Source organism: Roseovarius spongiae, assembly GCF_003651245.1.
GTDB classification, from domain to species: Bacteria; Pseudomonadota; Alphaproteobacteria; order Rhodobacterales; family Rhodobacteraceae; genus Roseovarius; species Roseovarius spongiae.
Map to the genome: position 1 here is coordinate 894885 of NZ_RAPE01000001.1, position 461373 is coordinate 1356257.

Genomic DNA, 461373 nt, shown 5'->3' on the forward strand with positions numbered 1-461373 from the left:
CAGATGCGCGCGGGCGCGCGGCTACTGGGGTTGACCCAGCCTTCGGCCTCGCAGCATATCGCCAATCTCGAGGCGGCTTACGGCGTCACGCTGTTCGATCGCTCGATGCGCCCGACGCGGCTTACCCCGGCCGGGCGGCTGTTGCATCGGCAGGCGGTCAAGATACTGAATTCCCTATCGGATATGGAGGCGGCGATGCGCCATGTCGGGCCGCACCCGATCGGCATGCTGCGGGTGGGGTTGCAGGCCTCGGTCGCCACCACGCTGACGCCGGGCCTCGTGGCGATGGCGCGCGGCGCGTTCGGGGTCACGGACGTGACGCTGCACGCGGGCCAGAGCGGCGACCACGAACGCCTGCTGCGCACGAAACAGGCCGATCTCGCGCTCACCTCGAACCCGTTCTACGACCTCGACGGGCTCGAGCGCCATGACGTGCTGCGCGAACGGTTCCTGCTGGTGCTGCCGCCGGACCACGAGGGCCCCGATCATTCGCTCGAGGCGATCCAGGCCGATCTGCCGCTGGTGCGCTTTGCCGACAGCACGCATGTCGGGCGCCAGACGATGCAGCACCTGCGCCGCCTGCGTTTCGCCCCCTCCCGGATGATCGAGGTGGACCGCTCGAGCATGGTCACCGCCTGCGTGACCGAAGGGATGGGGTTCAGCCTGCTCACGCCCACGCTCCTGATCGACGGGCTGGTCGAGCATATGCGCCTGCGCATCCTGCCGCTGCCCGTCGCGGGCATGTCGCGCAGCCTGACGGTGGTGGCGCGCGAAGGGGAACTGGCCGGGCTGCCCGCCGCCTTCGCCGCGGAGGCGGGCCGCACGCTGCGTCGCCGCATCGGTGAGTTGATGGGCGACGCCGGCCTCTCGGCGTTGCTCGACGCGCGGTGAGCGCGGCGGTCACGAACCGTGGCGCTTAAGGCGAAATTAGTTGAATCGCGGCAAGTGTTCGGGGCATACCGCTAAAGTGGATTGTCGGGGCAGGGGCGCGGAATTGCGGCGCGCCGACGGGGCCGCCCGGCAGATGGGAGCGTGATCTTGGTAGAAACGCGATTCGAACGCGGTTACGCGGAAATGCGCGACGCGCGCACCAGGGCCCGCGGATTGTTCTGGTCGGTGGCGATCTTCAGCAGCTTCGTGAACCTGCTGATGCTGACCGGCCCGATCTTCATGCTCCAGGTCTATGACCGCGTGCTGGGCAGCCGGTCCGAGGAAACGCTGCTGTCGCTGGCGATCCTGATGGGGTTCCTGTTCTTCCTGATGGGGATTCTCGACTTTGCCCGTCGCCGGGTGCTGTCGCGAATCGCCGCGCGATTGCAGCACACGCTGGACGCGCGGGTCTTCCGGGCGGTGCTGCGCCGCGACGCGCGCGGGACCGGGCCGGCGGGGGCCAACAACACGCTGCGCGACCTGGAATCCGTGCAGCGGTTCGTCGGGTCGCCGGTTTTCGCCGCCATATTCGACGCGCCCTGGACGCCGGTCTTCCTGTTCGGGATCGCGCTTTTCCATCCCTGGCTTGGTATTCTCGCTGTCTGCGGCGGGGCGGTCCTGGTCTTCATCACGGTAATCAACCAGATCGTCACCCGCGCCCCCCAGCAGGAGGCGACCGCCGCCGCGTGGCGGGCCGACCAGATGTCCGAACAGCTGCGCGGCGAAGCCGAGATGGTGCAGGCGCTCGGACTTGAGCAGAACAGCCACGCGCGCTGGGAATTGCAACGCCGCCAGGCGCTGGAAACCGGCGTCAATCTCTCCGACTGGTCCGGCGGGCTGTCGATCACCTCCAAGACGTTCCGCCTGTTCCTGCAATCGGCGATGCTCGGTCTTGGCGCCTACCTGGTGTTGCAGCAGGAACTGACGCCGGGCGCGATGATCGCCGCGTCGATCCTGCTGGGCCGGGCGCTCGCGCCGATCGACATGGTGATCGGGCAATGGGCGATGATCCAGCGCGCGCACCGCGGCTGGCGCGCGGTGGCCGAACTCCTGGCGGAATTCCCCCCCGAGGAGCCGCGCACCCCGTTGCCGCGCCCCAAGGCGCACCTGACCTGCGCGCAGGTCACGGTGATCCCGCCGGGATCGCGCCAGCCGGTGCTGCAGGGCATCACCTTCGAGGTGCGGCCAGGCACGGCGATGGGCGTGATCGGCGCCAGCGGGTCGGGCAAGTCGAGCCTCGCGCGCGCCCTCACCGGCGTCTGGCCGGCGGTCAGCGGCAAGATCCGCATCGACGGCGCCGCGCTCGACCAGTACGAGGCCGGGGCGCTGGGGCGCTATATCGGCTACCTGCCGCAGCGGGTGCAGATGTTCGAGGGCACCATCGCCGAGAACATCGCCAAGATGAGCCTCGAGCCGGACGGCGAAAAGGTGGTGCGCGCCGCGCAGGCCGCCGCGGCGCACGACATGATCCTGCAACTGCCGGACGGCTACGACACGCGCGTCTCCGCCGGGGGCGGGACGCTCTCGGGCGGGCAGATGCAGCGGGTGGCGCTGGCGCGCGCGATCTATGACGACCCGGTGCTGCTGATCCTGGACGAGCCCAACTCGAACCTCGATTCAGTGGGCTCGAACGCGCTCAACGCCGCGATCCGGCAGATGAAGGCGGACGGCCGCTCGGTCCTCATCATGGCCCACCGCCCCGCGGCGATCCAGGAATGCGAAATGCTGCTGGTGCTCGAGGGCGGCAAGATCCGCAAATACGGCCCCCGCGACGAGGTGCTGGCCGAGGTGGTGCAGAATTTCGACAAGCTGAACCGCGTGATGAAGGAAGCCGCCGAATGAGCGACGATGCGTTTTCCTCGCGTTCCTCCCTGGTCATCGGGATGCTCGCGCTCCTTGTGCTGGTCGGCGGGCTCGGCGGCTGGGCGTTCTTCACGGAACTGTCGGGCGCAGTCATCGCGCCGGGCCAGATCGAGGTCGATCGCAATCGGCAGATCGTGCAGCACCCCGACGGCGGCGTCGTGGCCGAGATCGACGTCGACGAGGGCGACAGCGTGGAGAAGGGTGCGCTTCTGGTGCGGCTTGACGACACGCAGTTGAAGTCCGAACTGGCGATCGTGGAATCGCAGCTCTTCGAGATCATGGCGCGCCGCGCGCGGCTCGAGGCCGAGCGCGACGGGGCCGACGCGGTCGGCTTTGACGATTTCCTGGTCGAACAGGCGGCCGAGCGGCCCAAGGTGCAGGACGTCATGGACGGGCAGGCCCGGCTCTTCGCGGCGCGCGCCGAAACGCAGGAGCGCGAGCGCGAGCAACTCGAGAAACAGAAAAGCCAGCTCGCCAGCCAGATCGAGGGCATCGCCGCCCAGCAGGCCGCGCTCGAGGAGCAGGGCGGGCTTCTGCAGGTGGAGCTGGACAACCAGCAGGCGCTCCTGGCCAAGGGGCTGACGCAGGCCGCGCGGGTTCTGGAACTGCGGACCGACGCCACCGAGATCAGCGGATCGCTGGGCGAGCTGGCGGCGAGCCGCGCGCAAGCCGCATCCCGCATCACCGAGATCGAGATCGAGATACTCAAGCTCGGCACCTCTCGGCGCGAAGAGGCGATATCGCTCTTGCGGGACATGCAGCAGCGCGAACTGGAGCTTACCGAACGCCGCCGCGCCATTCTCGAGCAGATGAGCCGGCTCGACATCCGCGCGCCGGTCGCGGGCGTGGTCTATGACCTCAAGGTGTTCGCCTTGCGCTCGGTCATCCGGCCGGCCGATCCGGTGCTGTTCATCGTGCCGCAGGACCGTCCGCTGATCATCGCCGGGCGGATCGAGACGACCAATATCGACCAGGTCCATGTCGGCCAGGAGGTCACGCTGCGCTTTTCCGCCTTCGATGCGCGCACCACGCCGGAACTGATCGGCCACCTGACGCAGGTGTCCGCGGACGCCTTCACCGACGAGCGCACGCAGCAGAGCTTCTACCGGGTCGAGATCCATGTCGACGAGGGCGAATACGCGCGTCTGCCCGAGGGGCGCACGCTGGTCCCCGGCATGCCGGTCGAGGCGTTCATCCGCACGCAGGACCGCTCGCCCATCGCCTACCTGGTCAAGCCGGTCGCGGATTACTTCGCCAAGGCGTTCCGCGAAAGCTGAGCGCGCAATGCCGCGCCGGTCGGCTTTGCCGCTTTCACCGATGGGCGGCGCGGTCTATATTCCTGGCAATTGATTAAGGAATGTCGGAGGATCTTATGGCCAATCTCGATGCGCAGGTGCGTGAATCGCAGGAACAGGTAAGCGAGGCGCAGGCCCGCATCGCTGAACTGACCAGCCGGATCGAAACCGCCCGCACCAAGATCGAGGCGGGCGAGGACGCCACGCTCGACATCGAGAACGCCACGCTCGAGGAGGTTCATGCCCATACCGAGGTGATGAACGCCAACATCGCCGAACTGATCATGGGGCTCGATGACGTCACCGCCGCGTTCAGCCGCGACTTCGACGAGATGCGCTCCAAGACCGGCTGGGAGAGCTTCGTCGGCATCTTCTCCAAGGCCCGCTCGGACGCGATGCGCCAGGATCGGGTGCGCAGCGCCAGCATCGACGACAAGTTGCAGGATCTCATCTCCAAGTCCGACGTGATCGTGAAGCTGCTCGAAAGCCAGCTCGCCACGCTCGAGGAGCACAAGGTCAAGGTCGGCGACAACCTCAACGAGACGCTGGACGAGCGCGAAGCCACGGTCGGCGAGCTCGAGGATCTGCGCAAACAGATCAAGGCGATGGACCCCGAGATCATCCAGCTCGAGAACAAGATCGCCAACGAGACGGACGCGGCCAAGCGCACCAAGCTCGAGACCGAGCTCGCCGACATGAACGCGCGCTACAACGAGATGGTCCAGCAGGAGCAGGTCAAGCTCGCCAAGAGCCAGACGCTCGAGCGCTACATAGAGAAGGGCAAGACCTGGGTGGATTCGCTCCAGAACCAGGCGGCGACGCAGATGGTGCTCATCAACAAGCTGCAGACCGACACCAAGCAGCGCGTGGTTCTTTACGACGCGCTGACGAAATCGCTCAAGACCGCGCAGCAGCAGGACATCGCCCACCGCATCAATGAGATCGGCGTGCAGACCGACCAGGAGGCGCAGACCGCGATGGCGGGCATCGGCGCCGCCACCAACCAGAAGATGGCCGACATGCTCGAGGCGCACGAGGATCACATGGTGTTCGCGCGCGACGTGCTCGAGCAGAAGGCCAAGGCGGACGAGCGGTTCGCCCGCCGCTTTCAGGAGATCGTCGAGAAACACGACAAGAACCTCTATGGCGGCTGAGCCGCTCCTGTCACGGGCGGGGAAAGGGCAGTTGCTGTTCGCCGTCGCCATGCTTGGGGTCGCGATCGCACTCGCGGTCGGCGCACCGTGGTTCGGCAGCCTGAGCGGCGCGGCGCGCGGTGCCTTCATGGTTCTTGCGGTCGCGGGCACGGTGCAGTTCATCAGGGTCTGGAGCCGCGAATTGAACTGGATCATCCTTGTCCGCTGTTTCCTGCCCAGCCTGCGGGTCGGGACCGGCGCGGGCAAGGATTGACCGGGCATCGCGCCCGCCCTACATTGTAAGACAACGAAGGGAGATCATGCGCCATGACCACGACCCAATTCACCATGCGCCTCGATTCCGAGTTGAAAACCGCCATCGAGGATGAAGCCCGCAGGCAGGACCTCTCGGCATCGCAAATCGCGACGCGGGCAATCCGGTCGCATCTCGACGCGCAGGTCGCGCGGCGACAGATGATCGAGGAAGCCATAACCGAGGCTGACAAGGGCGTGTTAATCTCGGGCGAGGCGATGACGGCTTGGATTGAAAGCTGGGACACGGATAATGAATTGCCCGTGCCGACGCCAGATATCGGTGTATGAGGATTGTTTTCCTTCCTACCACTGCAGCGGATCTGTCTTGGTTCCGCACCTATTACGCCCGCGTCTTTCCCGAGGGGGCCGCGCGCGCGAAGCACCAGTTGCGGAACCTTTGCCATCTGTTGGAGGCAAACCCGTATGCAGGCCATCCCGGTCAGTTGGATGGCATCCGCGAGCTGCACATCCCGCGCACGCCGTTTACCTTGATCTATCGCGTCACCGCGCGCCACATCGAAGTGCTGCGGCTTTGGGACGAACGGCAGGGCAAGTTCGACTGAGATGATTGACACCCCCCAGGACCACATCGGCCTGACCGATCTTCGCGCTTCGCGCCGCTATTTCGCAAAGTTCGGGCGGATCACCGGGCACCTCGCGGCCGTCGCGGCGATGATGCAGGCCGAAGAAAGGCTTCGCCCGGAGGAGGCGGCGATCCTCACGGAATACGTGCAGGGGATCGCCTACAGTTTTCGCGCGCTCGGCCTCAAATACCTGCTCGTCGGGCGCGATCCGGGCCATCCTCTCGGCGCGCTCGAGATGGACGACCATGAAAGCGGCTTTCCCGTCTTCAACGAGATCCTCGTCATGGCCAACGACGCGCAACAGGCCGCGCGCCACCTTGCGGAGATGCCGGGGGCGGAAGAGCTCAAGGCCGCGATGGTCGAAGAGATCATCAGCGCGCGCACGGTCCCGACGCGCTTGCAGTTCACCCTGTCCCAGCGGCTCTATTACGAGGAATTGCAGCGTGGCCACCTGTTCTGGGCGCAGAACGATCCGCGCGTCCAGTGGCTGTCGGGCCTCAAGGAGCGGCGGCGCTACCTCGTCCATTGGGCGGTCTATGACAGCCAGGTAAACCTGCCGACGATCTACCTGTTGGAGATCGAGGACACCGGCCGCACCGCGCTGCCCAAGGACGGACGGCGCTGGCCCGAATTGCAGGCGCACTTGATGGGACAGGCGCTTGGCGGGCTGAAGCTGCTCACCATCGCGCGCGGGCTGGACGAGGCGTTCGACGACCTGCACCCCAAGCGCCTGCGCCGCCTTCACATCGGGCCGATGTATTCCCACGCCTTCACCCGCCAGAGCGGCCCGCTGCGCGACGTGCTGGCCGAGGCGCGCGCCCCCCAAGGGCAGGACTGGGCGCTGGCCTGGACCGACGAACTGCTCGAGAGCGAGCGCGTCACGACCGAGCGCGCCGGATGGTTCGGCAGCGTCGAGCGCGAGATCTTCGCGCTCGATCCGTTCTCAGGGCGCGGGGCCGAGACGGGGGCCACGCGGATGGAGCGCGGCATCGTCCTGCCCGAACGCCCCTACCAGGTGCTGGCCGAGAAGAACCCGCCGGGCTTTGCGAGCGTGATCAAGTACGTCGTGGGCGCGGGCGACAGGATTCTGCGATATTGAGGCCGGGACGCGGCTGGACGGCTTGGATTTGAGAATTTTGGAACATTGAAAGCAGGAACCGAGACATGAGCCTGACCGCCGACATGATGGAACTGCGCGAGAGCGACATAACCAAGCATTACGCCGCCGCCGCTTCCATGCTGGAGGGGTTCGATCACACGCCGCGGATCGGCAGCGCGGCAGAGCAGGCGCAGGCCGAACGCTCGCCCGGGATCGGCGCGCGGCGGCGGTTCCGCAGCACGACGCCGGGCCTCGTCACCCGCCCGACCGCGCGCGTTGAGGGGGTGCAGTTGATCCAACGGATCAAAGGCGCGGACGGGGACGACCCGCTTGTCTCTCCCTTGCAAGCGACGGTCATGCACGCGCTGCGCCGCGCGCTCGCCATCGCGATGGCGGTGGGGGAAACCTATGCCGAGGCCACCGGGCTGGCCGATCTGCGCCGCGCCAACCTCGCCGGATCGCTTCCGGAATCCCGCAAGACCGAGTTCGCCGAGCTTCTGAGCGCCGAGGCACTGGCGGTCGCCCATGTCTTCGGCAACGCCACCGCCTTCCTGCTCGCCCCGCATGGCAGCGAGGTGAGCGTCGATGTGGGCGAGGCCGAGGAGGTGCTGAGCGACAACGCGCCGCTTGCGCTGCACGGCGCGCTCTGGGAACTGGACCAGGCGATCGCCACCCACGCGAGCGATGATGCGCGCCTCGTCGCCACCGTGTCCGCGCAGGCCGGTGCGCTGATGGAAAAGGTGAGCCTGCGCGCGCAGAACGCCGGACGGCTCGCGCCCTTCACCGGGGCGAGCTGGCGGGTGGAGGCCGACGATTTCACGATCCAGGGCTTCACGCCCGCTTCGCGCGCGAAATCCACCACCCTCACCATGACGTTCAAAAAGCCGCATGAGGTGGTCGGCAACCATATCGCGAAATACCAGGCGCTGAAGCTGTCCAAGATGCTGATGGCCTATGATTTCGACCGCCGCCTCAACCCGTTCGCGGAACTGGGCGGGTTCATCTTCACCTTCATGGGTGACGGCAAGCCGGGGACGGGCAAGACGACGCTGATCCAGATGATGGCCGGGCTGATCGACGGCTATTGCCGCAACGCGGGCTACCCGTTCCGCTACCGGAACCTTTCGACCGAGAGCATCGACAGTTACCAGGGCAAGTCGGCGCAGAACGCCAAGGCGTTCATCCAGGAAATCGTGGATCCCGCCGTCATCGGCTTCGGCACCATCGACGATATCGACCAGCTTGCCGGCAAGCGAGGCGACCGGCAGTCATCCGCCGGGCAGCTCGAGATCACCGCCGTGCTGATGGAGAGCTTTGCCGGCGCCAACACCGTGGTGCGCGGCAACTGCACCTTCGGCATGTTCTCGAACTACCCCGAGAATGTCGACGACGCCCTGCGCCAACGCGCCGGGGCGCGCTTCCTGGTGGACGGGCCGGTGACGCGGGACGACTATATCGACATTCTTCATTTGCTGATGGGCCGGAACCACGACATCCCGCTCGGCGATCACGAGGCTTACGCCGCGCAGGAGATCGAAAAGGCCGTCGCCGACAGTTTCGAATCCCACATGAAGCCGCACGAGGACGGCCTGCTGCGCGTCTATGAGGAGGTCGATGCGAAGATCGGCCGGCTCGACACCATCGCGAAGCTCGGAACCTATCTCAAGGGCATCCAGGAGGCGGACGCGCGTTTCACGGGCCGCGCGATCAAGAACATCACCGACGCGGTCAAGGTCCGCGCGATGGATTTCGAGCTGCCCGATGAATGGATGGAAAAGCCTGACCTGTTTCTGTTTCAGGATTACGACACCAAGAAGGCCATGATCGAGGAATTGCGCCAGCCGATCACCGTCGACATGGTGATACAGGAGATCAACCGCTACGCGGATTCCGAGTTCCGCTATGCCGACAAGTCGGACGAGGCAGCGATCGAGGAGATGGTGCGCGAGTATGGCCGGACCGAGGAGGCGAAGAAGCGGTATCTGGAGGGGAAGGGGTGAGTGAAGCTGAGCTTACTATAGCAGCAATAGGAACACTCGCTAATTTACTTATCGCTGGTGCCGCCATAGCAGCGGCGATCGCAGCATTTATGGGGCTGGATACTTGGAAAAAAGAAAAGACTTGGCAACGAGACAATGAACTGAGCGAACAGCTATTGGAGCTGTTGTATCGACGAAAAGATGCAGTGACGGATATTCGAAGACCATGGTCAATTCAATCAGCCGCGACGCACGATGAAGACGGAAATGAAATCAACGATGCTAATTATGCTGCTTATTTGGGGACCGTAAATTATTATCAATCCAAGGTGGAAACGCTGACGACTATTCGTGCTGAAACCTATGCGCGCCAAATTCGGGCATCTATCGTATGGGGAGAAGAATTTGGTCTTCTAAATACAGAACTAAGACACCAGGAAGATACACTAATAGCAGCACTGAGGCGCTTTTTTCGCTCACAAAACCCGAGGGTAAGGCAAAAATTGACTGATGAAAAGTATAGCGAGATAGACGGCATTATATACGAAGGATTGGAGGAAGATGATATATATCGAAGAGATTATGAACGAATATTCACTTCTGTAGAAAATTATCTACGCAGCAAATTAGATTCGCCCAAATGAACCGCCTCATAAAATCCGGCCTGATGTTCGGCAACCTGATCCACATCGCGTCCCCCGCGCTGGTCGAACGCTACAACCGTGCGCTGAAGCACCTCACCGGAAAGACCACGAAACTCGCCGATTTCTACATCGACATCTCCGGCTTCTCCCCCGAGATCGGGCATGAATTGGGCGATCCGCTCTACCTCAACCAGCGGGGCGTGAACCGGCAGTTCATCCTTCTCACCACGCAACAGAAGACCGCGCCGCTTCTGGATGCGACGTTCTCGACCTCGCGCGGCATCCTGCGGCAGTTCATCGAGGCGAACGAGTCGGCGCTGTTCGCGCTCACCGCGCGCGACGCGGTGGCCGGCGAGCTGGTGAACTCGGTCTATGACGTCTCAGGCCCCGCGCGGCTGTTCGATATCCGCCGGATCACGGTCGAGGCGGACACGACAGGCGGCGCCGTGAAGCAGGCCGGGGAGTTGCGCAAGAAGACCGATCGTTTCCTGAACGCGCCGGACGCCTGGTATGACGACGTCCTCATCGCCGAGATGATCGAGCTCGCCGGCGAGACGGGCGACCTGATCCGCAATCCCGTCACCCTCGACGCCATGAGCTTTGAGCAGCGCAATTTCTGGACCGCGCATTTCGGTGGGACCTATCTGTTCCAGGAGGTGGAGCATCCCGCGCTCATCACCGCAGGGGACAAGGCGGCGTTCGATGCCGCGCCCATCAAGTACGTCTTCGACCTGAACGACCGGAACCGTATCGCGAAGTTCTTTGAATACAACGACCTGGTCGAACCGGTGGTCAAGGCGCGCGGCGTCGACGCCGCCGCGATCCTGCGCCAGAAGATGGACTTCATCCTCGTCGATGCGCTCGCCGGGGAGGGCGCGGCGCTCGAAGGCGCGACGCGGGCCGACATGCGCCGGCTTGCGCGGCGCAACGCAGAGCATCTGCCCGAGGAGTTTCACGCGCTGTCGGCGCTCGTCAACTGGACCCGCAATGACGGGCCTTGGCCGCGCATTTCCTCGGACGATCCGGCCTATTTCTACACGCTGCGCGCGACCGACACGCCGGATGCGGAACTGGTCAACATGCTGCTGAGCGAACTCAGTCGCAAGGATATCCGTCAGCTCTTCATCTGTCACAAACAGTTGTTCTACAACGAATACCGGGGCTGGCCCGACAACAAGCGCGCCTATGTGGTGGATTTCCTGACCCGCGAATACCAGGTCGACAAGGCGGGCGCGCGCGAGGCGCTGTTCGGCCACGAGCCGGACATGCAGCCCGAGCCCCCGCGCCGCCGCGTCGTGGGACCGTGGGGGTAGGGCGGCAGACCTCCCGGCCCCCGCTGGCGCCGCCAGTTCACGCGATTGTCGCCGCGCCGGATGTTGCGGGCGGGATGATATCCATGAAGCTGCGGATGATGCGCACGTCGCTGCGCTGGCGCAGGCAGATGAGCGATTCGCTCATCGCGATCTCCGCGCCCTTGACGGCGATCCGCGCCAGCCGGCTGTCATGGCCGAACTCCGCCTCCGAGACAAAGCCGACGCCCGCCCCGGCGGCGACCACCGCCTGCACCGCCTCGCGGCCCTCGACTTCGATCGCGGGCTCGAGCGCGACGCCCTGGCGCGCCGCCGCCTCCTCGAGCTTGTAGCGCGTGCGCGAGCCTGCCTCGCGGAAGACCAGCGGATAGCGCGCCAGCTGCGCCAGCGTCATCGTCTCCGGCAGGGAGGGGTAGCAGCGCCGCGCCGCGAAGGCGATGATCGGCGACGCGCCGAGATCGCGAATTTCCATGTCGGGGCCCGGATTGGTGCGCCCGACGACGCCGATCTCGGCGTCGTAGCTGCGCAGGGCCGCGACGATCTCCGAGGTGTTGCCTGTGCGGATGGAGATGAAGACGCCCGGATGCCGCTTTGCATAGGCCTCGAGCCGCCCGGTGAGGTGGAATGCGCTGTCGGCGATGATCCGCAGCCGCCCGTCAAGGGCCGCGCGATGCGACGACAGAACTTCGGCGATCTGGTCCTCGACCTCGAAGAACTTGCGCGTGCAGGCGAGCAGCTGCTCCCCCACGGGCGTGAGCGTCACCTGCTTGCGGTCGCGGTTGAAGAGCAGCACGTCGTTGTCGGTCTCGAGCTTGCGCACCTGTTCGGACACCGCCGGCTGAGTGAGCGACAGGGCGTCGGCCGCGCGGCTGAATCCGCCGCAGGTGGCGACATGGTGAAAGGCGCGGATCTGGCTGTATCTCATGAAACTGGCTCCCTTTGCGGGTATCTATAGGCATTACCTTTGGTCTTATTGCAATTAACAATTTTTCATATGCCCCGGCGCGGCCTAGAAGTGGCGTAATCCGCACAGCCGAGGACCCGCCATGACCGCTGCCGACACCCAGATCGTCCCGCCCGCGCTGGGCGAACCCTACCTGCTGACGCCCGGCCCCCTGACCACTTCGCGCGCCGTCAAGGACGCGATGCTGCGCGACTGGGGCAGTTGGGACGGCGATTTCCGCGCCATGACGCGGGCCATGCGCACCGGCCTGCTGGACCTGATCGGCCCCGGCGCCGACGCCTATGATTGCGTCCCCGTCCAGGGCTCGGGCTCTTATTGCGTGGAGGCGATGCTGGGCTCCTTCGTGCCGAAGGACGGCAAGGTGCTGGTGCTCGCCAACGGCGCCTACGGGCTGCGCGCGGCCAAGACGATGGAATACCTCGGCCGCGCCTTCCACCTTGTCGACAAGGGCGACTACCTGCCCCCGCGCGGCGACGAGGTGACCGAAATCCTGAAGGAAGACCCGGCCATCACCCATGTCCTCATCATCCATTGCGAGACGAGCTCGGGCATCCTCAACCCGGTCGAGGAACTGGCCGACGCCGCCCATGCCGCCGGCTGCAAGGTGCTGATCGACTCGATGTCCGCCTTCGGGGCGATCCCGCTCGAGGTCGAGCGGCTCAAATACGCCGCGATGGTGTCTTCCGCCAACAAGTGCATCGAGGGCGTGCCGGGCTTCGGCTTCGTCATCGCGCGGCGCGACGAACTGGAGGCGGCCAAGGGCAATTCCCATTCGCTCAGCCTCGATGTCCATGCGCAATGGGCGCATATGGAAAAGACCGGGCAGTGGCGCTTTACCCCGCCCACCCACGTGGTCGCCGCCTTCCTCACCGCGCTCGAGGCGCACGCCGCCGAGGGCGGCGTCGAGGGGCGCGGCGCGCGCTATGCGCGCAACCGCGACGTGATGGTGCAGGGAATGCGCGACCTCGGGTTCGAAACGCTGCTGGCCGAACGCTGGCTCAGCCCGATCATCGTCACCTTCTTCTGCCCCGCCGATCCGAAATTCGACTTTGACGCCTTCTACGAGGCGATGAAGGAGCGCGGCTTCATCATCTATCCCGGCAAGCTGACGGTCGTGGACAGTTTCCGTGTCGGCTGCATCGGGCAGATGGACGAACAGGTCATGCGCCAGGTCGTCGCCGCCGCCCGCGACACGCTGGCCGAAATGGGCGTGGCCAGCGCCGCGCCGCCCGCGGCCGCGCTCGAAGAACGCAAGAAACTCGCCGCCTGACATACGAAGGACCGAACCCATGCCGATCACCGACCCCGTCACCGCCAACGAGCGCAGCTATCCCGCGCCCAAGGTCTGCGCCATCGCCATCTGTCTTGACGGGTGCGAACCCGAATATCTCGATAAGGCCATCGCCGACGGCCTCATGCCCAACCTCGCGCGGATGAAGGAGACCGGGACCGACCGGCTCGCCCATTCGGTGATCCCGTCGTTCACCAACCCCAACAACCTGTCCATCGCCACCGGACGCCCACCCGCGGTGCACGGGATCTGCGGCAACTTCCTCTATGATCCGGACACCGGCGAAGAGGTGATGATGAACGACGTGCGCTTCTTGCGCGCGCCCACCGTGTTCAGCCGCTTCTACGAGGCCGGGGCGCGCGTCGCCGTGGTCACCGCCAAGGACAAGTTGCGCGCGCTGCTGGGCGCGGGGCTGAAGTTCGACGAGGACCGCGCAAAGTGCTTTTCGGCCGAGAAATCGGACAGCTCGACCCAGGCCGAGCACGGGCAGGAGAAGGCGAGCGCATGGCTCGGCATGGACCAGCCCGAGGTCTATTCGGCGGAATTGTCGGAATTCGTCTTCGCCGCCGGGGTGAAGCTCCTGCGCGAGTGGAAGCCGGACGTGATGTATCTCACCACCACCGACTACGTGCAGCACAAATACGCCCCCGACCAGGCCGAGGCCAAGGCGTTTTACGAGATGTTCGACCGTTACCTCGGGCAGCTCGACGAACTGGGCGCGGCCATCGTCGTGACCGCCGACCACGGGATGAAGCCCAAGCACGACGCCAAGGGCGAGCCGAACGTGATCTACGTGCAGGATCTGATGGACGAATGGCTGGGCGAGGGCGCGGCGCGCGTCATCCTGCCGATTACCGACCCTTACGTCGTGCATCACGGCGCGCTGGGCGGCTTCGGCACCGCCTATCTGCCCGACGGGGCGGACCGCGCCGACATCATCGCGCGGCTCGCGGCGCGTGACGAGATCCTCGAGGTCATGGGCCGCGAGGAGGCGGTCGAACGTTTCGAGCTGCCCGGCGACCGGATCGGCGACATCGTCATGATCTCGACCGAGAACATGACCATCGGCACGTCCGAGGACCGCCACGACCTCGCCGCGCTGAACGAGCCGCTGCGCAGCCACGGCGGGCTGACCGAACAGGAGGTGCCGTTCATCTGCAACCGCGTCATCGACTTGCCAAACAAGCCGGAGTTGCGCAATTTCGATGCGTTCCATTACGCCTGCGCCGCGGCGGCGCTGGAAACGACGCCGGCTTGAAGCATCCCGTCCCGGGCCCGGCCCGGGACCACGCGCGGCCAGAGGCCCCGGGTCAGGCCCGGGGCGCGTGGTTTGCGAACTGCGGGCCGACCCGCCAAGGAGATAGACATGAACAAGATCGCCAAGACAGACATCCGCCACGAAGGCATGCGCATCGGCGGTGAGAAGGTGTTCACCGATGCCGTGATCGAGGTGCGCTACCCCTACACGGATGAACTGGTCGGCACCGTCCCCGCCGGGACCGCCGAACACGCCGCGCGGGCCTTCGAGATCGCCGCGAACTACAAGCCAAAGCTGACCCGGTACGAGCGCAGCCAGATCCTGCACCGCGCGGGAGAGCTGATCGGCGAGCGGCGCGACGACCTCGCCAAATGGCTGACGCTGGAGCTGGGCATCTGCCATCAGCACGCCATCTATGAGACCAAGCGCGCGCAGGACGTCTATCAGTTCGCCGCCGCGCAGGCGCTGATCGACGATGGCGAGATTTTCTCATGCGATCTCACCCATAACGGCAAGGCGCGCAAGATCTACACCAAGCGCGAGCCGGTGCGGACGATCTCCGCGATCACGCCCTTCAACCACCCGCTCAACATGGTCAGCCATAAGATCGCGCCGAGCATCGCCACCAACAACTGCATGGTCTGCAAGCCGACCGAGCGCACGCCGCTCACCGCCATCGCGCTGGCGGATATTCTCTACGAGGCCGGCCTGCCGCCCGAGATGTTCCAGATCGTCACCGGCTGGCCGGGCGATATCGGCGACGAGATGATGGTGAACGAGCATATCGACATCATCACCTTCACCGGCGGCGTGCCGGTGGGCAAGCTGATCGCGGAGAAGGCCGGCTACAAGCGCCAGGCGCTGGAACTCGGCGGGAACGACCCGCTGATCGTGTGCAACGATCTGTCCGAGGCCGATCTCGAAAAGGCGGCGACCATCGCCGTGGCGGGCGCGACGGGCAATTCGGGGCAGCGCTGCACCGCGATCAAACGGATCCTTGTGCAGGAAAGCGTGGCGGAGAAATTCGTGCCGCTGGTGCTCGAGAAGGCGAAGAAGATCCGCTTCGGCGATCCGCAGGATCCCGCGACCGAGCTTGGCTGCGTGATCCACGCCGACGCGGCGGAGCTGTTCGAGAACCGCGTGTTCCAGGCGGAAAAGGAAGGCGCGAAAATCCTCTATCATCCCGAACGGCAGGGCGCGCTGTTGCCGCCCATCGTGGTGGACCATGTGCGCCATGACAGCGAACTGGTGATGGAGGAAACCTTCGGCCCCGTCATTCCCATCGTGCGCGTGCCGGACGACGACGCCGAGGTGATGCGGATTTCCAACTCCACGCCCTTCGGCCTGTCGTCGGGCGTGTGCACAAACGATCTCAACCGCGCGATCGCCTATATCAACGGGCTGGACGTGGGCACCTGCAACATCTGGGAACAGCCCGGCTACCGGATCGAGATGTCGCCCTTCGGCGGGATCAAGGATTCGGGCAACGCGGTCAAGGAAGGCGTGATCGAGGCGATGAAGTTCTTCACCAACGTGAAGACCTATTCGCTGCCCTGGCCGGAGTAGAGATTCTTCGCGAAAAATCTGCGCCTCCGGCGGGAGTATTTGGGGAACATTGAAAATGGTCGTGCAGCATACCGAGGGCGAGGCGAATACCAGCGCGGCGCGGGCCGAATGGGACGCGCGCGAAGGTGATGGGCGCGCACGCGATCTTCTCGGGCGTGACGCCGGGGCGTTTCTGCATCAGTCGCTGTCCTCACCCTGTGTCGCGACCATCGCCAAGGCCGAGGGGATCTGGATCGAGGACGTCGCCGGGCGGCGCTACATGGATTTCCACGGCAACTCGGTGCATCACGTCGGCTATGGCCACCCGCGGCTGGTGGCGGCGATCAAGGAGCAGCTTGACGCGCTGTCCTTCTCGCCGCGGCGCTTCACCAACGATGTGTCGGTGGCGCTGGCCGAACGGCTGGGCGCGATCGCGCCGGGGGATCTCGGCAAGGTGCTCTTCACCACCGGCGGGTCGGACGCGAACGAGGTGGCGCTGCGGCTCGCCCGGGCGGCCACGGGCCGGTTCAAGACGCTGAGCTTCTGGGATTCCTTTCACGGCGCGGGTTTCGGCGCGGCGAGCGTCGGGGGCGAGGCGACGTTTCGCAGCCACATCGCCGGGCCGCTCCTGCCGGGGGCCGAGCATGTCGCGCCGTTCCATTGTTATCACTGCGCCTACGGGCATCCGGGGCCGCAGAATTGCGGCCTGGCCTGCGCCAGCATGGTCGATTACGTGCTGGGCCGCGAGGGCGATGTCGCGGCGGTGATCGCCGAGCCGATGCGCGCGGTCCCCGTGGTTCCGCCGCCCGGCTACTGGCAGGCGGTGCGCGCGGCCTGCAACCGGCACGGCGCGCTGCTCATCATGGACGAAATCCCCACCGGTTTGGGCAAGACGGGCGAGATGTTCGCGTTCCAGCATGACGGGATCGTTCCGGACATCGTGACGCTGGGCAAGGCGCTCGGCGGCGGGATCCTCCCCATCGCCGCCGTGGTGGCGCGCCGCGATCTCGACGTCGCGGGCGATTTCGCGCTGGGGCATTACACGCACGAGAAGAACCCGGTAACCGCGCGCGCGGCGCTGACCACGCTCGACATCATCGAGGAGGAGGGGCTTGTCGAGCGCGCCGCGCGGCTCGGGACGCGCGCGATGGACCGGCTGCGCGATACGCTGCGCGATCAAGCGATGGTGGGCGACATCCGCGGCCGGGGCCTGATGTTCGGCGTCGAGATCGTGACCGACCGCGACACCCGCGCGCCGGATCCCGCACGCGCCGAGGCGATCTACTACGCCTGCCTTGCCGAAGGGCTCAGCTTCAAGATCAGCGCCGGCAACGTGCTCACGCTGTCGCCGCCGCTCACCATCGCCGAGGCCGATCTCGACGCCGCGCTCGGCATTGTCGAGACTGCAATCCGGGATCAAGCGGGTTGAACGCCTCCGTCTTCCTGCTGGTCCTCTTCGCGGCCTTCCTGCACGCCTTCTGGAACGCCATCGTCAAGGGGGCGGGCGACAAGGCGGTGATGCTCGGGCTGATCGCGCTCGGCCATGTCGTGCCGGGCATCGCGCTGGTGCTGTGGTTCGCCCCGCCCATCGCGGCGTCGATTCCCTACATCATCGCCTCGACGGTGATCCACTGGGCCTATTACATCGGGTTGAATGCCGCCTATCGCGTCGGGGATCTGAGCGTGGTCTACCCCGTCGCGCGCGGGCTTGCCCCGGTCATGGTCGCGCTCGGGGCGCAGGTCTGGGCGGACGAGACGCTGCCCCTCGCCGCGTGGTGCGGGATCCTCGCGATCTCGGGCGGGATCATGCTGCTGGCCTTCATGCGCAAGGGCGCGGTCACGCCGAATGCCGGATTGCCGGCGGCTGTGGGCGTGGCGCTCACCATCGCGGGCTATTCCATCGTGGACGGGATCGGGATACGCCTGTCGCAAAGCCCGCTGGGCTATATCGGCTGGTTGTTCGTGGCCGAAGTCCTCGTCGTGTTCTATGTCTTCGGGACGAGATGGCCGCGGGTCCGCGCGCTCAGCCCGCGCGCGGCGGCGCTGGGGCTGTTCGGCGGGGTGGTGTCGGGATCGGCCTATGCGCTGGTGCTGATCGCCAATACGATGGCGCCGCTCGGGATCGTGTCGGCGCTGCGCGAGACGTCGGTGATCTTCGCGGCCCTGATCGGGGTCTGGTGGTTCGCCGAGGGACCGCGCCGCAGCCGCCTGCTGGCGGCGGTGGTGGTGGGGGCCGGCATCGTGGTGATCGCCGGATCGAAGGGAGTTTGAGTGGCACGCAAGCTGCATAACCGACGCAAGCGCGCCGCGCCGGCCCCTGGGGGCGCGGGATGCTGATCCTTTCCTTCATCGTGCAACTCGCGGGCGCGACGATGCTGCTGCTCTACGCGGTGCGCATGGTGCGCACCGGGATCGAGCGCGCCTTCGGGTCGTCCTTTCACCGGGTCATCACCCGCAACCGCAACCCGGTGAGCGCGGCGGCGGCGGGGCTTGTCCTCGCCATCGTGCTGCAAAGCTCGGCGGCGGTGGCGCTGCTGGTGGCGGGGTTCTCGGCCGCCGGCACGCTCGGCTTCGGGGCGGGCCTGGCGGTGGTGCTGGGGGCCGATCTCGGCTCATCGCTGCTGATCCAGGTGCTGTCCTTCGATCTCAACTGGCTGGTGCCGGTGCTCTTGGCGGCGGGCGGCGGGCTCTTCGTGCGCTCGACCCAGCGCCGCCCGCGCCAGTTCGGGCGGATCATCCTCGGGATCGCCTTCATCCTGATCTCGCTGCGCTTTTTGCGCGAAACGATGGACCCGATCCGCGACAGCGCCTTCCTGCCGGCGATCGCCGGCTACCTCGCCAACGATTTCGTGACCGCCTTCGTCGTGGGCGCGTTCCTCGCCTTCATCATGCATTCGAGCGTCGCGGTGATCCTGATGTGCGTCACGCTGGTCGGCGTGCAGGCCATCCCCGAAAGCGCGGGCGTATCGCTGGTGCTGGGCGCGAACCTCGGCAGCGCGGTCATTCCCATATGGCTCAGCCGGGGCATGTCGGCGGTGGCGCGCCGCGTGCCGCTCGCCAATTTCGCGGTGCGCGGCAGCGGCGCGATCCTCGCGGTGGTGGCGGTGAACCAGTTCGACCTGCTGCCCTGGCTGGGGCAGATGGGATCGGCGCAGACGCTGATCAACGCCCATATCCTGTTCAACGCGATCCTGCTGCTCTGGCTGCCCTTCTGCGGGCTGCTCGAGCGGCCCTTCGCAAGGCTGCTGCCCGAGGCGCAGGAAAGCGTTGAGGACCGCTCGCCGATCTATCGCAGCGCGCTCGACGATTCCATGCTGAACAAGCCGCATCTCGCCATCGCCAACCTTCGGCGCGAGGTGCTGCGCATGCTGCAACTGGTCGAGACGATGATCGCCCCGGTGATGGACCTCTACGACGATTACGACCCGCAGCGCGCCCGCGCCGTGACCTCGCGCGATCGCTACGTCAACGCGGCGCTCGACGACATTCGCCGCTACGCCGCCGCGATCCCCACCGATCCCCTCTCCAAGACCGAGACCAAGCGTCTGCGCGAGCTGACCGAGTACGCCATCGCGCTGGAGGTGGCGGGCGACATCGTGGTCAAGCGGCTGGTTCCGCTGGCCAAGGAAATGCGCGAGAAGGGGATCAAGTTCTCCCCCAATGGCCGGGTCGAGATCAGCCACATGCACGAAAAGGTGCAGGCCAATATCGTGCTGGCCTCCAACCTGCTGATTTCCGACGACCTCGAGAGCGCGCGGCTCCTTCTTGAGGAAAAGCAGGAGATGGCGCGGCTCGAACGCAAGAGCCGCAAGCGCCATCTGAAGCGGTTGGGCGAGGGCGTGCAGATCAGCTTCGATTCGAGCGACATCCATCTGGAGACCGTCGGATCGCTGCGCGACTTCAACAGCCATGTCGCATCGGCCGCCTATCCGATCCTGCACCGGGGCGGGCAGCTTCTTGAGACGCGGTTGATCGAACAGGATTTCGAGGATTACGATATTCGCGAACGCTGAATGCGCGGCGCGGCCGAGGCGCGCCGCATGAAATCGGCCGGAGGATAGATTATTGTTATGTGCCGGTAGGAAATATCGATTATGCTTCTCGCGTTACTTTGTAAGAGTATCGCCAGACCACAAGGCCCGGAACCGGAGCCACCGAGAACAACAGAGGAGATAAAACATGAATCAATTTAGAAAGACGCTGATCGGGGCGGCGGCCGCCGCGCTCGCCGCGACCGGAGCCCTGGCCGAGACCGAGCTGACGGTCTACACCGCGATCGAGGCCGAAGACCTCCCGCGTTACGCCGAAACCTTCAACAAGAGCCACCCGGACATCACCGTCAACTGGGTCCGTGATTCGACCGGCGTCATCACCGCCAAGCTGTTGGCGGAAAAGGACAACCCGCAGGCCGACGTGGTCTGGGGGCTGGCGGCCACATCGCTGTTGCTGCTGAAGTCCGAAGGCATGCTCGAGCCCTACGCGCCCGCAGGCGTGGACGAGCTCGATCCCAAGTTCGTCGACAAGGACAACCCGCCCGCATGGGTCGGGATGGACGCCTGGGTGGCGGCCGTTTGCGTCAACACCATCGAGAGCGAGAAGCTCGGCCTTGACATGCCGTCCTCGTGGAAGGACCTGACCGACCCGCAATATGAGGGCCACGTCATCATGCCGAATCCGGCCTCGTCCGGCACCGGCTTCCTCGACGTGTCGAGCTGGCTGCAGATCTTCGGCGAAGAAGAGGGCTGGGCCTACATGGACGCGCTGCACGAGAATATCGCGCGCTACACGCATTCCGGCTCGGCCCCGTGCAAGATGGCGGCCTCGGGCGAAATCCCGATCGGCATCTCCTTTGCCTTCCGCGGCGCCAAGTCCAAGGCCGCCGGCGGCCCGATCGAGATCGTCGTGCCGTCCGAGGGCGTCGGCTGGGACATGGAGGCGAGCGCCATCGTCGCCGGCACCGCACATCCCGAAGCGGCGCAGAAGCTGATCGACTTCACGGTCACCAAGGAAGCGAGCGAGATGTATAACGTCGGCTATGCCGTGGTCGCCTATCCGGGCGTCGCCAAGCCGGTTGAGCATTTCCCCGAAGGTCTGCTCGATGCGATGATCGACAACGATTTCGAGTTCGCCGCGAACAACCGCGCGCGCATCCTCGAAGAGTGGCAGAGCCGCTACGGCAGCAAATCCGATCCCCAGTGATCGCCGGCGCCGGGGGCGGGTCTTGCGCCCGTCCCCGCGCCAAGCCGACGTCCCCCGCGCCACAGCCCGCCCGGCCAAGCGCGACCCGATCGGCGTTTTTCAAATACCATGAATGAGGATGATCAAGTGCGCGACGCGGAACATCGCCCCGATCCCTACCTGAAGATCGAAAATCTCTGGAAAGCCTTCGGGAAATTCGTCGCGCTCAGGGATATATCACTGCGGATCGAGGATGGTGAATTCATCTGTTTCCTCGGCCCCTCGGGCTGTGGCAAGACCACGCTCCTGCGGGCCATCGCCGGGCTTGACCTGCAAACCCGCGGAACCGTTGAGCAGGGCGGACGCGACGTGTCGAACCTGCCGCCCTCGCAGCGCGATTTCGGCATCGTGTTCCAGTCCTACGCGCTGTTCCCGAACCTGACCATCGAACGCAACGTCGCCTACGGGCTAGAGAATACGGGGCGCAGCAAGGCCGAGATCAAGGAGCGCGTCGCCAGCCTGCTCCAACTCGTCGGCCTGCCCGACCAGGGCCGCAAGTATCCCGCGCAGCTCTCGGGCGGGCAGCAGCAGCGCATCGCGCTGGCCCGCGCCATCGCCACCAATCCCGGCCTCCTGCTGCTGGACGAGCCGCTCTCCGCGCTCGACGCCAAGGTGCGCGTCCACCTGCGCCACGAGATCAAGGAGCTTCAGCGCAAGCTGGGCGTGACCACCGTGATGGTGACCCACGACCAGGAAGAGGCGCTGACCATGGCCGACCGGATCGTCGTGATGAACCACGGCGTGATCGAACAGGTCGGCACGCCGACGGACGTCTACCGCCGGCCGCAGACGCTTTTCGTGGCGGATTTCATCGGCGAGATGAACCAGATCCCGGCCACCGCAGGCGGCGAGGCGCAGATCGACATCGGCGGCGTGGTGATGCAATTGGCCTCCCATGACTTCCCCAAGGGACACGCGATCGTCGCCGCGATCCGTCCCGAGGACGTGATCCCCCATGGCGCGCGCGCGCATGAGCCCGGCGGCGACGACAAGATCGAAACCGAGGCCAACGCGCTCGAGGTCGATGTCGCCGAAATGGAATTCCTCGGCTCGTTCTGGCGCTGCACGCTGAAACACGCCTGCTTCAAGGATGGGAACCTCTACGCCGATTTCTCGATGAACGCGGTGCGCCGGCTCGACGTGCGCGAGGGCGGGCGAATGACCGTCGAACTGCCGAAATCGCGCCTGATGGCCTTTGATCGACCGGAGGGCTGAACCATGAGCGACGCCGCCTACACGATCCCCGAGGGCAAGAACATCAAGGGCAAGCTGTCGCGCGACGACCTGATCATGCGCGCGAGCATGATCGTGATCGGCCTCTACCTTCTGGTGTCGATGGTCCTGCCGCTCTACGCAATGCTGTCGAAATCGGTTTCGACCTTCCGCTTCGACCTCGCCGCGTTCGAGGTCCAGGTAAGCGACGAGAGCGGCGCGAATTTCTCGGAACCCGTGACGTTCGAAACGCTGAACGAACGCCTCGGCGTGGTCGAGGGGCTGGACTTCATCGCCGGCTCGGACGGGCGGTTGGGGGTGACGCAGTTCTTCCCCGATTTCAGCTTCCGCAGCCCGGTCATGTATCGCATCCGCTCCAACCAGGAGGACGGCCGCTTTCTCGTCGGCTCGACGCTGCACACCGGGACCGAATGGCTGGAGCTGGACAGCAACACGTTCCGCCGCGTGCAGCTGCGCCCGGAGCAATCCTACGGGCTTGGCAACTTCAAGACCTATTTCTCGACGCCCGCGCTCTCGGATTCGATCAAGAACTCGGTCATGATCGCGGTGATCAGCACGATCGTGACCGTCAGTCTCGCCTTCTGGTTCGCCTACGCCCTCAACCGCTCCTGCATGCGCTTCAAGGGGGTGTTCCGTCTGATCGCGATGGCCCCGATCCTTGTGCCGTCGCTGCTGCCGGGGATCGCGCTGGTCTATCTCTTCGGCAACCAGGGCTTTCTCAAGGAGCTTCTCATGGGGGCCGAGATCTACGGCCCGATCGGGATCGTGATCGGCTCGGTGTTCTTCACCTTCCCGCATGCGTTCATCATCATATCGACGGCGCTGGCGATCTCGGACGCGCGGCTCTACGAGGCCTCGGTGTCGCTGAAGGCGAGCGCCTGGCGCACCTTCTGGACGGTGACGGTGCCGGGCGCGCGCTATGGGCTCGTCTCGGCGGCCTTCGTGGTGTTCAACCTCGTGATCACCGACTTCGGCCTGCCCAAGGTGATCGGCGGGCAGTTCAACGTGCTGGCGGTCGACATCTACAAACAGGTGATCGGCCAGCAGAATTTCGAGATGGGCGCAGTCGTGTCCGTCGTGCTGGTGCTGCCCGCGCTCCTGGCCTTCGCGCTCGACCGCTACGTGCAGTCGAAACAGGTGGCGCTGCTGTCCGCGCGCTCGGTGCCCTACGAGCCGACGCCGAACCGGCGGACCGACAGCATCTTCTTCGTCTATTCCTGCCTCGTCGCGGTGTTCATCGTCGGTATCCTCGCCGTCTGCCAGTTCGCCGCGCTGGTAAAGTTCTGGCCCTACGACCTCAGCTTCAGCCTCAACAACTACCGGTTCAACCGCATGGACGGCGGCGGATGGGCGGCCTATTTCAACTCCATCAAGCTGGGCCTGCTGACCGCGGTTTTCGGGACGGCGGTGGTGTTCTTCGGCGCCTACCTCGTCGAGAAATCGAACGGCTTCCGCACGGGGCGCACGATCTTCCAGATGTTCGCGATGATGCCGATGGCGATCCCCGGCATGGTGCTGGGGCTGGCCTATATCTTCTTCTTCAACAACCCCGAGAACCCGTTCAACTTCATCTACGGCACGATGACGATCCTCGTCGTGTGTACGGTCACGCACTTCTACACCGTGTCGCACCTGACCGCGACGACCGCGCTGCAACAGATGGACCGCGAGTTCGAGAGCGTGTCGGCCTCGTTGAAGCAGCCGACGCTGAAACTGTTTTCCCGCGTCACCGTGCCGGTCTGCCTGCCCGCGATCCTCGACATCTCGATCTACCTCTTCGTCAACGCGATGACGACGGTGTCGGCGGTCGTGTTCCTCTATTCGCATGACACGGCGCTGGCGTCCGTCGCGGTGCTGAACATGGATGACGCGGGCGACATCGCGCCGGCGGCGGCGATGGGGATGATGATCTTCTACACCAACGCGGGCGCGCGAATTCTGCACCTGATCGCCTCGCGCGGCATCATCGGGCGCACGCAGGCGTGGCGGCATCGCTGAGCCCGTAGCGGGCGCTCAGCGTTCCTGGAAAAGCGCGCAGAGCCGCCGCCAGAGCGTCTTGCCCACGGCGTCCCGGTCGGCCTGCATCCAGTAGGTCTGCGGCGGCTCCAGCGGGCGCCGGGCAAGCGGCGCGACCGCGCCGGAGCCGAGCGCGGCGCGGGCCAGCGGCAGCGAAGCGAGCAGCACACCTTCGCCCGCCACCGCCGCCGCCAGCGCGGCCGCGAAACTGTCGAAGCGCAGCGCCGGCACCGGCGTCGCCGGGTCGCCGCTGAACCGCGCCCAATCCTGCCAGCCCGGCCGCGGTCCCGAGAGACCGATGCGCGGCAAATCCTGCCACCGCTTCGCGCCCGCCGTAAGCTCCGGCGCGGCCACCGGGCAGAGCGCCTCACGAAAGAGCGGAACTCCGAGATGCGCCGGACCTTCGCCGGTTCCGTAATCGATGCGCACCGCCGCGCCTTGGTGTCGGGCCGATCCGGGCAGGACCCGGGTCGAAAAGACCAGTTGCGGGCGCGGTCCCGCCCCGCCGCGCCCGAGCCGCGGCGCCAGCCACAATTCGATCACCGAGGCGCTGGCCGAGATGGTCAGCGCGTCCTGCCGCAACCCGAATATCTCGTCATAGCTGTCGCCGAGGTCGCGAAGCGCGGTCGAGACATAAGGAAGCCAGGTTTCGCCGTCCACCGTCAGCGCGATCCCCCGCGCCCCGCGCAGGAAAAGCGGTCGGCCAATGCGCGCCTCGAGCGCGCCGATCCGCTGGCTCACGGCGGCCTGCGTTACCTTCAGGTCGCGCGCCGCCGCGGTGAAACTGCCGGTGCGCCCGGCGGCCTCGAAGGCGCGGACCCATTCAAGCGGCACGCCGCCGAAGGGAGATTCAGGCATAAGGAAATCGACCTCTCAGGCGAAGAACTTGTCCATTGTTTTTATGCCCGGCCCATGTGACGCTGCAAGCCGAAATCCCCTGTGAAGGAAAGGTTCCGCATGACCCGACATGCTCTCGACGTCTCGGACGACGGACGGATACTCACCCTCTCCGGCTCGGAGGGGCCGCTGCGCTTTCACGCCGTTTGGTTGCGCGACAATGCCCAGGATGAGGAGACGCGCGCGCCCGGCAACGGCCAGCGTCTGATCGCGCTGCGGGACATCCCCGAAGATACGCGGATCGAGGCCGCGGAACAGGCGGACGACACGCTTCGCCTGACCTTCGCGCCCGAGGGCAAGACGATCGCGTTCGATACTGGCTGGCTTGCCCGCCACGCCTATGATCGCGCCGATGACCGCGCGCCGGGCTGGACCGCGCCCGTGGTGGAAACATGGGACAGCGCGCTGATGAACGCGGCGCCGACCGGCGATTTTGGCGAGGTCTCGGCCGACCCGGCCGCGCGGCGGGACTGGCTGGCGCAGATCGCGCGCCTTGGCTTTGCCCGGCTGACCGGCGGGCCGGTGGAGGACGGCGCGCTGTTCAAGGTCGTGGATCTCTTCGGCCATGTGCGCGAGACGAATTACGGGCGCAAGTTCGAGGTCCGCACCGAGGTGAATCCCACCAACCTCGCCTATACCGGGCTCGGGCTTCAGGCGCATACCGACAATCCCTACCGCGATCCCGTTCCAACGGTCCAGGTGCTCTATTGCCTCGAAAGCTCGGCCGCGGGGGGTGAGAACATGGTCGTGGACGGCTTTGCCGTGGCGCAGCGGCTGCGGGACGAGAACCCCGAATGGTTCGACGTGCTCAGCCGGCATTGCGCGCGGTTCGAATACGCCGGCGGCGACGGGGTCTGCCTGCGCTCGCGCCGCCCGATGATCGAGCTCGCCCCCGATGGCGAACTGATCGGCGTGCGCTTCAACAACCGCTCGGCGGCGGCGATCACCGATGTGCCTTTCGACGACATGCCCACCTACTACGCTGCTTATCGCCGCATGGGCGAGATCATCGACGATCCCGCCATGGAGGTCACGTTCCGGCTGGACCCGGGCGAGGCGTTCGTGGTGAACAACACCCGCGTGCTGCACGCGCGCAAGGGCTATTCCGGCAGCGGCACGCGCTGGTTGCAGGGCTGCTACGCGGACATGGACGGGCTGCGCTCCACGCTCGCTGTGCTGGAGGCGGGGCGATGAGCGACGCGCCGACCCTCACCCGGCAGACGATCGTGCCCTTCCTCGCCGACATTTTCGAACGTCGCGGCGGCGAGGAGTACCTGGGCGAGCCGGTGACGATGGCCCAGCACATGCTGCAAGGCGCGACGCTGGCCGAGGAGGCGGGCCGCGACGAGGTCATCGTCGTCGCGGCGCTCCTTCACGACATCGGGCATTTCACCTCCGAATTCGGCATGTTCCGAATGGACGACACCGAGGATCGCCACCACGAGGACGCCGGCGCCGCGGTGCTCGAAGGGTTCTTTCCGCGCCTCGTCATCGACTGCGTGCGCCACCACGTCGCCGCGAAACGCTATCTCTGCGCCACCCGGCCCGATTATTTCGCGCGGCTGTCCGAGGCGTCGGTGCATTCATTGAACCTTCAGGGCGGCCCGATGAGCGCCGATGAGGTGGCGGAATTCGAACAGAACCCCAACCTCAAAGAGATCATCGCGGTGCGCTACCTCGACGACGCGGGCAAGCACGCGGACATGCGAACCCCCGATTTCGCCCATTTCGCCCCGATGGTGCAGCGCGTCGTCGATCGCCACTGCGGCGCCTGAGCACGGCGCGGGGCAGGGGGCGGGCTTATTCGATTCGCAACTCGCGGCGCAGATAATCCCGGCACATGCCGATGGCCTGCTCGCCGGTCATCACGTCGTCATGGATCGACAGCCCCAGCCACAGGCCGTCCGACAGCGCGATGAACCCGAGCGCGACCTGCCGCGCGTCGATCTCCGCGCCGGTTTCCGCCGCGGCGGCGGCGACCAGACGCTCGGTCCGGGCGATGTACCCGCGATAAAGCTGCCGGTTGGCGGCCCGGACGCGCGGGTTGAATCGGGTCTCGTGCCAGAGCGCGAGGAACGCGGTGCGGTTCAGGTCGCTGAAGGCCGGCGCGGCGAAAAGCGCGGCGGGCATGCTCAGCAGCTTGTCGGCGGCCGGGCCATCACAGGCGTCCAGCGCGCGCTGGACCGATTCGGATATGCCTCCGAACAGGTGTTCGAGCGCGGCGACCATGACGTCGTCCTTGCTCTGGAAGTAATGCCCGAGCAAGCCGCGCGAGCTGCCCGCCGCCTTGCAGATGGTGCTTACCGTGGTCCCGGAGACGCCCTTTTCGGCAAGCGAACGCAGCGCGCCTTCAACAAAGGATTTGCGTCTGAATTCATTGATTTCCGCATGGGTGCGCGGGCGCGTCGCCTGGCGGGTGGGGGATATTTCGGGCACGTTGGGCTCCTGCTGCTGGGCGGCCGTCACTCTAGCGGATCGGCAGGTCGATGCAATTTATTTGTTGAGCGTCCAACAAATTTATGGAAGCGTTTCGAGTCATCGCCGCCGCAGCAGGAAAGGACCGCCGAAATGCGCCCGGAAGAAATCGTTAACCTCGACGCCTATCCGATCATGGATCCGGACAGCCCGGCATGGTCGGACCTGGTCGGACGACTCCGGCGGGAGCTGGACGAAAGGCAGTACGTCTCTCTGCCCGACTTCATCCTGCCCGCCGCCCGCGAAAGGGCCGTGGCCGACGCGCTTGCCGCGCTGCCGCGCGCGCATCACAACAGTTCGCGGCGCAACTGCTACCTGCACCGGCAGGGCGATCCGTCGCTGCCCGACGATCACCCGCGCAACATCATGCTCGAGGCCAGCACGCGGATGCTCGCCTATGACCAGTTCCCGGACGATTGCCCGGTAAAGCTGCTCTACCACTGGGAACCGGTCCGCCGGATGGTCGCCGGGATCGTGGGGCGCGACCGCCTTTTCGACAACGAGGATCCCTGCCAGCCCGTCAACCTGCTCTGCTATGAAACGGGCGATCGCTCCGCGTGGCATTTCGATTCCGTCAACGCCTTCACCATGACGCTCATGCTTCAGGCGTCCGAGTCCGGCGGCGATTTCGAGATGGCGCCGAACACCCGCACCGATGACGACGAAAATCACGACTACGTCCGCCGCGTTCTACTGGGCGAGTGTCCCGAAGACGTCGTGTCGGTGGCGCGCGAGGCGGGCGCGCTCTGCATCTTCCGCGGCTGCAATTCGTTGCACCGCGTCTCTCCGGTCGCGGGACCGTCGACGCGCGTCATGGGCGTCTTCGTCTACGAGGACGAACCCGGGATCGTCGGCGATCCGGAGGTCAACGCGACCGTCTATGGCCGCGAGGTCGCCCCCGGCTGAGCCGGAATATGTCTAGACATAATAGCCGGCGCACACGAATGCGCCGGCGCAATCCCAACAGGAGCCAGACCATGACATACCGTATCCACCCAAGACCCGCACCGCCGGGATCCGCCACCGCCCTGTCGCGCCGCGCCTTCATCCAGCGCGCGCTGTCGACAGGGGTTTCGCTGAGCGCCGCCACCGTCCTCGCGGACCGCGCCCTTGCCGCCACGCCGGTCAGGGGCGGGCACATGCGGTTCGGTATCGGGCATGGCAGCAGCACCGATGTGCTCGATCCGGGCAAGGTGCTGAACGGGCTGCTGTCGGCGACGCATTACGCGGTGACCAACACGCTGACCGAGGTGGATACCGACGGCCGCCTCATACCCAAGCTGGCCACCGAATGGGACGCGACGCCCGATGCGCGGATCTGGACGTTCAAGCTGCGCCAGGGGGTCACGTTCCATGATGGCAAGCCGCTGACGACAGACGACGTCATCGCGTCGATTAACCATCACCGAGGCGAGGACTCCAGTTCCTCCGCCAAGACGATGGTCGCGGCGATCACCGACGTCAAGGCGGACGGGCCGGACCGCGTGGTGGTCGAACTGAGCGGCGGAGACGCCGATTTTCCGTTCAAGCTCAGCAGCTTCAACTTTCCGATCTACGCCGCGCGCGCCGATGGCAGCCTCGCCTTCGAGGACGGCGTGGGCGTGGGCGCCTACAAGCTGACCGGTTTCGAGCCTGGCGTGCGCGCCACGTTCGAGAGGAATCCGGATTACTGGAACGCGGAGCGCGGCCATTTCGACAGCGCGGAACTCATCTCGATCAAGGACGTGACCGCGCGCACCAACGCGCTGCGCACGGGCGCGATCGACGGCATGGACCGTGTCGAGTTGAAGACCGCCGCGCGGCTCAGGGAACTGGCGGGCATCGACGTGCACGAGGTCGAGAGCAAGACGCATTACACCTTTCCAATGCACACCAACGCCGCGCCCTTCGACGACAACCATGTCCGCATGGCGGTCAAGCTGGGGCTCGACCGCGAGGCGATGTTGCAGACAATCCTGTTCGGTCATGGGCAGGTCGGCAACGATCACCCCATCAGCTCCGCCTATCCGTATTTCGACGCCGACCTCGCGCAGCGCGCCCATGACCCGGACAAGGCCAGGTGGCATCTGAAGCAGGCCGGGCTCGACTCGGTCGCGCTGACGCTGCACGCCTCCGACGCGGCCTTTCCCGGCGCGGTCGACGCCGCCGTTCTCTACAAGGAACAGGCCGCCGCCGCCGGGATCGACATCACCGTGAAGCGCGAACCGAGCGATGGCTACTGGTCCGAGGTCTGGATGCAGAAACCGTTCTGCGCCTGCTACTGGCCGGGCTACGCCACGCAGGACAGCATATTCACCCAAGCCTACGCAAAGGGCGCGTCCTGGAATGACACCCTGTGGGACAATGCCCGTTTCGATTCCCTGCTCGTGCAGGCGCGCTCGGAACTGGACCCGGCCACGCGCGGGGCGCTCTACGCGGAAATGCAGGCGCTGCTGCGCGACGATGGCGGGGTGGTCGTGCCGTTCTTCGCCAACGATGTCTTCGCGGTCTCCGACAAGGTGGGCATGGGGCAGGTTTCGAACAACTACGAGGTCGACGGGCGGCTCTTTCTCGAGCGGTGGTGGTTCAAGCCCGCCTGATGGCGGTTTGACGCCGTGAGCGGGACCTCGTCCCGCATCGGTGATCGGGGGGCGAGGCGGCGGCGCGCGGGCAGGAGCGGGCGGTTCAGCCCGAGGTCACTTTACCCCGGCGGGGTTCTCCACGTCGCGGCCCAACGCCTTGAGGTCGGAATACCGATCCCCGATACGGTGGTGCGGGCGCCCGCCGGTCGCGGCCCCGAGCGCGACGACCACCTCGTCATGCGCGGGCGCGTCGTAGATCGAGAACTGCACCGTCAGGTAATGCGAGCGCCGCCCGGTGTCGTGCTTGTCCATCAACGGGATCTGCACCTGCGTGTTCGCCGGGCCGCGGGTGTTGGTGAAGCCGAGATAGCTCTTGGCGCCGACCGCCTCGCGGTAGAAATTGCCGAATTGCAGCGTGTGGATGAGGGCCGAGGCGTGCTCGAGCTCGCAATCCGTGCCGGCGATGCAGGCCTTGCCGTAGGCCTCGATCGCGTCCCCCGAGCCTGCCAGCGCGATCAGCCGGTCGGTGAGCGCCTTGCCCAGCGGCGGGGCGAGGCGCTGGATCTCGGGCGCGAGATCCTCGACATATCCCTGTCCACGCCACGGGTTGCGCAGCACGGCGGCGACGCCGATCATGCGCAGCACCGGATCGGCGGGTTTCTCGCCCTCGCGGTGGATGTCCTCGTCGAAGGTGACGATCTTTCTCAGTTCCGGGAACATGTTCGGTCCTTTCTCATGTTTCGCTTGCGTCTGATCGGTGGTCAGGACCTGCCCGGCGCGGCGACGCGATGCACCGTGCCGGTGGTCTCATCCCCCTGGTAGATGCCGAAGGCGCCCAGGCGAAATTCCTCGCAATAGCGGCGCAGCATGCTGCGTTCGGCGGAGTCGGGCACATCGTCCAGGGGCATGTCGTCGATATCGAAGAACCTGTACCCGGCGGGCGCGTATCCCTCGGCGGTGCCGCGGTAATAAATGACATGCTTGTTGGTCTTGCTGTCCTGGTAGACCCCGTAGAGAAACCCGAGCCGCGCGTTGACGCTCAGTTTGGCGAGGTGGGTCTCGAGACCGGGCAGGCTGGGATGCGGGTGCGGGGCGAAGGGCACGCTGGCGGAGCCGTCCTCCCTGATGCGGAACAAAACCTGCCGCCCGCGGGCGAGCACGGCGCCGATCTCGATCCGGTTGAGTTCGGACATCGCCGACACGAGGTCATCCTCGGGCCGCGCGGACACATACGCGCCGCGGAAATAGCCCAGCGGCCTGCCTTCATAGGCGCTGAAATCGATGACCTGGCCCAGCAGGATCACATGATCGCCCGCGTCGATCAGCCGCGCGCGTTCGCACACGATCTCGGCGAGCGCGCCCCTGATCAGCGGCATGTCCGCCGTCCCGCTTTGCCAGTCGCACCTGGCGAACTTGTCCGGGTCGCGCGAGGCGAAGAGGCCCGAGACCTGTTTCTGCTCTTCGCTCAGCACGTTTACGGCGAAATGCGGCGCGGTCTTGAACACCTCGCAGCTATGGGCCGTCTTGCCGATGCAGACCAGCACCATCGGCGGGTCGAGCGACACGGAGGTGAAGGAATTGGCGGTGAACCCGCGCGGCGCGCCGTCGGCCTGACGGGTGGTGATCACGGTCACGCCCGTCGCGAAGGCGCCCAGCGTGTCGCGCAGCGCGCGCTTTTGCGGATCGCTCATGGGGACCTGGGGCATTTCCGACAGGTAGCGGTCGGTGTCCTGTCCCAGCGCCGGCGGGGTGCGCAGTTCGGGCGCCGGCGTGTGCGAGAACCGCAGCGGATTGGCGGCGACCGTCCAGCCGGGCCGCTCTGGGTCGGGATGGGGGATGTTGGCCAGCATGTCGCGGGCGGCGATATGCGGATCGGCCATGATGTCGGCAATGGAGTTGAGCGGACCGAAGGGCAGCTTGCCGCCCAGCAGTTCGGTCAGTTCGGCCTTGGTGAAGCCGCGCGACCAGTCGGCGACGATGCGGTTGACCTCATCGCGGTGGGCGGCGCGCGCGGCGCGCGTGGCGAAGCGCGGATCGTCCGCCAGCCCGTCGTGCCCGATGATCTCCGCCAGCACGCGCCAGAACGCATCGTCCACGATCCCGAGCGCGATCGCGCCGTCGCTGGCGGGGAAGGTGCCGAAGGGCGCGAGGAAGGGATGCCCGTTGCCCTCGGGGCCGGGCGTGTTTCCGGTCATGTCGTGCAGGTAGATCGCGCGTTCGCACAGAGACACCATCGCGTCATACATGCCCAGGTCGATGAACTGCCCCTCGCCGGCGGCCTCGGCGTGGCGCAGCGCCGTGACGACGGCAAAGGCCATCATCATGCCGGCGAAGATATCGCCGATCCCCGGTCCGACCTTGGTGGGCGTGTCGGCATCCGGGCCGGTCAGCGACATGATCCCGCCCATCGCCTGCGCCACCACGTCGTAGGAGGGCCAGTCGGCATAGGGGCTGCGCCCGCTGCGCGGATCGCCGAACCCGCGGATCGCGGCATAGACCAGCCGCGGGTTGAACGCGGCGAGTTCTTCGTAGCCAAGGCCCAGCCGCTCCATCACGCCGGGGCGGAAATTCTCGACCAGCACGTCGGCGGTGGCGACGAGCGCGCGCAGCGCCGCCTTGCCCTCGTCTGTCTTGAGGTCGAGCATGACGCTTTTCTTGCCGCGTTTGAGGCTGACGAAATAGCCCGCCCAGTCCCGGCCGGGGTCGTCGTCGCGCCAGGGGCCGTTGCCGCGGCTGGTGTCGCCGTTCGGCCCTTCGATCTTGATCACCTCGGCGCCGTGATCGGCCAGCATCATCGTGCAATACGGCCCCGACAGCATCCGCGTCAGGTCGAGCACGCGCACGCCTTGCAGAACGCCCCCGCTCATGCGGCGCCGCCTTTCAGGCAGCGGGAGAGGAAATCCGCCAGCGGCGCGTTGATCGCATCCGGATCCTCTGCCAGCGCCATGTGACGCAGCCCCCGGAGGATCAGCAGTTCGGCGCCCTCGATCTCGGCGGCGATGGCCTGCGACATTTCCGGGCCGTTGCCGTAATCCTCGTCGCCGGTGATGACCAGCGTGGGCGCGGCAATGGGGGGCGAGGGGGCCACGATCTCGTCGATGCCGGTGGCGAGCACGCGGTAGAGCCGGGGATAGACGTCGCGGTCATTGGCCAGCACCCAGCCGCGCACCCGGTCCATCATCTCGGGGTTGGCGGCGCGAAAATCGTCGGTGAACCAGCGTTCGAGCGCGGCCTCGATCGTTGCGGCGGGGCCGTCGGTCGCAGCGGTCTCGACCCGCTCGACGATCGCCTGCTGCGCGGCGGCGCTGCGCCGGTGCGGCGAGTGCAGGATCGCGAGCGCGGTCACGCGGTCGGGGTGGTCCTGCGCGAAGCACCGCGCGATCATCCCGCCCAGCGAGAAGCCGACGACCGCCGCGCGGTCGATCCCCCAATGATCCATCACGCCGCCAAGCTGCGCGGACAGGAGCGACAGGGACGGCTCCTCGGGCGGGGCGGCGCTGTCGCCATGCCCGAAGAGGTCGTAGGTGATCACGTCGAACCCGGCCTCCAGCGCGGGGCGCTGCCATTGCCACGCCGCCTGCTGCATGCCGAGCCCATGAACGAGAACGACCGAAGGCGCACCGGGATCGCCGCTCCGCTCCGTGACCGTTCCGGATTCCGTCCGCTCCCGCATTTCGACACCCCCGCCTTGTTTCCTGCAGGCACATTGGCCGGGCCGGGCGCGCCGCACTTGGTAAATTTGGCCTGACATTGGCCAAAAATCTAAATCCTGTCGGGCGAAATTGGAAAAAGTGGGACTCATCCAGCGCAAAGAGAGGAGTGCGGCCCCATGTCCGACATACGCGACTACGAGATGCTGATCGACGGCGCATGGTGCGGCGCATCGGACGGCGGCACGTTCGACAGCGTGAACCCGGCCACCGGGGCGGTCTGGGCGCGCATCCCCGAGGCGACCGAGGCGGACGTCGATCGCGCCGTGCGCGCGGCGCATGACGCCTTCACCAAGGGCGACTGGGCGCGCATGACCCCGTCCGAGCGGGGCAAATGCCTGCGCCGGCTGGGCGATCTGCTGGCCGACAAGTCCGAGGAGCTGGGCCGCACCGAGACCATCGATTCGGGCAAGATGCTCAAGGAAACGCGCTGGCAGGCGAAATACATCGCCGAGTTCTTTCACTTCTACGCCGGCGCCGCCGACAAGATCAGCGGCGACACCCTGCCCATCGACAAGCCCGAAATGTTCGTGTTCACCAGGCGCGAACCGCTGGGCGTGGTCGCCGCCGTGGTGCCCTGGAACAGCCAGCTTTTCCTTGTCGCGGTCAAGATCGGCCCGGCGCTGGCGGCGGGCAATACCGTGGTGCTCAAGGCCAGCGAACACGCCAGCGCCGCGATGCTCGATTTCGGGCGGCTGATCGAGCAGGCGGGCTTTCCGCCCGGCGTCGTCAACATCGTCACCGGCCACGGCGAGCCCTGCGGCCGCGCGCTTACCGCGCACAAGCTGGTTTCGCGCGTGTCCTTCACCGGCGGGCCGGGCGCGGCACGGCATGTGCTGGAGAATTCCAAGAACAACTTTGCCGAGGTCAGCCTGGAACTGGGCGGCAAATCGCCCTTCATCGTCTTCGAGGACGCCAATATCGAAAGCGCGGTGAACGCCTCGATCGCTGGCATTTTTGGCGCGAGCGGGCAGAGCTGCGTCGCCGGCTCGCGGCTCTACCTGCACGAGGAGATCGCGGATGAATTTCTCGAGCGCATGATCGCGCAGGCCCGCGAGATCCGTATCGGCGACCCGCTGGCCGAGGAAACCCAGATGGGTCCGCTCTGCACCACCGGGCAGCGCGACACGATCGAGCGCGAGCTGAAGCACGCGGTCGGCGAAGGCGCCGAGATCCTGACCGGCGGGGAGCGCCCGGCGGGGATGGAGGGGCTCTATTTCGAACCCACCATCGTCGCCTGCCCGCGCCAGGACCTGCGCATCGTCGATACCGAGCTGTTTGGCCCGGTCCTCTGCGTGCAGCGCTTCAAGAGCGAGGCGGAAGTTATTGAACTTGCGAACGATACCGAACACGGGCTGGCCGCCGGGATTTTCACCCGCGACAGCGCGCGCTCCTTGCGCATGTCATCGGCGGTGCGCGCCGGGATCGTCTGGGTCAACACCTATCGCGCCGTGTCGCCCATCGCCGAGTTCGGCGGGATCAAGGGATCGGGCTATGGCCGCGAGAGCGGCTTTCAGGCGATGTACGACTACACCCGCCCCAAGACCGTCTGGATGAACACGTCGGATACGCCGGTCGGCAATCCGTTCGTCATGCGCTGAGCATTGAAACCCAAGGGAGCAAACCGATGAAATTCCACATCGCCATCAATCTCGAGCGGATCGACGACAGCCGCGACATGGCGGAGGTCGCGCGCCACACGCTCGAGATGGTGCAGATGGCCGAGGAGGGCGGGTTCGAGATCGCCTGGGCGGCCGAGCATCACGCGCTCGAGATGACGATCGCGCCCAACCCGTTCCAGATCCTGACATGGTGGGGCGAGAACACCAGCCGAATCCGGCTTGGCACCGCGGTGGCGACGGCGGCATACTGGCACCCGATCAACCTCGCGGGCGAGGCGGCGTTCCTTGACCTCATCAGCGGCGGGCGGCTGGAATTCGGCATCGGATCAGGCGCTTATCAGCGGGAGTTCGACCGCATGAAGCCGGGGCTGAAGCAGTCCGACGGCTGGCGCTACATGCAGGAGATGCTGCCCGTCGTGCGCACGCTCTGGCAGGGCGACTACGCGCATGATGGCGACTACTGGCAGTTCCCGACCGCCACGTCGGTCCCCAAGCCCGTGCAGCCGGAGGTGCCGGTCTGGGTCGCGGCGCGCTCGCCCATCACCTACGACTACGCCATTCGTGAGAAATGCCACGTCAACTGCTGGCCGCTCACCCGGTCGTTCGAAGAGGCCGAACTTTACAAGCGGCACCTCGACGAGGCCATCGCCAAGGCCGATAACGGCTGGATTCCGCGTTTCGCGCTGATGCGTCACGCGGCGATCTACGACAACGAGGCCGACCGCGCCGCGGCGCTCGACGCGATCCGTACGGTGCTGAGCCAGTTCGAGAACCTGTTCCGCAACGCCGGCGACGTGGTCAACGGTTTCCCCAAGTCGATCCCGCTGGATGAGTTGAAGGGGCGCGAGCAATACGACCCCGCCATGCTCGAGGAGAACCTGATGTTCGGCACGCCGGACCAGGCGGTGAAGAAGCTGCAACGTTACCGTGATCTCGGGGTGGACGAGTTCATCTACTACGCCTCGATGGGGCTCGGCCTGGAAGAGCAGAAGCGGTCGCTGCGGCTTTTCTGTGACGAGGTCATACCGGAATTCAAGTGAAGGAACAATGTGATGTCTGACGAAGTGAAGGTAGTGCGCGACGGTCATGTGCTGGAAATCACGCTCGACCGGCCGAAGGTGAACGCGATCGACGTGCCCACCTCTCGGGCGCTTGCCGCGGCCTTTCAGGAACTGCACAAGGACAAGGATCTGCGCTGCGCGATCCTGACCGCGGCGGGGGATCGGATCTTTTCCGCGGGCTGGGATCTGAAGGCGCTGAACGCGGGTGAGATGCAGCTCGACAACTGGTGGGAAAGCGACGATTACGGCACCGGCGGGTTTACCGGCCTCACCGAAAACTGGTTTCTGAACAAGCCTGTGATCGCCGCTCTTAATGGGCACGCCATCGGCGGCGGGTTCGAGATGGCGATGGGGTGCGATCTGCTCATCGCGGCGGATCACGTGGAGTTCGGCCTGCCGGAGATGCCGCTCGGGATCGTGCCGGACGCGGGCGCGCTGCAACGGCTGCCGCGCCGGATTCCGCACAACATCGCGATGGAGATGTTCCTGCTCGGCCGCCGCATGGGCGCGGAGGAGGCGGCGCGTTACGGCCTCGTCAACAAGGTCGTGCCGAAGGAAAAACTGATGGAGGCGGCCCGCGAGTGGGCGGCGTCGATCGCCTGGTCCGCGCCGCTGGCGATGCAGGCGGTGAAGGAGGTCCAGCGCGAGATCGAATGCGTCCCGTTGGAGCGCGCGTTCCACAAGATGCGCAACGACCCGATGCCGACCTACCGCAAGATGCTCAAATCCGACGACGCCGCCGAGGGCGTGGCGGCCTTCGTCGAGAAGCGTGAACCGAATTTTAAGGGCGAATGAACATGTATCGCGATGTGAGCGCCGCCACCCGCGTGACCACCATCGGCGCGGGGCCCATCGGGGGCGGCTGGGCCGCGCATTTCCTGGCGCGCGGCTACGATGTGACCGCGCATATCCATGACATGGCCGAGCGCGACGCGCTGATGGCGGTGATCGACACCGCCTGGACGAGCCTCGCCGCGCTCGGCCTTGAGCGGGGGGCGTCGCGGGACCGGCTGACCGTGACCTCGGACCTGAAGGAAGCGGCGCAAGGCGCGGAATTCATACAGGAAAGCGCGCCCGAGAGACTGGATCTCAAGCAGGCGCTTTACGCCACCCTGGGCGAGATCGCGCCCGAGAACGTGGTCATCGCGTCGTCCACATCGGGGCTGACGATGACCGAGATCGCCGCCGACTGCGCCACGCCCGCGCGCTGCGTGATCGGGCATCCGTTCAACCCGCCCTATCTCTTGCCGCTGGTCGAGATCGTCGGCGGCGAGCGCACCGCGTCCGAGGCGGTCGCCTGGGCGGCGGCGTTCTACGAGACCGCCGGCAAGGCGCCGCTGGTGATGAAGAAGGAGGTTCCCGGCTTTGTCGCCACGCGCCTGCAAGAGGCGCTCTGGCGCGAGGCGTTGCACATGGTCGCCAACGGCGAGGCCACGCCGGAGGATATCGACATCGCGCTGAAAAACGGCCCCGCGCCCCGGATGGCGGTGCAGGGGCAGTGCATGGCCTTTCACGTGGCCTGCGGCGAAGGCGGGATGGCGACCAATCTCGACCAGTTCGGCCCGGCGCTGAAATGGCCGTGGACGCGGCTCGAGGCGCCGGAGCTGACGCAGGAATTGCGCGACCGCATGGTCGAGGGCTGCGACGCGATGGCTAGGGGGCGGCACTTCACGGACATGGCCGCCGAACGGGACCGCAGGATCGTCGCGGTGCTGAACGCCTTGCGCGACACCGCCTGACGGCGGCGCGTCACGGCGCGCGTTCGTCCACGGCCATCGAATCGAGCAGGCTGCTGAGCGTGCCGGGCCAGTGCGGCTCTGCCTCGTCGGCGGGCCAGGCCTGGCGGTAGTCGCTTGGCCGCTTGCCAAAGCATTTCTTGAACGAATAGGCGAAATGCGCCAACGAGTTGAACCCCGACGCGGCGGACACGTCGCGGATGCTGAGATCGGTCGTCACCAGCAGGACGCGCGCGTGTTGCAGCCGCATGAGCAGGGCGAACTGCACGACGCTGCACCCCATGACCTTGGAAAATTCGCGGATCAACTGGCGCTGGGACAGTCCGACGCGGCGCGCGATTTCCGGCACCTTCAGGGGTTCGCTGATGTTGCGGGCGATCAGATCGACCGTGGCGCGCACCGGACCGGGCAGTTCGCTTGTGCCGCGCCCCAGCGTGACGCGCTGGCGGGCGTGATCGGGGCGCACGGGGTGGTGCATCATCTGGTCGGAGACCTCCCCGGCCAGCGGCGTGCCGTGCGTGTTCTGGATCAGCGTCAGCATCAGGTCGATCCCCGCCGTGCCGCCCGAACAGGTCATCATCGCGCCGTCCTGCGTGAAAAGCTGCTCGACCACGTCGATATCGGGAAACTCCTCCTGGAATCCGGGCAGGTAGGACCAGTGCAGCGTCGCCAGCCGGCCCGAAAGCAGCCCGGCGCGCGCCAGGATATAGGCGCCGACATCGACCGCGCAGATGCGAAGGCCCGCGCGCGCCTGGAGGCGCAGCCACGAGAACAGCGCCGGGTTGCGGTAATGCTCGCTTCCCCAGCTGCCGGAGACGAAGATGATGTCATGCCGATCGAGCCGCTCGGGCAGGGGCGCGCAGGGCAGTTCCGTCCCGTTGCTGGCGATGATTCGCGGCCCGTCCGCCGCGTGCAGGCTGCTGTGGTAGCGCGGCGCGGGCGACAGGTAGTTCGCGATGCGCGCCGGTTCCCGCAGCCCGTTCAGCGCCAGCATGTTGAACCGGGGCAGAAGCACATGGACAAGGCGCGTCGGTGCCGGGGCAGGATGGGACATGGGGACGCTCCAGCCGGAAATGATAGGCGTGTGGTAAGATTTTTCGTCACGACTGGCAAGCATATGGCCGATTTTCTACAATCCGCGCCGCGCATGGGTCCAGAATTGGCGCCAGGACAAGCGAGGAGGCCGCCCATGAATTTCGACGTCATCGTGACCTGCGCCGTGACCGGGGCCGGCGCCACCGTGGGCAAGAGCCCGCATATCCCCGTCACCCCCGAGGAGGTCGCGAACGCCGCGATCGAGGCCGCCCGCGCCGGCGCGGCGATCGCGCATCTTCACGTGCGCGACCCCGAGACCGGGCAGGGGTCGCGAGATCCGGCGCTGTTCAAGCAGGCGGTCGACCTCGTGCGCGCCTCCGATACAGACCTGGTCATCAACCTCACCGCGGGCATGGGCGGCGACTGGGTTCCTTCGGCCGACGACCCGTCGATGCCCGGCCCCGGCACCGACATGATCGGCCCCGAGGAACGGCTGGCCCATGTGAAGGAATGCCTGCCCGAGATCTGCTCGCTCGATTGCGGGACGCTGAATTTCGGCAACGGGGACGAGATTTACATCTCTACCCCGCCGACGCTGCGGCGGATGGCGCAGCTTACCCAGGAATGGGGCGTGAAGCCCGAGCTTGAGGTGTTCGACCTGGGCCATATCCGGTTCGCCAAGGCGATGATCGAGGAAGGTCTGATCGACGCGCCGCCGATGTTCCAGCTTTGCCTCGGCATCCCCTGGGGCGCCGACCAGACGGTCGAGACGATGGCCGCGATGAAGGCTCAACTGCCCCCCGGCGCGAGCTGGGCCAGCTTCGGGATCAGCCGGATGCAGATGCCGATGGCCGCCGCCGCCGTGGCGCTTGGCGGCAATGTGCGGGTGGGGCTCGAGGACAACATATGGCTCGACCGGGGCGTGCCCGCGACCAACGGCGATCTGGTCGCTCGCGTGGTCGAGATCATCGAGCGGATGGGTGGCCGCGCGCTCAGCCCCCAGGAGGCGCGCAACAAGCTGCGCCTGCGCGGCGCGGACGAGGGGTAAGGCGATGACCATCCGAATGAATCACGAGAACGAATTGCTGCTCAACACCGTGCGCGCCTTCATCGCCGAAGAGATGACGCCGCACGAGGACTTGGTCGACCGCACCGGCGAAGTGCCCGAGGAGGTCGGTCGGCGGATCGAGGCGCGCGCGCATGAGCTTGGGCTCTACGCCTGCAACCTGCCCGAAGACGTGGGCGGCGGGGGCCTGCCGCTCACGGCGATGCACCTGATCGAGCGCGAGTATGGCAAGACGAGCCATGCGCTCCACAGCTGGGCGGCGCGGCCCACGGAAATCCTGCTCGCCTGCGAGGGCGATCAGCGCGAACGCTACCTGCTGCCCGCCGTGCGCGGCGAAAAGCGCGAGCTGTTCGCGCTGACCGAACCCGAGGCGGGATCGGACGCGATGGGGATGAAGACCAACGCGCGGCGCGACGGCGACGACTGGATCCTGAACGGGTCCAAGCATTTCATCTCCGGCCCATGCATGCCCGATTTCGCCATCGTCTTCGCCGCCACCGGCGAGGACGACACGCCGCGCGGGCCGCGCAAGCGCGTGACCGCCTTCCTTGTCGATATCGGCGCGCCGGGATTCGACTGCCGCGAAGGTAACAAATCGGTCAGCTATCGCGGGTACAAGACCTATCAGCTCAGCTTCGACGACGTGCGCCTTGGCCCCGGGCAGATACTCGGGCAGGAGGGCAAGGGGTTCGAGATCGCCGGCCAGTGGCTCGGCATGGGGCGGATCTGGGTCGGCGCGTCTTGCTGCGGCAAGGCCGAGCGCATTCTGGACATGGCCGCCGACTGGGCGGCGGAGCGGCGTCAGTTCGGCCAGCCGATCGGGCGCTTCCAGGCCACCGGTTTCCGCCTTGCCGACGGGGCGATGAACCTGCGCGCGGCCGACCTGATGGTCGCCGACGCGGTCGCGCGCCATGAACGCGGCGCGATGGAGGACGCGGACGCGGCGATGGTCAAGGTGTTCTGTTCCGAGATGCTGGGCCGGATCGCGGATGACGCGGTGCAGATCCACGGCGGCATGGGGCTGATGGAGGAACTGCCGATCCAGCGCCTCTGGCGCGACAGCCGGCTGGAACGCATCTGGGACGGGACGAGCGAAATCCAGCGCCATATCGTCACCCGTTCGATGCTGCGGGCGCGCGGGGCATGACGCCGGCGCAGGCGCATAACTTCGAGCGGCTGCTGAACCCGCGCCACATCGCGTTCGTCGGCGGCGCGGACGCGGCCATCGCCATCGGCGAGGCGCGCCGCGCGGGGTTCAAGGGGCGGATATGGGCGGTGAACCCGCGCCGGGCCGACCTGGCGGGCGTGTCCTGCGTGGCGGAAATCGACGCGCTGCCCGAGGCGCCCGACGCCGTTTATCTCGCCATTCCCGCCGAGGCGGTGATCGGCGCGCTGCGGCGCCTGTCCGCGATGGGCGCGGGCGGGGTCGTGTGCTATTCCGCCGGCTTCCGCGAGGCGCATGAGGAGGGCGCAGCGCTCGAGGACGCGCTGCGCGCCGCGGCGGGCGACATGGCGCTGATCGGGCCGAATTGCTATGGCGTCATCAACTATGTCGGGAAATCGGCGCTCTGGCCCTTCGCGCATGGCGGGGCCTGTCCCGGCGGGCAGGGGGCCGCGATCATCACGCAGAGCGGCATGTTTTCCTCGGACATCACCATGAGCCGCCGGTCGCTGCCGCTGGCCTACATGGTGTCGGGGGGCAACCAGGCCGTGCTCGGGATCGAGGATTTCGTCGAGGCCTTCGCGGCGCGCGATGAGGTGCGCGCCATCGGCGTTCATATCGAAGGGCTGCGCGACGTCCCCCGGTTCGAGCGCGCGGCGCTTGCGGCGCTTGAGCGCGGCGTGCCGGTGGTGGCGCTCAAGACCGGCCATTCGGCCATCGGCGCGGCCCTCGCGCAGAGCCATACCGGATCGCTCTCGGGGACGCGCGAGCTTTACGAGGCGCTGTTCGCGCGCACCGGGGTGATTTCGGTCGCCAGCCCGGCGCAGTTCCTCGAGACGCTGAAATATCTCTGCGTCGCGGGCGCGCCCAAAGGGCGCGACGTGGCGGGGTTCACCTGCTCGGGCGGGGGCGCGGCGATGCTGGCCGACCACGCGGAGCAGATCGGGCTGCGCTTTCCCGGTTTCGACGCGGCGCAAGCGGGCGCGCTCGGGGCGCTGTTGCCGCCCATCGCGACGGTGTCGAACCCGCTCGACTACACCACGCCGATCTGGGGGCAGGCGGAGCGGACCTATCCCGCGTTCCGCGCCGCGATGGACCGGGAGGGCGTGCAATCTGCGATCCTGGTGCAGGACTATCCCGCCGCCGGGCTGGACGAGTCGCTGCCGCTCTACCGCGCCGACGCCGGAGCGTTTGCGCGGGCGGCGCGCGATTGCGGGTTGCCGGCGGCGATCTGCTCCACCATTCCCGAGAACATGGACGCGGAGACCCGCGACTGGCTGATCGGGCAGGGGGTCGCGCCGATGCAGGGCATCCACGAGGCGCTGAACGCGGTGCTGGGCGCGGCGGACTGGGCCGAGGCGCGCGCGCGCATCCGCGCCGCGCCGCCCCCGCCGCTCTGCCCGCCGCGCGGCGCGGTTCGGCCCAGCCCGCGCGACGAGGCCGAGGGCAAGGCTTGGGTGCGCGCGTGCGGGCTCGCCGTGCCCGAGGCGCGCGTCACCGACGCCGCCGGCGCGGCGAAGGCGGCGCGGGACGTGGGCTTTCCCGTCGCGCTCAAGATGCTGAGCGCGGAGGTGCTGCACAAGACCGAGGCCGGCGCCGTCGCCGTCGGGCTCGATGACGCCGCCGCCGTCGCGCGCGCGGTTGCAATGATGCAGGCCGAGGTGACGGCGCGCGGCGGCGCCTTCACCGACCGGCTGCTGATCGAGGCGATGGCCCCGCGCCCCATCGCCGAACTGCTGGTGAGCGTGCGGCGCGACGCGCAATTCGGCCTCGCGCTGACCATCGGCAGCGGCGGCACGCTGACGGAGCTTTTGCAGGACGCGGTGACCGTGCTCTTGCCCGCCGGGCGCGACACCATCGCCGCGGCGCTGGGCCGCCTCCGGGTCGCGCGTCTCGTGGACGGGTATCGCGGCGGGGCGCGGGCGGATCTTGCGGCGGTGGCGGACGCGATCCACCTGTTGTGCAAGGGCGCGCTTGCGCAGGCCGACACGCTGGACGAGATCGAGATCAACCCGCTTTTCGTATTCCAAGACCACTGCGTCGCCATCGACGCCGTGCTGAAGACCGCGGCCGCGCCGGCAGTCACGCCGGGCGATCCGCCCCAAGATCCGGCATGGGACCAACCCCATCCCGGCAACCAGGACCAGATCCACAGGGAGACCGCAAAATGAAAAAGATCGATGACCTCAAGACGTCGCTGAACAAAGGGCGCATGACGCGCCGGGACTTCATCAACCGCATGTCCGCGCTTGGCCTCTCGGCGGCCATTCCCGCCGGGCTGCTCGCGCAGGAGGCGCGGGCGTCCGCGCGCAAGGTCGGCGGGCGGCTGCGCCAGGGGCTGAGCGGGGGCAGCACGTCCGACACGCTCTTCGGGGTGCTGGGCGGCGGCGACATGCACCAGGTCAACGTGCAGTGGCAACTGCTGAACAACCTCACCGTGGTTGGCCCCGACGGCGCGATCCAGGGCGATCTCGCCGAAAGCTGGGAGGCCTCGCCCGACGCGAAGACCTGGGTGTTCAAGCTGCGCGAAGGGGTGGAGTTCCACAACGGCAAGAGCTTCGAGGCGGCGGACGTGATCCACTCGATCAACCAGCACCGGGGCGAGGATTCGCGGTCGACCGGCGCGGGCCTTGTCGCGGCGGTGAGCGACATACAGGCGGACGGCAAGCATTCGGTGGTCTTCACGCTGGAGGAAGGCAACGCCGATTTCGCGGCGATCCTGGCCGATTACCACTTTCCGATCGCGCCGGACGGCAGCACCGACGCCGACTGGGAAAAGGGCATCGGCACCGGGCCTTACACCCTTGTCGAATGGGTGCCGGGCGTGCGCGCCATCACCAGGCGCAACCCGAACTACTTCAAGGAGGGGCCGTGGTTCGATGAGGTCGAAACGCTGCACATCGCGGACGTGGTCGCCCGGCAGAGCGCGCTTCAGACCGGCGAGGTCGACGTGATCGACAAGCCCGACATCAAGACGCTGCACCTGCTGGAACAGGCCAAGGGCGTGCAGGTGATCGAACTGGCGGGCAATTCGCACTACACCTTCCCGATGCTGATGGACCAGGCGCCTTATGACGACTGGGACGTGCGCATGGCGATGAAGCACGCCATCGACCGCGAGGCGATGCTCGAGACCATCGCGCGCGGGCATGGCTACCTCGGCAACGACCACCCGATCTCGCGTTCGATGCGGTTCTACAATGACGAGTTGCCGCAGCGCCATTACGACCCCGACAAGGCGCGCCACCATCTCAAGAAGGCGGGCATGGACAGCCTCGACGTGACGCTTTCGGCGGCGGATATCTATGCCGGCGGGCTCGACGCGGCGCAGCTGTTCCAGGCGCAGGCCAAGGCGGGCGGCATCAACATCAACATCGAGCGGGTCTCGACCGACGGCTACTGGTCCGAGGTCTGGGCGCAGGTGCCGTTCTGCGTCTCCTTCTGGCAGGGCCGCCCGACCGAGGACCTGATGCTGACGCTCGCGTTCTCGGACAAGTCGGCCTGGAACGAAACCCGCTGGAGCAACGAGCGGTTCGAGAAGATCCTGCTCGAGGCGCGCGCGGAGCTCGACACCGCCAAGCGGCGCGACATGTATTTCGAGCTTCAGAAGATCATCAACGAGGACGGCGGCCTGATCGCGCCGGTCTTCAGCAACGTGATCACGGTGGTCAACGACAAGATCGACCTGCCCGGGCAGATGTCGGCCGACCTGCCGGCGGACGGCATGCGCAACTTCGAGCGCTGGTCGTTCAAGTGACCCGCCACGGCCCCGCCCGCCGCCGCCGCGCGGGCGGGGCCGAGCCGGGCGCGCGATTGCTGCCGAAAAGGTCGCTGCGATTCCGGCCCCCGCGCGAACATCCCGCCGAACCAGCAGGCGTCAGCCGGTAGGAGGCCGTAAGAACGAGAAAAATCCCCGATTCTGGGCGCTCGACTCTTGCTTAATGTCACGTAAACTTGATAAGCGGTGATAGGAATTTGTTAGAGTCCGAATTGGGGGTACACATGCGATTTTCCACTTCAACTTCCGCCATCGTCATCGCGCTTGCGGGCTTCATGCCGGCCGCCGCAATCGGGCAGGAGGTGATCGACAACGGGACGGTTCAGATCGGGATCAACCCGGCGGGGAACCTGGTGACGGGCGGTATCGGTCTCAACTTCCTCGGCCTCACGGGGGGAGGCAGCGGCGAGGCGCTCGCCCCCGGCTGCGCCTGCGAAGGCTGGGGCGTCGCCGACATGGCGACCGGCGAATACGCCAAGGCCGGCGCGTCCTTTGGCTACACCAATATCGCGTCCTCTTCGGTGACCGCCTCGGGCGCCGGGACCGACGCCGCCTCGACCGGGAACGCGGCGGTTTCCGTGGTGTCCGTCAGCGACGGGACATTCAGCATGGACATCACGCACTCCTTCGCACCGTCGGCGAGCGACAACCTCTATCAGGTGGACCTGGAGCTGACCAACACCGGCGTCGCGATCGGGGATCTCGTCTATCGCCGCGCGATGGACTGGGACGTGCCGCCGACCGAATTCTCCGAATACGTCACGATCCAGGGCTGGCCGGCCGCGAGGCTTCGCGCGTCCTCCGATGACGGTTTCGCCGACGGCAACCCCAACGTGCCGCTTTCGACCAGGGCCCCGGATGCGGTGCTGAACGGCAACTTCACGGATAGCGGCCCGGCCGATCACGGCGCGGCCTTTGACTTCGCGCTGGGCGCCCTGGCCCCGGGCGATTCCGAGAACGTCAAGATCTTCTACGGGGCCGCGGCGTCGGAGGCCGACGCGATGCTGGCCTTGTCCGCGGTCGGCGCCGAGGTCTATTCGCTCGGGCAGCCCAGCAGCCCGGGGGGTGAGACCACGGGCGAACCCAACACCTTCATCTTCGGCTTTGCCGGGGTGGGCGGCACGCCCGTCGGACCCGGCGGCGGAGGAGCAAGCAGTTTGTCGGCCGGGGCGGCCGCGGACGTGGCCTTCCTGACGATGAACCACCACCTCGACGTCTCGACCCGCCGTTTCAACCGGCTGATGCTTGGCGCGTCCGCCGGCGACGGCGAGATGGTCGCGCGCAACTTCGCGGCGGGACCGGGGGGCGCTCCGGGCGCTCGGACCAGCCCGTGGAACCTGGAGCTCGCGATCCAGGGCACGCAGGGGTCAACGGACCCGACCACGAACAACGTCGGTTTCGATTTCAACGCGCGCTATATCGGCGCGTCGCTGGACTACGCGCTTCCCCGCAACCAGATGTTCGAACAGACGATCGTCGGCGCGGCCCTCGGCTACGAGGAGGTGAACGCGAATTTCGACGCGGGCGTCGGGAACGCGGACGGGCATGAGCGTTCGATCTCGTTCTACGCGGCGGGGATCAACGACGAAGGCTTTTTCGGCGACGTCAACATCATGCTGGGCGATCTGGATTACGACCTGAACCGCGTCGGTCTCCTCAATGTCTACAGCGCCGATGTCGATGGTGAGCGGCGCGCGGGACGCCTGCGACTGGGCTACAACTTTGACGCCGCGCAGATTGGCGGCGCGCAGCTTCCCGGCTCGCTTGGCGTTTACGCCGAGGTCACGCGCGCGCGGGTCGAATTCGACACCTTCACGGAAAACAACGGCGGCCTGACGACGCAGGGCTTCAGCGATGACCAGAACATCCTCGCGCTTGGCGCGCGCTACGCCTTCACCGGCGCGGCGCAGGAGGGGCGGCAGTTCGGGTACATCGACCTTGCGGCGATGGTCGATACGATGGCCGATGATTTCAGCGTGACCCAGACGACGGCCGGCGGCGCCACCATGCAGACCCGCATCGACGGACGCGACGGGTTGATGGGCCGCCTCGAGGTATCCTACGGCTTCCAGAGCGACAGCGGCTGGTATGGCAGCATGGATATCGGCAGCGTCTTCGGTGACGGGCTCAGCGAAGGCTCGCTCGGCGTGCGGGTCGGTCTCGACTTCTGAGCCGCCGACATAATGCGAAACAGACCCCGTCGGCGCCCCCGGCGGGTTCTTTCGTTCTGGACGTTCCGTCGCGCATATCGTGATCGCGCCGCAGCTGCGTGGCTTCGACGATTTTCCCCGTCCTGGGGGGACTTCTACATCACCTCTAGGCTTGCGGGCGTCGCGCGGACCTTGCCGATCTTCGTGTTCAGCGGTATCGCGGTGGGGTCTTCCCCGGTCTAGCCGGCGCTGGCGACGGTGACGTTCCTGCCTGCGCCGGCGCTGGTCGGGGTCGCGGACGAGTTTCGCCGCCGCGCGCCGCGCGGCGCCGCCAGCCGAGGAGTAAGCGACATGAGCATCCCGACAACCGCCGCCGCCATCGCCCGCGCCGTCGCCAGGGGCGAAGTCAGCGCGACCGAGGCGGTCGAGGCCGCGCTGGCGCGCGCCGAAGAGATCGCGCCGCTCAACGCGTTCACGGTGATCGACCGCGACGGCGCGCTTGACGCCGCGCGCCGCATCGACGCGGGCGAGGGCGGGGGCGAGCGCCCGCTGCTGGGCGTGCCCTTCGCGGCCAAGGATTTCACCCCGACCAAGGGCCATCCCACCACCCGCGGGTCCTGGAGCACGGGCGACGCGGCGACCGATTTCGATCCGGCCTACGTGCGCCGGCTCAAGGCGGCGGGCGCGGTGCTGATCGGCAAGACGACGACGCCCGAATTCGCCTATTCGGGTTTCACCCACAGCCCGCGCTGGGGGGTGACGCGCAACCCCTATGACGCGGACCGCACGCCGGGCGGCTCATCGGGCGGGGCGGCGGTGGCGGTCGCCACTGGCTGCGTACCGATCGCCGAGGGCACGGACATGGGCGGTTCGGTGCGCATTCCCGCGGCGCTTTGCGGACTGGTGGGGCTCAAGCCCAGCCTCGGGCGGATCCCGATGGACATCCTGCCGCTCGGCTCGGACGTGATCTCGCATTTCGGGCCGCTCGCCACCTCAGTGGAGGAGGCGGCGCTGTTCCTGTCGGTGACGCAGGGGCCGGACGACGCCGACATCCTGTCCCAACCCGACCCCGGCCCGGTCTACCCGGTGGCGCCGGCGGAGCGCCCGCGCCTCGCGCTGTCGGTCGACCTGGGCTATTATCACGTCGACCCCGGCGTGCGCGAGCGGATCGAGGCGGCGGCGGAGGCGCTGCGTGACGCGGGCGCGACGGTGGACGTGGTGAATCCGGGCTGGAGTCGCGCGCTCAACGACGACTGGCTCGCGCTCTGGGGCGTGGTGCTGGCGGCGGCGTGGGGCGATGCGCTCGACGGGTATCGCGACCGGATGGATCCCGAGGTGGTGGCGCTGATGGAGGCCGGGCGCAAGGTCTCGGGCGTGGAGGTGCGCCGGCTCGAGGCGACGCGCCACCGGCTCTGGGCGGACCTCGCCAAGCTCTTCGGGCGCTACGACGCGCTGCTGACGCCGACCTGCCCGGTGACGGCGCAGCGCGTGGATGCGGATGATTCCGACTACGACGCGCCCGACGCGGAGGGCAGGTATCGGGGCATCGACATGACCAGCCCGTTCAACCTTGTCGGTGAATGCCCGGCGCTGTCGGTTCCCGTGGGGCTTGCCGACGGGCTGCCGGTCGGGATGCAGGTGGTCGGCCCGCGCTTCTCGGACGCGGAGGTGCTGCGCATCGGCAGGCTGATCGAGCAGTCCGTGCCCGCCACCCCGCCGCCCGACTGGCGCGCGCGGATGCAGTCCGCGACGGTGACCCGCTCGTTCTGAGCGGCGCGGCGTCCCCGCCGCTACTGCCCGGTGAAGTTCGGCTTGCGCTTTTGCAGGAAGGCTTCCATGCCCTCGGCCTTGTCTTGCGTGGCGAAGAGCAACTGCACCGCCTTGCGTTCGAGCGCGAGCGCCGCGTCAAGCGGCGCGTCCATGCCGTGCAGGATCACCTCCTTGATCTGGGCCACGGCGATGGGCGGCATCCGCGCGATGGTGCGCGCCATCGCCAGCGCGTCGCTCATCACCTCGTCATCCTCGGCCAGCGCGCTCACCAGCCCCATCTCCCAGGCTTCGGGCGCCTCGATGATCTCACCGGTAAGGCACATGCGCATGGCGCGGAACTTGCCCACCGCCCGGACGAGCCGCTGCGTGCCCCCGGCGCCGGGCATGATGCCGACGCGCACCTCGGGCTGCCCCAGTTTCGCGCTGCGCCCGACCACGGTGATGTCGCAATGCATCGCAAGCTCCAGCCCGCCGCCCAGGGCGAAGCCGTTGACTGCGGCGATCACCGGCAGCGGGCAATCGCCGATCGCGGCCCAGAGCCGCTCGGTATGGCGAAGATACATCTCGACGGTGGAAATGCGGGACATGTCGGCGATGTCGGCGCCGGCGGCAAAGCTGCGGTCGTCCCCGGTGAGGATCACGCAGCGCAGGTCGGAATCGTCGGTGAAGCTGTGGAAAATCTCGGCCAGCCGCTTGCGGATGGCGAGGTCGAGCGCGTTGCGCACGTCCGGCCGGTTGAGCCGCACGATGGCGATCCCCGGCTCGGGCCGCTCGAGCAGGACGATATCGGGCGCGTCGGTCATGGCGTCTCCAGCAGCAGCGAAATTCCCTGTCCGACGCCCACGCACATGGTGCAGAGCGCGCGCTTGTGGCCCTCCGTCTGCATCTGGAGCGCCGCCGTCAGGGCGAGCCGCGCCCCCGACATGCCAAGCGGATGCCCAAGCGCGATGGCCCCGCCATTGGGGTTCACGTGATCCGCGTCGTCCGGCAGCCCAAGCTCGCGCAGCACGGCGAGCGACTGGGCCGCGAAGGCCTCGTTGAGCTCGATCAGGTCGATATCGGTGATCGCGAGGCCCATCCGGTCCAGCAGGCGGCGCGTGGCGGGCACCGGGCCGATGCCCATGATGCGCGGCGCCACGCCGGCCGTGGCCATGCCCGCAACCCGCGCGATCCGCGTGAGGCCGTAGCGATCCGCCGCCGCGCCCGAAGCCACCAGCAGCGCCGCCGCGCCGTCATTGACGCCGGAGGCGTTGCCCGCCGTCACGGTCCCGCCCTCGCGGAACGGGGTCGGCAGGCTGGCGAGCTTCTCGAGCGGGCTGAGGCGGGGATGCTCGTCCGTATCGACGGTGACGGTTTCCTTGCGGCTCTTGCGCACCTCGATGGGCGCGATCTCGCGCGCGAGGCGCCCCGCCTCCTGCGCCGCCGCGCAGCGTTCCTGACTGCGCCGGGCAAAGGCGTCCTGGTCGGCGCGCGAGACGTTGAAATCCTCGGCCACGTTCTCGGCCGTCTCGGGCATGGAATGGGCGCCGTACTGCGCCGCCAGCGCCTTGTTGACGAAGCGCCAGCCGATGGTGGTGTCAAAGACCTCGGCCTTGCGCGACCAGGCTGCGTCGGGCTTGGGCATCACGAGCGGCGCGCGGGTCATCGATTCCACCCCGCCGGCCAGCACGACCTCGGCCTCGCCCGTCCGGATCGCGCGCGCGGCCATGCCCACCGCGTCGAGCCCCGAGCCGCAGAGCCGGTTCATCGTCACGCCCGGCACGCTCTCGGGCAGACCGGCGAGCAGGGTGGCCATGCGCGCCACGTCGCGGTTGTCCTCGCCCGCCTGGTTGGCGCAGCCCATGACGACCTCGTCCACCGCGCCGGGGGGCAGGTCGGGCGCGGCGTCCATCACCGCGCGCAGCACATGGGCGGCCATGTCGTCGGGACGCACCGGGGCGAGCGCGCCGCCGAAGCGTCCGATGGGGGTGCGCAGCCCGGCGCAGATATAGGCATCCGTCATGGCGATCCTCAGATTGGCGAGTCGGGGTCGAAATCGGGGCGTCGCTTCTCGTGGAGCGAGGCCAGCCCCTCCTGCACGTCGGGGCCGGTGAAGCCCATGAACTCGAGCGCGAGCGACGTGTCGAAGGTCGGCCCAGCCTGGCGCAGCCAGTTGTTGAGCGCGTACTTGGTGAAGCGCAGCGCGGAGGGCGAGCCCTTGGACAGCTTGACCGCCACCTCGAGCGCCTTGTCGTGCAGGTCCTCGGGTTCGGCGCAGAGCGAGACGAGCCCGATGCGCTCGGCTTCCTCGCCGCTTACCGGTTCGCAGAGCAGTAGGTAATACTTGGCCTTGGCCAGACCGCAGAGCAGCGGCCAGACGATCGCGGCGTGATCGCCCGCAGCGACGCCAAGGCGCGTGTGTCCGTCGATGATCCGCGCCGTGCGGCTGGCGATGGAGACATCCGCCAGGAGCCCGGCGACCAGCCCGGCGCCCACCGCCGGCCCTTCCATCGCCGAGACGATGGGCTTGGAGCAGTTCACGACGTTGTAGACGAGGTCGCGCGCCTCCTTCCACACCCGCGTCAGCGTGGTGAAATCCTGCGTCATGTCCCTGACGAGGTCGAGGTCGCCCCCGCCCGAGAACGCGTCCCCCGCGCCGCGGATCATGGCGACGCTCACATCCGGGTCGGCGTCGATGTCGCGCCAGACGCGGACCAGTTCGCCATGCATCACGGCGTCGGCGGCGTTCATGCGCCCGGGGTTCTCCATCGTCACCCGCAGCACGCGCTCGGCCGGCCAGTCGAATTTCAGCTTCTCGTAGCTCGCGTAGCGTTCGCTCATATCTTCTTCTCCCTGCCTTCCCAGAAGGGTTCCTTCAGGACGTTCTTCTGAATCTTGCCGATGGGCGTCTTGGGGAACCCGTCGACGAATTCAACGTGCCGCGGTCGCTTGAACCGGGCGAGCCGCTCGGCGCAGTGATCGACGAGGGTTTCCTCGCTCAGCGTGGCGCCGGCCTTGAGCAGCACGAAGGCTGCGGGCACCTCGCCCCACTTGTCGTCGGGGATGCCGAAGACCGCGCATTCGGCCACCTCGTCGCGGGCGTAGATCACGTCCTCGATCTCCTTCGGATAGACGTTTTCGCCGCCCGAGATGATCATGTCCTTGGAGCGATCCACCAGCGTGATGAACCCGTCCGCGTCGATGGTGCCCACGTCGCCGGTCATCGCCCAGCCGTTTCGCCAGAATTTCGCGGTCTGTTCGGGCTCGTTGTAATATTCCAGCATGACGTTGTCGCCGCGCGACACGATCTCGCCGATCTCGCCGGGGCCGACCGGCTGGCCGTCGGCGTCAAGCACGGCCACGTCCACGTTGTAGCACTGCCGCCCGATCGAGCCGAGCTTCTCGGGCAGATACCAGGCGCGCAGCGAGGTCAGCACGCCCATCTCGGACTGGCCGTAGATCTGGGTGATGGAAACCTCGGGCAGTTTCTCCAGCATCTCCTTTTGCACCCAGTCGGGCATCGGCGCCCCGGCGAAGGACGCCTTGCGCCAGGTGGCGTAATCGGCGGGGTCGAACTCGGGATCGCTCACCACCATCGCAAGCTGGGTGGGCACGGCGAAGACGGCCGTCATGCCGGTTCCCCGCACCATCGCGGCGAAATCGCGCGGATCCCACTTGGTCAGAAGGGTGGTGGTCGCCCCGGCCAGCACCGCGGGCTGAAACATGATGTTGAGCGCGGCCACGTGGAAAAGCGGCGTCACGATGCCCACCACGTCACGTTCGTCGATCGCCTCCTCGACCATGACGGTATGGGCGGTGATCGCGCGGTTGCGGTGGCTGCACAGCACCCCCTTGGGCCGCCCCGTCGTGCCGCCCGTGTAGGTCATGCAGAACGGGTCGTCCTCGTTGATGTCGACCTGCGGGTAATGGTCGGACCCCGCGGCGACGAAATCATCGAAGCCCTCATCGCCGCCCGCGCCGCCGATGCGCACGAGCCTGCCGAGCCTGGGCAGCCGCTCACGGATCGCGGCCACCTTGTCGGCGAACGCGTCCTCGTAGATCAGCATCTCCACGTCGGCCTTCTCCAGCACGAAGGCCAGCTCATCGGGCGCGTAGAGCACCGAGACGTTGACCATCACGCAGCCCGACCGCGCGATGCCGAAGAAGGCGATGCCGTATTCGGTGCGGTTCCGGCAGAGCATGCCGATCTTGGCGCCCTTGCCGAAGCCGGCGTCGATCAGCCGGTTGGCGAGCCGGTTGGCCGCCTCGTCGAGCGCCCGGTAGCTGAGCGCGCGGCCCTGCCACAGAATGGCGGGCTTGTCCGGAAACCGCTCGGCCGAGCGGCGCAGCATATCGCCTGTCAACATTGGCTTGCCTCCCGCAACCGCGCGCAAATTCCGCGCGCCCTCTCGACATGTGACGATCCGGGCGCTATGCGCAATGGTGAATTGCGGAAAGACGTTCCGCTATGCGGAATTATGGCGAAAAGGGCGGCAAGATGGCTGAAGGCGACAGGCAGTTCGTGGACGCGTTGGCCCGTGGTCTCGCCATTCTTGAATGCCTGTCGCGCGCGCATCACCCCATCGGCAACCGCGCCATATCCGAGGCGGTGGGCCTCGCCCCCTCGACGGTGAGCCGGCTGACCCACACGCTCTGCGTGCTGGGCTATATCCGCCCGGCGGGTTCGGGGCGCGCCTATGAACTGACGCCGAAGAACCTGACGCTGGGGTATCCCGTGCTCGCGGGGCTGAGCCTGCGCGACCGCGCGCGCCCCCACCTCGATTCCATCGCGCGGGAAACCGGCGAGACCGTCGCGCTGGCGATCCGCGACGGGCATTACATCACCTTCGTCGCCGTGGAGCAGGGCACCAACCTCGTCTCGGTGCGGCTCGCCACCGGCGGGCGGCTCAGGATGCAGGTCTCGGCCGCCGGCATCGCGCTTCTCTCGGCCATGCCGGAAAAGGAGCGCCGCATGATCGCCGGGCGGCTGCGCGCCGACCTCACCCGCCGGGGCGAGCCGACGGAACCCTTCAACGCAGCCCTCGACGCCTGCATGGCCGAGGGCGTCGCCGTGGTGCGCAATTCCTGGCGCGAGGGCGTGGGCGGCATCGCCGCGCCGATCACCTTCCAGGGGGAGATCGCCGCGCTCACAATTCCCGTCGCCACCGGCAGCGTGAGCGAGGCCGAGATGCGCGGCCACCTCGCCGACCTGCTGCGGCGCGAGGCGCGCGCCTTCTGACGCCGCGGCGTTCACGCCGTCAGCGCCGACAGGCCCAGCTGCGCGCGGCGGCGCAGCCACTGGCTCGGCCGGTAGCGATCGTCGCCGGTGAGCCACTGGAGCGCGCGCAGGATGTCGAGCACCGCCTCGGCCCCGATGGCGTCGGTCATCGCGAGCGGCCCCTGCGGATAGTTGAGGCCAAGCCGCATCGCCGTGTCGATCCCCTCGGGCGCGGCAAGGCCCATCTGCGCCATCTCGCATCCCAGGTTGCAGACCATCGCCGCGATCCGCTGCGCGACGAAACCCGGCGAATCGTCGATCAGCGTCACCGCGCGCTGCGGCGCGATCCGCGCGATCAGCGCGTCGCGCAGGGCCGAATCCGCGCCCGGCGGGGTCATCAGCGTCACCCGCGCGGAGGTGTCCCCCAGCGGGTCCAGCGCCACGAGCCGCGCCGCATCCAGCCCGGTGCGCGCGGCATGGGCCGAACAATCCTCGCCGATGAGGGTGACGAGAATCGGCGCGGCGCCGTCATCCGCGTCCAGCGCCTGGGCGCCGCATTCCTCGATCAGCGCGCGCGCGTCGGCGTGCCCCTCGGGGACGAAGACCGCCGCGCAGGGCGCCGCATCGCTGGCGGCGTCGGGCGAGGGACGCGCGGCGCCCTCGGCATGGTCATAGAACCCGCGCCCGGCCTTGCGCCCCAGTTGCCCGGTGTCGAGCATATATTTATGCCGCGCGGTCGAGCGCAGCCGCGGGTCCGAGAACATCGCGCCATGCACGAAGGCGCTCACCGGGTAGTTCACGTCGATGCCGGTAAGGTCCATCAGCTCGAACGGGCCCATGCGAAAGCCGAGGCAGTCGCGCATCACCGCGTCCACCTGCGCGGGCGTCGCCACCCGTTCCTGGAGGATCGCCAGCGCCTCGGTCTGGTAGGCGCGCCCGCCGAAATTGACGAGGAATCCGGGCGTGTCCGTCACCTCGACCGGCGTGCGGCCCATCCGTTCGGCCAGCGCGGTCACCTGCGCGATCACCGCATCGGTCGTGTCCGGGCCCGGGATCACCTCGACCAGCTTCATCAGCGGCACGGGGTTGAAGAAATGCATTCCCGCGACGCGCGCCTTGTGGTTGAGCCGCGCGGCGATCGCGCCGATCGGCAGCGACGAGGTATTGGAGGCGAGGATCGCGTCCGGCGCCACGATTTCCTCAAGCGCGGCGAACACGGTCACCTTGGCGTCGATATCCTCGATGATCGCCTCGATCACCACGTCGCAGGGGGCGAGATCCTCGATGTTTTGCGCCGCCTCGATGCGCGCTTGCGCCGCGTCGGCGTCCGCCTCGGCGAGCCGCCCTTTCTCCACCAGCCGCGCCAGCCGCTTGCCCACGGCCGATTTCGCCGCCTGCGCCGCCCCCGGGGCCGCGTCATGGACGCGCACCGCGATCCCGTTCTGCGCCGCGACCTGCACGATCCCCGCGCCCATCGCGCCGGCGCCCACGACGCCGAGCGTGAATTCCCTGTCCTCGATATCCCTCATCCGGGTCTCCCTTCGGATCTGTTACAGCAGCGGGCGCGACAGCCCGCCATCCACGGTCAGGTTCTGACCGGTGATATAGGCGGCGTGGACCGATGCGAGGAACGCGCAGGCGGGGCCGAAATCCTCCGCCCGGCCCAGCCGCTGCATCGGCACGCTTTGCGCCATCGCCTGTTTCGCGTCCTTCGGCGTGGTCCCGCGGGCCTTCGCCTGCGCGTTGTAGACCCGCTCGAGCGCGCCGGTATCCATCAGCCCCGGGGCGAGGTTGTTGACGGTGACGCCATCAGCGGCGACCTCGTGGCTCAGGCTGCGCATCGCGCCGGTCAGCCCCGCGCGCACGCCGGTCGCCAGCCCCATGTTGGGATAGGGTTCGCGCACGGTGAAGGAGGTGATGTTGATGATGCGCCCGTGGCCGGTTTCGCGCATGTCCGGCAGCAGCGCGCGGGCAAAGGCGAGCGCGGGCAGCATGTTGGTTTCCAGCGCCTTAAGCCACGCGGCGTCGTCGTGATCTTCGACCGGGCCGGGCGGCGGGCCGCCGGCGTTGGTGACGAGGATCGAGAGCGGGCCGAGCGCGGCGCGCGCCTCTCGCACGATGTCGCGCCGGGCCTCGGCGTCCGATATGTCGCCGGGCGCGGCGACCGCGCCCGCGCCAAGCGCCCGCGCCGCCGCCTCGCATTGCGCGCGGTCGCGCCCGTTCACCGCCACGCGGACGCCGGCTGCGGCCAGCGCCTGCGCGCAGCCGAGCCCGAGCCCCTTCGAGCCACCGAGAACGAGCGCCGCGCGGCCCGAAATTCCCAAGTCCATGTGCATCTCTCCCGATATCTGCGCCGTCACAGCAGCGACGGCAGGAACAGTATGATCTGCGGCGCCATCGCCAGCACCGCGATCACGGCGATGAAGATCGCGATGAAGGGCAGCACCGAGCGATAGACCGTCTGGATCTCCACCCCCCGCGCCGCGCCCTGCAACGCGAACAGCGTATAGCCGAAGGGCGGCGTGATGCCCCCGATCGACATGTTGACCAGGAAGATGGTCCAGAACCACAGCGGATCGAATCCCAGCGCGCCGATGATCGGCTGGTAGATCGGCACCAGCATGATCATCAGCGCGATCTGGTCGATGAACATGCACAAGACGAAGGGCAGCACCTGGAGCAGCACGAACATCAGCACCAGCGGCAGCGCCAGCTCGGAGACCAGCCGCACCAGCTCGAATGTCGACCCGGTCAGGTTCAGCAACTGGCTGAAGGACACGGAAGACACCATGATGATCATGATCATCGCGGTGATCGACGCGGTGGCGCGCAGCGCCTCGATCAGCGAGGGCAGGCGCAGGTTGCCGAAGATCGCGCAGATGACGGCGGCCGCGACGCAGCCGCTCGCCGCCGCTTCGGTCGGCGTGGCGACGCCGCCGAGGATCAGCCCGAGAATGGTCGCGATGATGAGAAGGAACGGCGCGGCGCGCAGCGCCGTGCGCAGGCGCTCGCCCCAGGGCCGCGCCGCGCTGTCGGCAAGCGGCGCCACGGACGGGTCGAAGAACCCGCGCACCATCGTGTAGAGCAGGAAGGCCGACGCCAGCAGGATGCCCGGCAGGATGCCCGCGACCAGCAGCGCGGAGATCGATACCTTGCTGAGTATCCCGAGCACCACCGCCATCACCGAGGGCGGGATGATCGGCGCGAGGCTGGCCCCGGCGAGGATCGTGCCGATCGAGAGCTTGCGGTCGTAATCGCGCTTGTCCATCTCGGGCAGGAGCGAGGAACCCATCATCGCCGCCACCGCCATCGCCGACCCCGACAGCGCGCCGAACACCGTCGAGAGCGCGATGCTGACGGCGAAGAGCCGCGCGCGGAAATTGCCGACCAGCGCGTCGACCGCGTCGAATATGATCTTGACGGAACCCGAGCGGAACAGGATCTCGCCCAACAGCACGAACAGCGGTATCGCGGCGAGCGATATGCTGGTGGAGGTGGAGAACATCGAGTTCACCACCAGGAGGATGCCCCCCATGCTGCCGGTCAGCAGGTAGAGCCCGCCGAGGTTGAGCACGAGGAACGACAGGAAGATCGGCAGCCCCATCATGAAGAGCGCCAGCAGCATCACGAAGACGCTGCTCAGGACTATGTACCACTCCATGCGTCGCCTCCCGTCGCAGGATTCCGATCGCTTGAGGCGAAGCTCGCCGCCAGGTGACGCGCGAAGTAGAGCGCGGAGCTGCCCATCGCGTAGACCAGCGGCCCGAAGACCGCCCATTTCGGGATCGGGGTGACCGATACGATCATCACGCCGTTCGAGATTTGCCGCGCCGTCTCGACCCCGCCGATCCAGGCGCAAAGGGCGCAGACGACGCAGCCGATGAGATAGGTCAGCCGTTTCAGCCAGACCGACAGGCGGGGCCGGACCGAGCGCACGACGAAATCCATCGACGCATGGCCCGCCTTCCACGTGAGCCACGGCACCGCGAGGAAGGTGATGAGCGCGAAGGCCACCGCCGCCGTGTCCGGCGCCCAGTCCGTCGGGGCGGACAGGACGTAACGGCTGAAGACTTCTCCAGCCGTCACCAGGGTCAGGTAGAGCACGCCGAAGGTCGCGACCCAGAAGCCCAGCCCGGTCACCGCGTCATGCAACCACAAGAGCCGCTTCATGGGATCCACATCCTTCCCGCGCAGCGCTTAACGGGCCGTGATGCCCTTTTCGACGGCCAGGTCGTGAAACGCCTTGCCGTCCTCGCCCGCCTTGGCCTCGACCTGTTTCCAGACGCCGGCGGCAAAGATCGCGTCCACGTTCTCGGCCGTTTCCGGGCCGAATTCCGTGATGGCGAGCCCCGCCTCCTGCATGGCGGCGTCCTCTTCGGCCCAGAGCGTCTCGAAATGGGTGCGACCCTCGACCTCGAGCTCCTTGGCGGTGTCGACCACCATGGTTTGCTGCTCTTCGCTCAGCGCGTTCCAGCTGTCGAGGTTCATGAACAGCGTGAGGTTGGTGACGCCAAAGGTCGGGCGCGTCATGTGGTTGGCGACCTCGTACCACTTGTAGTCCATCGCGCCGAACACCGGCCAGGCCGCGCCATCGACCACGCCGCGCTCCAGCGCCGAGTAGATTTCCGACGCGGGCAAGGTCACGACCGACCCGCCGAGTTCGGTCACGAGGTCATGATAGGTGCCCGACGCGCGGATCTTGCGCCCCTCGAGCGCGCCATCATCGCCAATCGGGTCGCGCAGCATGATGTGATAGCCGGAAGCGGCGGAGAACACGCCGATCAGCTTCAGGTTCCGCTTGGCGTAATGGGCGTCGATCACCTCGAACACGCCGCTTTCGCGCCGCGCTTCGGGGTCGTCGCTCACCGCGTCCATGCCGAAGGCCATCGCGGTTTCGCCCATGTGATAGGCGCCGTGGGTGAACAGCATGTCGAACAGTCCCGCCGAGACCGGCTGCAACTGCTCGAACGGCGACACGGTTTCGGGGCCGCGCATCTCGACGTTGAGATCGCCGCCGGATTTCTCGGCCAGCCGCTCGGCAAAGCCCTGCGCGAAGACCGGGACGGCGTTGTAGCTTTCGTCCCAGCTCGACAGCATGGTCAGCGTCTCGGCCTTCGCCCCAACGGCGCCCGCCGCGATCATGGCGGCCGCATACACACTCTGCTTGAAGAACTTCATTTGTCATCTCCTCCGATGTGACGAACGCCGCGATGGCGGGATGCCTTCGCCGCGTCTCGCTGCTACCCGTCAGCACAATCGCGATGGCCGGAGGTGTAAAGCGAAATAGCCGCTTCGTCATTCCGCCTGGCGGAATTCTTTTTCGGAATGCGGTTGAAACGCCCGACGCCGGTCAGCCCCCGGCGGCCCAGGCGCGGGCGTCTTCTTCTTCGGAGGCGTCGAAGGCGCGGGCGTCGAAGGGCATGAAGGAGGTCGCCGCCTCGACCACCGCGCGCATCCAGCCCGGCGCGCCGACGATGGCGTAGCGGCCGACCTTGCCGATGGCGCCGAACTTGGACATCATCAGATCGCGATCGCCCAGCATGGCGAGGTCGAAGCCCTCGTAATCGCGCACGCGCACCAGCAGGTTCACCTTGCCATGCGCCTCGACCGCGTGATCGAAGGCGGCGAACACCGCGTCGGCGTCCTCCGTGCTCAGCCGGCCGTCGATCTCGAAGATCAGCAGCCCGTCGCCGCCGTCCTCGACCACGCGCACGCCCGGCTCGTCCGGCGCGGGTTTCTCCCGGAAGGCGGCGGCCCAGGTCTCGGCCTCCTGCGCGTCGGCAGGGGCGAAGGTGCGCAGTTCGATCATCGGCAGGACCGGGTCGATCCAGCGCATGAGCGCCTCGAAGGCCTGCTTGTCGGTGACGACGGCCACGCGGCGGACCAAAGACCATTGCGGCAGCATCCCGAATTCGAACCGGGCGTCGGCGATCAGTGCGTCGCCCGTCATGTCATGCCAGTCCTCGGCGCGCACCACGATCGCCATGGGATCCCCGGATTCGAGCGCGGGGGCGAGGTGACGTTTCATGGTCTCGACATCGGCGCGGTCGACCACGCCCGAGAGGGTGATCTCGTACAGCCTTGGTTTCGGCTCTTTGACGCTCAGCATCCTGTTTCTACCTTTCCCGCTCTGATGAGGGGGATGTATGCGCGTTCGGGCGCGTTGCAAACCGGGCGGCGGTGAGGCGCCGGTTCTCGCCGGCCTTAACGAAACTTAGGCGCGCGTTTCTCGAGGAAGGCCAGCACGCCCTCGGCATAGTCCGGGTCGCGTCCGGCCTCGCCCTGAAGCGCGGCCTCGGCGGCAAGGTAGGCGTCAAAATCCTCCGCCTCGGTCGCGGCGGCGACGGCGCGCTTGATCCCCCGCAGCGCGCCGCGCGGCGTGGCGAGCAGCCGCGCGGTGAGCGCCGCGATTTCCGCGTCGAGCGCCGCGTCGGGCGCCGCGCGCCAGATCAGCCCGGCCGCCGCCGCCTCGTCGGCGCCCAACGCCTCGCCCAGCATCAGGAGCGCGCGGGCCCGCGCCGGCCCCAGCGCGCGCACCAGCGCCCAGCCGCCGCCCGCATCGACCGAAAGCCCGACCTTGGAAAATGACTGTATGAACCGCGCCCCCTGCGCCGCGATCACGATGTCGCAGGCCAGCGCAAGGCTCGCCCCTGCGCCCGCGGCGAGGCCGTTCACCCGCGCCACGACAGGCTTCTGCATCGTCGCGATGAGCCGCAGGACCGGGTGGAACAGCTCGACCTGGAGCGCCTCGAGGTCGAAGGGATCGGGATGCGCGCGCGGGTCGCGCTCCGTCAGGTCCTGTCCGGCGCAAAAGGCGCGCCCGGCGCCGGTGAGGCAGACCACCCGCACGGCGTCATCCGCCGCCAACCCGTCGAGCGCGCGGGCGAGGTCCAGCATCAGGTCGCGGGTGAGCGCGTTGAGCCGCGCCGGCCGGTTGAGCGTCACCATCCCGACGCCGTCCTTCACTTCCGTCAGTATCATCGCGCCCATGCGTCCCTCCTTTTCCGGCGGTGCAGAGCGACCACGGAAACCGCGGCTTTGCAAGCCCCCGCGCGCGTGGACAGGTGGGGCTGGACGGGGTTGAGCGCGCGTTATCCGTCACACGCTATAGGTGCGACCGCTTGTCGCAGCGCGATTTGGGGACGCAAACGAAGAAAGGCGGCGGAGCGTCCAAATGCCGCCGCAATCGCGCGCTAGCCGGAGTGTTCGACCAAGAAACCTCCTAACATGAAAGCAAGCAAGATCATGAATTCAGACGACAAACTGTCCACGGGCGAAGTCTTCGGAGCGATAACGCTAGGGGCGCTGATCGCGGCGCCTTATGTCCTTTTGTTCACGCTCATCGGGCTGTTCTTTCGCGCGCCGCTGGCCGCGCTGATCGGGACCGCGTTCATCGCGCTGCTGGGCCTGGTCGGTTGGCAGATGACGCTGGTAGCGGCCCAGGACGCGCATCCCCTGGCGGCGGTCGCGATCGCGTGCGGCGCGATGCTGGCCGGGCTTTTCGCCTGCCTGCCGCTCTCGCGGCTCGTTCCGGCGTTCTTCAACTGGGAATGCGCCACGATCCGGCTTATGCTGACGCGGGGCGGCGCGGTCGGCCGCGTCGGTTACATGATCGCGCAACTGCTGCCGGGGATCGTGCTGGTGGTCCTCGGGGTCGCGATGCTGTCCGATCTCGACGAGGTCGGCAAGACGCTCTTCACCGAGTCCGGAAGCGCCAATCTCAACTTCTACCTCTGGATCCTGATCTTCGGCTGGCTGACGCTGTCGCAGATCGCCGTGCTGCGCTTTCACCGTGCGCTGCATCCGGTGGGATCGGCCGTAACCTTCGCGGGGCATCCTCTCGCCACGGTCCAGCCCGCGCAGATGGACGAGCGCGACGCGGCCTGACCGGGCAACGGGCCGGACGGCGCCGCGATCGCCGCCCGGCCTTCGCCAAAAAGAACCTCGCAAGGCGGCGCGATTCGGGTAGGGTCGCGCCATGCGCTACGCACATCTCTTTTCCCCGCTCACCATCCGGTCGGTCACCTTCCCGAACCGGGTGCTGTCGACCGGGCACCAGACCTATCTTGCCCGTGACGGGGCCGTCGGGGACGACCTCATCGCCTATCACGCCGCGCGGGCGAAGGGCGGCGCGGGGGCGATCATCGTGGAGGCGGCGCGCTTTCACGGCTCCGCGCTGACCGACGCGCCCGAACTGCGCGCCACGACGGATGACTGCATCGACGGCTACCGGCGGCTGGCCGACGCGGTGCATGCGGCGGGCGCGCGGATCATGGGGCAGCTCTCGCACGCGGGGCGCTGCTCTGCCGGGCGGCGCCGGGGCGTGCGCGGCGTCGTTTACGCCCCTTCCGCCGTGCCCGAGAACCGCTTTCACACTATGCCGCGCGAGATGCCGACCGACATGGTCGCCGAGATCGTCGCCGCCTGCGGGGCCGCGGCCGGGCGGCTCGCCGCGGCGGGGCTCGACGGGGTGGAGCTCATGGCGAGCCACGGCCTGCTCTTCGCGCAGTTCCTCAATCCGGAGGTCAACCGGCGCACGGACCGCTACGGCGGCACGCCCGAAAACCGGCTGCGCGCGCTGGCCGAGGCGCTGGCGGCGGCGCGCGCCGCGATGGGTGAGGAGCGCCTTGTCGGGCTGCGCATCTCCGCCGAGGAGCTTGAGCCCGGCGGGCTGGAACGCGAACAGGTGGCGCGGATCGTGCGGGCATTGGCCGAACGCGGCCTCATCGACTACGTCAACACCACCACCGGGTCGATGGCGGGGCTGGGCGGGTCGGTTCACGTGGTGCCGCCGATGGAGATCGCGCCGGGCTATCTCGCGCCGCAGGCGGGCGCGCTGAAGGAAGCCTCGGGCCTGCCGGTCTTCGTCGCCGGACGGATCAACCAGCCGCAGGAGGCCGAGAGGATCCTCGCGGCGGGGCAGGCGGACATGTGCGGCATGACCCGCGCGATGATCGCCGACCCGAGCATGGCCGGCAAGGCGCGCGCGGGCCGCGCCGAGGAGATCACCGCCTGCATCGGCTGCAACCAGGCCTGCATCGGCCATTTCCACCAGGGCGCGCCGATTTCCTGCATCCAGACCCCGACGACGGGGCGCGAGTTGCGGTTCGGTCCTGTCGCGCCGGCGGCGACGTCGCGCCGCGTCCTCGTCGCGGGTGGCGGGCCGGCGGGGATGAAGGCGGCGGTGACGGCGGCGGAACGCGGCCATGACGTGACGCTGTTCGAGGAAGGCGCGCGGCTGGGCGGGCAGGCGCTGCTGGCGCAACTGCTTCCCGAACGGGCCGAATTCGGCGGGCTTGTGACCAACCTTACCGGGCAGCTTGGGCGGCTCGGCGTTGCGGTCCGGCTGAACACCGCGCTCGACCGGGCGATGGTCGAGGAGGAACGCCCCGATCTCGTGATCCTCGCCACCGGGGCGCGGGCGCACCGGATGCCGGTCGAGGGGGCGCAGGACGGGCATGTGCTGGATGCGTGGCAGTTGCTGCGGGACGAGGCCGAGCCGGGCGCGCGCGTCCTCGTCGCCGACTGGCGCTGTGACTGGGTCGGTCCCGGCGTGGCCGAGAAGCTGGCGCTGGCCGGGCGGCGCGTGCGACTCGCGGTGAACGGGCTGCACATGGGCCAAGAGCTTCAGCCCTACCTGCGCGACCACTGGGCGGGCAAGCTGCACCGCCTGGGCGTGGAGGTGATCCCCTACGCGCAGATCTTCGGCGTTGACGCCGACACCGTCTGGCTGCGCCACGCCGTCACCGGCGCGCCCATCGTCTGCGAGGGTGTGGACACGGTCGTGCTGGCGCATGGCGGCGTCGCGCGCACCAAACTGGAGGAGGCGCTGCGCGGCAGCGGGATCGCGACCGCCCTGGCTGGCGACTGCCTCGGTCCGCGCTCGGCCGAGGAGGCGATCTACGAGGGGTTCATCGCCGGCCTGAACGCCTGAGCCCGGACCGGGGCGGGCCTTGGGCGTCATTTTTCCGAGTAATATTGTCGGGTATTGAATTGATTGCCGGAATGTGATGAATCGCGGATGTTGCGCGGGTCCGGGAGGCGCTAGGATGCCGGGGTCGCAATGTCGGAACAACTCATGCGGAGCACGCCATGCCACAGCCCAGGACAGCCCTTTGCCGGATGCGCGCGGCGCTTCTGCCGCTCATTATCGCGCTGGCCGCGCCCGCCGCGGCGCAGGAGCAGGAGATCGGCAAGGCGGTCTCGCTCGAGCTCAACACGACGCAGATGACCGACGCGGGCTGCACGCTGACCTTTCTCGTCATCAACGGGCATTCCGCGCCCATCGATTCGCTGGTCTATGAGACCGTGCTGTTTGACCGGAACGGGCAGGTGGACCGGCTGACGCTGTTCGATTTCGGCGCGCTGCCGCCCGCGCGACCCCGCGTGCGCCAGTTCTCGGTCCCCGGCGTCACCTGCGAGGGGCTGGGCCGCATCCTCATCAACGGGGCGAGCACCTGCGAGAGTGCGGATCTCGCCCCGGACGCGTGTGAGGCCGGGCTCACCCTGTCCTCGCGCACCGGGATCGAGGTGCAGGGATGAGCGCGCTGTTGGACCCGCTGCGCCAGGTCGCCGAGCTTGGCGGGCCGGTCGTGCTGCTGCTGATCGCCGTGTCGGTGGTGACGATGGCGACCGTGCTCTACAAGCTGGGGCAGTTCATGCGCGCGGGCGTCGGGCGGCACACCGCGCTGCGCGACGCGGTCGCAGCCTGGGACGCAGGCGATCGCGCGGCGGCGCGCGCATCGCTCAGCCGCTCGCGCAGCTACCTCGCGCCGGTGGTCGAGATGGCGTTTGCCTCCGGGGCCGAAGATGCGCCGCGCCTGACCGCCGAGGCCGAGACGCGCTTTGCGCGGCTCGAATCCGGGTTCCGCTTCCTCGATTCGGTGGCCCAGCTTGCGCCCTTGCTGGGCCTCTTCGGCACGGTGCTGGGCATGATCGAGGCGTTCCGCTCGCTTCAGGACGCGGGCGCGCAGGTCGATCCGTCGCTGCTGGCCGGGGGCATCTGGGTCGCGCTCTTGACCACCGCCGTGGGGCTGGCCGTGGCGATGCCCACCGCGCTGGTGCTGAGCTGGTTCGAGGGCCGCATGGACGCCGAGCGCGTCACCGCCGAGCGCGCCATCGCCACGGTGCTGCGCCCGCGCGGCAAGGCCGGCCCGGTCGAGAGCATGGCGGGCGGAGCCGCGCAGCAGGGTGCCTAGGGCGCGCAGGACGCGGCGCAGGCTGTCGATGACGTCGCTGATCGACGTGATCTTCCTGCTGCTGCTGTTCTTCATGCTGAGTTCGACCTTCTCCAAGTTCGCCGAGGTGGAGCTGAGCGCGGCCACCGGCGGCGCGGCGATCACCTCCGAGGTCAGGCCGCTGTTCCTGCAACTGGGCGCGGCGGATCTGCGCCTCAACGGCGAGCCGCTGCCGCTTGACGCGCTGGCGCAGCGCTTGCGCGAAGGCGGCGCGGCAGGCGAGGTGCGCCCGCTGCTGATCTCGCTGCGCGACGGCGTGACGTCGCAGCGGCTGACCGATCTGCTGGTGGCGCTGCGCGGCGTGCCCGGCGTCGCGCCGACGGTTCTGGGGGACGCATGAGACGCGCGCGCGCCTCCACGCGGCGCGAGCCGACCATCGCGCTCATCAACGTGGTGTTCCTGATGCTGGTCTTCTTCATGGTCGCGGGCACGCTGGCGCAGCCGCTCGAGCAGGGGATGAACCTCGTGCGGACGGTCGAGCTCGAGGGGCGTTCGCCCCCCGATGCGCTGGTGATCCGCGCCGACGGGACGCTCACCTACCGCGGCAGCGAGATCACCTCGCCCGCCGCCTACCTGCCGCGCCGCGAGGACACCGCATCGCCCGATGTGCGGCTGGTCCCCGACCGCGACCTGCCGGCGCGTGACCTCGTGCGCATCGCGCGCGAACTGCGCGCCGCGGGGGCGGGGCGGGTCATGGTCGTGACCGAAAGGGGGCTTCAGTGACGGCGGCGCGCCGTCTGGCCAAGCTCGGCGCGCTGACGGTCGCGGTCGTGATCCACGGCGCGCTGGCCTGGGCGGTGATCCCGCGGATCGAGGTCGAGGTCGAGGGCGGGGCGGGCGCGCAGGAGGTGCGGCTCGGCACATCCTTCGCGGACATGGCGGCGGGCGCGCTCGAGCCGGTGCAGCCCGCGGAGGTCACCGAACCGACCCCGCCGCCGGAGGTGGCCCGCGCACAGGACGCGCCGCGTTCGCGCACGCCTGCGCCGGCGCCCGAGACCATCCACGCCAGGCCGGTCGCGCCCGAACGGGCCGCCCCGGTCACGGCTGAGCGGGCCGCCCCCGTGGCGCCCGACGCCGCGGACGCGGTTCCCTCGGTCGCGGCCCTGGCGCCGACCCCGCCCGAAACGATCGCGCCACAACCGACGAAGCCGAACCCGCCCAAGCCCGCGGCGAAGCCGACCCCGCCCGAAACGCTGAGCGCCGAGCCGGACGCGCCGCCCGCGCCCGCCCGGTCGCTGCGCCCCGAGAGGCGCAGCCCGGCGTTCGAGAAAAAACACGCGAAGGCGCCGCCGCCAAAGAAGACGCCGAAGAAAAAAACCGCCCCGAAATCCGCGCGCGGCAATGCGGAGAGGGACGCGACGGCGGGCAGCGCCCAGGGGAGCGATCGCGCGAAGGCGAAGTCCTCGGGCAATGCCGGGCGCGCCAAGGCGTCGGGCAACGCGGCGGCGAGCAACTATCCCGGGCTCGTGATGCGCCGCATCGCGCGGGTTCCGCGTCCGCGCGCCGACGGGCGCGGCGCCGCGGTCGTCGCCTTTCGGATCAACGCGGGCGGCGGGCTTGCGGGAGTGTCCATCGCGCGCAGTTCGGGCTCGGCGCAGCTTGACCGGGCGGCGCTGCGCATGATCCGCCGCGCCGCCCCGTTCCCGCCGCCGCCCGCGGGGGCGCAGCGCAGCTTCACGATCAATATCGAGGGGCGCTGACCGGCGAACCGCGCGCCCCGGCGGCGGCGCCCGCGCCGCGCGCAAGTGGTTGACGTCGGCGAAGAAAAACGTTGCCCGCAAGCTACCGTTTTGCTAGTTTGGCGAATGGCGTTCGGGTATTACCCGCGCCGGCGCCCCTGGGGAGGGTCATGGAAAATAAGCAGAGCGCGCAGTCCGACCTAGCCGGAATGACGGATGCGCGCGTGGCGCGGCACCGTGAAGGGATACGCGCCGGGCTTGCCGAGATTCTTCCCCTCCTGATGCTCGTGAAACGCTACCGTCACCTGTCGCTGGCCGACATGGAGTGGCTTGTCGTCTCGCCCATGTTGCAGAACCGGATCGCGCTTGCCCGCCTGACGTCCGAGGAGGAAGGCGCGCGCCCGGCGCTGCGCGGTTTCGCCTTCTGGGCCTCGCTGGACGCGGAGGCGGAGGCCAAGGTCAAGGAACAGATCGCCGCGCAGGTCTTTCCGATCCGCCTGCGCGCGGACGAGTGGCGCTCGGGCGAGCGGGTGTGGCTGCTCGACGTGGTGGCCGAAACCCGCGAGATCGCCACGCAGTTATTCATAAAGTTCGGCCGCAGCCCCGAGGTCAACGGCCCGTTTTCATCCCATCCCATCATTTCCAAGCTCGTGGACAATGACGTCCTGGGCGACGTGCAGATTTCCGAGCCGACCAAGGGGGCAGGATAGCCCCGCGGCCCTTCATTTTCAGAGGACGTTTCGATCATGGCCAAGCATAACACCACGCTCTTTTTTGAAACGTCCGGCCAGAACCTCTGGGCCCCCGGTCCGGCGATCGACCTGTCGGTCGATTCCGGCGATGCGCTTTTGTGGAACCCCGATGAACTGACCAAGGCGTTTTCGGTCTCGGCGCTGGGCTTCTCGGTCGATGCGGAGCTTTACCTTGCCGCGCGCTTCGGCCTCATCGCCTGGGCCAATCTCGGCACCGCCGGCTCCTGGGACGCCAGTTTCGGCGTCAGCGTCAACGTGGACAAGCCGAACGCCATCGCCATCGACGGGACTTCGACGATGATGCTGTTCGACTTCTCGGACTGGGAGGTGACGCAATCCTCGATTTCCTCCGAAGGGTTCGGCACGGGCGACGGCAATCTCGGCGCCGGGCTCGACCTCGTGATCGAATTCGAGGCCGGCGTGCGCGATATCGAGTTCGGCCACTGGTTCGGCACCGACGACCTGGGCGGGTTCACCGTGATCGACATCGAGCAGCGCCTGACCCTGATCGGTGTCAACCTGGAGTCCCCCGAGTTCGAGCTGGGGCTGACCGACGGCGTGACCTTCACCGCGCGGCTGCCGCAGGGCGCGGATACCGAAGGGCAGGGCGAGGACGGCGACGGCGACGGACGCCTTGACAGCGTGGTGCGCGGCGACGGCGTGTCGGACACGCGGTTCCTGGAATTGAACGCCGATCTCGACAAGCTGATGACGAACCTGCTGGGCAAGATCCCCTTCCCGCCGGTCAAGGCGGCCGCGAAGTTCCTCGAGGAGGTGGTCTTCGCCGAGCACACGTTCGACATCAGCGACTATACGGGCGGCGTCATCCCCAAGGGCAAGTTCCAGTTCAGCTTTACCATGCTCGACGTGCAGGCCGGCGCGGGCCTTGTCATCACCGAGGACACCGCGCTCGACTTCAGCCGCGCCGGAGCGAGCGACATTCCCGACATCGACATCAAGCTGACCAGCGACAACGGCACGCCGAATGACGCCAGCGATGACGTCGTCGCGTTCACCCGGTTGGGCGACAGCGCGCTGATCGCCGCGCCGCTGATGGGCGTGCCCACGTCGCTCGAGGACGGGGTCGGGACGGCCAATATCACCGCGGAATATTCGGTCAACCGCGCCCGGTTCGAGCATGGCATGGGCCTTGGCATCAACGCCTCGATCACCATCACCGCGCTCGCCGGGAAGCTCGAAGGCGCATGGGTGCCGCCGTCAATGCGGATCAGCTTTGGCCCGCTGCTGGAGCTCGAGATCCCCGAGGGCGGCGTCACGATCGAACTGGGCAACTTCTTCGAGGACGATTTCGACGTCGACGGGTCGATCTTCAACACCGAGACGGACGTGATGGACGTGTTCTATGTCCACCAGTCGATCACGCCGTCGGGCTGGAATCCGGAAAGCTCCACCGCCGAGGAACAGATCTACGGTTTCTTCCAGAAGGTCTATCAACAGGCCGAGGCCAACGCGACGACCTACGCGCAGGATGGTTACGCAACCCCGCAGACGCTGTCCGTGCCGGGACATACCGACGCAATGAACGGCATCGCGGAGATCTTTGTCTGGAACGGAAATTTCAGCAATTCTCTGGACATGGACGTCAACACCGGGACCGACGACAAGGTGGTGGTCGACGTCCAGTCCCAGAGCGCCGGGCTGACCGTCTTTGCGGGAACCGGCGCGCGTGACGGAGCGCCGCTGATCGCGTTCGACGACAGCTATCAGTTGAAATACAACCTTCTCATCGCATTGCAGACCGCGACCCAGATCGAATACGAGCTGAACAACCGGTTCCTGACCATCGGGGGCTCTGCCGAAGTGTTCGGCGCGGACGGGCATGGCGACGTGATGATCCATTTCCGCGATGACGCCTACATCTATGACGGCGGCGCCGAGGGCAGCGAATACGACGTCTTCATCGCCGATTTCACCCTGACCCACGGCGACGAAGCCGTGGAGTGGGACATGTTCGAGGATATCGCGACCAATAACGGCGTGGCGCTCTTCGAGGGTAGCGCCAACGGCGAGATCACGGTGCGCGAGATCGAGGAGATCCACCTGCGCACCGGCGGCGGCGACGATTACATCAAGGCGCATTTCCGCTCGGACACGCTGCGCACCGGGGGCGGCGACGATATCGTGGAGCTTGGCGGCGATTTCTACACCGACGTGGTCGTGCTCGAGGATGGCGACGACGCGGCGCTGACGCGCTTTCCCGGCGGGCCCACGGGCGGGGCGCCCTTTGACGACTACGTCTTCGGCGGTCGGGGCGTGGACCACGTCTTTGCCGAGGCGGGCGACGAGGGGCTGTGTTACGACATCATGACCTTCACCGGCGGCGTCTACAGCTACCTGTTCGGCGGGACCGGCATCGACGTGAACGCGACCGACGCGCAGTTCCTGTCGCTTACGGATGCCTATTACCAGAACGTCCAGGCGAATTACGACACCGCCCAGACGTCCTTCATCGACGCGATCGTCTCCGGCGAGTTCGAGCATCTCATGCTCATCAACGGCACGGCTGACGCGGGCCGGGTGCTGATCGCGGCGGATGTCGAACATATCGCCAATCACGGCACCTATGCCGGGGGCGACGACCTTGGCCTCTTCACCGGCGGCACGCGCTATGACGGGGGCAGCGGGGGAGATGACCGTTTCGTCGCCGATTTCGGCGTTTACGAGACCATCTTCGGCGATCGCGGCGGGGCCTTCGTCGATCTGAACGGCGTCGGGCTCTATGGCGACACCACGATCACCAACTACGAATCGATGTGGGTCAAGGGCACCTCCAAGGGCGACACGTTCCGCGGCGGCAAGAACGACACGATCCGGGGCGGCGACGGCGACGACGTGATCTCGGGCGGGTTCGGCGACCAGGGGTTCGACCGGCTCTATGGCGAAGACGGCGACGACACCTTCCACCAGAAGGACGGCTGGTCCGACCGGCTCTTTGGCGGGGCCGGGTATGACCGGCTGTTCCTCGATCACGGCGGCGATTACGGCGGGCTCAGGACCGGCTATTTCGACGCGGGCGACGCGGCGGTCGGCAGCCAGGCCTATTTCAGCGCCGCCGACACGGTGGCCAAGCTCTTCGAGGCGACCGCGCTCGAGGTCGACCCGGCGGCGGTGACGACCTCCTACAATTTCGCGGGCATCTCCGGCGGGCTCAACTTCACCCCGACACAGGGAATCGAGGAGGTGTCGATCCGCGGCGGCGCAAATCACGACGATCTCTTTGTCTGGGGCAAGGCGCAGTATTACATCGGCGGCGAATCCGCCGGCGACGCCGACGTGCTGGCCGCCGATTTCTCGGCCCGGCAAAGCCAGATGCGGTTCCAGATCACGGATGACGACACGACCGGCGGGCAGGTGGTGTTCGGCACGATGCTGCATGGCATCGACCGGATGGTGCTGCGCGGCACGCAGGGGGGCGATCTGCTGACCGGCGGGATGCACGACGATTACATCGACGGGCAGGGCGGCAACGACATCATCAACGGTGGCGGCGGCGACGACACCGTTCTGGGCGGCGCGGGGAGCGACAAGTTCTACTGGGAGGGGCAGGGCTACCTCGAACTCGACGGCGGTGCGGACCGCGACGAATTGCTGATCGCGGGCGCGTCGGACGCGCTGCAATTCGCGGGCTACGACGCAGGCGGCGACTATGTCTTCCAGGTGGCGGCGAAATACCTGACCTCCGGCGTGGGGGCCGTGACGCAGGTGCTGGACCAGATGCATACGGTCGCGTTTCTCGAATACAACACCAACGGCGATCTCGCCTCGACCGAGAACAACGCCGTGCGGTTCACCGATATCGAGGAGGTCGACGTCGCCGGGAGCGACGAACATAACGATGTCGTGGTGTTTCAGAACTCCATCGCCTATGTCGGCGGGGATCGCGCGGACGGCAGCGACGCCGACCTGTTCCTCGGCGATTTCAGCGCCGAGACGGGCGATTTGTTCTTCGACGGGTTCAGCCAGCGCGGCGTCGGCTATGACATCGGGCAGGGCACGCTGCTGTCGGGGTTCGAATCATTCGTGCTAAGGCTCGGCTCGGGCAATGACGTGGTGCGGGCCAATGGCGGCTTCAGCATCGTCGATGGCGGGGCGGGCAACGACCGGTTCTACAACGAATCCTACAACGGCCAGTTCAACGGCGAGGACGGCGACGACATCTACGAGTTCGGCGGCGGCAACGGCGCGTTCGACGGCGGCGCCGGCGCCGACACGCTGGCCGTTTCGGCCGGGCCCTACGCGCTGTCGATCAGCTTCAACCTCGGCGCGGGCGGCGGCGCGCAGGCCGGCCCCTTCGACGCCGCGGAATACGACAGCTATTCCAAGTACGAGATGTTCTTCGACCCGGGCGCCTATTTCGCCTCCGGCGCGCTCTACAGCTACGAGATCGGCCTGATCGGAACCGGCTCCTCCAGCGGGATCGAATTCCTCGACACCGAGGAGGTCCAGATCATCGGCTCGGACCTGGACGACGTGCTGATCGGCGGGCCCGAGCGCGGCGTGCTCTACGGCGAGGCCGGCGACGACCTGCTGGTGAGCTTCGGCGGCAACGACTTCATGGCCGGCGGCGCGGGCATGGACCGTTACGTCTTTTCCCACGGTTTCGGCAGTGACGTCATCCACGGCGAGCGCGACGCGAACACGCGGCTGGTCTTCGCCGACGGCGTCCTCATGTCCGAGCTCGCCTTCGTCGCCGACGGCGCGGACCTGCTGGTCGGGCTGGGAACGAATGAGCTGCGGATCATCGACTACTACGCCGACTCGATCGACGGCCGGGCCTTCACCGTCGAGACGAGCGACGCCACCTTCGGGATCACCACCACCAGCCCGGGCGCCACGCTGATCCGGGCCAATCCGGGCCTCTCCGCGTTCGGAACCGACGCCAACGACCGCTTCGAGGCGCGCAGCGGGGGCGACGACCTCTACCGCGGCGGCGACGGCGACGATTTCTTCTACGCGAGCTACGGGCGCGACGTCTATGTGGGTGGAATCGGGCTCGATACCGTGTCCTACGTGCGCGCGGGCGGCGCGATCCAGCTGGATCTCTCGGTGTTCGAGGCCGCCGGGGACATGGCCCATGACGACATTTTCGTGTCGATCGAGAATTTCGTCGGCGCCATGCATGACGACACGATGATCGGTGACCGGCTGTCCAACTCGCTGGCAGGGGCCGGGGGCGACGACACGCTCGACGGCAAGGCGGGCGATGATTTCCTGTCCGGCGGCAGTGGCGATGACGACCTGAGCGGCGGCGCGGGGTTCGACCGGCTCTACGGCGAGGAAGGAAACGACACGCTGCGCGGCGGCGACGACAGCGACGTGGTTGACGGGGGCGCGGGCGACGACAGCCTCGAGGGCGGCGCGGCGGACGACATCCTGGCCGGCGGCGCGGGCAACGATACGGCGCAGGGCGACGCCGGCGACGACGTCTTCGCCTATACCGGCGGGTTCGACGCCTATGACGGCGGCGCCGATACCGACTGGGCCGACTTCTCGCGCTTTGGCGCGGCGGTGTGGGTGAACCTCGTGTCGGCCGGCACGGACGCATGGACGCGCGACAACGACACGGTGACCACCGGAACCTGGCGCGAGATCGCCGTGCTCGACGGGATCGAGAACCTGCGCGGCAGCGATTTCGACGACGACCTGCTGGGCGACGCGGGCGACAACGTGCTCGACGGGGGCCTGGGCGACAACCTCTATACCGGGCGGGGCGGGGCGGATATCTTTCGCGGCGGGGTCGAGTTCGACACCATCGACTACAGCCGCGAGACGGGAGGCAGCGGCATCACCTATGACGGGTCCGCGCTGACGCCCGGCTTCGAGATGGAGATTGTCGACACCTTCGGCGATACCGACTTGGCCAATGGCATCGAGCGGGTGATCGGCACGGATCTCGACGATTACTTCGCCGGCGGCGACCTCGACGAGGATTTCCTGGGCGGCGGCGGCGACGACTACCTCGACGGCTGGCAGGGCGACGACACGCTCGAGGGCGGGGCGGGCGCCGACACGCTGCTGGGCTATTCCGGCGACGACCTGCTGATCGGCGGCGCGGGCGATGACATGGTCGACGGCGAGGACGGCAACGACATCGTCCACGCCGGCGCGCTGGGGCGGAACACGCTGAGCGGCGGCGCCGATTTCGACACGCTGAACTATACCGGCGCGGTCGGCGCGCTCGACGTCGATCTCACGCGCGCCACCGGAGAGGTGCGGATCGATTCGGTAGCGGGCATGACCGGCACGGGCCACGTGGTCGACGATATCGACGGCTTCGAGGCGATCATCGGCAGCGGCTTCGACGACACGTTCCTCGGAGACGGCGGGGCCACAACCTTTGGCTATACCGGCGGGTTCGACATGTTCGACGGCGGCGGCGGCGCGGATTTCGTCAACTTCTCGAATTTCGGATCGGCGGTGTGGATCGACCTCGACTACGCCGCGGGGGCGGAGGCATGGACCCGCGACGGATCGGACGTCAAATCCGGCGCGTGGCGCAGCATCGCCACCATCGTCAACGCGCCCAACGTGGACGGCACGAATTTCGACGACGAGATCGAGGGCGACGACAACGTCAACATCATCTACGGACTCGACGGCGACGACATGATTACCGGCCACGGCGGCGCGGACATGCTCTATGGCGGGGCCGGGAATGACGTGTTCAAGGGCAACTGGGACATTTATCTCGACGCCATCGACGGCGGCGACGGGTTCGACACGGTGGACGTGACGCAGGCGGACGCGATCACCGCGATCGACCTGCGCAACATGACCGGAGTCGAGGCGATCCTGGCGGGGGCGTTCGACGACGCGCTCAATGGCGACGACGGGATGAACATCCTCAACGGCGGCGGCGGGTCGGACATCATGTATGGCCACGGCGGCGCCGACATCTTCGTGCTGGACGGCGTCGTCGGCTCTATCGACTTCGTCTATGGTGGGCTTGGCTCCGACAGCGTCGACCTCAGCGAGTTCGCCCAGGCCGCGACCGTCACGCTGGAGACGCCGCTGGACTACGGTTATGTCAACACGACGATCGGCGGAGTGACCCATGAAGTGGGCGTGCTGGCCGAAAGTATCGAGAACGTCATCGGCACCGATTTCGCCGACAGCATGACCGGCAACGACGCCGACAACGCCTTTTCGGGCGGGTTCGGGAACGACACGGCCACCGGCGGGGCGGGGAGGGACAGCTTCAACTGGACCGGCGGGCGCGACATGTGGGACGGCGGCGCGGACCGCGACATCGCGAGCTTCACCTCCTCGCCCTACGCGATCTGGCTCGACCTTCGGGCTGCCGCGCCGATGGCCTGGCATAGGAATGGTCCCGACCTGAGCGCCGGCGCCTGGGTCGAGGTGGCCGACCTTACCGATATCGAGGATGTCGCCGGGTCGGCCCATGACGACCAGGTCTTCGGTTCGGCCTCGGCGAACCTGCTGCTCGGTTTCGACGGAGATGACGACCTCTACGGGATCGGCGGGCAGAACACCATCGAGGGCGGCGCGGGCGACGACACGCTGACCGGGGGCGTTGACGCCGACAGGCTCAGCGGCGGAACCGGCGACGATAATGTGCTCGGCGGTGGCGGCGACGACACCATCATCGGCGGCGCCGGCGACGACATCATCGAGGGCGGCGCGGATGCCGACACGGTGATCTACGACGCCTTCAGCCAGTCCTTCCGGGTCAGCGTGGACGCCGGCACGGGCGACTGGATATTCCAGCACAATGGCGCGGGCCCGGCCAACGGAACCGGCGCGGGGGGCGGGCTGACCTATACCTCGGGGAACAGCTTTCTCGACAAGGAGGTGGACTACGGGCGCGACATCCTGCGCGGCGTCGAGTTCGTGGAGTTCAAGGACGGCGTGAAGACCATCGATGAACTCATCAACCTCGCGCCCTCGGTCACCGTGTCCGATATAACCCTCTTGGGGGCAGGCGCGCAGACCAACCTTTCGGCGCTCGGATCGGTCAGCGATCCCGAGGGCGATCCGATCCTCGAGGTTGAGATCATCGACGGCGAAGGCACGGACAGCGTGATGATCGGCGGCGTGGCGGTCGATGCCTCGACCGGCGCGCGCGCGGCGTCGCTTGCCGATATCACGATCCTGCGCGATCCGGTGGTCGGCGTACAGGATTTCGAGATCCGCGCCCGCGACGCCTCGGGCTGGGGCGAATTCAGCAAGTTCACGCTGACCTCGGGCGTGCCCAACGTGTTGCCGGTCACGACCGTAGGGGACCAGGCGAAATCCCCGCTCGAATGGACGCGGCTTGACGCGGTTCTGGGGGTTGCGGACCCGGATGGCGACGCGGTGCTGCATTACGGCCTCTGGGACGACGAGGGCGCCAACAGCTGGTGGGCCGATGGCGGTTACGTCGATGCGACAACGGGTTACTATACCTCGGACCTGTCGGATATCTGGTTCCAGGCGGATGCGACGGCGGGCAGCCAGACGCTCTGGGTGCGCACCAATGACGGCGCCGGATGGGGAGGGTGGGACCCGTTCGACGTCGCCACGCCCAACGCGAGACCGGCGGTCGAGGTCGCCGACCAGTCCGTCGCGGCGGATGAGTGGACGAAGCTCAGCACGGTTGTGGACGTGACGGACGCGAATGGCGACGCGATCGCGCTCTACGAGGTCTGGGACGACGAGGGCGGCGACAACTGGTGGGCCGATGGCGGGATCAAGGACGCTAGCGGCGGATACCAGACCGCCGATCTGTCGGATATCTGGTTCAGGGGCGATGCCTCGAAGGGCGGTCAGACACTCTGGGTGCGCGCCAATGACGGCACGGACTGGGGCGACTGGGACAGCTTCACCCTGACGACCGAGAATTCGCCCCCCGTGGTCGACATCGCGGACCAGGCGGCGGCCCCGCTCGCCTGGACGCGGCTCGACGCGGTGATGAGCGCGCTGGACGCTGACGGCGACGCGATCGCGCTCTATGAGGTCTGGGACGACGAGGGGGGCGACAACTGGTGGGCCGATGGCGGGATCAGGGACGCGAACGCCGGCTACCAGACCGCCGATCTGTCGGATATCTGGTTCCGGGGCGACGCGGCGCCGGGCAGCCAGACGCTCTGGGTGCGCGCCAGTGACGGGACCGACTGGGGCGACTGGGACAGCTTCGTGCTCGACACGATCTGAGCGCCGGGCGTCTTGCGTTTGCGCCCCTGAACGCCGACCATGATGCGGGACAAGCGAAGGGAGCCGCCGCATGGGCGAGACGATGAAGGCGATGGTGCTGACCGGGCATGGCGGGCTCGACAAATATGTCTGGCGTGACGACTGGCCCAAACCCGAACCCGGCCCGATGGAGGTGCTGATCCGCGTCGGCGCCTGCGGGCTCAACAACACGGATGTGAACACCCGCACCGGCTGGTATTCCAAGGCGGTGAGCGAGGCGACCACCGGCGGCGCCTATGACAGCGTCGGCGAGGACGACCCGACATGGGGCGGCGCGCCGATAACCTTCCCCCGCATCCAGGGAGCGGACGTGGTAGGCGAAGTCACCGCCGTGGGCGAGGGCGCGGACCCCGCCCTGATCGGCCAGAGGGTGATGACCAATGGCTGGCTGCGCGACTGGTCCGATCCAGACAACATGGACAAGACGGGGTATTTCGGCTCTGAATGCGACGGCGGCTTCGCCGAGTTCACCACGATCGACGCGCGCAACATCGCGGTCGTTTCATCGGACCTGAGCGACGCCGAGCTTGCGACCTTCTCCTGCTCCTACACCACCGCCGAGGGGATGCTGACCCGCGCGGGCGTGACGGACGCCGACACCGTGCTCGTTCCCGGCGCCTCGGGCGGCGTGGGCGGCGCGCTGGTCCAGTTGGCCAAGCGGCGCGGCGCGCGGGTGATCGCGATGGCGTCCGAGGCCAAACACGAGGAGGTCAAGGCGCTCGGCCCCGACATGATCCTGCCGCGGGCGCCGGGCGACCTGCGCGCGGCGCTGGGCGGGGAAAAGGTGTCGGTCGTGGCCGATATCGTCGGCGGGCCCTACTGGCCGAAGCTGATCGACATCCTCGAGCGCGGCGGGCGCTATACCTGTTCGGGCGCGATCGCCGGGCCGATGGTGACGTTCGACCTGCGCACCTTCTACCTGCGGGACCTGACCTTTACCGGCTCGACCGTGATTGCGCCCGAGGTGTTCGAGAACGTCGTGCGCTACATCGAGCAGGGCGCGATCCGCCCGGTGCTCGCCGCCACCTATCCGCTGAGCGAACTGCGCGCGGCGCAGCAGGCCTTCATCGACAAGAAGCATACCGGCAATATCGTGGTGTCGCCGTGACCGCCGCCGGGGCCGCGGCGTGAAACTCGCCTGGCTCCGGTCATGCCGCCCCCGACGGCGGGCCAAGGGTCACAAGACCGTGAAGCGCGCGCGTCCCCCTGCGCGGCCTGCCAGTCCGTGCGCGACCGCGCGTCTTGGCCCCGGCGCAGGGATCGGTTATGGCAGGCGGGCGAACTGAAACAGTCACGGGAGCGGCCCGCCCGCGCTCCGCCCTCCGTGCCGGATACCGCAAGCATCGAACGGATTTTGATAGAATGCCGCATTTCCCGAACCTTTCGCGTTGCCTGTCGCTGCTGACAGTCCTGCTCGCCGGCGCCGCGCCCGCGCTTGCCCAGCAACAGGGCGACATGCCGCCGCCCGCCGTCACCGTGGTCACGCTCCAAGCGCAGGACGTCGGCCTGACGACCACGCTGCCGGGCCGCGTCGTCGCCTCCGCCGAAGCCGAGGTGCGCCCGCAGGTCGCGGGCATCATCACCGAGCGGCTCTTCGACGAGGGCGGGCGCGTGGAGGCGGGCGACGTGCTCTACCGGATCGACCCGGCGAGCTATGACGCCGCCGTCGCCAAGGCCGAGGCGGCGGTCGCGCAGGCGCGCGCCCAGAGCAGGGCGGCGGCGCGCGAGGCCGAGCGGCTCCAGACCCTGTCCAGTCGCGACATCGTCAGCGAGCAGGCGCTCGATTCCGCCATCGCCGAACGCGACAGCGCCGCCGCCAGCCTCCAGGCCGCCGAGGCGCAGTTGCAGGCCGCCCGGATCGAACTGGACCGCACCGAGATCCGCGCCCGCCTTTCGGGCGAGATCGGCCGCTCGATGGTCAGCCCCGGCGCGCTCGTCACCGCGAGCCAGCAACAGCCGCTCGCGGTGATCCGCAACATCGACCCGGTCTACGTGGACGTGACCCAGTCGGCGGCGGAACTGCTGGACTGGCGGCGCGGTCATGTGGACGCGCTCTCGGAATCCGGCGGCCCGCGCGAGGTGACCCTGACCCTCGCCGATGGCAGCGCGTTCGGCCACACCGGCAAGCTGACGGCGGCCGAACCGGTGGTTGATCCGCTCACCGGGGTGGTGGTGCTGCGCATGGAATTCGCCAATCCCGACAAGCTCTTGCTGCCCGGAATGTATGTGCAGGCCGAGATGCCCAGCGGCGTCGCGAAAGACGCCTTCGTCGTGCCGCAGGAGGGCGTCAGCCGCGACCGGCGCGGCCAGCCGACCGCGCTTGTCGTCGGCGATGACGGCACCGTCGAGCAGCGCACCCTGACCGTCCTGCAGGATCAGGACCAGTCCTGGATCGTGAAGGACGGGCTGAACGATGGCGACCGCGTCGTCGTCAAGGGGCTGCAAAAGGCCGCGCCGGGCGCCAAGGTGTCCCCGCAGGAACGCGAGGAAGCGGCGGACGAGGCGCCCGCAGACTCCACCGCCGCCGCCGACGCCGAGAAACCGGCGGAATAGCCGCGTGATAATCCTGATCCCCGCATCCCCGCCACGTCACTGACCGGAGCGCCCAAGCATGGCACGTTTCTTCATCGACCGCCCGATCTTCGCCTGGGTCATCTCGATCTTCATCATGGGGATCGGTGTGCTGTCGATCGTCATCCTGCCGGTCGCGCAATATCCGCAGATCGCGCCGCCCACGGTGTCGATCCGCGCCGCCTATCCCGGCGCCTCGGCGGAAACGGTGGCCAACACCGTCACCCAGGTGATCGAGCAGCAGATGACCGGGCTGGACGGGATGCGCTACATTTCGTCCAGCTCGACATCGACGGGCGGCGCCAGCATCACGCTGACCTTCGAGACCGGGACCGACCCCGACATCGCGCAGGTGCAGGTCCAGAACAAGCTGGCGCAGGCCACCGCGCTCTTGCCCGAACCGGTGCAGCGACAGGGGGTGACGGTGAGCAAGTCCTCCGCCGGCTTCCTCATGGTGGTGGCCCTGATCGCGCAGAACGGGGACATGGACGCGACCGATCTGGGCGACTACCTCAGCACCAACATGGTGAACGAGCTGAGCCGCGTGGACGGCGTCGGCAGCGTGCAGGTCTTCGGCGCGCAATACGCGATGCGCATCTGGCTCGACCCGGCCAAGCTCGCCGCCTTCGAACTCACGCCGCAGGACGTGGTGAACGCGGTGCGCGCGCAGAACGCGCAGATCTCGGCGGGCGAATTCGGCTCGCGTCCCGCGGTCGAGGGGCAGGCGCTGAACGCCACGATCACCGCGCAATCCCTGCTGAGCACGCCCGAGGATTTCCGCCAGATCGTGCTGCGCGCCGAAACCGACGGCGGGCTGGTGCTGATCAACGACGTGGCGCGGGTCGAGATCGGATCGGAACGCTATTCCACCATCTCGCGCTACAACAAGCGCCCGTCCTCGGGCCTGGCGATCAGCCTCGCGCCCGGGGCCAACGCGCTCGACACGGCCGCCGCGGTCGAGGCGCGGGTTGAGGAGCTCGCCCAGTTCCTGCCGCCGGGCGTCGAATACGTGATCCCCTACAACACCGCGCCCTTCGTGCGGATCTCGATCGAGGAAGTGGCCAAGACGCTGGTCGAGGCCATCGTGCTCGTCTTCCTCGTGATGCTGCTGTTCCTCCAGAACCTGCGCGCGACGCTGATCCCGATGCTGGCCGTGCCGGTGGTGCTGCTGGGCACCTTCGGCGTGCTGGCGGCGGCGGGCTTCTCGATCAACACGCTCACCATGCTGGCGATGGTGCTCGCGATCGGGCTGCTCGTCGACGACGCCATCGTCGTGGTCGAGAACGTCGAGCGGATCATCGAGCAAGAGGGGCTCGACCCGCGCGAGGCCACGCGCAAATCGATGACCCAGATCACCGGCGCGCTGATCGGCATCGCCGTGGTGCTTTCGGCGGTGTTCGTGCCGATGGCGTTCTTCCCCGGCTCCACCGGCGTCATCTACAAGCAGTTCGCGATCACCATCATCTCGGCGATGACGCTGTCGGTCGTGGTCGCGCTGACATTGTCGCCCGCGCTCTGCGCCTCGATCCTCAAGCCGAAGGCGCACGCCCGCAAAACCGGGCCCTTCGGCCTGTTCAACCGCGGGTTCGACAGCCTGCTCGGCGGATATGCCGGCAGCGTAGGCTGGATCGTGCGCCGCCCGGCGCGGGTGGGGCTGATCTATCTCCTGATCGTGGGCGTGATGGTCGCGCTGTTCCTGCGCACGCCGCAGGGCTTCCTGCCGGACGAGGACCAGGGCATCCTGTTCACGCTGATCCAGGGGCCGACCGGCGCGACCGCGGAGCAGACGCTGGAGGTGGTCGAACAGGTCGAGGATTACTATCTCACGCAGGAAAGCGACATGGTCGAATCCGTGTTCGGCGTCGTCGGGTTCAGCTTCGGCGGGCAGGGACAGAACCTCGGGCTCGCCTTCGTGCGGCTCAAGGACTGGTCCGAGCGCGAGGACCCGTCGCAGAGCGTGCAGGCGCTCGCGGGCCGCTCCTTCGGCGCGTTCAGCCAGATCAAGGGCGCGATGGTGTTCCCGGTCGTCCCGCCCGCGGTCAGCCAGCTCGGCAACGTGTCGGGGTTCGATTTCTATCTCCAGGCGCGCGGCGGCCAGAGCCACGAGCAGTTGCTCGAGGCGCGCAACCAGCTGCTTGGCATGGCGGCGCAAAGCCCGCTGATCGAATCCGCGCGGCCCAGCGGGCTCGAGGACGCGGCGCAGTTCAACCTCGATATCGACTGGCGGCGCGCGGGCGCCATGGGGGTCAGCGCCTCGGATGTGGGCAGCCTGCTCAGCACCGCCTGGGCGGGAACCTATGTCAACGATTTCGTCGACGAGGGCCGGATCAAGCGGGTTTACGTGCAGGGCGAGGCGGACGCGCGCAGCGTGCCCTCGGACATCGAGAAATGGCGCGTGCGCAACAAGACCGGCGGCCTCGTGCCGTTCTCGAACTTCGCCGATGCGGGCTGGACCTACGGGCCGCAGGGCGTGAACCGCTACAACGGCGTGCCCTCGATGCAGATCCAGGGCTCTCCCGCGCCGGGCGTGTCGACAGGGGAGGCGGTGGACGAGATCTACAGGCTGGCCGAACAACTGCCGCCGGGGTTCCAGGTCTCGCTCACCGGCCTGTCGCTGGAGGAGCAGCAATCGGGCAACCAGGCGCCGCTGCTCTACGCGCTGTCGCTGGCGGCGATCTTCCTGTCGCTGGCCGCGCTTTACGAATCCTGGTCGATCCCCTTCGCCGTGATGCTGGCCATGCCCATCGGGGTGCTGGGGGCGCTGATCGGCGCCTGGCTGGGCGGGTTCGAGAACGGGGTGTTCTTCCAGGTCGGGCTGCTGACGGTGATCGGCCTCACCGGCAAGAACGCGATTCTTATCGTCGAATTCGCGCGGGACAAGCGCGAGGCCGGCGAGACCATCTTCGAGGCCGCCGTCGACGCCGCGCGCCAGCGGTTCCGCCCGATCATCATGACCTCGATGGCGTTCAGCCTGGGCGTGCTGCCGCTGGTGCTGAGCGCCGGCGCCGGCTCGGGCGGGCGCACGGCGATCGGCGCGGGCGTGCTGTCGGGCACCATCGCGGCGACGGTGCTGGGCGTGCTCTTCGTGCCGCTGTTCTTCGCCACCATCGCGCGAATGCGCAAGACGGCGACGGATTGAACCCGCACGCGCGGGCAGGGTCCGCAGTAGATGGCGGTCTTTCGCGGAGGGGAAACCATATCGCTTGCCTGGGCTTCTCGGCTTTCCGTCAGATTTCTGACCCGAAGCAGAGCAGACCTTCAGGCGGGGCTGCGACGAGGGCCGGTTTGGAGGCCAGAGTGCTGGAAGCTGCGGGATGCGCGAATATCAGGTTGGCGAGCGCCACACTTGACTTCAACTCGGGTTGAGGTCTCAGACTTCGCGCAAATCAATGCAGTCGAGGATTTCGAACATGGAGAAACGCGATATTCAGCAATGGCTGGACCACTATGGGGAGGCTTGGATCAAAGGTGATCCAGAACAGATTACGACGCTGTTCACCGAGACGGCAAGTTACCGGGAAACCCCCTTTGATGATGCATTGATCGGCCGAGACGCGATCAAGAGCTATTGGCAAGAAGGCGCGGCGGATGCTCAGGAAAACGTGGAGTTCTCGTCACAAGTTTGGGCTGTCGATTCTGCCACCGCGGTCGCCGGGTGGCAGGCGAAATTCACGAGAAAACAATCGGGCGTCAAGGTGGAGCTCGATGGCGCATTCCGGTTGAAGTTCAAGATGATATCGGGTGATCTGCTCTGTGAGAGCCTTGAGGAGTGGTGGCATCGGAAGGAAAGTTGACGCCTGACAACCTCGACGACCGCTTTGTTCCACATCTCCGACGCTGGCGCAGATCGCGACGAAGGTCCGCGTCGGGCCAGAAATGCAGTCCACCCTATAAATCCGGCATCGTCCGTCCGGGCCGCCCGCATTGGCGTCTGTCCCCGCGCGCAGGGTCTTTTCTTTTGATCGCGCGCTGCTTAGGCTCCGGGCCGGACGTATGTTCCACTCAAAGGGAGAACAACCATGAAGAAACTTCTTATGGCCAGCGCCGCCGCCGCCCTGATGGCGGGCACGGCGCATGCGGAGGACGTGAAGCTCGGGATCCTGCTGGGGTTCACCGGCCCGCTGGAATCGCTGTCGCCCGACATGGCCGCCGGCGCGGAACTGGCGATCAAGCAGGTCAGCGACTCGGGCAAGTTCCTCGACGGGAACACCGTGAGCGCCGTGCAGGGCGACACCGGCTGCATCGACGCCGGCCTCGCCGTGGCCTCGGCCGAGCGGCTGATCACCTCGGACGGGGTGAAAGGCATCATCGGGGGCATGTGCTCAGGCGAAACCGGCGCGGTGCTGCAGAACGCGGCGATCCCGAACGGCGTCGTGATGATCTCGCCCTCGGCCACGTCGCCGGCGCTCAGCACGGTCGAGGATGAGGGGCTGTTCTTCCGCACCTCGCCCTCGGACGCGCGCCAGGGCAAGATCATGGCCGACATCCTCAGCGACCGCGGCATCGAGGAAGTCGCGGTGACCTACACCAACAACGACTACGGCAAGGGGCTCGCCGACAGCTTCCAGGCGGCCTTCGAGGAAGCGGGCGGCACGGTCACGCTGAACGCCGCGCATGAGGACGGCAAGGCGGACTACTCCGCCGAGGTCGGCGCGCTCGCCTCCGCGGGCGGCGAGGTCCTGGTCGTCGCCGGTTACGTCGACCAGGGCGGCAAGGGCATCATCAACGGCGCGCTCGACTCGGGCGCGTTCGACACGTTCATGTTCCCGGACGGGATGGTGTCGGAAACGCTCGAAAGCGATTTCGGTACGGCGATCGACGGCTCCTTCGGCCAGCACCCGAGCGCCTCGGGCGACGGGCCCGCGAAGTTCGCGGAGCTGGGCGAGGAGGCGGGCTTTGACCCCACCGGAGCGTTCGCGCCCGAAGCCTATGACGCCGCCGCGCTCATCCTGCTGGCGATGCAGGCGGCCGGGTCCAGCGATGCGGCGGCCTACAAGGACAAGGTGATGGACGTCGCCAACGCGCCGGGCGAGAAGATCCTGCCGGGTGAGCTGGGCAAGGCGCTCGACATCCTGAAGGACGGCGGCGATATCGACTATGTCGGCGCGTCGGATGTTGAGCTCATCGGCGGCGGCGAAAGCGCCGGCAACTACCGCGAGATCGAGATCAAGGACGGCAAGATCGGCACGGTCGGCTACCGCTGAGCGCGTCTCGCGAACCACGCGAATGGCCGGCCCGGGTTGACCCCCGGGCCGGTTCGACGCATTAACGCGTTTGAAAAACAGGTTCCGAGTCACGATCAGCGTCGCGATTTGAGCGACGGACCGCGGAAGGCCGACGGGACGCGAACCAGGAACACCGCCCGCACCCAAGGCGCGAAGGGCGGGACCAGCGGGGGAAGAGGGATGATCGTTGTCGAGGATCTCCACAAGCATTTCGGGGGATTCCACGCCGTCGACGGCGCAAGCCTGTCCTTCGGCGAGGGCGCGATCACCGGGCTGATCGGCCCCAACGGCGCGGGCAAGACGACGCTCTTCAACGTGATCGCGGGCGTGCATGCGCCCACCTCGGGGCGCGTTACGATGGGTGGCGAGGACATCACCGGGCTGCCCCCGCACGAGCTGTTCCACAAGGGCGTGCTGCGCACCTTCCAGATCGCGCATGAATTCCACTCCATGACCTGCCGCGAGAACCTGATGATGGTCCCGGGCGGCCAATCGGGCGAGCGGCTGTGGAACACCTGGTTCGGTCGCAGACGCATCGCCGAAGAAGAGCGCGCGCTCAGGGCCAAGGCGGACGAGGTGCTGGAATTCCTGACCATCGAACACCTGGCCGAGCACAAGGCGGGCCAGGTCTCGGGTGGGCAGAAGAAGCTGCTGGAGCTGGGCCGCACGATGATGGTGGACGCGCGCATCGTGTTCCTCGACGAGGTGGGCGCGGGCGTGAACCGCACGCTGCTCAACGTGATCGGCGACGCCATCATCCGCCTCAACGAGGAGCGTGGCTATACTTTCGTGGTGATCGAGCACGACATGGATTTCATCGCGCGCCTCTGCGATCCGGTGATCTGCATGGCCGAGGGTCGTGTGCTCGCCACCGGCACTTTGGACGAGATCAAGGCCAATGAACAGGTGATCGAGGCCTATCTCGGCACCGGGCTCAAGAACCGCGAGAAGGTGGAAGCATGAGCGCGCGCGTCCGCAAGCGACGGCGCGGCGGGGGCGCGGCCCCCGACGTAGAATTTTCGGGAAGATTCAACGTTTCCCCGGGATATTTGGAGCAAGAACAAGCATGAGCGGCGATCCTTACGGCGACCGCGGCAACAAGGACGCCACCATCGTCAATCCGCGCGGAACCGGCACGGCGCAACCCGTCAAGGGCGGCAGCGCGAAGGCGGCGCCGAACGGGCCGTTCCTGATCGGCGAGACCATGACCGGCGGTTACGGCAACGGGCCGGACATCCTGCACGACTGCACCATTTCCGTCGAGAAGGGCGAAATCGCGGTCATCGTCGGCCCCAACGGCGCGGGCAAATCGACCGCGATGAAGGCGATCTTCGGCATGCTCGACCTGCGCGCGGGGCATGTGCGCCTCGATGGAGAGGACATCACCGCGCTGTCGCCGCAGGCGCGGGTGGCCAAGGGCATGGGATTCGTGCCGCAGACCAGCAACATCTTCACCTCGATGACGGTCGAGGAAAACCTCGAGATGGGCGCCTTTATCCGCACCGACGATTTTTCCGGCACGATGGAGCAGATCTTCGACCTGTTCCCCATCCTGCGCGAGAAGCGCCGCCAGCCGGCGGGCGAACTTTCGGGCGGGCAGCGCCAGCAGGTCGCGGTCGGCCGCGCGCTGATGACGCAGCCCAAGCTCTTGATGCTGGACGAGCCGACGGCGGGCGTCAGCCCGATCGTCATGGACGAACTTTTCGAGCGGATCATCGACGTGGCGCGCACCGGCATCCCCGTTCTGATGGTCGAGCAGAACGCGCGCCAGGCGCTCGAGATCGCCGACAAGGGCTACGTCATGGTGCAGGGCGCCAACGCCTATACCGGCACCGGCAAGGAACTGCTCGCCGACGAAGACGTGCGCAAGAGTTTCCTCGGGGGATGAGCATGCGGGACCGATTTGAAACGACCGGGGCCGAAGGGGCGGCGGGCTGATGGATTTTCTCAACGCGCTGGTGGCGCTTTCAAATTACGTGCTGATCCCCGGCATGGCCTATGGCAGCCAGCTTGCGCTTGGCGCGCTCGGGGTGACGATGGTTTACGGCATCCTGCGGTTTTCCAACTTCGCGCATGGCGACACGATGGCCTTCGGCGCGATGGTCACGGTGCTGATGACGTGGTGGCTGCAATCCCTCGGGGTGAGCCTCGGGCCGCTGCCGACCGCGCTGCTGGCGCTGCCGGTGGGGATCGCGGTCTGCATCGGCATGCTGCTGGCGACCGACCGCGCGGTCTATCACTTCTACCGCGAGAAGAAGGCGAAACCGGTGATCCTGGTGATCGTGTCGATGGGCGTGATGTTCATCATGAACGGCATCGTGCGCTTCATCATCGGCCCCGGCGACCAGCGGTTCCTCGATGGCGAGCGGTTCCTGGTCTCGGCGCGCGATTTCAAGACGATGACGGGACTTCAGGAAGGGCTCGCGATCAAGACCACGCAGGCGATCACCGTGGTCACGGCGGTGATCGTGGTGGCGGCGCTGTTCTGGTTCCTCAACCGCACCCGCGCGGGCAAGTCGATGCGCGCCTATTCCGACAACGAGGACCTCGCGCTGCTTTCCGGCATCAACCCCGAACGGGTGGTGATGCTGACCTGGATCATCGTGGCCGCGCTCGCGACCATCGCGGGCGTGCTCTACGGCCTCGACAAGACGTTCAAGCCGTTCACCTATTTCCAGCTATTGCTGCCGATCTTCGCCGCCGCCATCGTCGGCGGCCTCGGCAGCCCGCTGGGCGCGATCGCGGGCGGCTTCGTCATCGCATTTTCCGAGGTCACGATCACCTATGCCTGGAAGAAGGTGCTGGGCTACCTGATGCCCGAGAGCCTCGCGCCGGACAGCCTGATGCAGCTTCTGAGCACCGATTACAAGTTCGCGGTCAGCTTCACGATCCTGCTGATCGTGCTGCTGTTCAGGCCCACCGGACTGTTCAAGGGGAAAGCGGTATGAGCGACGCGGTGAAGAATACCGGCCTCTTCATGATCGTCGGGGCGCTGATCCTGCTGACCGGCGTCCTGCAGAGCTGGAACGCGGCGCTCCTGATCCTCAACATGGGGCTGATCTCGGCGATCATGGCGCTCGGGGTGAACCTGCAATGGGGCTTTGCGGGGCTGTTCAACATCGGGGTGATGGGCTTTGTCGCGCTTGGCGGGCTGGCCGCGGTGCTGATCGGCATGCCGGTCACGCCCGGCGCGTGGCGGGCCGGGGGGATCGGCGTCATCGGCGCGCTGCTGCTGGGGGCGGCGACCATCGCGGCCGCCGTCATGGTGATGAAGCGGATGCGCAAGGGCCCCTTGCGCGCGCTGGTCGTGATCGTCGTGCTGGTGGGCGGGTTCTTCGTCTTCCGCGCGCTGCTCGACCCCAACGTGGCGGCGATCGAGGCGATCAACCCCGCCGGGACCGGCTATCTCGGCGGACTCAACCCCGGCGACCAGGACACCTACAAGGATTACGGGATCATCCTGCTTCTCGCCTGGCCGGCGGGCGGGGTGCTGGCGGCCGGCGCGGCCTGGCTGATCGGCAAGACGGCGCTTGGGCTGCGTTCGGACTACCTCGCCATCGCGACGCTGGGGATCGCCGAGATCATCATCGCCGTGCTCAAGAACGAGGATTGGCTGTCGCGCGGCGTGAAGAACGTGATCGGCATCCCCCGCCCGGTCCCCTACGAGATCGACCTCCAGAACGATCCCGCCTTCGTGGAGCGCGCCGCGGGGGTCGGGCTGGACCCGACGATGGCCTCGACGCTTTACGTCAAGCTGCTCTACGCCGCGCTCTTCCTCGTGGTGCTGCTGGTGCTGCTCTGGATGGCGCAGAAGGCGCTGGCGAGCCCCTGGGGCCGGATGCTGCGCGCGATCCGCGACAACGAGTTCGCCGCCGAGGCGATGGGCAAGGACGTCAAGCGGCGGCACTTGCAGGTCTTCGTCCTCGGCAGCGCGGTCTGCGGGATCGCGGGCGCGATGATGACGACGCTCGACGGGCAACTGGTGCCAAGCGCCTACCAGCCGCTGCGCTTTACCTTCCTGATCTGGGTGATGGTGATCATCGGCGGTTCGGGCAACAATTTCGGCGCGGTGCTGGGCGGCTTCCTGATCTGGTTCCTCTGGGTCCAGGTCGAACCGATGGGCCGGCTGCTGATGGATCTCGTCACGTCGGGCATGGCGGACGGTTACTGGCTCAAGACGCATCTGCTGGAATCGGCGGCGCATATGCGGCTGCTGACTATGGGCATCGTCCTGCTGCTTGTGCTGCGCTTCAGCCCCCGCGGGCTGATCCCCGAGAAGTAGCGCGCCGCGCGCTCAGAACCACTGCCCGGGCTCCATCAGCCCGAGGTCGAGCAACTGGCGCGAATGCCACTCGAACGGCGCGGAATTGTGCCACTTGAAGGTCGGGATATCGAAGGTCGAGCCCGGATTCCGCTTGAGCGCCTTGGCCGTGCGGAAGGACGCGATCGCGGTCGTCAGGTTGTTGTGCCAGGGGCAGGCGTAGGTGTTGTATTCCTCGTCGTCGAATGTGTGATCTTCGCGCAGGCGCAGGTTCCGCCGCGCGCGGAACAGCGCGATGCGGTCGATCTTGCGGCGCGGCGCGGGGATGTGTTCCTCGTAGCGCCAGCGCAACCCGCCATAGAAGTCGAGTTGCCGTTCCTTCGGGTGGTTGTGATTGCCGGGGTCGGGCCGGGCGAGCGCATAGTAGCCCGAGCGGTCGATATGCGCATCCTCGAGCGACACCGCATCCGGGTGCGCGTCCAGGTCGCCCGCGTAGAGGTCGATCACGTAGGTGAGCATCGCATCGCGCCGCTCCTCGGTGTGAAAGGCCAGCATCTCGCCCACGCTGCGCGTTTCGCAGAACGGGTAGAACAGGTATTCCGCGTTGAAGCAGTAATAGAGCCACTCGCCCCGCGCCGCGTCGATCACCGCGTTGACCGCGTCGATGTAACTGTCCCCGGCGGCGAGGTCGTAATCGATGCGCGCGACCCTTTCGGCGACATCGCCCGGCAGCCCGAACCCGGCGGGCATGAAGACCGCAATCGCGCGGAACCCCGCGTCGAGGTGGTGGCGCAGCGTCGTGTCGAGCTCGACCTCGTCCTCGGCGAAGACAAGGGCGATCGGTCCCTTGGCCAGCGTCGCGCCGCCACGGGCGATGAAATCGGCAAGCCCAGCGTACTGCATCCGGTCCTCTCGTTTTCCGCTCAGCTAAGGTCAATTCGCCCCGCATTGCAAGATACCCCTTCGGTGGTATAGGCAGGCGCCGAACGTCCGATCCCGCCAGAAGGTGCGCGCGCCATGTCCGATCCCCGCAAGCTCTACATCAAGACCTATGGCTGCCAGATGAACGTCTATGACAGCGAACGCATGACCGAGGCGATGACCGGCGCGGGCTATGTCGGCACGGACAGCGCCGGGGATGCGGACTTGATCCTGCTCAACACCTGCCATATCCGCGAAAAAGCCGCCGAGAAGGTCTATTCCGAGCTGGGCCGCTTCCGCGCGCTAAAGGACGCCAACCCGGACCTCAGGATCGGCGTCGCCGGCTGCGTGGCCCAGGCCGAGGGCGAGGAGATCATGCGCCGCCAGCCGCTTGTCGACCTCGTGGTCGGCCCGCAGAGCTATCACCGCCTCCCCGAGATGGAGGCTCGCGCGCGGGCCGGGGAAAAGGCGCTCGACACCGATTTCCCCGAGGAGGACAAGTTCGACGCGCTCAAGCGCCGCCCGCGCGCGAAGCGCGGACCCACGGCCTTCCTCACCGTGCAGGAGGGCTGCGACAAGTTCTGCGCCTTCTGCGTCGTGCCCTACACGCGGGGCGCGGAGGCCAGCCGCCCGGCGACGCGCGTGCTCGAGGAGGCGCGCGACCTCGTGGAGCGCGGCGTGCGCGAGATCACGCTGCTGGGCCAGAACGTCAATGCCTATCACGGGGCCGGGGAGGGCGGCGACTGGTCGCTCGCGCGGCTGATCCGGGCGCTTGCCGAAATCGACGGGCTGGAACGCATCCGCTTCACCACGAGCCATCCCAACGACATGAGCGACGATTTGATCGAGGCGCACGGAACCTGTGCGAAACTCATGCCCTACCTGCACCTGCCGGTGCAATCCGGCAGCGACCGCATCCTCAAGCGGATGAACCGCAAACACACCGCCGAAGGCTATGTCCGCCTGATCGAGCGCATCCGCGCCGCGCGGCCCGACATCCTGATTTCCGGCGATTTCATCGTCGGCTTCCCCGAAGAGACCGAGGCGGATTTCCAGGACACGCTGAACCTGGTCGAAGAGGTCGGCTATGGCACGGCCTACTCGTTCAAGTATTCCACCCGCCCCGGCACTCCGGCGGCGGAACGCGCGCAGGTCGACGCGGCCGAGGCCGACGCGCGGCTGCAACGGCTTCAGGCGCTGCTCACCCGGCAGCAGCGCGCCGTGCAGGAAAGCATGGTCGGCCGCGAGGTCGGCGTGCTGTTCGAAAAGCCGGGGCGGCTCCCGGGGCAGATGGTGGGCAAGTCCGACTACCTGCACGCGGTGCATGTCGCGGGCTCCGGCATCGCGCCGGGCGATATCCGCCGGGTCCGGATCACCGAAAGCGGCCCCAACTCGCTGGCCGGCGTCGCTCTCTGAGGAAGCGCGCCGCGCCCTGCCGATTCGCCCGCCCGGCCCATGCGGCGCGCCGTCGCCGCCATCCCGCCACAGGCGCGGCGATTGCCGCCCGCCGGCCGGGATATTTCGCGCGGGCCGCTCAATCGCGCGCGCGCTTTAGCCCTTCACATGAATTTGAAAACTGGTAAGGTTGCAGGATAAATTGCGATTTTGGCGAGGCGGCGACAGGTCGCCCGCCACTGGGGGAACAGATAAAAGGAAGAGGGCTGTGACACGGAGATTTCTGCGGTCATTCCACGGCGTTTTGGGGGGACTGGCTGCCGCCGCCCTGGCGGTCGCCGTGACATTTTCGAGCGGGGCGGCGAACGCCCAGCAACGAACCGTCATCGGCGAGAATTACACGCCGACGATCTGGGTCGATCCCGACGGGTGCGAACACTGGGTGATGGACGACGGCTGGGAGGGCTACATGTCGCCCCACACCAACCGCCAGGGCATCCCCGTCTGCCATCGCGGCAATGTCTGCGGGGTGGTGAACACCGACCAGCTCTTCCGCACCGACAGCGCGCGCATCAGCGCCGCGGGCAAGCAGCGCCTCGCCAAGTTCTTCCACGACACCGGCGCGATCTCCTACATCATCGCCGGCCACACCGACAGCCGGGCCTCGGACCAGTATAACATGGACCTGTCCTATCGCCGCGCCGCCTCGGTCGCGCGGATCGCCGCCGCCACCGGCGCGCGGATCGCGGACGTGCGCGGCTATGGTGAGCGGATGCCCAAGGCGCCCAACAGCACCGCGGCGGGCATGCAGCAGAACCGCCGCGTCGAAATCATTTGCATCCGCTAGGGGGACGATAGATGAAACTCGTTAAATTGGCAGTTGTCCTCTCTGCGGCCGTGGTCGTCGCCGGCTGTGACAACAAGATAGACAAGACCGTGGACCGCGGCTTTGACTCCAAGCACCTGAGCCAGCTCAAGGCGGGCGTCTGGATCGACCCGAACGGCTGCGATCACTGGATCATCGACGACGGCGCAGAGGGCTACCTGTCCCAGCGGCTCGACAAGTATGGCAAGCCGGTCTGCTCGGGCACGGCCCCGCCGAACACCGCGACCGGCGCCTACAAGGGCGGCTCGCCGGTCACCGATCCGATCTGACCGGACGGCGAAACGCGCGGAATGCGAAGCCGCGGGCCGGAAGGTCCGCGGCTTTTCGCGCTGATCGCCTCCGCGGCGCTTGCGCCGGGCGGCGCAACTTGGCACCATTGGGCGAGGGTCGGCGTTGATCGGGCCTTCGTATGGATCACCCTCTGACGGGAGACGTGTTTGACCTCAACCGATCTGCCTGACGCATCCCTTGACGCGATGCATCACGAAACCGTCGAGTTTCCGGACAATTACCTGCTGATCGACCTCTGCGGCGAACATGACCGCAACCTCGCCGAGATCGAGCGGACGCTGGGCGTGCAGATTCTGCGACGCGGCAACCAGCTGACCGTGTATGGCGAGGCCGACCAGGTGGCCGAAACAATGGAGGTGCTGCGCGCGCTCTATGAGCGCCTCGAGGCGGGCCGCGCGGTCGAGCGCGGCGACGTCGACCGCGAATTGCGCATGAACGGCCCCGAGGACGAAACCGGCGCGCGCGCCGGCGACCAGTTCGAGATGTTCCGCGACGGCCGGGTCGAGATCAAGACCCGCAAGAAGCTGGTCGAGCCGCGCACCGACGCGCAGCGCGCCTATGTCCGCGCGCTCTATCGGAACGAACTGGCCTTCGGCATCGGCCCCGCCGGCACCGGCAAGACCTATCTCGCCGTCGCCGTCGGCGTGTCGATGTTCATCGACGGGCATGTGGACCGCATCATCCTCAGCCGCCCGGCGGTCGAGGCGGGCGAGAAGCTCGGCTACCTGCCCGGCGACATGAAGGACAAGGTCGACCCCTACATGCAGCCGCTCTACGACGCGCTCAACGATTTCCTGCCGGGCAAACAACTGGCCAAGCTGGTCGAGGAAAAGAAGATCGAGATTGCGCCGCTGGCCTTCATGCGCGGGCGCACGCTCAGCAACGCGTTCGTGGTGCTGGACGAGGCGCAGAACGCGACGACGATGCAGATGAAGATGTTTCTCACCCGACTCGGCGAAGGCAGCCGCATGGTGGTGACGGGCGACCGCACCCAGATCGACCTGCCGCGCGGCGCGACCTCGGGGCTGCATGACGCCGAACGGCTGCTGAAATCGATCCCGAACATCGCGTTCAACTACTTCACCGCGAAGGACGTCGTGCGCCACCCGCTGGTCGCCGCGATCATCGAGGCCTATGAGGCCGATGGCTGAGACAGGCGCGTCCCGCGCGGATCACCCCGGCGCGCCCATGCTGACCGAAACGCTGGTCGAGGATGCGCGCTGGACCAGCGTGGACCTGCCCGGGCTGGCCGAAACCGCCGCACAGGCGACGCTTGCGCATCTCGGGCTCGATCCGGCGGACTGGGAGATCGCCGTTCTGGGCTGCGACGACGCGCGCATCGCCGCGCTAAACGCCGATTTCCGCGACAGGCCGCAGCCGACCAACGTGCTGAGCTGGCCGGCCGAGGATCGCGGCCCGCGCGACCCCGGCGCCGCGCCCGACGCGCCCTGGCCCGGCGATGATCCCGAACTGGGCGACATCGCCATCGCCTATGACACCTGCGCGCGCGAGGCGGGGGCGGCGGGCAGGCCGCTCGCCGCTCATGCGACGCATCTCGTCGTGCACGCGGTCTTGCACCTGCTGGGCTACGACCATATCCGTGACGCCGACGCCGCGCTGATGCAGGCGCTCGAAGTGCGGATCCTTTGCAAACTGGGGATCGATGACCCATATTGAGGCGAGACGCGGGCCGCACCGGCCCGGAATTCGGAAAAGGGCAGATGGACGACAACAGCGACGGCTCTTCTGACGCGGCGCAGGGCGCGCAGTCGGATGAGGACGAACAGGGCGGTTTCTTTCGCCGGTTCATGGGGGTTTTCACCTCGGGAGAGATGGACGAAGACGGCCAGGCGCAGGCCAATGGCGCGCGCCCGGCCACGGGTCACGGCATGCTCAACCTGCGCGACAAGGTGGTCGAGGACGTGATGATCCCCAAGGCCGACATCGTGTCGGTCCCCCATGACATCACCAAGGACGATCTGGTCCAGGTCTTCCGCGAAAGCGGCATGACCCGGCTGCCGGTCTACAACGGCACGCTCGACACGCCGATGGGGTTCGCCCATCTCAAGGATTTCGCGCTCCGGCACGGGTTCAACGGGCGCGGCGCGCGGTTCTCGCTGAAGAAGATGCTGCGCCCGCTGCTCTACGTGCCGCCCTCCATGCCGATCGGCGTGCTGCTCCAGAAGATGCAGGCCGACCGGCGCCACATGGCGCTGGTGATCGACGAATATGGCGGGGTCGACGGGCTGGTGACCATCGAGGACCTGATCGAACAGGTCATCGGGGACATCGAGGACGAACACGACATCGGCGAGGACGCGCTCTGGAGCGAGGAAAAGCCGGGCTGCTACCTCGTGCTGGCCAAGACCCCGCTCGAGGAGTTCGAGGCCGAGATCGGCCAGTCCCTGACCGACGCCGAGGAGGTCGACGAGGAAGAGATCGACACGCTGGGCGGGCTTGTGTTCATGCTGCTTGGCCGCGTGCCGGTGCGCGGCGAGGTGATCGAACATCCCGGCGGCGCCTCCTTCGAGGTGCTGGACGCCGATCCGCGCCGGGTCAAGCGGCTGCGCGTGCGCGTAGCCCCGCCCGCCGCCGCCCCGGCGCATGACTGAACTGACCGCGCGCCAGGCCTGGCTCGCGGCGGGGCTCTCGGGCCTTGCGCCGTGGCGGCGCTGGCTGCTCTGCGCCGCGCTCGGGGCGTTGGCGGGGCTGGGGCAGGCGCCGCTGGGTCTCTGGCCGCTCACGCTGCTGGCGCTGGCCGGACTCTACGGCGTCTTCGCGCAGGGCTGGCGGCCGTGGCAGGCGGCGGCGATCGGGCTTGCCGCCGGGACGGGCTACTTCCTCGTGACGCTCAGTTGGATCATTGAGCCGTTCCTCGTGGACATCGCGCGGCACGGCTGGATGGCGCCCTTCGCGCTGATCTTCGCGGCGCTGGGGTTCGGGCTGTTCTGGGGCGGCGCCTTCGGGTTGGCGCGGCTTGTCGGGCGCGGGAGCGCGGCGGGCAATGCGGTGGCATGGATCGCGGCGGGCGTGCTGGCGGAATGGCTGCGCGGCGTGCTCTGGACCGGCTTCCCCTGGGCGCAGACGGGCCATGTCTGGATCGGCACGCCGGTGATGCACTGGGCGGCGGTGGGCGGCGCGCTCTTGCTCTGCGTGATCACCCTCTGGGGCGCGGCGGCGCTCTGGCAGGTGATCGGCGGGCGGCGGCTGATCGGCGCGGCGGCGCTCGTGCCGCTGCTGGCGGCCTATGTCGTCGGCCCCGAACTGACGACCCCGACGGTCACGCGCGCCGACGCGCCCGTCGTGCGTCTTGTGCAGCCCAACGCCGCGCAGCGCGACAAGTGGGACGCGGCCAAGATGCGCGGCTTCTTCGAGCGCATGGTCGCCTATACCGGCGCCGACGCGCCGCCCGACCTCGTGGTCTGGCCCGAGACCTCGGTGCCCGTGCTGCTGAACGACGCGGATGGCGCGCTGGCGCGCATCGCGCAGGCCGCGCGCGGCGCGCCGGTGGTGCTCGGGTTCCAGCGCCGCGAGGGGACGCGATACTACAACACCGCCGTGCTGCTCGGCGCCGACGGCGATGAGGCCGCGCGCTATGACAAGCACCACCTCGTGCCCTTCGGCGAATACATGCCCTTCGGCGAAACGCTGGCGCGGTTCGGCATTCACGGGCTGGCCGCGACCGAAGGCGCCGGGTTTTCCGCCGGGCCGGGACCGCAATTGATGACGGCGCCGGGGGTGGGCCGGATGCTGCCGCTGATCTGCTACGAGGGGATCTTCGCGCGCGACGTCGCCGCCGCGCCCGAGCGGCCCGACATGCTGCTGATGATCACCAACGACGCCTGGTTCGGCCGCGTCTCCGGCCCCTACCAGCACCTCGCGCAGGCGCGGCTGCGTAGCGTCGAGCAGGGGCTGCCGATGGTGCGCGTCGCCAATACCGGCGTCTCGGCGGTGATCGACGCGCGCGGGCGGATCACGGCGCGGATCCCGCTGAACGAGGCGGGCTGGATCGACGCCCCCATACCGCCCGCCGCCGCGCCCACGCCCTACGCGCGCGCCGGGGGCGACTGGCCGATGCTGACCCTGGCGCTGCTGGCGCTGGCGGTGGCGGGCGTCGCGGTCCGCGCAAGGGCGGCGCCGGGCGCGTAAAATACCGATTGACGCTGCGATAAAGCGCGCGCTAGTTAACGCAGACCGTCACAACGGCTTCCTGGCGTGACGGGGCATCATAATGGAGCGATTTCATGACAAGACAGAACTACACCTTCACCTCGGAATCCGTGTCCGAAGGGCATCCCGACAAGGTATGCGACCGCATCTCGGACGCGGTGCTCGACGCGCTGCTGCGCGAGGAGCCCGAGGCGCGGGTCGCCGCGGAGGCATTCGCCACCACCAATCGCGTGGTGATCGGCGGCGAGGTGGGGCTGTCGGACCAGGAGAAGCTGCACAGCTACATGGAGGGGATGGAGGACATCGTGCGCGCCTGCATCCGCGACATCGGCTACGAGCAGGAGAAATTCCACTGGAAGACCTGCGAGATCACCAACCTGCTGCATGAACAGGCCGCGGATATCGCCCAGGGCGTCGTCGCGCGCGAGGACCGTGAACAGGGCGCGGGCGACCAGGGCATCATGTTCGGCTTCGCCACGAATGAGACCGACGCGCTCATGCCGGCGCCGATCCTGTTCAGCCACGCGATCCTGCGCCGCCTCGCCGAGGTGCGCAAGGATGGCAGCGAGCCCGCGCTCGGCCCCGACGCCAAGAGCCAGATTTCCGTGCGCTACGAAAACGGCAAGCCCGTCGGCGTGTGCTCCATCGTGCTGAGCACCCAGCACCTGGACGAAAGCCTGTCCAGCGCGGACGTGCAGGACATCGTCACGCCCTACATCCGCGAGGTGCTGCCGGAGGGCTGGCTGCTTCCGGACACGGAATGGCACGTCAACCCGACCGGCAAGTTCGTGATCGGCGGCCCGGACGGCGACGCCGGCCTCACCGGGCGCAAGATCATCGTCGACACCTATGGCGGCGCGGCCCCGCATGGCGGCGGCGCGTTCTCGGGCAAGGACCCGACCAAGGTCGACCGTTCGGCCGCCTACGCCGCGCGCTACCTCGCCAAGAACATCGTCGCCGCCGGCATGGCCGAGAAATGCACCATCCAGCTCAGCTACGCCATCGGCGTGGCCAAGCCGCTCAGCATCTATGTCGACGCCCACGGCACCGACGAGGTCGCGCCCGCCGAGATCGAGAAGGCGATCGCACGCTGCATGGATCTGAGCCCGCGCGGCATCCGCGAGCATCTGCAACTGAACAAGCCGATCTACGAACGCACGGCGGCCTACGGCCATTTCGGCCGCGCGCCGGAGAACGACGGCGGCTTCAGCTGGGAGCGCACGGACCTGGTCGAGGCGCTGAAACGCGAGGTCTGAGCAGGCGGTTCGCCTCACGGGCGGCGCCGATCGCAGGCGGTGGATGAGTATTTGCGGCACATTGAAAGACCGGGGCGCGCCTCGCGGCTTTGGTTTGCGCCCCCGCGCCGGGCGGGGTAGGGACGCGCCATGATCAGGGACAGGCATCCGTCGGGCGCGCCGTGGCGCAATTTCTATGGCCGGTTCAAGGGCAAGGCGCTGCGCCCGTCGCAGGAGGCGCTGCTCAGGGAGGATCTCGACGGGCTGTCGCCCGGCCCGGTCGGCTGGGACGTGAATCCCGGGCGCGCGCCGCTTGACCTGCGCGCGCGTTTCGGCGGGCGCCCCGTCTGGCTCGAGATCGGGTTCGGCGGGGGCGAGCACCTCGTGCATCAGGCCGCGCGCAACCCCGGCGTGGGGATCATCGGCTGTGAGCCCTATCTCAACGGCGTGGCGATGGCGCTGGCCAAGCTGCGCCGCGCGGGCGTGTCGAACGTCGCGATCCATCCCGGCGACGCGCGCGACCTCTTCGACGTGCTGCCCGAGGCCGGCATCGAGCGCGCCTTCCTGCTCTATCCCGACCCCTGGCCGAAGAAGCGGCATCATCGGCGTCGGTTCGTCACGCCCGAGCATCTTGAGCCGCTGGCCCGCGCGATGGCCCCGGGGGCGGTGCTGCGGGTGGCGACCGACATTCCCGATTACGTTCGCCAGACGCTCGAGGAAGTGCCGCGGCAGGGGTTCACCTGGACGGCAGAGTGCGCGGCGGATTGGCGCACGCCCTGGGAGGACTGGACACGCACCCGATACGAACAGAAGGCGCTGCGCGAAGGGCGGGTGCCACACTACCTTACCTTCCGGCGTGCCTGAGGCGATAGCTTCCCGCTAAGCGTGTGGGAAACAACCTGTTTCCAATGACGGAACTTGCTGCACCGCCGCAGCGACGTTAACATTTTCAATGAAATAGCGGTTTGTTCCGGCAAGTTGATTCCGTTCACGGACGGTCTGGGGGTTACGATGATCATGGCACTCGCGCTGACGGCGCTTCTGGGCTTCGCGCTGTTCGAGATATTCGATGATGGCGACAGCGGTGGCGGCACGGCGGAGCCGCCCGAACCCGAGGAGGGCGAGGAGATCGGCCCGACCGAGGATACCGAGATCACCGGGACGAACCTCAACGACCTGATCTTTGGCGGAGAGACCGACCAGACCATCGACGGGCGCGGTGGCGACGACACGATCGAGGGGCGCGGCGGCGCGGATGTGATCGTCGCGGGCGCGGGCGATGACGTGGTCGATGCCGGGACCGGCGACGACCGGGTCTATGGCCGCGAAGGGGCCGACCAGGTCCGCGGCGGCGAAGGCAATGACAGCCTCTATGGCCGCGAGGGCGACGACACCATGAACGGGCAGGGGGGCGACGACGCGCTCTTCGGCAACGAGGACGACGACAAGCTGCGCGGCGCGGCGGGCAACGATACCCTCAACGGCGGCAGCGGCAATGACGGGCTGGAAGGTGGCGATGGCGACGACCGGCTGAACGGCGATGTCGGGGATGACGCGCTCCTCGGCGGGGCGGGCGACGACCTGCTGCTGGGAATGGCCGGAATGGACGTGCTTTTGGGCGGCGCGGGGGCCGACACGCTCAACGGGGGCGATGACGATGACACCCTCTTCGGCGACGAGGACGACGACGAGTTGAGCGGCGGCGATACCGGCGACGACTTGCTCTATGGCATGCTGGGCGATGATCTTCTCAATGGCTGGGACGGCGATGACAGGCTGTTCGGCGGCGAAGGCGGCGACAGGCTGAATGGCGGCGCGGGCGACGACAGCCTTGACGGGAACGAAGGCGATGACCGCCTCGGCGGCAACCTCGGCGACGACACCGTCATGGGCGGCGAAGGCGATGACGTGGCCTTTGGCGACGAGGGCGACGACCTGGTCATGGGCGAGACCGGCAATGATGCGCTGAACGGCGGCGCGGGCGATGACAGTGTCTCGGGCGGAGACGGCGATGACAAGATCGTCGGGCGGGCCGGGAACGACACGCTCGATGGCGGCGCGGGCGACGATGAAGCCTATGGCAACGAGGGCGACGACGTGCTGTTCGGCCTCGCGGGCATGGACACGCTCAACGGCGGGCTCGGGAACGACACCCTGACCGGCGGCGCCGATGCCGACCGCATGAACGGGGCCGGCGGCGACGACCTGCTCGACGGGCGCGACCCCGGGACCGGGGACGCCGACAAGCTGCTGGGCGGCGACGGTTCGGATCGGCTGATCGGCGACGATGGCGACGTGCTCTGGGGCGGCGCCGGGGTGGACGTGTTCGAGGTCGTCGTCGGCCCCGCCGGTTCGGACCCGGTGCTGATCCGCGACCTCTTCGAAGAGGGGGCGGCAGCCGACCAGGTGCTGTTCGCCAACCCGGACGGATCCTTCCTAACGCCCGCGCAGGTATCGGGCGGGGCGCTCGGGATCGTGGCCGAAGGCGGCGGCTCGGCCCTTCAGATCGGCGGCGAGACGGTGGCGATCGTCTCCGGCGTGGAACCGGCGACCTTGCAGGCGGACGACGCCTGGATCGCCAACCTCGCGCCCGGCGGGCTGGCCCCGGCGGCGCCGGCGGCCTGACCTTTCAGGCGCGCAGCGCGATCCGCTCGCCCAGGCGCTCCAGCATGGTCAGGCACTGGCCCAACTGGTCGTGGCTCACGAATTCGTCGGCCTTGTGCGCCTGGTCGATGGAGCCGGGACCGCAGACCACGACCGACATGCCGTAGGCCTGGAAGATGCCCGCCTCGGTTCCGAAGGGGACCACGTCGGCGCCCTTCGCGCCGGTCAGCTCCATCACGATGTCGCGCGCCGCGTTCGGGTCGGTCGGGATGAGGCCCGCGACCTCGCCGATGATCTCGGTCACGATATCCGCGTCGGGGCAGACCTGCCGCATCTCGGCCAGCAGCGTCTCCTCGCAGAAGCGGTGCAGGTCGTCCTTGACCAGCGCCGCGTCGCTGTCCTGCACCGGGCGCATTTCCCAGTCGACCCGCGCGGTCGAGGGGATCACGTTATGCGCCACCCCGCCGATCAGCGCACCGGTGTTGATCGTCGTCCAGGGCGGCTCGAAGCGGCTGTTCGCGGGCGCCCGCGCGCGCAACTGGTCCTTGAGCGTCAGCAGCCGGGCGACGAAGCGGGCGGCGTATTCGACCGCGTTCACCCCCTTGTCGGGGCCCGACCCATGCCCGGCGAGGCCGTGGAAATGGGTCGAATACTCGAAACAGCCCTTGTGCCCCTCGATCACCTGCATCTCGGTCGGCTCCCCGATCAGCGCGATGGCGGGCCGCAGGTCGAGCGCGGCGAGGCTGTCGGTCAGGGCGCGCGCGCCGAAGCAGCCTGTTTCCTCGTCATAGGTAAAGCTGAAATGCAGCGGCCGGTCGCGCGTCATCGCCGCGAGATCGGGCGCCATCGCCACGGCGGCGGCGATGAATCCCTTCATGTCGCAGGCGCCCCGCCCGTAAAGCCGCCCCTCCGCGTCATGCAGCGCGAAAGGGTCGGTGCGCCATTCCTGGTCGGCCACCGGCACCACGTCCGAATGCCCCGACAGCACGATGCCGCCGTCCCGCTCGGGGCCGAGCGTGGCGAAGAGGTTGGCCTTGAGCCCGGTATCGTCGGGAAAGATATGCACGTTCGCGCCCGCATCCTCGAGCCGGCTGGCCAGCAGGTCCACCAGCGCGAGGTTGCTGGTCTCGGACACGGTGGGAAAGGCGATCAGCTCGGAGAGCAGGGCCACGGTATCGTCCATGCGGCGGTGCATCGGCTGTCTCCTCCTGTCGGCGTCGCCGCAGGAGACTGGGCCGGCACGCGCCCTGCGTCAAGGCGCCGTGAAGTCATGCGGCCGCGCCGCCCGCCGGCTCTATGCGCCGTCCCCTGGAAAATTCGCGAATTTTCCGGGGATGCAGATTTTTCGGCGACGAATCTAGGTCTCGAGCTGGATCGTCACCGGCCCGTCATTGACGAGGCTGACCTGCATCGACGCCCCGAACCGCCCGGTCTCGCACGGCACGCCATGGGCGCGCAGGCTCTCGGTGAAATGCCGGTAAAGCCGCTCGCCCTCCTCCGGGGCGGCGGCCTGCGAGAACCCGGGCCGGTTGCCGCGCGACGCATCGGCGGCCAGCGTGAACTGGCTGACGACCAGCGCGCCGCCGCCGATGTCGCGGACCGAACGGTTCATCTTGCCGTTGTCGTCGGTGAAGATGCGCAGCTTCGCCGCCTTGGCCGCCAGCGCCTCGGCCTGTGCATCGGTGTCGCCCTTCATCGCGCAGACGAGGATCATCAGCCCCGGCCCGGTCCGCCCGATGACCGCGCCCTCGACCGTGACGCTGGCTTCGCTCACTCTTTGCAGGATCGCGCGCATCAGGGCCTCCCCTCGTGTTCCGAATGGTTAATATGTGCAGACATATCACCCCGGCGCAAGGCGCGCAGGACCCGCCCGTCGGTCACCAGGATGCCGGTCGCGATGACGGCGAAGCCGGCCAGCGCGCGCGTCCCCGGAGCCTCGCCCAGAAACGCCGCGCCGAGCGCAACCGCGAAGGGCGGGATGATGAGCGTGACCAGCATCAGGTTCGCCGCCCCCGCGCGCCGCAGGATCGCGAAGTAGAGCAGGTAGGCCAGCGAGGTCGAGCAGACCGCCAGCGCCAGCAGCGCCGCCCAAGTGCCGGCGCCGAGGTCGACGCGCGGCGGCCCGTCCACGATCAGCGCCAGCGGCGCCATCAGCACGCAGCTGCCCGCCAGCATCCCGAGCGCGTTCATCTGCGGCGCCTGCGCGCTGAGCGTGCGCTTGGCCCAGACGCTGGCCAGCGCATAGCAGAGCGCGGCGGCGATCACCGCAAGCTGCGCGGTATTGCGCGGATCGAAGGACGCAAGCGCCTCCCAGCCCATCACCACCGCCACGCCCGCAAGGCCGAGCGCGGCCCCGGCGATCTTGCGCCCCGTCAGCCGCTCGTCGGCGAGTAGCAGGCCCGCGACCACCGCGCCGAAAACCGCCGTCGTCCCGTTGAGGATTGCCGCAAGGCCGCTTTCGATCCGGGTCTGGCCCCAGAAGATCAGCGTGAAGGGCAGCGCGTTGTTGAGCGCGCCCATGACGAGATACGCCCCCCAGACGCGCGGCGCGCGCGGGATCGCCGCGCCGCGCGCCCGCACCACCAGCGCCAGCAGCGGGATCGCCCAGAAGACGCGGTGCAGCGTGATGGTCATGGGCGGGACCTCGCGCAGCGCGATCTCGGCCAGGAAAAAGGATCCGCCCCAGAGCGCCCCGAGGGCGAGGAGCATGAGCGCGGCGGCGGGGGTGAGCGAGGCTTGGGTCATCTCCCTTGAATGACGTTATCCTCGCGCCGTTGCGACCCGTTTCCTGCGCCTTCGGCCCCGAGGGTCCGATCCTCGCCCGGCTGTCAGAGCGCGCCTTCCTTCGCCGCCAGCGCGAAACCGATCGCCCCGGCCACAAGTAGCCCGAGCAGCACGGCGATGGCGATCTTCCACGCCGACCACGGGCGTTCGCCCTGCACGCGCCCGGTGCGGCCATTGACCACGAAGCGATAGGTTTTGCCGCGATACTTGTAGGCGGCGAGCCAGACCGGCAGCAGGATATGCTTGAAGGTCACGTCCGAGACTTCGGTGCGGATGTCGTGGATGCGCTGGCGGTCGCCGCCGATGTCGAAGCGCACGTCGCGGGTGATGAGCGCGTCCATGTGCGCGCGCGCCTCCCTGAACCCCTCGTCAAGCTGCACGGTATAGGCCTCGGCGCGGAACCCGGCCAGGAACTCGGGCCGGTAGGGTTCGAGCGCCGCGAGATCCCAGGGCTCCAGCCCGTCGGTATAGCGCTTGGGCAGCGCGCGCGAGGCCAGCACCAGCACGTCGTCAAAGGCCCGCGCCACCCGGCCCGAAACCGCGCGCCAGCGCACCTTGGCGACGCGCACCTGTTTACGCTTGCCATCGCGCGTGACGGTGCGGGTTTCGTAGTAGACGGTGCCGCGCTCGCCCCGATAGGCCGAGCGGGTGTCGGCGTCATAGGTCCAGTAGGGCACGTATATGCCCTGCATCCGCCGACCCTTGCGCGCGTAGTCCTGCAAGCCGCCGGGCGCGAACCAGAGCCGGCCCAGCCAGTCCGTCATCGCCTTGCGCGCGGTGCGTTCATCGAGCGCGAAGGGCAGCACGCCGCGCGGCTTGATATGGCGGTGAAGCCCCGAGCCGGTGACGATCGGCGTGGCGCAGAACGGGCACTCAACAGCGGTCTCGGAATCGCCCAGTTCCACCGTGGCGGCGCAGTTGGGGCATTTGACGACACGGGTTTCCTCCATGTCGTGTTCGGGCAGGTCGGCGGCGACGGCCCGGTCGAAGTCGAGTTCCGCGAGCGGGTTGGTCCAGGGCGAGGGGCCGGCGATCTCTTCGGTATTGCCGCAGTGATCGCAGACCAGTTTCCCCGCTTCGGGGGAAAAGCGGAAATCCGCGCCGCAATTGTCGCAGGGAAAGCGGTGTTCCTCGCGCGTGTCTGGCGGTGGGGCGTCGGGGGCTTGCGTGGTCATGCGGTCGCTCGCCTGGGGTTTGTGTAATTTTACCAACCAAAAGCAAGGGTTGCGTGGCTTTCTTCGTGTCCGTCAGTGGGCGCGCGGATCAGGGCGCGGGGGGCGGCGGGGGCATGACGGTGAAGAGCTGCGCCAGTTCCGCCACGTCGCCGGCGCGCATCCAGCCGTCCTGTCCGGCAGTCCAGACCTGGGTGTCGCGGGTGAGGCCGCCGTCGCCCGCCATCCGCCCCATCGCGGCGCGCGAGTAGGGGCCGCGCGTCTCGCCCGCTTCTGCGATGTGCCAGACCTTCTCGGGCGGGGGCGGCGGTGGAGGAGGCGCCGCCTGCGCCGGCTGGGGCTGCGCGCCCCAGGGGCCGGACTGGCCGGTCATCCTGTCGGCCATCGCGATCCCCATCCCCATGCCGAGCCCGGCGCCCATGCCGCCGCCGCCCGAGGGATTCTTCGCCGCCTCGGTCATCGCTTCGGCAGCTGAATACTGCGTGAACCGGCCAAGGTCGCCGGCGAGCCCGGCCGAGGTGCGCTTGTCGAGCGCGGCCTCGACCGCGGAGGGAAGCGAGATGTTCTCGATGTAGAGCTCGGGGATCACGAGGCCGTAATTCGCCACCGTCTGGCTGATCGCGGTCGCCACCAACTTGCCGAGATCCGCGGTGTTGGCGGCCATGTCGAGCACCGGGATGCCCGAGGAGGCGATCACGCGGCTGAATTCCTGCACGATGATGTTGCGGATCTGGTAACTGATCTCGTCCATCGTGAATTCGCCGTCAGTGCCGACGATCTCGGAGAGGAATTTCGCCGGGTCGCTGACGCGCACGCTATAGGTGCCATAGGCGCGGATGCGGGTCGGCCCGAATTCCGGGTCACGCAGGATGATCGGGTTCTTGGTGCCCCATTTGAGATCGTTGAAACGCACCGTGCTGACGAAGTAGATCTCGGATTTGAACGGGCTCTGGAAGCCGTGGTCCCAATGCTGGAGCGTCGTCATGATCGGCATGTTGTTGGTCTCGAGCATGTAGAGACCCGGGGTGAACACATCCGCGAGTTGCCCTTCATGGATGAAGACCGCGGCCTGCCCTTCGCGCACGGTGAGCTTGGCGCCGTACTTGATCTCGTGGCCCTCGCGCTCGAACCGCCAGACCATCGTGTCGCGGGTGTCGTCGGTCCAGTGGATGACGTCGATGAATTCGCCGGTCAGGAAGTCGAAAATGCCCATTGAGATATCCTTCAGCCGATTGAGCGCCGTTCAACGTAACCATGTTTGCCGCGCACTGCCAAGCGCCCGGCGACGCCTGCCTTCAGCTTGACCCGCCGCCGCGCGCCGCGATCAGGTCGCGCAGGATCGGGCGGGCCTCCGCTTCGCTCATGCCGGGGCGCAGGCGGGGCGAGTAGAGCAGGCGCAGCAACTCCTCGTCCTGGGTGGTCAGCAGCGCGAATTCGTCGTCGTCGTTGAAGATCGACGGCCGCGCGCGCGGGCTGTCATTGGCGAGGCCGAGGCCCTGCGCCAGCTCCTCATGCACGCAGGACTTGCGCAACAGCGGGGGATGCTCGGCGCGGATAAAGGCGATGGCGCGGCGGTAGGTGTGGTCTTCGCCTGTTCCGGCGAAGGCCACCACGAGGCAATGAATCGAGCGCGGCAGGTTGTCGAAGAGCGCCAGCGACGAGGGGTTGATGTTGGGCACCAGAGTCTTGATCCGGCGCACCGCCTCCGCGCGGTCGTCCTCGCCCATGATGAGCACGTGGAAATTGGCGTCCGCGCCGGCGCCGATCGAGATCGGGTGCCCGGTGACGCGCGCCAGCCGGTCGGCGTAGCGCGCCACGGTCCCGCGGTCGACGCTGCGCTGGTCTTCGGGGACCGCTGCGCCGAATTCGACCGCCATCCGCACCGGACCGGTCCATTTGCGCAGCCCCCCCGGCTTGCCGTCCGAGCGGGTGAGGCCGCGGTTGCGGGCGTATTCGTCGTAGAACGCGATGCGCTCGAAGTTGCGCAGCAGGTCGGTATCGGTCCAGGGCGTGTCGGGGCCGCCGCCGTCGGTGCGCAGCAGCCCCTGGCCGACGAGGTTGGTCTCGACCCGGGTGTAATAGGCGGCAAGCGCGCGGCTCTTCTCGGAAGGGCCGGTCGCCTGCGGGGGCGGGGGCGGCTTGACCGAGGCGGGGCGCGCGCGCGGCTTCACGCCGGGGGCTGGCGGCGCGATTTCGCAGGCGGCCAGCGCGCCGAGCGCCATGACCACCACCGCCGCCCTCAAGATCGCCGCGCCGCGCATATTCGCCTAGGCCCCCTCTGCGCCGCCGACGTTGTCGCCGACGCCGTCTCCGCGCGCCTTGGCGGAGGCGAGCGTGTCGCGCAGCTCGCCCTCCATCTTCTTCAGCTCGGCCTCGGCGGCGGCGCGGCGCGCCTTGCCCTCGTCGGCGATCCTGAGCGAGTCCTCGATCGTGCCGATCAGGTCGGCGTTGGCTTTCTTCACCGCCTCGATGTCGAAAACTCCGCGCTCCATCTCGGTGCGGATCGCCTTGTTGCTTTCGCGCAGGTTCTCGGCGTTGGCGGTCAGAAGTTCGTTGGTCAGGTCGTTGGCCTCGCGCACCGCGGTGGCGGCGTCCGCACTGCGCTGGATCGTCACCGCCTGCGCCAGCTGGGTTTCCCAGAGCGGCACGGTGTTGACCAGCGTGGAGTTGATCTTGGTCACCAGGCTTTTGTCGTTTTCCTGCACGAGGCGGATCGAGGGCAGGGACTGCATGGTCACCTGGCGGGTGAGCTTGAGGTCGTGCACCCGGCGCTCGAGGTCGTCGCGCGCGGCGCGCAGGTCGCGCAGTTCCTGCGCCTTCATCACCTTCTCGTCCTCGGCGGCCTTTTCGACCAAAGCTTCGCGGGCGGGGATGTCCGTTTCGTCCAGGTCGCGCAGCTTGGCCTCTCCGGCGGAGATGTAGAGCGCCAGTTCGTCGTAGAAGTCGAGCGTCTTCTCGTAAAGCAGGTCGAGCGCCTTGATATCCTTCAAGAGCGTGTATTCGTGCTTGTTCAGATCCTCGGTCACGCGGTCGATCTGGCCCTGCACCTCCTCGAACCGGGCGGTGAATTTCGCGAACGGCGCGGCGCGGCCCAGCAGCTTCTCCCACCAGGTGCGTTCGCGGCGCACGTCGAGTTCGGAGACCGAAAAGCCGCGGATGGTGGTGACGATGCCGCGCAGGGAATCGCCGGCCGGGCCGACATCCTTGTTGCGCACGCCCTGGAGCATCGATTGCGAGATTGTCTGCAACTCGGCCTGAGCCGCCGACCCGAAGGAGACGATCGACTGGGTGTCGGTCATGTCGATCTCGTTCATGCGCTTGCGGATCGCGTCTCCCAGCGGCTTGTTCGCCTTCTCCAGCGGAATGATGGCGTTCGCGTCGGTGGGTTCGGGCAGGACCGAGGCGCTGACCGCCTCGACATCGGCGAGGGAGGCTTCGGCCTTCTGGCGGACGGAATCGGACATGGATTAACCTTTCGGGTTGGGATCGGTCTGTTTCAAATGAACGCCCTCGCGGCTCAGCCGTTCGCGCAGCACGTCGATCTCGATCTCCAGATCGCTGTGGCTGTCGCTCAGAAGGCGTTTGGTCTTGGCGTCGAAATTATCTTCGAGATCGGTGAGCAGCATCAAGTAATCCTCACGCGCGCCCGCGTCCCGGCTGCGGGCGTAGATGTCGGCGAACTTGGCCGTCGCATCGCGCGCGCCCATCAGGTAGACGCCCATGTACTTGCGCGCCGCCGTCAGGTCGCGCGGGTCTTCCTCGACCGTGCGCAGCATGTCGCGGACGATGTCCTTGAATTGCTCGACGCGGGCTTCGATCTGCCGGTCGCCGGCGCGTTTGGCGGCGTCGGACATCGCGGCGAGATAGGCCTCGGCCTGGTCCACGACGCGCGCGACGCGGTCCGACTGGAATTGGTCGACGCCCTCCATCCCCTTGGCTTTCAGCGGATCGATCCCGAAGGACAGCACGTGCAGCCCGGTGGTCACGGCCCCGAACAGCAGTGGCGCGATCAGCCCCGGCTCCACCTTGTAGGCGGCGATGGCGATGCCGAGCCCCGCGAGGACGGAGGAGAACAGCTTGCGCGGCACGCCCGGCGCGCGAGCGACCTTGCGCTCGCGAAAGGCCGCCTCGGCGCGCAGCCCGTCGCGCAGGAGCCACGCCGAAAGCGCCAGCACCGCCGCCGCCCCCGCCCCGAGCGCAAGCCCCGCCGCGCCCGAGGTCAGCGATGTGAAGAGCGCGAGCGCCGCGGGCAGGAACATCAGGTTCGCCCGCGCGCCCGCCGGATCGACGCGCGCCGCGTTGCGCCGCCCCCGCGTCGCGCCACCGTCGCCTGCCTCGGGGCTGTATTTCCCGCCGTATCGCTGCGCCATCGCCCTCACAGCCCTCCGAGAAGGCCGCTGGTGACGCCGAGCATCACGATGATGAGCGCGGCAAACCCGATCTTGCGCATTGCATCCCCCCGCGGCTCCGCCGCAACCTCCCGCGCCATTTCCCGCCCGTTGTGCGTCGCGCGCGTCACCACCGAAACGAGCATCATCACCAGCGCGAAGACCACGAGCGCCGCACAGAGAATGAGCAAAATTCGTCCCATCGGTGGCGCCGTCCCGTTTTCCCGCTCCGGAGTCAGAACTTAGGACAAGGCGGGACTGGTTGCTAGGGGGAACCTGCCGGGCGGCTCCGCGTCGTTTCGGGCGTGCGGCGCTGCACCGCGCGGCGCGTCATCTCGAGCTTGCGGGTATAGCCGGACTGGATCACCTCGACCGCGACCAGCACGATCACGCTGAAGTAGAAAGTGGTCTTGGACATCGGAACCACCTCGTAGCCGAAGATCCGCAGGGCGAGCGTTTCGTCATGCGCCGCATGCGCCGCGGCCTGGCCCGCCTCGCCCAACAACACCACGCCGACGATCAGCAGGATGAAAAGGCCGAGCACCTCGTACATGCGGTTCTTTTCCAGGAACGCCGTGACTCCGTCCGCCAGCAGCAGCATTGCCACGCCCGACAGGCCGATGGCGGTGGCCAGCACCCAGAAGACATCGGTGATCGCCAGCGCCGAGAGCACCGAGTCGAACGAGAAGATGAGGTTCGTCAACACGATCAGCGCCACAACCTTGACGGCGGATTTGCCGCCGCTGTCGGCCTTGTCGGCATCCACGTGCTCGGTGCTGAGCATGTGGGCGATCTCCTGCACCGCGGTGTGGATGATGAACACGCCGCCGAAGATGAAGACGCAGGTGGCGAAGTTCACCCCGCCGGTCAGCACGCCCTCCCAGTCGAAGACGAAGAAGGGTTCGGCCAGCGCGTCGATCAGCCGGATCATCACGAAGAGCAGCACGACCCGCAGCGCCACGGCGATGATGATGCCCCACATGCGCACCGCCTTGCGTTTCGCCTCCGGCGCGCGCTGGCTCTCGATCGAGATGTAGAGCAGGTTGTCAAAGCCCAGCACGGCCTGGAGGAAGCACAGCATCAGGAGGTTGCCGAGGTTCTCGGCGGTGAGGATATCTGCCATCGGTGAACATGGTCCCTGTCGGTTGCGGTTTCCCCGTTATGCCCCGCCGGGCGCGGGGCCTGTCAATCGGCAATGTGGGCGCGCCCGGCGCTCAGGGCTTGCGCCGCCGCCTCGGCGCGGGGCGCTTGGATTTCTGCGCGCCGTCCTTGTCCTCGAGCCCCAGCTGCTCGCGCAGCACGCGCGGGCGCACTTCCTCGACCGCGCCGGGCTTCAGTTGACCCAATTGGAACGGCCCGTAGGAGACGCGGATCAGCCGGTTCACCGCGAGGCCAACCGCCTCCATCGCGCGGCGCACCTCGCGGTTGCGCCCCTCGCGTACCCCCACGGTGGCCCAGGCGTTGGCCCCCGTCTGCCGGTCGAGCGTGACGGTCATCGGCTGGAACCGTTCGCCATCAAGGGTGAGGCCGGCACGCAGCGGCGCAAAGGTGTCGTCGCCGGGGCGCCCCTTGACGCGGACGCGGTACTTGCGCAGCCAGCCGGTGCTCGGCAGCTCCAGCCGCCGCTTGAGTCCGCCGTCATTGGTCAGCAGCAACAGCCCCTCGGACGCGATGTCGAGCCGCCCGACGCTCATCACGCGGGGCAGGTCCTCGGGCAGGGCGTCGAAGATCGTCGCGCGCCCCTGTTCATCGCGCGCCGTGGTCACGAGGCCCGCGGGCTTGTGATAAAGCCAGAGCCGCGCGGGTTCGGGCGCGCCGACCGGCTTGCCGTCCACCGCGATCCTGTCGGCCGCGGTGACGTTCAGCGCGGCGCGGTCGATGATCTTGCCGTTGACGGCGACGCGGCCCCCTTCGATCATGCGCTCGGCCTCGCGCCGGCTGGCGACGCCGGCGCGCGCGATGACCTTGGCGATCCGCTCGCCCGGCGGCGTCCTGGAAGGGTTCTTTTCGCTCATGCCCGACCGCTTAGCCGATAGAGCGGCTCTCGGAAAGCGTCTATCCTGCGGGAGACGCCCTTGCGAAAGCGCCGATCCTGCGGCAGAGCAACGCGCATGGGGTTCACCAGCCATATGCAGGCCGCGCTGTCAGAGGCGCGGGCCGCCGCCGCCCGTGGCGAAGTTCCGGTGGGCGCGGCGGTGGTCGCCCCTTCGGGGCGTGTCGTGGCGCGGGCGGGCAACCGCACCCGCGAGCTATGCGACCCGACGGCGCATGCCGAGATTCTCGCGCTGCGCGCCGCCTGCGCCGCCGCCGGGTCCGAACGGCTGCCGGGCCACGCGCTCTACGTCACGCTCGAGCCTTGCGCGATGTGCGCCGCCGCCATCGCCGCGGCGCGAATCGAACGGCTGGTCTTCGGCGCATCCGACCCGAAATCCGGCGGCGTGCTGCACGGCGCGCGCGTCTTCACCCATCCCCAGGCGCATCACGCGCCCGAGGTGCTGGACGGGATCGGGGCGGACGAGGCCCAGCAATTGCTGCGCGCCTTCTTCGCGGCCCGGCGCGCGCCCTGAGCCTTCATGCCTCCGGCGCGGATATTCGGGGCAGGAAGAAGGGTGCATGGGGCTTTCCCCGGTCGCAATGCCTGAAACCCCCTCTCTGTCAGAGGTCGAGCGTCTTCATCACCTCCGGTTCGATCACGTCGACGCCGGGCAGCGCCTCCTTCAGCGCGTCGGCGGATTGCTCGAGCAGCGGGAAGGTGCGGTAGTGGCAGGGGATCACCGTCTTGAAGTCGAAGAAGGTGCGCGCCGCATAGGCCGCGCGGCGCATGTCCATCGTGAAGTGGCCGCCGGCGCAGAGGATGCCGATCTCGGGCGCGTGCAGGTCATGGAAGACCTGCATGTCCGCCATCACGTCCGTGTCGCCGCTGAAATAGATCGTGCGCCCGCCATGTTCGATCATGTAGCCGCATTCGGTGCCGGGCACATGCGGGCCGTTCGGTGCGGCGAAGCTGCTGGAGTGGGTGGCGTGCACCATCGTGACCTTGACCCCGTCCAGATCGACCGTGCCGCCCTTGTTGAACCCGACGGTGGCAAGCCCCTCGTGCTCTTCCCAGTGGGACATCAGGTCGAACTGGCCGACCACGGGGATGTCGAGCTTGCGGGCGAGTTCGACCGTGTCGGCGACGTGGTCGAAATGCGCGTGGGTGAGCAGGATGCGCGTCGCGCCCGCAATGGCGGCGTCGTGGTGCTTCTCGTCGAGCATCGGGTTGCCGTTGAGCCAGGGATCGATCAGCAGCGTCTGCCCGCCGATCTCCATGCGGAAGGACGAATGTCCGAGCCAGGTGAGTTTCATTGTCTGTGCCTCCTTCGTATCCCGACAGTGTAGCGCGCCGCGCGCGGGGGGAAAGCGGCGATCCATGTGCTTGCACGCGATCCGGGCGGGCGCTAAACGCACAGCAAAGACGACGACCGGAGGTCTGCCCCATGTCAATCGATCTGCAAACCGCCGCGCGCGTGGCCAAGCTGGCCCGCATCCGCGTGGACGACGACGCGCTGCCCGCGCTCGCGGACGAGTTCAACACCATCCTCGGCTTCATCGAGCAGTTGGGCGAGGTCGATGTCGAGGGCGTGGAGCCGATGGTGAGCGTCACGCCCATGCGGCTCAAGCGGCGCGCGGACGAGGTGACCGACGGCGACCGACAGCGCGCGATCCTGTCGAACGCGCCGGATGCGCGCGAGGGGTTCTTCGCCGTGCCGAAGGTGGTGGAATGATGACCGATCTCAACGCCCTGACCATCGCCGAGGCGCGCGACCGGCTGCGCGGCAAGGACATCACCGCGACCGAACTGACCGAGGCCTGCCTCGCGCGGATCGAGGACGCGGGCGCGCTCGGCGCCTTCGTGCATCACACCATTGATGTGGCGCGCGAGCAGGCGGCGCAGGCCGACAAGCGCCTGCAAGGGCGCGAGGAGGCGCCCGCGCTCTGCGGCATTCCGCTCGGGATCAAGGATCTGTTCTGCACGCGGGGCGTGGCGAGCCAGGCCGGCAGCCGAATCCTCGAAGGATTCAGACCGGAATACGAATCCACCGTCACCGCGCAGTTGTTCGACGCCGGCGCGGTCATGCTGGGCAAGCTCAACATGGACGAATTCGCGATGGGCTCGAGCAACGAGACCAGCGTTTACGGCAACGCGGTGAACCCCTGGCGGCGCCAGGGCGACGACGCGGCGCTCACGCCGGGCGGGTCCTCGGGCGGCTCGGCCAGCGCCGTGGCCGCCGATCTCTGCCTTGCCGCCACCGGCACCGACACCGGCGGGTCGATCCGCCAGCCCGCCGCCTTCACCGGCATCACCGGCATCAAGCCGACCTACGGGCGCTGTTCGCGCTGGGGCATCGTCGCCTTCGCGTCCTCGCTCGACCAGGCCGGGCCGATGACGAAATCCGTGCGCGACGCGGCGATCATGCTCGGCGCGATGTGCGGGCATGATCCGAAGGATTCGACCTCCGCCGATCTGCCCGTGCCGGATTTCGAGGCGATGCTGACGGGCGACATCCGCGGCAAGGTGATCGGCATTCCGCGCGAATACCGCATGGACGGCATGTCCGCCGAGATCGATGCGCTCTGGGCCAAGGGGCGCGCGATGCTCGAGGATGCGGGCGCGGAAATCCGAGACATTTCCCTGCCGCATACGAAATACGCGCTGCCCGCCTATTACGTGATCGCGCCCGCCGAGGCGTCGAGCAACCTCGCGCGGTACGACGGGGTGCGCTATGGTCACCGCGCGAAGCTCGCGCCCGGCGACGGCATCACCGAGATGTACGAAAAGACCCGCGCCGAGGGCTTCGGCGACGAGGTCAAGCGCCGGGTGATGGTCGGCACCTACGTGCTCTCCGCCGGGTTCTACGACGCCTATTACAACCGCGCGCGCAAGGTCCGCACGTTGATCAAGCGGGATTTCGAGCAGGTCTTCGCGGATGGGGTCGATGCGATTCTGACCCCGGCCACGCCAAGCGCCGCCTTCGCACTGGGGGAGATGAAGGACGCCGATCCGGTGCAGATGTATCTCAACGACGTTTTCACGGTGACGGTCAACCTTGCCGGTCTGCCGGGGATCGCGCTGCCCGCCGGGCTCAGCGGAGAGGGGTTGCCGCTCGGGCTGCAACTGATCGGGCGCCCCTGGGAAGAGGGCGATCTGCTGAATTGCGCCTACACGCTCGAGAGGGCGGCCGGTTTTGTAGCCAAGCCGGAAAAATGGTGGTAAACCGCACCCGAATTACATCTGGCAGGATCGCTCATGCGTAAATTTCTCTGCACCGCCGCGCTTGTCGGGCTGGCGGCCTGTGGCGCTTCCGTCCCCGAAAGCGGGCCGGATATGGGGTCCGGCGTGGGCTTTGGCGACTACGACGAATACCAGGCGCGCCGCGAGGCGCAGCTTGCCGGGAACCGCCTGCCGGCGGCCAACGCGGTGAGCGCCGAATCGCCTGGGGGCGGCTCCGAGAGCGAGCAGATCGCCGCCCAGACGCGCCGCGCCCTCGGGCGCGGGGATGACGACCAGGTCGAGGAACGCGCCGCCAATTCCGGCGAGCGCGTCGTGCAGGCCAGCCCGGACAATCCGCCGCCTGCCGTGGTCAACGCCGTTGGCATCTCGAACGAGAACGACTTCGGCGCCGTGGGCGAGCAGCGCACGATCGAAGACGACGCCGAGCGGATCGCGGCGAACCGGCAGCAATACGAGGTCGCCTCGGTCCGGGCGCTGCCGCCGCGCTCGGGCGGGCAGGGGCCCAATATCGTGGCCTATGCGCTCGCGACCAAGCACCAGGTGGGCACGCAGGTCTATCGCCGGATCGGCATCAACAAGGAGGCGAAGTTCGCGCGCAACTGCGCGAAATACCCGTCGCCCGACATGGCGCAGATCGATTTCCTCGACAAGGGCGGGCCGGAGCGCGACAAGCTCGGGCTCGATCCCGATGGCGACGGTTTCGCCTGCGGCTGGGACCCGCGCCCGTTCCGCAAGGCGTCGCGCGGCTGAGCGGGGCTGCCCTGTCAGGCATCGTCGAACATCCCTCCCCCAACCGGGGCGCGCGCCGGGGCGGGGCGCTGCCCGACATGCTGGTGCTGCATTTCACCAACATGGCGACTGCCGAGGCCGCGATCGAGCGGCTTTGCGATCCGCGCGCGGCGGTGTCCGCCCATTACGTGATTGCCGAGGACGGACGCGCCTGGCGCCTCGTTCCCGAGGAAATGCGCGCCTGGCATGCGGGTCTGGGTTGCTGGGGCGCGGTCGATGAGGTCAATTCGCGCTCGATCGGGATCGAGTTGGCGAACCGCGGAGATCATCCCTTTCCCGAACCGCAGATGCGCGCGCTCGAACGGCTGATGCGCGGCGTCATGGAGCGCTGGTCGATCCCCCCCGAGCGGGTCATCGGGCATTCCGACATGGCGCCCGACCGCAAGGACGATCCGGGGCCGCATTTCGATTGGCGCCGGCTGGCGCGCGGGGGACTGGCGGTCTGGCCAATGCCGGGGGCGCAGGCCCCGTTGAGCGCGTTTCGCGCGCTGGCCGGGCAGGTGGGCTACGGCGCCGGGTTCAGCGACGAGGAGGTGCTGCGGGCGCTGCGCCTGCGCTTCCGTCCCTGGGGGCGCGGGCCGCTCGATGCGCAGGACATGGCGGTGCTCGCTGATATCGCTGCGCGGTTTCCTGTTGCGCGCGCGGCGGGGGGGGGCTTAACTGATATTCGCGCGGAGGGCCGGATGATCGCCTGCGAACTGCTGACGCAGTTCGCACGGAGGAAAGTCCGGACTCCACAAGGCAACGGTGCCGGGTAACGCCCGGCCGGGGCAACCCGAGGGAAAGCGCCACAGAAAACAGACCGTCCTGCATCTTGCCAAGGCAAGACGCATGGATAAGGGTGAAACGGTGGGGTAAGAGCCCACCGCGGGACGGGCAACCGGACCGGCACGGCAAGCCCCACCGGGAGCAATGCCAAATAGGGACCGCGCGCGGGGGCGACCCCGCAGGCGCGTCTTGGCCCGGCGGTCCGGGTTGGCAGCTAGAGGGGTATCGGTAACGATGTCCCAAGATGAATGATCATCCAGGGGAATGCCTGCATTCCCCGGACAGAATCCGGCTTACAGGCCCTCCGCGCATATCTGACGGATCCGAGAAAATCCTGCGAGTTTTCCGGCGCGCTGCCGCAAGCGCGCGACAGGGCGGCGAGGTCGCGCAATGGGTATTTCCGCCAGGAAAGCGTCACGAAGAGCGCGAGCGGCACAAACGTGGTTGACTCGGGCGCGCGGGTGGATACAAGGCGCATCATACCGATTTCACGGGGGTCTACCCCCCGGTGCAGGAGAAGAGCAATGGCGAAGCCGACCACCATCAAGATCCGCCTCAACTCGACGGCGGGCACGGGTCATTTCTACGTGACCAAGAAGAACGCGCGCACCATGACCGAGAAGATGAGCATTCGCAAATACGACCCGGTCGCGCGCAAGCATGTCGAATACAAGGAAGGCAAGATCAAGTAGGATCGCGCCGCACCGTCAGGATCGATGAGCCGCGTCCCGCCCGGGACGCGGCTTTTTCATTGGTCACTGGCATGGTCACGAGCAAAAAGAGGGCCGGTCGTTTCCGACCGGCCCTTCCTGTGTCGTCATGTTCGGTGGATCACTCGCGCCCGCCGAAGAGTTGCAGCAGGAACATGAACATGTTGATGAAGTTCAGATAGAGGCTCAGCGCGCCCATGATCGCGGCCTTGCCGAGCCATTCTCTGTCGCCGTGCTGGGCGTGGGCGATATACTCGTTCTTTATGCGCTGGGTGTCATAGGCCGTCAGGCCGGCGAAGATCAGCACACCGAGGATCGAGATCGCGAACATGATTGCCGGCGATTTCAGGAAGATGTTGACGATCATCGCCACGATGATGCCGATCAGCCCCATGATGAGGAAGCTGCCCCAGCCCGAGATATCCTTCTTGGTGGTGTAACCCCAGAGCGACAGCCCCGCGAAGGAGATCGACGTGATGAGGAAGATCTGCGCGATCGACATGTCGGTGAAGACCACGAAGATATAGGCGATCGATATGCCCATCACTGTCGAGAACGCGTAGAAGAAGAGCTGGGCGCCGGCCGCCGACAGCTTGTTGATCATGGCGCCGAAGGCGAAGACCATGATAAGCGGCGCGAACATGACGATCCAGCGAGTGATGCCGGTGAACAGCGTCTCCATCATCATCGCGTTGTTGCCGATGGCCCAGGCCGCGAGGAAGGTGATGAACAGCCCCACGGACATGGTGCCGTAGACCTTGTTCATATGGGCGCGAAGGCCCGCGTCGATTTGCGCCGTGCGGGCGCCTGCCGCCCTCCGGATCGTGTCGAATTCAGCCATCAAAGCCTCCGAGTTGCCAAAAGTGCCGCTCCGCGTGGGAGCTTCTGGAACAATATCGGATGCAACCGGCTGTAATTCAAGTGGGCAAAACAGGGATTTGCGCAGGATTCGCGCATTCTGGGCGCGTCCCCGGGCGCATTCGCGAGGCGGAGCCGGCGTCAATCCATGGTCACGACCACCTTGCCGGTGGATTTGCGCGCGCGCAGAACCTCGAACGCCTCCGCCGCCTGGTCGAGCGGAAAGCGATGGCTGACATGCGGCGCGATTCGCCCGGCGCGATACCACTCCAGCAGCCTGGCGAGCGAACCGGTGACGACCTCGGGGCGGAATGACAGGTAGCCGCCCCAGTAGAGACCGATCACAGAAATGTTCTTGACCAGCAGGTGGTTGGCGGGAATCTGCGGAACCTCGCCGCTGGCGTAGCCGATGGTGAGCATGCGCGCGTCCGGGCGGCAGGCGCGCAGCGCGGCGGTGAACTGCGCGCCGCCGACGGGGTCATAGACGACATCGACGCCCCCCAGGGCCTTGCATTCGGCCCGAATATCGCCCGAGTCGCTATCGATCAGATGATCGGCCCCGGCGGCGCGCGCGACGTCGAGCCTGGCCTCGCCGCGCGCGCAGGCGATGACGCGGGCGCCCATCACCTTGCCGATCTCGACCGCGGTCAGGCCGACGCCGCCCGCCGCGCCCAGCACCAGCAGCGTTTCGCCCTCCTTCAGCCGCGCCTTGTAATCGAGCGCGACGTGGCTCGTCCCGTAGGCGATCTGGAACGCGGCGGCGTCGGTGAAATCCATACTCTCGGGCAGCGGGACGGCGCGCGCGGCGTCGAAACAGCCAAACTCGGCCAGCCCGCCCGCGCCGCCGAAGACCGCGACGCGCGCGCCGATGGCCGGGCCTTCGGTTCCGGGGCCGAGGGCGTCGACCACGCCCGCCACCTCCATGCCCATCGTGAAGGGCGGGGCGGGCGTGTCCTGGTAGGCGCCCTTCATCATCAGCAGATCGGCGAAGTTGAGACCGCAGGCGCGGATGCGCAGCCTGACCTCGCCCGGTCCCGGCTCGGGCCTGGGAATGTCGGCGGGCGCCGGGGCATGGTCGAAATCACTCAGGCGAAAGGCGCGCATGCGCGGGGCTCCGGCAGTTCTGCGAAAAATCTGCACGCAGGAGTAGGGTTTACGCCATGCCCTGTCAAACGGCCGACGGGGAGTCATGCGCGCCATGATTGATCGGTGGATTACCAATTAACGCTTGGCTTGCGATATTTCTTGAAAATTACGATTTCGCTGCTAACATCGCGCCACCACATGCGGATTGTGCGGTGATTTTAGAACATTTATTGGTTAGCCTGTCGTCCGTTGTGGACCGCACAAGACAGGACGCAGTGAGAAGGACATCGCAATGCCTCATCCCGTAGATGTACATGTCGGCAAACGCATTCGCCATCGTCGCTGGCTCGTCGGCATGACCCAGCAGCAGCTGGCGGAAAGCGTCGGGATCAAGTTCCAGCAAATCCAGAAATATGAAACCGGCGCAAACCGGGTCAGCGCATCGCGGCTGTGGGACATCGCGGCGTCGATGGACGTGGATGTCAGTTTCTTCTTCGAGGGGCTGGAGCCGCAGGAAACGCAGGCTCAACCGCCCGCGGATCGCCCGTCCGATCTTCTCGGGGACAAGGAGGCGCTCGATCTCGTGCGCTCCTATTACGCGATCCCTGAGAACCAGCGCCGGCGCCTGTTCGACCTGGCCCGCGTGCTGAGCGACGTCGCTTGAGCTGAGCGCGCGTTCGGGGTAGCCCTTGCCGCGCCATTGGGTGCGGGGGCGGTTCATGTTTCACGATGATATTATCGACGTCGCGCATGCGCTGGCGGACGCCGCCCGCGTCGCAGTGCTGCCGCATTTTCGCAGCGCGGAGCTTGGCGCGGAGAACAAGCTGACAGAAGGCTGGGACCCAGTCACCGTCGCCGACCGCGAGGCGGAGGCGGCGATGCGCGCCATTCTGCGCAAGCGCCGCCCGGACGATGGCGTTTTCGGCGAGGAGTTCGGCCTGCAGGAGGGGCGGAGCGGGCTGACCTGGGTGCTCGACCCGATCGACGGCACGCGCGCCTTTCTGTCCGGCGCGCCGACATGGGGCGTTCTGATCGCGGTATCGGACGCGAATGGGCCGATTTACGGCCTGATCGATCAGCCCTATATCGGCGAGCGGTTCGAGGGCGGCATGGGCCGCGCGACGCTGAGCGGGCCGCACGGGGCGCGCGCGCTCGGGGTGCGGGGCGACCGGCCGCTGGCCGAGGCGACGCTGATGACCACCTTCCCCGAGGTCGGCAGCCCGGCCGAAGCCGCCGTTTTCGCCGCAGTCGGCCGGCAGGCGCGGCTGACGCGCTATGGCCTTGATTGCTACGCCTATGCGCTGTTGGCGGCGGGGCAGATCGACCTCGTGATCGAGGCCGGGCTGAACGCCTATGACATCCAGGCGCCGATCGCGGTGATCGAGGCCGCGGGCGGGATCGTGACCGACTGGCGGGGCGGCCCGGCGCATGAAGGCGGGCGCGTCATCGCAGCGGCGGGGGCGGAACAGCACGCGGCGGCGCTCGCGATATTGTCGGGCGTCGAGTGAGACCGGCCTGACGCCCGCGCTGGATCAGGCGGCGCCCGCATACCGTTCGCCGCCGACCCAGACGTCGCGCACCGCGCGGTCGTCGCCCATCATGATCGTCGGGAATAGGGCCTCCCAGATGTCGCCCGCCTGCGCGTGACGCTGGGCGATGGCCGGCGTCGAGGCGAGGTCGAGCACGACGAGGTCGGCCTCCATCCCCGGTGCGGCGTTGCCGATCCGATCCCCGAGATGCAGCGTTGCGGCCGACCCGGCGGTCGCCTGCCAGATGAGCTGCGCGGGATGCAGCGCATTGCCGGTCAATTGCCCGATCTCGTAGGCCGCGGCCATCGTGCGCAGCATCGAAAAGCTCGACCCGCCGCCGGTGTCCGTGGCGAGCCCGACGCGCTGCCCCTCGGTCATGCGCGCGGCCATGTCGAACAGCCCCGAGCCGATGAAGGTGTTCGACGTCGGACAATGAACGAGCGCCGCGCCGGTTTCCCGCAGGCGGTCGCGTTCGCGCGGCTCGAGGTGAATCGCGTGGCCGTAGAGCGCGCGTTCGCCCAGCAGGCCGTGCGTCTCGTAAACGTCGAGATAGTCGCGCGCCTGCGGGTAGAGGCTGCGGACCCATGCGATTTCGTCGGGCTGTTCGCTCAGATGGGTCTGCATCAGGCAGTCGGGGTGCGCCGCCCAGAGCGCGCCGAGCGATTCGAGCTGTTCGGGCGTCGAGGTGGGGGCGAAACGCGGCGTGACGACATAACCGAGCCGCCCCTCGCCATGCCAGCGTCGCAGGAGCGCGAGGCTGTCGTCATGCGCCGATTGCGGCGTGTCGGTCAGCCCTTCGGGTGCGTTGCGGTCCATGCAGGTCTTGCCGCCAAGCGCGCGCAGGCCGCGGCGCCGGGCTTCGGTGAAATAGGCGTCGACGCTGGCGGGATGCACGGTGCAGTAGCTGCACATCGAGGTGGTGCCATGCGCCAGGGCGAGGTCGAAATACCGCGCCGCGATCCGTGCGGCGTAGGCGGGATCCTGCAGGCGCATCTCCTCGGGAAAGGTGTATGTGTTGAGCCAGTCGATCAGCCGCTTGCCCCAACTGGCGATGATGGCGGTCTGCGGATAATGGACATGCGCATCGATGAAGCCGGCCGTGATGAGCGCGCCGTCGCCATAGCGCACCAGCCTGGCCTGCGGCGCCTCGCGCCGCAACGTCGCGAGCGGGCCGACCGCCGCGATCAGACCGTCGCGCAGCAGCGCCGCCTCGTGCAGCGCCGCGGCATCTTCCGGCGCGCCCCCGTCCCACGGCGAGCGGGTAAAGGACAGCACCTGTCCGGCAAGGATCGTTTCTGTCGGCATCGGCCTGCTCCTGCGTGGCGCGCGGAGAATAGGGGTGTGGCGAGCGCGCGTAAATGCGTCTATTGTCATTGTTTCTCGCGCGGCGCTTCCTTAGGTCCTGCGGGGGCGAGAGAACCCGAGAACGGGGAGAGACGGATGGACGACGACACCGATCGCACCGACGTGGCGGCGCCGGAGGCCGAGCGCGAAGAGGAAGACGCCTACGTGCTCAACCGGCAGGCGGTGGCGCGGATCATCCATGCCGTCGACATGGACGATCGCGCGCGGCTGACCGAGGAACTGGAGCCGCTGCACCCGGCCGACATCGCCGACCTGCTCGAGCAGTCAACGGCCTTCGATCGCCAGCGCATCATCGCGCTGTACGGCGACGAGTTCGACGGCGACATCCTCTCGGAGCTCGAGGATGGGATCCGCGAGGAGGTGATCGGCCTCCTGAACCCCGAGGTGCTGGCCGATGCGGTGCGCGAGCTCGAAAGCGACGATGTCGTCGACCTGGTCGAGGACCTCGAGGATCACCAGCAGGAGGCGATCCTCGAGGTGCTCGAGGACAGCGACCGCGTGGCGGTGCGCCAGTCGCTGACCTATCCCGAGTATTCCGCCGGCCGCCTGATGCAGCGCGAGGTGGTGATGGCGCCTGAGCATTGGAACGTGGGCGAGGCGATCGACTACCTGCGCAACCAGGATGAGCTTCCCGACCAGTTCTACCACATCATCCTCGTCGATCCGCGCCTGCGACCGGTCGGCAATGTCACGCTGGGCAAGCTGATGGCATCGCGCCGCGAGGTGCTGCTGAAATCGCTGGTCGAGGAGATATTCCACACCATCCCCGTCACCCAGGACGAGGGCGACGTGGCCTATGCGTTCAACCAGTATCACCTGATTTCCGCCCCCGTGGTGGACGAGAACGACCGCCTGATCGGGGTCATTACCATCGACGACGCGATGGCGGTGATGGACGAGGAACACGAGGAAGACCTGATGCGCCTGGCTGGGGTAGGCGAAAGCGGCATCAACGACCGCGTCTACGAGACCACCAAGGCGCGCTTTCCCTGGTTGGCGGTGAACCTCGTCACCGCGATCTTCGCGAGCCTCGTGATCGCCCAGTTCGAGGCCACCATCGCGCAGTTTGTCGCGCTCGCCGTCTTGATGCCGATCGTGGCCTCGATGGGCGGCAACGCGGGCACCCAGAGCCTGACCGTCTCGGTGCGCGCCATCGCGACGAAGGATTTGACCGGCAGCAACGTCTGGCGGGTGATCTGGCGCGAGGTGCTGGTCGGGCTCATCAACGGGCTGGTCTTCGCGCTGGTCATGGGCGTCATCGGCGTGCTGTGGTTCGGCGGGCCGCAACTGGGCTATGTGATCGCCGCGGCGATGGTCATCAACCTCGTGGTCGCGGGATTGGCTGGGACGGTGATCCCGGTGATGCTCGAACGGGTAGGCGTCGACCCGGCGCTCGCCTCGGGCGCCTTCGTGACCACCGTGACGGACGTGGTCGGCTTCTTCGCCTTTCTCGGGCTGGCCGCGCTGGTGCTGTTGTGAGCGACGCGGCCGAGGTAAAGGCGCGCGCGCGCGAGGCCGCCTTCGCGCGCCGCCGCGCCGCCCATGCCGCCGCAGGACCCGGCGCGGCGGGGCGTTTGTCGGAGGTGCTGGCCGGGTATCGCGGCGCGCCGCTGGCGGGCTACATGGCGATCCGCAGCGAAATCGACCCGGCCCCGGCGATGGCCGAGGCCGCTGCGCATGGCACGGTTGGCGTGCCGGTGATCGAGGGCGCGGGCAAGCCGCTGAAATTCTCGCGCTGGTCGCCGGGCTGCGAAATGAAGGACGGCCCGTTCGGCGCGCGCGTTCCCGCGGTGGAGGACTTCATCACGCCCGAGATCCTGATCGTGCCGCTGGTCGCCTTCGACCGGCGCGGCGGGCGGCTGGGCTATGGCGGCGGTTTCTATGACCGCACGCTGGAAGAGTTGCGCGCGAAGGGGCCGGCGCTGGCCATCGGCTTCGCCTATGGCGCGCAGGAGGCCGCGGCGCTGCCGCTCGAGGTGACGGACCAGTCGCTCGACATGGTGGTGACCGAGAACGAGGTGATCACCTTTTAGGCGGCGCGCTCATTCGCCCTGGCGGGCGGCTTCGCATGTTGGAGGAAAACATTATGGCGGAACATGAATACACGGCGCGGATCGTCTGGTCCGGCAATCTCGGGCAGGGGACGAGCACCTACAAGGGCTATGATCGCAGCTGGACCGTCGAGACGCCGGGCAAGCCGATGATCCAGTGCTCGAACGATCCCGCCATCGGCGGCGATCCGGGGTTGCACAGCCCCGAGGACCTGCTGCTCTCGGCGCTGTCGGGCTGCCACATGCTGTGGTTCCTGCACCTTGCGAGCGATGCGGGAATCACCGTGCTGGGTTATTCCGACGACCCGGTCGCGGTGGGCGAGGCGGGCAAGCAGGGTGCGGGCCGGTTCCTGCGCGTCACGCTGCGCCCGCTCATCCTGCTGCCCGAGGGCACGGACGAGGCGATGGCGGACGCGGTGCACTCCGAGATCCACAAGGTCTGCTACATCGCGCGGTCGGTGAATTTCCCGGTCGAGATCGAGGCGCGCTACCGCTTCGGCGAATGACCCCGCCGCCGCCTCCGGCGGTCGTATTCAACGAGCAGTGAAAGCGCGCGACGCCGGCACTCGCCGCTTGCCCTCGGGTGCGGGCGGGCCTAACACGATTGCATGAAACTGTTGTTCCTGGGTGATGTGATGGGCCGCGCCGGCCGGCAGGCGGTGGCCGAGCGGTTGCCGGGCCTGCGCGCGGCGTGGGGGCTCGATTTCGTGGTGGTGAACGGCGAGAACGCGACCAACGGCGTCGGGCTGAGCGGCGATCATGCCCGTGCTCTGCTGGACGCCGGGGCGGATTGCCTGACGCTGGGCGATCATGCGTTCGACCAGAAGGACATGCTGCGGTTCATCGAGGGCGAGCCGCGCATTCTGCGCCCGCTGAACTTTGCCAAGGGCGCGCCGGGGCGCGGACACCGGGTGTTCACGGACGCACGCGGACGCAAGGTGCTGGTGGCGCAGGCGCTGGGGCAGGTATTCATGAAGCGCGCCTTCGACGATCCGTTCTCGGCGCTCGATTCCGTGCTGCGCGCGCACGTGCCGGGCGGCGCGGTGCAGGCGAGCATCGTCGATTTCCATTGCGAAGCCACGAGCGAGAAGATGGCCGCCGGACATTTCTGCGACGGCCGCGCGAGCCTCGTCGTGGGCACGCATACGCATGTGCCGACGGCGGATGCGCAGATCCTGCCCGGCGGCGCCGCGTACCTGTCGGATGCGGGCATGTGCGGCGATTACCTGAGCGTGATCGGCATGGACCGCGAAGAGCCGATGCGCCGCTTCGTGACCGGCATGCCCAAGGGGCGCTTCGCACCGGCGCTGGGCGAGGCGACGCTGTCGGGGGTCTATGTCGAGACGGATGACCGCACAGGCAAGGCGACGCGCATCGAAATGGTGCGCCAGGGTGGGCGGCTGGAACAGGCCGGGCCATGAGGGAGGCGGCCTTTCTCTACGGCGTGCTCTTCGTCATGGGCGTTGGCTGGGGCGCGACGATTCCGCTGGCGAAGGTGGCGGTGAGCACCGGCCATCAGCCGATGGGGCTGATCTTCTGGCAACTGGTGGTGGTCGTTCTCTTCCTTGCCGTGGTGAGCGCGCTGCGGGGCAAGCGACCGGTCTTTGCCCGCCAGTACCTGCGTCTTTTCGTGATGGTGGCGCTCTGCGGGGCGGTGCTGCCCGACATCTTCTTCTACCTCGCCGCGATGAACCTGCCCGGCGGCGTGATGTCGATCGTGGTTTCCACGGTCGCGATGTTCTCCTTGCCGATCGCCATCGCTCTGGGCAACGAACGCTTCGAGGCGCACCGCCTCTTGGGCGTCTTCGTGGGGTTGCTGGGCATCGTGCTGCTGGTCGGACCCGAGGCCAGCTTCACGGGCGGGTTCTCGGCCTGGTTCGTGCTGCTGGCGCTCTGCGCGCCGATCCTCTACGCGACCGAGGGCAACCTGGTGTGGAAATGGGGCACGCAGGGGCTCGACCCGATGCAGGTGATCCTGGGCGCGTCGCTGGTGGGCATGGTCATCTCGCTTCCGATTGCGGTGGCGTCGGGGCAATGGATCGACCCGATGCAGGGTTTCGGCGTCGCCGAGGCGGCGCTGGTTGCGGGCGCGGTCATCCATGCGGCGGTCTATGCCTGCTACGTCTGGCTGGTGGGACGCGCCGGATCGGTCTTTACCGCGCAGTCGAGCTATCTCGTCACCGGCTGCGGCGTGCTGTGGTCGATGCTGCTCTTGGGCGAGAGTTACTCGGTCTGGGTCTGGGTCGCGCTGGGGGTGATGCTGCTGGGCATGTTCCTCGTGCAGCCGCGCCACGCGAGGGTTCTTGCACCTGCGCCGGTCATGGAGGAAAATGACGCGGCGCAAGAGGGAAGCCCGCCACTGTGATCGCATATTTCGACCTGTCGCAGAACACCCAGGCGATCCTGACCCTGGCTGTGGTGGCGGTCATGTTCGCAGGCTTCGTGCGCGAGGTCTATCCGACCGAGGTGGTGGCGCTGGCCGGGGCGGGGACGATGCTCGCGATGGGGCTGTTGCCCTATGACGCGGCGCTCGCGGTGCTGTCGAACCCGGCGCCCTGGACCATCGCGGCGATGTTCATCATCATGGGCGGCCTGGTGCGCACCGGCGCGCTCGAGAGTTTCACGTCGCTCGCTGATCGACGGGCGAAGACCAACCCGCGGATCGCGATCGCGATCCTGATGGCGCTGGTGGTCCTGGGGTCGGCGGTGATGAACAACACGCCGGTGGTGGTGGTGATGATCCCGGTCTTCGTCCAGCTTGCCCGCACGATGGACGTGCCCGTCTCCAAGCTGCTGATCCCGCTCAGCTATGCAGCGATCCTGGGCGGCACGCTGACGCTCATCGGCACCTCGACGAACCTGTTGGTGGACGGGGTGGCGCGCGCACAGGGGCTGCGGCCGTTCTCGATCTTCGAGGTGACGCCGCTCGCCCTGGCGCTGGTCGCCTGGGGCATGATCTACCTGCGCTTCATCGGGCCGTTCCTGCTGCCCGAGCGCGACAGCATGGCCGACATGCTGAGCGACCGCAGCCGGATGAAGTTCTTTACCGAGGCGGTGATCCCGCCCGACAGCAACCTGATCGGGCGCGAGGTCACCGGCGTGCAGCTTTTCAAGCGCGAGGGCGTGCGGCTGATCGACGTGATCCGCGGGGACGAGTCGCTCAGGCGGAACCTCGAAGGGGTCACGCTCGAGGTCGGCGACCGGGTGGTGCTGCGCACGCAGATGACCGAACTGCTGAGCCTGCAACGCGACAAGAGCCTGCGCCGGGTCGATCAGCTTTCGGCGGTCGAGACCTCTACGGTCGAGGTGCTGATCACGCCGGGCTGCAAGATGGTCGGCCGCAGCCTTGGCTCCATGCGGCTGCGGCGGCGCTATGGGGTCTATCCGCTGGCGGTGCACCGGCGGAACCAGAATATCGGACGCCAGCTTGACGAACTGGTGGTTCGGGTGGGCGACACGCTGCTGCTCGAGGGGGCGCCGGCGGATATCCAGCGGCTCGCGAGCGACATGGACCTCGTCGACGTCTCGCAGCCCTCGGCCCGCGCGTTCCGCCGCCGCAAGGCGCCGGTCGCGGTGCTTGCGCTTCTGGGGATCGTGGCGCTGGCCGCGCTCGGCGTGGCGCCGATCCTGCTGCTCGCGGTGGTGGCCATGGCGGTGGTGCTGCTGTCGCGCTGCATCGACGCGGATGAGGCGTTTTCGTTTGTCGACGGGCGGCTGCTCGCGCTGATCTTTTCTATGCTCGCGATCGGGGCGGCGCTACAGGAAAGCGGGGCGATCGCTCTGATCGTGAAGGCGATCGCGCCGCTGCTGTCGGTGCTGCCGGCGGTCGTCGTGATCTGGGTGGTCTACCTGCTGACCTCGGTGCTGACGGAGCTGGTGAGCAACAACGCCGTAGCCGTGGTGGTGACGCCGATCGCGATCAGCCTCGCCGGTGCGATGGGGATCGATCCGCGCCCGCTGGTGGTGGCGGTGATGATCGCCGCAAGCGCCAGTTTCGCCACCCCGATCGGCTATCAGACCAACACGCTGGTCTATGGCCCCGGCGGGTACAGGTTCACCGATTTTCTGCGCGTGGGCGTGCCACTCAACCTGAGCGTCGGCGTGCTCGCCGCGCTGCTGATCCCGTACTTCTTCCCGCTCTGAGGCGCGCGCAAGACCCGTTGCCCGCGCGGCGCTGAGGCGATAATAGGGCAGGGAAAACCGCACAGGCAGGAGAGCGCACCCACATGGCCGGCCATTCAAAATGGGCAAATATTCAACATCGCAAGGGACGGCAGGACGCCGCCCGCTCCAAGCTGTTCTCCAAGCTCTCGAAGGAGATCACCGTCGCCGCCAAGATGGGCGATCCCGATCCGGAAAAGAACCCGCGCCTGCGGCTCGCGATCAAGTCGGCCAAGTCGCAGTCCATGCCCAACGACAATATCGACCGCGCGATCAAGAAATCCCAGGCCGGCGATTCGGAAGATTACGAGGAAATCCGCTATGAGGGTTACGGTCCGAACGGCGTGGCGCTGATCGTCGAGGCGATGACGGACAACCGCAACCGCACCGCGAGCAACGTGCGCTCGACCTTCACCAAGCATGGCGGCAACCTCGGCGAGACCGGCAGCGTCGGCTTCATGTTCGAGCGCAAGGGCGAGGTGGTCTACCCCGCGGATGTGGGCGATGCCGATACCGTCATGATGGCCGCGATCGAGGCCGGCGCCGAGGACGTCGAATCGAGCGCGGACGGCCACGTGATCTGGTGCGCGGATACGGACCTCAACGATGTCTCGAACGCGCTTGAGGCCGACCTGGGCGAATCCGAGGAAACCCGGCTGATCTGGCGGCCCACGACCACGACCGAGATGGACCTCGAGGCGATGCAGAAGCTGATGAAGCTGATCGAGGCGCTGGACGACGATGACGACGTGCAGCGTGTGACGGCGAATTTCGAGGCCTCCGACGAGGTGCTTGACCAGCTTTGACGGCGTGCAAGATCGGGCCTGCGCCCTAGATGTGCCGCCTATACATGGGGTTGCCAGCGCCGAAGCGCCATATATAGTGAGGGTATGACACGGCCTAGGCAGCTGAAGGCGGCAGGCGACGATGGAAGGCGATTTCAGGACCGAATTCGTGCGTGAGCCCGGCGCCCTCAAGCAGCACCCGGCGCTGGTTCTCAACGCGGATTATCGCCCGCTGAGCTACTATCCCCTCTCGCTCTGGTCATGGCAGGACGCGGTCAAGGCGGCCTGGCTCGATCGGGTGGATATCGTCGCGGAGTACGACGATGTCGTGCGCTCGCCCAGCATGCAGATCCGCATCCCTTCGGTTATCGTGCTCAAGGATTACGTGAAGCCGCAAAAGCGCGTCGCCTTCACCCGGTTCAACCTGTTCCTGCGCGATGAATTCCGCTGCCAGTATTGCGGCGCGCGCGGCGAACTGACCTTCGACCACGTCGTGCCGCGCGCCAGCGGCGGGATCACCAGCTGGGAGAACGTCGTCGCCGCATGCAGCGGCTGCAACCTGCGCAAGGGCGCCAAGAGCCTGCACCGCACCGGCATGTCCCTGCGCAAGCCCCCGCGCGCGCCCGGCGCCGAGGAGTTGCGCAACCTCGGGCGCAAGTTTCCGCCCGGCCACCTGCACGAAAGCTGGCTGGATTTTCTCTACTGGGATGCGGAGCTGGAGGCCTGAGCCGCGCGTCGTTCTGGGGGCCGGGGAAAGCGAAAACCCCGCGCGGGGCGATCCGGCGCGGGGCGTCAAACGCGATCATCGCGGGAAACGGGCGGCGTCAGTCTTTCTGGTCCTGCTGAGCCTGGGCCGGCGCGCGCTGCGCGCTTCCCGACACGCCGGTCGCCCCGGCGGCGGTCGCCGCCTTGGATTTGGAGTTCAGAGGATCGTCCTGGCGCTGCACGGAGCCTTCGAAATGTGCGCCGCTCTCGATCGCGATGGTCTTGTGGATGATGTCGCCCTCGACCCGCGCGGTCGAGGTGAGCCGCACCTTCAACCCGCGCACGCGGCCGACGATGCGCCCGTTGATCACCACGTCGTCGGCGATTACCTCGCCCTTGATCGTCGCGCTTTCGCCGATGGTCAGGAGATGCGCGCGAATGTCGCCTTCCACGGTGCCCTCGACCTGGATGTCGCCGGTGGTCTTCATGTTGCCGGTGACGTGCAGGTCGGCGGACAACACCGACGCGGGCGGCTTGGCCTTGGGTGCGGTCGCCTTGAATTCGCCGGACTGCGGCATGGCAGGTTTGGGCGCATCGAGCGATTTGTCCGTGCCGGAGGGCTTTTGCGCGTCGCCCGTGCGCGGGCTCGGGTCGTTGATTTTGCTCTTAGAAAACATCTCTCGCAGCCTTGATGTAGATCATGGGGTTGATGGCCTTGCCGTCGACACGAATTTCATAGTGTAGATGCGTGCCGGTCGAACGTCCAGTGCTGCCCATATCACCGATACGATCCCCGCGCGAGACCCTTTGACCCTTCTTCACGCGGATTTTCGACTGGTGCGCGTAGCGGGTCTCGATCCCGAACGCGTGCTGGACCTTGACCAGCCGGCCGTAGCCCGATTGCCAGCCGGCATAGGTGACCACGCCGTCGGCGGTGGCGTAGATCGGCGTGCCTTGCGGCGCGGCCAGGTCGGTGCCGCTGTGCATCCGCCCCCAGCGCTTCCCGAAGCCCGAGGTATGGCGGAACGCGCTCTTGACCGGCATCGCAAAGGGCGCCTTCTGCGCGGCGATGCGATACATGTTGAGCCGGTCCATCTGGTTCAGGATGCGGTTGGCGCGCAGCGCGTCAGGCGACGGCTCTTCTCCCCTGGTCGACAGGCTGAGCGGCATGAGCGGGCCGCCCTGGCCCGAGTAGCCGCTCTTGACCGTGTCGAGCAGCGACTTGGTGTTCAGCCCGGCGGCGCGGAACATCTTGTCCAGCGGCTCCACCGAGATCGTCATCGCGTCCTCGAGCTGCTGGAAGATCTGGTCGTTCTGGTCCTGCATCAGCCGGATCTGCTGGGTCATCTCGTCGGCGTAGAGGATCGCGTCCTGCGCGTCTTCCGAGATCTTGTCGCGCTCCTTCGCGGTGTCGGCAAGCGCGGCGGTCAGGAAATCGACGGTCGAGGCGCCGGTTCCGCCCTCGTCGTCCAGCGCGTCGCCACTGCCCGCGCGTTCGGCCAGCGAGGCGGTCAGCGTCTCGGCCTTTTCGCGCGCGCCGTCGCGTTCCTTCATGGTGCGGCGCAGGGTGTTCTGGATCACCTCGATCCCGGTCTCCATCTCGCGCCGGCGGGTTTCCGAATTCAGAAGTTCCGATTGCATCACCGAAATCTGCGCCAGCGCCGAGTTGAACCGCTCCTGCGCCTCGGAGGCCTCGCGCGCGCGCAGGTCGCGCTCATGCGACAGCGCGTTCAGCCGGGCTTCGTAGGTGCGCTGGTCGCGCTTGGCCTGCTCGCGGAAATTGCCGGATCCGATGCTGTCCATCAGCAGGATCGCGGTGGCGATGATCGACCAACTGACAAAGACCGATACGCCGGCGAAGGCGATCAGCTGCGATACGGGCCGCAGCCGGATGAACCGGGTGTCCGTGTCCGAACGCAGGAAAACCCGGCGTTCGGGAAAATAGCGTTCCAGAAGTGCGTTAATCCGTATCGCTGCGCGTGTCCGCAAGGTTCCCCGTCCCTCATTGTCTCTTCCAGCGCGGCGTCCCGTCCGTCCCGGCGCTATGATGGAATCGATATGCCGCGGCGATGCTGCGCCCCGGCGTCATTACCCAGTGCTCAAAAAACCATCAACTGTTTCCGCCACAAACGTCGTCGAAACAAGGCTGGATCCCGCCGAGCGGCAAAAAATTGCCGATCTGCAACAGCTTGAAACGCGCTTTTGCGCTGATTGGGGGCGGGTGCGCATGGGACGACGTCGCCGCACCGGCCGGGTTCGGATTGAGGCGGAAGTGTTGCTTTTTCCTGATGAAGATGCCCATTAGGATCGGTCGGCGGCAGATGCGCCGCATGCCGAGAAGGGGACAGAAAGAACATGACAAAGGACATCCACCCGATCATCGCGCTTTGGTCGCATCCGCGTTCGATGTCCACCGCGACCGAGCGGATCATGCGCGAGCGCGGCGATCTCGACTGCGTGCATGAGCCGTTCATGTATGACTATTACGTCCACCGCCGCGCCGGCGAGATGCCACATCTCGAGGTCGACCCCGACCTGCCGGTCAGCTACGAGGACATCCGCGCCATGCTGCTGGCGCGCGCCGGGGCCGGGCCGGTCTTCTTCAAGGACATGAGCTATTACGTAACGCCTCGTCTGCTTGACGATGTCGCGTTCCGCGACCGGATGCGCCATGCCTTCCTGATCCGCGATCCGCGCGCCGCGATCGTGTCCTACCACAAGATCGACCCCGGCGTGAGCGAGGAGGAGGTCGGCATCGCCGCGCAATGGGAGCACTACCAGGGCCTCGTGGCCGCCGGGCATGCCCCGCCGGTGATCCGCTCGGAGGACATCCGCAACGATCCGCGCGCCACGATGGCGGCGTTCTGGGACGCCATCGGCCTGTCGCCCGCGCCGCACGCCTTCGAATGGGGCGAGGTCATGCCCGAGGACTGGAACCAGGTCGAAGGCTGGCACGGGCGCGCCGCCGCAAGCAATTCGATCGAACCGTTGCCCGGGGACTACTACGAGAAGGCAGAAGCCGCATTCGAGGCGCGCGCGCGGGACGAGCCGCGTCTGCGCGATCTGCTGGCGGCCCATCTGCCGGCCTACGAACGTCTCGCCGAACGCGCGCTGAAACCCGCTGCCTGACGCGCCGCCCGCGCCGTCAGAGCGCGCGCACGGCTTCCAGCGCCTCTTCGGCGTGGCCGGGAACCTTGACCTTGCGCCAGACCCGGGCGATGCGCCCGTCGCCGTCGATCAGGAAAGTGCTGCGCTCGATCCCGTGGAAGGTCTTGCCATACATTTTCTTCTCGACCCAGACGCCATACGCCTCGCAGGTTTTGGCATCCGCGTCCGACAGCAGCGGCATCGCGAGGCCATGCTTGGCCTTGAACTTGTCATGCTTGGCGACGCTGTCGGCCGAAATGCCAAGCACCAGCGCGCCGGCGGCTTCGAATTCCGGCAGAAGCGCCGTAAATTCCAGCGCCTCTCGGGTGCAGCCAGAGGTGTCGTCGCGCGGGTAGAAGAACAGGACAACCGGCGCGGGGCGCAGCGCGCTCAGCCGGATTTCGCCGCCGCCGTCGCGCGGGAGTGTGAAATCGGGTGCGATGTCAGATATTTGTGGCATGAGTCGTCCTTGGTCATGTGAATGCGGCTGTTATATTAGCGCCCAGCCGGCCAGAATGAAGCCCCGGCCGCGCCCGGCTTCCGCGCGATAGGACTTGAATGAGCGAAACACCTCCCACCGCCCCGGCAGGGGACGCGCGCCGCCAGCGCCGCGCCCGGCGCAGGCGCAAGGCGGGGCTCTGGTCGCTGATCAGCATGGCGGTGCTCGCCGCGGCGGCCAGCCTGCTGATCCTGTCCTATCTCGGAACCCCGATCACCGTGCCCGATTGGCTGCGCGCCCGCATCACCGAACGCATTAACCGCGACACCGGCGATTTCAACGTCGAGCTGGGCCAGATGACCGTTGTGATCGAGCAGGGCTGGAAGCCGCGTCTCGCCCTGCGCGACGTGGTGTTGCGCGGCCCCGACGGCGCGCCGCTGGCGAACCTGTCGGAACTGGGCGGGCGCGTGGCGATGCGTCCGCTGCTGAGCGGACAGCTTCGGCCCGCAAGCATCCGGGTGTCCGGCGTGCAGTTGCGGCTGCGCCGCGACGCCAGCGGCATGGTCGATGTCTCGCTTGGCGAGGCGGCAGGCCAGCCTGCCGCGGCGCGGCGCGAGGCGCGGGGCCTCGGCGCGGTCATCGGGCAGATCGACGACGCGCTGCAACGCCCGGTGCTGGCGGCGTTGAAGCGCGTCGCCATCGACAATATCACCCTGCGCTACGAGGACGCCCGCGCAGGGCGGGCGTGGAACGTCGACGGCGGCTCGATCGAGCTGACGCGAACCGGCGGCGACCTCGCCATGCGGGGTGACTTCTCGCTGCTGGGCAACCGCGCCTTCGCCAGCACGGTCGAGGTGAACTACGCCAGCCATATCGGCGACACGGCGGCGGATTTCGGCGTCAACATCCAGGATATCCCTTCGGACGACATTTCCGGGCAATCGCCCGCGCTGGCGTGGCTCGGGGCGCTCGATGCGCCGATTTCGGGCGCGCTCCGGGTCGCGGTCGAGGAGGACGGCACGCTCGGGCCGCTCAACGCTACCCTGCAGATCGGCGCCGGCGTGCTGCAACCCAACGCCGCGACCAAGCCGATCGCGTTCACCTCGGCGCGCAGCTACTTCACCTACGACCCCAAGGCGCAAAGCATGCGCTTCGAGAGCGTTTCTATCAGCAGCGAATGGGGGGCCGCGCGCGCCGAGGGCATCGCCTATCTGGTCGGCGTGGACGACAACGGCTGGCCGCGCGAGTTGCAGGCGCAGATGCGCGTCGCCGACATCAGCGCGAACCCCGCCGATCTCTACCCGGAGCCGATCCAGATCGACGCGGCGACCCTCGACATGCGCCTCGTGCTTGACCCGTTCCGCCTGAGCCTGGGGCAGCTCAGCCTGTCGGACCGGGGCCGCCAGCTGATCCTGAGCGGTGAGCTCAGGGGCACGCCCGAGGGCTGGGACCTCGCGCTTGACGGGCGCATGGACGGGCTGGAGCGCGACCGCCTGCTCGAGCTGTGGCCGCCCGCCGCCAGCGGCAACACCCGCGACTGGATCGCCCGCAACGTGCAGAGCGCGACGCTGAGCAACGTGCAGCTTGCCGTGCGCTCACCGCCCAAGCACCGCGCGGACGTGTTCCTGGGCTTCGATTTCTCCGACCTGACCACCGGGTTCATGCGGGACATGCCTCCGATCGAGGATGCCTCGGGTCACGCCACGCTCTATGACGACCGCTTCGTGATCCGCGCCGATACGGGCCGGGTCAAGCCTTCGCAGGGCGGGTATATCGACATCACAGGCACGAGCTTCATCGTGCCGGACGTCAACATCAAGCAGGCGCCGGCGCTGGTGAACCTCGAGACCGACAGCACGATCACCGCGGCGCTGGCGCTTCTGGACGAGAAACCCTTTGGATTTCTGACCAAGCAGGGTCGCCCGGTCACGCTTGCCGACGGGGCGGCGCGAATTTCCGGCCGGCTTGATTTTCCGCTGAAGAAGAAGCTGGCGAATGACGAGGTGCGTTTCGACGTCACCGGCGCGCTGCGCGACGTGAGCAGCACGGAACTGATCCCCGGTCGCACGCTTTCCGCCGATGCGCTCGCCGTGAATGCGGACAACGATCTGCTGACGGTCGGCGGCGACGGGCGGATCGGGCAGGTTCCGTTCACCGGCCAGTGGCGATCGCCGCTCGGCCCCGAGAACGGCGGCGGCAGCACGCTCACCGGCACGATCGAGCTGTCCCAGCGTTTCGCCGACGAGTTCGGCATCGGCCTGCCGCCGGGAAGCCTGAGCGGCGAGGGCGTCGGCGACATCACCGTTGACATGGAGCGCGGCGGCGTCGGGAGTTTCGCGCTGACCTCGGACCTTTCGGGCCTTGGCATGCGGTTGCAGCAGCTCGACTGGGCGCTGGCGCAGGGATCGCGCGGCCGGCTCGAGGTGCGCGGCAGGCTGGGAACGCCGCCGCAGATCGACCAGCTGGAACTGGACGCGCCCGGCCTCGACGCGCGTGGAAGCATCGCGCTCAGGGCGGGTGGCGCGCTTGAGCGGGCGCTGTTCTCGCGCGTCAAGGTGGGCGGGTGGCTCGACGCGCCGGTCGAACTGGTCGGGCGCGGGCAAGGGGTGGCGCCCGCCGTGCGCGTGACCGGCGGCGTCATCGATCTGCGCCAGACGACGATCACCCAGGGCAACGGCGGCGGCGGGCGCGGCGGGCCGGTGTCGCTGCAACTGGATCGGTTGCAGATATCCGACGGCATGGCGCTGACCGGGTTCAGCGCCGAACTGGACACGTCGAACGGCACGGACGGGCGTTTCGCCGGGCGGGTCAACGGCGGCACGGCGATCACCGGGCGAATCATCCCGCAGGGCGGGCGCAGCGCCTTTCGCATCCAGTCGAAGAACGCGGGCGGCGTGCTTGGCGCGGCGGGGTTGCTGAAACAGGCGCGCGGCGGGACGCTCGACCTCGTGCTGCGCCCGGCGGAGGCGCCCGGAACCTACGACGGCCAGCTTGACGCCAGCGACGTCTGGCTGGTCGACGCGCCGGCGATGGCCGCGCTGCTGAGTTCGCTCAGCGTGGTCGGCTTGCTCGAACAGATGTCGGGCAACGGGATCCTGTTCAACGACGTCGACGCGCGCTTCCGGCTGTCGCCCGACCGGCTCACCCTGCTGTCGAGCAGCGCGGTCGGCGCGTCGATGGGAATCACCATGGACGGCTATTACTTCATGAACGAGAAACGCATGGACATGCAGGGGGTGATTTCGCCGATCTACATGGTCAACCAGGTCGGCGGCATCTTCACCCGGCGCGGCGAGGGGCTTGTCGGGGTGAATTACAAGCTGAAGGGTCCGGCCGCCGCGCCGCAGGTCAGCGTCAACCCGCTGTCGATCTTCACGCCCGGCATGTTCCGCGATATCTTCCGTCGCCCGCCGCCCAAGCTCGCCCGTCCGCGCGGCGCCGCGCCCGAGAGCGCACCCGCGCCCGAGCAGGAGAGCGCCCCGCCGAGGCGGCAAAACGCGCCGGGCCTGCCCGAGCGGCGCGGGCGCTAGCGGATGGCGCGTCCCAGGTGACAATCCCCGCGGTTCCGGTTAGCAGGCGGGTGATTTTCACTCCCCACGGGGGCCCGAGCCATGAAGCTGAGCGATTTCGATTTCGACCTGCCAGAGTCCCTGATCGCCACCCGCCCCGCGCGACCGCGCAGCGCCGCGCGCCTGCTGGTGGCCAGGGGTGACGCGATCACGGATGCGCATGCGTTCGACCTGCCCGACTGGCTGCGCGCTGGCGACCGGCTGGTGCTGAATGACACGCGGGTGATCCCCGCACGCCTCGAGGGGCTGCGCCATCGCAGCGGGGCTGCGGGCGACACCCAGGCGCGGATCGAGGTCACGCTGCTCGAGCCGCGCCCCGAGGCCGGGACATGGACCGCGATGATCAAGCCGCTGAAGAAGCTGCGCGAGGGCGAAATGGTGCGCTTCGCCGCCGGTCTGAGCGCCGAGTTGCTGGCCAAGGCGGACGGGCAGGGCGTGCTGCGGTTCAACCTCGCCGGCGAGGATTTCGACGCGGCGCTGGCGAAGGCGGGCGCGATGCCATTGCCGCCCTATATCGCCGCGCGCCGCGCGGCGGACGCGCGGGACGCCGAGGATTACCAGACCGTCTGGGCCCGCCGCCCCGGCGCCGTCGCCGCGCCCACCGCGTCGCTGCATTTCGACGACGCGCTCTTGGCCGCGCTCGCCGCGCGCGGGGTCGAGATCAGCTATGTCACGCTGCATGTCGGCGCGGGCACCTTCCTGCCCGTCAAGGTCGAGGACGTGACACGCCACAGGATGCACGCCGAATGGGGCGAGGTGACGCAATCCGCCGCCGCCGAGATCGCCGCCACCCGGAGCGCGGGCGGGCGCGTCATTCCCGTGGGCACCACGGCGCTGCGCCTGATCGAGAGCGCGGCGCGAGACAGCGGCGCCATCGCGCCCTGGCAGGGGGAGACAGACATCTTCATCTATCCCGGCTTCGACTTCCGCGTGACCGACGCGCTGGTGACCAATTTCCACCTGCCCAGATCCACGTTGATGATGCTCGTGGCGGCATGGATGGGGCATGACGCGATCCGGCGGATCTACGCGCATGCGGTGGAGCGAGGCTATCGCTTTTTCTCCTATGGCGACGCTTCGTTGTTGATCCCGCGCTGAAACGCTGCCAACGCGGCGCAGAGTGACCAATGTGAGTCGCGAACCGCGCTGACAGGCCCGCGCCGGGCCGTCAGGTTGGCCGAAACAGGGCAGGGGACCGCTGATGTTCAACGTTTTGGCAAGCGCATGGGCGCTGCTGCTGGGGATGATGCTCCTGCAGCTCGGCAACGGCATGCAGGGCACGTTGCTGGGGGTGCGCGGCCAGATAGAAGGCTTCTCGACGCTCGAGATGTCGCTGGTCATGTCCGGTTATTTCGTCGGCTTCCTGTTCGGATCGCGCAAAGCGCCCGACCTGATTCGCCGGGTGGGTCACGTGCGGGTCTTCGCCGCGCTCGCCTCGATGATCTCGGCGGTGATGATCCTCTATCCCACGTGGACCAACCCCTGGGCCTGGGGCGCGGGGCGCATCCTGATCGGTTTCTGCTTTTCCGGCGTGTACGTCACCGCGGAAAGCTGGCTCAACAACGCCGCGAGCAACGAGAACCGGGGCAAGGCGCTGTCGCTTTACATGATGGTGCAGATGATCGGGATCGTGTCGGCGCAGGGGATGATGCTCGTGGCCGACCCGGGCGGGTTCATCCTGTTCATCATTCCCTCGGTGCTGATTTCACTGTCCTTCGCGCCGATCCTGCTGTCGATCAGCCCGACTCCGGCCTTCGACACGACCAAGCCGATGACGCTGCGCCAGCTTTTCGACGTGTCCCCGCTGGGCTGCGTCGGCATGTTTCTACTGGGTGGCGTGTTCTCGGCGCAGTTCGGCATGGCGGCGGTCTACGGCGCCGAGGCCGGGCTGCGGGTGGGGCAGATCTCGGCCTTCGTGTCGGCCTTCTACATCGGCGCGCTGGTGGTGCAGTATCCGCTGGGCTGGCTGTCGGACCGGATGGACCGGCGGCTGCTGATCGGGGTCGCGGCGACGCTGGTCGGCGTGGGCGCCATACTCGGGATGTTTCTCGGCGGCTATTTCCCCGCGCTGGTGGTCTCGGCCTTCATCGTCGGGGGCATGTCGAACCCGCTCTATTCGCTGTTGATCGCGCATACCAACGACTTCCTTCAGCACGAGGACATGGCCGCCGCTTCCGGCGGACTGGTGTTCATCAACGGGCTGGGCGCGGTCGCCGGGCCGGTGATCACCGGCTGGATGATGGGCGTGATCGGGGTGCACGCGTTCTTTCTATTCATCGGGATCCTCGGGTTCACGATGGCGGCATACGCCGCCTACCGGATGACCCAGCGCCCCGCGCCCTCGGTCGAGGAAACCGACAGCTACGCCCCGGTGATGCCGTCGTCCTCGCCGCTGGCCGTCGAATACGCGCAGGAATACGCGATCGAGACTGCGCAGGAAGACGCCGAAGAGTCCGAGTAGCCCGGGGGATGTGACTGGTATGACGTTGTTGAAGCATTACTTTACTGTAAATGCAGCGCGAAATGGCGCTATCCTGTCATAGACCAGGGTGGCGGCGAGCGAGTCAGACGAGGAGTGGACCAGTGGTGACGCCTGAGGATGTGTTGAGTTTCTGGCTGGACGAGATCGGAGCGAAGGGCTGGTACGCCGTCTCCAGGGACCTCGATGAGAAGATCCGGACGAGCTTCCACGACACATGGCTGCGCGCGAAACAGGGCGAATGCGGCCAGTGGCTGACCGATCCCAAGGACATCCTGGCCTATATCATCCTGATGGATCAGTTTCCGCGCAACATGTTCCGCGACTCGGGCGAGGCCTTTTCCACGGACAGGCATGCCCTCGCGGCGGCCAAGACCGCGATCCGGCGCAAATGGGACCTGCGCACCGAGGAGCCGGCGCGGCAGTTCTTCTACCTGCCTTTGATGCATTCGGAGAACCTGTGCGACCAGGAACGCTGCATCCGCATGGTCTGTGACCGCATGCCGAAGACGGGGGCGAACACCCTCTTGCACGCCCGCGCGCATCGCGAGGTGATCCGCCAGTTCGGCCGCTTTCCCTATCGCAACGAGGCGCTGGGCCGCGAAACGAACCCGCCTGAGCGCGCCTATCTGGATGCGGGCGCCTATGCGACAACAGTGCGCGAGCTTCAGCACAAGGACGCGGCCTGACCTGTTACGTGACGCACCCGCCGGGGGTCACGCCCTGACGGCGTCGCTCATGCAGACGCGATTGCCATCGGACCGGCGAAGATCAGCGCGAGGAGATCGGTTCGACCATTGGCGCCGGTCTTCTGGAACAGTTTGCGCATCTTAGAGGCGGGCGTCATCCGCGACGCGCTTGGTTCCTCTGAGACGCCAGACAGCCCTCGTTCTGCCCAGCTTTGCGTGACACTCTGTTCGGCGCTGGTACTCTCCTGTTCGACAAGCGCGTGAAAGCGGAGATACGCCGACGCGTCAGAGAGCGACCACTCTGCGAATGTGCATTCCGGCGCCACAGGTGAGTCGCTTGAGCATCTTAAAAAACACACTGTTTCGCGGCTTTCGTCACTTGCGCAGGGATTCGTCAAGAATTTGTCAAATTTGCTGGGCATTCGGCCCCCGTCACAACGCATGAGGGGTAACCAGTATGTTTATGGATTCAGGAAAAAAACTCATCGCATCGAGTGAGCGCGACACCGGCGATCCCGCGCCAAGTCTGACCCGCGATGTTTTCCCCGAGTTAAGAGAGCAGGCCGAACTCAATGAAACGTCGCAACCGCATGTGCTGTGCAGGATCGGCAGGTTGATGATCTGCCTTGAACGACGCACGGCCTGAGCGAGATGCGGCGCAAGCGGGCGATATTCACGGCAAAGCGCAAGGCTGCGTTTCTCGCGCCGCGCCCCGAGAACGCGGACGGCTTTAACCAGCATATTTGGCGTGGCCAACGAGACCAGCCTACATCTGCGAGTTTTCCGGTGTAGCTGTCTTCTCGACGCCTTGCGGTTCCCCGCGTTCTCCGGAAACGAAAACCTGCGGAGGCCGTCTGAGGCGGCTTGATTAAGCTTCTTGCCTTTTGGGATTTTGGCTCCGGCGGTAGGGGCCGCTCCCCAGACTCAAAACCCATTGATTTCAAATGATTTTCTTGGTGCGTTTTCGGTCGGTACTTGCATGGACTCCATGATGTGTATGGGATCGTGACGTACTCGGGGCACCGATACAAGCACCAATCTGGTCACCAGATAACGGGTATCCGAATCGCGCCGGGTTTCCCGGAGGCTCCAAGTCCCGAGTAGTGTGGCGGCTATTTTCAAAGAGAAGAAGGGTGATACCATGGTTCCACTCGTCATTTAATCGACGAAAGCTCAATCTTCGGGCGGATAGAGATATACCCCATCTCCTAAATATGCCGGTGCACCATCTTCGTGGGCGAGATCTTCGTATAACATTCGGTATTCATGCTCGGCTGAAGGGCCTGGTTCAAGTGACCGCTCAACATAGCCCCAGCTTCTCTTCGCGCTAAGTTTTCTGCTGCCCATCCAAGCCTTCTTGATCCAGGCTTGGTGCTTCAGATTCTCAAACTCCGGCGCGAACCGATCGTGACAGACGTCATCAAGAAAGAACGCACCGATGATCGCGTCAGATGGTATGGCCTCCCAGACCTGTATCTCCGATAGCGGAAATGTTGGAAAGCAATCGGGCAGGTAATGCGCATGGCGAAAGGAGGACTCGCGCGCCGGATTATAGGGGTCGCGGTCTTCGAATAATTCCAGAAAAGCCTTGGTCGTGCCTGCTGTGCGTGCATGAAATTTAGAGGAACCGTTCCCTGCCCCACCGGCATAGAAATGGCATTCGAGAGACCACAGCAGGTCTGGAGTCAGCGCAAGGAAAACCCAGTCATAGTTCGGTGACCGATCCCTCTTGCCTTGGAACATCTCCCACCAGAATGCCGGCAAAGACACCGAAATCGCCCCGTCGCAACCGTCGAGGCGATCTACATCACTGGCCAACACTTGCTGCATCTCTGGATGAGAATGCGTAGGAAACGCTTCGCGTGACTGGATCCCGTTCTTCAGGATGGACGGGATGTTTTCAGCAAGTGTGAAGTGGAGCAAATAAGGAATCTCACGATCTTCGATTTCTTGCCGAATAATGCGGGTGCGTCTACTCATGAATTTCACTTTTCGATCTGCTTACATGTAGGACAACACTGCATGCTGAACGCAAAACGCACAAGATCACATTGATCCAAACGATCCGGTCGGTTGGGTGACTAAATGGAACATACCGTGGAAACTGGCCGATAGGCGAACGGACCGAAAGTATCCTTCAGGTAAAGACCTTCGCACCTTCCACCTGGCGAGGCTTGGCAACGCGGGGCGTCGCCGCGCCAGTGCAACGTGTTCCGCCACGGCCGGAATTTCAAATTCTCCCTAAAGCTCCCCTTCATACACTTCGCAGCGAATGGCCGGAAACCGCCGTCCGTGTCGAGCGTGGCGAACGGCCCTTACCAGTCATTCATTCTCGCAGTCAGCGCCGCGATACAGCTTCCCAAAAGCAGCCATTCGATGAGCGTAGCAATCCGTGCGACGCCAACACACTTCAGAGCGACTTCGCGTGGCTCTCCTTCTCCCGGTAGTAGGCCGTACGTTCCCCATTCATTTCAAAATAACGCAGTTCAAAAATGGGCGCCTCATGCACGACCTGACGCCAACTATTGCAGCCATATTTGGCGGGTAGTTGCGTTGGATACCGTTCGACAATCCATTTGCCAGCCTCAACCACAGGCGCCCACCCCCCGGTAGCCATCACAACGAATGCCTCTTGCAAGTCGCTCACTATGCCCGCGGCATTCCAATTCACGGTGCCATCGGGAGCAATTCCGTTGACGACCCAGTCTTCTAACTCTGCCGAGTTGAAGAAATCTGACATCACTTGCTGGGCTATGTTCATCCCGTTGGCCCACTCGCGAAGCTTTGCTAAGTTCTGGTCGATGCGGCTTTCGGCGATGACAAGGGCATCTTGCGCGCCACGGCATCCGTCCTTGCTCGAGATGTCATGCTGATCAATGAAGTGGTGAACCAACCTGTTTCGAAGGTCTACCATTTCTCTGAGTTCATGCTCTACCCGAGTAAAATCTTCGTCCGATAGGACAATTGATGTCTGCATGGCGAGCCAATTGACGTTCTCAGAAGAGTTGTTTTTCGTCTCTTCAGGAGGGTCGACCCTATCGGTAACGAAATATGATCCAAGGAGATCTCCAACCGATGCGCCCAGTGTCCTACGGCTCATGCCGTCGGTCTGCGCGGCCCGTGCCCTCTCCAAACCATGCAGCGGGCCTGAGAGCTTATGATTTGCCACCATGGCTTTGGTCAGCCGCTCATACTGCTGCAACCGTAAAAGGCATCGGCCCAGCATCCGTTGAACATCTTGCTGAAGTATTTGCAGGTCTTCTTCGTTCAACATCTTTATCTTACAATCAGATCTCTGCCCCGCCCATATAAACCATAATTCGACCCGAGACGCGATGCCATTCATCGGTCGCTCTGTAAGGTCAAAACCTCTTGATTTCAAAGGAACTTTTTGGTGCGTTTTCGGTCGGTACTTGCATGGACTCCATGATGTGCACCTGAGCGTGACGTACTCTGAACACGAATTCAAGCACCGATCTGGCCATCGGGTGTCAGGTAGGGTCTGCTTCCTGAGAGGCTCAGCAAGACGGTGCAGCAGGTCATGCGAAACACATGCTCAGGCGTCATTCATTTCCGAACGCAGCGTGCTCCAGATAGACACGCACCTGATACGGAGAAGCGGATACGACGACGATAGTGTCACCTTCTTGTGCATTTGCTGCGGAGAAGAAGTTTCCCACCCAACCGCGCCGCCGGAACATGCGCTTGGTTGCATCGATATCGGACGAGACAGGGTGCGGGCCGCCCCAATCAATGGAAAGCTCCCGATCGGCAGCCTCCGATCGATTGCGGCCTCCAATCGTATCGCGGGGAAATGCGGCGAGGAACTCTGTGAGATAGAAATGGTTGTTTCGTAGATTGCCTGAAGTGAGACGTGTTCTGCCAAGAACCATTTCTTCAGCGTTTGAAATCGGGCCCACCGCCGGTTTTTTTTGAATGCCTCTTGTCGGTTTGCCGATTAACCGGTGCTTTTTTACATTTTCAGTTGGCTTTTGGCGGACGTCCGTTGGAGTCCGCAAGACATGTGGTTCGGTGTCTGTAGCACCATGTTGTGGCACCAGGGTGCTCAACTTTTTTTGTACGTCGTGAGAAAGCGAAACCCAGCTGACAGCGCCCGACTTGTGTTCGTAGGGAACAGGTTCTTCGAGACGCACGATATCTGCCAGTTTCCACGGTATGGTCCATTTCGCCACCGTCCCAGATCTGATCATCTTTTCGGGAATTCGATGCCTATCGACGTGAGCGATCATGTCAGCCTGGCTCAGCGCGGTCCCGCAGCCAACCAGCCGGGCCAGGCCTTCGACCTGCCCGCTGCCCTTTCGAATGAGGCCGAACCAGCCTCTGACGGAGGTCGCCGTCGACCGCATCTCCCAGTCCTTTCGGCCTTCAAGGATATGGTCGATCCAAGGCTCCGCTATGACCAAACCACGCGATATTTCCATGTCTTGCCTTTCCTTCGGGTTCCTTTGGAGATTTATACTCAAGGTAGCTTTTTAGGCCCTCAGCTGTCTGGTTCGGCTGCAATCAGACGCAACGCCTTGCCACCCAGATCGCGGAAGGCGCGCTGGCGGCAGGTCAGGACGATGATCTGTAGATCGCCCGCCTGGCGGTGCAGGGCATCGAACATCCGCTCGATCCGGTCATCGTCGGTGAAGACAAGCGCATCGTCGAGGATTACCGGCGCGACCCGTCCGGCGGCGGCCAACATCCGGGCGAAGGCCAGCCGCACCAGCAGCGCCACCTGCTCCTGCGTGCCGCCCGACAGGATGTCGATCGGTTCCTCCTGGCCATCGCGGATCAGTGCATCGGGTAGTAGGGAGTCCTCGCCCCAAGTCAGTTCGGCCTCGGGCCAGAGCAATTGTAGTAGCGGCTTCAGTTCCTGCGCGATGGGGGTGAAATAGCGCTCGCGCGCCTCCGTGCGGGCGGCCTCAAGCGCCTTTTCCAGCCGCTGCAGCACCGCCACTTCATGCTCGATCCGGGCGAGGGTGGCGGTGGCCGCCGCAAGCGCCTCTTCGGTCTCGGTCAGCCGTTCCTCGACCGCGTCGCCGGAGGAACGGGTAATGCGTTCGTCGAGCCGGGCGAGGAGCGGTTTTAGGCGGGCGATCTCGTCGCGCGCGCCTTGATCGACCGAGGCGGCCCGGTTCAGCGCGGCCTCAATGCCGGCGAGGTCGGGGGCATGGCTTGCCTTTTCGGTATGGATTTTCTCGGCGACCTCCAGTGCTTCGGCCGCTTGGACCGCCTCTGAGGCCAGTGACTCTTCCGTATTCGAGCCGTATTTCGCCAATGCATCTTCGGCCCGTGTCAGGCGGTCCCTGAGAGAGGCGAGCGCAGTCTCGGCGCGGGTGGCGGCTTCGCGGGCGTCGGACACGCGGTCAGACGCGGTGTCGCGGGCAATGCGGGCTTGGTCATGGGCCGCGCGGGCAGCCTCGAGCGCGGCTTCGGCATCCTCGGGGTCGGGGGCTTCGGCGTCCTCCTCCTCCTGCGGGATTTTCGCCAGCGCCTCGCGTAGCGGGTCGATCCCGTCGGGGGCAAGGCTTTGCAGAACGGCTTTCGCCTCGCCCGCCCTGCGCTCGGCCTCAGTGCGGGCGGCGGCGGCGGAGCGAGCGGCGTCGGGATCTTCGGCGCCGATGGCGTCGAGCGCCTTCCGCAGGGCGGCGGCCGCTGCCTCGACCGTGCTGTCGTCATGGCGCGCGTCGCCGGGGCGGACCTCGAGCTCGCCGATGCCGGCGATGGTGAGCCGCGTGGCGCGGGGCAGGGGAACGGGTTGGTCGTCGGGCAGGGGCGTGTCGCCCGCGCGGATCGCGCCGGCCCGACCTTCGGCATAGCGGGCGATGATCTGTGTTGCCGTGGCGTCGCGCGCGGCGATGGCCGTGGCATGGGCGGTGGCGAGGGCTTCGATCTGTTTCAGGGTTTTTGCATCCGGGCCGGAGAGCGCGGCCGCCGTGGCGGTCTCCATCGCGTTGCGGGCCTTCTCGGCCTCGGTGATGCGTTGCTCCAGTTCCCGCCGCCGGCCGGCCCCGTCGCGGGCGGCCCGGGCGCGCAGGGCGAGGGTGCGAGCGGCCTCGGCTGAATGCAGTGCCTTCTGCGCGCTGTCCAGATCGCGCTCGGTGGCTTCCTTCGCCGCGCGCGCAGTCTCCAGCGCCGTCTTCTTGTTTCCGGCCGCCAGCTCTGCCGCCGCTGCCGCCTCGGTGGCGTCGGTTTCTTCCTTGAGTGCCTCGCGGAACCCATCGAGCCGGGCGCGTGCGTGTTTGGCGGTCAGCCGCGCCATGTCGAGTTTGCGCGCCTCGGCGTCGAGCTCCTCGGCGTGGCGTTCGGCAGCTGTATGGGCAGCGCGGGCGGCCTCGAGCTTCTTCCGCCGGCTCTCGGCCGCCGCCGGGTCCTCCAACTCGCGCAGGTCGCGGCGGGCCCGCTTGCGCTCGGCCAGCGCGCCGCGCAGGTCTTCCGCCGTCGCGGCCAGCGCGTCACGCTGTTCGGTCAGAGTATCTACCCTGTCCAGTGCGGTCTTCCACGCGCCGTTGGCATAGGGCCGACCGGTTTTGGTCGCATAGGCGGCCAGCTCCTCGCGGCATCGGGCAAGCGCGCTGTCCATCCGCCGCCCGCCGGTCATTGCCTCAACCTCCTCGCCGACCGACGACATGAGGTCGCGCCGGGCCTCGAGCGCGGCCTTCTGTTCTTTCGTCGAGCCGCCGGTCAGGTCGGTCATGCCTTGCCGCACCCAGATCAGGCCCGAGGGGCCGCCGGCATCCCCGCCCAGCAGGTCGGCGATCCACGCCTCGGCCTCGTCGGCCTGCGCGATCAACGCGTCGTCGCGGTGGACCGTCGCGGCAGGCTTCTGCAGCCACCGTTTCCTTATGGTGAAGCGTCGGCCGTCGGCCTCGATCTCGATGGTCACCTGCGGCGCGCCGCCGGCATGCGGACGCAGTGCCGTGACTTCTTTGTCGCGGGAGCCGTGGGGCTTGAAGAACAGCGCCTGGATAGCGTCGAACAGCGTCGATTTGCCCTGCTCGTTGGGCTCGCAGAGGACGTTCAGCCCGTCGCCGATCTCGCCCACGCGCACCGGATCGGTGAAGCGGCGGACATTGTCGAGGGTGATGGAGCGAATTTTCATTCCGAGGCCTCCCGGACATAGGCATAAAGACGGGCGAGCGCGTCGGCGGCGACGTCGCGATCCTGCTGCGAGAGGGAATCGGATTCGGCGTCCTCCTTCAGCATGTTGGCCGCCAGCCGCAGTGCGCCGCCCCGGTCGATCTCGTCGAGATCGGCGGACTCGTATTGCGTGCCCAGCGCATCGGTCACGAGGTCGAAATGGGCGAATTCGGGCGCGCAGTCTGTCGCGGCGCGCTCCAGGTCGGCCCGGTCGGGCAGCCCGGCCCAGCCGGTCGCCGCCACCCGCATAAGGATATCGCGCCGCCCTGATGGCGGCAGAGCGTCGATTAGCGCGGCGGCAGAATCCTGTCTTGGATGCAGGGGCAGCTCGACCTCCTGCCAAAGGAACGTGCCTGTCTCGATCTCTTCCACCTCTGGTGTGGCGCCCGGGCCTTCAAGCCCGACACAGAGGCAGACGCCCCGGCGGCCATGCTTGAAGCGGTCCTGCTCGGGCGTGCCGGAATACTGTACTCGGTCCGACACGGCCATCCGCCCGTGCCAGTCGCCCAGCGCGAGGTAATCGAGCCGCGCGCTCCGGTCGCGGTCGGGGGCGATGGCTTCGCCCGTATCGGTGAAGTCGGTCACGCCACCATGCGCCAGCCCGATCCGCATCCGGCCCTCGTCGCTGGCCATGGTCACCAGCGGCTCGGACGGATCACTCGCACCAGAGCGGAAGGCAATGGGGCAGGGCAGAAGCGTCGCCACCTCGCCCAGATCGTGCGGCGTGGCTTCCAGAAGGGCCACCACGTTGTTTGGCGCATCGCGGCAGATCGCTTCCCACAGGGGTTCGGCATCCCTCAGGTTGTCGTGGTTGCCCGGCAGAAGCCACCATGTCACTTCGGGCGCTTCGGCCATCGCGGCGAGCGCCTGCCGGATGACCGTAGCGGAGGGCGTGGCGGTGTCGAAGGTGTCGCCCGCCAGCAGCACATGCTCCGCCCCCCGATCCCGCGCTGCCTCGGCCAGACGGGCGATCGCGCCGTGCCGCGCCTCCATCAGGCGGCCGCGGATATTGCCGTCGGCCGGCTGGGGAATGTTGGCGAATTTCCGGCCGATATGAAGGTCGGAGGAATGAATGAATCGAAATGACATTGCGGCTCCTGGCAGTCTTTTTCTAATGGTTCTTTGATCGTGACATGACCTCTGTTTCAATAATCACCGCTGAGGGTGTCAAAAGATGTCATGATACTGCTATCAAGCCTCTTTCGGTTGGTTATGAGCCGAATGCAGTGCGCTTGTCGTGATTAGCAGTCTTTGAAGCAACGGTACTCCCAAAGCTCTCTTATGAGAAATTCGCATGATAATTTCGGTATTTGACGTCCTCGCGGGGCAGTTCAATGAGACTTGGTTAGGGCAATTTGTAAGCACCAAGGTCGTCTGGTTCAGGTAGAGACAGTCCGTCACGCTGGAAAAGCTCCGCCATGCATTCTGAAATATCCGAGGAACTTTTCTCGTGAGGTGGTGCTGCCATCCGGTCCGCCAGTTCTGAGAAGTCCTGTTTCGTGTCCCCCATTGGCCAGAGTGCTTGTTTTGCCAACTTGCGTTTGCGCTGCATGAGGCTTTGCAGCAGACAGTCGAAACTTTGAGATCCCAACGACGGGTGGATCGCCATGGGGACGTGTACCTGCACTGGTCTGTCCTGACCGATGCGATGAACACGGTCGTTGCACTGTTCCTCGACAGCCGGGTTCCACCATCGGGACAGGTGGATGACATGAGTAGCGGCAGTAAGCGTCAAACCTGTTCCAGCCGCCTTTGGTCCGAGGATCAGCATGTCGAAGCCGCCGTCTTTGGCCAGATGCCGCTGAAATCGGTTCACGATTTCCTGGCGCTTTGGAATTGGCGTGTCCCCGTTGATGATATCGATCCGCTCAAGCCCAAGGAAATGACGAACCAGTTCCGCAAAACGGAACTGCATGTCACGGTGCTCTATAAAGACCAGCACCCTCTCTCCGCTTGCCTTAATCTTCTTGAGAATTTGCATCGTCGCATCAAGCCGGGCACTCATTTCGACGAAGGCTTCAGGCTCAGGGATGTCCTTCATGCCAGGATGCACTGATACGGACCGTATGTGGTGCAGCATCTTCAGCGCGGCTCCTGGACCACCTTTCGCAAGTTTCTGCTGTGCCAGGTCATAGGCGTCGGCCTGAACCGCGGGCATCGCCCTTGGATGCAGAAACCTCTCCTTGCTCGGCAGGTCGCGTGCAACCTCCGATTTGAGACGACGAAGACCGAGGGGCGGATAGGACCCCTGCGCTTTGAAAATGCGCGCATGCAGCTCCGCCATATTTTCGGCATCCGGGTCTGCGTACCGTTTCTTGAATTCCGCTCCTGCGCCAAGGCAGCCTGGCGCTATGCGATCCATGATGGTCCACAAATCCATTGGTGAATTCTCGATCGGAGTGCCGGTGAGACCGATGCGGAAATCAGCGTTCATCGCCTCTGCCGCCTTGGACGCCAAGGTGTTTCGGTTCTTGATATTCTGGATCTCGTCCATGACCATGGCCGCAAAAGGAATGCGGCCCAGTGAATGCTGGTAGTTGGCGAGTGTTGTGTAGGTTGTCAGCATCCAAAAACGATGTGCGCGTCCATCCTCAATCGCCTCATCCAACCATTCAAGGTCGAGAAGCGGCAGGCCACTCGCGGTTTCGGTTCCTTGCGCATCGCGACGTTTTTGTCCTGAAAGCGAGGAACCGTAGAGCCGGATCAGCGTTCCGAAACCGCGCGGCGCAACATGCGTCTCGACTTCCTGTTCCCAGTTTCGAAGGAGAGATGTCGGGGCAACGATGAGGACCGGGCCCTTTATCCCCACATCGGTGTTTTTCATATGTTCTTTCAACCATGCGAGAAAGGCGATCGTCTGCAGTGTCTTCCCGAGGCCTTGTTCGTCCGCGTTTAGGATCCCCGGTAACCCGCTTGTCCAGGCGTCGAGCGCCCAATCGAAGCTCGCATTTTGATGCGGTCGCAACGGCGTCAAGATAGATCCGGGTAAGGCCGTGGGCTGAGATGTGGACCTTGGCTGCAGTGCCGCATGCCATGAGAGGGCCTCGAAATTGTCGAGGGTATCAAGAATGATGGGGCCTTCGGCATCCTCGGCCGTTTCGTCTTCATCGGCTTCGTTTTGGAGCTGTTTCTCTTGTCTGCGTTCAACCTCGCCAGCGATTGCAGCAAAACGAGCCGGTGTCACGTCGACCGTCTCACCCGCGATCTCTGCCGTTTGGTGAGACGGAGCCTGGAGCGCCACCTCCATATGATCGTGCAGGGCCTGCAGATCTTGGTCCGGCATGTTCCGGATAGCCTCGGCAAGACGGGCGTCGAAGACTTCCGGCAGCCACGCTGTGCCGCTGCTCTCGAAATCGGCGGGAGGCTTCCGGTAGATCGTTACCCCGGTGACGCGTTCCGAGTATTCTCGGCTCTCGATCAGCGCAGGGCCAGCTACTGCCTCAACAAGTTCTTCCTGTCCCGCCGGGTCCAGGTTCTCGAAGGCACCCTCTGCCTCGAGGTGGCGGTTCACCGCCTCGGTGATGAAGGCGCGAGGGTTCTCGACGAATGCGCGCCGCTCTTCCCGCGGCGCCTTCTGAACGCGTGCCATCTCGTCCAGCACGGGAGCCGCCCCCCGGTCGATCACGAGGTAAGAATTGTTTCCCAACTGGTAGGCAGGTCGTGCGCCTCGGCTGCGCAGTCTGTGCTGAAAGACCGCAAGAGACTCGCCGTCCAACTCGGCATCCGCTTCTGAGATGTCGTCGTCCGGCACGCCCTTTGTCGTCAAACCCTCTGTGGAGTAGGGAACAACTTCGAACTGGCCGAGCGTCCTATCCGGAGAAATCGAGAAGCGATCTGCAATACGCACCTCGAGACCACGCAGGAATGCGGTCATTGACAACCCTGCCATTTCACGGTTGTCGGGTAATTCATCTGAATGCGCGTCCTCTGGCTCGAGTGCTCGGCGAAAATCTGCAAGGGCTCGCCAATGACTTTCCATTGGCGCCGTGGCATCGAAGTCATCGGCAAGGTCGAGGGCGCGCTTCATCCATAACGGAATTCGTCTCGAGCCACGCGACGTATCAAGGATAGCCCCGGTCCGATTAACAAGTTCGCGACGCCCATGCTGGTGCCATTCGTAACGCAAGCTGAACCCGGGCTTGCCGAGGACACCCCTGACGTCAGTGGTCAGTGTCAGATCCACCACGGGCGGTAGGTTCAGTGCCTCTGCAGCCGGCGCGGACAGGCTGGCCGCTGCGTCATGTGAAATCAACAGCCGATCCGACGCAATGTCCACCTCATCGGGGTGCCGATCTTGCCAATTTCGGAGGTCGGCGACGGCAAATAGCAGTTCCCGGTCGTCAGCATTCAATTCCGTGAAAGAACGTGGTTTCTGCGAAGACATCAGCCGCGATATCAGGCCATGCCGCCGCTCCGGAAAACGGATTTCTATTTGATGCGCAGATACGGAACAGCTGGGGCGACTGTCAGACATGCTGCATTACCCATTGCGACCAGGCTGGAATAGAGTTGTGCGGTTTTGAGTTTCGCGAAGCTCTCATAATGTCGTTGCAATAATACTGCCTTTGGTAGAGCTTCGGGGCCTTCGGGTCGTCCATTCTGAAAATGTGGGTCTTGTAGCTGTGGCATCCATCCACAACAATCTTGTTGCCGATGCGCATGATCAGCAGGGAAGTGCTGCCACCCCGGTCGAGTTGACTGCCGAAGCGCCTTCCGATGTCGGTGCGCCCGCTGCGTACAAGGTGGGTCTGTGCATATCGACGCGCGGAAGATCCAAAGGCAACCCAAGCCTCGTCAATCATCTTGTCCTCGTAGAGCTGCAGCCAGAAATCTCGTCTGGGTGGCCACATGTGGTTGTCTTGGGTAGCGGTTACCATATCGCAGAAGAACTTCATGTCCTGCTTCGTCAACCATCGGAGCAGGACCTTCTTCAGATCGGGGTCGAAGCCGGACCAGATGCCGCCATTGTGCAGGCGCGGATCGTTGTAGGCGGCAATGATCGTTTCACAAAGGTCCTGCCTAAGCGTTTCCGGTGGTGTTTTCGTGCGCCAGGCGGCGAGCAACGCTTCGATCGCCGGACCGGCGCCTGTTTGAAGCGTCGCGCCGGTCGTTGGTGTCAGCCAGCGGAACATCCGCTGCCTTTCGTTTTCGTCGCGCAGCTTCGGACCGATCTTTTCAACAAAAATTTCGTGCGCGGCCTTAACAAGGCCCGGCAAATGTGGACTGGGTAACCCAATTTCTTTCAGTTTCTGGTACGGGTCATCGGCTTCCAGCATCAAGTCGGCGAGGCTGTTCGGGGCTTCTGTCGGGGTCAGAAGACCGGGCAGGGCGGCGATCAGTTTCTGCTCTCGAGGCCCAAAATCCTCGCGTCTTGTGCCGAGCGCGCGCGCGAGGGCCAAGGTATGCGGCGCGTCGCTCGAAAAACTGTCGATATAGACGCGCAATATGCCGTCAAGAAAAGCGCCGGGTGGCCTTTTCGCGGCTTCGTCGAAATAGAAATCGCGCACGATCTCGAGATCGGGTCGTGCGCATCTTTCGCTGTCGAATATCGCTATGGCGGCAGAGATGACGCGTTGCGTGGTCGTTCCAGTCCAATCCCAGTCGCGAACGTGCTTGAGCATGGCCAAAGCCAGCCTTTCGCGATCTCGATCCTCGGGCGTCCTCACGGCATCCGGCCAGCGACGCGAAACGCGTTCAACTGAACGGCGTATAGCATCCAGTGGCGGCAAGGTCCGGGACACGAGACTGACACTGCGACGGAGGTCCTCAGATGCCCTCATTCACTTGTCTCCTCGATTGACCTGAGTGCTTCCCGGATTGCCTCGATTCCATTTGTGTCCTGCGGGGTGACCATGATGAAACGCAGATCGATGCGGCGGTTCGTTGCACGGCCTTCCCGCGTCTCGTTGGTCGTTACCGGACGATCCGGGCCGTATGCCGCAACAGATAAAACAGGCTGTTGCTTCAGGTTGCGATGTTCCATGATCCCGGGAGTTGAACCCGTCATCGCGAAGAACGTCGTATTTGCCCGCGCGGCAGAGAGCGTTCTGTTAAATCTGTCGCTTCCGACGCTGTCCGTGTGCCCCTCGATCTGCACCGCCTCGACCATTACGAAGCCCGGATTGCAGTTTTCTGAAAATTCAGATGCACCGCCCAACGTGAAACAGGGTAAGACCTCGTCGAGGCGCTCCGCAAGCCTTGCCACGATGGCTTCCCGTGCCGGTGTCAGCGTGGACCGACCGGACTCGAAGAGCCCTTCGCCTTGGAAACGCAGCGCGTCGCTTTCCTCGCTCAGTTCGACCTCAAGTTCGGGGAAATCTGCAAGGATTGCATCGCGCAACCGCCTTAGGATATCGCGCCTTTCTTGAGCAACGCGGGCAAGGTAAGCCTCGAGCGGATCGACCTGTTGCAGCCTCTCGAGTTCCTCTTCGAGACGCTGAATCTCCCTGTCCTTCTCGACGATCTGCACCTGCAACCGTTGCAATTGCTGGAGAAGGTCGTCGATACGGTCTTTGAGGGATTGGACTTCGCGATTGAGATCTTCGATGTCTGCTCTCGCGCTCGCCAGATCATGGGTAAGGCGGTCACGCTCTTCAATAAGGGCATCGCGCTCACGCCGCAGATCGGTGATCTGACTTTCAAGGTGAACGACACGCGTTTCAAGATCCTCGGCCAAGCTGCGCCATTCGTCGCGCTCTGTGACCACTTGGTCATATGCGTCTCGCGATACCGCATCCTGATCCATTATTTGGCTGGCGAAGAAGGCCAGCAGGATCATCATGATGAAGAGGAAACCGACTGTCATGTCCGTCATGGACACGAAAGCGCTTTCTTCTTCTTCCTCGTGCGAGACGCGCTTGGCCTGTGCTCTCATGCCTTACGCCTTTGCTGTGCGGGCATGAAGCTCTCGGCCTGTTCCACGACGCTTTTCAAGGTGTCAATTCCCGGTGCCAGTGTATCGCGCATTTGGCTGACATGGTCCTGAGCAGAGCCAAGTGCCGCGTCAAGCTGAGCATTGTATTGCTGCAAGGCCCGCCCGAGCATTTCATCGATCTGATCAAGTTTCTCCGCCTCTTCGGAGAGTTGAGCCAAGGCAGCGCGTGTTGCTTCGAGCGCATTTCGAATTCCGTCGCGCTCTGTTCCCAGTGCTGTCTGCGCGGTATCAAGAACATGCGCTGCATTTTCGGCCACTGACGCCGAATTCTGCATCAGTGTTTCGGAAACGGTGTCAACAGTTTCTCCCAGCCTACGAAGACCGCTTTCGATACGCTCATGGGATGCGCGGAGGGGCTCCGCGGCTGAGGTCATCTCCCGGCTTGAGTTTCGGAAACCCTCCGAGGCACCCGAGATCGCTTGCGCCCCATCTGACAGGCCTTGTGCCGCAGAGCGTGCGCCCGATGCTCCTTGCTGGATGGAATCTGCCATTTCTTGTAGTTGTGTGCCGACGATCTCGAGCTTTGACAGGAGTTCGGTGCCAATCGTCCCGCCCATTTCTGTCCCAAGGCGCGCAATATCTTGACTTGTCTTGTCGAAGCTCTCGAGCAGGTTCTTGCCCGCACCCTCGATTGCGGAGCTTGCCTCTGATGTGCTTTGCGCCATGCGTTGGCGTGCGGCCTCGGCACTCTCGGCGCTCGCATCCGCAAGTGTCTCGCGGAAACCGTCTGCGGCCTTGCGCATGTCGTCTGCGGCCGTCCGCATGGCCTCGGCGCTTTGACCGGTATTGTCGCGGATCCCTGTGAGGGTTTCGTTCATGACGGAAAGGAGACGCTCGGCGCCCTCGTTCATGGCATCAGATGCGGTTCGGCCGCTGTTGGTAACTTCATTGCGCATTTCAGAAACCGCGGAGGCCATCTGTTCGAGGGCCGTCTCGAGGCCTTGGCCCGCCTGAGCGTTGCTTTTGTCCATGCGCTCGACCATGAGCCCAATTCGGTCGGTGGCTTCGCCAAGTGACTCGCTGGCGCGTGTCAGGGCATTTCCAACGGATTGCGACAGTTGAGTTGAAAGGTCGCCTACCAAACCTTCCATGTTTGAAGTTCCCATGGAGCTGACGCGATCGAAGATCGGGTCCATACGCTCGGCAATGGCCCCGGTGATCCGGTCCGGCAGTGCTTCCAAGGGCTTCTGCAACTCGGCGACCATGCCCATCCCGATCTCTCGAAGATGCTCACGCTGCTCTGTCGCTGCACGTAGTTGACGAAACCCGATATCCTCGAGGCTGACAAAAACGAGACGGCGCTCGATGCCGATGCACAATCTGTGGAGGGCTCGATCCAGGGTGTTGATGCGCTTGCGAAGGAGAACAGTAAAGATGATCGAGCAAAACAGACCTGCGAGCGACATAATGAATTTCGCCGAGGCGATCTGCATGAACCCCTGCATCGCCACGTCCATCCCTGCACCGGCACCTGCCATCGATTGTGAGAACTGGTGAAGCGCAGCCACAAGCCCCAGAAAGGTCAGGAACAAGCCAAGAGAAACGAATGTGTTGGGGAGAATGCGATAGAGACCCGGACCAAAGCCTAAATCCTCAATATTCATAAAAGACGCCGGCCGGATAGAATTTCTGAGTTTGAGCGGTCCATCTACATCGTCTGGAACAATAGTTTCGCTGAATTCGTCCCATGCCTCCCATAGCGCAGCCCAATTGGCATTTGACTTGGATTTCTCATGGACGCGGTTGCGGAAGCTTGAATAATTTTTTGCGAAATCATCAATTCCGTCATTCTCGCGAACCATGCGGTCCATCTCGAGAATAACTTTTCTCTGCCGACCTGTTCGGATGATAAAGGAAACGCAGAATACCAAAAGTGCAAAGACCAGTATTGTAGCAATAACGCCTGGTCTGCTTTCCGACAGCGTCAGAAATTCCGCAAGATGGATGATTAGATCTTTCGCCGATCCACCAACCCACTCCGTGTACGAGCCGATCGTAGTAGCAATATCGGGCTGTTCCAAGGCTCTCTCCTACTGCGAGTCACTTAACTCTTTGAGTTGTTACCCCACGCTATTGACGGGCGGAAGGCTCCGCAACCATCTGAAAAATCTGCGTGAGTGAAACACCTCTGGTTGCGTAGAGCTCCCACCGCTTTGGCCGATCATAGAAGCAAGTCGGCATGTCGCTCGGCGCTGAGAAATCTACAAATGCCATCAACTCACGCCTCGATTACTGGATACATCGGCACGCCCCAGTCGGTTCGCGGCGCATCCATCATTAGATCGACCATCACCGGAACAACATTCCGGAGGATCGCTGCGCCGTCTCGTAGTTGGTCGCGATTGGTTCCAGAATTCCACGTTGCTCCGCCATGGATAAGCTGGTTACGTAGAACATACAGACGGTCGAACAGCATGGAGAGAACCTTGACCGTATCCCTTCGGCCAAGGGCGTCGTGGAACCGTCGCCGAGCTTGTTTGAACCGTTCGTCCCAATTTTGCGCCTCGGGGTCGCAGTGGTGATATCTCCAGAACGGTGCAAAGACGTAGCGATTTTCGAGGAAGAGTCTGATCGGACCGGGAAAAGTTGACCAGACAATTCCGTAAAGGCGCCCTTCAGTGTCGAGTTGCTGAAGCCGCAGAAAAAAGGTTTCAAAGTCGTCGCGAGCACCAAAAACAGATCGTTCGCCGCCATAGGCGGCGTTGAACGCGATCCAGTAGAATAAGAATGCGGCACCGGGATCTTCGCTTTCCTTCTCGGCGCGGCCGATCCAGCTGATGGCGCGGTGAATGCGCAAGGAAAAGTCTTGGGGCCAATTTTCGCGCTGTGCGCGCTGGCGAGCCTTGAGCGTATGGAATTCAGGCGCGTGATCTGTCATTAGCTGTCCTATCGGGTCTTAACGTGGTGGGGGTCGTCGAATGTTTCCGTGAGCAGGTGTTTCAGCCTCGGATCCCTCCAAGGGAAGAACATCAATCAGGCCTGAGGCTGATCTGAAGTTTCGAAAGATCGATTTCTGCGTCCGCGTTCTTCAGGCTCTCGAGGAACGACAACAGATCATCCTGACGCGGCTGACCGAACGCCAATCGGTAAAGAGCAACCGAGCGTTTGAGCCATCCCAGAAGTTTCGCCTCGCGACTGAACGGAAGAGAAAGGGCATAGCGTTCTATCTGGGTTTCGCCGTCGAGCAGCCAATAGGGTTCCATGTCGCCCGGCCGCATGGCCGTGGAGTGAGCCTTCCGGAACATGACGCTCCATGGATCTTTTTCCACTGGATAGGCATCGAGCGCGCTGCGGAATCTCGTGGCGAGGTTCAACCGGACGGCATGGTTCTTGTAGCGATGGACACGGCCCTCACGTTGCTCGAGATCCACCGGATTTGAGGGCAGGTTCCAGTGAACAAGGCGGTGACAATATGGGTGAAAATCGAGGCCTTCCTGCCCTACGGATGTCGACGCAAGGACAAAAGGTCGGAACGGCGAGTTGAACGCGGTTCGAACCGTGTCGGTTCGCTGCGCACCGTCCTCCTGAGCTTGCTGCAGGAGACGGGTCGCAAACCGGCCGCGCATCCGAATTTCAGACGTTATCCGCAGGCGGTCGCGATGCGCGCGATATCTTTTGATCTCGATTTGCGACGGCTTGAGCGATAGCGCGTCGTCGATGGTCTGGGCGAGAACGGAAATTGCATGCGCCGGCTCTGCGTCCATAACGCCCTCTGCTTCCATGAGGATATGCACATACTCATCGAGCACGGATTGCAGGTCGTGATCGACGCAATAGTGCAGGACGGTCTGCCAATAAAAATCGTCGACTCCGGTCCGCAGCAATGCTTGACTCTCCGGCTGATTGAACAGCCCGCGGAAGGCCATGCCGATCCGCGTGGCCGCATTGAGCATCCCGGGGTCGTCGAGATCGAGGGTTGGCGCGATACGATGGAGTGCGCGCAATGCGCAGGTCGCCGGACTCCCCAGAGCCAGGTCCGTCAGATGTGCGATCAGGCGGTCACGATCCGGCTGGCCATGCAGTGCCGCGCCGCGAGCCGCGTCGCTGAGCGCGTGCAGATGGTCGTGCCAAGCATCCTGGCCGTCCGCACGGACGACATCGTTAAGAATGTTGCCCGCTGCCAGCCACTGGTCGAACGCACCGGATCTTATGTCCAACGCGGCAGCGCAAGCCCAGTCCCATGTGATGGCGCGCTCAGAATCTTCGTCATCGGTTTGCGGGGTGCCTGGGGCCAGACGGCTCAGGACGCCGGGGCGTTGCACGGCTTGAGGGCGCTGTTCGAGTTCCGACGCAAGACCCTGAAGCCGATCTCCTGCTTCGCTGCGCAATGCGGCTGCGTCGGCCAAAGACGGAGAGGATTGAAATATCTCGAGCGGATCGACCGTGGCGGCCAGCGTCGGAGAAGGAATGACCAGCGGGAGCGCGCGCAAACCGGTCAACCGCTCCTTGTTGCGTCGGAAATTGAGCAACTGCGGATGGCGGGCCGAGTAGCTCCGACCGGTCTGCCCCATCCCCATCGACCGTTCGCTGTCATAGGACAGCAGCGCAGCAATCGCATCGGGCACCATGGCCCATTGCGAGAAGATCAACAGCTTGCTCGCGGTCACGCGCTGGCCGAAATAGGGCATGCTTGGTGGCAGCCAGAGGCGTTTTGCCATTCCATCCCGGAACGCGATCTCCTTCAGCGCGCGCAGGCGGCCGTTGTTTTCCGGTATGGGTCGATAGGCCTCGACCGCGTCCGTGTCGATCTGGGCGGTTCCTGCGTTTCGGATCGCGGCCAGCAGCGCCTCGCCCGGGGCGTCCTTGAGTTGCTCCAGACGTTGCCCCAGCTTGTAATCGCGCAGGAAGCTGAGCAGAAAGGGAGCCGATTTCCAGTATTCCACGGTTCCCGGGGCGTCGGCGGCATCGGCAACGTGCGCCACGGCACGCGCTTCGACCAGGTCGGCAGGCTTGATGGAAACTGGCACCTCCACATCTCGCATCATTGCGTCGCGCTCGGCGGTTTCCGCAACCCGTTCGGTGCGGGCGATGACACTGCGTAGGGTGCCTTCGATCCCGGTCTTGATCCTGCAAGCATCCTCGAAACTGCCGGGAAGGCCCTGCATCGCCAGCCGGTAGCGACGCATCTCGTCTTCAAGCTCGGCGCGGATCGCAGGACCCCTTTCGCCGAACAGGAAGCCCAGGACATCGAGGAATTCGCGATAGTGATCCCCAGCATCCGCATCGTCGTCGCGTAGGGATAGCATTCGGTAGGGGGTCGCGGAGAGCAACAGAACCTTGGCCTGGTTACCATCCGGATCGATGGCGTCAAAAAGCTTGCGCGCAAGATCGGCGGCCTCGCTATCGCCGTGCAGCAGTTCCGTGAACCTCTGGAATTCGTCGAGAACGATCAGGTCGGGCTCCAGCGCCTCGGCACTTTCCCGGGCGAGGGTCGCACGCAGCGTCATGACGCAACGATCGACCGCACGCCGGAGCTCTTGGTCGGAATCCCCGTGTTGGCGGAACTGGCCTATCAATGCTCGCAACTGATCGAGGATATCAGGCTCTCGTTCCAGCGCCTGCAGGAAGCGTCGCTCTATCGACTGCTCGATTTGCTGGCCATTGACCCATTGCCTTGTGTTTCTCCAGCCTTTGGGCCCGGCCGGCCGCATGAACATCTTCCGGAGCGTTCGCTGGTCCTGCTTGTCGAACTGGCCACGGATCAGTCGATATATCAGGGCGCGTTCTTCCTGTCGGCCTCCGCCTTGTTTAAGGTCCAGCGAGGTGCCCGGCGTCAGGCTGAAGAAATTCACGCCTTCGCGCTTGATCCCGCCGACCCGGGCCAGTTCGAGAGCGAGCATGGTCAGGCGGGTCGGTAGTACCCGCGTGCGTTCGCCGCCAAGGACGTTGAGGCGGGCGACGTTCTGTTTCGCGATGGCGGCGTTGGAACAGATGTAGATGATGTCGATCCGCGGGACCGTATCCTGCAGCGCCTCGATCGTGCGAGCGATCACGCCACGCGCAACCATCGTTTTTCCGAGACCGACTTCATCGGCCACGAGGAAATGGCGGACAGCGTCGGGATCGCTCAGCAGCCGCTTCGCGACATAGTCCACGGTCTTTCGCTGAAACGCCTTCAGCGGACGCAGCGCGTCGTGTGCCTGGAAACGCTCAGTCAATCCGGTTCTCCTTCGGTAAAACCGCCCGGAAGGTTTCCCACAGGTCGAGGAATTCATCCGGGATGACCTCGCTATGTCCCGTGTCGGGATCGCTCAGCCTCGCGACCAGCCTTTCGATGTCGCGTAACTGCCGCCCGTCACTCGCCAGAGCGCGCACCATGTCCTCGAGGATCGGAGCATCGCGTGCGGTGCCGAACATGACTGAGAGATCGCTGCCCTGACCAGCTGCGAAGAGGGCCTTAGCCGCTTCCGAGACGTCGCCCAGGAGAAGACGAATGTAGCGAAGAAACGCATCGCGGTTCTCGATCAGGCTTCGCAGGATCTCGGCGGTCCGGGCGTCGGGGAGATCGACCAAGTCTGACCCGAGGGTGAAATGGTGCTCCAGTCCGCTTTCCGCGTCGCTGAGTCTGACGCCGATCCAGCGCGTCACATCCTTCAGCGGAAGGCGCGCCAACGAGCGTTCACCGGTATTCAGTTCCGTCACGCCGATACCAAATTCGATCCCGGCAACGATGGGCCAGAGGCGCAGTTCGATCCCGTCGGGGACCGAGAACGGCCTGCGCGCCGAAAGGTGTAGGAGAATTCGGCCCGCACCGTCTTCTTCGCACCGAAGCACAGGGTTCGACCCTGCCAGTTTACGCCGCACCCGATTGAGGCGAGCCTCGGCGGCATCAACCTGCGTGGCATCATCCGGCTCGTACGAAACAAACTCTCGTAGAAAGCGGCCCAGCCTCTCCGGCGACATCTGGTCTTCCATCGTGCCAAGATTCTCGGTGTAGCCGGACAGCGTGGCAAAAACTTCGACGTTTTTGCCAGTAAGAAGTGCAGGAGCCGTGGCATTGCCGGATCCCATGGTGATTTCAGTGCTCTTGTATCGTTCCGTGATGAATGCCTTCGCATGAAGTCCCCGCGCAGGGACGGCACTGCTCGAAGCAGGATCGCTTTCTTCTCCATCCTCGGTTTCTGCCATCTCATCCAGCACCAGACGCCTTCCGAACATTGCCAAAGTTTCCGGCGCCAGAGGAGCCAACTCTTCGCCACGACCAAGCAGACAGGCGTTGGCCGGGTCAACGCCGCGGCACAGGGCGGACAAGGCTCCGTCCGTTACGAATGGTGATACGATGCCCAACGTGCGGCCGATCTGTGGGCGCCAGACCCGGTCAGTCAACCCATTCACGGCAAAGCGAATCTTGCGAATATGCCGGGGATGTTCCCACGCGGCGTGGGCAAGATCGTTTGCCAGCGAGGCCACCATCGTGGCCACGTGCGCCGGGGTCGGGCGACCCATAGCGAGGTCGGGCAGGGCGCGAAGAAGCTCGACCAGCGGTGCGTTCTGATCCCGCGGCGCATCTCCAAGCACGCCGTCCAGCGACAGGGATAGGTCCCAAGAAGCATCTGTCGTCAGATTTCGCGACAGCAGCGCCAGGCGAAGGCACGGCTGCCCGTGACCGCCGACCGGAGTGAAGCGCAAGAGCCAGAGTTTCGGGTGAAACGCGCCGCCGCGCGGCGCAGCCACTTCGGTTACGGTTTCTTCCAGCAAGGCGGTCAGGCGGTTTGCCCCCTTGGGCACGGCCTTGATCCGTCCGGCCTCGCAGAAGATGGCGATACGCGCAGAGAGGCGTTCGAGCCCTTCGAGCAGCGCGAGGGGTGTGTCCAGCGTTTCCTGCCGGTTCTCGGCGGCATGAAAGGCCAGCGTCGCAGGTACGACCAGAGCCGTCTCGAAATCCAGGGTGTAGGTGGTCGCTACTGCGGCATCCAGTTCGAATCCCGCGGGAGCCCGCAGGATATCGGCGTAGAGCGCGCGGTTTTCGGGATCGAGCGCCGCTTCAGTCTGCATCGACAAGGTCCCTGACATGATTGGCTACGACCGGCTGCCAGCGGAAGTTCATCATGGCGGTCCCGGAGGCGCCGCTCCAGCGCATTAGCGCGCCCTCATTGCGGAACCGGGACTTTGCGCCTTTCAGCCGGGCCTCGCGGTTGCTTACGAGAGCGCGGGCCGCGCGGTCTTCGTGTACACGTCCCCGCGTCGCCATCACGCTGTCGCGCCATGTTTCGATGAAACGGCGGCTGTGCGGTTTTACATCGTGTGTCGTACCCTGTGCTAATAGCCAGAGGCCTCTCAAATCCCAGTCCTCGAACAGTCGCACCGGCGTTTCCTCGGCCCAGTCGTCCAGCTTTCCTGAATAAGTTTCGACCCGTTCATGCCATGCGCCGCCCTTGGTGCCCTGCATCCGGGCAGCCCTTTCCGACAGCATGAGGTTGTAGAGCAGCGATGCGCCATGCATTAGGCGGGAAAACCGCTCGGCATGATCGACGACCGCGATTATGCCGTCGGGCCATTCGCTGCGTGCGGGATGGTGCCAGATCATGTCGCAGTCGGCGGCGGTTATCTGGCGGGACAGATGCGTGAGCAAGCTGTGCGGTGCTTCGTGCGCCAGCCGGTCGCGCAGGAAGCCTGCTTCTTCGTTGCGCAAACGGAAGACTGCCGTGCTGTCCGGGGATGACAGGAATCCATCTGGAGCCGGCGGCAAGCCTGCGGCCCAAAGTGCGGCAGCCTCGCCCGGGGTTGCCTCGAGGCAGGCATTTCGACTGCCCTGAAAGCGGCGAATGCCCAGCGTCAGCAATCCGGCCCAGTAGACGTCGCTCGGCAAGCGTTTAAGCTTCTCGCGAGAGTCGCTGCCAATAACATTCCGTGTCTCCCCGCCGCGCAAAAGCGCCTCGATCAGCCGGATTTCAAGCACCCGCGCGTGTTCGCGTCGCGCTGATGCGGTCCCTTTCAACTCGCCTGCGATCTGGTAGATCCACGGCACGAAAAGCATGTAGCGAAGACGCGTCTGGATGGTCGAGGTGCCCGGGAACATCAGATCTGCGAGCGCGTCTCGCACAGACCCGAGGCCAAGCTCGTCGCGGGAATCCTCCTGACCGAACAGGTCCATGATTCGACGTGTCCGGTCTCGGTCGGTCTGATCAAAGTCGATCCACGCGAGAAAGGACATCAGGCGGGTTCCTCTACAGGTGCATGTCCGAAACTAAGTGTGCCCTCGCTCATCCAGTGGATGGCGACGCCCCGCAACGGCTTGTCGGGCCAGTGCCTACGGACGATGGCGGCGTAGGCGGCCAGTTGCGGTTGATATGTTGCGAAGCGGCTTGCCGGATCGGGGCAGGGGCCGGACTTGTGATCAATGATGAGCAGACCCTGCGGGCCCTCGGCGAGGCAATCCACGATGGCGTTGACCTCGGACCCGTCTGCAGTTGTCTCCTGGAACGGCATTTCGAAGTGCAATGTCTCGTAGCCCTGATCGGCCAGCCAGCTGGTCAGTGCCCGAGCTTGTGCGGCAATCTGGGTGATCGCTGTGTCGGCCAGGCCAGTGGCAGCCTTTAGGCGATCCGCCATCTCAGGCCGCGCGGCGAGAACACGAAAGGCCAGATGCCAGGCGGTGCCGCGTTCGGTTGCGCTGGCGTGCTGGGTGTCGGCGACGCCGTTCGCCAGTTCGACCGTATCGATTGCCGCGGTCGGCGCTGGATGGGAAGCGATCAGCGTGGACGGGCTGCGTCGCCACGGCGTGCGCGGTGTGTCCAAACGAGCGCGTGGTTCGCCGAAGCGCGGATGCGACGTTGTATTGTCCACCTCGGGTGATTCCGGTTCATCGGGGATCCCTTCCGCGACCCGCGCGGCAAAAGCCTGTCCTGCGACGGTCAGCGCCTCGGCTGCGGTGTCAAACCCGGCGCGATCGCGCAACAGGTCGACCATGCGCTCCGCGTTCTCGCGCGGCTTGGATCGTTCGCGCGGCATCACCAAGATGAGCCGGTCGCGTGCACGGGTCAGCGCAACATAGAGCTTTCGTGCTGCGTCGCGTTCATCTTCCTGCCGGCGGGCTTCGGTGAATGGCTCCTGGCTCTCGGGCGCCGCGAATTTCGGCAGATAGCCCAGCCCCGCGTGATCAAGAACACTGTCCAGATCGTCGAACCCGTCAAAATCGGCGCGCAGCGTGCCTGGCCGCTCGGCGATGGTCTGATCCAGTCCGGCAACGACGGTGATTGGCCATTCGCGGCCCTTGGCGGCATGCCATGTGCAGATCTCGACGCCGGAGGCCGACCAGCCGTCCGGGCTTGGATGGCTGTCCCAGTCCTTGGCGGTCTGATGTGCGATCCAACCAAGAAAGACCTGCACCCCGGCGCCGTGGAAACCGGTGGCAGCGCGCAGGTCCTGTTCCATCGTGTCGAACTCCTGCGCCTCGGCCTCGAAGCGGGCCAGATCAGCCAGTGCCTGCGCAGGTTGCGACAGACCCGCGGCCCAGTCGCGCAGGGCCGTCATACACAGCACGTCGGCAAGCGTGTCGGCCACGGGGCGCGTGGCGACTCCGTCTTGGAGCGCGCGCAGGGGTTCGAGAGCTGCATGGGTCAGCAGGACACCGTCCACCGCGTTGCGCAGGGCCTGCTCGAGTGGCATGCGCGGCGGGCCGAGCGTGAGATAGGTTAGCGCGGCATGGGTGTCGTCAGGGTCGGCAGCAAGCGCCAGCGCGGCACGGGCGGCACGCATAGCCGGCGCGGTCAGCCAGCCGTCCTGCTGGATGCGCACCGGCAGACCATGCGCTTCGAGTGCGGCGGCGACGGCGCTGGCCTTCTTGTGCGTATAAGTGAGAACCGCCACATCGCCGGGCTGCACGGCGCGCATTTCCTTGCTTGTCTTGTCGCAGACCTGCGTGCCGGCTTCAAGGATGTCGGCCACGCGACCCGCGATGCACTCGGCTGTGGTGTCCTTGCGGCCCTTGGGCAGGTGTAGCACCTCGAGTGTGGTCTCGCCCGTTTCAGGGCGTTGGGCTGACAAAGAGTTGTAGTCGTCGAACAAAGTCGGGCCGAGAGCGTTGACCATAGCCATGATCCTCGGATCTGATCGCCAGTTGCGGTCCAGCGGTGTGGCAGAATCGGGATGCGCGGCCTGCAGCGCCTCCGTCAGGCGCGGATCGGCGCCCTGAAAGCCCATGATGGATTGCTTTGTGTCGCCAACGATCAATGCGTGTTTCGCCTGCCGCGCCAGCCGCCAGAGCAGGGCGAACTGCACCGGATTCGTGTCTTGGAACTCGTCGATCACGACGCAGTCAATTTCTCCCAGCACGGCACCCAGAATTTCGGGACGGGTGCACAGGAGGCGCTCGGTCTCGGCGATCATGTCGGCGTAGTCGATCAGGCCGGCACGGCGCTTGGCGTTTTCGTATGACGCCAGCACTTGTTGCGCACCGGTGACGAGAGCGGTGATGTGCGCTTGGGCATCGTCAAGCGGACCGGGATGGCGGGACAGGGCGTCGGCTGCGTCCATGACAGCCTGGGCGAGCCCATCGTAGCCTTCGGGTGTGGGCGCACCGCGTTTCGTCTGTCGCAGGGCTCGGAGTTTCTGCCAGAGCGCCCAGTCCTTTTCGAGGACGCCGGGTTGGTCTGCCCTTCGCAGAGCCGAATGGTTCTTTGCAAATTCGTCCCTGACTGTTTTCTTTTCGAAAAACAACGGCGCAAGATTGTCCGGGAAGCTGTCGAGCAGGTCGCGCACGGAGCGCCTCAACGCGGCCGTAAGGGCCGCACCGTCCGGCTCGACGGGGCCGTAACCCTCGGTCAGGGCGGTCAGTGCCGGGGTCACAATGTCCGGTGACAGCCCGCGCGCGCCGAGCCCCCGGATCAGGTCGACCGTCTTCAGTACATCGGCGCGAAAGCCGTCCTCGGCGCTGGTCTGCGTGGCGTGGTTCCATTCATAGCCGAACCGGTCAAGGTCTGCCATCAGCGGCTCCAGCGCCGTGCAGCGCGTCATCTCCAGACGGATCAGCAGGTCGCGTTCAGGCTCGCTCAGCAGGCGGCTTTCAGGCGACCGCCCGGCGGCGAAGGCATGTTCGGTCAGCAGCCGCTGCCCCAGTGCATGGATCGTGCCCATGTAGGCCTGGTCGATCTCCAGCGCGTCTCCGAGGCGCCCGCGTGCCATCAGTTCGCCGCGCACGCGGTCGCGCATCTCCGCCGCTGCAGCCTCCGTGAAGGTCACGGCAAGGATCCGTCCTGGCGCAATCCGGCCGCTTTCGACCCACTCCCCGAGCGTTTTCTGAATGTGGTATGTCTTGCCGGCCCCGGCTCCGGCGGGCACAAGCGAAAAATCCTTCATTCCGAGTCCTCCTCGTAAGATCCGCCGGGCAGGGTGAATGCCGCGACCAGTGGGTTTTCGAGCGCGTAGGCCTTGATCCCACGCTCTTTCTCGAAGGCTTTTGCGTCCCCTTCCCGGTTCAGGCGGACGGTACCCGCGCCGACCTCGGCCAGAACCTGCGCGAGATGGTCCATCGCGTTTTCGGCCGCGTCCGCGCCCGTGGTCTCGACCCTCGGCACGTCCGCGCCTCCGGCATCCGACAGGACGGTGCCATCGCGCAGCATGTGGTAGGCGGTGACGACCTGAGCGCCCTCGGCCACAAGCCGGGTCAGAGGCGTTTCCTCCGAAGGGCGTTCCAGCATGGCACGATAAAGGGCCACCTGCAGGTCCCAACCCTTAGCCATGCGGTCGCGCCGACCGCCGGCGCTGGACCGCTTGTGATCGACGACGAGGATGCGCCCGCCGGGCAGCTTGAGAAGGCAGTCCGCCTTGCCATGCAGCAGCAGACCGCCGTGTTCGCCCTTCAGGGCGATCTCGTTGTGCAGGACCTCAGCGCCCGTATGCCGCAGAAAGCCGGCCCAGGCGGCGCAGATGTCGCGTGCCTCGCGCAACAGGCTGGCTCGCTCTGTGGCCCAGGCGACGTCGATCAGCCACCGGGCATGGAGGCGAATGGCGGAGTTCAGCGCCTTCGGCACGCGTGCGGCGCGCGTCGCGTCGTCCGGGATTTCGGTGCCTTCGGGAAAGACCTCCTCGAGAACCTGATGCATCAGCGTTCCGAGTGTCATCACGTCAAGGGTTTCGGGTGCCCAGGCCAGCTCTTTTGCGCCGAGCTCGTCAAGGAGCCAGCCCAGAGGGCTGACCAGCAGCGTCTCCAGACGCGAGGGCGAATGCGGCAGTGGGCCGTCCTTTGTCTCTCTCAGCCGAAGCAGGTCGATCCCAGGTCGATCCGGCGTGCCCAGCCCACGCTGAATGTGGATAAGGCCATCTTTGGGCAACGCGGGCGCGCCGCCCATCGGAACGGGATCGGGACGCGTGGTGGCGACGGGCCAGTCTTCGGGTCGTGCCGAGCGAATGTCTCGGACGAGGTCAGCGGGTTCGTCGGTGCCCAGCATGTGAGCAATCAGCGCCAGCCCGGTCGAGGGCGTCAAGTGGTCGCCCCGCAGATCCATCGCGGGGACCAGCAGGTTCAGCCCCTCCGTCGCAGCGCATAGCTGTCGGCGGAATAACTCAAGCCCGCGCGCAAGTTTCTGCTTGCGACCCTCGAGCATCAGCCCGGTGTCGCGGATCATCGCAATCTCGCCTTCGGTGAAGAACGGGTCGGATCCGGGCGGTCGCGGCCAGTGGCGCCCGGCCATGCCCGCGACAATGAGTTGGCGCACCGGTCGCCAGGGAAGGGCGCCCTCAGAAAACAGGGAAACACCTTCGACAAACCGGTCATGCCCGTTCGCCGCAACCGCGGTCGGCGCGGCGAGGCGGTGCAACAATGGCCAGTCGATTTCGTTGCCCGTTGCCGCCTTGAGCATAGCTACGCGCGGGTGCAGGTCCGCCCCGGGAACGGCTCTGGCGATGAACCCGAGCCGAGCAAAGAGCTGCTCGGGCGTGTCGCACGGGCGCATCGCGTTCAGCAGTTCCCGGGCCGCCCCGGTCTGTTCGGTGGCAAGGCGCGACCAGCCGCGGTCGATCAGCTCGCGGGCCATCCTGCGTCCGGTTGCCGCGGGCCAAGGCATCCCGGGCGTGATGTAGAGGGAAGCCAGCGCGGTACGCGGCGCCGGACCCTTTAGCAGAACGAGCAGAAGCGAAAGCAACTCTCCCGCCTGGTCGCGCTGCGCCGGTTCGGTCGGCAAGCCGGAGAGCGGCAGCCCAACTCGGTCGAACGCGTCCTGCAGGGGTAGATCATACGCGGGCCCGTCGGGTGCCAGCAGACCGATCTCGCCCGGGTGATCCACGCGACCGGTATCCAGCAGCGATTGGGCAAGGGCGGCAGCGAATTCGGCCTCTTCACGCGGATCTCGCAGGCCGTGACAGGCGACCGAGGGGTCCGGCGCAAACTGGTCTGAGTGACGCCCGATCCGATCCTGCAGGTTCCGGAGCGCGGTTCCTTCCGCCGCAAGCGGAGGAGGCGGGAGTGCATCCGCATCGCCATGATGGGTCCGAAGGGTCCGTGCCAGGGAAGCTTCCGCAGGCGTCGCGAAGGAACAATCGGGGTCCGCCGTTGGGAGGGGTTCCAGCGCGTCCGCTGCCTTGCTTTGCAGGACGTGCCGCCAAGTATTCAAAGGGTCGGGCAAGGTGCCGATGTCGCGCCACAGAGCGCGCAGCGCGTCGAGGTGGTTGCGCGCGCGGCCATCGGGCAGGGTGTCGGTCACGATCTCTGCAGGATCGAGCATCGGCGCCGCATGGGCGACAGCGAGAAGACCCGCCTCGACCGCCCGAGCGGTTTCCTCCGGTGAGGCCGCGAAACTGTCAGACCAAGGGGCGCCCGCGCCGAGGTGATCTACAAGGCAAAGCTGCGCCACGCGCGGCGCGAGATACACCTCCGCCAGCAGGTCCTCCGTGATGGGACGCAGGGCGCCGGTGGCCGGAGAGCGTGTCAGCAAGGGATCTATGCGCATAATGTCCTTTTCGAATCGTTAGTGCCGGTTTGCCCCAACCTTGCATCCCGGGGCGACAAAAGTTGTCAGGGTCAGGGCAGGGCTGGGAAATCCGAACGGCGATGCGCGGCAACCATGTCACGCAGCGCGTCGGGAGCAAGCACATCAACCTGATCGCCCCATTGGTAAAGATGCCAGGCCATTTCCATGTGCCCCGACGCGGAAAACCGCAAGATCAGGGAGCCGTCGGGTTCGTCGATCATTTCCTGGTCCGGGTGAAAGATGAATTGGCGCGCAACGCCAGCGGACTGGGGCGAAAAACGCCAAACGACCGGCCCGTATTCAGCATCCGAGTGGAAGGAGCCGAAGGCTTGCGCCGAGAAGCGCGCAAGATCGAACTCCGGGTCGCGAGCAAAGCTCTGGCCGGTGATCCGGGCCGAGCGGATACGATCGAGCCGGAAGCGGCGCATCTTGCCGTCTCCCTGGACCGGGCGCGCGACAAGATAGCGCCGGATGCCGAGCAGTAGTCCGTATGGCTGCAGCACTCGGTCCGCGGTCCTGCCATCGGCCGTGGTATAGGCCAACTCGACGGTGAATGGGGCCCGTAACGCTTCGGTCAGGACGCCGAGCGTGTTCATGTCCGGCACGACACGTGGACCGGGCCGCGTAGCAAACCCTTGCGCCTCGAGCAACGCCTCGGCGTCGGTCTCGGTGCGGCGGGCCTTGCTCGACGGCATTGCGGCCAAGAGGCGATCGCGCAGCCCCCTCAGCCGCTGCGACTCATCCGGGGCGCCATCGCGTTCGGCGCGTTTCGCGGCAAGTTCGAGTGCTGCGAGCTCACCGTCCCGAATGCCCTGCGCCTGCAGCCAGCGCGGGTCGTGCCGGGGCAGAAGCCACCGGCGGCGCCTGTCCTCGCCTTCGCGGATTTCGACCTGTCGAAAGACGGCCTCGAAAGATCGCATCATCCGCTGCGCAGTGCGATGATCGCAATCGAATTCTTGGGTGATATCCTGCAGCGCGATACCGTTGAAGCGGGACATTGCCATCTCGGCAACACGCAGTAGGTCCGCGGCTTTGGCATAGGACACTTCGACAAACCTTTTCGCCACAATCGCTTATGGGATTGAATGGTGGTGACAATTTTTGCCACGCTGGCTTGGCATGATCGAATTGTCAACGAATTCAAGGAGCGGAGTGATCGGCATGCGTGTGCACAGATAATACGCCACGGGGCTTTGGCTGTCAGTCCCGGCATCATATGGACCGGTATTACCATGAAACTGCCCGGCTCTGACGCCCCGGGGGCATTCCGCGCGACACGCTTTCAGGCCCATCCTTGCTTTCTCAATGTCAGTATTTTTTGAGGGTAGGATTCACGCTTATTTTGTAATATCCAGGGCATGATAGCCCAGTTCCACCTGGATGTAGTGAGGCGGGAAAACATAAGTGATGACAACACGAAACAACACATCAGGATTCCGATTTGTGGATCTTTTCGCAGGAATAGGTGGCCTTCGCATAGGTTTCGAGAGAGTTGGTGGAACGTGTGTTTTTACAAGCGAGTGGAATAAGTTCTCTCAAGAGACATATCGTGCCAACTTTGGTGATGAGCATGTAGTCGCAGGTGACATCACGGAAGTTGATGAAGCTTCCATCCCAGAACATGACGTTCTGCTGGCGGGATTCCCTTGTCAGCCATTCTCTATCGCAGGCGTGAGCAAAAAGAACTCACTTGGTCGAGCTCATGGTTTCCTCGATGACACCCAAGGCACGCTGTTCTTCGATGTTGTTCGGATCGTTCGGCATCATCGCCCAAAGGCGTTTCTTCTCGAGAACGTCAAAAACCTCCTTTCACACGACAGGGGCAACACTTTTCGGGTCATCATGCATGCACTTGATGAGCTGGGTTATGAAACTGATCACAAGGTTATCGATGCTCGACACTGGGTTCCTCAGCATCGCGAAAGGATCTTTATCGCGGGTTTCCGGCGGGACATACCGACAAAGTTTTCCCTTGATGATGTTCTGATCCCGGATGCTCCGAATCCTCTTCTATCAAGCATTCTACATCCCGAAGATGGGAGTGAAATTTCCGAAGAACCTTACACGACAGGGGCAAAAGCAGTTGTCGCAGAAAAATACACTCTCAGTCCGAGACTCTGGGCGTATCTTCAGAATTACGCCGCTAAACATAAGGCTGCCGGTAATGGTTTTGGGTTTGGCTTGTGTACCCCCTCATGCGTGGCTCGGACATTGAGCGCACGTTACTACAAGGACGGTTCAGAGATCTTGATCGCTCAAGAAGGAAAAAACCCAAGGCGGCTTACACCCCGCGAATGCGCTCGGCTGATGGGGTTCGATCGGCCGGGATCGAACCGACTATGGAAGATTGTTGTTTCTGACGCTCAAGCCTATCGCCAATTCGGGAACGCGGTCGCCGCGCCTGTCGCGGCTGCGATTGCCGAGGCTATGAGCCCATGGATCACGAATACCGTCGCCATGAGACCGCGGAGAGAACTGTTTGGCTAAAAAGGCTCCAATGAACAGATCCGAGATGATGTCGCGGATCGGTTCGCGGAACACGAAACCGGAAATGGTGGTCCGCCAAGGGCTCCATGCCTCAGGTTTCAGATATCGCCTGCACGCGAGGGATTTACCCGGATCGCCTGACATCGTTCTACCGAAATACAAATCCGTGATACTCATCCATGGGTGTTTCTGGCACGCCCATAGCGGGTGCCGGAATTTTCGCCTACCGAAATCCAACTCCGAGTTCTGGAGGGAAAAACTCGCGCGAAACACCAAACGGGATGCCAAGCAGATAAAGGAACTCAAAGATGCGGGATGGCGCGTCCTCGTCGTCTGGGAGTGTGCAACGCGGGATTTTTCCGCGAAGAAACTGCTCGAGACTATCGCCGCATGGTTGCATCACAAGGTGCAAATCGTGCAGATACCTGAAAGACCGATATAAATTCAGAATTGCCCGGAATGGAAAGGAAAACGATTGTCTGACCTGATTAACGAACCGGACGCCTCGCGCCTGATATTCGGACTTAGGGATACGGGCTACAACTTCCGAACTGCCGCTGCAGATATTGTAGATAATTCCATCGCGGCAAACGCCGATGAGGTGCATGTCAGAATTGATATCACCACTGAGGGGAAAAAATATGTCTACTTTGGCGATGATGGGGATGGCATGAATGATGCCGAACTTCACGCCGCCATGCGCTATGGTGCCCCGGTCAGAAAAAACCTCGCAAGTCTGGGCAAGTTCGGACTGGGTCTCAAAACCGCCTCCAGTTCAGTCTGCCGACAATTCGCAATTGTATCCCGAAAAGATCCTGAGGCACCTCTGAACAAGCTCGCATGGGACCTTGATCATGTGGAGGAAACAGGTCGATGGGAAATGCGCCGCGACCCAATTGAACCACATGAGCAAGAGGCATTCGAGGAATTGTGCGGGGACAAGGGCACACTGGTGGTCTGGTCAAAATGTGACCGCATGCTTTCGAAGCACTACGACGAACCCGGTGGCGCAAAAGAACAGGCGGCTATCAAGCGGCTTCGCAAAGGTCTCATGGAGCATCTCGCGCTGATCTATCATCGTTTTCTCGACGAGAAGGACACTCGCGAACGCCAAATCACCATGTCGGTCAACGATGAATCCGTTGAGGCATGGAATCCATTTTACCCGGAAAAATCCGAACAGGTACTCTCCGAAAAACAACAGGAGATCCCGATCGAAGGGGACGATGGCGAATTGTTAGGAACTGCGGGAATTCGCGCGTGGATCCTGCCGCATCGTAACACGTTGACGACCGAACAGCGCAAAAAGGCGAACATCACCAACCGGGGACAAGGATTTTACATTTACAGGCAAGGCCGACTGATCAATCAGGGAGGCTGGTTGGGTGTCTTCGGCGCGCATGGCACTTTCGAACCACACATGTCCCTTCTGAGGATTGAATTCGAATTCGGATACGAACTCGACGAAGCACTGTATGTGGATGTCAAGAAATCACAAATCCTGTTCGACCCCGCGCTTGAAGAGTATCTTGCAGAGCTGCTCAGCAATGCGCGGCGTGAGGCGAACAATCGCTACAGACGTAAAGAGAAGGAAGCCGCAGTCAAATCGGTCTTGAACCACTCTTCCGCCAACACCTCGATCAGCGCCACGCCGACCGCGAAGAAGCCTAAGATCGAGAGTGTAGACGAGAGCAGCCAGACAGCCGTGGTCACCAACACACATGGTGCGGGCATCAAGATCCGGCAACCGATCCAGAACAACGTCGATCATGATAAGATCCATGTCGATGCCGTCGAGACGATCACCTCCGGGGATCTCTGGGTTCCGGTACTGCGAAGCGAAAACACATCAGGCCACGTCCCGGGTGTTGAGCTTAACAAGCATCACGACTTTTACCAAAAGATATATCAAAGAGCCAGGGCAAACGGATACTCTGTCCAAGGTATGGACCTGCTATTATGGGCATTCGCCGTGTCCGAGATGGATTACTCAAATGAGGAGCTGGCTCCGATCTTTGAGGACATCCGGGATGTCGTCTCTTCCAACCTCAAGAAGCTTCTCAGGGATGTGCCGCTCCCCGACGGCGCTGATCTGAGCGAGGGCGGGGACGGTTGAGGTGCTCGCCCAGAAGCTTGATCTCATCGCCGATGCATTGGCACAAGGAACTGGCGCAACCATCGCTGTCCGGGTGCTGGACACGGGAATGCGCAAGGGCTTGCGCATATGGTTCAACGATCTGGACGAAAAGCACGGCCCGGTCGCTGAGCTCAAACCGCACGGATTGAAATCCCACCATATCAACCTTGGTTTCGGGACATTCTCGGCCCGGGTTCTGGAGCAGATTTCAAATGCGAGCCCGGAGGACGTCCAACTCGCCCGTTCTCTTGTAAGATCGGTCGCACGATCAGCAGAAATCGACATATCCGGGCAATCAACGGACAAGTGGCTTGTAAGGGATGGCGGCTTCCGCATCGAGGCGCGATACCGACACGATCAGAACCTACCTCACGAGGACGAGGCCATCAGCGAGACCTGTCGGGAGGTGATCATTCCTCTGATGGCGGCCATGGCCGAGCTGATCGGATATGATGTGGTTGAGGATCCAGCCGCATCGGAGATTCCTGAGGTCGAAGGTGGTTTGAGCCGGGCAACGGTTTCCAGGCGAGAACGCAACCCTCGAAACCGGCTGCTTTGCTTGCGCATTCACGGCGCCTACTGCGGTTGCTGTGGATTGGACCCCAAGAGCCGGTACGGTGACGCCGGCAGCATCATCGAAGTGCATCACCTCGAACCGATTTCAATGCTTGAACGCCCACGACCATACGATCCAGAAACGGACCTCATACCGCTCTGTCCCAACTGTCACAGGGCTGTGCATACGCGCCGCCCGTGGCCTCTCACGTTGGAGGAACTGGTTGAGTGCATGGAGACCGGGCATGCTTGACTTGGAAAAGTGGCCCACCTCCTTCCGGGAAGTGAAGCATTTACCGCCGAACGGCTACGCGCTGTCGGACCGCATCCTCGATGCGGAGGTACAAATCGACCGCGCCGAGGGCAGAATCAATGCCCGACTTGTGGGTGTAAGAACGATCAAGGGGCGTCGCAGACTACTGAGCACCCCGTCGTGTGAACACGCTTGGGTTCAGGACGGTGACACTTTGCGACCTCTTCCCACGGATGCTCCTGAAATTTTCAAATCCATGCTTGACGGCTCGGACCCCGAGAACCTCGAGTTCAAGACGGCCATTGATCTTCTGCTTGACGAAACCGGAATCCTACCGGTCTCGGCGACAGAGAGATTTCAGGCATCCGGCACCGAGGCTGCGGCACCTCTTCCGGATAGCGTCGAAATATCCGGACTACAAGCGACCCTCTACCCTTATCAGGCTAAGGGTGTGGAATGGATGCGGCGCACGCTGGACAACACAAGTGGCCTGATCCTCGCGGATGAGATGGGGTTGGGTAAAACCCTGCAGATCATAGCCTTGCTGTTGATGGACAAACCGCCGGAAAACGCACCAGCGCTTGTCGTTTGTCCAACCAGCCTTATTGCGAACTGGGTTCGTGAGATCGATCAATTCGGACCCTCCCTATCGGTCCATGTCCATCGCGGGCCCACCAGGACGGGTGTATTTCGCGGCCTCCAACAAAGCAACGTCGTGATCACGACCTATGACACGGTGGTCAACGACATCGCACTTTTCTCGGCCATCGAGTGGTCTTGGGTCATTTGTGACGAGGCGCAAGCGATCAAGAACCCGGACTCCAACCGGCGCAAGGCGATAGTGTCCATTCCGCGAAGGAAAACAATCCCCATGACCGGCACACCGGTCGAGAACACTCTTCTTGATCTTTGGTCACTAATCGATTTCGCGATTCCGGGCTTGCTGGGGACCCGCCAAGAATTCGAAACAGAACATCCGGACTCCCTTGACGCGGCGGCCGAGCTTGGCCGGATCACGGATCCGGTAATTCTGAAGCGCCGGGTGTCCGACGTTGCCGACGACCTGCCCGAGAGGATTGACATCGATCTTCCGTTGGACTTGGACGAGGGTCTCGTTGATCACTACCGGGCAGTCAGGGATGAAACGCTGGAACGTTACCCAGTAGCCGGCGCTTTGGTGGCAACGCTTCAGCTGCAACTCGTCTGCGCACACCCGTGGCTTCGCCAAACTCGGATGGACGACATCGACGCTGAATTCGCCGAGGTGGACCGCTCTTCAGGCCTGTCGCTTATGACACCCAAAATGGAGCGTACCATCGAACTCCTTCACGAGGCGTTCGCAAACGGCAGGAAGGTGATCATTTTTGCCTTGTTCAACCGCCTCGGAGACCTCATTCATGAGGCCGCCAAAGGGTTGCCCGAAGCCTACTGGGGCGCAATCAATGGCAGCACAGATCAATCTGACCGCCAGACAATAATTGACGAATTCAGTGCTCATGACGGGCCGGGCTGCCTGATACTCAATCCGAAGGCGGCCGGCGCGGGGTTGAACATAACCGCGGCAACAATCGTCATCCACTACACTCCAGTGTGGAACCCGGCGCTCGAGGCTCAAGCGAGTGCGAGGGCGCATCGAAGAGGCCAGACGCTGCCTGTTACGGTCTATCGTCTCTTCTACGAAGAAACGGTGGAACGGGTGATGCTTGACCGATCTGCTTGGAAACACGAACTTGGGAACGAAATTATGCCCATGGCCACGCGGGATCGTGAGGATATTGATCGGGCGCTGGCCATTCAACCGGGGAAGTCATGACGCGAACGGCCTTCAGAAAGAACCTTAGCTCGAACGATGTGGGCTCGACCGGGGGACATCAGGCGGGGGTTCTGATTCCGAAGGGGGAAACCGACTTGCTGTCGTTCCTTCCATCACTGAATCCGGACGTGAAGAACCCCGACGCTTGGATAACTTGTATCGATGACGAAGGCGAGGTGCACCGCTTCAGATTTGTCTACTACAACAACAAGCTGCATGATGAAAATGGGACACGGAACGAGTATCGCATCACCCATATGACAGCGTGGTTCCGGGGCCAAGGCGCGCGAACAGGAGATACGTTTGAATTCAGCCGCGACCAAGGGCAATCAGAGTACCGGATCCGTGTTGTGCATGCTGAAAAAGCAACTGGTCAAAACGATCAGGCGGCGCCTCCACGGCTCCGCCTCAGAGGTTGGCGGCGAGTCCATTGATGAAAAGCAACAAGTTGAAAGGTTTCCCGTTCCTGATTGCCCACGCCAACACGTATCCGCTGGAATACCTGCAATTGCCGACAGAAACTAAGGACGCATTGCATCAATACGGCATAAGCAACGTGGAAGACTTGATCCACTTTATCGGAAGTTTTCAAGCGGCAGAGTGCCAGCAAGCGCTTGGTGCTCTCGATGCCCTCGCAGCGGTAAGCACACCAACGCGAGCGGATTGGTATGCCTATTGGGAAGCCAGAGACTTTGAGTTCCACGACATGTGTCTAACGTGTCAAGAGTTGGAAGATTTTGACAACAACACACCGGTCTGCGCAGTCAACCGAGAGAGCTTCGGGAACGCCGGGGCCATGTTGGCCAGATCCGGTTACGACACGCTCGGAAAGCTCGCCGAGGGCCTCCGGTCTGGTATAGGTGACGTGCCAGGCATGGGTGGCAAAAAGCGTACCGAGTTTTTCTCGAGGCTCGTGGAATTGGTGCAGAGCCTACGAGAAGGGCAAATTTCTTCGGATGGGCTGGCATTGAAGTTCCCGATGAATGTTGACACCGCGGTAATAGACCAAAAAACCAAACAAGGAGGGTCCGGATACGCATTCCACGAAGATGTTTCGAATTTAGGGATCGGGATCCTACACGCTGGCACCAAGACCAAAGCGCTGGAAGCCGCAGGATATCGAACAGTCGGGGACTTGGCGGTAGCCGGACCAAACGCATTGCTCGCGCTACCCGGGATGGGGCGAAGCACGGTACGCAAAATCGAAAAAGCGCTGCGGAGTCTCCACGAAGCGCAGAACAACGACGGGAACGTTGATTGGGACCAATATTGTGCCTCGATCGACATTCCCCTTCTCCCGGTAGAAAATCAGGCGCTCGACGGAAACAGCTTTGCGGCCATGGTTGGCATCACACTGGGCCAACTTGGTCAGACGCTTCACGACCCTGTGTTGCAAAAGATCATCGCGGATCGAATTTCAAAACCGCCTCACCATCGCGCGACCCTCGAAGACATAGGTTCATCTCTTCCAGAGCCGATTACCCGTGAAAGAGTCCGTCAAAAAGAAGCCAAGCTTCTCGAGGCACTGGCGGCCGCGCTGGTCAATGATGACTACGCGCATCTGGATGTTCATTTCCGTCCCGAGTTTGCCGATTACTGGAAGAGGGCAGCCACAAATTTCGCAGATGCGGAAGAAGACATCACATTCGCCGCGTTGGTTGACGGTCTGATCGAAACATGGGGGGCGGACCGTGCCATACTTCTTGAGCACCTACCACTGATTGCGACAGTGATCACCGGCGAAGTCATGACCACCTCCGTATTCGGGGATGCCACGCGGCTCGATCCGCGACTGTTAACGCTGTCTGAGGCTGACCGATGCATCCCGCTGCGGCACCTTCAGATCGGACGCGCGGCCCGGGCGCTACGCCAACGTGGTCTTGTTACTATAGGAGACCTGATTTCACGTATCAGGCAGGGAACCGTATCACGCGCCTCCGGCGCAAACTTCAGGTCCGCCATCTCGCACTTGGATCACGTGGTGACATCCCTCGATGAGGACCAGCGCTTCGATCAGAAGACCTACCTGGAGACAATCGGCGTGCGCGTCCTCCCTAAAGATGATCCGTCCGGGCCCAAGGAATTCATGCGGGATCTCGCCGCCAACGTATCAGAGATCCTCGCCGCCAATCCGCCACGGATGCGTTCACGTGAGATATTCGTCCTGCGCACAGCGCGCCCGATGGCCACGCGACTTACCATGGAAAAGACTGCGGAAATTTTGGATACGCATGGGCCAAGCGTGAAGCGAGAGGAAACAGACACGCTTGCATGGCTGAATGAGGTCATCCTCGGGGGCGATCAGTCACTTGCGGGTATCGCGTTGCGTCCGGTTTTCGTTAGTATATGGCACCGTATCAACGAAGTGTTTGACGAGGCAAACGGGGACGCCGAACTGTTCCAAAGATTTTTGGCTACCGCGTTTGGTATCAATGAAAGCGATGTGGAACCGGCGATGCCTACGATGATCGCGGTTCTTACGGGATACCCGTATGGCCGCCTCGGGCGATACACCCGTATGGTACCCGAACCCGCACTGGAAGAAGAGGATGCGGCAGACGAAGCAGCGGAAGAAGTGAAAACAGATACATTGCCTGTTCGCATCAAGCTCAAGGGCTTTCGAAAAAACCACTAACGGGAGGAACGCCAAGCTCCTACGCTTGATCGCTAAACCCGCCGAACGTAAAGATCGCATATCGCCGCCCGCAGGACAGAGCGTCGGAAACTAAGGTAGACAGGTCGCGCAGGGAAGAAGGCTATCGGCTTCGGTCGGCGCCATCTCTAAAAGGCGAGGGCGCACACGAGAAAGCGTCGGATTTGTCGGCTCTGTGTCGGCGATAGCGAAGATTTTTTTTCAACATGATTTCAGACCCTTAGATAATTCTTGTCGGTCTTGGTTTCCGTGCGGAAATCGACGGAAGCACTTCGTGTCTGCATCACAGGCAGAAGAGACCATGACCACATCATCAAAGCAACAAAACACCGCAGACCACGTTCTCCTCGGCAGACTGACCGTAAAGACGCCGCAAGGGACACGCCGCCTTACGAAGGCCGAATGCGAAGACGCAATCCAGTTTTTCGCCGTCAAGGCAAACGCGGAGACATTTGATATCCGTAACCTCATTCCGCGCGGCAGTTTTTTTGACCTCATTGCGCGACACTTTGAAGACACGGACATCTCCTACTCGTTGCCGATCATGCAAACCGTGATGGTTGCCGCATCGTATCTGACCCAAAAAGGTGCAGGCCTCAAGATCCCGGGAGTCGGTGAGGTCTGTCCAACGCTTTGGCTTGTGGGGCTTGCCGGTTCGGGGTCCTCAAAAACCTTTGCTTCAGAAGAGATCGATCGGATCATTTCGAGAGGAAACACCGATGCGGTCGCCAGACTTGCAACCGGTTGCACGGACGCGCAATGGATCGTCGAATTGCACGACAACAACGGCGCATTCTGGTTCCAGGATGAAGTCGGAAAGACATTCCATAATATCCTGACACATGGCAGCTACGTCCGCATCAAGGAATGGGTTCTGAATGCCTATTCATACAAGACCATTGCAAACCGCCTGAAGAGTGAGAAAAACAAGCTCGTCATCGAAAATCCGTTTTTTACGTTTCATGGCCTCTCAGTCGAAGAGACTTGGCGCGATGATATCGATCTCACCAGCATGCTTGATGGCTTCTGTCAAAGGTTCAGCTACTATATCGCGACTCCCCGCCAAGACACCGACATGTTCGACCATTTTCTATATTTCGAGGGAGAAGAGGTCGAAGAACGCCGCGAACGGCTGGCTGATACATGGGATGCGCTTTGCGCGCAGGAAAATGCCTGTGGGCAATATACCCTGAACCACGAGGTTCTACCTTATCTCAAGGCATGGTGGAGCAGCCTAAGGGAGTCCTGGGGAAAAACGGCTCTGCCAAAATCGTTCATTAGGAGGATCGGATTTTCGGTGCTGCGTTATCTGATGGTGCTGCATTTTCTCCTCGGGAAATCGCGCCGGCCAATAGATGTCGAGACAGCCGAACTTGCGACCCGTTTTGCGGAGTACCATTTCCTCTCTGCCCTCCATGTTGTTCAGCAATATGATCGCAAGAACACGTCGCGCATTCAGATCGTCGCGGATGCCGTCCGCCGGCTGTCCGACGCAGGTAAACCCGTGACTGGCCGTGAAATCAGTCGCATGTTGAGCAAGAAGCAACGCGATCAATTCGAGCGTGGTGAAATCGCTGAGATCCTGCAGATTCTTCAGAAGATCGAAAAGACGCCTGGATTATTGGGCGATACCAGCAATGAAGATCAGAGCCGGTCCGGGATGCAGGGCACCCGGGAAGAGATCCAGGCGCGACTCATTCTCAACGAGCGCAAGAGAAACGAGCGGCGCTTGCGTGAGCTCCGTCGCGGCGCCCCGCAGGATCCATCACAGAGCGGCGATCACGGCTCTTTGCATGATCAGGATGACAACGTGATTCAGATCAATCTTCCAATAACCGGGACAGCTTGAACCAAGGCTCCGCTTTATTCGCATGGCCGCCGCAGATCCTTGTCTGCGGCGGTTTTTGGATCTTCCAGTTATTTCCCTATTTCCGGTCATGCCGAACAAGGAGAGCCCGGAAATGGCACGAAAAATCTTTACGACAGATGATCTTGCAAAGCGGTTTCATTGCACGCCGCGGTGCATCACCGACTGGATACGGCATGGCTGCCCCACAGGAGAGGGGAGGGTGAAGCTCCCCGCGCGCAAGCTCGGCAGACGGTGGTTTGCGACCGAAGAAGATGTCGTCCTCTTCGAGCATCGGTCCCGGCCTTCTGATGATGGAAGGCCGGATCTCGAGCTCGATGACGAGTGACGGTCGTATAGCTGCCATCAGGAGTGATCATGACCGTTCAAGACGAATTACAAGCCCATATTACGGAGACAGGCGAATCCAGGCGCTCGCTGTCCCTGAGAGCCGGGCTCAATGCCAAGGCTGTCTCCGACATCCTCTGCATCGAGGGCCTGAAGCCGAGACACACGACGCTTGTCGCGCTGTCAGAGGCAACAGGCAGGGATCTCCCGCGTGCCGCAAGTGGTGGGAAGCCTTTGACGTTCGGAGAGCTGGTCGAGAAACTCGAAGCAGCAGGCAAAAAGACCCAGTTAAGCCGGGTTCGCTGGATCATGCGCAAGGCCAACTGGTACGACAACAAGGCTGTGTGTCGATACGACGTTATCGACTTCTTCGCGCGCCACAACGCGGCCAGCCTTGGGATCTCGAAGGGGAGCCGGTCGACGTACAAGTGCGACATTCTCGCGGCCATCAACGATCATGGCGTGCGAAATCGCCCGCGAGGCGTGGCCGACATCGGCGGTATTTGGGCTGATGCGTACAAAGCCGCAACAGATTCCGATATCCCGGAGGATTGCAGGCTGAAAGCCGGACCGTTCCTCGTCTATCTACATGATCGTGGAATCAAGCCTGAGCAGGTGACCAGCGATACTTTGGCGGAATACTATGGCTATCGGCTCGAAACGGGGGTGGTGACAGAAGCAAAGTGCCGCAAGCATGTCGGCAACGTGGTCACGCTTCTCGGTCATCTCGAAAGCCACCCGTCGACGTCGCATTTCGGGTTCAAGGCCGTGGCGTCGCCATTTTCGGATCGTCGTGACAAGTTCGGTGTCGGCACGGGTATGCTCAAGACTCTGCTGACCGAGTTCGACACCCGAGTCGTCCCTTGGGCGGCGGGAGAGCTCTCCCGCGACGGACTAACCTACGAAGCCTTCCTCGAAGCTTTGGATCGAGAAGAGCAGCAGGATGCGGATCAGCTTTCCGAGTTTAAGGCCAAGCTTCAAAAGAGCATGGCCGAAAAGTCAAAGTTGCCTGGGCAATCTCCCAAGGCGGAGCGCGTGGAGCGCCGGGAATCGAAGATGCGTGAATACGGGTTCCTGACCATAGATGACCGCTGGTCCCAAGACACCATCGCGACGCGCCGCGGTTACGTCATTTCCCTGGCAAAGGCGCTGGCAGCTTCGCACGACATCGTCGTTCCCGACATCCGTGCTCTCACGGATTACCAAGTCCTGCAGGCGGCGGCTGCTGCCCTCTTCGAGGCCAACGGGGGGCGGAATGACACCGGCTATCTCGTTTCCGTGCTCAAGGCGATGAAGAAGATCGCCATCGGCTATGCCGCCGCGTCCGAGCAAGACGTCGAGGACATCCGAGCCCTGATCCGTTTCTACGCAACGGGCCGCCGAGGGATTGCGCCCAAGAACAAGACGAAGCTGCGGAAATTCACCGAAGCACGCATCCAGGCGACGATCGACTTGTCCGGGAGCGTGATGACGGGGATCAACGCCGAGATCGATCGGCGGCGGAAGAACAAAAGGAGGAAGACGGGAATACTTCCCGATCGCCTCGACGCAATCGACCTCGAATTGGCCCGCGACATCGCGGCCGTGCTGGCACATGACATCCTGCTCACGCGCGCGCCGCGAAGCTCCAATGTCATCGAAGCGCGGCTCGACTGGATCGCGTTCCAGGATGGCAAGGCTGTTCTTTCCATTCCGGCACCAGAGGTGAAGGGGCGGAAAGCGGGCGATCCGGACTACGTCGTTCGGCTGGGCGGACGCGCCAGCAGGCTGATGCAAAATTATATCGAGAAGATCCGCCCAAAACTCGTCCACCCTGACGACAAGGAAAATCCAAACCTGTTTCCGCGTCAGGAGGGCGGCACGTTCGAGATCAACCAGCCTTATCGCGGGATCCTGAAACGTGTCACACGCCTGCTTCATCAGCATGTCGGGGTGCAGATCAATCCGCACCTTTACAGGCATCTCGTTGGCTGGATCTGGCTCAAGGAAAGCATGGACAACCTGCCGCGCGTCCAGCGCCTGCTCGGTCACAAGAGCCTGAAGACGACCGTCGAATATTATGCCGAGCTCGATGAGACGCTCGTCATGGATGGCTGGCAGACACTTCTCGAAACCAAGACGAGGACGGCCGCGTGAGCGGCCGTCCGACAACCCCTCGAATTCCCGGACATGACATGATGAACGACCACCTTGCCCTGCTGCGCAAGCTTCGCGCCGCATCGCCCTTGGACGCTGCGCCGTCGCGCGAGGCGTTAACCGACCACCTGGCCGCGCGAGTCAACGCGGTCGGTGCCACGGCTTTTGCGGAATTCGCCCATCTTCAACGGGTGGCGGCCGAGGCCCTGGGCACCGAGAAGACCGCGCACTTCGCGCGCGTGCTCAGGGAGGCGCGTGTCTCGGTCAAGGCGCCCGACCGATGCCCCTGGGAGACAGCGGCACGGATGATCGCGTCTGTGCCCGTCGACTGGCAGGAGCCGCTCTCCGAGCAGATCGCCATCTCGAAGAGGGGACAGGCCGTTCTCGGAAAGACGATTTGGAGTGTCGATTACACGAAGTCGGTTCTGTCTGCTCTCGAACGCTGGGTCACCTACTGCGACGCAGAGGGGCTGTCACTGCGTCCCACGGCCACTGCGCTGCACGGCTATGCTTGCAGCCTCGTGCAACCGGTGTCCGATCGGCTGCCGACGAGCACCGGCACTGCCGCGAACTACCTGCAGAGGATCCTCGCCGGGTTGCTCGTGGCGACACGTGGGCAATTCCGGTCGGACGCCTGCAGTTTCGTGGCCGCCGACTGGCGCGAGCGGGCGAGGGCGCAGGGGGCCACGACGAAATCCGGCAGCCAGCTCGTCGGCGCAAGTGCGCTCTACGGATTCGGTTTTCGCGTGATGGCCGAGGCCAACGCGTGTCCAATGCGTGGCATCCGCGCCGCCACGCTCTTTCGCAACGGTCTAATCCTCGCGGTTGGGGCCGCGCTACCGGAGCGCGCCCGCGCGTTGACCTGGCTCGAATTCGACCGAACGCTGACGCTGATCGACCGGACACACATACATATCGAACTTCCGGGGGAAGCCTTGAAATATCCGGAAGCACGCAAGGCGCACGAAGGCTATGACGTTATCTTCGAGAATGCCGGGCTCGCAGAAGCGCTGCACGCCTATCGCTCGATCTATCGTCCGCTGTTCGACGACGGTCTTCACCTCTTTCCGTCGGTCCATGGCAAGCGAGGTGCCATCACGTCGAAGCACTTGGGCCGGTTGACGGGGAACATGACGCTCCGGGAGTTCGGCGTGCGCATCCCGATCCACCGGTTTCGCGACAACGTTGCCACAGAAGCTTCGGAACATCTGATCGGCGGCGCCTATGCCGCCAAGACGCTTCTGCGACACGTCGACGAGGCCATTACGCTCCGTCACTATGATCATGCCGAGGGGGTGACATCCGCCAGGGAATTCGGAGATTTCATCGAAGGGCGGCGCACGATTCCGGCGGAACTGATTCTCTGATTCCGTTCTGCCCACGTCCGCCTATTGCAGTGTTTTCCCCTGTTTCCGTCGTCTGTTGAGAAAGGGGCAACATCACCCGCACGGGATGGAATGCCCCCGTTTTCAACATTTTCCGTGGATTACCTTAACTTCCGTCAACCGCCACCAGACCAATCGTATGCTTTTAACAAGCTGCCCTGATGACACTGGCCATCGCCTTGATCGAACTCCCGGGGCCTTCTGGATGAGGCCCGGGAGTTGGATCACGACGACGGCTCGGACCTCTCAATATCGACGGATGTGGCGGACGTGCACCAATGGAGGCTGAGTCCGAACCCATCCTTCATTCACCAAACATCAAGGAAAGAATGAAACATGGCAATTCGACTTTCAAACGACGAATCCGCATTTTTAGACTTGGCGAGGTCGGGACCCGATTCACGCGTCGCGGATTTCTGGGATTTCGAGCTATGTGAGATGCGGCTCGAGGCTTTCGAGAAATACCTCGACGTCGCGTCTCGCAGCGAGGTCGTATTCGCGAAGTTTCTGGCCGTCGTATGGTACGGGCAAGACCGGTACGGGCTCGACATCGCTGATGTCGCGACGATTCTCGACCCAGCCGCGCGTCACCTCGTGGCTCGATGGGTCCTGTCACCGATTTGGCCGTAGTTTCGCTCTGGTGGCGACAGTTATCGACACGTCGACCTTTCGCCATTGCCCTGCATCTCAAGGTCAAGCGGGATATCCGGACTCATCGAGGCCACCCGGAGGATGCTGGCGCTCCTCTCGCTGAGAGCGCCCGGCATCGACCGGGGTGCACCCCACGGATCACGGACACTTTCCTAACTGCTGTCACCGTCCATCCGTGATCCTCTTACCCGCCCATTTGAAAGGGGAATCCGGCGGGCTGACGCTGCCACGAAAGGCAGGTCGAAAGGAAAATCATGCTTGATAACACTACATCTATCCATGCGGACGCCGGGATTGGCATTCGTTATCGCGTTCGCGCTTTCTTGGCGAACCATGGCGCGGGATTGGAGACCGCCGCAAAATTGCTCGGGGGCCGGCATTGGTCTGGTCGCGTCCGACAGCTACGTATCGATGTCAGCAACGGATCGTTGCCATTGCGCGCGTGCCTGGGCGAACTGCACGCTCTCCTTGGGCTTCTCAAGCTCGAGGCAGTGCATGAGCCAGCTTCGGTCGAGGCGCAGTGCTTTTCGGGTATTCACCCGGCGGATCCACGCGTCTTCGAGATCTGCTTGCTCACTGATCAGCTTGATCAACTTCTCGAGACGGCTGCGCAAGATGTGTCCCGTTCGGACAACTCAACATGATCTCCGATCTGGCTCCTTCGAGCCGGATCTGAAGGGGCGGCATGATGTCGTCCCCGTCCAGGAAAGGACAAGATCATGCAAGATCAAATCAACGACGCGACACTCGAGGAGCTGGTTTTCGAAGCGCTCCGCAAGGCACGGTTGGCCGTCGCAGCGCTCAGGAAGGGCATGTTCACCTGCTCCGCGAAAGACGACGCGTTCATCTCTCGCTGTCTTTCGAAGCTGGAAGCCGGACACATTCTCGGCGAAGATGTCGAGGGCACTCTCGATGCCGTTCGAAGGGTTCTCTCCCGGGAAATAGAGAAGGAAACCTTCGAGACAAAACGGGTTTTCGACGGCTATCACGATCCCGAATTCGGAGACGTGGGACGTGTCTTCGAAATTCCTGTGCGAACCGTGCGCGGGGATGATCTCGCCGAATTGCTTGCTCAACTCGATGGGCTTTCCGAGGCAAGGAACGCTGCGCTCGATCGGTTGCGTGCAGAGAAAGAAGTCCGCAAACGGATCTGAAATGGGCCCTGCCGCGCCGAAGCGCGGCAGGGCCTTCATTCATCCGACCACCCTAAGGCCCTGCGTTTCGGCTTTCTTCCGGGCTTCACTCGGCGCGTCAGAAAACGGGCTGTTGATCATCGAGATGTCGATTTTGACATCCCGTATACGCTCGAGGAGCACGTCGATGTGCAAGCCCTGACTGTAGGAACGATCTCCTTCGTCGCGCGGCTCGTGTCCCATGAGCCGACACCTGATCGCGTCCGACTTGTCGCGGTTCATCAGGTCACCGTGGAAGGTCGTCCGGAATGCGTGGAAGTCGAGACCGGGCCAGTAACAGTCATTTGTCTGGCGGTAGTAGGTGAACTTCTTCGAGAAATTCTCCGAGAACTTCCCCTTGGTCTGTCCGCGGGTCAGGTTCGGAAAGAGGCGGCTCTGCCCCTGGCGCCGGCGCATCTCAACGAGTTGCAGCAAGCCGAGCTCGATGAGTTGCGGATGGATGGGTACCTTGCGTTGAGACTCGTCCGATTTCACATGGTTGGCATCGCATCGCTTGATATCGATATAGGGTATGTTGCGATCGCTGCCGAAATCCTCGGGCGCAAGCTGGCAAGCCTCTTCTTCCCGGAACCCCATTAGACGGGCGAGAAGGGGAAGCCAGAACAGCGGCTCGCCGGGGTCGTCGATCTCGCCCTGAAAGACGGGTGAGTGGAACAGTGTCAGGATCCGGTCGTCCCACACGGTACGCGCCCGGCTCGCCTCTTTCGCGGCCATGCGCTTCTTGTCGCTGTTGGATACCGAACAGATCTCGAACGGATTTTTGTCGATCAACTGAAGGTCATAGAGCATCTGCCCCACGGCGCGCATCGTCCGACGGTGCTTGATGATGGTTTCCGACCGTAGCCGGGGTTGCAATGCCTCGCGCCGCGCCTGCTCCTTGTCAGCCTCGGTCGCATCGGGGCGGGATGCCAGAACATGGAGGTTGGCTTCCGAGTCCGTTTCCTCGTCCGAGTCGATCCGTTCGATGAGTTCACGATAGCCATTCTCGGCCAGATATCTTTCCTGTCCCTTGCCGTGCTTGGCCGGGATGCGTGGCAGGAAAGCAAGGGCGTCGCGGATGTCGTTCTTGTTCGCATCCTCAAACGTCACATCCCCCACGAATTCCGGCCAGAAGCTTTCCGCGAACCGGATCTTGCTGGCGCTGTCCTTTTGCCAGTTCCGGCCTGCATCGGCGTCCCGCGTTTGCTCACGCGCAAATTCATTGCCGTATCCGGCTTCCTTCAGTTCGCGATACAACCTGATCGCCTGGACCACGGTGATCCCGCGCGGGGAAGCAAGCGCCGTGCGACTTTCCTCGCTCAGATCTCGCAGGTCGATGTTTTCCAGCAGTGGGGGGCGCATTTTTGCCCTGATGGCGGTCTCGTCTTCGAGAGTGGCCGCGGCGCGGGTCTCGACGGTGGCCTCGGCTTGCGATGCGCCTGCCGGCGTTCGGGACGGCTCCTCTTGTCGGGGTCGTTCCGTGGTCTCGCTGGCCCGCGGCGTTTCGATTGTCGTGCAGATGGGGGCCGGCGTCGGCGCCGCTGGCGCCGTGTAAATCGGAGCGACAGGGGCCGGAGAAACCCGCGGCGGCGTTCCTGGAGGCGCAGGCGAGGCAATCGGAGCCGGTGTGGCGTGGGTCCTGATCGAAGCCGCATTGCCTGGCATTCCGTTTGAAGCTGCACCAAGTGGGCTACGGGCCGACACGAATATCGGGCTCGGCGTGTCGAACCGGCCGAGTTCGCGGTTCTCACGCTCCCGGCTGACATCAAGCAGGATCCTGGTCGCTTCGTATGCGAGCATCCGCCAGCTTTCGGTATCCTCGGCGAGATGGATGCCGAGACGCTCCGCGACGGCTCTCAGAGGGGCACGGACAACCTCCCGATCGCCGCAAGCCAGGGCGTGGCGCAGGACGTCCTGCGTCGCCTGTTCGCAGGCAGCGGCCTGATGGGCGGCCGCCTCGCTCCGGGGCGGTGCCATGGCCCGCACGGCGGCGTGCGCGTCGATCTGGAAGCGGGCAAGCTCCTCGAGCAGCCTGATGTCCTCGGTCCCAAGATGGTTCATTCTCGTCTCCGTTCCCAGGGCGAAGGCGAGATCGCAGAGCGCCGTCAGGCGTCGGGCGAGATCCTTCGCATCGCCGGGGACGTGGGTTCGAAGCGAGAGGCAGAGGAAATTGTCTGAATCAAGGTTTACTGACGCCAGCCGTGCGGGCATCCGGCGACGGAAGAAGAAGCCCGACTTCCTGGCTTCGAGATAAGGGATGTGTGCGATTCCGGTCATGGTCGGAGACCTCCGTGATACGGGTTTCGGGGCATCCCGGAATCGCGCGTGCACCCGTTCGTGCACCGGATCGTGCCGCATTTTGTGCACCTATTCGTGCACCTCGGGTGCACAGGGTACGCAATCTGCGACTCCGCTCGAACGGATTTCCAATGAAATCAGTGGCTTGGAGGATTTTTGGCTCCGGCGGTAGGGATCGAACCTACGACCAATTGATTAACAGTCAAGCTTTAGGGCGAAGCTGACCCTAACTTTCTAAAACTATCGCATCTAAAAATCACTATAGTTTATTGGTGTTTGCCTACAATGTGAGCCTCTGTTAGTAACTTGGGGTAACGGTTCAAAACTGGCCGGTGCGTTACCCCAGTGTTACCCCAGAGGGAGAATTGACTATGGCAAGGGCGCTCACGACAAAGACGATAGAGGCCGTAAAGCCCGGCGAGAACCGCCGCGAAATTCCCGACCCGGCACTGTCCGGGCTATATCTTGTGATCCAGCCAAGCGGCGTGAAGTCTTGGGCCTTGCGCTATCGCTATGCGGGCAAGCCGAAAAAGCTGACGTTGGGCCGATGGCCGGTGATGGGGCTGGCCGATGCGCGTGCTGCCGCGTCCGACGCTATCGAGGCGGTGGACCACGGCAACGATCCGAGCGCGGCGAAGAAGCGAACCAAGGCCGCGCGGATGGAGGCGCAGTTATCCGAGCGGGACAAGATCAAGACACTGATGGAGCGATACGGCAGGCGGCACCTGTCCACCCTGAAATCTGGCGAGACAATCAAGCGCGAGTTGAACCGGCATGTGGTGGCCGTTTGGGGCGAGCGGGATATTCACGACATTACCAAGCGCGACGTTATCGACCTGCTGGACGGGATAGCTGACAGCGGGCGGGTTGTGACTGCGAACCGCGTTCGGGCGTATCTCAACAAGTTTCTGAACTGGTGCGTGGAGCGCGACGTTATTGATCAGTCGCCAGCAATGGGCGTTAAACCGGCGGCGAAGGAAAAGAGCCGCGACCGCGTTTTGTCGGATGATGAAATCAGATGGTTCTGGGAAGCCTGCACCCGCGAGGGCCAGCCGTGGGGGCATCTTGGCAAAATGCTGTTGCTGACCGGGCAACGGCTTGGCGAGGTTGTGAACATGACCGACCGCGAGGTGAGCGGCGATCTGTGGCAGCTTGAGGCTGATAGGACAAAGAACGGGCGCGCGCATGACGTGCCGTTGTCAGAGACCGCACGGGACGTTCTGGGGGCCGTGGAGCGCCTCAAGAGCGATGCGGGATATGTGTTCACCACGAACGGCAGAAGCGCGTTACAGGGCTACCACAAGGGCCGGAATCACATTGCCAAACGCATGGCGGAGGTTGCAGGGCAGGAAATCTCGCACTGGACGTTTCACGATCTGCGCCGCACCGCTGCAACCGGCATGGCGCGGCTGGGTATTCCGGTGCGCGTCACCGAGGCGGTTTTGAATCATGTAAGCGGCACCGCAGGCGGCATTGTGAGCGTTTACCAACGGCACGACTATGCAGATGAAAAGCGGGACGCGCTGGACGCATGGGCGCGCCTGGTGGCCGATCTGGTGGAAGGCACGGCAGATAATGTGGTGCGAATTGAGGGGGCAAGATGAGCGACTTCACTCAGGACCAGATATTTTCCCTGATATGCGAACACTGCGACGTCGCTTATCTTGGTGACGATCAAACAAAACGTGATCCGCAGAACTTTGATCTATCTCCCGAGGATTATCGGAAACTAAGTTCGCAAATAGCGAGAATGCACGGCGCAGCCCACGTTTGGACTAGGCCCAGCAAGATCGAGTCTGAGATCGAGGACGCACGAAAAAAAATTTCATCTGCCATAGCGGCAATCAAAGGTCTTGACGGCCATGCTAAATCGCTAGCCCGAATCGAAGCAGACCGGGGGCGTGAGGAACGTCTCCTTGCTCAGCTTGAGGAAAGCGCGCGTTTAGGTGGGACTAAAGGGGAGCAGTCAGTGCGGGCCAAAGAAATCTGCGCTGCGTATCAGCCCCAACCTATAGCAGAATGGGTCGATCATGCCGCCATCGCCGCGATGGAGAAATTGCGGGACGCTCTGATATATCCCGTAGAACAGGCAATACCGAACGCGCCGACCGGACCGGGCCGCCCGCCCAACCGTCGCGCGTATCTTGTAGCAGAACATGCCTACCTGATTTTCAAGGATCTAACCGGTCGAAAGCCAACCTTCTGGAACGCCAAGGAAACTACCCCGTTCGGACGCATGGTTGAATTATTATTTAGGGTTTACGGGATTAAGAGCACCGTTCGGAAGCCCATCGAAGCGGCTATGCACAAATTCAGTCCAGATGAGTAATTGAGGCATTTAGCGCCCGAAACCACATTAAACGTATCGTTAGGCCACGGCATAACCGCCTTGGTCGCATGAAGCAGGCCGAGGCACGAACCGAAAGGAGCCTTGGCTTATGAACACCCAAATCGAACCTGCAATTGCGCGTGGATTGAGGGCAACCGACCCCGAACACGACCGCAACCCCCACCACCGGATTCAGGCGGCTACCGTGCGCCAAATGTGCGGCGGCATCAGCGACATGACGTTGTGGAGGTGGCTGGAAAATCCCGAACTGGATTTCCCGCGCCCGATCTACATAGGCCGCCGCCGCTACTGGCGCGAGGCCGAAATCATCGCATGGCTGGAAGCTCGTGAGGTGGCGGCATGACCATCAAACTTTCCGACCTTCCCTCCGAAGCCATCGAAAAGCTGAAACCGCTTTCGTTCCATGACTTCAAAATGCTGGCGATTGATGCCCGCAGGATGTGCGAAGGTGAAATCTTGGCCGAGTTGCCGACAAACTCGATGGAAGCGGCGAAGGACGCCAATGCTTGCCGGATCCGTGGCGCGACCACGATCGACGTTGACGCCGCCGAAGGCTTTGTCGAATCCGCCTTGGAAGTCGCCAGCACCGCGTTGGCAAATCCCGACTTCGACAGCACCGACGCAATCCACCTGCACCGGATCATCCGGGCGGTGGTGAACGCGCAACAGGCCAGCATGAGCAATATGCGCGAGGCAAACAGGTGCCTGCGCGCAGCGATCTGCAAATAGAAACCCCCACCGAAAGCGACGGCGGGGGCTAACTGAAATTGAGGCTTTGGAGGGCTTCAACAGGCAACATAGCACCGCCCGTTGCTTTCGGCAATTCCCGAGGCAATGAGCAAATGAACAATATCCACTTTCTAAGACCTTCCAAGATCGGTGAACACCCCGTCGAATATCAAAAGGCGCACCCTGAAGTTGGCGGGATTGACGTCATCGTGTGGCGCGATACGCGGCGCGATGACGGCTTTCTTGTTAATTGCCGCGACTGGAAACGCGCACATGAACTTGTGGACGTGATCCGCCGGGCAAAGGAGGCGGGCCAGTGAGACAGCTTCAAATCAATTTCCTGATGCGCGTTCACGGCATGACCGAAGCGCAGGCATCCGCGCTTTGCGCGCTGATCTGGGGGGTGAGCTGATGAACATGCACGACAGTTTCCCCTCCGTCGCCACTGCCGCGCTCGAATATGCCGCGCGGGGCTGGCATGTGTTCCCGGCACCGCCGGGCAAGAAGCAGTCGCACGAGCGCGGCAAGGATCACGATGGCCGCCGCTGGGGCGCGACGAATGACCCCGATGTTGTCGCCGCGCTTTTCGCCAAACATCCGAACGCGAATATCGGGATCGCCACACAGGAAAGCGCGCTTGTCGTTCTGGACCTCGACCGCAAGAACAATGTGGACGGTATCGCCTGGCTGATGGAGCAGATCAAAGCGCATGGCGATCTGCCGCATACCATCGAGGCCACCAGCCCGAGCGGCGGTTGGCATGTCTATTTCGAGTATCCCGGCGACTTCGACCCCAAGACCTGCGAGGGCGAGATTGCGCCCGGCGTTGATGTGCGCGGGCATGGCGGCATGGTGCTGGCCGCGCCTTCGATCAAGCCCGGTTCGGAAAATCCCTATCGCTGGAAGAATCCGCCGGGCTTTTTTGACGTGGCCGCCGCGCCGCAGTGGATTCTCGACCTTTTGCCGCGCCGCAAGAGGTTGTCGGAGCAGGCCATGCCCGGCGCGCGTGTCCAGATCAACACCGGCGGCGCATCGACATGGGCCGACAAGGCTTTGCAAGACGAACTCGCCAAGCTACTGGCCGCGCCCGAAGGTCAACGCAATGGCACGTTGAATCGCGCCGCCTTCAGCTTGGCGCAGATCGTGGCCGGGGGCGGTTTGGTCGAAGATGCCGTTAAGGCGCGGCTGAGCGCCGCCGCTGGTGGCATCGGACTGGAGCCGGGCGAGATTGCCGCGACCATCGACAGCGGCTTTCAGGCGGGCTTGCAGACGCCGCGAGGGCCGAAAGAGCGGGCCACCGGCGGCGCAGCGGAGGCAATGCCGAAACCGGACGCTGATCCGGTTGACCTTTGGGGCAGCTTCGATCCGCCCGAGTTGCCGCGCGATCTGTTGCCGCCGCTGATCGAGGAATTCGCCCGCGCCAATGGCGACCAGATGGGGGCCGATCCGGCGGGGCTGGCAATGGCGGCGCTGGTGACATGCGCGGCGGCAATCCCTGATGAGATCAAGATCAAGGTGAAGCGGCACGACGACTGGACCGAAAGCGCGCGGCTTTGGGCGGCGCTGATGGGGCCACCGTCTGCAAAGAAAAGCCCGATCATCTCCGCCGCGACCGGGCCGCTTTGTCGCTTGGATGTGGAGATGATGCGCGCATGGCAGGAGCGCGTGAACGAATTCGAGGCGCTTCCCGCCGATGAAAAGAAGGGCAAGCCGCGTCCGAAGCAAACCCGCTTGCGGATCGAGGATGCAACCGTCGAGGCCGCGCAACAGGTTTTGGAGGGCAGCCCGTGGGGCGTTCTGCTGCTGCAAGACGAACTGAGCGGCTTTTTCGGGGCGATGGACAAATACAACGGCGGCAAGGCGGCGCAGGCTGACCGGGCGTTCTGGTTGCGCAGCTTCAACGGCGGCGCGTTCGCGCTGAACCGGGTTGGACGCGGCGCGGCGATCATCGACAACCTGTCCATTTCCATGCTGGGCGGAATCCAGCCCGAACCCTTGCGCAAGATTGCCGGGGATGCGGTGGATGATGGCCTGTTGCAGCGGTTGTTCCCGATCATGTTGCGCAATGCCACGATGGGCCGGGATGAACCCATGCCCGATGTAAACGCGCGTTACCGGCGGCTTATCGAGGCGCTGCGCGATCTTTCGGCACCGGGTTTTGCCGGTATGGGCGTTCTGGAATTCGACAGCGGCGCGCAGGCGATCCGGCGCGACTTGGAGGCGCGGCACCTTGATCTGCAATCGCTCGAAACGATCAACCGCAAACTGGCATCCCATATCGGCAAGTATGACGGGCTTTTCGCGCGCCTTTGCGTGGTCTGGCATTGCATCGAATATGCGGGCCATGAACTGCCCGCGACAGTCACAGAGGCGACCGCACAGCGCGTGGCCGCCTTCCTGCACCGCTTCCTGCTGGCGCACGCTATCGCCTTCTACAGCGGCGTTCTGGGCTTGTCTGACGACCACGACCGCCTGACGGCAATCGCCGGGCATATCCTGACGCACAAGCTGGACCGCATCACTAACCGGGATGTGCAGCGCGGCGACCGGACCATGCGCGGGCTGAAGGATTTTGAAATCCGACCGCTGCTGGAGCAACTCGCCGCCTTGGGTTGGCTGGACCGGATCGACCCGCCGCGCCCGTCATCACCGCCGCATTGGCAGGTGAACCCAGCGGTTCACGCTAAATTCACCGACCGCGCTGCCCGCGAGGCAGATCGCCGCCTTGTGGCGCGCGAGACGATCCAGGGTCTTAGCGGGGGGAAGGCATGATTTTGTCACCATTGTCCCTTGCGCGCACGTCACAGGGGCAGCAATCCACCTCTTTTTCTATTGCGACAAGTTTCCGCCTCACGCGCGCAAGGGACAATGGTGACAGAATAACCCTTTCCGCCCGGATGAAGGCGTTTAGGCGACCGAAGCCGCGATGGCACGAAACCACCACCACGAAAGGAACGAGCAATGGTTACAGATGAAGAAAAGATGCGGATTGAACGGGCGCGAATGACCGGGGAGCAGCATAGGCGACTTGACACGAGCAGATTTCCTGATAATCTCGAATTCCATTCGAGCTGCTTCTGGAGCCTCGGGACGAGGCCGGAAAGTTTAGAATGTTACTTTGTGTCAATCGGGATGATTGCCACGGCCCAGTCAGACAATCGGGATGATTGTTCTTGTCTGGAACTTGCACCCTCAAAATCGGCCATTCGGCTGCACCCTTCCTGACACAAGGAATCTACCTATGCATACTGAAATCAAAGAACTGCTCGAAGCGCAGGGGTCTGCGTTTGAAGAGTTCAAAACCCGTTTCGGCGCTGAACTCAAGGCGGAGCGCGAAGAGCGCGAGGCTCTTGAATTGCGCCTTTCTCGAAACGGGCCAGTTTCCGGCCCTAGCGGCGACAACCAGATTACATTGAAGGCCGAGCGCAAAGCCGTCGCGGCGTTTCTGCGCGATGGCGACGACAGCGAGTTGAAGTCAATGTCGGTTGGCTCCGACCCGGATGGTGGCTACACGGTAATGCCCCAAATGGCGTCACAAATCCGCAACAAGGTCCGTGAAGTATCGCCTATCGCAGAACTGGCGCGGCGTGTCCTGGTCGGGAATGCCGATGGCTATTCCGAACCATATGAGAAAACCGACATGGACGCGGAGTGGTCGGGCGAAACCGCATCGCGCGCCGATCAGGAAACACCGAAGATCGGCCTTCTGAACATCCCATTGCATGAGATTTTCACACAACAGCCGGTGACACAGAAACTGCTGGATACATCCATGTTTGACCTCGGCGCATGGATTGAGGAACGTATCGCCGCGAAGTTCGCCCGTTCGGAGGGCGCGGCCTTTATAAGCGGCAGCGGCGTCATACAGCCGCGCGGCATTCTCAATCTGGACATCGCGACTGACGGAGACAGCACGCGCTCGGCAGATGCATTGCAATACATCGCTTCCGGTGGAGCCGGCGCATTTGCGTCGGGAAACCCTGCGGATAAGCTGGTGGACATGATCTATGCTCTGCGTCCGGTTTTCCGCCGAAACGCCAATTGGCTGATGAACTCGCAAACGGCGGGGCAGGTCCGTAAGCTGAAAGACGGCATGGGCCGGTTCCTCTGGTCAGACGGGCTTGCGGCTGGTCAGCCGAACTTGCTTCTTGGCTATCCGGTGGCGATGGATGAGCAGATGCCCGACATCTCGGCTGACTCTCTCTCGATAGCCTTTGGCGACTTCCGCGAAGGTTACACGATTGTAGAGCAGCCCGGCATCAAGATGATTCGCGACCCATTCACAATGAAGCCGCATGTGAAGTTCTTTGCTTATCGTCGCGTGGGTGGTGACGTTTCCGAAACCGACGCGATCAAGCTGATGAAGTTTGCGGCAAGCTGATGGAGTTTCTCTCGTTCATCCGAGGGAATTGGCGCAGGTCTGGCGTAAGGCTTCCTAGGCCAAACAGACACCGTAATTCGTGAGTGGGTAAACCGCGAAACCCGGCAGGCTTTTTGATTGAGAGGCCGTGGCCGGGACAAGATCACAAAGCGGGCGCGCACCCCCCGGCCTTCCGATCAGGGATTGAACAGGGGGGGGGCGGGATCGATCTTCACAGCCTGTAGTGCCGGGACCGGCGTGGGAAGCCAAACTTTCACGCCGTCAAATCGAAGGGAGTTTTCGGGCATGGCCAAACGCACACCAGATCAACTCAAGATCATCGCCGGAACCGCCCGGCCTGACCGGATGAACCCAGATGCGCCCGACGCCAATATCGGCACGGCAAGCGCGCCGGAATGGCTGAGTGAGCGTGCGTCTGAATTGTTCGCGCAACTCTCGGCCACGCTTTTGGGCATGGGAATCGCATCGCCTGACGATCAGGCGGCGCTTGCAATGCTGGCAAGCCGTCTTGAAGAAGTCGAGATTTGCACGGCGGTCATCGAGGGCGCGGGCCGCACCTATTCAACCACTGCGACCAGCGGCGACAAGTTGATTCGCGCCCGGCCTGAGGTTGCGATGCGCAACGAGGCGATGCGGCACGCCCAAAGCCTGTTATCAGACTTTGGCCTGACTCCGGCGGCACGATCGAAGGTGAGCGTGGCCAAGCTTGCCGAGGAAAACCCGTTCGCGGCATTGGAGTTTGGCTTTTGATCCGACTGGTGCATTTGTATAGCTAGCAGGTGGAAATCGGCCTTTCGCTATACATTGCACGATTGTCCGCGAAGCGTAGGACGAGGCGTTAACGATTAGGACGAGTTTTCTGACTTGGCTTCAAAACGCTCAATCGCTTGAGAGAATAGCTCTCGCCGAGCCAGTTCTTCTTTCTTCTTTTTGTCGTCCTCAAGTATGATGAGGATAGATTGTTTCATGACATCGAACCACTTTAGGCAGTCCTTTTCATCCAGTGCGTGGACGCCGACGCTTAGAATAGAATAAATCTTCCGGTTACGAACGAGGAAATCGGGAAGGTGATCTTGCAGGAGGGTGATTTTATCTTCCATGCGAGCAGCATAGAACCTGCTGTTGTCCCATCCCTCAGCGCTCTTAAACTCCTCAAACCGATTGGTAATAAGCCGTTCGAAAACTCTTCTTAGGTAGACAAAAGATCCAACTCCCACACCATGTGCTGCCAAACCTATAGCTTTGTGGAACTCTTGGGCGTCCAGTTTCGCCATGGTCTTTCGATACTGAGCCACTTCATCGTTGGCAATATCAGCCAATGATGGGTGCTGGCCAATTTTCTCCACGACCATGTCTATCTTTCGAAAGAAATACATAATTTTATGTGTATCCGAGCGCGCACAGGTGATTGTGACTGATTCGCTCAGGCAAGTCCTTCGCGATATATCATGGCGATGCTCCGGGTTGGGAACATGTACTTTTGTTATAACAAATGTGCTAGACCGATTGCAGTATGGGCAGTGGCCATCTATGCGCCGGCTATTGCCAGCTGAAATGGTATAAAGTGACCTCAACACTGCGCTCGTAGTCGAATATTTCTTGTAAAGTGGGGCTTCAAATAAGAATTCCTGAATATTTTTTAGTTCAGGAGGGGGGGAAGTTGTCATCTTAGTTCCTGTTCGTCCAACCCTGATCCGCAGAACATAGCATTCCACCAGCGATGTCTGCCATCCTTGGTGCCGAACTTTTTCTCACCGCAGTTGTGCAGCTACGCCGTAGAGGTTAATTTTTTCCCCAGAGGATTGCGCCCTAGGCACCCGCTTTGGGGCGTTTTTTGGTCAGTGCGATAGGTTGCGACATTTCGACCGCTACCCAAACCGCCCAATTGTTACCCCAGACGTTACCCCACAGCTAGCTCCCTCAAGCCCGTCTCGAGCGGGTTATGGCAACTAATTGCTTTTCTTGAGAGAATTGGCTCCGGCGGTAGGGATCGAACCTACGACCAATTGATTAACAGTCAACTGCTCTACCGCTGAGCTACGCCGGAACACCGTGGCTGCGTATAGCAACAGCGCTATGCGGCGTCCAGAGGGCGCGTCACAAATTTTTTCACTTGCCGGCGGTGGCGTAGAACGTGGCGTTTGCGCCCAGCTGACCGTCGGCTTGGGTCGCGCCTTTTCCCGTCAGATCAACGAGATGCGCCAATACGTTGCGGGTGGCGGCGGGCAGCAGAGATGCGGGCGTGTCCGTGTAGATGGCGGCGGCGATTTCGGCAGCGGTGGCGGGGGCGCGGGCGAGATGGGCGCGGATCTCGGCCTCGCGCGTTTCGCGGTGTGAGATGAGCCAGGCGATGCGGGCGGCTGGGTCTTCGACCGGGGCGCCGTGGCCGGGCAGCAGCCGCGCGGGGCGGCGCGTGGCGAGGCGCCGACAGGAGGCCATGAAATCGGTCAGGTCGCCATCGGGCGGCGAGACCAGCGAACTGGCCCAGCCCATGACGTGATCGCCGCTAAAGATCGCGTCGCCCCATGCGAAACAGAGGTGATTGCCGAAATGTCCGGGCGTCCAGAGCGCCTCGAGCCGCCAGTCGGGCCCCTCGACCGCGTCCTTGTCCCGCAAGCGGATGTCGGGGATGAAATCCCGGTCGACGCCTTCGCCTCCCGCGATCAGGCCATCTGCTGCGAGCCGGGTCATCACCGCGCTGCGCCCGGCGGTCGCGTCGCCGAAGGCGTGAACCTTCGCGCCGGTCCGCGCGGCGAGCGGGCGGGCGAGGGGGGAATGGTCCAGATGCGCGTGCGTGACGAAGATATGGGTGATCCGCCGCCCCGGCTCGATCGCCGCGAGGATCGCAGCCAGATGCGCCTCCAACGCCGGCCCCGGGTCGATCACCGCGATCTCCGTCCGTCCGAGCAGGTAGGTGTTGGTGCCGCGCCAGGTCATCGGGGAGGGGTTGGGCGCGAGGACGCGGCGCAGACCGGGGGCGATGCGGTCGGGCCGCCCCGGAACGGGGTCGAAGCCGATATCGTCGCTCATGCCGGTCCTCCCGTCAGCGGGCCCGCCGCGCGGCCCGTTTTTTTGCGCCCCGCATGACTGACGGCGCGGCCGGGTTCAAGATATGTTTCAAACTGCCCCCGAAACCCTCTAAGGCTTAACGCATGTCCTTCGCCTGGCTCAAACGGTATATGCCCCGCAGCCTCTACGGCCGCACCGCGCTGATCCTGCTTCTGCCGGTGATATCGGTGCTGGTCGTGGTCTCGGTCGTTTCCGTGCAGCGCATCTTCGAGGGCGTGAGCAAGCAGATGACCACCACGGTCGTGCGCGAGGTGCGGCTGGTGACCTCGGGCGATGATGGCGCCGACATCGCACGCGCGCTGCTCATCGAGGTGACGCCGATCGCGCCGGACGCCATTCCTGAAGAGGACTATCGGCGCTGGTATGACCTGAGCGGGATCGCGGTGATCCGCGAGTTCCACAGGCTGCTGCCGGGCCTGCGCGCCGTCGTCTTGCCGGGCGATGTCTGGGTCCGGCTCTATCTCGACACGGAGGACGGGCCGGTCGAGCTGCGCTTTGACCGCCGGCGCGTCTCGGCGGCGAACCCGCATCAATTGCTGGTGAACATGCTGATCTTCGGGGGGCTGATGACGGTCATCGCCTTCCTCTACCTGCGCGGCCAGCTTCGCCCGATCACCCGGCTGGCGAAAGCGGCGGCGGCCTTCGGGCGCGGCCAGATCGTGCCCTACCGGCCCGCCGGCGCGACCGAAGTTCGCGCGGCGGGGCTGGCCTTTCTCAACATGCGCGCCCGCATCGAGCGCCAGATCGAGCAGCGCACGATGATGCTCTCGGGGGTGAGCCACGATCTGCGCACGCCGCTCACCCGCTTGCGGCTGGGGCTCGAGATGATCGAGGACGAGGACCGCGACGCGATGCTGCGCGACGTGCGCGACATGGAGCGCCTGCTCGATGCGTTTCTCGCTTTCGCGCGCGACGCCGCCGAGGGCGAGGCTGCGCCGGTCGACCCCGTGGCGCTGGTCCGCCAGGTCGCCGAGGACGCGGCGCGCAGCAACCAGCCGGTGGCGCTGCACGAGGTCGAGGGCGAGGGCGAGATCTGCCTGCGCGAGGCGGGGATCCGCCGCGCGGTCGAGAATCTCGTGAATAACGCTGTCCGCTACGGCAGCCGCGCGGAGCTTTCGGTGCATCTCACCGCGCGGACGCTGCGCATCCGGGTCGAGGATGACGGACCCGGCATCCCGCCCGAGCAGCGCGAAGAGGCGGTGCGCGCCTTCGCCCGGCTCGAGCCCGCGCGCAACCAGGACAAGGGCAGCGGCGTGGGCCTCGGGCTGTCGATCGCCGCCGACGTGGCGCGCGCGCATGGCGGCAGCCTGCGGCTGGACCGCTCCGCACGGCTGGGCGGGCTTTGCGCCGATATCGTGATCTCCCGCTGAGCCGGCGCGGGGCGGGCGTGGCGGGCGCTTTGCCATTGCCCCGACGCAATGGATCGCCTCTTATGCGCCGCAACCTGACCGATCCAAGGACCGCGCCCCGCATGACCGCCCCGCCAGAGCACGAAACCGCGCCCTATCTGGGCCTTTCCTGGCGGGATGGCGCCGCGCAGATGCGCGGGCGGGCGCATTGGCGCTCGGACGGGCAGGCCGAGCTGGGGCAGGTCGGGCGGCTCTGGGCGCGCTGGGACTGGGACGGCGCGCGGCTCAGCGCCGAGGTCGACCCGTTCGGGTTCTTCAACCTCTTTCTCTACGAGAAAGAGGGCGAGATTGCGCTGTCGCCCTCGCTTCTGGAACTGGTCGCGCAGGGCTGCGATGCGGCGCCGGACCCGCTCGCGCTGGCGGTGTTTCACCGCATGGGCATCTTCATCCACGACGAAACGCCGCTGCGCCACGTCCGCACGCTGCCCCCCGGCGCGCGCGTGACCTGGGAGCGCGGAAAGCTGCGGATCACCGGCGGCGTTCCCGTCCCGCAAGAACAGCAGATCAGCCGCGAAGCGGCGGTCGAGGGGATGACGCATCATTTCCGCACTGCGATGGCGCGCATCCTCGAGAAGTGGGATGCGCCGCTGATCCTGCCGCTGAGCGGCGGGCGCGATTCTCGCCATATCCTGCTTGAGATGTTGCGCCAGGGGCGCCGTCCCGGCGCCTGCGTCACCTTTCACCACAACGGCGCGGCCATGAACGCCGAGGCGTTGGCCGCGCGCGCCGTCGCCGAAAGGGCCGGGATACGCCATAATGTGCTGGGCCACGCGCGGCCCCGGCTCGCCGACGCCATCCGCGCGCTGGTCATGACTGACCTCTGCGCCGAGGAACACGCGCAGATGATGCCGCTGCATGACTACGTGTTGGACCGGGGCGGCGCGGCGTTTGACGGGATCGCCGGCGACATCCTGACCAACCCCGACAACGACGCCGAGCAGTTTTATCGGCTGGCGCAGGCCGGCGATTTCATCGGCATCGCGAGCGGCCTGGTCGAAGGGCATGGCCGCGTCATTTCCCAGCCCGGATGGGGCCGGGGGGCCGGACCGCTCTGGTCGCCGGGGCGCGACGAGGAGGTGGTCGAGCATATCGGGCGCGCGGTTGCGGCCTATGCGGACGCGCCCGATCCCTACCAGGTGTTCTGGATGTACCACCGCACGAGGCGCGAGATAAACTTCGTTCCGCAGGCCATTCTTGGTAAAGCGGAAATCGTGTTCTGCCCCTATCTCGACCCGGATTTCGCCCGGTTCTGCATGTCGCTGCCCTACACGGTCACGCGCGACCAGATGTTGCACGACGACGTGATCGCGCGGGCCTATCCCGATTACGCCGACATCCCCTTTGCCGAAGGTTTCGCGGCGCCGCCGCCACGGGGCGGTTCGCTCACGCACAAGCTGCGCAGCGCGCGCGACGTGCTGTCGCTGACGCGTGCCTTCGGCAACGTGCCGGGCGGTGCGCGCGCGCTGATGGGAGAGCCGGCAAAGCTGCGGCGCGGTCCGGACATGATGTATCGCCTGCACGCCGCCGCCATGGAGGGGCTGGACGCGGCGCGCGCGCGCCATCTGCTCGACCTTGCCGCCGCGCTTGAGCGCGCGCGCCCCAAACGGCTGATCTCCGATGCGCTTTGAAGGGGGGACGCGATGATTCTGGCGCGGATCGGGACGCGGCTGCGCCAGCAGATATACGCCCGCCAGCGCGCGGGCGCGTTCCAACGCCCGTTCGACGCAGGCGCGTCCCGTCGCCTGCTGCTGCTCGCGGTCGATCACCGCATCCCGCAGAGCCAGTATTACCCGTTCCACCATTATGCCCGCGATTTCCGCGACCGCCTGGATTGCGATATCCGTGAGGTGGGAATGGAGGAATACGGTCGCTCGGCGTCACATCCAGAAGACGCCACAACAGTCTGTTACCAATCGCATTTCGACATGTCCGATGCGGTGCTCGCCCGCGATATGGCCGCCATCCGCGCGCGCAATCCCGAGGCGCGGATAATCTATATGGACTGGTTCGCGCCCACCGATCTGCGCATGGCCGCGCGCGTGGCCCCGCATGTGGACGGCTACCTGACCAAGCACCTTCTGCGCGACCGCGCGCGCTACGATCTGCCGACCTATGGCGACACGACCTTGATGGACTATTACGGCCGGCGCTTCGGGCTCGACCACGAGGAGCGACAGTTCCCGATACCCGACGGGTTCTGGAAGACACTGCACCTAGGCCCGTCCTTCGCGACGGCGGATTTCATGCTGCCCGCATTCCTGCGCGGCAAACGCCCGGGTGGCGTCCGCCCCATCGACCTGCACGCGCGGATCGCGGTCGAGGGCACGCCCTGGTATGCGGCGATGCGCGCCGAGTGCGCCAGCGCCGTGGCCGCGCTTGACGGCGTGCGCTGCGTCACCGGAACCGGCATCCGGCATGGCCGTTTCCTGCGCGAGTTGCGCGCGTCCAAGGTCTGTTTCTCGCCCTTCGGTTACGGTGAGGTCTGCTGGCGAGACTACGAGGCGGTGATGACCGGCGCGGTGCTGCTCAAGCAGGACATGAGCCACGTGATGACCGATCCGGACATCTTTGCGCCGGATGAGACATACGTGCCAGTGCGCTGGGATCTCTCGGATTTCGCCGAGCGCCTCGAATGGATCCTGCGCGACGACGCGGCGCGCGCGCGTATCGCCTGCGCGGCGTTCGAGAGGCTGCGCGACTACGCCCGTTCGCGCCGCTTCATAGACCAGATGGCGCCGGTGATCGGAGCATGACAATGCGCCTCCCCGACCTTCCCCCCCTCGACGCGGTGGTGATCGGCCGCAACGAGGGCGCGCGCCTCGACGCCTGCCTCGCCTCGCTCCGCGGGCAGGTGCGGCGGCTCGTCTATGTCGACAGTGGCTCAACCGACAGCAGCGTGGAGGCGGCGCGCACGGCCGGCGCGGAGGTGGTCGCGCTCGACATGGACCGGCCTTTCACCGCCGCGCGGGCGCGCAACGCGGGGCTGGCGCGGCTGGCGGGCGACGGGTTCGTCATGCTGGTCGACGGCGACTGCACCGTCGCGCCCGGCTGGCTGGGGCAGGCGGCGGAGCACCTCGCCGCGCATCCCGACACGGCGGTGGTCTGCGGACGGCGGCGCGAGATTGCGCCGCACGCCAGCGTCTACAACCGGCTGATCGACATGGAATGGGATGGGCCGCCGGGGATGGTCAGGGCCTGCGGGGGTGACGCGATGATGCGTCAGGACGCGCTGCGCGCAGTGGGTGGTTTCAACGCCGCGCTGATCGCCGGCGAGGAACCGGAGCTCTGCCTGCGGCTGCGCCGCGCCGGCTGGGAGGTCCACCGCCTCGACGCAGAGATGACGCGCCACGACGCGGCGATCACGCGCTTTGGCCAGTGGTGGCGGCGCACGCGCCGCGCGGGGCACGCCTTTGCCGAGGGCGCGGCGCTGCATGGCGCGCCCCCCGACCGGCACTGGGTGACGGAGACGCGGCGCGCTCTTTTCTGGGGCGCCGCACTGCCCCTCGCCATCCTGCTTCTAAGCTTCCTCAGCGCGCATGCGCTCTGGCTGCTGCTGATCTACCCGGCGCAGGTGGCGCGACTGGCGCTGCGGCGCGGAGACTGGGCCTGGGGGGTCTTCACCGTACTGGGCAAGGTCGCCGAGGCGCAGGGCGCGCTTGGCTACTACCTTGGACGGCTGCGCGGGCGGCGCAGGGAACTGATCGAATACAGGTGAGCTCAGCGCCGCCTCTGCCTGACCGCCTGCCCAAGCAACTCGGGCAGGATCGTCAAACACCTTGCGTAGCGCGGAATCATCCGGCGCGGATCGCCCGCCGCGCGCCACAGCCATTCGAACGCCAGCGCACGCACCGCGCGCGGCGCCCGCTTCTGGCCTCCGCCGAGGAAATCGAGCCCGGCCCCCACCGATGCGAACCCCACCGATGGCGCAAGCCCGCGGCCCCGCGCCGCCAGCCGCTCCTGTTTCGGCGCCCCGAGCGCGAGGAAACAGAGCCCCGCGCCGGACGCCTCGACTTCGCGCAGGATCTCCGCCGCCGCCTCGCTGTCGGGGTCGAACCCCATCGGCGGCGCATGCAGCAAGACCACCGAAAGCGCAGGCATGTCGCGGCAGAGCGCCGCGCGCGCCTTTTCGAGAACGTCCTGCGTGCTGCCGAGCAACGCGACCGTGCGGCCCTCCTGCGCGGCGAGTCGGCAGAGCGGCTCCACGAGGTCGGAACCCGGCAACAGTTCTACCGGGTCGCCTGCGATCCAGGAGAGCCACGCCACCGGCCGTCCGTCCGCGACGACGATGTCCTTCGTCGCGTAGGCCGCGGCGAAGGCCGGGTCGCCGCGCAGCTTGACCAGATGGTCGAGGTTCAGCGTCGCCAGCGCGAAGCCCCGCCGCGCGCGCAGCGCCGCGCGCACCGCCTCCAACAGCGCCGCGCGGGTGGCGATGTTGATCCGCACCGCGCTGTCGCCTTGGGTGAACTGCAAGCCGGGACTCCGAAAAATGGCGTGTCGCCACCGGTCTAGCGTCCGCCCGGACAATCGCAAGGGGTAAAAGCCCGGGGCGCGTTCGGTGACGGGCGACAAGGCCGCGAACCCGTGCTACCCTGCGCCGAGCGCGGCCCGAGACCGCCGACCCAGAGCAGACCGACCCCATCGATGCCCAACGCGCTTGCCTACCTGATGCTGATGACCTGGCCGCTGGTCTGCGTCGCCCTGTTCATCCGCCTCACCCCCGAGCGGGCGATCATCTGGAGCATCCTCGGCGGTTATCTCCTGCTGCCGCAGCGGGCCGAGTTCGACCTGCCGCTGGTGCCGGACATGACCAAGATTTCGATCCCCAATATCTGCGCCTTCGTCCTCTGCGTCTGGTTCCTGAAGAAACCGGTGTCGTTCTGGCCCTCGGGCTGGACCATGCGTCTGCTTTTACTGGCGTTCTTCCTCGGCGTGGTGCCGACGGTGCTGACCAATGGCGACGCCATCGTGTTCAAGCTGATGGGCCATACGGAGCCGATCGTCTTCTCGGAGGCGGCGCTGCCGGGCCTGGGGCTGCGCGACCTGCTGTCGATCGTGATCAACCAGTTCATCACCGTGCTGCCGTTCTTCCTCGCGCGCCGCTGGCTCAGCTCCGAGACCGGGCTGCGCGAACTTCTTTACGCGCTGGTGGTCGGGGCGCTGATCTACTCGATCCCCGCTCTGATCGAGATCCGGCTCAGCCCGCAGATGAACATCTGGTTCTACGGATTCTTCCAGCATGATTTCGAACAGATGATGCGCGGCGGCGGTTTCCGCCCGCTGGTCTTCTTGCCGCACGCGCTGTGGCTGGCGTTCTTCGTGATGAGCGCGGCGATGGCCGCGCTCGCGCTCGGGCGGGAAGAGGCGGGGCCGCGGCGCGCCCGGTTCTTCGCGGCCGCGCTCTACCTTCTGATCCTTCTGGTGCTGTGCAAGAGCCTCGCCTCGATGCTCTACGCCGCCGCGCTGACGCCGCTTCTGCTGATTGCGAACGCGCGAATGCAGATCCGCGTCGCGCTGCTCTTTGCGCTCATCGCGGTGATCTATCCGGTGCTGCGGGAAAACGGGGTGATCCCGCTCGACGCGGTGCTCGAGCAGGCCGAGGCGATCAGCCCCGAGCGCGCGCACTCGCTGGGCTTTCGTTTCGACAACGAGGAGGCGCTGCTCGAGCGCGCGCATGACAGGCGGCTGTTCGGCTGGGGCGGCTGGGGGCGCAACCTGGTGCACGACATCCACACCGGCGAAATTCTGAGCATTCCGGACGGCGAATGGATCATCGTGTTCGGCACCTTCGGCTGGGTCGGCTACATCAGCCAGATGGGCCTACTGGGCGGACCGCTCGTGCTGCTGTGGTGGGCGCTGCGCCGGGCGCCTGCGATCCAGGCGCCGCCCTACGTGTCCGCCCTTGCCCTGCTGCTTGCGATCACGCTGATCGACATGCTGCTGAACGCCATCCTGACGCCCTACACCTGGCTCATGGCGGGGGCGATCCTCGGCTGCGCCGAGCGGCTGAGCGTGTCCGCGCCCGACCTCGATCCCGCGCCAGCTGCGGCGAAGGCGCGGCGGCGCACCGTGATGGGCTGAGCCGTCGGCGCCGGCGAGGGCAGGCTGCGAGAATCACGGCGAAAAACCGGAATTGTTGACGATTCTCGGCTAATCTGTTTCCGCCATGACGCTTTGTCGCCCGCCCTGCTTCAAACATATTCTTGCCACAATCTGACGTTTTTAGTTAAATCAGAGGGTTGCGAGCGGTTTCTCATTTGCCGCGCTGCACGGGCTTCGTGCAATTTTTCCCCGCTGCTATTACAGTGTCGGCAGGAATCTGCCGTCTGCGTCCCCTTGGAGTCTCTGCCGCCAATGTCTCGCCCCGCCGCCAAGTCTTCCTCGGGCGACATCGCCATCGTCGGCATGGCGCTCGCCGTGCCCGGCGCGAGGGATGTGGACGCGTTCTGGCGCAACCTCGCCGCCGGGGTCGAGAGCATCGAGCCCCAGGACGAGGAGACGCTGATCGCCGCCGGCGAAACACCCGCGCGCCTGCGTCAGAAGAATTACGTGCCGGTCGCCGCGCCGCTTGACGGCTACGCCGATTTCGACGCCGAATTCTTCGGCTTCGGCCCCAAGGAGGCGGCGATCCTCGACCCGCAGCACCGCAAGTTCCTCGAAGTGAGCTGGCAGGCGTTGGAGCAGGCCGGCCACGCGCCACGCAGCTTTGGGGGCCGGATCGCCGTTTACGCGGGCTGCGGCATGGGCAGCTATTTCTATTTCAACATCTGTTCCAACCCCGGGCTGGTGGACGATGTGGGCATGTTCCTGCTGCGACATACCGGCAACGACAAGGATTTCCTGAGCACCCGCGTCAGCCACGTCTTCGATCTCAAGGGCCCGAGCGTGACCATGCAGACGGCGTGCAGCACATCGCTGGTCGCGATCCACCATGCTCGGGCGGCGTTGATGAACGGCGAATGCGACATGGCGCTGGCAGGCGGCGTCACGATCGAGCTGCCGCAGGGGCGCGGCTATCTCTTCAAGGAGAACGAAATACTGTCGCCCGACGGCCACTGCCACGCCTTCGATCATCGCGCACAGGGCACTGTCTTCGGCTCGGGCGCGGGCGCGGTGGCGCTGCGCCGGCTCGAGGACGCGGTGGCGGACGGCGATCACATCTGGGCCGTCATCAGGGGCAGCGCCATCAACAACGACGGCGCCGCCAAGGCCGGCTACCTCGCACCGAGCGTCGACGGGCAGGCCGCCGCCGTCACCGCCGCGCTTAAGGATGCGAACGTTCCCGCCGACAGCATCGGCTATGTCGAATGCCACGGCACCGGCACCTATCTGGGCGACCCGATCGAGGTCGCCGCACTGACGGAAGCCTACAGAACCCAGACGCAAGCGACGGATTTCTGCCGCATCGGGTCGGTCAAGACCAATATCGGTCATCTCGACACCGCCGCGGGGGTGGTCAGCCTCATCAAGACCGCGCTCAGCCTGCACCACGCGCAGATCCCGCCCAGCCTCGGCTTCGAAGCGCCGAACCCCACGATCGACTTCGAGACCAGCCCCTTTCGCGTCAACGCCGCGCTGACGGACTGGCCGGCGGGCGCCGCGCCGCGCCGGGCCGGGGTCAACTCGCTCGGCGTGGGCGGCACCAACGCGCATGTCGTGCTCGAGCAGGCGCCGGCGCGCGCCGTCTCCGAAGAACCCGACTTTCCCTTCCACGTGCTTTGCCTCTCGGGGCGAAGCAAGGCCGCGCTCGACGCCAACGCCGCTGCCCTTGCCGCCCATCTGCGCGCCCATCCCGACCAGCCGCTGGCGGATGTCGCATGGACGCTGAAGGAGGGACGCGAGGGTTTCGACAAGCGCCGCGTGCTGGTGGCCGAAACCCACGAGGACGCGGCGGCGCTGCTGGACTCGGCCGACCCGCAGCGCATCTTCACCCATGACCGGCTGGGCGCGCGCCCCGAGGTGGTGTTCATGTTCCCCGGGGGCGGCGCGCAGTATCCCGGCATGGCGCGCGACCTCTACGAGACCGAGCCGGTCTTTGCCGAGTGGATGGATCGCGGCTTTGCGCATCTGGAGCCGCAGCTCGATTACGACATCCGCGCGCTCTGGCTGCCCGAACCGGGGCAGGAGGAGGCCGCGGCCAATGCGCTGCGCAAGCCCTCGGTGCAATTGCCGCTCATCATGATCACCGAATACGCGCTGGCCCAACTCTGGATGAGCTGGGGCGTGCGCCCGGCCGCGCTGGTCGGGCATTCGATGGGCGAGAACACCGCCGCCTGCCTCGCCGGGGTGATGCGGTTCGAGGATTGCATCGACCTCGTGCTGCTGCGCGGGCGGCTCTTCGACAGTGTCCCGGCGGGCGGGATGCTGAGCGTGTCGCTGCCGCTTGCCGAACTGGAGCCGCTGATCGGCGAGGATCTCGACATCGCAAGCGTCAATGCCCCAGGCCTCTGCGCGGTATCGGGGTCGAACGCGGCACTCGAGGAGCTGGCGGCGCGGCTCGAGTCGGCGGAGATCGATCACCAGCGCGTCGCCATCGACATCGCCGCGCATTCCCGGATGCTCGCCCCGATCCTCGGTGAATTCCGCGCCTTCCTGCAAGGGCTCGACCTGCGCCCGCCGCAGATTCCGTTCGCCTCCAACCGTAGCGGCGCGCCGATCACCGACGCACAGGCGATGGACCCCGAATACTGGGTGCAACAGCTGCGCAATACCGTGCATTTCGCGCAATGCATCGACACGCTCGCCACGTCCGACCGGGTGTTCCTCGAGGTCGGGCCGGGCAAGGCGCTCAGTTCGCTCGCGCAGATGTCCGAGGCGCTCAAGCCCGGGCAAGTGATGAGCACGCTGCGCCATCCTGATCACGCAATCGCGGACGACGCTTATTTTCTCGGCGTGATCGGGCGGCTCTGGGCCTGCGGGCTTGACGCCGACTGGGGCCAGATATGGGGCGAGGCGCGGCGCAACCGCGTGTTGCTGCCCGGCTACCAGTTCCAGCGCAGCCGCTACTTCATCGAGCCCGCCGCCGCCGCGCCCGCGCAGGAGGCGCTGGCGCGCACCGAGGATATGTCCGACTGGGGCTACCGGCCCGTGTGGCGTCCCGCGCTTGCGCCCTGCGAATTCGAGGTCGCAAGCGATCTCGGCCCGCCGCTCGACTGGCTCATCTTCGCGGACGAGGCCGGCGTCGCGCAACCCGTCATCGACGCGCTGCGCGCCGGCGGGCATTTCATGAGCGTGGTGCGCTCGGGCGACAGTTTCCGACGGCGCGGGCCAGGGGATTACGTGCTGTCGCCCGAACAGGGCCGTGAGGGCTACGAGGCGTTGTTGTCCGCGCTCGCTAGCGAAGGGCGGCTGCCCGATCGGATCGCGCATTTCTGGCTGGTGACCGCGCAGGAAACCTACCGCCCCGGCAGCAGCTTTCATGACCGCAACATGGAGCACGGCTTTCTCAGCCTCCTGCATCTCGCGCAGGCGATGGGCGGCGCCGCGATGCCCGACGCCTGCCACCTCAGCGTGATCGCCAACGGCGCGGTGCAGGTCCGCGACGAGCCGCTGAACCACCCCGAGAAGGCCTGCGCGCTCGGCCCCGTGGGCGTGATCCCGCGCGAGTTTCCGAACGTCACCGCAGCGCTGCTCGATATCGAACTGCCCCCCGCAGCGCCGCCGCGCAGACTGCTGCGCCGGGCGGCGGCGGCGGACGACCTCGCGCCAAGGCTGCTCGAGGATCTGCTGGCCGAGCCGACAAACGACATCGCCGCCCTGCGCGGGGCGCGGCGGTTCACCCAGGCGCTGCGGCCCGCGCCGCTTGCCGCCACACCGGACGCAGCACCACTCAAGCAGGGGGGAACCTATCTTGTCACCGGTGGGCTCGGCGGGATCGGCATGGCGATCGCGCGCGACCTCGCGCGGGGCTGCGCGGCCAATATCGTGCTCCTGTCGCGCAGCCCGCTGCCCGAGCGGGGCGACTGGGACTCCGTCCCGTCCACCAGCCGCGCGGGCGCGCGCATCGCGGCCCTTCGCGGGATCGAAGACCTCGGCGGGCAGGTCATGACGCTCGAGGCGGACGTGACAGACATCGCCCGGATGCAGGAGGCGCGCGCGCAGATCCTTGACCGCTTCGGCAGGCTCGACGGGATATTCCACGCCGCCGGACGCATCGACGACGCGCCGATCCTCGCCAAGGACGACGCGGGCGTGGCCAACGTCCTCGCCCCCAAGATCGGCGGGCTGCGGGTGCTCGACGCGGTGTTCCCGGATGGCGATGTCGACCTCATGGTGCTGTTCTCTTCGACCAGCACCTGGACCCGCCCCGCCGGGCAGGCCGATTACGTCGCCGCCAACGCCTATCTTGACGCCTACGCCGCGTCGCGCCGGGGCGGGGCCACGAGGGTGGTGGCGATCGACTGGGGCGTCTGGGCCGATACCGGCATGGCGGCGCAGGCGATGGCCGCGCGCATGGGCGACACGACCCAGCCGCAGGAGGTCGACGCGCCGCTGCTGGCCGGGATCCGCACCGACGCCGGGGGCGCGCATCGCCTGACCGGCGCGCTCGACGCCGCAGACGACTGGGTGCTCGCGGAGCACCGGACGCGCGGCGGCCAGGTGCTGCTGCCCGGCGCCGGGGTGGTCGAGCTGGCCGCAGAGGCGCTGCGCGCCGCGGACGGCGCGGGCGCGTTCGAGATCTCCGATCTCTACTTCCTGCGCCCCTTCGACGTGGCTCCGGACGCCGCGCGCGCCTTCGAGCTGACCCTTGCCCCCGAAGGCGGCGGCTACCGATTCGAGATGCGCGGCGCCGTCACCCGTGACGGGCGCGAGGGCAGCGTCGCCACCGCCGAGGCGCATATCCGCCCGATAACCGGCGGCGCCCCTCGGGTCGACCTCGCGCAGATCGAGGCGCGCTGCGCCGATACGCTGCCCGCGCCCTTCGCCTCGCCGCAGGAGGCGCATCTTGATTTCGGGCCGCGCTGGCGGGTGGTCGAGCGCGCCGCTTTCGGCGCGGGCGAGGGGATCGCGCGGCTGGCGCTGCCCGGCGCGGCGGCGGGCGACATTGAGGCTGGCTTCCTCGCGCATCCCGCGCTTCTCGACCTCGCGACCGGCTGGGCCATCGCGCTGCACGGCGATTACGACGCGGACCATCTCTGGGTGCCCGCGGGCTATGGCGCCGTGCGGCTCCACGCGCCCTTGCCGGCCGAGATCGCAAGCTGGGTGCGGCTCGCCCCCGGCTCCGAGGGCGGCACGGCGGTGTTCGATATCGTGCTGACCCGACCGGATGGCGAGGTCCTGTGCGAAATCGAGGCGTTCCAGATGCGCCGCGTCGCCGCCGACGCGCTCGGGCGGGCGCAGCAGATCGCGGCGCGCGACATCCGCTTCGACGATGCGGCGGAGGATGTCGCGCCGCTCTCGCCCGGCGAGGCGCGGCTGTTGCATCACGTCTCGCTCGGCATCGGCGCCGAGGAGGGGCCCGAGGCGCTGCGCCGCGCGCTTGCCGGGCCGCTCGACCGGGTCGCCATATCCTCGATCGCCCTTCCTGCGCTGATCGAAGAGGCCGGCCGAACCGACGCCAACCCCGCGGAGGCCGCCCAGAGCTTTGAGCGCCCCGACCTCGACGGCGATTACGTCGCGCCCGCACCGGGGCTGGAAAGCGCGCTGGCCGAAACCTGGTCCGGGCTGCTCGGCGTGGGGCAGGTGGGGGCGCAGGACAGCTTCTTCGACCTTGGCGGGCATTCCCTGTTGGCGGTGCGGCTTTTCGCGCAGATCAGGCGCGACCACGGCGTGCAATTCCCGCTCTCGGTGCTGTTCGAGGCGCCGACCATCGCCGCGCTGGCGGCGCGCATCGCGGCGGAGACCGGCTGCGAAAGCGACGCCGCGTCCGACGCGTTGCCCGCCACGCCGGACGCCCCCGAGCAACGCCACCTCGTCGCGCTGCACCCGGACATGTCGGGCGGCAGGACGCCGTTCTTCGTCGTGGCAGGCATGTTCGGCAACGTATTGAATTTGCGGCATCTCGCGCTTCTGATGGGACGTGAGCGTCCGGTTTGGGGCCTGCAGGCGCGCGGGCTGATCGGGGAGGAGGCGCCGCATGACACGATTGAGGCCGCTGCCGCCGACTACATCAAGGAGATGCGCGGCGTGCAGCCCGAGGGGCCTTATTACATTGGCGGATTCTCGGGCGGGGGGATTACGGCGCTGGAGATTGCGCAGCAATTGACGGCGGCGGGCGAAGAGGTGCGGATGCTGGCCATGCTCGACACGCCGCTGCCGGTGCGGCCGGCATTAACACGGCGCGACAAGGCGCTGATAAAGATGCAGGAATTGCGTCGCAAGGGACCGGGCTACCTGGTCGAATGGGCGCGCAACCGTATCGCGTGGGAAGTGACGAAACGCCGTGGCGGGCAGGCGATCGAGGAGACCGGCGGGTTCAATAACGTGCGGATCGAACAGGCCTTCCGTACGGCAGTCGCCGCCTATGAGGTGACGCGCTGGGACGGGCCGCTGACGCTCTTCCGGCCCCGGCTCGACCGGCATTGGAAGGTCTCGGGCGGCAACTGGGTGAGCGCGGAGCGCGAGTATGTTTTCGCCGATAATCAGTGGACCCGGTTCGCCTCGCGCACGCAGGTGATCGAGGTGCCGGGCGATCATGACAGCATGGTGCTCGTGCCCAACGTGGCGGTGCTGGCGCGCCATCTCGACGCGCTGGCGCGCGCCGCCGATGCAGAGGCCCGCGCGGGCGCGCCCGGCTGGCCCGGCCGGACGGCGGCGGAGTAGGTCATGCGCGCGCCAACCATACAGGTCATCGTGGTCAATTATCGCACGCCGGAACTCACGCTCAAGGCGACTGCCGCGGCGCTGCGCGAGATGGAGGGCCTCGACGGGCGGATCACGGTCGTCGACAACGGCTCGGGCGATGATAGCGTGGCGCTCATCGCGGAGGCCATCGCCCGGAACGGCTGGGACGCGGACGGCCGGGTGGTTCTCATGCCCAATGCGCAGAACGGAGGCTTCGGCGCGGGCAACAACGCCGCGATCCGCGACGGGCTGGGCGCGGGTCGCGCGCCCGATTTCCACTATTTGCTGAATTCCGACGCCTGGCCCGAGCCGGGGGCGATCCGCGCGCTTTTGCGCGTGATGCAGGAGAACCGCGATTGCGGCTTTGCCGGCAGCTGCATCCGCGGCGTCGACGGCGCGCCGCACCAGACCGCGTTTCGCTTTCCGTCCATCGCCGGCGAATTCGAGGGCGCCGCGCGCACCGGGATCGTGACCCGGCTGCTGAAGGGGTCGGTGGTGCCGCTGCCGGCGCCACAGACGCTCTCATGCGTGGACTGGGTTGCGGGGGCTTCGGTGCTGATCCGCCGCCGGACGCTCAATGAGATCGGCCTCTTTGACGAGCGGTTCTTCCTCTACTTCGAGGAAACCGACCTCAGCTATCGCGGCGCGCGCGCGGGCTGGAAGACCTATTATGAGCCGCGCAGCGAGGTGGTGCATGTCGGCTCCGTCTCCACGGGGATGAAGACATGGGCGCGCACGCCGGGCTACTGGTTCGGTTCGCGCCTGCACTACTTTACCAAGGCCCACGGGCGCGCCTACGCCGCCGCCGCGACGCTGGCGCGGATCGCGGGCGGGCTGATCTGGCGGCTGCGCTGCGCTCTGTCGCGCCGTCCCGTGGGCGAGCCGCCGCATTTCCTGCGCGACCTGATCGCGCATGGCCTGCGCCGCGCGTTCCGCCGCGCGCCGCACGCGCGCACCCTGCGCGGCACGACCATGAAGGATGTTAACCAATGAGCCTGTTTTCCTGTATCCTGATCGGTGACGAGGCGCTGACCATCGGCTGCGGCGACCAGCTGCTTGAGCGTGGCGCGCTCATCCGCGCCGTGGGCACCCGCGACGAGGATGTGCGCGCCTGGGCCGAAGGAAAGGGGCTACCCACCGCGGCGGATCTGTCCGACCTTGCGCGCGCCAACGCCCCCGCCTCGGTCGATTGGCTGCTGAGCATCGCCAACCTGCGCGTTTTGCCCGACGCGGTTCTCGCGCTGGCCGCGCGCGGGGCGGTCAATTTCCACGACGGGCCGCTGCCCGGTTACGCGGGGCTCAATGCCCCCGCCTGGGCGCTGCTCAATGGTGAGACGGCGCACGGCGTCACCTGGCACCACATGACCGGCGAGGTGGATGCGGGCGATATCCTGCTGGCGCGCCGATTTGACATCCGCGCGCAGGACACCGCGCACACGCTCAACGCGCGCTGTTACGCCGAAGGGATGGACAGCTTTGCCGCGGTGCTGGATGAACTCACCGCCAACAACCCCGCGCGCCTGCCGCAGCAGGGACCGGCGGGGCGGTATTACGGCGTAGGCGCGATCCCGCCGTTGGCCGGGTATCTCGATTTCGCCGAGCCGGTCAGGGGCTTGCTCGACCTCGTGCGCGCGCTCGATTTCGGCCCCTATCCCAACCCTCTGGCGACGCCCAAGGTGACGCTGGGCGGTGCTGTGCTCGCCGTGGGTCACGCGGCGCGGGCGGCGGGGCAGGGCGCGCCGGGCGAGGTGTTGGCGGTGGACGCCGACGGGATCACCGTTGCGGCGCGCGATGGCGCGCTGCGCCTTGGCGGGTTGCGCGACATGGCCGGACGCCGCCCCGATCCGTCCGCGCTGACCGAGGTGGGCGCGCGCCTCGCGCCCCCCCCGCCGGGACCGAAAGACGGCATGGCCGCGCTGGCGAAGGAAGAACCCCGTTGGCGCGCGCGCCTCGCCCGGCTCGCGCCGCTCGACATGCCGCTTGCCGCGCCGCCCGGTGACAGCGCCGACTGGATCGAAGCGTCGCTGCCTATCGCCCCCGACATGCCACAGGCGGAACGGGTCGCCGCGATTCTGCGCTGGGCGGCCTACTCGGCGGGGCAGGAGGCGGGCGACGTCGCATACTGCCCGCCCGCACTGACCGAACCCGGCATGGCCGCTTACGTCAGCCCCTGGGTGCCGGTGGGCGCGCCCGAGGAAGCCGCCGCCGCGCAGGGCACGGTCGGATTCGCCAGCGACCTCGCCCTGCGCGACCCGGCGCTGACCGGTTTGCGCATGCCGCAGGTCGCCATCGCGCAGACCGGCCCGGTCGAGGGCGCGGCGGTGACCGTCATTCCGGGCGCGGGCGATACGCTCACGCTTTGGATGGACGGCGCGCGGTTGAGCGCAGAGGCGCGCGCGCTGTTGCAGGAGCGCCTCGCGCTGGTGCTGGACGGCGGCGCGCCGCAGGACGCCGACGCCGCGCGGATCGAGGGCTGGAACCGCACCGAAACCCCGCTGCCCGACGTGCAGACCATCCATGGCGCGTTCGAGGCGCAGGTCGCGCGAACCCCCGACGCCGTCGCGCTGATCCACGAGGACCGCAGCCTCAGCTACGCCGAACTCGACGCGCGCGCCAATGCCGTGGCGCACGCGCTGCGCGAGGCGGGCGTCGGCCCGGGCGTCGTGACCGGCCTCTGCCTGCGTCGTAATGAGTCGCTGGCGATCGGCGCGCTCGGCATCCTCAAGGCGGGCGGCGCCTACCTGCCGCTTGACCCGGATTATCCGGCGGACCGGCTGCTGCATTTCCTGAGTGACAGCAACGCCCCGGTGGTTCTGACCGAATCCGCGCTTGCGGAGGCGCTGCCGCAGCACGGAGCGAAGAGCGTCAGGATCGACGAGATCACCGATAACCGCGCGGAAACCGTCGATGGCGGCGCGGGGCCGGAGGATCTGGCCTATCTCATCTATACCTCCGGCTCGACCGGGTTGCCCAAGGGCGTAATGGTCGAACACCGCAACGTCGCCAATTTCTTCACCGGGATGGACGCGCATGTGACCCGGAGCGAGGGCGATGCGTGGCTTGCCGTGACCAGCATCGCCTTCGACATCTCGGTGCTCGAACTCTTCTACACGCTCGCGCGCGGCTTCCGCGTGGTGATCGCGGGCGACGGGAACCGCGCGGCGGTCTCGAACGGAGCGATCCCGGCGTCGGACAGGGGCATGGATTTCGGCCTCTACTACTGGGGCAATGACGATGGCGCGGGGGCGAAGAAGTACGAATTGCTGCTCGAGGGCGCGAAATTCGCCGACGCGCATGGCTTTACCTCGCTCTGGACGCCCGAGCGGCATTTCCACGCCTTCGGCGGCCCCTATCCCAATCCCGCCGTCACCGGCGCGGCGGTTGCCGCGCTCACCCGGAACCTCTCCGTGCGGGCGGGCAGTTGCGTGGCGCCGCTGCACCATCCCGCGCGCATCGCCGAGGAATGGGCGGTGATCGACAACCTCACCGGCGGCAAGGCGGGGATCGCCTTCGCCTCGGGCTGGCAGCCGGACGACTTCATCCTGCGCCCCGAGAACACCCCGCCCGAGAACAAGCCCGCGCTTTATGACACGCTGGAAACCGTGCGCAGGCTCTGGCGCGGACAGGAGGTGGCGTTTCCCACCGCGAAGGGGGACGATCACAGCGTGCTGACGCAGCCGCGCCCGGTGTCGCGCGAACTGCCCGTGTGGGTCACCACCGCGGGCAACCCGGCGACATGGCGCGAGGCGGGCGAGATGGGGGCGAATATCCTGACGCACCTCCTGGGTCAGAGCATCGAGGAGGTCGCGGGCAAGATCGAAATCTACCACGACGCGTTGCGGTCCAAGGGGCATGACCCGGCCGATTTCCAGGTCACCATGATGCTGCACAGCTTCCTTGCAGAGACGCGCGAGGCCGCGCGCGAGATCGCGCGCGAGCCGATGAAGGACTACCTGCGCAGCGCCGCCGGCCTCATCAAGCAATACGCCTGGGCCTTCCCGGCCTTCAAACGGCCCGAGGGGGTGAAGAACGCCTTCGAAATGGATCTTGGCTCGCTCGAGCCGGACGAACTGGAGGCGATCCTCGACTTCGCGTTCGAGCGGTATTTCGAGGATGCGGGCCTGTTCGGCACGGTCGAGGACGGCGTCGTGCGCACCGAGCAACTGAAAGCCATCGGCGTGACCGAGATCGCCTGCCTCATCGACTACGGTATCGACACCGCCACCGTGATGAGAGGGCTGAAACCGCTGGCCGAGGTGCTGCGCCGCGCCAACGCGCCCCATGAGGCGGCCGAGGGTGATTTTTCCATCGCCGCGCAGATTGTCCGCCACGACGTCACCCATCTGCAATGCACGCCCAGCATGGCGCGGATCATGGCGATGAACGCCGAGGCGCGCGTGGCGCTGGGGCGGCTCGATCACCTCTATGTCGGGGGAGAAGCGCTGCCGCGCGATCTTCTGCGCGACCTGCGCGCCGCGACGCCTGCGCGCATCCGCAATATGTACGGTCCGACCGAAACGACCGTCTGGTCCACCGCCTGCGAGCCGGACGCGGAGGCGGGTGCCATCGCCGGGATCGGCGCGCCCATCGCCAACACCGATTGCCGGGTGCTGGACGCCGATGGCCGCCCCGCGCCGGTGGGCGTGCCCGGCGCGCTCTGGATCGGCGGCTTGGGCGTAACGCGCGGCTACTGGCAGCGCGACGACCTCACCGCAGAGCGGTTCCGCACGATGCCCGAGAGCGGCGGCGCCGGGCGGCTCTACGACACCGGCGACCTCGCCGCGTGGCAGGCGGACGGGACGCTCGCCTTCATCGGGCGCGCCGATGCGCAGGTCAAGATACGCGGCCAGCGGATCGAACCGGGCGAGATCGAGGCCACGCTGAAAGACGTGGATGGCGTGACCGAAGCGGTCGTTGTCGCGCGGGCCGACGCGGCGGGCGATACGCGCCTCGCCGCCTATTACACCGCCGCGCGCCCGCTTGCCGCCGCGGCGCTGCGCAGCCATCTCGCCCGCCATCTGCCCGAGGCGATGATTCCTGCGCATATCGTCGCGATCGACGCCTTCCCGCTCACCCCGAACAAGAAGATCGACCGGGGCGCGCTGCCCGATCCCGCCAGTCTGCCCGACGCGCCGCGCGCCGCCAACGATGCCGGCCCGCCGCCGGGTTCGGACGTGGGGCGCACCATTGCCGGTATCTGGCAGGCGGTGCTGGGCCTGCGCGCCGTCGGGGCGGGGGACAATTTCTTTGATCTGGGGGGACATTCGCTGCTGGCGGTGCAGGCGCATCGCGACATCCGCGCGCAACTGCCCGACGCGAAGCTGACCATCACCGACATCTTCCGCTTTCCGGTGCTGGGCGATCTCGTCGCGCATCTGGAGGCCGCCAATCCCGACCTTGCGCCTGCGCCGCCCGCGCCGAGCGAGCCCGCGCCCGACCGCGCCGCGACCATGTCGCGCCGACGCGCCATGCGCGCCGGGCGGGGGGCCAAGGCATGATCGGGCTGAGCGATATCAATGCCGCACCGCCGCGGCCGCTCGCCGGAATCGGCGCGGCGCTGCGCGACATGCTGGGACCGCAGGCGTCCGTCGCCACCAACGATCCGCGCGCGCCGCAGGAGGGCGTGCTGCTGCCTGCCGAGGCCGAGAGCGTCAGGCGCGCAACCCCCGCAAGGCGGCGCGAATTCGCCTCGGGGCGCGCGGCGGCGCGCGCCGCGATGCAGGCGCTGGGCCATGACCCGCACCCGGTGCCGCGCGGCGCGGACCGCGCCCCGCTCTGGCCGCCGGGCCTGACCGGCAGCATCAGCCACACCTCAACGCTCTGCGTCGCGGCGGTGGCCGAGACGGGCGCGCTGCCCGGCATCGGCATCGATATCGAGGAGGACAGCGGCCTTGCCCCCGATCTCGTCCCCGAGATCACCACGCTGGCCGAACGCGCCTGGCTCGCGATCCAGCCCGAGGCGGAGCGCGGTTTCCTCGCCAAGCTGATCTTCTCGGCCAAGGAATGCGCCTACAAGTGCCAGTATTCGGCGAGCGGCGCGCTTTTCGGTTTTGATACGCTGGAAATCACGCCCGATCCCGACAGCGGCCAGTTCGAGGCGACCTTCCTGCGCGATGTCGCGCCCTTCGCGGCCGGCGCCTGCCTTCACGGACGCTTCGCGCGCATCGGCGGTTTGATCGTGACCGCGACCGCGCTGCCGCGCCGCCCGCGCTGGTCGGCGCGCGGAGAACCGTCATGCGCGCGGCGTTAGGGAGGGCCGCGGTATGGGCGCGCGCATGACGCTCTGGCTGGGATTGGGTGCGCTCGCGGTCGCGGGCGCGGCGTGGCTGCTCTGGCCGCGCGGGCCATCGGCCGAGGAGATCGCCGCGCGCTACGCCGCGCCGCTGCCGGCGCCCGAGGGGCCGCTTCGGGTCTATCACCTCGGTCACAGCCTCGTCGGGCGCGACATGCCGGCGATGCTTGCGCAGCTCGCGGGCGAAGGCCACCGCTACGAAAGCCAGCTTGGCTGGGGCGCGTCGCTCCGGCAGCACTGGGAGCCCGACGAGACGATCAACGGCTTTGACGCCGAGAACGACCACCCCCGCCATCGCCCCGCGCGCGAGGCGGTGGGATCGGGCGATTACGACGCGGTGATCCTGACCGAGATGGTCGAAATCAAGGACGCCATCAAATACCACGACAGCGCGCAATACCTGCGCAAGTGGGCCGATCTCGCGCGCGCCGCCGATCCCGCGCCGCGGCTCTATCTATACGAGACGTGGCACCGGCTTGACGATCCGGGCGGCTGGCTGCTGCGGCTCGACGCGGATCTTGCGCGTTACTGGGAGGACGCGCTGCTGTTCCGCACGCTGGACGATGCGGGCGCGCCGATGCGGCTGATCCCCGCCGGGCAGGTCATGGCGCATTTCGTGCGCACGATCGAAACGATGGGCGGCGTCGGGAACGTGCAAGCGCGCGAGGACCTCTTCCAGCGCAAACCCGATGGCGGCGTCGATCCGATCCACGTGAACGATCTGGGCGCCTATCTGGTCGCGCTCACGCATTACGCGGTGCTTTATCACCGCTCGCCGGTGGGCCTGCCGCATGCGCTGCGCCGCGCCGACGGGACGGCGGCGGACGCGCCGGGGCCGCGGGTGGCGCGGCTCATGCAGGAGAGCGTCTGGGACGTGGTCATGCATTCGCAGCGCACGGGGGTGGCGCAATGACGCTCAACCGCCGCCAGTTCGGCGCGCTGATGGCCGCGCCGCTCGCGCTCGGGCTGCCGGGCCGGGCTGCGGCAGGCGCCGCGCGCCCGCTGGCCTTCGGCCTTGCGCCGGTCAACGACTGGGCGACGCAGCAGCCGTTCCTTGACGTGTTCAAGACCGCCCGGCGCTGGATCGGGCACCTGCCGAAGCAATGGGGCGGGGTGGATTTCGCCACGCTCGAGGCGCGCGGGCTTCTCGACGCGCAAGGCTGGCCGAAGACCATTCCCGGCGATCTCGGCTCGATCGGGACCGTGATCCTCACCGACATGCCCGAGGCGGCGGACCTTGCCGGGCGCTACCTGCTGCGCTTCGACGGAACCGGCATCGTCGAGGTGTCGGGCCGCGCCACCAACAAGCGGTACGGCGAGGGCGAGGTCGCCTTCGACTATGCCCCCGGTCCCGGCCCGGTCGAGATCCGCATCCAGCGCAGCGACCCGCGCGGCGCGGGCGATCACGTGCGCAACATCCGCGTGACGCGCGAGGCGGATCGCGCCGCGCTCGAGTCCGGCGCGCTGTTCCGGCCAGGTTTCCTCGACATGCTGCGCGGCGCGAAATGCCTGCGCTTCATGGACTGGATGAACACCAACGATTCCGGGCAGGGCGACTGGAGCGCGCGCCCCCGCGTGAGCGATTTCTCCTATACGCGTTACGGCGTGCCGGTCGAGGTGATGCTTGCGCTCGCCAACACGCTGGAAAGCGATGCGTGGTTCAACATGCCCCACCTTGCGGATGACGCCTATCTCACCGGTTTCGCGCGGATGGTGAAGGACGGGCTCGCCCCCGGCCTGAAGGCCCATGTCGAGTATTCCAACGAGATGTGGAACTGGCAATTCCTGCAGACCGAATGGGCCGACGCGAAGGCGTTCGAGCGCTGGGGCGAAAAGGACCGCGGCGCGCAGTTTCACGGCATGCGCGCGGCCGAGGCGGCGCAGGCATGGGCGCGCGTCTTTCAGGGGGGTGACCGGGCGCGGCTCGTCAACGTGATCGCCACGCAGACGGGGTGGCTTGGGCTCGAGCGTCACATCCTGACCGCGCCGCTTTACACCGCGGAGGCGCCCGGCAACCGCCCCCCGGCCGAGGCGTTCGACGCCTACGCCGTCGCGGGGTATTTCGGCCATTTCCTCGGGACCAAACCGGGGGCGCGGATGGTGCATGAGTGGCTGCGCGAAGGGCGCGCCGGCGGCGAGGCGGAGGCGTTCGCCTTCGCCACGCAAAGGGCGGCGGCGGAGCTGCGCGACGGCGCGATCTCGGGCGATCCCGAAGGCTCGGTCGCGGATCTGATCGGGCGCATCCTGCCCTATCACGCCGAGGTGGCGAAGCGGCACGGGCTCGACCTCATCATGTATGAGGGCGGCAGCCATGTCGTCGGGACCGGGCCGCGGCTGGATGACGACGAGCTGACCGCGTTCTTCATCCACCTGAACTATTCCCCGCAAATGGGCGCACTCTATAACAAACTTCTGGATGGGTGGTCCGGCCTCACCGGGGGCGTGTTCAACCATTACGCGGATATGCAAGCGCCGGGCAAATGGGGCAGCTGGGGCGCGCTGCGCTGGCCCGGCGACGACAATCCGCGCTGGCAAGCCCTCGCGCGGCTGAAATGACCGCGCGCGCCGCGGCCAGCATCATCCTGCCCGCCCATGACGAGGCGGAGTTCATCGGCGCCTGCCTTGAAGCGGTTCTGGCCTCCGACCTTCGGGAATGCGAGATCGAGATCCTCGTCATCGCCAACGGCTGCTCCGACGACACAGCGCGCATCGCGCGCGAGGCGGGCATGCGCGCGCCCTGTCCGCTGCGGGTGATCGAGATGCCCACCGGCGACAAGCTGCACGCGCTGCGGCTCGGGGACGAAGCGGCGGTGCACGGCGCGCGGATCTATCTGGACGCCGACGTGATCGTGAGCCGGGACCTGATCCGCGCGCTCACCGTCGCGCTGGCCCGCGACGGCGCGTTCTACGCCACCGGGACGCCGCGCATCGCGCGCGCGCGCAGCCCCGTCACCCGCGCCTATGCCCGGTTCTGGCGAACGCTGCCCTTCGTGCGGCAGGCGGCGCCGGGTTTCGGCCTCTTCGCGGTGAACGCGGCCGGACGCGCCCGCTGGGGCGATTGGCCCGCGATCATCTCGGACGACACTTTCGCGCGGCTGCATTTCGGCGGGGCCGAGCGCGCGCAGCTGCCCCAGACCTATGACTGGCCGATGGTCGAGGGGTTCGCGCGGTTGGTGCGCGTGCGCCGCAGGCAGGATCGCGGCGTCGCCGAGATCGCGGCGAAATACCCCGCTCTGATGCAGAACGACACCGCGCCGCGCCCGGGCCTGGCCGGCCTCATGCGCCGCGCCGGGCGCGACCCGGCGGGGTTCGCCGTCTATGTCGCCGTCGCGCTTGCCACGCGGCTGCCAGGGCGGGGCGGCTGGGCGCGCGGACGCTGATTCATTCTCTGAAATCATGGAGAAACGGCTTGCGCGGCGCGTCTTGCGCGCTGATCGCGCTGACCCGATTCACTGGGCCGAATCATACCTTTGGTTTCCGGTTTCCGATCAAAGGTAAAATTTTCGGGCAATTGGGCCGACTTGCAGAACAGAACACCTGCCTTGGCATCGCCATGATTAACCATTTGCGGATACTGGCGGCTGTTCTCATGTTGGAAACAATGATACCCGCCAAACGTGTATCGATAGCGCGTCGCGCGGCTTATCTCGCCTTCTTTTACGAGGTATCGACGCAGATTCGCCATGAACCCGGCTGGAAACAATCGCGCAGGGTCCGTTCGAAGAATTGCCGAAACAAGACGCTTTTCGGGCGGGATGAGAACACGGTTCTGACAAATTCCCCTTTGAGCGCGCCATGCCGGCGCGTAAAACGGAATGGCCCAACTGGGGGGCGATACTTGTGGTCACGGGGGCGGCTACGCGAAACGCGCATCAAGGATGCGGGAGACGTGTAATCGCCGTATTGCGTCGGCAATGCGTTGATAAACGCGGAAGCGGTCAGGAAATGGCCGAAGCTATCGGGCGCGACGCAACGCTCGAGAGTCGATCTCCCACAGTCAGGACGCGGGTTCGCTCTGGTGGTGAACGACCTCGCCTCATGGCGGGGACAAGACATTCAAACCGCGTCCAAGCGGTAAGCCGAAAACGGCGATAAAACGAGGAGATGACGATGGCTATTGACAGAACCGATACCGGTCGTGGTGTGGTCGAGGGGGACGAGCGCGACAACACCATCGACGCAGGCTATGCGGGCGACCCGGATGGCGACCGGATCGACAACGGCGACGCCATCCTTCCGGGCGAGAGCGGGGACGACGACATCGTCAACGCCGGCGACGGCGACGACACGGTCGAGGCGGGCGCGGGCGACGACGAGGTCTTCGGCGGCGCCGGCGATGACGTGCTGGACGGCGGCGACGGCGACGACCTGATCCTCGGCGACCGCGACATCACCGACAACAGCCCCGCGCGCGAAAGCTTCCAGTGGAGCGAAGCGCCCGATCCGCATGGGAATGACGGCACGCCGGGCATCGACGACGGCGACAAGATGACGACCTTCACCCAGGACACCGGCAACGTCAACGTGACCTTCACCGGCACCTCCTCGAGCGCGACGCGGTTCTCGTCCGACCCGACCTATGTCGACGGCGTCACCAGCGGCGACGAGGCGGCCGATACCGCCAGTTCGCTCGACGACGTCCTGGAGGAGTGCGGATCATCCACCTACACGCTTGATTTCTCCGCCCCGGTCGAAAACGTCTCGTTCCGCGTCAACGACATCGACGGCGACGGCGTGGTGCATGTCAACGCGCTGGACGGCGACGGCAACCCGATCACCGTGACCCTGACCGCAGGCGCCGGCCTGACCCTGACGGACACGGATGGCGTTGCGGGCGCGGATACCGCGACGGATCCCAGCGGCGCCTATGGCGACGATACCGACCCGGACTATTCGCTTCTGGTCGAGATTCCCGGTCCCGTCTCGCAGGTCACGATCGAACACAGCCAGGACGGCCCGCTGACATCCGGCATCAAGATGTCGGACGTGTTCTTTGACAGCGACCCCGACATTGCCGAGGGCGACGACGTCCTCACCGGCGGCATGGGCGACGACACGCTGATCGGCGGGCTGGGCAACGACACCGCGCTGGGCGGAGAGGGCGACGACGTGATCGACACCTCCAACCCGATCATCGACCCGCGCGATCCCGACTTTCCGCTGCCCGACCGAGGCTTCGGGACGATCATCCCGGCCGATCCGGATCCGGACAACGACCGCGACCTGGTCGATGGCGGGGCCGGCAATGACACGATCTTCACCGGGGACGACGCCGACACCATCGCGGGCGGCGCCGGCGACGACGTGATCGACGGCGGGCTCGACGACGATGAAATCAATGCCGGCGAGGGCGACGATTTCGTCATCGGCGGCGAGGGCAGCGACACGATCCTCGGGCGCGGCGGCGACGACACGATCTATGGCGGCGTCAATGACGTCACCGCCAACATCCCCGACGCGACCGATCCCGAACCGGACAACGGGCGCGACTATATCGACGGCGGTTCGGGTGACGACCTGATCTTTGGCGAGGACGACGACGACACGATCCTCGGCGGGACCGGCGACGACACCATCTCGGGCGGGATCGACGATGACCTGATCCGCGGCCAGGACGGCGACGACAGCCTGATGGGCGACGATGGCGACGACACCATCCGGGGCGGCAACGGGAACGACGTGATCGAAGGCGGCGACGGCGACGACGTGATCGAAGGCCGCGCCGACAACGACACCATCATCGGCGGGGCGGGGGCCGACGACATGTCGGGCGATACCGGGCGCGACACGTTCATCATCGGCTCGGCCGAGGATGGCGACGGCGACAACGCCGATGGCGGCTCGGGCGGGGACGATTTCGACACGCTCGACCTGAGCGGCGCCGGCGATTTCGAGATCGTCGACCGCACAGTCGATCCCGACGGCAACTCGGTCAGCGGTCGGGTGAACTTCCTCGACGCGCCGGGCGGGACCGTGACGGGTACCATGACCTTCCAGGAGATCGAGCGGATCATCCCCTGCTTCACGCCGGGCACCGTGATCGCCACGCCGCGCGGCGAGCGGCTGGTCGAGGATCTCGAGGTCGGCGACCGGGTCATCACCCGCGACAACGGCTTGCAGGAGGTCCGCTGGATCGGGCGGCGCGATCTGGCCGGGGCCGAACTGCTCCAGGCGCGCCATCTGAAGCCGGTGCTGATCCGGGCCGGCGCGCTGGGCCGCGGCCTGCCCGAGCGCGACCTGCTGGTCAGCCCTAACCACAGGGTGCTGGTCAACAACGAGAAATCCGCGCTCTATTTCGAGGACCGCGAAGTGCTGGCGGCCGCCAAGCACCTCACCGGGCTCGAGGGCGTGGACGCGGTGGACACCGGCGCAGTCAGCTATATCCACTTCATGTTCGACCAGCACGAGGTGGTGCTGTCCAACGGCTCCTGGACCGAGAGCTTCCAGCCCGGCGAACAGACGCTCGGCGACATGGGCGAGGAGAGCCGCGACGAGATCTACATGCTCTTCCCCGAGCTGCGCGAGAAAGAGGGCGTCGAAGCCTATCACCCCGCGCGCCGCTCGCTCAAGAAACACGAGGCGCGCCTGCTGACCGCCAAATAAGAGCCTTTGCAGCCGTTGCAGGACCATCTCGGCTCCGAGACGACGACAATCCCGGCCTTTCGGTCGGGATTGTTTCGTTGGTGTGAGCAGTGCAGTCGCGGTCGCCCTACAACCCCGTCCTTGCGCGCCATGCCGCCCAGTCCTCGGGGCTGTCGAGATCGGTGATTGCGCGCGCGCCGGGCAGGGGAACCGGCGTCACGTCGCGGTCGCGCAGCAGCACGCCCGCGCCGCGATCGCCCGTCAGCTTCATCAGCTCGGGGAACAGCGCGCGGGGCAGGATCACCGGATGACCCGGCCTGCCGTCCTCGGCCGTGGCGCGCAGGATGGCGTCGGGCGCGGCCTCGTGCGCGGCGATCATCGCGCGCAGATCATCCGTCTCGATCTCGGGCAGGTCGGGCAGCAGGATCATCGCCGCCGCCACATCGCCGGGCAACGCCTCGATGCCGGCGCGCAGAGAGGCCGAGAGGCCATCAAAGGGCTGCGCGACCGGCACAAGCGTCAGCCGCTCCTGCGCCAGCGCCTCCAGCGCCCGCATCCGCGCCGGGCGGTCGGCGCGGGTGGTGACCCAGACCCGCGCGCCGCTCGCCAGCGCCCGCGCTACCTGGCGCGCCAGCAGCGGCTCGCCCGCGACCTTCTCCATCAGCTTGTCGCGCCCGAACATCCGCGATGAGGCCCCGGCGGCGGGCATCAGAATCGCGAGCGTCACGGTTTCAGCGTCCGCGCCAGCGCGCAGAACTGCTCGAGACTCACCGTCTCGGCGCGATCCGTGGGCTTGATTCCGGCGGCGATCAGCCGGTCCTCGATATCGGGCGCCAACCCCCTGAGCGCCGCGCGCAGCATCTTGCGCCGCTGGTTGAACGCCATCGCCACCACCCGTTCGAGCGTCTTCGCATCCGCCGGGAAGCGGGGCGCGGGCAGGGCGGTGAGATGCACTACCGCGCTCGACACCTTGGGCGGCGGGGTGAAGGCGTCGGGCGGCAGGGTCATCACGATTCGCGCATCCGCGCGCCACGACGCCAGCAACGCGAGGCGCCCGTAGGCCTTGCCGCCGGGCTGCGCGACGATCCGCTCGGCCACCTCGCGCTGGAACATGAGGGTAAGCGACTGCCAGAACGGCGGCCAGTCGGGCGGGGTCAGCCAACGCACCAGCAGCTCGGTGCCGATATTGTAGGGCAGGTTGGCGACCACCCGGATCGGCGGGGTCAGGTGCTCAAGCGGGTCGATCGCCAGCGCGTCGCCGTTCAGCACCGTCAGCCGCCCCGGACAGGCGGCGGCGATTTCCTGCAGGGCGGGCAGGCAGCGCGCGTCCTTCTCCACGGCGAGCACATGCCGCGCCCCTTCGGCCAGCAGCCCGCGGGTAAGGCCCCCCGGTCCGGGCCCGACCTCGAGCACGTCGCAACGCGAGAGGTCGCCCGCCTGCCGCGCGATCTTGGCCGTGAGGTTGAGGTCCAGCAGGAAATTCTGCCCAAGCGCCTTGCGCGCCCGCAGCCCGTGCGCCGCGATGACCTCCCGCAAGGGAGGAAGAGCATCCAGCCCGCTCACGTCCCGCCCATGCGCGCGGCCAGCTTCAACGCCTCGATCAGCGAGGACGGGTTCGCCACCCCTTGCCCCGCGATGTCGAGCGCAGTGCCGTGATCGGGCGAGGTGCGCACAAAGGGCAGGCCAAGCGTCACGTTCACGCCCCGGTCGAAGTCGAGCGTCTTGATCGGGATCAGCGCCTGGTCGTGATACATCGCCACCGCCGCGTCATAGCCCGCGCGCGCGGCGGCGTGAAACATCGTGTCGGCCGAAAGCGGCCCGGCGATCTCCATCCCTTCTGCCCGGAGCGCGTCAAGCACCGGCGCGATAATCGTGATCTCCTCTTCCCCCATCTTGCCGCCTTCGCCCGCATGGGGGTTGAGCCCGGCCACCGCGATGCGCGGGCGGGTAATGCCGAAATCGCGGATCAGCGCCGCGTGGGTGATGCGCAGCGTGACGCGCAGCAGGTCGGGGGTGAGCGCGCCGGGCGCTTCGGCCAGCGGGATATGGATCGTCACCGGCACGACGCGCAACTGATCGCTCGCCAGCATCATCACCACGCGCTCCACCCCGGCGAGATGGGCGAGAAACTCGGTATGCCCGGGATGGGCGAACCCGGCGCCGTCCTGCAAGGCCTTCTTGTGAATCGGCGCGGTGCAGAGCGCGGCCGCTTCACCCGCCTGCACCACTTTCACCCCGCGGCGGATCGCGCCGATCACCGAATCCGCGTGGCGCGGGTTTGGCGCGCCGGGGGTCAGCGGCCCTGTGAAATCATGCGCCAGCACCGGCAGGCCCCGCCGCGCCGCGCCCGCCGCCTCCGAGGGTGCGCCGATCACCTCGACCGGGCCGCCCGGCACGTGGTCGGGGGCGCCGATCAGGAAGAACGGCAGATCCGCCCCCAGCGCCTCCCAGGCCTTGAGCGCGATCTCGGGGCCGATGCCGGCGGGTTCGCCGCAGCTTAGCGCGATCGGGCGCGCAGGCATCAGTATTCGATGATCCGCGCCTCGGAGCGCAGCTGCGCGAGGTAGCCCTTGGCGAAGGAATCAAGCCGCTGGTTCCCGATCTGCTCCGAAAGCTGCTGCGTCAGCCCGGCCGATGCGGTGGTCCCCGCGCCCTCGGGCGCCTCTTCGCCGTCCTCCGCCGGGGCCGGCTCTTCCGCGCCGGGGAGGACCTCGCTGCGCCCGCAGAGCATCAGCAGGACAAGCGTCTGACCGTTCGCGCGCGTCACTGTCGCGACCTCGCCGGGGTCGAGCGCCGAAAGCGCGATGGCGATGTCGTCGGGGATCTCCGCCGGCGCCTTCGAGCCGCGTTCGAGCATGCTCTCGGGTTCGTCCTTGGCGACGCCGTACAGGTCGTCGCAGGTGTCGGTGTCCGCGTCGATCCGCGCCACGCGGGCGAGGGCGGATTCGCTGCGCCCGCCGGGGATGTAGTAGGCGGCGTATTCGATCGCGGCGTATTCGGGTTCCGGCACGTCGGTCTCCTCGATGTCGCGCATCTGGAAGAGCGCCACCGCGCCCTGGATCGGCAGCGGTTCGGTCACTTCGCCGGGCGCGAGGCCGATCACCAGCGGGCGCAGCACCGGCGGCAGCTTGGTGATCGGCTGCCAGGGCAGGCGTCCGCCCGCGCCGCGCGTCGCCGTCGCGGAATAGCGCCGGGCCTGCGCGCTGAACTCCGAGATGCTGGTCGTCTCGGAAATGCGCCGCGCGAGGTTCTCCACCCGCTCCTTGGTCTGGGGCGTGTAGGGGATGATGATCTCGGACAAGAGAACGCGCACCCCGGCGCCGGTGCTGATCGCGGCGCGGGCGCGTTCGAGATCCTCCTCGCTGACCGATATGCGCGGGCCGAAACGGGCCTGGATCAGTTCGCGCCAGGTCAGCCCCGAGCGCACGAATTCGCGGAACGATTCGCGCGACACGCCGCCGTTTTCCAGCAGCTTGATCATCTGCTCGGCCGTCAGGTTGCCCCGGCTGGCGAACCGCTCCATCCCTTCCTGCACCGCCTCGTCCGACAGGGTGACGCCCTGCGCCTGCGCGGCCTGCATCTTGAGCCGCTCCTCGATCAGCTGATCCCGCGCCAGGCGGGCCGGATCGGCCGGGGCGCCCAGCAGCGACAGCAGCTTGGCGCGCTGTTGCAGCTCATAACGGGTGACGACGTCGCCGTTGACCTTGATCACCGGGTCGAACAGTCCCTGCGCCGTCGCCGGGGCCGGCGCCTGTCCGGCGATCGCTCCAAGGCCGAGGGCGGCGGCCAGCGTGAGGGCCGCGGTCAGTTTGCGCATGGTTCGGGTCATCTCAGTCAATTCCTGCAAGTTCGTGCATAGCTTTTGTCGGCCGCGCGCGCGCTGAACCCGCGCAGTCCGACCGTCAGGCTGATATCCGTCGATGGCGACAGGATAGTGGAAGAGGTGAAGCGGCGCGAGGCCGAAAGCGCGATGTCGACGCATTCATTGGTGTATTTCAGCCCGACCCCCGCCTTGACGTTGCGATCGCTGGCGACGTCGTAGCGCCATTCGGCGCTGGCGGTCCAGTGCCGCGCAAAGCGGTAGCTGCCGTCAAACGCCCATTCCGATATGGTCGCGGGGCGTTCCTCGGCCACGTCGCGGCCCAGCCAGATATAGGTCGCGCCGATATTGGTGACGTCGTTGCGCCAGCTTGCGCGCGCCTCGGCCTTGGTGGTGTCGAACGCGCTGTCGAAGAGCCCCCGCGCCGTCACCGCCAGCCCGTTATGCGTCTCCACCTGCGCGGCGACCAAAAGGTCCGAGTATTCGCCGCGCAGGCCCGAGCTCTTGCTGAAGGTCAGCCCGCCGTTGGGTTCGCGCTGCGCGCGGTCGCGCACCACCTGGCCGACGGTGAGGGCGCCCGACAGCCCGCTCGGGTTCAACCGCGCCCAGCTCAGCCCGTAGGCCGCGCTCATCCCGCGTTCGCGCCGGTCGGGCGCGGCGAAGCGCGACAGCGACAACAGGTTGCCTTCGTCGAACTCGGTGCGGGTGCTTTCGTCGATGGCGACGTTGGGCGTGTCCCCGCCGACCCAGGCCAGTTGCACGACAGGTTCGATCACGTGGGAAACGCCGCGCGCGGTCGTCTTGGCCAGCGGCCAGCGCAGGGTGAGCGCGGCCGAGGGCGTGACATCGGTGAGCGAGGCGCTGCTGGTCGCGCCGGCGCCCTCGATCTCGAAGTGATCCACCGCCACGCCGGTTTCGATGGTCGATCGCACCCCGCCGATCAGCGTCCATGTCCGCCGCCAATCCGCGCTGGCGCTGATCCGGTTGACATCGCGCCCGTCGGCGAAGACGTCGAAATCCGGGCCGTCCGTGATCAGCCCCGAAGAACGCCAGTGCGTGTGCGCCTCGCCGGAAAAGCGCAGCTCTCCGCCGAGCGCGCGGGGGAACAGGCGGCGCTCGTAATTGGCGTTGCCGACGATGGTGGGCAGGGTCGCGTTGCTCTCGCCCGGGCGCAGGCTGTGAAAATGCGTGATCGCCCCGCGGATCCACTCGTCCCGGCGGACCCGCTCGATCGACAGTTCGCTGTCGAGCCGGTCCTTGTCCGAGAAACCGTAATCGTCGAGATAGGCGTCGTCGTTGACCGCCTCGATGTCGAACCGCAGCACGAAATCGTTGTCGAGCTCGAAAGCGCCGTTGCCGAAGACATAGGCGCGGTTCTTGCGCCCGCCGAGATCGTCGTTCGACAGCGCGCCGTTGAACTCGATCTGTCCGTAGCGGAACGCCTGTCGGTAGCGGAATTCGATCGTGCGGGTCTCGGTCGAGAGATAGGGGGTGAGCGTGAGGTCGCGGTGATCGCCCAGCTTGATGAAATAGGGCGCCTTCACGCCAAAGCCCAGCAGCGTGGAATTGTAGAGCGACGGCGTCAGGAACCCGGTCGCGCGCTCCACGCTGGGATCGGGCAGGCGCAGGCGCGGAAAGTAGAAGACCGGCGTGTCCATGATCAGGAACTGCGCCCCGTCAAGGTAGATCTGGCGTTCCTCCATGTCGTGGACCACCCGCCGCGCGCGGATCTGCCAAAGCGGCGGGCGCCCGTCGGCGCAGACATGGCACGAGGTCACGGCCGCCTTGTAGAGCTGCGAATAGCGCCCGTCCTTGCGGTCGATCTGGCGCGCGGCGAGTTGCAATTGCTCGTCCATCACGATCCGCGCGCCGTAAAGGATGCCATTCTGCAGATCGCGGTCGAGCTGCGCGCTCTCGGCCAGAACGACGGTGTAGTCGCCGTCGAAAAGCGTGAGCGGCCCGTCGAATTGCAGCCGGTCCGCAGCGCGGTCATAGATGATGCGCCGCGCGCGCAGGCGGCGGCCGTCATACATCGCCTCGACATTGCCCTCGGCGACCAGCGTGTCGTCGCCGCGGATGTAGACGTCGTCCGCGACCAGCACCGCCGGCTGAGGCGGCGGCGCGGCCGCTTCCTGCGCGGCGGCGGGCAGGGCAAGCACGCAATATGTGCAGACATAAAGCCAGAGAACGCCAAGCAGCCGGGTCATCCGTCCTCCATATGCAGCACGATGCCGAAGGCAAGGAGGAAGGACGCGACCGGCGGCGCCCAGGCCGCCAGCAGCACCGGGATCTGCCCGTTCTCGGCGAGCACCTGCGCGAAGTTGCGGATATAGTAGAGCGTGAAGCCCAGCATGATCGCGCTAAGGACCGAGATCCCGGTGCTTGTCGTGCGCGCGTGACGCATGGTGAAGGCCGCCGCGATCAGCATCAGGGCCATCAGGAACAGCGGGCGGGCCAGCTCCATCTGGTACCACACGGCATAGCGCCGCGCCGAGAAACCGGCTTCTTCCAGTTCCTCGATGAAGTCGGGCAGATCCCAGAGCGAGATGTATTCCGGCTTGCCGAAGCTGTCGATGATCCGCTCCTGCGTCAGCGCGGAGGGCACGATCAGCATCGGGAAATACTGCGCCGTCGCCTCGGCATTGATGTCGGTCTCCAGGTCCCAGGTCTTGGCGCCGCGCAGCACCCATTCCCCGTCGCCCAACCGGGCGCTGCGCGCGGTGATGCGGCGCAGCGGCTCGCCCGCGGGCGAAAAGGCGATGAAGGTCGCGTCATAGAGCACGCTCACGTCCGAACTGGCGCGCGCGGCGTGGATCACGGTCTGCCCCATCGCGTCGCCCTGGCGCAGCCACAGCCCCTCGGCCGATAGCGCCAGCACGCTTTCGCCGCCGCCGCGATAGGCGTTCTTCACGTCCTGGTAGCGTTTGGACGAGGCGGCGACGATCGGGTTCAGCATGGTGATCGACACGATCCCGATCAGCGCCGCCACGGTCAGCGGCCCCAAGAGGCTGCGCAGCCCCGAACGGCCCGCCGCGCGCAGCACCACCAGTTCGGAGGACCGCGCGAGGCGCACGAACAGCGCCACGGCGGCGAGGATCAGCACCAGCGGCAGGATCTCGTAATTGGTGTGCGGGATGTTCAGCAGTACGATCTCGAGCACGTCGGCGAAGGGCAGGTCGGGGAAATCCTGCAATTCGTCCACGATGTCGATCAGCGCCAGCAACAGCACGAACAGGCCGGTGATGCCGAGAAAGGTCCACAGAAACTTGCGCGCGAAGTAGTAATGCAGGATCACGCCGCGCCCTCCCGCCGCCTGCCGCGCAGGGTCAGCCGCCGCAGCAGGCCGGGATTGGCTCCGAGATGCAGCAGCATCGCGGCGAGGATCACCCCGACGAGCGAGGGCAGATAGAGGATCGGCCACATCTGGGGCGCGGAGAGAACCGGCCCGGTGACGGCGCTTTCGATGATCTTGATGCAGACCAGCAGCACGATGGCGGTCATGATCTGGCGCCACACGCCGAACCGGCTGTAGCCGCCGAGGAGCAGCGTGGCGAAGCCGACCAGCGTGCCGACGATGCAGAACAGCGCCTGCTCGAACCGGTTGTGCCCCTCGCTCACCACTACGCCGAGTTGCGCGCCGGTGCGCTCCGCGACCCTTTCGGGATGCAGGATCAGCTCGGCCGTGCCGGCAAAGCCGACGCGGTCGGGGTTCATCGCGTTCGCCGTCACCAGCTTGCTGATGTCATAGGAAAAATCGTCGAAATGCGTGGTGAAGAGCCGGTCGCCGGTGGCGCGCAGCGTTTGCGCCAGCCCGTTCAGCATCACCAGCTTGGTCGCCCCGTCCCGCTGCACGAGATAGGCGCGCGAAGAGGTGTAGGTCGCGATGTTGTCGGGGTCGCGCCGGTCCGACAGGAACACGTTGCGCAATTCGCCCTCCGGCGTGATGTCGCGGATATAGAAGGTGACGCCCGAGGTGGGATGCAGGAATTCGCCCGGCGTCAGCAGCTTGGCGGTGACGTTGCGCGACACTTCGACCTTGCGTTCCTCGAGTTGACGCAGGCTGGCGGGAACCAGGAAATGCGTGAGCAGCGACATCATCAGCGCGACGATCAGCCCGAAGAACAGCACCGGGCGCGCCAGCCGCCAGGGCGAGAACCCGGTCGCCTGCATGACGGTCAGCTCGCTTTCGGTGCTGAGGCGGTTGGTGACGTAGACCGCCGCCGCGAAGGCCGCGATCGGCAGGACGACGGCGATGACGCCGGGCAGGGTGAGCGCGGTGAATTCCAGGAATATCCACGCCGACTGCCCGTCGCTGATAAGCCGGTCGAACATGCGCACGGCCTTGTTGATCCAGAAGATCGCCACCAGGACGAGCGCGAAGAATCCGAACAGAACCATGAATTGCGACAGCAGATATCTGTCGAATCTGGTCACGCGTATCCCCCATACCCCATATCTTGCGGGACGGTATCGCAATTGCCTGCCGGGGAAAACTGCTAAAGCGGGCGATTCCGGTTCCCCTTCGGCCGGGAATCGCGCAGCATCGCGCAAACCCGGACTGATGAGGAGCAGCACCATGACGACACCCGCCAAACTGACCTTCGCCGAGACCGATCTCGACGCCATCGCCGAGGCCGAGGGGCGCATCGCCGTCCTCATCGGCGCGGAGGGCAAGCTCGACCCCGCCACGCGCCGGGTGAACAAGCTCACCAAGGGCGCGATCGCGCGGATGCTGGAGAACGGCAAGTGGGACAAGGTGAAGCCGGGCGAGGTGCGCACGCTGGCCTGGCCCGCGGGCCTTGCCGCCGAGGCGGTGGACGTGGTCCGGGTCGAGCGCGGCGCCAAGCCCGAGGAGGCGCGCAAAGCCGGGGTCGCGCTTGGCAAGCTCAAGGGGGACTCGCCGCTATTGATCCTCGCGGGGCAGATGCGCCGGCCGGTGGAGGTCGCGCTTGGCGCGGTGTTGCGCAACTACAGCTTTGCCACGCACAAGACAGAAGACGCGAATGAAAACGGCGCCGTCACCGTGATGGTGCGCGACGCTGGCGCCATCAGGGAAGAGGCCGACGCCGCCCGCGCGGTGGCCGAAGGCGTGTTCCTGACCCGCGACCTCGTGAGCGAGCCGGCGAACCACCTGACCACGACCGAGTTCGCTTGCCGCATCAAAGGGATGGAGGACCTTGGCCTCAAGGTCACGGTGCTGGAGGAGGACGAGCTGGAGAAACTCGGGATGCGCCTGCTCCTATCGGTCGGGCATGGCAGCGCCAGCCCGTCGAAGGTGGCGGTGATGGAATGGCAGGGCGGCGACAAGGGCGATGCGCCGCTCGCCCTTGTCGGCAAGGGCGTGGTGTTCGACACCGGGGGGATCAGCCTCAAGCCCGCCGCCGGAATGGAGGACATGACGATGGACATGGGCGGCGCAGGCGTCGTCACCGGCGTCATGCACACGCTTGCGCGGCGCAAGGCGAAGGCCAACGTGGTGGGCCTTGTCGGGCTGGTCGAGAACATGCCGTCGGACCGCGCGACGCGGCCGGGCGACGTGGTCGCGTCGATGAAGGGCGACACGGTCGAGATCATCAACACCGACGCCGAGGGGCGGCTCGTGCTGGCGGATCTGATGTGGTACGCGCAAGAGACCTATGAGCCGCGCGGCATGATCGACCTCGCCACGCTCACGGGCGCGATCATCATCGGGCTGGGGCATGAGAACGCGGGCGCTTTCTCCAACGATGACAAGCTGGTGGGCGACTTCCTCAAAGCTGCCGAGGCCGAGGGCGAGGGCGCCTGGCGCCTGCCGATGGGCGAAGCCTATGACGAGCAACTGAAGAGCCAGATCGCCGACATGAAGAACGTCGGCGGGCGGCCCGGCGGCTCGATCACGGCGGCGCAGTTCCTGGGGCGGTTCGTGAAGGGGGGCGTGCCGTGGATCCATCTCGACATCGCCGGCGTCGCGTCGGTCAAGTCCGACACGCCTTATGCTCCCAAGGGGGCGAGCGGCTGGGGGGTGATGACGCTCAACCGGCTGGTGGCCGACACGCTGGAGTGACCCGGTGGGCGAGGCGTATTTCTACCACCTGACGCGCCGCCCGCTCGAGGCGGCGCTGCCGGTGCTGCTGGAACGCGCGCTCGGCAATGGCTGGCGGGTGGCGGTGCGGGGCGCGAGCCGCGATCGGCTGGACTGGCTGGACGAAAAGCTGTGGCTGGTCCCCGAGGAGGGGTTCCTGCCGCACGGGGTCGCGGGTGGACCGCATGACGCGGACCAGCCGGTGCTGCTGACCACCAGGATGGAGGCGTCGAACGGCGCGCAATGCCTGATGACGGTCGACGGGGCCGAGGTGACGCCGGGCGAGGTCACGGCGCTTGCGCGGGTCTGCGTGCTGTTCGATGGCAATGACAGTGCGGCGATGGAGCGCGCGCGCGGCCAGTGGAAGGCGCTGACCGACGCGGGCTGCGGCGCGCAATACTGGTCCGAGGAAAGCGGGCGGTGGGAGAAGAAGGCGGAGAAACCGGCGGCTTGAGCGACTGTTTTCAACCAGGCGCCGGGCCTTTCGGCTTGATCGAACCCGCGATGCGCCTAGGTGATCGGCAATAGCCACGGAGCAATTCATGTTCAGATCGCTCATCGCGGCGGCCGCGATCCTGCTGTCCTCGGGCGGCGCCGCCATTGCCCAGACCCCGTTCGGGACCGAACCCGTCGCCACGTTCGATCGGCCCTGGGCGGTCGCGCCCCTGCCGCAGGGCGGGTTTCTGGTGACCGAAAAGGCCGGGCGGCTCGTTCACGTCTCTGAAACCGGGGAACGGCGGGCGATCGAGGGTACGCCGAAGGTGCGCGATTCGGGGCAGGTGGGGCTGCTTGATGTCGCGCTGGCGCCGGATTTCACCAGTTCGAGGCAACTCTACCTGACCTGGGTGGACGGGGCTGACGGTGGCGCGCTCCACCTTGGGCGCGGGCGTCTCGACCCGGACGGCGTGCGGCTGGCGGGATTCAACGTCATTTGGCGCGCCGCGCCGACGGGTGGGCGGGGCCATCCGGGTGCGATGATCGCCTTCGGCCCGGATGGTCGCCTGTTCCTGTCCAGCGGCGATCGTCAGCTGGGCGACCCGGCGCAGGAACCGGGCGACAGCCGGGGCAAGATCCTGCGCCTGACGCAGGACGGCGCGCCCGCCGCCGGCAATCCCTTTCCCGACGCGCCCGAGGTCTGGTCGCTGGGCCACCGCAACCCATATGGCCTTGTCTTCGACCCCTCCGGCACGCTCTGGTCGCACGAGATGGGCCCGCGCGGCGGGGATGAGCTGAACGTGATCGAACCGGGCGCGAACTATGGCTGGCCGCTGGTGTCCGAGGGGCGCCGCTACAGCGGCCTTCCGATCCCGGATCATGACACGCGCCCCGAATTCGTCCCGCCCGTGATCGAATGGTCGCCGGTCATCACGCCGGCGGGGATGATCCATTACGACGGCGCGACCTTTCCCGAATGGCGGGGGTCGTTGCTGATCGGCGGGCTCGCCTCGCGTGCGCTGATCAGGGTCGAGATCGCCGACGGCGCCGCGCACGAGGCGGAGCGATGGGACATGGGCCATCGCATCCGCGATGTGGCCGCGGGCGCGGACGGGGCCGTCTACCTGTTGGAGGACGGGCAAGGCGCGCGACTGCTCCGGCTGACCCGCGATGATTGAGCGCAGACATGACAGGCCGGACACGGACCCCGGCCGACCCCGCGCCCTAACGTTCGAGCACGAGCTTGCCGTCGGCGATGTTGATGTTTGAGAACCGTTGCAGATAGGTCATGCCGAGCAGCGATTCAAAGAGCTCCCCTTCGGTGACCACCGCGCGCACGCCGGTGTCGCGCATCCCGCCGACCTCGAAACTGTCGAGCCGCACGGAGGCCGTGCGCACGATCCCGTTGGCCGTGCTGGCGCTGCCGGTATAGGCGAGCGTGTCGGGGTCGATCCCGGCGGCGCGGGCGTCCTCCGCGCTCAGCACGACCTGGCTTGCGCCGGTGTCGACGACGAAACGGATCGGCGCGCCGTTGACGTTGGCCAGCAGGTAGTAATGCCCGTCCGGCGCGCGAGGCAATTCCAGCACGCCGTCGGAAACCACCGTCTGCATCGGCGTCACGGTGCGGCGGATGTCGTCCCAGAGCCCGATCCCGGCCAGCACCCCGATGAAAATCAGCCCCCAGAGCAGCGCGTGCTGCATCGTCTTGCCCAGGCTCTGGCGGTTCGAGGCGATGAACCAGAACACCACCGCGCCGCCGAGCACGATGAGATAGACGAGGTTCGCGGTATCGATGTCCTGCATGTCGTCCTGCCGTTGCTGTCCGTCTTGAGATAGGGCGCGCGCGCCCGGTTTGGAAGATCAGCCCGCCAGCCCGAACCCGCGCAACCCGTCGAGGACGAACTGCACCGCCAGCGCGGCCAGCAGCATTCCCAGCACGCGGGTGACGACGTTGATCCCCGTCCGGCCAAGCGCGCGTTCAAGAATGCCGGCAGAGAGAAAGGACGCGAAAACAAGGAGAAGCACGACGAACATGGTCCCCATGACCCAGGCGAACCCGATCGTGTCGTCCTGTTGCCCCATCAACAGGATCACCGTCGCGATCGCGCCCGGCCCGGCGATCAGCGGAATGGCGAGCGGGAACACCGAAGGGTCGTCGTGATCGTCGCTTTCGACCTGGTCCTCGCGCCTCTTGGTGCGGCGTTCGAACAGCATGTCGAGCGCGGTCAGGAATAGCAGGATGCCGCCGGCGATGCGGAAGGCGGGCATGGAGATGCCGATGAAGCCGAGCACCGCCTCGCCGAAGACGGCGAAGACGCAGAGCAGCCCGGCGCTGGTCAGGCAGGCGCGCAGCGCCACGCGCCGACGCCGTGCGGCGTCCATTCCCGTCGTCATGGCGAGGAACAGCGGCGCCAGCGCGATCGGGTCCATCACGATGAGAAGGGTCACGAACGTGGTGATGAGCGTGGCGCTGTCCATGCCCGCCTAATGCGGGGCGGGGGGTGGGCTGTCAACCGCGCCCGTCTGTCAGGCTTCGGCCTTCTCGAGCCGTTCCAACGCCCGCATCCATAGCGATTCGGCGCGCTCCAGCGCCTCCATGACCTCGGCATACTTGCGCTGCCAGACCGCGGCTTCGTCCGCCTTGCCGGAGTCGTACATCGTCGGATCGGCCAGTTTCTTCGCCAGCCGGTCACGCATTTCGTTCAGCTTTTCAACGCGTTCCTCGCATTTTCTCACGTCCTGGCGGATGGCGAGGACCTGGTCGCGCGACGGGCGCTTCGGCTTGGCCGCCTTCGGCTTCTGCGCGGGCTTGTCGCTGCTCAGCAGCATCGCGCGATAGCTTTCGAGATCGCCCTCGTAGGGGGCGACGCGGCCATTGCTGACCAGCCAGAGCCGATCCGCCACGAGGCTGAGCAGGTGCATGTCGTGGCTCACCAGGATCACCGCCCCGCTATAGGCGGTCAGCGCCTCGACGAGCGCTTCGCGCGATTCGATGTCGAGATGGTTCGTCGGTTCGTCGAGGATGAGCATATGCGGCGCGTCGATGGTGGCGAGCATCAGTGACAGCCGCGCCTTCTGGCCGCCCGAAAGCCGGCCCACCAGCGTTTCAGCCTGTTCCGCGCCGATCCCGAATCCGCCGAGCCGCGCGCGCAGGCGCGAGGGCGCCTCGGTGGGGCGCAGACGGCGGATGTGGTCGATCGGGGTTTCGTCGACGTGCAGTTCCTCGACCTGGTGCTGGGCGAAGAACCCGACCCGGAACTTGGAGGCGGTGGTCATGCGGCCCGACAAAGGGTGAAGTTTGCCCGCCAACATCTTGGCGAAGGTCGACTTTCCCTCGCCGTTCTTGCCCAGAAGCGCGATCCGGTCGTCCTGGTCGATGCGCAGGTTCAGCCGCGACAGCACCGGCGCGCCGTCATAGCCGACCGAGGCGTCCTCGATGGCGATGATCGGCGGGGAGAGTTCCTCGGGGGAGGGGAAGGTGAATTTCTTGAGCGCGGCCTCCTGCGGGGTGGTGATCGGGGTCATCTTCTCGATCATCTTGAGACGCGATTGCGCCTGCACCGCCTTGGATGCCTTGGCCCGGAAGCGGTCGACGAAGCTTTGCAGGTGAGCGCGGCGCGCTTCCTGCTTGCGGGCTTCGGATTCCGCCGCCGCCAGCCGCGCGGCGCGGGTGCGCGCGAATGCGTCGTAACCGCCCTGGTAAAGCGTCAGCTTGCGGTCCTCCAGGTGCAGGATCGAGCCGGCAGCGCGGTTGAGCAGGTCGCGGTCGTGGCTGACGATCAGCACCGTGTGCGGATACCGCGCGAGATAGGTTTCCAGCCAGAGCGCGCCCTCGAGGTCGAGATAGTTCGTCGGCTCGTCCAGCAGCAGCAGGTCGGGCTGCGCGAAGAGCACGGCGGCGAGCGCCACGCGCATCCGCCAGCCGCCCGAAAAGGCCGAGCAGGGCTGACGCTGCTCGGCGTCCGAAAATCCCAGCCCCTTGAGGATCGAGGCGGCGCGCGCCGGCGCGCCCCAGGCGTCGATATCGCTCAGCCGGGTCTGGATCTCGGCGATGCGGGAGGGGTCGGTTGCCGTGTCGGTCTCGGCCAGCAGCGCTGCGCGTTCGGTATCGGCGGCGAGCACCGTGTCGATCAGCGAAACCTCGTTGCCCGGCGCCTCCTGCGCGACGCCACCGATGCGGGCGCGGGCGGGCAGGGTGATCTCGCCCCCCTCGAGCGCGAGTTCCCCCCGTATCAGGCGAAAGAGCGTCGTCTTGCCGACGCCGTTGCGCCCGACGATGCCGACCTTGTGCCCATCGGGGATCATGGCCGAGGCGTTCTCGAACAGCGGGCGGCCGGCGACCGAATGAGATATGTCCGAAATGCGCAGCATTGGCCCCAAGTGCCGCAACCGCCATGCCGCGTCAATCCATGCTTTTCACGGGCGCATCTGCGTGCTATCGGGGCCGCGATCCTATCCCGGCGGGACCGCGCTCCGGTCCGCCCCATCCATGAAAAGAGGCCCGACATGGCGACCGAACGCACCCTGAGCATCATCAAACCCGACGCCACCAACCGCAACCTGACCGGCAAGATCAACGCCAAGTTCGAGGATGCGGGCCTGCGCATCATCGCGCAGAAGCGCATCCAGCTGACCCCGGCGCAGGCCGGCAAGTTCTACGAGGTGCACGCCGAGCGCCCGTTCTACGGCGAGTTGTGCGAATTCATGGCCTCCGCCCCGGTCGTCGTGCAGGTGCTGGAAGGCGAGGGCGCGATCGCGAAGAACCGCGAAGTGATGGGCGCGACCAACCCGGCGGACGCGGCCCCCGGCACGATCCGCGCGGAGTTCGCCGAAAGCGTCGGCGAGAACTCGGTTCACGGCTCGGACGCGCCGGAAACCGCGAAGGAGGAGATCGCGTTCTTCTTCTCGGGGCTTGAACTGGTCGGCTGACGCCGCGCAGGCGCGTGCGCGCCGCCCGAAAGATCAAAGGCAGCCCCGGGGCTGCCTTTTTCGTGTGGCGCGTCAGATGCTTGCGAAATCGCTGAAGACCCGGCGCAGGATGATCTGCGGTTTCGGGTCCGGCTTGTCCGAGGCCGGCTTCTGCGGTTTCTGGGGCTTGGTCGTCATCTTCTGATCTCCTCGGGAGGAAGGATGCCAGCCGGTCCGCGCCAGCAGGCGCCGCGATGATCGCTTCAGCCTGTCGGTGGAACGGGGCGGGGATGCGGTGAGAATGTGGCGAAATTAAGGTCGTGTTAACCTTGTGACATAGTTGTCACTGTCAGGCCCGCGTCGGCGCCGCCTTGCGCCGCGCGGGATCGGGCTGGTGGATCAGGGTGGGGGCTCTTCCGAGCTCACAAGAAAGGGCGGCGCGCATGTGCTGCTCCTGGTCGTGGCGCGCGGGGTCCTGCCCTGCGCTCAAGCCGCACATAGGCCGCTTCCGAAGACGGTTCAAGCGGGCCGAAGGCCCGCCGGACCTGTGCCGGCGAAGTTAAGCTCAAGCGTGGCGAAAATGGCCCGCTCGCGCGTCTCAGCCGCGCCGTCTGCGCCGCCGTCCCCCGCCGCTGGCCTCGTCGCCGCCGCCGGTGTTGAACGACACCTGCGGCAGGTCGACCACCGTGTTCAGGATCGGGAAGGGTTCGACCGCGTTGGGAATCGCCGAGGCGTTGACGAAATGCTCCTGGAAGCGTGGCTCGACCGCGGTTTCGACCTTGTGGATGCGGTGCACGGTCGCCTCGATCTCGCCGCGCGCCTCGCGGTTCAGGAGCGCGATGCGCGCGCCGGTGCCCGCCGCGTTGCCCGCCGAGGTGACCTTTTCCAGCGGCGCGTCCGGAATCATGCCAAGCACCATCGCGTGTTTCGGGCTGATATGCGCCCCGAAGGCCCCGGCGAGCACGACGCGGTCCACCTTGTCGACGCCGAACTTGTCCATCAGGAGCCGCGCGCCGGAATAGAGCGCGGCCTTGGCCATCTGGATGGCGCGGATGTCGGGGTTCGTCACGGTGATGCGCGGCCCGCCCTTCGCGCTGGCGTCGTATAGCAGGTAGGAATTGGTGCGCCCGTCGAGGATGCAGCGATCCGTGCCGGTCTGTTCGGCCGAGCCGATCAGCCCCGAGGCGTCGAGCACCCCGGCAAGGCGCATCTCGGCGATCGCCTCGATGATGCCGGACCCGCAGATGCCGGTGATGCCGGTCGCGGCGGTCGCCTCGGCGAAGCCCGGGTCGTCCGACCACAGATCCGAGCCGATCACGCGAAAGCGCGGTTCCTTGGTCACCGGGTCGATCTCGACCCGCTCGATCGCGCCGGGGGCGGCGCGCTGCCCGGCGCTGATCTGCGCGCCCTCGAAGGCGGGGCCGGTGGGCGAGGAACAGGCGAGCACGCGCTCCTTGTTGCCGAGCATGATCTCGGCGTTGGTGCCGACATCGACCACCAGCACGAGATCTTCGGATTTGTCCGGCGCTTCGGACAGCGCGACGGCGGCGGCGTCGGCGCCCACGTGCCCGGCGATGCAGGGCAGCAGGTAGACCCGCGCGGACGGGTGCAGTTTGAGGTCGAGTTCGCGCGCGCGCAGATGCAGCGCCCGCGACGCGGCGAGCGCGAAGGGCGCCTGGCCGAGTTCGAACGGGTCGACCCCGAGGAAGAGGTGGTGCATCACCGGGTTGCAGACAAAGACCGCGTCCATGATCAGCCCCTTGTCGATGCCGGCCTCGGCGGCGACGACGTCGAAAAGCGTGTTCATGCCTTCGCGCACCGCGGCCGTCATCTCGTCCGAGCCGCCCTTGTTCATCATCGAGTAGCTGACCCGGCTCATCAGGTCCTCGCCAAAGCGGATCTGCGGGTTCATGACGCCGGAGGAGGCGATCACCTCGCCGCTGCGCATGTCGCACAGATGCGCCGCGATGGTGGTGGAGCCGAGGTCGATCGCCAGCCCGTAGATCGTGTCCTCGTAGAGGCCGGGCCAGAGGTGCATGATGCGCGGCGCGTCGCCGTCCCGGCCGTGATCGACGGCGCAGGTCACCTTCCAGTCGCCCTTGCGCAGGATCGGCTGCATGGTCTGCAGCAGGTGCAGGTCGGCCTGCGCGTTCTCGACCTCCCATTGCTCGTGCAGCGCGGCGCAGAGCCGTTCGAGATCGCCCGAGGGTTCGTGCATGTCCGGTTCCTCGACCTCGACGTAATAGAGGCGGATCGTCGGGTTCACGAGGATGTCGCGCGCCTCGACGCGTTTGCGCACCACCTGCTTGTGGACCTGGCTTTCGGCGGGGACGTCGATCACCACGTCGCGCTGGATCGTGGCCTGGCATCCCAGGCGGCGGCCCGGCTTCAGCCCGCGCTTGTCGTCGTAGCGTTGCTCGACCGCGTTCCATTCGGACAGCGCATCGTCATGCACGGTGACGCCGTGCTTGGAGAATTCGCCGTAGCCCGGCGTGATCTGGCACTTGGAGCAGATGCCGCGCCCGCCGCAGACCGAATCGAGATCGACGCCAAGCTGGCGCGCGGCGGTCAGCACCGGCGTGCCGGCGGGAAAGCGGCCGCGCTTGCCCGAGGGGGTGAAGATGATGAGGGGATCGCTACTCATGACCTGTCCAATCTGTGAGTGCCGCATTTCCCCGGACCATAGAGCGGCCACCCGGGGGGTGGAAGCCTGCAACCGGCACAATCCTGCGTGCGGGCGTCATGCGCGCCTCTCGATCCGTCGCGATCCCTGCGGGAACGCGCGTCCTCGAGGCGCGGCCTTTGGCGGAAGCGTTGTGCGACATTGAAAGAGCGGGCGGCGGGGGCGCGGGGCGAATCGCCCTTTCGCCGGTCGCCCAGCCGTGCAATAGGGAAGCGCCAAACGACCACCCGCATGGAGAGATGTGATGGAGATTCGCGAGGCGCTCACCTTTGACGATGTTCTGCTGGTTCCGGCGGCGTCCAATGTCCTGCCCAACACGGCGGACACCCGCACGCGCGTGACGAAGTCCATCGCGCTCAATATCCCGCTGCTCAGTTCCGCGATGGACACGGTGACCGAGTCGCGCATGGCGATCTGCCTCGCTCAGGCGGGGGGCATGGGGGTGATCCATCGCAACCTCGACTTAGAGGCGCAGGCCGACGAGGTGAGCCGCGTCAAGCGCTTCGTGAGCGGCATCGTCTACAATCCCGTGACGCTCAGCCCCGAGCAGACGCTGGCCGACGCGCAGGCCTTGCAGGAGCGTTACCGCGTCACCGGCTTTCCGGTGGTGGACGACACGGGCCGCGTCGTGGGGATCGTGACCAACCGCGACATGCGTTTCGCCACCTCGCCCGAGACGCCGGTGCGGGTGATGATGACGTCGGACGACCTCGCCATCCTGCAGGAGCCCGCCGAGCTCGAAGAGGCGAAATCGCTGATGAAGGCGCGGCGGATCGAGAAGCTGCTCGTGACCGACGGCGAAGGGCGCCTGACGGGGCTGCTGACCCTCAAGGACACCGAGCAGGCGGTGCTGAACCCCGACGCTTGCAAGGACAGCCTGGGCCGGCTGCGGGTCGCCGCCGCGTCGACCGTGGGCGATGCCGGGTACGAGCGCAGTCAGGCGCTTGTCGATGCGGGGGCGGACATGATCGTGATCGACACGGCGCATGGCCATTCCGAAGGGGTCGCCGTGGCGGTCGAGCGGGCCAAGAAGCTCAGCAACGAGGTGCAGGTCGTCGCCGGCAACGTCGCCACCGCCGAAGGCGTGCGCGCGCTGATCGGCGCGGGGGCGGACGCGGTCAAGATCGGGATCGGGCCGGGCAGCATCTGCACCACGCGCATGGTGGCGGGCGTCGGCGTGCCGCAACTGACCGCGATCATGGACGGCGTGAAGGCCGCGGGCGACGTGCCGGTGATCGCCGACGGCGGCATCAAGTTCTCGGGCGATTTCGCCAAGGCGATCGCGGCGGGCGCGTCCTGCGCGATGGTGGGCTCGATGATTGCGGGCACGGATGAAAGCCCGGGCGAGGTGATCCTGTATCAGGGGCGGTCCTACAAGTCCTATCGCGGGATGGGCTCTTTGGGCGCGATGGCGCGCGGCAGCGCGGACCGTTACTTCCAGAAGGACGCGGCGAGCGACAAGCTCGTCCCCGAGGGGATCGAGGGGCGCGTGCCCTACAAGGGCAGCGCGAACAACGTCATTCATCAGCTTGTCGGGGGCCTGCGCGCCGCGATGGGCTATACCGGCTGCGCCACGATCGACGCCATGCGCGGGGGTTGCGAATTCGTGCGGATCACCAATGCGGGCCTCTCGGAGAGCCATGTGCATGATGTCCAGATCACGCGGGAATCGCCGAACTACCGGATCGGGTAGGCGGTTCAGCCCGGCTTCTTGATCTCGACCTCGAGGAACTCGACCACCGCGTCGGTGCGGTTCTGCACGTCGTGCTCCACGCCGGTCATGCGGGCATAGGGCGCGCCGGCGGTGATCGGGGTTTCGACCTCGGATCCGTCGGGCTGGATGATGGTGAGCGTGCCCGAGATGGTCGGGATCACCACGTAGTCATGCGCATGGGTGTGCCAGCCGGTCGCCGTGCCGGGTTCGAACGTCCAGCGGGTGACGATGGCGGACTCGTTCTCGAGTTCGAGCTTGGCTGTGGCCTGTTTCATGTCGATGTCTCCTTTGGTTTCGGGATGGGGGCGTCAGGCGCGGGCAAAGACCGGCCGGCCGCCGAGGTAGGTTTCCGCCACGCGCGCGTCGGCAATGCGTTCGGGCGGGATGGTGAAGAGGTCGTCTTCCATGATGGTGAAATCCGCGAGCATCCCGGGAATGAGCATACCCTTGATGCGTTCCTCGCGCCCCGCGTAGGCGCCGAGCCTCGTATAAGCCTCGAGCGCCTCGAAGACGCTCACCGCCTCGGCCTGGCAGAGATCGGCGCCGCGGGCGCTGCGGCGGTTCACCATCGCGTGGATGGCGCGCATCGGGTTGGGGTGGCAGACCGGGCTGTCGGAGTGGCCGGGCGCGACGATCCCGGCGTCGATCATCGAGCGGTGGGGCCACATGTGGCGCATCGCCTCCGCGCCGCGGTTGCGGATATAGGCGTCGCCGAGGTCATAGGCGAATCCGGTCGCGGATGAGCAGATCACATTCATGTCGCGCAGCCGCTTCAGGATCGCTGGCGTGACGTTGCAGCAATGCTCAACCCGCAGGCGGTGATCGTCGACGGGGTGATGCGCGAGCGCGTTCTCGTAGGCGTCAAGGACAAAGTCGATGCCCCGGTCGCCGACGCCGTCGCAGCCCACCATCAGCCCCGCCTTGTGGGCGCGCAGGACGCGCTGGTTGAAATCCTCGGCCTCGTAGAGCAGCATGCCGCGGTTGTCGTCAGGTTCCCCGACGATCCGTTCGCCGACATAAGGGTCGTAATAGGCCGCCGTGCGCCCGCTGGTCGAACAGTCGGGGCACCACTCGACCCCGGTGAGGCGCAGCCATTCGTCGCCCATCCCCGAACGCCAGCCGGCGCGGATGATCGCGTCGATGAGGTCGTCCTCGCGTCCGCTGGCCAGAAGGCCGACGCGCATGTGCAGATCGCCCGCCGCGCGCATCTGCTGGTAGGCCTCGATACCGCGTGTGGAGCACAGGCTGTTATGCACCGAGGTGATCCCGTAGCTCGCGAAATCCGTGAACACCCGCTGTAGCCCGGCGGCGTAATCGGCGGTGGTGAACCCGGCCTGGCAGTGATCGACCACCGCATGCGCCGCCGTTTCGCGCAAGAGCCCCGTCGGCGCGCCGGTGTCGGGGTCGCGGTCGATGCGCCCGAAGGCGGGGTCGGGCGTGTCGGCGCCGAATCCCACGGCGGCAAGGGCCGCGCTGTTGGCGAAGCCGAGATGCGAGTCCCGCCGGTTCAGGAAGGCGGGCCGCCCGCCCGCCGCCGCGTCCAGCTCCGCGCGCGTCGGGTAGCCGCCGGTGCGGTGGTCGTCGTAGCCGAAGCCGACGAACCACTGGTCGCGCGGCGTGTCTTTGGTGCGGGCGCGCACGAGGGCGAGCAGCGCGTCGATGCTGTCTGGGCCGTCCGCAAGGTCCGTCCAGCGGCCAAGCTGCGCGCCGTAGCGGTCCGGGTGGCAATGGCTGTCGATGAAACCGGGCAGCACGAGGCGGCCGCGCGCGTCCGTCACCTCGGCATCGGGGGCGAGCGCGCGGATCTCGGCGGTGGCGCCCATGGCGAGGATGCGCCCGTCCGCGATCGCCATCGCCTGCGCGAACTCGCCCTCGGCGCGCATGGTGGCGATGCGGCCGTCGATGACGATGCGGGTCACGGGGAGGCTGTCCATCGGGCGGGAGTCCTTCGCGGTCAGTCGATGGCGGTGCGCTGGATCTCGGAGGTGAGCCAGTCGGTGAAGGCGGCCATCGGCCCGGTGACGGGCTGGTCGGTGACGGTGACGAGATAATAAGCGAGGCTCCGACGGCTGACCATCGCGGGCAGGGGGCGCACCAGCCGCCCGGTGGCGAGGTCGCTCGCCATGGTCAGCCCGTCGCCGATCGCCACGCCCAGCCCGTCGCGCGCGGCGAGGATGCCCTGGTTGAACGCCTCGAAGCGCAGCCTCTTGCGCACCAGCGACGGATCCCGGCCCTGCGCCACCAGGAATTCGCGCCAATGCGCGCCGCCGGGTTCGTCGATGAGAACGTGCTTGTAGAGATCGTCGATCTTCCGGATCGGTTCCGGCCCGTTCATGATGCGCGGGCTGCACACCGGGAACACGTCGAGCGTCTTGAGCAGGCGGATGTTGCGGTCGGGCCATTCGGGGCGGCCATAGAGGATCTCGAGGTCGGCCGCGCTGCGCTGCTCATTGCTCGCCGACAGGAGCGTGACCGAAATGTCGGGGAAGCTCTCGAAGAAGAGCGGCAGCTTGGGGATGAGCCAGGTCGCGGCGAGGCCGGGCATGCAGGAGACGATGAGCTCGCCCTCGAACCTCTCGCTGGTGATCGCGCGCAGCGCGCCGTCGAGATCGTCCAGCACGCGGGTGAGATGCGGGATGAGCTGGCGGCCCTTGGCGGTCAGTTCTATCCCGCGCCCCGCGCGCCGCGTGAGCGGCACGCCGAGGCTTTCCTCGAGCGCCTTTACCTGTTTGCTGATCGCGCCATGGGTGACGTAGAGTTCCCGCGCCGCCTCGCTGATGTTGCGTCTGCGCCCGGCGGCCTCGAAGGCGCGCAGCGCGCTGAAGGGGGGCAGATCACGCATGGTCAGCCACGATGTCGAGATGTGAGAATTTTTCCATTTTTGCGGATTATTTGTGGTGTTGTCATATTTTTATTCACAGCCTAGCGTGAATTCCAGACGGCGCAAGGGGGATGGTCATGCCAGCGACGGAAACGGTCTCGCAGAAGGATACCGGCGTCTATAACGCCACGATCAAGCTGTTCGGGTCCGAACCCGATCCGGCCTTCGACGACCCCGACCGCCTTGGTCGGCTCTGGGGCCGCAACTGGGGCTGCGACAATGACGTGGGCCAGATCCGCGCCGTCCTGATGCATCGCCCCGGCGACGAATTCAAGGCCATCGACCGCGCCAAGAGCATTCCCGAAACCGGCGGCTATGGCGACGTGGAGGCGGGCTGGTACTGGCAGAGCCGCGAAATTCCCGACCTCGCGGAGTTGCAGGCCCAGCATGACGGGCTGGCCGACGCGCTACGCGCCGAAGGGGTCGAGGTGATCTATCTCGAGGGCGTGTCGGACGGGCGGTTCAAGTCGGTCTATACCCGTGATTCCTGCATCGCAGTCAGGGGCGGCGCCATTGTCACCCGGCTTGCGCCGCGCATGCGCCACGGCGAGGAGCTGCCGGTCACCCGCGCGCTCGCCAAAGCGGGGATGCCGATCCTGCGCACGCTACATGGCCGCGCGATGGCCGAGGGCGGCAGTTTCGCATGGCTCAACCCGCAAACCGCCGTGATCGGTCGCGGCATCCGGCAGAACGACGAGGGCATCGCGCAAATCCGCGAGGTGCTGGCGCATGTCGGGGCCGAACTGCTGGTCGTGGACCTGCGCGGCTACGACATCCACATCGACGGGCATTTCCTGATGATCGCGCCCGACCTCGCGCTGGTCTGGGCGCAGGGCCTGCCGTTCACCTTTCTCGAAAAGCTGACGGAACTGGGGATTCGCACGATCGAGATGAACGCCGCCGACAACCGCTGGATCGTGAACGGCCTCGCCGTGCGACCGCGCCGGGTGCTGATGCCCGAGGGGCTCTCGGACGAGACGCGCGCCGCGCTCGAACGCGAGGGCGTGGAGATCGTGAGCGTGCCTTATGACAAGGTTCAGATGAACGGAGGGGGCATTCACTGCTCGACATCACCTTTGATTCGCGACAGCATTACGTAGGGTAAGGACAACCAGAGATCGACTCGTGACCAACCAACAGGGAGAAGAAAACATGAGTATCCGCAAGACACTGCTGACCGCCACGGCGCTGGCCGCCGCGATGGGGACGGGGACTGGCGCTGCATGGGCGCAGGATTCGATCACCATCGCGTCCTGGGGCGGCGCCTACCAGGAGGCGCAGCGCAAGGCCTGGTTCGACGTGGTCGAGGAAGAGCTCGGCATCACCGTGAACGAGGACACCACCTCGGGGGTGGCGGACGTGCGCGTGCAGGTCGCCTCGGGCGCGCCGACCTGGGATCTTACCCAGCAGGGCAACGCCGGCTGCGCGCTGCTCGACAGCGAGGGCAACGTGGAGCCGCTCGACGAATCGATCCTGTCGATCCCCGGCATCCCCGACGAGTTCAAGGGCGAGGGCTGGATCTCGAACCTCGTCTATGGCCACGTGATCGCCCGCAATGACGAGGTCTTTCCCGACGAGAAGCCCGAGAACTGGGTGGATTTCTGGGACACCGAGAAATTCCCGGGCCCCCGCAGCCTGCGCAAGAGCCCGATGTACAACATGGAGGTGGCGCTACTCGCCGATGGCGTGCCGATGGACGAGCTCTACCCGATCGACACCGAGCGCGCCTTCAACAAGCTGCGCGAGATCAGGGACGATGTCGCCGTCTGGTGGAGCTCGGGCGCGCAATCCGCGCAGGTGCTCCAGGATGGCGAGGTCGACATGGCCGGGCTCTGGAACGGGCGGGCGCAGGCGCTGACCGAGGAAGGCGCGCCGATCAGCATCACCTTCAACGAACAGATCGTGCTGGCCGATTGCTGGATCATCCCGAAGGGCGCCAAGAACAAGGACCTGGCGATGAAGGCGATCGAGGTGATGAGCCGCCCCGAGGTGCAGGCGCGCATCGCGCTCTTCATCAATTACGGCCCGGCCAACGCGGACGCGTTCGACACCGGCGTCATTCCCGAGGACGTGGCCAAGGGCCTGCCCAGCCACCCGGACAACGTCGCCAAGGGGTTCTACCTGAACGAGGCGTACTGGGTTGAGAACCTCGACCGGCTGACGCAGGAATTCGATTTCTTCATCCAGGAATGAGCATTGATGAATGACGTGACCAAGACCACCGGCCCGGCGAACGCCGGGCCGGACGAGGCGGGCCCGCAGGGCCGCGACCACGCGCTGCCGATCAGCGTCAGGTCGCTGACCAAGACTTACGGCGCGTTCCACGCGCTGAACGATGTGAGCATCGACATCCGCAACGGCGAGTTCATGACGCTGCTAGGGCCTTCGGGATCGGGCAAGACGACGCTGCTGATGGTGCTCGCCGGCTTCGTGCGGCCCGACAACGGATCGGTGAAATTCGGCGAGCGGGAAATCCTGCTCCTGCCGCCGCACAAGCGCGACATCGGCATGGTGTTCCAGAATTACGCGCTGTTCCCGCACATGACGGTGGCCGACAACCTGGCCTATCCGCTGAAGCTGCGCCGCGTCGGCAAGGCCGAGATCCGCGAGCGGGTCGAGCGCGCGCTCGACCTCGTGCAACTGGGCGGGCTCGGGGACCGGGGGATCGAGGCGCTCTCGGGCGGGCAGCGGCAGCGCGTGGCGCTGGCGCGCGCGGTGATCTTCGAGCCGCGCATCCTGCTGATGGACGAACCGCTTTCGGCGCTCGACAAGAACCTGCGCGAACAGATGCAGTTCGAGGTGCGCGCGCTGCATGACCGGCTGGGCATCACCACGGTCTATGTCACCCACGACCAGCGCGAGGCGCTGACCATGTCCGACCGGATCGCCGTCATCAACGAGGGCCGGATCCAGCAGGTCGACCCGCCGCGCAAGCTCTACGAGCGTCCGGAAACCTTCTTTGTCGCCAGCTTCATCGGCGAAACCTACCGCCTGCCGGTCGAGGTTGCGGACGGCAAGGCGAGCCTCTTTGGCCAGCCGGTGCGAACCGATTCGCCGCTTGGGTCGAACGCCGCCCGACAGACGCTGATCCTGCGCCCCGAGATGCTGCATATCGACGAGGGCGCGCCCGAGGCGGACGAGAACCAGATGACCGGCACGCTGCGCCAGAGCGTGTTCCAGGGCGACAGCATCGTGAGTTACATCACCATTCACGGCGATCACGAGATCGCTGTGCGCAGCCAGCACCGCAGCGACCGCTCCCTGCCCGAACCGGGCAGCGAGGTGCGCCTGTCATGGTTGGTGCAGGACACGGTGATCCTGCCGGGGGACGGCCGGACATGACCGCCGCCGACCACCAGCCGGACGCGCCGATGAACGAACGCGCGCTGGACCGACAGGCGCGCGCCGAGCAGCGCAACCTCATGGCGCTGTCGCTGCCGGCCTTCATCCTCGTGGGCAGCCTTGTGCTGCTCCCGATGGGCTGGCTGTTCTGGATGTCGATCTACGGCGCGGACGGGTTCACCGCCGAGAACTACACGCGGCTCTTGCACCCGTCCTACAAGAAGACGCTCATCACCACGTTCGAGCTCGCCTTCCTCGTCACCGGGCTTTGCATCCTGCTGGGCTACCCGCTTGCCTATCTCGCTTCGCAACTCAAGCCGCGCATGGCGAGCCTCGTGCTTCTTTGCGTGCTGTTTCCGTTCTGGACCTCGCTATTGGTGCGCACCTACGCCTGGCTGGTGCTGCTGCAACGGCGCGGGCTGATCAACAACTGGCTGATGGAATGGGGGCTGATAGATACGCCGCTCAAGCTCGTCCACAATTTCACCGGCACCACCATTGGCATGGTGCATATCATGCTGCCCTTCTTCGTCCTGCCGCTCTACGCCAGCATGAAGACGGTCGATTACGACCTGATGAAGGCGGCCTCGAACCTTGGCGCGTCGCCCGTGCGGGCGTTCTGGCAGATCTACGTGCCGCTCACGCTTTCGGGGCTGGGCGCGGGGGTGATCCTGGTCTTCGTGCTCTCGCTCGGGTTCTACGTGACGCCGGCGTTGCTGGGCGGCGGGCGCGTGATGATGTGGGCGATGCAGATCGAACGCTCGATGGCGGTCTATGCCGATTGGGGCGCGGCGAGCGCCCTGGGCGTGGTGCTGCTGGTGATGACGCTGGGGATCCTTTGGGCCTTTGCCCGTCTGACCGGCGCCATTGGCGCGACGGAGGGCAAGTGACATGCTGAATCGTCCCGCCACCGACACGCAGGTCACCCATCTCCAGCGGCTTTGGCTCTATGTCCTGTGCGGGCTCGTGATCTTTTTCCTGATCGTGCCGACCCTGCTGGTCATCCCGATGAGCTTCTCGGACTCGCGCTATCTCGACTTTCCGCCCGAGTCCTGGTCGCTGCGCTGGTATCGCGCCTATTTTAACTCTCCCGAATGGCTTCAGGCGACGGCAGTGTCCTTCCAGGTCGCGTTCCTGACGATGCTGCTCGCCACGGCGACGGGGACGCTGGCGGCCTACGGGCTGCACGCCACGCGTGCGCGGTCGAGCCGTTACATGACGGTGCTGCTGACACTGCCGATGATCATCCCGGTGATCCTGCTGGCGGTGGGGATCTTTCTCACCTTCGCGCCGGTCGGGCTCAACTCCACCATCGGGGGGCTGATGCTGGCGCATACGATCCTCGCCATTCCGCTGGTGATGATCACGGTGACGGCGGGGATGCAGAATTTCGACATCAACCAGGAAATGGTCGCCCGCTCCATGGGCGCGTCGCGTCCCTGGGCGTTTCTGACGGTGACGCTGCCGCAGATCCGCAACTCGGTGATGTCGGGGGCGCTGCTCGCCTTCATCATCTCGCTTGACGAGGTGGTGATCGCGCTCCTGATCGCGGGCGGGGACAAGGCGACGCTGACGCGGCGCATGTTCCTTGCGCTGCGCGACGAAATCGACCCGACCATCGCCGCCATTTCGACGCTGCTGATCGCGTTCTCGGTTCTCATGCTGACGCTTTCGCAAATCCTTCAATCCCGCAAGTAGGGACGTGACATGTCGGACGACCGCCTCTTTACCCCCGATTTCAAGACGCAGCCCTACTGGTGGGACGCCGCGCGCCCCGGCATCGGCGCGCCGGATGAGTTGCCGGCCAAGGTCGATGTCTGCATCATCGGCGGCGGCTATACCGGCCTCAACTGCGCGCTGGAACTGGCGCGCGGCGGGGTGTCCTGTGCGGTGCTCGACACCAAGCGGATCGGGCAGGGGGCCAGCTCGCGCAATGGCGGGCTGGTGTCCGGCGCGCTGCGCCACGCCGAGGCGACGCTGGTCGCCGAGGTCGGCGAGGAACGCGCGCTGCGCCTTCAGCAGGAAGCGGCGGGCACGCTGCAATATATCGACGATCTGATCGCGCGCGAGGGGATCGACTGCGATTTCGTGCGTGTCGGGCGGTTCTCCTGCGCCTGGTCGCGCCGGCATTACGACGCAATGGCGCGCAGCGCGGAACAGACGGCAAGACTGACCGGAGAGCCGGTCCACATGGTCCCGCCCGAGCGCCAGCGCGAGGAGATCGGCAGCGATTTCTATCATGGCGGGCAGGTGGCCGAGGGCTCGGCCACCATTCATCCGGGCAAGTATGTCGCCGGGCTCGCCCGCGCGGCGCAGAAGGCCGGCGCGCAGTTGCTCGGGCAGACGCACATGACCGGGATGCAGCGCGACGGGCAGGGCTGGCGGGTCGAGACCGACCGCGGCGCGATCCGGGCCGAGCGGGTGATGCTGGGCACCAACGGCTATACGGGGCGCGAAACGCCGTGGTTCCGCCGCCGGCTCGTCCCCGTCGCGAGCTTTCTCATCGCGACCGAGGAACTGCCCGAGGGGCTGGCGAAGGAGTTGGTCCCGAACGCGCGGGGCCTTGCGGATTCGCGCCGTGTGCTCAGCTATTTCCGCCTGTCGCCGGATCACAAGCGGGTGCTCTGGGGCGGGCGCGTGGGCACGGCGGCGATGGATGCGCGGACCAGCGCGCGCCGCCTGCACCGGCTGATGACGACCGTCTGGCCGCAACTGCGCGACACCCGCATCACCCATAGCTGGAACGGCAACGTCGCCTTCACCTTCGATTTCATCCCGCATTTCGGCGAACACGAGGGCGTGCATTACGCGCTTGGCTGCCAGGGCAGCGGGGTGGCGATGCAGACATGGATGGGCACGCAGGCCGCCCGCGCGATGCTGCGCGGCAATTCCGAAAGCGCGTTCGCCGGGCTGAAATTTCCCTGCATGACGGGCTATGGCGGCAACCCGTGGTTCCTCCCGCTGATTTTGCAATGGTATCGCCTGCGCGACCAGATTGACCGGAGACTGACATGAGCGAAGACCCCAACCGCGCCGAGATCCTCGGCTGGCTCGACGATGAGCGCGACGCGATAATCGATTTCCTCAAGCGTTTCCTGCGCGCGCGCTCGCCCAACCCGCCGGGCGACACGCTGGCGGCGGCGCAGGTGGTGCGCGACTATCTTGATGGGGCGGGGCTGGACTATCGCATCATCGACCCGCATCCCGAGATGCCCAACATCGTCGCGGCGTTCGACGGCGGCAAGGACGGGCGGCACCTTGTCCTGAACGGCCATATCGACGTCTTTCCGGTGCCCGAGGATCATCACGGCTGGACCACCGATCCCTGGGGCGGGGAGGAGAAGGACGGCAAGATCTACGGGCGCGGCGCCTGCGACATGAAGCCGGGCACGACCGCCTCCATCGTGACCTACGCGCTGCTGCACCGCCTGCGCGAGCGCCTGCACGGGCGGCTGACGCTGACCTGTGTGTCGGACGAGGAAACCTTCGGCCCCTGGGGCGCGCGCTACCTGATGGAGCACCATCCCGAGGTGCATGGCGACTGCCTGCTGAACGGCGAGCCGGGCGGGCCGGAATCGGTGCGTTTCGGCGAACGCGGCCCGCTCTGGATCGAGTTCACGGCCCGCACGCCGGGCGCGCACGGGGCCTACGTCCATATCAGCGAGAGCGCGACCAAGATCGCGATGACCGTGGCGCGCGACCTCGAGGAGTTGACCGAACTGGAAGGCGCGCCGCCGCATAACGTGGCCAGCGCCATCGACGCCGGCCGCGGCGCCATGGACAGGATGATGGGCGAGGGGGCCGGCGACCTCGTGTCGCGCGTCACGCTCAACATTGGGACGATCGAGGGCGGCGAGAAGGTGAACATGGTTCCCTCCGAATGCCGCTTCCGCGCCGATCTGCGCCTCCCGGTGGGCATGGAGCGCGAAGAGTTGCTGTCCAAGGTCGAGGAAATCGCCGCCCGTCACCCGGGGGTCGAGTGGGAGGTGATCGGCGGCGCCCTGCCGTCATGGTGCGACCCGCATCACGAGATGGTCGGCATCATCCAGGCCAACGTGGAGGCGTTCGGACGCCCGCGCCCGACGCCCATCGTCAGCCTCGGCGGCACCGACGCGCGGCTCTGGCGGCACGCGGGCGTGCCGGCCTATGTCTACGGACCGTTCCCGCACGGCATGGGGTCGCATGACGAACATGTCGACATCGAGGAATTCCTGCACGTGGTGCGCACGCATGTGCTCTCGGCCTACGACTACCTCAGCCGGCCCGCGGCGGAGGCCTGAGGCTCAGCGCGAGATCAGTTCATCCAGCGGCAGGCGGCTCAGCACCTCGGGCGCTTGCCCTTCCTCGCGGGTGAGGATCGTGTAGCCCGCCGACATCGCGAGGTTGCGCGGCGCGTCGATGAGAATTGCGTGCAGGAACAGGATCATGCCGGGCTCTATTCGCGTTGCGTTGCCTGAATGGATCATCGGCGGCACATCCATCCACGAGGGCGAATAGCTCGCCCCGAGCGAATAGCCGCAGGCCGACATGCGCGCCTCCTCGAACCCGGCGGCGTCGAACGTCGCGCGGTGGGCGTCGTCGATCTGCCCGATGGTGTTTCCTGTCCGAGCCGCGTCGGTCATCGCCGCCATCGCGTCGCGCGTGGCCGCGAACATGCTTTGATGCTGATCGCCCGCCTTGCCCACGGTGATCGTGCGCATCAGGCAGGCGCAGTAATGGCGATAGCTGCCGGCGTGCTCGATGGTCAACTGGTCGGTGTCGTCGAGGTGGCGGTAGCCGGTCGCGCTGCGCACCAGCAGCGCGCGGTCGCCCGAGCCCAGCACCGGCCCCGAGGGCGGCATGTCGCCGCCGCCTTCGAGGATCGCCGCGATCCCGTCAGCGGCGATCTTGCCTTCGAAAACGCCCGGCCCCGCGGCGTTCACCATCGCCTCGAGCGAACGGTCGGCGAGTTCGGCGGCTTCGCGCACATAGGCGATCTCGGCCTCGGATTTCACCAGTCGCAATTCGCGCACGAGTTGCGAGGCGTCCACGAGTGTTGCGTAGCCGTCGAAACGCTGCCGGATCCGCTCGTGATTGTCGCCGGTCAGCCCGAAGCTGCGCAGCTCGATCCCGATCCTGCCGCCTTTCAAGCCCTTCTCGTCGAGGATCTCCTGCAACTCCTTCGTGGGGTCAACGCCGGGCGCGTCGTACCACAGGCGGATATCCTCGATGATCGAGGTCCGCCGCGCCTGTTCCAGGTCGGGGCGGCGCGTGAGCAGCGTGATCGGACCGTCATCAGCGGTCAGCACCGCGCATTGGAAGAACACGAACCCCTTGGTGTCGAACCCGGTCAGGTAATAATGGCTTTCCTGCGCGAAGATCAGCAGCCCGTCCAACCCGTCCCGGCGCATCAATCGGCGCGCGGCGGTAATGCGGTCCTCGAACTCGGATCGCTTGAAGTGCAGCATGGAAGCCATTCCTTTCATTGAGTAGAACATCATTGCGGCCGTGATCGGCGCATCCCCGTTTCGCGCCGCAATCACGCCCCTTCCGCGAGGTCAGCCTGCGCCAACTCGGACAAAGAGGCAAGGCCGCGCGTGGGCCTTTGGCCACCGTGAATCGCGAATGCTCCGCGCTTGCTTGCGCCGCGCGTGCGGATCGGCGAATAGGGCGTGAACGGCGCGTTGTCGCCATCACCGGAAGGACGAGCATGACGCCCGCAGCCCAAGTGCAGGCCGCAATCGAGATTCTCGACCGTATCGACGGCGGGATGGCCACCGAAAAGGCGCTGACCGGCTGGGCGCGCGGCGCCCGCTATGCCGGCTCGCGGGATCGCGCTGCGGTGCGCGATCATGTCTTCCAGGCGCGGCGTTGCTGGCGCTCCTACGCCTGCCTCGGCGGCGCGGAGACGGGGCGCGGGCGCATGATCGGCGCGTTGCGTGCCAGCGGGATCGATCCTGCGACGCTCTTTACGGGTGAGGGTTACGCGCCGGCGCCGCTCGATGCCGATGAACGGGAGGCGGGCGCGCCGCCGCGGGTCGACGGGGATCGCTTGAACCTGCCCGATTGGCTCGTCGGGGCTTTCCGCGCCTCGCTCGGAGACGCCGCGGAAGAGGCGGCGCAACTGCTTTGCGCCCGCGCCCCGGCCACCTTGCGCGTCAACCGCCGCAAGGGCGATATCGGCGCCGCGCAGGAGATGCTGGCGCGCGATGGCGTCAGAGCCGTGCCGCTTGATGGCGTGAGGTTCGGTCTGCAAGTTACGGATAATGAACGAAGGATTGCATCTTCCTCGTCCTATCTGAACGGGCTCGTGGAGTTGCAGGATGCATCCAGCCAGGCGGCGATGGAAACCATCCCGCTGGAGCCGGGGCAGCGTATCCTCGACTACTGCGCCGGAGGCGGCGGCAAGGCGCTCGCATTGGCGGCGCGCGAGGATGTCGAGGTCTTCGCGCATGACGCGAACCCGGACCGAATGCGCGACCTGCCCGTCAGGGCCGCGCGCGCGGATGCGCCGATCACGCTGCTTGCGACCGAGAGACTGGCGGAAACCGGACCGTTCGACATTGTCCTCTGCGACGTCCCCTGTTCCGGAAGCGGCGCGTGGAGACGTTCTCCGGATGGGAAATGGCTACTCGAAAACAAAGATCTGGAAGCCGTAGTTCATGTCCAGAGGGAGATATTGACCGAGGCCGCTGCCCTGGTCGCGCCCGGTGGGCGGCTGGTCTATGCGACCTGTTCGGTCCTGCAAAGCGAAAACGAGGAGCAGGCTGCGTGGTTCGCGCATCACGGCGAGGGATGGTCGCCGCTTCTTGAGCGGCGCTGGCCGATCTCGCGCACCGGGGACGGATTCTATGTGGCGCACTTCAGGCGTGACTGCTAGGGTCGCCGATAACCCTGACGTTGTAAGTTTGCGGCCATTAAACGTGCTTTAAGCATTTGGGACCAATTGTTGGGGATCGACGAGCCGACTCAGCAGGATTCCCGCGTGTGAGCACCATGAGCCCCTCCTTCGACCCCATCGCGCGCACCGCCGCGAGAGGCGGGCCGCGCGGCGGCATGATATTCGCCGCGGCGCTGTGCTTCGCGGGGGCGGCGCTGCTTTTGCCCGGCGGCGCAGCGCGGTTCGGCGCGGTCGCGGTCGCGGCCCTGCTCGGCGGCGTGACGTTGTGGCTGTTCGCGTTCGGCCTTGCCCGGCGCATGAAGGATCGGCTTTCCGGCGCCGCGCTGACGGAGCTGATCGAGAATGACGTAGTGCCCAGCATCATCACCGGGCGGGACGGGCGGATTGCTTGCATCAACCGCGCCGCGCGCAGAACCTGCGACGCGCCCCCCAACGGGACGCTGACCGGGGTGCTCGACAGTTTCCTGGCCAATCCCGGCGCGGTGATCTTTCGCCTGCAATCCCAGGCCGACGCGCGGGGCAGCGCGCATGAAGACCTGGTGACCGGGGCGGGACATGTCCGGCTCGGGGTGCATCGCGCCGGCGCGGGGCGTTACCTCTGGCGCGTGGAGAAATCCGGCGACGGTGTCGCGCGGCGCAGCGATCCGGCCTCGCTTCCGTTGATCACGGTCGGGCGCAACAACGCGATCCTCTTCATGAACGGCGCGGCTCGCGCCCTCGTGGGCGAGCGGGCGCGCACGCTCGACCGCATCTGCCCGAGCCTTCCGCTGCGCTCGGGGCAACTCAACGAGATCAGCACGAAGGACGGCTCCGAGCCCTGCCTCGTGGTCGAACTCGAAGGCATGGCGGGCCGGCGCGAGGTGTTCCTGTTGCCCGGCGTCATGGCGGGCGGGCGTCCCACCGACAGCTGGACGTTCTTCGACGACCTGCCGGTTCCCCTGATCAAGCTCGACACCACCGGGACGATCCAGGTCTGCAACAGGTACGCCGGCGAGCTGCTGGGCTGCTGCGGTTGCGCGGGGCGCTCGATCACCGATCTGCTCGAGGGGCTGGGCCGCTCCATCCCCGACTGGCTGGAGGATTCCGCGCTGGGGCGGGGCACGATGCATTCCGAATTCCTGCGGGTGCGGCGCGACGATCGCGAAACCTTCGTGCAGGTCACGCTGAGCCGCGCCACCGAGGAGGGGCGGACGGTCCTGATCGCGGTGCTGAGCGACGCCACCGAGCTCAAGTCGCTCGAGGCGCAATTCGTCCAGAGTCAGAAGATGCAGGCGATCGGCCAGCTCGCCGGGGGCGTGGCGCATGATTTCAACAACCTGCTGACCGCGATCTCGGGCCATTGCGACCTGTTGCTGCTGCGGCACGACCAGGGCGATGCGGATTACGGCGATCTCGTGCAGATAAGCCAGAACGCCAACCGCGCCGCGTCGCTGGTCAGCCAGCTTCTGGCCTATTCCCGCAAGCAGACCTTGCGCCCCGAGATGATGGACCTGCGCGACGCCATGTCCGACCTCACGCATCTGCTGAACCGCCTGGTCGGCGAAAAGGTGGTGCTGTCGCTCAGTCACGATCCGACGCTCTGGGCGATCCGGGCGGACAAGCGGCAGCTCGAGCAGGTGATGATGAACCTCGTGGTGAACGCGCGGGACGCGATGCCGGAAGGGGGCGAAATCCACCTCGTGACCGAGAACGTCACGCTTGAGGAGCCGCTGCGCCGGAACCGGGCCGTGGTCGCGCCCGGGCGCTACGTCAAGGTGACCGTGACCGACGAGGGCGCGGGGATCGCGCCGGACAAGCTGCCAAAGGTGTTCGAGCCGTTCTTCACCACCAAGCGGACCGGAGAGGGGACCGGGCTCGGCCTCTCGACCGCCTACGGGATCGTCAAGCAGACCGGCGGTTTCATCTTCGTCGACAGCGAGCGCGGCGTCGGCAGCAGTTTCTTCCTGTTGTTCCCCGCCCATGACGCGCCCGAGGCGCCCGCCGCCGACACGCCCCGGATCGCCCCGGCCGAGGCGCCGGCCGAAGGCGTGGTCCTGCTGGTCGAGGACGAGGCCCCGGTGCGCGCCTTCGCGTCGCGCGCGCTCCAGATGCGGGGGTTCACGGTGCTCGAAGCCGATTCCGCGGAAGGCGCGCTCGAGATGCTCGAGGATGACAGTCTCGATATCGACGTATTCGTGACGGACGTGATCATGCCGGGCATGGACGGGCCGAGCTGGGTGCGCGAGGCGCTGAAGGCGCGGCCGGGCGCGCGCGTGGTCTTCGTATCGGGCTATGCCGAGGAGGATTTCGGCGACGCCCAGGCGCGCATCCCGAACTCGGTCTTCCTGCCCAAGCCTTTCTCGTTGAGCGAGCTGACTGAGGTGGTCCAGCGGCAGATGGCGTAAGGCCGGATCCATGATGCGGACGCCCGCATTGAACGCGCCTGCGACGGCAGCGACCCCGCGCCGGTTTCCGAGAACGGGCAGATAAGACGTCAGGGCGGGCCTTTCGCCGGGGCTTCCCGAGGGACGCGCGCGCTCAACGGCGTTGTGCGGCTTTTCGGGATGGTTTAGCGTCGGGCGAAAGTCCTGAAAGGAGTGGCGCATGGCCTCCAAGAGCTTTGACATGATCGTGATCGGCGCCGGGCCCGGCGGCTACGTGGCGGCGATACGGGGCGCGCAGCTCGGCCTCAGCGTGGCGGTGGTCGAGCGCGAGCACATGGGCGGCATCTGTCTCAACTGGGGCTGTATTCCCACCAAGGCGATGCTGCGGTCTTCCGAACTGTTCCACCTCATGCATCGCGCGCGCGAATTCGGGCTCAGCGCCGAGGGCGTGGGTTATGATCTCGATGCGGTCGTCAAACGCTCGCGCGCGGTGGCCAAGCAGCTCAACAGCGGGGTGGGGCACCTGCTGAAGAAGAACAAGGTGACCGCCATCATGGGCGAGGCCAGTATCCCCGCGCGCGGCAAGGTTTCGGTGCGAACCGAGGATGGCGAGACGCAGGAACTGAGCGCGAAGGCCATCGTGATCGCGACCGGCGCGCGGGCGCGCGAACTGCCCGGTCTCGAAGCGGACGGGGAACTGGTGTGGACCTACAAGCACGCGCTCGTCCCGCCGCGGATGCCGTCGAAGCTGCTGGTCATCGGCTCTGGCGCGATCGGGATCGAATTCGCCAGCTTCTACAACACGCTGGGCGCCGAAACCACCGTTGTCGAGGTGATGGACCGCATCCTGCCCGTCGAGGACGCCGAGATCAGCGGCATGGCCAAGAAGGCGTTCGCCAAGCAGGGGATGACCATACTCGAGAAGGCGGGCGTGAAGCAGCTCGACCGCGGCAAGGGGACCGTGACCGCCCATATCGAGCAGGGCGGGAATATCACGAAACAGGAGTTCGACACGGTGATCTCGGCCGTCGGCATCGTCGGCAACACCGAGGGCCTGGGCCTCGGGGAGTTGGGGGTCGAGGTCGACCGCAGCCACGTGGTAACGGACGAATACTGCCGCACGAAGGTCGAAGGCGTCTACGCCATCGGCGATGTCGCCGGCGCGCCCTGGCTCGCTCACAAGGCCAGCCACGAGGGCGTCATGGTCGCGGAGCTGATCGCGGGCGGCAAGCCGCACCCCGTCAAGCCGTCGAGCATCGCCGGCTGCACCTACTGCCAGCCGCAGATCGCCAGCGTCGGGATGACCGAGGCCAAGGCGAAGGAGGCCGGGCACGAGGTGCGCGTCGGGCGCTTCCCCTTCATCGGCAACGGCAAGGCGATCGCGCTTGGCGAACCCGAGGGCATGGTCAAGACGGTGTTCGACGCGAAGACCGGCGAGCTGCTTGGCGCGCACATGATCGGGGCCGAGGTGACGGAGCTGATCCAGGGCTACATCGTCGGTCGCCAGCTCGAAACCACGGAGCAGGAGCTGATGGACACCGTGTTCCCGCACCCGACTTTGAGCGAGATGATGCATGAAAGTGTGCTCGACGCTTACGGGCGGGTGATCCATATCTGAGCCGCCGGCGCGCGCGATTGCGCGAATCGCGGTTCCCTGTATGCTCGGCCTGAAGAAAGACCTGACGACAGGGGACATATGCCGCTTTGCAGACAGATGGCGCGGCTGGGCGCATGCATCTGCGTGATGGCCGCCACCGCGGGCGCCACCGCCGGGCAGGACTGGAGCGGCGCTTACGCCGGGGTGCATCTTGGCGGGGCCTACGCCGATTTCACCAACCGCCTGCCGGCCGTTTCGGGGCCGCGGGGGAACGACGCGAGCCTGCTGGGCGGCGTCCAGCTGGGCTATAACTGGCAGAGCGGCAATACGGTTTACGGGGCCGAGGCCGATTATTCCCGCATGAGGTTGCGGGCGAGCTCGGTCGGCGGCAATTTCACCGAGGACAGCATGGCGTCGATCCGCATGCGCGCGGGGCAGGTCATGGGCCGGACGCTGGTTTACGGCAGCCTGGGCGTCGCCTGGACCGAGAGGAAGACCGCCATCGCCGGCGCCGGGTCGAGCACGGATTTCGAACCCGGCCTGATGGCCGGGGCGGGGGCGGAACGCTGGCTCGGGAACAACGTGACCGGCCGGTTCGAGGCGTTCTACGTCGATGCGCCCAGATCCGAGCGGACTGTCGGCGGCGTCGCGACGTCGGGCGGCTCGCGGAACGTGGTCTACCGGTTCGGGCTGAACCTGCATTTCTGAGCCGGGCGCGACCGCAAGGCCCCCGGGACGACAGGCTGCCCGGCCCGGATCGCTTGCAATGCCGCGCCATCCTGTCAATCTGTCGCCGGGGTCATTCGCCGCCGGTAGATTTTTTCAGCACGGGATACGACGCGACATCATGCCCAGCCTCAACCGGATCGTCATGCAACGCACGTCCCGGGAATGGCTCGAGGCGCTGGACCTGCCGTCGATGGAGGCGGCCGAGATCTCGGGCAAGCACGGGCGGCGCTATCCGTTCAAGTCCTACGAGCGCTTCCGCTTTCCGAAACATGATATCTGCACGGCCCCGTTCGAGGATGCCGAAGGGCTGGTGCGCAAGTTCGACATCGTGCTGGCCAACCAGGTGTGGGAGCATCTCGACCGGCCCTACGCCGCCACGCGCAACGTGCTCCGGATGCTGCGCGTGGGCGGATATTTCTGGGTCGCCGTTCCGTTCTTCGTGCCTTATCACGCCTCGCCCATCGACTGTTCGCGCTGGAGCGCGCGGGGGCTGAAGAACCTGCTGATCGAGGCCGGGTTCGAGGCTCGCAACATCCGCGCCGCGCAATGGGGCAACCGCGCCGCCGCACTGCGCAACCTGGAGCGCGACTGGCCGCCCCCATACCGCGCGGGCAGGGATGATCTGGAAAACGACGCGGATTTTCCGATCTGCGCCTGGGCGCTGGCGCGCAAGTGAGCGGGGCTCACGCCTTCTTTTTCAGGTAATCCCGCAGCGCCTCGGCGTTGTTGTGCTCTTCGTCCTTGGCGCCGTAGACTAGGGTGACGCGCCCGTCGCGGACCCGCTCCAGCAGGTCATCCACGGCCTCGCCGCATTTGTCCAGTTCGTCAAAGTATTTGCCGCGGAATTCCCGCCACTTGTCCGGGTCGTGATCGAACCATTCGCGCAGATCGTCGCTGGGAGCGACCTCCTTGCGCCAGTCGTCAAGGCGCGCGTCTTCCTTGGAGACGCCGCGCGGCCAGATCTTGTCCACCAGCACGCGGAACCCGTCGTTCCTGGCCGGATCGTCATAGGCGCGTTTCGTGCGAATATCCATGTTCCCACCCTCCTTTTGCATCGAACGCCCGACGGCCCCGCCGGTTCCCGCGTACGCTGTTCCGCGTTCGTTCCCGATAGCGGGTTGGAGACTCGGCAGTGATACACTATCTATCAACTTCGCAGGTCCGGAGGCAGCATGGCTGAGCAGAAATTCATCGAGGTGCGCGGCGCGCGCGAGCACAACCTGAAGTCCGTAGACGTGGATATCCCGCGCGATCAGCTTGTCGTCATCACCGGGCTTTCGGGTTCGGGCAAGTCCAGCCTCGCCTTCGACACGATCTATGCCGAGGGACAGCGTCGATACGTCGAATCGCTTTCCGCCTATGCGCGCCAGTTCCTCGACATGATGCAGAAACCCGATGTCGATCACATCAGCGGCCTATCCCCCGCGATCAGCATCGAGCAGAAGACCACCAGCAAGAACCCCCGCTCGACCGTCGGCACGGTCACGGAGATCTACGACTATCTGCGGCTGCTCTTCGCGCGCGCGGGCACCCCCTACAGCCCCGCCACCGGCAAGCCGATCGAGGCGCAGCAGGTGCAGGACATGGTGGACCGCGTCATGTCGCTGGGGGAGGGCACGCGCGGCTATCTGCTCGCCCCGATCGTGCGCGACCGCAAGGGCGAGTATCGCAAGGAATTCCTGGAGCTGCGCAAGCAGGGCTTCCAGCGGGTCAAGGTTGACGGCGAATTCCATGAGCTGGACGCACCGCCCACGCTCGACAAGAAGTTCCGCCATGACATCGACGTGGTGGTGGACCGGATCGTGGTGCGCGAGGGGCTCGAGACGCGGCTCGCCGACAGCTTGCGCACCGCGCTCGATCTGGCCGACGGGATCGCGATCCTCGAAACCGCGCCGCGCGCCGAGGAGGGGCAGGAGCCGCCCGAGCCCGAGCGCATCACGTTTTCCGAGAAATTCGCCTGCCCCGTCAGCGGCTTCACCATCCCCGAGATCGAACCGCGGCTGTTTTCCTTCAACGCGCCCTTCGGCGCCTGTCCGGTCTGCGACGGGCTGGGGATGGAGCTTTTCTTTGACGAGCGACTCGTCGTGCCGGACCAGAACCTGCGCATCTACGACGGCGCGCTCGCGCCCTGGCGCAAGGGCAAATCGCCTTATTTCAAGCAGACGATCGAGGCGATCGCCAAGCATTACGAGTTCGACATGCAGACCCGGTGGAAGGACCTTGATCCGCATGTGCAGCAGGTCTTCCTGTTCGGCTCGGGCGACGAGGAAATCCAGTTCCGCTATGACGAGGGCGGGCGCGTCTACCAGGTCAGCCGCGTCTTCGAGGGCGTGATCCCCAACATGGAGCGGCGTTATCGCGAGACCGACAGCAACTGGATCCGCGAGGAGTTCGAGCGTTACCAGAACAACCGCCCCTGCGGCGCCTGCGACGGCTACCGCCTGCGGGACGAGGCGCTGGCGGTCAAGATCGGCGGCGGCGACGCGCTGCTGCATATCGGGCAGGTGGTCCAGATGTCGATCCGCGAGGCGCTGGAGTGGATCGAGCGCGTGCCCGATGCGCTCAGCGCGCAGAAGAACGAGATCGCCCGCGCCATCCTCAAGGAAATCCGCGAACGTCTGGGTTTCCTCAACAACGTGGGCCTCGAATACCTGACGCTCAGCCGCAACGCCGGCACGCTGTCGGGCGGCGAAAGCCAGCGGATCAGGCTGGCCAGCCAGATCGGATCCGGCCTGACCGGGGTGCTCTACGTGCTGGACGAACCCAGCATCGGGCTGCACCAGCGCGACAATGATCGGCTGCTCGGCACGCTCAAGAACCTCCGCGACCAGGGCAACACGGTGATCGTGGTGGAGCATGACGAGGAAGCAATCCGCGAGGCCGATTACGTCTTCGACATCGGCCCCGGTGCGGGCGTGCATGGCGGGCAGGTGGTCAGCCACGGGTTGCCGGCCGAGGTCGCCGACGACCCCGATTCGATCACCGGGCAGTATCTTTCGGGCGTGCGCGAGATCGCCGTGCCCGCCACGCGGCGCAAGGGAAACAGGAAGAAGCTCAAGGTCGTCAAGGCGACAGGCAACAATCTCAAGGCGGTGGATGCAGAGTTTCCGCTGGGCAAGTTCATCTGCGTGACCGGCGTGTCGGGCGGCGGCAAGTCGACGCTCACCATCGAGACGCTGTTCAAGACCGCGTCGATGCGCCTCAACGGCGCGCGCCAGACGCCCGCGCCCTGCGAGACGATCAAGGGGCTCGAACATCTCGACAAGGTGATCGACATCGACCAGCGGCCCATTGGGCGCACGCCGCGGTCGAACCCGGCGACCTATACGGGCGCCTTCACGCCGATCCGCGACTGGTTCGCCGGTCTGCCCGAGGCCAAGGCGCGCGGTTACAAGCCGGGGCGGTTCTCGTTCAACGTGAAGGGTGGCCGTTGCGAGGCCTGCCAGGGCGATGGCGTCATCAAGATCGAGATGCACTTCCTCCCCGACGTCTACGTCACCTGCGAGACCTGCCAGGGCGCGCGCTACAACCGCGAAACGCTGGAAATAAAGTTCAAGGGCAAGAGCATAGCGGACGTTCTTGACATGACGGTCGAGGATGCGCAGGCGTTTTTCTCGGCGGTGCCGAGCATCCGCGAGAAGATGGACGCCCTGGTGCGCGTCGGGCTGGGATATATCAAGGTCGGCCAGCAGGCGACGACGCTCTCGGGGGGCGAGGCGCAGCGCGTGAAGCTGTCCAAAGAGTTGGCGAAACGCTCCACCGGCCGCACGCTCTACATCCTGGATGAGCCGACCACGGGGCTGCATTTCGAGGACGTGAAGAAACTTCTCGAAGTCCTTCACGAGCTTGTCGATTCCGGAAATACGGTGATCGTGATCGAACACAATCTCGATGTCATTAAGACCGCCGACTGGATCATCGACATCGGCCCCGAGGGCGGCGATGGCGGCGGCGAGATCGTCGCGACCGGCACGCCCGAGGACGTGGCCGAGGCGCCGCAGAGCCATACCGGGCGCTACCTCAAACCGATGTTCGGCCCGCGCAACGTCGCCGCCGAATAGGGCGTGCGCGGGACGCTGACCATCGCCGGGCGCGGGTTGCAGGTGCTTCTGGCCGCGGGGTTGCTGCTCTGGGTCGGGTTTGCCCTGCATTTCCAGATGGCTGGCTGGCTGCGGATCACGCTTCTGGCGGCGCTGGCCTTTGTCGGGTGCGGTTTCGCGCTGCTTGCATGGCGGCGGCGCTGGGGCGCGCTCTGGATCGGGATGGCGGGGCTGCTGTCGGCGGCAGCGCTCTCGTGGTCCGGCGTCGAGCCGCGCCAAAACCGTGACTGGCGCGCGGAGGTCGCGCGCACCGTAACCGCCGATTTCAACGCCGACGGGACAGTCACCCTGCATAACGTCCGCGATTTCCGCTGGAAAACCGAAACCGAGGCCGCTGAACGCTGGGAGAGCCGGACCTATGACCCGGACGCGATCACATCGGTGGACATGATCCTGTCGGTCTGGGGCAGCCCGCTGATCGCCCACACGCTCGTCAGTTTCGGCTTCGAAGACGGCCGCCACATCGCGTTTTCCGGCGAGATCCGCAAGGAAAAGGGCGAGTCCTACTCGACGCTGGGCGGGTTCTTCCGCGAATACGAACTGGCGCTGATCGCGGCGGATGAGCGCGACATCGTTCATCTGCGCACGGACGCGCGGGGCGAAGAGGTGTCGCTCTACCCGATCGACATGCCCGCCGATCTGCGCCGCGACCTGTTCCTCGCGCTGCTCAGGCTTGGCAACGACCTTGCCGATGCGCCGCAATGGTACAACACCGCGACGAAGAACTGCACCACCGTGCCCTTCCGACTGCTGCGCCGGCTGACGGACGGCGCGCCCCTTGATGCGGCGGTGCTGTTCTCGGGGTTGCTGCCGGACTATACCTATCGCCTCGGCGTGCTGCCCGACGGGATGTCGCTTGCAGAGATCGAGCGGCGCGCCCGGCTGGGCCGGCTTGGCCCGGCGACCGAGGACGGCGTGGCGTTTTCGCGCGCCATGCGCGCCAACTGGAGGGGCTGAGCAGAGCATGAAGGCCCGCATCGTGGCCGCTGGCGGCTGCGCTCAACCGCTTTCGTCGATCTCTGCCGCGCCGGACCCTTCCGCGTCGCCGAGAAAATAGCCCAGACGTTGCAGGCCCTCGACCTCGTCGCAGATGATCTTGGCCACGATCAGGATCGGCACCGCGACCACCATACCGATCACCGACCAGATATAGGCGAAGAACGCGACCACGAGAAACAAGATCGGCGTGTTCAACTCCATCCGGCGCGAGATCAGGAGCGGCGTGACGACCTGCCCCTCGATCGAGGTGAGCGCCATGTAGGTCGCTGCGGCCCCGAACGCGATCCAGCCGTCCCCCAGCGTGACATAGGCGATGAACCCCGAGATCGCCGCGCCCGCCACCGCGCCGAGGAACGGGACGAAGTTCAGCACGAAGCCCATGACCCCGAGGCCGATATAGTTGGACAGCCCCCAAAACCACATCGCCGTACCGATCGACAGGCCGAGCCCGGCGTTTATGACCGCGATGCCGCCCAGGTAGCGACCCAGCCGTTCCTCGATGGTGTGGATGACCTCGACAGCGCGGCGCTTGTCCCTGAGCCGCGCGATGCTTTCGACCGTGCGGCGGGCAAAGAAATCCCCCGACCCGATGAGAAAGAAGGTGAGGAAGATCGCGAAAACGACCTGGCCGAGGACGCTCGGCGCCATCGTGAGGATGGTGCTTGTCGTCGATTTATCCGAGACGACCTCGACCTTCAGCGGCTTCTTCTCGGTTTCGCCTTCGACGGCGTCCCCGATCGCGGTGGCCGCTTCGTTCAGCGCCGCCAACGGGCCGCCTTCGCTTGCCAGTTCCTGCTGGAAATCGCGTGCAAGTTCAGGCAGTTCGTCGATGAAGTTCACCACCGGCTCGGCAAACCAGATGATCGCCACGCCCAGCAGGACGAACAAGAAGGAGGTAAAGATCGTCGCGATGAGCATGTCGGGCAATCCCCGGCGCGCCAGCCAGCGACGCGGGCGGGAGAACACGAGATAGGACAGGATCGCGGCGGTGATCGGAATGAGAAATGACGACGCCCACACCATCACATGCAGGAGCAGGATGATGAAGATGCCGATTATCGGTGTTTCAAGGCGTCTGGACGGCTGCAACTGATGCGCACTTCATGTTGGGAAAGCGATAGCATCGCAACGCATCTTCATCGCGCCTGGTTCCACGCCTGCGGAGGAGAGCGCCCGTCTGCCGGAGATTATCGCGCGCGCACATTTCCGTCGCGTTGGGGTCATAGTTTCCTCTGTATCGCGTGGGAATATCGGAACCTCGCATGGAAGGAAATCTGTGATGCGGACGAGAATAGTTGCAATGGCGCTTGTGGTGGCGCCGGGTATGGCGTCGGCCAGCCAACCGATCAGCGAAAGCTTTGTGCAATGCGCGCAGCTCTACGACCTGTCAAACCGCTACGATCCCTCGCGGCGTTCGACCGAAAAAGGCGCCATGCTTGAGCAGGCGGCGGCCAAGTTCATGACCGGCGCCCAAAGCGAGGCCCGGAAAGAAGGGCGCAGCGACGTTTCCGAATACCTTGCGCATATGGCGGAAACCAAGGCCGCTGATTGGGACGCCAAGGGCAGGAGCTATGTGTTCACCCAGGACTTCCGCGACTGGATGAGCTATTGCCGTTCGCTCGCCCGGAGCCGTGGCATCAAGCTGCGCCCCTGACCTCAGCCGCGCCCGCGCCCTTCGAACCGGGGGAGCATGGCGCTGAAATCGCGACCCTTTCCGTCCTCCTTCTCCACGAAGGCGCGGTATAGCTCAAGCGCGCGCGCGCCAAGCGGCGTGTCCGCGTCTGCAGTCTCGGCGGCCGTCTGGGCAAGGCCGAGATCCTTCAGCATCAGTTCGGCTGCGAAGCCGGGTTTGTAGTCGTTGTCCGCCGGGCTTTTCGGGCCGATGCCGGGCGCCGGGCAATAGGCGTTCATCGACCAGCTGTAGCCCGAAGAGGTGCTCACCACGTCGAACATCGCCTGCCGGTCGAGACCCAGCTTGTCGGCGAGCGCGAAGGCTTCGCAGGTGACGATCATGGTCGCGCCGAGGATCATGTTGTTGCAGATCTTGGCCGCCTGGCCGTTGCCCGACGGGCCGCAATGGACCGCCTTCTGCCCCATGATTTCGAAAAGCGGCGCGGCGATGTCGAGCCCGGCCTCGTCGCCGCCGATCATGAAGGTGAGCGTGCCGCCCTCGGCCCCGCCGATGCCGCCCGAAACCGGCGCGTCGAGCGCCGAAAGCCCGGCCTTCTGCGCCTGCGCGGCGACGTCGCGCGCGCTCTCGACGTCGACGGTCGAACAGTCGAGGAAAACCGCGCCCTTCTGCATCGCGGGGATGATTTCATCCGCGACGGCGCGCAGGATCTTGCCGTTGGGCAGCATGGTGATGACCACCTCGGCGCCCGTGGCCGCCTCGGCGGCGCTGTGCGCGGCGGCGGCGCCCTTGACGGTGACGCCCGCCACGTCAAAGCCGGTCACGTCATGGCCCGCCTTGACAAGGTTGGCGGCCATCGGCCCGCCCATGTTGCCCAGTCCGATAAATCCGATCTTCATGGTTTAGCCTTCCTTCTCAAAAGATAATTCTTCCGGGCCAAGCGGCGCGAGCATCCGCTCTACCGCCCCGTCAGGGAGCGCCTCGACGTCGTGTCGCCATTTGGGTGCGCGGTCCTTGTCGATGATCGCCGCGCGCACGCCCTCGATGAAATCACCGTGTTCCATCGCCCGGTGGGTGAAGCGATACTCGAGCGCAATTGCGGCGCGGATGCCCTGCGCGTCCTGCCGGTGCCGGTGGAGCAGGGCAAGCGTGCAGCCCATCGACAGCGGCGAATTGCGGCGCACCGCCCGAAGCGCATTGGCAGCGAAATCCGCGTCATCGTCGGCCCGCTCAAGGCCGTGCAGGATGTCCGTCAGCGTGCTGCCGGCGAAATGCCGGTCAATCTGCGCTTGCAGATCGGGCAGGGTAGCGGGCGCGGCGACGGCGGATCGCTCCAGAATGTCGGTGTCTTGCCCCTTGATCAGCGCGGTCTTGAGCGTGTCCCATTGCGCGCGCGGGATCAGCATGTCGGCAAAGCCCGCGTGGAGCGCATCCGCCCCTTTCATCCGCGCCGCCGTCAGCCCGAGATATTCACCCAGCCGCCCCGGCGCACGCGCCAGCAAGAGCGAGCCGCCCACGTCCGGCACAAGGCCGATGGAGCATTCCGGCATGGAAATGACCGATTCGTGATCGACGATCCGGTGACTGCCGTGACAGCCGATGCCGACCCCGCCACCCATGGTGAACCCGTGCAGGAAACTCACGATCGGCTTGGGGTATTCGGCGATCCGCGCGTTGAGGCGGTATTCATCCCGCCAGAACCTCTGCCCGTAGGCGAAATCGCCGGCCTTGCCGCGCGCGTAAAGCTGCTGGATGTCGCCGCCGGCGCAGAACGCCTTGTCGCCCGCGCCGTCCATGAGGATCACGGCGACGCCCGGATCCTCGGCCCAGGCGTCGAGCGCATCCTCGATGGCCAGACACATCTCATAGGTGAGAGCGTTGAGCGCCTTGGGCCGCGTAAGCGTGATCCGCCCCGCGCATCCCTCCGTTCGGATATGGATATCCTCGTTCACGTTTAGTCCCTTAGCGCTCGTTCATCATGTGACGCGCGACGATCAGGCGCATGATCTCGTTGGTGCCTTCGAGGATCTCGTGCACCCGCAGGTCGCGCACCAGCTTCTCGATCCCGTAATCGGCCAGGTAGCCGTAGCCGCCATGCAGTTGCAGGCACTGGTTGACGATCCGCGACCCGGCCTCGGTTACGAACTTCTTGGCCATCGCGCAGTATTTGCCCGCATCCGCCGCGCCGGTGTCTAGCTTCCAAGCCGCCTGCCGCAGGAAGACGCGCGCCGCCTGCAATTCGATCTCCATCTCGGCGAGGCGGAATTGCAGCGCCTGGAACTCGTTGATCGGCTTGCCGAAGGCCTTGCGCTCCTGCATGTAGTCCTGCGTCGCGTTCATCGCCGTCTGCGCCGCCCCCAGAGAGCAGGCCGAGATGTTGAGCCGCCCGCCGTCAAGCCCCGCCATCGCGTAGGAAAATCCCTTGCCCTCCTGGCCGACGAGGTTTTCCGCGGGGATTTGGCAATCATCGAACTGCACCTGCCGGGTGGGTTGGCTGCGCCAGCCCATCTTGTCCTCGAGCGCGCCAAAGCTGAGCCCCGGGGTCCCGTCCTCGACCAGCACGGTCGAGATGCCCCTGGGGCCGTCCTCCCCGGTGCGCACCATCACGACATAGGCGTCGGAATATCCGCCGCCCGAAATGAACGCCTTGGTCCCGTTCAGCGTGTAGCCATCTTTCGTGCGTTCGGCGCGGGTCTTGAGCGCGGCGGCGTCGCTGCCCGATCCGGGTTCGGTCAGGCAATAGCTGAGCACGCATTTCATCGACAGCGCGTCGGGCAAGACGCGCGCCTTCATCTCGTCCGAGCCGAAGGCGTCGATCATCTTGGCGCACATATTATGTATAGACAAAAAGGCTGCCACCGAAGGACAGGCCATGCTCAACGCTTCGAAGACCAGCGTCGCGTCGAGCCGGGAGAGACCGGAGCCGCCCGACTCCTCTGAGACATACAGGCCGCCGAACCCGAGCTCCGCGATCCGCGGCCAGAGGTCCTTGGGGATGTCCCCCTCGGCCTCCCATTTGCGGGCGTGAGGGGCGATATGCTCTTGTCCGAAGGCGTGGGCCATGTCGAAGATGGCGACCTGTTCCTCACTCGGTGCGAAATCCATAGCTGGGCTCCTTCGGGGCCGAATTGAACGCCTGTTTAATTATATGACGCGCCCGGTGCATGACAAGAGCGCGCAAGGCTCAGAGATCGGCGTGGAACTCGTCGATCAGGTGTTGCGCCACGGCGCGCAGGGCGGTGGCGTCGTCGCCCCCGGCCTCGCGGCGCGCGGCGTGGATGCGGCGCTGCCGGTCCGCGCTGGTGCCGTCCCGGGCGATGTCGCAGGCGCGCGTCACGGCATCCATTGAATCGAAGAAGGCGAGATCATCCTGCACCAGCTCCAGCACCTCGTCCATGAGCTGCGTCATCGGCACCACTTCGCCAAGGCCGAAATCGATCAGCCCCTCGCGCACGCCGTAGCGTTGCGCGCGCCAGCGGTTTTCGGCGATGAGAAAGCGATCATAAATGCGCCAGCGCTGGTTGTTGACCGCCAGCCGCCAGAGCATCCGCGCCAGCGCCTGCGTCATGCCCGCCAGCGCCACCGTGTCCTGGAGCCGGGGCTGCACGTCGCAGATGCGGGCCTCGATCGTCGGGAACTTCGACGAGGGGCGCAAATCCCACCAGATTTTCGAGCTGTCCTCGATCACGCCGAGATCGACCAGCACGTCGACCGAGCGCTGAAAGTCGCCGAAGCCGTTCATGCGCGGCGGCAGCCCGGTACGCGGCAGGTTGTCGAAGATCGTCAGGCGATAACTGTCGAGGCCGGTATCCTCGCCCTGCCAGAAGGGCGAGGAACAGCTGAGCGCCAGCATGTGCGGCAGGAAATAGGTGAGCTGGTTCATCAGGTCGATGCGGCGGTCCGCGTCCTCGATCCCGACATGGACATGCATGCCGCAGATCAGCATCCGCTGCGCGACGCCGCCTAGGTCATGCGAAAGCGTGTTGTAGCGATCCTTGTCGGTGTGCTTCTGCTCGCGCCAGTCCGAGAACGGATGGCAGGACGCGGCGATGGGGCTGAGGTTGTGGCGCGCCGCCTCGCGGCTGACGCAGGCGCGCAGGCGCTGCAACTCGCCGCGCGCCTCGTTCACGTCGCGGCAGACCTTGGTGCCGATCTCGATCTGACAGTTCAGAAACTCCGGCGCGACCTGTTCCTGCAACTCGTTCTGGCAGGCCTCCATCATTTCGGCGGGCGCCTCGGCGAGCGCCAGGCTGTCACGGTCCACCAGCAGATATTCCTCCTCGATGCCGATGGAGAAGGCGGGTTCGTTGAGGGCCATGCGGCGCGTCCTCCGTTTGTTTCATCAGAGCACGCGCGCGCCGCGGCAGGCAAGGGTGGAGCGGAGCCGCTCCTACTTGCGAAACGGCGTCGCCATTTGTCGGAAACACGCTAACCGGACGCCGACATGGCGAAATTCGCCGCTGCGCCGTTGCCTTGAGCGAACTCTCAGGCGTCCATCTTTTTGCGGCGCTTGATCGACGCGATTCCGAAAAGCCCTGCAAGGAGCATCCAGCCGGCGGCCGGAAGCGGAACCACCGTGGAACCGCCCGGGTCCGGAGCGTCATTGAGCCACGAAACGGAGCCGAGGTTCGGGGTATCGACCTCTGCCAATCCCAGAACGTTTAATCCGATCGAGGCCGTGCTCAGCGCATCGACGAATGCCGATGTGCCCTCCACGCCGGAGGATATGTTATGGCCGAAAGAGAATGACAGGTATTGGCCGTCTTCCACCGTCATTCCATCCGCCAGCAATGTGAAGGCAAAGCCACTGGCATCGGCGGACACGCTTGATCCCGCGCCAGCATCAAGATCGGTGGCCGCGTCCGCGAAGAAGGTCGCGAAATGAGCATTCGCACGTCCGCTCACGGCATCGACCCGCGGTCCGCTTATCGCGCCCACCTCTTCGTCAATGTAATAGGGTGAGCCGGTCGTAACCGTGCCCAGGAAACCGGCATTGCTGGCCACTGTGTAGTCCCAGTCATCCCCGCCCCAGGAGCCGTCCACCGTCAGGCTGAGCCATCCTGTCGGCAGAACCAGATCCTCATCGCCCTCATACAGGAACCCGAATGCAAGACCGGTATTCGCGCCACTGATAAAGGCTTCGTCGTATGTGTCGCTCTCTGCATTGACCGCCATGCCGGTCTTACCGGTGTTGAGATCGGCGTAACCTTCGGAGCTTCCGATCTGGTAAGGAGGAAACGGGCCCTCTTCGTCTTCCGCATCGGGCGTTTCGTAATCCGTTGACGTATCGATACGACCGGGGCTTGCTGTGAAGCCATTATCCGTGGCAAGCCGGGTGTCGCCTTCCAGGAGAAATGGGTTGCCGTCGGCATTTACGCCGATTTCGTTGTGCGACGACCCGCTCATGCTCACAAGAGTAAGTGTTGATGCTGAAAGAACTGACGGGGCTGTGACAGCCACCGCGCAAAAAATACCCACAAAACGCATGTTAAATTATCCTCTCCCCAAAGTATTTCCCTCCCAATTTATCGAACGACCGCTTCCGTAGCAATGCAAAGTTACAAATGTGGCAAGTGGAATGTACTTTAAGAACAAAGTCGCTTAGGGCGGCTATGCGAAAGTTTCGTTGTTATGCGGGCGGGATTCAGATCCTCTCATGGCGTCCGCACCTCAACCGCACAGCCGCGCGAACGCCCGCGCCGCGTCCTCCACCAGCGCGGCGAGCCGCTCCGCGGCGGGTCCGGCGGGGGCGAGGGCGGCGGACTGGCCGTAGAGCGAGAAGTGATGCGTGTCGCTGTCGGCGGCGATCAGCGGTTTCGTATAGTGATACATCAGCGGGAAGGGCGCGGGCGGCACGTCCGCCATCGCGTCGAGCCAGCCAGTGCGGTGCCCGCGCGCGGGGCGGCCCGACACGGCGCGGCTGATCCGGGTGCTGTCGTCGACGCCCGCCCGCGTGCTGGCGAAGTGGTGCGGCTTGTCGGCGGCCTCCTCGGCGGTGAGGAACGCGGTGCCGATCTGTACCCCGCTCGCCCCGAGCGCGAAGGCGGCGGCGATGCCGCGCCCGTCTGCGATGCCGCCCGCCGCGATCACCGGCGCGTCCACCGCGTCAACGATCTGCGGCACCAGCGCGGCCAACCCGACCTGCGCGTCGTGTTCGACATCGAGAAAGACGCCGCGATGGCCGCCGGCCTCCCAGCCCTGAGCGATGATCGCGTCCGCTCCGCGCTCGGCCAGCCAGCGCGCCTCGGCGACGGTGGTGGCGGTCGAGAGGATCCGCACGCCCGCCTCCTTCAGCGCCGCGACCGCGTCGGCGTCGGGCAGGCCGAAATGGAAGCTGGCGACAGCGGGCGGGTGTGCGAGCAGGATCTCGAGATGCTCGGGGCCGAAGCTGTCATAGGGACGGTCGGGCATCGCTTCGGGCGGGGCGACGCCGGCGGCGGCGTAATGTGGCGCGAGCGCCTCGAGCAGCGCGGCGTGATGCTCGGGCGTGATGTCCGTCTCCGTATGGCAGAAGAAGTTGAGGTTCACGCCCCGGTTGGTGAGCGTCGAGATCTCATCGAGGTGGGCGCGCAGCCGCTCGAGCGGCATGGTCGCGCAGCCGTGCCCGCCAAGCCCGCCCGCGTTCGAGACGGCGGCGGCGAGCGCGGGGGTCGTGGTGCCGGCCATCGGGGCCAGCAGGATCGGGTGCTCGATTCCGAGCAGGTCGCAAAGGCGTGTGTCGGGCCACATGGTTCGGGTTCCTTCGGGGCAGGGGGACTCAGCGCACATTAGAACCACGGCGGGCGGCGGGCGCGCAAGCCCGCCGGCCCGCTCCGGTCACTCGGCCCAGTCGCGCCCGGCGGCGCTGGCGCGCTCGCGCGCGCTCGGGTGGGCGGAGGGACGGAACGGCACCTCGCAGATCGTGGCGTCCACCGGCTTGCCCGAGGATTCGCAATAGGCTTCGGGCAGCTCGGCCCGCAATTGCGTGCCGATGCCGGACATCTCCCACGGGACGTATCCCAGCGCGATGTTGGTCCCCAGCTCCGGCGACCACCAGGGCGAGGTGAGATAACCGACGCGCGCGCCGTCCAAGTCGCTCAGCAACCAGAAATCGGGCGCGTAATCGGTGATCGGCCGACCGCCGAGCGTCATGCCGACGAGCTTCCGCCGGAAGGGATAGCCGCCCTCGTCGATCGCGGCGCGCTGGCGCTCGAGCGCGGCCTTGCCGATGTAATCGCCCGTCTTTTCGCGCGGGACCTGGTAGGCCAGGTTGACCTGGAAGGGCGAGGTTTCGGCGTCCATGTCTTGCCCCCAGGACAGGATGCCGGCGGCGATGCGGCGGTGGTGCGCGGGCGCGATCACCCGCAGGCCGAAGCGCGCGCCGGCGCCGCGGATCGCGTACCACAGCGCCTCGGCGTTGAGCGTGGCGTCGCGCAGGAACACCTCGTAGCCCTTTTCGCCGGAGAACCCGGTCTGGCTGATGACGACCGCGCAGCCGCCGATCTCGGCCTCCATCAGCCCGTAATAGGGCACGTCGCGGATCGCATCGCCGACGAGCGAGACCAGCAGATCCTCCGACAGCGGCCCCTGGATCTGCACCGGGGAGACGTCGATCTCGGCGATTTCCACGTCGAAGCGGCGCCCGACATTGACGCCCTGAAGCCAGAACATGAGGTCAGAATCCGACAGCGAGAACCAGAATTCATCCTCCGCCAGCCGCAGCAGGACGGGATCGTTCAGGATGCCGCCCGCCTCATTGCAGAGGATGGCGTATTTTCCGTGCATCGGTTCGATCCCGGTGGCGTCGCGGGTGATGACGAAATCGACGAAGGCCTCGGCGTCCGGGCCGCGCACGCGGATCTGGCGTTCAACCGCGACGTTCCAGAGCGTCACGCGGTTGACCAGCGCGTCGTATTCGGCCATCGCGCCGCCGTCCTCGGGGCGGACGTAGCCGCGCGGGTGATACATGCGGTTGTAGACCGTCGCGCGCCAGCACCCGGATTCCACCGAGAGGTGCCAGAAGGGCGATTTGCGCACGCGGGTCGAAATCAGCATCTGCACCGGCGTGGAGCCGGATTGGCGCAGGTTGACCGGCACGGTGCGGTCGGACTGATCGACCGAGGCGACGTTGGGATGGGCGCGGGCGTCTTGCGGGGTGTGGGTTGTGTCGGGCATGACGGATCTCCTCTTGCTGGGCCCGCCGGGGACCGGGGATCGGGGCGCTGCGGGCGTTTCACCCTGGCGCTGGCCCGTCCCTGCCCTGCAAGTTCGGAGAGCCTCATCATGCCCTAGGTATGGCGATACGGCTTACTGGCAAGGCGGGGAGGGCGGCAGGGCTGCGCCATGACCAGACGTCGAGCGGCGAAAACCGTCCGCGGCGACGCGAAAAGGGGCCGCGGCGAAATGCGCGGCCCCTTTCCTGAGGTTTCTTCGAGGAAACTGGCCCGGTGGCGCGGGTCAGTCCGCGGTCTTGAAGTGGAACTCGCCGCCTTCCTTGATCCCGCTCGGCCAGCGCGAGGTGACCGTCTTGGTCTTGGTGTAGAAGCGGAAGGCGTCGGGGCCGTACTGGTTGAGGTCGCCAAAGCCCGATTTCTTCCAGCCGCCGAAGGTGTAGTAGGACAGCGGCACCGGGATCGGGAAGTTGACGCCGACCATGCCGACATTCACCCGATCCGCATAGTCGCGCGCGGTGTCCCCGTCGCGGGTGAAGATCGAGGTGCCGTTACCCATCTCGTGCGACGAGGCAAGATGCAGCGCCTCCTCGTAGGAGCCGGCGCGCAGGGTCGAGAGCACGGGGCCGAAGATCTCCTGCTGGTAGATATCCATGTCGGGGGTGACGTGGTCGAAGAGGTGCGGCCCGACGAAATGGCCGTTCTCGTAGCCTTGCAGCTTGAAGTCGCGCCCGTCGATCACCAGCTTCGCGCCCTGTTCGATCCCCGATTCCACCAGCCCCTCGATCCGGCGCTTGGCCTCAACGGTGATGACGGGGCCGTAATCCACGTCGTCGCCCGAGGTGTAGGGCCCGATCTTGAGGCTGTCGATGCGCGGCTTGAGCTTCTCGATCAGGCGGTCGGCGGTCTCGTCGCCCACGGGGACGGCCACCGAGATCGCCATGCAGCGTTCGCCCGCCGCGCCGTAGCCCGACCCCACCAGCGCGTCGGCGGCCTGGTCGAGATCCGCGTCGGGCATGATGATCATGTGGTTCTTGGCGCCGCCGAAGCACTGCGCGCGCTTCCCGTTCGAGCAGGCGCGCCCGTAGATGTATTGCGCGATCGGCGTGGAGCCGACGAAGCCCACTGCCTGGATCGTCTCGTTGTCGAGGATGGCGTCAACCGATTCCTTGTCGCCGTTGACGACCTGGCAGACGCCGTCGGGCAGCCCGGCCTCGGTCCACAGCTCGGCCAGCATCAGCGGGCAGGACGGGTCGCGCTCGGAGGGCTTGATGATGACGGAGTTGCCGGCGGCGATGGCCGGGCCCATCTTCCACAGCGGGATCATCGCCGGGAAGTTGAAGGGCGTGATGCCCGCCACCACGCCAAGCGGCTGGCGCATGGAGTAGATGTCGATGCCGTTGCTGGCGTTGACCGAATATTCCCCCTTGAGGAAATGCGGCGCGCCGATGCAGAATTCGATCACCTCGAGCCCGCGCTGCACGTCGCCCTTGGCGTCGGGCAGGGTCTTGCCGTGTTCGCGGCTGATCGCCTCGGCCAGCTTGTCCATGTCGCGATGCAGCAGGCGGATGTATTCCATCAGCACGCGCGCGCGCTTCTGCGGGTTGACGGCGGCCCACTTGGGCTGCGCCTCCGCGGCGGATGCGACGGCGCGGTCGAGCTCTTCGGCGGTCGCCAGCGGCACGCGCGCCTGCACTTCGCCGGTAGCCGGGTTGTAGACGTCGGAGAAGCGACCCGACGCGCCCTTGACATGCGCGCCGTCGATGTAATGCGTCAGTTCCTTCATGGAATCCTCCTGTTCTGGTTCGGGCTCAACCTACTCTTGCAAATATTCGTGGAAAAGGGGCAATCTGACAAAGAGGATTTGCATTAATGCAGGGGCGCGCGGATGGACAGCCAGTGGGACGATCTCAAGGTGTTCCTCGCCGTCGCGCGCGCCGAGAGCCTGTCGGGCGCGGGCCGCATCCTCAAGGTCGACCCCGCCACCGTCGGGCGGCGCATCGCGCGGCTCGAACGGGCGCTGAAGGCGGCGCTCTTCGCCAAGTCCCCGCAGGGCTACGCGCTGACCAACGAGGGGCAGCGTCTGATGGACCACGCGATGCGCGCCGAGCAGGAGATGCTGGCCGCGTTCGAGGACGTGGGCGGGCACGGGCGGCAGTTGAGCGGGCAGATCAGGCTCGGGGCGCCGGACGGCATGGCGAATTTCGTGCTGCCCCAGGTCTGCACCGGCATCGTCGAGCAGAACCCCGATCTCGAGATCCAGATCGTCGCGCTGCCGCGGATCATCAACCTGTCCAAGCGCGAGGCCGACATGGCCATCGCGGTGAGCGCGCCCTCGGCCGGGCGGCTCAGCGTGCAGAAGCTGACCGACTACCACCTGCACCTGGTCGCGTCGCGCAACTACCTAGAGAAATCCGCGCCGCTCAACACCCGCGCGGATCTGCGCCATCACCGGATCATCGGCTACATCCAAGACATGATCTTCGACAAGGAGCTGGATTACCTGGCTGAAACGGGGCTCGACCGGGTCGACCTCGCGAGCAACTCGGTTTCCGTGCAGTTCAGCTGGCTGCGGCAGGCGGCGGGGATCGGGATCATGCACGACTTCGCGATCCCCTATGCGCGGGGGCTGGTGAAGGTGCTGGAGGACGAGATCAGCCTGACCCGCAGCTTCTACCTTGTGCGCCATGCCGAGGACCGCCGGCTCGAGCGGATGAACCGCTTTGCGGAGGCGCTGGCGCGCGGCATCCGGCGCGAGGTCGCGCGGCTGGAAGACCGGGCCTGATCGCGTGGCGGGCGGCGGCGCTTGACAGGTTTCGCGGGATGGGGGACGCTGAAAGCGAAAAGCAACAAGAAGGGGCGACGCGATGCTGGTGCAGCAAATCCTGAAGGCCAAGGGCGACAGCGCGGTCATCACCGTCAAACCCGGCACGCTGGTTTCGGACGCGGCGCGCATCCTGGCCGAGCGGCGGATCGGCGGGCTGGTGGTGTCGCGCGACGGCGAGGACGTGGCCGGCATCCTGTCCGAGCGCGACATCGTGCGCTCGCTCGCCGTGCGCGGCGCGTCCTGCCTGGGCGAGAAGATCGACGACATGATGACCCGCAACCCGGTCTGCGCGGCGCTTCAGGACACCTCGGACGGGGTGCTGGCGCGGATGACGGACGGGCGGTTCCGCCACATGCCCGTGGTCGAGGACGACAAGCTCGTCGGGATCGTGACCATCGGCGACGTGGTCAAGGCGCGCCTGCAGGAACTGTCGATGGAGAAGGACGCGCTCCAGAGCATGATCATGGGGCATTGAGGCAGCGGCGCCGAGGGCTTGCAAACCGGCCTTCGCTGCTGCTTTCTGCGCGGATGAGATTCCCGAATCCGAATCCGAAGACGGAGACACCTGATGCGCATCGGCCTTTATCCCGGCACGTTTGATCCGATCACGCTGGGCCATATCGACATTATCCGCCGCGGCTGCCTGTTGGTGGACCGGCTGGTAATCGGTGTTGCAATCAACCGTGACAAGGGGCCGCTCTTTTCGCTGGAGGATCGCGTGGCGATGATCGAGGCGGAGGCCGGGAACCTGGCCGCGGGCACCGGCGCCGAAATCGTCGTGCATCCGTTCGAGAACCTGCTGATCGACTGCGCCCGGGACGTCGGGGCGCAGGTGATCCTGCGCGGGCTTCGGGCGGTGGCCGATTTCGAGTATGAATTCCAGATGGTCGGCATGAACCGCGCGCTCGACGCGTCGGTCGAGACCGTGTTCCTGACGGCGGACGCCCATTACCAGGCGATCGCGTCCAAGCTGGTCAAGGAGATCGCCCGCCTCGGCGGTGACGTGAGCAAGTTCGTCACCCCGCCGGTCAATGCCGCCCTGCTGGAGAAATTCGCCTGACGGCAGGGCGAAAAACTCTTCACAGAAGAGTTTTTCCCAAGACTATTGTGAAAATAGTCTTGGATCAGCGCCAGAACGCCATCCACTCGATAAGCTCCGCGCCCTTGCGCGCGAGGAAAATCAGCCCCTCGGAGTCCTGGCGGATGTAATCGACCAAGAGCGCGCCGGCGACGATCAGCCCGATCCCGATGGCGATCCTGTTGGTCATGGCGAGACTCTTTTCCGAACGGCTGCGGCCCCGCCGGGTATGCCTGACGGGGCCGCAGCGCGCAAGCTGTGCGAATACGCGTTTACTTCAGCCGGCCCATGTGGGCGGCGAGGTCGGCCATGCGCACCGAGAAGCCCCATTCGTTGTCGTACCAGGCCAGCACACGCACCAGCCGCCCGCCGGTCACGCGGGTCTGGGCGGGGGCGAAGATGCTGCTTTCGTCGGTGTGGTTGAAATCCACGCTGACCTTGGGTTCGGGGTCATAGGCGAGGATACCCTTCATCGCGCCGTTCGCGGCTTTCTCGACGATGGCGTTCACCTCGTCCTCGGTCACGTCGCGCGCGGCGAGGAAGGTGAGATCCACCGCCGAGACATTGGGCGTCGGCACCCGGATGGCCGAGCCGTCGAGCTTGCCCTTGAGGGCGGGCAGCACCTCGCCCAACGCCTTCGCGGCGCCGGTGGAGGTCGGGATCATCGACATCGCCGCGGCGCGCGCGCGGTAGAGATCCTTGTGCCGCCGGTCCAGCGTCGGCTGATCGCCGGTATAGGCGTGGATCGTGGTCATGATGCCCGACTCGATGCCGATGCCTTCGTGCAGCACCTTGGCCAGCGGGGCGAGGCAGTTGGTGGTGCACGAGCCGTTCGAGATCATCCGCTCGTCGGCGCGCAGGTCCTCGTGGTTCACGCCCATCACTACGGTGCGGTCGACATTCTTGCCGGGCGCCGAGAGCAGCACCTTGCCCGCGCCGCGCTCGAGATGCTTGCCGGCCTTTTCGCCGTCGTTGAACTTGCCCGTGCATTCCAGCAGCACGTCGACGCCTGACCAGTCGAGTTCGTCAAGGTCGTAGGTCGAAAACATCTGCATCGGGCCGCGCCCGAGATCCATCGTGCCGTCGCCAAGCGTGATCTCGTTCGGAAAGCGGCCATGCACGCTGTCATACTTGATGAGATGCGCCGCGGTTTCCAGCGGGCCGGTCGCATTGACCTTGACCACCTGCACATCGTCGCGGTTTGACTGCGCAATATGCGCGAGCGTCGCGCGGCCGATCCGGCCGAAGCCGTTGATGCCGAGTTTGACTGTCATGGGAACTCTCCTGTTTCGGCTTGGGTTGAGGGGCGTATAGTCCGCGCCGCCGAGCCGTGAAAGGTGTAAAACGGCCCCTGCGGCGTGATAGCGTTAACGGATCCGGGCCGCGCCGCAGGTGCGCGATGCGCAGGAGTTTGCAGGCGGGCGGTGACGCGCGGTACCGGGCCGACGGGGAGACATGCGATGAGCGGATTGCTGGCGCTGCTGGACGACGTGGCGGCGATCGCCAAGGTTGCGGCGGCCTCGGTCGACGACGTGGCGGCGCAGGCGGCCAAGGCGGGCGCCAAGACCGCCGGGGCGGTGATCGATGACGCAGCGGTCTCGCCCGGCTACGTGCAGGGCTTCGCGCCGGCGCGCGAGTTGCCCATCGTCGGGCGCATCGCGCTGGGGTCGATCCGCAACAAGCTGCTGATCCTGCTGCCAGCGGGGCTGTTGCTGTCGAACTACGCGCCCTGGCTGATCCCGATCCTGCTGATGCTGGGCGGCGCGTATCTGTGTTTCGAGGGGGCCGAGAAGGTCTGGCGCAAGCTGTTCGCGCCAGCCGGGCACGGTGACGGGGCAGAGGACGCGAAGGGCGATCCCAGGCATCTGGAGGAAAGAAAGATCGCGGGTGCGATCAAGACCGATTTCATCCTTTCGGCCGAGATCATGACCATCGCGCTTGCCGCGATTCCCGAGAGCGGGTTCTGGATGGAGGCGGCGACGCTCTTCGTCGTGGCGGTGGGGATTACCGTGGCGGTCTACGGCAGCGTGGCGCTGATCGTGAAGATGGACGATATCGGCCTGCTGATGAGCAGGAAGGGCCGGCTGCGCCTCACGCGGTCGGCCGGGCGCGCGATCGTGGCGGGGATGCCCGGGTTCCTGGCGCTGTTGCTGGTGGTGGGTACGGCGGCGATGCTCTGGGTCGGCGGGTCGATCCTGGTGCATGGGGCGCATGAACTGGGCTGGCATGCGCCGGACGCGCTCATCCGAAGCGCCGTGGCCGGTGTGCTGGAAGGGCGCGGCGGCGCATATGCAGGAGCGCTCGGCTGGGGCTTGACGGCGCTGATGGACGCGGTGCTGGGTCTTGCGGTCGGGCTGGTTCTCATCCCGATCGGCACACGGGTGATCGGGCCGCTCTGGGGCCGGCTGCGACGGCTCAACCCGGTCGTATGAGCGGGTTAACCTGTCGCTAACCATGATGTGCCAGTGTCGGGCGGATGACCGTGCCGATGCGATACCCCGAACACGAAACCTGGCTTTACGCCGTCTTCGCCTCCAAGGCGGCGATCAAGGGCGGCGTGGTGCGCCGCGCGGTGCGGGACGTGGAGCGGTTGATGGGGCGCCGCGCCTTTGAGGCCGAGGTGCGCCGGCGCGGGTTTCACATGGTCGAGAACGCCGGCCAGTTCATCGTATTCTGCAACGACGAGCCGGTCCATGTAGTGTGCTGAACCAAAACTCTTTTCCAAAGAGTTTTGGGAAGACTTTTCAGGGAAAAGTCTTCCCTCTCGGCGCTCAGAGCAGCGCCTTGACCCTTTCCGCGACGACCTCGGCGGTGATGCCGAATTTCTCGAACAGCACCTCGGCGGGGGCTGACGCGCCGAAGCGGTCCATGCCGACGAAATCCGTCTTGGCCGCCTTGCCGCGCTCGCCGCAGAGCCAGCGGTCCCAGCCCATGCGCGCCGCCGCCTCGACGCCGACGCGCACCGGCCCGGCGGGCAGCACGCGGCGACGATAGGCCTCGTCCTGCGCCTCGAACAACTCCCAGCAGGGCATGGATACGACGCGGGCGCCGATGCCTTCGGCCTGCAACATCTCGCGCGCCTGCATGGCCACCTGCACCTCCGAGCCGGTGGCGATCAGGATCGCCTGCCGCTTGCCCTCGGCCTCGGCCAGCACGTAGGCGCCCTGCGCGCTGAGGTTCTTGTTGCGATGCTCGGTCCTGAGCGTCGGCACGCCCTGGCGCGTGAGCGACAGCACCGAGGGCGTCGACGTGCTGGCGAGCGCCAGTTCCCACGCCTCGGCCGTCTCGATCGTGTCGCAGGGGCGGAACACCATCGTGTTGGGCGTGGCGCGCGAAATCGCAAGGTGTTCGATGGGCTGGTGGGTCGGGCCGTCCTCGCCCAGCCCGATACTGTCATGTGTCATCACGAACACGGTCGGAACCTGCATCAACGCGGCGAGTCGCATCGCCGGGCGCGCGTAATCGGTGAAGCACATGAACGTGCCGCCATAGGGGCGGACGCCGCCATGCAGCGCCATGCCGTTCATCGCCGCCGCCATGCCGTGTTCGCGGATGCCGTAATGGACATAGCGGCCCTTGCGGTTGTCGGTGTCGAAAAGGCCGAGATCGCCGGTTTTCGTGTTGTTCGACCCCGTCAGGTCCGCCGAGCCGCCGACGGTCTCGGGCATGATCGGATTCACGACCTCGAGCACCATCTCGGACGACTTGCGGGTGGCGACCTTGGGCGCTTCCTCGCTGATCTGTTTCTTCAGCGCCTTGATCCGGGCGCCGAGTTTCTTCGGCGCCTCGCCGGCGATCACGCGGGCGAATTCCTTTTGCCGCCGCTCGGAGGCCTCGCCCATCCGGTCCTGCCACGCAGCGCGCTCGGGCGCGCCGCGGCGACCGATCTCTTCCCAGGCGGACTTGATGTCGGCGGGCACCTCGAAGGGGCCGGCGGTCCAGCCATAGGCGGCCTTGGCGGCGGCGTTCTGCGCGTCGTCGGTCAGCGCGCCGTGGCCCTTGGACGTGTCCTGCGCCGCGTGCCCCAGCGCGATATGCGTCTTGCAGGCGATCATCGTCGGACGGCGGCCCTTCTTGGCCTTCTCGATGGCCGCGTCGATCTCGTCCGGGTCATGCCCGTCGATCTCGATCACCTGCCAGCCCGCGGCGCGGAATCGCTTGGGCTGATCGGTGCGGTCGGCGAGGTCCACCTCACCGTCGATGGTGATCGCGTTGTTGTCCCAGAAGACGATGAGCTTGCCCAGGGCCTGCCGCCCGGCGAGCGTGATCGCCTCCTGGCTGACGCCTTCCATGAGGCAGCCGTCGCCGGCGACGACGTAGGTGTGGTGATCCACCAGCTTGCGCCCGAAGCGCGCGCGCAGCATTTCCTCGGCCATCGCGAAACCCACGGCGTTGGCGATCCCCTGGCCCAGCGGACCGGTCGTGGTCTCGATCGCGTCGGCGAGAAAATTCTCGGGATGGCCCGCGGTGCGCGCGCCCCACTGGCGGAAGTCCTTGATCTGCGACAGCGGGAACTGCGCGTCGCCCACGAGATGCAGCAGCGAGTAGAGCAGCATGGAGCCATGCCCCGCGCTCAGGATAAAGCGGTCGCGATCGGGCCAGTCGGGGGCGGAGGCATCGAATTTCAGATGCTTGCCGAACAGCACGGTGGCCACGTCGGCCATCCCCATCGGCATGCCGGAATGGCCGGAATTCGCCGCGTCGACCGCATCCAGCGTCAGCGCGCGGATGGCGGTCGCCTTGGACCAGTGATCGGGATGGGCTTGGCGCAGGGCGGCGATATCCACGGGTGCATTTCCTTCGGGTGGGGGGCAACTGTGAGGCTGAATATCAGCCCGGAGCCAAAGTTCAAGCGCCCGTCGCGCGCCCCTGCGGCGGCCTCGAAGTGAAGAGTGGCGCGCAACTTGCGAGCGATGCGGCGCTTTTCGGGAACTCTGTGATTCAGAAACCGGCAAAAACACACTAGACTTGGCTGAAATCAGGCCGAAAGGCGATTCGCACGGCCGCCCGACAGGAGCGAGGACAGGGACGAGATGAGCGAAATTGACGCCATGCAGGGGCGGATCATGGCCGCGCTGGACCGGATCGGCCAGGGGCTGGACGCGCTCGGGCCGCAGGGCGCGCCGGGTCCGAGCGACGAGCTCGAGGCGCTGCGCGCGCAGCTCGAGGATGAGAAGCTCGCCAATGCGCAGCTCAAGGAGCGGGTCAAGCAGCTCGGAGCAAGGGTGAAAGAGGCCGAGGAACGGGCCGACGCCGCCGTGTCCGACGCCCAGAGCGCAAGCCGCGCGGGCGCGTTGCGCAGCCTCGACGCCGACTTGCAGGCGCTGCGCCACGCCAACCAGCAGTTGCGCGACAACAACGCCGCCCTGCGCGAGGCCAACGCCACCGGCGTGGTCGAGCCCCACTTGATCAACAAGGCGATGATGGCCGAGCTCGAAGGTCTGCGCGCCGCGCGCGCGGCCGACCGCGCCGAGGTCGAGGCGGTTCTTAAGGAGCTCGACCGGCTCGTGGCGTCGGCGGGCGAGTCCGGCGCGGCCGGCGACGCGCCGCAGAAGGAGGAAAGCTGATGCCCGAAGTGGATATCGAGATCGGCGGGCGAACCTTCCAGGTGGCCTGCCAGGAGGGCGAAGAGCATTACCTGCAATCCGCCGCCAAGATGCTTGACGACGAGGCCTCGGCGCTGATCTCCCAGATCGGGCGCATCCCGGAATCGAGGATGCTGTTAATGGCCGGTCTGATGCTTGCCGACAAGACCGCCGGCATGCAGGACAAGCTGCGCGAGGCCGAGGACCGGATGGCCGAGAAGGAGGCCGAACTCGGCCAGTTGCGCAACGCCCCCGCGCCGGAACCCGAACGCATCGAGGTGCCGGTCGTGCCGCCTTCGGTGAGCGATACGCTTGCCGAGATCGCCGCCCGCGCCGAGGCGCTCGCCGAGACGGTCGAGGAGAAGCGGGCCGAAAGCGGCGGCGCGACTCCGAACGAAGGCTGACGCGGCGCATGCCGCGCCCGGCGGGCCGGGCGGGTTGCGTCGGGACGTCTTCGCGGAGGTCGGCGCGCCCGTGCCGGTCGGGGAATGGATCGCCCGGAACATTGCCCGAACATCTTTATCTCGGGCATGAACCCCGCTAAGCTGCGCGCCATGAGCAGTTCTTCCGATTCCGACGCCTTCGAGGCCGCGTCGCTCTCCGCGCGGGCGGTCGGCGCGCGCGGCGCGCCCTATCTCGACGATCTCAACCCCGAACAGCGCCGCGCGGTCGAAACTCTCGATGGCCCGGTCCTGATGCTCGCCGGGGCCGGCACGGGCAAGACCAAGGCGCTGACCTCGCGCATCGTGCATCTGCTCAACACCGGGCGCGCGCGCCCGAACGAGATCCTCGCCGTCACCTTCACCAACAAGGCCGCGCGCGAGATGAAAGAGCGCGTGGGGCGGATGCTGGGCCGCGATATCGAGGGGATGCCGTGGCTCGGCACATTTCACGCGGTCTGCGTGAAGCTCCTGCGCCGGCACGCGGAGCTTGCCGGGTTGAAGTCGAATTTCACGATCCTGGACACCGATGATCAGGTCCGCCTGTTGCGCCAGCTCGTGCAGGCGGCGAATATCGACGACAAGCGCTGGCCGCCGCGCGTTCTGGCCGGAATCATCGACAACTGGAAGAACCGCGCCTGGACGCCCGACAAGCTGCCCGCGTCCGAGGCGAGCGCCTTTGACGGCAAGGGCCCGGCGCTCTATGCGCAATACCAGGCGCGGCTGAAGGAGCTCAACGCGGTCGATTTCGGCGACCTGCTCTTGCACGTGGTCACGATCTTCCAGACCCATGACGACGTCTTGCAGCAATGCCGGCGCTGGTTCCGCTACATTCTCGTCGACGAATACCAGGACACCAACGTGGCGCAGTATCTCTGGCTGCGCCTTCTGGCGGGCGGGCATCAGAATATCTGCTGCGTGGGCGACGACGACCAGTCGATCTATGGCTGGCGCGGCGCGGAGGTGGGCAACATCCTGCGCTTCGAGAAGGATTTTCCCGGCGCGCATGTGGTGCGGCTGGAGCAGAATTACCGCTCGACCCCGCATATCCTCGCCGCCGCTTCGGGCGTCATCGCGGGCAACAGGGGGCGTCTGGGCAAGGAGCTCTGGACCGAGACCGAGGAAGGCGAGAAGGTCCGCCTGATCGGCCACTGGGACGGCGAGGAGGAGGCGCGCTGGATCGGCGAGGAGATCGAGGCGATGCAGCGCGGCACGCGGCGGCAGCGGCCCTTCGGCCTTGACGAAATGGCGATCCTCGTGCGGGCCTCTCACCAGATGCGCGCCTTCGAGGACCGGTTCCTGACGATCGGTCTGCCCTACCGCGTGATCGGCGGCCCGCGCTTCTACGAGCGGCTCGAGATCCGCGACGCGATGGCCTATTTCCGCGTCGTGACCAGCCCGGCCGACGACCTCGCCTTCGAGCGGATCGTGAACACGCCCAAGCGCGGCCTCGGCGACAAGGCGCAGCAGAAGATACAGATCACCGCGCGCGAACACGGCGTGCCGCTGGTCGAGGGCGCGCGCATCCTGCTCGAACAGGGCGGGCTTGGCGGCAAGGGCGGCGCGGAGTTGCGCAAGCTGATCGACGGCCTCGCGCGCTGGGGGCGGCTTCTGGGCGAGGACACGGTCGGCCACGTGGAGCTTGCCGGGCAGATCCTCGACGAAAGCGGCTACACCGAGATGTGGCAGAACGACAAGACGCCCGAGGCGCCGGGGCGGCTCGAGAACCTCAAGGAGCTGGTCAAGGCATTGGAGCAGTTCGAGAACCTGCAAGGGTTCCTTGAGCACGTGAGCCTCATCATGGACAACGAACAGGCCGAATCGGGCGAGAAGGTCAGCATCATGACGCTGCACGCCGCCAAGGGGCTGGAGTTTCCGGTCGTCTTCCTGCCGGGCTGGGAGGACGGGCTGTTCCCCTCGCAACGCTCGATGGACGAAAGCGGGGAAAAGGGGCTCGAGGAGGAGCGCCGGCTCGCCTATGTCGGCATCACCCGCGCCGAGGAGGTCTGCACGATTTCCTTCGCCGGCAACCGGCGGGTGTTCGGCCAGTGGCAATCGGCGCTGCCCTCGCGCTTCATCGACGAACTGCCCGAAGCGCATGTCGAGGTGCTCACCCCGCCGGGCCTTTACGGCGGCGGCTACGGCGCCGCGGCGGGCGGCGTGCAGAACAGCGTCGACGCGCGCGCGGCCAGGGCGGATGTCTACAACTCGCCCGGCTGGAAGCGGATGCAGGCCCGCGCCGGGCAGCGCCCCCTGTCGCAGCCCGCAGAGACGCGCAACACGGTGATCGACATGAAGGCGGTCAGCAGTCACACCATGGGTGAACGGGTGTTTCACCAGAAATTCGGCTATGGCGCGGTGGTCGGGATCGAGGGCGACAAGCTCGAGGTCGACTTCGAGAAGGCGGGGACCAAGAAGGTCGTCGCGCGCTTCATCTCGGCGGCGGACGACATCCCCTTCTGAAGCCGAGCGCCCGCGGCCCCCGTGCCGCAACCTGCCTGCATCCTGCCGCAATCGGCTGTTGCGCGCGCGCCCCGCGCTGTTACCGTGGGAGTCCGAGGTGCCGCAACCGGGCTGACGCCCGCGCGCGGAGAATTGGGAAGCCGGTGAAAGGCCGGCACTGCCCCCGCAACGGTAAGGGAGGGGATCGCGCAACATGCCACTGGGCCCGATAGGTCCGGGAAGGCGCTGCGATCACCGGGCCGCGAACGCCCGACCGCCCGAGTCCGGAAACCAGCCCCGGGACAACCGAAACCGCGAGGGGCGGTGCGGACGGTTTTCGGGCATGTCGCGCCCGTCCGATTCGCCTTTTCCCTCGCCCCGCATGGCCCGGGGTGTGGCCAGGGAGAAGACGACATGACAGCGACACGAATCATCGAGGGACTGGAACGCAGCCCCGCCACCGGCAGCGCGGCGCAGGACGTGGCGCGGCTGGGTTTTCTCGAATGGGCCTTCACCGGGGACGAGGCGGCGCAGGACGCGCTGAACGCCGTCGCGGCGCAGCGTGTGCGCAGCGACGCGGCGCGCGCCTTCGTGGACCTTCTGCACGACGCCTGCCAGCCGCTCTGCCGCGCGCCGGGGCGGCGCAGGCGGGCGAGGGCGCACTGAGCGGCGCTTTCGCTTTGCGCCCGCGCGGCCTACAGTCGGCGGCAAGCAGAACGGAAGGGGACGCGGCATGGCCGATCTGGAAACGCGAATCGCGCAAGGCCGGGGGGATGCCCCCGCCGATCTGGTGCTGCGCGGCGGGCGGGTGTTCGACCTCGTGACCGGCGCGCTGCTGGAGGGCGATGTCGCGATCTGCGGCGACGCCATCGTCGGGACGTGCGAGGGCTACGAGGGGCGCGAGGTGGTGGACGTGAGCGGCCTCACGCTCGTCCCCGGTTTCATCGATACGCACCTGCATGTCGAGAGCAGCCTGGTCACGCCTTACGAGTTCGACCGCTGCGTCGCGCCCCACGGGATCACGACCGCGATCTGCGACCCGCACGAGATCGCCAACGTGCTGGGCGTGGACGGGATCAGGTGGTTTCAGCGCGCCTCGGAGAACATGGTGATGGACCTGCGCGTGCAGCTCAGTTCCTGCGTGCCCTCGACCGACATGGAGACCTCGGGCGCGCGCATCGACGCCGCCGCGCTGGCAAAGCTGCGCGGTCATCCATCGGGGATCGGTTTGGCGGAATTCATGAATTATCCCGGCGTGATACACCGCGATCCTGACGTGATGGACAAGCTCACCCTGTTCGAGGGAAGGCATATCGACGGGCACGCGCCGCAGCTTTCGGGGTGCGATCTCAACGCCTATCTGGCCGCCGGCATCCGCACCGAGCACGAGGCGACCACCGCCGCGGAGGCGCGCGAGAAGCTGCAGAAGGGAATGCGGGTGCTGATCCGCGAAGGATCCGTATCCAAGGACTTGCACGCGCTGCAACCGCTGCTGGACGAGCGAAGCGCGCCATACATCTGCCTGTGCACGGACGACCGCAACCCGCTCGACATTGCGGAGGAGGGGCATCTCGATCACATGATCCGCACGCTCATCGCGCTTGGCGCGCCGGTGCTGGCCGCCTATCGCGCCGCGTCGCTGTCGGGGGCCGAGGCCTTCGGGTTGCGCGATCGCGGGCTGATCGCGCCGGGGCGGCGTGCGGATATCGTGGCGGTCGGCTCACTTGAGGATTGCGACGTAAGGATGGTGTTCTGCGCCGGGCGACAGGTCGGGCCTGACGCCTTCGCCGCGCGCGCGCCGCTCGCGCCAATCGGGCGGCGCTCGGTCACGGCGCCGCCGCTTGACGCTGCGAGCTTCCGCGCGCCGGGCAACCGCGAGGATACGGATGTGATCGGCATCAAGGAGGGGCTGATCCTCACCGAGCATCTGCGCGAGAAGATCGCCATCGAGGACGGCGACAAGCGTCCCGACCCCGAACGCGACCTCGCCCGCGTCGCGGTGATCGAGCGGCACGGGAAGAACGGCAACATCGCCACCGGATTCGTGCGCGGTTTCGGCCTGCGCGCGGGCGCCATCGCTTCGACTGTATGTCACGACCATCACAATATCGCCTGCGTGGGCGTCGACTACGCCGACATGGCGCTGGCGGCGAACCGTCTGGCCGAGATCGAGGGCGGCTTCGTGGTGGCGGAGGGGGGCGAAGTGCGCGCCGAACTGGCTCTGCCGGTCGCCGGACTGATGAGCCTCGCGCCGTTCGAGGAGGTGCAATCAGACCTCGCGCGGCTGCACGACGCGGCGCGCGCACTTGGCGTGACGCTGCGCGAGCCGTTCCTGCAACTGGCGTTCCTCGCGCTGCCGGTGATCCCCGCGCTCAAGATCACGGATCGCGGCATGGTCGACGTCACCCGCTTCGAGATCATCGGCTGAGTTGGGCGGCGGCGTATGGTAGGCCCGGCAGGACTTGAACCCGCAACCAAAGCGTTATGAGCGCTCTGCTCTAACCAGTTGAGCTACAGGCCCGCCATGTGTCGCGTCGTAGTCAGCGGCGCGCGGCGCGTCAAGGCTTTCGCGATTGCGCGCGTGGTGGGGATGGTCTAATCCGGCGCCAATTGCGGGGATGCGCCATGACCGACACGAAACAACCCATCACCTATGCCGACGCGGGCGTCGATATCGACGCGGGCAATGCGCTGGTCGAGCGGATCAAGCCGGCCGCCAAACGCACCGAGCGGCCCGGCGTCATGGCCGGGCTGGGCGGATTCGGCGCGCTGTTCGATCTGAAGGCGGCCGGCTACGATGATCCTGTCCTCGTCGCGGCGACGGACGGGGTGGGCACGAAGCTGCGCATCGCGATCGACACCGGCCATGTCGGCGGCGTGGGGATCGACCTGGTCGCGATGTGCGTCAACGACCTTGTCTGTCAGGGGGCGGAGCCGCTTTTCTTTCTGGACTATTTCGCCACGGGCAAGCTGCGCGCCGACGCGGCCGCAGAGGTGATAGAGGGCATCGCCGAGGGTTGCGCGCGTGCGAACACCGCGCTGATCGGGGGCGAGACGGCCGAGATGCCGGGCATGTATGACGGCCACGACTTCGACCTCGCCGGGTTCGCCGTGGGCGCGATGGAGCGGGGCGCGGCGCTCCCCGCGGGCGTCGGCGCGGGCGACGTGCTGCTGGGGCTCTCGAGCGACGGGGTGCATTCCAACGGCTATTCGCTCGTGCGCAAGCTGGTGCAGGTCTCGGGCCTCGGATGGGAGGCGGACTGCCCCTGGGCCGGGGACGGCACGCTGGGCGCGCATTTGCTGACGCCGACGCGGCTTTACGTGCGCCCCGCGCTGGCGGCGATCCGCGCCGGGGGCGTTCATGCGCTGGCGCATGTCACCGGCGGCGGGCTGACCGAGAACCTGCCGCGCGTGCTGCCCGAGGGGCTTGGCGCGCGGATCGATCTGGACGCATGGACGCTGCCGGGCGTGTTCCGCTGGCTGCGCGAGACCGGCGCGCTGGACGGCGCGGAGATGCTCAAGACCTTCAACTGCGGGATCGGCATGATCCTCGTCGTGGACGCGGGCGCCGCCGAAGGCTTGGTCACGCTGCTCGAGGCGGGCGGCGAGACGGTGACGCGGCTGGGCGAGGTCGTCGAGGGCGCGGGCGTGCGGTATGACGGCGCGCTCGGCTGATGAAGCGGGTCGCCATCCTGATCTCGGGGGGCGGGTCCAACATGGTCGCCCTCGCGCAGAGCATGACGGGCGCTCATCCGGCGCGGCCCTGCCTCGTCTTGGCCAACAGCGCGGACGCGGGCGGACTGCAACGCGCCGCTGACATGGGCGTGCCGACGGCGGTGGTCGATCACCGCCCGCACAGGGGCGACCGGGCGGCGTTCGAGGAAGAACTGCACGGCGTCGTTGCGGCGCACCGCCCCGACATCGTCTGCCTTGCCGGGTTCATGCGGGTGCTGACCGAAGGCTTCGTCGGCCGCTGGCGGGGGCGGATGATCAATATCCACCCGTCGCTTCTGCCGAAATACCGCGGGCTTGGCACCCATGCCCGCGCGCTCCACGCCGGCGAGGCCGAGCATGGCTGCACGGTGCACGAGGTCACGCCGGCGCTCGATGACGGGCCGATCCTCGGGCAGGGGCGGGTGCCGGTGCGCGCGGACGACACGCCTGACAGCCTCGCCGCGCGTGTGCTGGAGATGGAGCACCGGCTTTATCCGGCGGTGCTGCGGCGCTTCGCGGCGGGGGATCGCACGCCGATCCACCTGCCCTGAGGGCGCGCAAATCGGGGCGTTTTCATTCCGCGCGCGCTGCCGTATAGAAAGCCCCATCCGGGGGCCAATGAGCCACAACGCGAAAGAAGCAAAACCACCCCATGCAGACTATCACCACTACCGAAGCTCTCGCCGCCTTCTGCGCGGAGGCTGCGAAACAGCCCTACGTCACCGTCGATACGGAATTCCTGCGCGAGCGGACCTATTATTCCAAGCTCTGCCTCGTGCAGCTCGCCATGCCGGGCGAGGATGACGACAGCGCCGCGCTGGTCGATCCGCTAGCGGGGGATATCTCACTTGAGCCGCTTTATGACCTTTTCCGCAATGAGAACGTGGTCAAGGTGTTCCACGCCGCGCGCCAGGATCTCGAGATATTCTATATCGACGCAGGCCTGATCCCGACGCCGCTGTTCGACACGCAGGTCGCGGCGATGGTCTGCGGCTTTGGCGAGCAGGCCGGCTATGAAACGCTGGTCAAGCGGATCGCGCGCCAGCAGGTCGACAAATCCTCGCGCTTTACCGACTGGTCGCGCCGCCCGCTGTCGGAGGCGCAGAAGAAATACGCGCTGGCCGACGTGACGCACCTGCGCAAGATCTACGAGTACCTCGCGCGCGAGCTTGAGAAAAGCGGGCGCGACAAGTGGGTGGCCGAGGAAATGGCCGTGTTGAACGACCCGGAGACCTACGTGACGCACCCCGAGAACGCCTGGCGGCGGATCAAGACCCGCAACAATTCGGGGCGGTTCCTCGCCATCGTGCGCGAACTGGCGCGGTTCCGCGAAGCCTACGCACAGGCCCGCAACATCCCGCGCAACCGGGTGTTCAAGGACGACGCGCTGGTCGAACTGGCCGCGACCAAGCCCGCCACGCCGCAGGATCTCGGACGCTCGCGCCTGCTCTTGCGCGAGGCGCGCAAGGGAGAGATCGCCGAAGGTATCCTCGCGGCGGTGGAGGCGGGGCTGGCCGTGCCGCCCGAGGAGCAGCCGAAGCCCAACGACAGCCGCGACCGGATGCAGGTCAATCCGGCCATCGCCGATCTGCTGCGGGTGCTGCTCAAGGGCGTCTCCGAGCGCGAGGGCGTCGCTTCCAAGCTGATCGCGACCGCCTCGGACCTCGACGCGATCGCCGCCGGGCGCCGCGATGCGCCCGCCCTCAAAGGCTGGCGCGGCGAGGTGTTCGGGGAGGAGGCGCTGAAGCTCTGCGACGGCAGGATCGCGCTCTGCGTCGAGGGCAGCGCGATCGGAACAGTGACGCTCTGAGCGCCCGACGGCCCGCGCACTTCCGGCGTCCTTTTCTCCTTGCCTCTTCAGGGCAGGAATGCATGGTGCGGTGGTAGCAGAAGTTACCAAGTTGAGCCGCTGCCATGACGGACCTCTGGGGCGGGCTGTATGCGGCGGCGCGTCTTCTCATCACGCTCGACCCCGATCTCATCGAGATCGCGCTGCGCTCCTTGCGGGTGACGCTGAGCGCGCTGGCGATCGCTTGCGTGATCGCGCTGCCGCTGGCGGCGTTGCTGGCGGTGCGCCGTTTCCGGCTGCGCCGCGCGACCATCGCGATTCTCAACGCGCTGATGGGGCTGCCGCCGGTCGTCGTCGGGCTCGTGGTCTACGTGCTGCTGTCGCGCGCCGGGCCGCTTGGCGTGCTGGGGCTGCTGTTCACGCCGACGGCGATGATCATCGCGCAGGTGATCATCATCGTGCCGCTGGTCGCCTCGATCGCGCACCAGTCGCTGCGCGAACTCTGGGCGGAGTATCACGACCTGCTGATCTCGCTCGACACGACGCAGCGCCAGCGGATCGCCACGCTGCTCTGGGACGGGCGGCGCTCCTTGCTGACGGCGGCGCTGGCCGGGTTCGGGCGCGCCATCGGCGAGGTCGGCGCGATCATGGTGGTGGGCGGCAATATCGACCACGCCACCAGGGTGATGACCACCGCCATCGCGCTCGAGACCGGCAAGGGCAATTTCGCCCTCGCGCTCGGTCTCGGCTTCGTGCTGATCGCGCTGGCCATCGCGGTGAACCTCGCGATCCACTGGCTCAGCCGGACGGAACGGGGGCAGCAATGGTAGAGATGCTGCCCCTCGTCGCGACCGGCGTCACCGTGACGCGCCGCGGCAAGCGGCTGATCGGGCCGGTCGACCTGAATATAGAGGGCGACGGCGTCACCGTCGTCATCGGTCCCAACGGCGCGGGCAAGACGACGCTGTTGCAGGCGCTGCACGGCATCACGCGGCTCAATGCCGGGACCGTGCGCTGGGCCTGCCCGGCGACGCAGGCGCGCCGCGCGCAGGCATTCGTGTTCCAGACTCCGGTGATGCTGCGTCGCTCGGTGCTGGAGAACCTGATCTACCCGCTGCGGGCGGGCGGCATGGCCCGCAAGGCGGCGCTGGCGCTCGGGCGGGAGTGGTGCGGGCGCATCGGGCTCGGCGCGGCCGAGGGCCGGCCCGCCACCGTGCTGTCGCGCGGCGAGAAGCAGAAGCTCGCCATCGCGCGGGCGTTGATCATCGAACCGGCCGTGCTGTTTCTCGATGAGCCGAGCGCCTCGCTCGACGGGGGCGCCACGCGCGAGGTCGAGACCCTGATCGAAACTGCCGCGAAAGGCGGCACGCGGGTGATCCTGTCCACCCATGACATGGGCCAGGCAAGGCGGCTGGCGCGCGACGCGGTGTTCCTGCTGCGGGGCAGGGTGCACGAACGCGGCCCGGCCCCCGAGTTTTTCCATTCCCCCGGAACGGCGCAGGCCCGCGCCTTCCTGGCGGGCGATATCGTAGAGTAACAGTGAAGGAGACTGCGAGATGTTGAAACACCTGGTATCGGCGGCCATCGCCACCGTTCTGATCGCGCCGCTGGCGCATGCCGAAGCCATGAAGATGGCGGTGACCACGTCGTTCGAGAATTCCGGGCTCGCCGAGGTGCTGCTGCCCGCGATCAAGGAGGATACCGGAATCGACGTGCAACTGCTGGTCGTCGGCACCGGCCAGGCGCTGCGCCTGGGCGAGGCGGGCGATGTCGATGCGGTGCTGGTTCACTCAAAGGCGGCGGAAGAGAAATTCGTCGCCGATGGCGACGCGACCCACCGGCGCGAGATCATGTATAACGACTTCGTCCTCATCGGCCCCGAAGACGACCCCGCCGGCATCGCCGAGTCCGAAAGCGCGCCCGCCGCGTTCAAGGCCATCGCCGAGACCGAGGCCCCCTTTGTCAGCCGCGGCGACGACAGCGGCACCAACAAGAAGGAGCTGAGCCTGTGGGCCGCCATCGGGCTCAAACCCGATGCGCTTGGCGACTGGTACAAGCCGGTCGGCGCGGGCATGGGCGCCGCGCTCAACACCGCTGCCGGTATCGACGCCTACATCATGTCCGACCGGGCCAGCTGGCTCAACTTCGGGAACAAGGGCGATCTGGCGCTGCTCTATTCGGGCGATCCATTGCTGTTCAACCAGTACGCCTACCTGCCGGTGAACCCGGACAAGGGCGATCACATCCGCAACGACCTTGCGCAGAACCTCGAGGAGTGGCTGACGAGCGACCGCGCCAAGGAGCTGATCGACGGCTACCGCATCGCCGACCAGCAACTCTTCACCTTCAACGCCGAGCAGACGGACGCATCGCAAGCGGCCGAATGAGCGCCTGAACCGGCTGTGCCCGCAGCAACGGGATCATCCCCGATGCGGGCGCAGCGCCTTTCGCAGATCGGCGATCATGGCGTCGCGACGGGCCGCCATTTCGTCGTGGCTTTCGTCGCCGGCGGCCTCGGCCGCGCCCCGAACCAGCATCGCGATGGTTTCGTCGTCGAGCACGGGCGCGCCCATGTCGTCCCACCAGCCGTTGAACGTGTCGCGGAAATGGTCGCAGAACGCCTGTAAGCCGCCCGCCGCCCCGAGGCTGAAAAGCGCGGTCGGCCCCATCAGCGCCCAGCGCAGCCCAGGCCCGGCCCACATGGCGCGGTCCACGTCGCCGACACTGGCCACGCCCTGCTGCACGAGGTGGATCGCCTCGCGCCAGACCGCAGCCTGAAGGCGGTTCGCCACATGGCCCGGCGCCTCGCGGTTAAGCCGGATCGTCACTTTGCCCACCGCCTCGTAGAAGCGCAGCGCATCCTCGACCACGCCCGGCGCGGTGGCGTCGTTGCCCATCACCTCGACCAGCGGGATGAGGTGCGGCGGGTTGAACGGATGCCCCAGCACGAGGCGCGCCGGATCGCTGAAGCCGGGCTGCATCTGCCCCAGCGTCAGCCCCGAGGCGGAGCTGGCGACGATGGCGCCCGGTTCGAGGGCCGGCTCGATTTCCGCAAAGAGCGTGTGCTTGACCTCCAGCCGCTCGGGCACGCTCTCCTGCACGAAATTCGCCCCTTCGACCGCCGCGCGCGCATCCGCGCAAAAGCGCAGCGCGTCCGGCGTTCCCCGCGCCGCAAGCCCGAGTTCCTCGAGCGTCGGCCAGGCGGCCTCGACATAGCGGCGCAGCCCGTCCTCGGCCTGAGGCGCCGGATCATGCACCGCGACCGAGCGCCCCGAGGCGAGGAACAGCGCGGTCCAGCTCGCCCCGATCACCCCCGCGCCGAGGCTTGCGACATGCGTGATCTCCATCAGAACACTCCCGGTCTGAGCGGCGAGGCGGCGGTCATGCCGCCATCCACCGTGAAACAGGCGCCGCTCACGTAGGCGGCCGCGTCCGAGGCGAGCCAGGCCACCATGTTCGCGATGTCCTCGGGCGTTCCCATCCGCCCGACCGGATGGCGCGTCAGCGCGTCGCGCCGCGCCGCCTCGGGATCGCGCGCCAGCGCGAATGCGTCCTCGGCCATTTCGGTCATGATCCAGCCCGGGCAGACCGCGTTGCAACGCACGCGCGGCCCGTGATCGACGGCGATTGAGCGCGTCAGCCCGTGCACGCAGGCCTTGGACGCATTGTAAAGCGCCATCGACGGGTCCGCGGCCCGCCCCGAGATGGAACCGATATTGACGATGGAGCCGCCGCGCCGCTCCATCCCCGGCAGGACCGCACGGCACATGTTGAAGACGCCCCGGCAGTTGACGCCCACCACCGCGTCCCAATCCGTATCGCTGCTCTCGGTCACGGTCTTCTCGACCTGCACGCCCGCGTTGTTGACCAGCAGGGCCGCGTCGCCTGCCGCCTCATTGATGCGCTCCGCGTCACCGGGGCGCGCCACGTCCGCCTGCACCCAGTCGACCGCCGTGTCGAGATCGTCGGGCCGCGCCCCACGTCCGCAGGTCACCACCTTGTATCCCTCCGCCGCCAGGCGCGCCACGATCGCCCGCCCAATCCCGCGCCCCCCGCCAGTCACGATCGCCACACCGCTACCCATTAGGACCCCGTGCTTTCAATGTTCCACAAATACTCATTCCCACCTCTCTTACAGGCGCATCTGCTGGACCTGCGCGCTCAGGCCGCCGTCCAGCACCCATAGCTGCCCCGAGGCATAGCGCGCCTCGTCCGATGAGAGCCAGTTGACGAGGTTCGCGATATCCTCGGGCGTGCCGTAGCGGCGCAGCGGATGCACGTCGCGCACCGCCTGTTGCAGATCATCGATGGACTTGCCCCCGCCGCCCGAGCCCTCGCCGCCGAAGAAGCTCTGCAACATCGGGGTGTCGATATAGCCCGGGCAAACCGCGTTGACGCGGATGCCCTCGGGGCCGTGGTCGCAGGCCATCGCGCGGGTCAGCGCGTGAACCGCGCCCTTGGTCGCGCAATAGGCGGCAAGACCCGGATCGGCGATGAACCCGTCGTATGAGCCGAAATTGACGATGCTGGCCCCGCCGGTCTGGCGCGCGGCCGCGCGCAGCAGGGGCAGGGCGTGCTTGGAGGTCAGGAACGTGCCGGTGACGTTGACGGCAAAGCTGCGGTTCCACTCCTCGAGCGTCGTGTCCTCGATGGTCTTCTCGATTTCGATTCCGGCGGCGTTGACGAGAATGTCGAGCCGGCCCCGCGCCTGCGCCACCAGCGCCATCACGGATTTCGCGTCCTCCTCGCGCGTCACGTCAAACCGGACGAATTCCGCGCTGTCCGCGCCCTCATCGCCAAGCGATCCGCCCTCGCTCAGGTCGGCGGCATAGACCGTGGCCCCTTCGCGCAGGAGGCGCGCGCAGATCGCGCGCCCGATCCCGCCGCGCCCGCCGGTGACGAGCGCGGTTCGGCCCGCCAGCGTCATGGCCCTTCCTCCCGAAACGGGGGATAGCGGTAGCGCGCGGCGGCGACGGTCCAGTCCATGTGGTTGCGCACGTATTCGCCGGACGCGTCGCGCGGCGGGTCGTAGTCCCACACCGCGCCCGCGCCCGCCTCCATCGCCGCGTGCAGCGCGTGGCGCGATTTCTGCGTGGCGATCACGTCGGCGCGCAGCTGCGCGCTGTCCCAACGCTCCGCGACCTCGGCGGCGAACCGGGCGGCGGCTTCGCCATAGGCCGGATCGCGCGCGCGGTTCACCAGCTCGTCGGGGTCGTCGGCCAGGTCGTAGAGCTGCGGCGGATCGGCGTCGCAATGGATGTATTTCAGCGCGCCGCGCCGGATCATGAAGACCGGGGCCGGCGTCATCTCGGCGCAGTATTCGCCGATCGCCACGTCCTGCGCGTCCCGCTCGCCGCGCGCCAGCGGCATGAGCGAGCGTCCGTCGACCGGCTCGCCCAGAATGTCGGGGCCGCCGCCCGCGATCTCGATCAGCGTTGGCAGCATGTCCACCAGCGAACAGGCGTTGGGCGCGCTGCCTTGGGCGATGCCCGGCCCGGCCATGATGAGCGGCACGCGCGCGGAATGCTCAAAGAAGGTCATCTTGTACCACAGCCCCCGCTCGCCCAGCATGTCGCCGTGATCGGCGGTGACGATGACGACCGTTTCCCCCAGCGCGCCGGTTTCCTCGAGCGCGCGCAGGATTTCCCCGAGCTTGCTGTCGAAATAGCTCACATTGGCGAGGTAGGCGCGGCGTGCGCGGCGCACCTCCGCGTCGGTGAGCGGGACGTAGGACGCCTCGATCCCGTCCATCACCCGGCGCGAGAACGGATCCTGCTCTTCTGGCGCGAACACGTTGGCGGGCATGTCGATTTCGTCGTCGGTATAGAGATCCCAGAACTCGGGTCGCGCGACATAAGGGTCGTGCGGGTGGATGAAGCTCGCCACCAGCGCAAAGGGCGCATGCGCCCCCGCGGCCCGGTCTCGGGCGCGGTCAAAGAGCCAGCGCCGCGCGGCAAAGCTCACCTCCTCGTCATAGTCGATCTGGTAGGTGGCCTGCGCGACGCCGCTTTCTTTCACCGTCTGCATGTTGTGATACCACTTGTCGATCCGCTCGTCCGGGGCCTCCCAGTCGGGCGTCCAGGCGAAATCGGCCGGGTAGATATCGGTGGTCACGCGGTCCTGGAACCCGTGCATCTGATCGGGACCGATGAAATGCATTTTCCCTGACAGACAGGTGTGATAGCCGAGCATCTTGAGGTAATGCGCGAAGGTCGGGACGCTGGCGCGGAACTCGGACGCGTTGTCATAGGCGGCGATCCGGCTGATGAGCTGCCCGGACATGAACGCAAAGCGCGACGGCGCGCAGAGCGGCGCGTTGCAATACGCCGCGTCAAAGCGCATCCCCCGCGCGGCGAGCGCATCCATATGCGGCGTCCTAGCGACCTGATAACCGTAGGCGCCGCAGAATTGCGGGGCCAGTTGATCCGCCATGACGATGACGATGTTGGGCCGCGTCATCCGCGTGGCCCTCCGCATTTTCTTCGCATGATGAAAATGGAGTGGAGAACATTCGTGCGAATTTTCCTGCCCTCAGCCATTCGCCGCCTCCCGGTAGGCGTCGAGGACGAGGCCGTGGAAATGATGCACGGCATGTTCCGATTTTCCCGACCCGGAGGGGTCGTTGACGATGCGCCCCTGGGTAAAGGCGGGCGTGGCCATGCCGCGCTGCACGCTTTCGACCAGCGCGATGTCCTCGACCTGCAACACCTCGTCGAGATAGCGGATCGCGTCCAGCTCCATGGGGTCCGGCTCGGGCGTCTCGAGGTAGAAATCATAGGTCTCGCGCGTGCGGTCCGGCCCCACGGGAATGACGTTCAGCACGATCATCGAGGACCGCCCCGGGTAGCGCATCAGGCAGGTCGTCGGCCAGAGCCACCAGACCGCGTGGGTGCGCACGGTCGCGTTGCTCACGTCATAGGCGCTGTTCGCGCCCTTGCCCGCGTCGGCCATGTGCGAGGAATAGATGCCGTGGGTGGTCACCTTGTAGGTGTCCATGTCCACGAGATCGCAGAAATCCTTGTGCGCGGTGGGGCAGTGATAGCATTCAAGAAAGTTGTCGATGACGTTCTTCCAGTTCGACCTGATATCGTAGGTAAGCCGGTGGCCGAAGGTCAGCCGGTCGATATCGGGCGCCCAGTGCCTGATCTCCGTGCCTAGGTTTCCGGATTGCTCGGCAAGGTCAGTGGCTTCGGGGTCGAGATTCACGTAAATGAAGCCGCAGAACTCCTCGACCCGGACCTGGTCGAGACAGATCGCGCCGGGGTCGAAATCCCTCAGATGCTCGGTCTCGGGCGCACGGACCAGCCCGCCGTCGAGCCGGTAGACCCAAGCGTGATAGGGGCACATGATGCGCGTGGTGTTGCCTTCGCCGCTCAGCAACTGGTGCGCGCGGTGCTTGCAGACGTTCCAGAAGGCGCGCAGCGCGCCTTCGCGGTCGCGCACGACGGCGATGGGCTGGCCGGCGATCTCGGTGGCGACATAGCTGCCGGGGTCGCGCAGTTTCTCGACATGGCAGACCCATTGCCAACTGCGCCCGAGGATCGCGCGCCGGTCGGCCTCGAACCACTTCTGCTCGGTATAGGCGTCGGCGCGCAGCGAGAGCGATCGCCCGCTGTCGGACGAATAGCCCTGCGAGATATGATCGACATCAAGATCGGTGAGGCAGGCGGACATGGCGGAACTCCGGGCGGGGCTGACCAGGGCGATATGTTTCAGAGTGGCGCTTTCGCGGATCGGGGATTGTGCATGACCCGCCGCCGATTTGACTCAATCGGACAGATTAGGACCGTGTGCTGTGCATCGGCCAGGCCCGGAACTCGAACGGCACCCGGCCTTCGATGCGGTCGCGGCTGGGCGGCAGCCCAAAGCGGAGGCGGTAGGCGCGGCTGAAATGCACCTGGCTGGCGAAGCCGCAGGCCAGCGCCACCTGCGCCATCGGCATCTCGGTCTGCGTCACCAGCCCGCGCGCCCGGTCGAGCCGGATGTCGCGGTAATAGGCCATCGGGGTCTTGCGCACGTAGGTCTTGAACAGCCGGTCGAGCTGGCGCTGCGACAGCCCGATGCGCGCGCAGAGCGCGGCGATCGGCAGCGGCGTCTCGAGGTGGCGCTCCATCAGCGCGATCGCGCGGCGCACGCCCGAGGGCGCGGTCGGCCCCAGCGGCTCGGCGGCGTCGGGGTTCTGGGGCGCCTGCACCGGGCGCACCGGCGGATGCAGCAGGTAGCGCGCCGCGGCGTTGGCCAGCGCGTCGCCATGCAGCCCGCGGATGATGTGCAGCGCGAAATCCGAGGTCGCCGCGCCGCCCCCGCAACTGATCCGGTCGCCGTCGAGCACCATCAGCTCCTCGCCGAGCGCGATGTCGGGATAGCGTTCGCCAAAGGCGTCCATGTGTTCGTAATGCACCGTCGCGCGCCGCCCGTCGAGCAGCCCGGCGCGCGCCAGGATGAACGCCCCGGTGTCGAGCGCGCCCAGCGTCGCCCCGCCGCGCGCCAGCCGCCAGAGCGCGCTGCGCAGCGCCTGCGTCGCATAGGCCTCGGGCGTCCAGCTTGCCGAGACGATGGCCATGTCCCAGCGCGCGCCGAGCAACGGGCCGAGCGGCGCGGTGGCCAGCGTCATGCCGTTGCTGGCAAGGCACGCGCCGCCGCCTTCCGACGCCACCTCCCAGCCGAAGAGGGTGCGCCCCTCGAGGTAGTTGGCCGCGCGGAACGGGTCGAGGAACGAGGTCGTCGCCGACAGGTTGAAATGCGGCGTGACGACGATGAGGATGCGATGCGGCGGCGGCTCAGCACGGTTCATGCGGCCATTTCCGCACAATCGACGTCCGATGCAAGCCATTTGAGCGCCGCGCGCCTCTCAGCCTAGGCGGCTTGGCGGGCTCACATCAACGCGCTGACCGGAGCGCCGGGGGCGAGGCCCAGTTCCTCGCGCAGGCCGGCGCGGGCGCGCGCGAGGCGCGACATCACCGTGCCCGCCGGCAGGCCGGTGCGCAGGGCGAGCCGGCGCGGGCTGCTTTCGCCCGTCGCCACGAGTCGGATCAGCTGCGCCTGATCATTGGGTAACTGCGTGATTGCGCGTTCAAGATCGCTCAGCGCCAGAACGGCGAAGACGTCCGGCTCGATCGCAGGTTCCTCGGCCGCGTCGAGGCCCAGCATCGGCGCGCGGCGCAGCGATTGCCGGTAGAGGTTGCGCAGCGCCGCGCGGGCGTAGGCGCGCGGATCGGCGATGCGCCTCACCTCGTCCTGACGCCGCCAGAGGCGCAGCAGCACCTCCTGCACCAGGTCCTGGGCTTCGGTTTCGTTATCCGCGATGCGCCGGGCAAGGCGTATGAGATCAGGGCGAAGGGCGATGAATGTCTCGGGCAGATCGGTCGGGCAGGGCATTGGGATGCTCCGGTCGCTGGGTCTGGGACACCTAACCTGTGCATCGAGCCGCGCATCCTGCAATCGGGGGTATTTCGCCGACCGCGCGCAAACCCGTTTTTTGAGCGGCGATGCGCCGGAACCGCCTGCGCCATCGGCAAGCGCCCGCCACGCCCGGACCCGGGCGGGACGCGATGCCCGCGTTCGGCGTCCTGTGATGTGAGGCAGGCATGAGGTCTGCCCGCAACAAAGACTACAGGAGATACGGAAATGACGAAATTCATCGCACTCGCCATTGGACTGGGCGCGCTCGCACAGGCCGCCGTCGCTCAAAGCGCGACCGAGATCGACGCGAACGGCGACGGCCTCATGACGCTGGAAGAAGTGCAGGCCGTGTTCCCGGATGTTACAGCGGACGCCTTCAGCCAGGCGGATGCCAACGGCGATGGCGCGCTTGACGATTCCGAGATGGCGGCCGGTCAGGAACAAGGCCTGATCCCCGCCTCGACGGACGGCTGACCCGCCGATCCGTCCCCCCGGGCCGCGTTTCTTCTCCAGATTGGTGCGGTCCGGGGATTGGCGCGGGAAATTCGCGCCGCTTGAAAATCGCGCGCCCCGGGCCTTGTCCGGGGCGCGCTTTCGTCATTGCGGCGCGGCGCGTTTCACCATGCCGAAGAGATCGCGCGGGTCGTCCGGGTCCGCGAGCAGGTCGAGATCGTGATAGTAATCCGTGCCCGCGATCCGGTCGCGCACGTAGCGCAGGGCGCTGAAATCCTCGATCGCGAAACCGACGCTGTCGAACAGCGTGATCTGGTCGGCGCTCGTGCGCCCCTGCGCCGCGCCGGTCATCACCTTCCAGAGCTCGGTCACGGTGAAATCCTCGGCCATCTGCTGGATCTCGCCCTCGATGCGGGTCTGCGGCGGAAATTCCACGAAAACATCCGAACGGTCGAGGATCGCGGGCGCCAGTTCCGTCTTGCCGGGGCAGTCGCCGCCGATCGCGTTGATATGCACGCCCGAGCCGATCATGTTGTCGGTGAGGATCGTCGCGTATTGCTTGTCGGCGGTGCAGGTGGTGATGATCTGCGCGCCTTCCATGCTGTCCTCGGCGCTGTCGCATTTGACGACGTTGAGGCCGAGGCCCGAAAGGTTGCGCGCTGCCTTCTCGGTCGCTGCGCGGTCCGTGTCCCAGAGCCGCACCGTGTCGATGCCGACGATCCGTTTCATCGCGAGGCTCTGGAATTCCGACTGCGCGCCGTTGCCGATCATCGCCATCGTGGTCGCGCCCTTCGGCGCGAGGTAGCGCGCCACCAGCGCGGAGGTGGCGGCGGTGCGCAGCGCGGTCAGGATCGTCATCTCCGACAACAGCACCGGGTAGCCGTTGCCGACATCCGCCAGCAGGCCGAAGGCGGTGACGGTCTGGAGGCCCTCCTTGGTGTTCTTGGGGTGGCCGTTGACGTATTTGAAGCCGTAGACCTCGCCGTCCGAGGTCGGCATGAGTTCGATCACGCCCTCGGCGGAATGGCTGGCGACGCGGGGGGTCTTGTCGAACAGCTCCCAGCGCCTGAAATCGGCCTCGATGTAGTCGGCGAGGCCGGCGAGCACCTCCTCGATGCCGATATGGTGGACGAGCTGCATCATGTGATCGACGCTCACGAAGGGCACGAGCGCCTTGTCGGAAGGGGTAAGGGTGGTCATGTCGGGGCTCCGTCTGGCAGGTCAGGAAAAAGCGCGGGTCGGGCGGTCGAAGACGCGCCGCCCCAACGCCGAGGCGGCGAGATCGACCATCACCTGCGCGGTGCGGCCGCGGTCGTCGAGGAACGGGTTCAGCTCCACGAGGTCGAGCGAGGTCATGAGACCGGAATCGCAGATGATCTCCATCGCCAGATGCGCTTCGCGGATCGTCGCCCCGCCGGGCACGGTGGTGCCGACGGCGGGCGCGAAGGAGGGGTCGAGGAAATCGACATCGAGCGAAACATGCAGCATCCCGTTCGCCGCCGCCACGTCGCGCAGGAACGCCTCGAGCGGACGGGCGATGCCGGTCTCGTCGATGCTGCGCATGTCGTGGTAACGGATGTCGGTGCGCTGCAATTCGTCGCGTTCGGCCGGATCGACGGAACGCAGGCCGAGCAGGCAGATGTTCTCGTGCGGCACCGGGTGGGCGACCTCGGGAAAGCCGTGGAACCCGTCGCGCCCGGTCACGTAGCCCAGCGGCGCGCCGTGCAGGTTGCCCGATTGCGTGCTCTGCGGCGTGTGGTAGTCGGTATGCGCGTCGAGCCACAGCACAAAGAGCGGCCGGCCCTCGTTCGCCGCGTGGTTCGCGGCCCCGAGGACGGAGCCAAGCGCGAGCCCGTGATCGCCGCCCAGGAAGATCGGCACGCCCTGCGACAGCGCCTCTTCGGCCGCGCGGGCGAGCGCGGAGGTCCAGCCGATCATCTCGGCGGGCGCGTGCAGGTGGCCGGGCAGGGCGTCAGGCGCGCGCGCGTCGTCCGGGGTGACGTTGCCGGCGTCGCGCACCTTCAGCCCGAGATCGGTGAGCGCAGGGCCGATTTCGGCCACCCGGTAGGCGTCCGGCCCCATGAGGCAGCCCCGGCGGCGTTTGCCGCTGTCCATCGGCGCGCCGATCAGGATACAGGTCTTGTGTGTCATCATCGCCTCGTCTTGCTGTGTCGGCCACAGGATATGTGCAAAGGGGTTGATTGGAAGCGATCAATTTGCACTGATCGGAAGTGGATTGATCGAAACGCAAGGGAAAACCGGCGAAATGGACGACACCGACCGCAAGCTCCTGTCGGCCCTGCGCCATGACGCGCGCGCGTCTCTGTCCGATCTCGCGCTCGAACTCGGGGTGTCGCGCACCACCGTTCGCAGCCGGATCGAACGGTTGCAGCGCGCGGGCGAGATCCTGGGCTTCACCGTCGTGCTCAAGGAGGACACGGCGCGCGACCCGGTGCGCGGGCTGATGATGCTGGGGATCGAGGGGCGCGGCGCGGACCGGATCGTGCGGCAGCTGAACGGGCTGAGCGCGGTGCGCGCGACCCACACCACGAACGGGCGCTGGGACGTGATCGTGGAGATCGGCACGCCCACGCTCGAGGCGTTCGACGCGGTGCTGGCGCAGATCCGGCGGCTCGACGGGATCGTCAGCAGCGAGACGAACCTGCTGCTGAGCACGCGCAAGGCGGCGGGTTGAGAAAAATTCAGCCCTGCGCCGCGCGCAGCCGGTCCTGGAAATAGGCGACGCCCTGTTCGTGGCGCGGCGACAGCGGCCCGGCGCGGTAGCCGCCGCTGGCGTAGTTCTTCTGCGTCTCGAGGCAGACCTCGAAATCCTCCCGCACCACCTCGAGATTGTCGGCGATGGTCCTGGCGCGTTTCTCGGCCCCGTCCTCTGACGTGTCGGCGAAGTAGAAGTTGTAGATCAGTTCCGTGCGCTCATGCGTCACCGGGTTGATCCGCGAGGTGTTCATGCCGCCCTCGAACAGCGACAGCGTCCAGTTGGGCCACATCCACATCCACTTGCCCCGGTAGAACAGCCCGTCGCGCGGCGGCGCGGTCATCCGCACCAGTCCGTCAAGCGCGACGGTCTCGAACTTGTCGAACTCGATCGCGCCGTGAAAGGCGGGATGGATGCCGGGAATGTGGTAGCCTTCGACGAAATTGTCTGTGTAGATCTTCCAGTTGGCGTCGAAGACCAGCCGCTCCTCGTGGACCCAGGTGAAGCTCTCGATCGGTTCATCCGCCAGCTCCGCCGCCGTCGCGCCGAGCTGCGCGTCGAACGGTTCGGCCGGGTCGATGGCGACGAAGAGCAGCCCGCGCCAGACGTGGAACTCGACCGTATCCAGCGCCCAGTCCTCCTTGCGGAAATCCGCATCATCCCCCCACCACGGCACGTTGAGGAGCGAGCCATCCTCGCCCCAGACCCATTGGTGATAGGGGCAGCGCAGCGTGTTGCAGCGCCCCGCGCCCTCGGGCAGCAGCCGCGCGCCGCGATGGCGGCAGACGTTGCGATAGGCGCGCAGCCCGTCCTTGGTCATGAAGACGAATACCTTCTGCCCGGCGATCTCGGTCGCGATGTAATCGCCCCGCTCGGCCAGCCGCGCGGCGGGGCCGATCAGCTGCCATGTCCGGGCGAAGATCCGGGTGACGTCTGCGGCGTGAATGTCCGGAGAGGTATAGTGGACGGGGTCGAGATTTCGCATTGGAACACCTGCACAGCTACCGGCCGGACGTTAGGCCCGGCCGGCGCCCTGCGTCAAGCGCGCCGCGCCGCCATCACCCAGAGTACGGCCAGCGCGAGCGAGGCCAGCATGTTCCAGCTCGCCATCGACAGCCCCGCCATCTGCCATGCGACCTCGTCGCACATCACCACGTTCGTGGGCGCATCCATGCTCAGCAGGCTGCCGGGGTCGAGCCCCGCACCCCCGCCCGAGCAGGAGGCCGGCCCCTCCCACCAGCCGCGCTCGACCCCGGTGTGATAAGCGCCGACGCCCGCCGTCGCCAGCGCCGCCAGCGCGCCAAGCAGCGGCAGGGCGGCGCCGCGCGTCATCAGCGCCGCCGCGCCGATCAGCAGCGCCGCGGCGTGTGGCCAGCGCTGCCAGAGGCAGAGCTTGCAGGGCGGCAGGCCGCCCAGGTGCTGGAACGCGAACGCGCCAAGCAGGAGCGCGGCGGAGCCGGCCATCGCCAGCTGGATGAGGCGCGCGCGGCTCACAGCACCTTCACCACATAGAAGCCCCCAAGGAGAAGCACTATGAACAGGATGAACATCAGCCCGAGCCGGCGCTCGACGAAATCGCGGATCGGGGCGCCGAACCTCCAAAGCAGCCAGGCGACGATGAAGAACCGCAGCCCCCGCGCGAGGATCGACGTGGCGATGAACGTGCCCAGAGGCATGCCGGTCCAGCCAGACATGATGGTGATGACCTTGTAGGGGAACGGGGTGACGCCCGCCGTCAGCACCGCCCAGAACCCCACGTCGTTGAAGCGCGTGTTGAATTCGGCCATCGCATCGGCCTTGCCGAGGCTCTCGAGGATCGGTTGGCCGATCTGCTCGTAGGCGAGCGCGCCGATGGCGTAGCCCAGCAAGCCGCCCAGCACCGACGCCGCAAGCGCCACGCCGGCGATCGTCCAGGCGCGGTTCGGACGGGCGAGGATCATCGGGATCATCAGGACATCGGGCGGGATCGGAAAGACCGAGCTTTCGATAAAGGCGATCGCGGCGAGCACCCAGAGCGCGCGCGGATGGTCTGCCAGCCGGATCGTCCAGTCATAGAGCCGTCTGAGCATCGTTGGGTCCCGTCATGCGCCGCCTGTTCCGCCTCTGACCACGCAGCCCCGCCGGGGTCAAGCCCGTCGGCGCGCGGGCGGGCAAAAAACCGGGCGAGAAGACTGGACGGGCCTGCCTTGCTTCGCTACAGCATGAACGCGTGCCCAAGTGGCGGAATGGTAGACGCAGGGGATTCAAAATCCCCCGCCTTCACGGGCGTGTGGGTTCGAGTCCCACCTTGGGCACCAGCTATTTCAACAGCTTACGGGGCGATTGCGATCGGGGCGCCTTGCCGATCTCACGCCGGCCAGCCGTCCACCGGGTCGAGCGGGAAGATGGGGCGGCGCAGGCGCTCGAAATTGCGAAGCGTCACGTCCGGAGTGCAGAGGCCGCCCGCGTCGGTGACGATGATCTCTGACGCCATGGGCGCGAAGGCGCCCTTGAAATGCTGCATGGATTTTACCGCCAATACGGAACGCTCGGTCGGCTCGATCCCCACGACGCGAAAGATGTTGCGGTCGAGCATCTGCATCCGGTCCGACACCAGCATGATGTCGAGCCCGTCCACCCGCAGGCAGGCGCTTTGCCCGGTGGAGCCGGGCAGGCCGGTGAACATCGGCCCCTCGAAGGTGAAATCGCCGGGGCTGAGCGCCATCACCCGCCCCGTGACCTGCAAGGGGCCGCCGCCGACGGTCGGGTCGATCTTGCCGCCAATGCTGAGCGTGACCTCGGCGCCGACGCCTGCCTCGGCCAGCCGCGCCACCGCCTCGGGGTCGAGCAGCGCGCCTGCGGCGGCGTTCGTCACGCCTGCCTCCAGCAGCGCGGCAATGAGTGCGGTACAATCGCTGTAGGCGCCTGAGCCGGGGTTGTCGGAGTAGTCGGCGACCACGATGGGCTTGTCGGCGGGCAGCGCTTCCTTCAGCCGCGCGATGCAGTCGGAGAGGGGGACCGGCCGGTTCCAGTGATCGCGGTAGCGCCAGATCTCGGCGCAGACGCGGTCGGCCACGGCCTCGGCGGCGGCGCGCGCGCCGGCGTCATGGGTGACCAGCACCGAGGGGCCCGCGGCCCAGACATCCGCGTCGGTGAAGCCGGCGTTGATGGCGACGTTGAGGATGCCCCGGGCCTCCATCTCGCGCGCGGCGCTTCCGAGCAGGCGGCGCATCGGGCCGTCCTCTGTCGTGCGCCCGTCATCGCACCCGACAAGCATGGGGGGACGGCGGATGGCGATGCCGGGCGCGATCCGACCGGCCATCGCGTCGTCGAGCAGCAGCCCCGCCTCGAGCCCGACCTCGCGCATGTCCACATGCGGATAGGTTCGGAAGGACACTGCGATATTCGCCAGTTCGGCCAGTTCGTCGAAAATGTTCGCATGCAGGTCGAGCGTGACCGCCAGCGGAATGTCGGGACCGACGACGCTGCGGATCTCGCGCAGGAACTGGCTGTCGCCGTCCTGATCCGTTTCGGTCACCATCGCACCGTGCAAGGCGACGAAAACGCCGTCATAGGGCGCGCCTTCGGCGAGGAGGCGCAGACATTCGCCGGTGATCTCGGCGCGGGTTTCCTCGGTTATGACGCCGCCCGGTTCGGCATGCGCGGCGGTGATGTAGACGGGCGTCCAGCCGCGCGCCTCGGCCGCCTCCATCGCGCCCCCCACTTCCGAACCGGTGCCGCGGAAGTTCCGCGGAATATCCTCGCCGCTAAAGAAATGCGACGCGCGGAAGTCGTCCATGTCGGTGCGCGAGATGGTGTAGGTATTGCATTCGTTAATGAATTCGATGATCGCGACGCGATGGGTCATGGTCATGTCCTTTCCTGTGCTTGCGCCGTGGCGCGCTGCGGAGCGACCCGCTCGAGAAACCGGCGCGAGCGTTCGTGCTGCGGATTGTCGAAGAAATCGTCGGGCGGGGCGATCTCGACGATCCGGCCCGCGTCCATGAAGACGATCCGGTCGGCCACCTCGCGGGCGAAGCCCATCTCGTGCGTGACCACGATCATCGTCATGCCGGCCTGCGAGAGATCCGCCATGACCCCGAGCACCTCGCCGACGGATTCCGGATCAAGCGCCGAGGTCGGCTCATCGAAGAGCATGATCTGCGGCTTCATGCAGAGACTGCGGGCGATGGCGGCGCGTTGTTGCTGCCCGCCCGAAAGCTGTGCGGGATACTTTCCGGCCTGGTCTTCCATGCCGACGCGGGCAAGGTATTCCAGCGCGGTCGCGCGGGCCTTGGCGCGCGGGACGCGGTAGGTGTGAACGGGCGAGAGCGTGCAGTTGTCCAGCACGCTCAGATGCGGATAGAGGTTGAAATGCTGAAAACACATGCCCACGCGGTCCCGGATGCGGCGCACCGCGTCGCGCCCGTCCCGGGCCGCGATGCCGCAGACCGCAAGCCGCCCCGATTGCGGCGCCACGAGGTGATTGATGCAGCGGATCAGCGTCGACTTGCCCGACCCGGAGGGGCCGCAGACGACGATCTTTTCCCCCCGCGCGACGGTGAGGTCGATATCGCGCAGCGCGTGATACGCGCCGAAATGGCGGTTCACCCGCTCGAAGACGACGGCCGGGCCGGTGTCTGTCACGCCATCCATGCGAAACGCCTCTCGATGCGCCTCAGCGCCCATTCGATCGCCAGCACCAGCAGCAGATAATGCACGGCGGCGATGTAATACACGCGCAGGTCCAGCGTTTCGGAAAATATGTAGCGCGCCTGGCCCATCAGGTCGAACACGGTGATGATCGCCACCAGCGACGTCGCCTTCAGCAGCAGGATGAATTCGTTGCCGATGGCCGGCAGCGCCTTGGCGAAGGCGATGGGCAGCAACACGCGGCGGAACGCGGTCCAGCGCGTCAGGTTCAGCGCCGCGTTGGTCTCATAGACCGAGGCGGGGATGGTCTGCAGGCTGCCGCGGATGATCTCGGCCTGGTAGGCGGCGGTATTGAGCGTCAACGCCAGCAGCCCGCAATACCACGCATCCCGGAATATCCACCAAAGCCCGATCGCGCGCAGCTCGCTGTTGAACTGCCCCAGCCCGTAATAGACGAGAAAGAGCTGCACCAGCAGCGGCATGCCGCGAAAGACATTGACGTATCCCAGCGCCAGCCAGCCCCCCAGCCCGGTTGATTTCGCGCGCAGGACGCCGATCGGCAGCGCGAGGAAGAACCCGAACACGATCGCCAGCCCGGTGAGCGAGGCGGTCGTCACGAGACCCTCAAGCCAAAGGCCGCGATAGTTGAGCCAGAGGTCAAGCATCCCCCGTCTCCAGGCGCGTGAATCCCCTTGAGGCGCGCCGCTCGAGCGCCTTTTGCAGATGCGACGACAGCACCACCAGCAGGATGTAGATCGCTCCGATGAGGAGGTAGAAGAGGAACGGCTCGCGCGTGGTGTTGATCGCCAGCGCCGCGACATGCACGAGGTCGCTGAGCGCGATGATCGAGACGAGCGAGGTATCCTTCAGCAGGATCACCCAGAGATTGCCGAAGCCCGGGATGGCGTGACGCCAGAGCTGCGGCAGGATGACCTTCTGGAACGTGCGCGGTCGCGACAGGCCAAGCGACTTCGCCGCTTCGGTCTGGCCGCGCCCGACGGCGTTCAGCGCGGCGCGCACCACCTCGCTGCCATAGGCGCTTATCACGAGGCTGAGCGCGATCATCCCGGCAATGAACGGCGACACCGACAGGCTGCCGCCGGGGACCAGCCTGGCCGACACCCAGTCGACCAGCGCCTGCGACTGGTAATAGAGGATCAGGAGGGTCAGGATCTCGGGGAGTGTCTTGAACACGGTCGTGTAGGCGCGCGCCGCGACGCGGATCGGGCCCAGTCGCGAGACCCTGGCCCAGTGGATGAGGAAGGAGAGAACCACCGCGACGGGAAAGGTCGCCAGCGACAGCGCCAGGGTGACGCCCAGCCCGCGCAGCAGTTCATCGCCCCAGCCCTTGTCCCCGAAAGAAAGCAGAGCGAGCCATTCCATCGTGCCGTGCCCCATGTTTCCCAGGTCGCGCGAAAGGGCGGGCCGCCGCGCGGGCGGCCCGCTGATAGGGTTCGGATCAGTCGCCGAACAGTTCGCTCACCGCGATCGGTTTGCCGCGAATGTCGAACTCGAAGTATTTCTGGCGGATCTCGTCATAGGTGCCGTTCTCGATGATGGTCGCCAGCGCCTCGTTCACGCGGTCGCGCAGGTCGGCGTCCTCCTTGCGGAAGGCCATGCCCGCGCCGATGGTGCCGTCCAGCAGGAAATCCTGCCCGACGAATTCGCAGCAATCGACGCCGTCATTCATCCAGTCGGCCAGCGCGAACTTGGATTCCAGCACGAGGTCCAGCCGGCCGCTCTCCATGTCGAGGAAGGCTTCGCCCAGCTTGGGATAGAGCTTGATCTCGCTGTCGGGGAAGTACTGGTTTAGCACCTTGCTGGCCACGCCGCCCGCCTGGGTCCCGAGCACCATCCCCTCCAGCGTCTCGGGCGTTGCGTCCTCAAGCCCGAGATCCTTCAGCGCGGCGAAGCGCATCGTGTTGAAGTAGTAGGGGTCGGAGAAGGCGACCTTCTCCATGCGCTCCGGCGTGATCGCCATCGAGGCGAGCAGGACGTCGAACTTGCCCGAGTTGAGCGCGGGGATGATGCCGCCCCATTCATGGGTGCTCCATTCGCAGGTCACCTGCATCTCCGCGCAGATGGCGTTGCCGATGTCGATGTCGAATCCCACGAGTTCGCCGCTTTCCGAGACGGAGTTGAACGGCGCGTAGGCGCCTTCGGTCCCGACGCGGATGGTTTCCGCCTGCGCAAGACCCGCGCCGAGCGCAAGCGCGGCCGCCGCCATGACTGTGGATTTCTTCATGAAACTGATCATTTTCGTTCTCCCTCCGGGCCGCTCCTCCGGCCCGCATGCATTATGCCGATTTGTCCAGTTGACCCCCGGCGGATTGAACCCGTCGGCCTTTCCGGTAGTGTCATGGACGCCAGTTGTAGGGGGCGCGCCATGCGGCTATCAAAGCAAAAGAACTATTCTTGATATGAAGAAAACTAATGACGTGTCGCGCCCGCGCAGCTTCCGCAAGAAGCTGTCGCACCTGCGCGCGCTGCGCGCCTTCGAGGCGGTGGCCTGTCATCTGAGCTTTACCCGCGCGGCCGAGGAACTGGCGGTCAGCCAGGGGGCGATCAGCCACCAGGTCAAGCTGCTGGAGGAGCGGCTGGGCAAGCGGCTTTTCCTGCGCGGCGGCAAGGGGGTGACGCTGACGGTCGAGGGCGAGTTGCTGAACGAGGTGTGCCGGCGCAGCTTCGACGAGATCGGCGAGACCCTTTCCCTGATCGGACAGAAACGGGACGCGCAGATATTGCGGGTGCGCAGCGGCCCCTTCTTTGCGATGAAGGTCATCGCGCCGCGGATATCGGAATTCCTGAGCGCCAATCCCGGCATTCAGCTTCACCTGAACAACCTCGACCCCGATTCCGCATCCCTCGGCAGCGAGGACGTGCTGATCAAGTATTGCATGGACCCGCCGGCGAACTCGGTCGCGGCGGAGATCCTGAAGGAAAACCTGGTACTGATCTGCAATCCGGACCTTTTGGCGGATGGCGGCGACCTGGCGGACATCCTCGTGCGGTCAGACGTGGCGCGGCTGCATTATCGCGACATGGGCGATTGGGAAAGCTGGCTCGACCAGTTCGGCTTTGGGGCGGCGCCGGTGTCGCAGAACCTGATCTTCGACGACCAGCACACCATCCTCGAGGCGGTGCGCTCGGGGCAGGGGATCGGCATGGCCGAGCGGTCCCTCATCCAGGGCGATGTCGCGCGCGGACGGATCGCCATCCTGTCGGACCTGTGCCTGCGCCCGGAAGCCTCCTACAAGTTCATCTACAAGGCCGACCGCGCCGCGTCGCACCGCGTGATCGAGGTGTTCCACGACTGGCTTCGCGACCAGGTCGAGCGCATCCAGGGCGACAGTCGGTAACGGTCACGAAGTTTGATCGGATATTGCGCGCAGCGCCCCGCGCAGGGCGCGGGCCTGCAAGGGCTCAAACAGGCTTGGCGCGGCGTCAAAACCCATCCGGGTCATCGCCGCTTCTTCCGCCGGGTGCGGCGGCTTCGTCACCGAAGCGGCCAGCAATCCCAGCAGCGCGCGTTTCGATCCGGCCGCCGCGCCGAGACGCGTCAGCGCGGGCAGCAACTGGCGTTCGGTCGCGTCGAAATCGGTGCCGAGGGGGAAGTCCGGCAGCAGGTCGGCGCGGTGCGGGCTCAGCCAGCCAAGGATCGTCTCGGGCGTGTTGGCGCAATGCGCGGGGGGGATCCGCCAGTCCTTCGCGATCTTCCCGGCTTTCTGCGCCTCGGCCAGCAGGGCGGGCTGAAAGCGGCTGTCGGCGATCATGATCAGGCGCTTGATCACTTCCTCGTCGGTCTGTCCGCGCAGGTCGGCGGCGCCGTATTCCGTCACCACGATATCGCGCATGTGACGCGGCACGGTGGTCACCGGCACCTGCCAGACGATATTCGAAGTGAGTTCGCCCTTCGAGCGCCGCGTGGCGGGCAGGGTCAGGACCGCGCGCCCATCTTCAAGCGCGAAAGCCTGCTCAAAGAAGTTGAACTGCCCGCCGACGCCGCTGACCATCTGGCCGGGTTTCGCCGCATCCGACATGGCGTCGCCCAGCAGGCTGACCTGCATCGCGCTGTTGACAAAGCGCGCATGCACGCGGGCGGCGCGCTTGGCGGCCTCGTCCGCGCCATATAGCGCGTTGGTGAAGCTCACCGGCATCATGCGGATCCTGTCGCGCCGCTCGGGCGGCATGGCGCGCAGGGTTTCGTACATATCGCGCGCCTCGAGAAAGAAACCGGCATGGATCGCCGCGCCGTCCACCTCGCGGCGGATCACGCCGCCCTCGAACAGCGCCACCAGCCCGCCCACCAGCATTTCCGTCACTGCATAGAGGCCGGTGTGAAACGGCCCGGTCTCATCGCCCGACAGGGGCAAGGGACATTCGGCCCAGAGTGGCGCAAGCCTGCCCGCGTCGCGCATCAGCAGCGCGTGCGCCACCGCGTCGCCGATCGCGCCGATGCCGATTTGCAGCGTGCCCCCGTCGGGCACCTGCCGCGCGACGTGCAGCGCGATGGCGTATTGCGCGTCCGATACCGGGCGGCGTACGGCCGAGAACAGCTCGAACTGTTCGGGCGGCTCGAGCAGCATCGCCAGTTCACGTTCGTCCAGCACCGCCGGGCCGCCCATGAAGGGCAGGGCGTCGTTGACCTCGGCCACCGCGATGAAATCCATCTCTCCCGCACGGCGCATGGCGAAGAGATCGGCGGAAATATCGGTGTTGCAGGACATGCTGAATTGCGCGCCGTCCCGCGGCATCAGTTGCGAAACCACGTTGGGCCGCTGCGCGATCAGCACGTCGCGGGCGTGGGTGTAGTTCGCGGCGATGTAATGCCGCTGAGCGTATTCGTTGCCGAGCCACGTGCCGACCTGGAAGAAGAACTCCGACACCTCGATATTGTCCGGCAGCGCGCCGTCGCGGATCATCTGCGCGTAATGCAGGTCGGGATAGGCGCCGAACAGGCGGTCCATCGCTGGTTCGAGAAACCGCCGTTCGATATCGTTCGACGGGATCGGCCGCTGCAAGGTGATCGCGGTGAAGATGGACAGCCGCAGCGACGGGTCGGCTGCGGCGGCCCGGGTGAGCGCGTTGACCAGCGTGACCGGCTTGCCCAGCCCCAGGGGCAGGGCCAGCCGTATCTCGCCGCCCACCGCATCGAAAATGGCGCGGGCCATTTCATCGGCGTCGGCAAAGCGGCGCGGCGCGTCAGCCAAGGGTGCGCCAGCCCTCGTCGGGGGCGAATCGCGGGCCGTGGGCATCTTCGAGTTCTTTCAGCCGTGTCACGATCTCGTCGATACCACGGTCGCGCGCGTAATGCATCGGCCCGCCCCGGAACGGCGCCCAGCCGGTCGCGAAGATCATCGCGGCGTCCACCTGGTCCTCGTCCTTGGCGACGCCACGGCGCAGCACCTCGACGCAGGCGTCCAGCATCGGCAGGATCAGCCGGTCGGTGAGGTCCGCGGGGGCGTCGTCCAGGGAAGCGTCGGGGCGCGGCGAACCTTCGTCCCAGTCGTAGAAGCCCTTGCCGGTCTTCTTGCCGAGATTGCCGGCCTCGACCTTCTCGCGCAGCTTGTCCGAGATGTCGGCCATCGGTTTCTCGAGGTTGTCGCGCAGGGATTCAGCGACGTGCAGCCCGATGTCCAGCCCCACCTGGTCCGCCAGCGTGACCGGCCCCATCGGCATGCCGAACTGCAATGCGGCCGTGTCGATCACCTCCTTGCGCACGCCTTCATCCATCAGCGCCATCGCCTCCATCAGGTAGGGGGTGAGGGCGCGGTTGACCACGAAACCGGGGTAGTCGTCCACCAGCGCGGGCAGCTTGCCGATGCTGCCGCAGAAGGCGGTCAGGCGGCTGGCGGCGTCCTCGCTGGTGTCCTTGGCGCGGATCACCTCGACCAGGTCGATCTTCGAGACGGGGTTGAAGAAATGCAGCCCCGCAAAACGCGCGGCGGCGGGGGCGTGGTCGGCCATCTCATCCACCGAAAGGCTCGAGGTGTTGGAGGCGAGGATCGCGCCCTCCTTCATCCGACCCTTTAGGCCATCGTAGATCTTCTGCTTGATCCCGATATCCTCGGGCGCCGCTTCGATGATGAGGTCGGCGTGGGCGACGCCATAGCCCATCGGGTCCGGCATCAGCCGGTCGAGCGCGTCGCGCGTCTCGATGGAAGAGAGGTGCTTGTCCTCGCAGATCTCGCCTGCCTGGCGGATGGCGTGACCCAGCGGGTCGTTCTCCACGTCACCGAGCGTCACCGTCTTGCCGCGGATCGCGGCCACGGCGGCGATTTCGCCGCCCATCGCGCCGGCGCCGATCACGTGGACATGATCGATGCCATCCTCGCCCTTGCCCGCGCCCTTGAGATTCTGTTGAAGGAAAAACACGCGGCGCAGATTTTTCGATGTGTCCGTCTTGAGCAAGTCGGCGAAGGACGCGATCTCCGCCTTCTGCATCGCCTTGCTGTCGTCGCCGTGTTCCTCCCACAGATCGATCAGCGCGTGGGGCGCGGGGTAGTGGCGCTTGGGCGCTTTCTTCTCGGTCTGCGTGCGCATCTGGCGCGCGACAAGGCTGCGGGCCTGGTCGAAGTTGAGCGCACGCGCCTTCAGCCCCTGTTCGTGCTGGTCGATCTCGCCTTCGGCGGCGGCGCGCACGGCGGCCCTGACGTGGCGCTCTTCGGTGACGAGGTTGGCGATGCCGAGCGACTTGGCGCGTTTCGTATGGGCCGTCTTGCCGGTCAGCATCAGCGTCATCGCCTCGGTCGGGTCGATCAGCGCGGGCAGGCGGAATGTGCCGCCAAGGCCGGGATGCAGGCCGAGCTTCACCTCGGGAAATCCGAATGAGGCGCCGGGCGTGATGATCCGGTAATCGCAGGCCAGCGCCAGTTCGAACCCCGCGCCAAGCGCCGCGCCATGCACGACGCAGATCGTCGGGCAGTTCAGCGCCTCGATCCGGTCGAGCACGGCATGACCCTGTTTCAGCATCTCCGCCGCGCCGTCGTCCGACATGGCGTCAAAGCTGGTGATATCCGCGCCGGCGGCAAAGCCCGCCTGCTTGGCCGAACGGATCACCAGCGCCTTGGGAAGATCCGCCTCGGCGGCGGCGATGAGGCCGTCGAGTTCGCGGATCACGTCCTCGGAAACCGTGTTGACGCCGCTGTCGCTCTTGTCGAGCGCGAGCCACAGGACGCCGTCGTCGTCCCGCCCGCTGCGCCAGTTGCCGCTCGCCTCGCCCGCCGCGCCGAGCTCGAGCTTGGTTTCGCCGAGGAACTCCAGTGCATGTTTCGTCATCAGACCGCCTCCAACAGCATGGCGCCGCCAAGACCGCCACCGATGCATTCGGTGGCAATCCCGCGCCCCGCGCCGCGTTGCTTCATCGCGTTCGCCAGGTGCAGGACGATGCGGTTGCCGCTCGTCCCGACCGGGTGCCCCATCGAGATCGCGCCGCCATCGACGTTGAGCCGGTCGCGGTCGATCCGCCCGAACGCGTCGTCAAGACCGAGCACCTCGCGGCAGAAATCCGCGTCACTCCACGCGGCGATGCAGGATAGGACCTGCGCGGCGAAGGCCTCGTTCAGCTCCCACAGGTCGATGTCGCCGACCTCGAGCCCGTTGCGTTGGGCGATGGGCGTACTGGCCAGCACCGGCCCGAGCCCCATGATCGACGGGTCGAGCCCGGCCCATTCGCTGTCCTTGATTTCCGCGAGCGGAGTCAGGTTGCGCTCATTCACCGCCTGTTCGGACGCGAGAATGCACCAACTTGCGCCATCGGTGATCTGGCTGGAATTGCCCGCCGTGACCTGACCGTATGGCGGCTCGAACACCGGCTTCGGTTTCGCCAATCCTTTCATGTCGCTGTCCGGGCGCACGCCGTCGTCGTGGTCGTAAACCGCGCCGTCCCGGGCAAAGGCGGGCATGACTTCGTCCTTCAGAGTGCCGTCCTCCTGCGCGCGAGCAAGGCGATGGTGGCTTTGCATCGCGTAGGCGTCGGCCATCTCGCGGGTGATGTCGAAACGATGCGCGAGCACCTCGGCGGTCTGGCCCATCGCCAGTTCGGTGATCGGATCGGTCAGTCCGCGCTCCAGCCCGACGACCGGCTTGAAGAACTCCGGCCTGATCCCGGTCATCGTCCGGGCCTGCTCCAGCGGCCCCTTGGCGGCGTTCATCCGTCCGAACCACTCCACGGCGGACTGACGCAGGGTCAGCGGCGCGTGGCTCAGCGCCTCGGCTCCGCCGGCGAGGATCATCTGGTGGCTGCCGTCGCGGATGTAGCGATAGGCGGTGTCGATGCTCTGCATGCCCGAGCCGCAGTTGATCTGCACGGTGAAGGCGACGGTGCGCTCATCGAAGCCGAGCCGCAGCGCGGCGACGCGGGCGGGGTTCATCTCGTCCGCGATGACGTTGACGCAACCGAGGATCACGAGGTCCAGCGCGTCGCGGCCGAACGCCTGGCGCGCCAGCAGCGGGCGGCCGCACTGCACCGCGAGATCGACCGGCGTGAAGGGGCCGGGGCCGCCTCGCGCCTTCAGGAAAGGAGTGCGCGCGCCGTCGACAAGGAAAACGCGCTGGGCTTCGGGGACGTTCATTCGGCGGCCTCCTTGGATGTGGATTCAGGCGCGGCGGCGTGCGGGAAAAGCTGCGCGAGTTCTTCGGGGCTGAATTCGTCCACCGCGACGACCTCGGCCACCAGCGCGTTCATCTCCTCGATCCGCGTCATCTCGGCATCGCTGAGAAGCCCCGCCTCGAGCGCCTCCTGCGGCGACTTCCTCGCCTCGCGCAGACGTTTCATCACCGGAGCCATCTCGACCACCTTGGCGAAACAGCGGTTGAGCGCGCCCACGCCGTTGCGGTTGCAGCCCTCATGCATGGGGCCGGTAATGCGCTCACGCGTCGCGGAGGGCTCATAAAGCAGATCGCTGCACTGCGCGACCAGCCGATCGTCCGGGCCGCGCCGCGTGGCGCCGGGCAGGGTGAGGACGCGCAATATCCCGGCCGCCCAGCGGGTCGGCATGTTGGCGATCACCTCGTCCAGCGCGGTCTGCATGCGCTGGAAGGCGTCGGCGGCGGCGTAGCGCAGCAGCGGCAGATCGCCTTCCTGGCGGCCTTCGTCCTGCCAGCGTTTCAGCGCTGCCGAGAGGATGTACATGTCCGACAGGATGTCGCCCATCCGCCCCGAAATCATCTCCTTGCGCTTGAGCGCGCCGCCCAGCGTGAGGAACAGGACATCCGCCGTCAGCGCATAGGCCGCCGCCCAGCGGTTCAACTGTCGGTAGATCGGCGTCGCGGCGCCGGCGTCCGGGGCAGGGGCGAAGCGCCCGCCGGTCCATGCGCGGCCCCAGGCGCGGAACAGGGTCTTCGTGGTGTGCCCGACATGCGCCCAGAGCGACTTGTCGAATTTCGCGAGCGACTCGTCGGGGTCGTCCTCTTGCAGCGCGAGCATGTTGTCGAGCATGTGCGGATGCGCGCGGATCGATCCCTGGCCAAAGATGATCAGGCTGCGGGTGACGATATTCGCCCCCTCCACGGTGATCCCGATGGGCACCGCGCGATAGAGCGGTTGCAGGTAGTTCGTCGGCCCGTCGATCACCGCCTTGCCGGAATGCACGTCCATGGCGTCGTTGATCGCCTCGCGCATGCGGTAGGTGGCGTGCGCCTTCATGATGGCCGAGATCACCGCCAGCGCGCGCCCCTCGTCGAGCCCCGCGCAGGTCAGATGCCGCGCGGCGTCCATCGCATAGGCGTCCGCCGCCAGCCGCCCGAGACGGCGCTGCACGCCGCCAAACTTGCCGATGGGCAGGTTGAACTGCTGACGGATGCGGGCATAGGCGCCGGTGGTATGGGCCGAAAACGCGATCGCGGCGCAGCCCATCGACGGCAGCGATATGCCGCGCCCGGCGGCCAGCGCGCTCATCAGCATCATCCAGCCCTTGCCGGCGTATTCCGGCCCGCCGATGATGTTCTCGAGCGGGATGAACACGTCCTCGCCGGTGGTCGGACCGTTCATGAACATGGTGGAGGACGGGATATGCCGGCGCCCGACCTCTACGCCGGGCAGGTCGGTCGGCACCAGCGCGCAGGTGATGCCGATATCGGGCGTGTCGCCCAACAGCCCGTCGGGATCGCGCAGCTTGAAGGCGAGACCCAGCACCGTGCAGACCGGCGCCAGGGTGATATACCGCTTGGCCCAGTTGAGGCGGATGCCCAGCACGTCCTCGCCATCCCACTGGCCCTTGCAGATCACGCCCTCATCCACCATCGCCGACGCGTCCGATCCGGCCTCGGCGCTGGTCAGGCCGAACGCGGGAAGTTCGCGCCCGTCGGCAAGCCGGGGCAGCCAGTAATCCTTTTGTTCGTCGGTGCCGAACTGGTGCAGCAATTCGCCGGGACCAAGCGAGTTGGGGACCATCACCGTCACCGCGGCGGCGACCGAGCGCAACGCGATGAAGCGCACGATTTCCGAATGCGCGAAGGCCGAGAATTCGAGCCCGCCATGGGATTTCGGAATGATCATGCCGAAAAAGCGGTGTTCGCGCATGAACTGCCAGACCTCGGGGTGCAGATCGGCGTCATGGCGATTGATCTGCCAGTCGTCGATCATGCCGCACAGTTCCTGCACCGGACCGTCGAAGAACGCCTGTTCCTCCGCGCTCAGCACCGGCGCCCTGACGGCGTGCAGCTTCGACCAGTCGGGATTGCCCGAAAACAGATCGGCCTCCCACCAGACCTCGCCGGCGGTGAGCGCCTCGCTTTCGGTTTCCGAGAGCGCGGGCAGAGCCTTTTTCGCCCATTTGTGAACGGGTTTGGTCAAGTAGCGCGCGCGCGCAGACAGTGTGGTCATGGCAGGTCCTTCCGTTGATCGAACGTGCGGGCCGCGTATGGGTTCCTGCCCATCCTATCAAATAAACCCGAACAGGTCGCGGGCGGATCGGCCGGCCCGGATCGCTGCCGCCGCGGCCGGGGCGCGGAGGGCGTCATTGCCCGCGAATTCAACCTCATGCTTGACCTGCCGGGCGTCTTGACGGAAAATTCGCGGACCCGGTCGCGCGCCCTGTGCGTGTTCCGGCATCTGGGTCGGCGCGTGAGTTGCAAGAGCCCGGCGCTTCGTTCGCTCGATGCGTAAGGGGTCTGGCCCCCTTCAATGCGTCTGCGGGCCATACCTGGCGAAGGATCGGGCAGACGATGAATTTCCTGCTGACAGTGTCGCGCATCATCGACCGAGTGACCGCCTGGGTCGGGAAATGGGTCGCCTGGCTGATCCTCGTCGCGATCCTGGTGAGCGCGTTCAACGCGATGAGCCGCAAGTTCTTCAGCATCTCCTCCAACGCCTGGCTGGAACTGCAATGGTATCTCTACGGCGCGGTGTTCATGATGGCCGCCGCGGCGGCGTTGCAGAAGAACGAACATGTGCGCATCGACGTGGTGTCGGCGCATCTCTCGGCGCGGACGCGCGACTGGATCGACCTGTTCTGTCATATCTGCTTTCTCATGCCCTTCGTCGTACTGATGACGTGGCTTTCCTGGCCGTTCTTCCTGCGCTCCTTCACCAGCGGCGAGCAATCCATGAACGCCGGCGGGCTCATCATGTGGCCGGCCAAGGTGTTCATCCTGCTCGGCTTCGCGCAACTGACCTTTCAGGCCGTGTCCGAGATCATCAAGAAGATCGCGGTGCTGAGCGGCGCGCTCGGGCGGCCCGGCGGCGACAAGGCCGACGCGCTGCCGCCCGACGCGCGCGAACTGGCCGCGACCTACCTGGACGACGACGCATCGGACGGGAAGGACCGCAATGCTTGACCTGATCGCCCACAACCTTGCGCCGATCATGTTCGTCACGGTGATGGGCATGCTGCTGCTGGGCTACCCGGTTGCGCTCACCCTCGCGGCGGGGGGGCTGGGGTTTTTCGTGGTGGGCGTCGGGCTGTCCGAACTGGCGCCGACGCAGATCAACCTCTTCTGGCCCTTGCTGGGCGCGCTGCCCGAGCGGGTGTTCGGGATCATGAACAACGACACGTTGCTGGCGATCCCGTTCTTCACCTTCATGGGTCTGATACTCGAGCGATCCGGCATGGCCGAGGACCTTCTGGAAACCATCGGCCAACTCTTCGGCCCGGTCCGCGGCGGGCTGGCCTACGCGATCATCGTGGTGGGCGCGCTGCTGGCGGCGACGACCGGCGTGGTCGCGGCATCGGTCATGGCGATGGGGCTCATCTCATTGCCGATCATGCAGCGTCACGGCTACAGCCCGGCGGTGGCGACCGGGTCGATCGCGGCGGCGGGAACGCTGGCGCAGATCGTGCCGCCCTCGCTGGTGCTGATCGTCATGGCCGACCAGCTCGGCGTGTCGGTGGGCGACATGTATGTCGGCGCGATCTGGCCGTCGCTGATCATCGTGGCGGTCTATTGCGCGTGGATCTTCGTCCTCTCGCTCATCCGCCCGCAATGGGTGCCCGCGCTGCCGGAAGAGGAGCGCACGCTCGGCTCGGGCATCCCGTCGCTGCTGGCGGCCTTCGCGGCGGCGGTGGCGCTCTACCATCTGACCTATCATTTCGTCTTCGTCGACATGAAGCCCGAGAACCGGCTCGTTTCGGCGGCGGCGGCGGCCGTGCTGATCGTCTACATGGCCGCGCGGATCAATCGTTGGCTGGGCTGGAAGGTGATGTCGCGGCTGGCCGAGGAGGTGGTGATTGTGCTGATCCCGCCGCTGGCGCTGATCTTCCTCGTGCTCGGCACGATCTTCCTCGGGATCGCCACCCCGACCGAGGGCGGCGCGATGGGGGCGGTGGGCGCGCTGGTGCTGGCGCTGATCCGCCGGCGGCTGGACCTTGCGACGCTGCGCGCCTCGGTCGAGGCGACGACGACGCTGTCGGCCTTCGTGATGTTCATCCTGATCGGCGCGCGGGTCTTCGGGCTGACCTTCTACGGCGTGAACGGCAATGTCTGGCTGGAGGAGCTGATGCTGGGCCTGCCGGGGGGCGAGTGGGGCTTCCTCGTGGTGGTGACGATCGTGATCTTCATCCTCGGCTGTTTCCTCGATTTCTTCGAGATCGCCTTCATCCTCGTGCCGCTGCTGGCGCCCATCGCCGACACGCTCGGGATCGACCTGGTGTGGTTCGGGGTGATCCTCGGGATCAACCTGCAGACCAGCTTCCTGACGCCGCCCTTCGGGTTCTCGTTGTTCTACCTGCGCTCGGTCGCGCCGACCGCGCCCTGGCATGACGAGCGCAGCGGCCAGACCCTGCCGGCGATCCGCACGACGCAGATCTACAAGGGCGCGGTGCCCTTCATCGTGATCCAGTTCCTGATGATCCTGCTGGTGATCTCGTTCCCCTACCTCGTGCTGCACTACAAGGACGAACCGCCTGCGCCTGTCGACGGCGTGATCCAGATCGCGCCGCCGCCGGGGTCCGGGGAGTTGGGTCTGCCGCCGATGGCGCCTGTGGACACGGGCGGATCATCTTCACCGCTGGGCCTGCCACCGCCCGATTTCGGCGGTGACGCCCCCACCCCGGGGACGCCCGCCGCGCCGGACCTGTCGCAACCGCCGAGTTTCGATTGAAGGGGCGCATAGAAGCGTTGGGGTGTTGGGAAGGTCCGTAGTGCGGGGCAAAGCGGCCGTTAGCGAAAGACGTGCATCGCCGGGCCGCGGTGCTGCGAACCAACGATGATTAGGCAGCACTTTATGCCTGCCAAATCCGAAAAATCAGACCATTGCGCTGGTGGCAGCCCAATCGCCGTGCCGGGGGGCGGCCCGGCGATGCGCGGCGGCCTGCGGCCTTGATTCCGCGCCGCGATAATTCATCAAGGGCTCAGAGCCGACATTCGCCCCCGGCAAACAAAGGCCCGCGCGGTTCTCCGCGCGGGCCATCACGTTGCTTTCGGGCCGTCAGCCGTCCATTTTCAGCGCGCCTTCGCGCTGCTTGGTCATCATGAACGTGTCATAGGTGTATTCCGCCACCTGCTGCCACAGGAAGCTTTCGTTGCGGAAGCCCATCATCGAATCGTAGATTTTCTTGAAAGGCGCGTTCTTGGCGTTGATGTCGGCGTAGATCTCGCCCGCCGCCTTGAACGACGCGTCCATCACGTCCTTGGGGAAGGGCCGCAGATTGGCGCCCTTGTTGATCAGCTCGCGGATGGCGGTCGGGTTCTTGTAGTCATATTCCGCCATCATCTGCTGCGCAGCCGCCGTGCAGGCGGTGTTGAGCAGGCTCTTGTAGGTGTCGGGCAGCTCGTTCCACTTGTCGAGGTTCACGAAAGCGTTGAGCGCGAGGCTGCCTTCCCACCAGCCGGGGTAGTAGTAATAGGGCGCGACCTTGTAGAAGCCGAGCTTTTCGTCGTCATAGGGGCCGATCCACTCGGCCGCGTCGATGGTGCCGCGCTCGAGCGAGGGATAGATGTCGCCGCCGGCGATCTGCTGCGGCACGACGCCGAGTTTCTCCATCACCTGACCGGCAAGGCCCGCGATGCGCATCTTCAGCCCGTTCATGTCGTCCAGCGACTTGATCTCCTGGCGGAACCAGCCGCCCATCTGGCAGCCGGTGCTGCCTGCGGGCATGTAGTGCATGCCCTGCGCGTGGTAGAATTCGTTCAGCAGGTCGAGCCCGCCGCCGTAGAACATCCACGCCCACATGCCGCGCGTGTTCAGCCCGAAGGGAATGGTGGCGCCCATCGCGTAGGCGGGATCCTTGCCCACGTAGTAATACGCCGCCGTATGGCACATCTCGACGGTGCCGTTCATCACCGCGTCCGCCGCCTGCAGGCCGGGGACGATCTCGCCGCCGGCATAGACCTGGATGGTGAAATTGCCGTCCGTCGCTTCCGAAACGTATTTGGCCACGTCCTCGGCCCCGCCGTAGATCGTGTCGAGCGATTTCGGAAAGGACGAGGCGCAGCGCCATTGCACCTTGGGCTGGGACTGGGCGATGGCCGGAGCGGCCAGCGCGCCCCCAACCCCTGCGCCGAGCGAGCCGACCGATGCGGCGCGGATGAACTTGCGACGATCCATGAGAAATTCCTCCAAACGATTGTGTGTGTAGCGCCCGTAATGACACGGGAACTGCAAAAGTAGATTGAACGGCCCTCCCGGCAAGTTGTCAACGCCTGCAGGGCCGCTGCCCCAGCGCGCGCCGGGCCTTGCGGGGCAGGGGCAGGGCGGTTCTCACGCCGTCTCTGGCAATCCGGAATCGCCACGCTAGGTAAAGCCGCGATCGCCCGCCGCGGCGGGTTCGATCGACCAGGAGGAGGAGCGCGGCGCGCCTTTAGCGACGTGCTGCGCAATCTGTGTATGGAGGACAAAATGTCAGAACTGGACCTCAAGAATGCCGACCGCCGCAAGTTCATCAAGACGGCCGGCGCCGCCGGCGGCGTCATCACGCTGAGCGCGGCCCTGCCCGGCGCGCTCTGGGCGGAAGGCGCGCCGCCGCAGGTTCCGATCGGCCAGGTCGTGGGCTTTACCGGCTCGGCCGCGGAGTACGGCACCTTCTACCAGGGCGCCGCGCAGCTGGCGCTCGACCAGGTCAACGCGGCGGCCAAGGAGGTCTTTGGCGGCCCGATCGTCGAGCGGCTGATCTCCGAGGATTCCAACACCCTGCCGACCCCCGCGATCGAGGCCGCGCGCAAGCTGGTCGAGGCCGACGGCGTGCCGGCGATCATCGCCGCCTGGTCGAGCGGCGTGACCGTGGCGGTGGCGACGTCCGTGTCGATCCCGTCTGGCGTGCTCCAGGTCGGCAACGGCACCACGTCGCCGCTGGTCTCGGTGCTGCCCGAGGACAAGGACGCGGATCTCTTGTTCCGCACCAGCCCGTCGGACGCGCTTCAGGGCGTCGTGGCGGCCGACCTCGCAAGGGGCAACATCATTCCCGATTACAAGTTCGAGACGGCCGCGTCGGTCTACATCAACAACCCCTACGGGCAGGGCCTGTCCAACGCCTTCGCGGCCGCCTTTGAAAAACGCGGCGGCAAGATGCTGGCCGAGGTGGCCCACCCCGAAGAGGTGCAGCCGACCTACCGCGCGCAGATCACCACCGCGCTCAAGGACAAGCCGGACGTGCTGTTGCTGCCGACCTACCCGGCGCATACCGCGCAGATTCTGAAGGAAAGCCGGGACATCTTCAGCTACACGAGCTGGCAGTTCACCGACGCCAACCGCTCCAAGGAGGTGCTGGACGCCGTCGGCGGCAAGGACCTCGCCGGCAAGCTCGGCACCGTGCCGTCGGCGGACCCCGAGTCGCCAAGCTACAAGTCCTTCGCCGAGGCGTTCCGCGAGTCGAGCGGCCAGGATCGCATCCCGCCCTTTACAGAGACCACCTATGACGCGGCGATGGTGATCGGGCTGGCGCTGGCCAAGCTGGTGGCGGACGGCACGACCGACGCCTCCAAGATCACGGGTCGCGCGCTCTCCGACCAGTTGCGCCCGATCGCCAACTCGCCGGGCGAGAAGATCGTCGGCGGCAGCCAGGACGAGATCACCAAGGCGTTGCAGATGCTGAGGGACGGCAAGGACATCAACTATGTCGGCGCCGGCGGTTCGGTCGATTTCGACGACAACGGCGACGTGAAGACCCCCGTCGCGATCTGGAAGTTCACCGAGGATGGCGACGAAACCGTCAAGATCGTCCCGGCGGACGAGATCGCCTCGGAGTAGCGCCGTCGCCCGCTCTGACGACATGGGCGCCCCGCGTGGGCGCCCGTTTGCGTTTCGGCACCCGGCTAGGCGTGGGATCGGCTCGGCCCGGCGCGTGGCGCGTCATTCACCGCGTGGCGGTCGTCAGCGGGTCATACCCCCCGAGGTCATTGCCGCGCGGGCTGTTCGGCGGTGGCGTCATCGCCCTCGCCGGACGCGTCACCCTTGTCGGACATGAAATCCGACACCTTCTTGCGCTCCTTGATGACGCCTTGAGGGCGGTAGAGGACGATCAGCCCCAGCATGATCGCCACCAGCATCCAGCGCAGGTAGGCGCCGCGCGACGGCAGGTCGGGCGAGATGAGCTGCAACGCCGGGCTGGCGGCGTCGATCATGAATGCGGCGCCGCTCCAGACGCCCCAGACCACGAACGCGCCGAGGATCGCGCCCTTGTTGCTGCCGCTGCCGCCCAGCATCAGCATCACCCAGACGATGAAGGTCGCAAACAGCGGGTTGAAGTGGCTGTAGTCGATGCTGACCACGTAATGGGCATAGACCGCCCCGCCGACGCCCATGATGAAGCTGCCGACGACGAAGGACTCGATGCGCCGCCACGTCACGTTCTTGCCGTTCATCGCGGCCGACGCCTCCTCGTCGCGCACCGCGCGCAGCATCCGACCCCAGGGCGAGCGCGAGATGCGCTCCAGCGCGATGAACACCACGGCGAGGATCAGCGAGACCACGATGAGGTAGAAGAACACGTAGTCGCGCGGACTGAGCGGAGCGAGGAAATCGACCGCCCCCTGCGGCAGCCAGGAACAGGCCGGGTCCTTGAACAGGCAGTCGAAGGGGCGCGGGATGCCGCGCATCGGCTGCGGCCCGTTGGCGAGCCAGCGTTCGTTCTGGAAGATGAAGCGGATCACCTCGGCGATGCCGAGCGTCGCGATGGCCAGGAAATCGGTGCGCAGGCGCAGCACCGGGATACTGATCAGGAAGCCGACGATCGCGGCGATGATCCCGCCCATGATGACACCGCCCAGGAACGGCCATTGCAGCCCGAACGCCTGCTGCGAATAGGCCGCGAGCGCGCCTTCCGGCATGGTCGTGGTGAACAGCGCCGAGGTGAAGGCGCCCACCGCGTAGAACCCCGCGACGCCAAAGTTCACATGTCCCGCCAGCCCCCATTGGCTGTTGAGCCCGAGCGACAGGATCGCGTAGATCCCCGCCATGGTCGAGAATGACGCGAGGTATGTGAGCGCGCCGCGCTCGAACACCTGCGGCAGCAGCCACGCGACCACGGCGGCCAGCGCCAGCGCCGCCACCGTGCGCAGCACCGCGCGGCCGGGCAGGGCCAGCAGCCCCAGCAGGAACAGCGGCAGGAACAGGAAGACGGCGCGGGCAAGGTCGATCTGTTGCATTCTCAGTCTCCACTCTGTCCGAACAGCCCCTGCGGTTGCAGGATCAGCACGATGATCATCAGCACGAAGGCCACCCCCGGCCCGTAAGCCGGGTTGATGAACGAGGACGAGACCTGCTGCGCGATGCCGATGATGATCGCGCCCACGATGGCGCCCAGCGGGCTGCCGATGCCGCCCATGATCACGGCGGCGAACATCGGCAGCAGCAGGAACCAGCCCATCTCGGGGCGCAACTGCGAGGCGAGGCCGTACATCACCCCGCCCGCCACGGCGAGGCTGGCCCCGAGCGCCCAGGTGGCGGCGATCACGCGCTCGGTGTTGATGCCGCGCACCTGAGCGAGATCGGGATTGTTGGCGGTGGCGCGCATCGCCTTGCCCATGCGGGTGCGCGCCAGGAGAATCCATGTCACGCCGACAAGCACGGCCGCCAGCAGGAAGACGAACAACTGGTCCGCCTGGATGCGGATGTTGAGCGGCAGCTCAAGCGCCGGGTTGGCCCGGCCTGGGTAGTAGAACATGAAATCCGCCCCCCAGGCGAGGTAGATGACGCTGCGCAGGAAGAACGACGCCGCCAGCGACGCCATGGCGAACAGCACCAGCGACGCATCCCGCAGCCTGAGCGGCCGGAACAGTATCCGGTCGACGATCAGCGCCGCCAAAGCCACCAGCGGCATCGCCAGCACCATGCCGACCAGCAATTCCCAGCCAAAGGAAAACGGCCTGAGCGCGGCGCTCGCCGGCAGCAGGGCCATGATGGTGAACGTGCCGTAGGCGCCGAAGGACACCAGTTCCCCATGCGCGAAGTTGGGGAATTTCAGCACCCCGTAGACCAGCGTGAGGCCAATGGCCCCCAACGCGATGATGCCGCCCAGCATGACGCCCCAGATGGTCAGCGACAGCAGGTTCGAAAGGCTCGCCCCCTGACCGTAGCCCAGCAGCCAGAACGCCACCAGCGTCAGCGCCAGCGCGATGGCGAGCGCGGTGCGGCTGCGCAGGGCGGCCATGATCCGTTCGCCGGAGGTGCGGTCGTCGCTGCGGGCGTGGCGGGCGGCGTCTGCGGCGGCGTCATGCATGCTCATTGCGGTTCTCCTGTCCGGTCGCGCGCTTCATGGGTCAGCCTCCGAGGTATAGCCGTCCGACCTCGGGGTCCTTCAGCAACCCCTGGCCGGTGCCCTCAAAACGGTTCTCGCCGCTGGCCAGAACGTAGCCGCGGTCCGACAGCTGCAACGACAACTGGGCGTTCTGCTCGACGATGAGGATCGCGGGCCCGGCCTTGTTGATCTTCTCGATCTGCTCGAAGATGACGCCGACCATCTTGGGCGACAGCCCGGCCGAAGGTTCGTCCATCAGCACCAGTTTCGGATTCAGCATCAGCGCGCTGCCCATGGCGACCATCTGCCGTTCGCCGCCTGACATCTTGCCGGCGCGCTGGTGGCGGCGTTCCTTGAGGCGCGGGAAGTATTCATAAATGCGTTCCTTGCGCGCGGCGATATCCGCCTTCTTCGCCAGGAAGGCGCCCATTTCAAGGTTCTCGGAAACCGTGAGATCGGTGAAGATGTTGGAGACCTGCGGCACGTAGCACATGCCGCGCTCCACGATCTGGTAGGGTTGCAGCGAAGAGATGTCCTCGCCGCTGAAATGCACCGATCCCTCGCGCGGGTGCAGCAGGCCGAAGATCGTCTTCATCACCGTGGATTTGCCCGCGCCGTTGGGGCCGATGATGGTGACCATCTCGCCTTCGCCGACCTTCATCGACACGTCGCGCAGGATCTCGGTGTCGCCGTAACCGGCGGTGACGTTCCTGACCTCAAGCAGCGCCATATTGCCCCCCCAGATATGCCTCGAGCACGGTCGGATCGTTGCGCACCTCGTCCGGGTGACCCTCCATCAGGCGGCGGCCCTCGCTCATGACGATCACCGGGTCGCAAAGATCCATCACGAGATCCATGTCGTGCTCGATCAGGAGGAAGGTGATGCCGCGCTCGCGGCGCAGATACTCGATGTTCTCCGAAAGCTTCTTCATCAGCGTGCGGTTGACGCCCGCGGCGGGTTCGTCCAGCAGCACCAGCCGCGGTTCGGCCATCAGCGTGCGGGCGAGTTCCAGCAGTTTCTTCTGCCCGCCCGAGAGCCGGCCCGCGTATTCATGGGCAAGATGCGTGAGGTTGACGAAATCCAGCACCTCCAACGCCTTCGCGCGGATCTCGCGTTCCTGTGCGCGCACGGCGCCGGGGCGGAGCCAGCAGTTCCAGAATTGCTCGCCCAGCTGGTCGGGCGGGACGAGCATAAGGTTTTCCAGCACGCTCATCGTGCCGTGTTCGCGCGGGATCTGGAAGGTGCGGCAGATGCCGCGACGGAATACGCCATGCGGCGGCAGGCTGGTGATGTCGGCGCCGTCGGTGAACACGCGCCCCGAGTCGGGGGTGAAATAGCCGGTGATGAGGTTGAAGAGCGTCGTCTTGCCGGCGCCGTTGGGGCCGATCAGCCCGGTGATCTTGCCTTCCTGAACGCTGAGGGAACAATGATCGATCGCCCGGAGACCGCCAAAATCCTTGACGAGGTCGCGAACTTCCAGAACGGGAGGTTCGGTTGCGGAAATTTCAGTCATCGACTGCCCCCGACTTGGTAGAACGGGGTTATATCTACTTCGACTAAAATGAAAGGCAAGGGCGCGCCGACGCCGCTGCCAACCGACGCTCGCGCCACGGCGATTCGGATCGTCCGAAGGACTTCCCGGCCACGCCTCGATGCCGCGCCCGCCGCGTCCGCCGCCCTTCCGCGGTCTTTCCGCCGGGGCGGCGCGCCCGAGAACTTGACAGCCCTGTCCAGCCCATGAACAGTCCCGCCCAGCCGACCCAGTCGGATGAGCGCCAGCGAGCGAGGAGCGCGATGTCCAGAGACCCCCTCTTGCAACCCTATCAGCTGAAGCACCTCACGCTGAAGAACCGCATCATGACCACCAGCCACGAACCCGCCTATCCCGAGGACGGCATGCCCAAGGAGCGCTACGCCGCCTACCACGCCGAGCGGGCGAAGGCCGGGGTGGCGCTGGCGATGACCGCCGGCTCGGCCGCCGTCAGCCGCGACAGCCCGCCGGTGTTCAACAATATCCTGGCCTACAAGGACGAGGTGGTGCCGTGGATCCGCAAGCTCACCGACGCCTGCCACGAACATGGCTGCGCGGTGATGATCCAGCTGACCCACCTTGGCCGGCGCACCGGCTGGGACAAGGGCGACTGGCTGCCCTCGGTGTCCTCGACCAGGCACCGCGAACCGGCGCACCGTTCCTTCCCCAAGCTGCTCGAGGATTGGGACATCGAACGCATCACCGCCGATTTCGCCGACGCCGCCGAGCGGATGAAGGCGGGCGGCATGGACGGGATCGAGTTCCAGGTCTATGGCCACCTGCTCGATCAGGCCTGGTCGCCGTTGACCAACGACCTTGACGGACCCTATGGCGGCGCCACGCTGGAGACGCGGATGCGCCTGCCGCTGGAGGTGCTGGCGGCGGTGCGCGAGCGTGTGGGCGAGGATTTCATCGTCGGCGTGCGCTACACCGCCGACGAGGCCCAGACCGGCGGGATCGACGCCGAGGAAGGGATCGAGATATCCAAACGGCTCAAGGCGTCGGGGCTGGTCGATTTCCTCAACGTGATCCGCGGGCGCATCCACACCGACCCGGCGATGACCGACATCATCCCGGTGCAGGGCATGAAGAGCGCGCCGCATCTCGATTTCGCAGGCGAGGTGCGCAAGGTCACCGGCATGCCGACCTTCCACGCTTCGCGGATTCCCGACGTGGCCACGGCGCGGCATGCGGTGGCGGATGGCCTTCTGGACATGGTGGGCATGACCCGCGCGCACATGGCCGACCCGCATATCGTGCGCAAGATCATGGAGGGGCGCGAGGACGACATACGGCCCTGCGTCGGCGCGACCTATTGCCTTGACCGGATTTACCAGGCCGGCGAGGCGCTGTGCATCCACAATCCCGCCACGGGGCGCGAACTCAGCATGCCGCATGACATTCCGCCCGCCGATGCGCGCCGCAAGGTCGTGATCGTCGGCGCCGGCCCCGGCGGGCTCGAGGCGGCGCGCGTCGCCGCCGAGCGCGGCCATGACGTCACCGTGTTCGAGGCCGCCGCCGATCCCGGCGGGCAGGTGCGGCTGACCGCGCAGAACGCGCGACGCCGCGAGATGATCGGCATCATCGACTGGCGCATGGCGCAATGCGCGGCGCGCGACGTGCGGTTCCACTTCAACACCTTCGCCGAGGCCGAGGACGTGACCGCGCTCGCTCCCGACGTGGTAGTCGTCGCCACCGGCGGGCTGCCCAATACCGAATTGTTCGAGAAAGGCCGCGAAGAGCCCCACGTCGTCACCGCATGGGACATCATCTCCGGCGATGTGAAGCCGGCTGAAAACATCCTCATCTACGACGAAAGCGGCGATCACCCCGCGCTCCAGGCCGCCGAGGTGGCCGCACAGGCGGGCGCGCAGGTCGAGGTGATGACGCCCGACCGCACCTTTTCGCCCGAGGTGATGGCGATGAACCTCGTCCCCTACATGCGCAGTCTTCAGGACAAGGGGGTGAATTTCACCGTCACCCGCCGCCTGCTGGGGGTGACGCGCGAGGGCAACCAACTCACCGCGCGGATCGGCACGGATTACAGCGATTTCATGCAGGACGCGCGCTACGACCAGGTGGTCGTCAACTACGGCACGCTGCCGCTTGACGATCTCTATTTCGCGCTGCGCGATACGTCCTGCAACGGCGGCGCGGTCGATTACGACGCGCTGATCGCGGGCCGCCCGCAAGAGGTGGTGCGCAACCCGGACGGCAAGTTCCAGCTGTTCCGCATCGGAGACGCGGTCTCGGCGCGCAACACCCACGCGGCGATCTACGACGCGCTGCGGCTGGTCAAGGATCTCTGACACGGGCGAGGACACTGTCACGGGCCATGCGGATTTCTCCAAGCCCGTCACGCTGCGCCACGCGGCGCTGAACCCCCTTCGCAGACGACCGGCTGTCGCGGTCGGTTGCTGGCCTGCCGTCGCTTGTGGAATGCGTGCGGCACCTATTCGGGCATCGACTAGGGGTTGACCTGCCCGACGTGCTGACGCTGGCCATGTCGTCGCCGTCACAGAGCGTCATGGACGTTCTGACCGGGGAAGGACTAGGCGACCTTGACCTTGCCGCCGTGGCGGTCTTGACGGTGCCCCTGTGGGCACTACCCGTTGCCGACCGGCCCACCGTCGCGGCCTTGTGCGAACATCCCTGACAAGCTTTCCATAAGTGCCAGCTTGCCTCGCTTCGTCGGGGCTATTTTTTTGATTGAACGCTCGCGGGGAGCGGCGCATCTTGCTCTCCAATTCAAATTGTTCCAGCAGAAGTTTTTTATGTCGGAAGAACAGACCGAAAGCTCAGAATGCACATTGCCGCCAGATCATCCGCTTCCGGCAGATCAACTTGGGCGATACAGCCCCGAACGCGACTTTTACGCGGAAAAGGATATTGCTGACTACATAAATGGTCAGGCCCCTGACGAAGACGTCCAAAACGTAGAACGGATCAAAACAGAATTCGTTCTCGGTACACCTTACGAAATGTGGGATGTTGTCACAGACAAAGATCGTTGGTGGGTAATTACAAACCCAACTAACCTTTACTCTCAGAGACATTTTCCAAGCCTTGACTATACGCTCTCATTTCACATCGGGCTGATGGCGCGGGTTATGAGCCGTTCAAGGAACGGTGGTGAAGGATTTGAAACCCCATTCGATGAAGTGTTTCGCAGACATGAACAAGCGTGTGAACTTTTGCAACGTGCTATTGAGGCGGTAGATTATCAAGCGGTCGGGATGCAGTTGCGTGAGTGTCTAGTGACACTGGTCGGGACTATACGCAGGCACCTTGGCGACGTCGAGTTCAACGAACGACCGAAGGATGCGGCGGTCGTAGAATGGAATAAGCTATTCGCGCACCACTTGCTGCCCGGCGCTCGCAACGCCGAACTTAGAGCGTACCTAAAAGCGATGGTCGAAAAAGCGTGGCCGCTTGTAAACTGGCTCACTCACCATCGAAATGCAGGGCAAAGTTCTGCGCTGGTCGCCGCCGATGCGGTAGAGGCGATCATCAAGCATTACGTTCAACTACTTGGCCGGGAGCGGATCGACCGGGTTAGTCAGTGCCCAAATTGCGCTTCCCGAGACATGCGAACATGGTACGACAGAGCAATCGAGCCGGACGGAGCATATTTTGAGCAATGCGCGCAATGCGGCTGGGACAGTCACCCCTGACGACCAAAACCCACCAATTCACCGTTCAAAAATGAGTAGTAGATTGTGAGTAGGTTTGGCTTCTTGCCAAATTTCTAAATGAAATCAAAGCCAAGTGGCGGAGAGACAGGGATTCGAACCCTGGGAGGGCTTGCACCCTCAACGGTTTTCGAGACCGCCCCGTTCGACCACTCCGGCACCTCTCCGCGGGGGTCTGGAGGCCAGCGTTTAATTGCCTTTCCCGGGCGGGGCAAGGGGTTTTGCGTTGTTTGCGCCACGAATTCGAATAGGCTCCGGGCAGCGGCGCCCGGTGGGCGGGCGCGGCGTGGATGACGGGAGGATGACAGTGGGCGATTCGGTGCGGATGCGCATGGCGCGCGTGATCGGGGCGCTGGCGGTGCTGGCCGCCCTCGCCCTGGGCGGGGCGTCGCTGCGCGCGCAGGAGCGGCCCGATCTCGAGGCGTTTCTCAAGGTGACGGGATTCGACGTCGCGCTCGAGAGCATCGCGCTCTCGGCCCGCGAGGCGCCGGCGATGCTCGGCATGTCGGTCGGCGATTTCGGCGAGGACTGGACGCGCGCCGCCGAAGAGGTGTTCGCGCCGGACCTGCTGCGCGGCATCGCGCTCGATATTCTCGACCAGACGCTGACCGAGGATATGCTGGCCGCCGCGTCCGAATTCTACGCAACGTCGCTTGGCCAGAGGCTCGTGGCGGCCGAGAACGCCTCGCACATGGATGCCGACGCCGCCGCGCGTCAGGAGAGGGGCGCCGCGCTGCTCGAGGCGGCGACGCCCGAGCGCGTCGCGCTGCTGACGCGGCTGACCGAGGCGGTGGACAGCGCGGGGATCGCCATCGACGCGGTGCGCGAGGTGCAGGTGCGCTTTCTGCTGGCGGCCTCGGCGGCGGGCGTCACCGATCGCCGGATCGACGAGGAAACGCTGCGCCGCATCCTGTCGGCCAGCGACGCGGAACTGCGCGAGAACCTCAAGGAGAACGGTCTGAACGGCGCCGCGGCCACCTATGAGGAATTCACCGAGTCCGAGATCGCCACCTACGCCGAGGCGCTGGAGGCCTCCGACATGCAGCGCGTCTACGAGCTCATGAACGCGATCCAGTTCGAGATCATGGCCGAGCGGTTCGAGGCGCTGGCGCTGCGCATGGCGGACATGTCGGCGGGGCAGGAGCTATGATCGCGCGCGTCGCACTCTTGACGGCCGCGCTCTGGGCGCTGTGCCTGCCGGGATTTGCGCAGGAGGACCGCGAGGCGCAGTTGCGCCGGCTCTACGAGGCGCTCGACATGAGCGGCACGATCGCGATCATGGACGAGGAGGGCGATCTCTACGGCGCGCAGATCGCCGAGGAGATGCTGCCCGACGCCGACGCGGACGCCTGGGCCGCGACGGTTGCGCGGATCTACAGCCCCGAGAGGATGCAGAAGCTGGTCGAGGACGAGATGGCGGCGGCGCTCGGGCAAGAGGACATCGCGCCTATCCTCGCCTTCTTCGAGGCCGAGCTCGGGGAGCGGATCGTCGCGCTCGAACTCGCGGCGCGCAAGGCGTTCCTCGACCCGGAGGTGGAGGAGGCGGCCAAGGCGCGGGCCGAGGCGGCCAAGGCGCGGGGCGACCCGGTGATGGACCTGGTCGACACCCTCATCGCCGACAGCGACCTCGTGGAGCTCAACGTCGCGGGCGGGCTCAATTCCAACCTGATGTTCTACCGCGGACTGGCCGATGGCGGCGCGCTCGACCTGGGCGAGGAAGACATCCTGCGCGACGTCTGGGCGCAGGAGGAGGAGAGCCGCGCCGACACCCAGGCATGGCTGCGCGCCTTCCTGCTGCTGGCTTACGATCCGCTGACGCTGGAAGAGCTCGACGCCTACGCGGCGTTCTACCGCACCGATGCGGGCCGGGCGCTGAACGCGGCGCTGTTCCGGTCCTACAACCGGATGTACGATCAGCTCTCCTACCTGCTGGGGCAGGCGGTGGCGCAGCATGTGACCAGCGCGCCGCTCTGAAACGCCCGGGAAAGCGCGGATCGTGCGGGAAAACCGCTTGACTTGCGCCCGGGATCGCCGGATAAGCCCGCAACCCGGCGGGGACGGTCCCCGCTTCGGGGGAATGTTCTATACGCCCGGAAAGGGCGCGCCGTCCCAGGTGGCCGCAAGGCCGGCAACGCCCGATAACGGGGGCCGACGGACGCGGAAAACGCGAAGGAAAGAGCGATGTTTGCGGTTCTGAAGACCGGCGGCAAGCAGTATCGGGTCCAGTCGGGCGACATGCTGCGGGTCGAAAAGCTGGCCGCCGAGGCCGGCGACAAGGTGCAGTTCAACGAAATCCTGATGCTGGGCGGCGACAGCCCGGTTGTCGGCGCCCCCCCCTGATCGACGGCGCGGGCGTGCAGGCCGAGGTCGTGGACCAGGTCAAGGGCGACAAGGTAATCCACTTCGTCAAGCGCCGCCGCAAGCACGGCAGCCAGCGGACCAAGGGCCATCGCCAGCAACTGACGCTGCTGCGCATCACCGAGATCCTTGAGAAGGGCGCGGAGAAATCCGGCGTCAAGGCGGCCGTGGGCGCAGGTTCCGTCACCGGCGAAAAACCGGCGAAGGCCGCGAAACCCGCCGCGAAGAAGACCCCGGTGAAGAAAGCCGAGGCGCCCAAGAAGGCCGAAGCGCCGAAAAAGGCGGCCAAGGCCGAAGCCGGCCAGGACGACCTCAAGCTGATTTCCGGCGTCGGTCCCGCGCTCGAGAAGAAGCTGCACGAGCATGGCGTGACCAGCTTTGCGCAGATCGCGGCATGGACGCCCGAGGACGTTGCTGATATGGATGAGAAACTGTCGTTCGGCGGCCGGATCGAACGCGACGACTGGATCGCTCAGGCCAAGAAACTGAGCAAAGGTTAAGGAGAGACCAGATGGCACACAAGAAAGCAGGCGGGTCGTCCCGCAACGGTCGCGACTCCGCGGGCCGTCGCCTCGGGGTCAAGAAGTACGGTGGCGAATCGGTCATCCCCGGCAACATCATCCTGCGTCAGCGCGGCACCAAGATGTGGCCGGGCGAGGGCGTCGGCATGGGCCGCGATCACACGATCTTCGCCACGGTCGAGGGCGCCGTGAGCTTCCGCAAGGGCTTCAAGGGTCGCACCTTCATTTCGGTCCAGCCCGTGGCGGAGGCAGCCGAATAGCCGCATCACTACCGGTTTGAGACAAAACAGGGGGATCGGCAGAAACGCCGGTCCCCCACTGCTTTGGGCGCGGGGCGGGGGGTCGCCTCCTACACCGCGCAGCGGGGGCGCAGCGACCCGCATGTTGACGAGGATGGTGTTGAGGAGCGCGCCTCGTCGTCCACGTCCCTTCGCGGGACATCGGAGGAGCCAGCGTATGATGTTCGAATCAATCGTCAATCAACCCGTCATCGAAACCGAACGGTTCGACCTGCGCCCCGTGCGCCCCTCTGACGCGGGGCTGATCGGTCTCTACATCTCGGATTTTCGGGTCGCGCGCAACACCTCCTCCATCCCGCATCCACTGCCTCCCGGCCTTGTCGAGGCATTCATCGCGCGGGTGCGCGCCGATGACCGGGTCGAGGACGCCTGGGTCATCGACGGCTCCAGGATCGACGCCGGCGAGGTGATGGGCGTGGTCAGCCTCAACCGGCTCGACGCGCAGGAGGCCGAGATCGGCTTCTGGGTCGCTCCGGCCTTCTGGAACACCGGCGTCGCGTCGGAGGCGGTCGCCGCGCTGATCGAAGCCAACCCGCTGGACTGCCGGATGATCTACGCCACCGTCCACCAGGGCAACGCCGCGTCGGCGCGGGTGCTGACAAATTGCGGCTTCTGCTACCTTGGGGACGCCGAAACCTACTCGGTCGCGCAGGCGGCAAAGGTGCCGACATGGACCTACAGCCGCAAACTCTATTGAGGCCGAGGCGGCCTTTGCGTAAGGACTGAGTCCGAAAGGGACCGCCATGAAATTCCTCGACCTCGCCAAGGTGCATATCCGCTCCGGCGCTGGCGGCAACGGCTGCATCAGCTTCCGCCGCGAGAAATACATCGAGTTCGGCGGCCCCGACGGCGGCGACGGCGGGGCCGGCGGCTCGGTCTGGGCCGAAGCGGTCGACGGGCTGAACACGCTGATCGACTTCCGCTACCAGCAGCATTTCTTCGCCAAGAACGGCCAGCCCGGAATGGGCCGCCAGCGCACCGGCAAGGACGGCGCCGACATCGTGCTGCGCGTGCCCGTGGGCACCGAGATCCTCGACGAGGACCAGGAAACGGTGATCGCCGACATGACCGAGGTCGGCCAGCGCGTCGAACTGGCGCGCGGCGGCAACGGCGGCTGGGGCAACCTGCATTTCAAATCCTCGACCAACCAGGCCCCGCGTCGCGCCAACCCCGGACAGGAGGGGGTCGAGCGCACGATCTGGCTGCGGCTCAAGCTGATCGCCGACGTGGGCCTGCTGGGCCTGCCCAACGCGGGCAAGTCCACGTTCCTCGCCGCCACCTCGAACGCGCGGCCCAAGATCGCCGATTACCCGTTCACCACGCTGCATCCCAATCTCGGGGTCGTCGGCGTCGATGACGTGGAATTCGTGGTCGCCGACATTCCCGGGCTGATCGAGGGCGCGAGCGAGGGCAGGGGCCTTGGCGACATCTTCCTCGGCCATGTGGAGCGGTGCGCGGTGTTGCTGCACCTCGTGGACGCCACGGCCGATGACGTGGTGGCGGATTATCGCACCGTCGTGGACGAGATCGAGGCCTACGGCGACATACTGGCGTCGAAACCGCGCGTGACCGTGCTCAACAAGGTCGACGCGCTGGGGCCCGAACTCTCGGAATTGGTCCGGGACGACCTGGCGGCGGCGGTGGGCGGGCCCGTGCTGATGATGTCCGGCGTCGCGCATGAGGGCGTGACCGAGGTGCTGCGCGCGCTGCGGGCTCGCATCGACGCGGACCGCCTGCGCCGGCGCGACGATGGCCGGGACGACGCGCCGTGGCGGCCCTGAGCGACGCCCGCCGCATCGTGGTCAAGATCGGCTCGGCCCTGCTGGTCGACCGCCAGTCGGGCGAATTGCGCGCCGACTGGCTCGGCTCGCTGGCGCAGGACGTGGCGGTGCTGCGCGGGCGCGGCGCGGACGTGATCCTCGTCTCATCGGGCTCGATCGCGCTGGGGCGCGGCGCGCTGGGGCTGCCCGCGCGTGAACTCACGCTCGAGCAGAGCCAGGCCGCCGCCGCTGTCGGCCAGATCCGGCTGGCCGGGGCGTATGACGCCGCGCTCGCGCGGCACGGGCTGCGCGCAGCGCAGGTGCTGGTCACGCTCGACGACAGCACCGACCGGCGGCGCTATCTCAATACCCGCGCCACGTTCGAGACGCTGTTGCGGTATGGCGCGGTGCCGATCGTGAACGAGAACGACACGATCGCCACGGACGAGATCCGCTATGGCGACAATGACCGCATGGCGGCGCAGATCGCGGTGACGGCGGGCGCGGACCGGCTGATCCTGCTCTCGGACGTCGACGGCTTCTATTCCGCCAATCCCGCGCAGGACCCGGGCGCGCGCCGCTTCGACGTGATCGAGGCGATCACGCCCGAGATCGAGGCGATGGCGGGCGACGCCGGATCGGGGCTCAGCAAGGGCGGCATGAAGACCAAGCTGATGGCCGCGAAGGCCGCGATGGCGGCGGGCTGCGACATGGCGATTGCGCTCGGCGCGCCGCTCAATCCCATCGCCGCGCTGGAAAACGGGGCGCCGGCGACGTGGTTCCGCGCGCAGGGCACGCCCCAGCAGAAGCGCAAGGCGTGGATCGCGGCGATGAAGCCGCGCGGGCGGGTGCATGTCGATGCCGGCGCCGTGCGCGCGATCGAGGGCGGCGGCAGCCTGCTGCCCGCCGGCGTGACCGCGGTGGAGGGCCTCTTCGGACGTGGCGACGCGGTCGAGATCGCGACACCCGAGGGGCGCACGCTGGGTCTCGGCCTGACCCGCTACACCGCCGCCGACGCGGACGCGATCCGCGGCCTTCGCTCAGGCGCGATCGAGCCGGTGCTGGGCTACCCGGCGCGCTCGGCGCTCATCCATCGCGACGATATGGCGTTCTGATGATGCTGCGTGCTAAGCTCCGCCCCGTTTCAACCGCCCGGAAAGGCGCCGACATGAAAGATCTGCCCGACATTCCCGCGCTGATGGCCCGGATCGGCGCCTGCGCGCGCGCCGCCGCGACCGAGCTTGCCGTCGTCCCGCCCGAGCAGAAGGCCGAGGCGCTGATCGCCGCCGCCGACACGCTCATCGCGCGGCAGGACGCGATCATCGCGGCCAACGCCAAGGACATGAAATTCGCCCGCGACAAGGGGCTGAGCGACGCGATGATGGACCGCCTCCGGCTGGATCCCGCGCGGATCGCGGGGATCGCCGAGGGGCTGCGCGCGGTCGCCGCCCAGCCCGACCCGGTGGGCGAGGTGCTGGCCGAATGGGATCAGCCCTCGGGGCTGCATATCCGCCGCGTGCGCACGCCGCTTGGCGTGATCGGCGTGATCTACGAAAGCCGACCCAACGTGACCGCCGACGCAGGCGCGCTCTGCCTCAAGGCCGGCAACGCGGTGATCCTGCGCGGCGGCTCCGAGAGCTTTCATTCCAGCCAGGCGATTCACGCCTGTCTCCAGGCCGGCTTGCAGGCCGCGGGCCTGCCCGAGGAGGCGATCCAGCTGGTGCCGACCCGCGACCGCGCGGCGGTGCACGAGATGCTGACCATGACCGGCGTGATCGACGTGATCGTGCCGCGCGGCGGCAAGGGCCTTGTCGGGCTGGTCCAGCGCGAGGCGCGCGTGCCGGTCTTCGCCCATCTCGAGGGAATCGTGCATATCTACGTGGACGCCGCCGCCGACCCGGAAAAAGCGATGCGCGTCGTGCTCAACGCCAAGACCCGTCGGCCGGGCATCTGCGGCGCCGCCGAATGCCTGCTGATCCACCGCAAGATCGCCGACACGCTGGGCGCGGACCTGATCCGGGCGCTGATCGACGCGGGCGTGGAGATGCGCGTCGACGAGGCGCTGAGCGGGATCGAGGGCACGGTGCGCGCCAGCGACGAGGACTGGGGCTGCGAGTACCTCGACATGGTGATGGCCGCGCGGGTGGTGGGCGATCTCGGGCTCGCCATCGGGCATATTGAGCAACACGGCTCACAGCATACCGATTGCATCATCACCGAGGACGACGCGGCGGCGCAGAGCTTCTTCGACCAGCTCGACAGCGCGATCCTGATGCGCAACGCGTCGACCCAGTTCGCAGACGGTGGCGAGTTCGGCATGGGTGCCGAGATCGGCATCGCCACCGGCAAGCTGCACGCGCGCGGTCCCGTCGGCGCGGCGCAGCTGACCAGCTTCAAGTATCTCGTGGACGGCGACGGCGCGATTCGCGACTGACGCCCCGCTCAGAACCGCAGCAAAAGCGACTCTCCGCTCCACTCCGCCACCGCGCGGCGGCCGAGCCGGGCCAGCGTCTCGGGCAGGAGCGCGAACTGCACGTCCGCAGCGGTAAGCGGCGCGGCGTCCGCCCCCCCGCCGTCGAGCATGTCCCAGACCCCGCCCTGCTGCGCGATCCGCGGGCCCGACGCGGTGATTCGCACCTCACCGGCCGTGCCCGCAACCGCGAGCGTGCCGCCCTGAAGCAGCGCGCGCTCCGCACAGAGCAGCCCGAGGCAGAGCGCCTGCGCCACCGGGCGCGGCATGTCGCCGGTCAGCCGCCAGTCCAGCGCGATGCGCGCGTCGAAGAACGCCGCGGCCAGCGCGCGCACCCCCTCCGCGTCCATCACCTGGTCCTCGCAGGAGAGACCAAAAGCCACGCGGAAGAAGCGGATCCGCCCGTTGGCGTTGTCCGCGCTGGCCTGCATCAGCTCCATCTCCGGCCCCTCGGGCGCGCCGGAGAGGCGCAGCAGCTCCAGCCCGTTCGAGATCGCGCCGACGGGGCTGATGAGGTCGTGACAGATGCGCGACCCTATCAGTTGGGTCAGTTGGCGGTTAGGATAGGTATTGCCGAAGTCTTCCATGTTTCCCCTTCGTCGCCGGAGCGCCAGATGACAGATATGTCCGCCTTCCTTGAACCCGGCATGCGCGTCGAACACCCCGGGCAGCCTGATTGGGGCGTCGGCCAGGTCCAGAGCAACATCGCGGGCAAGGTCACCGTGAACTTCCCCGAGGCCGGCAAGGTCGTCATCGACGCCACACGCATCGCGCTGATCCCCGTCATTGATCCGTGATCGGGGTTACCAAAGCATTAAAGCGCGCGATGAAAAACCCGAAACGCGCGTTTTCCGGGCTCCTTGCGGCGCGTTTCTTGCGCGGGCGCGCCTCGGCAAGCCGTGTTGCCTTCGTCGCGCCGCTTTCCTAAAAGCGGGCAGGAAAACGGCAGGGACGCATGAAGTCAGACGGTCCGCTCTTCGAGGTCAAACTGGCCGAAACAGAGGTCGAGCGCCGTGCGGCGCAACGGCTGCGCTATCGCGTCTTCATCGAGGAACTGGGCGGCGCCGGGGAGATGGTCGATCACCCCGCCCGGCTTGAACGGGACCGCTTCGACGATCATTTCGATCACCTGATCCTGACCGACGCCGCGCTCGATTGCGCCGCGGAGGATCGCGTTGTCGGCGTCTACCGCCTGCTGCGCGACGACCAGGCCAAAGCGGTGGGGCAGTTCTATTCCGAGGACGAATACGATCTCTCGCCGCTGCGCGCCTCCGGGCGCCGGCTGCTCGAACTGGGGCGCTCCTGCGTCGATGCGCGCTATCGCGGCGGGGACGCGATGTATCATCTCTGGCAGGGGCTGTCGGGCTATGTCGCCGCGCACGGCGCCGAGGTGCTGTTCGGCGTCGCGAGCTTCCACGGAACCGACCCAGACGCGCTGGCGCAACCGCTGTCGCTTCTGCATCACCGCCACCTTGCCCCGCCCGCGCTGCGCCCGCGCGCGCATGCGGCGCACTACCAGCGCATGGACCTCGTCCCCGAGGCGGAGCTGAACCGGCGCGAAGCCATGCTGCGCGTGCCCGCGCTGATCAAGGCCTATCTGCGCCTCGGCGGACATGTGGGCGATGGCGCCTTCGTCGATCACGCCTTCCGCACCACCGATGTCTGCCTGGTGATGGACACCGCGCAGATGAACGCGCGCCAACGCAACATCTACGCCGGGAGCGCCCGCAGGTGAGCGCGGGCTGGACCGGAACGGACGACCCCGTCGCGCCCCCGATCACCGCCGCAGGCTGGTTGCGGGCGGTTCTGCGCGCCGCTCTCATCGTCCCGCTGTTCCTCGGCGGGCTGCTGCTTTTGCTGCTGATCCGGCTGGTCGAGCGCCCGCTTTGCGGCCTGCGCCGCCCCGTCACGCCGTTCATCGTGCAAGGGGTGTTTCGGGGCGCGCTCGCGCTGCTGCAAATCCGCGTTGTGACCACCGGCGCGCCGATGACTCAAGCCGGGGCGGTGGTGGCCAACCATGCCTCGTGGCTCGACATTCTCGTGCTCAACATCCGCAAGCGGGTCTATTTCGTCTCCAAGGCCGAGGTCGCGCGCTGGCCGCTGATCGGCTTCATGGCGCGCGCGGTCGGCACCGTGTTCATCAGCCGCAACCCGGGCGAGGCGCGTGCGCAGACCGCACTTTTCGAGCAGCGCCTGCTGGCCGGTCATCCGCTCCTGTTCTTTCCCGAGGGCACGTCAAGCGACGGGCTGCGCGTGCTGCCGTTCAAATCGACGCTCTTCGCCGCGTTCCTCACACCCGCGCTGCGCGAGGCGTTGCATGTCCAGCCGGTCACGCTGCGCTATGTCGCGCCAGAGGGGCAGGATGCGCGGTTCTACGGCTGGTGGGGCGACATGGATTTCGGCCCTCATGCGCTCATGGTGCTGGCCGCCTCGCCGCAGGGCCGGGTCGAGCTGCACTACCATACGCCGGTGCGGGTCGCCGATTTCGCCGATCGCAAGGCGCTGGCGCGGCACGTGGAGCAGGTCGTGCGCAGCGGTTTCGCCGCCCTTTCAGCCCATCGCGGCGACGAGGCGCAGTAGCGCCTGCGCCGGGTCGTCCTCACGCCAGATCTCGGCGCCGATCCCGAAGAAGTCGGTCACCGGGGCGAGTGCGGCGATGGTGTCGGCGTCAAGCGCGCCCTCGGCGACGACCGGCAGTTCGATCATCTCGCTCCACCAGGCGAAGAGCTCCGCGCCGGCCTGCGCGCCATCCCCGAGCGCGGTTTGCCCGACGGGGCCGAAGCTGACGTAATCCGCCCCCGACTCGCCGGCGTTGAGCCCGTCATGGCGCGAGTCCCCGCAATGGGCGCCGACGATCGCATCCGGCCCCAGCGCCTTGCGCGCCTTGCGCACCGAGCGCGCTCCGTCGACCAGATGCACCCCGTCGAGGCCGAGCCGTTCGACCAGCGCGATATGGCTCTCGAGAACCAGCGCGATGTCGCGCGCATGGGTGATCTCGCGGCAGGCGTCGGCGGCGCGCGCGATGTCGTCTTCCTCGCGGGTCGAAAGCGCAAGACGCACGCAGGCCACCGGATGCGCGTCCAGCGCCGCCGCCAATTGCCCGGTAAAGCGGCTGAGTTCGATCTCGGGCGGGGTGACGAGGTAGATCTGGGGCTGCTCGGGCTGGCTCATGTCGGGCGCTCCTTTCCGGTCTTTGCGTTGCTATAACGTGGAAGGATTGCGCGCGCCATGCCCTTGGCCGGCGGCGCGCCTTGAGTTTTCATGCCTCCTGCGGAGCCATTGCGAGGCAAAAAGAAGTCGCCGGGGTTTTCCGCGCCGCGGGCTTGGCGTATCAGCGCCCCAGGACGGAGGGCCTTATGCCGACAGAAACGCCGCAACCCGATTTCGTGCTGGTGCGCCCGCAGATGGGCGAGAATATCGGCGCGGCCGCGCGGGCGATGTGGAATTTCGGTCTTGACCGGATGCGCGTGGTCGCGCCGCGCGACGGGTGGCCCAATCCGCGCGCCGTCGCGATGGCGAGCGGGGCGGGGCGGCTCCTGGACGAGGCGATGCTGGTGGAGACGCTGCCCGAGGCGGTGGCCGACGCGCATTTCGTGCTGGCCACCACCGCGCGCACCCGCGAGATGACAAAACCCGTTTATGCGCCCGAGCGTGCGATGCAACTGGCCGCCGCAAAGATCGCGGAAGGCCAGCGGGTCGCCGTGCTCTTCGGGCCCGAGCGCGCGGGGCTCGAGAACGCGGACGTGGCGCGCGCCAACGCGATTGTCTCGGTCCCGGTGAACCCCGCCTTCCCGAGCCTCAACCTCGCGCAATGCGTGTTGCTGCTGGGCTATGAATGGCGGCGCGCCGCCGGCGAGGTCGCGCCCGAGCGGATGCAGATGGACGGTTCGGACTGGGCCGCGCAGGCCGACGTGGAGGCGCTGGCGCAGCATTACGAGGCGCGCATGGAGGAGGCGGGGTTCTTTTTCCCCGCGCATAAGGCCGAAAGTATGCGCCGCACCCTGCGCAATTTCTGGTCGCGGATGCCGCTCACCCAGGCCGATGCGCGGTTGCTCCACGGGATCCTGCGGCAGATGGTCCGCTGGAAGGATCGCGGCGGCTGAGGCCGCTTGAAGGGCGGGCGGGCGCGCTCTAGGCTGCGCCCGAAAACGAGGCGAGGAGCGGGCCGGATGAGCCAGAAACGCAAGCTGTTCGAAGAGGTGTCGGATGAGCCGGGCGCAGATGCGCGCCCCGCGCCGCAGGGCGGGATGATCGACCGCGGCCGGGGTGGCGCGCGGCGCTTGATCCGGGCCTGGCTGGTCGTGCTTTTTGTGCTGGTGGTGGTGATGATCGCGGTCGGCGGGCTGACCCGTCTTACCGGAAGCGGGCTGTCGATCACCGAGTGGAAGCCGATCACCGGCGCGCTGCCGCCGATGAACGCCGCCGACTGGCAGGCGGAGTTCGAGCTCTACCAGCAGATCCCGCAGTTCCAGATCGAGAACCGGGGCATGGACCTGGCCGAGTTCAAGGCGATCTACTGGTGGGAATGGGGCCACCGGCAACTTGGGCGGATCATCGGGCTGGTCTGGGCGGTGGGTTTCCTCGGTTTCCTCGCCGCGCGCAGGATCCCGGCCGGATGGACCGTGCGGCTGCTCTTGCCGGGCGTGCTGGGCGGCGCGCAGGGCGCGATCGGCTGGTGGATGGTCAGCTCGGGCCTCAGCGGCGAACGCACCGCCGTCGCCTCTTACCGGCTGGCGATCCATCTCGGACTGGCCTTCGTCATCCTCGGGGTGATCGCGTGGTACGTGATGATGCTGGCGCGTCCCGAACGCGATCTCATGCAGGCGCGGCGCGGACGCGAGGCGCGACTCTTCGGGCTCGCCACCGGCTGGCTGCATTTCGCCTTTCTGCAGATCCTCATCGGCGCGCTGGTCGCGGGGATCGACGCGGGGCGCTCCTATACCGAATGGCCGCTGATGGGCGGCGCGCTCTGGCCGCCGCAGATGATGGTGATCGAGCCCTGGTGGCGCAACTTCTTCGAGAACCCCGGCACGGTGCAGTTCATTCACCGGATGATCGGATACCTGCTGCTGGCCTTTACCGTCGTGGTCTGGCTGCGCGGACGGCGCAGCGCCTACACGGCGACGCGGGCGGCGTTTTCCGCCGGGCTGATCGCGGTGCTGGCGCAGATCGGCCTCGGGATCGCGACGGTGCTGACGGCGGCGGCGTGGCAGGTGGCGATCGTGCACCAGATGATGGCCGTGGCCGTGTGGGTGCTGATCCTGCGGGCGCGGTTCCACGCGCAGTACCCGCTGCCGCAATCGGTGCGGGGATGAGCGCGTTCCGGGAGCTGATGGCGCATCAGCGCGAGACCGAGGCGCTGGCGCAGGTCGCCGGGCGGCTGGCCTGGGACCAGGAGACCGTGATGCCCCGCGGCGCCGCCGCGCAGCGGGCCGAGGAAAGCGGCGCGATGAGTCTGGTCCTGCACGCGCGGCGCACCGACCCGCGCATCGGCGCGTGGCTCGCCGCCGCCGAGGACGAGGTCGAGGACGAAGTCAGCCGCGCGCAACTGCGCCATATCCGCCGCGAGCACGAGCGCACCCTGCGCGTGCCCGGCGATCTGGCCTCGGCGCTCGCGCGTCAGACCGCACTGGCGCAGGGACGATGGGCCGAGGCGCGCGCGGCGGACGATTTCGCCGGCTTCGCGCCGGTGCTGGCCGAAATCGTCGCTCTCAAGCGCGAAGAGGGCGCGGCGTTGGCCGATGGCGGCGATGTCTATGACGCGCTGCTAGACGACTATGAGCCGGGCGCGACGGCGGCCGGGCTCGACGCGATGTTCGGCGCGTTGCGGCCGCGCCTGGTGGCCCTGCGCGAGCGGGCGCTGGGGCAGGGCGCGCGCGCACGCCTGGGCGGGCGTTTCCCCGCGGACAAGCAGATGGGCCTCGCCCGTCAGCTTGCCCGGACCTTCGGCTATGACACGACGCGCGGGCGGCTCGACAAGGCGGTGCATCCGTTCTCGTCCGGGTCGGGCGACGACGTGCGCATCACCACCCGTACCGAAGAGGACGACCCCTTCAACTGTCTCTATTCCACCATCCACGAGGTCGGACATGCCTGCTATGAACAGGCGATCGACCCGGCCTATGCGCTCACCCCGCTGGGGCGCGGCGTGTCGATGGGCGTCCATGAAAGCCAGAGCCGCATCTACGAGAACCAGTTGGGGCGCAGCCGCGCCTTCACCGGCTGGCTGTTGGGCGAGATGCGCCATGCTTTCGGCGATATCGCGGTTGCGGATGCGGACGCGTTCTACGCCATCGTCAACCGGCTGCATCGCGGGTTCATTCGCACCGAGGCGGACGAGGTGCAGTATAACCTGCACATCCTGCTGCGCTATGACCTCGAGCGCGCGCTGATCGCCGGCGATCTGCCGGCGCGCGATCTGGAAGGCGCGTGGAACGACCGCTTCGCCGCCGATTTCGGCTATTCCGTGACACGGGCCTCGCAGGGCTGTTTGCAGGACGTGCATTGGGCTGTGGGGCTGTTCGGGTATTTCCCGACATATACGCTGGGCAATGTCTATGCCGGTTGCCTGCATCGCGCGCTGCGCGCGGCGGTTCCCGATCTCGACGCGCAACTGGCGACGGGCGATCTCGGTCCGGCGGGCGCGTGGCTGCGCGAGAACGTGCAGCGCCACGGCGGGCGTTACCTGCCGCGCGACCTGATCGAGCGCGCCTGCGGCGCCGCGCCCGACGAGGGACCGCTGCTCGCCTATCTCGAGGAAAAGTTCGGCGCGCTCTACCCCGACGGGTGAGCGCGGTCACTTGCCGGCGGCGTAGGCGTCTTGGTTGTTGCGGAAATGGCGGGTGGCGTCCGCTATGTCGCCGTCCGCGGCGGTCAGAAGACGCCTGGCCTCCTCCCGAACGTCGCCCGACCCGATCGGGCCATTCGATTCCAGCAGGTCGTGAAGCGCGTCGAAATCGTCGCCCTGCAACTCGTAAACGCTGAGGGTGGCGCCAGCGGCGTCAAGGAAATTCGCCTTCGCCTCGCTGTCCTCGGCGCTCGCGGAACTGTCGAGCCGCGCGTAACCCTCTTCGGCGAGCGCGCGGGCCATGAAGCCGCAATCCTCGGTCTCGGCCATCAGGCCGTCGACTGCGGACTCCTCGAGCGACGCGGCGGGATCGGTCAGCTTGGAGAACCGCTCTGCGCATTGGGCGCTGTTGGCGGCGGCGGCGTCCACCGCCGCGATCACGGGCTGCATGTCGGCGCGCCGCGCCGCCGCGTCGGCGGCGTTCTGGCGGCTTTGCCGCCAGGCGAATACGACCAGCAGCGCCACGACGATGAGACCGGCTATGACAGCGGCGTTGCGCCTCGGCACGTTACCCCCTTATGCGTCTGCTTCTCCCGGGTCCGCGTCGGGTTCGCCCTGCTCGGCGATCCAGGCGACGCTGACGACTTCCTCGTTCTTGCCGGTGTCGAAGACCTTGACCCCGCCGGCGTTGCGCGACCGGAACGATATGCCTTCGACAGGGACGCGGATCGACTGCCCGCGCGAGGTGGCCAGCATGATCTGGTCTTCCATCTCCACCGGGAAGGACGCGACCACGCGGCCGCCCCGCATCGCCTTGTCCATCGCCTGCACGCCCATGCCGCCGCGCCCGCGCAGCGGGTAGTCGTGGCTTGAGCTGAGCTTGCCGGCGCCGCCGGCGGTGATGGTCAGGATCAGGTTTTCGGCCGCCGACATCTCGGCATAGCGGTCCTGCGGCAGCGGCATGTCGGCGTTGCCCTCGTCGTCGGCGGCTTCCTCGCCCTCGTCGGTAAGGCCGGCCATCGCACGGCGCATCTTGAGATAGGCGGCGCGTTCGTCCGGGGTGGCCTCGAAATGGCGGATGATCGACATGGAGACGACACTGTCCTCGCCGCTCAGCCGGATGCCGCGCACCCCCACCGAGGAGCGCGAGTTGAACACCCGCACATCCGTCGCGCGGAAGCGGATCGCCCGCCCCGAAGACGTCACCAGCATCACGTCGTCGTCGTTGGACGCGATGCGCGCGTTCATGAGCGTGGTGCCCTCGTGCTCGCCCTCGAACTTCATCGCGATCTTGCCGTTGGACTTGACGTTGGTGAAGTCGCTGAGCTTGTTGCGCCGGACCGTCCCGGCGGAGGTGGCGAAGACGACCTGGAGGTCGTCCCATTCGCTCTCATCGCGGTCCACGGGCATGATGGCCGCCACGCTGACGCCCGCCGGGATCGGCAGGATGTTGACGATCGCCTTGCCCTTGGAGGTGCGCCCGCCCTGCGGCAGCCGCCAGGTTTTGAGCTTGTAGACCATGCCGTCGGTGGTGAAGAACAGAAGCTGCGTATGCGTGTTGGCCACGAACAGCGTGGTGACGACGTCGTCCTCCTTCAGCGCGCCGCCCGACAGCCCCTTGCCGCCGCGTTTCTGCGCGCGGAAATCGGCGAGCGCGGTGCGCTTGATGTAGCCGCCGGAGGTCACGGTCACGACCATGTCCTCGCGCTCGATCAGGTCCTCGTCCTCCATGTCGCCGGACCAGTCGACGATCTCGGTGCGTCGCGGCACGGCGAAGAGTTCACGCACCTCGCGCAGCTCGTCCGCGATGATGCCCATGATCCGCTCGCGGCTGGCGAGGATTGCGAGGTAGTCGCGGATCTTGCCGGCAAGCTCCTGCAATTCGTCCGTGACCTCCTTCACGCCCAGTTGCGTGAGGCGTTGCAGCCGCAATTCGAGGATCGCGCGCGCCTGCGCTTCGCTCAGGTTGTAGGTGCCGTCGTCATTCGCTGTGTGCGTCGGATCATCGATCAGCGCGATGTATTCGAGGATGTCGCCGGCGGGCCAGCGCCGCTCCATCAGCTTCAAGCGCGCCTCGGCGGCGTCGGCGGAGGCGCGGATCGTGGCGACCACCTCGTCCACGTTGCTGACCGCGACCGCCAGACCGCAGAGGATATGGCTGCGCTCGCGCGCCTTGCGCAGTTCATACGCGGTGCGCCGCGCGACCACCTCCTCGCGGAAGTCGACGAATGCGGTGAGAAAGCCGCGCAGCGTCAACTGCTCGGGCCGCCCGCCGTTGAGCGCGAGCATGTTGCAGCCGAAGGAGGTCTGCATCGGGGTGAAACGGTAAAGCTGGTTCAGCACCACCTCGGCGGTGGCGTCGCGCTTGAGCTCGATCACCACGCGCACGCCGTTGCGGTCGGATTCGTCCTGCACATGCGCGATGCCCTCGATCCGCTTCTCGCGCGCGGCCTCGGCGATGCGCTCGATCATCGTGGCCTTGTTCACCTGGTAGGGAATCTCGTCGATGACGATGGCGTAGCGATCCTTGCGCAGCTCCTCGACTCGGGTTTTCGCGCGGATGACGACGCTGCCGCGCCCCTCGAGATAGGCCTTGCGCGCGCCCGACCGGCCAAGCATGACGCCGCCGGTGGGGAAATCCGGGCCGGGGACGTAACCGATCAGTTGTTCGCTGGTCAGGTCGGGATCGTCGATCAGCGCCAGCGTGGCGTCCACCACTTCGCCGAGGTTGTGCGGCGGGATGTTGGTCGCCATGCCCACCGCGATGCCCCCCGCGCCGTTGACCAGCATGTTCGGGAAACGCGCGGGCAGGACGGTGGGTTCGCTGTCCTTGCCGTCGTAATTGTCCTGAAAATCGACCGTGTCCTTGTCGATATCCGCCAGCAGGTAGGCCGCCGGCTTGTCCATGCGCACCTCGGTATAGCGCATGGCCGCGGCGTTATCGCCGTCCATCGAGCCGAAATTGCCCTGCCCGTCAAGAAGCGGCAGGGACATGGAAAAATCCTGCGCCATGCGCACCAGCGCGTCGTAGATCGCCGAGTCCCCGTGCGGGTGGTATTTCCCCATGACGTCGCCGACGGGCCGCGCGGACTTGCGGTAGGGCTTGTCATGCGTGTTGCCGGTTTCGTGCATCGCGTAGAGGATGCGCCGATGGACGGGTTTGAGCCCGTCGCGCAGGTCGGGAATGGCGCGGCTGACGATGACCGACATCGCGTAGTCGAGATAGGATGTCTTCATCTCGTCCGAGATGGACACCGTCGGGCCGTCGTATGCGGGGCGCTCGGGCGTGTTTTCGTCCGTATCTTCAGGGGGTTGCGGCGTATCTGTCACGGCTGGCCTCGGCTGTCTCGATCATCCATATCTTGTGGGCCAACCTATACCAGAGGCTGGATATTGGGCGCAATGGGGCAGGGCGGGACCAGCTGGCAGCCACCGGTGGTGATTGATAACACACTGTTTTCATTGAAAAGTAATTTCAATCGGGCATGATCGTTCCACAGGCAGGAGAAAGGAGCAAGAGACATGGCGATGTCCGAAACCGAAATGATGCTGAAGGGCTACGGGCTGACCACGGCCGAATTCTACTACGGGATGCCCGATTACACCCATGTGCTGAACAGTTTCCTGTGGCAGGACTACGACCTGGCGCCGGACCACCCGCGGCTGTTCGAATTCGTCGAATTCTGGCAGCGCGAGATCGAGGGGCCGCTGCATTCGGTGCGCTTCACCCACCGCAAGTTGATCGCGCCGGGGGAATGGCGCAGCGTGGTGGGAGAGTTCACGCTGCACTGACGGGGCGGCGATTATGTCTATACATATTCCGGCGACCCAAACGCCTGCGCCGCCGCCGGAACGCCCTGCGGCGCCGAGGGCCCGAAAGGGCCGGAGGAGCGGCGCCTCAGGGAATGATGCGGGTGTATTTCATCCCTTCCAGCGTCACGCCGGCCATCAGCCCGGCCTGGCCGAAAATCACCGCCACGACCGGCGCGATCGAGGTGGTGGTCTCGGCGCGCAGGTTCTCGGCCACGTCGCGGAACACGTATTCGATATCCGCGCCCGCGGCCCAGCCCGACGAGCGGCGGAATCCCGACAGTGCGGCGTCGGTCATGAAGAACAGCACATGCGCGAATTGCTGCGCCCCGATCTGGAGACCCACGCTGCCCTTGGTCGCGGAATAGTAATCGACCGTCATGTTGTCGATCCGAAGCGCCCCGCGCCCGTAGCCGCCGCCGATGCCGAAGCCGGCCTCGGTCACCAGCGGCATGACCAGAACGCCGGTCGCCTTGTCGGCCAGCGTTCTGGTGCTGGGATAGGTCCGGTAGAGGTAGTCCAGCGTGGTGTCGACGCGCGCGTCGATCCTCTGGGAGCCCTGGCTGCCGATGCCGTTGCCGCAGGCCGCCGTGACGCCCGCCGCGCCAAGCGCGCCCAGGGTAAATCCGCGTCTGGAAAGAATGCTCATGATGTCTGCCCTAATGTTGCCTGATCCACTGCCGGTCGTTCGGGCGACCGATCTGGCGCCACTATAGGCGGAGATGCGCCGGCTGTCACTATCGCGGGCTCCCATGGGCGTTTTGCCGCGCGCGCCTGTCCTGTCAGGCGGCGCGTCCGGCCAATGCCCGGGCCACGCGCGGCGCGAAATAGGTCAGGATCCCGTCGCAGCCCGCGCGCTTGAACGCCGCGAGGCTCTCCATCATGGCGCGCTCGCCGTCGATCCAGCCCTGCTGCGCGGCGGCCATGAGCATCGCGTATTCGCCAGACACCTGGTAGGCGTAGGTCGGCGCGCCGAACATGTCCTTGGCGCGGCGGCAGATGTCGAGATAGGGCATCCCGGGCTTGACCATGACCATGTCCGCGCCCTCGCGCAGGTCGCGCTCGATGCAGCGCATCGCCTCGTCCGAGTTGGCGGGGTCCATCTGGTAGCTGCGCTTGTCACCCTTGAGCGCGCCCGCGGCGCCCACCGCGTCGCGGAACGGGCCGTAGAAGGCGGAGGCGTATTTCGCGGCGTAGCTCATCAGCAGCACGCCCTCGTGCCCGCCCGTCTCGAGCGCGGCGCGGATCGCGCCGATGCGCCCGTCCATCATGTCCGAGGGCCCGATGATGTCGATGCCGGCCTCGGCCTGGCTCAGCGCCTGTTTGACCAGCGCCTCGACGGTTTCGTCGTTGACGATCTCGCCGTCGCGCACGAACCCGTCATGGCCGGTGTCCGAATAGGGATCGAGCGCCACGTCGGCCATCACGGCAATCTCCGGCACGGCCGCCTTGATCGCGCGCGTGGCGCGGTTGCTGAGGTTGTCGGGGTTCCAGGCCTCGGCGCAATCGGCGGTGCGCTTGTCGGCACCCGTGTAGGGAAAGAGGCAGATCGCGGGAATGCCGAGATCGGCCGCCTCGCGCGCCGCCTCGACCGCGCGGTCGACGCTGCGCCGCGCGACGCCGGGCATGGAGGCGACGGGTTCCTCGACGTTCTCGCCGTCCGTCAGGAAGATCGGCCAGATCAGATCGCCCGCGGTGAGCGTGGTCTCGGCCGCGAGTGCGCGCAGCGAAGGCGTGCGGCGCGTGCGGCGCAGGCGGGTGGCGGGAAAGGGGGCTTGGACGGGACGCATGGCGCTGGCTCTCGCTGGCGGAAGGACGCCTCTCCAGTGGCATGGAAATTGCCGCATCTCAAGGGTGGGAATTGGCCCGGCACCGCGCTAAGAGGGGCCGCACGAGGCAATCTGGGGCAGGCCGTGGACTGGTACACAAGCGTTTTCGAACTGATCGACATGCGCAGTTTCAGCAATCTCTGGTTCTGGATCGCGCTTGCGGTGCTGTGGTCATCGGCCGGGCACTGGATCATGGGCGTGCCCTGGGACATGGTGACGCGCGCGGACAAGGCCGGGGGACAGGCGCTGGCGGACCTCGAGACGGTCGTGCATATCAGCGCCGGCCGCATTCTCTACATCACCCACGAGGCCGGCGTGCTGATGGCGGGTTTCGCGGGCTTCCTGCTGACCGTGCTGGTGCTGCTGGGCTTTGTCTATGGCCGCGAATTCGCGCAGGCGGTGTTCCTGCTGGGCGCGCCCATGGGCGTCGTCTGGCTGATGTCGATCCGGACCGCCCGCCGGATCAAGGCGCGTGGAATGAGGGGCGAGGACCTTGTCCGCGCGCTCAACCATCACCGTTTCCTGGTCCGGCTGCTGGGCATGGTGTCGATCTTCGTCACGGCGATGTGGGGGATGTATCAGAACATGTCCGCGTCGGCGCTGTGGGGCTGATGGCCGCGCCCGGGCATATCACCGTCAGCGGCGCGCCCGAGGGGTTCGATGCGCGCCTCGTGCTGGACGAGGCCGGGCGCAGCGGCGCGCCGGTCGTTCATGTCGCGCGCGACGACCGGCGGATGGCGGCGATGCGCGCCGCGCTGCGGTTCTTCGCACCCGACATGCCGGTGGTCACCTTCCCGGCCTGGGACTGCCTGCCCTATGACCGCGTGTCGCCCAATGCCGACATAAGTGCTGCGCGCATGGCCGCGCTCGCCGGGCTGGTGCACGGAATGCCGGGGCAGTTCGTGCTGCTGACCACGCTCAACGCCGCGACCCAGCGAATCCCGCCGCGCGAGGTGCTGAAGGATTCGGTTTTCCGCGCCGAGGTCGATTACCGCATCGACGAGGCGCGGTTGCGTGATTTCCTCGTGCGGATGGGGTTCGTGCAGTCCCCGACGGTGACGGAGCCCGGCGATTACGCGATCCGCGGCGGCATCATCGACATCTATCCGCCCGGCAGCGGCGGGCCGGTGCGGCTCGACCTGTTCGGCGACGTGCTCGACGGGGTGCGCCGGTTTGACCCCGCGACGCAACGCACGACCGAGAAGCTGGAGCGGATCGAGCTGGCGCCCGTCTCCGAGGTGATTCTCGACGACGCGGCGATCACCCGGTTCCGGCAGAATTACCGGATCGAGTTCGGCAGCGCCGGGACCGACGATCCGCTCTACGAGGCGGTGAGCGCGGGGCGCAAGCAGCAGGGCGTCGAGCACTGGCTGCCCTTCCTGCACGAACGGCTGGAGACGCTGTTCGACTACCTGCCCGGCGCGAGCGTCCTGCTGGACGAAGGCTCGACCCCCGCGCGCCTCGCCCGGTGGGAGAGCATTGTCGATCAGTACGAGGCGCGGCGCGAGGCGATGAAGACGCGCGGGCGGGGCGACACCATCTACAAGCCGGTGCCGCCCGATCTTCTCTACCTTGACGACGCCGCCTGGGAAGAAGCGGTCGGGGGGCGGCGGATCCTGCGCTTCAACGCGCTGCCGCAGGCGATCGGGCCGGGCGTGATCGACGCGGGCGGGCGGCTGGGGCGCAACTTCGCACCCGAGCGCCAGCAGGAGAACCTGAGCCTGTTCGGCGCGCTGAAGGATCACGTCGAGGCCAGGGCGGAAGAGGGACCGGTCCTCATCGCCGCCTATTCGGCGGGCGCGCGCGAGCGCCTGGAAGGGCTGCTCGAGGACGAAGGGCTGGCCGGCGCGGTCACGGTGAAATCCGCGGACCGGCTGGGCCGGCGCGGGCTGCACCTCGCGGTCTGGGCGCTCGAACACGGGTTCGAGGGACCGCTGGAGGACGGACGCCTCACCGTCATCGCCGAACAGGACATCCTCGGCGACCGGCTGATCCGCGCGCCCAAGCGGCGCCGGCGGGCCGAGAACTTCCTCACTGAGGCGCAGAGCCTCAGCCCCGGCGACCTTGTCGTGCATGTCGATCACGGGATCGGGCGGTTCCGGGGGCTCGAGGTGGTGACGGCGGCGGGGGCGGCGCATGAATGCCTGCTGCTCGAATACGCCGAGGGCGCGCGGCTTTACCTGCCGGTCGAGAATATCGAACTGCTGAGCCGCTACGGCCACGAGGAAGGGCTTCTCGACAAGCTGGGCGGCGGCGCGTGGCAGGCCAAGAAGGCGCGCCTGAAGGAGCGCATCCGCGAGATGGCCGACCGGCTGATCCGGGTGGCCGCCGAACGCGCGCTGCGCCGCGCGCCGGTGCTCGAGCCCGAGCACCACGCCTGGGAGGCCTTCGCGGCGCGTTTCCCCTACCAGGAGACGGACGACCAGCTGCGCGCGATCGAGGACGTGATGGCCGACCTTCAGGCCGGCACGCCGATGGACCGACTGATCTGCGGCGACGTGGGCTTCGGCAAGACGGAGGTGGCGATGCGCGCGGCGTTCGTCGCCGCCATGTCGGGCCGGCAGGTGGCGGTGATCGCGCCCACGACGCTGCTTGCCCGCCAGCACTACCAGAGTTTCGCCGAGCGGTTCCGCGGCTTCCCGGTGACGGTCCGCCCGCTGTCGCGTTTCGTCGGCGCCGCGGAGGCGGCGAAGACGCGCGACGGGCTGGCCAGGGGCCAGGTCGATATCGTCGTGGGCACCCACGCGCTTCTGGCCAAGGGGGTGCGGTTCAACGATCTCGGGCTGCTCATCATCGACGAGGAACAGCGGTTCGGCGTGGCCCACAAGGAGCGTCTGAAGACGCTGCGCTCGGACGTGCATGTGCTGACGCTCACCGCGACGCCGATTCCGCGCACGCTGCAACTTTCGCTCAGCGGAGTGCGCGATCTCAGCATCATCGGCACGCCGCCCGTCGACCGCCTGTCGATCCGCACCTATGTGAGCGAATTCGACGGCGTGACCATCCGCGAGGCGCTCCTGCGCGAGCATTACCGCGGCGGGCAGAGCTTCTTCGTCGTGCCGCGCATCACCGACCTGCCGGAGATCGAGGATTTCCTGACGGAACACGTCCCAGAGATCACCCATGTCGTCGCCCACGGCCAGATGGCGGCAGGCGAGTTGGACAAGCGCATGAACGCCTTTTACGACGGCAAGTACGACGTGCTGCTGGCGACCACGATCGTCGAGTCCGGCCTCGACATCCCCACGGCCAACACGATGGTGATCCACCGCGCGGACATGTTCGGGCTGAGCCAGCTCTACCAGATCCGCGGCCGCGTGGGCCGCTCCAAGGTGCGCGCCTATGCCTATCTCACGACGAAACCCCGCGCGCCGCTGACGCCGGCGGCCGAGAAACGCCTGCGCGTGCTGGGCAGCCTCGACACGCTCGGCGCGGGCTTCACGCTGGCGAGCCAGGACCTCGACATTCGCGGGGCCGGCAACCTTCTGGGCGAGGAACAGTCGGGCCAGATGCGCGACGTGGGGTATGAACTTTACCAGTCGATGCTGGAAGAGGCGATCGCCAAGATCAAGGCGGGCGGCATGGAGGGCCTGAGCGACGCCGATGAGCAATGGGCGCCGCAGATCAACCTCGGCGTGCCGGTGCTCATCCCCGAGGATTACGTGCCCGATCTCGACGTGCGCCTCGGCCTCTACCGCCGCCTGAGCGGGCTGCAAACCAAGGTCGAACTGGAAGGCTTCGCCGCCGAGCTGATCGACCGTTTCGGCAAGCTGCCCAAGGAGGTGAACACCCTGATGCTTGTCGTGCGGATCAAGGCGATGTGCCGGCGTGCGGGCATCGCCAAGCTCGACGGCGGGCCCAAGGGCGCGACGATCCAGTTCCACAACGACAAGTTCGCCTCGCCCCAGGGGCTGGTGGAATTCATCGAGGCGCAGCGCGGGCTGGCCAAGGTGCGCGACAACAGGATCGTCGTGCGCCGCGACTGGAAGAAGGACAGCGACAAGATCAAGGGCGCCTTCGCCATCGCCCGCGACCTGGCCGAGAAGGTCGTCGCCGAGCGCAAGGCCTCGACCTGACGACGCGACGCAGGCTTGCGCCCCAAGCTCATATTTTTTCCAGAAAATATCCCCGCCAGAGGCCCACGCCCGCGATCGCGCGCAACGTCTGGGATGGCGCGCTCAGCCGGCGGGCTGGTCGCCCTGGCCGCGCGCGGCCTTGAACGCCTTGACGCGCTCCAGCAGCATCTGGCGCGCCTTGATGTTGGCGCGCCGGACGCGCACGGCGGTGAGGAACGCCTCTTCGGCGGTCTGGGAGGTCGCCCCCATCAATTGCGCGAGCTCCTCCACGAGGTTCTCGTCCCCGGTCAGCTCGATCGCCTTCAGCACGTCCTGCGCCAGCGCGTCGGCGAGGTCCTCGGCAACCCCCATGGCCTAGCGCGTCCCTTCGGTCAGGCGGCGCTTCACGTAGGAGGTGACGGTGCCGATCATCGTGTCCATGTGCGAGTTCTCGAAGAAATGGCCCGATTCCGGAACCTCCTCGTGCTGCACTGTGATGCCCTGCTGTTCCTGCAACTTGGCGACCAGCATGTCGGTATCCGCCGGCGGCGCGACGCGGTCGGCGGCGCCGTTGATGATCAGCCCCGAGGACGGGCAGGGGGCCAGGAAGCTGAAATCATACATGTTGGCCGGCGGCGAGACGGAGATGAAGCCGGTGATCTCGGGGCGGCGCATCAGCAGTTGCATGCCGATCCATGCGCCAAAGGAGAACCCGGCGACCCAGCAATGCTTGGAATTGGCGTTCATCGATTGCAGGTAGTCGAGCGCGGAGGCGGCGTCGCTCAGCTCTCCGACGCCCTGGTCGTATTCGCCCTGGGAGCGCCCGACGCCGCGGAAATTGAAGCGCAGCACGGTGAAGCCCATGTTGTAGAAGGCGTAATGCAGGTTGTAGACGACCTTGTTGTTCATCGTGCCGCCGAACTGCGGATGCGGGTGCAGCACTATGGCGATGGGCGCGTCCTTTTCCTTTTGCGGATGATAGCGCCCCTCCAGACGGCCCTCGGGGCCGGGAAAGATTACCTCGGGCATTCGGATCCCTTTTGTTGTCGATTCCTCGGGTCGCGGGACGTTGACGAAATCCCTCAGGTACCTTAGAACCATTCTAACTGTGGGCCGGGGTGTTCCTGCCCTTGCATGCGTGGTGCGAGATAATCCCTGGCACGTGCAACGTCAATCTATTCGCGGGGGGATGGCGTATGAAACTCAGCACGAAAGGCCGTTACGCGATGGTCGCGCTAGCCGATATCGCGTTGCAGGACGAAAGTTCGCTGGTGACGCTGGGCGAAGTGTCGCGCCGCCAGGACATTTCCCTACCCTACCTGGAGCAGCTTTTCGTGAAACTGCGGCGTGCGGAGCTCGTGGTTTCGGTGCGCGGCCCCGGCGGCGGCTACCGGCTTGCGCGCCCCGCCTCCGAGATCCGCGTCTCGGAGGTGCTCGCGGCGGTGGACGAGACGGTCGACGCGCTGCACAAGGGGGCCGGCGCGTCCGGCGGCGCCTCGGGCAGCCGCGCGCAATCGATGACCAACCGGCTCTGGGAGGGGCTGAGCGCGCATGTCTATGTTTTCCTGCACCAGACCCGGCTGAGCGACGTGGTCGGCAACACGCTTGCCCCGTGTCCGGCGGTGCCGACGCTTTTCGCCGTGGTGGACGAGGAATGAGTTCCGGCGCGCATCAAGGACTTGCGCCGCGCAGGCGCGCGTCGCCCGCGCGCCTGCGGCGCGGCATCGGTATTGGCGGGCGCGGCTGCGCCGCACCCGCATGCCTGCGGCGCGAGTATTTCAGGAACATTGAAAGTGGCGGGCCATGACGGCGCGGGTCTATCTCGATCACAACGCGACGACGCCGCTGCGCGCGGAGGCGCGCGACGCGATGATCGCGGCGATGGACGTGGTCGGCAATCCGTCGAGCGTGCATGCCGAGGGACGCGCGGCCAAGGGGCTGATCGAGCGCGCCCGCGCGCAGGTGGCCGCGGCGCTCGGGGCCGAGGGGGCGGACGTGATCTTTACCTCCGGGGCGACCGAGGCGGCGGCGCTGGCCTGCGCCGGGCGGAGCCTGCGCTCGGGCGCGGTCGAACATGACGCGGTGAGCGCATGGACGCAGGACGACCTGCCGGTCGACGCACAGGGGAGGGTGGACGTAGCCGATCCGGCGGCGAGCGCGCTGCAACTGGCGAATTCCGAGACCGGGGTCATCCAGGACCTTCCCGAGGGTCTTGCGGTGTGCGACATGACCCAGGGCTTTGGCAAGCTGGCGGTCGCGTTCAACTGGTCGGGCGCGCAGATGGCGCTGGTGTCGGCGCACAAGCTGGGCGGGCCGAAGGGCGTCGGCGCGCTGGTGGTGCGGCGCGGCACGGATGTGCCGGCGCAGATCCGGGGCGGCGGACAGGAGATGGGCCGTCGTTCGGGCACCGAGAACGTGATCGGCATCGCCGGATTCGGCGCCGCGGCGGAGGCGGCGGCGCGCGATCTCGCGGCGGGCGTCTGGGAGCGGACGGCGGAATTTAGAAACATTCTAGAAAAGGCTATTGCAGCCGCGTCAAAAGAGACTATTTTTGTCGGGAATGTGGGCCGGCGCCTGCCCAACACCTCCTGCATGATCACGCCCGGCTGGAAGGGCGAGACGCAGGTGATGGCGATGGACCTCGCGGGCTTTGCGATCTCGGCGGGCAGCGCCTGTTCCAGCGGCAAGGTGCGCGCCAGCCGCGTGCTCGCGGCGATGGGGTATGACGCGCAGGCGGCGGCGTCGGCGATCCGGGTGTCGCTGGGGCCGCAGACCACGCAGGACGACGTTGCGCGATTCGCCGATGCCTGGGCGGCGCGACTCAGGAAACACCGCGCCAGGGCGGCGTGAAGAGAAGAACAGGAGAGACGGATGTCGGCATTGGATGACGCACAGCTCAAGGACAACGATCAGCCGCGCGAGGCGCAGGTCAAGGAAGGCGTGGACCAGGAGACGGTCGACGCCGTGCGCCAGGTGGGCGGCGCCTACAAGCACGGCTGGTCCACCGATATCGAGATGGAGTTCGCGCCCAAGGGGCTGACCCCCGACATCGTGCGGCTCATCAGTGAAAAGAACGAAGAGCCGCAATGGATGACCGACTGGCGGCTGGCGGCCTACGAGCGCTGGCTGACCAAGAAGGAACCCGAATGGGCGATGGTCGATTACCCCGAGATCGACTTCCAGGAGCAGTATTACTACGCGCGTCCCAAGTCGATGCGGATCAAGCCCAAGTCGCTGGACGAGGTCGACCCCAAGCTGCTGGCGACCTATTCCAAGCTGGGCATCCCGCTGGCCGAGCAGGAGATCCTCGCCGGTGTCGAGGGCGCGGGCGAAATGCCCGCCGAGGCGCGCAAGGTCGCCGTCGACGCGGTGTTCGATTCGGTGTCGGTCGGAACTACCTTCCAGAAGGAACTGCGCGAGGCGGGCGTGATCTTCTGCTCGATCTCCGAGGCGATCCGCGAGCATCCCGAACTGGTCCGGAAATATCTCGGGTCGGTGGTGCCGCAATCGGACAACTTCTACGCGACGCTGAACAGCGCGGTCTTCTCGGATGGCTCCTTCGTCTATGTGCCGCCCGGGGTGCGCTGTCCGATGGAGCTGAGCACCTATTTCCGCATCAACGCCGAGAATACCGGCCAGTTCGAGCGCACGCTGATCATCGCCGACAAGGGCAGCTATGTCAGCTACCTCGAAGGCTGCACCGCGCCCCAGCGCGACGAGGCGCAGCTGCATGCCGCCGTGGTGGAGATCATCGTCGAGGAGGACGCGGAGGTGAAATACTCCACCGTCCAGAACTGGTATCCCGGCGACGAGGAAGGACGGGGTGGAATCTACAACTTCGTCACCAAGCGCGCCGATTGCCGGGGCGACCGGGCAAAGTGCATGTGGACGCAGGTGGAGACCGGATCCGCGGTGACGTGGAAATATCCCAGCTGCATCCTGCGCGGGGACGATTCCCAGGGCGAATTCTACTCGATCGCCATCGCCAACAACATGCAGCAGGCCGATACCGGCACCAAGATGGTGCATCTGGGCAAGCGGACGAAATCGCGCATCGTGTCCAAGGGGATCAGCGCGGGCAAGGCGCAGAACACCTATCGCGGGCTGGTTTCGATGCACCCCAAGGCGAAGGAATCGCGCAACTACACGCAATGCGACAGCCTGCTGATCGGCGATACCTGCGGGGCGCACACGGTGCCCTATATCGAGGTCAAGAACAACTCATCCCGGGTCGAGCACGAGGCGACCACGTCCAAGGTCGACGACGACCAGATGTTCTATTGCCGCCAGCGCGGCATGGACGAGGAAGAGGCGGTCGCGCTCGTGGTCAACGGGTTCTGCAAGGACGTGTTGCAGGCGCTGCCGATGGAGTTCGCGATGGAGGCGCAGCAGCTTGTCGCGATCTCGCTCGAAGGGTCGGTCGGGTAAGGGCCGGTGCCGGAGCCGCGGATCATAGACCCCGCCTCGGGGCAAGGGGCGGCGGGCGACGTCGCCCTGCCGCGCCCCGAGGACACGGACGAGGCGTATTTCGACCTCGCCGCGGCGCAGGCTGCGTTGGCGTCGGGCGCGCCCGTCGCCTTTCCGCCCTTCGAGGTGCTGCATGTGCCGCGCATGGGGCTGAGCCTGTGCCTCAACTTTGCGCGCGACCCGGTGCAGAACGCGTGGCGACGCGGCGCCTTCTTCGAGGAAGAAGAGCTCACCGCGTTGGAAGGGCATGTCAAACGCGGCGCGCATGTCATTGATATCGGGGCGAATGTCGGAAATCACGCGCTCTACTTCGCGACCCGCCTGAAGGCGGCGCGGGTGGTGGTGGTCGAGCCGAACCCGCTGGCGCTGGCGCCGCTCGTGGCGAACGTGCTGGTGAATCGGCTGGGCGATGTGATCGACCTCGGCGCGCTTGGCGTCGGGCTGTCGGACGTCTCCGAAGGGGGCTTTGGCATGAAGCGGCATGACCGCAACCTCGGGGCCACCCGGATGTTCGCGGGACGTGGCGAAATCGAGGCCCATCGCGGTGACGACCTTTTCGCCGATGAGACACCCGACCTTATCAAGGTCGACGTGGAAGGCATGGAAATGAAAGTGCTTTCCGGTCTGCAACAAACAATCGCGCGGCATCGTCCGGTGATCCTGATCGAAGTTGACGAGGAGAATGCGCAAGCGTTCGACGAGTGGCGCCGCGACGCAGGTTACGAGATCGTGAAATCCGTCCGGCACAGCCGCCGCAACTGCAACCACCTGATCCGTCCGGAGGCCGCGTGAACGATGCGTCGATCATAAGCCGGCCCGAACTGACCATGCCCGAGGCCGAGGCGGCGCTGGTCGCGGACGCCTACCGTCAGGCCGACGTGATCCTTGAGTACGGCTCGGGCGGCTCGACCGCGCTGGCCGGAGAACTGCCCGGAAAAACGGTGTTCTCGGTCGAGAGCGACCGCGCCTGGGCCGAGATGATGCAGGGTTGGTTCGCGGCCAACCCGCCTGCCGCCAACACGACGGTTGACGTGGTCTGGGCGGACGTGGGTGAGACGGGAGAATGGGGCACGCCTGTGAACGAGCGAGCGTGGCGCAAGTTTCCGCGCTATCCGCTCGGGGTCTGGGACATGCCCGACTTTCGCCAGCCCGATGTCGTGCTGGTGGACGGACGGTTCCGCATGGGCTGCGCGATGGCGACCGCGTTTCGCACCCGCGCGCCGGTATTGCTGCTGGTGGACGACTACCGGCGGCGCAAGTTCTACCACCAGGTCGAGGAGTTCCTCGGCGCGCCGAGGCTGACCGGGCGCATGGCGGCTTTCGACGTGGAACCGATGGCGGTGCCGGCGGACCGGCTGCTGACGATATTCAACATGATGACGCGCCCCTGAGCGGGGCGCCTGGAATGGAAAGGAAGAAAGATGCTTGAGATCAAGAACCTGCATGTCGAACTTGAGGAAGAGGACAAGGCCATCCTCAAGGGCGTCGACCTTAGCGTGGAGGCCGGTCGCGTGCATGCGATCATGGGGCCGAACGGGTCCGGAAAATCGACGCTGAGCTATGTGCTCTCGGGGCGCGACGGCTACGAGGTGACCGACGGATCCGCGATGCTGGAAGGCGACGACATCCTCGGGATGGAGCCCGAAGAGCGCGCCGCCGCCGGCCTGTTCCTCGCGTTCCAGTACCCGGTCGAGATCCCCGGCGTGGGCAACATGACCTTCATGCGCACCGCGCTCAACGCGCAGCGCAAGGCGCGCGGCGAGGACGAGATCAGCGCTAGCGATTTCCTCAAGCTGGTGCGCGCCAAGGCGACCGAGCTGCAGATCGACGCCGACATGCTCAAGCGGCCCGTGAACGTCGGGTTCTCCGGCGGTGAGAAGAAACGCAACGAGATCCTGCAGATGGCCATTCTCGAGCCCAAGATGTGCATCCTCGACGAGACCGATTCCGGCCTTGACGTGGACGCGATGAAACTGGTGGCCGAGGGCGTGAACGCGCTGCGCAGCCAGGGGCGGGCCTTTCTGGTCATCACGCATTATCAACGGCTTCTGGATCATATCAAACCTGACGTTGTGCATATCATGGTCGATGGCCGTATCGTGAAGTCGGGCGGTCCCGAGCTTGCGCAGGAGGTCGAGAAGAACGGATACGCGGACATCATGGCGGAGGTGGCGTAAAAATGGCCTTGCCCGAAACGAAACAGACGACGACCGAGGCGCGGCTGGCCGCGCTCGACTTTCCGAAGGACGCCGGCTGGACGCGCGGCGCGCGCGAGGCGGCGGAGGCACGGCTGCGCCGGATGGGTCTGCCGGGGCCGCGCGACGAATACTGGCGCTTTACCCGGCCCGACACGCTGGTGCAGGCGACGCCGCCCGAGGCGGCGCTGTTCGATGCCGGCGAGGCGGGAATCTTCCGGAGCATGGACTGCTTGCGGATCGTCTTTACCGACGGGGTCTTCGACGCCGCGGCGAGCGACGACCTCGCGCTTGCAGGCGTGACGATCGAGCGGCTGGCGGATGCGGCCGAGACAGACATCCATTGGGCGCGCGATCTTTACGGCGTGCTCGAGGCGCGCGGTCAGGACCCGGTAGAGCGGCCCTTCGCCGCGCTCAACACGATGGCGGCGACGGATGGCGTGATCCTGCATGCGACGGGCCGGGTCGAGAAGCCGATCCTGTTGATCTATGACCATGAATCGACGACGTCCGACGCGGTGCTCCACCATCTTGTGAAGGTGGACGCGGACGCCGAGATCACGCTGCTCGAAACCGGACCGGGGGCCGCGCGCTTCAACACCGCGATGGAGGTGGACGTGGCCGATACCGGGTCGTTCCACCATGTCCGCGCCCAGGGGCGCGACCACGAGCGGCGCGCGGCCACCCATGTCTTCGCCCGCCTGGGCGCCGAAAGCCGGTTCAAATCCTTCACCATGACGGCCAACGGTGTGCTCACCCGCAACGAGTGCGTGATCGAGCTGACCGGCGACGACGCCATCGCGCATGTCGCGGGCGCGGCGATGGGCGACGGGGATTTCCACCACGACGACACCGTCTTCATCACCCATGACGCGGAACGCTGCGAGAGCCGGCAGGTCTTCAAGAAGGTGCTGCGCAACGGCGCAACGGGCGTCTTCCAGGGCAAGATCCTGGTCAAGGAGGGCGCGCAGAAGACCGACGGCTACCAGATCAGCCAATCGCTGCTTCTGGACGGCGACAGCCAGTTCCTCGCCAAGCCCGAGCTCGAGATCTACGCCGACGACGTGGTCTGCTCGCACGGGTCGACCTCGGGGGCGATCGACGAGGAGGCGCTTTACTACATGCGCGCGCGCGGCGTGCCGCGTCCCGAGGCGACCGATCTGCTGACGCTGGCGTTTCTCGCCGAGGCGGTCGAAGAGATCGAGGACGAGGCGCTGCGCGAGGAAGTGGTCGAGCATCTCACCGGCTGGCTGGAGCGGCGACGCGGCTGATGCCCGTCACCCGCGATATCGTGGCCACCTATCGCGGCCCGGGACGCGTCATGCGCCGCCTGCTTGCGGCGGGTCCGCGCGAGGACCGCGCGCTCGCCATCCTGATGGCGGGCTGCGCGGTCATGTTCGTCGCGCAATGGCCGCGGATCGCGCGCGAGGCCCATCTCGCCGGGCGCGAGCTGAACGCCGATCTCGGCGCGTCGCTGCTGGCGTGGGTCTTCCTTGCGCCTCTGATCTTCTACTTGCTGGCGCTGCTCAGCCATTGGGGCGCGCGCGCCCTTGGCGGGCGGGGCAGCCCCTATGGCGCGCGGCTGGCGCTGTTCTGGGCGTTCCTCGCGTCGATGCCGGTTCTGCTGCTCAACGGGCTGGTCGCCGGTTTTATCGGGTCGGGGCCGGCGTTGCAGGCGGTCGGGCTGATCTGGTGCGCGGTTTTCGCGTGGTTCTGGATCGGCGGACTGCGCGAGGCGGAATGGGGCGCGCCATGACCTTTCCGTTCTTCCGCGATCTCGCCCGCGAGAGCCTGTTCGCGCCGCGCAGCGCGGCGGGGCGCATCCTCGGGATGGGGCTGTCGGCGCAATGGCTGTGGACGGCGCTGGTGCTGATGGCGGTTCTCAACGCGATTGTGACCCTCGCGCTGTTCCAGGTCGCGCCGCCGGGCGACCCTGAGATGATGGCGCTGTTCGGGCCGGCGCTGCGCTCGCCGCTGCTGGTGGCGGGGGCGATCGTGCTGTCGCTGGTGATGACGATCTTCGCGCTGACATGGGCGGGCCGGGCGATGGGCGGGACCGGGCAGACCGCCGATATCCTCGCCATCGTGACCTGGTTCCAGGCGCTGCAACTGGTCGCGCGGCTGGCGATCGTGCTGTTGGTCTTCGCGATCCCGCTGGTCGGCGCGCTCCTGTCGCTGGTCGCGACCGTGTGGGGGCTTGTCATCTTCGTGGCGTTCCTCGACCGGGCGCATGGATTTGCAAATATTTTCAAGACTGTCGGCGTTCTGGTCGTCGCGGTGATCGCGATTCTGATCGGGCTGTCGCTGATCGCCGAAACGATCGGCGCCGTCCTCGTTCCCGGAGGGGCTTAGATGTACGATATCGCCAAGGTCAGGGCCGAGTTCCCGATCCTCGGGCGCGAGGTGAACGGCAAGCCTCTGGTCTATCTCGACAATGGCGCCTCGGCGCAGAAACCGCAGGTCGTGATCGACGCGGTGACGCGCGCCTATGGCGAGGAATACGCCAACGTGCATCGCGGGCTGCACACGCTCAGCAACATCGCGACCGAGAAATACGAGGCCGTGCGCGGCGTCATCGCCCGCTTTCTCGGGGTCGCGGACGAGCGCCAGATCGTGCTGAACTCGGGCGCGACCGAGGGAATCAACATGGTCGCCTATGGCTGGGCCATGCCGCGGTTCGAGCCGGGCGACGAGGTGGTGCTGAGCGTGATGGAGCATCACGCCAATATCGTCCCCTGGCATTTCCTGCGCGAACGTCAGGGCGCGGTGCTTAAATGGGTCGATGTGGACGCGACCGGCGCGCTTGACAGCCAGGCGGTGATCGACGCCATCGGCCCGCGCACGAAGCTGGTGGCGATCACGCAGCTTTCCAACGTGCTGGGCACCCGCGTCGACGTGCGCGCGATCTGTGCGGCGGCCCGCGAGCGCGGCGTGCCGGTGCTGGTCGACGGCAGCCAGGGCGCGGTGCACATGCCGGTCGATGTCGATGAGATGGGCTGCGATTTCTACGCGATCACCGGGCACAAGCTCTATGGTCCGTCCGGGTCCGGCGCGATCTACGTGCGCCGCGAACGCATGGCCGAGATGCGCCCCTTCATGGGCGGCGGCGACATGATCCGCGAGGTGAGCCGCGACGCGGTGAGCTACAACGACCCGCCGATGAAGTTCGAGGCCGGCACGCCCGGCATCGTGCAGGCGATCGGCCTCGGCGCGGCGCTCGAATACATGATGGGGCTGGGGATGGAGAACATCGCCGCGCACGAGGACCGGCTGCGCGATTACGCCCTCTCAAGGCTGGGCGGGCTCAACTGGCTTCAGCTTCAGGGGACCGCACCGGACAAGGCGGCGATCTTCAGCTTCACGCTCGACGGGGCGGGGCATCCGCATGATATTTCGACCATCCTCGACAAGAAGGGCGTCGCCGTGCGCGCCGGGCATCACTGCGCGCAGCCGCTGATGGAGCATCTGGGCGTCACCGCGACCTGCCGCGCGTCCTTTGGCCTCTACAACACCGAAGCCGAGGTCGACGCGCTGGTGGACGCGCTCGAGCTTTGCCACGATCTGCTTGCCTGAGGGGCAGGAGGCGCGGACCGGTCCGGCGCGGATTTCTCGTTGCGGGCCGGGGCGGGGCGGTCTATATCGCGGCGCAGGCACCTGTAGCTCAGCTGGATAGAGCGCTGCCCTCCGAAGGCAGAGGCCAGAGGTTCGAATCCTCTCAGGTGCGCCATCTCACATTTCGCCTGTCGTTATCTGCCGCGGTCGACGTTGACGTGAGGGCAAATGCCGCCCTCTATCACCTTCGGGATTGAGAGCGCGCCGGCGGCCACCCTGCGCAAAGCGAGTGCATTTGAGCGTGAACAATCGGCGCGGGGCTCTTGCGCGAGGGATGAGGCCGGCGGACTGCGCCTCGCTCAGCCCGAGCAACTGGCGCCGCCCAGCACGCAGAACTTTGCGCAATGGGGGTGGTTGAGGGCGACGTCGCGCTCGGCCTCGGCAAGGGTCGCGCCGAGTTCGAACTCGGGGGCGTAGGGCAGGAGCGTGCAGGCGAGCACGGCCGGGCGGTCGGCGCCGCGCCGCTTGACCACCATGCGCGAAGACGCGCACATCACGTCGCGCGGCGACTTGCCGAGGATGTCCCAGCAGGCGGTGGTGATCTCGGGCGTTTCGGCCTCTTCGTCCATCTCGGGGAAGAGCACGGTCTGGCCCGGGTCGTTCGCGTCGATGTCGAACCCGTGCCGGGCGTAGAGCGCGGCGTAACCCCCGCGCGCCTGCGCGTCGCTTTCGTCCCACAGGGTGCGCCCGGCCACGGTCATGCGCGCGCCGATGGACCTGAGCCAGAGCATCCCCTCGAGCGTGCGCCCAAAGGCGCCCTTGCCGCGTTCGCGGTCATGCAGTTCCTCTGACCAGTGGTCGAGCGAAATGCGCAAGGTGAGCCGGTCGCCATGGTCGGCGATCAGTGCGGCGAGGCCGGATTGCACGGATTTGCGCATCATCGGACGCATCGCGTTGGTGAGGATAAGCACCTCATGCCCGCGCGCCAGCGCCGCGCCGGCCATCGCCACCATCTCGGGGTTCATGAACGGTTCCCCCCCGGTAAAGGCGATCTCCTGCACCGGCCAGCCACGGGTCTCGATCTGATCGAGATAGTCGATGACTTCGGCGCAGGTGATATAGACTAGGCGGTCGTTCGCGGGGGAGCTTTCGATATAGCAGTTGGCGCAGGTGATGTTGCACAGCGTCCCGGTATTGAACCAGAGCGTGCGCGGCTGCGTCAGCGCCACGCGCGCGCGCGGCTCACCCGTGGCGGTGATGCGCGGGTCCTGGAATTTTACCGTATTGGCGGCGCTTTCGGCGACGTCCTTCATCCCCGTTCCCCGTTCCCCGTTCCTGTTGTCCTTTTCCTACCGCCTAGCCGTTCCGCCGGCGCAAGAAAAGCGGCGCGACTCCGTCTGACACAGTTGTGAAGAGCGGCGCGCGCCGGTCGGCGCGCCCGATTGGGTGTTGCGCGTGTCCCGATTTCAGGTTCAGTTTCCCCTCGGGCCGGAAACGTCCTAGGTTGCCGGTCAGCAATACGGAGCAAGCAATGGTATCGCGCGTCATCCCCGTCGAGCCGTTCGACCTCGTCATCTTTGGCGGCACGGGCGACCTCGCGCGGCGCAAGATCCTGCCCGCGCTCTTCCGGCGGTTCTGCGCCGGACAGATGCGCGGGGACGAGCGCGTGATCGGCGCCGCCCGCGCCGAGATGAGCACGAAGGACTACCGCGCCTTCGCCCGCGCCGCGATAACCGAGTTCGACGACAACGACGCCTGCGCCGCCGAGCATCTCGACGGGTTCCTGCGCCAGCTGAGCTATGTCGCCCTTGACGCGCGCAGCGACGCCGGCTGGGCCGAGCTAGGCGCGGCGCTGCGCAAGGGGCGGATACGGGCGTTCTATTTCTCGGTCGGGCCCGGTCTTTTCGGCGACCTCGCCGAGCGGCTTTATCAATGGAAGCTGGCGGACGCCCAAAGCCGGATCGTGGTGGAAAAACCGTTCGGGCGCGATCTCGACTCCGCGCGCGCGCTCAATGCGACGCTGGCGCAGCATTTCGACGAGGCGCAAATCTACCGGATCGACCATTATCTCGGCAAGGAGACGGTGCAGAACCTGATGGCGATCCGTTTCGGCAACACGTTGTTCGAACCACTCTGGAACAGCCAGTATGTCGATCACATCCAGATCACCGTCGCCGAATCGGTCGGCGTGGGCACGCGGGGCGAATACTACGACCGCTCGGGCGCGATGCGGGACATGATGCAGAACCACATGATGCAGCTTCTGTGCCTGACCGCGATGGAGCCGCCGGCCAAGTTCGACCCCGCCGCGGTGCGCGACGAGAAGCTGAAGGTGATCCGCGCGCTGGACCCGATGACGCCCGAAAACATCGTGCGCGGCCAGTATGAGGGCGCCGACGGCCGGCCCGCCTATCGCGACCAGGTCGAGGCGCCGGACAGCCGCACCGAAACCTTCGTCGCGCTCAAGGCGCGCGTCGGCAACTGGCGGTGGGCCGGCACGCCGTTCTACATGCGCACCGGCAAGCGGCTCAAGGCCCGGGCGAGCGAGATCGCGGTGGTGTTCAAGGACGCGCCGCATTCGATCTTTGGCGCGGATGCGGGCCATCACCGCAACATTCTGACCATCCGGCTGCAACCGAACGAGGGGATCGAGCTGGGCGTGACCATCAAGGAACCGGGACCGGGCGGCATGCGCCTGATCGACGTGCCGCTCGACATGAGTTTCGCCGAGGCGCTGGGGCCGGACAGCGATGACTTTCCAGACGCCTACGAGAGGCTTATCATGGACGTGATCCGCGGTGATCAGACCCTGTTCATGCGCGGGGACGAGGTCGAGGCGGCATGGGAATGGACCGATCCGATCATCGAAAGCTGGCAGGAGGCCGGCGACGATCCGCTGCTCTACGCGACGGGCAGTTCGGGGCCGGATGACGCGCTTGCCCTCATACACCGGGACGGACGCCGCTGGCGGGAGATAAGACCATGAACATCACCGAATACGCCGATGCCGAAATGATGTCGATTGCGCTCGTGGGGCGCATCGCGAGCGATCTGCGCACGGCGCTCAGCAATCGCGACCGCGCGCTGCTGGTCGTGCCGGGCGGAGAGACGCCGGGGCCGATCTTCGACGATCTGTGCGGCGCGCGGGTCGAGTGGGATCGCGTCGACGTGCTGCTCAGCGATGAACGCTGGCGCCCCGAGGCGCATATCCGTTCGAACACGCGGCTCGTGCGCGAACGGCTGCTGGTGGACGGCGCGGCGGCCGCGAACTACCTGCCGATGTACGCCCGCACCGAGACGCCCGAAGAGGCGGTGGACGAACTCGCCGCCGCGATCGAGCCCTGCCTGCCGATCTCGGTCATGCTGCTGGGGATGGGCGAGGACATGCACACCGCGTCGCTGTTCCGCGGCGCCGACAATTTCGAGCGCGCGCTCGACCGGGACGCGCCTATCCTGCTGCCCATGCGCCTCGATGGCGAGCCCGAGCCGCGCGTGACCCTCGCCGCGCATGTGCTGGACGGCGCGATGCGCAAGCATCTCGTCATCACCGGCGACGCCAAGCGCAAGGCGCTGGAAAAGGCCCGGACGATGAGCCCCTACGACGCCCCCGTGGCGGCGGTCATGGACGACCTCGAAGTGCATTGGGCCCCGTGATGTGGGACGTCCTGAAAGATCGCCGCGAGGCGCTGGAAGGCAAGGACATCCTTTCGCTGTTCGACCGCGCTGACAGGGCGGCGGCCTATTCGGTGGAAACCGATGGCGTGCTGCTGGATTATTCCAAGACATTGATCGACGACGCGGCCTGCTCCGCGCTTGTCGATCTGGCCCGATCCAGCGGCGTGGAAGAGCGCCGCGCCGCGATGTTCGCCGGAAAGCCGATCAACGAAACCGAGGGGCGCGCGGTGCTGCATACCGCGCTGCGCAACCCCGACGGCCCCGCGATCGAGGTCGAGGGCGAGGACATCATGTCGGGCGTGCGCGACACGCTGGCGCGGATGCGCAGCCTTGCCGAAGAGGTTCGCAGCGGACGCTTCGAAGGCGCGGGCGGGACGATCGAGGACGTGGTCAATATCGGCATCGGCGGCTCGCACCTCGGGCCCGAGATGGGAACCCGCGCGCTTGGCCCGTATCACGACGGGCCGCGCTGCCACTTCGTGTCGAACGTGGACGGAGCGGATATCCATGACACGCTGAGCGGGCTCGACCCGGCGCGCACGCTGGTGATCGTGGCGTCCAAGACCTTTACCACGATCGAGACCATGACCAACGCGCGCACCGCGCATGACTGGATGGCCAAGGCCGTGGCCGAGCCGGGGGCGCAGTTCGTGGCGCTGTCCTCGGCCACGGAGAAGGCGGCGGAGTTCGGAATCGCGCCCGAGCGCGTCTTTGCCTTCGGCGACTGGGTCGGCGGGCGCTATTCGATGTGGGGGCCGATCGGCCTTGCGCTGATGATCGCCATCGGCCCGGACGATTTCGACGATTTCCTGCGCGGCGGCGCGGCGATGGACGCGCATTTTCGCGCCGCGCCGCTGGCCGGGAACATGCCGGTGATGCTGGCGCTGACCGGGATCTGGCATCACCAAGTCTGCGGCTACCCGACGCGCGCGGTGCTGCCCTATGACCAGCGGCTCGCGCGGCTGCCCGCCTATCTCCAGCAGCTTGAGATGGAGTCGAACGGCAAGCGGGTGACGATGACGGGCGCGCCGCTTTCCACGCAGAGCGGGCCGGTCGTCTGGGGCGCGCCGGGCACCAACGGGCAGCACGCCTTCTACCAGTTGATCCACCAGGGCACGCAGATCGTGCCGTGCGAATTCATGGTCGCCGCGCGCGGGCACGAGCCCGACCTGGCGCATCATCACGCGCTGCTGGCCGCCAACTGCCTTGCGCAATCCGAGGCGCTGATGCGGGGCAGGGGTCTTGACGCCGCGCGCGCCCTGATGGCCCAAGCGGGACACGAGGGCGAAGAGCGCGAGCGCCAGGCGCGGCATCGGGTCTTTCCGGGGAACCGGCCCTCGACCACGCTCATCTACGACCTGCTGACGCCGTTCCGGCTGGGCCAGATCGTCGCGCTTTACGAACATCGCGTCTTCGTCGAAGGGGTGATCCTCGGGATCAATTCGTTCGATCAATGGGGCGTGGAACTGGGCAAGGAACTGGCGGGGACGATGGCGGATGTCCTTTCGGGGGATGCGCCGCTTGACGCAAAGGACGGATCGACCCGGCAACTGGTGACTTTCGTTCAATCGCAACGGGGCCGATCCGCCCTCTGACCCGGAAAGAGCGGGGGGCGCTCCCGGGTGTTCCTTTCGCGTACTCACGCATGAGGCCGGCAAAAGTTCCACGGCGGCGCGGAGATTCCCGGATCTCCGACGTTGGCGGCGCGGAAAGCGGGGGCCGCGCCTCCCGCCGCGCCGAATTGGGCGGAAATCCACGTAAATTTCCGGCCATCATGGAACCGAGCCCGCTATGTCGCAGTTTATCGTCGGAGTAGCTCGGGCGAAGATCATGCCGGCCCGGGTCCACTGCGAACGCAAATAAAGGAGACAAGCATGAAAACCTGGACCATGGCAATCGCGACAGCATCCATCATGGCAATTTCGGGCTGCGACACGATGACGTCCGAGCAACGCACCGTAGCAGGCGTCGCCGGCGGCGCCGCGGCCGGTCTCGTCACCGCCGAGGCCCTCGGCGCAAGTTCGGAATGGCGCCTGATCTCGGCGCTCGCGGGGGCCGCAGCCGGCACCGTGGTCGCGCAGAACAACCAGCGCAACGTCTGCGCCTACGCACGCGGCGACGGCACCTACTACGAGGCGCCCTGCCCGTAAGAGGCGGCGCATTTCAGAGAAAAGACAGGGCGCGGCAGGGTTTGCCGCGCCCTATTCATGTGAGCAAGGGTCAGTCGCGCTGGATGCTGCGCCCGGCATATTCCGCCGTCTCGCCAAGCGACTCCTCGATACGGATCAACTGGTTGTATTTCGCCAGCCGGTCCGAACGCGCGAGGCTGCCGGTCTTGATCTGCCCGCAATTCGTCGCCACGGCGAGATCGGCGATGGTCGCGTCCTCGGTCTCGCCCGAGCGGTGAGACATCACGTTGGTCATCCGCGCGCGGTGCGCCATCTCGACGGCGCGCAGGGTCTCGGTCAGAGTGCCGATCTGGTTCACCTTGACCAGCATCGAGTTGGCCGCGCCGTTGGCGATCCCTTCGGCCAGCCGGGTGGGGTTGGTGACGAAGAGGTCGTCGCCGACCAATTGCACCCTCTCTCCGAGCGCGCGCGTGAGCGCGATCCAGCCGTCCCAGTCGTCCTCGGCCATGCCGTCCTCGATCGAGATGATGGGATAGTCGTTCACCAGCGATTCCAGGTAGGCGACGTTTTCCTGCGAGGTAAGGGTTTTCCCTTCCCTGCCAAGCACGTATTTCCCATCCTTGAAGTATTCAGTCGCGGCGCAATCCAGCGCGAGGCAGATATCGTCGCCGGGTTTGTAACCGGCCTTCTCGACCGATTTGAGGATGAAATCCAGCGCCTCGCGGGTGGAGGCGATATCGGGGGCGAACCCGCCCTCGTCGCCGATGCCGGTGGACAGCCCGGCGGCGGTCAGTTCCTTCTTCAGCGTGTGGAACACCTCGGCCCCCATGCGCACCGCGTCGCGGATGTTCCCCGCGCTCACCGGCATGATCATGAACTCTTGGATATCAATAGGGTTATCAGCATGTTCGCCGCCGTTGATGATGTTCATCATCGGCACGGGCAGCACCCGCGCGCCGGTCCCGCCGATATAGCGATAGAGCGGCTGCGCAGTGTAATCCGCCGCCGCCTTGGCCACGGCGAGGCTGACGCCCAGGATCGCGTTGGCCCCCAGCCGCGCCTTGTTGGGCGTGCCGTCGAGCTCGATCATGGTGAGGTCGATGCCGACCTGCTCGGTCGCGTCCATCCCCACGAGGCTGTCGCAAATCTCGCCGTTCACCGCCGCGACCGCCTCGAGCACGCCCTTGCCCAGGTAGCGCCCCTTGTCGCCATCGCGCCGCTCGACCGCCTCATGCGCGCCGGTGGAGGCGCCCGAGGGCACCGCGGCGCGACCCATCGTGCCGTCCTCGAGGATCACGTCGACCTCAACGGTGGGGTTGCCGCGGCTGTCGAGTATCTCGCGCGCGAAAATGTCTATGATGCCGCTCATTGTCGGTCCTTTTCTGGGTAAACGGAATTCTCGGGGTCGGATAGCAAGGTTTCCGGCAAAAGGGAATTGCGCGGCTCAGAGCGGCCCCTTGGGCTTGGCCTGCCGGTAGGCGCGCCGCGCCAGCCTGCGTTCGCGCACAAGCGTGTAAAGGCCCGATGCGATGATGACCGCCGCGCCGAAGAGCGTCCAGAAATCCGGCCGCTCGCCCAGAAGGCTCATGCCGAGGATCAGCGCGAAGATCAGCCGCGCGTAGCGGAAGGGCGTGACCGCGGCGACTTCGCCCACGCGCATCGCGCCGACGATGAAGTAATAGCCCATCACCCCGAACACCATCGCCCCGAACAGCCAGGCCCAGCCGGCAGGCTCGGGCGTCTGCGCCCCGCCGCCCAGCAGCAGCAGAACCGCGCCTGTCGGGATCATCGTGCCGAAGGCGTAACACGAAAGCTGCATCGAACTGACGCTTGCCGGGATCGCCCGCGTCGCGAGGTCACGGATCGCCAGCCCGATGACCGAGACCACGGCGAAGACCGAGGACATCTCGAACGCGTCGAGCCCCGGGCGCACGATCATCAGCACGCCGGCCATGCCCACGAGGATCGCCGACCAGCGCCGCCAGCCGACCTGCGCCCCCATGAAGAGCGCCGCGCCCAGCGTGACCGCCAGCGGCGTCGCCTGCAGGATCGCCGAAACGGTCGAGAGATCCGCGAGCGCAAGGGCCGTGACGTAGCTCACGGCGGCCACGATCTCGCCCGCGTTGCGCAGCATCACGCCGCGCGACAGCAGAACGCGCGTCAGGAGACGTCCGCCCTGAAGCCTGGTGAACAGCGCGAAGACGGTGCAGCCCGCCGTGCCCAGCATCATCAGGATCTGCCCGACCGGCAGCGCCTCGGAGAGCAGCTTGACGAAGTAATCCTCGAGCGCGAATCCGGCCATCGCCAGAACCATGAGCGCGCTGCCACGCAGGTTGTCCATGAAAATGCCCTTTCAGGGTGTCAGACGTCGAGCGTGACCCAGATCGGAACATGATCCGACGGTTTCTCGCGCCCGCGCACCGCCTTGTCGATCTGGCAGTCGCTCAACAGGTCGGCGCATTGCGGGCTGAGCAGGAAATGATCGATGCGGATGCCGTTGTCGCGGTTCCATGCGCCGGCCTGGTAGTCCCAGAACGTATAATGGCCCGCGCCTTGGGTGCGCGCGCGGAACGCATCGGTCAGCCCGAGGTTCAGAAGGCGCCGGAACGCCGCGCGGGTCGCGGGCAGGGCGAGCGCGTCCTCGCGCCAGGCCTCGGGTTTGCGGGCGTCCTCGTCCTGCGGGATCACGTTGTAGTCGCCGGCCATGAGGAACGGTTCCTCGAGCATGAGAAGTTCCTGCGCGCGGACGTGGAGACGTTCCATCCAGGCCAGCTTGTAGTCGTATTTCGGCCCCGGCGCCGGGTTGCCGTTGGGCAGGTAGAGGCCACAGACCCGCACCGCCCGGTCGCCCATCACCGTCGCCTCGATCCAGCGGGCCTGTTCGTCCGCGTCGTCGCCGGGCAGGCCGCGGGTCACGTCCTCTAGCGGCAGGCGCGACAGGATCGCGACCCCGTTAAAGCCCTTCTGGCCGTGGGTTTCGACCGCGAAGCCGCGATCTTCGAACAGCTCGCGCGGGAAAGCCTCGTCGACCGACTTGATCTCCTGCAACAGCACGACATCGGCGTCGGCCTCGTCCAGCCATTCGGGCAGGGCGTTGATGCGCGCCTTTATGCCGTTGATGTTGAAGCTCGCGATTTTCATGGACACGTCCCCCCGCCACAGTCCTCTATCGCGCATGGCGCAGGCGGGTGCAAGGCGGCGCGTCATCCGCCCGCGAATCGGCAAATCGGCGCGGGGCGATTCGGTGGAAACCGCGGGATCTGAGGCCGCGAAAGCGCCTCCGGGCGGTTGAGAAGAACACGTCTAGGTAGAGTGATCGCGGTCCCGAGGACAGCGACATGGTGGCTGGCGGTCCGCTGCGATGACCATCGCGTGAGAAAAGTTAACAATAGTTAATACGTATAGAATCAAGATGATACGCGTCGAAGCTGTTGTCGATTCTAAGCTCTTCGATTGTTTCCACTCAAAATTTTTCTTGGAAACACACGCATAAAGTGCAAGCGTCAAGAGGTCTGCAACTGAAATCTGGGGAGATTCAAAGATGACTGCACAACGTAAAGTAGAATCGCATTCCGAAGCCGGACAAGCCGCCGAGAGCGCCAACCTCCATGACGGGGCAGCCGTGGAGGCGTTCACCTCCTCGCTGGCCCCCGCCGGTGTGATGGCGGCTGCGGGCGACGCCGTCGGGCTCTTCACCTCGTCACTGTCGCCGCGCACCGCGAGCGCCCAGTCGGGCGATGCGGTAGAGGCGTTCACGTCCTCGCTCGCTCCGTCCGCGACGGCGACCCAATCGGGCGACGCGGTAGAGGCGTTCACCTCCTCGCTCGCTCCGTCCGCGACGGCGACCCAGTCAGGCGACGCGGTAGAGGCGTTCACCTCCTCGCTCGCTCCGTCCGCGACGGCGGCCCAGTCGGGCGACGCCGTGGGCGCATTCACCTCGTCGCTTGCCCCCACCGCGACCGCCGCGCAGGACGGCGACGCGGTCGAGGCCTTTACTTCCTCCCTGGGGCCGGTCCGGGCGAGCGGCGAGGCCACCGGCGCGTTCACCTCGTCATTGGCGCCGCGCGCGGAGCGGAGCGCGGAAGACGGCGACGCCACCGGGCTCTTCACCTCGAGCCTCTGAACCGGGGGCCGGCCCTGACGGGGCCATTGCGCCACGCAAGCAGGAGATCACGACATGAGCAACGTCGTTTCACTCACGGTCCCGTTCAGACAACGCAGCAAGGCGGCGCGTCAGGCCGCCTTGCTGCGCAACTTCGCCGATCACCGGCGCGGCGAGGAGGATGTCTTTTGGCTCAAGGAGAACGCCGAGGCGCTGAACATCCTGGAATGCACCGGCGCCCGGCCGGACGCCGATGACCTGTCCTGCTACCGCGCCTTCTACGACGACATCGAGGCGCGGATGGAGTTTTTCCCGCAATATTACCGCTTCCTGCTGTCGCTCTGCCTTGATCTCGAGGACCTCGGCATGCCGGGGAACAAGGGCGCGCGGCTGGCCGAATGGGCGGCGCGCGAAGGGCTGCCCGAAGCCGAGCTTTCGGATCTGCAACGCGGCGAGGCCTGCCGCCTGTGCGCGCGGCGCGGGGTCGACGCGCTGCCGGGTGACCGTGGCCTCGGCGATCGGCTGCGCCGCTTCGCCGCCCGTTCCGACACCTTCGCCATGCCGAACAAGAAGGCGGCGTATGAGCTCACGCATATCGTGTTTTACCTGTCGGAGTATGGCCGCGTGGACCCGTGCCTGCCGGACGCGGCCATCGACAGCCTGATCTTCGCCGGGACGCTGGCCTTTCTCGACTTCAACGTCGATCTTCTGGCCGAGATCTGCATCGCGTTGCGCCATGCGCGCCGCGCGCCGCCCGAGGTATGGGAGATCTGGCTGCTGCAACAGGCGCGTTGCTTTGGCCTCGAGTCCGACCCCTATGCGCCGCTGGCGGACGATTACCACGAATACCTGATGCTCAACTGGTTCATGGCCACGACCGGGCAGGGCGGTTTCGCCGCGCAAATCCCGGAAGGGCGCGTGGTCTTTCGCCGCACGCGACCCCGCTCGGGTCCGCTGCGGGAATTGTCGGAATGCATCTACAACATGGGACGCGCGCGCAGCGCCGACTGGGAGACGATGCGCGCCTTTGTCGCCGCGCGCCTGTCGCAAGAGGCGCACGCGGCTCTGGTCGCGGCCGAGGCGGCGAACGATCGTTTCGATGCGTTCTTCGCAGGTTTTGCGCGTGTCGGCCTGCGCGAGGCGCGGGCATGAGCGGCTCTGCGAGGGCCGGGGCTGCGGTCGCAGGGGGCGTCGGGTTGACCGCGCTCTACACGCTGCTGATCTCGGGGGCGGACGGCATCACCAAGATGTTCGCCGCGTCCTATTCCGCGCCGCAGCTCTTTGCGGTTTCCGGCGGAATCGTCGCGCTGCTGAGCCTGCTGGCCAACCGCGCGGGCGGCAATGCGCGCGGCATGCGCACACGCTGCCCGGGCGCGATGGCGCTGCGCACCGGGGCCACGGTGGCGGGGGCGGTGGCGTTCTTCCACGCCTTCCGGCTGCTGCCTTTTGCGGAGGTGTTCCTGTTCATCGCGATGATCCCGCTGATGACGGCGCTGCTGTCGGGGCCTTTCCTGGGCGAACAGGTGCGCCCGCAGGCCTGGGGGGCGCTGATCCTCGGGATCGTGGGGATCATGTGCCTGCTGCCCGGCGGGATCGGGACGGTGGGGGCGGGGCATCTCGTGGCGCTGGCCGCGGTTCTGCTGGGCACCGTGTCGATGATGGCCTCGCGCCATATCGGCAAGCGCGACGACAACCTGCTCGCGCAGGTGTTCTATCCGAACCTCGGGCTGATGGTGGTCATGGCCGCGGCGCTGCCCTTCGTCTGGGCGCCGATGGGGCTGGCCGATCTCGGCTGGGCCGCGATCTATGCCTGCGTGCTCTTTTTCGCGCGCTGGGTGCTGGTGGGCGCGTTCCGCGCGCTGCCGGCCTACGTGGTGACGCCGCTGATGAACCTGCAATTCCTCTGGATGGTGGTCATCGGCGCGCTGGTCTTCGGCGAGGCGCCTGGTCCGGGCGTCTATCTGGGGGCCGGCATCGTCATCGGGGCGGGCGCGTGGCTCATCTACGATCAGGCTGCGCCGGCCATCGCGCTGCGCCGGGCCGCTCGCGGCCACGCGGCGATCCCGGCGGAGTGAGCTTCGCGCAGGACATGAATGTCGCGCTTCAAATATATAAAATCACATCGAAAATGAGGTTCCGCATCCGCAGGCGCTGCTGGCGTTCGGGTTGTCTATGGTGAACCGCGCGCCAATCAGTTCCTCGGAGAAGTCGATGGTCGCGCCCGCCAGGAACGGCAATGAGACCGAATCGACCACCACCTTCTGGCCCTTGCCCTCGAGCACGAGATCGTCATCCGACGGCCGGTCGAGCGTGATCTCGTACTGGAATCCCGAACAGCCGCCGCCCTCGACCGCGACGCGCAGGGCCTGGCCTTCGTCGCCCGCGCCGATCTCGGCCAGCCGCTCGAAGGCGCGTTCCGTGACCTGTGGAGGGAGTTGCATGGGATCGCTCTCCTGACGGTTTCGCTTGCTCTCGGGATCGAATATAAGAGGGACGGGAACAGGCGACAAGGATGACAGGGCATGAACGCGCGCATTGCGGCCGCGCCGGACCGCACGCGCGGGCGGCTCGTGGCCGAGGAGGAGAGCCATTTCCGCTCGTGCTTCCAGCGGGACCGCGACCGCATCATCCATTCCAGCGCCTTCCGCCGGCTCAAGCACAAGACGCAGGTGTTCGTGGAGCACGAGGGCGACTACTTCCGCACGCGGCTCACCCATTCGATCGAGGTGGCGCAGGTGGCGCGCACGATCAGCGGCGCGCTGGGGCTGAACGCGGAACTGACCGAGGCGGTGGCGCTGGCCCACGACCTTGGCCACACGCCATTCGGTCACACCGGGGAGGACGCGCTGCACGCGCTCATGGCCCCCTATGGCGGGTTCGATCACAACGCGCAGGCGATCCGCATCGTGACCCGGCTCGAGCAGCATTACGCCGAGTTCGACGGGCTGAACCTCACTTGGGACACGCTCGAAGGCATCGCCAAGCATAACGGGCCGGTCCTGCCGGGGCCGGACGGCGCGCTGCCTTGGGCGCTGGCCGAATATGACGCGCGTCACGACCTCGAACTTCACACCCACGCCAGCGCCGAGGCGCAGGTCGCGGCGCTTTCGGACGACATCGCCTACAACAACCACGATCTGCATGACGGGCTGCGCGCCGGGCTCTTCACCGAGGAAGAGATTGCCGCGCTCCCCATCGTCGCGGACTGTTACAACGAGGTCGATCGCGCCTATCCCCGGCTCGACCCCTACCGCCGCCGGCACGAGGCGCTGCGCCGCGTGTTCGGCGTCATGGTGGCCGACGTGATCGACTGTTCGCGCGCGATCATCACCGAGGCCGACCCCGACGGCCCCGACGGTGTGCGCCGGCTCGGGCGGCCGGTGATCCGGTTCTCGGACCCGCTGTGGCGCGACTTGCAGGCGATCCGGCATTTCCTTTTCACGCGGATGTATCGCGCGCCGCCGGTGATGGTAAAGCGCGCGCAGGTGACCGAAGTGGTCGAGGGGCTCTTCGCCTTTTACATGCAATCCCTCGAACACCTGCCGCGCCGCTGGCGGCGCGATCTTGATCAAATCGAAGGCGAGACGGAACTTGCCCGCCTGGTGAGCGATTATATCGCGGGCATGACCGACCGGTATGCCCTGACACAGCATGCGCGGCGCCTTGGCGGCCCGGGCGGCCCCGGCACCCGGGAGGGATGAGATGGCGATAGACGCAGCAACCGCAGGCGAGGCGCTGCACCCGGTCATGGCCTTCGCCCTCGTCGGGGTGCTGGGCGTCGGGGCGCAGTGGATCGCCTGGAAGATGCGCCTGCCGGCCATCGTGCTGATGCTCCTGGCGGGGCTGGCGGTGGGCCCCGGGCTCGGCTTCTTCGATCCGGAACGCGATATCGGGCCCTTGATGGCGCCGATGATCAGCGTGGCGGTGGCGATCATCCTGTTCGAAGGCGGGATGACGCTGAACCTGCACACGCTGCGCGAAGCCGCGCTCGGCGTGCGGCGGCTGGTCATCATCGGCGCGCCGGTGGGGTGGCTCGCCTCGGCGCTGGCGCTGCACTACGTCGCCGGGCTGAGCTGGGCGAGCGCGGCGGTCTTCGGCGGCATCATGATCGTGACCGGCCCGACGGTGATCGCGCCGCTGTTGCGCCAGGCGCGGCTGTCCCAGCGTCCGGCGCAGTTGCTCCAATGGGAGGCGATCGTCAACGACCCGATCGGCGCGCTGGCCGCCGTGCTCGCCTTCGAGGTGGTGCTGATCGGCGCGGCGAGCAGCACGCTCGGCCACGCGGTCTGGGAGATGCTGGTCGGCACGACGCTGGCGACGCTGCTGGGCCTCGTGGCGGGCTGGCTGCTGTCCGAGGGGTTCCGCCGCGGGCGGGTGCCCGAATACATGAAGGTTCCGGTGCTCTTCGCCGTGCTGCTGATGGTCTTCGCGCTTGCCGACGACATCCTGCATGAAAGCGGGCTGCTGGCGGTGACGATCATGGGGTTCTACATCGCCAATGCCGGCCTGCCGAGCTATACGGAGCTGCGCCGCTTCAAGGAGCACGCGACGATCCTGCTGGTTTCGGGCGTGTTCATCCTGCTGGCCGCGTCGATGAACCTCGAGCGGCTGTCGATGCTGAACTGGCGCTCGGCGCTGTTCATCGTGGTGGTGATCCTGCTCGTGCGTCCCTTCACGGTCCTGGTCTCGCTCGCCTTCACCAACGTGCCGATGCGCGAGCGGCTGCTCGTTGCCTTCACCGGGCCGCGCGGGGTCGTGCTTGTCGCGGTTGCGGGTCTGTTCTCGGACCGATTGGTGGCGGCGGGGATCGATGACGCGGCCGTGCTGACGCCGCTGGCCTTCGCGCTGGTCGCGGCGACGGTGGTGCTGCACGGCTTCTCGCTGCGGCCGCTGGGGCGGCTCCTGGGCCTCGCGGGGAGCCACATCCCCGGCGTCATCTTCGTCGGCGGTTCGCAGTTCTCGACCTCCTTCGCGCGGGCGCTGCGCGAACATGACGTGCCGGTGCTTGTCGCCGACGCCAACCGCGCCAAGCTGCGCAGCGCGCGCGAGGAAGGGCTGCCGATCTACGTCGGCGACATCCTGTCGGACGGCGCCGAGACCAGCGTGGAGTTCGTCAGCTACGCGCGCATCGTGGCGCTGTCGGACAACGACGCCTACAACACGCTGGTGGCGACGGACCATGCGCCCGATTTCGGCCGTGAGAACGTCTATCAGCTCAAGCGGGCCAAGCACGATAGCCGCCGCCACTCCCTTCCCGCGACGCTGGGTGGGCGGGTGATCTGCGGCGGGCTGCGCCATCCCGAGATATCGCAGAAGATGACCGCCGGCTGGTCCGTGCGCGGCACGCCGCTGACCAAGGAATACAAGGTCGAGCAATGGCGCGCCGACAACCCCGAGTCGATTGCGCTGGCCGAGATCGAGCCGGGCAAGTCGCTGCGCCTGCTGGCGGCGGACGCGGAGCTGAAGGCGGGGGAGGGGGCGCTCATCCTGGCGCTGTCGCCGCCGAAGCAAAGCGACGAGGCAAATGAACCGCGCGGCGAAGCGCAAGGGAAACGGGACAGGGACGGCACGGCGGATTGACGCCCGGCGCACGGGTGCTAAACCACCCGGCGACGCGAAAGGACAGGCGATGAACCTCTTTACCGAAATCCGCGCCGCCGTGGTGCAGGCGCTCGACGTGCTCGAGGCCGAAGGCAAGCTGCCCGCGGGCCTCGCCCATGACAACGTCACGGTCGAGCCGCCCCGCGACCCGGCGCATGGCGACATGGCGACCAACGCGGCGATGGTGCTGGCCAAGCCTTCGGGATTGAAGCCGCGCGACATCGCCGAGGCGCTGGCCGGACAATTGGCGCAGGATCCGCGCATCTCAAGCGCCGAGGTGGCCGGGCCCGGCTTTCTCAACCTGCGGCTGGCGGAGGGCGAATGGCACGAGGTGCTGCGCGCGGCGCTGCGTGCAGGCGCGGAGTTCGGGCGCTCGGCCATGGGGCAGGGGCGGCGCGTGAACGTCGAATACGTGAGCGCCAACCCCACCGGCCCGTTGCATGTGGGCCACACGCGCGGCGCGGTGTTCGGCGACGCGCTGGCGTCGCTGCTGGATTTCACCGGCCATGACGTGACGCGCGAATACTACATCAACGACGGCGGCGCGCAGGTCGACACGCTCGCCCGGTCGGTCTATCTGCGCTACCTCGAAGCGCACGGGCAAAGCGTGGCGTTCGAGGACGGCACCTATCCCGGCGACTATCTCATCGCCGTGGGCGAGGCGCTCAAGGCGAAGGTCGGCGATGCCTATGTCGATCAGCCCGAGGACGTCTGGCTCGCGGAGGTGCGCGAATTCGCGACCGACGCGATGATGGACCTGATCCGCGCGGACCTGAAGGCGCTCGGCGTCGAGATGGACGTGTTCTACTCCGAGAAATCGCTCTACGGCACCGGCCGGATCGAGGCCGCGCTGAGCGCGCTGGACGCCAAGGGGCTGATCTACGAGGGCGTTCTCGAGCCGCCCAAGGGCAAGACCCCCGAGGATTGGGAGCCGCGCGAGCAGACGCTGTTCAAATCCACCGCGCATGGCGATGACGTGGATCGCCCGGTCCGGAAATCCGATGGCGGCTGGACCTATTTCGCGCCCGATATCGCCTATCATTATGACAAGGTTTCCAGGGGTTTCGACGCCCTCGTTGATGTGTTTGGCGCCGATCACGGCGGCTATGTGAAGCGCATGAAGGCCGCCGTTTCCGCGCTTTCGGACGGCGCGGTGCCGCTCGACATCAAGCTGACGCAGCTGGTTCGGCTCTTCAAGAACGGAGAGCCCTTCAAGATGTCCAAGCGCGCCGGCACCTTCGTCACGCTGCGCGACGTGGTCGACCTCGTGGGCGCCGACGTGACGCGCTTCGTCATGCTCACCCGCAAGAACGACGCGCCTTTGGATTTCGATTTCGACAAGGTGCTCGAGCAGTCGAGGGACAACCCGGTCTTCTACGTCCAATACGCGCACGCCCGCGTGTGCAGCGTGCTGCGCAAGGCGGCCCAGGCGGGGATCGACGTGAGCGACGCCTCGCTCGCGGACGCGGACCTGTCGATCCTCACCCACGACGCCGAACTCGCGCTGGCGCGCAAGATCGCCGAATGGCCGCGCCTCGTGGAGATCGCCGGCCGGGTGAGCGAGCCGCACCGCGTGGCCTTCTACCTCTTCGAACTGGCGAGCGAGCTGCACAGCCTCTGGAACCGCGGGCATGACGATCCCGCCCTGCGCTTTCTGCAAGAGGACGATCGCGACGCCAGCCGCGCGAAAATCGCGCTCGCGCGCAGCGCGAATGTTGTTATTTCCGCAGGTCTTGGTATTCTCGGCGTGACCCCGGCGCAAGAGATGCGCTGAGACGCACGCGCGCCCGGGGCCGATGAGGCAGCAACGAGACCACCCGTGACGACGTATCGCGGGCGGCAAAGGGGCGAGACATGGCAGAAATGCACGCAGACCGGCGGGGCCACGGGGCCGCGGCCGAGCAGGGCAATTCCCTGACGGCGATCACCTACGGGATCGGATCGCTGATTTCACTGGGGCTGATCGTCGGCCTTGGCTACTGGGGCTATCAACTGGTGATGCGCGACGTGAGCGGCGTGCCGGTGATCCGCGCCGCGCAGGGCCCGATGCGGGTTCAACCCGAGGAACCGGGCGGGCGGCAGGCGCTTAACCAGGGACTGGCGGTCAACGACGTCGCAGCCGTCGGCGCCGCGGCGAAGACCCCGGATGAACTGATCCTCGCGCCGGCGCCGCTCGACCTCAGCGACGAGGACGGCGCGGCGGTCTGGGCCGAGCGCCCCGAGCCGCAGGCCGCCGCACACAAGGTAGAGGTGTCCGAGCCGGCCGATCAGCCCGAAGCCGCCGCCGAGGAGGCGGATATCCTCGCGCTGGCGGAGTCGCTGGCCGAGGGGGTCGAGCCGATGAGCGACAAGCCTGCGGACGAGGCCGAAGAACTGGCCGAGGCACAGGACGCGCCGCGCGTCGAAGGCGGGCTTGGCCACTCGCTTCGTCCCAGGCTGCGCCCCGTGACCCTGTCGCGGATCGAAACGACCGCGGCCAGCGCCCCTGCCGCGCAGGACACGCAGGACATCACCGCCGACAGCATCCCCAGCGGCACGCGGCTCGCCCAGCTTGGCGCCTACAAGTCCGAAGAGATCGCCCGCGAGGAATGGGGCCGGCTGAACCAGCGGTTCGAGGAATACCTCGCCGACAAGGGCCGCGTGATCCAGCGCGCGACGAGCGGCGGGCGCACCTTCTACCGGCTGCGCGCGATGGGGTTCGACGACCTGGCCGACGCGCGCCGCTTCTGCTCGGCGCTGGTCGCGGAAAAGGCCGAGTGCATCCCGGTGGTCACCCGCTGATGGCCTTCGGCGCGACGATCCTCGACGCGGACGGCCTGAGGCTCAGCGCCGCCGAAAGGACGTTCTTCGCCGAGGCCGATCCGTTCGGATTCATCCTGTTCGCGCGCAACATCGACACGCCCGACCAGGTCCGCGCCCTCTGCGACGAGATGCGCGACGCAGTGGGGCGCGACGCGCCGATCCTGATCGATCAGGAGGGCGGGCGCGTCCAGCGCCTGCGCCCGCCGCTGGGCCGCAACTGGCTGCCGCCGCAGACCGTCGCGGAGCGCACCGGCGCCGCGGCCGCCGAGGCGCTTTACCTGCAATACCGCATCATCGCCGATGAGCTGCGCCGCGTCGGGATCGACGCCAACTGCGCGCCGCTGGTGGACGTGGCGGGGCCGGATACGCATGAATTTCTGCGCGACCGCTGCTACGGGGTGGAGCCGGGCGAAGTCGCGCTGCGGGGGCGCGCGGTGGCCGATGGGCTGCTCGAGGGCGGCGTGCTGCCGGTGCTCAAGCACCTCCCCGGACATGGCCGCGCGCAGGCGGACAGCCATCTCGCCCTGCCGGTCGTCGCGGCCGGAAGGCAGGAACTCGGGCTCACCGATTTCGCGCCGTTCGAGGCGCTCAGCGATCTGCCGATGGGCATGACCGCGCATCTTGTCTATGAAGCGATCGATGCGCTTCCCGCGACGCTCAGCCCTTGCATGATGCGCCTCATCCGCGAGGAGATCGGCTTTGACGGGCTCATCATGACCGATGACATTTCGATGAAGGCGCTTACCGGCGCGCTTTCGGACATTGCGCGCGCCTCGCGCGATGCGGGCTGCGACGTGGTGCTGCTCTGCAACGCCACGCTGGAGGAGCGCCGCGCCGTCGCCGACGCCGCCGGGCGGCTGGACGCGCAAGGGCAGCGGCGCGCCGAGGCGGCGCTGGCCGCGCGTCGCGCGCCCGACGAGGTTGACATTCCCGCGCTTGAGGCAAGACTGTCCGCCATGAACGCAGGACCGCTGGATGTCTGACGACGATTTCGACGCCGCCACGCCGGAGCGCATAGCCGACCGGATGGCGGCGGAGGCGCTCATCGTCGATGTGGACGGGTTCGAGGGGCCGCTCGACCTGCTGCTGACGCTCAGCCGCACGCAGAAGGTGGACCTGCGCAAGATCTCGATCCTGCATCTCGCGCAGCAATACCTCGCCTTCGTCGAAAAGGCGCGCGCGCTGCGCATCGAACTGGCCGCCGACTACCTAGTCATGGCCGCCTGGCTCGCCTTTCTCAAGTCCCGCCTGCTGCTGCCGCCCGACCCCGAGGAGGAGGGCCCCTCGGGCGAGGAGCTGGCCGCGCATCTGGCGTTTCAGCTCGAACGGTTGCAGGCGATGCGCGACGCGGCGGCGCGGCTCATGGGGCGCGACCGGCTGGGCCGCGATTTCTTCGCCCGCGGCGTGCCCGAGGAAATCACCCGCACCCGGCGCATCACCTACACCGCGACGCTTCTGGACCTCATGCAGGGGTATGCGCGCATCCGCACGCGCGACGAATTCCGCCCCTACGCGATGGACCGCGATTCGATCTGGTCGCTGGAGCAGGCGCTCGAGCGGATGCGCGGGCTGATCGGGTTCGCCGGGACGTGGACCGATATCTCGACTTATCTGCCCGATGGCTTCGGCCACGATCCGGCGCGGCGGCGCTCGGCGACCGCTTCGACCTTCGCGGCCACGCTGGAACTGGCCAAGGAGGGCCGGATCGAGCTGCGCCAAGCCGACACGTTCGCGCCGATCCAGCTGCGCCGCAAGGATTAGAACCATGAGCGAACCCGTTGAAGAAAGGGACGAAAGCCTGTTCGAAGCCCCGCCGATGGGCGAACAGGAACGCATGATCGAGGCGATCCTCTTCGCCAGCGCCGAGCCGGTCACGGTAAGGGAGCTTAACGAACGGATGCCCCATGGCAGCGACGCCGCCGAGGCGCTGGTTCACCTGCGCAAGCGCTACGAGGGGCGCGGGGTGACGCTGATGAAGACCGGCGACGCCTGGGCGATGCGCACCGCGCCGGATCTGGGCTTTCTCATGCGCCGCGAGACGGTCGAGACCCGCAAGCTCAGCCGCGCCGCGATCGAGACGCTGGCGATCATCGCCTATCACCAGCCCGTCACCCGCGCCGAGATCGAGGAAATCCGCGGCGTGTCGGTCAGCCGCGGCACGGTCGATCAACTGCTCGAGATGGAATGGATCCGCTTTGGCCGGCGCAAGATGACGCCGGGGCGGCCCGTGACCTTCGTCGTCACGCAGGAATTCCTCGCCCATTTCGGTCTCGAAAGCGCGCGCGACCTGCCGGGGCTGAAGGAACTGCGCTCGGCCGGCCTGCTCGAAAGCCGCCCCTTGCCCGCCTCGATGCCTGGGGCCGACCAGGGCGAGGACGAGGACAGCGATACGATGCTGCCCGACGGCGATCAGACCGAGCTTTTCGAGGATTGAGGGCCGCCGCCCTGAAAATTGCACGATTCCGTGCTACATGGGGGGACAGAGGAACCGAGGAGGGGCGCAATGAACGCCAATCAGATCATCAACATGGCCATGCGCATGATCATGCGCCGCCTGATGCGCGGCGGCATCAACGCCGGCATGGACGCGGTCGGCAAGCGGATGAGCAAGGGCAAGACCGGCGCCCCGGCCGAGGGCGCGCCGCCCCAGGGCAAGGAGGCGCAAAAGCGGATGCGCCAGACGATGCGTTCCATGCGCCGCATGGGCCGGATGTAGGCGATCGCCCGCGACGTTCTCGTCGTCGGGGCCGGGCCGACCGGGCTCACCGCCGCGGTCGAATTGGCGCGGCGCGGCCATGTCCCCACCGTGATCGAGGCGCGCGACGGCCCTTCGCCATTGTCGCGCGCGGTGGGCATCCTGCCGCGCAGCATGCGGCTTCTCGAACCCTCTCGCGTTGCCGCCGCCATTCGGGCCGAGGCCGTCGCCGTGCCCCAGGTGATCTTTCACGTCGGTCCCAAGCCCATCGCGCGGATGCGGCTCGACCGCGCCCCTGACCCGGACGAGCGGCTCTTTGCGCTGCCGCAGGACCGCACCGAGGCGCATCTGCGCGCCGCGCTGGAGCGTTTCGGCGGGCGGGTCGCCTTTGCCACCGCCCTCGAGACGCTGGAAGAGCACGAGGGCGGCGTCACCGTGCGCATGAACGGGGCAGAGCGACGGTTCTCCCACGTCATCGGCGCGGACGGCGCAGCCAGCGACGTGCGCGCTGCCCTCGGCATTCCCTTTGACGGCTACGACCTGCCCGACCGCTGGTCGATCGCCGATGTCGATGCCGAAGGCTGGCCCGATTCCGACTGCTTTCAGGGCTTCTTCCTCGAAGGCGGCGGCGCGGTGATCGTCGTGCCCCTTGGCGCGGGGCGGTTTCGCGTGATCTCGAACAGGCCCGACGCGCTTGCCGCGCTGCCCGTGCCGATGTCCGTTACCCGGACCCGGCGCGAGGGCGCCTTCACGATCCCCGTTCGGCAGGCGCGGCGCTACGGCGCGGGGCGCGTCTTTCTGGCCGGGGACGCCGCGCATGCGCATTCGCCGGTCGGCGGGCGGGGCATGAACCTCGGGATCGCGGGTGCGGCCGACCTTGCCGCGCGGCTCACCGAGGGCGGGCTCGGCGATTACCACGCCGTGCGCCATGCCGAGGGCGCGCGGGTGATCGCGCTGAGCGAACGCGCGCGCCGGGCGGTGATGGAAGGCAGCGCCCTGCGCCGCCGTCTCGTACGCCTCGGGATGCGGGCCGTGGCCGCGATCCCGCCGCTTGAGCGGCGCGTGGTAAGGCTGATCCTCGACGCCTGAGCGCCTAACCGGCGGGTGCGCGGAAATGCTTGCTGAGCTTCAGCCCCTGGCCCTGGTAGTTCGACGCCAGCGCCGCCCCGTAGAGCCGCTGAGGCATCTGCGACATGCGTTCATAAACCAGCCGCCCGACGATCTGCCCATGTTCGAGCACGAAGGGCGCCTCGTGGCAACGCACCTCGAGCACCCCGCGCGAGCCGCCGCCGTCGGCGGAATGACCGAACCCCGGATCGAAGAACCCGGCGTAATGCACGCGGAATTCACCCACCATCGCGAGGTAGGGCGCCATCTCGGCGGCGCAGTTCGGCGGGATCGTGATCGCCTCTCGGCTGACGAGGATGTAGAACGCGCCGGGGTCGAGGATGATGCGCCCCTCGCGCGTGCGCAGTTCCTCCCAGTAGTCCGCCGGGTCGTAATGGGCGATCCTCTCGAGGTCGATCACCCCGGTATGCGGCTTGGCGCGATACCCGACGAGATCGCCGCGCGGCGGTTTCAGATCGACCGAGAAGCCAAGCCCCCCGGCGATCACCGCATCGTCCGAAACGATCGGCGTCGCGGCGTGCAGCTCGCGCAGATCGGCATCGGAAATCACCGTATCGCCGACGCGGAAGATCATCTGGTTGAGCATCTGCCCGGCCCGCACCACGACCGAGAAAGAGCGCGGGCAGATCTCGACATAAAGCTGGCCGCGATAGCCCTCCGGCACCCGGTCGAATTCGACCCCGTTATCGGTGATCACCCTTGTGAGCAAATCAAGCCGCCCGATCGAGGACTTGGCCGACGCCGCGCCAGATATGCCGGGCGCGAGCGCCAGGGATTCCATCAGCGGCACCACGTAGACGCAGCCCTTTTCCAGAACCGCGCCGCCGGTCAGGTCCATCTCGTGCATCTGGAAATCGACCAGCCGGTCCGCCACCGTCGCGCTGCGCCCGGTCAGGAAGGACGCGCGGACCCGGTAGGCGATGTCCCCCAGCCGCAGATCGAGCGAGGCGGGCTGAACCTGGCTGTCGGCGATCGGCGCGCCGGCCATGATCTGGCCATCCGCCATAAGCGACCGCATCTGGCTGTCCGAAAGCACGCCGTCGGGAAAATCAGTCATCCGCCCCCCCCTGAAACACGAAACGCCCGCGGGCCGAGGCCGCCGGGCGTTTGCGTATTGGTCGGGCTAGCAGGACTCGAACCTGCGACCTTCCGTCCCCCAGACGGACGCGCTACCAGGCTGCGCCATAGCCCGACTTTGCGCGTTACATACCCGTTCTGCGTCCGGGGGCAAGGGGTAATTCCCAACTTTCGGGCCTCACGCGCCGCGGTGGGGGCGGGATGTGTCCGTGAGCGTCCGAAGGCGCGCCGCGAGGTCCGCCAGCAGCGCCGCCTGTTCGGGGTCCGGCGTCCGCATGGCCGCAAGCGCGCTGAGCGCCGAAGGCTTGCCCGCGACCTCGTCATCGGCCGGGTCGGGCGGGGTGGTGATCGGTGCCGCGCGCGGCGGTTCGGGTCTCGCGGCTTGCGTCGGTTCCGGCTCGGGTGAGGCCGATGCAGCGTCTTCGTCGCGGTCGTCCCCGGCGGCGTCCGATTCGGCCCGCGCGGCGGCGGCGTCAGCATCCGGCTTGGCCGGCTCTTCCGGCTTGGGCTCGTCGTTGCGCTCATCGAGGCTCTTTTGCAGGAAACCGGGCATCGCGGCGGATCCCGTGGGCCGCAGGATCTTCGGCTTGGCCTTCTCTGGCCTGTCCGCTTCCTCCTCGGGCGCGGCGGTCTCCGCGACGGTCTCGGTCTCCTGAGCGGCGGCGGTTTCTTCGCGCGGGGCAGTCTCGTCTTCCTTCGCATCGCCCGCCGGATCGGCCGGCCTCTCCTCCGGCGTGTCGTCGCGCGCTGCTTCTTCCGGCGCGTCCTCGGCGGGCGCGCGCGGCTCGGTCTTGTCCCGATCGAAGTTCAGAACCTGTCCGCGCGGTTCATCCGGTTGCCCGGTCACGTCGAGCGCGATGCCGCTGATCGGCGCGTGATCCTCGGCGTCCAGGTCCAGCGGTTGCGAAAGCGCGGAAACTTCCTTCACGCCCTGTTCGCGAAGTATCTTCTGCACGCCCTTGATGGTCATGCCGTCCTCGTGCAGCAGCTTGCGGATGCCGCCCAGCAGCAGCATGTCGGCGGGCCGGTAGTAGCGCCGCCCGCCCGCGCGTTTCACGGGCTTCACCTGGGTGAACTTGCTTTCCCAGAACCGCAGCACATGCGCCGGAATCCCGAGCCACTCGGCCACTTCGCTGATCGTGCGGAAGGCGTCCGCGGACTTGGCCATGCTATGGTCCTCAACGTCTGTTGCCGGCGGCCACGCGATCTTTCATGAGATGCGAGGGGCGGAAGGTCAGCACGCGCCGGGGCTTGATCGGCACTTCCTCGCCGGTTTTCGGATTGCGCCCGATCCGTGCGGATTTATCTCGCACCGAGAACGTGCCGAAGGACGAAATCTTGACCTGTTCGCCGCGCACCAGCGCATCCGAGATATGTTCCAACACGCTTTCGACCAATTGCCCGGAATCGTTGCGCGACAGGCCGACTTCGCGAAAGATCGCTTCGCTCAGGTCCATACGCGTCAGTGTCTTGTCGCTCATCCCGTCCCCCCCGTTTATTTCGCTCACTTTAGGGGCGAAGGAATTTCAGAGTCAATATCAACGGCTTGTCCGGGCCTTGTCGCCCGCTGGTTTCAGTGGTTTCGCACAGCTACCAGCGCAGCGCCACCGCGCCCCATGCAAGCCCGCCGCCAATGGCTTCGCTCAGGATCAGGTCGCCGCGCCTGATCCGCCCGTCCGCGACCCCCACCGACAGCGCCAGCGGGATCGACGCGGCCGAGGTGTTGCCGTGGTCCTGTACCGTCAGGATCACCCGCTCCATTGGCAGGCCGAGCTTCCTCGCCGTGCCCGCAATGATGCGGATATTGGCCTGGTGCGGCACGATCCAGTCGACATCCGCATGCCCGAGGCCGCAGCGCTCAAGCGCGGTCGTCGCGGTGCTCGCCAGCTTGTCCACCGCCTGCCGGAACAACGGGTTGCCCTGCATCCGCAGCTTGCCCGCCGTGCCCGTCGTGCCGACCCCGCCATCGACGTAGAGCATGTCGCGATACCGCCCGTCCGAATGCAGATCCGTGGCGAGGATGCCGCGATCATCAGATGTGCCGTCGCCTGTCCCGGCCTCGAGGATCAGCGCGCCCGCGCCGTCGCCGAACAGAACGCAGGTTGAGCGATCGGTCCAGTCCATGATGCGGCTGAAGGTCTCCGCGCCGATCACCATGATCCGGTCCGCCTGGCCCGCGACGATCAGCGCGTTGGCGTTGCAGAGCGCATAAACGAATCCCGCGCAGACCGCCTGCACGTCGAAGGCGTAACCGCGGGTCATGCCAAGCCGGCTCTGCACCATGGTGGCGACCGAAGGAAAGGTCAGGTCTGGCGTCGAGGTGGCGACGATGATCGCGTCGAGATCGTCCGCCGCCAACCCTGCATGATCGAGCGCGGCGCGCGCGGCTTCGGTCGCGAGGTCGGATGTCGTCTGATCGTCGGCGGCGAAGCGCCGCCGCTCGATCCCCGACCGGGTGCGGATCCATTCGTCCGTGGTGTCGAGCGTCGCTTCGAACTCGGCGTTAGGAACCACCCGCTCGGGCAGGTAATGCCCGATCCCGCGGGCCACGGCGCGTCTGGTCATGATGTCCCACCGTCATCGTCGGAACTCGCATCCTGCGGGGGCAGGGCGGCGGATGCAACCCGCGCGGCGAGCTTTTGGGAAAACCCGCTCTGCGCCAGCTGGAAGGCGAGCTTGACGGCCGCCGACACGCCGGTCGGGTCGGCGGCGCCGTGGGATTTCACGACCGTGCCGTTCAGTCCGAGAAAGACGCCGCCATTCACGCGGCGCGGGTCGATCCGCTTCTTCAGCCGTTGCAGCGAGGTATAGGCGAGAACCGAGGCGAGCCTCGAGAGCGGCGAATAGGCGAAGGCGTCGCGCAGCCGCTCGGCGATCATCGTCGCGGTGCCTTCGCCGGTCTTGAGAGCGACGTTGCCGGTGAACCCGTCGGTCACGATCACGTCGCAGGTGTCGCCGGGCAGGTCGCGCCCCTCGACGAAGCCGACGAATTCGAAATCCGAGGTCTGCGCATTGGCCGCGATGAGGTCATGCGCCTCGCGCAGTTCGGCGCGGCCCTTGTGTTCCTCGGTGCCCACGTTGAGCAGCCCGATGCGCGGGCGCGCGACGCCGAATCCGTTGCGCGCATAGGAGGTGCCCATGAGCGCGTATTGCATGAGGTCCTTGGCGTCCGCGCGGATGTCGGCGCCGCCGTCGAGCAGCACGTTGAACCCCTGCGGATTGCGCGAGGGCCACATCACCGCGATGGCGGGGCGATAGATGCCGGGCAGGCGGCGCAGGCGCAGCACGCTCATCATCATCAGCGCGCCGGTATTGCCGCAGGAGACGCAGACCGTCGCCTCGCCGTTGCGCACCGATTCGAGCGCCGACCACATCGAGGTGCCCTTGCCGTGGCGCATGACGTGGCTCGGCTTGTCGTCCATCGACACCACGTCGGGGGCGTCGCGGATCTCGGTGCAGTCGGCCAGATGGCGGCGCTTGGCGACGAGGCGCTCGAGCTCATCCCGGCGGCCGTGCAGGATGAAGCCGATATCGGGGTTCTTCTTAGCCGAATGCGCGATTCCCGCGACGACCGTGGCCGCCCCGTGATCGCCGCCCATCGCATCGACGGAAATGACGATACGCCCGGCACCCGCCTTGGTCTGATCGGGATGCGCGGTCATCGGTTCGGTTCATCCTTTGCGGAAGACCCCTTGCGTGGTCAGGCGGCGCGGCGTCAGGCCGCGTCTTCGTCGAGGTCGATCTCGTCCGCCATCACCACCACCTCGCGGTCGGCGTAGTGGCCGCAGGCCACGCAGACGTGATGCGGACGTTTGAGTTCGCCGCAGTTGGGGCACTCATTCGGGTTCGCCCCGCTGAGCGAGTCATGCGCGCGGCGGTTGTTGCGGCGCGATTTCGATACTTTGTTCTGCTGGACGGCCATTGCTGCGATCCTGTTTTCCTGAGGCCGGCGAAGGCCTGTTACACGAGCATTCCCGCGGCTCTTAATCCGTCCAGAGCCGCCGGTTCAACCCCAAATTCCGGTGGAACGCCGAAAATACAACGAAACCGCGCGAGAGCAAGCGGATTCTCGCGCCGCTCATTCTTCTTTCCCGAGTTTCCCGCGAAGCGCGGCCAGCCCCGCGAACGGCTTGAGATCGGCGTCGCGCAACGGCTCGGCCCCCGGCGGGGCAACCACGGTTTCGCCCAGTTCGACGCCGGGCGCACGCGGGTAGTCCGGCAGCGCCAGCGCCAGCGCCTCGGCCATGATCTGCCCAAGATCCACGGTCGCGCCAAGCGGCTCGATCGTGTCGTCCTCGGGCATCTCGACCTCGTCCTCGCCCTGCGGGGCGTCCGGCATGTCGGCCAGGAAACGCCGGGTCACGGGGACTTCGATCCGCGTCGTGACGGGTTCGAGCGTGACGACGCAGGGCTGAACCACAGTCGCGCCGAGCGTGCCGTCGAGTCGCCAGTCGCGCCCGCCCTCGGGGGCGAGCGCGCCCTCGAATCTCAGCTTGCGGATCGCGAGGATATCGAGCGCGCGCGTCAGCGCCTCCCGCGCGGTCCCGTCCGGGACAAGCGAGAACTGCGTCGCGCGGCGCTGGCGCAGATCGTTGATGCGCAGTATCTCGTCGGTTTTCGGGCTGTCGGTCATGATGCGCAGATCTATCCTTTCTTGAACCTCGCGGCCACCTTGTTGTAAGCCGGATAAAAGGCGGATCGGGCGGGGATCAAGAGGGTGAAGATGATTGGGTTGAAAAACATGCTGCGCGCCGCATGCCTCGTGGCGGGTGTGGGCGCGCTGACCGCCTGCACTTCGGTCTACCGCAATCACGGCTACGTGCCGCCGCAGGAGGATCTGTCGCAGCTCGCCGTCGGCGTCGACAGCCGCGCCACGGTGGATGACGTGATCGGCGCGCCCTCGGCCGCGGGCCTGTTGAGCGACGGCGACTACTACTACGTGCGCAGCCGCATCCGCCATTTCGGCATGAAGCGGCCCGAGGTGGTCGAACGCAAGGTGCTCGCCATCAGCTTCGACGGCAGCGACACCATCGCCAATATCGAGACCTTCAGCCTGCGCGACGGCAATGTCGTGCCGCTGACCCGGCGGGTCACCGATTCCTCGGTCGCCGGCAAGGGCTTCCTCAAGCAGATGATGGACAATTTCGGCAATATCGACCCGAGCCAGCTTTTCTGAGCGCGCGCGGAATGGCGTTTCCGGTCTGCACAAGACCCGCGGTTGCGCTATCCTGAACGCGTACGAGGAGCCGCCAATGCCGAATCGGCGCTACAAGGCCCGGACGAGCCGCGCGCCGGATGACGTGCGCGCCGCGCAACGCCTGCGCGCCCGCGCCTTCGGTCCGGGCGAGCCGGAAGAGGGCGACGCGTTCGACGCGCGCTGCGCGCATGTCCTTGTCGAAGACCAGAGCGACGGGCGGCTGGTCTGCTGCTTTCGCATGCTCCCGCTCGCCGACGGGACCGGGATCGCGCAGAGCTACGCCGCGCAATACTACGACCTCTCCGCGCTCGAGGGGTTCGGCGGCCCGATGGTCGAGATCGGCCGCTTCTGCCTCGATCCCGACCATCACGACCCGGACATCCTGCGCGTCGCCTGGGCGGCGATGACGCGCCACGTGGACGACCACGGCGTTCGGCTGCTCTTCGGGTGTTCCTCCTTCAAGGGCACGGACGAGGCGGGCTACCTCGACGCCTTCGCCATGCTCGGGGACCGCCATCTCGCGCCGCAACGCTGGCTGCCGCGCGCCCGCGCGCCGCAGGTGTTCCGCTTTGCGCAGCTGTTGCGCGGACGCAGGACGGATTACCGGCTGGCCATGCTGCGCATGCCGCCCTTGCTGCGCACCTATCTCGCGATGGGCGGCTGGGTGAGCGATCATGCGGTGGTGGACCGGCAGATGAACACGCTGCACGTCTTCACCGGGGTCGAGATCGCCGCCATCCCCGCCGCGCGCAAGCGGCTGCTGCGGGCGATGGCGGCCTCTTGACGCGCAGGGTGGCGCGGGATAGCCCGCCGGCATGGCGCCCCGTATCCCGCTTCTGCAACTCAACGACATATCGCTCGGCTTCGGGGGCGATCCGCTCTTTGCGGATCTGTCGCTGGTGGTGCAGCCGGGTGATCGCGTCGCGCTCGTCGGGCGCAACGGGTCGGGCAAATCCACGCTGATGAAGGTCATGGCGGGGCTGATCGAAGCGGACGGCGGCGCCCGCATCGTGCCCGCCGGCGTCAGCGTCGGCTACATGGAGCAGGACCCGGACATGACCGGTTTCGCGACGCTTGGCGATTTCGCGTCGAGCGCGCTGGACGCGGCCGAGACCTATCGCGTGGAGATGGCCGCCGAGGGGCTGAAATTCGACCCCCAACAACCGGTCGCCACCGCCTCGGGCGGGGAGCGCCGCCGCGCCGCGCTGGCCAAGCTGATGGCCGAGGCGCCCGACCTGATGCTGCTGGACGAACCGACCAACCATCTCGACATCGAGGCCATCGCCTGGCTCGAGACCACGCTGAAGGAGACGCGCGCCGGTTACGTCCTGATCAGCCACGACCGCGCCTTCCTGCATGAACTTACCCGGGCAACCCTCTGGATAGACAGGGGAGCGGTGCGCCGCAATGAACAGGGCTTCGCCCATTTCGAGGCCTGGCGCGACAAGGTCTGGGAAGAAGAGGACCAGGACCGCCACAAGCTCGACCGCAAGATCCGCGCCGAGGCCCGCTGGGCCGTCGAGGGCATCAGCGCGCGCCGCAAGCGCAACCAGGGCCGCGTGCGCGCGTTGCAGGCGTTGCGCGCCGAACGGGCCGCGCAGGTCAAGCGTCCGGGCACGGCGGCGATGGCGCTCGAATCGGGGCCGAAATCCGGCAAGCTGGTGATCGAGGCGCGCGACATATCAAAGTCTTACGGCGATAACCTCATCCTGCGGGATTTCTCGGTGCGGATCGCGCGAGGGGATCGCGTCGCCCTCGTCGGGCCGAACGGCGTGGGCAAGACGACGCTGCTGAAGATCCTGCTTGGCGAGGAGCGGCCCGACAGCGGCGAGGTGCGGCTCGGGACCAACCTCGCGCCCGCCGTCTTCGATCAGGCGCGGGCCGCGCTCGACCCCGAGATGACGCTCTGGGACAGTCTCACCGGCGACCCCGAGATGCGGGTCTCGGGCAAGGCCGACCAGGTGCTCGTGCGCGGCCAGCCGCGCCACGTCATCGGCTATCTCAAGGATTTCCTCTTTGACGAGGCGCAGGCCCGCGCCCCGGTCAAGGCGCTGTCGGGCGGGGAAAAGGCGCGGCTGCTGCTGGCCAAGCTGATGGCCCGCGAGAGCAACCTGCTCGTGCTTGACGAGCCGACCAACGACCTTGACATCGAGACGCTCGATCTCTTGCAGGAGCTGCTTGACGACTACGACGGTACGCTGCTGCTGGTAAGCCACGACCGCGACTTTCTCGACCGCGTGGCCGCCACCACCATCGCGATGGAGGGCGACGGGCGCGCCACGGTCTATGCCGGCGGCTGGAGCGACTACCGGGCCCAGCGGCAGGAGCGCATCGCGCCCGAACCTGCGAAAGGTCAAGCGAAACCAAGGCCGAAGGCGCCGCAGCCAAAGTCGCGCGCAACCGGCATGAGCTTTACCGAGAAGCACCGGCTCGAGAAGCTCCCCGACGAGATCGCCCGCCTCGAGGCGGAGATCGGCAAGCTTGAGGAATTGCTCTCCGACGCCGATCTCTTCACCCGCGAGCCGGTCAAGTTCCGCAAGGCGACCGAGGCGCTCGCCGCCCGGCAGGAGGCGCTGAGCGCCGCCGAGGAGGAGTGGCTGACGCTGGCCGAAAAGGCCGAGAGCTGACCCGAGGACAGCCCGCAAGAGCCGGACGAGGCGCTATTGCATCCGCAGCGCGCCATCAAGGCGGATCACCTCGCCGTTGAGATAGCCGCATTCGACGATGAACGCCGCCAGCCGCGCGAATTCCTCCGGCTCGCCCAGTCGCCTGGGACAGGTCACGTCCGCGACAAGCCCGTCCTGCACCTCCTGCGGCAGCCCTTCCAGCATCGGCGTGCGGAATATCCCCGGCGCGATCGCCATCACGCGGATGCCCTCGCGCGCCAGATCCCGCGCCATCGGCAGGCTGAGCGCGGCGATCCCGCCCTTGGAGGCGGCATAGGCCGCCTGGCCCTTCTGCCCGTCGAAGGCGGCGATGGAGGCGGTGTTGACGATGACGCCGCGCGCCCCGTCGGCGCCGGGCGCGTTGCGCGCGATCTCGGCGGCGGCGAGGCGCGCGACGTTGAAGCTGCCCACGAGGTTGACATCGACCGTGCGTCGGAAGGTCTCGAGCGGATGCGGCCCGTCGCGCCCCAGCGTCTTGGCGGCGGGCGCGATGCCGGCGCAGTTGACCGCGACGCTGATCCGCCCCATCGCCTCGAGCGCCGCGCTGATCGCGGCGCCGACCGACGCCTCGTCGGTCACGTCGGTCTGCGCGAAGCTTGCGCCGATTTCGTCCGCGACGGCGGCGCCGCGCTCATGATCGCGATCGAGGATCGTCACCGCTGCGCCGGCCTCGCGGAAATGCCGCGCCGTCGCTTCGCCAAGGCCGGACGCCCCGCCGGTGATGATCGCCGCCGCCTGTCCTATGCGCATGCCATACCCTCGTTGGAAATGATCCTAGACGAGGTAGCGCCGGGCCGCGCCGCTGTCAAAGCCTGCGCTTGAGCACCCGCCCGCTCAGCCCGATCCCGAGCACGGTGATGAGGATGCGCAGGATGTGATGCAGCGTGACGAAGGCCGGGTTCGCCTCGAGGCTGAGCGCGATCAGCGCCATCTCGGTCACGCCGCCGGGCGCGAAGCTGATGAGCAGCACGTCGAAATGCTCGCCCAGGGCCGGGCGCAGCAGCGTCGCGATCCCGGCGGCAAGCAGCAGCATCGTTGAAACCGACAATACCGACAGTCCCGCGCCGCGCAGAATCATCGCGGGGCCGATCCCGGTGAAGCGCATGCCCAACGCCGCGCCGATCACCACCTGCGCCGCGTTGACGAGCCATTGCGGCACGTCGAGATGCCCCAGCCCACTCAGCGAAAGCGCGGCGGCCACCGCCATCGGCCCGGTGATCTGCCCCGCCGGCAGGCGCAGCGCGCGTCCGAGCGCCAGCCCCGCCGCGCCGGCGATCACCAGCCACGGCAGCGCCTGCCACGGCACGGCCCCGCCCGCGAAGGAAAGCCCCGCCGAGCTCCCGACCGGCCCGCCGAGCCAGAGCGACAGCCCGACAGGCAGCGCGGTCACCACGAGAATGATGCGCATGAACTGTTGCAGCATGAGCCGGGGTAGGTCCGCATCCGTCGCCTCGCCCATCGCGATGCTCTCGTATAGCCCGCCGGGGGCGCCGGCGTAGAAGGCGGTGGCGGGATCGTAACCACCGAGGCGGCGGAAGATCGCGTAGTTGACCGCCATCGCCACCACGACGAACAGCGCAAGCGCCGCGGCGCTCACGCCCAGCCGGCCTGCATTGTCGAAAAGCGCGGGCGTCACCTGCGCGCCGATCATCAGCCCGATCACGGCGATGAAGGTCAGCCGCAGCGCCGGCGGAAAGAGGTAGCCCTCGGGCAATCGGTGCGGGATCAGCGTCGCGACCAGCGCCGTAAGCGCGAGCGGGCCGAGCATGTAGGGCAGGGGGGCGCCCAGCGCGCTGGCCGCATGGCCGCAAAGCGCGGCGCCGAGGATCAGCAATGTCGTCGTCGCGAGCCGGGCCATGGCGTCCTTGAACCACCCGCCGCGCGCCTTGGCAATGGCGCGCGCGGCTTTGGCGGGCCGGGTGTGCGGGACTGGAGCGGGTGAAGGGAATCGAACCCTCGTCGTCAGCTTGGGAAGCTGCTGCTCTACCATTGAGCTACACCCGCCTTGCCCCGCCAGATACCATCGCTTCGGGCCGGGCCACAAGAGGATTCCGCCGGCGCGGGCAAGCCGCGCCGCCTCAGCCCCGCAGGAAGCCGAGAAGCGTCGCTTTCAGCCGCTCGGTGTCCCGCGTCTCGCACTCCCAGACGATGAGCACCCGCCATCCATTCGCGACCAGCGCATCGATCGAGGCCGCGTCGCGCTGGCGGTTTCGCGCGATCTTGCGCCGCCAGTAATCAGCGTTTGTCCGGGGCAGGCGGGCGCCGCGCCGGCAGTCGTGCCCGTGCCAGAAACAGCCGTGAACGAAGATGACCTTGCGCCGCGGCCCGAAGATGAGGTCGGGCTTGCCGGGCAGGTCCTTGCGATGCAGCCGGTAGCGAAACCCCGCCGCGTGCAGCAGGCGGCGCACGATCATCTCCGGCGCGGTATCCTTTGATTTGACCGCCCGCATGGTCCTCGAGCGCTGGCTGTCCGGCGTCGTCATCATCCTCTTTCGCCCCGAGCGGCGCGCGGCCGGCGCGGTCTCGTCGTTGCGTCATGCCCAGGCTCTATCCGAGCTCACGCAGCCAGGGCGGGCCGGTTTCGTTCCAGGACCGGCTCGAAAATCGCTGCGGCCAAGTGGCGCACCACCGGCGCCGCCACGCCGTCGCCGGCGAGCTTGTAGGCGTCGTTGTAACGCTCGGGCAGGACATAGGTTTCGGGCAGCCCCATCAAGAGCGCCGCCTCGCGCGCCGACAACAGGCGCGTGCGCACGGTATTCCCGTCGATCACCATGATCGTCTGACGGCTCGACCCGCCGGCAGGCGTGCGCAGACAGCCCGCGACCTGATCGAACCGCACCTCGGCGCGCTGGCGTTTCGCGCCATCCGCATCCGCCCGCGTTCGGCGGTAGATCGTGCCGACAATGCGCTCGCCCGCCTCTTTCGCGACCTCCACCTTCCTGCGATTGTGTTCGCTCATCAGGCCGAGCAGGTAGCGCGTCTCGGCCCGCGTGTGCCATTTCACGCCGGTCGGCTCGTCCTCGATCAGCGCCGCGAGATTGGTGTTGCGCGCCGGCGGCGTCGGCAGGTTCCACCAGCGCCAGCGCGCCGCCGCGGTCGGCGACAGCAGGTTGCATCCCTCGATCAGCGCGGGCGGGTGCCACATGGCGCAGGGTTCATGCGCGACTTGCGCGTCCGGTATCGCCAGATCGCCGCGCACGCCGATCATGAAGAAGCGCGGGCGCGATTGCGGCAGGAAGTGAACCGCGTCGACGACCACGGCGCCGAAACGGTAGCCCAGCCCCGAGAATGCGGCCGCGAGCGTCGCGAAATCCCGCCCCCCGTTGCTGGTGACCGCGCCATAGACGTTCTCGAGCGCGATGATCCTCGGACCGCGTCCATCCCGGTGTAGCGCGCGCATCAGCTTCCAGAACGGTCTGAACATGCCGGACCGCTTCCCCGCGAGCCCCGCGCCATTGCCGGCAAGCGAAAGATCCTGGCAGGGAAAGGAGGCCCAGACCAGATCGGGCGCGCCGGGCAGTTCGTCCGGCGTGACCCGGGCCACGTCCTTCAGCAGGAACTCCGCGCCGCCATGATGGTTCGCCCGGTAGCTCATCGCCTTCTTCGGGTCGATGTCGTTGGCGAACAGGCAGGTCCACCCGGGCCCGAGGCCAAAGCCCGCCATGCCGCCGCCTGCGAAGAAATCGTAATACCTGTGCGGCATGGAGCCTCCGTCGCTGAATACTGTCTATCCCGGCCGGTTGCGGCGTCCAATGCCAACATCCGATGGTTGCGGCAGATTACGCGTATCCACCCCGAAATCCCGGAATGGAACGTCCGCGCCGCGCGCGTCGGTGGCCGCCGGTCTGCGCAAAGGAAGGAACGTGGCGAACGTCGTCGCCTACCTGTCCGGTTTCCTCATTCCCCGGCCACGGGCGCCCCCGCGATGGCGCGCGCCATGAGCCTGCCGATCCCGGGCAGCAGCCCCACGGGGGCCATGCAGGGGCCGGCAAACCCGGTCGCTTGCAAGGCCTGCGGAATATCCTCCTGCACATGCCCGCCATCGGCGGCGAAGAACGGCAGGCAGATGGACTGGCGCGGGCAAAGGGCCGCCGCCTCGCCAAGATGCGGCGGTTCCTCGACATAGCCGATCCGCAGTTCGGCAAAGGGCGCCCGTTCGCCCAGGCGTTCCACGAACCGTTGCGTGTCGCGCGCTGAGTTGCGGCTGCGCCCCGATCCATGCGCGGTCACCAGCAGCGTGGTTTCGCCTGCGCTCCAACCCTGACGGTCCAGTTCCGCGGCAAGCGCCTGCAACGCGACGTCGGGCAGGCCCGGATCCACGCCGAGCGGGGGCAGGACCACGGGGGCTTTGACGTCGCGCAGCCGGTCCCGCAGGGCGGAGCGCACGAACCAGCCATCCGTCATGAACATCGGGTAGATGACCGGCGCCGCCCCGGCGCGGGACAGCGCGGACTCGAGGCTGCCCCGCTTGGCCAGCGTCGCGGTCTGCACGAACCAGCCCGGCAGTTCGGGCGCCTGCCTCGCCAGCGCCGCCTCGGCCGGGTCCGGGTCGGACGGCTGGCCGTGGCTGACGATGATCGCCGAACGCTTGGTCGCTGGCGCGTTTGGAGAAGGTGATCTAGTTGAACACATTGTATTCCCCGGACGGTTTGCGCATCGGAAGACGGCGTATTTCCTGCAACGTGGCGGCGTCGAAGACGATCACCGCCCCGTCGTCCCCCCAGACCGAGACAAGAGCACGGCTGCCGTCCCGCGTAAACTCCGTATGCGCCACCGTCGCGCCGGGTTCTGGCCGCAGGGTCTTCACGATCTCGGCTCGCGCGCCTCAGTCCGTGTCGAGGCCGAGTTCGCGCTGCCGGCGCAACGTCCAGGCCTGGGTCATGCGGTCCGCGATCATGGCGATGATCGCCATGCCGATGCCGGCGATGATCCCGATCCCGAAATCGCCGTCGCCAAGACCGATATAGACCTGCTGGCCAAGCCCGTTGGTCCCGACCAGGGCCGCGATCACCAGCATCGCGATGGCGTACATGATCGTCTGGTTCAGCCCCAGCATCATCACTGGCAGCGCCAGCGGCAGCTTGACCCGCCAGAGCATCTGCAAGCGCGTGCAGCCCATCGCCTCGGCGGCCTCGATCGCCTGCGCCGGCACGTTGCGCAGCCCGTGCTCCGAGTAGCGGATGGCTGGCACGACCGCATAGGCCATGACCGCCAGCAGCGCCGTGAACTCCCCGATCTTGAAGACCATCACGAAGGGGATGAGGATCACGAAAAGCGGCATGGTCTGAAGCGTGTCGTTGATCGGGCGCACCAGTTTGGACACGCCGTCATATTCCGCCGCCAGCACGCCGATCGCGGCGCCGATCACGAAGGACAGGATCACCGCGATGCCGCAGAGATAGACCGACAGCATCGCCTGCGGCCAGACCCCCGCCAGCAGCAGGAAGCCAAGCCCCAGCACGGTGCCAAGCGCCAGTTTCCGCCCGCCCAGCTGCCAGGCCAGCAGCGTCGCCATCGCCAGCAGGCCGCTCCACGGCAGGCTGGTCAATCCGTAGAACAACATCACCGCGATGAACCCGATGACGACCGCCAGTTGCCGCCGTCCCGTGGCGGCGACGATCCCCGCGAGCGCCAGCGCCGCGACGGCGTAGCCAAGCTGCATGGTCTCGGTAAAGGCGAAGCCCCATGAAAAGGGGCTGATCGTCTTCACCAGCCCCATCTTCACCGGCAGCATGACGAAGAAGAAGGCGATCGTCTTGATCGTGTTGATCGCCGCCGCGTATTCGACGATCAGCCACTCGATCGCGCTGTTGAGGTAATGCGCGGGGTAGATTTCCCAGGCCTCGGGATATTCGTGCAGCGCCGGAAAGACGCGGGCGAGCAGCGCCACCCCCAGCCCCAGCGCGACCGCCGCGATCCACATCCGATAGCGCCACCAGGGCGGCTCGTTCGCGTCCGGCGCGCGCGGTTCGCGGTCGGCGGCGGCGTGGGTGATGCGGTCCATCACCATCGCCATCAGCGCGATCACGATCCCCGCCAGCACGCTTTCGCCGAACTGCGCCTTGCGCATGGTCGACAGCACCTCCCAGCCGATATCGGCGGTGCCGCCGATGATCGAGGCGATGATGACCATGGAAAACGCGGCCATTGTGGTCTGGTTCACGCCCAGCAGGATCTGGCGCATCGCCGAGGGCACGCGAACCCGCCAGAAAAGCTGCGTGCCGGTCGCGCCCGACATCAGCCCGGCTTCGATCACCTCGTCCGGCACGCGCGCGAGACCCAGCACCGTGTTGCGCACCGTGGGCGGAAAGGCGAACAGGATGCTGGCGATCAGCCCCACGACCGGGCCAAAACCGAAGAGCAGCAGGATCGGCAGCAGGTAGGCGAAGGCCGGCACCGTCTGCAGCAGGTCCATCAGCGGGCGCAGCGCCCGGTCCGCGCGCTCGGAGAAGAATGCGAGCGCGCCGAGGCCAAAGCCGATCCCGACCGCCAGCGGCACCGAGATCGCGACCAGCGCCAGCGAGTTCATCGATTCATACCAGTAACCGATCACCACCATGTAGAGGATCGCGAAGAAGCTGAAGACGGCAAGGCCCAATCCCGAAACCGCGAAGGCCGCGAAGGTCACCAGCGTCAGCGTCACCGACCAGGGCAGCCAGTGCAACAGGTCGCGCACCGCGCTCATCGGCACGTCGAGCGCGGTCGAGAACGCCCTGAACCCCGCGCCGAACGTGTTCACCGTCCAGTTCATCGCGTCGTTCAGAATCGGCGTGAGCGGCAGCACCCATTCCTCGGGAAAGACCACCAGCCGCCCGGCGCCGCCCGAGGCCAGCAACAGCGCGACCGTGCCGCCCAGCAGCGCCGCCCAAAGCAGCGTGACCCGCGCGTCGCGGCTCATTGCGCGGCCGCCTCCGGCGCGGCGCCGTCGGGGCCGCGCGTCTTGTCCTGGTGGGCGAGCGCGGCGATCACGCTTGCCGCCGTGACCACGCCGCGCGTCGCGCCGTTCTCGGTCACCGCGATCCCGTTCTTGTGTCCGGCCAGAAGCGGCAGCAGCGTCTCGACGCTGGCCTCCGCCTCCGTGTTCGGCATCTCGGGCGAGGGGGCGGCCTCGGGGTCGATCACGTCCCGCGCCTTCAGCACCCGCACCATCGGCACGTCCTCGGTGAACTCGGCGACATAGTCGTCGGCGGGGTTCACGATCAGCTCGGCCGGGGCGCCCACCTGCACCACCATCCCGTCCCGCATGATCATCATCCGGTCGGCGATGCGCAGCGCCTCGAGGAAATCGTGGGTGATGAACACGATGGATTTCTTGAGCGCCCCCTGGATGCGCAGGAACTCGTCCTGCATCTGGCGGCGGATCAGCGGGTCGAGCGCGCTGAACGGCTCATCGAGGAACCACAACTGCGGCTCGATGGCGAGGCTGCGCGCGATGCCGACCCTTTGCTGCTGCCCCCCCGAGAGCTCCCGCGGAAAGGACGTTTCGCGCCCCTCGAGGCCCACCAGTTCGATCACCCGGCGCACCTGCTCATCGCGCTTGCCGCGCGCCACGCCCTGAAGCGTGAGGGGGAAGGCGATGTTCTCCCACACGCTCAGATGCGGCATCAGGCCGAAGTTCTGGAACACCATGCCAAGCTTGTGCCGGCGGATGTTTATCAGTTCCTTGCGCGATTTCTTGAGCAGGTCCTCCCCGTCGAGGAGAACCTCACCGCGGGTCGGCTCGACCAGCCGCGACAGGCAGCGCACGACCGTGGATTTGCCCGATCCCGAAAGCCCCATGATGACAAAGATTTCACCGACATGTACGTCAAAGCTCACGTCGGCGGCGGCGGGAATCGCGCCGTCCTCGCGCATCCGCGCGGCCAGTTCGGCGACGCCGCTCTCGCTCACCTCGTCCTTGAAATAGGGGGCGGCGTCGGCTGCGTATACTTTCCAGAGGTTGCGGCAGGAGAGTTTCACCTCCCGGCTTTTTTCGGTCATTGCCGGTCCTCGCGGTCATGAAACGGTGCGGGCAGCCCGGCCGGGCTGCCCGTGGCGGCTCAAAGGGGCGGGCCGCCCGGTGCGGCTGTCACTCCTGCGCGGCCTTCGCGGACTCGACCCAAGGGTTCCAGGTGGATTCGTTGGCGTCGATCCACTCGGCCACCACCTCCTCGAGCGCGCGGCCCTTGTTGTCAATCTCGAGCATCAGTTCGTTCTGGGTGTCATTGTCGATGCTGAGATCCTCGATCAGCTTGAGCGCCCCGGGCCATTTCTCGCCGAAATCCTTGTTCACGATCTTGCGGATCGTGGCCTGGGCGAAACCGCAGGCGTCCTCGCGGCTCTGACCGGTTTCCTCCTGGCATTCCTCGTCGCGCTCCTTGAACTCGATCCAGTTGAAGTCCTGTTCCGCGTGCAGCCAGTGCGGCTCCCAGAACATCATCAGGATCGGCTGCTTGGAGGCGACGGCGGCCTTCAGTTCGGCGATCATCGCGCCCTCGCTGCCGCCGGCGACGGGGTTGAAGGGGATGTCGATCTGCGCCATCACGTCCTTGGAACGCGTGCCCCAGTCGGCGGGATAAGTGATGAGCCGGCCCTCGGGAAAGGTCTCGGGCGTGGCGAAGACCTGCGCGCAGTCGTAAAGCGCCTCGTAGCTCGGCAGGCCGGGGCACATTTCCTCGACATAGGGCGGATACATCCAGCCCTCGCGCGGTTGCAAGCCAAGGTCGCCGACGATCACGATGTCGCCCGATTCGATCGCCTTGGGATAGATCGCGCCGACGCTGTTGGACCAGGTCTCGGGTTGCAGGTCGAGATCGCCCTGCGCGATGGCGGCGAATTGCGGAATCGCCCCGGCGGTCACGTATTCGACGTTGTAGCCCGCCTTCTTCAGCAGCGTGCCGGCAATGTGGGCGGTGATGTGCTGGCCGGTCCACTCGTTGATCGGCATGCGGATCGCCTCGTCGGAATCCGCCAGCGCGGCGCCGGTGGCGGCAAGCGCGACGGCGCCGGATATCATGAGGTTTTTCAATGGCATCTAAGGTGTTCTCCCGTTTTGTTATCGTGGCCGCCGAACTGCTGTGGCGGCGGGTGGTTCAATTGACTCATGCAAGCACATTTTGCCGCTTACCTCACTACAAAACTGGATGAAACCGATAAATGCGTCGCGCCCGGAGAGCGAAAGGTCGCTTTCAGGCCGAAAACCACTGTGTCTGGGGGGTGGAACGCGCGCTGTCCCGGCGCTAGCCTGCGCGGACGAGAGGGCAGGGGGAACCGCATGGCGAAGGAGGTGGCAGGCGACTGGTACAAGGCGCGCGCATTGGGTGACGGCGTCACCCATATCCACGAGATCCACGTCGCCAACTGGCTGCGCTGCAACATCTGGCACGTGCGCGGCCGCGACCGCGACCTGGTGATCGACACCGGCATGGGGCTGCGCCCGCTGGCCGGGGAAATCGCGGCGCTCGCCGAACGCCCCGTCACCGGGGTGATGACCCACAGCCATTTCGACCACGCCGGCGGGCTGCATCAGTTCGCCCATCGCTGCGGTCACCCGCAGGAGGCCGCCATCATCGCCAAACCCACCGCCGCCAACACCGTCGCCGATACCGGCTTCGTGGTGGCGGACACCTTCACCGCGCTGCCCCACGCGGGGTTCTCGCACGAACAATACGTCGTGAAACCCGCGCCGCTCACGCAGCTGGTGGAGGAGGGCGACGTGCTCGACCTCGGGGATCGGGCGTTCCGCGTCTTCCACCTTCCGGGCCATTCGCCGGGCTCCATCGCGCTCTGGGAGGCGGAGACCGGCCTGCTGTTCAGCGGCGATGTGGTCTATGACGGCGACCTGATCGACGATCTTTACCATTCGGACGCCGCAACGCTGGCCGAATCGCACGCGCGGCTGCGCGAACTGCCCGTGCGCACGGTTCATGCGGGGCATTTCGCGTCCTTCGGGCGGGATCGGCTGCATGCGATCCTTGACGACTACGCCGCCGGCGGGCGGCGCTCGGGCGATGCGGCGTCCTGGATCGCGGGCGTCTCGGGGAGGGCGGACAATGACTGATGAATCGCAAAGGGTGGCCGTGGTCACCGGCGGGCTGGCGGGGATCGGCCTTTCCATCGCGCGCGCGCTGGCGAAGGACGGGCTGCGCGTCGTCGTCGGCGCCCGGAGCGGCGGCAGCGACGCGGCGCAACAGAAGGCGCGGGACGAGATCGGACCAGCGGCGCGGGTCTATCCGCTCGACGTGCGCGACGAGGCGTCGGTCGCCGCCTTCCATGACAAGCTGCGCCTCGAGGTGGGCGAGATCGACGTGCTGGTGAATTCCGCAGGCGTCACCGCGCATCAGACGATCAGCGGCCACAGCCTGTCGGACTGGCATGACGTGTTGGAGACCAACCTCACCGGCCCGTTCCTGACCATGCGCGCCTGCCTGCCCGGCATGATCGAACGCGGCTGGGGGCGGATCGTCAACATCGCCTCGACCGCCGCCAGCAGCGCGGTGGCGGATCATCCGGCCTATTGCGCGTCGAAATCGGGGCTTCTCGGCCTCAGCCGGGCGGCCGCGCTCGAAGGGGCGCCGCATGGCGTCACCTGCGTCACGGTCAGCCCCACCTGGGTGGAAACCGAGATGCTCCACCAGAGCGCCGAAACGATGGCCCGCGCCAGCGGGCGCAGCGCCGAGGACGAGATCGCCGACCTCGCCCGCGCCAACCCGCAGAACCGCCTCGTGCAGCCGCGCGAGATCGCCGCGCTGGTGGCGTTCCTCTGCTCGGACGCCGCCCCCGCGCTGACGATGGAGGACATTTCAGTCAACGCCGGCGCGCACTGGTAGGCTAGAGCGAGAAATCGATGCAGAGCCGGCCGGCCACCTCGCCCCGCTTCAGCCGGTCGAGCGCGGCGTCGGCGTCGCGAAACGGGATCGCCTCGATATCGATGGGCAGCGGGTTCATGGCGGCGAAGCGCAGGAAATCGATCGTGTCCTGCCGCGTGCCCACGGAAGAACCGAAGACCCGGTGCCCGCCGTCGATCAGCCACATCATCGACAGCGGCACGGGCTCATGCACCATCGCGACGGTGACGATATCGGCCATCTTGTTGACCGCCTCGCCGATCATCGGCCAGGCCGACGGGCTGGGCGCGAAGTTGATGACCACGTCCGCGCCGCCCGCCTGCCTGATCGCCGCGCCCGCGTGCTCGTCGGCCGGAATCGCCACGGCCGCGCCCAGCCCCCTGGCGGTTTCGAGCTTGGCCGGATCTCGGTCCACCGCGATCACCCGCGCGCCGCGCGCCTTGGCGATCATGATCCCGTATTGCCCAAGGCCGCCCGCCCCGATGATGACCACGTTGCATCCCGGCTCGAGCCGCGCGCGCGCCAGCGCCGCCCAGGCCGTCAGCCCCGCGCACAGCAGCGGCGCGCCCTGCACCGGGTCGATCGCGTCGGGGATCTCGATCGCGAAACTGGCCGGCAGGAGCGCGTATTCCGCGAAGGCGCCGTGCCGCTCCACCCCGCGCGCGGTCTGATCGGCGCAGTAGGTCTCCCATCCGGTCCGGCAGGGTTTGCAGGCAAGGCAGGTGTCATAAAGCCACGGCAGCCCGACCCGCGTTCCGATCAAGGGAGCGCCGGTGGTCCCTTCGCCGATCCGCACCACGCGCCCGATCCCCTCGTGCCCCACCACGATGGGGTAGAGGTCGGCGGGCAGGTTCTCCTGTCCGTCGCGCAGATGCAGGTCGGAATGGCAGACCCCGCAGCTCTCCAGTTCGACCAGCAGTTCGCCCCGCGCCGGTTCGGGCGTGTCGATCTCGCGGATTTCCAGCGGCGCGCCGGGCGCGTCGCAGAGCGCGGCCTTCATGCGGGGCGGAACGGTGCGGGACATGGCGGACTCCTTCATTGCTGTCGCGGCGCAGTCTAGGCGCAGGCGTGGGGGGACGGAATACGGGATTGCAATCGGATACATTTGCCGGTCTCAATGGATGAATGAAGCTCACCGGGTCCGACATCCACATGCTCAGCGTTTTCGCCAGCGTCGTGCGCAACGCGGGCTTTTCCGCCGCGCAGGTCGAACTGGGGCTGAGCCAGCCGACCATCTCCAACCACATCACCGCGCTCGAGGAACGGCTGGGCGTCAAGCTCTGCCAGCGCGGGCGGCGCGGCTTCCTGCTGACCGAGAAGGGGCGCATGGTTCACGAGATCGCCGAGGCGCTGCTGGGGACGCTCGACACCCATTCGGTGCACCTCGCGGAGCTTCGCGGCAACCTCGTGGGGCGCCTGCGCATCGCCGTGGTGGACGCGCTCAACACCGATCCGCGCTTTCGCCTGCCCGCCGCGATCCGCGCGTTTTCCGAGGCCGCCCCGGCGGTGCGAATCGAGCTTGAGGTCGCGCGCCCGCAGGACATCCTGAACGGCATCCTCGACGGCAGCTACCACGTCGGCGTCGGCAGTTTTGACAACATCATCAACGGGCTCAAGGTCGACAACCTTTATTCCGAGCGTCACGCGCTCTATTGCGCGCCCGAACATCCCTGCTTTGCGGATGGCGGCGCAGGACTGGGCGAGGCGCAACTCCGGCGCATGCCCTGGGTGCATCGCGGTTACTGGAGCCAGCAGCGCCAGAAATCCTTTGGCCCGTCCGATGCCGACCGCTTCGTCAACCAGATCGACGCGCAGCTGACAATGGTGCTGAGCGGGCGCTATCTCGGCCTTCTGCCCGAGCATATGGCAGCGGAGTTCGTGGCCCGGGGACGCTTGCGGCGCATGGCCTGGACGGGCGCGGATTTCAGTTGCGTCATCCAGTGCGTGCGCCGCGCCGGGCCGCCGCCGAAGGTGATCGACCGGTTCACCGAGATTCTGTGCGCCCAATACACCGGCGAATAGATTTGCACATCCAAATGTATCGGTTCCGCGATTGATATTTGCGCCGCCGCGCCGCGCCGCTATCCTGACCCGTAGCGTATGATCAACCCCGGGGGCTTCCCATGCCGCGTGAAACCGAATTCAACCAGCCGCTTGGCGGCAACGACATGCCGCGTTTCGGCGGCGGCGGCACGATGATGCGTCTGCCCGCGCAGGACACGGCGGAGGGGCTCGACGCCTGTTTCGTCGGCATCCCGATGGATATCGGCGCCTCCAACCGCGCCGGCACGCGCCACGGCCCGCGCGCCATCCGCGCCGAAAGCTGCATGATGCGCCCCTACAACATGGCCACCGGCGCCGCGCCCTTTGCAAAGATGCAGGTCGCCGATATCGGCGACGTCGCGATCAACACCTTCGATCTGAAGAAGACGGTGGACATCATCACCGCCGCCTATGACGATATCCTCGCGCATGACGTCGTGCCGCTGACATTGGGCGGCGATCACACGCTGACCTACCCGATCCTGCGCGCCGTCGCCCGGAAACACGGGCCGGTCGCGCTTGTCCATGTGGACGCGCACGCGGACATCAACGACGAGATGTTCGGCGAGAAGATCGCGCATGGAACGCCGTTCCGCCGCGCCTTCGACGACGGCTTGCTGCAAAACGACAAGGTGTTCCAGATCGGCCTGCGCGGCACGGGTTACGCGCCGGACGATTTCGACTGGGGCCGCCGGCAGGGCTGGACCGTGATCGAGGCCGAGGAGTGCTGGCACAAGTCGCTTGCGCCCCTCATGGAAGAGATCCGCGCCAAGATCGGCGACGCGCCCTGCTACCTCACCTACGATATCGACAGCCTCGACCCCTCGATCGCGCCGGGCACCGGCACGATGGAGATCGGCGGGCTGACCACCATCCAGGCGCTCGAGATCGTGCGCGGCTGCAAGGGGCTCAACCTAGTCGGCGGCGACCTCGTCGAAGTGTCCCCGCAATACGATACCTCTGGCGCGACCGCCATGATCGGGGCTAACCTGCTTTATGAAATGCTCTGCGTCCTGCCGAAGGTCTGGACGTGAAGAAAGACGACCAACAAGGGAGAGAAAGACCATGACGACCAAGATCACCCGCCGCCGCCTGCTCGGAACCGCCGCCGCGACCGGCGCCGCCAGCCTCGCCGCGCCCTCGATCCTGCGCGCCGCGGACGGACCGCTCAGGGTCGGAACCTACGGCGGCTTTTTCGAGGAAAGCTTCCGCAAGCATGTCTATCCCGACTTCACCGAGAAGACCGGGATCGAGGTCCAGTCCGTCGCGGTGCCGACCGGGGAAACCTGGCTGGTGCAGATCAAGAACGCCGCGCGCGCCGGCCAGGCGCCGGCCGACGTGTCGCTGATGGCGGGTACCCCGCGCCGCGAGGGCGCGCGCCAGAAGGTGTTTCGCGCGCTGGACGAATCCAAGATTTCCAACCTCGGGAACATGCCCGACTCCTTCCAGGACCGCTATGACGACGGCAGCCTCTACGGCGTGGGCGGCGTGTCCTGGTACATCACGCTATGCACCAATTCCGACGAAATCCCCGAAGCGCCCGACAGCTGGGCCGCCCTCTGGGATGAACAGTACGCCGGCAAGATCGGGCTTCTGGGCCTGGCCACCAACTCTTATCTGCTCGAGGTGACGGCAACGACCTATTTCGGCGGCACCGACATACTCGACACCAAGGAGGGCATCGAAAAGGTCTTCGCCAAGCTGTCCGAGGTCGTGCCCAACGTGCGCCTCTGGTACAAGGACGAAGGATCCTTCCAGCAGGCGTTGCAGGACGGCGAAATCCCGATGGGCCAGTATTACCACGACGTCGCCGGCCTCGCCGCGGCCGAGGGCTTCCCGGTGGTCTCGACCTTCCCCAAGGAGGGCGGCATCCTCGATTCCGGCTTCTGGATCGTCCCCGAGAACGCCAAGCCGATGGACGAAATCGCGGAGTTCATCAACTACATGGCCCGCCCGGAGACCCAGGCGAACCTCGCGCGCAACCTCGGCACCGCGCCGGTGATCCGGCGTGATCTCATGGACCTCACGGACGAGGAATTCGCCGCCGTCAGCAGCGAGACCCCGCCGATCATCCCGCGCTATGAGATCTACGGCGAACATGGCGACTGGATCTCGGACAAGTGGAACCAGATGATCGCGGGCTGAGCCGTCCGCTTCTCCTGCGCCCCGCCTCACTGCCGGCGGGGCGCATCCGAAACGCCATGAGGAAACGCGCATGTCGGGATTGATCATCGAAGGGGTGACCAAGAAATTCGGCACCCTGACCGCGGTCGAGGACGTGAACCTGGAATTCACCGCGGGCGAGATGATCTGCTTTCTCGGCCCCTCGGGCTGTGGCAAGACCACGCTCCTGCGGATGATCGCGGGGCTGGAAGAGCCGACGGACGGCGCGATCCGCTTCGACGGGCGCGACCTCACCAACGTGCCGGTGCACAAGCGCGACATCGGCATGGTCTTCCAGTCCTTCGCGCTGTTCCCGCATCTCTCGGTCGGTGAGAACATCACCTATTCCATGCGCATCCGCGGGCATTCGCGTTCGGAGCGCGAGGCCCGCGCGAAGGAGCTTCTGGACATGATGCGCCTGCCGGGGGTCGAGGACCGCTCGATCAGCCAGCTTTCGGGCGGGCAGCGGCAGCGGGTGGCCATCGCTCGCGCACTGGCGCTCAACCCGCAGATATTCCTGCTGGACGAACCGATGTCGGCGCTTGACGCCAACCTGCGCGAGGCGATGCAGATCGAGCTGCGCAAGCTTCAGCAGGAGCTTGGCATCACCACCGTCGTCGTCACCCACGACCAGACCGAGGCGATGACGATGGCCGACGAGATCGTCGTCATGGGCCGCGCCCGCGTGCTGCAATCGGGTAGCCCGATGGATATCTACAAGAAACCCGTCGACAAGTTCGTCGCCGGCTTCATCGGGACGAGCAACCTGTTCCCCGCGACGATGGCGGCGCCCGACCGCGTCCGCGTGGGCGACGCGGAGCTGAGCGTCGCCAACCGCGCAGGCGATTTCGCGACCGGCGAGGACGTGCTGCTGATGACCCGCCCCGAGGAGGTCTTCGTGCGCCCCGCATCCGCCGAGCGCCCCGCCAACGCGGTCGAGGGCAGGGTGAGCTTCGTGCGCGACATCGGCGCGACGATCGAGATCCTCGTCGATTGCGGCGGGCACGAGGTGATCTCGGTGCTCACCCCCAAGGATTGGCCCGACGTGGCAACGGGCGACGCCGTCACCGTGGAAATGCCCGCGTCCGCATGCAGCGTGCTTGCGGCATGAACGGGCAGGGCGGCACCCTGGGGCGCGTCCTCGACCTCGTTCCGTCATCGGTGATGATCGGCGTCTTCTTCGTCGTCCCGTTCGTGCTGATCCTGCTTACCAGCTTCTCGGTCGAAACCGAAACCGGCGACTACGCGCTCGGCTTCAGCCTCGCGCATTTCGAACGCTTCGCGACCTGGTTCTACATCGAGCGCGCGCTGTTCTCCGCCGGGCTCTGCGCGCTCATCGCGCTGCTGAGCCTGCTGATCGCCTTTCCGTTCACCTATCTGCTGACCCGGTTCGGCCCGCGCACGCAGACGCTCTGGCTGATCTATATCCTCGCGCAACTGTCGCTGTCCGAGGTGCTCATCGCCTTCAGCTGGCAGATCCTGCTGTCGCGCACCGGCGGCGTCGCCAATATCCTCGTCTGGGTGGGCCTTGCGGAGAAAAGTTTCGCGATGGCGCCCTCGGCGGGCGCGGTGCTGGCGGCGCTGGTCTATCTCGCGGTGCCATTCTCGGTGCTGCTGCTCTACCCGGCGATCAGCCGCATGGACAAGGCCCTGACCGAAGCCTCGCGCACGCTGGGCGCCTCGCCCTTGCGCAGCTTCTTCACCGTGGTGATCCCGGTGACGCGCCCGGCCATCATCTCGTCCGGCGTGACCATCTTCGTGCTCACGCTCGGCGCGATCATCGTGCCGCAGGTGCTGGGCAAGCCCGAGCACTGGACGCTTTCGGTGCTGATTACCGACCAGGCGATCTTCAATTTCAACATGCCGTTCGCCTCGGCGCTGGCGGTGGTGCTGCTGATCATCAGCGCCAGCGTGATCTTCGCGGTCTCGAAATTCGGCGGGGGGCGCAGGACATGACCTTGCTGCGCCGCCTCTATCTCGCGCTGTTCGCGATCTACCTGCTGGGGCCGATCGTGGTCATCACTGCGGTGTCCTTTAACGCCAAGAGGTTCCTCGCCTTTCCGCCGCGCGGCTTCTCCTTCCGCTGGTATGCCGAGATCTTCGTCGCCAACGACTGGTTCGCGTCACTGATGAATTCGCTCATCATCGCGCTCTGTTCGGCGTCGCTTTCGGTGCTGATCGCCATGCCGGTCGCCTATTCCGCCTGGCGCTTCGGGCTGCGCTACGCCAAGGCGCTGTTCGCGTTCGGGGTTGCGCCCTTCATCCTGCCGCCCGTGATCATGGCGCTGGGGTTCCTGCTGCTTTACACCAGCGTCGGGATCAACGGGCTGATGATCAACGTCATCATCGCGCATGCGATCTTCCTGCTGGCGCTGCCGCTCGTCACCATCTCTTTGGGCTTGGAGAGCGTGGACCGCTCGCTGATCGAGGCGGGACAGACGATGGGCGCCTCGGGCTGGGTGGTGTTCCGCACCGTGATCCTGCCCATCGCCGCGCCCTTCGCCTTTGCCGGATTCGCCTTCGCCTTCGTGCTCAGCCTCAATGAATACATCATCGCGCTGATGACGGTCGGCTTCACGGTCGAGACGCTGCCGGTCAAGATCTTCAATGCGCTGCGCTACGGCTACACCCCGGTCATCGCCTCGATCGCGGTGGTGTTCCTGCTGGTCAACATCACCGTCTTCAGCCTGATCGCGCGGTTCTCGAACCTGCCGCGCATCCTCGGCGCGCAGGACTAGGAGGCGCAGATGCCCCACGACCACCACGACCACGACCCTTTGGAGGAGGGCGCCGCCCTGCGCGTGCGCGCGCTCGAGGAACTGTCGGTGGCCAAGGGCCTCGTCGACCCTGCCGCGCTCGACGCCATCGTTGAATACTACGAACGCGAAACCGGCCCGCGCAACGGCGCCGCGGTGGTGGCGCGCGCCTGGAGCGACCCGGCCTATCGTGACTGGCTGCTGCGCGACGGGACAGCGGCGATCGCCGACATGGGGTTCACCGGCTTCCAGGGCGAACACATGCGCGTGGTGGAAAACACCGAGGAGGTGCATAACGTCATCGTCTGCACGCTTTGTTCCTGCTACCCGTGGCCGGTGCTCGGCCTGCCGCCCACCTGGTACAAGAGCGCGGCCTACCGCGCCCGCGTCGTGCGCGAACCGCGCGCCGTGCTGGCCGAATTCGGGCTGGAACTGCCCGAGACGACCGAGATCCGCGTCTGGGACAGCACCGCGGAGATCCGCTACCTCGTGCTGCCGCGCCGCCCCGCGGGGACCGATGCGCTCGACGCCGACGCGCTCGCCGCGCTGGTGACGCGCAACGGCATGGTCGGCACGGCCGCGCTCTAGGAGGGCCGGGGATGGACGGAATACATGACATGGGCGGGATGCACGGTTTTGGCCGCGTGCCGGTCGAGGCCGAGGAGGTCTTTACCCACGAATGGCAGCGCCGCTCCTTCGCGCTGGCCGACGCGCTTGCTTGGACCGTGCCCTTCAACGCCGACCAACACCGCCACGCGATCGAGCGCCTCGCGCCCGGCGATTACCTCACCATCGACTATTTCGAGAAATGGGCGCGCGCCTGCCAGATGCTGATGCAGGAGGCTGGCGTCGCCAGCGCCGAGGAGCTCGCCACCGGGCGCAAGAGCTTTGATCCCGACCTCGGGGAGCATGGCAAGCCGCCCGACGCCGCCACCGTGCGCCGCGTCATGCCGCGCGGCGCGCAGTTGATGTTCCCGCCCGACACGGCCGAACCCGCCTTCCGCGTGGGCCAGCGGGTGCGCGTGCGCGACATGCATGTGCCGGGCCACACCCGCGCGCCGCGCTACGTGCGCCTGCGCGAAGGCGTGATCGAACGCGATCTCGGCGTGTTCCAGTTCGCCGACGCGATGGCGCGGGGCGACGGCCCCGATCCGCAGCACTGCTACACCGTCGCCTTCGCCGCGCAGGACCTCTGGGGCGCAGAGGCGGAACCGCGCGGGCGCGTCTTCCTCGATCTCTGGGAGGCTTACCTTGACCCCGCTTGATGCGCATCGCGACATGCTGGCCCGCATAAGCGCGGACATCCCCGGCCGCAGCGATGGCGGCCCGCTCTTCCGTGCGCCCTGGCAGGCGCGGATCTTCGCGCTGATCGTCGCACTGGCGCAGGCCGGGCGCCTGCCCTGGCGCGCCTTCCAGGCCCGACTCGCCGCCGAGATCACCGAGATGGAAACGAAAGGCGCCCCCGAGGGCGTCGAGGACGGCTATTTCGATTGCTGGCTGCGCGCCGCCGGAGAGGCGATGAGCCAGCAGCGCCTGATCGCCCCGGGCGAGGTCGACGCGCAGATCGACGCGCTGCGCGAGGCGATCCAAGCCATCCGCAGCGCGCAGACGGCGGCCGGGTAGGGCGCGCGCCTGCCGCGCGCGCCCGCTTTTCGTCAGCGCCGATACCCGCCCTTGCCCGCAGGCCGGATCACCAGCATCGTCACCAGCCAGTAGACGAGACCGCCGGCAAAGGCCGAGGGCAGCGCCGCGGTGGTGAACTCGTAGGGATAGCGCGACACGTAGGTCAGCGGGTTGAGCAGGTAGAGATAGACGGCGAACCCTGCCGCCATCCCCGCCAGCGCCGCCGGGTTGAACCCGCCCCAGTAGGCGTAATGGGAATCGGGCGTGTCGTCATAGAGCGCGCGGATGCTCAGCCGCTGCCCCCGGATCAGCAGGTAATCGACGATCTGGATCGCGCAGAGCGGCGCAAAGAAGACGCCGATGAACGCAAGGAACGTCCCGAAATTGTTGAAGAACAGGTCCGGCACGATCACGCTCACCGCGACCACCGGCACGAGGCCCAGCAACAGCGTCACCGGCCAGGACAGCCGCTCGACGCCCGGCACGCTCTTGAGCCCGACCGCCGTGGCGTAGACGCCCACGATCGCCGTGCCGAGATTGGCCGCGATCACGAAAACCAGCGCGATCGCCCCGTAGAACGTCCCGCCCAGCTCGACCATCCACGCCGCCGGGTCCGAAATCCCGAGCGCGAGGATCGCCGCAAGGCCGATCACGCTCAGAAGCGGCACCGGCAGGCCCATGCCCAGCATCGCCGGCTTGGCCGCCGTATGCGCGTCAGGCGCCACGCGCACCATCGCGCCGATATAGGGCCACCAGCTCAGCAGGCTGACGATCCCGAGCTCGAGCCCCGTCACGTAGTCCCACTGGATGTCGCCCGACGCATAGGCCGGCGCCGCCGTCGCGATCGTGTCGGACTGCCGGGTAAGCAGCATGTAGACCATCCAGAACCCGACCCCGACGACGAAGAAGAAGAACACGTTGGACGCCCGCGCCACCCCGTTCTTGCCCTTGAGCAGAATGCCGAAGATCAGCGCGCAGGCCACGAGCGTGGAGACGACCTGCACGGTCGCGGTGCTCGCCTCGGTGATGGTCCCGGTGACGAGCAGGAGCTGCACCACCGATTTGCCGAAGAAGATGATCAGCAGCGAATTCCACCCGATGATCGAACTGTATTGCAGGAACACCGTGATGATCCAGCCGCGGTTGCCGAATTGCGGCCGCGCGGCGACGATGGAATCGATGCCATAGCGCGTCGCCGCGGGCACCACGGCGAGCGTGACCAGCAACATGCCGATCATCGATCCCGCCGTCATCGTGGCGAAGCCCTGCTTGAGGTTCAGGTAATACCCGACATACTCGCCGATGATGTAGCACCATGTCGCCGTCGCGGTGACGAGAAGGACGACCCCCAGCTCAAGCTGGCCCCAGCTGCGTTCCGATTTCAGCAGCGGCCAGTTGGTTTCGTCCGCGTTCTCCATGGCTTGCCCGCCTTTGGTTGCGTCGCTCATCTCACCACCCCCAAAGCAGAAGCGCGGCCGGGCCGATGACCCCCGCGATCAAGAGGAAGAACCAGTCGCCTGCGGTAAAGCTGCCGCCCTGGTTCTCCTCCTTTTCCAGTTCGCTCAGCCGGCGTTCAAGCTCGGCCGCCTCCGTTTTGTTCGTCATGTCCTTCCTCCCTTATTAACTGTCCGTGCTCTCCGGACTTGCGTTATCGACTCAGTCCTTGGGATGCATTTCCGCATCCGCATAGGGGAACCACCAGAAATCCTGCGCGACGCAATCCGGGTCGATCATGATCATCTTGGTCTCGCGGAACGTGTCGATTCCCTCGGGGCCAAGCTGTCGGCCCAGACCGCTCAGCTTGGAGCCGCCGAACGGGCCTGCGTCATTGTCCAGAAGCGGCGCATTGACCCAGACCATCCCGGCCTGGATTTCCTCGGTCGCGCGGATCGCCTCGCTCAGGTTGGTGGTGTAGATGTTCGAGCCCAGCCCGAAGCGGCTGTCGTTGGCGCGCATCAAGGCCTCGTCGAAATCCTTGACCCGGCAGACCGGCGCGACGGGTCCGAAGCTTTCGTTGTGAAAGATGTCCATGTCCGGCGTGCAATCGGTCAGCACGGTCGCATCGACGAACCAGCCGCGGTTGAATTCGCCCGGACGCCCGCCGCCCGTCGCCGCACGCGCGCCTGCCTCCTGGGCCTTGGCCATCAGCGCCTCGTAGCGGTCGCGCTCCTTCGAGCTGACCAGCGGCCCCATGTCCACCTTGTCGAGCCCGTTGCCGATGCGCAGCTTCTTGGTTTCTTCGACCAGCTTCTCCACGAAGGCGTCATGGATGTCCTGATGCACGTAGATCCGTTCGGCGGACACGCAGATCTGGCCGCAGTTCATATAGGCCGAAAACGCCGCCGCCCGCGCCGCCATGTCGAGCGGGGCAGAGGGCATGACGATGAACGGATCGTTCCCCGAAGTCTCGATCAGCGCCGGTTTCATCAGATCGCCACAGGTCGCGGACACGCGCCGCCCGACCGGAACGCTGCCGGTGAAGGCGACGCCATGCGTGCCGGAATGCTCGACAAGGGTGCGCCCAACGTCGCCGCCGCCGGTGACCACGTGGAACAGCCCTTCGGGCAGGTGATCGAAGGCTTCGGCGAACAGCAGCGTGGACAGCGACGTGTATTCCGAGGGCTTGACCACGCAGGCGTTGCCCGCCGCCAGCGCCGCGCCCGCCTCCCATGCGAGCAGCACCATCGGGAAGTTGAACGGCATGATGAACGCGACCGTGCCCAGCGGCACCTTCAGCGTGTAATGCATCTGTCCGGCCACCGCGGGTCCCATGACGCGGCCCATGTCGACGCGCCCGATCTCGGCGGAGTGGCGCAGCGAATGGATCGACCAGTTCACCTCGTCCACCGATTCCTTGTAGGGTTTGCCCATCTCGCGGGTCAGCGCCTCGGCCAGCAACGGCTTGAGCTCCTCCAGCCGGTCCGCAGTCTGGTGCAGCGCGTGCGCGCGGTCGACCGCGCTGTAGTCCTTCCACCATGTCTTCTGCGCCTTGTTCGCCTCGGCGATGCAATCGTCGATCTCGGAGGTCGGGGTCTCGGCGATGACGCCGATCACCTCCTCGGTGGCCGGGTCGATGACGTCCTGGGTCTGGGTGGCCGCGCTGCGGGCGATGCGCCCGCCGCGGTAGATGTTTCCGCTGACCCGCTTGATATGTTCGAGAGCGTCGCTCATTTCGTGATCTCCTGTCCGTGTCATGACTTGATGCGTTCGTTGCCGGGATCGTAGAACGGCCCCAGTTGCAGATGGGCGGGATAGCGCGCGCAGGCGACCTCGACCTCAAAGTCGTTGGAGGCCAGAAACTCGGCGCTCACCCCGTCCGGGCAACTGACATAGCCAAGCCCGAGCGACGCATCGACGCGGTGCCCATAGGCCCCGGACGTGACCTGCCCGACGCTCTGGCCGTCCAGTATGATCGGTTCCTCGTGATAGAGCAGCGGCGCGTTTTCGCGCCCATCCAGACGGATCTGCACGAGCCGCCGCGTCGGCTTCCCGGCCTCGCGCGCGCGCAGCAGGGCGTCGCGCCCGCGGAAATCGCGCTTTTTCCAGCCCACGGCGAAGCCGACGCCGCCCTGCATCGGCGTGTCTTCCTCGCCGATGTCATGGCCCCAGTGGCGGTACCCCTTCTCCATGCGCATGGAATTGATCGCGAAGAAACCGCCATGCTTCAGGCCGAAATCGGCCCCCGCCTCGATGATGCGCTCGAAGACGTGCTGCGCGAAATCGGCGGGCACGTAGATCTCGTAGCCCAGTTCGCCCACGAAGGTCAGCCGGCTGATGCGCGCATTCGCATATCCCAGCGGTATCTCCCGGCTGGTGCCGAAGGGCAGGGCGGAGGCGCCCAGATCCTCGCCGCTTAGTGATTCAAGGAACGCGCGCGATTTCGGCCCCATCAGCGCCAGCATCGGCAGCCCGGCGGTGATGTCGCTCGCGAAGGCGTGCGCGCCCTCGGGGATGGAGCGGCTGAGCCAGCTGAAATCGCGGGTCTGCCCGCCCGCCACGGTCACGATCATGAAGGAGGTCTCGGAGAGCCGCGTGACGGTCACGTCCGCCTCGATCCCGCCCCGGTCGTTGAGCCACTGGGTATAGACCACCTTGCCCACCGGCACGTCGCATTCGGCCGCCGAGACATGATTGAGCACGCCAAGCGCATCCCGCCCGTCAAGCCGGAACTTCGCGAAACAGCTCTGGTCGAACAGCGTGACGTTCGCGGCCGTGTTGAGGCACTCCGCGCGCGTGTCCGCGAACCAACTCTGATGCCCGTAGGAATATCCGATCTCGGTGCTGCGCCCCTCGCCGGCGAAGAAGCCGGGCCGCTCCCATCCGGCGGATTCGGTCATTGACGCGCCGAGACCCAGCAACCGGTCATGAAACGGGCTGCGCCGAACGCCCCGCGCGGTGGCGTATTGCCGGTTCGGCCAGTGCATGTCGAACAGCAGGCCAAGCGTTTCCCTGGTGCGGTCGAACAGGTAGCTTTTGTTCGACTGGAAGGGCTGCATCCGGCGTATGTCCACATCCGCCAACTCGCCCGGCGGGTGGCCATCGTGGATCCAGTCCGCCAGCGCCTTGCCCACCCCGCCCGAGGACAGGATGCCGACCGAGTTGAAGCCGCAGGCGCAGAACAGGCCCTTGACCTCGGGCGTTTCGCCCAGGAGGTAACGATCGTCGGGGGTAAAGCTCTCGGGGCCGTTGAAGAACAGCTGAATGCCGGCATCCGCCAGCGCGGGGACGCGTTTCACCGCCTGGTCGAGGATCGGTTCGAAATGATCGAAATCCTCGGGCAGGCTGTCAAAGCAGAAATCCTCGGAGATGCCATTCATGCCCCAGGGTTTCGCCTCGGGCTCGAAACAGCCCAGCAGCAGCTTGCCCGCGTCCTCCTTGTAGTAGGAACATTCATCCGCGCAGAACAGCACGGGCAGGTCGCGGCGCAGCCCTGCGATCGGCTCGGTCACGATATAGAAATGCTCCGCCGCGTGCAGCGGCAGGGAGACGCCGATCTCGGCGGCAAGGTCGCGCGACCACATGCCGCCGGCGATCACCACCTTCTTCGCGCGGATATCGCCATCGGCAAGGCGTACGCCGATGACGCTGCCGTTTTCGGTCAGGATCCGCTCGACCTTGGTGTTCTCGAGGATCCGCACGCCCTTCTGCCGCGCCCCCTTGGCCATGGCATGCGTGACGTCTGCGGGGTTGACTTGTCCGTCCCGGGGCATCCAGATCGCCCCGGCAAGGTCCGAAGTTTCGACCCCCGGCCAGCGTTCGGCGGTCTCGCCGGGCGTGATGACGTGGCTCTCCAGCCCGAAATTGCGGGCCATCGACGCACCGCGCTTCAGTTCCTCGAACCGCGCCTCGGTCTTGGCCAGCCGCAGCGATCCGTTCTGGCGAAACCCGGTGGCCTGCCCGGTCTCCGCCTCGAGCGAGGTGAACAGTTCTCCGGTGTACTTGGCGAGCTCGGTCATGTTGCGCGTGGCGCGCAACTGCGTGACGAGCCCGGCGGCATGCCACGTGGTGCCGCAGGTCAGTTGCTTGCGTTCGCAGAGCACGACATCGGTGATCCCGATCTTCGCCAGGTGATAGGCGATCGCGCAGCCCGCGACGCCCCCGCCGACGATGACGACCTCGGCCTGTTCCGACATCTAGAAACTCCCCCTCACTTGGGGACGACATTCTTGGCTTAAATGAATTTTGTCAAATAAAAATTCACTCGAGCGAATTTTTGCGCCATACTTTACCCGGCGCAGGGCGCGCGCTAACTAGTATATTGACCAGACGGAGACGACACATGGATGACATCGCCCGGCTATCGCGCTCAGCTCATCTGCGGGGGCCGGTCGAGGACGATCCGATCACCGATCTTGGCAAGGTGCTCGACGCGGGCGCGTCGGTAGGCAAGGAAATCAAGGATCTGCGCAAGGCAAGCGATGTCACGCTGGCGCAGTTGTCGCGCGCCACGGGGTTGTCGCAGGGCTATCTCAGCCAGGTGGAGCGCGGCATTTCCTCGCCCTCGGTCAAGGCGCTGCACACGATCAGCCGGGCGCTCGGCGTCAATATCTCGTGGTTCTTCCGTCCCGTTTCGGACCCCAACGACGTGCTGAACGAATATATCGTGCGCAAGGGCAATCACCGGATGATCCGCTTCGCCAACGGCATCACGGACGAACTGCTTTCGCCCAACCTCGCGCGCGGGATCGAACTGCTGCGCTGCACCTTCCCGCCCGGATCGCAAAGCGGCAAGGAAGCCTATGAACACAAGGGCGAGGAGGCGGGATTCGTCGTCGCCGGGCGGCTGACGCTCTGGCTCGAGGGGCGGCGGATCGAGCTTGAGACCGGCGACAGCTTCGCGTTCGAGAGCACCCTGCCGCACCGCTACGCCAACGAGGGCGACGAGGAGGCGGTGATCATCTGGTCGATCTCGCCGCCGTCCTACTGAGCCGGATCACTTGGCCCGGTTCACCGCCGCGCGCAGCCAGCCCGAGATGAACTCGGCCACCAGCACCATCGCGATGATCGACAGGATGATCGCGCCCACGCGCAGATTCTCGAGCTGCTGCACGTTGCGCTTGAGATACCAGCCCATGCCGCCGCCGCCGAAGAAGCCCACCACCGTCGCCGCGCGGAACGCCACGTCCCAGGTGTAGATCGCGATTCCGGTAAAGGCGACGCGCACCTGCGGCACCACGGCGAACAGGAACACCTGCAATGAGTTGGCGCCGGTCGCGCGCATCGCCTCGACCGGGCCCATGTCCACCGCCTCGATCTCGTCCGAGAAGAGCTTGCCAGCGAAACCGATGCAGAACATGGTGAGCGCGCTCACCCCCGCCAGCATGCCAAAGCCCAGCACCGACACGAAAAGGATCGTCCAGATCGTTTCGTGGATGGCGCGCGCGGAAATGACTCCGAGCCGGCCCAGCGGGAACAGGACGCGCCGATGCGGCGAGACGTTCCAGGCCGAGAACCACGCCAGCGGGATCGCCAGCGCCACGCCCGCCATGCCGCCAAGGAACGACATCTGCAGCGTGTCGAGGATCGAGGCGAGGTAGCCCGCGTCCAGCACATAGGCGATGTCGGGCGGATAGAAGCGGGTGCCGATCACCCCGAGAAGCCCGCCGAGCGCGCCGAACAGCAGCCCGATATCGACGTTCATGAACGCCATCGAGTAGCCGAGGAACACGATGATCGCCAGCACAGCGCCAAAGCGCCAGAGCGATTCGGGAAAGCGGTAGCGCGACCAGGTCTTGGGCGCTTGGCTTCGCTGGATGCGGCCGGCGTGTTCGGTCATGGCCATCCCCTCAGATCACGGCTTTGCGCAGGTAATGCGAGATGATCTCGCCCAGGATGATCAGCATCAGGATGGCGAGGATAACCATGCTCACCCCGCCATAGTTGAAGCTGTTCATCTGGCGGAAGAACAACAGCCCGAGGCCCCCGGCGCCGACAAGGCCCATGACCGCGGAGCGGCGGATGTTGATGTCCCATTCAAAGATTATCGTGGCCAGCACCACCGGGTAGATCTGCGGCAGGATGCCGTAATACATCACCTGGAACTGGTTGCCCCCGGTGGCGCGGATCGCCTCCACCGGCTTGGCGTCGATGTTCTCGATCGCCTCGGCGGTGATCTTGGAGATGAACCCGACCGAGCGCATGGCGATGGCGAGGATGCCGGGCAGGGCGCCAAGGCCCACCGCGCTCACGAAGATGAGCGCCCAGACGATCTCGTGGACCGACCGGCTCAGGACCATGAGGAAGCGCCCCACTGGATAGAGGATCGTCTTGCTCGGGGTGACGTTCGCCGCGCCCAGCCACGCCACCGGCAGCGAAAAGAAACAGCCCAGCACGGTGCCGACGCTGGCCATCATGAAGGTCTCTATCGTCGGCCTGACCAGTTCGGGCAGCAATCCGAGGTCGAGCTGCATGTAACGCCCGATCGAGGCCAGAACGCCGCTGCGTCCGCCGACGCGCGACCAGTCGGTATCGGCGATGATCGTGCCATGCGCGCACCACGCCGCGAAGACGAGCACGCCGGTCCAGATCAGCGCCTGCTTCATCTGCCGCTTCCGGCGCAGGGTGGTCTGCGCGCCCAGCCCGGCGATATGGGTGTCGGTCGCACTCATGGCTCAGAGCACCTCCATCGCGTAGATTTCCTCGAGGTCGCGATCGCGCAGGGTGGCGGTTTCGCCGTCGAACTTCTTCACCCCGTCCTGCAAGCCAACGATCCGGTTGCAGAATTCCTTGGCGAGCTGCACGTCGTGGATGTTGCACAGCGCCGGAACGCCCAGTTCCTTGGCGATGCCCATGATGAGTGCCATCACCTCGCGGCTGATCTTGGGGTCGAGCGCCGATGTGGGTTCGTCCAGCAGCAAGAGCTTGGGCGTCTGCATCAGCGCGCGGGCGATCCCGACCCGCTGACGCTGCCCGCCCGATAGCGCGTCCGCGCGCTTGTCGACGTGATCCGTCAGGCCCACGCGGTCGAGATAGTATAGCGCCTTCTCGATGTCCTTCTTCGGGAAATGGCGGAACAGGCTGCGCAGGTTGCCGGTATAGCCCAACCGCCCCGAAAGAACGTTATCCATCACCGACATGCGGTTGATGAGATTGAATTCCTGAAAGATCATCCCGACGTTGCGCCGCAGCCGGCGCAGCTCGCTCGGGCGCAGCGCGCGCACGTCCTCGCCCAGCAGGACGATCTCGCCGCCCGTGGGTTCCACCAACCGGTTGATGCAGCGGATCAGCGTCGATTTGCCCGCGCCGCTCGGGCCGATCATGGCAAGGAAATCATCGCTTTGCAGCTCAAAGCTGATCCCCTTCAGGATCTCGGGCCCATTGGCCGAGTAGCGCACGCGCAGGTCTTTGACGGACAACACGGACATAAGCGGTCTCTCTCCCCTCGCGCTCGTCCCCGCGATCGCGGGGACGAGGCGGCCGTTGGCTTACTTGGCTTCCTTCGCGGCCTTCAGGTCGCGGATGATGTCGTAATCGGAATCCTCCATCCGCACGAACTTGCTGGCGTTGACGTTCTCCAGATACGTGCGCCCCTCCTCGGTGTCCCCCAGCGTCAGGAACGCATCGCGGATCTTGTCCACCAGCTCATCGCAGAGCCGCCCATCGACCACGAAAGGATCCTGCGGGATCACCGGCGAGGTCCACAGAACCGTGTAGTCATCCATCGTCGCAAGGTCGCGGTCGATCACGTTGTCGATCCGGTGCGTCGCGACGAAGGCCGCGTCGACCTGCCCCTCGAGCACGGCGACCGCGCTCAGGTCATGCCCGCCGGTATAGACCACGCGGCTGAAGAAATCCTCGAGATCCTTGCCGATCACCTTGGTGAAGGCCACCCGCGGCAGCAGGTTGCCCGAGGTGCTGGCCGGGTCGGTCAGCCCGATCACCGTGCCCTCGAGGTCGTCCACGGACTCATATCCCGAATCCGAACGCGCCACGAGGATCGCCTTGTAGCCCGGCCCTTCCTCCTGGAAATGGCCCTTGTGCTTGGCGTAGGTGACGATCACCTCCAGTTCGGGGTCCTTCTCCTGCGCGATCACGTAGGAATAGGGGCCGTGCATCCCGAGATCGACGAACCCGCCCAGCATCGCCTCGACCACCGAGGCGTAGGAGGTGGGCAGGAAGAACTCCACGTTCTTGTCGGTGGCCTTCTTGATCTGGTTGACCAGCGGCTGGTAGAGCGACAGCTCCTGGGTGGTCTCCTCGGTCGGGATCATCGAGAACCGCAGGACCTCGGGGTCGCGGCATTCGTCGGCCGAGGCGCTCGCGCCCATCGCCATCAGCCCGAGGCACAGCGCCCCGGCGGCGGTCTTGAACTTGGTTGGTCTGGTCATTTCTCTCTCCCATGTTTTGAGGTTGCGGGCCGGCTTGGCTGCGGCCTCTTTATGGATGCGCGCGGCATCGATTGCATCACGCCGTCATCTTCAAACTGCCCTGACGTCTGCCTGCGGCGATGAATTTTTCCTTGCTGCCGACGAAGTTGCGCCCCCGCTCCCCGGCAAAGGCCTCGTCGATGATCGCGGCGCAGGACTCGTCCGGAACCCCGTGATCCGAGAACCGCCCGCCGACGCCGAGCTGCGCGAGAAACGCAGAGAGCCGGTCCGCGCCCGCGTCCAGATCCTCGCCGAAGATGCGGCGCAACGCCTCCTCCCGGAACCCGCCGATCCCGATGACCGAGCGCAGCACGATCGGCAGGGTGAACGAACAGGCGATGCCGTGCTGCACCCCCCAGCCCAGCGTGATCGGGTAGGACAGGTTATGCGCGATCGCCGTCTTGGTGTTGGAGAACGCCAGCCCCGCGTTGAGCGACGCCTCCGCGACCCGCGTGCGCAGCTCCAGGTCGCCGAGGTCGCCCAGCAAGGCGGGCAGGTCCGCCAGCAGCGCGCGCGCCGCCGCGACCGCGTGACGCGCTGAGACCGGGTTGGCGTTGACGTTCCAGATGCTTTCAAGCGCATGCGACAGCGCGTCGAGCCCGGTGGCCAGCGTCAGCCCGTAGGGTTTGCCCAGCATCAGCGCGGGATCGACCAGCGCGGTTTCGGGATAGAGATTCGGGCGCGCCAGCGAATACTTGCGCCCCGCGCTGTCGTCCCAGACGGTGGCCCAGCTCGTGACCTCGCTGCCCGTTCCGGCCGTGGTCGGGACCGCGATCAGCGGGATCGCCGACAGCGCCCCGGCTCCTTCGAAGGTTTCGAGATAGCGTTTCACGGTGGCGAAATCGCCCCCAGCGGCGGCGAAGACCTTGGCAGAATCGATCACCGAACCGCCCCCCAGCGCCACGATCACGTCGGGCGGGGCGGGCAGGGCGGCAAAGCGCGCCGATTGCTCGGCCAGGGGCGCGCAGTCGGGATTGGGCGCGATGTCATCGACGACCAGAACCGGCGCGCCCGCCTTCGCCGCCAGTTTCTCGGCCAGCGCGGGGAACGGCGCGTCGGGGTAGGTCACCAATGCATAACTGCGGTCCCCGATCAGCGAGGGCAGCGCGTCAAACCCGCCGTCGCCAAAGCGAATCTCGACCGGGTTCCTGTATGTCCACATCCAAACGTCCTCACGCAGCTCGCTGAAATCAGAATGTGCGGGGGCGGCCCATATAACAAATTGATTATTTCTATTCGCTGTATAGATTGCGGGTATGAACTCGACGGCGCTCAGATCCTTTCACGCGGTTGCGAAACACGGCGGTTTCTCCGCCGCCGCGCGCGCGCTGAACATCAGTCAGCCAACGCTTTCGACGCAGGTGAAGGCGCTCGAACAACGCTACGAGGTCGAGCTTTTCAGCCGGATCGGGCGCGAGGTGCGGCTCACGCCCGCGGGGACCGAACTCTACCGCACCACGATGCGGCTGCACCAGAACGAGGTCGAGGCCGAAGATCTTCTCAATTCCTTCAAGGGTTTGCACTCCGGCTCCCTGCGCATCGCCGCGGTCGGGCCGTTCCACGCCACCGACATCATCGTCGCGCTCAAGACGCGCCACCCGCGCATCGACATCAGCGTGCAGTTCGGCAATTCGCGCCGCAGCTTTGAGCGGCTGGTCGAATACGAGGCCGATGTCGGCCTGATCGCCGAGGTCAACGCCGATCCCCGCGTCGAAACCGTGCCCTACAGCACCCATGACGTCGTGGTTTTCGTCAACGCTCAGCACCCGTTCTTTTCGCGCGACAGCATCTCGGTGCGCGAGCTTGCGGGCGAAAAGGTGGTGCAGCGCGAGGTCGGCTCGACCACCCGCACGGCGATGGAGACCGCGCTCGAGCGTCACGATGTCGGCATTGACGTGGTGCTCGACATCGGCAGCCGCGAGGGCATCTGGAAAGCGGTGGAGCAGGGGCTCGGGATCGGCTTCGTCGCGGATTTCGAATTCGTCCCGCACCCGAACCTGCGCGCGATCCCCATCCACGACGCCGAGATCCGCACCCAGTATTTCCTCGCCTACCTGAAGGAACGCCGCGCCTCGCGCCTGATCCGCACATTCTGCGACGCCGCGGGCGTGCAGCCCGCCCCGGTGGCGGGCGATTCCTGAAACACGCCGCGCGGGCGGCGGGTCACGCCTGTCCGGGCGGCTCCCAGGAAAGGGTCATCTGCGTCTGCGTCACGATCGCGGCGACCTTGCCATCCGCGCGGGTGATGGTCGTCTGGAACACCGCCGTCTTGCGCCCGACATGCACCGGCACGCTGGCGCCGGTGATTTCCTCACCGATGCGGATCGCGCGCAGGAAGTTGGTCTTGCTCTCGATCGTGGTGGTGCGCTGCCCGTCCCCGAGGTTCAGCGTCGCCGCCGTCCCGGCGAGCGTGTCGGCGAAGGTCATGACCGCGCCGCCGTGCAACACGTCGTTCCGGTTGGCGAGCGCCTCGGTCACTTCCAGCGTCCCGGTCACCCGGTCGGGCTGCGCCTGCGTCAGCCGGACGCCCATGTTGGTGGGAAAGAGGGGCAGCTTGGTTGCGTCTGAGCGTGGGGACATGCGGAGGGCGCCTTTGTCGTTGTCACAGGTTTCGGTGCGCCCTCATAGCGCCGTTGCCATGCCTGATGCAAAGCCGGTCGCTGATGGGGCGGGGCGGCCTTCAGGGCTGCATGAGCGTTCCGCGCATCGACGCCACCCCGTCCGAGCGCCGGATCACGCCCTCGCGCGGCTCGCCCGGCGCGTCGGTGACGATCCGCACCGGCGTGGTCAGGAACACCGGCGCCTCCGCGCGGTAGCGGAAGCGCAGCGGCCGGATGTCTTCGCCGCGCAGCGCATCGCAAAGCTCGGTCGCCATCAAGGGGCCATGCACCACGAGGTCGGGATAACCCTCGACGCGGCGGCAGAAATCGCGGTCCCAGTGGATGCGGTGGCCGTTATGCGTCACCGCCGAATAGAAGAAGAGCTTGCCCTCCGGGTAGGTGGCGTAGCCCTCGGGCACAGGGTCGCCCGGCGCGCGCAGCGCGGGCGTCGGCGCGCCGCGGTCGCGGTAAACGATGGTCTGGTCCTCGCGGATGCGGGCCGCGCCGTCCTGCTCGATCTCGTGGCGCACGGTGACGAAGCACATCGCGCCGGACTTGCCCTGCTTGAAGGCCACGTCCGCGATGGTCGAGCGCCGCACCGCGGGCGCGCCAAGCGCGAGCGGCTCCAGCACCGTCACGTCGCCCGCCGCCCACATCCGGCGGTCGAACGGCGCGGGCGGCAGGAATATCCCTGTGCGTTCGTGCAGGTCGTGGCCCTGGTCCGTCAGCGGGATTCCGGGGTTGAAATAGGCCCAGTGCCAGGTCGGCGGGAGCCGCTCTTCGACCCGCGCGCCCAGCAGCGCCGCCAGCTTCTCCGCCGGTTCGGGGGCGAGCGTGTCGCGGGTCTCGCGGCTGCGCCCGACGTAGGATTCGCACGTCGCGCGGATCTCGTCGCTCACCTCCGGGGCGGGTTGGTCTTGCATGGCGGCGCTCCTTCAATCAGATCGGTGAGGAAGCTAGCGCGCCGCGCGGGCGCGGACCAGTGCGCGGTTTTGCGCTAGGGGGTATAGGGCGGGATTATGTCTAGACATAATGGGGCGCTCAGTGCCTCGCCTCGGCAAGGAATCCATTGCGCTCGATCTGAAATCGGACGCGGACAAGGCGGTGCCGCGCGCGATGATCGCACGTGCCGACATCTTCATCCAAAATCTCGGCCCCGGCGTGATCGACCGGCTGGGATTCGGCGCCGGGCCGCTGCGAGAAGAGCGGCCCGATCTCATCATGTGCTCGATCGCGGGCTATGGCGGCAGCGGTCCCGCGACGCTCCGGGCGGAGTTCGGATAGAAACGTTTCATGCCCGCAGCTTGCGACCCGGACTTGATCCTCAAGCCTTAGGCGCGTTGCGCGCGATCAATAGCTGCGCGGCATTCCCAACACGTGTTCCGCGATATAGCTGAGCACGAGGTTGGTCGAGATCGGCGCCACCTGGTAAAGCCGGGTTTCGCGGAATTTGCGCTCGATATCGTATTCCTCGGCGAAGCCGAAGCCGCCGAAAGTCTGAACTGCCGCTTCCGCCGCCTCCCAGCTGGCCTCGGCGGCGAGCATCTTGGCCATGTTGGCCTCGGCCCCCGGGGTTTCGCCCGCCTCGTAGAGACCGACCGCCTCGTGCACCATCAGCTCGGCCGCGCGCATCCGCGCGTAGGCCTGCGCGATCGGGAAGGCGACGCCCTGGTTCTGCCCGATGGGGCGGCCGAAAACCTCGCGCTCACCGGCATAGGACGACGCCTTGTCGATGAACCACTTGGCGTCGCCGATGCACTCGGACGCGATCAGGATGCGTTCGGCGTTCATGCCGGACATGATGTAGCGAAAGCCGCGGCCTTCTTCGCCGATGAGGTTTTCGGCGGGGATTGCCACGTCGTCGAAGAACACCTCGCAGGAGGAATGGTTCATCATCGTGCGGATGGGCGAAATGCGCAGCCCCGCCTTTTCCGCCGCGTTCATATCGAGGATGAAGACCGAGAGCCCGTCGGTCTTCTTCTTGACCTCGCCGATGGGCGTGGTGCGCGCCAGCAGTATCATCAGGTCCGAATATTCCGCGCGGCTGGTCCAGATCTTCTGGCCGTTGACGATGTAACGGTCGCCGTCGCGTCGCGCGAAGGTCTTGATCGCGGGGGTGTTGGTGCCGCTGCCCGGTTCGGTCACGCCGAACGCCTGAAGCCGGAGCGACCCGTCGGCGATGCCGGGCAGGTATTGCTGCTTCTGCGCGTCGTTGCCGTGGCGCAGCAGCGTGCCCATCGTATACATCTGCGCATGGCACGCGCCCGCGTTGCAGCCCGCGCGGTGGATTTCCTCGAGGATCGCCGTGCCCGCCGAAAGGCCGAGCCCGATGCCGCCGTATTCCTCGGGGATGAGCGCCGAGAGATAGCCCTGGCCGGTCAGTTCGTTGACGAATTCCGCCGGGTAGGCGCGTTTTTCGTCCAGCTTGCGCCAGTATTCGCCGGGAAACTTCTCGCAGAGCTTGGCGACGGCGTCGCGGATGTCCCGGTGCATGTCGATGGTCGGCATTTGGCTCCTCCGTTTGCGCCGCTCTTAGCGCGTCCCGTCCGGCGGCGACAGTCCGCCGGCGCCGATCACGGGCATAACACCTTCCTATGACCGGGGCAGGGGCGCAACCTGCCGCCGCGTCTGGTCAAGCCCTCGGCGCGCCGATAGGGTTTCGCGGTGATTGGCGGTCAGGGGCCGAGTCGCGGCTGTGCGCTCCCTCCGGAATGGTGAACGAGATGCGGGATCTGAGCGACGCGCGCGACTATTACTGCAACACCCCGCCCGCGCTGGTCCTGACCTACGGAATTTCGGGGATCTTCGTCGGCATCGGGCTGGCCCGGTTCGCCTATTCGCCGATCATCCCGCTGCTGATCCGGGACGGCTGGTATTCCGATTACCAGGCGCAACTGCTGGGCGCCTGGGGACTGGCGGGGTATCTGCTGGGCGGGTTCCTCGCGCAGCGTTTCGCGCGGCGCTTCTCGCCCGGGGGGCTTTCCGGCGCGATGGGGCTGCTGGTGCTGCTCAGCCTGCTGTTTTGCAGCTTTCCGATCCATTTCGTCCACGCCGCCTTCTGGCGCACCATGTCCGGGGTGGCGGGGGCGGTGCTGATGATCGCGGGCCTCGCAGCGGTGAACGCACGGCTCGGGGCGATGGGCCGGCAGGGTCTTGGCGGGTTGGTCTTCACCGGCGTCGGCGCGGGGGCGCTGCTTGGCTCGATCATGATGGTGTTTCTGCCGGACGCCTCGGCGGCGGCGTCGAGCCTGGGGCTCACGGCGCTGTGCGCCGCGGCGCTGGCGGTGAACCTGTTTGCGGGTCGGCGGATGCGCCGGGCGCCGAAACTGCGCGGGGTCGACGCCTTTCCTCGGGCCGAGGCGCGGCTGCACCATGCGCTGTTGCTGGCGATCGCGGGGTATGCGCTCAACGCGTTCGGGATGACGGCGCATTCGCTATACGTGGTGGATTACGTCACCCGCGAGGTGGGGCTGGCGCCGCGCATGGGAGCATTGATCTGGACCGGGTTCGGGATCGGGGCGTTCCTTGCGCCGCTGGTTCCGCTGCGCTTCCTGCGCGGCGGGCTGGTGTGGATTTGCGTCGCGCAGGGCGTCGCCATCGCCGGCGTCGCGGTCTCGAACCTGCCCGCGGTGTTCTGGGGCGCGACGCTGATCGTGGGCTTCGGGGCGCCGGGGGTGGGGATGCTGGTGTCGGCCTTCATCCAGCGCACCATCGGGCCGCAATCCTATATCCGCTACTGGGCGCTGGCCACCACGGGATTCGCCAGCGCGCAGGCTTTCGGGGGGTTTTCCGCCTCGAGGCTCAGCCAGCACTGGGGCGGCTACCAGCCGGTGTTCCTGCTGGGCGCGGGATGCCTGTTCGCCGCGGCGCTGGCGATGGCGGGCGCGGCGCGGTTGCGCGACCGGGCGCTGGCGGCGCGGGACGTGGCGGCGGGCTGAGGGCGCGCGCGGCTCAGATTTCCTCGATCTCGAAGACCCAGGCGCCGGGGTCGATCCGGTTGGCGATCAGGGTCTTGATCCAGTCGTCGATATCGTCGGGTTCGAACATTCCGCAGCGCGCCAGCGCGCGGCGCAGGTCGATACGCGCGCCGAGATATTCGAGCATCACCGCCGAGGCCGCCGGCTTGCGGCCCCGCCGCATCGAACCGCCGGTCTGCACGCCGCGCAGGTGGTCGGGGTGCTGGGTGTAGGACGGGTAGAGCATGAGCTGCGTGATCGACGAGGCGTTGAGCGCGTCATACTCGACGATATGAACCCGGTGGCCGAGGTGAAAGGCCATGCCTTCGTACTTGCCGACGAATTTCTCGCGGCCGAGGTCGGGAACCGCGCCGGTTTCGATGTTCTTCCAGAGGTGCCTGCCGTCCTTCTCGGCGATCACGGCGAGCGAACGGGTGATCAGGCCGGGATAGCCGAACGTGTAGAAATAGCGAAAATACCAGCCGGTATAGCGCGTCATTTCGCCCGAGAGGCCATGCAGCCGTTCGACCGCCGCCAGGTGGCCGCGCAGGGCCGGCGTCGCCGGCGCGGTCTTGCGCAGCGAGACGAGGTCGGCAAAGCGCGCGGGATCGATCAGCAGTTCGGATTCGGTCACGCCGAAGAAATCGCAGATTCGGCGCATGTTATGGCGCGAAGGGCGCACCGATCCCGCGAGATACTTGTTGAATTGCTGGCGGTTGATGCCGATGCGCCGGCACACCTCGGCGATCGAGGGCAGCTGGCTGCATGCGCAGGCGAGGTTGGCGGGAAAGGGATCGTCAGTCATGCCGCCTATCGCATACTGACGCACAAACAGTGTCAAGTGTTACCTGTCTGCGAAATTGCAGGATGCGAATCCGCGCGGTTTAATCAGGGGAACCTTTCATGACCGAGATGGCGCGAAATATGAAAATCGTCACCGAGTACCCCCGATCCGTCCGCGAGATCGAACATGGCGGGATCAGGATGCCCGACGGCACGGTTCTGGCCGCCCGCATCTGGATGCCCGAGGACGCGGCATCGCAGCCCGTGCCGGCGATTCTCGAATATCTGCCCTATCGCAAGAACGACCACACGCTGCCCCGCGACGCGGCGCGCGCGCCCTATATCGCCGGGCATGGCTACGCCTATGTGCGGGTCGATATCCGCGGCTGCGGCGAATCAGAGGGGGTGATGACGGACGAATACACCGCGCAGGAATTGCAGGACGGCTGCGACGTGATCGCCTGGCTGGCCGCGCAGGACTGGTGCGACGGCGGCATCGGCATGGTCGGGATTTCCTGGGGCGGGTTCAACGGCTTGCAGATCGCCGCGCTTCAGCCGCCGGCGCTGAAGGCGGTGGTCAGCCTGTGTTCGACCGATGATCGCTACGCCGATGACATCCACTACATGGGCGGCGCCATGCTGTGCGAGCAGCTGAGTTGGGCGGCGACGATGTTCTCGCTCAACACGCTGCCGCCCGATCCGCGCCATGTCGGGGACGACTGGCGCGCGATGTGGCAGGAGCGGCTGGAGGGCAGCGGGCTCTGGCTGAAAAACTGGCTCATGCACCAGAGGCGCGACGAATTCTGGAAGCACGGCTCCATCTGCGAGGATTATTCGGCCGTCAAGGTTCCGGTCTATGCGGCGTCAGGCTGGGCCGACGGCTATCCGCGCACGGTGTTTCGCCTGATGGAGAACCTCACCTGCCCGCGCAAGGGGCTGGTCGGCCCCTGGGCGCATAAATACCCGCATATCGGCGCGCCGGGTCCGGCGATCGACTGGCTGACCGAGGAACTGCGCTGGTGGGATCAGTGGCTGAAGGGGATCGAGACCGGAATCATGGATGAGCCGCAACTGCGCCTCTTCATGCAGGACCACGCCGAACCGAAGGGCGCCTACGAGACGCGCGACGGCCGCTGGGTGGCGGAGCCGTCCTGGCCCTCGCCCAACGTGGAACGCGTCGCCTGGGGCATGATCGGGGACGGCGCGCTGGTTCGTGGCGGGTCCGGGCGCGGCGAGGCCGAGATCGCGACGCCCGCGACCGTGGGCCTGCAGGCGGGCAAGTGGTGCTCTTACGCCAACCCCGGCGACCAGCCGGGCGAGCAGGGGCCGGACGACGCGGACAGCGTGACGTTCCAGACCGCGCCGCTGGAGTCGGATTTGGAGATCGCGGGAGACGCGACGCTTGATATCGCGTTCACCTGTGATCGGCCGGTGGCGCTGATCGCCGCGCGGCTGGTCGACGTGGCGCCCGACGGCGCGGCGACGCGGGTGAGCTTTGGCGTGCTGAACCTCACCCATCGCGACAGCCACGAGACGCCCGCGCCGCTGAAGCCCGGTGAAACCCATCGCGCACGGGTGCCGATTAAGCATGTGGCCCAGACATTCCGCAAGGGACATCGCCTGCGCCTGTCGCTGTCCAACACCTATTTCCCGATGGTCTGGCCCGCGCCCGAGGCGGCGGCGCTGACGCTCGACCTGACCGACTGCGTGCTGAGCCTGCCCGAACGGAGCGGGCCGGACGGCGCGCTGCGCGATCTGGGCGCGCCGAAGGCGGCGCCGCCGCTGCGCGTCGAGACGCTGGAGAAGGGCGGCTATGAATGGCTGATCGAGCGGGACGGGCAGGGCGGCGTCCGCGTCACCGTTACCGACGACGACGGCGCGATCCGCATCATCGACAACGACCTGAACGTCACCGCAAAATGCACCGAGACCTACGCGCTGGACGGCCCGGACGATCATGCGCCCACAGCGCGCATGGAGTGGAACCAGGACATGGCGCGCGGCGACTGGCGGGTGCGCACGCTGACCGAGACGGAGGTCACCAGCACCGCGACGGACTGGAAGATCCGCGCCCGCCTTCGCGCCTGGGACGGCGACGAATTGGCCCATGAACAGGATTGGAGCGAAACGATTCCGCGCGATCTGGTATGATGAACGCGAAATGACAGAAGGCGCGGAAGAGCCGCGCCGCTATAACAAGACAAGGAGGAAAATCCAAATGACGAAGAAAATCCACACCATCACTCTGGGCCGCCGCGGCTTCCTGCAGGGGGCCGTCGCCACGGGGCTGGCCGCCGGGACCATGCCGCTGGGACAGGCGATATGGGCCGCCGAGGGCGCCATGCTGAACGCCTTTTCCTACGCGGATATCGACAAGCTCGACCCCGGTTTCTACCAGAACGGCTACAATGTCGACGTGATGAACTGCATCTATCACAAGCTGGCGCGCTACGTTCCGGGCCGCGAGTGGGAGATCGAGAACGAGGCCGCCGAAGAGTTGGAGCAGGTGGACGACACCCATATCCGCTTTCGGCTGAAGCCGGGCATCATGTTCTCCGGCGGTTACGGCGAAATGACGGCCGAGGACGTGAAATTCTCGTTCGAGCGGGTGCTCGAGCATGACAGCCCGGTCAAGGGCGACTGGGGGCCGCTGAAGGAGGTTCAGCTCGACCCCGACGACAAGTATGCCGGGACCATCGTGCTGGAAAAACCGTTCCAGCCGCTCTGGACCATCACCATCCCCTATGGCGTCGGTCATATCGTGTCCAAGAAGGCGGTGATGGAGGCCACCGGCGACGGCGGCGATTTCGGGATGAAGCCGCCGGCCTTCTCGGGGCCCTACATCCTGGACGAGTGGAAACCCAACCAATACGTCAAGCTCACCCGCAACCCCGACTATTCGGGCGAACTGAAACCCGGCTACGACGAGATCCGCATCATCCCGATGGACGATGAAAAGGTCGCCGAACGCGCCTACGAGGCGGGCGATCTCGACTACACCGGGATCAGCCTGTCGTCGCTGTCCAACTACAAGGCCAATCCGCCTGCGGACACGACGATCAAGGAATTCCCGTCCCTCTATTACGTGTGGGTCGGCATGAACATCGATAACGAGGTGACGGGCAACGAGGATCTGCGCAAGGCGATCCAGTGGGCGATCAATGTGCCGCAGATCATGGACGCCGCCTATTTCGGAGAGGCCAAGCCCTCGACCGGGTTGATCGCGCCGGGCCTGACCGGCCATCGCGAAAAAGCGCTGATCCCGCCCGAGGGCGATCTCGACAAGGCGCGCGAATATCTCGAGAAGGCGGGCGGTCCGCCCGCGCAGCCGATCACCATCGACACGCTGAACGCCACCACGTGGAAGACCATTGCCGAGGTCATCCAGGCGCAGCTTGGCCAGATCGGCATCCAGGTGCAGGTGAACGTGCAGGATTCGGGATCGTTCTGGACGCTGGGCATGGAGAGCGAGGGCGACCGCTGGAAGAACATGCAGCTCGTCGTCAACCGGTTCTCGATGATGCCTGATCCGTTCTACGCGACAACCTGGTTCACCTCGGACCAGGTGGGCATCTGGAACTGGGAGCGGTTCTCGAACCCCGAGTTCGACAAGCTCAACGACGAGGCGCTGAGCGAGGCCGACAAGGACAAGCGCGCGGCGATGTATCGCAAGATGCAGGACCTGATGGAAGAATCGGGCGCCTACCGCTTTCTCACCCACGAGGCGAGCCCGGTGATGTATCGCGACAGCGTGGAGCCGGCCCTGCGCCCGGACGCGCGCCCGCTCTACGTCGGGTTCAAGCCGGCCTGATCGGGCGACGGAAAAGGGAGACCGCGACGTCATGGCGCTTTACGCGATCCAGAGACTGCTCCTGTCGGTGTTGATCATCGCCGTCGCGGTCTGCCTGCTCAACATCATGCTGCATCTCGTGCCGGGGGATCCGGCGGTGATGATCCTCGGGCCGCGCGCGACGCCCGAACTGATCGAGAAGACCCGCGTGGAGATGGGGCTCGATCAGCCGTTCCTGATCCAGATGGCCACCTTCTTCGGCAACCTGCTGCGCGGGGACATGGGGGTGGACGTGTTCACCGGACGCAGCGTCACCACCATCGTGATGGAGGCGCTGCCCTTCACGCTGGCGCTGATCTCGGCGTCGATCGCCTGGGCGGCGCTGATCGGCATTCCGCTGGGCGCCTATTCGGCGCTTCGGCGCAACACGTGGATCGACCGCATCACCGGCATCCTGTCGGTCGGCACCATTTCGATCCCGTCCTTCGTGATGGCGCTTTACGGCACGCTGATCTTCGCGGTCTGGCTGGGCTGGCTGCCCGCCATCGGCGCGGGCGAGGGGTTCGGCGACCAGGTCGTGCACCTGATCCTTCCCGCCTTCGCCGTCGGCGTCAGCTGGGTGGGCTACATCGCGCGCATCGTGCGCGCCGCCATGCTCGAGGTGATGGGCGAGAACCACGTGCGCATGGCGCGCGCCTTCGGCCTGCGCGAGGGGCGCATCGCGCGCGGCTACGTGCTGCGCATCGCGGTGCTGCCGGCGGTCACGCTGATCGGGGCAGGGGTGGCGCATCTGTTCTCGGCGGCGGTTTTCGTCGAGGTGATCTTCGCGCGCCCCGGCATCGGCGCGCTGATCGTCAGCGCGGTGAACGAACGCAACTATCCCATCGTGCTGGGCGCGGTGCTCATCACCACGGCGATCATCGTGCTGGCGACGCTGATCTCCGATCTCGTCATTGCGTGGCTCGATCCGCGCCAGCGGGAGGGGCTCTGACATGGCCGAGACGACCGCGTCCTACAAGGAGCCCTCGGCGCTGCGCGTCTACGCAGGGCAGTTGCGCCGGAACCCGATGGGGATGCTCGGCCTCGTGCTGGTGCTGATCGTGGTGGCGACCGCGATCTTCGCGCCCTGGCTTGCGCCCTATGATCCGAACCAGATCATGCTTGGCCCGCGCATGGGCGCCCCATCCGCCGAGCATTGGCTGGGCACCGATCAGCTGGGCCGCGACCTGCTGAGCCGGGTGATCGCAGGCGGGCGCATCGCCATGCTGGTGGCGGTCGCCACGCTCGGCGCGGCGCTGAGCGTCGGGTTGGCGCTGGGACTGATCGCGGGCTACGGGCCGAGATGGCTCGACAATATCCTGCTGCTGATCTTCGACGCGGTGCGTTCGTTCCCGGTGATCGTCTTCGGGCTTGCGGTGGTGGCGCTGGTGGGGCCGTCGCTCTACACGGTGATCCTGGTGGTCGCGATCACCTCGATCCCGATATACGCCCGCATCGTGCGCACCCAGACGCAGGCGCTGCGCGGGGCGGAGTTCATCCTCGCCGAGCGGGCGATGGGCGCGAGCACCCTGCGCATCCTCGGGGTGCATGTGCTGCCCAACGTGCTGGGCCCGCTGCTGATCCTCGCGAGCATGGACGTGCCGATGGTGATCGCCACCGAGGCGGGGCTGAGTTTCCTCGGGATGGGCGTGCGCCCGCCCGCGCCAAGCTGGGGCACGATCCTGAACGATGGTTACAACTTCATCCGCAATTCGCCCTGGCCGGTGATCGCCGGGTCGGCGCCGATCATCATCGTCACGCTGGGCTTCACCTTTCTGGGCGAGGCGCTGCGCGACATCTTCGATCCCAAGCTGAGGCGCAACTCATGACCGAAGCCGCCGATTCGCTCCTGTCGGTGAAGAACCTGTCGATCGACTTCGGCACGCCTCGGGGGGCGCTGCACGCGCTGCGCGGCGTTGAACTGGAGGTGCCCAAGGGGCGCATCATGGGGCTGGTGGGCGAATCGGGCTGCGGCAAGTCCACGCTGGCCTTCAGCCTCGCCGGGTTGCTGCCGAGCAACGGCCGGGTGGCCGGCGGCGCGATCCTGCTGAACGGCGAGGACGTCACGAAGATGAGCGAGCGCGAGTTGCGCGATATCCGCGGGCGGCGCGTCTCCATGATCTTCCAGGACCCGATGACGGCGCTCAACCCGGTCGCCACCATCGGGCGGCAGATGCTCGACATCCAGTATCGCGACGCGGGCGGCAAGGCCGAGAAGCGCAGGCGCGCCGCCGAGATGCTGGACCGCGTCGGCATTCCTGACGCCGCCGCACAGCTTGCCGCCTATCCGCACCAGTTCTCGGGCGGCATGCGCCAGCGGGTCTGCATCGCCATGGCGCTGCTGACGAAACCGGATCTCCTGATCGCGGACGAGCCGACGACGGCGCTCGACGCGACGCTCGAGGTGCAGATCATCGAGCTCCTGCGCGAATTGCAGCAGGAGATGGGCTGCGCCATCGTGTTCGTGTCCCACCACCTCGGCACGGTGGCCGAGCTCTGCGACGACGTGACGGTGATGTATGCCGGCGAAATGGTCGAGCGCGGCACGGTGCGCGACGTGTTTCACAACCCCGCGCATCCCTACACGCAGGCGCTTCTCGAATGCGACCCGGCCCGGATCAAGGACGCCACGCGGCAATTGCCGACGATCCCCGGCACGCTGCCCGATCTCGTGCGCGTGCCGCCGGGCTGCATCTTTCGCAACCGCTGCGAACACGCCTGGGAGCGCTGCGCGACGGAACACCCGCCCCATTACGCGGCCAGCGGCCCACGCCATGTTGCGAGCTGCCACCTGCTGGACAAGGAGGGCACGGCATGAGCCCGCTGCTGGAGGTCGAGAACCTGGTCGTCCGTTACCCGGCGATGGGCCGCGTCCGCGCCGCGCTGAAGGGCGCCGAGCCCGAGTTCGAAGCGGTCGCCGACGTGTCGTTCGGCATAAAGGCGGGCGAGACGCTCGGCCTTGTCGGTGAATCCGGCTCGGGCAAGTCGACGATCGCACGCACCTTGATGGGGCTGAAACGGGCGCATTCCGGGTCCATCCGCTTTGACGGACGTGAGATATCGGACGCCAGCGCGCAGGAATACGCCCGCTTGCGCCGCGAAATCGCGATGATGTGGCAGGACCCGGTCGGATCGCTTTCGCCGCGGCTGACAGTGGGCGCGCTGGTGACCGAGCCGCTCAAGATCCACGGCAGGCGCGCGGACCGGCGGGCCGAATGCAAGCGGCTGCTGGAGATGGTCGGCCTGCCCGCCAATTTCGCCGGGCGGTTTCCGCATCAACTGTCGGGGGGGCAGGCGCGGCGCGTGGGCGTGGCGCGCGCGCTTGCGCTCGACCCGCGGCTGGTGATCGCGGACGAACCGACCGCGGGCCTCGACATGTCGGTGCAGGCCGAGGTGCTGAACCTGCTGGCCGAGATGCAGACGCGTCTCGGCATTGCGATCCTGGTGATCACTCATAACCTCAACGTCGTGCGCCATATCACGGATCGCATGGCGATCATGTATCTCGGCCGCTTCGTCGAGACCGGCCCGACCGAGCGCATCTTTCACGCGCCCTGCCATCCCTATACCGAGGCGCTGCTGTCGGCCAATCCCGAACCCGACCCGGACGCCGCGCAGGCGCGCATCACGCTGTCGGGCGAAATGCCGAGCCCGCGCCGCCGCCCGGAAGGATGCGAATTCCATTCGCGCTGCCAATACGCCCGCCCGGAATGCGCACGGCGCGCCCCCGGCGTTACCGAACACGGCCCGCAGCACGCCTTCACCTGTCATTTCCCGATCTGCGGTCCCTCCGCGGCCTGAGGCGCCCCCAAAGCGTTCGCATTCACGTTTCGACAGCTACGACAACCTTCCCGCCAGTCGGGCCTGGATGCCGATCCCGGGCGCGTGGCCGCCACCTGGCATCTCGCCCAGGGGACGGGGGCACGGTCATCCGAGAATGATGACCTGTGGCGGGAGTAGAATTTGCCAGCTTCGCTTTTGGAAAACTGTTGGTTGGCCAGCGGGTTGCAGGTCAAGTGGCGGAGGGAGCGTGACCGGCAGCGAACTTGTGCTCGCGAAATCCCGCACCGTCATGTAGAGACGATCGGGGGGCAGGTCGTTGACGCTCGAGGTCAGGATCACCCCCATCCATGATAATTTGGCGGGAACCTCTGATCCGCAGATACTGCTTGAGCGGCTGTGACATTCTTCGATTATCTCGGGTAAGTTGACAGGACAGCCTGAACCTCGTCAATCCGTTCAAACTCGGGGTCGAGAATGCCTACTGCTTCGAGGTGAATTTGCGCCTCTTCTGTCACAGAACGATCATGCAGCATACGACCAAGGAAAAATCGGATCCATGGATCGTCAGGGCTGATACGCAGATTCCTTCGCAATGCGGCCAGTGCGTCGTCCGAATTCTCTGCGTGCGCAAGCGCGACAGCGTAAGTTGCAGAAATGGATGCGTTCCTTGGTTCTACCTGCATTGCATGGCGACTATGGGCGAGCGCTTCCTCCGGGTTAATGCCCGAGCGGACCAACGCCATAGCAAGATTGTTCGAAGCAATGACATTTCCAGGATCCGCTTTCACAGCGTCCCGGTAAAGGCTTATGGCGGCTTCTAGCTCTCCAGCCTCCTCGGCCAGAAAGCCTCGCGCCACGAGGACTGGAGCGGATGGCGACGTCTTCAGGACTTCATCCAGTGTCGTGGTCGCCTCTTCCAAAAGGCCAAGCCGCAACTGTACATTGCCAAGGGAAACGAGGATCGCGTCCCGTTCCGCTTCCGCGTGCTTCAACCCCTCCTGGTACCAGTGTCGCGCACCAATGTAGTCGCCCGCCTCGACAAAGAGATTCGCAAGCCGGATTTCCGCCAACGGCTGTTCGTAGTCGCCGGTTTCGGCGATTCGAAAGCTTTCGAGCGCACCTTCGATTTCTCCGGCGCTGAATTGGTGTGAGCCGAGAAAGTCCCATGTCATTGGATGTTTGGGGGCATCTTCCGTCGCTTCGACATAGGCGTTCCTGGCCTCGTCCTGCCGGCCCGTGAACTCGAGATATCTGCCGAGGTTCAGTTTTGCTGCAAAGAAATCCGGCGCAACTTCGATCGCTTTCCCATAAGCATTTTCCGCCGCCTTGAAAGCGCGACTCCTCATTGCCTGCTCCGCGCGCATCAGATGAAAATAAGGTGAGTCCGAGTGAGCTTCGGATGCTTTCGCCAGCGCCGCGCGCGCCTCGACGGGCTCGCCCTGTTCCACGAGTCGCAACACGTTCTGCCCATCGGCCATGACATCGGGGGGCGCGTAGAGAATGTCCAACTCGTGCGCCTTTTGCCATGCTTGTCGCGCCTCCGTCTCACGTCGTTGTCGGTACAATACGGTTCCTAGCCGATGCCAGGCCGAGGCGTCTTCGGGTTGCCGAGCAAGACGGGCATTCAACTCCTTTTCGAATTTCTGCAGCGGGCTTGTCTCGTTGATACCCAACGCCTCTGGCAGATCACGTGGTGGGGACGGGCGAATATCCAGATTGATCGTGCTGGCCTCAACTGCGCCGGCCGCAACTGTCATGGACAGGGCGAGTATGAGCCTCCGGAAACTCGTCATGGCGTCGCATCTCCGCATGTGGTCGTCAAAGAATCCGGACGCATGGAGAACCATGCGCCCGAACAGATTCGAAATCGGTTGCCTCAAGAGGATCTGGACCGAAGCCGGCCTGCGCCGAAAAGCCCGAACAGGCCAGTCAACAGCAACCACGCCGGCATGGGCAACGGAACAACAGTGGTCTTGGTCGTCAGCTTCAGGTCCGACAGGACGGGCGTCGGCGCGCCGGGCGTGCCGGGGCGTGTCAGTGTCACCAAAATCTCGGCGAAACGTCCCGTCATCCCTGTCAGATCATCCATTTGGCCGTAGGAGGCCCACGTCGCGCCGCCAAGATCGAGGAGAGTATCGGCAAAACGGGCTTCGACAACGATGCCTGTGCCGGCCGGAATCGACCCTTCGGCTTCCTGGTTCCACATGATCTTATCCCAGAGAGAGCCGAGCATTCCGGAATCAACCACGTTTCTCCAGGTCCCGCTGGGGTTCGTGACGCCGCCGACAACCGATCCCGTCATATCGGAATAGTTGTAAGGTCTCGCACCTGCACCAAGATCGACGGTCAACTCGACCGCGCCCTTATTGTCCCCGCCGCCCTGCGGGTCTATCCGCATGACATTGTTGGAACCTTGGTTGGTGACCCAGACCTTGCCATTGCTGTCCACCGATATGCCGGTTGGTGTGCTTCCCACGCCGATCGTCTTGATCAGGTTCCCGGCATTGTCGAAACGCGAGACGGTACTGGAGAAGCTATTGGCCACCCAGACGTTGTCATCGGGGGTCACCGTCACGCCGCGGCCCCCGTTGCCGCCGCCTGCAAACGTACCAAGGTGGGTTCCGTCGGGCGCGAATTTTGAAAGGCGCGTGTTCAGGTGTGAATTCCAGACGTTACCCTGGCTGTCGATTCCCAACCCGTATGAGCGATCTCCACCGTTGGGAGTCACCGCATCCGCCAGCTGCACCCCGTTGATCGTGTCGTATCGTGCAGTCCGATTTGTCGACCAGCCGGACGACCACAGAACGCCGTTGCCGTCTATCAGACCGCCATAGCCGCCGGGACTCAGGTCGAAGGCCGGATCGGTGGCGCCAGTGTTTCCATCGATACGCTGGTGCATCTTGTTGCCAAATCCACCGACCCAGACGTCATTATTCGCGTCGATCGCGATGGTCCGATTGTTGGTGCCGGCGGTCCGAACATACTGCTGGATCGCAACGTCATCGGCAGTCGACGTTCCGCCATTGTTGTCTGCACCGCCGGCATTCGACCAGTTCAAACGGTCGAAGGATGATCCGTTCCAGATACCTGAAGACGTCGTTCCGGCACCCGGCGTAGCGGAAACCTTCACGACAGATCCCATGCCTCCAGACGATTCATTGCGATTGCCGATCCAGACATCCCCGTTCAGGTCGACCGTGGTCCGCGATGGATTGCCAGCCCGCCCGTTGGGTCGGGTCAGGTATTCCCCGATTACTGCGCCATTTCCTGCCGCGTCGTCAGCGAGGCTTACAAATCCATCCGGATCGTCGTGGCTCGTGTCGATGAGGATCGCGGAATCGCGTCCGGAGGCTGCTATCCAAAGATAATTGAATTGGGTGGTAATCCCTGGATTCAGCTGAACTTGGTCATCGGCACCCGGTGGCCCACTATTCGTGCTTGCGTATGTGCCTTGATCCCAGTCAGTGTCATTTGTGAAAACAAAACTTCCGGCATTCGCGGCGCCCGCTATGGCCAGAACGCTGGCACTCGCCAGCAAAAGACGAAGTCTCATCACAAATCCTCCCAGATGCAATGTGCGGACGCATCTGTTAGAGGTTCAGGTGTACTCGTCTCTAAAAAATAGGCCTGCGGCCCTTATCCCAACCAAGCCTGAAGCTGCCGGGTGCTTCCGCTTACGTTTTTCGAAATGATAGCTAATGGTACTCCAACACAGGCCGATTTTCAACATAATATTTTCGGAAGGCGAGCGAACTACATCCCGGTGTTTCCAAGCCAATTCCACCCAGTCCCGAGCCTGCGGTGACCTGCCAGCGGCGGTATGTCATGCGGCACTAGAGCGGACCTTCGCTGCGTCCCGCGCATAGGACTGAGAGGCAGGACAGAGCGTGAACTCTCTGCACCCCTACCGGATGGCCGCAGTCAGCCCGAACACGACGCATGTTCACGCTATGAATTCATTCACTGTTTTGGGTCTCTGGCAATTCAGCCCTTGCGTCGACGCAACCACGCAAAAGCTCCCAAACCAGCAAGCATTAGTGGAAGACCCGCAGGCAGGGGTACCACGTTTGGCGGTGGATCAACCGGCTTATCGGAAGTGTTGATCGTCAGCACCCAATTTGCCGCAGGATAGACAACGCCCGCCGACAACTGAAAATCCCATATGGCGCCATCTACATCCTGCGCCAGCGGGCCAGTTTCCGGCCCAAAGCTGTCAAAGAATGCGGCCGAGATCGTCGGCGGATTGCCCGGACCACCCCCGGTGACAGAGCGGAAGTTGTCGTCAAACAGGTTTGCCTGATTGTTAAACAGCGCCGAGTTAAGACTTTGGCCTATATTCGCGGTGTCCCACGCGCCGGTGAAAGACAGCTGAATGCTGTCGATAATCAACCCTGGAACCTGCGTGAACCGTATCCGGTCAGTATCAGTCGCTGATCCCGTGGCGGGAATAGAACCTAATATCGTGTTCGAACCGGACGCCAGGTCCACAATGGTTGAGCCGATCGCATCAAGATCGCCTGATACGCTTTCATCATATATTGTGGCCGCACCGGCTGACATGGCAGTGGCGCTGCAAAAAATAAGCGCAAGCGCCAAAGCCCTCAAACTAGCGGTTGCAAAATTCGCCATATCGATCGCACTTTCTACCTACAAAATTCAGACTGAGTACGGAACCATCGATGAATCGATTTGGCACAGCGTCTCCCGCAGAGCATTATATCCTGAAATCATGAAGTTTTCGAAAGAAAAGTCATAGGCCGTACGAAACGTCTACACCAGTCCGCTGGTCGCCATTCGCCTTGCCGAGGCTGTGGGCACGACGATTCCTGAGTGCGCCTCCGGGGAAAGACTGGAAAGTCCGCACTACGGTCGCGTTGCAAATCCCGCTTTCTGCGCATTGCGACAGTTCATGCATCCCGGTGTTAACGGCGGAGTAAAAGCCGGCCACGTGGCGGCGCAAGACCAGCCCAGTGGCGGGAGCCAAGCCCCAAGGTCGTTCTGCATTGCCACCAGATTTGGCCGGGCGGTGAAGTCTATGGCCGTTTTATTTCGGTTAGGTGATCGTCGTAAGGTCGTGAGCGTTGAGACGTATTGCAGGCCATTCTTGCCGACCCACAGAACGACAACGGACTGTTCCAGACCTACCCTTGGCGCAAATCGGTCAAGACGTCCGCCGCAATTTGGAACGATCGCACCCGCGCGGCGTGGTCGTGGATCATCCCTGTTACCATCAATTCATCCGGTTGAAAGGTTTCGATCAAGCGACCCAACTGTTCCTTGATCGTCGCAGCTGTTCCGGTTGCGGAGCACGACAGCGCATGCTTCACACCAGCCAGAACCCGCGCCGGAACTTGGGCTGCGAGATCATGTGTCGGATGCGGCAGTTTTCCCGGATTTCCAGTGCGAAGTTTCGCAAATGCGAGGAATTGGGATGAGCGCAAATAGTCCGCTTCGGCATCGGTTTGTGCTGCGCAAACTCCGGCCGCCATCATCGCGTAAGGCCGCTCCAAGTGCTCAGAGGGCTGGAACGAAGTACGGTAAATCGCCAACGCCTCCGCCAGCATGTCCGGCGCAAAATGCGACGCGAAGGCGTAAGGCAACCCAAGATGGGCAGCCAATCGAGCGCCATAAAGGCTTGATCCGAGGATCCAGACCGGTACGTGAGTCCCGCCGCCGGGAATGGCCCGCACAGGGGCATTGTCCGGCATGTCGCCAAGATAGCCAATAAGCTCCTGCACATCCTGCGGGAAACTGTCGTCAGGCGCCATATGCCGCCGCAAAGCGCGGGCTGTCGCCATGTCGGTTCCCGGTGCGCGTCCCAGACCAAGGTCGATCCTGTCAGGATACAGCGTCGCCAGGGTGCCGAACTGCTCTGCAACAACCAGGGGCGCATGGTTGGGCAACATGATCCCGCCAGCACCAACGCGCATCGATTTCGTTGCGCCCGCCACATGGCCGATCACAACGGAGGTCGCCGCACTGGCGATTCCCGGCATGTTGTGATGCTCGGCCAGCCAAAAACGATGATACCCTGCCTCCTCGGCTGCTTGGGCCAGTTCAACGGTGTTGGCCAGGGCGTCCGCCACGTTCTTGCCTTCGGGGACGGGCGAAAGATCCAGCAGTGAGAAATGTTGCATGCGGGTACTCCTTACCACGTCATGTAGGTGGTCGTTGCGCCCGGACCAAGGCCGGTCAAGGCTCGGGCGTTGCGATTTGTCGGGCTCGGATCGTCAGGCGGATATGACGAATTTTTCCAACAGTCTGCCGACCTCCGCAGTCACGTACTACGCCGCAATGCAGCTGCACCAGACCGGCCATTATTGAAACGCGCAGTAGTTTGATCTGTTGATTGTCGCTGGGCGGAACATAGCGGCTTCAGGTTTCGGATCGGGTCCGCGCGAAAGCCTGGCGCGGAGAGAAACACGGCCTGAAATCAGATGAGAACTGCTTTCCTACGGGCGCTTTCAGGTAGCGTACCCCGACTGCGTCCTGTCAACTACCGCAATTTCGGTTTGTTCGCTCATGGTTTCTGCGCGCACTTCATAATTGGCTGCGCCCCCGGACTTGCCAAGGGCGCTGATTGTAGTTGGAACAGGTATCAGTGACAGTCAGGACGCGTACCAGGCAGCAGCACCTTGTCGACCACGTGGATCACGCCGTTATCAGCCTGAATGTCCGCGATAATGACGTTGGCCATCTGACCTGTGCCGTCGGCGATCGTCACTCCGCTTGCCGATTTGGTTATGCACAGACGCTCACTTTTCAGAATTGGCTTGAAGTAGTTCGAACCGACCGGAATCGCCGAAGACTGTAGGTTGCGGTCATCGACGTGGTACAGCAGAACATTGGTCAGTTGACCCTTGTTTTCCGGCTGCAACAGGGATTCGACGGTGCCCGCGGGCAGCGCCGCGAAGGCGTCGTTGACGGGTGCGTAGACTGTGAACGGGCCGGGGCCGGAAAGGGTCTCGGCCAGACCGGCGGCGGACACGGCGGCAACGAGGGTCGAGAAGCGCTCATCCCCCGCGGCGATTTCGACGATGTTTTCCGCAGCGGCGGCGGCGCCGGCAACGGCGAAGGCGGCGGCGGCAATGGTGGTCTTGATGTTGAACATGGGTCTGTACCTCTGTTGAAATAGTGTTGCGTGGTCGAGTAACAGGGATACGCAGCAGCCGGGAAAGCGGATCATGCAATCACGTTTTTGTTATGAAAAACAATTGGATGGGTTGGAACGGACGCAATGACGCCGCCTGCCCGAACTCCTTTCGGAGTTGGGCAGGTGGCGCGTGCTGAAACAGGCCGTCAGATGCGCAGCAGGGGTTGCAACAGGCGCGGGATCAGGCTGTTGAAGCGAAGCGGTGCGTCGGTCGCGGCCAGGCAGATGCAGGGCGCGCCCGGCTCCGCGACAGGCGTGTGTTCCAAGGTGTCATCGGCGACCTCTATGTCGCCGACACCGAACCGGCCGGTCTCGTCGCTGAACGCGCCCTGCAACACCAGCGTCAGCTCGATCCCATTGTGGCCATGATCCGGAACGGCCTTGCCGGGCGGAATGTAGAGCAGGCGCGTGCTGCCATCATCGCCCCAGTGCAAGAGCGTCTGGCGCACGCCGCCACCGACGGATTTCCAGCGCGGCGGCTTGCCATTCAGCGCCTGCATGACCGGACCGGGAAACACGCCCGAGCGCTCAAAGGCGGGATCAGGCTCCGGCAATGGTGTATCGTCGAGTTGGGCAAAGAGCGCCTCTTTCATGGAGTCGGACACCATCTGCACCGGTTGCTCGTTGAGCAAGGTCCCTCCTACGGCTTCGTGCGCACCCAACCCGACGCGGCAATCGTCGCAAAGCGAGATATGGGCCGCGACAGCCAGCGCAAACGGCCGCGGCAATGATCCGGCAGCATAGGCGATTAACATGGATTCCGGGATGTGGTGTGTGATCTGCGACATCTATCGCATTCCTTTTAGTTCATGGCGCAATCGCTCCAGTCCAAGTCTGATGCGGGATTTTACGGTCCCGAGCGCCAAACCGGTCTGGTCGCTGATTTCCTTGTGGGAAAGTTCGCCAAGATAAGCCTTTTCAACGAGGGCGCGCTGGTCGGGCTTAAGCCGATTCAGCGCAAGTTTCAGCTGTGTTGCTTCTTGATCCATCGCCAATATCTGGTTGGCGTCATCTTCAACCCGATCAACCATCTTGATTTCTTCAGGAATGGGACGGTTTTCCTTGCGCACCAGATCTATCCGCCGATTGCGGGCGATCTGAAATATCCAAGCCGACACCTGTGCGCGATGGGGGTCGAACTTTTCCGCTTTGCGCCAGACGGTCAGCATGACCTCTTGCGCAACATCCTCGGCTGCACCGCTGCCCAGACCAGAGCGCATGGCCACACCTTTCAGCCGCGGTGCGAAATAGTCGAACAAAAGCCCGAACGCGGCGCGGTCGCGCCTGTCGCGCACGGCCAGCATCAGCACAGTCTGATCAGAGTATGTCTTCTCTGGAGGTTGCGGCACGCGGGTCTCTCTCCTGTCGAGAACGGCATGACCGCCTTGCGGCGCGCGGGGGTGCGGTCTGCTGAGTAGAAGCGCGGATGATGCTGTTTTCATCATAACCGGAAATACGCCGGGTGCATAAGATTAGATCAATTATGATCCGAAACTTGCTGCAGGACGTAAAAAAGGCAAAGCGAAACAGGAGCGCCCATGTCACTCGACGCCCAACCCATCTGTCCGCAACGGATCGCCGTTGTCGGTGGTGGAATTTCCGGCCTCGCGGCGGCATACCTGCTGGCTCCGCACCACGCCGTGACCCTTTTCGAAGCCGCGCCTCGACTTGGTGGTCACGCGCGCACCGTTCTGGCAGGACGCCGTGGCGACCAGCCCGTCGATACCGGCTTCATCGTTTTCAACTACGCCAATTACCCGCATCTCACGCGGATGTTCATGGAGCTTGATGTGCCGGTCAAGCCAAGCGACATGAGCTTTGGCGCCAGCATCGACAATGGCCGTATCGAATACGCCTTGCGCAGCCTGCGCGGCCTTGTGGCGCAGCATCGCAATCTGGCGCGGCCCGCTTTTCTGCGCATGGTGCGTGATATCGCGACATTCAATGCGCGGGCCGAGGCGGTGGCGAACGACGACGCCATGACGATTGGCGATCTGATCCATACACTGCGGCTGGGTGATTGGTTCCGGCGCTACTACCTGTTGCCGATCTGCGGCGCGATCTGGTCAACGCCCCCGTCCGCAATTTCCGATTTCCCGGCCCGTACGCTGGTGCAATTCTTTCGGAATCATGCGCTACTGAGTGCGCGCGGCCAGCACCAGTGGTGGACAGTCGATGGCGGTAGCATCGAATATGTGCGGCGTCTGGAACATCATCTGCGCGGGCGCGGTGTCGTCATCCGCATGGGGGCGCCGGTGGCCTCGGTCGCGCGCAATGGCGTCGAAAGCACGGTGCATGTGTCGGGGCGATCCGCCGAAACCTTCGATCAGGTGATCTTTGCCTGCCATTCCGATCAGGCGCTGAGCATGCTGACCCACCCTACGCCGCAGGAAAGCGCGGCGCTCTCGGCGATCCGGTATCAGGACAACACCGCGGTGCTGCATTGCGACCCGGCACTGATGCCGCAACGCCCGGCGTGCTGGTCAAGCTGGGTTTACAATGCCGACACCACACAGGAGGCGCCTGCGATCGGCGTGACCTATTGGATGAACCGGCTGCAGGGCATCCCGGAAAGCGACCCGTTGTTTGTCACCCTCAATCCGGTGCGCGAAGTGGCTGAAGACAAGATCTACGACAGCACCGTTTTCCGCCACCCGATCTTTGACCGCGCCGCGATAAGAGCACAATCGGCGCTCCGAGATCTGCAAGGCGCCAACAACACCTGGTTCGCCGGAGCCTACACGCGCCACGGCTTTCACGAAGACGGGTTCGCCAGCGGCGTGCGCGTCGCCCGCCAGATTGACGGGCAATTCGCGTGAGGCGGCCTCCCGAGCATGTTGCAGCCTCAACCCATCATGCCCGGCGCGGCGCGCCGGGCCATGCGTTTCTCTACGGCGTGGATTATTTGCTGATCGATCCCGAGACGCGCGGCGGACCTGCCCTGTTTTCGCGCAACCGCTTTAACCTGGCCTCGGTGCATGATCGCGATCATGGCGGCGCACCCAAGGCGGGCAAGGGCGTAAGCTGGGCGCGCAGGGTTTTTGCCGCACGCGGGGTCAGCGGGGCCGATATTCTGCTGCTGACGCAACCGCGCTTTCTTGGCTATGTCTTCAATCCGGTCAGCTTCTGGCTTGCGATGAAGGGCGGGGCGCTCAGCGCCGTGATTGCCGAGGTGACCAACACCTATGGCGACCGACACAGCTATTTCTGCGCCAACCCCGGCCGCACGCCGATTGGTCCGCGTGACCGGATCACGGTTGAAAAGGTAATGCATGTGTCGCCGTTTCAAGAGGTTTGCGGCGATTATGCGTTTCACTTCGACATACGCCCCGACAAGATCGCCATCCGCATTGATTTCCGCAACGGCGACGCCGGTCTCGTCGCCACGTTGACCGGCACACGCGCGCCGCTGACCAACACCGCGATCATGGTCGCCTCATTGCGCCGCCCGGCCGGCGCAATGCGAACCATCGCGATGATCTACTGGCAGGCTTTGCGCCTGAAAATGAAAGGCGCGCGCTTTCGGACTCGCCCCGCACCCCCCAACAACAAGGTAAGCTGATGCGTTTCCTGACCAAACGAGTGAAGCACGATTTCCTGGACAGCTGCCAGGGCATCCACACCGGCAGCCTGCGGCTGCGCACGCCCGAAGGTGAAATACATGATTTCGGCAATAGTGGGGTTCTGGCCGAGCTGCATCTGCACGACTGGTCGGTGGTGACTGCGGTAGCGGCGCGCGGCGGGGTGGGCTTGGGCGAAACCTATGTCGCGGGGCTGTGGGATACGCCGTCGATTGTCGATCTCAGCACCGTTGCGCTGGAAAACCTCGACCGGCTGGGCGCCTATGCGCATGGCGATTTTTGGAACGGGTTGAAAATGCGTCTTGTCGATAGGGTTCTGCGTAGCAATTCCCGGCGCGGATCGTCGCGCAACATTCGCGCCCATTACGATGTCGGCAACGAATTCTACCAGCTTTGGCTGGACCCCGGCATGACCTATTCGTCGGCGCTGTTCCAGCCCGGCGATGACGACCTTCTGCGCGGGCAGGATCGCAAGTATGACCGTATTCTTGACTGTTTGGGACAAGGTGAACGGGTTTTGGAACTTGGTTGCGGCTGGGGCGGCTTTGCCGAACGCGCCGCCGATGCGGGCCGCCATGTGACCGGGTTGACGGTTTCGCCCAGCCAGAAGGGCTATGCGGACGCGCGGCTGGACGGGCGCGCCGAGATACGCCTTCAGGATTACCGCGATTGCGACGGCAAGTTCGACAACATCGTCTCGATCGAGATGATCGAGGCGGTTGGACAACGCTATTGGCCCACTTACTTCACCACTCTGCAGAACCGGTTGGCGGAGGGGGGCCGTGCGGTGGTGCAAGCGATCACCGTGCCGGACGCGAATTTCGACCGCTACCGCAAGACTTCGGATTTCATCCGCCAGCACACCTTTCCCGGCGGTCTGCTGCTATCGAATGCGATGATTGCGGATCAGGCGCGCAAGGCTGGGCTGGTGGTGCGTGACAATTTCTCGTTCGGGCAGGATTACGCCCGCACCTGCATCGCCTGGTCGGATCGGTTGCGGGCGCAAGAGGCGCGCATTCGCAAGCTCGGTCATGGCGACGCCTTCCTGCGCAACTGGCGCTACTACCTCGACATCTGCACCGCCACCTTCGCCACCGGCCGCACCGATGTGGTACAGGTCGAATTGGCGCACGCATGACCCTGGCAGGCAAGTCCTACTGGATCGTTGGCGTGAGCGAAGGCCTGGGCCGCGCCTTGGCTCAGGCGATGGACAAGGCGGGCGTCAGGCTGATCCTGTCGGCGCGCAGTGGCGATCGTCTGGCCGAACTGGCCGGCGCCTTGCGAGATGCGACGCCGCTTGAAATGGACGTGTCTGAGCCGGCCGCGGTCGCGCGGGCGGTCGGTGCGGCTGGGGAGATTGACGGCGTGATCTACTGCGCCGGGCAATATACGCCGCTGAAGGCTCAGGACTGGGACGCAGCCGCCGTCGAGGCGATGTGCGAGGTCAATTTTCTTGGGGCCGTGCGCCTGCTGGGGCATGTGGTTCCAAGATTTGCCGGCCGAAACCGAGGCCATATCGTGCTGATCGGCTCGCTTGCCGGGTTTCGGGGGCTGCCCGGCGCCATCGGCTATGGCGCCAGCAAGGCCGCACTGATGCATCTGGGCGAAACCATCTATGCCGATCTGCGTGGCGGTGACGTCAAGGTTCAGCTGGTGAATCCGGGGTTCATCAAGACCCGCCTGACCGACAAGAACGATTTCAGGATGCCGTTGATCCAGACTCCGGAACAGGCTGCCGATCATGTGCTGGCCGCGATGAAAGGCAGGCGCTTTTCAACCAGCTTTCCGGTCCCGTTCTCGTGGCTGTTTCGCGTTGGCCGGGTCCTGCCGCACGGATTGTTCTACCGTATCTTTCGGTGATCGTGTGCCGGCTCACCATGCCACCGGTTTACCGGCCCAATCGAAGAACCCGCCCGTATCTGCGGCCGACAGCCCATCCATCACCGCCAGCAGGTTCTTCGCGGCCTCTCGGGACGCGACGCGCGCATGATTGGTATAGTTACGGGTAAAGGCGGTGGCGACCGTGCCGGGATGCAGGGCAACGCATATCGCCTGTCTGTGGCTGCGCGCCACTTCGATGGCGGCAGTGTGAATCAGCTGGTTCAACGCCGCCTTCGAGGCCCGATAGGAATACCAGCCTCCCAGCCGGTTGTCGCCGATCGAGCCGACCCGCGCCGACAGCGCCGCAAAAACCGACCGCTTGTCGCGCGGCAACAGTCGCAGTGCGTGCTTGAGCACCAGAACCGGGCCGGTTGCGTTCAGCGCGAATTGTGCGGCGATCGCCGCCGGGTCGAGCGACCGCAGCGTCTTTTCCGGCCCATGGCCGGCTCCTGACAGCGCCCCGGTTGCGACAATGATCCTGTCAAGGGGTTCATCCAGTTGGCCAAGATGCTCCATCACGCTTTGTTCGTCGGTGATGTCGAGCCTATCGACGCTGCGCGACAGGGACACGACATTCTCTCCGCGACTCTCGAGATACTGCACAAATGCCGCGCCAATGCCGCCCGATGCCCCCACAACCAATGTTCTTGTCATGCGCAACCGATCTCAGTTCAGCAAAAGAATCGCACCGTTCAACACGGATGCAAATCCGACCCAAGCGGCATAGGGTGTAAACAACAGTGCGGACAAGCGATCCTGAGGCCACGCCAGAATGACGAAGGCGGCGATCAAAACCAGCAGAAGCAGAATGACTGCGAAAGCCAGCCCGATCCAGTGAGCCGCGAAAAAGACCGGCGACCAGGCAAAGTTGGCAAGCATCTGTGCATACCATACCTTCATCGCGCGTCCCGTCCGATTATATCGCCAAGTGCGCCAACCGGCCACAGCAATGGCGATATAGAGCACGGACCATACCGGACCGAATATCCAGTTCGGCGGATTGAACGGCGGCTTGGTCAAGCCCGCATACCAATCCCCCGGCAAGGTAGACACGCCAATGGCCGACCCACCGCCAAAGACGACCAGTATGAACACCACGAGGGCGCCAATGTCGCCGGCGTTCATCCGCGGATTTCTCAAATGCCCCGCGCTGTTGTCCTCAGATTTCCGCATTTGATCACCTCGGTTTTCCGTCACGGCCTTTGATATTGTCAACTACCCTGATTGGCTC

Annotated in this window: 397 protein-coding genes, 7 tRNA genes, 1 other RNA gene, 3 pseudogenes and 2 riboswitches (1 of these 410 cut by a window edge); of the genes and pseudogenes, 237 read left to right on the forward strand and 171 right to left on the reverse strand. The window is 66.3% G+C overall.

Annotated elements, in window-relative coordinates:
• The 11 genes from D6850_RS04325 to D6850_RS04370 all read left to right on the forward strand — a co-directional run.
• Positions 1-891, forward strand: the 3' portion of a protein-coding gene (locus D6850_RS04325; protein ID WP_121164104.1) for a LysR family transcriptional regulator. The gene continues 75 nt to the left of window position 1, outside the view; the window shows 891 of its 966 coding nt (coding positions 76-966); its start codon lies beyond the left edge, outside the window; the stop codon is at positions 889-891.
• Between the two features lie 147 nt (positions 892-1038).
• Complete coding sequence (locus tag D6850_RS04330; protein WP_121165100.1) at positions 1039-2772, forward strand: type I secretion system permease/ATPase; 1734 nt, start codon at positions 1039-1041, stop codon at positions 2770-2772.
• Positions 2769-4070, forward strand: a complete 1302-nt coding sequence (locus tag D6850_RS04335) for an HlyD family type I secretion periplasmic adaptor subunit (RefSeq protein WP_121164106.1) — start codon at positions 2769-2771, stop codon at positions 4068-4070. The genes D6850_RS04330 and D6850_RS04335 overlap by 4 nt, the downstream gene beginning before the upstream one ends.
• A 95-nt stretch (positions 4071-4165) precedes the next feature.
• Entirely contained in the window at positions 4166-5242 is a 1077-nt protein-coding gene (locus D6850_RS04340) for a coiled-coil domain-containing protein (protein WP_121165102.1), read from the forward strand.
• Positions 5232-5495 carry a hypothetical protein gene (locus tag D6850_RS04345; RefSeq protein WP_121164108.1) on the forward strand — a complete coding sequence of 88 codons (264 nt, stop codon included), beginning with the start codon at positions 5232-5234 and terminating at the stop codon, positions 5493-5495. The genes D6850_RS04340 and D6850_RS04345 overlap by 11 nt, the downstream gene beginning before the upstream one ends.
• Before the next feature lie 53 nt (positions 5496-5548).
• On the forward strand, positions 5549-5824 hold the full coding sequence (locus tag D6850_RS04350) for a CopG family ribbon-helix-helix protein (protein WP_121164110.1): 276 nt from the start codon (positions 5549-5551) through the stop codon (positions 5822-5824).
• Complete coding sequence (locus tag D6850_RS04355; protein WP_121164112.1) at positions 5821-6099, forward strand: type II toxin-antitoxin system RelE/ParE family toxin; 279 nt, start codon at positions 5821-5823, stop codon at positions 6097-6099. Before D6850_RS04350 ends, D6850_RS04355 begins: the two co-directional genes overlap by 4 nt.
• Before the next feature lies 1 nt (position 6100).
• Positions 6101-7219 (forward strand): hypothetical protein, encoded by a 1119-nt coding sequence (locus D6850_RS04360; RefSeq protein ID WP_121164114.1) that lies wholly within the window; start codon positions 6101-6103, stop codon positions 7217-7219.
• Positions 7220-7284: 65 nt separating this feature from the next.
• Positions 7285-9219 (forward strand): AAA family ATPase, encoded by a 1935-nt coding sequence (locus D6850_RS04365; RefSeq protein WP_121164116.1) that lies wholly within the window; start codon positions 7285-7287, stop codon positions 9217-9219.
• On the forward strand, positions 9216-9842 hold the full coding sequence (locus D6850_RS19225; protein WP_147438849.1) for a hypothetical protein: 627 nt from the start codon (positions 9216-9218) through the stop codon (positions 9840-9842). The genes D6850_RS04365 and D6850_RS19225 overlap by 4 nt, the downstream gene beginning before the upstream one ends.
• Positions 9839-11155 (forward strand): DUF6638 family protein, encoded by a 1317-nt coding sequence (locus D6850_RS04370; RefSeq protein ID WP_121164118.1) that lies wholly within the window; start codon positions 9839-9841, stop codon positions 11153-11155. Before D6850_RS19225 ends, D6850_RS04370 begins: the two co-directional genes overlap by 4 nt.
• Before the next feature lie 37 nt (positions 11156-11192).
• Here the strand turns inward: D6850_RS04370 and D6850_RS04375 are convergent, their stop codons facing one another.
• Positions 11193-12077, reverse strand: coding sequence for a LysR substrate-binding domain-containing protein (locus D6850_RS04375; RefSeq protein ID WP_121164120.1), 885 nt, complete (start codon positions 12075-12077; stop codon positions 11193-11195).
• Between the two features lie 121 nt (positions 12078-12198).
• On the opposite strand from D6850_RS04375, the gene D6850_RS04380 reads away from it, so the two are divergent.
• From D6850_RS04380 to D6850_RS04420, 9 genes are all read left to right on the forward strand, one after another.
• Positions 12199-13386, forward strand: a complete 1188-nt coding sequence (locus D6850_RS04380) for a 2-aminoethylphosphonate--pyruvate transaminase (RefSeq protein WP_121164122.1) — start codon at positions 12199-12201, stop codon at positions 13384-13386.
• Between the two features lie 19 nt (positions 13387-13405).
• The gene (phnA, locus tag D6850_RS04385) at positions 13406-14665 is read left to right on the forward strand and encodes a phosphonoacetate hydrolase (RefSeq protein WP_121164124.1); all 1260 of its coding nucleotides are present in this window, start codon (positions 13406-13408) and stop codon (positions 14663-14665) included.
• A gap of 108 nt (positions 14666-14773) precedes the next feature.
• Positions 14774-16231, forward strand: coding sequence for a phosphonoacetaldehyde dehydrogenase (gene phnY / locus D6850_RS04390; protein ID WP_121164127.1), 1458 nt, complete (start codon positions 14774-14776; stop codon positions 16229-16231).
• A gap of 61 nt (positions 16232-16292) precedes the next feature.
• Positions 16293-17639 (forward strand): (R)-1-hydroxy-2-aminoethylphosphonate ammonia-lyase, encoded by a 1347-nt coding sequence (gene pbfA / locus D6850_RS04395; protein WP_206019197.1) that lies wholly within the window; start codon positions 16293-16295, stop codon positions 17637-17639.
• Positions 17636-18481: a DMT family transporter gene (locus D6850_RS04400; RefSeq protein WP_245964093.1), complete on the forward strand. Its 846-nt coding sequence runs from the start codon at positions 17636-17638 to the stop codon at positions 18479-18481. The genes pbfA and D6850_RS04400 overlap by 4 nt, the downstream gene beginning before the upstream one ends.
• Before the next feature lie 59 nt (positions 18482-18540).
• Positions 18541-20223 (forward strand): Na/Pi cotransporter family protein, encoded by a 1683-nt coding sequence (locus tag D6850_RS04405; protein WP_121164131.1) that lies wholly within the window; start codon positions 18541-18543, stop codon positions 20221-20223.
• Between the two features lie 166 nt (positions 20224-20389).
• Complete coding sequence (locus tag D6850_RS04410; protein ID WP_121164133.1) at positions 20390-21409, forward strand: putative 2-aminoethylphosphonate ABC transporter substrate-binding protein; 1020 nt, start codon at positions 20390-20392, stop codon at positions 21407-21409.
• A gap of 108 nt (positions 21410-21517) precedes the next feature.
• Positions 21518-22663, forward strand: a complete 1146-nt coding sequence (locus tag D6850_RS04415) for a putative 2-aminoethylphosphonate ABC transporter ATP-binding protein (protein ID WP_121164135.1) — start codon at positions 21518-21520, stop codon at positions 22661-22663.
• Positions 22664-22666: 3 nt separating this feature from the next.
• On the forward strand, positions 22667-24679 hold the full coding sequence (locus D6850_RS04420; protein WP_121164137.1) for a putative 2-aminoethylphosphonate ABC transporter permease subunit: 2013 nt from the start codon (positions 22667-22669) through the stop codon (positions 24677-24679).
• Positions 24680-24694: 15 nt separating this feature from the next.
• Here D6850_RS04420 and D6850_RS04425 read toward each other — a convergent pair whose 3' ends face one another.
• A complete protein-coding gene (locus tag D6850_RS04425) occupies positions 24695-25555 on the reverse strand; it encodes a LysR family transcriptional regulator (protein WP_121164139.1) in 861 nt (286 codons plus the stop codon).
• 99 nt (positions 25556-25654) lie between these two features.
• Between D6850_RS04425 and tmpA the strand changes: the two genes are divergently transcribed.
• Entirely contained in the window at positions 25655-26788 is a 1134-nt protein-coding gene (gene tmpA / locus D6850_RS04430) for a 2-trimethylaminoethylphosphonate dioxygenase (RefSeq protein WP_121164142.1), read from the forward strand.
• Positions 26785-27369: a (R)-1-hydroxy-2-trimethylaminoethylphosphonate oxygenase gene (gene tmpB, locus D6850_RS04435; protein ID WP_121164144.1), complete on the forward strand. Its 585-nt coding sequence runs from the start codon at positions 26785-26787 to the stop codon at positions 27367-27369. The genes tmpA and tmpB overlap by 4 nt, the downstream gene beginning before the upstream one ends.
• A 25-nt stretch (positions 27370-27394) precedes the next feature.
• On the opposite strand, the gene D6850_RS19230 is transcribed toward tmpB, so the two are convergent.
• Positions 27395-28030, reverse strand: a complete 636-nt coding sequence (locus tag D6850_RS19230; RefSeq protein WP_166433984.1) for a TetR/AcrR family transcriptional regulator — start codon at positions 28028-28030, stop codon at positions 27395-27397.
• 132 nt (positions 28031-28162) lie between these two features.
• Between D6850_RS19230 and D6850_RS04445 the strand changes: the two genes are divergently transcribed.
• Together D6850_RS04445 and D6850_RS04450 are read left to right on the forward strand one after the other, a co-directional pair.
• Complete coding sequence (locus D6850_RS04445) at positions 28163-28975, forward strand: HalD/BesD family halogenase (protein WP_166433985.1); 813 nt, start codon at positions 28163-28165, stop codon at positions 28973-28975.
• 71 nt (positions 28976-29046) lie between these two features.
• Positions 29047-30648, forward strand: coding sequence for an ABC transporter substrate-binding protein (locus D6850_RS04450; RefSeq protein ID WP_121164150.1), 1602 nt, complete (start codon positions 29047-29049; stop codon positions 30646-30648).
• Between the two features lie 96 nt (positions 30649-30744).
• Here the strand turns inward: D6850_RS04450 and D6850_RS04455 are convergent, their stop codons facing one another.
• The 3 genes from D6850_RS04455 to D6850_RS04465 are packed head-to-tail and all read right to left on the reverse strand — an operon-like array spanning position 30745 to position 34303.
• The gene (locus tag D6850_RS04455) at positions 30745-31350 is read right to left on the reverse strand and encodes an amino acid synthesis family protein (RefSeq protein ID WP_121164152.1); all 606 of its coding nucleotides are present in this window, start codon (positions 31348-31350) and stop codon (positions 30745-30747) included.
• A gap of 41 nt (positions 31351-31391) precedes the next feature.
• The gene (locus D6850_RS04460; protein WP_121164154.1) at positions 31392-33497 is read right to left on the reverse strand and encodes a CoA transferase; all 2106 of its coding nucleotides are present in this window, start codon (positions 33495-33497) and stop codon (positions 31392-31394) included.
• Positions 33494-34303 (reverse strand): alpha/beta fold hydrolase, encoded by an 810-nt coding sequence (locus D6850_RS04465; protein ID WP_121164156.1) that lies wholly within the window; start codon positions 34301-34303, stop codon positions 33494-33496. The genes D6850_RS04460 and D6850_RS04465 overlap by 4 nt, the downstream gene beginning before the upstream one ends.
• Before the next feature lie 156 nt (positions 34304-34459).
• Here D6850_RS04465 and D6850_RS04470 point away from each other — a divergent pair, with 156 nt between their 5' ends.
• From D6850_RS04470 to D6850_RS04485, 4 genes are read left to right on the forward strand one after another with little or no spacing between them, the layout of a single operon-like run.
• Entirely contained in the window at positions 34460-35941 is a 1482-nt protein-coding gene (locus tag D6850_RS04470) for an aldehyde dehydrogenase (protein ID WP_121164158.1), read from the forward strand.
• A gap of 26 nt (positions 35942-35967) precedes the next feature.
• Positions 35968-37002, forward strand: coding sequence for an LLM class flavin-dependent oxidoreductase (locus D6850_RS04475; protein ID WP_121164160.1), 1035 nt, complete (start codon positions 35968-35970; stop codon positions 37000-37002).
• A gap of 12 nt (positions 37003-37014) precedes the next feature.
• On the forward strand, positions 37015-37818 hold the full coding sequence (locus tag D6850_RS04480) for a carnitinyl-CoA dehydratase (RefSeq protein ID WP_121164162.1): 804 nt from the start codon (positions 37015-37017) through the stop codon (positions 37816-37818).
• A complete protein-coding gene (locus D6850_RS04485) occupies positions 37815-38762 on the forward strand; it encodes a 3-hydroxyacyl-CoA dehydrogenase NAD-binding domain-containing protein (protein ID WP_121164164.1) in 948 nt (315 codons plus the stop codon). Before D6850_RS04480 ends, D6850_RS04485 begins: the two co-directional genes overlap by 4 nt.
• Before the next feature lie 10 nt (positions 38763-38772).
• On the opposite strand, the gene D6850_RS04490 is transcribed toward D6850_RS04485, so the two are convergent.
• Complete coding sequence (locus D6850_RS04490; RefSeq protein ID WP_121164166.1) at positions 38773-39813, reverse strand: GlxA family transcriptional regulator; 1041 nt, start codon at positions 39811-39813, stop codon at positions 38773-38775.
• Between the two features lie 135 nt (positions 39814-39948).
• Here D6850_RS04490 and D6850_RS04495 point away from each other — a divergent pair, with 135 nt between their 5' ends.
• The 6 genes from D6850_RS04495 to D6850_RS04520 all read left to right on the forward strand — a co-directional run bounded on the left by D6850_RS04495 (position 39949) and on the right by D6850_RS04520 (position 49720).
• A complete protein-coding gene (locus D6850_RS04495; RefSeq protein WP_121164168.1) occupies positions 39949-40842 on the forward strand; it encodes a beta-keto acid cleavage family enzyme in 894 nt (297 codons plus the stop codon).
• 4 nt (positions 40843-40846) lie between these two features.
• Positions 40847-42007 carry an acyl-CoA dehydrogenase family protein gene (locus D6850_RS04500; RefSeq protein WP_121164170.1) on the forward strand — a complete coding sequence of 387 codons (1161 nt, stop codon included), beginning with the start codon at positions 40847-40849 and terminating at the stop codon, positions 42005-42007.
• The gene (locus D6850_RS04505) at positions 42004-44193 is read left to right on the forward strand and encodes an acetate--CoA ligase family protein (protein ID WP_121164172.1); all 2190 of its coding nucleotides are present in this window, start codon (positions 42004-42006) and stop codon (positions 44191-44193) included. Before D6850_RS04500 ends, D6850_RS04505 begins: the two co-directional genes overlap by 4 nt.
• The gene (locus D6850_RS04510; RefSeq protein WP_121164174.1) at positions 44190-45779 is read left to right on the forward strand and encodes an ABC transporter substrate-binding protein; all 1590 of its coding nucleotides are present in this window, start codon (positions 44190-44192) and stop codon (positions 45777-45779) included. Before D6850_RS04505 ends, D6850_RS04510 begins: the two co-directional genes overlap by 4 nt.
• 296 nt (positions 45780-46075) lie before the next feature.
• A complete protein-coding gene (locus D6850_RS04515; protein ID WP_147438852.1) occupies positions 46076-47971 on the forward strand; it encodes an autotransporter outer membrane beta-barrel domain-containing protein in 1896 nt (631 codons plus the stop codon).
• Between the two features lie 330 nt (positions 47972-48301).
• Positions 48302-49720 (forward strand): amidase, encoded by a 1419-nt coding sequence (locus D6850_RS04520; protein WP_121164178.1) that lies wholly within the window; start codon positions 48302-48304, stop codon positions 49718-49720.
• A gap of 20 nt (positions 49721-49740) precedes the next feature.
• Here D6850_RS04520 and D6850_RS04525 read toward each other — a convergent pair whose 3' ends face one another.
• The 4 genes from D6850_RS04525 to D6850_RS04540 are packed head-to-tail and all read right to left on the reverse strand — an operon-like array spanning position 49741 to position 54066.
• A complete protein-coding gene (locus D6850_RS04525; RefSeq protein ID WP_121164180.1) occupies positions 49741-50523 on the reverse strand; it encodes an enoyl-CoA hydratase in 783 nt (260 codons plus the stop codon).
• Entirely contained in the window at positions 50520-51722 is a 1203-nt protein-coding gene (pcaF, locus tag D6850_RS04530) for a 3-oxoadipyl-CoA thiolase (RefSeq protein WP_121164182.1), read from the reverse strand. The genes D6850_RS04525 and pcaF overlap by 4 nt, the downstream gene beginning before the upstream one ends.
• A gap of 8 nt (positions 51723-51730) precedes the next feature.
• On the reverse strand, positions 51731-52540 hold the full coding sequence (locus D6850_RS04535; protein ID WP_121164184.1) for an enoyl-CoA hydratase/isomerase family protein: 810 nt from the start codon (positions 52538-52540) through the stop codon (positions 51731-51733).
• Positions 52537-54066: a long-chain-fatty-acid--CoA ligase gene (locus D6850_RS04540; RefSeq protein WP_121164186.1), complete on the reverse strand. Its 1530-nt coding sequence runs from the start codon at positions 54064-54066 to the stop codon at positions 52537-52539. Before D6850_RS04540 ends, D6850_RS04535 begins: the two co-directional genes overlap by 4 nt.
• 131 nt (positions 54067-54197) lie before the next feature.
• On the opposite strand from D6850_RS04540, the gene D6850_RS04545 reads away from it, so the two are divergent.
• The gene (locus D6850_RS04545) at positions 54198-54938 is read left to right on the forward strand and encodes an IclR family transcriptional regulator (RefSeq protein WP_121165106.1); all 741 of its coding nucleotides are present in this window, start codon (positions 54198-54200) and stop codon (positions 54936-54938) included.
• A gap of 11 nt (positions 54939-54949) precedes the next feature.
• On the opposite strand, the gene D6850_RS04550 is transcribed toward D6850_RS04545, so the two are convergent.
• The 7 genes from D6850_RS04550 to D6850_RS04580 form a co-directional block, all read right to left on the reverse strand.
• Entirely contained in the window at positions 54950-56446 is a 1497-nt protein-coding gene (locus tag D6850_RS04550) for a 3-hydroxyacyl-CoA dehydrogenase (RefSeq protein ID WP_121164188.1), read from the reverse strand.
• A 21-nt stretch (positions 56447-56467) separates the two neighbouring features.
• The gene (locus D6850_RS04555; protein WP_121164190.1) at positions 56468-57247 is read right to left on the reverse strand and encodes an SDR family oxidoreductase; all 780 of its coding nucleotides are present in this window, start codon (positions 57245-57247) and stop codon (positions 56468-56470) included.
• Between the two features lie 26 nt (positions 57248-57273).
• Positions 57274-58578 carry a TRAP transporter large permease gene (locus D6850_RS04560; RefSeq protein ID WP_121164192.1) on the reverse strand — a complete coding sequence of 435 codons (1305 nt, stop codon included), beginning with the start codon at positions 58576-58578 and terminating at the stop codon, positions 57274-57276.
• The gene (locus D6850_RS04565) at positions 58563-59087 is read right to left on the reverse strand and encodes a TRAP transporter small permease (RefSeq protein WP_121164194.1); all 525 of its coding nucleotides are present in this window, start codon (positions 59085-59087) and stop codon (positions 58563-58565) included. The genes D6850_RS04560 and D6850_RS04565 overlap by 16 nt, the downstream gene beginning before the upstream one ends.
• Before the next feature lie 27 nt (positions 59088-59114).
• On the reverse strand, positions 59115-60095 hold the full coding sequence (gene dctP / locus D6850_RS04570; protein WP_121164196.1) for a TRAP transporter substrate-binding protein DctP: 981 nt from the start codon (positions 60093-60095) through the stop codon (positions 59115-59117).
• A 172-nt stretch (positions 60096-60267) separates the two neighbouring features.
• On the reverse strand, positions 60268-61026 hold the full coding sequence (locus D6850_RS04575; RefSeq protein ID WP_121164198.1) for a SpoIIAA family protein: 759 nt from the start codon (positions 61024-61026) through the stop codon (positions 60268-60270).
• Between the two features lie 95 nt (positions 61027-61121).
• On the reverse strand, positions 61122-61907 hold the full coding sequence (locus D6850_RS04580; RefSeq protein WP_121164200.1) for an enoyl-CoA hydratase-related protein: 786 nt from the start codon (positions 61905-61907) through the stop codon (positions 61122-61124).
• A gap of 255 nt (positions 61908-62162) precedes the next feature.
• Here D6850_RS04580 and D6850_RS04585 point away from each other — a divergent pair, with 255 nt between their 5' ends.
• From D6850_RS04585 to D6850_RS04670, 18 genes are all read left to right on the forward strand, one after another.
• A complete protein-coding gene (locus tag D6850_RS04585; RefSeq protein ID WP_147438853.1) occupies positions 62163-62804 on the forward strand; it encodes a hypothetical protein in 642 nt (213 codons plus the stop codon).
• Between the two features lie 91 nt (positions 62805-62895).
• The gene (locus D6850_RS04590; RefSeq protein ID WP_121164204.1) at positions 62896-64851 is read left to right on the forward strand and encodes an oxidoreductase; all 1956 of its coding nucleotides are present in this window, start codon (positions 62896-62898) and stop codon (positions 64849-64851) included.
• Positions 64852-65009: 158 nt separating this feature from the next.
• Positions 65010-65459: a hypothetical protein gene (locus D6850_RS04595; RefSeq protein ID WP_121164206.1), complete on the forward strand. Its 450-nt coding sequence runs from the start codon at positions 65010-65012 to the stop codon at positions 65457-65459.
• Entirely contained in the window at positions 65456-66115 is a 660-nt protein-coding gene (locus tag D6850_RS04600) for a MotA/TolQ/ExbB proton channel family protein (RefSeq protein WP_121164208.1), read from the forward strand. Before D6850_RS04595 ends, D6850_RS04600 begins: the two co-directional genes overlap by 4 nt.
• A complete protein-coding gene (locus D6850_RS04605) occupies positions 66108-66494 on the forward strand; it encodes a biopolymer transporter ExbD (RefSeq protein ID WP_281272556.1) in 387 nt (128 codons plus the stop codon). Before D6850_RS04600 ends, D6850_RS04605 begins: the two co-directional genes overlap by 8 nt.
• Positions 66491-66877 carry an ExbD/TolR family protein gene (locus D6850_RS04610; RefSeq protein ID WP_121164212.1) on the forward strand — a complete coding sequence of 129 codons (387 nt, stop codon included), beginning with the start codon at positions 66491-66493 and terminating at the stop codon, positions 66875-66877. The genes D6850_RS04605 and D6850_RS04610 overlap by 4 nt, the downstream gene beginning before the upstream one ends.
• Positions 66874-67854, forward strand: coding sequence for an energy transducer TonB family protein (locus D6850_RS04615; RefSeq protein WP_121164214.1), 981 nt, complete (start codon positions 66874-66876; stop codon positions 67852-67854). The genes D6850_RS04610 and D6850_RS04615 overlap by 4 nt, the downstream gene beginning before the upstream one ends.
• A gap of 149 nt (positions 67855-68003) precedes the next feature.
• Positions 68004-68543 carry a toxin-activating lysine-acyltransferase gene (locus D6850_RS04620; protein ID WP_121164216.1) on the forward strand — a complete coding sequence of 180 codons (540 nt, stop codon included), beginning with the start codon at positions 68004-68006 and terminating at the stop codon, positions 68541-68543.
• 36 nt (positions 68544-68579) lie between these two features.
• The gene (locus tag D6850_RS04625) at positions 68580-77759 is read left to right on the forward strand and encodes a calcium-binding protein (protein WP_121164218.1); all 9180 of its coding nucleotides are present in this window, start codon (positions 68580-68582) and stop codon (positions 77757-77759) included.
• A gap of 70 nt (positions 77760-77829) precedes the next feature.
• Positions 77830-78906, forward strand: coding sequence for an alcohol dehydrogenase family protein (locus tag D6850_RS04630; protein WP_245964094.1), 1077 nt, complete (start codon positions 77830-77832; stop codon positions 78904-78906).
• Between the two features lie 254 nt (positions 78907-79160).
• Complete coding sequence (locus D6850_RS04635) at positions 79161-80351, forward strand: efflux RND transporter periplasmic adaptor subunit (RefSeq protein WP_121164220.1); 1191 nt, start codon at positions 79161-79163, stop codon at positions 80349-80351.
• A gap of 58 nt (positions 80352-80409) precedes the next feature.
• Positions 80410-83508 (forward strand): efflux RND transporter permease subunit, encoded by a 3099-nt coding sequence (locus tag D6850_RS04640; RefSeq protein ID WP_121164222.1) that lies wholly within the window; start codon positions 80410-80412, stop codon positions 83506-83508.
• 271 nt (positions 83509-83779) lie between these two features.
• Positions 83780-84163 carry a nuclear transport factor 2 family protein gene (locus D6850_RS04645; RefSeq protein ID WP_166433986.1) on the forward strand — a complete coding sequence of 128 codons (384 nt, stop codon included), beginning with the start codon at positions 83780-83782 and terminating at the stop codon, positions 84161-84163.
• Positions 84164-84388: 225 nt separating this feature from the next.
• Positions 84389-85573, forward strand: coding sequence for an ABC transporter substrate-binding protein (locus tag D6850_RS04650; protein WP_121164226.1), 1185 nt, complete (start codon positions 84389-84391; stop codon positions 85571-85573).
• Between the two features lie 201 nt (positions 85574-85774).
• Positions 85775-86557 (forward strand): ABC transporter ATP-binding protein, encoded by a 783-nt coding sequence (locus tag D6850_RS04655; RefSeq protein WP_121164228.1) that lies wholly within the window; start codon positions 85775-85777, stop codon positions 86555-86557.
• 103 nt (positions 86558-86660) lie between these two features.
• Positions 86661-87482 (forward strand): ABC transporter ATP-binding protein, encoded by an 822-nt coding sequence (locus D6850_RS04660; protein ID WP_121164230.1) that lies wholly within the window; start codon positions 86661-86663, stop codon positions 87480-87482.
• Positions 87483-87531: 49 nt separating this feature from the next.
• On the forward strand, positions 87532-88542 hold the full coding sequence (locus D6850_RS04665; RefSeq protein WP_121164232.1) for a branched-chain amino acid ABC transporter permease: 1011 nt from the start codon (positions 87532-87534) through the stop codon (positions 88540-88542).
• Complete coding sequence (locus D6850_RS04670) at positions 88539-89876, forward strand: branched-chain amino acid ABC transporter permease (RefSeq protein WP_121164234.1); 1338 nt, start codon at positions 88539-88541, stop codon at positions 89874-89876. The genes D6850_RS04665 and D6850_RS04670 overlap by 4 nt, the downstream gene beginning before the upstream one ends.
• Before the next feature lie 12 nt (positions 89877-89888).
• On the opposite strand, the gene D6850_RS04675 is transcribed toward D6850_RS04670, so the two are convergent.
• On the reverse strand, positions 89889-90758 hold the full coding sequence (locus D6850_RS04675; RefSeq protein ID WP_121164236.1) for a hypothetical protein: 870 nt from the start codon (positions 90756-90758) through the stop codon (positions 89889-89891).
• Between the two features lie 114 nt (positions 90759-90872).
• Here D6850_RS04675 and miaB point away from each other — a divergent pair, with 114 nt between their 5' ends.
• The 10 genes from miaB (at position 90873) to D6850_RS04725 (ending at position 101378) form a co-directional block, all read left to right on the forward strand.
• Positions 90873-92192 carry a tRNA (N6-isopentenyl adenosine(37)-C2)-methylthiotransferase MiaB gene (gene miaB, locus D6850_RS04680; RefSeq protein ID WP_121164238.1) on the forward strand — a complete coding sequence of 440 codons (1320 nt, stop codon included), beginning with the start codon at positions 90873-90875 and terminating at the stop codon, positions 92190-92192.
• Between the two features lie 319 nt (positions 92193-92511).
• Positions 92512-93018: an OmpA family protein gene (locus D6850_RS04685; protein ID WP_245964095.1), complete on the forward strand. Its 507-nt coding sequence runs from the start codon at positions 92512-92514 to the stop codon at positions 93016-93018.
• A gap of 11 nt (positions 93019-93029) precedes the next feature.
• Positions 93030-93326 carry a hypothetical protein gene (locus D6850_RS04690; protein ID WP_121164242.1) on the forward strand — a complete coding sequence of 99 codons (297 nt, stop codon included), beginning with the start codon at positions 93030-93032 and terminating at the stop codon, positions 93324-93326.
• Between the two features lie 207 nt (positions 93327-93533).
• On the forward strand, positions 93534-94499 hold the full coding sequence (locus D6850_RS04695) for a PhoH family protein (protein ID WP_121165110.1): 966 nt from the start codon (positions 93534-93536) through the stop codon (positions 94497-94499).
• A gap of 37 nt (positions 94500-94536) precedes the next feature.
• Complete coding sequence (gene ybeY, locus D6850_RS04700) at positions 94537-95025, forward strand: rRNA maturation RNase YbeY (RefSeq protein WP_121165112.1); 489 nt, start codon at positions 94537-94539, stop codon at positions 95023-95025.
• A gap of 44 nt (positions 95026-95069) precedes the next feature.
• Positions 95070-95960, forward strand: a complete 891-nt coding sequence (locus D6850_RS04705) for a hemolysin family protein (protein WP_121164244.1) — start codon at positions 95070-95072, stop codon at positions 95958-95960.
• A complete protein-coding gene (gene lnt / locus D6850_RS04710) occupies positions 95953-97497 on the forward strand; it encodes an apolipoprotein N-acyltransferase (protein WP_121164246.1) in 1545 nt (514 codons plus the stop codon). The genes D6850_RS04705 and lnt overlap by 8 nt, the downstream gene beginning before the upstream one ends.
• A 42-nt stretch (positions 97498-97539) precedes the next feature.
• Positions 97540-97587: riboswitch (SAM-SAH riboswitch) on the forward strand.
• A gap of 5 nt (positions 97588-97592) precedes the next feature.
• On the forward strand, positions 97593-98774 hold the full coding sequence (gene metK, locus D6850_RS04715; RefSeq protein WP_121164248.1) for a methionine adenosyltransferase: 1182 nt from the start codon (positions 97593-97595) through the stop codon (positions 98772-98774).
• 129 nt (positions 98775-98903) lie between these two features.
• Entirely contained in the window at positions 98904-99617 is a 714-nt protein-coding gene (gene trmB, locus D6850_RS04720) for a tRNA (guanine(46)-N(7))-methyltransferase TrmB (protein ID WP_121164250.1), read from the forward strand.
• Positions 99618-99770: 153 nt separating this feature from the next.
• Complete coding sequence (locus D6850_RS04725) at positions 99771-101378, forward strand: calcium-binding protein (RefSeq protein ID WP_166433987.1); 1608 nt, start codon at positions 99771-99773, stop codon at positions 101376-101378.
• A gap of 4 nt (positions 101379-101382) precedes the next feature.
• Here D6850_RS04725 and argE read toward each other — a convergent pair whose 3' ends face one another.
• From argE to D6850_RS04780, 11 genes are all read right to left on the reverse strand, one after another.
• Positions 101383-102552 carry an acetylornithine deacetylase gene (gene argE, locus D6850_RS04730; RefSeq protein WP_121164254.1) on the reverse strand — a complete coding sequence of 390 codons (1170 nt, stop codon included), beginning with the start codon at positions 102550-102552 and terminating at the stop codon, positions 101383-101385.
• Positions 102553-102714: 162 nt separating this feature from the next.
• On the reverse strand, positions 102715-103152 hold the full coding sequence (gene dtd, locus D6850_RS04735; RefSeq protein ID WP_121164256.1) for a D-aminoacyl-tRNA deacylase: 438 nt from the start codon (positions 103150-103152) through the stop codon (positions 102715-102717).
• Positions 103152-104102: a DMT family transporter gene (locus D6850_RS04740; RefSeq protein WP_121164258.1), complete on the reverse strand. Its 951-nt coding sequence runs from the start codon at positions 104100-104102 to the stop codon at positions 103152-103154. The genes dtd and D6850_RS04740 overlap by 1 nt, the downstream gene beginning before the upstream one ends.
• Before the next feature lie 83 nt (positions 104103-104185).
• Positions 104186-105316, reverse strand: a complete 1131-nt coding sequence (locus D6850_RS04745; protein WP_121164261.1) for a TFIIB-type zinc finger domain-containing protein — start codon at positions 105314-105316, stop codon at positions 104186-104188.
• 88 nt (positions 105317-105404) lie between these two features.
• Positions 105405-106526 (reverse strand): SPFH domain-containing protein, encoded by a 1122-nt coding sequence (locus D6850_RS04750; RefSeq protein WP_121164263.1) that lies wholly within the window; start codon positions 106524-106526, stop codon positions 105405-105407.
• Positions 106527-106608: 82 nt separating this feature from the next.
• On the reverse strand, positions 106609-107574 hold the full coding sequence (locus tag D6850_RS04755; RefSeq protein ID WP_206019198.1) for a DUF2927 domain-containing protein: 966 nt from the start codon (positions 107572-107574) through the stop codon (positions 106609-106611).
• Between the two features lie 6 nt (positions 107575-107580).
• Positions 107581-108777 (reverse strand): toxic anion resistance protein, encoded by a 1197-nt coding sequence (locus D6850_RS04760; RefSeq protein ID WP_121164265.1) that lies wholly within the window; start codon positions 108775-108777, stop codon positions 107581-107583.
• Positions 108778-108780: 3 nt separating this feature from the next.
• Positions 108781-109683 carry a 5-bromo-4-chloroindolyl phosphate hydrolysis family protein gene (locus D6850_RS04765; RefSeq protein ID WP_121164267.1) on the reverse strand — a complete coding sequence of 301 codons (903 nt, stop codon included), beginning with the start codon at positions 109681-109683 and terminating at the stop codon, positions 108781-108783.
• A gap of 5 nt (positions 109684-109688) precedes the next feature.
• Complete coding sequence (locus D6850_RS04770) at positions 109689-109904, reverse strand: hypothetical protein (RefSeq protein WP_147438855.1); 216 nt, start codon at positions 109902-109904, stop codon at positions 109689-109691.
• 62 nt (positions 109905-109966) lie between these two features.
• Positions 109967-110824 carry a TerC family protein gene (locus D6850_RS04775; RefSeq protein ID WP_121164271.1) on the reverse strand — a complete coding sequence of 286 codons (858 nt, stop codon included), beginning with the start codon at positions 110822-110824 and terminating at the stop codon, positions 109967-109969.
• Between the two features lie 91 nt (positions 110825-110915).
• Positions 110916-111716, reverse strand: a complete 801-nt coding sequence (locus D6850_RS04780; protein WP_121164273.1) for a pseudouridine synthase — start codon at positions 111714-111716, stop codon at positions 110916-110918.
• Between the two features lie 96 nt (positions 111717-111812).
• On the opposite strand from D6850_RS04780, the gene D6850_RS04785 reads away from it, so the two are divergent.
• Complete coding sequence (locus tag D6850_RS04785; protein WP_121164275.1) at positions 111813-112268, forward strand: nucleoside deaminase; 456 nt, start codon at positions 111813-111815, stop codon at positions 112266-112268.
• 88 nt (positions 112269-112356) lie between these two features.
• Here D6850_RS04785 and D6850_RS04790 read toward each other — a convergent pair whose 3' ends face one another.
• The gene (locus tag D6850_RS04790; RefSeq protein ID WP_121164277.1) at positions 112357-113049 is read right to left on the reverse strand and encodes a metal-dependent hydrolase; all 693 of its coding nucleotides are present in this window, start codon (positions 113047-113049) and stop codon (positions 112357-112359) included.
• Between the two features lie 131 nt (positions 113050-113180).
• On the opposite strand from D6850_RS04790, the gene gatC reads away from it, so the two are divergent.
• The 6 genes and pseudogenes from gatC (at position 113181) to rpmG (ending at position 117225) form a co-directional block, all read left to right on the forward strand.
• A complete protein-coding gene (gene gatC / locus D6850_RS04795) occupies positions 113181-113468 on the forward strand; it encodes an Asp-tRNA(Asn)/Glu-tRNA(Gln) amidotransferase subunit GatC (protein ID WP_121164279.1) in 288 nt (95 codons plus the stop codon).
• Positions 113468-114958 (forward strand): Asp-tRNA(Asn)/Glu-tRNA(Gln) amidotransferase subunit GatA, encoded by a 1491-nt coding sequence (gatA, locus tag D6850_RS04800; RefSeq protein WP_121165116.1) that lies wholly within the window; start codon positions 113468-113470, stop codon positions 114956-114958. Before gatC ends, gatA begins: the two co-directional genes overlap by 1 nt.
• 33 nt (positions 114959-114991) lie before the next feature.
• Positions 114992-115726, forward strand: a complete 735-nt coding sequence (locus D6850_RS04805) for a hypothetical protein (RefSeq protein ID WP_121164281.1) — start codon at positions 114992-114994, stop codon at positions 115724-115726.
• 77 nt (positions 115727-115803) lie between these two features.
• Positions 115804-116400 (forward strand): annotated as a pseudogene (locus D6850_RS04810) (N-acetylmuramoyl-L-alanine amidase); the annotation flags it as partial.
• A 36-nt stretch (positions 116401-116436) separates the two neighbouring features.
• Positions 116437-116845: RNase P RNA component class A (rnpB, locus tag D6850_RS04815), an RNA gene on the forward strand.
• 212 nt (positions 116846-117057) lie between these two features.
• A complete protein-coding gene (rpmG, locus tag D6850_RS04820) occupies positions 117058-117225 on the forward strand; it encodes a 50S ribosomal protein L33 (RefSeq protein WP_057816833.1) in 168 nt (55 codons plus the stop codon).
• Positions 117226-117364: 139 nt separating this feature from the next.
• On the opposite strand, the gene D6850_RS04825 is transcribed toward rpmG, so the two are convergent.
• Positions 117365-118084 carry a Bax inhibitor-1/YccA family protein gene (locus tag D6850_RS04825; protein WP_121164283.1) on the reverse strand — a complete coding sequence of 240 codons (720 nt, stop codon included), beginning with the start codon at positions 118082-118084 and terminating at the stop codon, positions 117365-117367.
• A gap of 158 nt (positions 118085-118242) precedes the next feature.
• A complete protein-coding gene (locus D6850_RS04830; RefSeq protein ID WP_121164285.1) occupies positions 118243-119205 on the reverse strand; it encodes an NADPH:quinone oxidoreductase family protein in 963 nt (320 codons plus the stop codon).
• Between the two features lie 274 nt (positions 119206-119479).
• Between D6850_RS04830 and D6850_RS04835 the strand changes: the two genes are divergently transcribed.
• A complete protein-coding gene (locus D6850_RS04835; protein ID WP_121164287.1) occupies positions 119480-119851 on the forward strand; it encodes a helix-turn-helix domain-containing protein in 372 nt (123 codons plus the stop codon).
• A 55-nt stretch (positions 119852-119906) separates the two neighbouring features.
• Positions 119907-120695: an inositol monophosphatase family protein gene (locus D6850_RS04840; RefSeq protein ID WP_121165119.1), complete on the forward strand. Its 789-nt coding sequence runs from the start codon at positions 119907-119909 to the stop codon at positions 120693-120695.
• A 24-nt stretch (positions 120696-120719) separates the two neighbouring features.
• Here D6850_RS04840 and guaD read toward each other — a convergent pair whose 3' ends face one another.
• Complete coding sequence (gene guaD / locus D6850_RS04845) at positions 120720-122021, reverse strand: guanine deaminase (RefSeq protein ID WP_121164289.1); 1302 nt, start codon at positions 122019-122021, stop codon at positions 120720-120722.
• A gap of 135 nt (positions 122022-122156) precedes the next feature.
• On the opposite strand from guaD, the gene mgtE reads away from it, so the two are divergent.
• The 8 genes from mgtE (at position 122157) to D6850_RS04885 (ending at position 129805) form a co-directional block, all read left to right on the forward strand.
• Positions 122157-123560, forward strand: a complete 1404-nt coding sequence (gene mgtE / locus D6850_RS04850; RefSeq protein ID WP_121164291.1) for a magnesium transporter — start codon at positions 122157-122159, stop codon at positions 123558-123560.
• On the forward strand, positions 123557-124114 hold the full coding sequence (locus D6850_RS04855; RefSeq protein WP_121164293.1) for a 5-formyltetrahydrofolate cyclo-ligase: 558 nt from the start codon (positions 123557-123559) through the stop codon (positions 124112-124114). Before mgtE ends, D6850_RS04855 begins: the two co-directional genes overlap by 4 nt.
• A 53-nt stretch (positions 124115-124167) precedes the next feature.
• Positions 124168-124638 carry an OsmC family protein gene (locus tag D6850_RS04860; RefSeq protein WP_206019199.1) on the forward strand — a complete coding sequence of 157 codons (471 nt, stop codon included), beginning with the start codon at positions 124168-124170 and terminating at the stop codon, positions 124636-124638.
• A gap of 102 nt (positions 124639-124740) precedes the next feature.
• Complete coding sequence (locus D6850_RS04865; protein ID WP_121164295.1) at positions 124741-125553, forward strand: TIGR00282 family metallophosphoesterase; 813 nt, start codon at positions 124741-124743, stop codon at positions 125551-125553.
• On the forward strand, positions 125550-126497 hold the full coding sequence (locus D6850_RS04870; RefSeq protein ID WP_121164297.1) for a DMT family transporter: 948 nt from the start codon (positions 125550-125552) through the stop codon (positions 126495-126497). The genes D6850_RS04865 and D6850_RS04870 overlap by 4 nt, the downstream gene beginning before the upstream one ends.
• A 62-nt stretch (positions 126498-126559) precedes the next feature.
• Positions 126560-128275 (forward strand): SLC13 family permease, encoded by a 1716-nt coding sequence (locus D6850_RS04875; RefSeq protein ID WP_206019219.1) that lies wholly within the window; start codon positions 126560-126562, stop codon positions 128273-128275.
• An 83-nt stretch (positions 128276-128358) separates the two neighbouring features.
• Positions 128359-129099: a YebC/PmpR family DNA-binding transcriptional regulator gene (locus D6850_RS04880; RefSeq protein ID WP_121164299.1), complete on the forward strand. Its 741-nt coding sequence runs from the start codon at positions 128359-128361 to the stop codon at positions 129097-129099.
• Between the two features lie 121 nt (positions 129100-129220).
• The gene (locus D6850_RS04885; protein WP_121164301.1) at positions 129221-129805 is read left to right on the forward strand and encodes an HNH endonuclease; all 585 of its coding nucleotides are present in this window, start codon (positions 129221-129223) and stop codon (positions 129803-129805) included.
• A 97-nt stretch (positions 129806-129902) separates the two neighbouring features.
• On the opposite strand, the gene D6850_RS04890 is transcribed toward D6850_RS04885, so the two are convergent.
• The 3 genes from D6850_RS04890 to D6850_RS19235 form a co-directional block, all read right to left on the reverse strand.
• Positions 129903-130460: a bactofilin family protein gene (locus D6850_RS04890; protein ID WP_121164303.1), complete on the reverse strand. Its 558-nt coding sequence runs from the start codon at positions 130458-130460 to the stop codon at positions 129903-129905.
• Positions 130450-131772, reverse strand: a complete 1323-nt coding sequence (locus D6850_RS04895; protein WP_206019200.1) for a M23 family metallopeptidase — start codon at positions 131770-131772, stop codon at positions 130450-130452. The genes D6850_RS04890 and D6850_RS04895 overlap by 11 nt, the downstream gene beginning before the upstream one ends.
• 121 nt (positions 131773-131893) lie before the next feature.
• Positions 131894-132085 (reverse strand): hypothetical protein, encoded by a 192-nt coding sequence (locus D6850_RS19235; protein WP_147438856.1) that lies wholly within the window; start codon positions 132083-132085, stop codon positions 131894-131896.
• Positions 132086-132138: 53 nt separating this feature from the next.
• On the opposite strand from D6850_RS19235, the gene D6850_RS04900 reads away from it, so the two are divergent.
• A complete protein-coding gene (locus tag D6850_RS04900) occupies positions 132139-132912 on the forward strand; it encodes a sulfotransferase-like domain-containing protein (RefSeq protein ID WP_121164305.1) in 774 nt (257 codons plus the stop codon).
• Positions 132913-132928: 16 nt separating this feature from the next.
• On the opposite strand, the gene D6850_RS04905 is transcribed toward D6850_RS04900, so the two are convergent.
• On the reverse strand, positions 132929-133390 hold the full coding sequence (locus tag D6850_RS04905) for a peroxiredoxin (protein ID WP_121164307.1): 462 nt from the start codon (positions 133388-133390) through the stop codon (positions 132929-132931).
• A 98-nt stretch (positions 133391-133488) separates the two neighbouring features.
• On the opposite strand from D6850_RS04905, the gene D6850_RS04910 reads away from it, so the two are divergent.
• The 5 genes from D6850_RS04910 (at position 133489) to D6850_RS19240 (ending at position 140752) form a co-directional block, all read left to right on the forward strand.
• Positions 133489-136899, forward strand: a complete 3411-nt coding sequence (locus tag D6850_RS04910; protein WP_121164309.1) for a YhdP family protein — start codon at positions 133489-133491, stop codon at positions 136897-136899.
• An 81-nt stretch (positions 136900-136980) separates the two neighbouring features.
• Entirely contained in the window at positions 136981-138036 is a 1056-nt protein-coding gene (gene queA / locus D6850_RS04915; protein WP_121164311.1) for a tRNA preQ1(34) S-adenosylmethionine ribosyltransferase-isomerase QueA, read from the forward strand.
• A 103-nt stretch (positions 138037-138139) separates the two neighbouring features.
• Positions 138140-139399, forward strand: coding sequence for an MFS transporter (locus tag D6850_RS04920; RefSeq protein WP_121164313.1), 1260 nt, complete (start codon positions 138140-138142; stop codon positions 139397-139399).
• Between the two features lie 122 nt (positions 139400-139521).
• Positions 139522-140106 carry a DUF924 family protein gene (locus D6850_RS04925; RefSeq protein WP_121164315.1) on the forward strand — a complete coding sequence of 195 codons (585 nt, stop codon included), beginning with the start codon at positions 139522-139524 and terminating at the stop codon, positions 140104-140106.
• A 457-nt stretch (positions 140107-140563) separates the two neighbouring features.
• Entirely contained in the window at positions 140564-140752 is a 189-nt protein-coding gene (locus tag D6850_RS19240) for a hypothetical protein (RefSeq protein WP_147438857.1), read from the forward strand.
• A gap of 527 nt (positions 140753-141279) precedes the next feature.
• Here the strand turns inward: D6850_RS19240 and D6850_RS04930 are convergent.
• The 16 genes from D6850_RS04930 to D6850_RS05000 all read right to left on the reverse strand — a co-directional run bounded on the left by D6850_RS04930 (position 141280) and on the right by D6850_RS05000 (position 170090).
• The gene (locus tag D6850_RS04930) at positions 141280-142086 is read right to left on the reverse strand and encodes a DarT ssDNA thymidine ADP-ribosyltransferase family protein (RefSeq protein WP_121164318.1); all 807 of its coding nucleotides are present in this window, start codon (positions 142084-142086) and stop codon (positions 141280-141282) included.
• Positions 142087-142516: 430 nt separating this feature from the next.
• Complete coding sequence (locus D6850_RS04935) at positions 142517-143380, reverse strand: OST-HTH/LOTUS domain-containing protein (protein ID WP_121165127.1); 864 nt, start codon at positions 143378-143380, stop codon at positions 142517-142519.
• Between the two features lie 289 nt (positions 143381-143669).
• A complete protein-coding gene (locus D6850_RS19245; protein WP_147438858.1) occupies positions 143670-144548 on the reverse strand; it encodes an ASCH domain-containing protein in 879 nt (292 codons plus the stop codon).
• 59 nt (positions 144549-144607) lie between these two features.
• On the reverse strand, positions 144608-147214 hold the full coding sequence (locus D6850_RS04940; protein ID WP_121164319.1) for an AAA family ATPase: 2607 nt from the start codon (positions 147212-147214) through the stop codon (positions 144608-144610).
• Complete coding sequence (locus D6850_RS04945) at positions 147211-148341, reverse strand: metallophosphoesterase family protein (RefSeq protein ID WP_121164321.1); 1131 nt, start codon at positions 148339-148341, stop codon at positions 147211-147213. The genes D6850_RS04940 and D6850_RS04945 overlap by 4 nt, the downstream gene beginning before the upstream one ends.
• A 256-nt stretch (positions 148342-148597) precedes the next feature.
• On the reverse strand, positions 148598-151636 hold the full coding sequence (locus D6850_RS04950; RefSeq protein ID WP_245964096.1) for a DEAD/DEAH box helicase: 3039 nt from the start codon (positions 151634-151636) through the stop codon (positions 148598-148600).
• 82 nt (positions 151637-151718) lie between these two features.
• Entirely contained in the window at positions 151719-153032 is a 1314-nt protein-coding gene (locus D6850_RS04955) for an EH signature domain-containing protein (RefSeq protein ID WP_121164325.1), read from the reverse strand.
• Positions 153029-154126, reverse strand: a complete 1098-nt coding sequence (locus D6850_RS04960) for an OmpA family protein (RefSeq protein WP_121164327.1) — start codon at positions 154124-154126, stop codon at positions 153029-153031. The genes D6850_RS04955 and D6850_RS04960 overlap by 4 nt, the downstream gene beginning before the upstream one ends.
• Positions 154123-156207: a hypothetical protein gene (locus D6850_RS19250; protein ID WP_147438859.1), complete on the reverse strand. Its 2085-nt coding sequence runs from the start codon at positions 156205-156207 to the stop codon at positions 154123-154125. Before D6850_RS19250 ends, D6850_RS04960 begins: the two co-directional genes overlap by 4 nt.
• A gap of 197 nt (positions 156208-156404) precedes the next feature.
• On the reverse strand, positions 156405-157064 hold the full coding sequence (locus tag D6850_RS04970; RefSeq protein ID WP_166433988.1) for a HEPN domain-containing protein: 660 nt from the start codon (positions 157062-157064) through the stop codon (positions 156405-156407).
• 91 nt (positions 157065-157155) lie between these two features.
• Positions 157156-160344: a helicase-related protein gene (locus D6850_RS04975; RefSeq protein WP_166433989.1), complete on the reverse strand. Its 3189-nt coding sequence runs from the start codon at positions 160342-160344 to the stop codon at positions 157156-157158.
• On the reverse strand, positions 160337-162181 hold the full coding sequence (locus D6850_RS04980; protein ID WP_147438860.1) for a phospholipase D family protein: 1845 nt from the start codon (positions 162179-162181) through the stop codon (positions 160337-160339). Before D6850_RS04980 ends, D6850_RS04975 begins: the two co-directional genes overlap by 8 nt.
• On the reverse strand, positions 162171-163340 hold the full coding sequence (locus D6850_RS04985) for a DUF6361 family protein (protein ID WP_121164333.1): 1170 nt from the start codon (positions 163338-163340) through the stop codon (positions 162171-162173). Before D6850_RS04985 ends, D6850_RS04980 begins: the two co-directional genes overlap by 11 nt.
• Entirely contained in the window at positions 163340-166483 is a 3144-nt protein-coding gene (locus tag D6850_RS04990; RefSeq protein ID WP_121164335.1) for a UvrD-helicase domain-containing protein, read from the reverse strand. Before D6850_RS04990 ends, D6850_RS04985 begins: the two co-directional genes overlap by 1 nt.
• Positions 166480-169056 (reverse strand): PD-(D/E)XK nuclease family protein, encoded by a 2577-nt coding sequence (locus D6850_RS04995; RefSeq protein WP_166433990.1) that lies wholly within the window; start codon positions 169054-169056, stop codon positions 166480-166482. Before D6850_RS04995 ends, D6850_RS04990 begins: the two co-directional genes overlap by 4 nt.
• A gap of 86 nt (positions 169057-169142) precedes the next feature.
• Positions 169143-170090 (reverse strand): helix-turn-helix transcriptional regulator, encoded by a 948-nt coding sequence (locus tag D6850_RS05000; RefSeq protein WP_166433991.1) that lies wholly within the window; start codon positions 170088-170090, stop codon positions 169143-169145.
• 409 nt (positions 170091-170499) lie between these two features.
• Between D6850_RS05000 and dcm the strand changes: the two genes are divergently transcribed.
• From dcm to D6850_RS05050, 11 genes are all read left to right on the forward strand, one after another.
• A complete protein-coding gene (dcm, locus tag D6850_RS05005) occupies positions 170500-171579 on the forward strand; it encodes a DNA (cytosine-5-)-methyltransferase (RefSeq protein WP_121164341.1) in 1080 nt (359 codons plus the stop codon).
• Between the two features lie 10 nt (positions 171580-171589).
• Positions 171590-172021: a very short patch repair endonuclease gene (locus tag D6850_RS05010; protein WP_121164343.1), complete on the forward strand. Its 432-nt coding sequence runs from the start codon at positions 171590-171592 to the stop codon at positions 172019-172021.
• A gap of 33 nt (positions 172022-172054) precedes the next feature.
• On the forward strand, positions 172055-173695 hold the full coding sequence (locus tag D6850_RS05015) for an ATP-binding protein (protein ID WP_121164345.1): 1641 nt from the start codon (positions 172055-172057) through the stop codon (positions 173693-173695).
• A gap of 1 nt (position 173696) precedes the next feature.
• Complete coding sequence (locus tag D6850_RS05020; RefSeq protein WP_121164347.1) at positions 173697-174524, forward strand: HNH endonuclease; 828 nt, start codon at positions 173697-173699, stop codon at positions 174522-174524.
• Entirely contained in the window at positions 174517-176337 is a 1821-nt protein-coding gene (locus D6850_RS05025) for a DEAD/DEAH box helicase (protein WP_121164349.1), read from the forward strand. Before D6850_RS05020 ends, D6850_RS05025 begins: the two co-directional genes overlap by 8 nt.
• The gene (locus D6850_RS05030; protein WP_121164351.1) at positions 176334-176771 is read left to right on the forward strand and encodes an EcoRII N-terminal effector-binding domain-containing protein; all 438 of its coding nucleotides are present in this window, start codon (positions 176334-176336) and stop codon (positions 176769-176771) included. The genes D6850_RS05025 and D6850_RS05030 overlap by 4 nt, the downstream gene beginning before the upstream one ends.
• On the forward strand, positions 176771-178972 hold the full coding sequence (locus D6850_RS05035; protein ID WP_121164353.1) for a helix-hairpin-helix domain-containing protein: 2202 nt from the start codon (positions 176771-176773) through the stop codon (positions 178970-178972). Before D6850_RS05030 ends, D6850_RS05035 begins: the two co-directional genes overlap by 1 nt.
• A 319-nt stretch (positions 178973-179291) precedes the next feature.
• On the forward strand, positions 179292-180839 hold the full coding sequence (locus tag D6850_RS05040) for a DUF3987 domain-containing protein (RefSeq protein ID WP_121164355.1): 1548 nt from the start codon (positions 179292-179294) through the stop codon (positions 180837-180839).
• 22 nt (positions 180840-180861) lie between these two features.
• Entirely contained in the window at positions 180862-181185 is a 324-nt protein-coding gene (locus D6850_RS19255) for a helix-turn-helix domain-containing protein (RefSeq protein ID WP_147438861.1), read from the forward strand.
• Between the two features lie 29 nt (positions 181186-181214).
• Positions 181215-183320 (forward strand): site-specific integrase, encoded by a 2106-nt coding sequence (locus D6850_RS05045; RefSeq protein WP_121164357.1) that lies wholly within the window; start codon positions 181215-181217, stop codon positions 183318-183320.
• A 38-nt stretch (positions 183321-183358) separates the two neighbouring features.
• Positions 183359-184687 carry a hypothetical protein gene (locus D6850_RS05050; protein WP_121164359.1) on the forward strand — a complete coding sequence of 443 codons (1329 nt, stop codon included), beginning with the start codon at positions 183359-183361 and terminating at the stop codon, positions 184685-184687.
• Between the two features lie 1070 nt (positions 184688-185757).
• Here D6850_RS05050 and D6850_RS05060 read toward each other — a convergent pair.
• Positions 185758-185949: a hypothetical protein gene (locus D6850_RS05060; RefSeq protein ID WP_166433992.1), complete on the reverse strand. Its 192-nt coding sequence runs from the start codon at positions 185947-185949 to the stop codon at positions 185758-185760.
• Positions 185950-186075: 126 nt separating this feature from the next.
• Between D6850_RS05060 and D6850_RS05065 the strand changes: the two genes are divergently transcribed.
• Positions 186076-186510 carry a hypothetical protein gene (locus D6850_RS05065; RefSeq protein ID WP_121164365.1) on the forward strand — a complete coding sequence of 145 codons (435 nt, stop codon included), beginning with the start codon at positions 186076-186078 and terminating at the stop codon, positions 186508-186510.
• 39 nt (positions 186511-186549) lie between these two features.
• Here D6850_RS05065 and D6850_RS19260 read toward each other — a convergent pair whose 3' ends face one another.
• Positions 186550-188805: a site-specific integrase gene (locus tag D6850_RS19260; RefSeq protein WP_147438862.1), complete on the reverse strand. Its 2256-nt coding sequence runs from the start codon at positions 188803-188805 to the stop codon at positions 186550-186552.
• A 392-nt stretch (positions 188806-189197) separates the two neighbouring features.
• On the opposite strand from D6850_RS19260, the gene D6850_RS05080 reads away from it, so the two are divergent.
• The 8 genes from D6850_RS05080 to D6850_RS05115 all read left to right on the forward strand — a co-directional run bounded on the left by D6850_RS05080 (position 189198) and on the right by D6850_RS05115 (position 197036).
• On the forward strand, positions 189198-190430 hold the full coding sequence (locus D6850_RS05080; protein ID WP_121164371.1) for a tyrosine-type recombinase/integrase: 1233 nt from the start codon (positions 189198-189200) through the stop codon (positions 190428-190430).
• Positions 190427-191155, forward strand: coding sequence for a hypothetical protein (locus D6850_RS19265; RefSeq protein ID WP_147438863.1), 729 nt, complete (start codon positions 190427-190429; stop codon positions 191153-191155). Before D6850_RS05080 ends, D6850_RS19265 begins: the two co-directional genes overlap by 4 nt.
• A gap of 109 nt (positions 191156-191264) precedes the next feature.
• Positions 191265-191519 (forward strand): helix-turn-helix transcriptional regulator, encoded by a 255-nt coding sequence (locus D6850_RS05090; RefSeq protein WP_121164375.1) that lies wholly within the window; start codon positions 191265-191267, stop codon positions 191517-191519.
• Positions 191516-191905, forward strand: a complete 390-nt coding sequence (locus D6850_RS05095) for a hypothetical protein (protein ID WP_121164378.1) — start codon at positions 191516-191518, stop codon at positions 191903-191905. The genes D6850_RS05090 and D6850_RS05095 overlap by 4 nt, the downstream gene beginning before the upstream one ends.
• A gap of 113 nt (positions 191906-192018) precedes the next feature.
• A complete protein-coding gene (locus tag D6850_RS05100; protein ID WP_121164381.1) occupies positions 192019-192225 on the forward strand; it encodes a hypothetical protein in 207 nt (68 codons plus the stop codon).
• A gap of 91 nt (positions 192226-192316) precedes the next feature.
• Positions 192317-194677 (forward strand): DUF3987 domain-containing protein, encoded by a 2361-nt coding sequence (locus D6850_RS05105; protein ID WP_121164388.1) that lies wholly within the window; start codon positions 192317-192319, stop codon positions 194675-194677.
• A 469-nt stretch (positions 194678-195146) separates the two neighbouring features.
• Complete coding sequence (locus D6850_RS05110) at positions 195147-196286, forward strand: phage major capsid protein (protein WP_166433993.1); 1140 nt, start codon at positions 195147-195149, stop codon at positions 196284-196286.
• A 285-nt stretch (positions 196287-196571) separates the two neighbouring features.
• The gene (locus D6850_RS05115; protein WP_121164393.1) at positions 196572-197036 is read left to right on the forward strand and encodes a phage terminase small subunit P27 family; all 465 of its coding nucleotides are present in this window, start codon (positions 196572-196574) and stop codon (positions 197034-197036) included.
• A 95-nt stretch (positions 197037-197131) separates the two neighbouring features.
• On the opposite strand, the gene D6850_RS05120 is transcribed toward D6850_RS05115, so the two are convergent.
• From D6850_RS05120 to D6850_RS05130, 3 genes are all read right to left on the reverse strand, one after another.
• Positions 197132-197638: a hypothetical protein gene (locus D6850_RS05120; protein WP_166433994.1), complete on the reverse strand. Its 507-nt coding sequence runs from the start codon at positions 197636-197638 to the stop codon at positions 197132-197134.
• 620 nt (positions 197639-198258) lie between these two features.
• Positions 198259-198333, reverse strand: a tRNA-Asn gene (locus D6850_RS05125).
• Positions 198334-198395: 62 nt separating this feature from the next.
• Positions 198396-199316, reverse strand: a complete 921-nt coding sequence (locus D6850_RS05130; RefSeq protein WP_121164397.1) for an MBL fold metallo-hydrolase — start codon at positions 199314-199316, stop codon at positions 198396-198398.
• 122 nt (positions 199317-199438) lie between these two features.
• Between D6850_RS05130 and D6850_RS05135 the strand changes: the two genes are divergently transcribed.
• From D6850_RS05135 to D6850_RS05150, 4 genes are all read left to right on the forward strand, one after another.
• Positions 199439-200725 carry an ATP-binding protein gene (locus D6850_RS05135; protein WP_121164399.1) on the forward strand — a complete coding sequence of 429 codons (1287 nt, stop codon included), beginning with the start codon at positions 199439-199441 and terminating at the stop codon, positions 200723-200725.
• Between the two features lie 101 nt (positions 200726-200826).
• The gene (locus D6850_RS05140) at positions 200827-202392 is read left to right on the forward strand and encodes an asparagine synthetase B family protein (RefSeq protein ID WP_147438865.1); all 1566 of its coding nucleotides are present in this window, start codon (positions 200827-200829) and stop codon (positions 202390-202392) included.
• 12 nt (positions 202393-202404) lie between these two features.
• On the forward strand, positions 202405-203517 hold the full coding sequence (locus D6850_RS05145) for a glycosyltransferase family protein (protein ID WP_121164403.1): 1113 nt from the start codon (positions 202405-202407) through the stop codon (positions 203515-203517).
• Positions 203514-204479 (forward strand): glycosyltransferase, encoded by a 966-nt coding sequence (locus D6850_RS05150; protein WP_245964097.1) that lies wholly within the window; start codon positions 203514-203516, stop codon positions 204477-204479. The genes D6850_RS05145 and D6850_RS05150 overlap by 4 nt, the downstream gene beginning before the upstream one ends.
• 2 nt (positions 204480-204481) lie before the next feature.
• Here the strand turns inward: D6850_RS05150 and D6850_RS05155 are convergent, their stop codons facing one another.
• Positions 204482-205234: a WecB/TagA/CpsF family glycosyltransferase gene (locus D6850_RS05155; RefSeq protein WP_121164407.1), complete on the reverse strand. Its 753-nt coding sequence runs from the start codon at positions 205232-205234 to the stop codon at positions 204482-204484.
• A gap of 171 nt (positions 205235-205405) precedes the next feature.
• Here D6850_RS05155 and D6850_RS05160 point away from each other — a divergent pair, with 171 nt between their 5' ends.
• From D6850_RS05160 to D6850_RS05195, 8 genes are all read left to right on the forward strand, one after another.
• The gene (locus D6850_RS05160) at positions 205406-206842 is read left to right on the forward strand and encodes a hypothetical protein (protein WP_121164409.1); all 1437 of its coding nucleotides are present in this window, start codon (positions 205406-205408) and stop codon (positions 206840-206842) included.
• 273 nt (positions 206843-207115) lie between these two features.
• Positions 207116-213523: a type I polyketide synthase gene (locus D6850_RS05165; RefSeq protein WP_121164411.1), complete on the forward strand. Its 6408-nt coding sequence runs from the start codon at positions 207116-207118 to the stop codon at positions 213521-213523.
• Positions 213524-213526: 3 nt separating this feature from the next.
• Entirely contained in the window at positions 213527-214537 is a 1011-nt protein-coding gene (locus tag D6850_RS05170) for a glycosyltransferase family 2 protein (RefSeq protein WP_121164413.1), read from the forward strand.
• Positions 214534-219042 (forward strand): MupA/Atu3671 family FMN-dependent luciferase-like monooxygenase, encoded by a 4509-nt coding sequence (locus tag D6850_RS05175; protein WP_121164415.1) that lies wholly within the window; start codon positions 214534-214536, stop codon positions 219040-219042. The genes D6850_RS05170 and D6850_RS05175 overlap by 4 nt, the downstream gene beginning before the upstream one ends.
• Complete coding sequence (locus tag D6850_RS05180; protein ID WP_121164417.1) at positions 219039-219794, forward strand: 4'-phosphopantetheinyl transferase family protein; 756 nt, start codon at positions 219039-219041, stop codon at positions 219792-219794. The genes D6850_RS05175 and D6850_RS05180 overlap by 4 nt, the downstream gene beginning before the upstream one ends.
• Positions 219795-219807: 13 nt before the next feature.
• Positions 219808-220749, forward strand: coding sequence for a hypothetical protein (locus D6850_RS05185; RefSeq protein ID WP_121164419.1), 942 nt, complete (start codon positions 219808-219810; stop codon positions 220747-220749).
• The gene (locus tag D6850_RS05190; protein ID WP_121164421.1) at positions 220746-222392 is read left to right on the forward strand and encodes a hypothetical protein; all 1647 of its coding nucleotides are present in this window, start codon (positions 220746-220748) and stop codon (positions 222390-222392) included. Before D6850_RS05185 ends, D6850_RS05190 begins: the two co-directional genes overlap by 4 nt.
• On the forward strand, positions 222389-223216 hold the full coding sequence (locus D6850_RS05195; RefSeq protein WP_121164423.1) for a glycosyltransferase: 828 nt from the start codon (positions 222389-222391) through the stop codon (positions 223214-223216). The genes D6850_RS05190 and D6850_RS05195 overlap by 4 nt, the downstream gene beginning before the upstream one ends.
• Before the next feature lie 14 nt (positions 223217-223230).
• On the opposite strand, the gene D6850_RS19270 is transcribed toward D6850_RS05195, so the two are convergent.
• On the reverse strand, positions 223231-223521 hold the full coding sequence (locus D6850_RS19270; protein ID WP_147438866.1) for a hypothetical protein: 291 nt from the start codon (positions 223519-223521) through the stop codon (positions 223231-223233).
• A gap of 425 nt (positions 223522-223946) precedes the next feature.
• Between D6850_RS19270 and D6850_RS05200 the strand changes: the two genes are divergently transcribed.
• Positions 223947-226439 carry a Hint domain-containing protein gene (locus D6850_RS05200; RefSeq protein WP_121164425.1) on the forward strand — a complete coding sequence of 831 codons (2493 nt, stop codon included), beginning with the start codon at positions 223947-223949 and terminating at the stop codon, positions 226437-226439.
• A gap of 106 nt (positions 226440-226545) precedes the next feature.
• Here D6850_RS05200 and D6850_RS05205 read toward each other — a convergent pair whose 3' ends face one another.
• From D6850_RS05205 to lptF, 7 genes are read right to left on the reverse strand one after another with little or no spacing between them, the layout of a single operon-like run.
• The gene (locus tag D6850_RS05205; RefSeq protein ID WP_121165131.1) at positions 226546-227127 is read right to left on the reverse strand and encodes a nucleotidyltransferase family protein; all 582 of its coding nucleotides are present in this window, start codon (positions 227125-227127) and stop codon (positions 226546-226548) included.
• 14 nt (positions 227128-227141) lie between these two features.
• Positions 227142-227981: a 16S rRNA (adenine(1518)-N(6)/adenine(1519)-N(6))-dimethyltransferase RsmA gene (gene rsmA, locus D6850_RS05210; protein ID WP_121164427.1), complete on the reverse strand. Its 840-nt coding sequence runs from the start codon at positions 227979-227981 to the stop codon at positions 227142-227144.
• Positions 227978-228940 (reverse strand): 4-hydroxythreonine-4-phosphate dehydrogenase PdxA, encoded by a 963-nt coding sequence (gene pdxA, locus D6850_RS05215; protein ID WP_121164429.1) that lies wholly within the window; start codon positions 228938-228940, stop codon positions 227978-227980. The genes rsmA and pdxA overlap by 4 nt, the downstream gene beginning before the upstream one ends.
• The gene (locus D6850_RS05220) at positions 228940-230247 is read right to left on the reverse strand and encodes a SurA N-terminal domain-containing protein (RefSeq protein ID WP_121164431.1); all 1308 of its coding nucleotides are present in this window, start codon (positions 230245-230247) and stop codon (positions 228940-228942) included. Before D6850_RS05220 ends, pdxA begins: the two co-directional genes overlap by 1 nt.
• 5 nt (positions 230248-230252) lie before the next feature.
• Entirely contained in the window at positions 230253-232445 is a 2193-nt protein-coding gene (locus tag D6850_RS05225) for an LPS-assembly protein LptD (protein ID WP_121164433.1), read from the reverse strand.
• Entirely contained in the window at positions 232442-233533 is a 1092-nt protein-coding gene (gene lptG, locus D6850_RS05230; protein ID WP_121164435.1) for an LPS export ABC transporter permease LptG, read from the reverse strand. Before lptG ends, D6850_RS05225 begins: the two co-directional genes overlap by 4 nt.
• Positions 233530-234672, reverse strand: a complete 1143-nt coding sequence (gene lptF / locus D6850_RS05235; protein ID WP_281272559.1) for an LPS export ABC transporter permease LptF — start codon at positions 234670-234672, stop codon at positions 233530-233532. The genes lptG and lptF overlap by 4 nt, the downstream gene beginning before the upstream one ends.
• Before the next feature lie 142 nt (positions 234673-234814).
• Here lptF and D6850_RS05240 point away from each other — a divergent pair, with 142 nt between their 5' ends.
• The 3 genes from D6850_RS05240 (at position 234815) to D6850_RS05250 (ending at position 237912) form a co-directional block, all read left to right on the forward strand.
• Positions 234815-236281 carry a leucyl aminopeptidase gene (locus D6850_RS05240; protein WP_121164437.1) on the forward strand — a complete coding sequence of 489 codons (1467 nt, stop codon included), beginning with the start codon at positions 234815-234817 and terminating at the stop codon, positions 236279-236281.
• Between the two features lie 4 nt (positions 236282-236285).
• Positions 236286-236753: a DNA polymerase III subunit chi gene (locus D6850_RS05245; RefSeq protein WP_121164439.1), complete on the forward strand. Its 468-nt coding sequence runs from the start codon at positions 236286-236288 to the stop codon at positions 236751-236753.
• A gap of 88 nt (positions 236754-236841) precedes the next feature.
• Complete coding sequence (locus tag D6850_RS05250) at positions 236842-237912, forward strand: PQQ-dependent sugar dehydrogenase (protein ID WP_121164441.1); 1071 nt, start codon at positions 236842-236844, stop codon at positions 237910-237912.
• 46 nt (positions 237913-237958) lie between these two features.
• On the opposite strand, the gene D6850_RS05255 is transcribed toward D6850_RS05250, so the two are convergent.
• Genes D6850_RS05255 through D6850_RS05265 form a run of 3 tightly spaced genes read right to left on the reverse strand, consistent with a single transcriptional unit; the run spans position 237959 to position 241105 of the window.
• Positions 237959-238537, reverse strand: a complete 579-nt coding sequence (locus D6850_RS05255) for a retropepsin-like aspartic protease family protein (protein ID WP_121164443.1) — start codon at positions 238535-238537, stop codon at positions 237959-237961.
• 57 nt (positions 238538-238594) lie between these two features.
• Complete coding sequence (locus tag D6850_RS05260) at positions 238595-239212, reverse strand: MarC family protein (RefSeq protein WP_121164445.1); 618 nt, start codon at positions 239210-239212, stop codon at positions 238595-238597.
• 48 nt (positions 239213-239260) lie between these two features.
• A complete protein-coding gene (locus D6850_RS05265) occupies positions 239261-241105 on the reverse strand; it encodes an ABC-F family ATP-binding cassette domain-containing protein (RefSeq protein WP_121164447.1) in 1845 nt (614 codons plus the stop codon).
• Between the two features lie 135 nt (positions 241106-241240).
• On the opposite strand from D6850_RS05265, the gene ndk reads away from it, so the two are divergent.
• Positions 241241-241663: a nucleoside-diphosphate kinase gene (gene ndk, locus D6850_RS05270; RefSeq protein ID WP_121164449.1), complete on the forward strand. Its 423-nt coding sequence runs from the start codon at positions 241241-241243 to the stop codon at positions 241661-241663.
• 577 nt (positions 241664-242240) lie between these two features.
• Here ndk and D6850_RS05275 read toward each other — a convergent pair.
• Positions 242241-244286, reverse strand: a complete 2046-nt coding sequence (locus D6850_RS05275) for an ASKHA domain-containing protein (protein WP_121164451.1) — start codon at positions 244284-244286, stop codon at positions 242241-242243.
• Between the two features lie 283 nt (positions 244287-244569).
• Here D6850_RS05275 and guaB point away from each other — a divergent pair, with 283 nt between their 5' ends.
• The gene (gene guaB, locus D6850_RS05280; RefSeq protein ID WP_121164453.1) at positions 244570-246018 is read left to right on the forward strand and encodes an IMP dehydrogenase; all 1449 of its coding nucleotides are present in this window, start codon (positions 244570-244572) and stop codon (positions 246016-246018) included.
• 5 nt (positions 246019-246023) lie between these two features.
• On the opposite strand, the gene D6850_RS05285 is transcribed toward guaB, so the two are convergent.
• From D6850_RS05285 to D6850_RS05295, 3 genes are read right to left on the reverse strand one after another with little or no spacing between them, the layout of a single operon-like run.
• Positions 246024-246314 (reverse strand): cupin domain-containing protein, encoded by a 291-nt coding sequence (locus tag D6850_RS05285; protein ID WP_121164455.1) that lies wholly within the window; start codon positions 246312-246314, stop codon positions 246024-246026.
• A gap of 33 nt (positions 246315-246347) precedes the next feature.
• Positions 246348-247973 carry an amidohydrolase gene (locus D6850_RS05290; protein WP_121164457.1) on the reverse strand — a complete coding sequence of 542 codons (1626 nt, stop codon included), beginning with the start codon at positions 247971-247973 and terminating at the stop codon, positions 246348-246350.
• Positions 247974-247993: 20 nt separating this feature from the next.
• Positions 247994-248881: a LysR substrate-binding domain-containing protein gene (locus D6850_RS05295; protein WP_121164459.1), complete on the reverse strand. Its 888-nt coding sequence runs from the start codon at positions 248879-248881 to the stop codon at positions 247994-247996.
• A 116-nt stretch (positions 248882-248997) separates the two neighbouring features.
• Between D6850_RS05295 and D6850_RS05300 the strand changes: the two genes are divergently transcribed.
• Genes D6850_RS05300 through D6850_RS05330 form a run of 7 tightly spaced genes read left to right on the forward strand, consistent with a single transcriptional unit; the run spans position 248998 to position 256542 of the window.
• Positions 248998-250020, forward strand: a complete 1023-nt coding sequence (locus tag D6850_RS05300) for a dimethylarginine dimethylaminohydrolase family protein (RefSeq protein WP_121165136.1) — start codon at positions 248998-249000, stop codon at positions 250018-250020.
• A 52-nt stretch (positions 250021-250072) separates the two neighbouring features.
• The gene (locus D6850_RS05305; RefSeq protein WP_121164461.1) at positions 250073-251113 is read left to right on the forward strand and encodes a polyamine ABC transporter substrate-binding protein; all 1041 of its coding nucleotides are present in this window, start codon (positions 250073-250075) and stop codon (positions 251111-251113) included.
• A gap of 6 nt (positions 251114-251119) precedes the next feature.
• Positions 251120-252262, forward strand: coding sequence for an ABC transporter ATP-binding protein (locus tag D6850_RS05310; protein WP_121164463.1), 1143 nt, complete (start codon positions 251120-251122; stop codon positions 252260-252262).
• Positions 252259-253152: an ABC transporter permease gene (locus tag D6850_RS05315; protein WP_121164465.1), complete on the forward strand. Its 894-nt coding sequence runs from the start codon at positions 252259-252261 to the stop codon at positions 253150-253152. The genes D6850_RS05310 and D6850_RS05315 overlap by 4 nt, the downstream gene beginning before the upstream one ends.
• A gap of 1 nt (position 253153) precedes the next feature.
• Positions 253154-253960: an ABC transporter permease gene (locus tag D6850_RS05320; RefSeq protein WP_121164467.1), complete on the forward strand. Its 807-nt coding sequence runs from the start codon at positions 253154-253156 to the stop codon at positions 253958-253960.
• Positions 253961-253969: 9 nt separating this feature from the next.
• Positions 253970-255277 (forward strand): NAD(P)/FAD-dependent oxidoreductase, encoded by a 1308-nt coding sequence (locus D6850_RS05325; RefSeq protein ID WP_121164469.1) that lies wholly within the window; start codon positions 253970-253972, stop codon positions 255275-255277.
• Positions 255274-256542, forward strand: a complete 1269-nt coding sequence (locus D6850_RS05330; protein WP_121164471.1) for a M20/M25/M40 family metallo-hydrolase — start codon at positions 255274-255276, stop codon at positions 256540-256542. Before D6850_RS05325 ends, D6850_RS05330 begins: the two co-directional genes overlap by 4 nt.
• 3 nt (positions 256543-256545) lie before the next feature.
• On the opposite strand, the gene D6850_RS05335 is transcribed toward D6850_RS05330, so the two are convergent.
• Positions 256546-257709, reverse strand: coding sequence for a M24 family metallopeptidase (locus tag D6850_RS05335; RefSeq protein WP_166433995.1), 1164 nt, complete (start codon positions 257707-257709; stop codon positions 256546-256548).
• Positions 257710-257951: 242 nt separating this feature from the next.
• Here D6850_RS05335 and D6850_RS05340 point away from each other — a divergent pair, with 242 nt between their 5' ends.
• The 5 genes from D6850_RS05340 to D6850_RS05360 all read left to right on the forward strand — a co-directional run bounded on the left by D6850_RS05340 (position 257952) and on the right by D6850_RS05360 (position 264507).
• Positions 257952-259121 carry an RsmB/NOP family class I SAM-dependent RNA methyltransferase gene (locus D6850_RS05340; protein ID WP_121164475.1) on the forward strand — a complete coding sequence of 390 codons (1170 nt, stop codon included), beginning with the start codon at positions 257952-257954 and terminating at the stop codon, positions 259119-259121.
• 116 nt (positions 259122-259237) lie between these two features.
• Positions 259238-261526 (forward strand): ATP-binding protein, encoded by a 2289-nt coding sequence (locus tag D6850_RS05345; RefSeq protein ID WP_121164477.1) that lies wholly within the window; start codon positions 259238-259240, stop codon positions 261524-261526.
• Positions 261527-261725: 199 nt separating this feature from the next.
• Positions 261726-263123 (forward strand): dihydrolipoyl dehydrogenase, encoded by a 1398-nt coding sequence (gene lpdA / locus D6850_RS05350; RefSeq protein WP_121164479.1) that lies wholly within the window; start codon positions 261726-261728, stop codon positions 263121-263123.
• 96 nt (positions 263124-263219) lie between these two features.
• Positions 263220-263810 (forward strand): outer membrane protein, encoded by a 591-nt coding sequence (locus D6850_RS05355; RefSeq protein ID WP_166433996.1) that lies wholly within the window; start codon positions 263220-263222, stop codon positions 263808-263810.
• A 139-nt stretch (positions 263811-263949) separates the two neighbouring features.
• Entirely contained in the window at positions 263950-264507 is a 558-nt protein-coding gene (locus D6850_RS05360) for a class I SAM-dependent methyltransferase (protein ID WP_121164483.1), read from the forward strand.
• A 7-nt stretch (positions 264508-264514) separates the two neighbouring features.
• Here D6850_RS05360 and D6850_RS05365 read toward each other — a convergent pair whose 3' ends face one another.
• Positions 264515-264865, reverse strand: coding sequence for a DUF488 domain-containing protein (locus D6850_RS05365; protein WP_121164485.1), 351 nt, complete (start codon positions 264863-264865; stop codon positions 264515-264517).
• Between the two features lie 138 nt (positions 264866-265003).
• On the opposite strand from D6850_RS05365, the gene uvrA reads away from it, so the two are divergent.
• Positions 265004-267892, forward strand: a complete 2889-nt coding sequence (uvrA, locus tag D6850_RS05370; RefSeq protein ID WP_121164487.1) for an excinuclease ABC subunit UvrA — start codon at positions 265004-265006, stop codon at positions 267890-267892.
• 3 nt (positions 267893-267895) lie between these two features.
• Positions 267896-268888 (forward strand): Lnb N-terminal periplasmic domain-containing protein, encoded by a 993-nt coding sequence (locus D6850_RS05375; protein WP_245964098.1) that lies wholly within the window; start codon positions 267896-267898, stop codon positions 268886-268888.
• 42 nt (positions 268889-268930) lie between these two features.
• On the opposite strand, the gene D6850_RS05380 is transcribed toward D6850_RS05375, so the two are convergent.
• Entirely contained in the window at positions 268931-270019 is a 1089-nt protein-coding gene (locus D6850_RS05380; RefSeq protein WP_245964099.1) for an AI-2E family transporter, read from the reverse strand.
• Positions 270020-270230: 211 nt separating this feature from the next.
• Here D6850_RS05380 and D6850_RS05385 point away from each other — a divergent pair, with 211 nt between their 5' ends.
• A complete protein-coding gene (locus D6850_RS05385) occupies positions 270231-270584 on the forward strand; it encodes a hypothetical protein (protein ID WP_121164489.1) in 354 nt (117 codons plus the stop codon).
• A 2-nt stretch (positions 270585-270586) separates the two neighbouring features.
• Here the strand turns inward: D6850_RS05385 and mmsB are convergent, their stop codons facing one another.
• The 8 genes from mmsB to D6850_RS05425 all read right to left on the reverse strand — a co-directional run bounded on the left by mmsB (position 270587) and on the right by D6850_RS05425 (position 280496).
• On the reverse strand, positions 270587-271459 hold the full coding sequence (gene mmsB, locus D6850_RS05390) for a 3-hydroxyisobutyrate dehydrogenase (RefSeq protein ID WP_121164491.1): 873 nt from the start codon (positions 271457-271459) through the stop codon (positions 270587-270589).
• A 3-nt stretch (positions 271460-271462) separates the two neighbouring features.
• Entirely contained in the window at positions 271463-272512 is a 1050-nt protein-coding gene (locus D6850_RS05395; protein ID WP_121164493.1) for an enoyl-CoA hydratase/isomerase family protein, read from the reverse strand.
• Between the two features lie 10 nt (positions 272513-272522).
• Complete coding sequence (locus D6850_RS05400; RefSeq protein WP_121164495.1) at positions 272523-273665, reverse strand: acyl-CoA dehydrogenase family protein; 1143 nt, start codon at positions 273663-273665, stop codon at positions 272523-272525.
• Positions 273666-273744: 79 nt separating this feature from the next.
• Positions 273745-274878, reverse strand: coding sequence for a carboxylate-amine ligase (locus D6850_RS05405; protein WP_121164497.1), 1134 nt, complete (start codon positions 274876-274878; stop codon positions 273745-273747).
• A 167-nt stretch (positions 274879-275045) separates the two neighbouring features.
• On the reverse strand, positions 275046-276047 hold the full coding sequence (locus D6850_RS05410; RefSeq protein WP_121164499.1) for a VPLPA-CTERM sorting domain-containing protein: 1002 nt from the start codon (positions 276045-276047) through the stop codon (positions 275046-275048).
• Between the two features lie 183 nt (positions 276048-276230).
• Positions 276231-277289, reverse strand: coding sequence for an NAD(P)H-dependent flavin oxidoreductase (locus D6850_RS05415; protein ID WP_206019201.1), 1059 nt, complete (start codon positions 277287-277289; stop codon positions 276231-276233).
• Positions 277290-277376: 87 nt separating this feature from the next.
• The gene (locus D6850_RS05420) at positions 277377-278714 is read right to left on the reverse strand and encodes a glycine cleavage T C-terminal barrel domain-containing protein (protein WP_121164503.1); all 1338 of its coding nucleotides are present in this window, start codon (positions 278712-278714) and stop codon (positions 277377-277379) included.
• A 282-nt stretch (positions 278715-278996) separates the two neighbouring features.
• The gene (locus tag D6850_RS05425) at positions 278997-280496 is read right to left on the reverse strand and encodes a CoA-acylating methylmalonate-semialdehyde dehydrogenase (protein ID WP_121164505.1); all 1500 of its coding nucleotides are present in this window, start codon (positions 280494-280496) and stop codon (positions 278997-278999) included.
• A gap of 102 nt (positions 280497-280598) precedes the next feature.
• Between D6850_RS05425 and D6850_RS05430 the strand changes: the two genes are divergently transcribed.
• The 3 genes from D6850_RS05430 to coaD all read left to right on the forward strand — a co-directional run bounded on the left by D6850_RS05430 (position 280599) and on the right by coaD (position 282597).
• Positions 280599-281495 (forward strand): LysR family transcriptional regulator, encoded by an 897-nt coding sequence (locus D6850_RS05430; RefSeq protein ID WP_121164507.1) that lies wholly within the window; start codon positions 280599-280601, stop codon positions 281493-281495.
• An 82-nt stretch (positions 281496-281577) separates the two neighbouring features.
• The gene (locus D6850_RS05435; protein WP_121164509.1) at positions 281578-282012 is read left to right on the forward strand and encodes a CBS domain-containing protein; all 435 of its coding nucleotides are present in this window, start codon (positions 281578-281580) and stop codon (positions 282010-282012) included.
• A 93-nt stretch (positions 282013-282105) separates the two neighbouring features.
• Positions 282106-282597 (forward strand): pantetheine-phosphate adenylyltransferase, encoded by a 492-nt coding sequence (coaD, locus tag D6850_RS05440; RefSeq protein WP_121164511.1) that lies wholly within the window; start codon positions 282106-282108, stop codon positions 282595-282597.
• 64 nt (positions 282598-282661) lie between these two features.
• Here the strand turns inward: coaD and D6850_RS19405 are convergent, their stop codons facing one another.
• Both D6850_RS19405 and gap read right to left on the reverse strand, forming a co-directional pair.
• On the reverse strand, positions 282662-282805 hold the full coding sequence (locus tag D6850_RS19405; protein WP_166433997.1) for a hypothetical protein: 144 nt from the start codon (positions 282803-282805) through the stop codon (positions 282662-282664).
• Positions 282806-282887: 82 nt separating this feature from the next.
• Positions 282888-283889 carry a type I glyceraldehyde-3-phosphate dehydrogenase gene (gap, locus tag D6850_RS05445; RefSeq protein ID WP_121164514.1) on the reverse strand — a complete coding sequence of 334 codons (1002 nt, stop codon included), beginning with the start codon at positions 283887-283889 and terminating at the stop codon, positions 282888-282890.
• A gap of 186 nt (positions 283890-284075) precedes the next feature.
• Here gap and D6850_RS05450 point away from each other — a divergent pair, with 186 nt between their 5' ends.
• A complete protein-coding gene (locus D6850_RS05450; protein ID WP_121164516.1) occupies positions 284076-285047 on the forward strand; it encodes a DUF808 domain-containing protein in 972 nt (323 codons plus the stop codon).
• A gap of 56 nt (positions 285048-285103) precedes the next feature.
• Positions 285104-285322: an N-(5'-phosphoribosyl)anthranilate isomerase gene (locus D6850_RS05455; RefSeq protein ID WP_245964100.1), complete on the forward strand. Its 219-nt coding sequence runs from the start codon at positions 285104-285106 to the stop codon at positions 285320-285322.
• Between the two features lie 64 nt (positions 285323-285386).
• On the opposite strand, the gene tkt is transcribed toward D6850_RS05455, so the two are convergent.
• Entirely contained in the window at positions 285387-287402 is a 2016-nt protein-coding gene (gene tkt, locus D6850_RS05460; protein ID WP_121164520.1) for a transketolase, read from the reverse strand.
• A gap of 246 nt (positions 287403-287648) precedes the next feature.
• Between tkt and D6850_RS05465 the strand changes: the two genes are divergently transcribed.
• From D6850_RS05465 to ade, 5 genes are all read left to right on the forward strand, one after another.
• On the forward strand, positions 287649-288182 hold the full coding sequence (locus D6850_RS05465; RefSeq protein ID WP_121164522.1) for a hypothetical protein: 534 nt from the start codon (positions 287649-287651) through the stop codon (positions 288180-288182).
• Positions 288182-288604 carry a cell division protein ZapA gene (locus D6850_RS05470; RefSeq protein ID WP_121164524.1) on the forward strand — a complete coding sequence of 141 codons (423 nt, stop codon included), beginning with the start codon at positions 288182-288184 and terminating at the stop codon, positions 288602-288604. The genes D6850_RS05465 and D6850_RS05470 overlap by 1 nt, the downstream gene beginning before the upstream one ends.
• A 150-nt stretch (positions 288605-288754) precedes the next feature.
• On the forward strand, positions 288755-291103 hold the full coding sequence (locus D6850_RS05475) for an ATP-dependent helicase (RefSeq protein WP_121165141.1): 2349 nt from the start codon (positions 288755-288757) through the stop codon (positions 291101-291103).
• Positions 291104-291181: 78 nt separating this feature from the next.
• A riboswitch (cobalamin riboswitch) is annotated at positions 291182-291396 on the forward strand.
• Between the two features lie 100 nt (positions 291397-291496).
• Complete coding sequence (locus D6850_RS05480; RefSeq protein ID WP_121164526.1) at positions 291497-291748, forward strand: hypothetical protein; 252 nt, start codon at positions 291497-291499, stop codon at positions 291746-291748.
• Between the two features lie 67 nt (positions 291749-291815).
• Positions 291816-293510, forward strand: a complete 1695-nt coding sequence (gene ade / locus D6850_RS05485) for an adenine deaminase (RefSeq protein WP_121164529.1) — start codon at positions 291816-291818, stop codon at positions 293508-293510.
• Positions 293511-293526: 16 nt separating this feature from the next.
• Here ade and D6850_RS05490 read toward each other — a convergent pair.
• Positions 293527-293603: transfer RNA gene (locus tag D6850_RS05490), tRNA-Ile, on the reverse strand.
• A gap of 104 nt (positions 293604-293707) precedes the next feature.
• Here D6850_RS05490 and purM point away from each other — a divergent pair.
• From purM to D6850_RS05520, 6 genes are all read left to right on the forward strand, one after another.
• Positions 293708-294757: a phosphoribosylformylglycinamidine cyclo-ligase gene (gene purM, locus D6850_RS05495; RefSeq protein ID WP_121164531.1), complete on the forward strand. Its 1050-nt coding sequence runs from the start codon at positions 293708-293710 to the stop codon at positions 294755-294757.
• Entirely contained in the window at positions 294757-295347 is a 591-nt protein-coding gene (gene purN, locus D6850_RS05500; RefSeq protein WP_121164533.1) for a phosphoribosylglycinamide formyltransferase, read from the forward strand. Before purM ends, purN begins: the two co-directional genes overlap by 1 nt.
• Before the next feature lie 101 nt (positions 295348-295448).
• Entirely contained in the window at positions 295449-296606 is a 1158-nt protein-coding gene (rnd, locus tag D6850_RS05505; RefSeq protein WP_121164535.1) for a ribonuclease D, read from the forward strand.
• A 104-nt stretch (positions 296607-296710) separates the two neighbouring features.
• Entirely contained in the window at positions 296711-297415 is a 705-nt protein-coding gene (locus D6850_RS05510; RefSeq protein WP_121164537.1) for an ABC transporter permease, read from the forward strand.
• Positions 297409-298122 (forward strand): ATP-binding cassette domain-containing protein, encoded by a 714-nt coding sequence (locus tag D6850_RS05515; RefSeq protein ID WP_121164539.1) that lies wholly within the window; start codon positions 297409-297411, stop codon positions 298120-298122. Before D6850_RS05510 ends, D6850_RS05515 begins: the two co-directional genes overlap by 7 nt.
• A 19-nt stretch (positions 298123-298141) precedes the next feature.
• Entirely contained in the window at positions 298142-298972 is an 831-nt protein-coding gene (locus D6850_RS05520; protein WP_425452355.1) for an ABC transporter substrate-binding protein, read from the forward strand.
• 33 nt (positions 298973-299005) lie between these two features.
• On the opposite strand, the gene D6850_RS05525 is transcribed toward D6850_RS05520, so the two are convergent.
• The 7 genes from D6850_RS05525 to D6850_RS05555 form a co-directional block, all read right to left on the reverse strand.
• Entirely contained in the window at positions 299006-299932 is a 927-nt protein-coding gene (locus D6850_RS05525; RefSeq protein WP_121164541.1) for a 3-hydroxyacyl-CoA dehydrogenase NAD-binding domain-containing protein, read from the reverse strand.
• A complete protein-coding gene (locus D6850_RS05530; protein ID WP_121164543.1) occupies positions 299932-300669 on the reverse strand; it encodes an SDR family NAD(P)-dependent oxidoreductase in 738 nt (245 codons plus the stop codon). Before D6850_RS05530 ends, D6850_RS05525 begins: the two co-directional genes overlap by 1 nt.
• 48 nt (positions 300670-300717) lie before the next feature.
• Complete coding sequence (locus D6850_RS05535; RefSeq protein ID WP_121164545.1) at positions 300718-301512, reverse strand: SDR family NAD(P)-dependent oxidoreductase; 795 nt, start codon at positions 301510-301512, stop codon at positions 300718-300720.
• The gene (betC, locus tag D6850_RS05540) at positions 301509-303044 is read right to left on the reverse strand and encodes a choline-sulfatase (protein ID WP_121164547.1); all 1536 of its coding nucleotides are present in this window, start codon (positions 303042-303044) and stop codon (positions 301509-301511) included. The genes D6850_RS05535 and betC overlap by 4 nt, the downstream gene beginning before the upstream one ends.
• Positions 303045-303116: 72 nt before the next feature.
• Positions 303117-304259, reverse strand: coding sequence for an aromatic ring-hydroxylating oxygenase subunit alpha (locus tag D6850_RS05545; protein ID WP_121164549.1), 1143 nt, complete (start codon positions 304257-304259; stop codon positions 303117-303119).
• A 106-nt stretch (positions 304260-304365) separates the two neighbouring features.
• Positions 304366-305379, reverse strand: a complete 1014-nt coding sequence (locus D6850_RS05550; RefSeq protein ID WP_121164551.1) for a GlxA family transcriptional regulator — start codon at positions 305377-305379, stop codon at positions 304366-304368.
• An 80-nt stretch (positions 305380-305459) separates the two neighbouring features.
• Positions 305460-305963 carry an RNA polymerase sigma factor gene (locus D6850_RS05555; protein ID WP_121164553.1) on the reverse strand — a complete coding sequence of 168 codons (504 nt, stop codon included), beginning with the start codon at positions 305961-305963 and terminating at the stop codon, positions 305460-305462.
• A gap of 249 nt (positions 305964-306212) precedes the next feature.
• Here D6850_RS05555 and D6850_RS05560 point away from each other — a divergent pair, with 249 nt between their 5' ends.
• Complete coding sequence (locus D6850_RS05560; protein WP_121164555.1) at positions 306213-306461, forward strand: EF-hand domain-containing protein; 249 nt, start codon at positions 306213-306215, stop codon at positions 306459-306461.
• A gap of 123 nt (positions 306462-306584) precedes the next feature.
• Here the strand turns inward: D6850_RS05560 and D6850_RS05565 are convergent, their stop codons facing one another.
• Both D6850_RS05565 and rocF read right to left on the reverse strand, forming a co-directional pair.
• A complete protein-coding gene (locus D6850_RS05565) occupies positions 306585-307640 on the reverse strand; it encodes an ornithine cyclodeaminase (RefSeq protein WP_121164557.1) in 1056 nt (351 codons plus the stop codon).
• A 21-nt stretch (positions 307641-307661) separates the two neighbouring features.
• A complete protein-coding gene (gene rocF / locus D6850_RS05570; RefSeq protein WP_121165145.1) occupies positions 307662-308591 on the reverse strand; it encodes an arginase in 930 nt (309 codons plus the stop codon).
• Positions 308592-308706: 115 nt separating this feature from the next.
• Between rocF and D6850_RS05575 the strand changes: the two genes are divergently transcribed.
• The gene (locus tag D6850_RS05575) at positions 308707-309135 is read left to right on the forward strand and encodes an Lrp/AsnC family transcriptional regulator (protein ID WP_121164559.1); all 429 of its coding nucleotides are present in this window, start codon (positions 308707-308709) and stop codon (positions 309133-309135) included.
• A gap of 7 nt (positions 309136-309142) precedes the next feature.
• Here the strand turns inward: D6850_RS05575 and D6850_RS05580 are convergent, their stop codons facing one another.
• The 3 genes from D6850_RS05580 to D6850_RS05590 are packed head-to-tail and all read right to left on the reverse strand — an operon-like array spanning position 309143 to position 311225.
• Positions 309143-310141, reverse strand: coding sequence for an aromatic ring-hydroxylating oxygenase subunit alpha (locus D6850_RS05580; protein ID WP_121164561.1), 999 nt, complete (start codon positions 310139-310141; stop codon positions 309143-309145).
• Between the two features lie 53 nt (positions 310142-310194).
• Positions 310195-310620 (reverse strand): disulfide bond formation protein B, encoded by a 426-nt coding sequence (locus tag D6850_RS05585; RefSeq protein WP_425452368.1) that lies wholly within the window; start codon positions 310618-310620, stop codon positions 310195-310197.
• A 26-nt stretch (positions 310621-310646) separates the two neighbouring features.
• The gene (locus tag D6850_RS05590; protein WP_121164565.1) at positions 310647-311225 is read right to left on the reverse strand and encodes a YqaA family protein; all 579 of its coding nucleotides are present in this window, start codon (positions 311223-311225) and stop codon (positions 310647-310649) included.
• Between the two features lie 142 nt (positions 311226-311367).
• Between D6850_RS05590 and D6850_RS05595 the strand changes: the two genes are divergently transcribed.
• A tRNA-Leu gene (locus D6850_RS05595) sits at positions 311368-311453 on the forward strand.
• Positions 311454-311503: 50 nt separating this feature from the next.
• Here the strand turns inward: D6850_RS05595 and D6850_RS05600 are convergent.
• The 5 genes from D6850_RS05600 to D6850_RS05620 all read right to left on the reverse strand — a co-directional run bounded on the left by D6850_RS05600 (position 311504) and on the right by D6850_RS05620 (position 316045).
• Positions 311504-313003, reverse strand: coding sequence for a M81 family metallopeptidase (locus tag D6850_RS05600; protein ID WP_121165147.1), 1500 nt, complete (start codon positions 313001-313003; stop codon positions 311504-311506).
• Between the two features lie 2 nt (positions 313004-313005).
• A complete protein-coding gene (locus D6850_RS05605) occupies positions 313006-313791 on the reverse strand; it encodes an amino acid ABC transporter ATP-binding protein (protein ID WP_121164567.1) in 786 nt (261 codons plus the stop codon).
• Positions 313779-314453: an ABC transporter permease gene (locus D6850_RS05610; RefSeq protein WP_121164569.1), complete on the reverse strand. Its 675-nt coding sequence runs from the start codon at positions 314451-314453 to the stop codon at positions 313779-313781. Before D6850_RS05610 ends, D6850_RS05605 begins: the two co-directional genes overlap by 13 nt.
• Complete coding sequence (locus tag D6850_RS05615; RefSeq protein ID WP_166433999.1) at positions 314446-315171, reverse strand: ABC transporter permease; 726 nt, start codon at positions 315169-315171, stop codon at positions 314446-314448. Before D6850_RS05615 ends, D6850_RS05610 begins: the two co-directional genes overlap by 8 nt.
• 76 nt (positions 315172-315247) lie before the next feature.
• Positions 315248-316045, reverse strand: a complete 798-nt coding sequence (locus D6850_RS05620) for a transporter substrate-binding domain-containing protein (protein ID WP_206019202.1) — start codon at positions 316043-316045, stop codon at positions 315248-315250.
• A gap of 163 nt (positions 316046-316208) precedes the next feature.
• Here D6850_RS05620 and D6850_RS05625 point away from each other — a divergent pair, with 163 nt between their 5' ends.
• The gene (locus D6850_RS05625; RefSeq protein ID WP_121164573.1) at positions 316209-317147 is read left to right on the forward strand and encodes a LysR family transcriptional regulator; all 939 of its coding nucleotides are present in this window, start codon (positions 316209-316211) and stop codon (positions 317145-317147) included.
• A gap of 3 nt (positions 317148-317150) precedes the next feature.
• Here the strand turns inward: D6850_RS05625 and D6850_RS05630 are convergent, their stop codons facing one another.
• The 4 genes from D6850_RS05630 to D6850_RS05645 are packed head-to-tail and all read right to left on the reverse strand — an operon-like array spanning position 317151 to position 324613.
• Entirely contained in the window at positions 317151-318998 is a 1848-nt protein-coding gene (locus tag D6850_RS05630) for an acetyl-CoA hydrolase/transferase C-terminal domain-containing protein (RefSeq protein WP_245964101.1), read from the reverse strand.
• Positions 318991-321066, reverse strand: a complete 2076-nt coding sequence (locus D6850_RS05635) for a 3-hydroxyacyl-CoA dehydrogenase NAD-binding domain-containing protein (RefSeq protein WP_121164577.1) — start codon at positions 321064-321066, stop codon at positions 318991-318993. The genes D6850_RS05630 and D6850_RS05635 overlap by 8 nt, the downstream gene beginning before the upstream one ends.
• Positions 321066-322361, reverse strand: a complete 1296-nt coding sequence (locus D6850_RS05640) for an acetyl-CoA C-acetyltransferase (protein WP_121164579.1) — start codon at positions 322359-322361, stop codon at positions 321066-321068. Before D6850_RS05640 ends, D6850_RS05635 begins: the two co-directional genes overlap by 1 nt.
• The gene (locus D6850_RS05645; protein WP_121164581.1) at positions 322358-324613 is read right to left on the reverse strand and encodes an acyl-CoA dehydrogenase; all 2256 of its coding nucleotides are present in this window, start codon (positions 324611-324613) and stop codon (positions 322358-322360) included. The genes D6850_RS05640 and D6850_RS05645 overlap by 4 nt, the downstream gene beginning before the upstream one ends.
• 341 nt (positions 324614-324954) lie before the next feature.
• Between D6850_RS05645 and D6850_RS05655 the strand changes: the two genes are divergently transcribed.
• Both D6850_RS05655 and D6850_RS05660 read left to right on the forward strand, forming a co-directional pair.
• Entirely contained in the window at positions 324955-325566 is a 612-nt protein-coding gene (locus D6850_RS05655; RefSeq protein ID WP_121164585.1) for a TRAP transporter small permease subunit, read from the forward strand.
• Positions 325559-327328, forward strand: coding sequence for a TRAP transporter large permease (locus D6850_RS05660; protein WP_121164587.1), 1770 nt, complete (start codon positions 325559-325561; stop codon positions 327326-327328). Before D6850_RS05655 ends, D6850_RS05660 begins: the two co-directional genes overlap by 8 nt.
• Before the next feature lie 327 nt (positions 327329-327655).
• Here D6850_RS05660 and D6850_RS05665 read toward each other — a convergent pair whose 3' ends face one another.
• Complete coding sequence (locus tag D6850_RS05665) at positions 327656-328774, reverse strand: TRAP transporter substrate-binding protein (RefSeq protein WP_121164589.1); 1119 nt, start codon at positions 328772-328774, stop codon at positions 327656-327658.
• A gap of 291 nt (positions 328775-329065) precedes the next feature.
• Here D6850_RS05665 and D6850_RS05670 point away from each other — a divergent pair, with 291 nt between their 5' ends.
• On the forward strand, positions 329066-330412 hold the full coding sequence (locus D6850_RS05670) for an ABC transporter substrate-binding protein (RefSeq protein WP_166434012.1): 1347 nt from the start codon (positions 329066-329068) through the stop codon (positions 330410-330412).
• A gap of 146 nt (positions 330413-330558) precedes the next feature.
• Here D6850_RS05670 and D6850_RS05675 read toward each other — a convergent pair whose 3' ends face one another.
• Genes D6850_RS05675 through D6850_RS05690 form a run of 4 tightly spaced genes read right to left on the reverse strand, consistent with a single transcriptional unit; the run spans position 330559 to position 334414 of the window.
• On the reverse strand, positions 330559-331809 hold the full coding sequence (locus tag D6850_RS05675; RefSeq protein ID WP_121164593.1) for a branched-chain amino acid ABC transporter permease: 1251 nt from the start codon (positions 331807-331809) through the stop codon (positions 330559-330561).
• 2 nt (positions 331810-331811) lie between these two features.
• Positions 331812-332888, reverse strand: a complete 1077-nt coding sequence (locus tag D6850_RS05680; protein ID WP_121164596.1) for a branched-chain amino acid ABC transporter permease — start codon at positions 332886-332888, stop codon at positions 331812-331814.
• Positions 332889-332922: 34 nt separating this feature from the next.
• Positions 332923-333630 carry an ABC transporter ATP-binding protein gene (locus D6850_RS05685; RefSeq protein ID WP_121164598.1) on the reverse strand — a complete coding sequence of 236 codons (708 nt, stop codon included), beginning with the start codon at positions 333628-333630 and terminating at the stop codon, positions 332923-332925.
• Positions 333617-334414, reverse strand: a complete 798-nt coding sequence (locus D6850_RS05690) for an ABC transporter ATP-binding protein (RefSeq protein ID WP_121164600.1) — start codon at positions 334412-334414, stop codon at positions 333617-333619. Before D6850_RS05690 ends, D6850_RS05685 begins: the two co-directional genes overlap by 14 nt.
• 281 nt (positions 334415-334695) lie before the next feature.
• On the opposite strand from D6850_RS05690, the gene D6850_RS05695 reads away from it, so the two are divergent.
• Together D6850_RS05695 and D6850_RS05705 are read left to right on the forward strand one after the other, a co-directional pair.
• The gene (locus tag D6850_RS05695; RefSeq protein WP_121164602.1) at positions 334696-336741 is read left to right on the forward strand and encodes an NADH:flavin oxidoreductase; all 2046 of its coding nucleotides are present in this window, start codon (positions 334696-334698) and stop codon (positions 336739-336741) included.
• Between the two features lie 369 nt (positions 336742-337110).
• Positions 337111-338106: a hypothetical protein gene (locus D6850_RS05705; protein ID WP_206019203.1), complete on the forward strand. Its 996-nt coding sequence runs from the start codon at positions 337111-337113 to the stop codon at positions 338104-338106.
• A 95-nt stretch (positions 338107-338201) separates the two neighbouring features.
• Here D6850_RS05705 and D6850_RS05710 read toward each other — a convergent pair.
• A tRNA-Ser gene (locus D6850_RS05710) sits at positions 338202-338291 on the reverse strand.
• Positions 338292-338425: 134 nt separating this feature from the next.
• On the opposite strand from D6850_RS05710, the gene D6850_RS05715 reads away from it, so the two are divergent.
• From D6850_RS05715 to D6850_RS05750, 8 genes and pseudogenes are all read left to right on the forward strand, one after another.
• Complete coding sequence (locus tag D6850_RS05715; RefSeq protein ID WP_245964102.1) at positions 338426-339274, forward strand: DUF2059 domain-containing protein; 849 nt, start codon at positions 338426-338428, stop codon at positions 339272-339274.
• The gene (locus tag D6850_RS05720; RefSeq protein WP_121164606.1) at positions 339271-340098 is read left to right on the forward strand and encodes a DUF2059 domain-containing protein; all 828 of its coding nucleotides are present in this window, start codon (positions 339271-339273) and stop codon (positions 340096-340098) included. Before D6850_RS05715 ends, D6850_RS05720 begins: the two co-directional genes overlap by 4 nt.
• Positions 340099-340305: 207 nt before the next feature.
• Positions 340306-340982, forward strand: a pseudogene (locus D6850_RS05725) (50S ribosomal protein L21).
• Positions 340983-340993: 11 nt separating this feature from the next.
• The gene (rpmA, locus tag D6850_RS05730; RefSeq protein WP_121164608.1) at positions 340994-341263 is read left to right on the forward strand and encodes a 50S ribosomal protein L27; all 270 of its coding nucleotides are present in this window, start codon (positions 340994-340996) and stop codon (positions 341261-341263) included.
• Between the two features lie 196 nt (positions 341264-341459).
• Positions 341460-341999, forward strand: a complete 540-nt coding sequence (locus D6850_RS05735) for a GNAT family N-acetyltransferase (protein ID WP_121164611.1) — start codon at positions 341460-341462, stop codon at positions 341997-341999.
• A gap of 46 nt (positions 342000-342045) precedes the next feature.
• Positions 342046-343083, forward strand: coding sequence for a GTPase ObgE (gene obgE, locus D6850_RS05740; RefSeq protein WP_121164613.1), 1038 nt, complete (start codon positions 342046-342048; stop codon positions 343081-343083).
• Entirely contained in the window at positions 343071-344177 is a 1107-nt protein-coding gene (gene proB / locus D6850_RS05745; protein ID WP_121164615.1) for a glutamate 5-kinase, read from the forward strand. Before obgE ends, proB begins: the two co-directional genes overlap by 13 nt.
• A 53-nt stretch (positions 344178-344230) precedes the next feature.
• Positions 344231-345496 (forward strand): glutamate-5-semialdehyde dehydrogenase, encoded by a 1266-nt coding sequence (locus D6850_RS05750; RefSeq protein ID WP_121164617.1) that lies wholly within the window; start codon positions 344231-344233, stop codon positions 345494-345496.
• Positions 345497-345504: 8 nt separating this feature from the next.
• Here D6850_RS05750 and D6850_RS05755 read toward each other — a convergent pair whose 3' ends face one another.
• Positions 345505-346119: a histidine phosphotransferase family protein gene (locus D6850_RS05755; protein WP_121164619.1), complete on the reverse strand. Its 615-nt coding sequence runs from the start codon at positions 346117-346119 to the stop codon at positions 345505-345507.
• A 27-nt stretch (positions 346120-346146) separates the two neighbouring features.
• Here D6850_RS05755 and D6850_RS05760 point away from each other — a divergent pair, with 27 nt between their 5' ends.
• The 3 genes from D6850_RS05760 (at position 346147) to olsA (ending at position 348112) form a co-directional block, all read left to right on the forward strand.
• Positions 346147-346329: a DUF3553 domain-containing protein gene (locus tag D6850_RS05760; protein ID WP_121164621.1), complete on the forward strand. Its 183-nt coding sequence runs from the start codon at positions 346147-346149 to the stop codon at positions 346327-346329.
• Between the two features lie 158 nt (positions 346330-346487).
• Positions 346488-347267: an L-ornithine N(alpha)-acyltransferase gene (gene olsB / locus D6850_RS05765; protein WP_121164623.1), complete on the forward strand. Its 780-nt coding sequence runs from the start codon at positions 346488-346490 to the stop codon at positions 347265-347267.
• A complete protein-coding gene (olsA, locus tag D6850_RS05770; protein ID WP_121164625.1) occupies positions 347264-348112 on the forward strand; it encodes a lyso-ornithine lipid O-acyltransferase in 849 nt (282 codons plus the stop codon). The genes olsB and olsA overlap by 4 nt, the downstream gene beginning before the upstream one ends.
• Here the strand turns inward: olsA and D6850_RS05775 are convergent.
• The gene (locus D6850_RS05775; RefSeq protein WP_121164627.1) at positions 348083-348703 is read right to left on the reverse strand and encodes a thiamine phosphate synthase; all 621 of its coding nucleotides are present in this window, start codon (positions 348701-348703) and stop codon (positions 348083-348085) included. The genes olsA and D6850_RS05775 overlap by 30 nt on opposite strands.
• Positions 348704-348888: 185 nt before the next feature.
• Between D6850_RS05775 and D6850_RS05780 the strand changes: the two genes are divergently transcribed.
• The 3 genes from D6850_RS05780 (at position 348889) to D6850_RS05790 (ending at position 352322) form a co-directional block, all read left to right on the forward strand.
• Entirely contained in the window at positions 348889-349635 is a 747-nt protein-coding gene (locus tag D6850_RS05780) for an RNA methyltransferase (RefSeq protein ID WP_121164629.1), read from the forward strand.
• A gap of 66 nt (positions 349636-349701) precedes the next feature.
• A complete protein-coding gene (gene ctaA, locus D6850_RS05785) occupies positions 349702-350847 on the forward strand; it encodes a heme A synthase (RefSeq protein ID WP_121164631.1) in 1146 nt (381 codons plus the stop codon).
• A complete protein-coding gene (locus D6850_RS05790) occupies positions 350844-352322 on the forward strand; it encodes a carboxypeptidase M32 (RefSeq protein ID WP_121164633.1) in 1479 nt (492 codons plus the stop codon). The genes ctaA and D6850_RS05790 overlap by 4 nt, the downstream gene beginning before the upstream one ends.
• A 6-nt stretch (positions 352323-352328) precedes the next feature.
• Here the strand turns inward: D6850_RS05790 and D6850_RS05795 are convergent, their stop codons facing one another.
• Positions 352329-352886, reverse strand: a complete 558-nt coding sequence (locus D6850_RS05795) for a hypothetical protein (protein WP_121164635.1) — start codon at positions 352884-352886, stop codon at positions 352329-352331.
• A gap of 9 nt (positions 352887-352895) precedes the next feature.
• Positions 352896-355649 (reverse strand): DNA gyrase subunit A, encoded by a 2754-nt coding sequence (gyrA, locus tag D6850_RS05800; protein WP_121164637.1) that lies wholly within the window; start codon positions 355647-355649, stop codon positions 352896-352898.
• Between the two features lie 192 nt (positions 355650-355841).
• Here gyrA and D6850_RS05805 point away from each other — a divergent pair, with 192 nt between their 5' ends.
• Entirely contained in the window at positions 355842-356111 is a 270-nt protein-coding gene (locus D6850_RS05805; protein WP_121164639.1) for an usg protein, read from the forward strand.
• A gap of 106 nt (positions 356112-356217) precedes the next feature.
• Here the strand turns inward: D6850_RS05805 and D6850_RS05810 are convergent, their stop codons facing one another.
• Both D6850_RS05810 and hemB read right to left on the reverse strand, forming a co-directional pair.
• A complete protein-coding gene (locus tag D6850_RS05810) occupies positions 356218-356778 on the reverse strand; it encodes a lipid-binding SYLF domain-containing protein (RefSeq protein WP_121164641.1) in 561 nt (186 codons plus the stop codon).
• A 133-nt stretch (positions 356779-356911) separates the two neighbouring features.
• Positions 356912-357919: a porphobilinogen synthase gene (gene hemB, locus D6850_RS05815; RefSeq protein WP_121164643.1), complete on the reverse strand. Its 1008-nt coding sequence runs from the start codon at positions 357917-357919 to the stop codon at positions 356912-356914.
• 36 nt (positions 357920-357955) lie between these two features.
• Here hemB and D6850_RS05820 point away from each other — a divergent pair, with 36 nt between their 5' ends.
• Both D6850_RS05820 and mfd read left to right on the forward strand, forming a co-directional pair.
• Complete coding sequence (locus D6850_RS05820) at positions 357956-358570, forward strand: component of SufBCD complex (protein ID WP_342769523.1); 615 nt, start codon at positions 357956-357958, stop codon at positions 358568-358570.
• Positions 358570-362034: a transcription-repair coupling factor gene (gene mfd, locus D6850_RS05825; protein WP_121165154.1), complete on the forward strand. Its 3465-nt coding sequence runs from the start codon at positions 358570-358572 to the stop codon at positions 362032-362034. Before D6850_RS05820 ends, mfd begins: the two co-directional genes overlap by 1 nt.
• A 102-nt stretch (positions 362035-362136) precedes the next feature.
• Here the strand turns inward: mfd and D6850_RS05830 are convergent, their stop codons facing one another.
• Together D6850_RS05830 and D6850_RS05835 are read right to left on the reverse strand one after the other, a co-directional pair.
• On the reverse strand, positions 362137-362385 hold the full coding sequence (locus D6850_RS05830) for a hypothetical protein (RefSeq protein WP_121164647.1): 249 nt from the start codon (positions 362383-362385) through the stop codon (positions 362137-362139).
• A 3-nt stretch (positions 362386-362388) separates the two neighbouring features.
• Entirely contained in the window at positions 362389-363042 is a 654-nt protein-coding gene (locus tag D6850_RS05835; protein WP_121164649.1) for an alpha/beta hydrolase, read from the reverse strand.
• A 167-nt stretch (positions 363043-363209) separates the two neighbouring features.
• Between D6850_RS05835 and iscR the strand changes: the two genes are divergently transcribed.
• The 11 genes from iscR (at position 363210) to D6850_RS05890 (ending at position 372402) form a co-directional block, all read left to right on the forward strand.
• Positions 363210-363671, forward strand: coding sequence for a Fe-S cluster assembly transcriptional regulator IscR (gene iscR, locus D6850_RS05840; protein WP_121164651.1), 462 nt, complete (start codon positions 363210-363212; stop codon positions 363669-363671).
• Between the two features lie 145 nt (positions 363672-363816).
• Entirely contained in the window at positions 363817-364863 is a 1047-nt protein-coding gene (locus D6850_RS05845; protein WP_121164653.1) for a cysteine desulfurase family protein, read from the forward strand.
• A gap of 21 nt (positions 364864-364884) precedes the next feature.
• Complete coding sequence (sufB, locus tag D6850_RS05850; RefSeq protein ID WP_121164655.1) at positions 364885-366441, forward strand: Fe-S cluster assembly protein SufB; 1557 nt, start codon at positions 364885-364887, stop codon at positions 366439-366441.
• A 6-nt stretch (positions 366442-366447) separates the two neighbouring features.
• Positions 366448-367272, forward strand: coding sequence for an FkbM family methyltransferase (locus tag D6850_RS05855; protein ID WP_245964103.1), 825 nt, complete (start codon positions 366448-366450; stop codon positions 367270-367272).
• Positions 367269-367871, forward strand: a complete 603-nt coding sequence (locus tag D6850_RS05860) for a hypothetical protein (RefSeq protein WP_245964104.1) — start codon at positions 367269-367271, stop codon at positions 367869-367871. The genes D6850_RS05855 and D6850_RS05860 overlap by 4 nt, the downstream gene beginning before the upstream one ends.
• Positions 367872-367901: 30 nt before the next feature.
• Positions 367902-368657, forward strand: coding sequence for a Fe-S cluster assembly ATPase SufC (gene sufC, locus D6850_RS05865; protein ID WP_121164657.1), 756 nt, complete (start codon positions 367902-367904; stop codon positions 368655-368657).
• 2 nt (positions 368658-368659) lie between these two features.
• On the forward strand, positions 368660-369946 hold the full coding sequence (locus D6850_RS05870) for a SufB/SufD family protein (protein ID WP_121164659.1): 1287 nt from the start codon (positions 368660-368662) through the stop codon (positions 369944-369946).
• Positions 369946-370431, forward strand: coding sequence for a YIP1 family protein (locus tag D6850_RS05875; protein WP_121164661.1), 486 nt, complete (start codon positions 369946-369948; stop codon positions 370429-370431). The genes D6850_RS05870 and D6850_RS05875 overlap by 1 nt, the downstream gene beginning before the upstream one ends.
• Positions 370428-371027, forward strand: a complete 600-nt coding sequence (locus D6850_RS05880) for a Yip1 family protein (protein ID WP_166434000.1) — start codon at positions 370428-370430, stop codon at positions 371025-371027. The genes D6850_RS05875 and D6850_RS05880 overlap by 4 nt, the downstream gene beginning before the upstream one ends.
• Complete coding sequence (locus D6850_RS05885; protein WP_121164665.1) at positions 371028-372248, forward strand: cysteine desulfurase; 1221 nt, start codon at positions 371028-371030, stop codon at positions 372246-372248.
• A 77-nt stretch (positions 372249-372325) separates the two neighbouring features.
• A tRNA-Arg gene (locus D6850_RS05890) sits at positions 372326-372402 on the forward strand.
• Between the two features lie 184 nt (positions 372403-372586).
• Here D6850_RS05890 and D6850_RS05895 read toward each other — a convergent pair.
• Positions 372587-373540 carry a radical SAM protein gene (locus D6850_RS05895; RefSeq protein WP_121164667.1) on the reverse strand — a complete coding sequence of 318 codons (954 nt, stop codon included), beginning with the start codon at positions 373538-373540 and terminating at the stop codon, positions 372587-372589.
• A gap of 218 nt (positions 373541-373758) precedes the next feature.
• On the opposite strand from D6850_RS05895, the gene zwf reads away from it, so the two are divergent.
• The 4 genes from zwf to D6850_RS05915 all read left to right on the forward strand — a co-directional run bounded on the left by zwf (position 373759) and on the right by D6850_RS05915 (position 378052).
• Positions 373759-375213, forward strand: coding sequence for a glucose-6-phosphate dehydrogenase (gene zwf, locus D6850_RS05900; RefSeq protein WP_121164669.1), 1455 nt, complete (start codon positions 373759-373761; stop codon positions 375211-375213).
• Positions 375210-375881, forward strand: coding sequence for a 6-phosphogluconolactonase (gene pgl, locus D6850_RS05905; RefSeq protein WP_121164671.1), 672 nt, complete (start codon positions 375210-375212; stop codon positions 375879-375881). The genes zwf and pgl overlap by 4 nt, the downstream gene beginning before the upstream one ends.
• Complete coding sequence (gene pgi, locus D6850_RS05910) at positions 375881-377497, forward strand: glucose-6-phosphate isomerase (RefSeq protein WP_121164673.1); 1617 nt, start codon at positions 375881-375883, stop codon at positions 377495-377497. Before pgl ends, pgi begins: the two co-directional genes overlap by 1 nt.
• Before the next feature lie 279 nt (positions 377498-377776).
• Positions 377777-378052 carry a glycine zipper 2TM domain-containing protein gene (locus D6850_RS05915; RefSeq protein WP_121164675.1) on the forward strand — a complete coding sequence of 92 codons (276 nt, stop codon included), beginning with the start codon at positions 377777-377779 and terminating at the stop codon, positions 378050-378052.
• Positions 378053-378122: 70 nt separating this feature from the next.
• Here D6850_RS05915 and eno read toward each other — a convergent pair whose 3' ends face one another.
• From eno to xth, 3 genes are all read right to left on the reverse strand, one after another.
• A complete protein-coding gene (eno, locus tag D6850_RS05920) occupies positions 378123-379400 on the reverse strand; it encodes a phosphopyruvate hydratase (protein WP_121164677.1) in 1278 nt (425 codons plus the stop codon).
• Between the two features lie 75 nt (positions 379401-379475).
• On the reverse strand, positions 379476-380372 hold the full coding sequence (locus tag D6850_RS05925) for a DMT family transporter (protein WP_121164679.1): 897 nt from the start codon (positions 380370-380372) through the stop codon (positions 379476-379478).
• A gap of 20 nt (positions 380373-380392) precedes the next feature.
• Positions 380393-381172, reverse strand: a complete 780-nt coding sequence (gene xth, locus D6850_RS05930) for an exodeoxyribonuclease III (protein WP_121164681.1) — start codon at positions 381170-381172, stop codon at positions 380393-380395.
• Positions 381173-381572: 400 nt separating this feature from the next.
• Here xth and D6850_RS05935 point away from each other — a divergent pair, with 400 nt between their 5' ends.
• The 3 genes from D6850_RS05935 to D6850_RS05945 are packed head-to-tail and all read left to right on the forward strand — an operon-like array spanning position 381573 to position 384208.
• Entirely contained in the window at positions 381573-382154 is a 582-nt protein-coding gene (locus D6850_RS05935; RefSeq protein WP_121164683.1) for a DUF6749 family protein, read from the forward strand.
• 54 nt (positions 382155-382208) lie between these two features.
• Positions 382209-383285, forward strand: coding sequence for a DUF6902 family protein (locus D6850_RS05940; RefSeq protein WP_121164685.1), 1077 nt, complete (start codon positions 382209-382211; stop codon positions 383283-383285).
• Positions 383282-384208, forward strand: a complete 927-nt coding sequence (locus tag D6850_RS05945) for a DMT family transporter (RefSeq protein ID WP_121164687.1) — start codon at positions 383282-383284, stop codon at positions 384206-384208. Before D6850_RS05940 ends, D6850_RS05945 begins: the two co-directional genes overlap by 4 nt.
• A 42-nt stretch (positions 384209-384250) precedes the next feature.
• Here the strand turns inward: D6850_RS05945 and D6850_RS05950 are convergent, their stop codons facing one another.
• Positions 384251-384574 carry a HesB/IscA family protein gene (locus D6850_RS05950; protein WP_121164689.1) on the reverse strand — a complete coding sequence of 108 codons (324 nt, stop codon included), beginning with the start codon at positions 384572-384574 and terminating at the stop codon, positions 384251-384253.
• Between the two features lie 81 nt (positions 384575-384655).
• Between D6850_RS05950 and D6850_RS05955 the strand changes: the two genes are divergently transcribed.
• From D6850_RS05955 to D6850_RS19825, 9 genes are all read left to right on the forward strand, one after another.
• Positions 384656-385834, forward strand: a complete 1179-nt coding sequence (locus tag D6850_RS05955; RefSeq protein WP_121164691.1) for a deoxyguanosinetriphosphate triphosphohydrolase — start codon at positions 384656-384658, stop codon at positions 385832-385834.
• A gap of 1 nt (position 385835) precedes the next feature.
• Positions 385836-387713, forward strand: coding sequence for a cation:proton antiporter (locus tag D6850_RS05960; RefSeq protein ID WP_121165160.1), 1878 nt, complete (start codon positions 385836-385838; stop codon positions 387711-387713).
• Positions 387714-387762: 49 nt separating this feature from the next.
• Entirely contained in the window at positions 387763-389508 is a 1746-nt protein-coding gene (gene argS, locus D6850_RS05965; protein ID WP_121164693.1) for an arginine--tRNA ligase, read from the forward strand.
• Between the two features lie 80 nt (positions 389509-389588).
• The gene (locus D6850_RS05970) at positions 389589-390515 is read left to right on the forward strand and encodes an SPOR domain-containing protein (protein WP_121164695.1); all 927 of its coding nucleotides are present in this window, start codon (positions 389589-389591) and stop codon (positions 390513-390515) included.
• Positions 390515-391519: a beta-N-acetylhexosaminidase gene (nagZ, locus tag D6850_RS05975; RefSeq protein ID WP_121164697.1), complete on the forward strand. Its 1005-nt coding sequence runs from the start codon at positions 390515-390517 to the stop codon at positions 391517-391519. Before D6850_RS05970 ends, nagZ begins: the two co-directional genes overlap by 1 nt.
• Positions 391512-392297, forward strand: a complete 786-nt coding sequence (locus tag D6850_RS05980) for a segregation and condensation protein A (RefSeq protein ID WP_121164699.1) — start codon at positions 391512-391514, stop codon at positions 392295-392297. The genes nagZ and D6850_RS05980 overlap by 8 nt, the downstream gene beginning before the upstream one ends.
• Before the next feature lie 4 nt (positions 392298-392301).
• Positions 392302-392970, forward strand: coding sequence for an SMC-Scp complex subunit ScpB (gene scpB, locus D6850_RS05985; RefSeq protein ID WP_121164701.1), 669 nt, complete (start codon positions 392302-392304; stop codon positions 392968-392970).
• A 69-nt stretch (positions 392971-393039) separates the two neighbouring features.
• On the forward strand, positions 393040-393252 hold the full coding sequence (locus tag D6850_RS05990) for a hypothetical protein (protein WP_121164704.1): 213 nt from the start codon (positions 393040-393042) through the stop codon (positions 393250-393252).
• A 3-nt stretch (positions 393253-393255) separates the two neighbouring features.
• Entirely contained in the window at positions 393256-394320 is a 1065-nt protein-coding gene (locus D6850_RS19825) for an FAD-dependent oxidoreductase (protein ID WP_281272565.1), read from the forward strand.
• A gap of 4 nt (positions 394321-394324) precedes the next feature.
• On the opposite strand, the gene D6850_RS06000 is transcribed toward D6850_RS19825, so the two are convergent.
• The 8 genes from D6850_RS06000 to D6850_RS06035 form a co-directional block, all read right to left on the reverse strand.
• Positions 394325-395416 carry a 2'-deoxycytidine 5'-triphosphate deaminase gene (locus tag D6850_RS06000; RefSeq protein WP_121164708.1) on the reverse strand — a complete coding sequence of 364 codons (1092 nt, stop codon included), beginning with the start codon at positions 395414-395416 and terminating at the stop codon, positions 394325-394327.
• 58 nt (positions 395417-395474) lie between these two features.
• A tRNA-Pro gene (locus tag D6850_RS06005) sits at positions 395475-395551 on the reverse strand.
• 63 nt (positions 395552-395614) lie between these two features.
• Entirely contained in the window at positions 395615-396604 is a 990-nt protein-coding gene (locus D6850_RS06010; protein WP_121164709.1) for a MerR family transcriptional regulator, read from the reverse strand.
• A gap of 10 nt (positions 396605-396614) precedes the next feature.
• Positions 396615-396917 carry an integration host factor subunit alpha gene (gene ihfA, locus D6850_RS06015; RefSeq protein ID WP_121164711.1) on the reverse strand — a complete coding sequence of 101 codons (303 nt, stop codon included), beginning with the start codon at positions 396915-396917 and terminating at the stop codon, positions 396615-396617.
• A gap of 109 nt (positions 396918-397026) precedes the next feature.
• Positions 397027-398001, reverse strand: coding sequence for a beta-ketoacyl-ACP synthase III (locus D6850_RS06020; protein ID WP_121164713.1), 975 nt, complete (start codon positions 397999-398001; stop codon positions 397027-397029).
• On the reverse strand, positions 397998-399098 hold the full coding sequence (gene plsX / locus D6850_RS06025; protein ID WP_121164715.1) for a phosphate acyltransferase PlsX: 1101 nt from the start codon (positions 399096-399098) through the stop codon (positions 397998-398000). The genes D6850_RS06020 and plsX overlap by 4 nt, the downstream gene beginning before the upstream one ends.
• Positions 399099-399151: 53 nt before the next feature.
• On the reverse strand, positions 399152-399358 hold the full coding sequence (gene rpmF, locus D6850_RS06030) for a 50S ribosomal protein L32 (RefSeq protein WP_121164717.1): 207 nt from the start codon (positions 399356-399358) through the stop codon (positions 399152-399154).
• Positions 399359-399514: 156 nt separating this feature from the next.
• A complete protein-coding gene (locus D6850_RS06035) occupies positions 399515-400069 on the reverse strand; it encodes a YceD family protein (protein ID WP_121164719.1) in 555 nt (184 codons plus the stop codon).
• A 90-nt stretch (positions 400070-400159) separates the two neighbouring features.
• Here D6850_RS06035 and D6850_RS06040 point away from each other — a divergent pair, with 90 nt between their 5' ends.
• The 3 genes from D6850_RS06040 to D6850_RS06050 all read left to right on the forward strand — a co-directional run bounded on the left by D6850_RS06040 (position 400160) and on the right by D6850_RS06050 (position 403260).
• Positions 400160-400612: an outer membrane protein assembly factor BamE gene (locus tag D6850_RS06040; protein WP_121164722.1), complete on the forward strand. Its 453-nt coding sequence runs from the start codon at positions 400160-400162 to the stop codon at positions 400610-400612.
• A gap of 76 nt (positions 400613-400688) precedes the next feature.
• Positions 400689-401417, forward strand: a complete 729-nt coding sequence (locus D6850_RS06045; RefSeq protein WP_121164724.1) for a GNAT family N-acetyltransferase — start codon at positions 400689-400691, stop codon at positions 401415-401417.
• Between the two features lie 31 nt (positions 401418-401448).
• Positions 401449-403260, forward strand: coding sequence for an ABC-F family ATP-binding cassette domain-containing protein (locus D6850_RS06050; protein ID WP_121164726.1), 1812 nt, complete (start codon positions 401449-401451; stop codon positions 403258-403260).
• Positions 403261-403293: 33 nt separating this feature from the next.
• Here the strand turns inward: D6850_RS06050 and D6850_RS06055 are convergent, their stop codons facing one another.
• The 10 genes and pseudogenes from D6850_RS06055 to D6850_RS06100 all read right to left on the reverse strand — a co-directional run bounded on the left by D6850_RS06055 (position 403294) and on the right by D6850_RS06100 (position 412294).
• Complete coding sequence (locus D6850_RS06055; RefSeq protein ID WP_121164728.1) at positions 403294-404049, reverse strand: SDR family NAD(P)-dependent oxidoreductase; 756 nt, start codon at positions 404047-404049, stop codon at positions 403294-403296.
• A gap of 55 nt (positions 404050-404104) precedes the next feature.
• Positions 404105-405157, reverse strand: a complete 1053-nt coding sequence (locus D6850_RS06060; protein ID WP_121164730.1) for an AbrB family transcriptional regulator — start codon at positions 405155-405157, stop codon at positions 404105-404107.
• A 72-nt stretch (positions 405158-405229) separates the two neighbouring features.
• Positions 405230-405303: transfer RNA gene (locus D6850_RS06065), tRNA-Gly, on the reverse strand.
• Positions 405304-405377: 74 nt separating this feature from the next.
• A complete protein-coding gene (locus D6850_RS06070; RefSeq protein ID WP_206019204.1) occupies positions 405378-405785 on the reverse strand; it encodes a very short patch repair endonuclease in 408 nt (135 codons plus the stop codon).
• A gap of 71 nt (positions 405786-405856) precedes the next feature.
• Positions 405857-407002, reverse strand: coding sequence for a DNA cytosine methyltransferase (locus tag D6850_RS06075; protein WP_121164732.1), 1146 nt, complete (start codon positions 407000-407002; stop codon positions 405857-405859).
• Positions 407003-407196: 194 nt separating this feature from the next.
• Entirely contained in the window at positions 407197-407931 is a 735-nt protein-coding gene (locus tag D6850_RS06080) for a CbiX/SirB N-terminal domain-containing protein (protein ID WP_121164734.1), read from the reverse strand.
• Positions 407918-408112 (reverse strand): annotated as a pseudogene (locus D6850_RS06085) (cytochrome D1 domain-containing protein); the annotation flags it as partial. The pseudogene D6850_RS06085 and the gene D6850_RS06080, both read right to left, overlap by 14 nt.
• Positions 408113-408124: 12 nt before the next feature.
• The gene (locus D6850_RS06090) at positions 408125-410197 is read right to left on the reverse strand and encodes an ABC transporter permease (protein ID WP_121164736.1); all 2073 of its coding nucleotides are present in this window, start codon (positions 410195-410197) and stop codon (positions 408125-408127) included.
• Complete coding sequence (locus D6850_RS06095; protein ID WP_121164738.1) at positions 410194-411279, reverse strand: quaternary amine ABC transporter ATP-binding protein; 1086 nt, start codon at positions 411277-411279, stop codon at positions 410194-410196. The genes D6850_RS06090 and D6850_RS06095 overlap by 4 nt, the downstream gene beginning before the upstream one ends.
• A gap of 88 nt (positions 411280-411367) precedes the next feature.
• A complete protein-coding gene (locus tag D6850_RS06100) occupies positions 411368-412294 on the reverse strand; it encodes an ABC transporter substrate-binding protein (protein WP_166434001.1) in 927 nt (308 codons plus the stop codon).
• Positions 412295-412552: 258 nt separating this feature from the next.
• On the opposite strand from D6850_RS06100, the gene D6850_RS06105 reads away from it, so the two are divergent.
• Together D6850_RS06105 and D6850_RS06110 are read left to right on the forward strand one after the other, a co-directional pair.
• Positions 412553-413338 (forward strand): MBL fold metallo-hydrolase, encoded by a 786-nt coding sequence (locus D6850_RS06105; protein ID WP_121164742.1) that lies wholly within the window; start codon positions 412553-412555, stop codon positions 413336-413338.
• A complete protein-coding gene (locus D6850_RS06110; protein WP_121164744.1) occupies positions 413331-414107 on the forward strand; it encodes an SDR family NAD(P)-dependent oxidoreductase in 777 nt (258 codons plus the stop codon). Before D6850_RS06105 ends, D6850_RS06110 begins: the two co-directional genes overlap by 8 nt.
• Position 414108: 1 nt before the next feature.
• On the opposite strand, the gene D6850_RS06115 is transcribed toward D6850_RS06110, so the two are convergent.
• Positions 414109-415149 carry an alcohol dehydrogenase catalytic domain-containing protein gene (locus D6850_RS06115; protein ID WP_166434002.1) on the reverse strand — a complete coding sequence of 347 codons (1041 nt, stop codon included), beginning with the start codon at positions 415147-415149 and terminating at the stop codon, positions 414109-414111.
• Positions 415150-415250: 101 nt separating this feature from the next.
• Between D6850_RS06115 and D6850_RS06120 the strand changes: the two genes are divergently transcribed.
• The 9 genes from D6850_RS06120 (at position 415251) to D6850_RS06160 (ending at position 422710) form a co-directional block, all read left to right on the forward strand.
• Positions 415251-416147: a LysR family transcriptional regulator gene (locus tag D6850_RS06120; RefSeq protein ID WP_121164748.1), complete on the forward strand. Its 897-nt coding sequence runs from the start codon at positions 415251-415253 to the stop codon at positions 416145-416147.
• 101 nt (positions 416148-416248) lie between these two features.
• Positions 416249-417202: an agmatinase gene (speB, locus tag D6850_RS06125; RefSeq protein WP_121164750.1), complete on the forward strand. Its 954-nt coding sequence runs from the start codon at positions 416249-416251 to the stop codon at positions 417200-417202.
• Positions 417203-417233: 31 nt separating this feature from the next.
• The gene (locus D6850_RS06130) at positions 417234-418313 is read left to right on the forward strand and encodes an ABC transporter substrate-binding protein (protein ID WP_121164752.1); all 1080 of its coding nucleotides are present in this window, start codon (positions 417234-417236) and stop codon (positions 418311-418313) included.
• Between the two features lie 70 nt (positions 418314-418383).
• Positions 418384-419442, forward strand: a complete 1059-nt coding sequence (locus D6850_RS06135) for an ABC transporter ATP-binding protein (protein ID WP_121164754.1) — start codon at positions 418384-418386, stop codon at positions 419440-419442.
• Positions 419439-420287 (forward strand): ABC transporter permease, encoded by an 849-nt coding sequence (locus D6850_RS06140; protein WP_121164756.1) that lies wholly within the window; start codon positions 419439-419441, stop codon positions 420285-420287. The genes D6850_RS06135 and D6850_RS06140 overlap by 4 nt, the downstream gene beginning before the upstream one ends.
• Entirely contained in the window at positions 420284-421069 is a 786-nt protein-coding gene (locus D6850_RS06145; protein WP_121164758.1) for an ABC transporter permease, read from the forward strand. The genes D6850_RS06140 and D6850_RS06145 overlap by 4 nt, the downstream gene beginning before the upstream one ends.
• A 9-nt stretch (positions 421070-421078) precedes the next feature.
• Positions 421079-421675 carry a nitrile hydratase subunit alpha gene (gene nthA / locus D6850_RS06150; RefSeq protein ID WP_121164760.1) on the forward strand — a complete coding sequence of 199 codons (597 nt, stop codon included), beginning with the start codon at positions 421079-421081 and terminating at the stop codon, positions 421673-421675.
• An 11-nt stretch (positions 421676-421686) separates the two neighbouring features.
• Positions 421687-422352, forward strand: a complete 666-nt coding sequence (gene nthB, locus D6850_RS06155) for a nitrile hydratase subunit beta (RefSeq protein ID WP_121164762.1) — start codon at positions 421687-421689, stop codon at positions 422350-422352.
• Entirely contained in the window at positions 422339-422710 is a 372-nt protein-coding gene (locus D6850_RS06160; RefSeq protein WP_121164764.1) for a nitrile hydratase accessory protein, read from the forward strand. The genes nthB and D6850_RS06160 overlap by 14 nt, the downstream gene beginning before the upstream one ends.
• Positions 422711-422742: 32 nt before the next feature.
• Here the strand turns inward: D6850_RS06160 and D6850_RS06165 are convergent, their stop codons facing one another.
• The 4 genes from D6850_RS06165 to D6850_RS06175 are packed head-to-tail and all read right to left on the reverse strand — an operon-like array spanning position 422743 to position 428343.
• On the reverse strand, positions 422743-424158 hold the full coding sequence (locus tag D6850_RS06165; RefSeq protein WP_121164767.1) for a purine-cytosine permease family protein: 1416 nt from the start codon (positions 424156-424158) through the stop codon (positions 422743-422745).
• Position 424159: 1 nt separating this feature from the next.
• The gene (locus tag D6850_RS19420) at positions 424160-424315 is read right to left on the reverse strand and encodes a hypothetical protein (RefSeq protein ID WP_166434003.1); all 156 of its coding nucleotides are present in this window, start codon (positions 424313-424315) and stop codon (positions 424160-424162) included.
• 51 nt (positions 424316-424366) lie between these two features.
• Entirely contained in the window at positions 424367-425881 is a 1515-nt protein-coding gene (locus D6850_RS06170; RefSeq protein WP_121164769.1) for an aldehyde dehydrogenase family protein, read from the reverse strand.
• Between the two features lie 20 nt (positions 425882-425901).
• The gene (locus tag D6850_RS06175; RefSeq protein WP_121164771.1) at positions 425902-428343 is read right to left on the reverse strand and encodes a GcvT family protein; all 2442 of its coding nucleotides are present in this window, start codon (positions 428341-428343) and stop codon (positions 425902-425904) included.
• Between the two features lie 146 nt (positions 428344-428489).
• Here D6850_RS06175 and D6850_RS06180 point away from each other — a divergent pair, with 146 nt between their 5' ends.
• Positions 428490-429137 (forward strand): helix-turn-helix domain-containing protein, encoded by a 648-nt coding sequence (locus tag D6850_RS06180; protein WP_121164773.1) that lies wholly within the window; start codon positions 428490-428492, stop codon positions 429135-429137.
• A 6-nt stretch (positions 429138-429143) separates the two neighbouring features.
• Here D6850_RS06180 and D6850_RS06185 read toward each other — a convergent pair whose 3' ends face one another.
• The 5 genes from D6850_RS06185 to psrA form a co-directional block, all read right to left on the reverse strand.
• Positions 429144-429986 carry a PhnE/PtxC family ABC transporter permease gene (locus D6850_RS06185; RefSeq protein WP_206019205.1) on the reverse strand — a complete coding sequence of 281 codons (843 nt, stop codon included), beginning with the start codon at positions 429984-429986 and terminating at the stop codon, positions 429144-429146.
• Between the two features lie 10 nt (positions 429987-429996).
• Positions 429997-430818, reverse strand: coding sequence for a phosphonate ABC transporter, permease protein PhnE (gene phnE / locus D6850_RS06190; RefSeq protein ID WP_121164775.1), 822 nt, complete (start codon positions 430816-430818; stop codon positions 429997-429999).
• 3 nt (positions 430819-430821) lie between these two features.
• Entirely contained in the window at positions 430822-431574 is a 753-nt protein-coding gene (phnC, locus tag D6850_RS06195; protein WP_121164777.1) for a phosphonate ABC transporter ATP-binding protein, read from the reverse strand.
• Positions 431575-431634: 60 nt separating this feature from the next.
• A complete protein-coding gene (locus D6850_RS06200) occupies positions 431635-432537 on the reverse strand; it encodes a phosphate/phosphite/phosphonate ABC transporter substrate-binding protein (RefSeq protein WP_121164779.1) in 903 nt (300 codons plus the stop codon).
• Between the two features lie 76 nt (positions 432538-432613).
• Positions 432614-433738: an iron-containing alcohol dehydrogenase PsrA gene (gene psrA / locus D6850_RS06205; RefSeq protein WP_121164781.1), complete on the reverse strand. Its 1125-nt coding sequence runs from the start codon at positions 433736-433738 to the stop codon at positions 432614-432616.
• Positions 433739-433832: 94 nt separating this feature from the next.
• On the opposite strand from psrA, the gene D6850_RS06210 reads away from it, so the two are divergent.
• Complete coding sequence (locus D6850_RS06210; RefSeq protein ID WP_121164783.1) at positions 433833-434717, forward strand: LysR substrate-binding domain-containing protein; 885 nt, start codon at positions 433833-433835, stop codon at positions 434715-434717.
• A 22-nt stretch (positions 434718-434739) separates the two neighbouring features.
• On the opposite strand, the gene D6850_RS06215 is transcribed toward D6850_RS06210, so the two are convergent.
• The gene (locus D6850_RS06215; protein ID WP_121164785.1) at positions 434740-435156 is read right to left on the reverse strand and encodes a PaaI family thioesterase; all 417 of its coding nucleotides are present in this window, start codon (positions 435154-435156) and stop codon (positions 434740-434742) included.
• Between the two features lie 100 nt (positions 435157-435256).
• Positions 435257-436099, reverse strand: coding sequence for an HTD2 family dehydratase (locus D6850_RS06220; protein WP_121164787.1), 843 nt, complete (start codon positions 436097-436099; stop codon positions 435257-435259).
• A gap of 121 nt (positions 436100-436220) precedes the next feature.
• Here D6850_RS06220 and D6850_RS06225 point away from each other — a divergent pair, with 121 nt between their 5' ends.
• The gene (locus D6850_RS06225) at positions 436221-436460 is read left to right on the forward strand and encodes a CoA transferase (RefSeq protein ID WP_245964105.1); all 240 of its coding nucleotides are present in this window, start codon (positions 436221-436223) and stop codon (positions 436458-436460) included.
• Between the two features lie 66 nt (positions 436461-436526).
• Here the strand turns inward: D6850_RS06225 and D6850_RS06230 are convergent, their stop codons facing one another.
• Positions 436527-437684 (reverse strand): acyl-CoA dehydrogenase family protein, encoded by a 1158-nt coding sequence (locus D6850_RS06230; protein WP_121164791.1) that lies wholly within the window; start codon positions 437682-437684, stop codon positions 436527-436529.
• A gap of 215 nt (positions 437685-437899) precedes the next feature.
• On the opposite strand from D6850_RS06230, the gene D6850_RS06235 reads away from it, so the two are divergent.
• The gene (locus D6850_RS06235; protein WP_166434004.1) at positions 437900-439114 is read left to right on the forward strand and encodes a YbfB/YjiJ family MFS transporter; all 1215 of its coding nucleotides are present in this window, start codon (positions 437900-437902) and stop codon (positions 439112-439114) included.
• A 13-nt stretch (positions 439115-439127) separates the two neighbouring features.
• Here D6850_RS06235 and D6850_RS06240 read toward each other — a convergent pair whose 3' ends face one another.
• On the reverse strand, positions 439128-439937 hold the full coding sequence (locus tag D6850_RS06240) for a helix-turn-helix domain-containing protein (protein WP_121164795.1): 810 nt from the start codon (positions 439935-439937) through the stop codon (positions 439128-439130).
• A 119-nt stretch (positions 439938-440056) separates the two neighbouring features.
• On the opposite strand from D6850_RS06240, the gene D6850_RS06245 reads away from it, so the two are divergent.
• The 6 genes from D6850_RS06245 to D6850_RS06270 all read left to right on the forward strand — a co-directional run bounded on the left by D6850_RS06245 (position 440057) and on the right by D6850_RS06270 (position 447545).
• Positions 440057-442066, forward strand: coding sequence for a CocE/NonD family hydrolase (locus D6850_RS06245; RefSeq protein WP_121165166.1), 2010 nt, complete (start codon positions 440057-440059; stop codon positions 442064-442066).
• Between the two features lie 67 nt (positions 442067-442133).
• The gene (locus tag D6850_RS06250) at positions 442134-443726 is read left to right on the forward strand and encodes an ABC transporter substrate-binding protein (protein ID WP_121164797.1); all 1593 of its coding nucleotides are present in this window, start codon (positions 442134-442136) and stop codon (positions 443724-443726) included.
• Positions 443727-443757: 31 nt separating this feature from the next.
• Positions 443758-444696, forward strand: a complete 939-nt coding sequence (locus D6850_RS06255) for an ABC transporter permease (protein WP_121164799.1) — start codon at positions 443758-443760, stop codon at positions 444694-444696.
• Position 444697: 1 nt separating this feature from the next.
• Positions 444698-445573, forward strand: a complete 876-nt coding sequence (locus D6850_RS06260; protein WP_121164801.1) for an ABC transporter permease — start codon at positions 444698-444700, stop codon at positions 445571-445573.
• Positions 445570-446562 carry an ABC transporter ATP-binding protein gene (locus D6850_RS06265; RefSeq protein ID WP_121164803.1) on the forward strand — a complete coding sequence of 331 codons (993 nt, stop codon included), beginning with the start codon at positions 445570-445572 and terminating at the stop codon, positions 446560-446562. Before D6850_RS06260 ends, D6850_RS06265 begins: the two co-directional genes overlap by 4 nt.
• A complete protein-coding gene (locus D6850_RS06270) occupies positions 446559-447545 on the forward strand; it encodes an ABC transporter ATP-binding protein (protein WP_121164805.1) in 987 nt (328 codons plus the stop codon). Before D6850_RS06265 ends, D6850_RS06270 begins: the two co-directional genes overlap by 4 nt.
• A 392-nt stretch (positions 447546-447937) precedes the next feature.
• Here the strand turns inward: D6850_RS06270 and D6850_RS06275 are convergent, their stop codons facing one another.
• From D6850_RS06275 to D6850_RS19695, 3 genes are all read right to left on the reverse strand, one after another.
• Entirely contained in the window at positions 447938-449284 is a 1347-nt protein-coding gene (locus D6850_RS06275) for a tetratricopeptide repeat protein (RefSeq protein WP_166434005.1), read from the reverse strand.
• Between the two features lie 119 nt (positions 449285-449403).
• Complete coding sequence (locus D6850_RS06280; protein WP_147438868.1) at positions 449404-451080, reverse strand: NHL repeat-containing protein; 1677 nt, start codon at positions 451078-451080, stop codon at positions 449404-449406.
• Between the two features lie 431 nt (positions 451081-451511).
• Positions 451512-452087 carry a VPLPA-CTERM sorting domain-containing protein gene (locus D6850_RS19695; protein ID WP_245964106.1) on the reverse strand — a complete coding sequence of 192 codons (576 nt, stop codon included), beginning with the start codon at positions 452085-452087 and terminating at the stop codon, positions 451512-451514.
• Here D6850_RS19695 and D6850_RS19275 point away from each other — a divergent pair.
• Positions 452086-452283, forward strand: a complete 198-nt coding sequence (locus tag D6850_RS19275; protein WP_147438869.1) for a hypothetical protein — start codon at positions 452086-452088, stop codon at positions 452281-452283. The genes D6850_RS19695 and D6850_RS19275 overlap by 2 nt on opposite strands.
• A 385-nt stretch (positions 452284-452668) precedes the next feature.
• On the opposite strand, the gene D6850_RS06290 is transcribed toward D6850_RS19275, so the two are convergent.
• From D6850_RS06290 to D6850_RS06305, 4 genes are all read right to left on the reverse strand, one after another.
• On the reverse strand, positions 452669-453664 hold the full coding sequence (locus D6850_RS06290; protein WP_121164810.1) for an LLM class flavin-dependent oxidoreductase: 996 nt from the start codon (positions 453662-453664) through the stop codon (positions 452669-452671).
• A 461-nt stretch (positions 453665-454125) separates the two neighbouring features.
• The gene (locus D6850_RS06295) at positions 454126-454638 is read right to left on the reverse strand and encodes a fasciclin domain-containing protein (protein WP_121164812.1); all 513 of its coding nucleotides are present in this window, start codon (positions 454636-454638) and stop codon (positions 454126-454128) included.
• Positions 454639-454826: 188 nt separating this feature from the next.
• Positions 454827-455468: a ChrR family anti-sigma-E factor gene (locus D6850_RS06300; RefSeq protein WP_121164814.1), complete on the reverse strand. Its 642-nt coding sequence runs from the start codon at positions 455466-455468 to the stop codon at positions 454827-454829.
• Positions 455469-456125, reverse strand: coding sequence for a sigma-70 family RNA polymerase sigma factor (locus tag D6850_RS06305; RefSeq protein ID WP_425452359.1), 657 nt, complete (start codon positions 456123-456125; stop codon positions 455469-455471). It abuts the gene before it with no gap.
• A gap of 93 nt (positions 456126-456218) precedes the next feature.
• Here D6850_RS06305 and D6850_RS06310 point away from each other — a divergent pair, with 93 nt between their 5' ends.
• The 4 genes from D6850_RS06310 to D6850_RS06325 are packed head-to-tail and all read left to right on the forward strand — an operon-like array spanning position 456219 to position 460121.
• Positions 456219-457499, forward strand: a complete 1281-nt coding sequence (locus D6850_RS06310; protein ID WP_121164816.1) for an NAD(P)/FAD-dependent oxidoreductase — start codon at positions 456219-456221, stop codon at positions 457497-457499.
• Positions 457496-458242, forward strand: coding sequence for a DUF1365 domain-containing protein (locus D6850_RS06315; protein ID WP_121164818.1), 747 nt, complete (start codon positions 457496-457498; stop codon positions 458240-458242). Before D6850_RS06310 ends, D6850_RS06315 begins: the two co-directional genes overlap by 4 nt.
• A complete protein-coding gene (locus D6850_RS06320) occupies positions 458242-459399 on the forward strand; it encodes an SAM-dependent methyltransferase (RefSeq protein WP_121164820.1) in 1158 nt (385 codons plus the stop codon). The genes D6850_RS06315 and D6850_RS06320 overlap by 1 nt, the downstream gene beginning before the upstream one ends.
• Complete coding sequence (locus D6850_RS06325) at positions 459396-460121, forward strand: SDR family NAD(P)-dependent oxidoreductase (protein ID WP_121164822.1); 726 nt, start codon at positions 459396-459398, stop codon at positions 460119-460121. Before D6850_RS06320 ends, D6850_RS06325 begins: the two co-directional genes overlap by 4 nt.
• 12 nt (positions 460122-460133) lie before the next feature.
• On the opposite strand, the gene D6850_RS06330 is transcribed toward D6850_RS06325, so the two are convergent.
• Both D6850_RS06330 and D6850_RS06335 read right to left on the reverse strand, forming a co-directional pair.
• Positions 460134-460796: an SDR family NAD(P)-dependent oxidoreductase gene (locus D6850_RS06330; RefSeq protein ID WP_121164824.1), complete on the reverse strand. Its 663-nt coding sequence runs from the start codon at positions 460794-460796 to the stop codon at positions 460134-460136.
• Between the two features lie 12 nt (positions 460797-460808).
• Complete coding sequence (locus D6850_RS06335) at positions 460809-461315, reverse strand: TspO/MBR family protein (RefSeq protein ID WP_245964107.1); 507 nt, start codon at positions 461313-461315, stop codon at positions 460809-460811.
• Positions 461316-461373: the final 58 nt, after the last annotated feature.

Excerpts from the sequence above, each read along its gene's own strand:
- lnt (WP_121164246.1), top strand. The coding sequence starts at position 95,953 with ATGACTGAACTGACCGCGCGCCAGGCCTGGCTCGCGGCGGGGCTCTCG.
- D6850_RS05480 (WP_121164526.1), top strand. The coding sequence starts at position 291,497 with ATGACAGCGACACGAATCATCGAGGGACTGGAACGCAGCCCCGCCACC.
- D6850_RS05530 (WP_121164543.1), bottom strand. The coding sequence starts at position 300,669 with ATGGGTAGCGGTGTGGCGATCGTGACTGGCGGGGGGCGCGGGATTGGG.
- D6850_RS05065 (WP_121164365.1), top strand. The coding sequence starts at position 186,076 with ATGCAAGATCAAATCAACGACGCGACACTCGAGGAGCTGGTTTTCGAA.
- D6850_RS04930 (WP_121164318.1), bottom strand. The coding sequence starts at position 142,086 with ATGAGTAGACGCACCCGCATTATTCGGCAAGAAATCGAAGATCGTGAG.
- D6850_RS04520 (WP_121164178.1), top strand. The coding sequence starts at position 48,302 with ATGAGCATCCCGACAACCGCCGCCGCCATCGCCCGCGCCGTCGCCAGG.
- pcaF (WP_121164182.1), bottom strand. The coding sequence starts at position 51,722 with ATGACGGATGCCTATATCTGCGCCGGGCTGCGCACCCCCATCGGACGC.
- phnA (WP_121164124.1), top strand. The coding sequence starts at position 13,406 with ATGCCGATCACCGACCCCGTCACCGCCAACGAGCGCAGCTATCCCGCG.
- D6850_RS19275 (WP_147438869.1), top strand. The coding sequence starts at position 452,086 with ATGGCAGTGGCGCTGCAAAAAATAAGCGCAAGCGCCAAAGCCCTCAAA.
- D6850_RS05405 (WP_121164497.1), bottom strand. The coding sequence starts at position 274,878 with ATGGCCCTCAACGAACCCGCCTTCTCCATCGGCATCGAGGAGGAATAT.
- D6850_RS05455 (WP_245964100.1), top strand. The coding sequence starts at position 285,104 with ATGCGATACCCCGAACACGAAACCTGGCTTTACGCCGTCTTCGCCTCC.
- gatC (WP_121164279.1), top strand. The coding sequence starts at position 113,181 with ATGTCAATCGATCTGCAAACCGCCGCGCGCGTGGCCAAGCTGGCCCGC.
- D6850_RS04580 (WP_121164200.1), bottom strand. The coding sequence starts at position 61,907 with ATGGGCGCGATGATACTGACGGAAGTGAAGGACGGCGTCGGGATGGTG.
- D6850_RS05010 (WP_121164343.1), top strand. The coding sequence starts at position 171,590 with ATGAACAGATCCGAGATGATGTCGCGGATCGGTTCGCGGAACACGAAA.
- D6850_RS05925 (WP_121164679.1), bottom strand. The coding sequence starts at position 380,372 with ATGGACAACCTGCGTGGCAGCGCGCTCATGGTTCTGGCGATGGCCGGA.
- mgtE (WP_121164291.1), top strand. The coding sequence starts at position 122,157 with ATGGACGACGACACCGATCGCACCGACGTGGCGGCGCCGGAGGCCGAG.
- D6850_RS04960 (WP_121164327.1), bottom strand. The coding sequence starts at position 154,126 with ATGAGAGCACAGGCCAAGCGCGTCTCGCACGAGGAAGAAGAAGAAAGC.
- D6850_RS05100 (WP_121164381.1), top strand. The coding sequence starts at position 192,019 with ATGAACAATATCCACTTTCTAAGACCTTCCAAGATCGGTGAACACCCC.
- D6850_RS06215 (WP_121164785.1), bottom strand. The coding sequence starts at position 435,156 with ATGTCCCCACGCTCAGACGCAACCAAGCTGCCCCTCTTTCCCACCAAC.
- D6850_RS06045 (WP_121164724.1), top strand. The coding sequence starts at position 400,689 with ATGCCGAATCGGCGCTACAAGGCCCGGACGAGCCGCGCGCCGGATGAC.
- D6850_RS05165 (WP_121164411.1), top strand. The coding sequence starts at position 207,116 with ATGTCTCGCCCCGCCGCCAAGTCTTCCTCGGGCGACATCGCCATCGTC.
- D6850_RS06320 (WP_121164820.1), top strand. The coding sequence starts at position 458,242 with ATGCGTTTCCTGACCAAACGAGTGAAGCACGATTTCCTGGACAGCTGC.
- D6850_RS04500 (WP_121164170.1), top strand. The coding sequence starts at position 40,847 with ATGACCATCCGAATGAATCACGAGAACGAATTGCTGCTCAACACCGTG.
- D6850_RS04945 (WP_121164321.1), bottom strand. The coding sequence starts at position 148,341 with ATGTCATTTCGATTCATTCATTCCTCCGACCTTCATATCGGCCGGAAA.
- D6850_RS05590 (WP_121164565.1), bottom strand. The coding sequence starts at position 311,225 with ATGCTCAGACGGCTCTATGACTGGACGATCCGGCTGGCAGACCATCCG.
- D6850_RS04415 (WP_121164135.1), top strand. The coding sequence starts at position 21,518 with ATGAATGAGGATGATCAAGTGCGCGACGCGGAACATCGCCCCGATCCC.
- plsX (WP_121164715.1), bottom strand. The coding sequence starts at position 399,098 with ATGACCGCGCATCCCGATCAGACCAAGGCGGGTGCCGGGCGTATCGTC.
- D6850_RS05520 (WP_425452355.1), top strand. The coding sequence starts at position 298,142 with ATGTTGAAACACCTGGTATCGGCGGCCATCGCCACCGTTCTGATCGCG.
- D6850_RS05365 (WP_121164485.1), bottom strand. The coding sequence starts at position 264,865 with ATGGATATTCGCACGAAACGCGCCTATGACGATCCGGCCAGGAACGAC.
- metK (WP_121164248.1), top strand. The coding sequence starts at position 97,593 with ATGACAAGACAGAACTACACCTTCACCTCGGAATCCGTGTCCGAAGGG.
- D6850_RS04660 (WP_121164230.1), top strand. The coding sequence starts at position 86,661 with ATGAGCGGCGATCCTTACGGCGACCGCGGCAACAAGGACGCCACCATC.
- D6850_RS05950 (WP_121164689.1), bottom strand. The coding sequence starts at position 384,574 with ATGCAACTCCCTCCACAGGTCACGGAACGCGCCTTCGAGCGGCTGGCC.
- D6850_RS05130 (WP_121164397.1), bottom strand. The coding sequence starts at position 199,316 with ATGAGCGACGATATCGGCTTCGACCCCGTTCCGGGGCGGCCCGACCGC.
- D6850_RS04640 (WP_121164222.1), top strand. The coding sequence starts at position 80,410 with ATGGCACGTTTCTTCATCGACCGCCCGATCTTCGCCTGGGTCATCTCG.
- D6850_RS04535 (WP_121164184.1), bottom strand. The coding sequence starts at position 52,540 with ATGAGCGAACGCTACGCGAGCTACGAGAAGCTGAAATTCGACTGGCCG.
- D6850_RS19260 (WP_147438862.1), bottom strand. The coding sequence starts at position 188,805 with ATGACCGGAATCGCACACATCCCTTATCTCGAAGCCAGGAAGTCGGGC.
- D6850_RS04550 (WP_121164188.1), bottom strand. The coding sequence starts at position 56,446 with ATGAGGGATATCGAGGACAGGGAATTCACGCTCGGCGTCGTGGGCGCC.
- D6850_RS05940 (WP_121164685.1), top strand. The coding sequence starts at position 382,209 with ATGAGCAACGTCGTTTCACTCACGGTCCCGTTCAGACAACGCAGCAAG.
- sufC (WP_121164657.1), top strand. The coding sequence starts at position 367,902 with ATGCTTGAGATCAAGAACCTGCATGTCGAACTTGAGGAAGAGGACAAG.
- D6850_RS05110 (WP_166433993.1), top strand. The coding sequence starts at position 195,147 with ATGCATACTGAAATCAAAGAACTGCTCGAAGCGCAGGGGTCTGCGTTT.
- D6850_RS06275 (WP_166434005.1), bottom strand. The coding sequence starts at position 449,284 with ATGACAGTTGCGGCCGGCGCAGTTGAGGCCAGCACGATCAATCTGGAT.
- D6850_RS04725 (WP_166433987.1), top strand. The coding sequence starts at position 99,771 with ATGGCACTCGCGCTGACGGCGCTTCTGGGCTTCGCGCTGTTCGAGATA.
- D6850_RS04805 (WP_121164281.1), top strand. The coding sequence starts at position 114,992 with ATGCGTAAATTTCTCTGCACCGCCGCGCTTGTCGGGCTGGCGGCCTGT.
- D6850_RS06145 (WP_121164758.1), top strand. The coding sequence starts at position 420,284 with ATGACCTTGCTGCGCCGCCTCTATCTCGCGCTGTTCGCGATCTACCTG.
- D6850_RS04455 (WP_121164152.1), bottom strand. The coding sequence starts at position 31,350 with ATGTTCCCGGAACTGAGAAAGATCGTCACCTTCGACGAGGACATCCAC.
- D6850_RS05080 (WP_121164371.1), top strand. The coding sequence starts at position 189,198 with ATGGCAAGGGCGCTCACGACAAAGACGATAGAGGCCGTAAAGCCCGGC.
- D6850_RS05000 (WP_166433991.1), bottom strand. The coding sequence starts at position 170,090 with ATGTCCCGCTTCAACGGTATCGCGCTGCAGGATATCACCCAAGAATTC.
- D6850_RS05545 (WP_121164549.1), bottom strand. The coding sequence starts at position 304,259 with ATGTCCGCCTGCCTCACCGATCTTGATGTCGATCATATCTCGCAGGGC.
- D6850_RS04990 (WP_121164335.1), bottom strand. The coding sequence starts at position 166,483 with ATGAAGGATTTTTCGCTTGTGCCCGCCGGAGCCGGGGCCGGCAAGACA.
- D6850_RS04630 (WP_245964094.1), top strand. The coding sequence starts at position 77,830 with ATGGGCGAGACGATGAAGGCGATGGTGCTGACCGGGCATGGCGGGCTC.
- D6850_RS04860 (WP_206019199.1), top strand. The coding sequence starts at position 124,168 with ATGGCGGAACATGAATACACGGCGCGGATCGTCTGGTCCGGCAATCTC.
- D6850_RS04875 (WP_206019219.1), top strand. The coding sequence starts at position 126,560 with ATGTTCGCAGGCTTCGTGCGCGAGGTCTATCCGACCGAGGTGGTGGCG.
- iscR (WP_121164651.1), top strand. The coding sequence starts at position 363,210 with ATGAAACTCAGCACGAAAGGCCGTTACGCGATGGTCGCGCTAGCCGAT.
- eno (WP_121164677.1), bottom strand. The coding sequence starts at position 379,400 with ATGAGCGGCATCATAGACATTTTCGCGCGCGAGATACTCGACAGCCGC.
- phnE (WP_121164775.1), bottom strand. The coding sequence starts at position 430,818 with ATGAGTGCGACCGACACCCATATCGCCGGGCTGGGCGCGCAGACCACC.
- D6850_RS05955 (WP_121164691.1), top strand. The coding sequence starts at position 384,656 with ATGAACGCGCGCATTGCGGCCGCGCCGGACCGCACGCGCGGGCGGCTC.
- D6850_RS06295 (WP_121164812.1), bottom strand. The coding sequence starts at position 454,638 with ATGTTCAACATCAAGACCACCATTGCCGCCGCCGCCTTCGCCGTTGCC.
- D6850_RS05660 (WP_121164587.1), top strand. The coding sequence starts at position 325,559 with ATGCTTGACCTGATCGCCCACAACCTTGCGCCGATCATGTTCGTCACG.
- D6850_RS05300 (WP_121165136.1), top strand. The coding sequence starts at position 248,998 with ATGCCAGCGACGGAAACGGTCTCGCAGAAGGATACCGGCGTCTATAAC.
- D6850_RS04600 (WP_121164208.1), top strand. The coding sequence starts at position 65,456 with ATGAGCGCGCTGTTGGACCCGCTGCGCCAGGTCGCCGAGCTTGGCGGG.
- D6850_RS05615 (WP_166433999.1), bottom strand. The coding sequence starts at position 315,171 with ATGGAATGGCTCGCTCTGCTTTCTTTCGGGGACAAGGGCTGGGGCGAT.
- D6850_RS19270 (WP_147438866.1), bottom strand. The coding sequence starts at position 223,521 with ATGGCGAATCTGCGTCGATACCTCGTAAAAGAAGGCGAGATAAGCCGC.
- D6850_RS05250 (WP_121164441.1), top strand. The coding sequence starts at position 236,842 with ATGTTCAGATCGCTCATCGCGGCGGCCGCGATCCTGCTGTCCTCGGGC.
- D6850_RS19245 (WP_147438858.1), bottom strand. The coding sequence starts at position 144,548 with ATGGAAATATCGCGTGGTTTGGTCATAGCGGAGCCTTGGATCGACCAT.
- D6850_RS05755 (WP_121164619.1), bottom strand. The coding sequence starts at position 346,119 with ATGGAAGACTTCGGCAATACCTATCCTAACCGCCAACTGACCCAACTG.
- D6850_RS19240 (WP_147438857.1), top strand. The coding sequence starts at position 140,564 with ATGTTTATGGATTCAGGAAAAAAACTCATCGCATCGAGTGAGCGCGAC.
- D6850_RS05050 (WP_121164359.1), top strand. The coding sequence starts at position 183,359 with ATGATGAACGACCACCTTGCCCTGCTGCGCAAGCTTCGCGCCGCATCG.
- purM (WP_121164531.1), top strand. The coding sequence starts at position 293,708 with ATGACCGACACGAAACAACCCATCACCTATGCCGACGCGGGCGTCGAT.
- D6850_RS06250 (WP_121164797.1), top strand. The coding sequence starts at position 442,134 with ATGACGAAGAAAATCCACACCATCACTCTGGGCCGCCGCGGCTTCCTG.
- phnC (WP_121164777.1), bottom strand. The coding sequence starts at position 431,574 with ATGTCCGTGTTGTCCGTCAAAGACCTGCGCGTGCGCTACTCGGCCAAT.
- tmpB (WP_121164144.1), top strand. The coding sequence starts at position 26,785 with ATGAGCGACGCGCCGACCCTCACCCGGCAGACGATCGTGCCCTTCCTC.
- D6850_RS06000 (WP_121164708.1), bottom strand. The coding sequence starts at position 395,416 with ATGACTGATTTTCCCGACGGCGTGCTTTCGGACAGCCAGATGCGGTCG.
- D6850_RS04840 (WP_121165119.1), top strand. The coding sequence starts at position 119,907 with ATGTTTCACGATGATATTATCGACGTCGCGCATGCGCTGGCGGACGCC.
- D6850_RS05790 (WP_121164633.1), top strand. The coding sequence starts at position 350,844 with ATGAGCGCGTTCCGGGAGCTGATGGCGCATCAGCGCGAGACCGAGGCG.
- D6850_RS05525 (WP_121164541.1), bottom strand. The coding sequence starts at position 299,932 with ATGGAGATCACGCATGTCGCAAGCCTCGGCGCGGGGGTGATCGGGGCG.
- D6850_RS04485 (WP_121164164.1), top strand. The coding sequence starts at position 37,815 with ATGAACATGTATCGCGATGTGAGCGCCGCCACCCGCGTGACCACCATC.
- D6850_RS04460 (WP_121164154.1), bottom strand. The coding sequence starts at position 33,497 with ATGAGCGGGGGCGTTCTGCAAGGCGTGCGCGTGCTCGACCTGACGCGG.
- D6850_RS05610 (WP_121164569.1), bottom strand. The coding sequence starts at position 314,453 with ATGCTTGACCTCTGGCTCAACTATCGCGGCCTTTGGCTTGAGGGTCTC.
- D6850_RS19405 (WP_166433997.1), bottom strand. The coding sequence starts at position 282,805 with ATGACCAACAGGATCGCCATCGGGATCGGGCTGATCGTCGCCGGCGCG.
- D6850_RS05645 (WP_121164581.1), bottom strand. The coding sequence starts at position 324,613 with ATGACCACACTGTCTGCGCGCGCGCGCTACTTGACCAAACCCGTTCAC.
- D6850_RS05585 (WP_425452368.1), bottom strand. The coding sequence starts at position 310,620 with ATGGCCGGCTCCGCCGCGCTCCTGCTTGGCGCGTTCGCGTTCCAGCAC.
- ndk (WP_121164449.1), top strand. The coding sequence starts at position 241,241 with ATGGCGACCGAACGCACCCTGAGCATCATCAAACCCGACGCCACCAAC.
- D6850_RS04900 (WP_121164305.1), top strand. The coding sequence starts at position 132,139 with ATGACAAAGGACATCCACCCGATCATCGCGCTTTGGTCGCATCCGCGT.
- D6850_RS05430 (WP_121164507.1), top strand. The coding sequence starts at position 280,599 with ATGGACAGCCAGTGGGACGATCTCAAGGTGTTCCTCGCCGTCGCGCGC.
- D6850_RS05175 (WP_121164415.1), top strand. The coding sequence starts at position 214,534 with ATGAGCCTGTTTTCCTGTATCCTGATCGGTGACGAGGCGCTGACCATC.
- D6850_RS04560 (WP_121164192.1), bottom strand. The coding sequence starts at position 58,578 with ATGGAGTGGTACATAGTCCTGAGCAGCGTCTTCGTGATGCTGCTGGCG.
- D6850_RS04745 (WP_121164261.1), bottom strand. The coding sequence starts at position 105,316 with ATGACCACGCAAGCCCCCGACGCCCCACCGCCAGACACGCGCGAGGAA.
- D6850_RS05040 (WP_121164355.1), top strand. The coding sequence starts at position 179,292 with ATGACCACATCATCAAAGCAACAAAACACCGCAGACCACGTTCTCCTC.
- D6850_RS04365 (WP_121164116.1), top strand. The coding sequence starts at position 7,285 with ATGAGCCTGACCGCCGACATGATGGAACTGCGCGAGAGCGACATAACC.
- D6850_RS04750 (WP_121164263.1), bottom strand. The coding sequence starts at position 106,526 with ATGGGCATTTTCGACTTCCTGACCGGCGAATTCATCGACGTCATCCAC.
- D6850_RS05875 (WP_121164661.1), top strand. The coding sequence starts at position 369,946 with ATGCCCGTCACCCGCGATATCGTGGCCACCTATCGCGGCCCGGGACGC.
- D6850_RS04360 (WP_121164114.1), top strand. The coding sequence starts at position 6,101 with ATGATTGACACCCCCCAGGACCACATCGGCCTGACCGATCTTCGCGCT.
- D6850_RS05200 (WP_121164425.1), top strand. The coding sequence starts at position 223,947 with ATGGCTATTGACAGAACCGATACCGGTCGTGGTGTGGTCGAGGGGGAC.
- D6850_RS05515 (WP_121164539.1), top strand. The coding sequence starts at position 297,409 with ATGGTAGAGATGCTGCCCCTCGTCGCGACCGGCGTCACCGTGACGCGC.
- D6850_RS06300 (WP_121164814.1), bottom strand. The coding sequence starts at position 455,468 with ATGTCGCAGATCACACACCACATCCCGGAATCCATGTTAATCGCCTAT.
- nthA (WP_121164760.1), top strand. The coding sequence starts at position 421,079 with ATGCCCCACGACCACCACGACCACGACCCTTTGGAGGAGGGCGCCGCC.
- D6850_RS04835 (WP_121164287.1), top strand. The coding sequence starts at position 119,480 with ATGCCTCATCCCGTAGATGTACATGTCGGCAAACGCATTCGCCATCGT.
- D6850_RS05140 (WP_147438865.1), top strand. The coding sequence starts at position 200,827 with ATGACCGCCCCGCCAGAGCACGAAACCGCGCCCTATCTGGGCCTTTCC.
- D6850_RS06110 (WP_121164744.1), top strand. The coding sequence starts at position 413,331 with ATGACTGATGAATCGCAAAGGGTGGCCGTGGTCACCGGCGGGCTGGCG.
- D6850_RS05345 (WP_121164477.1), top strand. The coding sequence starts at position 259,238 with ATGAGCCCCTCCTTCGACCCCATCGCGCGCACCGCCGCGAGAGGCGGG.
- D6850_RS06010 (WP_121164709.1), bottom strand. The coding sequence starts at position 396,604 with ATGGCCAAGTCCGCGGACGCCTTCCGCACGATCAGCGAAGTGGCCGAG.
- D6850_RS05290 (WP_121164457.1), bottom strand. The coding sequence starts at position 247,973 with ATGGACAGCCTCCCCGTGACCCGCATCGTCATCGACGGCCGCATCGCC.
- D6850_RS05535 (WP_121164545.1), bottom strand. The coding sequence starts at position 301,512 with ATGACGCTGGCGGGCCGAACCGCGCTCGTCACCGGCGGGCGCGGCGGG.
- D6850_RS04495 (WP_121164168.1), top strand. The coding sequence starts at position 39,949 with ATGAATTTCGACGTCATCGTGACCTGCGCCGTGACCGGGGCCGGCGCC.
- D6850_RS06290 (WP_121164810.1), bottom strand. The coding sequence starts at position 453,664 with ATGCAACATTTCTCACTGCTGGATCTTTCGCCCGTCCCCGAAGGCAAG.
- D6850_RS05625 (WP_121164573.1), top strand. The coding sequence starts at position 316,209 with ATGAAGAAAACTAATGACGTGTCGCGCCCGCGCAGCTTCCGCAAGAAG.
- D6850_RS05435 (WP_121164509.1), top strand. The coding sequence starts at position 281,578 with ATGCTGGTGCAGCAAATCCTGAAGGCCAAGGGCGACAGCGCGGTCATC.
- D6850_RS06260 (WP_121164801.1), top strand. The coding sequence starts at position 444,698 with ATGGCCGAGACGACCGCGTCCTACAAGGAGCCCTCGGCGCTGCGCGTC.
- D6850_RS05170 (WP_121164413.1), top strand. The coding sequence starts at position 213,527 with ATGCGCGCGCCAACCATACAGGTCATCGTGGTCAATTATCGCACGCCG.
- D6850_RS05715 (WP_245964102.1), top strand. The coding sequence starts at position 338,426 with ATGACAGTGGGCGATTCGGTGCGGATGCGCATGGCGCGCGTGATCGGG.
- D6850_RS05510 (WP_121164537.1), top strand. The coding sequence starts at position 296,711 with ATGACGGACCTCTGGGGCGGGCTGTATGCGGCGGCGCGTCTTCTCATC.
- D6850_RS04955 (WP_121164325.1), bottom strand. The coding sequence starts at position 153,032 with ATGAGGGCATCTGAGGACCTCCGTCGCAGTGTCAGTCTCGTGTCCCGG.
- D6850_RS05205 (WP_121165131.1), bottom strand. The coding sequence starts at position 227,127 with ATGCCCGCCGCCGGGGCCTCATCGCGGATGTTCGGGCGCGACAAGCTG.
- D6850_RS06245 (WP_121165166.1), top strand. The coding sequence starts at position 440,057 with ATGAAAATCGTCACCGAGTACCCCCGATCCGTCCGCGAGATCGAACAT.
- D6850_RS05150 (WP_245964097.1), top strand. The coding sequence starts at position 203,514 with ATGACAATGCGCCTCCCCGACCTTCCCCCCCTCGACGCGGTGGTGATC.
- lpdA (WP_121164479.1), top strand. The coding sequence starts at position 261,726 with ATGGCCTCCAAGAGCTTTGACATGATCGTGATCGGCGCCGGGCCCGGC.
- D6850_RS05895 (WP_121164667.1), bottom strand. The coding sequence starts at position 373,540 with ATGAAGGACGTCGCCGAAAGCGCCGCCAATACGGTAAAATTCCAGGAC.
- D6850_RS04585 (WP_147438853.1), top strand. The coding sequence starts at position 62,163 with ATGAATTCAGACGACAAACTGTCCACGGGCGAAGTCTTCGGAGCGATA.
- pdxA (WP_121164429.1), bottom strand. The coding sequence starts at position 228,940 with ATGCCTGCGCGCCCGATCGCGCTAAGCTGCGGCGAACCCGCCGGCATC.
- D6850_RS06240 (WP_121164795.1), bottom strand. The coding sequence starts at position 439,937 with ATGACTGACGATCCCTTTCCCGCCAACCTCGCCTGCGCATGCAGCCAG.
- D6850_RS04865 (WP_121164295.1), top strand. The coding sequence starts at position 124,741 with ATGAAACTGTTGTTCCTGGGTGATGTGATGGGCCGCGCCGGCCGGCAG.
- D6850_RS06095 (WP_121164738.1), bottom strand. The coding sequence starts at position 411,279 with ATGACCGAAAAAAGCCGGGAGGTGAAACTCTCCTGCCGCAACCTCTGG.
- D6850_RS05420 (WP_121164503.1), bottom strand. The coding sequence starts at position 278,714 with ATGCCCGACACAACCCACACCCCGCAAGACGCCCGCGCCCATCCCAAC.
- D6850_RS04940 (WP_121164319.1), bottom strand. The coding sequence starts at position 147,214 with ATGAAAATTCGCTCCATCACCCTCGACAATGTCCGCCGCTTCACCGAT.
- D6850_RS05355 (WP_166433996.1), top strand. The coding sequence starts at position 263,220 with ATGGCGCGGCTGGGCGCATGCATCTGCGTGATGGCCGCCACCGCGGGC.
- D6850_RS05580 (WP_121164561.1), bottom strand. The coding sequence starts at position 310,141 with ATGCGAAATCTCGACCCCGTCCACTATACCTCTCCGGACATTCACGCC.
- D6850_RS05835 (WP_121164649.1), bottom strand. The coding sequence starts at position 363,042 with ATGCCCGAGGTAATCTTTCCCGGCCCCGAGGGCCGTCTGGAGGGGCGC.
- trmB (WP_121164250.1), top strand. The coding sequence starts at position 98,904 with ATGATCAGGGACAGGCATCCGTCGGGCGCGCCGTGGCGCAATTTCTAT.
- D6850_RS04465 (WP_121164156.1), bottom strand. The coding sequence starts at position 34,303 with ATGCGGGAGCGGACGGAATCCGGAACGGTCACGGAGCGGAGCGGCGAT.
- D6850_RS05475 (WP_121165141.1), top strand. The coding sequence starts at position 288,755 with ATGAGCAGTTCTTCCGATTCCGACGCCTTCGAGGCCGCGTCGCTCTCC.
- D6850_RS06255 (WP_121164799.1), top strand. The coding sequence starts at position 443,758 with ATGGCGCTTTACGCGATCCAGAGACTGCTCCTGTCGGTGTTGATCATC.
- D6850_RS06035 (WP_121164719.1), bottom strand. The coding sequence starts at position 400,069 with ATGACCGACAGCCCGAAAACCGACGAGATACTGCGCATCAACGATCTG.
- D6850_RS05090 (WP_121164375.1), top strand. The coding sequence starts at position 191,265 with ATGAACACCCAAATCGAACCTGCAATTGCGCGTGGATTGAGGGCAACC.
- D6850_RS06115 (WP_166434002.1), bottom strand. The coding sequence starts at position 415,149 with ATGTCCCGCACCGTTCCGCCCCGCATGAAGGCCGCGCTCTGCGACGCG.
- D6850_RS06050 (WP_121164726.1), top strand. The coding sequence starts at position 401,449 with ATGGCGCCCCGTATCCCGCTTCTGCAACTCAACGACATATCGCTCGGC.
- D6850_RS06335 (WP_245964107.1), bottom strand. The coding sequence starts at position 461,315 with ATGCGGAAATCTGAGGACAACAGCGCGGGGCATTTGAGAAATCCGCGG.
- D6850_RS04890 (WP_121164303.1), bottom strand. The coding sequence starts at position 130,460 with ATGTTTTCTAAGAGCAAAATCAACGACCCGAGCCCGCGCACGGGCGAC.
- D6850_RS04410 (WP_121164133.1), top strand. The coding sequence starts at position 20,390 with ATGAATCAATTTAGAAAGACGCTGATCGGGGCGGCGGCCGCCGCGCTC.
- D6850_RS04505 (WP_121164172.1), top strand. The coding sequence starts at position 42,004 with ATGACGCCGGCGCAGGCGCATAACTTCGAGCGGCTGCTGAACCCGCGC.
- D6850_RS04655 (WP_121164228.1), top strand. The coding sequence starts at position 85,775 with ATGATCGTTGTCGAGGATCTCCACAAGCATTTCGGGGGATTCCACGCC.
- D6850_RS04970 (WP_166433988.1), bottom strand. The coding sequence starts at position 157,064 with ATGACAGATCACGCGCCTGAATTCCATACGCTCAAGGCTCGCCAGCGC.
- D6850_RS05180 (WP_121164417.1), top strand. The coding sequence starts at position 219,039 with ATGATCGGGCTGAGCGATATCAATGCCGCACCGCCGCGGCCGCTCGCC.
- D6850_RS06170 (WP_121164769.1), bottom strand. The coding sequence starts at position 425,881 with ATGAGCGACGCTCTCGAACATATCAAGCGGGTCAGCGGAAACATCTAC.
- D6850_RS05315 (WP_121164465.1), top strand. The coding sequence starts at position 252,259 with ATGACCGCCGCCGACCACCAGCCGGACGCGCCGATGAACGAACGCGCG.
- D6850_RS05415 (WP_206019201.1), bottom strand. The coding sequence starts at position 277,289 with ATGTGGCCCGACACACGCCTTTGCGACCTGCTCGGAATCGAGCACCCG.
- D6850_RS04345 (WP_121164108.1), top strand. The coding sequence starts at position 5,232 with ATGGCGGCTGAGCCGCTCCTGTCACGGGCGGGGAAAGGGCAGTTGCTG.
- pgi (WP_121164673.1), top strand. The coding sequence starts at position 375,881 with ATGTGGGACGTCCTGAAAGATCGCCGCGAGGCGCTGGAAGGCAAGGAC.
- D6850_RS05330 (WP_121164471.1), top strand. The coding sequence starts at position 255,274 with ATGAGCGAAGACCCCAACCGCGCCGAGATCCTCGGCTGGCTCGACGAT.
- ihfA (WP_121164711.1), bottom strand. The coding sequence starts at position 396,917 with ATGAGCGACAAGACACTGACGCGTATGGACCTGAGCGAAGCGATCTTT.
- D6850_RS05780 (WP_121164629.1), top strand. The coding sequence starts at position 348,889 with ATGCCGACAGAAACGCCGCAACCCGATTTCGTGCTGGTGCGCCCGCAG.
- D6850_RS04610 (WP_121164212.1), top strand. The coding sequence starts at position 66,491 with ATGAGACGCGCGCGCGCCTCCACGCGGCGCGAGCCGACCATCGCGCTC.
- D6850_RS04705 (WP_121164244.1), top strand. The coding sequence starts at position 95,070 with ATGGACGACAACAGCGACGGCTCTTCTGACGCGGCGCAGGGCGCGCAG.
- D6850_RS04880 (WP_121164299.1), top strand. The coding sequence starts at position 128,359 with ATGGCCGGCCATTCAAAATGGGCAAATATTCAACATCGCAAGGGACGG.
- gap (WP_121164514.1), bottom strand. The coding sequence starts at position 283,889 with ATGACAGTCAAACTCGGCATCAACGGCTTCGGCCGGATCGGCCGCGCG.
- D6850_RS19235 (WP_147438856.1), bottom strand. The coding sequence starts at position 132,085 with ATGGGCATCTTCATCAGGAAAAAGCAACACTTCCGCCTCAATCCGAAC.
- D6850_RS19255 (WP_147438861.1), top strand. The coding sequence starts at position 180,862 with ATGGCCGCCGCAGATCCTTGTCTGCGGCGGTTTTTGGATCTTCCAGTT.
- D6850_RS06185 (WP_206019205.1), bottom strand. The coding sequence starts at position 429,986 with ATGACCGAACACGCCGGCCGCATCCAGCGAAGCCAAGCGCCCAAGACC.
- D6850_RS04755 (WP_206019198.1), bottom strand. The coding sequence starts at position 107,574 with ATGCGCGGCGCGGCGATCTTGAGGGCGGCGGTGGTGGTCATGGCGCTC.
- D6850_RS05680 (WP_121164596.1), bottom strand. The coding sequence starts at position 332,888 with ATGAGCATGCATGACGCCGCCGCAGACGCCGCCCGCCACGCCCGCAGC.
- D6850_RS04340 (WP_121165102.1), top strand. The coding sequence starts at position 4,166 with ATGGCCAATCTCGATGCGCAGGTGCGTGAATCGCAGGAACAGGTAAGC.
- D6850_RS05465 (WP_121164522.1), top strand. The coding sequence starts at position 287,649 with ATGAGCGAAATTGACGCCATGCAGGGGCGGATCATGGCCGCGCTGGAC.
- D6850_RS04765 (WP_121164267.1), bottom strand. The coding sequence starts at position 109,683 with ATGGCGCAGCGATACGGCGGGAAATACAGCCCCGAGGCAGGCGACGGT.
- mmsB (WP_121164491.1), bottom strand. The coding sequence starts at position 271,459 with ATGAAGATCGGATTTATCGGACTGGGCAACATGGGCGGGCCGATGGCC.
- D6850_RS06140 (WP_121164756.1), top strand. The coding sequence starts at position 419,439 with ATGAACGGGCAGGGCGGCACCCTGGGGCGCGTCCTCGACCTCGTTCCG.
- D6850_RS06270 (WP_121164805.1), top strand. The coding sequence starts at position 446,559 with ATGAGCCCGCTGCTGGAGGTCGAGAACCTGGTCGTCCGTTACCCGGCG.
- D6850_RS05970 (WP_121164695.1), top strand. The coding sequence starts at position 389,589 with ATGGCAGAAATGCACGCAGACCGGCGGGGCCACGGGGCCGCGGCCGAG.
- argS (WP_121164693.1), top strand. The coding sequence starts at position 387,763 with ATGAACCTCTTTACCGAAATCCGCGCCGCCGTGGTGCAGGCGCTCGAC.
- argE (WP_121164254.1), bottom strand. The coding sequence starts at position 102,552 with ATGCACCGCCGCATGGACGATACCGTGGCCCTGCTCTCCGAGCTGATC.
- D6850_RS04635 (WP_121164220.1), top strand. The coding sequence starts at position 79,161 with ATGCCGCATTTCCCGAACCTTTCGCGTTGCCTGTCGCTGCTGACAGTC.
- D6850_RS04380 (WP_121164122.1), top strand. The coding sequence starts at position 12,199 with ATGACCGCTGCCGACACCCAGATCGTCCCGCCCGCGCTGGGCGAACCC.
- D6850_RS05450 (WP_121164516.1), top strand. The coding sequence starts at position 284,076 with ATGAGCGGATTGCTGGCGCTGCTGGACGACGTGGCGGCGATCGCCAAG.
- ybeY (WP_121165112.1), top strand. The coding sequence starts at position 94,537 with ATGCTGACCGAAACGCTGGTCGAGGATGCGCGCTGGACCAGCGTGGAC.
- D6850_RS05105 (WP_121164388.1), top strand. The coding sequence starts at position 192,317 with ATGAACATGCACGACAGTTTCCCCTCCGTCGCCACTGCCGCGCTCGAA.
- D6850_RS04510 (WP_121164174.1), top strand. The coding sequence starts at position 44,190 with ATGAAAAAGATCGATGACCTCAAGACGTCGCTGAACAAAGGGCGCATG.
- D6850_RS04335 (WP_121164106.1), top strand. The coding sequence starts at position 2,769 with ATGAGCGACGATGCGTTTTCCTCGCGTTCCTCCCTGGTCATCGGGATG.
- D6850_RS05560 (WP_121164555.1), top strand. The coding sequence starts at position 306,213 with ATGACGAAATTCATCGCACTCGCCATTGGACTGGGCGCGCTCGCACAG.
- coaD (WP_121164511.1), top strand. The coding sequence starts at position 282,106 with ATGCGCATCGGCCTTTATCCCGGCACGTTTGATCCGATCACGCTGGGC.
- D6850_RS05870 (WP_121164659.1), top strand. The coding sequence starts at position 368,660 with ATGGCCTTGCCCGAAACGAAACAGACGACGACCGAGGCGCGGCTGGCC.
- nagZ (WP_121164697.1), top strand. The coding sequence starts at position 390,515 with ATGGCCTTCGGCGCGACGATCCTCGACGCGGACGGCCTGAGGCTCAGC.
- D6850_RS06070 (WP_206019204.1), bottom strand. The coding sequence starts at position 405,785 with ATGATGACGACGCCGGACAGCCAGCGCTCGAGGACCATGCGGGCGGTC.
- D6850_RS19265 (WP_147438863.1), top strand. The coding sequence starts at position 190,427 with ATGAGCGACTTCACTCAGGACCAGATATTTTCCCTGATATGCGAACAC.
- D6850_RS05045 (WP_121164357.1), top strand. The coding sequence starts at position 181,215 with ATGACCGTTCAAGACGAATTACAAGCCCATATTACGGAGACAGGCGAA.
- D6850_RS05575 (WP_121164559.1), top strand. The coding sequence starts at position 308,707 with ATGGACGACACCGACCGCAAGCTCCTGTCGGCCCTGCGCCATGACGCG.
- D6850_RS04475 (WP_121164160.1), top strand. The coding sequence starts at position 35,968 with ATGAAATTCCACATCGCCATCAATCTCGAGCGGATCGACGACAGCCGC.
- D6850_RS04825 (WP_121164283.1), bottom strand. The coding sequence starts at position 118,084 with ATGGCTGAATTCGACACGATCCGGAGGGCGGCAGGCGCCCGCACGGCG.
- D6850_RS04565 (WP_121164194.1), bottom strand. The coding sequence starts at position 59,087 with ATGAAGCGGCTCTTGTGGTTGCATGACGCGGTGACCGGGCTGGGCTTC.
- xth (WP_121164681.1), bottom strand. The coding sequence starts at position 381,172 with ATGAAAATCGCGAGCTTCAACATCAACGGCATAAAGGCGCGCATCAAC.
- D6850_RS04885 (WP_121164301.1), top strand. The coding sequence starts at position 129,221 with ATGGAAGGCGATTTCAGGACCGAATTCGTGCGTGAGCCCGGCGCCCTC.
- D6850_RS05550 (WP_121164551.1), bottom strand. The coding sequence starts at position 305,379 with ATGAACCGTGCTGAGCCGCCGCCGCATCGCATCCTCATCGTCGTCACG.
- D6850_RS04375 (WP_121164120.1), bottom strand. The coding sequence starts at position 12,077 with ATGAGATACAGCCAGATCCGCGCCTTTCACCATGTCGCCACCTGCGGC.
- speB (WP_121164750.1), top strand. The coding sequence starts at position 416,249 with ATGCCGCGTGAAACCGAATTCAACCAGCCGCTTGGCGGCAACGACATG.
- D6850_RS05750 (WP_121164617.1), top strand. The coding sequence starts at position 344,231 with ATGAAAGATCTGCCCGACATTCCCGCGCTGATGGCCCGGATCGGCGCC.
- D6850_RS04675 (WP_121164236.1), bottom strand. The coding sequence starts at position 90,758 with ATGCAGTACGCTGGGCTTGCCGATTTCATCGCCCGTGGCGGCGCGACG.
- D6850_RS04470 (WP_121164158.1), top strand. The coding sequence starts at position 34,460 with ATGTCCGACATACGCGACTACGAGATGCTGATCGACGGCGCATGGTGC.
- mfd (WP_121165154.1), top strand. The coding sequence starts at position 358,570 with ATGGCCGCGCCCGGGCATATCACCGTCAGCGGCGCGCCCGAGGGGTTC.
- D6850_RS05655 (WP_121164585.1), top strand. The coding sequence starts at position 324,955 with ATGAATTTCCTGCTGACAGTGTCGCGCATCATCGACCGAGTGACCGCC.
- D6850_RS05885 (WP_121164665.1), top strand. The coding sequence starts at position 371,028 with ATGTACGATATCGCCAAGGTCAGGGCCGAGTTCCCGATCCTCGGGCGC.
- nthB (WP_121164762.1), top strand. The coding sequence starts at position 421,687 with ATGGACGGAATACATGACATGGGCGGGATGCACGGTTTTGGCCGCGTG.
- D6850_RS06165 (WP_121164767.1), bottom strand. The coding sequence starts at position 424,158 with ATGAGCGACGCAACCAAAGGCGGGCAAGCCATGGAGAACGCGGACGAA.
- olsB (WP_121164623.1), top strand. The coding sequence starts at position 346,488 with ATGAAGTCAGACGGTCCGCTCTTCGAGGTCAAACTGGCCGAAACAGAG.
- D6850_RS05565 (WP_121164557.1), bottom strand. The coding sequence starts at position 307,640 with ATGACCACCCTTACCCCTTCCGACAAGGCGCTCGTGCCCTTCGTGAGC.
- D6850_RS04555 (WP_121164190.1), bottom strand. The coding sequence starts at position 57,247 with ATGGACTTGGGAATTTCGGGCCGCGCGGCGCTCGTTCTCGGTGGCTCG.
- D6850_RS05320 (WP_121164467.1), top strand. The coding sequence starts at position 253,154 with ATGCTGAATCGTCCCGCCACCGACACGCAGGTCACCCATCTCCAGCGG.
- rpmF (WP_121164717.1), bottom strand. The coding sequence starts at position 399,358 with ATGGCCGTCCAGCAGAACAAAGTATCGAAATCGCGCCGCAACAACCGC.
- dcm (WP_121164341.1), top strand. The coding sequence starts at position 170,500 with ATGACAACACGAAACAACACATCAGGATTCCGATTTGTGGATCTTTTC.
- D6850_RS04980 (WP_147438860.1), bottom strand. The coding sequence starts at position 162,181 with ATGCAGACTGAAGCGGCGCTCGATCCCGAAAACCGCGCGCTCTACGCC.
- D6850_RS05360 (WP_121164483.1), top strand. The coding sequence starts at position 263,950 with ATGCCCAGCCTCAACCGGATCGTCATGCAACGCACGTCCCGGGAATGG.
- D6850_RS04645 (WP_166433986.1), top strand. The coding sequence starts at position 83,780 with ATGGAGAAACGCGATATTCAGCAATGGCTGGACCACTATGGGGAGGCT.
- D6850_RS06235 (WP_166434004.1), top strand. The coding sequence starts at position 437,900 with ATGCGGGATCTGAGCGACGCGCGCGACTATTACTGCAACACCCCGCCC.
- D6850_RS05325 (WP_121164469.1), top strand. The coding sequence starts at position 253,970 with ATGTCGGACGACCGCCTCTTTACCCCCGATTTCAAGACGCAGCCCTAC.
- sufB (WP_121164655.1), top strand. The coding sequence starts at position 364,885 with ATGTCGGCATTGGATGACGCACAGCTCAAGGACAACGATCAGCCGCGC.
- D6850_RS19695 (WP_245964106.1), bottom strand. The coding sequence starts at position 452,087 with ATGTCAGCCGGTGCGGCCACAATATATGATGAAAGCGTATCAGGCGAT.
- D6850_RS06080 (WP_121164734.1), bottom strand. The coding sequence starts at position 407,931 with ATGTGTTCAACTAGATCACCTTCTCCAAACGCGCCAGCGACCAAGCGT.
- D6850_RS04420 (WP_121164137.1), top strand. The coding sequence starts at position 22,667 with ATGAGCGACGCCGCCTACACGATCCCCGAGGGCAAGAACATCAAGGGC.
- D6850_RS05960 (WP_121165160.1), top strand. The coding sequence starts at position 385,836 with ATGGCGATAGACGCAGCAACCGCAGGCGAGGCGCTGCACCCGGTCATG.
- hemB (WP_121164643.1), bottom strand. The coding sequence starts at position 357,919 with ATGCGTCCCGTCCAAGCCCCCTTTCCCGCCACCCGCCTGCGCCGCACG.
- D6850_RS05915 (WP_121164675.1), top strand. The coding sequence starts at position 377,777 with ATGAAAACCTGGACCATGGCAATCGCGACAGCATCCATCATGGCAATT.
- D6850_RS06280 (WP_147438868.1), bottom strand. The coding sequence starts at position 451,080 with ATGAGACTTCGTCTTTTGCTGGCGAGTGCCAGCGTTCTGGCCATAGCG.
- D6850_RS05035 (WP_121164353.1), top strand. The coding sequence starts at position 176,771 with ATGAAAAGCAACAAGTTGAAAGGTTTCCCGTTCCTGATTGCCCACGCC.
- D6850_RS05425 (WP_121164505.1), bottom strand. The coding sequence starts at position 280,496 with ATGAAGGAACTGACGCATTACATCGACGGCGCGCATGTCAAGGGCGCG.
- D6850_RS06055 (WP_121164728.1), bottom strand. The coding sequence starts at position 404,049 with ATGCGCATAGGACAGGCGGCGGCGATCATCACCGGCGGGGCGTCCGGC.
- D6850_RS05400 (WP_121164495.1), bottom strand. The coding sequence starts at position 273,665 with ATGGATTTCGCACCGAGTGAGGAACAGGTCGCCATCTTCGACATGGCC.
- D6850_RS05720 (WP_121164606.1), top strand. The coding sequence starts at position 339,271 with ATGATCGCGCGCGTCGCACTCTTGACGGCCGCGCTCTGGGCGCTGTGC.
- D6850_RS04695 (WP_121165110.1), top strand. The coding sequence starts at position 93,534 with ATGCATCACGAAACCGTCGAGTTTCCGGACAATTACCTGCTGATCGAC.
- D6850_RS05025 (WP_121164349.1), top strand. The coding sequence starts at position 174,517 with ATGCTTGACTTGGAAAAGTGGCCCACCTCCTTCCGGGAAGTGAAGCAT.
- D6850_RS05255 (WP_121164443.1), bottom strand. The coding sequence starts at position 238,537 with ATGCAGGACATCGATACCGCGAACCTCGTCTATCTCATCGTGCTCGGC.
- D6850_RS06180 (WP_121164773.1), top strand. The coding sequence starts at position 428,490 with ATGGATGACATCGCCCGGCTATCGCGCTCAGCTCATCTGCGGGGGCCG.
- D6850_RS04625 (WP_121164218.1), top strand. The coding sequence starts at position 68,580 with ATGGCCAAGCATAACACCACGCTCTTTTTTGAAACGTCCGGCCAGAAC.
- D6850_RS05185 (WP_121164419.1), top strand. The coding sequence starts at position 219,808 with ATGGGCGCGCGCATGACGCTCTGGCTGGGATTGGGTGCGCTCGCGGTC.
- D6850_RS04445 (WP_166433985.1), top strand. The coding sequence starts at position 28,163 with ATGCGCCCGGAAGAAATCGTTAACCTCGACGCCTATCCGATCATGGAT.
- D6850_RS04490 (WP_121164166.1), bottom strand. The coding sequence starts at position 39,813 with ATGTCCCATCCTGCCCCGGCACCGACGCGCCTTGTCCATGTGCTTCTG.
- rnd (WP_121164535.1), top strand. The coding sequence starts at position 295,449 with ATGCAGACTATCACCACTACCGAAGCTCTCGCCGCCTTCTGCGCGGAG.
- D6850_RS04770 (WP_147438855.1), bottom strand. The coding sequence starts at position 109,904 with ATGGGACGAATTTTGCTCATTCTCTGTGCGGCGCTCGTGGTCTTCGCG.
- D6850_RS05115 (WP_121164393.1), top strand. The coding sequence starts at position 196,572 with ATGGCCAAACGCACACCAGATCAACTCAAGATCATCGCCGGAACCGCC.
- D6850_RS04370 (WP_121164118.1), top strand. The coding sequence starts at position 9,839 with ATGAACCGCCTCATAAAATCCGGCCTGATGTTCGGCAACCTGATCCAC.
- D6850_RS05990 (WP_121164704.1), top strand. The coding sequence starts at position 393,040 with ATGAACGCCAATCAGATCATCAACATGGCCATGCGCATGATCATGCGC.
- D6850_RS04515 (WP_147438852.1), top strand. The coding sequence starts at position 46,076 with ATGCCGGCCGCCGCAATCGGGCAGGAGGTGATCGACAACGGGACGGTT.
- D6850_RS05665 (WP_121164589.1), bottom strand. The coding sequence starts at position 328,774 with ATGGATCGTCGCAAGTTCATCCGCGCCGCATCGGTCGGCTCGCTCGGC.
- gatA (WP_121165116.1), top strand. The coding sequence starts at position 113,468 with ATGACCGATCTCAACGCCCTGACCATCGCCGAGGCGCGCGACCGGCTG.
- D6850_RS05685 (WP_121164598.1), bottom strand. The coding sequence starts at position 333,630 with ATGGCGCTGCTTGAGGTCAGGAACGTCACCGCCGGTTACGGCGACACC.
- D6850_RS05410 (WP_121164499.1), bottom strand. The coding sequence starts at position 276,047 with ATGCGTTTTGTGGGTATTTTTTGCGCGGTGGCTGTCACAGCCCCGTCA.
- D6850_RS06265 (WP_121164803.1), top strand. The coding sequence starts at position 445,570 with ATGACCGAAGCCGCCGATTCGCTCCTGTCGGTGAAGAACCTGTCGATC.
- rocF (WP_121165145.1), bottom strand. The coding sequence starts at position 308,591 with ATGACACACAAGACCTGTATCCTGATCGGCGCGCCGATGGACAGCGGC.
- D6850_RS04760 (WP_121164265.1), bottom strand. The coding sequence starts at position 108,777 with ATGTCCGATTCCGTCCGCCAGAAGGCCGAAGCCTCCCTCGCCGATGTC.
- D6850_RS06230 (WP_121164791.1), bottom strand. The coding sequence starts at position 437,684 with ATGCCGACCATCGACATGCACCGGGACATCCGCGACGCCGTCGCCAAG.
- D6850_RS05670 (WP_166434012.1), top strand. The coding sequence starts at position 329,066 with ATGTCAGAACTGGACCTCAAGAATGCCGACCGCCGCAAGTTCATCAAG.
- D6850_RS05880 (WP_166434000.1), top strand. The coding sequence starts at position 370,428 with ATGACCTTTCCGTTCTTCCGCGATCTCGCCCGCGAGAGCCTGTTCGCG.
- D6850_RS05775 (WP_121164627.1), bottom strand. The coding sequence starts at position 348,703 with ATGAGCCAGCCCGAGCAGCCCCAGATCTACCTCGTCACCCCGCCCGAG.
- D6850_RS06200 (WP_121164779.1), bottom strand. The coding sequence starts at position 432,537 with ATGACCAGACCAACCAAGTTCAAGACCGCCGCCGGGGCGCTGTGCCTC.
- D6850_RS04920 (WP_121164313.1), top strand. The coding sequence starts at position 138,140 with ATGTTCAACGTTTTGGCAAGCGCATGGGCGCTGCTGCTGGGGATGATG.
- D6850_RS04355 (WP_121164112.1), top strand. The coding sequence starts at position 5,821 with ATGAGGATTGTTTTCCTTCCTACCACTGCAGCGGATCTGTCTTGGTTC.
- ade (WP_121164529.1), top strand. The coding sequence starts at position 291,816 with ATGGCCGATCTGGAAACGCGAATCGCGCAAGGCCGGGGGGATGCCCCC.
- D6850_RS04665 (WP_121164232.1), top strand. The coding sequence starts at position 87,532 with ATGGATTTTCTCAACGCGCTGGTGGCGCTTTCAAATTACGTGCTGATC.
- D6850_RS05385 (WP_121164489.1), top strand. The coding sequence starts at position 270,231 with ATGGCGCTTGTGGTGGCGCCGGGTATGGCGTCGGCCAGCCAACCGATC.
- D6850_RS05225 (WP_121164433.1), bottom strand. The coding sequence starts at position 232,445 with ATGACCCGGCTGCTTGGCGTTCTCTGGCTTTATGTCTGCACATATTGC.
- D6850_RS06040 (WP_121164722.1), top strand. The coding sequence starts at position 400,160 with ATGATTGGGTTGAAAAACATGCTGCGCGCCGCATGCCTCGTGGCGGGT.
- D6850_RS06325 (WP_121164822.1), top strand. The coding sequence starts at position 459,396 with ATGACCCTGGCAGGCAAGTCCTACTGGATCGTTGGCGTGAGCGAAGGC.
- D6850_RS04830 (WP_121164285.1), bottom strand. The coding sequence starts at position 119,205 with ATGCGCGCCTTTCGCCTGAGTGATTTCGACCATGCCCCGGCGCCCGCC.
- D6850_RS06100 (WP_166434001.1), bottom strand. The coding sequence starts at position 412,294 with ATGATATCCGGCGCCGTCGCGCTTGCCGCCACCGGCGCCGCGCTGGCG.
- D6850_RS04350 (WP_121164110.1), top strand. The coding sequence starts at position 5,549 with ATGACCACGACCCAATTCACCATGCGCCTCGATTCCGAGTTGAAAACC.
- D6850_RS05935 (WP_121164683.1), top strand. The coding sequence starts at position 381,573 with ATGACTGCACAACGTAAAGTAGAATCGCATTCCGAAGCCGGACAAGCC.
- D6850_RS05470 (WP_121164524.1), top strand. The coding sequence starts at position 288,182 with ATGCCCGAAGTGGATATCGAGATCGGCGGGCGAACCTTCCAGGTGGCC.
- D6850_RS05285 (WP_121164455.1), bottom strand. The coding sequence starts at position 246,314 with ATGAAACAGGCCACAGCCAAGCTCGAACTCGAGAACGAGTCCGCCATC.
- D6850_RS06330 (WP_121164824.1), bottom strand. The coding sequence starts at position 460,796 with ATGACAAGAACATTGGTTGTGGGGGCATCGGGCGGCATTGGCGCGGCA.
- zwf (WP_121164669.1), top strand. The coding sequence starts at position 373,759 with ATGGTATCGCGCGTCATCCCCGTCGAGCCGTTCGACCTCGTCATCTTT.
- D6850_RS05335 (WP_166433995.1), bottom strand. The coding sequence starts at position 257,709 with ATGCTGCACTTCAAGCGATCCGAGTTCGAGGACCGCATTACCGCCGCG.
- D6850_RS05695 (WP_121164602.1), top strand. The coding sequence starts at position 334,696 with ATGTCCAGAGACCCCCTCTTGCAACCCTATCAGCTGAAGCACCTCACG.
- ctaA (WP_121164631.1), top strand. The coding sequence starts at position 349,702 with ATGAGCCAGAAACGCAAGCTGTTCGAAGAGGTGTCGGATGAGCCGGGC.
- D6850_RS05260 (WP_121164445.1), bottom strand. The coding sequence starts at position 239,212 with ATGGACAGCGCCACGCTCATCACCACGTTCGTGACCCTTCTCATCGTG.
- D6850_RS06090 (WP_121164736.1), bottom strand. The coding sequence starts at position 410,197 with ATGAGCCGCGACGCGCGGGTCACGCTGCTTTGGGCGGCGCTGCTGGGC.
- queA (WP_121164311.1), top strand. The coding sequence starts at position 136,981 with ATGAAGCTGAGCGATTTCGATTTCGACCTGCCAGAGTCCCTGATCGCC.
- D6850_RS05735 (WP_121164611.1), top strand. The coding sequence starts at position 341,460 with ATGATGTTCGAATCAATCGTCAATCAACCCGTCATCGAAACCGAACGG.
- D6850_RS06210 (WP_121164783.1), top strand. The coding sequence starts at position 433,833 with ATGAACTCGACGGCGCTCAGATCCTTTCACGCGGTTGCGAAACACGGC.
- D6850_RS05240 (WP_121164437.1), top strand. The coding sequence starts at position 234,815 with ATGACGACACCCGCCAAACTGACCTTCGCCGAGACCGATCTCGACGCC.
- D6850_RS06175 (WP_121164771.1), bottom strand. The coding sequence starts at position 428,343 with ATGTCGGAACAGGCCGAGGTCGTCATCGTCGGCGGGGGCGTCGCGGGC.
- phnY (WP_121164127.1), top strand. The coding sequence starts at position 14,774 with ATGAACAAGATCGCCAAGACAGACATCCGCCACGAAGGCATGCGCATC.
- D6850_RS04525 (WP_121164180.1), bottom strand. The coding sequence starts at position 50,523 with ATGACCGACGCGCCCGATATCGTCCTGCTCGAGCGGCCCGAGCCGGGG.
- D6850_RS04575 (WP_121164198.1), bottom strand. The coding sequence starts at position 61,026 with ATGCTGAGCGTCAAAGAGCCGAAACCAAGGCTGTACGAGATCACCCTC.
- obgE (WP_121164613.1), top strand. The coding sequence starts at position 342,046 with ATGAAATTCCTCGACCTCGCCAAGGTGCATATCCGCTCCGGCGCTGGC.
- D6850_RS04910 (WP_121164309.1), top strand. The coding sequence starts at position 133,489 with ATGAGCGAAACACCTCCCACCGCCCCGGCAGGGGACGCGCGCCGCCAG.
- rpmG (WP_057816833.1), top strand. The coding sequence starts at position 117,058 with ATGGCGAAGCCGACCACCATCAAGATCCGCCTCAACTCGACGGCGGGC.
- pgl (WP_121164671.1), top strand. The coding sequence starts at position 375,210 with ATGAACATCACCGAATACGCCGATGCCGAAATGATGTCGATTGCGCTC.
- D6850_RS04785 (WP_121164275.1), top strand. The coding sequence starts at position 111,813 with ATGGGGTTCACCAGCCATATGCAGGCCGCGCTGTCAGAGGCGCGGGCC.
- D6850_RS04425 (WP_121164139.1), bottom strand. The coding sequence starts at position 25,555 with ATGCCTGAATCTCCCTTCGGCGGCGTGCCGCTTGAATGGGTCCGCGCC.
- D6850_RS04540 (WP_121164186.1), bottom strand. The coding sequence starts at position 54,066 with ATGTTGACAGGCGATATGCTGCGCCGCTCGGCCGAGCGGTTTCCGGAC.
- betC (WP_121164547.1), bottom strand. The coding sequence starts at position 303,044 with ATGACGCGGCCCAACATCGTCATCGTCATGGCGGATCAACTGGCCCCG.
- D6850_RS05845 (WP_121164653.1), top strand. The coding sequence starts at position 363,817 with ATGACGGCGCGGGTCTATCTCGATCACAACGCGACGACGCCGCTGCGC.
- D6850_RS05340 (WP_121164475.1), top strand. The coding sequence starts at position 257,952 with ATGACGCCCGCAGCCCAAGTGCAGGCCGCAATCGAGATTCTCGACCGT.
- D6850_RS05760 (WP_121164621.1), top strand. The coding sequence starts at position 346,147 with ATGACAGATATGTCCGCCTTCCTTGAACCCGGCATGCGCGTCGAACAC.
- D6850_RS05160 (WP_121164409.1), top strand. The coding sequence starts at position 205,406 with ATGCCCAACGCGCTTGCCTACCTGATGCTGATGACCTGGCCGCTGGTC.
- D6850_RS05620 (WP_206019202.1), bottom strand. The coding sequence starts at position 316,045 with ATGATCAGTTTCATGAAGAAATCCACAGTCATGGCGGCGGCCGCGCTT.
- D6850_RS06060 (WP_121164730.1), bottom strand. The coding sequence starts at position 405,157 with ATGGCCCGGCTCGCGACGACGACATTGCTGATCCTCGGCGCCGCGCTT.
- D6850_RS06310 (WP_121164816.1), top strand. The coding sequence starts at position 456,219 with ATGTCACTCGACGCCCAACCCATCTGTCCGCAACGGATCGCCGTTGTC.
- D6850_RS05830 (WP_121164647.1), bottom strand. The coding sequence starts at position 362,385 with ATGGGGGTTGCCGAGGACCTCGCCGACGCGCTGGCGCAGGACGTGCTG.
- D6850_RS04740 (WP_121164258.1), bottom strand. The coding sequence starts at position 104,102 with ATGACCCAAGCCTCGCTCACCCCCGCCGCCGCGCTCATGCTCCTCGCC.
- tmpA (WP_121164142.1), top strand. The coding sequence starts at position 25,655 with ATGACCCGACATGCTCTCGACGTCTCGGACGACGGACGGATACTCACC.
- D6850_RS04450 (WP_121164150.1), top strand. The coding sequence starts at position 29,047 with ATGACATACCGTATCCACCCAAGACCCGCACCGCCGGGATCCGCCACC.
- D6850_RS04480 (WP_121164162.1), top strand. The coding sequence starts at position 37,015 with ATGTCTGACGAAGTGAAGGTAGTGCGCGACGGTCATGTGCTGGAAATC.
- rpmA (WP_121164608.1), top strand. The coding sequence starts at position 340,994 with ATGGCACACAAGAAAGCAGGCGGGTCGTCCCGCAACGGTCGCGACTCC.
- D6850_RS05190 (WP_121164421.1), top strand. The coding sequence starts at position 220,746 with ATGACGCTCAACCGCCGCCAGTTCGGCGCGCTGATGGCCGCGCCGCTC.
- dctP (WP_121164196.1), bottom strand. The coding sequence starts at position 60,095 with ATGAAGTTCTTCAAGCAGAGTGTGTATGCGGCCGCCATGATCGCGGCG.
- D6850_RS04670 (WP_121164234.1), top strand. The coding sequence starts at position 88,539 with ATGAGCGACGCGGTGAAGAATACCGGCCTCTTCATGATCGTCGGGGCG.
- D6850_RS04870 (WP_121164297.1), top strand. The coding sequence starts at position 125,550 with ATGAGGGAGGCGGCCTTTCTCTACGGCGTGCTCTTCGTCATGGGCGTT.
- D6850_RS04780 (WP_121164273.1), bottom strand. The coding sequence starts at position 111,716 with ATGAGCGAAAAGAACCCTTCCAGGACGCCGCCGGGCGAGCGGATCGCC.
- D6850_RS05600 (WP_121165147.1), bottom strand. The coding sequence starts at position 313,003 with ATGACCCATCGCGTCGCGATCATCGAATTCATTAACGAATGCAATACC.
- D6850_RS05980 (WP_121164699.1), top strand. The coding sequence starts at position 391,512 with ATGTCTGACGACGATTTCGACGCCGCCACGCCGGAGCGCATAGCCGAC.
- D6850_RS05310 (WP_121164463.1), top strand. The coding sequence starts at position 251,120 with ATGAATGACGTGACCAAGACCACCGGCCCGGCGAACGCCGGGCCGGAC.
- D6850_RS05605 (WP_121164567.1), bottom strand. The coding sequence starts at position 313,791 with ATGGATGGCGTGACAGACACCGGCCCGGCCGTCGTCTTCGAGCGGGTG.
- D6850_RS06135 (WP_121164754.1), top strand. The coding sequence starts at position 418,384 with ATGTCGGGATTGATCATCGAAGGGGTGACCAAGAAATTCGGCACCCTG.
- D6850_RS04590 (WP_121164204.1), top strand. The coding sequence starts at position 62,896 with ATGCGCTACGCACATCTCTTTTCCCCGCTCACCATCCGGTCGGTCACC.
- D6850_RS05305 (WP_121164461.1), top strand. The coding sequence starts at position 250,073 with ATGAGTATCCGCAAGACACTGCTGACCGCCACGGCGCTGGCCGCCGCG.
- D6850_RS04790 (WP_121164277.1), bottom strand. The coding sequence starts at position 113,049 with ATGAAACTCACCTGGCTCGGACATTCGTCCTTCCGCATGGAGATCGGC.
- D6850_RS05635 (WP_121164577.1), bottom strand. The coding sequence starts at position 321,066 with ATGACGAAACATGCACTGGAGTTCCTCGGCGAAACCAAGCTCGAGCTC.
- D6850_RS04905 (WP_121164307.1), bottom strand. The coding sequence starts at position 133,390 with ATGCCACAAATATCTGACATCGCACCCGATTTCACACTCCCGCGCGAC.
- D6850_RS05675 (WP_121164593.1), bottom strand. The coding sequence starts at position 331,809 with ATGCAACAGATCGACCTTGCCCGCGCCGTCTTCCTGTTCCTGCCGCTG.
- D6850_RS05265 (WP_121164447.1), bottom strand. The coding sequence starts at position 241,105 with ATGCTGCGCATTTCGGACATATCTCATTCGGTCGCCGGCCGCCCGCTG.
- D6850_RS06305 (WP_425452359.1), bottom strand. The coding sequence starts at position 456,125 with ATGATGAAAACAGCATCATCCGCGCTTCTACTCAGCAGACCGCACCCC.
- D6850_RS05145 (WP_121164403.1), top strand. The coding sequence starts at position 202,405 with ATGATTCTGGCGCGGATCGGGACGCGGCTGCGCCAGCAGATATACGCC.
- D6850_RS04545 (WP_121165106.1), top strand. The coding sequence starts at position 54,198 with ATGGCTGAAGGCGACAGGCAGTTCGTGGACGCGTTGGCCCGTGGTCTC.
- guaD (WP_121164289.1), bottom strand. The coding sequence starts at position 122,021 with ATGCCGACAGAAACGATCCTTGCCGGACAGGTGCTGTCCTTTACCCGC.
- D6850_RS06020 (WP_121164713.1), bottom strand. The coding sequence starts at position 398,001 with ATGACCAGACGCGCCGTGGCCCGCGGGATCGGGCATTACCTGCCCGAG.
- D6850_RS04405 (WP_121164131.1), top strand. The coding sequence starts at position 18,541 with ATGCTGATCCTTTCCTTCATCGTGCAACTCGCGGGCGCGACGATGCTG.
- D6850_RS05295 (WP_121164459.1), bottom strand. The coding sequence starts at position 248,881 with ATGCGTGATCTGCCCCCCTTCAGCGCGCTGCGCGCCTTCGAGGCCGCC.
- D6850_RS05135 (WP_121164399.1), top strand. The coding sequence starts at position 199,439 with ATGTCCTTCGCCTGGCTCAAACGGTATATGCCCCGCAGCCTCTACGGC.
- D6850_RS06220 (WP_121164787.1), bottom strand. The coding sequence starts at position 436,099 with ATGCAAGACCAACCCGCCCCGGAGGTGAGCGACGAGATCCGCGCGACG.
- guaB (WP_121164453.1), top strand. The coding sequence starts at position 244,570 with ATGGAGATTCGCGAGGCGCTCACCTTTGACGATGTTCTGCTGGTTCCG.
- dtd (WP_121164256.1), bottom strand. The coding sequence starts at position 103,152 with ATGCGCGCGATCCTGCAAAGAGTGAGCGAAGCCAGCGTCACGGTCGAG.
- D6850_RS05640 (WP_121164579.1), bottom strand. The coding sequence starts at position 322,361 with ATGAACGTCCCCGAAGCCCAGCGCGTTTTCCTTGTCGACGGCGCGCGC.
- miaB (WP_121164238.1), top strand. The coding sequence starts at position 90,873 with ATGTCCGATCCCCGCAAGCTCTACATCAAGACCTATGGCTGCCAGATG.
- D6850_RS04620 (WP_121164216.1), top strand. The coding sequence starts at position 68,004 with ATGGAAAATAAGCAGAGCGCGCAGTCCGACCTAGCCGGAATGACGGAT.
- D6850_RS04950 (WP_245964096.1), bottom strand. The coding sequence starts at position 151,636 with ATGTCTTCGCAGAAACCACGTTCTTTCACGGAATTGAATGCTGACGAC.
- scpB (WP_121164701.1), top strand. The coding sequence starts at position 392,302 with ATGAGCGAACCCGTTGAAGAAAGGGACGAAAGCCTGTTCGAAGCCCCG.
- D6850_RS05120 (WP_166433994.1), bottom strand. The coding sequence starts at position 197,638 with ATGGTCGTGGAGAAAATTGGCCAGCACCCATCATTGGCTGATATTGCC.
- D6850_RS06105 (WP_121164742.1), top strand. The coding sequence starts at position 412,553 with ATGGCGAAGGAGGTGGCAGGCGACTGGTACAAGGCGCGCGCATTGGGT.
- purN (WP_121164533.1), top strand. The coding sequence starts at position 294,757 with ATGAAGCGGGTCGCCATCCTGATCTCGGGGGGCGGGTCCAACATGGTC.
- D6850_RS05690 (WP_121164600.1), bottom strand. The coding sequence starts at position 334,414 with ATGACTGAAATTTCCGCAACCGAACCTCCCGTTCTGGAAGTTCGCGAC.
- D6850_RS19420 (WP_166434003.1), bottom strand. The coding sequence starts at position 424,315 with ATGACGAACAAAACGGAGGCGGCCGAGCTTGAACGCCGGCTGAGCGAA.
- D6850_RS05275 (WP_121164451.1), bottom strand. The coding sequence starts at position 244,286 with ATGAGTAGCGATCCCCTCATCATCTTCACCCCCTCGGGCAAGCGCGGC.
- D6850_RS04985 (WP_121164333.1), bottom strand. The coding sequence starts at position 163,340 with ATGTCCTTTCTCGCGTGGATCGACTTTGATCAGACCGACCGAGACCGG.
- D6850_RS05095 (WP_121164378.1), top strand. The coding sequence starts at position 191,516 with ATGACCATCAAACTTTCCGACCTTCCCTCCGAAGCCATCGAAAAGCTG.
- D6850_RS05810 (WP_121164641.1), bottom strand. The coding sequence starts at position 356,778 with ATGAGCATTCTTTCCAGACGCGGATTTACCCTGGGCGCGCTTGGCGCG.
- D6850_RS04775 (WP_121164271.1), bottom strand. The coding sequence starts at position 110,824 with ATGGCAGATATCCTCACCGCCGAGAACCTCGGCAACCTCCTGATGCTG.
- D6850_RS04935 (WP_121165127.1), bottom strand. The coding sequence starts at position 143,380 with ATGTTGAACGAAGAAGACCTGCAAATACTTCAGCAAGATGTTCAACGG.
- D6850_RS05030 (WP_121164351.1), top strand. The coding sequence starts at position 176,334 with ATGACGCGAACGGCCTTCAGAAAGAACCTTAGCTCGAACGATGTGGGC.
- D6850_RS05555 (WP_121164553.1), bottom strand. The coding sequence starts at position 305,963 with ATGCCCTGCCCGACCGATCTGCCCGAGACATTCATCGCCCTTCGCCCT.
- D6850_RS04650 (WP_121164226.1), top strand. The coding sequence starts at position 84,389 with ATGAAGAAACTTCTTATGGCCAGCGCCGCCGCCGCCCTGATGGCGGGC.
- D6850_RS06130 (WP_121164752.1), top strand. The coding sequence starts at position 417,234 with ATGACGACCAAGATCACCCGCCGCCGCCTGCTCGGAACCGCCGCCGCG.
- D6850_RS05945 (WP_121164687.1), top strand. The coding sequence starts at position 383,282 with ATGAGCGGCTCTGCGAGGGCCGGGGCTGCGGTCGCAGGGGGCGTCGGG.
- D6850_RS05220 (WP_121164431.1), bottom strand. The coding sequence starts at position 230,247 with ATGACCCGAACCATGCGCAAACTGACCGCGGCCCTCACGCTGGCCGCC.
- psrA (WP_121164781.1), bottom strand. The coding sequence starts at position 433,738 with ATGTGGACATACAGGAACCCGGTCGAGATTCGCTTTGGCGACGGCGGG.
- D6850_RS06120 (WP_121164748.1), top strand. The coding sequence starts at position 415,251 with ATGAAGCTCACCGGGTCCGACATCCACATGCTCAGCGTTTTCGCCAGC.
- D6850_RS05195 (WP_121164423.1), top strand. The coding sequence starts at position 222,389 with ATGACCGCGCGCGCCGCGGCCAGCATCATCCTGCCCGCCCATGACGAG.
- D6850_RS04595 (WP_121164206.1), top strand. The coding sequence starts at position 65,010 with ATGCCACAGCCCAGGACAGCCCTTTGCCGGATGCGCGCGGCGCTTCTG.
- D6850_RS05805 (WP_121164639.1), top strand. The coding sequence starts at position 355,842 with ATGGCGATGTCCGAAACCGAAATGATGCTGAAGGGCTACGGGCTGACC.
- D6850_RS06075 (WP_121164732.1), bottom strand. The coding sequence starts at position 407,002 with ATGCCGCACAGGTATTACGATTTCTTCGCAGGCGGCGGCATGGCGGGC.
- uvrA (WP_121164487.1), top strand. The coding sequence starts at position 265,004 with ATGGCTGAGCAGAAATTCATCGAGGTGCGCGGCGCGCGCGAGCACAAC.
- D6850_RS04690 (WP_121164242.1), top strand. The coding sequence starts at position 93,030 with ATGAAACTCGTTAAATTGGCAGTTGTCCTCTCTGCGGCCGTGGTCGTC.